Consider the following 461373-nt stretch of genomic DNA (forward strand, 5'->3'; position numbering starts at 1 on the left):
CCCCGTCGAGGCATCGATCAACGCCTTTCTGATCCAGGACGGGACGCGCACCATCCTTGTCGACACCGGCTCCGGCGACCTCTTCGGACCGGGGAATGGCGGCAAGCTCCTCGACAGCCTTTCCGGCGTCGGCGTGAAGGCCGGTGACGTGACGGACGTTCTCATCACGCATATTCACACGGACCATACGGGCGGCCTGGTGCGCAACGGTCGACCCGCATTCCCCAACGCCACGGTCCATGTGAGCGCTCCGGACCTGAAATTCTTCCTCGATCCCTCCAATGCCCGGAAGACAGGCTATGCGGATCAGTATTTCGACGAGGCGGCCAAGACGATTGGTGTCTATGAAAAGCTGGGGAAGGCGAAGACATTCGGCGACGGCGACACGATCTTGCCCGGCATCGCGACCTCCTTACATCCAGGCCACACGCCAGGCAGCGCCTTCTTCACCGTCACGAGCAAGGGCCGATCCATGACTTTCATCGGTGATGTGATCCATGTCGCAGCGGTCCAGTTTCCCGATCCGAATGTAACAATCGTCTACGACGTCAATCCACGGGACGCCGCGGCCGTGCGGAAGGAAACCTTCTCAGATTTTGCCGCGCGACGCGAACTCGTCGCCGCGCCGCATCTTCCCTTCCCTGGCGTCGGCTACATTCGTGCTGAAGGCCCGGACTCGTTCTCCTGGCATCCGGTCGAATATCGCAACCGCGCCGGCCAATAGAGCCTGACGAAACGTGCCGCCCCCGATTGGATTCAAAGGCTTGAGCCTTGCCAGGCCAGTGAACGAACCGGGGCGGTGCGCCTATCCGAACCTCCATGTAATCCTCGGGCATTGGGGCGAGCTGGTGCTCTTCTATCTGAAGCGGCTTGTCATGCTCGATCGGGTGTCCTGCTGCTAACTGACTCGGTCGATAGCTTCTGGGTGGTGAACGCGCCGGAATTCGAAGGAAAGGCGTTCAAATCGATCACGCAGGGAACTGTGGATCTGGCGCAATATCCAAGGCCCGACAATCAAACGCCGCCGGAGCAGGACAGCGCCGGTTTGGCGACATTTATTGGCTTCGCAAGAGAAAAACCGGCCGTCAAGGCGCCTATGTTCGGGCATCCCGACCGCTTGACAGAGAGCGCGGTCTGCCTAGTTGCGCCGGTGGACGGCTACGACAGGCAGATGGAAAAGATCCTGCAAAACGCAGGTCGTCTCCAGGGAGCCACCAAACCGATCCTCGAAATCAACTTGGCGCATCCCGTGATTAAAGCCATCGCGGCCGTAGAGGACGATGCCTCTTATCAAGAGGACGCAACGTTCCTATTGCTCGACCAAACGCGCATCCTCGACGGCGAACGGCCACAAGATCCCCGAGAAATCGCGCAACGGCTGGCGAGGGTTTTCGAGAGGTCAGTTCGGTCGTAGGGTTAGCCTGTTCACACTTTGCTTACCACTCGACGTGGCGATCTCGCTCGGCTCCATGTCAGGAGCCGAGCCTTCCCGGCCCCTATGGCTAAGGGTTACATTAGCTTGCTGTCGCGGCCCTCGCGGCTCGGGACAATGCGCATCATCACCGGCTGGCTGGGGTTCGATGGCTGCGAGGAGTTCTGTCAATGCTCCAAAGTGCTCCCGCGCCGTCCTCAGTACATCAGCGCCGGCAATAGGAAGATCGATGACGGCTTCAAGCGCACGAACGACACGGCGGGCAGCTCGGCGGATTTCACGAGAAGACATATCGGATTTCAGGATCTCCGTCGCCAGGATGAATTTGGCGCGGTAGCTCGTCGCGTTCTGGGAGGAGAGCTGCCATTGGCGGTAAATCTGTTGCATCTCGTGTTAACGCGTCAGCTGCCGAAAACGTCGCTCATCATCTGCAAACACAGTGAATCGCATTTTAACTAAAACTTAAGCGTAAGTTAGCAGAGTCTTATTAAACTGTTGCGCTTGGAGGCCGGCGCTCGCATTGTTTCAGTGCCCTTCTAATAGCCAGATAGGGCGACGGCCGCCGCGGGCACGCCTCGATGAGAATCCCGTCACATAGGAAGTCGAAACGTGCCGTGTCCGCCGGACGGCTGGGCGCCAGTTCGCCAGCCTACGGCGTCTGGGTGTCCGGGAGATTTCGCTTCGAGTCGCGGACGCCCTGTGCTGACACGAAGCATCAATCACCGCCACGAATGACATGAGTTCCATAAATGTGGTTATGCGTTATGTTATAGCATAACAGAACATTCGATTTCCAATATCGTGGGCGTCTATGCGACCAACGAAAGCGCCCGATCAAGCCATCCAGGCAAACCGATTAGGTATGTGGCTTGACAAGTTGGCACCCAAAACGGGATTCGGGAGAATCCAGCAAACGTTTTATAAGAAGCGTGTTTATCGGTGAGGTCGCTGGACCTCTCGGCCTGCCGCGATCCCAACATTCCTTAACCGGGAACGTTGTCAGGCTAGGTCGTGTTTCGCCAGCATATCGGCTACGCAATTGACCAGTCGATTGTTCGATCCCCTTCAAGAGCTACGTTTTGGCAGGCCGCTGCGCATCGAAGGCACAGTTCGTTTTAAACGCCGACGATGATTGGTCTCGCTTATGTAAGTTTCGGATGCAAGATCACTGAGGTATCTTACGATGGGATCGCTCCGCCGGGATTTTCCTCTGACCTGAGTCCGAATTTCCCTCCAGTTTTCGGGGATCAGGGCATGAACGTCCATTACAATCGCAGCTCCTGTCGGCGCGCCTGACGGGTCTCATAAACCAAATACTTGGATCGTTCGAGACCGGCAGGCGCGGAACGTTGAAAGCGGCCGCGATAGTGGTTAGGGCTCACTCCGATCGTTCGCGTAAAGGCGCGGCGCATCGCATTGACGTCGGTAAAGCCGCACATGGCGGCGATCTTCTGCAGCGGCTGGGCGGTATCCTCCAGCAGACGGCGGGCAGCGTCGGTTCGCGCTGCCGTGACGAAATCAGCCGGTGTCATGCCGAGCTCACGGCGAAATACTCGGGCAAAATTGCGTTTGCTCATGCCGATCTTCTGCGCAAGATCATCGACGGCGAGCGGAGCGCCGAGATTTGCTAGCACATATTCCTGCGCCTTCTGGATCAGCGTCGTTTCCGACATCTGGCCGACGAGGTGGGCGCTGAACTGCGATTGTCCTCCGGGACGCTTCATGAACATCACCATGTAGCGGGCGACGATCATCGCAATGTCGCGCCCGTGATCCTCTTCGACCAGCGAGAGCGCCAGATCGATGCCCGAGGTGACGCCCGCCGCCGTGATGAGCGCGCCGTCGCGAATATAGATCGCGTCGGGATCGAGATCGATCGCCGGAAAGTCTCTGGCGAACTTGTCAGCACATTCCCAATGCGTCGTCACCTTCTTTCCCTCGAGCAGCCCCGCCGCCGCGAGCAGGAACACGCCCGTACAGATCGACCCGAAGCGCCGCACCGTTGGCACCCGCCGCTGCAGCCATGCAATGACGTCCGAATCGATCGTCTGGAATGATGGGTCGCCGGCGACAAGCAGCGTGTCGATCGGCTCGTCCGGGTCGAAGATCGTCCGGTCGGCCAGGAACCGAAGCTGGCCCGTTCCGCTCACGGACGGCGCTCCCGTCGACATGATCTGTATGTCGTATGCGTCCATATCGCCAAGCCTTCGGGCGGCTTCCCAGAAGACCTCGGCGGGACCGACGATATCCAGAGACTGGACCCCGGGAGGGGAAAGAATAACGATGCGCATTGCCTTGACCCCTGTTGCGATGCGGATCCGGAAATGCCCGCATCTTCAAACCATGCAATTAGCCTGCCAGCTCACGAAAGACCGCGGCGGATCTGCCGGCTGTCGAGATGGAAATTCCAATGTGCCGGCGCCTCACTCGCCTCGATCTTCTGCCGGGCGGCGCCGAGCAAGGCAGCGGCGTTCTGCCTGGCGAAGGTGAGGCATTCGTCCGGTGAAAGCCTGGGACCGAGCAATGTCCGCAGCGCAAGCCGGTGGATGAAGCATTGGCCGCCATTGCCGGCGGCAAACTGGAGTGCGTCGATATCCTCGCGCCATATGAGGTGCAACTCTTCCACCCTATGCCTCGAAACGCCGGAAGAACGTGCCCGTCAGCGATCCAAGCAGCGCCCAGAAGACGAGGCTGGTCATGGCGGCGGCAGCGATGAACTGATGCTCCAGCGCTTCGGGAGCGAGCGGATGCTGGCCCTCGGGCGCAGCCGGCGCACCGATCACATGCGGAGCAGCGATCAGCACGATGGCAGCGACCGCTGTCCATGGCTTCCTGTGAAAGGCGATCAGGGCAAGGCCGCAGGCCGTCGCAGCGGCCGTCGCTATCCACCAGACCTGCCGGTCGGCAAGCGGCGCCGATGGCGTGCCCGGCAGTTCGGGCGGCAATCCCAGCATCGGCGCGATCATCACGCAGACAAACCCTGCCAGTCCCCACATCAACCCCTCACGCCAGCCGAGCGCCTTGCCGCGCATCGAGATCAACCCGGTCAGCGCCAGCGCATAGCCGATGGCGGTGAGAATATTGGCGGCCAGCGTGAAGGCCGTCCGCTCGAGACCATCGGCAGGCTCCCAACCTCCCTCTTCATGATCATGTTCGGCCATCGCCGCATGATCGTGCCCAGCGGGAACGATGGTTGCGATGTCGGCCGGCTGCGTTGTCTCGCCCGCATTCTCATAAACTTCGGCCTGGGCGATGAGCCGGCTCGTGCCGAAGAACTGGACGGTCGTGACAGCGGTTCCAACGATGCTGCCGACGAGCACCGCGGTGAAGACGATCGAGCGAAACAGCGACATTGTCATTTTCCTCTCAGTGGCACGGAAACGCGTTGGCATGGCGTGTGTCATGGGCAGCATTGTGGACGACTTCGATATGCGAGAAGCCGACAAAGCCGACGATCATCAGGCCGAGGCAGGCGGCAATCGCCGACTGAAGCAGCCTGGTCGCGGAGGCCGTGGCAACAGGTGCCGAGGATGAGACGATAGTGGGCGTGGACATCGGAAAACCTTTCAACTTGGCGCGTTCGGCGCCGATAACATGTTGACTGAAGGGCCAGCGCATAACCCCGAAAATCGGAATCGGTTTTCGGAAAGGACTATGCGCCAATTCAAAGTGATAGAGCATTGGCGCGTCCTGGTGGACGCGTGGTGCTCCATGCTGATCAGGCCGCGAAGGCGGCCTTGATCTCGTCTGCGTCGATGACGCCGGATTTCACCACGGCCTTTTCGAGGGCGGCCACGAACTGATCGTAGTAGTTCCAGGAGGATCGATCGACCGGGTGGGCGGCCTCCCAGGCGCCGATCGCGCCGATCAGCTCGTCCCGGAACTCGTCCCATTCGAAGAAGCCGTCCTTAGCGAGCGCAAGCGCCATGCCGAAGGCCTTTCGCTCCCACTCACTGCCGAAGCAAAGCGAGCCGTTCGCCCGCGGCGGATTGTCGGTGCTGCCCATCATCTCGGTGACGGCGAAATGCTCGAATTGCGTCAGCACGGCGCCCTCCTCACGCTGCCCTGGCGACGGCGACACCCATCATCGCTTCCGGGGTGACAAGGGCCTCGAGTTCGGCTTCGGAAAGCCCATCCGTGCCGGCCGGGCGTTCCGGCACGACGAACCAGCGGATCTGGGCGCTGGAATCCCAGACCTTGATCTCGACCGCATCGGGAACCGCGAGCCCGAACTCCGTCAGCACGGCGCGCGGCTCGCGGGCGGCGCGGCTGCGGAAGGTCGGGTCCTTGTACCAGTAGGGCGGCAGGCCGAGCACCGGCCAGGGATAGCAGGAGCACAGCGTGCAGATGATGAGGTTATGGACATCGGGGGCGTTGGCCACCGCGCGCATGTGCTCGCCCTCGGCGCCCGCCATGCCTTCGGGCAACTGAAGCTCGGCGATGGCCTTTGGCGTGTCGGCGACGAGCCTGTCCTTGAACTTGGGGTCGACCCAGGCGCGCGCGACGATCTTTGCGCCGTTGAACGGCCCCATCTTGGTCTCGAAGAAATCGAGGACGGTATCGACGGTTTTGTCGGTGATCACGCCCTTCTTGATCAGCAGGGCTTCCAGGGCTTTGACGCGGGCGGCACTGTAGGCTTCCCGGTCCTCGCGATAGTGAAAACGGTCCATCATTGTTGTTCGCTCCTTGACTAGCGGCTCAGGCGGCCTTCGAGGCTTCGGCGGCTTCCGGTGCCTCGACATAGTGTGCGTAGAGATCGGCGTAGAGGCTGAAGTTCCCCTCGGCATTGTCAGGCCAGAGGTCGCTCGGTTCGAAGCGAACGCAGTAGACCGGCATCGCCGCGCCGACGCCGTCGGGGCCGGTGTCGCAAAGATAGGTGTAAGCGCCGTCATAGACGGTCTCGATCGTTCCGAACTTGTTGCGGAGAAAGCCGGGCAGCCTCGTATGCTCGACGGTCGGCACATTGCGGATCGCCACCGTATCGCCGACCTTGAATTCGAAGGTCACGGCGACGTCGCGCTTGGGGCTGTCGCCTTCGACAAGATATTGCACGACGCGCTGGTCGATCGCCTCATCGCCGGCTTCGGGCAGCGGCTTCGACGGCTCGTTGTAATATTCCTCAGTCAGCGCATCGAGCTCTTCGGCGGTGATGTAGCCGTTGTCGACGAAGTATCCCGATATCCCGCCGAGCCACTTCTCGTAATAGCGAAACTTGAAGTAATCGAAGGGATTGAGGGACTCCGCCCCCTTCCTGAGATCCGCCCAGGTCCAGATGGTCTTGAATGTCGACGGCGTCTCGGGAAGCGGAAGCTGCGGCGAAAGGGCCATCATCGCCGTATGGATGCCGAAGATCCTGGTCTCCCAGACATCGACAAAGATGCGCGTTTCGGTGCTCACGGGACCCAGCCCCTCGAGGCCCCCAAGATAGTGCTGAAGTTTCATCGGATCGTTCCTTTATGAAGTGACGACGGAGGTGATCAGGCGGTCGCGGATTTCTTGCCGGCCAGAAGATGGGTTCCGATTTCCGAGATCAGGCCGAAGACACCGCCGAGCAGCATCGCCGCCATGGCGACGAGGGTCGGATGATTGAGACCTGCGGTGACGATCGTCGTGTCCGTTGCCGCGCTGGTGCCAACGAGCGAAGCGAAGCCGAAGACGATCGCCGGAGGAAAGCTCAGGATCGGGATGGCCGAGACAAGGATCATTGCCGCCGTGCCGGCGCCGACCAGGATCGCGGCGAAGATCGGATGGGCCGGGCCATATTGGATGATCAGCAGGGTGATCGAGGCGATTCCGATGCCGGTCCAGTTGGAGACGATCGATTTGACCAGTCCCTGATTTCCACCGCCGCAGGCGAAGAACGAAGCCCAGGCGATGAAGGTGACCCACACGGGAACGGGAAATATCGTCGCGGTGATATAGGTGTCGATGGCACCGAGCACACCGAGGCTGATCATTGCGGCAACGAGCGGGGGCATGGGTCTGTCTCCTTGTTGAGGGTTGGGCGGATGCGGATCAGGACGCCAGCGCGCGGGGCTGGCTGAGGCAGCTCATGAAGCCGTCGCGAAGCATCGCTTCGTCGAGGTTCCTACCGATGAAAACGATTTCGTTAAGCCGCGTTTCCGAAAGTGCCCAGGCTTTCCCCGGGCGTCCTTCGAGTGTCATGTGCACGCCGTGAAAGACATAGCGGCGCTGTTCGCCTTGAAAGTGCAGCACGCCCTTCATGCGGAAAAGGTCCGAGCCGATCTCCTGAACCAGGCGATTGAGCCAGATGCTCAGTGCCGCCGGATCGAGCGGACCGAATTCCTGGATCGCCACGCAGCCGATGCTCTGGTCGTGGTCGTGTTCAAGGTCCTTGAGTATATCGGGATCGATCGCCAGGATGTTCTTGAGATCGAAGGCACCGACGTCGAGCACCGCGGAGAGTTCGACCTTGCAATCGCTCGTTCGGATGATCCGGGCGAGCGGATTGATCCCGCGCAGATGCTGCTCGGTGGCGGCCAGATCCTCGGCACTCTCCAGATCGATCTTGTTGAGCAGCAGCACGTCTGCGAAGCTGATCTGCTCCATCGCCTCGTCCTGTGAAAGCTGCTGCTTCACGTGGCGGGCGTCGACAACCGTCACGATCGCATCGAGCTGCAGCCGTTCGGCGAGCGTTTCGTCGAGAAGGAAGGACTGGATGACGGGCGCCGGATCGGCAAGACCCGAGGTCTCGATGATGATGCGGTCGATCGGCCGGCCGGAGCGCAGCAGTTCGCCGATCGCGGAGATGAGATCGCCTCTCACGGTGCAGCAGATGCAGCCATTGTTCAGCTCGATGATCTCGTCGGTCGTCGGCACGACAAGCTTTCCGTCGATGCCGACCTCGCCGTACTCGTTGACGATCACCGCCACGCGCTCGTTTCCGATCAAGGTCAGTAGGTGATTGAGAAGCGTGGTCTTCCCGGCCCCGAGGAACCCGGTCAGAATTGTCGTCGCAAGCTTTGTCATGGCCTCATCCCTCGGCGTTCGGACGCGCCTACCGTCCCAGTCGGCTGACCGAGGCGAGAAGGCGGCTATGTTACTGTTTGCGGGTCCGATGCTGCGTAGGTCTCGATCGGATGAGAGGAATTACAATGGTAATTCCGCAAGGAGGCAATAGGGCCGACGTCTCATATTCGGCCAAAGAAATTGCAAAAACTGCCAAAATGATAGGCGTTTTGTGAGATGATCAATAATTGTGCAGATCGTCTATTAATTGATCTTATTGCAACATTTTTCCATCATGGGCGAGTTTGGCTCGAAGCAGATCCGCCCTCGCGGTCAAGCCCACGAGCAAGTACCTAGGCGGTTGGTGCCGTGTTGTAGTCATGTGACCGAGCGGCGGTCATTCGGGGTCCAGGGCGGTGGAAAATCGAGAGCCTGGTCGAGCTGCTTGTCGGGTCGGAAGCCAAGCCTTTTTTCAGTGCGCTTCGGATAGGGTTTGTGGTTGCCGGATGGACGGAAGCCCATGGGGGATACAATTTGACGCCGACGAAGCCGTGCTCCGTTAGAGCTCTCCTAGCGGTCACGAGCGAACTTACCGTTCCCTTGATGTTCGCACGGAAGGCAACTTCGCGCAGCGGGTCGAAGCCGATATAACCATGAACTGCCGGCCGATCCCCTGATCTGCGGGAGATGTAGTCCATCACCTCCATTTGTTTGGCGAGAGGCGTTCTCACATCTTCGAAGAGCCACTCGTCGTAGTCGACCAGAAGCGGCGTTAACATTACTGGCTCAAATCCTTGTCGGCGTGCGTCAGCGACGAGTTGATCCACCAGAACATGGCGATAAAGACGGAATAGACTGAACCATTCGAGGTAACGGCTGAACATGCCAAGGTCGACGAAAGCACGCGCACTTGCAGCCCGAGCTTCGTTCATGGTCAGGGGAGCAACTGCGCTCGCGCGTGCTGTCCCAGGCTTGCCTCCGATGACGAAGTCCAGAAACTTCGTTTCTCCGCTTTCCGGTGGAGCGGCATCATGCTCCCCAGCGGTTCCCATGGTCGCAGGACCCCGGTTGCGGCTGCGCCTGTCAATCTCGAGGAGAAATCCTGCCATATCCTCGATGGCAGCCTGGCGCGCCTGCTCTCGATTTGCCGCAGTTCTTTCCGGATGAACCTTGTTCGTCAGCACACGGATTTCCTGATCAGCGTCAGGTGCTGTGTTGGTTCCGAGGAGGCGCAAGGCCAATTCGATAGCGACATCTATTGCGTCGGGATCCCATACCCCCATGACATGGAAGGACTGCTCAGGGTAGTTTTCGAAAACAACTTGCCGCAGGAAGCGGGTGGTGGGTAGGTCGGAAGCGTTGAATAGATGACAATGAGCGTCGATAAGAGGCTGCCCCTTGCCGGGCGCGGTCGGCGTTGCATTGTCACTCGTGCATCCTGTCGAAAGCGCAGCTCCGAATAACGCGCTCTGTCGCAGGAAATCTCTTCGCAGCATGAATGGCTCCCCCTCAGAAGTCCGGACATGCAACCACAGGGTCAGCGGCTTTGCAACCGCTGGCAATAAAGAGGCAGGACGCCCAGCACGAGGCACTTTTTTACCAAGCGACTTCGTAGATCCTCGCGGCATCCGACAGCGACACCGTGCGCGGATTGTTGACCAGCAAGCGGATCTGTTCCATCGCACTTTCCGCTAGCAGGGGAAGCCCGTCCTTGGGAATTCCGACATCGCGCAGGCGTATGGGCAGGTTGAGGCGCACGGGCAGTATTGCCAATCCTTCGATGAAACCGGAAAGCCGTTCGGCCTGACCGGCAGGCTCAAGGTGAGGAAAGAGGCAAGGTGCCAGTTCCGCATAGGCATCACCACACACCGTCGCGTTGAAGCGCAGGACATGCGGAAGGACCAGACTATTGGAAAGGCCGTGCGCAACGTGATAGCGGCCACCGATCGGGTAGGCGAGAGCATGGACGGCAGCGACCGGCGAATTGGCAAAGGCCTGACCGGCCAACATCGCGCCGAGCAGCATCGCCTGTCGGGCGGCCAGATCGGTTCCTTTCATCACGGCGATCTCGATATTTGCCCCGAGTAGCCGAAGAGCCTCCTTGGCAAGGGTCCGGGAAACCGGATTGTTGTTTTCACTCGCGGAGGTAAAGGCCTCGATGGCGTGCACCATGGCGTCAATCCCCGTTGCGGCCGTCACGGCCGGAGGAAGGCCGAGGGTCAACTCCGCATCGAGAAGTGCCGCATCCGGCAGTAGCACCGGCGATACGACGCCTTTTTTCTCGTATGCGCCCGTGGTGACAATGGAAATCGGTGTGACTTCGGAGCCGGTGCCTGCTGTTGTGGGCACCAGCACCAACGGCAAGCGCTGCCCGCTTACTTTGCCCACTCCATAGATATCCTCGAGTGCTTCGCCGCTTCTGCAGAGCAGAGCCACAAGTTTTGCCACATCGAGCGACGAGCCGCCGCCAATGCCAAGTACACCCGTGGCGCCGAAACCGATCGCCTCCGCCATAGCCGCATGAATGATGGCTTCCGGCGGATCGGCGACAACGCTGGTGAAGATCGATACTTCAGCGCCGCCGTCCGCAAGGCTTGCCAGGGCCGGCTGAACGAGCCCCGCTTTGACGACCCCTTCGTCCGAAATCACCATGACGCGGGGCCCAAGTCGGGTTTTCGTCAGCTCCGAAAGCCTCGCGATGCAGCCCGGTCCCGCGATGATCTGCGGGACGGTCGCGAATGTGAATGTGTACATCTTGCCGGTCTCTCACTGATGCCATTTGACGAGTGGCTGATAGTGATGCGGCTGGCGCATGACGACAAGATCCTTTCGCCGGACGATGTTCGTCGGATACGGCGTATCGAGATTGGTGGTGTCGACGGCTGCCGCCGCAATCCCGTCCTCGTCCAGGATTGCCGATTCCTGGCGCGGAAAGGCAAAGGAATCCGGCCCGAATACCGCACTTTTGCCCAGGTATCCCCGCGCCGCATCCAAGACGTTGGCGAAGGCGAAATAGAGGTTGTTCTCGCCACCGCGCACGCGCAACGCATGCCAGTGATAGGGATCGGCGCCCTTGGGGATCGGATAGTTATGCGGAATTTTCGTGCCGTTGTGGCTGCCGGTGAAAGTGCCTGCTATGGCTGATGGGCAAGCGACCACGTCGCATCCCATCAGCGCGAGCGAACGGATGGCTTCCGGATAGAGCGCGTCATGGCCGATCGCCAGGCCGACGCGGCCGATGGCAAGATCGTAGACTTTCCATTCGTCACCGGCCGTCGCCCAGCTGTCGGCAATGCCGAGATGCGTCTTGCGATAGCTGCCCACGAGCCCCTCGGGGCCAGCGAGAACAGCGCTGTTGTAGACCTTGTCCCCGTCCTCTTCGGCAAATCCGGCGACAAGATAGAAACCGAGCTTCATCGCCAGGCGAACGAAGGTCGATACCGTCAGGCCCGAGAGCGGTTCCGCCCGACCTTGCGGGGCCTCCAGTCCGGTCAGCGACAGTTCCGGGAAAACCAGAATATCCGGTGCTGTCGTTGCCTTCGCCTCGGCTGCCAGATCGGCGATGCGGGCGAGATTGTCGGCGACGACGGAGGTGGGGGCGAACTGGGCGACGGCGGCGCGGGATGCGCGTCCTCGCGGGATCGGCTGGTAGCCATAGAGACGGAAGTAATCGCCCGGATTCCAGGTGAAGCTGTTGGTCATCATGTTCATGTAGAGCTCGGGCCGGCGGGACTCAAACACTGGTTCGCACAGGACCTCGCGGCGGCGGGCAAGAGCGAGATCGATAGTGCCATAGGCGATCCCGTCGCCCGTATCGATGGATGCGGCGACCCTGCCGTCGGGATCGATCACGCAACTTCCGCCGGAAAACTGCACGGTTCTCTCCAGCCCCCAACGGTTGCTTTCGATGACATAGCAGGCGTTTTCGAAGGCGCGATTGATCCAATAGGGGGCCGGCGTGCGCTCCTGCAGCCAGTTGGAAATATGGCAGATGATGTCGGCGCCCGCGAGAGCCTCCAGGCGCGCCGTCTCGAAGAAGTGCAGATCCATGCAGACCAGCATCGCGATCCGGCCGATCTCCGTTTCGAAGACCTCGTGGACGATGTCGCCGTTGGCGGCCCATTTCGGCTCCGCGATATAGGGATGCGATTTGCGATGCCGGCCAACGACGCCGTCTGGGCCGATGAGGACGGCGGTATTGTAATAGAGTTCGCTTGCCGGGTCGACTTCCGGCATGCCGACGACGATATAGCAGCGGTGTTTGCTGGCGATGGCCTGGAAAACATCCGTGGTCGGTCCGGGGATAGTCTCGACGAAAGGTTTCACCTCGGCCCTGTCGAACCAGCAATAGCCGGTCGTGCCCATTTCGGGAGTAACAATCAGGCGTGCACCTGCCTCCGCTGCCTCTTCGCAAAGGGCTGCCAGCCGGCTGATATTGCGCGCCTTTTCGAACATGGTCGGTTCGAACTGGATGGTGGCCGCGGTGTAGCTTTGTGTCGATGTCATGGTTGTTCCCATTGTCTCTATGAAAGGATATCGGTCTGTTTCAGACAGCCATATGCCGATGAACAAGCGCGTCGGAGAGCGTGTCGATGGCGCCGGCCGCGACCACGCCTCCCTTCTCCAGCATTGCGAACTGGTGAGACGCGTGCCGCGCAAATGCGACGTTCTGCTCAACGAGGATGATCGTCATGCCGATCTCGCGATTGAGCCGGATGATGATTTTTTCGATCTCCTCGACGATGGATGGCTGAATGCCTTCGTTCGGTTCGTCGAGAAGAAGCACCTTGGGGTTGGCGGCCAGCGCGCGGGCGATGGCGAGCTGCTGCTGCTGGCCGCCCGAAAGCACGCCGCCCGGCCGATCGAGATTGGCCATCATGTACGGAAAAAGCTCTGGCACCAGCGCAGGAATCTCGCGTTTGCCATCGGAGCGGGCAAAGGCGCCCATCAGGATATTCTCGCGGATGGTAAAATCGGGAATGATCTCCCTGCCCTGGGGGACGTAGGCAATACCGGCCCTTGCCCTTTCATGCGTTGGGGACGCGGCCATGTCCTTTCCTTGCAGACGCATCTCGCCCGTCATGCGGTCGGTCAATGCCATCAGGGTTTTCAACAGGGTCGTCTTGCCGGTGCCGTTGCGGCCGAGAATGCTCGTCACCTTGCCGGCCGGAATCTCGAGCGTGACGCCGTGCAGGATATGGCTGCGGCCGTAATAGCTGTGCACGTCTTTCAACGACAGCATCAGGATATTCCTTTCGAACCGAGATAGGCTTCACGGACTTTCGGATTGCGCTCGATATCTTCGACGCTTCCTTCCGCCAGAACCTCTCCGAGATGGAGAACGGTGATGCGCTCGGCGATTTCGCGAACGAACCCCATGTCGTGTTCGACGACGAGAATCGTATGGCGACCTTTGAGATTGTTGATGATCTGGGCCGTCTTGCGGGTTTCCGCCTGGGTCATCCCGGCTGTTGGCTCGTCGAGCAGAACCACCTTGGGATCCTGAACGATGAGCATGCCGAGCTCCAGCCACTGTGTCTGGCCGTGGCTCAAATAGGCGGCCGTCATGCCGTGCTCGGCATCGAGGCCGATGAGGGCAAGGACGTCGTCGACGCGGTTTGCCTCCGCTCGTGAGAAGCCGAAGCGAAGATTGGCGAGCACCGAAGGATTGCGGCAATTGGCGACCTCGAGATTCTGCCGCACGGTAAGGTCGCGAAAGACGCTGGGGATCTGGAATTTCCGGCCTATGCCGGCGCGTGCGATGCGGTGTTCGGGCCAGTTGGTGATGTCGGTGTCGTAAACGAAGACCTTGCCCTGCGTACTGTGGGTCTTGCCGCTGACCAGATCCATCAAGGTCGTCTTGCCGGCGCCGTTTGCGCCAAGCAGCACACGAAGCTCGCCGTCGAAGACGGTGATGCTGACGTTGTTGACGGCGCGGAAGCCGCCGAAATCGACGCTGAGACCATCGATGGTCAATGCGATGGCGGTCATATCACAATGCCTCGCTTTGTTGCTGCAACGATGAAGATGCGGCGCCTGGTTTGAGCCGGCGGATAAACTGCCGCAGCACATCATGCGCAAGGCCGCCGAGGCCACGCGGCATGAACAGAACGACCAGCACGAAGATGAGACCGATGATCGCTTTCCACGCCTCGACCAGCGCTTCGGTTTCGCTGACCTCAGCCTCGATCATGTTGATCAGGATCGCGCCGATGCAGGCGCCAAGCAGGGAGGAGCGGCCGCCGACGGCAGCCCACACCACCATCGTCACGGAAAAGGACAGGTCCATGAACGTCGGAGACGCAAACTCTGCGACGACCACGTAGAGCATGCCGGCAACGCCGGCGATCCCCGCCGAAATCACGAAGAAGAACACCTGGTAGAGCGAGACATCGAAGCCGAGATAGCGGGCGCGCACATGATCGTCGCGGATCGCCTGCAGGATCATGCCCGCGCGGGTTTCAACGATGAGACGGGCACCGATGAGCGTCAGCGACAGGCATGCTGCACACAGATAATAGGTCGCCCGGCTATAGGGATCGAATTCGATGCCGCCGATCGTCAGCCAGCCAAGATCGGTCAGGCCGTTGAACCCGTTTGTCACCGGTTGCGCATCGACCATGACGAGACGGACAAGCAGAACGAGCGCCAGCGTGATGATCGAGACGAAAACACCGGAAATGCGCTTGCGGAAAACCAGCATGCCGAGTGCACCGGCAATCACCACCGGAAGCGCGATGCCGAGCACAAGCCCCACCGACTGGCTTTGAAACGGAAGCCAGAGGAAGGAGCCCTTGTTGATGCAGCAAAGCTCCGTCGGCGCGCCGGGCTCGGCATTCCAGAGCATGAAATCAGGAACCGGCTTGTCGGAGCCCTGTTGGAGACTGGTCAGGCTCGACAGCTTCAGCGACATGGCCAGCATGTATGCGCCGAGACCGAAAAACAGTCCCTGGCCGAGATTGAGAATACCGGCATATCCCCATGTGAGCGCGATGGCGACGCCCAGCATGCCGTAGACCAGGTATTTCGAAATGCGGTTCAGCCAGAATTCGTCGCCAAAAACGGGCGCTGCAAAAATCACAGCGATGAAGAGGACATAGGCGGCGACCTGGAATTTCCGTTCAATGCTCATCTCAGCGCCCCTTGAACGAGAACAGCCCGCTGGGCTTGACGAGAATGACGAGAATGACGACCCCGAACACGACGGCACGCGCCAGGATGTCGTTGGTGCCGATGGCTACCAGCGCATTGATCTCGCCGAGCAGCCCTGACGACAGGATGGTGCCGAAAAGGCTGCCGACCCCGCCGGTGACGACGACCATGAAGCCGTCGACGACCATCGTCGTGCCCATGTCGGGAAAGACCGTCTTGAAGCCGGACATCATGACGCCGGCGACGCCGGCAAGGCCGGAACCGAAAGCAAATGTCATGGCGTTGACGCGTTTCACGTCGATGCCGCAGGCTGCCGCCATTTTCGGGTTCCGGATGATGGCGCGAACCTGCATGCCGGCCGCCGTCCGGTAGAGAATGAACCATGTCGCCAGTGTCAGCGCCACGGTAACGGCAATGATGAAGGTGCGGTAGGCGTTGATGTCAGCGCCGGCGAGCCTGAACGTGCCCTGCAGGTAGGCAGGCACCGCGACGTTCTGCAGGCCTGCCCCAAGACCTTCGACATGAATGCCGAAAAAGGACAGGCCGAATTCGAGCCGCACGGCCTGCTGCAGGAGGATGGCGATCCCCCAGGTGGCGAGAAGCGTGTCCAGCAGACGGCCATAAAGCCGCCGGACGACCACCCGCTCGATCAGCAGGCCGAGCAGGGCCGTCACGACGAAGGCCAGCGGGATCGCAAGCAGAAGGCTTGCTTTCAGCCAGATGCCGGAGAGGACGGCGACATAGGCGCCGATCATGACCATCTCGCCATGGGCCATGTTGATGACGCCCATGGCGCCGTAGGTGATGGCAAGGCCGAGCGCCACCAAAAGAAGGATCGAGCCGAGACTGAGGCCGATAAAGAGAATGTCGAGCATAACGCCACCGTTCGTGAGAAGGGCGGGCCGAACTCTGCTGCGCCTTGGCCATCCTGAAGCCAGGATGACAGCTCGCGGAAGAAGAGGGGAGGCCCGCCTTAACGAGACATGATCCCGCCATCCATAGATGGCGGGACGACGCGGGGAGGGGTCAGCCCTTGAGCTTTGCGGCGTCGAGACCGTTGCTGGTGCAGAAAAGATTGCTCTCCGTCTCGCCATAGGCCGAATAGGGCAGGGGCTTGATCGGCGCCGGGTAGGCGTTCACCACCTTGCTCTGGCCGTCCGCCTGCCATTGCCCGATGCGCGGCGTCAGCCAGCAATGCAGGTTGTCGGGGTCGGTGGTCACCTTGCCGCCGGGTGCTTCGTATGTCTGGCCGCGAATGCCGGACCTGATCGCATCAGCCGAAAGATCTCCGGATTTTTCGACGGCCTGTTTCCACAGGAAGACCTGGAAATAAGCAGCTTCGAGAGAGTGGTAAGTCACGGCCTTCGGATCGTTGACGAACGTCCTGAAGCGATCGATGAAGCTCTTGTTCGCCGGTGTGTCGATCGACATGAAATAGGGGAAGGAAGTGTAGCTTCCGGCCGCATATTCGGCGCCCATCGCCGCGATCTCGATTTCGGAGGTGACCGTCGCGCAGATCGGCAGAACCTCCTGCGAGAGCCCCTGGTTCTTGAACTCGCGGTAGAAGGCGATGATGGAGTCGCCGACCACGTTGGACAGAACCACGTCGGCGCCGGATTCCTTGATCTTGCTGACCATGACGGCCCATTCCGAATGGCCAAGTTCCAGATATTCGTCCGCTACCCACTCGGCGCCGGCTGCCTCGATCAGCTTCTTGGAAACCTTGGCCATTTCGCGCGGATAGACATAGTTCGAGCCGACGATGAAGAATTTTTTCTTGCCCAGTTTCTCGACGATCCAGGGAATGTAGTTGGAGAGCTGCTGGTTCGGAACGGCGCCCGAATAGATGACGTTGCGTGAGCACTCGAAGCCTTCGTAGTGCGTCTGGTAGAAGAGCATCGCGCCGCGTCGCTCGAAGATCGGCAGCACGGCCTTGCGGCTGGCAGACGTGTGGCAGCCGAAGACGGTGGAAATCTTGTCCTTGAGGATCAGCTTCGAAGCTTTTTCGCTGAAGGTCTTCGGATCGGAAGCCCCGTCTTCGACGACCACCTCGACCTGGCGGCCGAGAACGCCGCCGGTCGCGTTGATTTCGGCCACCGCCATCATGACACCGTTGGCCAGAAGCTTCTCGGCGACAGAAAGCCCGCCCGTCTGGGAGTAGAGCGCGCCGACCTTGATGGCATCGGCAGCAAAGGCCCGGCTTCCCAGAGCCGGCAGGGCGAGTGCGGCGGAAGCGGTGGCTGCGGTTTTCAGAAATTCACGTCTGTTGAACACCATCTTGGTTCCCCTTTTTTTGATTGGCGCACGCGGCATTGCCCGCCGAACGGCGAGGCTTTCATGCCGAAAAATGGATAGAGGACTGACGTCACTGTCAGCAGACAACAAAAAACCCGCGAGGCTTGTCACAGCCTGCGGGCATCCTTGCCATCACCGCATCACGGCTGCGCCGCGTGCAACAGCGACACATGGCTTCGTCAAACGAAGGGATGTGTCGGAGGTGTTTTGTTCGAAACACGTGAAAAACTAATCATGTTTTTGCGACGGGCGCAAGAGCTGTTCGGCGCTGATAATCGAATTGGCAATTTCATCGATCGGCACGCGCCGAGCCATCGCCTGCTCGCGCATTTCACGATACGCCTCATTCTCGCTGGTGCCGCGATTGGCCATCAGAATGGCTTTGGCCCGGGCAAGTTTCTGGTCTCCCAGTACCTTGCGCTTGTATTTGCGCGCTTCCTTGACCAGCTTTTGCCGCTCCAGCCAGAGGTTGCGGGCGATGGCGAGATTGGTCAGCAGACCAAAGGGTTTGATCGGTCTCTCGACGATGGCGAGTGCTCCGCTTTCCAGAACGATCTGCAACGTCGAGGGGTTTTCGTAACCGACGATGGCAAGCATTGTCGGGGCAGGATTGGGGAAAGACTTCAGCAGGCGTTCGATTTCCGGTCGCGCCTCATCTTCCATCGCAAGGAAGACGACATCCGTGCCGTGCGGCAACTCGGCTGGCACTGGCCAGAGGCAACTAACCGTACAACCGATACGGCGCAGGTGATCCACCAGAAACTCCCCTTCGGATGTCCAGGGATGGATGACCAGAACCTTAAGATCCCGCAAATCTCTGAGAAGGGCGAAAGACATCGTCGCTCCTTCTCAAACCTGAACGCGATGTGGGAAAGTCTGCGTCAAGTCCGGGCGATATTCGCGCATGAACGGGTCTGGCGCCACCCGGAGCGACGGATCGTAGACGATGTCGTAGCTGCCCTGTGGATTCACCCTTGCCACTCTTGGCCACAGATGCGTGTGGTTTGTCAGCCGGTCTATCTTCACCGCACCCTGCGGTGCATCGTACTCGACATCATAGAGAGCCGGCAGAAGCTGCTCAAGCCCGTCGCCACCGGCGCGCTGCAAAGCCGCCGCATAGAGATAAACCTGGAAATAAGCCGCTTCGGCCGGCGCGGTTGGCAGCATCTGTAGGCCGTATCGCCGTTGGTAAGCCGAGACGAAGGCACGGGCGCGGGGTGTATCCAGAGAGGCGAAGAAGGGGGCTGCGGTAATATGCCCCTCGGCCACCTCCGGTCGCATACGGATCACGTCCGCCTCGCTGGTCGATTGGCTTGCGATCGGCATCGTCGCCGCATCGAATCCGGCCTCCTTGAACGCCGTGTAGAAGGGAATGATACCGTCGCCGACAATCGTCGAATAGATGACATCCGGCTTTGCCGCGCGAATATGCCGGATGATCTTGTCAACGTCCTCGGTTTTGAGGTTCAGGGGAACATACATCTCGTCCAGCACCTTTCCGCCCACCTGAAGAAACAGGTCACTGATCGTCCGGTTGGATTCATAAGGATAGACGTAGTTCGACCCCACAAGGAAAACCCGCTTTCCATAATGCTCGGCCAGGAAGTCGACGAGCTGGACGGAGTTCTGGTTGGGGGCTGCACCCGTATAGATGCAGTGACGGGAGTATTCGAACCCCTCGTAGAGCGTCGGGTAGAACAGCAGTGCATCACGGGCCTCGACGACGGGCAGAACGGCTTTGCGGGTGCTCGACATATGGCAACCGAAAACGACCCGGACCCGGTCTTCGTCGCAAAGCTTGACCGCGAGTTCCTTGTAGAGATTGGGCGTCGATTGCGGATCGTAGGCGATGGGTTCGATCGCCCGGCCGAGCACGCCGCCCGCCGCGTTGATCTCATCGATCGCCAGCAAGGTCGCCGCCTTTTGGGTTTTTTCCACGGCTCCGGTCACACCCGTTTCGGAGAACAGCACACCGACCCGCCAGTTTTCTGAATGCATAATCGCCCACCAAAAATAAAAAAGCTCCCGCCCGTTTCCGGTCGAGAGCTACCCTGCTCATGGATTATCAGCGGCCCGTTGAAGCCTGCCAAACTATGATGTCAGTTTCCGTGTCCGGAGACAATAGCGAACGAAAGGCCATGCATGGCTATTCGCGTGCATCCTCAAGCAGCATCGCAGCACCTTTCATCGCGATCATCGCCGTCGGCGTATTGGTGTTGCAGGAGGTGATCGTCGGCATGATCGACGCATGACCGATGCAGTCGCCTGGAACGATGACGCCTCCACGAAATTTACCGCGGAGAGGTCGGCCTCTTCCAATCGTTTCGACGACCGGGCGGTGGCGCCCGATCCGACAGCTTCTATCGAAATCAATCTACCTTGCTCCGCTGATTGAAGAACGTCATATCCAATCGTGCACCGAATCACGTTGAGCCGGCACTACCTATCCTGAACCGTTCCATCCTCGCCAGTTGTGCCCTTCGACGCGCCCAACACGGAAGCGCTCATACAACTCCTTTTGCTGGATAGCCTTCAACAATCGAGAGGCGGCCGTCATTGGGTCGTTCTCGAAGAGCCATCGCCTATACAAGTTCACGTGCTATAAGTTTGCATTGTCAGCGAAAAAGAAAAGAACTCGCTGGCGTAAGCGCTCGCCTTGAATTTTTACATGGAGATTGCATGCTCTCGCAGCCGCAGCCTTTATACGAACAAATCAAACTCCATGTGCTAGAACGAATCGCGGATGGCACATTCCGCCCCGGCGCGAAAATACCAAGCGAAAACCAGCTTGCCGCCGAGTTGGGATCATCTCGATTGACCGCCCATCGCGCGCTCCGTGAGCTGACCGTCAGCGGTGTGCTGCAGAGGATTGCCGGCGTTGGAACGTTTGTTGCTCCGCCCAGGGCTTCGTCTACTTTCGTGCTATTGCACAACATTGCGGACGACATACGAAACCGCGGAGAAGTTCTGTCGATTCGCGTGCACGCCGTCGAGCAGACAAGTGTCGCGCCCGACATTGCGCAGCGAATGGGAACAAGAGCTCGGGTTCCCGTCTTCCACTCGCTTATCGTCTACTGTGCAAACGGCAGCCCGGTGCAACTAGAAGACCGATTTGTATCTCCTGGCTTCGCTCCCGGCTATCTCAGCCAGAACTTCACCAGTTATTCCACGACAGATTATCTTCAGTCGATCGCGCTTCCAACGCGCACGGAGAACGAAATCCAGGCCGTCCTTCCAACCGCCAAAGAAGCACAGCTTCTGGAACTCAACGAGAGCGATCCTTGCCTTGTTGTCACGAGAAAGACTTGGGTCGGTGATGATGTCACAACATTCACACGTTTCATCCATCCGGGGACCCGCCATACTTTCATCACTCGAGATAGCCGCTGATGACCGGCGCGAAGGCGGAAGCTTTGATCTTGGAATGAGCGCTACTGGCCATCCAAATCCAAGGATCGGTGCATCGACTGGGGGGACCTGGCGTCCGTGGTAGCGCATTTGATCCAGCCTGTGGCGCGTCTTTAAACGGCCCCATCCTCCAATCGCACATTTAATGTGCAATGCAGCATAAAGACTAAAAACTGGTCTTGCCGGGTTGCGCGCCCCTCACTTTTATGTAACCTATATATACAGGTACATATAGGTATGGTGAGCCAGGTTGATCACTTTCGAAAATGTGACGAAGCGCTATCACGGCGATGTTGTTGCGGTGAACGAACTGTCGTTCACGGCGCCGACCGGTAAATTGACGGTGCTTGTCGGGCCGTCCGGATGCGGCAAGACGACATCGCTGCGCATGATCAATCGTCTCGTGGCTCCGAGCTCGGGAACGATCCGGCTGGGCGACGAGCCGACATCGCGGATGGACGAAGCGGTGCTTCGTCGTCGGATCGGCTATGTCATTCAGCATGCCGGCCTCTTCCCGCACCGGACGATCATCGACAATGTCGCGACGACCGCCCGTCTGAACGGCACGCCGAAAAAGCAGGCTCGCGCGATTGCGCTGGAACTGCTCGAGCGTGTCGGTCTCTCGCAGGGCTTTGCGGATCGCTACCCCTGGCAGCTTTCGGGAGGGCAGCAGCAGCGCGTCGGCGTGGCGCGCGCCTTGGCGTCCAATCCCAAGTTCATGCTGATGGACGAGCCCTTCAGCGCGGTCGATCCCATCGTCCGCACACAGCTTCAGGACGAGTTCCTGCGTCTTCAGCGAGAAATGGGCAAGACCATCATCATGGTCACCCATGATATCGACGAGGCGCTGAAGCTCGGCGACCAGGTCGCCGTCCTGCGCGTCGGCGGCGAGCTCGCGCAGATCGCGACGCCGCAGGAGCTGCTGACGAAACCGGCCGATGCCTTCGTCGCCAATTTCGTCGGCCGCGACCGAGGCTATCGTTTCCTGGGTTTCGTCGGCGCCAATGGACGGCTGGCTGTCAAGACCGAGCCGACCGTGCGCCTCGGCGATGCGCCGGAAGCAGCGCGAGGTGCCACCAAGGATCGGTGGCTGCTTGTCACCAACGAGCGCGGAGAGCCCCTTGGCTGGACGGAACCGGCAAACCTGCAGGGGCCGATCCGGATGGGCGACCTCAATCTCAGCGGCACGCTCGCTTCGGCTGACGGCTCGCTACGACAGCTTCTCGACGCGGCTTTGAGCTCGCCCAGCCGCCGCGGTGTCGTCGTCGACGACAAGGGCCAGCTGATGGGCTCCGTCGGGGTTGCGGATCTGGTTGTGCTGCTCGACGGATCTGAAGATCCGGCGGCTCCGGTGAAGGGAGCGGACCATGCGATTTGACTGGCTGCTGCGTGAGTCCGGGAACATTGCCAACCTGTTCTGGTGGCATGTCGGTCTTTCCGTCATTCCCGTCATCGCCGCCCTCATCCTTTCGCTGCCGCTTGGATGGCTGGCGCATAAGAGCGGGCTGTTCAAATCGGCGATCCTTGGCATTGCCGGTCTGCTCTACACCATCCCGTCGCTCGCGCTTTTCGTTCTTCTGCCTCTGGTGCTCCACACGAAGATCCTCGATCCGCTCAACGTGGTCGTGGCGCTGACGGTCTACTCCCTTGCCCTGCTTGTCCGCACCGTCAGCGACGGCCTTGGCGCCGTGCCCCCGGATACGCTGCAGGCCGCGACCGCCATGGGGTATCGGTCTTTACAGCGGTTTTTCCTGGTCGAGCTGCCGATCGCCGTGCCTGTCATCGCCGCGGGTCTGCGCGTGGCGCTCGTCTCCAATGTCAGTATCGTTTCCGTCGCGGCATTGATCGGGACGCCGCAGCTCGGGCTGCTGTTCACGCAAGGTCTTCAGCTTCGGTTCGTCACGCCGCTGGTCGCCGGCATCGTGCTCTGCCTGCTGCTTGCCGTTGTCCTCGACGGTCTCGTCATCGTGCTCAATCGTTGGCTGACACCCTGGTGGCCGAGAAAGGTATGAGGTCATGATCGAATGGTTTCTCAATCCAGCGCAGTGGCAAGGTTCGGAGGGCATCCTGAATCTTTTGATCCAGCACCTGCAATATAGCTTCATCTCGCTTCTGATCGCGGCGCTCATCGGCCTGCCTGCCGGTCTCTATGTCGGGCATACCGGCAAGGGGACATTCCTGATTGCCGGTCTTGCGAACGCCACGCGCGCCTTGCCGAGCCTCGGCCTGATTGTGCTGCTGGTCATCCTCGTCGGGCCGTACTTCAAATCGGACCTGGCCTATCTGATGCCGAGCATCGCTGTCCTGGTGCTGATTGCGGTGCCGCCGATCATGATGGGCGCCTATTCCGGGATCACTTCGGTGGATCCGGCGGCCGTTGATGCAGCCAGGGGCATGGGATACCGACCGCTCGCCTTGCTGCTCACTGTCGAGCTTCCCTGTGCATTGCCGCTGATCTTTTCGGGCTTCCGCAGTGCGGCCTTGCAGGTGATTTCGACAGCGACAATCGCCGCCTACGTCTCGCTTGGTGGCCTTGGCCGGCTCATCATCGATGGCCGCGCCCAAAACGACTACGTGCAGATGGCCGCTGGCGCCGTTCTCGTGGGTGTTCTCGCCCTGATCGTCGACCTGTTCTTCGGCCTCGCATCCAGGATCGCAGTCTCGCCCGGCTTGACGCGCCGGACTGTGAAAGGCGTCGCCATCCGGCGCCAGCTTGCAAACGAAAAACACCGGAACAGCTAGGAAGAACGATGATGATAAAGCGAAACATGCTTGCAATCGGCGCTATTGCCATTTCTGCCCTTCTTGCGGTCGCTCCGCTGGCGCGCGCCGAAGACCCCTTATCCTCGAGCACGCCACGCTCGGATGCGGATACGATCATCGTCGGATCCGCGGACTTCCCGGAAAGCCAGCTTCTTGCCAAGATCTATGCCCTGGCGCTCGCTGCCAAGGGCATGAAGGTGGACACGAAGCTCAATATCGGCAGCCGCGAAGTCTACATGCCGGCGCTGCTCGACGGCTCGATCGATCTTCTTCCCGAATATGCCGGCGCGACGCTGAGCTACCTCGACAAGAGCGCGACCGCGCATGCCCCGAAGGATGTCGTCGAGGCGCTCGGCAAGGTGCTGCCGAAGGGCGTGTCGATGCTGACCGCATCCGATGCCCAGGATTCGGATGTGCTTGCCGTCACCGAAGAAACCGCCAAGAAATACTCCCTGACATCGATCGAGGATCTGAAGCCGGTTGCCGGGGAACTCATCCTCGGCGGTCCGCCGGAATGGAAGACGCGCAAGGAAGGCGTCGTCGGGCTGAAGGACGTCTATGGCCTGGTATTCAAGGATTTCAAAACCCTTGACGTGGCGGGTCCGCTGACCCTTTCGGCTCTGATCAACGGACAGGTTCATGCCGCTGATATGACCTCGACCGATCCGGCGATGAAGGCGAGCAAGCTCGTCGCGCTGAAGGATACGAAGAACCTGTTCCCGGCGCAGAATATCCTGCCGATCATCGCCACTAGCAAGGTCAGCGACAAGGTCACCGCGACGCTCAATGCCGTCTCCGCCGCGCTGACGACCGAGGACCTGATCGAGATGAACGGCCGCCTCGCCAATCAGGAAAGCTTCGACACCGTTGCCGGCGATTGGCTGGCGAAGAACAAGCTGAATTAATCGATATCACGGCGGCCGAGCCATGTTCGGCCGCCGGCACCTGAATAAAGGGAAGTAGAGAGGCCGCTTGTCTCCAGACGGGGAAGGCTGGCGCCCGTCCAAGGGAGGGCGGAAATGCCACACAGTAACAAACGTTCACAGAACTTCGCACCCGTTCGGCTCGGCGCGTCGCCGACCACGATCCAGGATATCGCGGACATCGCCGCCGGAGCAAGAGTGACCCTTTGCCCCGATGCAGTAGACGGCATGAGCAAAGTTCAGAATCTTCTGCTCCAAGCCATTGAGGCAAACAGGCCGATATATGGCCTGACGACGGGAGTCGGCGACCTCTACACCGTGAAGCTTCAGCCCGAGGATATTTCCCGTGCGCAGCTCAATATGCTACTCAGCCACGCGAGCGGCATGGGCACGCCGCTTGATCCGCCGGCCGTGCGCGCCATCATGGCGACGATGATCAAGGCGCTCTTGCAGGGCTGCAGCGGCGTCAGCGCCGGGCTTGTCGAGACCATGAGCGAGATGCTCAACCGCGGCGTCATTCCCTGGTCGCCTGCGAAAGGTTCGGTCGGCTATCTGATCGCCACCTCGCATATCGGTCTCGTCATTTTCGGCGAGGGACGCGCCTGGTACGAAGGCGAGCTGCTTTCGGGATGCGAGGCGATGACCCGCGCCGGCATTGCCATCAAGGCGCCCGGTCCGCGCGAAGGGCATGCGCTGATCAGCGGCACCTATGAAATTACCGGCATCGGTGCACTCGCCGTCCATCAGGCCGAGCAACTGGTCGCGATCGCCGATATCGCCGGCGCCATGAGCCTGGAAGCGCTGAAGGGCAACAGCCGGGGCTATGACGAACGCCTGCAGCGGATGCGGCCGCACCCCGGACAGGTCGCGACGGCAAGCCGGCTGCGAAGCCTGCTGTCGGATAGCGAGGTACTGGCGAAGCATCGCGATCATCGCCTTCAGGATGCGCTCAGCCTGCGCTGCATTCCGCAGGTTCATGGCGGCGTACGCGACGCGCTCGCCTATTGCCGCGATGTCCTGACCATCGAGATCAATTCGGTCACTGACAATCCGGTTTTCGTCATCGAAGACGAGGAGCTCGTGCCCTTGCCCGGCGGCAACGGCCATGGTGCGCCGACGGCGCTCGCGCTGGATGTGCTGGCGATCGCCATTGCCCATGTCAGCACCATGTCGCAGGCAAGGTCCGACCGCCTGACCAACGGCCATATCAGCGAGCTGCCGCCTTTCCTCATGGGCGCGAGCGGCGCCAATTCCGGCTTCATGATCCCACCCTATGCGGCGGCGGCCATCGCCGGCGACAATCGCAGCCTTGCGGCACCGGCTTCGGTCCATACGGTGACCACCTGTGCCAGCCAGGAAGACCATGTGAGCATGGGCGTCTCCGCGGCAATGCAGGCGCGCACAGCGGCCGATAATCTCGCTGATATCCTGACGATCGAGCTCATCTGTGCCGCCCAGGGGCTGGAATTTCACCGGCCTTTGCGGCCGGGGAGGGGTACGGGTGCGGCCTATGACGCGATCCGGCAGGTCGTTCCGCCGCGCGACAGCGACCGCGCCATGTATCCGGAATTGCGGGCCGTCCGCGATCTTATCGACAACGGCACTATCGCCGGGGCCGTCGACCGTGCCCTCGCAGTCAACGTTTAAGAGCTTGGAGACTTCCGTGACCGAAGCAACGCGGGCCGTACGGCCGCTCGATGGAATAAAGGTGCTGGATCTGGCGCGCGTGCTTGCGGGGCCCTTATGCTCCGCCATGCTCGGCGATCTCGGCGCAACGGTGACTAAGATCGAAATCCCCGATCATGGCGATGATTCCCGCGCCTTCTCCCCGCATGTCGGCGGCGAGAGCAGCTATTTCATGCTGGTCAATCGCGGCAAGAAGAGCGTCACGCTCGATCTGAAGTCGGATGAGGGCCGCGAACTGCTGGTCGGATTGATCAAGCAGGCCGATATTCTCGTCGAGAATTTCAGGCCGGGCGTGACGGCGCGTTTGGGCATCGACTACGAGGCCGTAAAAGCGCTCAATCCGCGCCTCATCTATGTCAGCATTTCCGGCTTCGGCCAGGATGGGCCGCTTGCCCACCGTGCCGCCTACGATCACGTCGTCCAGGCGATGGGCGGCATCATGACCGTCACCGGTTGGCCGGATGGGCCGCCGACCCGCGTGGGCGATGCGATCGGCGATGTTGTCGCCGGCATCTACGGCTCCTGGGGCACGCTTGCGGCGCTACTTCAGCGCGATCGCACCGGCAAGGGCCAGCATGTCGACGTCGCCATGCTCGATTCCATCATGTCCCTGCAGATGGTCTCACTGTCGCAGATCACAGGCGGCAAGGGCGCACCTGGCCGCGTCGGCAACGCGCATCCGATCAGTGCGCCGATGGATTCCTATCAGGCTGCCGATGGCTATGTGGTCATCGCCGTTGCCAACGACGCGCTCTTTGCCCGACTGGCGCGCGCGCTCGGCAATCCGGGCCTGACCGCGGATCCCCGCTTCAAGACGGATTCGGATCGGCAAGGCCACCAGGAGGAGCTGCGAGCCATCATCGAGGCTTGGACGCGCTCCCGCTCGTTTGAGGAGGTGACGCAGCTCCTCGATGAGGCGGGCGTCCCGGCCGCGCCGATCTACGATCTCGCCCAGGCGCTCGCCACGCCGCATGCGCAGCACCGACAGCTGTTGCATACCGTGCAGCATCGCAACGCCGGCGAATTCCAGGTCATGCCGCAGCCGGTCCGCTTCAGCGGCATTGCCTCGGGCGGAGATTATGCAGCGCCGACCCTGGGTCAACATACGGATGCAGTCTTGAGCGATGAGCTGGGGCTGGATGGCCCTGATATCGAAAATCTCCGGTTGCGGGGAGTCATCTGATCATGGTGCAGGAAATGAACGACAAGACCCGCATTCGGCCGAAGGTCGCCATCCTCGGTGCGGGCACGATGGGTGCCGGCATCGCCGGCGTATTTGCAGAACAAGGCTATCCCGTCGCCATTTATTCCCGCAGCGCGGAGACACTCGACAAGGCGCGGAGCCGGATCGTCGCCATCGCTGGCGAAGCGGCCGTCACGTACACGACCTCGATGGAGGATTGCGTTGCCGGCGCCGGCATCGTCAGTGAGAATCTCGCGGAAGACGTTACGCTGAAGCAGCGCGTCTTCGGCGAGATCGAAGCCATGGCGCCGGTCGATTGCCTTTTGACGACTAATACTTCCAGCGTTCCGATCACCCTGATCGCGGCGGGGCTTGGCCGGCCGGAGCGGGTCGTCGGCATTCACTGGTTCAATCCGCCGGCCGTCATGCCGCTTGTCGAAATCGTGCGCGGCGAGAAAACGTCGGATGAGGTTGTCCAACGCGCCCGCGAACTCTGCGCGGATATCGGCAAGGAAGTGATCGAGGTGAAGACCGATATAGCGGGCTTCGTCGTCAACCGGCTGCAATATGCGATCCTGCGAGAAGCACTTCACCTCGTCGAAGTGGGTGCCGCCTCGATTGAGGATGTCGACCGGGCGGTCGAAACGACGCTTGCGCCACGCTGGTCTGCGGCGGGGCCGCTGCGGCTGATGGATCTGGCCGGTCTCGACACAGTCGAGAAAGTGTCGAGTATTCTGATGCCGGCACTGGATCGCAACGAAGCCATACCCTCCCTGGTTAGCCGGCTGTGTGAGGAGGGGGCTTTCGGAACGAAGAGTGGTCGCGGCTTTTACGACTGGACGGCTGAAGAGATCGCGGCTGCAATCGCGCGCCGCGACGATACCGTCCGCCTGCTGACGGAAAGGCGCAAGCCATGACATCATCTCTCGTCAAAACCGAGAAGCAAGACGGCTTCGCGCGCGTCATCCTCGACCGTCCGGCCAAGCGAAACGCGCTCAATATCGAGATGCTGACCGGGCTTGTCGATGCGCTACGCGATTGCCAGGCGGACCCTGGGGTGCGGGCGATCGTCATCAGCGGCAGCGAGCGTGGCTTTGCCGCCGGCGCCGATATCGGATCGCTCGCCGCTGCCAGTTCCATCGAGCTTTATACCAGCGGCTTCAGCGAGAAATGGGACGAGGTGGCGGCCATTACCAAGCCGCTCATCGCCGCGATTTCAAGCCATGCCCTTGGCGGTGGTCTTGAGCTGGCGCTGATCTGCGATATCGTCGTCGCCGATCGCACAGCGGTGCTCGGCCTTCCGGAAACCACGATCGGCACCATACCCGGCGCCGGCGGAACCCAGCGCCTGGTGCGCGCCGTCGGTAAATCCATGGCGATGGAGATGGTTCTGGCCGGGCGCAAGCTTGACGCGGAAGAGGCAAGGGCCTGCGGCCTGGTCAGCAGCATCGCCGCCGATGGCCAGACGGTGGAGGCGCATGCCTGCGCGATCGCCGAACGGATCGCGAGGGCGGCACCGCTTGCCGTGGCGATGGCCAAGGCCGCGGTGCTCGAAAGCTTCGAAACGCCGCTGTCCGCCGGCATCCGATACGAACGCTCGCTTTCGGCCCTGATTGCGGCAAGCGACGACCGGGCGGAGGGGATGCGTGCCTTTGCCGCGAAGGAACGGCCGCAGTTCAAGGGACGATAAGCCGTGGAGACGCCGCGCGGGCAGGATAACCACATAAGCGGTCCAGCTCCGGCAGGAAGCTTGCGAACCTACAAGGACGTCAAACAATTTATTCTCGCCTGCATCCGCAGCGGGAAATGGCCGCCGCACCACCGTGTGCCGTCCGAAAATGAACTTGTGGTATCATATGGTGTCAGCAAGACCACCGCTGAGCGCGCGTTGTACGAACTTGCCGGCGAAGGCGTACTGTTGCGGATACCCGGGACCGGTTCGTTCGTAGCCAAGCCAAAGGGCTTCCTGGCGGTCTTCGATAGGCTCGATATTGCTGATGATATTCGCCAGCGTGGAAAAATCCATACGGCCAATGTTATCACATTGTCTGAAAATCCAGCCAGTTTCGAGATCGGCAATGAACTCGGGGTTGAGGTCGGCTCCACCGTTTTTCATTCCGTGATCCTGCATCACAAAGACAACGTTCCGGTGCAGCTGGAAGATCGCTTCGTACTTCCGAGCGCCGTTCCTGCCTACCTCGCGCAGGATTTCACGGAGCGCACGCCTACTTCTTATCTCCTAGAGGCCGCGCAGGGTGCCAGAAACGAATATTCCATAAGAGCGGTTTCGCCAGAGGGATGGGAACAGACGCTCCTTGCGATCCTTCCGACCAAGCCGTGTTTGTCCATCCACGTGCGCCTCACTTCAAACCGGAATGTAGTCTCGGTTGCTCGCTTGGTTTCTCCGGCTGGTCGGTACCGACTTGAAGCGATCCGTTGACATGCCGCGCGAGCCTAACGACTAAGTTCCATAAGTAGGCGTTGTCCCACACGATTGAGATTGCGCTCGTCGCTTCAGATACATTCAAGAGCAACTAGAGGAACGAGAACGGGCGAGGGCGGTCCTAAAAGCGGCGGGCTGGTTGCGCTTCCCGAATTCATTAGCGAGATCGGCACCTTGTTGCCGATCGCGCCATCTGGCCGAACCTCATTGTAGTCTCTACGCCAATCCTCCATCTTTTCGCGGGCATCCGCAAGGGTCAGGCACCAGTGCTGGTTCAGGCATTCGGCTCCTGCTGCTCGGCGATCGCCATTTCACTGAACACCTCTGGCGCCTTGCAGCGGTTCAGGGCATCCTATGATGGCTGAAGATTGTGTTTATGGCAGTTGGAGGAAGGCCGATGCGCTGCTTCACCGTGCTTGGACCCTCGCAGACCGGAAAATCGACAGTCGTGGAAAAGCTCGGCTCCCTGGAGGGGACGCCGAGAAAATCCAGCTCCCCTTATGGATTGAACCTCATAGAATTCACCTTCGGAAACGAGGCGTGGTGTGCACTGGATGCGCCAGGACCCAACGAAGCGTTGGCGCACGCGCAGCACGCGCTTCTTGCCAGCGACGCCTGCATACTGTGCGTTTCATCGGCACCCGCGGAGGCTGTGCTCGCCGCGCCCTATCTGCGGATAGTCGAAGCCTCGGGGACGCCTTGCATCCTCTTCGTCAACCGGATGGACGAACCGCGAGGGCGGTTGAGGGACGTGATCGCCGCGCTTCAAGACTACGCCAACCACACCCTTTTGCTTCGCCAGATCCCGATCCGCGAGGGGGACAGGGTCATTGGCAGTTGCGATCTGATTTCGGAACGGGCGTGGCGATACCGGGAAGGCCAGACTTCGGCGCTGATCGCAATCCCCGAAAGCACTGCAGAACGCGAGCACGAAGCGCGCACCGAGCTCCTGGAACACCTGTCCGAATTTGATGACTGGCTTCTCGAGGAACTGATCGAGGACCGCGAGCCATCCAGTGATGCGCTCTATGCCATTTCATCACGGGTTCTAAGGGAAAATAGAATTATCCCGGTCCTGATCGGTGCTGCAATTCACGGCAACGGCATGATGAGGCTGATGAAGGCGCTTCGCCACGAGGCGCCGCCGGTAGGGGTTCTTCGGCAGCGTCTCGCTCATACGGGAATTGTCGATGAAGGCAAGCTGGTGGCCGTGAGCTTCCATGCCTATCATCGCCAGAATGTCGGCAAGACGGTGCTCGTGCGCGCACTTGGCGCGGGACTGCGGCAAGGCGCATCACTGGGCGGCTCCAGCCTCGGTGCCGTACAAAATCTCGCAAACGGGCGGTCCAATTTGGCGGTTCTGCCTGCGCCGGGGGATGTCTTCGCGACGGTCAAGTCCGACCACCTGCCCGTCCCCTCGCTGTTGGCCTCCGGTGCGGTGGTCGCCCCGCCTGAGTGGACGGAACCACCCACGCCGATGCTTGAACGGATCCTAATTCCGGGCAGCGAGCGCGATGAAAACAAACTTTCCGAAACGCTGGCGAAACTTTCCGAGACGGATCGCGGTCTGGAAGTCTTGCACGAGGAAGGCACGGGCGCTCAACTCGTCCGCGCCCAGGGGCCGGTGCATCTGCGTGATCTCTGCCGAACGCTGTCCGATGTCTTTCATATCTCCGTGACCGACCGAACGCCCAGCCCAATCTACCGCGAGACGATCACGAAACCATTGGAGGTTCATTACCGCCATCGCAAACAGACCGGCGGTGCCGGGCAATTCGCGGATGTGAAGTTGAGCATTCACCCCAACGAGCGCGGCCAGGGCTTCACCTTTGGCGAAACCATCAAGGGCGGCGCCGTTCCGCGCAATTACATCCCTGCCGTCGAAGCGGGCGCGCGCGAAGCGATGGAGAAAGGACCGCTAGGCTTCGAAGTCATCGATGTCGGCGTAACGCTGTTAGATGGTCAGCACCATACCGTCGACAGTTCGGAACACGCCTTCCGGACTGCGTCGAAAATGGGGGTGCGACAGGCGCTTTCCGAAGGATCGACCGTGTTGATGCAGCCGGTCTTCCGCTGCGAGTTCCACATCCCGTCGGTCTATTCAGGCAGCCTTGTCCAGATCGTCTCCGCTCTCAACGGTCAGGTCCTCGGCTTCGATCGTGATGAAACCGCCAAGGGATGGGACATCTTCCGGGCGCTCGTTCCGGGTGGCGCACTTAACGATCTGGCGCGGGCGCTGCGCTCGGCGACGCAGGGCATTGGTTATTTTTTCAAGACCTTCGATCACTTCGAGGAACTATATGGCAAGGAAGCGGACGCCATTGTGAGGGCAAACGAGAAACCAGGCACCGCACACTAAAACGTTCGCGCCACTTCATGCTCGTTCACAGAGCCGGGCTCACGCCCGCCCTTACGTGCCTGGAACGTTTGCAGTGGTAGTAGCACAGGCCCGCGGTTGGGGCTTGCTTCGGGGATGATGTGCTGGGTACTTGATCAGTTCGCCGATGGCGATCATGTGGAAGTCGACCACCAGTATGCGGGCTCAAGTCGTTTGGCAAATCAACCGCGTTGCCGATTGCCAGCAGGTGAAATCCGCCGTCGGCTGGTCCGTTTTTCTCGATGAGTTTCGCTTGATCCGGTTGCTGCGTGAATTCGATTTCAAATCAGTATTTGCTCACCTGGTAATGCGTGCCTAAGGTTCGCTTCCTTTCAACTGCAATGCATTTCTTCCGTTTGTTAGAAGCTGGTCGGCTTGGGGGTGCTACACAAATTTGCTTTCGCTTCCCTCCTGATCAGGTACCCATCCGTTGAGGATCAGCCAGCTCCGTTCCGGTGACCGCCGCGGAAGCTTCAGCAGCGCCTGCGTGGCCTCTCGCCTACCTCATGCCGCAATCTGGCATGCTACCTACTTTTGGTTTCTCGTTTCAATCAGCCGCCATGTGGATTTCAAGTGGTCGCGCCTTGACTTTCAATCGGTCATGATCGTTGTTTCAAACAGTCATTAAAGGAATGTAGCTGTGGCGCTGTATCCAAGACTCGTTGAGCAACGTGTTGCCGACGCCATGTCAGACACGCGAGTCGTACTGATCGTCGGTCCCCGACAATCAGGAAAAACAACGTTGGCCAAGAAGATGGCCAACAAGGGGATGGAGTATTACACGCTGGACAATGCGACGACCCTGGACGCAGCGCGACAGGATCCAGTTGGCTTTGTAAGAGGCATGGATCGCGCCATCATCGATGAAATTCAACGCGCTCCCGAGCTGTTGTTGGCCATCAAGGAAAGCGTGGATACCGACCAGCGCCCAGGGCGTTTCCTCCTGACCGGTTCAGCCAATCTAATGACGTTGCCACGCGTGGCAGACTCGCTCGCAGGGCGCATGGAGGTCGTACGATTGCTACCGCTTGCGCAAAGCGAGATCAGGACAGCCGACAGCAGCTTCCTGCGCGACGCCTTTCAAAACGAAGCCAAGGCCGGAGAACCAATCGTCGGAGACGACCTGATGGCGGCGGTTCTGGCCGGTGGATATCCCGAGGCATTGGGCCGCAAAACCCTGAGCCGCAGACAGGACTGGTATGCGGATTATATCCAGGCGATCGTTCAACGCGACGTTCGCGATGTCGCGCAAGTCGAGCAGATTGCTCAAATGCCGCGCCTGCTACGCATTCTGGCACAGCATTCGGGACAGCTCGTGAGCTATTCCGGAATTGGCGCGGCCATCGGTATGAACCACATCACAACGCAAAAATATGTCGGCATCTTCGAGAGCCTGTTCCTCGCTCGAACCGTGCAGCCTTGGTTTTCCAACAAACTGAAACGCCTGACCAAAACACCGAAAATACATTTCCTCGGTTCTGGTCTGCTCGCGTCTCTTCGGGACCTCTCTCTCGACCGCCTGCGCGACGACAGGGGTCAGTTCGGAGCGTTGCTGGAGACTTTCGTGTTTGGGGAGATCCTAAAACTCGCCAGCGGCGGGCATAGCCGCTTCGAGTTTTCGCATTTTCGTGACAAGCAGCAGAACGAAGTCGATATCGTCATCGAAGACAGAGGAGGGAGGGTTGTCGGTATCGAGATAAAAGCGGCAGCGTCTGTCTCGAGTTCCGATTTTTCCGGATTGCGAATTTTGGCCGAGGCATGTGGAGAACAATTTGTTTCGGGCATTGTCTTGTACGATCATAACAAGGTGATTCCATTCGGCGAACGCCTATCCGCCGTGCCAATTTCGGCGTTGTGGCATTAGCGCCTGGGAATTTCGCTTCAGTCTCCAGACCCGAGGATTCCTGAAAGTTCGACGGTCTCGATGAAAATGGGCCCCAGGTTCGATTCCCTTCAAGCCGGCCATGTGGCCTACGAAGACATCGCCTCACTGCACCTCGTTGACATAGCGGTGGTTGGCGGTGGTTGCCCGGTGAGCTGAAATCAAAACCGGTACAGCCATCTGGTCATAGGCCACTTCGTCGATCGTTAGGACCGCTGCTGGCCGGTTCAGGTCCAGCCAATGGACATCGCACTCGGCCGCAAGGTCGGCGCCGATCTGCTCGCGTATGGCCGAGATGCGGATTCCATAATTTTCCAGCAGATGCAGGTAGAAGAGCTGAGGGATTTCCTCTGGCCGTTCCGGGAAGTCGGGGACCCGTTCGCGCGAAAGCGTCAGCGTCTCGTGCATGATCGGGCGTTCGTCGACGTAACGCACACGGTGGAAGCTGACGATCGGCGATCCTTCGTCGATCTGAAGTTTTCCCGCATCGGCTGCGGAAGCAAAGCTCCTGTCGAGCGAAGTCACCTTCGTGACCGATTTGCTGAGTGAACCATCCAGCCCGTGCAGTCGAAAATACTGAAAAAAAAGGCGCAGGCTGTGCTGCGGTTTGCGGCCGGTCACGACTGTGCCGGTCTTGCGACGGCGGCTGACAAGGCCGTCATTGGTCAGATCCATCAGCGCCCGCCGGATGGTGCCGACGGCCACGCCGTAGGTTTGCGACAGCGCCACTTCGCTCGGCAGAACCGAACCCGGTTCCAGTTTACCGAGCATGATCGCTTCGGTGATCTGTCGTTTGACCACTTCATAGAGCGGCAACGACAGTTCCGTCAGCTTGACCACTCCTGATGAATTGTTGGGCAGTTCCGGCAATGATTTGCCTCTTCTTTGGAGTTGACTCAGGGTCTCGATCTACGCAGTATTACTATATAGTTTATATAAAAGCGCAAGCTGGGAGGCTGGCGCGACGGGTACCGAGGGCACTGCCATGAACATGCCGCAGCCAGCTTCTTCGCAACAGATCCTTGGACCTGCCATGGCAGCGATCGAGCGGGATGTCGAGGTTGCTGTCGATGATCTGGCCCGGATGATCGAAGTTGACACCTCATTCCCACCGGGACTGGGCTATGACGCTTTTGCCGATCTGATGGCTGAACTCCTTTCGCCCTTGGGGTTTGAATTCGAGCGGGTCGTCGTGCCGCGTGATCTTTGGTACGTGGCCGGTGGACCGGCATCCGGCGAGCGGACCAACCTTATTGCCACCCGCGATACGGGAAAGCCCGTCTGCGGTCTTTATTATCATGTCGACACGGTCCCGGCCGCGCCTGGCTGGGCACGCAATCCTTTGAAACTGACGGTCGAGGGTGACGATCTGTTCGGGCTCGGCGCAGCGGACATGAAAGGCACGATCGCAGCAACCCTGCTGGCGTTGCGGTCTGCCAAAAAATGCGGTCTGCCTCTCTATTACGATCCGATGCTGCTCCTCTGCACCGATGAGGAAGGGGGCCTATATCCCGGCATTCGCTATCTGGCGGAGCAGGGCATATTGAAAGGCCATATCGTCAATTTCAACGGGTCCGCGGCGCCGCGCATCTGGGCGGGCTGCTTCGGCGTCTTCCATCTGCAGTTGACGATTAGGGGCCACGCCGTTCATGCGGGCGAAGGCAATCGCACCGGCGCCGGCATCAATGCTATCGAAGGCGCCTTACCTTTGCTCAATGCCTTGATGGCATTGAAGCCGGACGTGGCCAGCCGGGCATCCGCACTGACGCCACCGCCGCACGCGTCAGGTCCGCTGCGACCGCAGCTTTCAATTTCGGCCGTGAACGGCGGCACTGCCGGCGGCCAGGTCCCGGCCGAGATCAAGATTCTCGTGAGCCGGCGTTACGCTCCGGAAGAAAGCTATGAGAATGCGCGCGCCGAGATCGAAAGCCTGATCCACGACAGCGTTGCGGGCACAGGGCTGGGGCTCGAAATGGACCTTGTCGGCCACCTCATCCCGACGGACGATCCGGAAGGTCCCCATTGGCCGCGCTGGCAAAAGGCGCTGTCGCTGGGCTTCGGCTACAAGCCGGAAGACTTTCAAAAATGGGGCGCCGCAAGCTGCTCCGACTTCGGCTACGTGCAGAAGTCCGGCTTTGCGCGGGAAGTGCTGCTGGGCGGGCTCGGCCGGCCGGAAAGCTGCATCCACAGTCCCGAAGAGCATACTACCCGCCGGGACATCATCGCCTTGGCGAAAAGCATACTGGCCTATCTCGCGGCGGACTTTGCCGACGACTCCATTCCTGAAACCCGCGCCTGAACCATAAGGGAACCGAAAAATGCTGGAAATCAAACGTCGCTTCTTCCTCGCCGGCACCGCCGCCTTCTTTGCTGCACCGGCGCTTGGTCTGGCGCAGACCGCAAAGCCGGCAAGGGGCGGCACGCTGCGCATCTCGGTCGATCAAGCAGCAAGCGTCATCCATCCGCTCCTGACCCGCGTCAACCCGGAATACCTGGTCACCGAACTGCTCTACAGCAACCTGACGCGGCTGAAGGTCGACATGTCGGTGGAGCCGGATCTGGCTGAGAGCTGGAGCGCCAACGACGCGTTGACCGAATGGACATTCAAGCTGCGCAAGGACGTTACCTTCCACGACGGTTCCGCCTTCACCGCCAAGGATGTCGTCGCCACCTTCAAGGCGATCCTCGATCCGGCAACGGCATCGCCCGGCCGCAACAATGTCGGCCCGATCGCCGATATCGTCGCTGTCGATGATTCAACCGTGCTGTTCAAGCTGTCGGGCGCCTATGCCGACCTTCCGGTCGCCATGGCCTATACCAGCGCCCGCATCATCCCGGCATCGATCGCCACCGGCGATCTGAAGAGCCTGTCCAGCAAAGCTGTCGGCACCGGTCCGTTCAAGCTCGTGTCCTACGAGCCGGACCGCCTGATCGTCGTCGAGCGCAACCCGACTTACTACGATCCGGCCCGTCCCTATGTCGACCGTATCGAAGTGCAGGTGTTCCCGGATACCTCGGCGGAAAGCTCTGCGCTGCTCGCCGGCGACATCGACATCGTCTCGACCATCCAGCCGCCGGAATTCATGCGCGTCGATGGCAATGACGGCATCACCACGCTCCGCACCCCGTCCGGCCAGTTCTGCAACATCAACTTCGGCTGCGACACGGCGCCGTTCAACGATGCACGCGTGCGCCGGGCGATTGCGCTCACCGTCGATCGCGAGGCCATGGTCGGTTTCGTCACCGAAGGTTTCGGCACCATCGGCAACGACACGCCGCTCAACCCGTCCTACCGTTTCTTCAAGGATGTCAAGCAGCGCGAGAAGAACATCGAGGAAGCCAAGAAGCTGCTGGCGGAAGCAGGTTTCCCCAAGGGCCTCGAAGCAACGCTGGTCGCCTCCGACCGTCCGGCCGTGCGCACCCAGCTCGCCGTGGCGCTGAAGGAGATGGCCAAGGAGGCCGGCATCACCATCAACGTGCAGACCATGCCGCATGCGACCTATCTCGACCAGGTCTGGAAGAAGGGCAGCTTCTATGTCGGCTTCTACAACATGCAGCCGACCCCGGATGGCATCTTCAAGTTGCTCTACACGTCGGACGCCTCCTGGAATGAGACGCGTTGGAACAACAAGGCTTTCGATGCTCTGGTCGCAGAAGCCCGCGGCACGATCGATGCGGAGAAGCGCACCGCCCTCTACACGAAGGCGCAGGAAATCATGAACGACGAAGTGCCCTCAATCATTCCGTCCTTCTTCGACGTGCTGGCTGCGAAGCGCAGCTGGGTCGAAGGGTTCGAAGCGCATCCGCGCGCCTCGGTTTTCCGTCTCGACTACGCCTCGTTGACCGACAAGGCGCCCAAGCGCGGCTGATCCGTCAATATCGCCGGGCGCCTGACATGGCGTCCGGCCCTCTTGTCCCAAGGAACATGCTCCTGTCTCCGAACTACATAGCCAAGCGGCTGGTGATGATCGTCTACACGCTGTTAGTCGTATCGCTCATCGTCTTCGCCATCACTCAGATCCTGCCGGCCGATGCTGCAGTCATGATGCTGGGCGAGAACGCCACACAGAATGCGCTCGACGCGCTGCGCCAGACCATGGGTCTGGACCAGCCGGTCTGGCAGCAATATCTCACTTGGATCTGGCATGTCCTGCAGGGCGACCTCGGCACCTCGCTGCGCACCGGTCAGCCCGTCGGCCCGGTTATGTTCGAAGCGCTTGGCCGCTCGCTTCTGCTAGCAGTGCTTTCCATCGGCCTGATGCTGGTGCTTGCGATTCCACTCGGCATCATCGCCGCGGTCCGCCGCGGCAAGATTGCTGATATGGTCGTCAGTCTGATCTCCTATGCCGGTGTCGCTCTGCCGGAATTCGTGACGGCGACAATCGCCGTTCTCGTCTTTGCCGACTGGATGAAGTGGTTGCCGCCGACCGGCTACGTGCCGCTGACGGAAAATTTCCCCGATGGCCTCGCCCATCTCGTGCTGCCGGTCTGCGTCATCTCGATCATCCTGATAGCCCACGTTTCGCGCATGGTGCGCTCCGAACTCGTCGATGTGCTGCATACCGACTATATCCGCGCCGCTCGGCTGAAGGGTATGTCGCGCGGACATGTGCTGCGCCGTCATGCGCTGCGCAACGCCCTTTTGCCGACCATCACCATCGTCGCACTCGACGTCGGTTATCTGCTCGGCGGCGTCATCGTGGTGGAGGAAATCTTCGCCATTCCCGGTATCGGCCGCCAGCTGATCGTCGCCATCCAGGCGCGCGACCTGCCGGCCATCCAGGCCGGGGTGCTGATCATGGCCGCCACCTATTCAATCGTCAATTTCATTGCCGACATCCTCTATGCCTGGCTCGACAAGAGGATCCAGTATGACTGAGTTCTTGAAACGTCTCCTGAAGACGCCGCAGGGCGCCATAGGTCTGTTCCTCGTCGCGCTTGTGTTGCTGATCGTCGTGTTCGGACCGCTGATCGCCCCGCATGATCCGGAAGCGATCTCACCGCTCGCCCGCTACAAAAGCCCAAGTGCCGCCTATTGGCTCGGCACCGACCAGTATGGCCGCGACATCTTCAGCCGCCTCCTGATCGGCGCCCGCGCAACGGTCGTCATGGCGGTTCTCGCCACCATCGGCGGCACGCTGGTCGGCGCTCTGATCGGCACCGCGTCCGCCTTTTTCGGCGGACGTGCCGACGAGTTCATCATGCGCACCATCGATGCCGTGATGTCGATCCCGAGCCTCCTGTTTGCGCTTCTGGTTGTGAACCTGCTCGGTTCCAGCACCGTCAACGCGCTGGTGGCAGTCGCCATCGCCTTTGCTCCGGGCATGGCCCGCATTACCCGCAGCGTGGCGCTTTCGGTTCGCAAGCAGGACTATGTCAACGCGGCGATCGCCCGTGGCGAAAGCTCGGGTTACATCATCCGTCGCGAAATGCTGCCCAACGTGATTGCGCCGATCATCGTCGAGATGACCATCCGCGTGTCGTTTGCGGTGATGCTTTTTGCGACGCTCAGCTTCCTCGGTCTCGGTGCCCAGCCGCCGGCTGCCGAATGGGGCCTGATGGTCTCGGAGGCGCGCCGTTACATGCATCTCTCCGCCGGCATCCTGATATGGCCGAGTGCTGCGATCGCCATCGTCGCCGTCGGCTTCAATCTTCTGGGCGACGGTCTTCGCGATGCCCTCAATCCGCGAACCTGAGGCAACGACCATGACGACAAAACCAGAAACTCCGGTTCTCGCGATCGAAAATTACTCATTGGATTATGACACGGCCTCCGGCGTCTTCCATGCGCTCAAGAACATCGACCTCTCTGTCCACCGAGGCGAGATCCTCGGCCTGGTCGGGGAATCCGGTTCCGGCAAGACCTCGCTTGCCTGGTCGATCATGCGCTATCTGCCCAAGAACGCCCGCGAACCGGGCGGCCGCATACTGCTGAGCGGCGAGAACCTGCTTGAAAAGACCGATGCCCAGATCGAGACCTTTCGCGGCCGGCGCATCAGCATGGTGTTCCAGGATCCGAGCACGTCGCTCAACCCGACCCTGTCGCTCGGCACCCAGCTCGCCGAGGTGCTGGTCCGTCACCGCGGGCTGACACGGCAGCAGGCCTGGAAGGAAGGCGAGGCGATGCTGGACCGCGTCGGTCTGAAGACACCGGCCGCGATGATGAACCGCATGCCGCACGAGGCATCGGGCGGCGAGAAGCAGCGCGTCGTCATCGCATCGGCGTTCGCGTGCAATCCCGAATGCATCATCTTCGACGAACCGACGACGGCGCTCGACGTCATCACCTCATGCCAGATCCTCGACCTGTTCGTGGAACTGCAGGCCGAGACGGGCGTCGCCTCGCTCTACATTTCCCACGATCTAGCGCTGGTATCGCGCACGGCCAGCCGCGTCGCGGTCATCCGTCGCGGCGAAATCGTCGAGCAGGGCGCGGTGCGCGATATCTTTGCCAATCCGCAGCAGGATTATACCCGCGAACTGATCGCGGCGGTTCCCGATCCGGCCCGCAGGCTGGTCGGCGACATCGTCGTTGAAACCGACAAGCCGCTGGTGCGTGTCGAAAACGTCAGCGTCCATTATGGCCGCAAGCCGTTTCTGGCAGCGCTGACCGGCCGCGCCACCGAACGCGTTGCCGGCAACAATGCCATCAGCCTTAGCATCAATCCGGGGGAAATTCTCGGCGTCGTTGGTGAATCCGGCTCCGGTAAATCGACCCTGGCGAAGGCGATGACCGGTCTCAACCGCTTCGAGGGCAAGATCTGGTTCGACGGTCGCGAGATCAGGAACCTTGGCGACATGGACAATGCCTATCGCAAGGACGTGCAGATCATCTTCCAGCATCCCGACGCCTCGCTCAATCCCCGCCAGAAGATCAGCGAGATCCTGTCGCGGCCGCTAAAGCTGTTCGGGGACGCGTCTCATCTCGACCAGAAGGTCGCCGACATGCTGGAGCAGGTGCGCCTGCCGCGCAACCATGCCCAGCGGTATCCGCATCAGCTGTCGGGTGGCGAGAAACAGCGCGTGGCGATCGCCCGTGCGTTTGCTTCCAAGCCGAAATTGGTGATCTGCGACGAGATCACTTCCGCGCTCGACGTATCGGTGCAGGCGTCCATCGTCCAACTGCTCCTGGAGCTGCAGAAGGCCAGTGGCACCGCCTACCTGTTCATTACCCACGACCTCAACCTTATCCGACAGATCGCCCACCGGATCGCCGTTATGTATCGCGGCAATCTCGTCGAGATCGCACCGGCCGCAGACATCGATAGCCAGGATCGGGCCGAATATACCCGCCGCCTGATCGAGGCGGTGCCGCGGGCGGCCGGCCAATACCTATGACAATGCATCAAGGAGTATGACAATGGACCCGAAATCCCTGGTGGATCGGATCGACGAAAAGGCCTGCCTCGATTTCCTATCGAAGATGGTCCAGCACAAGAGCCATTCGGAAACCGATGGCGAGCGTGACCTTGCGCGCTACATGGCCGGCGAACTGGAAAAGATCGGGGTCGAAGCCGAACTGCAGCCATTCGACGAAGGCCGCCGCTTCAACACGATCGGACGCCTCAGGGGCACCGGCGGCGGCAAGAGCCTGCTGTTCAACGGCCATCTCGACACCAATCCGGTCACCGAAGGCTGGACGGTCGATCCTTATGCCGGCCTCGTCGATGACAAATTCATCTACGGCATCGGCGTGTCGAACATGAAGGCCGGCGATGCTGCCTATTTCTGCGCGGTCAAGACGCTGCTCGATGCCGGCGTCAAGCTCAAGGGTGACGTTATCCTGACCTTCGTGGTCGGCGAACTGCAGGGCGGTGTCGGCACGCTTGCGGCGATCAGACACGGCGTCAAGGCGGACTATTTTATCAACAGCGAACCGAGCGATCTCGTCGCCGTCACCATGCATGCGGCAGCTCTCAGCTATGTCATCGAGCTGACCGGCGACACGCGCCATCTCTCCAAGCGCGAGGAATCCGTCGATGCGATCGCCGCGGCTTGCGACATCATCCCGCGCATCAACGCCATGACCTTCAGCGGCGCCAGGAGCGACGTGCACCGGTCGATCAACCGCGGCCATGTCGGCGTCGTCCACGGTGCTCTCGGGCGCAGTCTCGAAGAATGGCGTCCGCCGCAGGTCGCAGATTTCGTCCGCCTCAAGGGCTCGTGCCGTTATGCGCCTGGGCAGACCCAGGAGGGCGTGCTGGCCGATCTTGAAAAGGAACTGGCGGCCCTCGAAGGCCGCTTCCCCGGCCTCAAGGCAAAGCTGGTTCCGGAATTGATCGAGGGTCGCCCGCTGATGCCGCCCTTCGAGGTCTCGCCGACATCGCGCATCGTCAAATCCATCAACGCGGCCTATGAAGCCGTGCGCGGCGAAAAACAGCCGACCGGCGCGATCACGCCGACCCGCTTCTACGGTACTGATGCCGGCCATCTCTACAAGGAACTCGGCATGGAAGGTATCGTCTGTGGCCCCGGCGGCCGTTACAACACCATGCCAGACGAGCGTGTCGACATCGTCGACTATCTCGACATGATCCGCGTCTACATGCTGACCATCCTCGATATCTGCGAGGTTGCCTGACCATGTTCTCCCGGGCGGAATTCGATCGCCGTATCGCATGCGCCCGGAATGCCATGGCATCCGCCGGCGTCGATCTGCTGCTCGTCGATAGCGGCGAGCTGCTGGCTTGGCTGACCGGCTACACCGTCTCCGAAACCATGTACCGGGCCGCCTTTTTGCCGCGCGAGGGTTTGCAAGCTCTTCAGTCTGGCAAGACAGGGCATTTTGTTGTCGCACCTGCAACACCGATGACCTTCCAAACGTATCAAGGACTACTGAACCGAATTGAACTAGGGAACTTCAACGTACTCCCATGAACGATCAGTCAAAGATTGAGCATTTCATTGAGCGAATCGTGGCCGGCGCTTCACAAGCTCAGCTAGAAATCGAGTCCAAGGGACTCGACCTGAACAAAGTCGACATACATGGTCGAACACCGCTCATGGTCTCGGCAGCTGAAGGTTTGCTTGCAGCGGTTGAGACGCTAGTGCGGAACGGTGCATCAGTACACGCGATTGGTCATGGTGAAATGACGGCACTGCACGAGGCATCTGCGAATGGCGAAGCAGCCGTTGCAAACTACCTACTATCCCTTGGCGCGGACGTAAACGCCGAGACGGCCGATGGCGTGACCCCGCTGATGTCCGCGGCCGCCTGGGGAAACACCGAAGTTGCAAAGCTATTGTTGGAGAACCATGCGGACCTGACAAAGACCGATCGCACTGGTGCGACCGCCGCCGATATTGCACGCGAGAAGGGAGAGGACGATGCCGCGGACCTGATCAACTCATACTTGTCGCGGGGGAGTGCATAGTCTTCTGAAAGCACACTTGCCGCAAAGGGACTTGAGATTGCCCCGGGCAAGTTCGACTACCTGTTTGGTTGGGTCTCCAGTAACGCACGCAATGCGGCTCGCTCAGACCAACTCGCGCTTGAAATGAAGCGGCTGGCGTGCCGGACACTGCTGCAGGGAGACAAATGCTCTTGAAGCACTTGGCATTATCGGGGAAAGCCGAAGGGAACGTCGCGCGCACGTTCCCAAATCAGGACGGGAATTTCGAGGTGCGCGAGTACGCTCTAAGTTCTCGATGACGGCACGAGGCGGGCAAGGCCCGGCCGACACGCCATCACGCAAAGGTCAACAACAACTCACCTCCACCTTCGCAACAAGCCTGAACCGCGACGACTCGCGCCGAGCCCCCACTACGGCATCTGGTTCAATCAGCCGAGTTCCATAAATAAGGGATATGCCTCAAGGCGTCGCTAAGTCATTGAAGTTGATGCTATCGAGATGAACTGGTCCGCATCTCATCAAGGTGTTCGAACCTTTGGCAAACTTTGCCAAAATCGGTTATGTTGCCTTCAAATGAAGGTTATAGATGGCCACGATGAACGTATCTCTTCCAGGCCCGATGAAGGATTGGGTGGAGGCCCAGGCCAGGACCGGGCGATATTCTAATGCTAGCGACTACGTGCGCGACCTGATCCGACGCGACCAGACGCGAAACGACAAGATCGCCGCCATGCAAAGCTTCGTCGAGGCCGGGCTCCAAAGTGATGTCGGCATCCAATCAAAGGATGAACTCTTTGCTGAGGCGATAGCTCGTGCCAGCAAGTCATGAGTTTTAAGCTTTCTGCCGAAGCGGAAGAGGACATTATTGCGATCGCCGAGCAAGGTGTCCGTGTGTTCGGGGCAGGCCAGGCAAAGCGATACCACGATGAACTTTTCGCGTTATTTGATCTGATAGCTGTCAATCCATGCATCGCGCGCGAACGGGATGAGATTGATCCGCCTGTTAGAATTCATCCCTTCAAAGCGCATCTAGTCGTTTATCGGATCGAAGATGATGAGACAATTTTTGTACAACCCTGCTGCTGAAATTCGGCCCGAACTTCTTTCTCCAGAACTTTATCGGATTTGGGCATCTTAATCCTCACAAGTTGTTCGGCGTTTTTCGGATGTAGCTTCCTTGGACGAGCAGCCTCTCGCCCGCTGCCGTGAGCCGCGCAATCCGGCACCCGTTCGCTGAGGTAATGTTTGGCCGACCTGATCTTCCAACCGCTGCATCATCCTTAGCGCCGATTGTGTACGGCCGACTTGCATCGAGGCAACGCTGTGGACGAGAATGGATACAGGCTCCCAGACGATGCAGTGAACGGTCAAGCCTGCTTTTCGCAGATCTTTTGAAACGATCGGCGCCTACTCTTGGTCCGCCATCGCATTGTATCGATAGGGACGATACCCGGCTGTCGTCGTGAACTTTCGGTGAAATACCTCAAGATGGGGAAGAAGGACATCAATCGCTTCCCAGGTTGCTGTTTCCCCTTCCGTTTCGGGATGTTTTAGCCGTTCGGCGATTTCCGCGAGCACTGCCTCGCGGTCGATCGTAATGACCTTTCCGTCATCGACGACCAGACGGCCGCCGACGAATACCTGGCTGATGGCATGCCGTCCGCCGCGATGCAAAACGCTCTCCGCCACCGGCGTCCGCGCGCTCATGCGGGGCCTTTCAATCTTGCGTCGGTCCATCAGCACGATGTCGGCCTGTTGACCCGGTTCGAGCCGGCCCGTAAAGCCGCCGAAGCCGACGGTTTTGGCGCCATGTTCCGTCGCCATCTGCAGCACGGCACCAGCATCGGGACGGTCGTTCCACAGGCCCGTTTCGCGGTGCAGTGCCCAGACCAGTTTCATTTCCAGCGTCATGTCTCGGTCGTCGGCTATGTTGGACTGGTCTATGCCGAGCGCTATCTTAATGCCGCGACGGCGCATTTCGTTGACGGGAGCGATGCCGCTGCCGAGCCGCAGGCCGGATGAGGCATTGTGGCACATGCTGCAGCCGCAATCGGCTACGATGTCGAGATCCGCGCGGCTCATCCAGTTGCCGTGCCCAAGCGTGACGTTTGGCCCGAGGCATTCGAGTGCCTTCAAATGCTGGACGGCGCTGTGGCCGAATGTGTTGTGGGCGAAGCTTGATTGCCGCTCGGTCTCCAGAAGATGCATATGGACCTGCGCGTCGGTTTCGCGGGCCGTCTCGAAAATCGTCTGGAGGCATTCGTCGGTGCACCAGTGCAGATTGGCGGGGGCGAGATTGATGCGGACGTGATCAGGCCGCGCGTCGAACCAGCTTTCCCTGAGCGCGCGATAAAATGTCATCAGGTCTGCGATCGGGATGTTCGACGCGTCGAGTTTGGGGGCGATCCAGCTGCGAACGGCTTCGGGAAGAGTGGCCAGGGCCTTGGCGTCTTCGTCATAGGTCAGAATATTGCGATCGCGGATCATGAAGGAAAAGCCGGCCCGCATGCCGATATCGGTATAGGCCTTGAGCGTGGCGTCGGCCGTCGCCATCCAGCTCTCGGGTGCGCCCGCAAGTCCGCTGTTGATATGCTGCACCGTCGTCGTTCCGCTTTCCAACATCTCGATCGCTGAATAGAGCGTATCCAGCCGGACATCGACCTGCCGCATCGCCCGGAACTGCGGCAGCCATAGTTCCAGAGGCGCGAAGGGCACACCCTGCATCAGGGGCGTGATCCCGAAATGGTGGTGGCTGTTGACCAGCCCCGGCATGGCGACCATGTCGGGAGATCCGAAGCGGGCAAGATGGTCGTTGCCGTAGCCAACGGCGGTAAGAGGCCCGATCTGCGCGATCATGCCGCCAGCGACACGGAGGCCCACGTCGTGGCGCATAGACATGGTGCCGTCAGGCAAAATACCGCACAGCACGGTTCCGGCTTCAATGATGCAGTCACCCGACATCGGCTCTTCAAGGCTCATTTCGTGTAGTCTCCGATCAATCCGAGGCGGCGGGCGACCACGACGCGGTAGAGCGGGTCGCCATAGACTTTCATTTCCTCGCTGGCGGAAAAGGCGAGACTGATATCGTGCTCGTCGTAACTTTGCGCGGCGATCGCATGCATTTCGGGCCAATCCGGCACCTGGATATGACGCCAGCGATCGACTGCCGTTATGCCCGGCATCTCGGGAAACCCGAGTTCGCCCATCAGAGCGGCGATCCCCTGCCAGAACACCCGCAACATCCGATGGAGGGTCGCCTCATCGCAATGCGGCTCAAGGAGACGGATCCAGTGCAGCCCTGTAATGATGTGCAATGCGGCGAAATGCTGGGTTGCTGCAAATATGGCGAGCGCAGTCGCTGCCATTTTTTCCATCGTGTCCGGCCCGATGTCGAGCCAATCGACGACGGGCGCAAATTCGAGCACGTTGCCGGCGTCACGCATGTTCTGCCAGAGAAGGTCGTGAAGCTGCATGCCATGCAAGGGCTTGATCGCAGCGGTCATGGCCAAGACTTCGGCCGGGTCGTGCGTGATCGGCGGCGTCCCTTTTGCTTCGGGAAGCGGCAGATAGGTGGCGCTCCAGTAGGCGAGCGCAATGGCGACATCGGTCTCGTCGGCGCGAAGTACCCCGTAGGCCGCCCGCATCAGCGCGTGAAAAGCGCTGGCGCCAATGCCGTCGGCAAGATCGGGAAGATAAAGCTCCAGTGCCTCGTGTATTCCGAGGCGCGTCACCTCGCCGGCAAAGAAGACGCGCAGATCGGGCTCACGCTCACGCATTCCGATGGCGGCTTTCCAGCTCTTCCCATCCAAGCGCTTCAATGGCTGGGCGAAGGGTGGAAGCTGCTTGGCGTCTCTGTAGTGATGGAAGAACCGTCGAAGCTGAGCCGGCCCGCCGCCGATCCGGTCCAGCGCGACGAGGACCATCGGAGCATGATTGGCGAATGTGCGCGAAAATTCAGAACCCCATGCCGGCATGTCGGCCAGCAGCGTTCTCAGTTCGTCCGAAGTGCTTTCTTTTCGTACCATGGATCTAAACTCCTCGTTGAAAACGGAATGCCCGCTTGCATTCACACCGTTGGTTGCCAGGCGTCCCGGTGAACAGCTTCCGCTTCCGTCTCAATCAAGGGTCCGATGACCTCGATGCTTTTCTGGCCCGCCGAAAACACATCGCGGCATGGCAAATCCATTGTCGGGTTGTCCGGGTGATCCCCTGTCATGGCCTTCCAGTAAATGGCGCCGGCGCACATGGCGCAGGGTTCCGCCGAGCTGTACAAGGTACACTGCGCCAGAAACGGCTCGCGATAGAGCTTCGAGGCACGCGTCGCCAACAGGCACTCGGCATGGGCCGTTGCATCGAGGTCGGGGAAATATCCGTTTTCTTCCTCAAGAAGAATTTCACCGCCGGGACCGGCCAGAAGCGCGCCGAAGGGCATATTGCCATGCGCTGTGGCGCTGTGCGCAATCTCGAAGGTCAATCTGAGAAGGCTTTCGTGATCAGGGCTCATGTCCGTTCTCCTCTACCGTATGCGATTGGCTGTCTTTCGCATCGGCCTGCCGCATCACCGGCAATCGCAAGGTGGAGGGGTAACCATCGCCTGACCGCAGCACGAGGGTCGTGACCAGCCGATCCGTTACGGCCGCGTCCTGCGGGCGTGCGCCGGTGCCCGGATTGACGGGGAATGCGGGAAACGACGCCGCCTGTATCGATAGACGCAGGCAATGCCCCGCCCGCACCGTTACGTGGACGGGCCGCAGCGCGACGGAAACCGGCGATCCTGCGCCGTCGTCCTTTACGGTTTTATGTCCCGACGTCACGCTGATGGCGGCCCCATCAGAGGTGAGCATGCTCAAGGTGCAATCCAGGTCGAAACTCGGCCTGTCGGCGGTGACGAAGAGGTCCACTTTCGGGGCTCCGGTCAGCAGGAGCGGCCGGTCGAGCGGATCGGAGGTGTAGACCAACACGTCGGCCCTGTCGTCGATGGCGGCCCGGTCGGCAAAATCCGGCGGCGTGCCGAGATGCAGCCCGACGCTCGGGGCCGGCCGCCATGGATCGTGGACGAGATAATCGGCGCTCGCTAGCCCCGCCTTCTCGGCAAGCGTTCCATCGATGCTTGTCGCGGCCGCCCGGCCGCCCGATGAGAGATGAAGCACCAGCGTCTCGGCTGTGGGCAGGCTTTCGAAACCGGCCCAGGCCCCTTTGACGACATCGTAGAGCCGGACCTTCGGGTAAGGATTCTCGCAGCCTTTGAGCGTCTCGTCGAAGAATGCGACGATCTCGCGGTCGATGCCGTCTGCAGCGTCGGCTCCGGCATCCAATGCCCCGACCCGTCGTCCCCAGGGGAGATGCGACCACGGTCCGATGGAGAGCCGCTGCAGACCGCCACCCGCGGAAAATGCCTCGAAGGCGGCGAAGGTGCCCTCAAGCATAATGTCGTTCCATCCGCCGACATGCAGGACGGGGACGTCGAGTGTCACGCCCTTAAGCAGCGATTGCGGCGACCTTGTCCGCCAATAGGACGGATCATCGGCAAGCCAGTCATGATAATGCGTGTATCGCGATGCCTGCTTCAACACGTCCGGCCGTGCCGAAACCGCGCCTGAATGCAGAGAAGGCAAAGCGGCATGCAACATATGGGCGGCATCGAGGTCGTCGGCCAGCCAAGCATTTTCGACGGCCATCTGACACGCCCACATCTGATTGGACTGCAGACGGAACCCGTCGCCCTCAAATGCCCAGTGATTGCGCACATCAAAAGCCGCCATGGCGATCGCCATCGCATCGGGCACTTTCCCGCCGGATTTTCGAGCGCCGGCAAGGGCCAGGAACTGGTTCATGCCGTGGTAGCTGAAGCCATAGCTTGCCACCATGCCGTTGCCGCCGGCAAGATCGGCCGCCAGCGCCAGCGTCTGCGCGCCGTCGGCAACATCATCCTCCAGAACCCTGAAAATGCCCTCGGAATCGCCCCGGCCGCGAACGTCCTGCACCAGCACGACATAACCATGCGCCGCATACCATGCGGGATGGGCCAGAACGACCGTCGAGGCGACCTTTCGCCCGTAGGGCAGGCGCATCACCAGAACGGGATAGCGCTCCGGGCCGACGGGACGATAGACGTCGGCTGCGAGATGAACGCCGTCCGCCATGCGCATCCGAAGAGTTTCGATGTCGCGGAGTGCCAGCATGCTTATCTCTTGACCGAAAAGCGGGTTTCGGAGGTGAGCCTCGCCATGTCGAATTTGCGCGTCGCCTCGATGAGGCGCACCAAACCTGCCGCGGCCCGGTCAAGCACCAGCGCGCCTTTGACGGCGTCGGCATTGGCGGCATTTCCGCTAACGCCTGCGGGATGAAGGTCCTGCGCCTGCCAGCCAAAGCCGACCGCGCCTTCCGCCGTCAACGGGCTGCCGGACTGCTCGATGTCGACGGTCAGCGGCACGAAATCTTCGGCCTTGTCCATGGCGACCAGCTCCGGCGCGATGGCCAGCATCATGCTGGTTTCGATATCGCCGCCGTGAATGCCATGAACGATTTCCGCGGACGAAAACAGATCGTCGACCGGCGCGATCCTGAACCAGGAGCAGGCTACCGCCAGCATGTCAAGTTCGACACGGATATCGCGGCAGGTCATCTCCATCAGCGAGATCTGCCCGCCATGAGAATTGAACAGGATCATCTTTCGGACGCCGGCCCGCTTCACGCTTCTGGCCATATCGAGCCAGGCGAGCCGCAGGGTTTGTGCTGATATGGTCAGCGTCCCCGGATAGGCGAGGTGCTCATCCGACTTGCCGACACCGAATGCCGGCAGGATGAGGACGTCCGCGTTTGCGTCAAGCAACGGCACCATCCGATCGATGATGGCGGCGTTGATGGCGGCATCAACCTGTACGGGAAGATGGGGGCCATGCTGCTCGACAGCCGCAATCGGCAGGATGACGACGGTCTCGCTCAGATCGCGGGACGCAAAATCCGCAGTCGAATAATCGGCCCAGTAAAGGGAATGCGTCATGCGCCACTCCGCATGGCCGGCTTGCCGGTATCTTGAGAGCTTGCCGATTGCCGATTGGCCTCGGCTATCATGATCTCGAAGTCGTCGGCGATCGGCAGATCCGGTGAGACGTAAGATGCCAGTTCCGGCAGGATGACCGCTTCCCGATCGAGCAGCAGCCGGCGCAGGACGCCGCGCACGAGCCGTGGAACGGCATGCTTGTGCCCACTGATCGACGTCGAGTGCGGACCGTGACTGACGAAACTGCTGCTGTTGAAGGCAAATACCCGGCTGACCCACGTCTCATCCGGATCTTTCGGGATGAACCCGTAGAACCCGTCGAGATAGGGAAACCGTGCCAGCCGGGCATCCGCGCGGCCGTCTTGCGGCGTGTAACGTTCGCCCCAAAGCGCGACCTTGTCATGAATGGTTTTGAGTTCAGGCCTGACGGCGAGATCGACATCCATCCCCGTTGCAAGCAGCAGGTGATCGAACTCCAGAATACCGTCCGGGGTGGTGACGCGGATCGCGTCTGTCTGTTGAGAGACCTCCAGCCATGGTGTTGCGGGACGAAGCTTGAAATTTTCAAGGCGCATTGCGGTCTCAAAACTGCGCACCGGCGGCGGCTGATCGACGCTGCGAAAGAACCGGGCGATATCCCAGCGTGTGGTCTCGGAAAGGTCAGGGTAATGCGTCATCATGCCGGGCGTCTCGACGGCGCGGTGGGGATTCGTGCGCGGCAGGCGCGCGCGCCGGAAGCAGAGATCGACGGAGGCAGCACCGGCTTCCAGCGCCTTGATCGCATTGTCGAACGCAGAGGCGCCATGGCCGAGCACGCCGACGCGCAATCCCTTCAAAGCGTCGAAATCGACGGGACCGTTCGTGTGATCGAATTTTTCGGGCGCCAGTGCTTCTGATACAAAGGGCGGCACCCGCCATGCGCCGGCGCCGTCATACCCGGTGGCCAGCACCACGGTTCGCGCCAGAGATTTTTCAATCCTGCCTCCGATGCGGGTCGTAACCGCGATCAGATCGCCCTCCGGCGCGACGTCCAGGACGTCGCAATGATTGGTGATGGCGATCTCGAAAACGTCGGCATACCAGTCGAGATAGGCCTTCCAGTCTGTTCGCGGAATGCGGGACAGATCCGTCCAGGCCTGCTGCCCATAGAGCGTTTCGAACCAACGGCGGATGGAGAGATTGACGACGTTGAACTCGTTGCCGATCTGGGTCTTCGGGGTGCGCAATTCCTCCATGCGCGCAAAGGTCAGCCATGGCCCCTCAGCGCCCGGCGCGCCGCTGTCCAAGACGCGGATGCGCCGGAGCCCGTCCCACTTCAGGGCTGCCGCGATCGTGACGCCTGACTGGCCGCCACCGACGATGATCGCATCGGCGATATCAGCCGCGTCTGGTCTCGGCAGGTCGCTGAGCCATGGTGCGCTCGGGTAGCCGAGGGCGGCAAGATCGGCAAGTGCTGCCTGCTTCAGGTCGTCAAGCGTCACGGGCGGCGCATCGATTGGGGCAATCATCATAGGTAATCTCGTATATGGGCCATACGTCCGCGCAGGCGACGTCGGCGATTGATTTCGGTCATCGCCACGATCAGGGCCGTCAACACGAGGACGGCCACCTGCATGGCATTGAGGTCGGGCTTCAGCTCGCGCCGGAATTCCGATGCGACGATCAGCGACAGGGGCTGCGTGCGGCCGGCGAGGAACATGGAGATGGTCAGATCGGCCAGCGACAGGATGACCCCGATGGAATAGGCGGCACTCAGCGCGACGCTCAACTGTGGCAGCAGAACACGCCGGAAGCTCTGCCACGGGGTGGCGCCGAGATCCCGCGCCGCTTCTTCAAGCCGCGGGTCGAGCCGGACCATCACGGCGGCAAGGATTGTGGTGGTGAAGGGAATGACGACCAAAGTCTGCGCCAATATGAGCGCGGTTGCCCCACGGCCCAATCCAACCCAGCTCATAAGCATGGCCTGCGCAATGGAAAGCACCGTCTTCGGCACCAGAAAGGGTACGAGGACCAGGATGGCGAATGCTGCCCTAAATTTCATGCGTGGCGACGTCACGGCCAATGCTGCCATCAGCCCGATCAGCGCGCCGAGCAGACCGACGGGCTGTGCAATCAGAAAACTGGTGACGAAGCCACCCAGAAACGCTTCGTTGCCGAAAAGATCGGCATACCAGGTGAAAGTAAATCCGCTCAACGGGAAGGCCATCGTGCTTGCGGCGTTGAAGGAAAAAATTCCAAGAACGACGATCGGCAGATAGAAGAAACACACGGCAAGACCGAGCGTGAGGATGACCAGGCGGCTCATCGTGCCCCCCGTCGAAAGACCGCGCGGGCGCCATCGAACCGAAGCAGGATGGTCACAAACCCGGTGGCAAAGGCGAACAGGACGACAAGAAGGCTGAGCGACAGCGCGGAAGCCAGCGGCCAATCGAACGCCGTCCCGAACAGGTTGTCGATCATGGCCATCGGGGTCGCACCCGACGTGCCGCCCAAAAGGCTCGGCGTCATCATGTCGCCGGCGGCGAGTGCAAAGACCGTAAAGACGCCGACAGCCAGTCCGGGTGTGGTCAAAGGCAAGATGACCTTGAAGAACGCGTCTATCGGGCGAGCCCCGAGATCCCGTGCGGCTTCGATCAACCGTTTGTCGATCAATTCCGCCGATATCCAGATGGCCAGCACCATAAAGGGCAAATTGTTGTAGAGAAGCACGAGATGCGTGGTGAACGGCGAAAACAGCAGGAATTTCACCGGCTCATCGATCACGCCCAACCATTTCAGAGCGGCGTTGACCAGTCCTTCGGAGCCAAGAACGACCCGCCAGGCATAAATCCGGACGATTTCGCCGGTGTAGAGTGGCGTCAAAAGGACGATGCTGCCGATGCCTTTCCAGAGAACGGGCAGCCGCGTCATCGAGACTGCGATCGGGTACCCGATCAAAGCCGCCAGTAAAGCCGTGCCCGCGCCCGAGACGACCGATTTGCCGATCAGAAAGGCGAAGACCGGATTGGCAAACATCTGCGCCCAACTCTGTCCGGAAAAGGCCGGAACGAGCGTGAACGCATCGAGATCCACCTCAAAGACGCTGAAAACCACGAGCACGGCAAGCGGTAGAACGCATCCGAGGATTAAAATGCAGGCGACTGGCACCGCGAGCTGTGCCCGGTGAAAAACCGAAGCCATCAGTCGATCCTCGTGATGAAGGCGCGGTCCTGATCGACGACGAGCCCGACATTCGCTCCAGGCGAAAGCGGGTTATCCGCCATGAACCGCAAAATGACACCGTTAACCTCGGCCTCGACAAGGTAGCGATCTCCTTTGAACACCACATGCCGGATCGTCGCGTTCAGGCCATCGGTGCCAATACGGACATGCTCCGGCCGAATAGCGAGCACTGCCTTATCCCCTTTCGCCAATCCCTCCACTGCCGGGCATTGCACGATGCAGATGGCCGTATCGATCGCAGCCGATCCGGAGGCCCCGCCGCCATCGACGATTTCGCCTGGAATGAGTGCCGCCGCGCCGATGAAGTCAGCAACGAAAGCGTTGGCAGGACGGGCATAGATTGTCAGGGGCGCAGCCCTTTGAACAATGCGCCCCTTGTTCATGACAACCACGATGTCGGAGAGCGCAAAGGCCTCCTCCTGATCGTGCGTGACGTAGACGAAGGCAATACCGAGGCGACGCTGCAAATCCTTCAGTTCGATTTGCAAATGCCCGCGCATCTTTTTGTCGAGTGCAGACAAGGGTTCGTCGAGAAGCAGCAGATGCGGCTCGGCAATGATGGCGCGGGCCACCGCGACCCGCTGCTGCTGGCCGCCAGAGAGCTGGTGTGGATACCGATCGCCGAACTGCGCCATATGCACGGCGTCCAGAGCCCTTTTGACGCGCGCGGCCACGTCGACATTGCTGTGGCGCCGCAGCGTCAGCGAGAACGCGACATTTCCGAAAACGGTGAGGTGGGGAAACAGCGCGTAGCTCTGGAATACGGTGTTGACCGGACGTCGCTCCGGCGGAACGCCGGAAAGCGACCGTCCGTCAAGCACGATCGATCCCGCGTCCGGCGTCTCGAAGCCGGCGATCATGCGCAAGATCGTGGTCTTGCCGCATCCGGAAGGGCCGAGAAAGGTAGTGAAAGCCCTTTCCGGAATATCGAGATCGACGCTATCGACCGCGCGGTCCCTGCCGTAATTCTTGGTCAGACCGCGCACCGAAAGCAAAAGCCCGGATCTTGACGGATCGGCCGCCATGTCAGGCGTCGTCGTCATGATCAGCTTGCCTTGACTTCATTCCAGATCTTCAGCCACTCGGAATAATTCTCCGGGGCGACCGGCCACATGAACGACTTCATCACATCCATGTCGTCGACGAAGATCGCTTGCTGCTGCTCCTTCGACAATTCGTCGCGGATGATCGAGGATGTGGTCGCATAGTTGCCGATCTTAGCGATCTGGGTCGCGAATTCCGCCCCAAGCAGATAATCGATGAACTTGTAGCCGATCTCGCTCTTGTCCGCAGACAGCGTGGCCGGCATGGCAAAGCAGTCGCACCAGCCCATAATGCCGGCTTTCGGCTTGGCCATCCCCATCGCCAGCTTGTCTTTCAACGCATCATAGGGAACCCGCCACGAAAACGCGCAGGAAACCTCGCCGGTGGCAAACAGATTGGTGAGATCGCCGATCGTCTGCCAATAGGTGCGCAGCAGCGGCTTTTGCGCAACCAAAAGCTTCTTGGCTTCCGCCAACTCCTTGGTCTCCATGAGAAAGACCTTGTCGCGCGGCACGCCGGCGACCAGACCGGCGATGCCGATGGATTCCAGCGCATAGTCGCGCATGGCGAGCTGGCCCTTGTATTTCTCGTTGAACAACGTCGTGTAGTCAGGTTCGCTGTCGAACTTGTCCTTTCGGTATACGATTGGATTGAGGCCCCAGAGATAGGGAACCGCGAACTGCTTGCCCGAGGCATCGAGAACCTTGGGCGTGGTCTTGAAGACGTCGTACATCTTGGCGGCGTTGGGGATCTTCGCCATGTCGATTTCTTCGAGCAGGCCTGCCTTGATATAGCGCCAGCTTCCATTCAGCGACGGATTGATCATGTCCCAGTCGGAAGCCGTGCCGGTTTTCAGCGCCGCGAACTGCGCGTCCTCGCTGGAAAGATAGGACAGCTTTACCTTGACGCCGGTCTGCGCCTCGAAGGCCGCAATGTATTCAGGATGCCCGTTGGAATCCCAGGTCGCCCAGACCATTTCGGAAACGGCAGCTTTGGCACTGCTCAGTGAACCGAACATCCCCGCCGCCGCACCGGCGGCGATCCCTGCAAGCACTTCACGTCGGCTAACTCCTGAACCTGCCATCTTGCCCTCATCTGGTTGCGAGTGAACTGCGACCAGTGTCGTTTGTTTGGACAGGAAAGCCTATAACCGAACCCAAATAGACTATATTGCACTGCGCAAAAGCCGGGCGACCTCTACCGCGATCCCGCGAGATTGGTTTAAACGAAGACCGGCGCTCCGGCCCGCAGGAATGTGATCGGTACCGACTCCGTCGGATCGTAGACACGGACGCCGGCCGCAACCGACTTGATCATCTGCCGGAGCCAGACGTGATCGGGAGACTGGTGCTTGCACTCATGCCAGAGCATGTAGAACTGCATGTGTCCGAGTTCGCGCGGCGCCTCCAGAACGACCAGTGGAAAGGCCTGAGCGATTTGCTCGGCAAAAATCCGCCCCGTGGTGAACACGAGGTCCGATTGTGTCAACACGTAGGGCGTGATCGCATATTCTGGCACGGATACAGCGATGTTGCGCTTGAGCCCTAGTTCGATCAGCCGCCCATCGATCGGGCTGAGGTGGGCCCGCTTGTCGGAAGTCGGAGAAAGATGCTTTTCCTTCAGGAACTCGCCCATCGAGATCGGTTCACGTTGACTTGCCAGTCTATGGTTCGGGCGGACGACGCAGACAATGTCGGTGGTTAACAGGGGAGACATCCGCAGATACTCCGGCGGATGCGGCCAATTACCGATGACCGCATCGATGGACCCGTCCGCAAGCTGGCTGATAAGATCATCATAGCTCGGCATGTGGGACGCATCGACGCCGACATTGGGTGCCTTTTGTGCAATTTTTCCGACCAGCTGAGGCAGAAACACGGCTCCGAGGCAATTGTCCGCGATGATGCGGAAGTTTCGCGTCGCATTGTCCGGGTCGAAGGTGGCGTGAGGCGATAGATGCGCGTCGATCTGGCCGAGAATGTCGCGCAACGTCTCTTTCAGGGCGAGACCTCGCTCCGTTGGTACCAGCGCGCCTCCGGACCTGACCAGAAGCGGATCGTCCAGCATTTCCCGCAGCCGTTTCAGCGTCAGGCTGACCGTCGGCTGGGCCTGCCCCAGAATGTCGGCGGTTTTCGAAACGCTGCATTCCGTCAGCAAGGTCAGGAGCGTGCGCATCAGACGCACATCCATCATCCCATTCGCCTGTCGCATCATGATCAGCTTCCCTTGTCGAACGGTGCAACAAGCTTGAGAAGAGGCATATTTCATGCCAGCTGGGAGCTCGCTGGTCATGCCTGCAATTACGGCGATCAAGAGCATCGAAAGTTGTCGGGCAGAGGATCGCCCGATTTGGAAGTATTTCCGCACGGGGAATTTGCGCCCACTACCGTGTCGGGGGCTACTCCAATGTAAGTCATCACATCTGCTCCACGAGCAATGCGACCCCCGTACAGCCTGAGCCTCGACGCATGATCCGCAACAGTCAAACGTCATCCTCGCTCATCCTGCGGCTTATGGCCTCCCATGTTTCAGTCCTTTGCGTTCTGACTGGTGCGCTTGGCATCTATTTCTATCACTCGGTGAGCTCCTCACAGGAACAGCGCATCGAGATGATCGTCTCGGGCCGGGCCAGCTATGATGCTCGGCTTGTCAGTGAGATGTATCCTCTCGGCGAACTGAAGGAGCGGCCGTTGCTTATTGCCAAGATGCTTGGCGCCGAGCGCGACGTCCTTGCTTTCCGCCATCCGTCGGGAGAGGTCGTGATCGATTCCTGTCAAGGCGAACGGGGCCGCCTCTCAGGTGCGCGCGAATTCCAGCAGCGGCACGACATCATGGTTGTCAGCTGCCCGAAGGGCTGCAACGTAGCGAGCGCGCAGTTCGCCAACATCGGCCAGAGTTCCGCCGCCCCAACTGAAACGCTCCCGGCCAAGGCGTTCGATCAGAAGGTCGGCCGCCAAGCGAGCGTGACGGCCATTCCCATTCGGAAACGGGTGTATTGCGACCAAGCGATGGTGGAACCTGACCGCTACCTCGTCCGCCGGAAATGTCACATGCTCGATCCAGTAGAGAACGTCCCTCAATAGGCTGCCGAGCTCCACGCCAATGCGGTATGCCTGAATGCCGATATTGCGCTCCGTCGTCCGGAAGGTTCCGGCCCATTCCCAGACGTCGCCGAACATCCGCTTGTGCAGTGTTCGCATGAAGTCCTCGCTGAGCATTCGCTCAAGCGATACGCGCCGGCGACCGCGCGACCAGGCCGCACCCTCTACGATGTTTTCCTGCTCCGCCTCGTTGAGATCACGGCGGTGCGTGATCCATGTCTGAAGCAGTCCCTCTCGCTCATGCGGCTCAAGGGGTGTAGCGTCCTCGGGCTCCTGAAACAGGTCTGTCATGTCTCGTTCCAGAGGTCGCGCTCGGAGAGTCTATCGCGAATGTATGCCTGGACGCGGGATTCGAAGTCCGCCTCGTCCGTCCCCTGAGCTTCGAGCCGCATAGTATGCGCGACGCGCTGAAGCTCGCGCGTTGCGATTTTCCTCGCGCGCGCCTCGATGACAGCCTCGAGTGAACTGTTGGGAACAAGTATGTAGACGAGCGTGCAATCCAGCGCCTCAGCTGCACGACGTAAGGTGTTAAGTTGGATCGTGCCTGCGGCTTCCGATTTCTCTATCGCTTCTACGGTTTGGGGCCGCACGCCAATGCGTGTGCCGAGCTGCGCGCCCGTCATCCCGAGCGCGTCGCGTAGTGCGCGCACCCATCCCTTTGGGGGCGCCCTGAATCGGTCGATCGGGTGGAGCGCTCGAAGTCGTTCATCGAGGCGCAGGCGCCCCCTCTTTCGACTGTCGCTCTTCATTCATTGCCCTCAGACTGTAAGCTGATCATGAGACATGACATATCAGTATACAGTCTGATTATCAATGCGAAGACTCAGTCTATAACATGATTATACGATTCAAAAATCACGCTGTGATCTGTGAATCAGGCATAGGAAATCAGGCTGGAATCTGGCGGATATCGTTCTGCTCGAAATGACCCCAAATCGCATGGGCGTGGCGATGAGTTTCACCATGGGTCGCCGGTGCCGGATCCGCGCGGGTTTCCGAAAGGGCCGCGGGCGAGGGATATCGTCGACGCTTATATGCATCTCGATGCAATCAAGGTGAAGACGCGGGATTTAAGATAGGGGAAAGACGTGGTCTGTCTGTTCAATTCCCATCAAAGGACCAGCGTCCGCACTGTGATAGCGAGGTTGAGTCTACCAAGCGGTGTAGTTCGAGAGGCGACGGAAGGATCGTCATTATTGAGCCAAAGCAAATATTTATGCACGTCGCCTTCGCTGGCCCGGAAACCGGCAGCCGGTAAAGGCGAGTTGACGTAAGTTCGAGCTTTCCCCCTATTGAAGTGCAGCATCGCTAGCTTGGGCCGTACTAAGAAAGGCCGCTCGAGGCGGCCTTTCATGTTTCTGCAGACCTAATAAGACTTCGTTCAGCCAGCGGCCTTGATGCTCGTGTTGCAGAGGCTCCAATAGCCGCCGCCCTTCTGGATCCACTTCAGATCGCCGAGCGTGCCGGCATCCTTGGCGGTATGGTAGGAGTCGACGCAAGTGTGCAAGCGGGCCTTGCCAGGCGTTTCGCTCGAATACTTCTTGTCGATCGCCTTCGGGAACTTGACGCTCTTCGGCGCCGCGCTCGTCGGCTTTGCCGGTTCCTTCTCGCTCGTAGCGGAGACATCTGCCTCGTCGGCTTTGTCGGCGGCGGCAGCGTCCGCGCCACAGAACTTAGCGCGGAAATCATTCCACTTCACGTCCTTGGCGGAACCGTCGGCCTTGGCGGCCTGATACTTTGTGCTGCACTCCTTCATCGTCAACGCATGCGCCGGCGACGACATAATAAAAGCAGCAACCAGCGAGCCGGCAGCGGAGAGAAGCAGTTTGTGTGACATATGATTGGCCTCCGTCGATGATGTTGACGTTTCAGTCTTCGCTTCCGCCTCGGCGTTAAGACGCTGACGACGGGAGGGTTCCATTGGGACTTGCCTGATCTACGGCCGTCGGAAGGTGATCCGCGAGAAGCTCGGGTACCTTGCTGATATCGATGCCGAGTTTGGAGGCAAGGCCCTGTAGCTGCTCAGACGAAAGCGCTGCGCGAATCTGGTCCGCGGTGATCGGGATATTATCACCCGTGCCTATCCATGAGGCTACCTGGTGGCCAAGCCCGCTTTGGTTGAGTTGCGTGAGAACGCCATCGAGTCCGCCGGCATTCTGGAAAACATCTTCGGCGACCGCCAGAAGATTGACCGGCCTGCCGTTCAAGACGTCGCTGACGACACTGCCCAAACCATCGAAAAGCCCCATGACACTCTCCTTGGTCCAATCGTCATATGACGCAAACGCTACACCCGCTGAATGAACCTGAGATGAACAAAGGCCACCGCAGCTTCTGGCGTTCGCCAATCCGGCATCACATCTTTCTCGGGAGTTGGGGCATGTCCGTGGCGGGTGATGTCGCCCAGCTTGCGAGGAGAATGTGAGGCGGTTCCTCGCGACTGGCCGGCCGCCGCGCACTAGGATAGCTCCGAGATGGATTAGTCGAAATCGGCGATGCGGCACGACTGGAAGACGATGATCGGATCACCTTCCTCACCGACTGCAGGTCTTCCTTCTCGCTTCACGACGAGGATGCCAGCATGGCGTTCAGCGGGTTCCTTCGCTTCCTTCACGCCTCAGCCTCGTTTTGGTCGGGGTTGTCCCCGTTTATCGAGATCGAACGCGAAGATGGACAGTGAGGTAAACGAGCCTGGCATCGGCCTTATCGCTCCGATTTGCCGGTACGCTTCTCGAGGAATTCGTCGATTTCCGGTTTCACCTTCGCTCGCGTAAGATACTCAAGCTTTTGACTAAGCTTTTCGACGTTTTCGTTGGTAGCGTAGCCAGGCGCGGATTGCGCGATCGTGGAGTCCTTCGCGCGATCGTTCTTTGCTCGATTTGACCGCGAGGCTGTTTGGGATCGTCTTTAATTCGCAACCTTTATTCAAGTAAACGGGAAAAACAACTTTTGATACACTTCAGGCGAGGCGTTATATAGTTGGAACTTATGAATGCCCCCGGTGTTTAATTATACGGTCGCTCGGCGATTGTTGCTTACCCCAGGCAGCCACCACTCCTGTGCGCCGGGCGGCCACTCGTCCCCAGCGTTTGGTTTTTTGACTGCGAGCGCTCGAATGGTTAGCGGAGACTATCATCGTGGGCAGGGGGACATTCCCCCAGAGGCAGGCTTTGCAAATCGCCTGTTAGTTCATATTGCTCGCTTGCCTAGACCGTTTCGTCGGGCAATTGGATGGACTGTTTACCTAGCTCTCGTATTGGTCACGTTCGTGGTGACCTTGATGCCCGTTTGGTGGTCACAATAAGTTGCCGACAGGCAACCGGCTGTTGCGCCGGCGGGATGGCGGTCCGTCGGATCGGCGGAGCTTCCTGCCGGGCGACTTGAATTGAACACAGTCCAACGCTATCGGCCTTAATGCGGGAGCTGAACTAATCGAAAGCGCTGACGCCCTGGCACCTTTATCAAGGCACCTGAGCAACTTCCCATTGGAACCTGTACTTAACGGCACGGGCTGCAAGAAAGGGATACCTCAGGCACGAGAAAGTCCTATCCTCGAAGACGAAAATCCGTCATTCGACCTCACTAACGACCAGAAGCTCTCGCCTTCTTGGGAGCCGAAATACCGCTTTCCCGCTCAAGCTTTTTGCGAGCGAGTTTACGGACGCGCCTGATACCCTCCGCCTTCTCACGAGCACGTTTTTCGGACGGCTTTTCAAAACGCTCCCGAAGTCGCGCCTCCCGGAAAACGCCTTCGCGCTGCAACTTCTTTTTCAAAAAACGGAGCGCTTGCTCAACGTTGTTGTCACGTACCAGAACTTGCATTCTAAACTCCTAGGATCACTGACGCGCCTCATTAGATCCATGCGCATTGATGATCAAGGCTTGGAAGACCGTTTGCCTAGATTCTCTGTCTCCACTGTTTGATGGGCGCGATCGCGAATGGGGCCAGGGGTAAGCTCTGCCAGCGATTGATGGGTCAGAAGTTCATATCCTTTCAAGACCAACGATATTCGTCGCGCGACCATCGACTACCAACTCGTCGCGCAGGAAATCGCCGCCATATCTCGGCGAGGAACAATCTGGGCTTGCCCACCGGGACCACATGAGGGTCCGGAGCGGCATCGTAGTCTGAAGTTTCACCACCCCTTAGAATAAAGCCGAGAGGTGGTTCGATTTGCAGTCTGCCGGCGAGGAAGAACAGCTCGAATAACGTCGCGGCGGCCGGCTCAGCGCCAAGATACTGGCTGGCGAAATCTCCGGCTGGCCGAGGCCTCCAAAAAAGGTCTTGGACATCGCTGCAGGGCCAGGCGTTTTCGGGATCGAAATCGCCAAGGCATTTCCATCGGCGGAGATCGTCGCCGTCGACTGGGCCGCCGTGTTGGAGCTGTCGGGGCAGAACGCGGAAAGAGCCGGCGTGGCCGACCGATACCGGACGATCGCCGGCAGTGCCTTCGATGTGGAGTGGGGCGCGGGTTATGATCTCGTCCTGCTTCCGAATTTTCTGCACCACTTCGATTTGCCGACATGTGCTCAGCTGTTACGAAGGATCATCGCGAGCCTTACAGGGGATGGTCGGATCGTCGCGGTCGATTTCGTGCCGAACGAAGATGGCGTGTCGCCGCCTTTCCCAGCGGCGTTCTCCTGGGAGATGCTCGCTAGCACGCCGGCGGGCCAGGCTTATACTCAAAGTGAGCTGACTGAGATGGCAAGACTGGCTGGCCTTTCCGGCGTCACGGTCAAGCCGATACCGCCAACTCCGGCAAGCCTCATTGTCTTTGAATAGCGGTCGATCGTCGGCTGCGTTGCCTGGCCGACGCCTGCCGAGGCGCTCAGACCATCAATCACAGCTAATGCGGTCTGCGCAGCCGAAATGGCTAACCCTCCGCTGGCACATTATTGGGATCGAAACGTGTCAATCGACGAGTGATGATTAGCGCTGAGGTCAAAGTGAGAAGTGGAAAGTGAAAAACATCCACCATCCACTTCGTGCCTGGCCGCGGGTTGCGCTGAAGCACTCGAGCACAAAAATAAGCGTTTCCAGGCGTTAGCAGACATGCCTGGTTGCCCGGAGGTACGATTCCGTTCAAGACGCCCTTCCTCTGCGAATTGGCGACGACATCAACGCCAGGCTGGCTTACCTAGTGATCTATGGGGCACGATGGCGTGGGCGATTGCATGATCGACGTGGTCGGCCCGTCGGCTCCGATACCTTTGCCGTCACCAAACTCGGCGGCAAGGTGGTAGATTTCGACCAACAGCTCCACCTTGCGAAAAATGGAGCACCGAGCGGCGGCCCAACGGCGTTATCGCCTTTGCTTTCGTTGAACCAATCGCGGCCAGAGACCGGCAGCACAATCCGTCATCCGTTGACGCTCCGAACAGTTGCAACGCTACCGCCGCCGGCAGTCCGGCGCGTGGCAAGCGCCTTGACCGAAAAGAGCGCGTAGATGATCAGCGGAAGGCAGGCGAGATAGGATGTCCTGATGCCTGCATGTTCGGCAATTAAACCGAGCAGCGGCGGCGCCAGGAAGAAGACGACGAAGGTCATCTGGCCGAGAGCGGCGACGTTGAGATACGCCGCGCGATCAGTACGCTGGGCCGCCGCCGAGACGGCGAGGGGATAGACCGCGCTGCAGCCGGCGCCCATCAAGGCGAAGCCCGCCAGTGCGACATAGGCATGCGGTGCGCCCCAGACGGCGCAGATGCCAATCGCCGAAAGAACAAGCAGCATCGTGGCGACGGCCCGCGCGCCAAACCGATCGACCAGCGGATCAACGAACAGGCGCGCCAGCGCCATGCAAAAGGTAAAGAGTGTCAATCCCAGTCCGCCGATGAAGGGCTCGACTGAAAACACGTCGCGCATATAGATCGCCGACCAGTCGATCCCGGCACCTTCGACGAGAAAGGCGGCGATGCCGATTACGCAGAGCGGCATTAGCCCCCAGGTAGGAAGCGCTACCGGCGGCGCCTTGCCTTCGTCCAAAGTGATCCGCGCTGGCGCATTGCGCATGCCGGCGATCGCCCAGATGCCGATGACAAGGACCACAACAAAGGTCACGGCGAGATGTAGCTGCATCGAGATACCGGCTTGGCGGACTACCGAAGAGACAAGCGCCGTGACGAAGAAGCCGAGGCTCCAGAAGCCATGGGCTCTGTTCATCACGCCGCGTCCCAGCTGCGCTTCGATGCGGTCGATCTCGACATTGAGATTGATCTCTAGCGCCCCGGCGAGCAGCCCTTCGACGAAAAGCAAACAGAATACGGCCGGCGCAGCACCGATCCATGGCACCAGCGACAGCAGCGCGGATGTGCCGAGAACTGTAATGAACGCCGTCGTCCGCGCGCCGAGCCGGGCGATCAAGGGCGAAGACAAAGTCAACGAAATCAAGGCGCCGATCGCAGCCCCTATCAACGTCAACCCAAGCTCGGACTTATCGACGCCAAGCGCAACCTGCAAATCCGGCATCCTCGACAGCAGCGCCCCCAGCGACACGGCGAAGAGAAAGAAGCAGACATAGATCCGCTGCTGCGGCGCAATTTTCATGATGCAACTCCGGGGATTGACGCTTCGAAGCAGAACAGCGCTTTTGGATCTGTGATGAATACCTCACAGGACCTGATATCCTGAACTTGCCGTACAAATCACCGACAGGCCCCGGCATGGCCGTTGACGCCAAACTGCTCATGTGAGGAGGACGACACCGCCTCGCGCGACGATACCGTCGATATCGACCGCTCACTGGCACGGCCGGCCAGGCAAGCCATCTGCGCTGCGGTTCATCTGCGATGTGAGCGACGTGATGCCGCCGCCCGGGTCTGCCACGTCTGCCTGCCAGAACCTTCCACTTGGATTGCGGCCATCGCGTCCTGCCCCGGCTTTTGGTCGTGCCAGGCTCGCGCCGCCTGCAACGGCTTTGCCGTCCTCCACTTCGTTGCGGCCCTGCGGGTGCAGGCGCCGCTTGCCGCCTGGCTTTCGGACCGCCGTAGCAGGTCGCGATGGCCGCGACCTCGAAACGGAGGTTCCAACATGAGCAGGCAACAATCCAATCAACGATCCGATATCTACAGCCGCATCACCAGCAAGATCATCGCCGATCTCGAACAGGGTGTGCGGCCATGGACCAAACCCTGGACGACGGGACATGCGGCAAGTGAGGTCAGCCGGCCACTGCGCCACAACGGCCAAGCCTACACCGGGATCAATGTTCTGCTCCTCTGGTCCGAAGCCATCGCCCGCGGCTTTGCCTCATCACGCTGGATGACGTTTCGCCAGGCAATCGAACTCGGCGGCGGCGTCCGCAAGGGCGAAACCGGCACGACCATTGTCTTTGCCAGTTCGTTCATCCGCACCGAGACGACGGAAACAGGCACTGAGATCGAACAGGACATTCCATTCCTCAAGACCTACACGGTGTTCAACGCCGACCAGATCGCCGGTCTTAATGGCCGCTTTGATGAGATCGCACCTGCGCAGGACCCGATGAGCCGGATCGGCAATGCCGGCCGCTTCTTTGCCAACACCGGCGCACTGATCCGGCACGGAGGATCGGCTGCCTATTATGCCGCTCACCGTGATTACATCCAGATGCCATGCTTGGACGCCTTCCGGGACGATGCCTCCTATGTCGCCGTCCTCAGTCACGAGATGACGCACTGGACCGCCGCACCGCGACGGCTTGATCGCGATCTCAGCCGCTATGCAAAAGACCGGAGCGAACGCGCCCGCGAAGAGCTGATTGCCGAACTCGGCAGCTGCTTTCTCTGCGCCGATCTTGGCATCGTCCCTGAGCTCGAACCACGCCCCGACCACGCAAGCTATCTCGATGGCTGGCTCAAGGTTCTCAGCCACGACAAGCGCGCCATCTTCTCGGCGGCAGCGCATGCGCAGCGGGCCGTCGACTACCTGCATTCCTTGCAGCCGGAGCTCGACGAGGAGGAGGCGGCGTGAGCCGTCTCTTCCTCAGCCATCCAGACGGGGACCACTGCAGCGGCCGATAGCCTCGCGAGCTCTGTGTTTGCAGCGACCTCAGACGTTCGATCTCAGCGAGCGCCGCTGCCTTCATTTTGAACGGGCCGATATCGTGTCCTTCGGTATCGGGTAGCCAAGCGGGCAGGAACCACCATCTTCCAGCTCGGAAGCTCGAACTGCTTCTCAATGATCAGATCCCCTCGTCGGCACGGCAAAACAAGACTTTTCGCTTCAGGGGAGCCTCGGCATCTCCCCCTCTGTAACGTGCCAGATCCAGGGTGTGATTTCCGGTCTTGCCTCGATCATCTCAGCCAGCGCATTCTCGAAATCTTCGCTGGCGCCGGGAGGCACGATGAACATTGCAACGGGAGCCGGGCGTTGTTCCGGCAGGGTGACAGAAACGACCGGTTGCTCGCGGGATAGATTGAAACGCAGGCCTTTCACGCTCTTTCGCTTCAGCCTTGAAAGCCGTTCCAGGAGATGTTGCTCATGGATGCTCTCGAACGGAATCCAGTTCTCGTTGACCACCATCATGGCGATCTCCTCGATGGATGCGATCCCCGCGTCTGATATCCCGAAGGTCGCAATGATGATCAGATGGAAGTCCTCGCTCGATCGCCAGAGCTCAAGCTCCGTTTCGTATCTGGCGCCCAACCGCTTCCATGTTCCTTCCTCGATTATGAAGGGGAAGGGGAGGTGGCGGACGACGATTTTCCGGCTGCCGCGGGCTGCGGCGAAGTCCTTGACCTCCGCCACGGTCACCATCAGCTTCCGCGGCCCTGGGCCGGAGGCGTGGGCACCGGCAAGCGCAGCCGCCCGCCGCGTCGCTATACCCTCTCGGTCCTCCTGATGAAACACTTCCGGTACGAACAGGATGTCACTTAACAGGCCCCCTTGCGCGGTCATCTGCAAGGCGGCGTTGACGACGCTTGCTCGGACGCGGCCCCAACCGCGTTTGCCCGTCCACGACGAGCGCCATTCCGTCAGTTCCCCTGCCTCCCAGAGATAATGCAGGACGGCGCGCAACGAGAGCTTCTTTGTCTCGTTGCGCAGCGCGGTCTCAGACGCGTGCGTTGAGAGTGCTGGCGTGTTTCGAACTCCCTTCTTTGTCAGAGGAAAATCGAGCTTCAGGGCGGCTTTCCCACTTGCGTCGATATGGATCGCGCTGCCGATCAAAGACCCAAGGCCCGATAGCTCGTAGGGCGGCTCATAGGAAGGGCAGGCGGGGTGATGACTATGCCCCGAAAGCGGCATGCGCTTGATGACATAGAGATCGTCGACGTGTGCGATGTACATGGCAAGCGGCGGGTCTTGGCATCGGCAAAATGGCCGTAGCCTCTGCGCGTAAGCGTGTTCGAGCCGAGATGGAAGCTCGGGAGCGTCTTCATCAAACGCCTGCTCGCCAATCAAAAACTGTCGCACATCGCTCTCATGAACATCTTTTGCTGAACCGGTGCGAAGATGTAGCACGGGCCCCCGTATCATACTATCGTAAAATAGTTAGTATATTGGCGATGACGCTGCGCGCCTAGAAGCGCAAGGGTGGTGCGCCGAGCGCATCGCCGCCTGCTGGGCCGAGCCTCGCAGGGTGACGCAGATTGCCTTCAAGCCGAACTGGGCGAAGCACGCCAAGGCTGCTCCCTTCCGGCGCAATGACGAGATGCTCTCGATCTGCCGACTGGCGTCATCATTTTTCCCGGCTCCGGCATCACAGGCAATCTCGCCGACAAGGCACGCCGGCTCGGCATTCCGGTCTGGCAAGCCGCGGAGGATGGCGCGTGAGCGTCGTTTCCTCCGTGCGGGGAAAAGCCGGATGGTAATGAGATCGCGTCGCAGGTTGCGGCGACGCGATCAGGGCTCGTTCATGTCGTGGGTGGATGCAACCGTGTATCGAGGGCAAAAGCCTCCTGGAACTTCAGCGCATAGGCGCCCGTCGCGCCGCCCGCCAGAAAAATCAGGTTCCAGCTATGCGGCGAGACCGCGCACGGAATCGCGACGAAACGATGCTGTCGAAGCAGATCGTCTCCGAAGGCTTGTTGTCCCGCGCCCGGAATGCCCGGGCGTAGCCAGTTGGGATTGGGAACACTTCCCGGATCGACAACGTGGACATCCCCGGCATCGGCAATGACAGCTGCCGTCATCATATGCGCCACGGTGTCGAGCGCCCGGAACCCCTTGTGGACCGCAACTTCAAGGATCGCCGTCGCGGGATCGAGCGAGCAGTAGACCGCGTGAATCCCCTTGCTGTTCCAGCGGCCGCCAACCCGATAGGCGCCCTCCCCGCTATCCCATGTCGGCGCATGGACAGCCTGATCGAGCCGCCACGCGACCAGCTCGGTCCCGCCAAGCGCGATCGGCAAAAGGGTCATGCATATACGCCGTATTCCAGGCGATCGAGATGATCCTCGACAAGCTCGACGCCGGCGGGCGTTCCGAGAAGATCGATCGGGCGGCGTTGGTCAAGCCCGACCGCGGGACGCTCCAGCCATTGTTCGGCTTCTGCCTGCGATCCGAAGATATCCGTTGCCTTTGCGAGGATCTCGGCAAATTTCCACGCGCGGCCGCTCTGTTCCTGGCTGAGCGGCTTGGAAGGCGTGTCCTTCCGCCGCTGCCAGGTGCGCAAGCTCATGCCCACCGCCTTTTCAAGGGACTCATTCTTGGCGATGACAACGAGATTGCCGACAAGGTAATCCAGCGCCGAGGCAGGCAGACCATGCAGAAGCAACTCATGCGCGTCGAGCGCGTTGGTCAGGCGACGCGACAGAATGCGCGAGCCGCCGAGCAGTGCTTCAATCTTTTGCAGTTCACCGCCTGCTGCTAAGGAGGGTGCTTTTGCGGCGATGGCCATGATCTTTCTCCTGCGTCATCTGTCGTTCCTTATATGTCATGTGTCGCGATCAATTTCAAGGATCGAGGGGCGCATCCGGCGTATTCGCCGGACCGGGCTCTATTTCGCCGGCGAGCCGGCTCCACGAAGCCTGCGGTGCAGTCTTCGCGCCTGAAGGCGTGACGATCCTTTGCGCGGCGACTACCGCGCTGTTCTAAGACGGGAACGAGCGGATATGCATCGCGCGATCAGATCGGATCTCCGATGACATAGCAGCCTCGGTCCGGCCTATAGCCCTTCCGACGTTTCCGGCGTGCAAGATCGAGAAAATGCACCATGGCTTCCCGTTCGGTCCCGAACACGTCGGTCCTTTCACCACCACGCCTGCCGATCCGCCCCCAGCTTCGAACGACCGCGGTATCGCCGAACAAGGTCGGCTGGATCGCGAGCATATAATAGCGCGCCATGTTGCGGCTGGCATCGATGCGCTGGCAGTAGAGGTGGAACGACATTCGGCTCATGCCGGGAATCATTCCTGTAGGGACCGACCCTGTCCAACGAGAGTTTTGAATCCTTTGCAGCCGATGGATTCCGTTTTGTGATGTATTGGCACGTCAGGGGCCGGTGAAGAGCACCCGACCAAGCCGGTCCCAATCGATCAGGGTGGCCCGGGCGCTGACGGTTGGATCTCCGGTGGAATACTGTCGGATACGTCAATCGGGGCCAGGGCGAGTCGACGAAGGATCACGTATTCGACCCCTCGAGCGAACAACTCCACCCGGCATTGCCCCGCGGCCTGCAGGGAGCGCTGCAATCAACGCGCCGATCCCGCCGGACGACAACGTATGATGGGAGCAACTGGCGGGCGCTTCTCGCCTGCGGTTAGGAGCGGGCGAGGGCTTTGCGCAGAATGGCGCCGGGCATTCCAAGGGCCTGTAGCCCACTCTCGCACGGTGCCAGCACCGGGCGGCCATAGCGGTTTGTCCCGTCCTTCGGTCGCAATCCGGGGCCATTCCCGTTCTCCATGTCGCCTTTCTAAGGGACCGGCCGCCATCAGCGTCAACCCGCAAGGGGTTCCCCTGCGCTGCGCTCCGGTGACGCCTGCGGCTCGGCCCCTTCTTCGGGCGCCATCGGGAATGGTCCCGAGCAACCGAAGGAGACAGTACCATGGCCACCACGATCGCAACCCTCACCGCAAAGAGCGACGGCACCCTCGAAGGCATCTTTGCCACCATCCGGGTCAACGCCCCGATCGCCATCGTCCCGAATGACAGCAAGACGAGCGATGAAGCACCCGACTACCGCATCATCCACCGCAAGACCGGCTTCGAGATCGGCGCGGGCTGGAACCGCATCGCCCGCCTGACCGGCGAGGAATACCTCTCGGTAAAGCTGGAGGCTCCGGAGATCGGCGTGATCTTCGGCAACCTCGCACAAGCCCCCGGGGGTGAGCCGAACCGCAAGGTCATCCTCTGGAACAACCCGAACTGAATGATGAGCAGCCGGCTCCGAGCGATCGGGGCCGGCTTTCACAGTGATAGCACCTGAGGCGGCCGGCTTTGCCTGCCGCCTGTTTTCTGGTGCCAAACGAAACGTGGATTGTCTGCTCAGATTGCCAAGTCTGCCATGAGGACCGTGCCGCCTCAAGGTCGCGCGGCCCCTCCAATTTTGGCTCCACTGCGGTTCCCTCCGCTCCAACAAAATCGGCACCTCCGCGCGCCGGCTCCGCCGGTCGCTGACGCGAACCTTGACTCGCCCCGATCCTCATGACCGCCGGCGTCATCTTTCACGTCAACAAGGAGATGACGATGACGAACGAAAACGCCTTCAACATCGAATGCACCATCGAGGAACTGCGCCTTGAAGCCAGAGAAGCACCGACCGCCGAGGAGCGGCGCCTCATCGAGGCTGAGCTGGAAGCCGCGCGCGCCGAACTTGCAAAACAGACTGGAGAGGGGTTGCCGTAAGGCGGCTCTTTCTCACTGTACACCGAGGCAGCCAGGCCGGATCGACCGGCCCGTCCGCCTGTGAGGGTTCCCCTCGACATCCCTGCCGGCTGACGCCAGAAACGGTCGCAACCCCTTTGGGGTCGCGGGTCTCTTCTCTCTCTGACGTCCAATATTACTCCAGCAAATCCGGCGTCAAGGACGGCGCGGTCTCCCCCAATTTTGCCGCAAGCGACAAAATCGGTTCCCCCGCTCGCAAGCCGCGGTCCGCGGTCCTTGACCCCTCTGTGCCAGGGAGTGGCCGATCTCCGTCATCAAGAAGGAGATTACATTATGACAACCGATCAGAACCTCATGCTCTACGCCAAGCTTGCCGGTTTTCGGCTCGTCGTCGTCGCAAACCGCTTCGGTTGCGACAGCGGTTTCTCGCAAGAACTTCACGACCGCCTGGTTTTGGGGCTCGATGCGGCAATCGCGCGGATCCAGGTAATGATGGCATTGGAACGACGTGTTCTCACCGGAGAGGATGAATTCGCCGAATATCAGATGCAGGGCGAGAACGAGATTTTTGGGCGCTTCACCATCAATTTGCTTAACGAGCTAGAAATTGATTTCGACACACATGAATACCGCATCAACGACGGCGGCGACTGGATCAACGCTTTGACGGCGGATGCGGGTGGGGTCGAGGTCCGGTTTCCGACATTGGTTGGGTTGACCGACGAAGAATTCGGTTCACTGGCATCGATTATTAAGGATATCACGCTGGCAACTGGCATCCCCGTTCATGCAGTGCGCGCCATTTGATCCTCGTGGTAAAGGCGCTTCAGATGCTGAGAGGCGGCGGACGACGGCCGCCTCTATTTGGCGATGGCCTCAGTCGTTTTGAGCTGAGCGGCAACGGCGGGACGCCGCAATTCCCTTCCAGGCGAGGCGCAACACCTCAAACCAGCAAATTTGCAGCATTGTTGGAAATGCTGTATATTGCAACAAATACAGCAATAAGGAAACCCATATGTCTAAGTCAAGCGGTTCCTATTCAACCAGCGACCTCTCCCGTAAGTCTGGCGACATCATCGCCGAGGCCCTGCGCCATCCAGTGACCATCACCCAGCGGAATAAACCCCGTCTGGTCATCCTCAATATCGAAGACTACCAGCGGCTGATGAAGCAGTCGGACCGGCGCGCCGTCGGGACCATCGAAACGATGCCCGATGAACTGTTTGCCGAGTTCGAAAACGCCGTCGAGGCCTACGCCGGCGAGGACGAGGCAGGCCACTGATGAACTACGAGCTGATCCAGACCGCAAGCGTCATACGCTATCCCTATCTATGGGCGAGAGAGGCTGGGCGTGGAGAGACGGAAGGACGCAAGGAGCGGCCGGTGGCCGTCGGCATGAGAATGCCGCGGCCGGACGGGGATCTGGTTCTCTTCTTTCCCATCACCACCAAGCAGCCGGAGGCGTCGCGGTTTGCTGAGGAAGTGCCGGCCATCGAAAAGCGCCGCGCCGGCCTCGATGCCGATCGCAGGCTTTGGATTATCTTCGATGAGTTCAATACCGACATCGTCGGAAATTCATTCTATCTTGAGCCTGAGCCGCCAACCGGCCGCCTCAGCAAAGCCTTCTTCCTGCCGCTGCTGCGCGAATTCATCCGTCGCCGCAAGTCGGCCGCGGAGGTCAGCCGATTCCGCTGAGCAGGCCCTGAGAACTCGAATTAGCGTTTGCGCACGAACTCGGTGCGTAGAACGAGGCCCTTGATTCCATCATGGCGGCAATCGATCTCCTCGGGATTATCAGTGAGGCGGATCGACCTAATGACGGTGCCCTGTTTCAGCGTCTGGCCGGCTCCCTTGACCTTCAAATCCTTGATGACGGTGACCGAGTCACCATCGGCAAGAACATTGCCGCTTGCGTCTCGAACGACCGCCTCACCGCCACTGGCGGATGCTGCCATCTCCGAAGCCGGACGCCATTCGCCAGTCACTTCGTCATAGATGTATTCGTCATTTTCAGCGGCCATGCTCGTCTCGGTTCCTCAGAAGTCCTTGGCGCCTTCCGTGCGGGAGCGGCGTACAAAGGCGCTTATCGCAGACGTCCGCCCAACGCAACTCGGGCGGCGCTGCTGAACGTGTGAGCTCGTCAAGTCCGCACGAAGCGATTGGCCTTTGCTTGCGCATCCATCTCCTTCCGCCGGAAATAGATCGCCCGGCCGCAACGGATCGGGCTATGGCCCTGGACGATGATGATCTGTTCGTCCTTGCGCATCGACTGGGTGATCTCGTGCGGCATGATCAGCGGCCGGCGCTGAAAATTGACGCTCTCGGATTTGCGCGTGCCGCCGCCTTTCGTGTCCCAGCCGATGTTGCGCGAACGCCCCTGTACTTCAACCGTCATTTCCCCGCATTGGGAAGAAACATTGCGCGCCGTATCGAGCGCCTTGATTGCGGCGTAGGAGGCGAAAGCGCAGCCATCGATCCATGACGTCGCGCCATCCTTGCCGAAGTGCCGCTCCAGCTGCCCGACCGATTGATAGAGCAGCATCATGCTGATGCCGTACTTGCGACCGCGATCGCGCGCCTCTTCCAGCACCCGCATATAGCCGAGCAGGTCGACCTCATCGAGCATGAAGAGCGCTCGGCGGCTGAAGCCGCCATCGGCCTGGACCATGGCGTTGATCAGAGAGCCGATGATCACGCGCCCGATGCCGGGATAGGAGCGCAGGATCGACGCCGGGATATTGAGGAATACGTCCGTCTTGGCCGTCACGATATCGCTCGACCTGAAGGCGTTGCCGCAGACGAGCGCGGCGTAACTATCCAATGAGAGCCATTGCGTATCCTTCGACGCCGTCGAATAGACACCCGAAAAGGTTTGCTCGGTCATGTTGGTGAAGACACCGAGCGTTTCGCGAATAAAGACAGTTTCCGAGTGTTCCTGAATGTCGCGCAGCATGGCGAGCACGGAGGGTTCCGGCTCGGAAACGATCTGGCGCAGGCTGCGCAGGTTCCGCCGGCCGGCATATTCCGGCGACAACATGACATGAGCGAGCAGTCCTGTCAGGAGATTGTGCGCCTGGTTCTGGAAGTATGAGCCTGTCGAGGATTCAAAACGCAGGCTTTCGGACAGAAGCATGTGGGCGATGCCGACGATATCCTCCTCTTTCCGCTTCGAGTGCTCGATGCCGTCGAGGACATTGAAGCCCATGATGGGGTTGGTCGGATCGAGCACCATGACCTCACGCCCGAGAATGCGGGTGCGATGCTCGACCACCATCGGCGCGACCTCGGTGGAAGGATCGAGGCAGATCAAAGGGCCGGTATAACGCAGTGCGGTCGGCAGGACGTTGCTGGTCGTCTTGTATCCACCCGATCCGGCAAAGAAGAGCATATGGGTGGAATCGAAATCTTGGCTGTAGGTGAGCAGTGGCGCCTGGCCGCCCTGTCCCCACGTGCTGCGATCCTTCGGATCGAAGGGCAACTGATGGACGGTTTCCTTGTCGACGCGGTAACGCTCGCCGACGACGATCTCACCGTCGGGTGGGAAGAGCTTTGCCGCCGCCGCCATTGAGAGCCAATCTGCATCGCCAAAGGTTCCGCCCCTTGCCCGTTTGACTGCCTCGGGCACGACGACGGAGATCCGGGCAGCGACTGCCACGCCCATAAAACCCGCCAGGGCGCCGATGACAGCAATGAGATCCAGATAGGAAAGCGCCTGGTTCCATGTGACGACACCGCGCTCCACCGATGGGACGAGGCGGCCATATTCGCGCAACGCATAAAATCCGGCGACGACGAGAAAGCACAAGAGGCTGGCGATGGCGATCGGCCGCCGGCGATGCAGCGGCAACGCCCAGACGGTCAGAAGTCCTGCAAGTGGCCCGAACAGGAGCGCCGGCACGGGTGCCGCTCGCAGGAACCAATATTCGGTCTTGCCGGATAGGCCGTGGGCCAGTGCCGTCCATCGCCATCCGGTGATGTAGACGGTGATCGCTGTCACGGTGATCGGTACGAAGACCAGCAGTAGGCTCGGATGCGATCGACTCTTCAGCGCCATGCGGCGGGCTCCTCGACGCGCGGCGAAGAAGGATCGAGCCAAGGGGCCCTGAACGCCTCTCTGCCGATATAGCGCAACCGCCTATGTTCGGCCGATCCCGCTATCACCCTCGCCAATTCGATGAGGCCACCGAGCAGAAACGCCCGGTCGGCCTTTGATAGGCCAGCCTTCACGACGATGCCGCCGAGCAGGAATTTCTCGCGTGCTTCTTTCTTGCGGTCAGCCGTCATGTGAAACCTCCGACGTCGATCCAACACCACCAACTGCTGGTCGACGCATTTGAGGAGATGGGCCACTAGCCCCTTTCTTTTCCTCTTTGCGAAATCGAGCGGCGATCTCTTCGAAGATCCGCTCGACTTCCTCATCAGCGATCTCCATTTCCGCCAGCCCTGACTTTGTGGCTGCGCGGGCAAACCGCTCGGCCGATTTAACTATCAGGTTTCGTCGACGTTCTCGCAGCTTCTCCATCTGTGCATCGAGATCAGAAATCGATGATTTTACGGCCATTCCTATTTCCTTCCCTATTTGGCGCGGTCATTACGACGATGATTATACTATCTAGAAAACGATAGTAAAATAGACTATTTTGCAAAAACCCAAAACGTCGCAGACGGAACTTCGGCCGATGGCCGCCTTCCAGAAAAGCGGCATCGGCCCTTCGGTCCGATCGGTTTGAGGGCGCAATATACGTCGCTGTCGCGACGTGCTCGGATGATCAGGAGACGGCAGTGGCGATCATGTTCGTCAGAGCGCAGGTGATCAGCAGGGGAGCAGGACGCAGCATCGTCTCGGCCGCCGCCTATCGTCATCGCACCCGGATGATGGACGAACAGGCCGGTACGTCCTTCAGCTACAGGGGCGGGGCCTCCGAACTCGTTCATGAGGAACTGGCCCTGCCGGACCAGATGCCGACCTGGCTGCGGACGGCGATCGACGGCCGTTCCGTTGCCGGCGCCAGCGAGGCGCTCTGGAATGCGGTCGACGCCTTTGAGAAACGGGCAGACGCGCAGCTGGCGCGTGAGCTTATCATCGCGCTGCCGGAGGAACTGACGCGGGCCGAGAACATCGCGCTGGTGCGCGAATTCGTGCGAGACAATCTCACGTCGAATGGAATGGTCGCGGATTGGGTTTATCACGACAGGGACGGCAACCCGCATATCCATCTGATGACCACGCTGAGACCGCTGACGGAGGAGGGGTTCGGGCAGAAGAAGGTAGCGGTGACCGGCGACGATGGCGCTCCGTTGCGGGTCGTTACGCCGGACCGCCCAAAGGGCAGGATCGTCTACAGGCTCTGGGCCGGCGATAAGGAAACCATGAAAGCGTGGAAGATCGCCTGGGCGGAGACGGCCAACCGACATCTGGCGCTTGCCGGCCACGAGATCCGGCTCGACGGTCGCTCCTATGCCGAACAGGGCCTTGATGGCATCGCGCAAACACATCTCGGTCCCGAGAAGGCGGCGTTGGTCCGTAAGGGCAGGGAGCTTCATTTTGCGCCGGCCGATCTTGCCCGGCGCCAGCATATGGCCGACCTACTGCTTGCCGATCCTGCGCTCCTGCTGAAGCAGTTGAGCAATGAACGTTCGACCTTCGATGAGCGCGATATCGCCAAGGCGCTGCATCGGTACGTCGACGATCCCGCCGTCTTCGCCAATATCCGCGCGCGGCTGATGGCGTCGGACGAGCTGGTCATGCTGAAGCCGCAGCAGATCGATGCCGAAACGGGCAAAGCGAGCGAACCCGCTGTCTTCACCACGCGCGCGATCCTTCGCATCGAATATGATATGGCGCATTCGGCGCAGCTTTTGGCGGAGCGCCGCGGATTTGCGGTTTCCGATCGGGTGGTGGCGGCCGCGATCAGAAACGTCGAGGCCCGGGATCCGGAAAAACCCTTCAAGCTAGATCCGGAGCAGGTGGACGCCGTCCGTCATGTCACCGGCGACAATGGCATTGCCGCCGTGGTCGGTCTTGCCGGCGCCGGCAAGTCGACCCTGCTTGCCGCCGCACGCGTAGCGTGGGAAAGCGATGGCCGCCGGGTGATCGGTGCTGCCCTTGCCGGCAAAGCCGCCGAAGGGCTGGAAGACAGTTCTGGCATCAGGTCGCGAACACTCGCCTCCTGGGAACTCGCCTGGGCCAATGGACGCGAGTTGCTCGAACGAGGCAATGTGCTTGTCATCGACGAGGCTGGCATGGTGTCGTCGCAGCAGTTGGCCCGCGTCCTGAAAATTGCCGAGCAAGCGCAGGCGAAGGTCGTGCTGGTTGGCGATGCGATGCAGCTGCAGCCGATCCAGGCGGGTGCGGCGTTCCGGGCGATCACCGAGCGGATCGGTTTTGCCGAACTTGCAGGTGTGCGCCGCCAGCACCAGCAATGGGCGCGCGAGGCGTCACGGCTTTTTGCGCGTGGAGAGGTGGAACAAGGCCTCGATGTCTATGCCCGACATGGCCACCTGGTCGAGGCAGGGACACGAGCGGAAACGATCGATCGGATCGTCGCCGATTGGAGCCAAGCGCGCAAACTGGCAATCGAAACGTCTGTCCGCGAAGGCAATGACGGTCGTCTCCGCGGTGATGAGCTTCTCGTACTCGCCCACACCAATCAGGACGTGAAGCGTCTGAACGAGGCGCTGCGATCGGTGATGACGGGCGAGGGCGCGCTCAGTGAGACCCGCGCCTTCCAGACCGAACGCGGCGCGCGGGAATTTGCCGTCGGTGACCGCATCATCTTCCTGGAGAATGCCCGCTTCCTCGAGCCCCGTGCTCCCCGTCTCGGTCCGCAACATGTGAAGAACGGCATGCTCGGCACGGTCGTTTCCACCGGCGACAAACGTGGCGACACACTGCTGTCGGTCCGTCTCGACAATGGCCGTGATGTCGTCATCAGCGAGGACAGCTATCGCAATGTCGATCACGGCTATGCCGCGACCATCCACAAGTCTCAAGGGGCGACCGTCGAGCGAACCTTTGTGCTCGCCACCGGCATGATGGACCAGCACCTGACCTATGTGTCGATGACCCGGCATCGCGACCGCGCCGATCTCTATGCGGCAAAGGAAGACTTTGAGGCGAAGCCGGAATGGGGACGAAAGCCGCATGTCGATCATGCTGCCGGCGTCACCGGCGCGCTCGTGGAAACCGGAGAAGCCAAGTTCCGGCCGAATGACGAGGATGCGGACGACAGCCCCTATGCCGACGTCGGAACGGATGACGGAACTATCCATCGACTTTGGGGCGTCAGCTTGCCGAAGGCGTTGGAGGATGCCGGTGTCTCCGAGGGCGACACGGTGACCTTGCGCAAGGACGGAGTGGAGCGGGTGACGATCAAGGTTGCGACCGTCGACGAACAAACCGGCCAGAAGCGGTTCGAGGAAAGAGACGTCGAGCGCAACGTCTGGACCGCCAAGCAGATCGAAACCGCCGAAGAACGCCAGGAGCGTATCGAGCAGGAAAGCCATCGGCCTGACCTGTTCAGGCAGTTGGTGGAGCGCCTGTCGCGCTCCGGCGCCAAGACGACGACACTCGATTTTGAAAGCGAGGCGGGTTATCGCGCCCATGCCGACGACTTCGCGCGGCGCCGTGGTCTCGATCATCTCTCTCTTGCCACGGCCGGGGTGGAAGGAAGCCTTTCCCGGCGGTGGGCCGGGATTGCCGAGAGGCGCGAGCAACTGGCGAAGCTTTGGGAGCGGGCGGGCGTTGCGTTCGGCTTCACGATCGAGCGGGAACGGCAGGTCGCCTATAGCGAGGAACGGGCCGAAACGCAAACCGTCTTGGACGCAGACGTTGTTCGTGGACGATATCTGATCCCGCCCGTCACAGTCTTCGCCAGGAGCGTGGAGGAAGACGCGCGACTGGCTCAGCTTGCGTCGCCGGCCTGGAAGGAACGGGAGGCGATCCTGCGGCCGCTGTTGGAGACGATCTATCGTGACCCGGATGCAGCACTTGTCGCCCTGAACGCGCTTTCATCGGATACAAGCATCGAACCGCGCAGGCTTGCCGACGATCTTGCCAAAGCACCGGAGCGGCTCGGCCGCCTGCGCGGTTCCGATCTCATCGTCGACGGCCGTGCGGCACGCGACGAACGAAATGCCGCGATCACCGCCTTGACGGACCTACTGCCGCTCGCCCGCGCCCATGCCACCGAGTTCCGCCGGAATAGCGAACGCTTCGATCTCGGTGAGCAACAGCGCCGCACTCATATGTCATTGCCAATCCCAGCGCTCTCCGAAAAGGCGATTGCACGTCTTACGGAGATCGAGGCGGTGCGCAGGCAAGGAGGGGACGACGCCTACAAGACCGCCTTTGCAATTGCCACCGAAGATCGCTCGCTCGTCCAGGAGGTCAAGGCGGTCAGCGAGGCGCTCACCGCCCGCTTCGGCTGGAGCGCTTTTACCTCGAAGGCCGATGCGGTTGCCGAGCGCAACATGATCGAGCGTATGCCGGAAGACCTCGCGAGCATCAGAGGCGAGAAGTTGACCCGGCTGTTCGAGGCGGTGAAGCGCTTTGCCGACGAGCAGCATCTTGTCGAGCGGCGGGATCGTTCGAAGATCGTCGCGGCGGCGAGTGCCGATCAGGGGATGGAGGCAGACAAGGAGAGTGCCGCCGTGCTGCCCATGCTTGCCGCCGTCACCGAGTTCAAGACCCCTGTCGACGAGGAGGCGCGATCACGTGTGCTCTCAGATCCTCTTTATCGCCAGCAGCGCGCCGCGCTGGCGACGGTGGCAAGCACGATCTGGCGCGATCCAGCCGGCGCCGTCGGCAAGATCGAAAAACTGCTTCAAAAGAGTTTTGCTGGCGAGCGCATCGCGACCGCGGTGACCAACGATCCGGCCGCCTACGGCGCATTGCGCGGTTCCGATCGCCTGATGGACCGGCTGCTGGCTTCCGGCCGGGAACGGAGGGGGGCGGTGCAGGCCGTGCCTGAAGCCGGGGCTCGCCTGCGCGCGCTCGGTTCGGCCTATGTCAATGTGCTCGCTGCCGAACGCCAGGCTGTTGTCGAGGAGCGGCGGCGCATGGCAGTCGCCATTCCCGGCCTGTCGAAGGCTGCGGAAGACGTGCTCATCCGCTTGACCGTTGAGGTGAAGAACAACGGCCGTAAGCTGAGCGCATCTGCCGCTTCTCTTGATCACAGCATTCGCCGGGAGTTCGCCGCAGTCAGCACCGCGCTCGATGAGCGCTTCGGCCGCAATGCCGTCATCCGAGGAGAGAAGGATCTCATCAACCGCATTCCGCCAGCGCAGCGCCGCGCCTTCGAGGCGATGCAGGAGAGGCTGAAAGTTCTGCAGCAGACCGTCCGCATGGAGAGCAGCGAGAAGATCATTTCGGAACGACGCCAACGCACCACCAACCGCAGCATTGATCTCTGAAGTCGATGAAGGAGACAAAGGAGTGGTCATCGCTCAGCGGGAGACCTCTTGCGACGCTACGCGTCCTGTCCTCGATACGGCTTTCTATCGAGCGGCGTGCACGATCGATGCGCAACCGGCTGACCTAAAAGGCCGGCCAGATTCATAGGGGTCGGAATGCTGTCGGACCGAAAATGCGTCCGACATAACGTTCATCGTCTATGACCCGCGCCCTTGTTTTCGGATTTTCACAACTTCCTCTGTCCCCAGATGCTCGAATACCCGGACCCAAAAGCTGAAATCGCCTGAGCGACCGTCGGAGCGTGCGCCTATCGCACACCAGGCCGCCGCTGTTTTCGCATGTCGTCCGTAAAGCGAACGGACAGCAGTACTTATGTCCCCAACATCTGCATCACTCCAAAAATCCGGTGTGGCCGCGGCGCAGCCGGTTGAAAACCTTTCGAACATTTCGCGCATTAAAAAGCCCCGTTACCGTCCGGAAACAGGCCATCAAATTATGCCGGACGTCGATCCCACCGAGTGGGCCACGATCACGTGTCGTCCCTGGCAAACATGCGCTTCTGTGCGAAGTGCTTCTCACGCTCAACATTATGTTGTAACAAAACTGAAACGCAAGTTATAAAAATACCCGCAGTGAGAGCGCTTTCGCGATTCCTTTTCGCGAAAATTTACGAATCAGGCTTGAGGTGCCACCGACAATGAGGCAATCAGGTGAGAGTTTTGTCATATCAAACTCAGATATGATGGGGTCAGCAGCTGGCGGAGCGAGCCGATGAGCGCACTTCTGGCGATCGTATCCCAGGATGCCGACTATTATTTGATGCTGTCATACATATTGAAGGGTGCCGGATACAGAACGGTGCTCGTCGATATTCCAAACGAGGCTGTGGCGACCGCAGAGGAACGCGGCGCTGCAGCCATCATCGTCGACTGCCAGCCGGGTTCACAAATTCTGGCTGATATCGTGTCGGCTCTGAAGGAAAGGGGACTTGCCAGCGACGTCACGCTCATAGCGCTCGTTGCCGAAAGGGCCGCCTATCTCGACATCCTGAAAGCCAACGTGGATGAGAGCTTTACAAGGCCAATGCCGCCGGAGCGGCTCCTGTCCTACCTTCACGGTGCAATAGGCAATTCCTCTGGCGAGGCGACTAGCCGTCTCGTTCCAATATTTGACGATGTGAAGCTGGACGTCAGTAGCCGGCGTGTTCTGGTGCGAGGCACGCCGGTCAATCTGAGCCCGATCGAGTTTCGTCTGTTGAGTGCCCTTATGGGTGACGCGGGGCGCGTTCTCAGCCGTGCGGAACTGATAGCCGTTGCCTGGCCACAGACGGTATTCGTCGAGCCGCGAACAGTCGATGTTCATATCGGCCGCCTCCGGAGTGCATTGAAACGGGTCCTTGGCCGCGATGTGATCCGCACCGTGCCGAAGGAAGGATACGCATTCGACATCTCCTGAAGCATATGAACTTCGTCACGTTCACATCTTCACGGGAACGTCTCAAAAATTTGCTGTCGCCTTTGTTGTATAAACGACGATCACGCGCATAGCGTGAAGTCCGTTGAACATTTGGGAGCACAACATGCAAGAGGCAGCTTCGGGCGCCGGATCCGCGAAAACATCCCATAGAAACACCGCGGGCCTGATCAGCCACGCGAGTCCCCACTTTGCCGCCGCCCATTTCGACGGCTTGATGGCCCTCTATGTCCATCCGTCTGACGGTCGAGCGGTGGAGCTGCCGATTTCGGAGCACCGATCGGAACGCGTCGTCGACTTCGTCCGCTGCTCGTATCTCGGCCTCGACAATCACCCCTCAATCATCGAGGGCGCAATCGAGACGGTTCGGCGCTACGGAACACTGCACTGGTCCTGCGCCCGGACGCGGCTCAATTTTGCAGTCCTCGGAGACCTCGAGGATGCTCTTTCTGATCTCTTCGGCGCGAGGGTTATCACCTACACAACAGTGCTTGCCGCCAATTTAAGCGCGCTTCCGCTGATTGCGTCTGGTGTTCTGACCGGCGGCAAAAAGCCAGTCATGGTATTCGACCGTCTCGCGCATGCAACGCTCGCCTTCAACAAGCCCGTCGTTGCCGAGGAATGCGAGGTGCGCACCATAGGCCACAATGATCTTCAGGCGCTCGAAGAAATTTGCCGCCGGAACGAGACGGTCGCCTATGTTTGCGACGGTGTCTATTCCATGGGCGGCTGTGCCCCGATCGAGGAGTTGCGGGAGCTTCAGAAGCAATACGGCCTCTTCCTTTACATCGATGATGCTCACGGCATATCCATCTTCGGAGAAAGAGGCGAGGGGTTTGCCCGTTCACAAATGCCAGAAGGTCTCGGTGAACGAACGATCATCGCAGCCTCGCTCGGGAAAGGCTTCGGAGCGTCGGGCGGCATGCTGATGCTCGCAACGGCGTTCCAGGAAGAGATCTTCCGGCGCTTTGCTCTCGCGCACGCCTTCTCGGCCTCCATCAATGTTGCCGCGATCGGCGCAGCCCTCGCCTCTCAGTCGCTCCATCGCACACCGGAACTCGGCGTGCGGCAAAGGGCACTCGCAGAACACATCTCTCTTTTCGACGAACTGGTGCCGACCGCACAGGCAGGGTCCCGACTCCCGATCAGAACCGTCGTCGTCGGTGACGAGCTTGCGGCAATCGGCGCTGCCAGACTGGTGCTTGATTCCGGTTACTATACGTCGGCCATCTTTTTCCCGACAGTGGCCAAGGGAAGGGCAGGGCTGCGGATATGCCCGACTGCCGGCCACACGGCTTCCGAAGTGCGCGACGTCGCAACTGCCATCAACCGTGCACTCAAGGGATAAAGATCCGTCTCAACATCTCCGGGCGGCAAGGCCGCCCGGAGATGGATCGTCATCGGATCCAGGCATTCCAACGCTCGAGCATCATCGCGGCATTGTCGTTGATCCATTTGGCGTCAGGGATGACGATGTAATCCCGGACGTCCTCGTCGCTCGGCAGTGCCGCGCGTGCAGCCGGCGACATCAAGTCGATCGCCTTGCGGCTCGGCGGCGTGCAAAGGAGTTCGTCGCACACCCCGGCCTGCGCCTCCGGATGATCAAGCCAGTAGCCGATCAGCTTCAACGCATTTCCGCGGTTCGGCGCATCCTTGATGATCGTCAAGCGATCGCCGACGAGGAACGACGCCTGCTTGGACCAGGCGATCTGGCGTCCTTCCGCCTTCAGTGTATTTGCGCGCGTCAGCCAGATCTGCCCGATGCTGTAGTCGCCGTTGCGAAACCCCTGAACGCTCTGATCACCGGTCTTCCACCAGAGCGATATCGCCGGGCGAATCTCGTCGAGCTTGTTGAGGGCGCGATCGACGTCGAGCGGAAAGAGTTTATCGCGCGGAACACCATCGGCGAGGAGCGCGGCAGCCATGACCCGCCACGGATCGTCGAAATTTGGAAACGAGCGACCACCGGGAAAATTTGTCTGGTTCCACATATCGGCCCAGCTCAACGGATTCCCATCCTTGAAGGCAGTCGGGTCGTAGGCCATCAGCGTTGCGGTCGAAAAAAGCCTTGCCCCGGCACTGACGCAGGCATCCTCGACCAGGTCTGGCCGGCCCCGGAAAGACTTGCAGAACTCAGTGAGATCTTCAGATGTCAGCCGATGCGCTTCAGCGCTCGCCTGGATCTCGCCGTCCGGGTAAAGGTCCCAGGTCACGTTGCCGGTCTTGACCATGGCCGCAGCTTTCGCCCGCATCTCGGCATTCGTTGCCGCGACCGATACAACCTTGATGCCGGTCCTTTCGGTGAACGGCTCGAACCAGAACTTTCGAAGCGCCGCGTCGTAGGCGCCACCGGTGGTCGCAATGACCACCTGCTCTTCGGCTTGCGCCGCACCCGCGCCAGCAAGCATGAGGCAAGCCGCAAACAGCAAAGGCTTGATCTTTTTTCGCTTTTTCATCGGTCGTTCCTCTGTCCGATTGATATGATCACGTTAATCCTCCCCGCGGCCGGTAAGGAGATGAATGGTCCCCATGAGCAGCAGCGATACCGCGACGAGCAGCGTCGAAACCGCCGCTATGACAGGGGTGAGATTGAAATCGATGTCCTCGAACATCTTGCGGCTGATCGTTTTTCCGCCAGTGTCGGAAATGAAGAAGGCGACTGTTGCCTCATCGAACGACGCCAGAAACGCAAAGACCGAAGCCGCAGCCACCGCCGGCGCGATGTTCGGAAGCACAATGCTGAAAAAGGCGCGGCTCCGGCTTGCCCCGCAATTCAGCGCGGCAAGCTCGAGTGACGTGTCGAAGCGCTCGAGTGCTGCCGACACGGTGATAATCACGTAGGGAACAGCAAGTACGGTGTGCGCGATCAGGAAACCGGAGAAATTGCCGGTCAGGCTGAGCGGGGAAAAAACCAGATAAAGGGCAACGCCAAAGACAACATGGGGAACGATCATTGGCCCCAGCGACAATGCCTGCAGAAGAGTCTTTCCCGGCAGATTGCCGCGAACGAGCCCGATGGCGGCCAATGTGCCGATAACCGTCGAAGCGACCGTCGTCGCCAGCGCAATCTGCAGACTGAAGATCGTTGCTGCGCGCCAGTCCGGATCAGATAGAAAGTCGATATACCAGCGAAGCGTCAGGCCCTTCGGCGGGAACTCGATATAGCTGCTGTCGTTCAGCGAAATCGGGATGACGAGCAACGTCGGCAGAACCAGGAAGAACAGGATTGCTCCGATCAGGAAACCCCCAAGGAGCCGCAATCCCGCTTTGCCGTAAGGCCGATGGGTGCTGTTGACGGGAGAGGGGGCGAATGAGGCGGTGACTGCGGGCTCAATTGACACTGTTCATTCCTTTGCTAACGGAAAGCGCCTTGCGGAACACAAGGACAAAGATCAGCGTCGTGGTCAGAAGGACGGTCGCGAGCGCTGCGGCAAATGGCCAGTCAAGCAGAACGGTGGTTTGCTGGCCGATCAGTGTTGCCATCATCAATGCTCCAGGCCCGCCGACGAGTGCCGGCGTGATATAAAAACCGATCGCCAGAATGAAGCACATGACGCATCCGGCAAAGATTCCAGGCAAGCTGAGCGGCAAGGTCACGCGCAGAAACGCGTCAATCGGGCCGGCGCCGAGATTGCGGGCGGCTTGGGCGTACTCGGCAGGAATAGTGCGAAGAACGTTGTAGACCGGCAGGATCATGAAGGGCATGAGAACATGCGTCATCGCAAGGATCACCGCGCCTTCGGTGTAGATAAGTTTCAATGGAGTGCCAATGAGGCCGCTCTCGATCAGCAGACCGTTAACAATGCCGTTTCGCTGCAGCAGCACGATCCAGGCATAGGATCGCACCAGCACTGAGGTCCATAATGGCACGAACACCGCGGCCGATGCGATCATCGCCATCCTGCCTTTGGCACGCGCCATGAGAATGGCAACCGGATATCCGAGCAGCAGGCTCGCCACTGTTACGATTGCACCCGTTTGCAACGTGCGAAGCAGGACTTCAATGTAGAGTGGCTCGGTGACGATCCGCTCGTAATGCTCCAGCGTGAATCCAGGCGCCATTAGGCTCAGAGAGACGAGCCGCCCAATCGGATAGATGAAGCCTCCGGCCAGCAAGAGCATCAACGGCGCAATAAGCAGGAACGTCAGCGCATGCGAATACTGGCGCGCCGAGCCTGAGAAAATCCAGCTTGCTGGATGGGTTGGTGCAAGGGGCAAATTATCGACTGTCATGGTCATTTCATGCCTCCGCAACCGCAAAGAGCCGTAGGCCGTCGCGTTCGGCGATGACATCCACGAGTGCTCCCATTGCAAAGGGAACCCGCTTTCCATCGGCAGGGATCTGGACCTGAATGATCTCTCCGCTTCCGAAATCGGAGCGAACGAGATGAAGGTCGAAGGAGCCTGCAAAGACCGACGTTTCGATCCGGCCGGGGAGGGCGTTCTGTCCCCCTGCGCCACGCGCTGCAAGGCCAAGGCGCTCGGGCCGTAGCGCGAGCCGAACGCGATCACCTATCTTTGCCGAACCCTCGAAACCATGGGCAGCACCGGGCGTATCAATGACCACGTCGTCACCCAGTCTGATCGTCTGGCGGCCAGCGGTCTCGCCCAGGAATTCTCCCGTCAGGAAGTTCATCTTGCCGATGAAATCGGCGACAAAGGCACTCTGCGGATTACAGTAAAGGTCCGCCGGGGTTCCGAGCTGCGCGAGTTGCCCCTTGGCCATAACGGCGATCCGGTCGGACATCGTCAACGCCTCCTCCTGATCGTGCGTCACGTAGATGACGGTTGCACCGAGGCGCCGCTGCAGCTGCTTGATCTCGATCTGCATGGACTCGCGCAGCTTCTTGTCCAGCGCCCCGAGTGGCTCGTCCATCAAGAGAACAGGCGGTTCAAACACGATTGCTCGCGCGACAGCCACCCGCTGCTGCTGGCCGCCGGAGAGTTCATGGGGATAGCGCTTGGCATAGTCCGGGAGTTGGACGAGGTCGAGCGCCCGGCCAACCCGTTCTGCTCTGAGGTCCTTGCGGATGCCGCGCATCCTCAGGGGAAAGCCGATGTTTTCGGCAACGGTCAGATGCGGGAACAAGGCATAACGCTGGAAGACCATCCCGATATTGCGGCGATCGGGCGATACGGCGGTGACATCGCGCCCGTCGATGATGATGCGTCCGGCAGACGGGCTTTCGAAACCGGCGATCATTGTCAGAAGCGTCGTCTTGCCCGATCCGGACGGACCGAGGATCGACAGGAATTCGCCTGCCGGAACATCCAGGGTCACTGCGCCAACGGCAATCTGGCTGCCGTAGACCTTGCCTATGCGATCGATGAAAACTGGCGCACCTATCAAAATGATATCTCCTCATTTGCGTGCTTTGCCACGCATTGAAACCTCCCGGCTCCGCTCGTGCGGCGCCAGGTGCTGTGAGTGTCATGCCGGCAAGACCGGCAGCTGTTCGGGCATGGCCGTCCGGGGCCAAGGCGTTGCTAATATTCACGATACCGTTATGATGTCACATTACGGTATCAGTTTTCGTGTAATTCATTTTTGTTGCAACAAAAATGTGAAGATGTCAACGCGTGGGAGTCAATTTTGAACGAAAATACAACTGGAGAGGAATTGTCGGCGTCGGATTTACAGTCTGGGCGCCTCAGCGACTTCGCCTATTCATCCATCAAGGAGCAGCTCGCGCGGGGTGCTTACAAGCCCGGTCACAAGTTACCGATCCGTTCGGTTGCCGAAATGCTGAACGTTGGTGCCACACCGGCGCGAGAGGCAATCAACCGCCTGGTCTTTGAGGGCGCGCTCGTCATGGTGGGTCCTAAAACCGTCATCGTTCCGCATCTCGATCTTGCGGCACTTTACGAAGTCACGCAGATGCGGCTTGCGCTCGAAGGGTTGGCGACGGAGAAAGGCGCGCTTCGCGCGACCAATGATATAGTGGACAAGCTATTGGCGCTGCAGGAGAAAATCACACTGTCGCTCGACGAAAAGCGCTACGGTGATGCTCTTCACGATAATAAGGAATTCCACTTTACGATCTACCGGTTGTGCGAGATGCCGCACCTCCTTTCGACCATTGAGGCTCTGTGGTTAAGGGTCGGCGCTTCATTCCACGACCTCTATCCAGAGTTTGCGGAAGCAAAATACGGTGTCCACAACCACCTGGCCGCGATTGAGGGGCTGGTGGATAAAGACCCCTCTGCGGTCCGTGCCGCAATGGAAAACGATATTCGAGACGGCTATCGGCGCCTCAAGAAAGCAGCGCAGCAGCGTCTCAAGCGGCAATAACATCGCGGCCGGATTTTTTTGTTGCAACTTCTTCGGGTTCATGATTTTTGTTATAACAAAATTATGAAGGGTTGCGCCGCGACCCGTTTGCCGGAGAAGATCGAATGTTTCACCCTGATATCTTGCGCAATGGCCGGGGATTTCCCCGGTCGCGGTCCGAACATTTCTTCAAAAAGGGTCGCCGCGTGTTTCCGACCGGGATCACGCGGGTCACGGTGGATCACGAGCCCAGCCCGCTTTATATTTCGCGCGGGGAGGGAGCCTACCTCATCGATGTCGACGGCAATCGCCTCCTCGACCTGAATAATAATTTCACGACGCTGATACACGGCCACGGCTTCCTTCCTGTTGCCGACGCAATCGCAGATCTACTTCATCGCGGAACGTGCTTCTCCAACCCGACTGAGCACGAGATCACTCTGGCCGAGCTGTTGATCGAGCGCATTCCGGCGATCGAACATATTCGCTTCGTCAACAGCGGGACCGAGGCTGTGATGTTTGCGATAAAGGCCGCTCGCGCTTTCACCTGCCGGCCAGGCATCGCACGGATCGAAGGTGCCTATCACGGCGCTTACGACTGGGCGGAAACAGGTCAAGCGGTGTCGCCGGCTATATGGAACGACCCGTTGATGTCTCCGGCCGTACCGGCCTATCGCGGAATGCCGCCTTCGGTGATGGACGAGGTAACGGTTATCCGCTTCAATGACATCGCGGATCTGGAGCGCCGAATTGCTTCGGCTGCCCCTTCACTGGCCTGTATCCTGATCGATCCTATGCCGAGCCGCGCCGGGCTGATAGCGCCTGAGCCGAGCTTTTTTGCCGCTGTCGAGGCGATCGCGAAGCAATACGGGATTCTCATCGTGGCCGATGAGGTCCTTAATCTGCGGCAGTCATATATGGGGGCGTCGGCCCGCTATGGTCTCCACCCCGATTTGGTCGCCGCGGGCAAAATCATCGGCGGAGGCTTTCCCGTCGGGGCGATCGGCGGGCGCAAGGACGTGATGCGGGTGTTCGCAAGCGACAGCGGAAAGCCGCTACTGCCGCAGGGCGGCACGTTTTCGGCAAACCCCGTGTCGATGGTCGCAGGCCGGGTCGCCATGGAGGCGATGACGGATGGCGCTTTCGCTTCACTCGAGAGCCTCGGCGACCGTATCCGGGCTGGGCTTCGAAAGGAAATCGACCGCCACGGCGCAGCCTTCAGCGTGACGGGGGCGGCGTCCTTATTTCGCATCCATCCGAAGGGAAAGCAGCCAAGGGACTTCCGCGAAGCGTATCTCGGGCCGGAAGAGGCCGAGTTGATGGGGCGCCTCTCCAGACATTTCCTCAATTGCGGCATCCTGCTTCCCAACGGTGCTGCGGCGTGCCTTTCGACGGCAATGACGGTTGCTGACGGTGACGCCGTCATCTCAGCCTTTGCAGACTTCCTTTCAATCCTTGAAGCAACTCCAACCGAAGCAGGCATGTGACCATGGCAACTGATCATCTAACCGTCGCTGAGCGGATCGCTCTCTCCCTCAAGAGGCACGACGTCACCCACATCTTTGCTCAGAGCTTGCCTTCGGCGGTTATCCTCGCCGCCGAAGCAATTGGCATCCGTCAAGTCGCGTACCGTCAGGAAAACATGGGAGGGACTATGGCCGATGGCTATGCGCGCCTATCCGGCAAGGTCGGTGTGGTAGCAGCGCAGAATGGGCCTGCCGCAACGCTTCTCGTTCCGCCCCTGGCCGAGGCGCTGAAGGCTAGCGTTCCGCTCGTTGCTCTCGTCCAGGATGTCGAAAGAGATCAGGCTGACCGCAATGCATTCCAGGAGCTCGATCATCTTACCCTATTCCAATCTTGTACGAAGTGGGTGCGAAAGGTGCTGGTTGCGGAGCGCATCGACGATTACGTCGATGCTGCCTTCACGGCAGCCGCATCGGGCCGGCCAGGACCGGCAGCTCTCCTGCTCCCCGCCGACCTCTTGCGGGAGCAGATAGCTCCTTCGCTCTTTCGTCGTGAGGCTGTGCTTGGCCACTGGCCACTCGATCGGTTGCGTCCGCGCGATAGCGACATCGAGCGCGCAGCCTCGATGATCGCCACGGCCCACGCACCCATTGTCATCGCCGGAGGAGGCGTCCATGCAAGCCGTGCCGCCGACGAGCTTTCGGGGCTACAGAACGAAGCCTCGCTTCCCGTGCTGACAACCAATATGGGAAAGGGCGCGGTCGACGAATACCACCCGCTGTCAGCCGGCGTTCTCGGCGCTCTCGTCGGGCCAAGATCGCTTGGACGCCACACACTTGCGCTTGTCGAAGAGGCCGATCTCGTCATTTTGGTCGGGACACGAACCAATCAGAATGGCACTGACAGTTGGCGCCAAATTCCCCGGTCCGCGTCAGTCATCCACATCGACGTCGATCCCACCGAAATCGGGCGGACCTACGAAGCGGTGAGATTGGCAGGCGATGCGGCCGAAACCATCAGCGCGCTTCGAAGCGCGCTTGCCCGAGCCGATCTGTCGTACCGCGGGTCGCAGCGCGATAAGTTGACGGCTCGGATCGCTGGATTCTGGCGCTCGTTTGACCTGGAGCGCCAATCTGTTGCTCGTTCAGAGAAAAGTCCGATCCGTCCCGAGCGGGTCATGCACGACCTGCAGCAAGTGCTGACGGCAGATACGACCGTTGTTTCCGATGCGAGCTATTCTTCGATGTGGATAGCCGGCCAGTTGCGGGCTCTTTCCCCCGGTATGCGCTTCCTGTCGCCGCGCGGCCTTGCTGGACTCGGGTGGGGCTTACCGCTTGCGCTCGGCGCAAAAGCGGCGAAGCCGGACAAGCCAGTTGTCACCATCGTGGGGGATGGCGGCTTCGCGCATAGCTGGGCGGAGTTGGAGACTATGGTGCGGAGCAAGCTTTCCGTACTCATTATCGTTTTGAACAACGGTATCCTCGGCTTCCAACGTGACGCTGAAACTGTCAAGTTCGGCAGCTTCACGACTGCTTGCAGCTTCGCCGATGTCGATCATCGGCGGATTGCAGAGGCTTGCGGCTGCCCGGCAGTCCGCATCTCCGATCCCGCGGATCTTCCTCGATACCTCGAGCGCGGCCTGCGTGAAGAAGGTCCCTTGCTGATCGAGATAATAACAGATGCGGCCGCCCATCCGCCCCTTTCGCTGTTTGCTGCAATGGATCAAGCGGCATGAGCCCTGGTTGCATCCCACGTGTTGCGGTCGTCAGCGGTGGCACGACCGGGATCGGTCTTGCCACTGCGTTTCGTCTGCTTAGGGCCGGTCATCGGGTTGCCGTCTTCAGCCATGGCGAAGCAAGCGTCATCGCCGCAGGCGCCGCGCTTGCCGAGGCTTTCGAGCCAGAGCGCTCGCTGGTGAGAAAGGTCGATCTCCGCGAACCGGCGGCAGTCAATTCCTTTTTCGGCGAGGTCGCCCGTGTCTTGGGCGCACCTGGGATCCTCGTCTGCAACGCGGGGATCTCGCCGAAAGGTCCCGACGGCCCTCGTCACGTCGCTGACCTTACCCTTGAAGAGTGGAACGACGTGCTCGCCGTCAACCTGACAGGGACGATGTTGTGCTGCCGGGCCGCTCTGCCTGCCATGAAGGAAAACGGCTATGGACGCGTCATATTCGTTGGGTCTCTTGCCGGCCGGACGAGACCGCAGATCGCCGGCGCAAGCTATGCGACATCCAAAGCCGCACTTTCGGGACTATCCCGCGTGCTGCTCTCTCAATATGGCTCGTACGGCATAACATCGAATGTCGTGGCGCCAGGTCGCATCCTGACCCCACTGACAGGATCCCCGCAAAGCAAGACCAACATCGACGCGCTCGCCCGTATTCCGGCCGGTCGGCTCGGTGCTCCGGACGATGTCGCTGCCGTGATCGCGTTCTTGGCATCAGAGGATGCCGGGTTCGTCAATGGAGCCATCATAGATGTCAACGGCGGCGAGTTCGCACCGAGTTGAGGCTTGCCGCCTCATCAAGCGACAAAAGGGCGGTCGACATGCCTCCGATCATTCTCATTTGCTCGCAGGACGCCGAGCTTTATCTGCTCCTCACGCACATTTTGCATAGCGAGGGCTTTCAGGCTCGTCTTGCTGTCAGTGACGACGATGTCGTGGACGCCTGCACATCAGCAGAGGTTTCCGCCGTCGTCCTGGATTGTGCAGGCTGGCCGAGTGACATTGCGCCCTTGTGTGCGCTCTTGAAGGATTCAGGACTTCCTGTGGGAGCACTTGTTGGCGAGGACACGCGTGCCCAGCACTTACAATTGATCAAGGCCGGGCTCGACGAAGGCATCACACGTCCTTTGTCGCCTTCAAAGCTTCTCGCCTTTCTCCACGGCATAAGCGCGCGGTCGGAGGCTTCGACTCTGCCAAACTTTGCTGCCGCCGCCGACATTGTCTTTGGTCCGCACGCCGTCGTGGTTTCAGGCAAGAGAATAGCTCTTGCGCCTATCGAGATGAGAATACTTAGATTCCTATTCGAAAAACAGGGGCAGATCAGTACCCGCGAGCAACTCATCGAAGGCGTTTGGCCCGATCCACACGCTGTAGAAAGCCGCACGGTTGACGTGCATATTGGCCGGCTGCGAAAAGCGTTTGCAGGACTCCGCAATCTGAGGATTCGCACCGCATACGGGGCGGGTTACGCTCTCGAGACCACCATTGACCTCCGGATGTCTTAGCCTCTGACGGGCGACAGCGACACAGGCGACTGGACCGCCTGCGGATATAAAGGCGGGGTCCCAAAAGGATCAGCGATAAGAAGGAGCCGTCGGTATCGGCACGAGTTTTGTGCTCCCCCGGAAAGCCGACATCAATCTGTCCCGCCGTATAGGCGATGTGGGCGATCTGAGGATCGGTCGGCTTGGCATCGACCGCATCGAAGCCGTGCCCAGTGAGACCGCCATCAGAGTGGCGCCGAGAATTCGTTTCAACATGACCTGTCTCCCTTGTGTCGTGACTGAATGCCTTCCCGCGGCAACACTGATTTGCCTTCGGAAGCGAGCATTGGATGCAGCTCGGACGAAAAGGTTCCCGGAGATTTCGGACCCAGAGAAACAGCTTGCCATCGGCGTTGCTACCGATGCATCAGTCTTTGTCGACGAAGCGCTGAAGAACGATAGCGTGATTGTGGTCCACGTCTTTCGCAGCGTAGAGAAGCGTCGTGTCCGCTTGCTGGATCTGGCGTTTCAGCTCCTCGACGACGGAGGGATTCTTCTCCAACTCGTCCCGATACCGGCGCTGGAACTCGGTCCACTTGGCGGGGTCGTGGCCAAACCATCGGCGCAGCGCCGGGCTTGGCGCGATATCCTTCAACCAGATGTCGACGGCTGCATCCTGCTTGCTCAACCCGCGCGGCCATAGCCGGTCGACCAGAATGCGCATGCCGTCTTTGTCGTCTTCTGGGTCGTAGATTCGTTTGATGCGCAAGGCCATTTGTCCACCCGTCATACATTCGAAAGCCATTCTCGACCGAATACGCGTGACAGGGTTTTGGTTCCAGACTGGAGCCTGAGGAACGGGTGTTGGAACCTGTTCAAACCGCATCCATCGCACTCAACTTCAGCAGTATGGTTGCCAATTAGCCACACCTGCCAGCCTCCGAACTGTCATAATTGATTTTTCGCGTGCAACTGGTATTGCTCGGTCGTACACCGCTGATATTTTCCGATTCTCTCAATATTGCCAAAAGGATACTTGATGCGAAAGTTGGCGCCGCTCGTCCTTGTCGCAGCTCTTAGTGCCTGCGCCCGGCCATCGGATGGCCCAACCGCCGGTGGTTTCTATAATGCCACTGCCCCTCAAAGTAACGAGCGGATCCCGGTGGTCAGGCTCTCTGAAGCGCCGATGGGTCCGGTTGCGGCCACCCCGCTTGCCTATGCGGCCACAGATCCCGGGCTCAGCCTTATGCGCTCGAGCGGTTTTGCCGATACGAGGCTACGGCGCGGCGACGTTATCGAGGTCACGATCCTCGACACCGGCGAAGAGGGACTTTTCTCTTCAACCCAAAGCAAGACCCTCAATCTCGGCCGGTTCACCGTCGATTCCACGGGCAACGTGACCCTTCCCTTCGTCGGCAAACAGCGCGTGGTGGATTCCTCGACCGAGGCGCTGCAGTCGCGCATCGTCACCGGCTTGAAGGGGTCGGCGGTCAATCCGCAGGCCGTCGTCACCGTGGTCGACAGGCCCTCCAGCGGTATCACCGTCAATGGCGACGTGCGTGCCGCCGGTCGCTTCCCGCTCACCGCACGCAAGGAGCGTGTGCTCGATGCGGTCGCACTTGCCGGCGGCGCATCGTCTGCTCCGGGCTCTGCGACCGTCACGCTTATGCGCGGCAAGCAGCGCGCCACCGTGCCGCTTCAGCGCGTCATCGATGACAACAAGCAGAATGTCTACCTGCTGCCCGACGACCAGATCTATATCGACAAGGATTCACCCACCTTCACCGCTTTCGGCGCCTTCAAGAGTGTCGGCGAGTTCGAGTTCGAGCCGGGCAGGCTGACGCTTGCCCAGGCGCTGGGGCGAGCTGGCGGCCTGCTCGACGATCGTGCCGATGCGCGTAATTTCTATGTGCTGCGCAACCAGCCGGTCTATACGCAGGTTTCTGCCGCAAACGCCAAGAACGCCGTGCCGGCTGTGGTGAGCACCAAGCCGGTAATCTACCGCGTCAATCTGAAGGACGTTTCCAATCTGGCGCTGATGCAGCGGTTCCAGATGATGGATGGCGATATCATCTACGCCAGCAATGCCAGCCTGGTAGACTTTGCCAAGCTCTTCAACGTGTATCAGAAGAGTGTGCCGACGGCCGCAGCACCGATCCCCGGATCGAGCGGCAATTAAGCATCAACAGGACGTTTTGCGGAGCCGTCGAGCAGATGCAAGGCGGCTCTTGCATTTTCGGGCCTGGCTTGCGGATCCTGTTGGGACAGGCGGTTCGCCAATGCCTTCAGAGCTTCGGATCCGTCGCTCTCCTCGTTGCAATGATTGAGCAGCGAGGACAGAAGACACCCGGCTGCGTAGAGATCGGATCGTTCGTCGAGCCGTTGACCGGCCATCTGTTCGGGGGATGCGAAATCCGGCTGGCCGGCAAAGGCAAGATCGAATTGGCTATGCCGGCATCCGCGCTCAAGCGCGATGCCGAAATCGGCGATCTTCAAACGGGAGAGATCGCCGTCGGCGAGAAGGTTGAGCGGCGACAGGTCGCAATGCACGAATCCTGCAGCATGGATGGCCTCCAGGCATGAAAGCACCGATGTCATGACTGAGGTGATCTCGCCGAGGGATAGTGGCCTTTCCTGCAAAAGCTCCGCAAGCCGGCTGCCGATCCATTCCGTTACCAGGGCAGGGCGCCCGTCGGCAAGGCGCAGAACGGTCTGCGTCGCGGCAATGTGGGGATGGCGGAGCGCCATGCCGATTTCCGCTTCGCGCAGCATCAGTTTCCTGAGGACAGGATCGTCGGCGTGGTCGGGCTTGGGCATCTTGATGGCATGAAGCGTTCCGAGATCGCGATGGCGGGCGCGATAGACCTGGGTGGCCGCGCCGTCATGGATCAGCGCCTCGAGCATAAAGCTGTTGGCCACGATCTGGCAATCCGCATCGCGGAGCCGGGCTTCGCCCCGATCAAGCGCGTCCCGGACGCGGTCTACCAGGATTTTTCGGGTCTCGGGTGAACCGTGATTCAACGCCTGCCAGAGATGCGAAAAACGTCGGGCGATCTCTTCGAAATCCGCGGGATGATCATCCATCATCGGTCTTCACATCGATCACGATCGCGCTGATGTTTTCGCGGCAATTGGCAATCAGCCCCTCCTGGACGAGAATATCGGCCGCGTTTTCGATTTTTGCGGAAATGAGGATTTCGGCGATACTCCGCTCGGGGACGACGCTTGGCAGTGGCGCGCTGCAGAGCAGCAGCCTGTCGCCGGGCTGCAATTCGCCGGAACGGACTTCGGGGATGAGATGTCCGCGCATGCCGATGGCGCGCGAAAGCGTGCGCCGCAGGCCGATCTCCACGTGATCGCGGGTAAGGCAGCGCATCATGCCGTCGCGCAGAAGATAGCAGCGGGCGTCACCCACCCAGAGCAGGGCGCAGCTCTCACGAAGCGTGGCCAACACGACGATGCTCGCGGCCGACGGTTCGCGATTAGAAGAAAGATGGGCCGATTGAAGCAGGCCGTGGGCTCGGCCGAGCTTGCCTTTGATGTCCTGCACCAGAGCTTCGATTGACTGCTGGTTGCCGGTTTCAGCCAGCATATGGACGGCGATCTTGCCGACCTCGGCAGCGCTGCTGCCGTCGCCGATGCCATCGGCGACGGCAAAGAGCGAAGGCGTTTCCGAAACGAGCAGCGCATCGGCGTTGACGCTCAGCCGTGTGCCGGCATGCGTGGCATGGCTGTGGTGGATCACCAGCGCACGATGCGGTTCGGCGATAACAGGGCCTGGTGTCTCGGCCGTTTCGGGTTGCGGCCGTGCCGAAGCCGCGGGGGAATTGTCGTGCAGCAGCTTCGGAAAATCCTCGGGGTCCGGGGCGCCGCCGACACGAAACCCCTTGGCGCGCCGATCCTCGGGGCTGATCCGCCACCAGAGCGTGCCACGGCCGGAAGCATTGTCTTGCAGCGTCTCGTTTTCTGCGAGGTCGGCTGGGCGCAGGGTCCGCAGTCGCTTCAGGCTCGCGGTGAAGTGATTGATGTCGAAATCCCGCTTGGCCGAGCTTTCGGCGATCGCTTCGGCGGCCGTGAACCAGGTATCGTCGAGGTAGAGCTGGCGTGGATGCTCGGCAAAGCCGTGAAGCTGGGCGGCGATCACAAGCGGAAAACTTCGCCCGACGCGGTCGAGGCTCGGATGCAGAACGCCGGCAATGGTGGCCGGGCCCCAAAGACCGCGTTCGACGATAAAACGCCATGCCGGCATCATGCGAAACCGGCGTTCCCAATCCTCGCCGAGTTCCCGCTGCGCCGCTTGCAGCCCCGACTGCAGCCAGGCGTCGAGCGCGGCCTGCAGGTGGCGGCTCAGTCCCGTCGAAACGAAATCGCCGTGGCTCGGCAATTTGCCGAAGAAGCCGATCCTGTCGGCTTCGGTTTGGCTTCGGTCCAGGGTGGCGCGCTCGTTCATGGCGGACCCGTCAGAATTGCGCCGGGCATGAGAAGGCGCCGAGCGCCTCCAGCCGGAATGGATTGAGCACCGAACCGAACTGCACGTCGAACTCCGCCGCCTGGCCGTTCTGCTGGAATTTTGCCCGGAAGAGGTCGTCGCCTTGTATGGCGAGATCGGCATCGTCGAAGAGCCGGAAGGGCGACCAGTCGCCGTTCTCCGTCAGCGCCTGCTGCCAGCCGCCCGGCTGGAAGGCGAGGCGCGAGACGTTGCTGGCGTCCGTCGACGGCCAGGTGATCGATTTCGATTGGATCGGCCCGTGGAAATAGACCACGCGTTCGCCCTCGATCTCCAGCATCACGGCGCTGGCCGCCTCGGTCAGCGATACCGGTTTGACGTTGATTGAAATCGACGGGTTCTCGCTACCGGCCGGGAAGAAGGCGCGGTTGATCTTGTCGGCATTCTCGAACTGGGCGATCGCCGCACTCGAAATGCTCGCTGCGCCGAATGTGCCTTTCCAGCCCCATGGCGAGGCGCTGGTGTCGACGAAGGCTTCGAGCTTTTCCTTGAAGAAGGTTTTGAACAGCCCCTCCGGTCCGAAGAGCCTGATGAAATCGCTCATCGCCACGTCGCGCGGAGATTTGCGGTCGAAGGGATAACGACCGGCGACGACATTCGAGCAGAAGCCCGCGCCTTCGGCAGCCCAGGCGTCGCTGATGCGGGATCGGGCGGATTTGACCGCCAGCGATCCGACATCCGCAGCCAGCCCCGCCATCCAGCTATCGACCGGCGCCGGCAGCTTGCGGGCCTGCTGCAGCAGGTCCTGGTTGGCGTCGGTGAGCTGGCTGTCGACGTCGAAGACTTTCGCGACTTCGGCGGTCGACGTCGTGGCGCGCGAAAGCTGCTCCTGGACCCTCTGCAGGATCGGCTCGAGCTGCCCGATCTCCGATCGCGGCGCATCCTTCGGCTGGTCGTCCGGCAACGACTGGCCGGCCGGCGCCTTCAGCGCTTCGCGAAGACGGCCGAAGGGATCGGGCGCATTCGCTGCGCTGGCAAGCGCCGTGGTCGAGGCCGGCAGGTTGTCGCCGGCGGCCGAGGCGATTTCCGCCCCGGGCGCGCGCAGATCGGTGGCGGCGACGATCGATTTGGTGATCGTCTCGACCGGACCCGGCTTGCCCGCCAGGACGCGGGTGGTTTCCGCCGCATCGCTAATCGTCTGGGAGGGCTTCACCCTGATATCGGTGAGGATCGTCGACCAGCGCTGCTCGAAAGCGTCGAAGTAAAGCTGAAGCGTCGCTTGGGCGATCGTGTCGACCGTGACGCCGGCAGGATTGGGATCGCCGCGGACCCATTGCTCGTCGAGCGCCTCGCGTGCGGCGTCGGTGATCCCGGGCAGAACGACGGTGCGATAGCCGGTCGCGGAGAAGAGGCCGGCAATGCCTTCGTTGAGCGGCGCCTTCGATTTCCGCTCGAAAGCCTGTTCGCCGAGCGGCCCCAGCGCGCCTGCCGGGCTCCAGGCGGGAAGCGCGCGGGACTCGCGATATTCCGCCAGGATGTCATAGGCGCGGTTGGCGATGTTCTGCGAACGGATGACCTCGCGCGCCTTGGCGATCAGCGCCTTGTCCAGCTCGATCTGTGGCAGCGCGCCGCGCGCCATGACATCAGCATGGGCGATCAGCGCCTGCCGGGCCGTGGCCCTGCCTTCGTCTGGATAGAGCCTCGTGAACATGTCTTCTGCTTCCAGCGCGGCAAAGTCCGCATTCACCGGGCCGAGGCCGCCGAGCATGCCGTAGAGCTTCAACGCGTCGAAGGTTCGGGTGACATCTGTGGTCTCGGTCATCTCCTTCTGGAGCTGCACCAGCATGCGCGGCAGGAGCAGCGTGTTCAGCGCCCGCTGATAGGCCTCGCGCTGCCGGCTGGCGACCTTGCCTTCCTGGTCGAGGCCGAGGCTTATCGGCCAGACGCGGGTCTTCGAGAAGTCGGTGGTGACGGCGGCGAGATTGTCGAGCGCCGGCAGGACGCGCAGGAAATCCACATCCGAAACGTCGCGAACCGGCACGCCACGCACCAGTTGTTCGTAGGCATCTATGCGTCTTTCCGCGCCGGCCAGCGCCGTGGTGTTCTGGATGTAGGTGGCCGTCCAGCTCGTCAGCACCACGGCAAGCAGCAGGACCGTGGCGGCATAGGCTGCGCGGCGGAAGAGCAATTGCCGCCCCGAAAGCCGCTTGTCGCGGGCGACCAGCGAGGCCTCGCCGAAGATCACCTCCTTGAAGAGGCGCGAGAGGAAATAGCTGCGCCGCATGCGGGGCACAGTGACCGTCTCCTCCCGCTGGGTGCCGGAGGCGAAATAAATGCCGCGCAGCAGCGGCGCCTCCACCAGCTTCGAACCCGAGCAAAGCTCGGTGACGACCTCGTGCAGACGCTCTTTCAAAGAGGTGAGCTCGGCCGGAAAGCGGAAGATGCGGCCGCGCAATTCCGGATTGGGCTCCTGCTGCAGGCGTTCGATCAGCATGGTATCGACGCGCTGCTGCAGCAGGGTGAATTCCTCCATGAAGCGTTCCGGCAGATTTGCCGCCTTATAGCTCTCGTCGAGCCCGAAGGTTGTGCCCCAGACCTGTTCGCGGTCGCTTTTGTTGAAACCGTCGAAGAACTCCACGAAGCCGGTCAGCAGATCGGCCTTGGTCAGCAGCAGATAGACCGGCACGCGCGCGTGTAGGAGTTCATCGAGTTCGGAAAGCCGCTGGCGGATCGCCCTGATCTCCTCGCGCTGCGCTTCCGGATCGCGCGTCAGGAGATCGCCGATCGACAGCGTCACCAGCGTGCCGTTGATCGGCTGCGAACGCCGGTACTTGCGCAGCAGGCCGAGAAATCCTTCCCAGCCGGCTTTGGCGGTGCCGTTCAGATCGTCCTGTGTCGTATAGCGGCCGGCTGTATCGATGAGGATGGCCTCGTCGGTGAACCACCAATTGCAGTTGCGCGTACCGCCGATCCCTTGCACTGAATTGCCGCCGAGCGCATCGCCGAGCGGGAATTTGAGACCGGAATTGGAGAGCGCCGTCGTCTTGCCGGAGCCTGGCGCACCGAAGATGACGTACCACGGCAGCTCGTAGATATAGCCGAAGCGCTTCTTGGTGATGCGGCGGAGCAGTTGCAGCGCTTCCTTGAGCCGACCGTGGATCTCGCCGACCTCAGCCTGCTGGCTGGCCGCGGCTTCGGCTTCCGCGTCCCGCTCGATACCGTCGACGAGCTGCTTGTCGCGGCGGCGGTCGCGGATGGTCGTGAAGACAAGATAAGCGAGCCAGGCGGCGAGGATGATGCCGATCAGCATCAGCCGCGCGCTGGTGCTCGCCAGCGGCTTGAAATCGCCATAAGCGGCGAGATAGCCGTAGAACCAGATGACGACACAGATTGCCGCCACCCAGATGATCGAGATGAAGCGACGGCCGATGAGGCCGGCATAGGCCTCCACATAGGAGCGGAGCGTATAGAAATAACTGAGCGGGTTCATCGCGAAGCACCTCCTGCGGCGGGCGCCGTCGGTTCATCCGGCATTTCGGCCTGACGCGGTGTCGTCAAACCCGCATCGTTCAACCGCTCGCTCGGATCGGTCAGGACCAGGATCTCGGTGCGGCGGTTCATCTCCCGGCCCTCCGGCGTCTCGTTGGCGGCAATCGGATCGGTGTCGGCACGCCCCTCGGTCAGGATCGCGCCCGGACCGGTGAATGAACTAAGGATTTCGCCGACCGCCTTGGCGCGGGCTTCGGAAAGGTGCCAGTTGGAGGGGAACTGAACTGTGCGGATCGGCACATTGTCGGTATAACCCACCACTACGGCGCGGAAGTTCTCTGCGGCCAGCGCACCGCCGATCCGCTGGAGCAGATCGTGGAATTTCTGGCTGACCTCCGCACTGCCGGTGGCAAACAGGCCGGAATTGCTGATCCGCACCAGCAGCCTGCCATTCGAATCCGAAAGTGTGACGAGCTTCTTCTCGACCTCCGGCTGCAGGAAGGCGAGCAGATTGTCGAGCCGGCTCGGCGGTCTCACTTGCTGCGGCGGCGGCGGTGGTGGCGGCGTTTCGGCGACGACGACGGGCGGTGGCTGCCGAGGCGGCTCCGGAATCTTGACCAATACGCTTGGCATATCGCGCGGCGGCAGCCTGGCAAGCCGCTCGAACGTTCCGTCGGAGGCGCGATTGAGCGAGAGCGTGAAGAACATGTAGCCGAGTGCCAGGATCAGCGTCAGAAGGGAAAGAAGCGTCCAGATCGCGGCCGCGGTGCGCAACGGCTGATGCCGGGCCGAAACGCCCTTCCAGTGCGGAGAAAGCTCTCGTTCGAAGACGCCGTACTGGCCAAGCAACGTCTTGTAAAGGCCGTCGCGGATGCGGCCGAGCTCCAGCCCGCCGCGCGGTGAAACGCGGGTGCGGCCCTCGAAGGCAAGTGACAGGCAGAGATAGATGAGGAGAAGCAGGTCCTTGTTGGCGCCGGGGCTCTGGTGGAAATGGTCGAGCAGGTCGAACACCCGTTCGCCGCCGGTCACGTCCATATGGAAGGTGGAAACGAGCCCCGAGCGGGCCCAGCCGGCACGAACGCCCCAGGCCTTGCTGAGCACGACATCGTCGACCGTCGCACAGACGACGTAATGGGCGGCGCGCGCTCGTTCGGGGCTGATGCGGGCGCTCGCCAGATCGCGTTCGTAGCGGCCGACGGCTTCGATCGCCACCTGGCGCAGTTCGTCGATCTCGGGCTGTTCTTCCGTGTAGCGCAGGGCATGGGCGAGGTTGAGGAGCGGTGCGGCCGAGCGCACCAGCGTCGGCACGTCTTCGGCCCCGAAGCGAAAATCCCGGACGAGCGTTTCGACGGACGCTGCGCCCTTCGGAAGCGATCCCGCCGGCGCCTTTCCGCCCTCGCTTTCGGGAAAGTCGAGGACGTCATCCAGCATCTCCGCCATCTTGCGAGCGGATTGCTTTTTCCTAGTGCCGTCCTCGGTAAATTCGACAATGGTCGGCAGGTTCTGCCACGTGGAGGCGGGTTCGTTCTTCATTCTCTAAGGGCCCACAGTTCTATTTCGAGCCCGGGAAAATCGCCGGCGAGATGCACGGCGATGGCGCCCGAAGTGTCGAGTTGTTTCCAAAGCGGGTTCTTGGTGTCGAGTTCGAAATAGATGGTGCCGGAGCGATAGGGGAGCTGGCGTGGCAACACCGGCAGCGGCCGGACGGGAATGCCCGGCAGCGCGACGTTGACGAGGTCGGCGATGCGCTCGACCGGGCCGATCTTGATCTGCGCCGGCAGCTTGCGGCGCACGTCTTCGGCCGGCATCTCGGCCCGGACCGCCAGCACGAAGCCGGCATCTCTCAGCAGCGAACGGTCGTTGATCGTGCCGATCCTGACGCCATGCCGGCGTTCGGCAAGCTCGATCGCCACCGCCGCCTGTTCGAGCACCGACGACAGCGAGGCGCGCAGATCGTCGAAGACGGCCGCAAACGTCGCCTTGAGGTCGTCGTGGCGGTAAGGTGGGAAGTCGCTCGCGCGTTTGCGGTCGGTCGTGAAGGTGGCGAGCTCGCCGGCAAGCTGGATGCAGGTCTCGTAAAAGACCATGGGGTGGATCCGCGTCGCATTCGCCGAAATGTGTTTCAGCATCGGATCCGCGCGGTTGAGCATCTGTAAGAGCAGGTAGTCGCCGACTTCTGCCGTTCCTCGAATGGTGGGATCGCCGATCCGCTCGGCGATGGCCTCGGCGCGGTGGCGCACGATGCCGAGCAGCTCGGTGATCAGCTCGCCCAACCGTGCAGCAGCCGTACAGTTGAGGCTCGGCACGATATAGTCCGGATCGAGGATCACCGCCCTGTCTGAACGCACTTCGATGATGCGGGCAAGTCCGATGAGCTCGTAGCCGGCGAGTTCATCACCGGTCCTCAGATAACGCAGGCTGAGGCGGCCGACATCGATCGGCGCCATGAAGTCGGTCTCGACGTTGGCATCCGGCGCTTCATAGGGCGAAGCGACGAGCCGGACGCTGTTGCGCGCGGCACCGCCGTTCAACGCCACGTCGGCCTTGCCCGGCTGGCGGGAAGGAAGTGCGAGATAGACGACAGCATTCTTGGTGTTCTCGTCGAGATCGAGCGGCGGCGGCAGGTCGGTATCAACAGGGGCTTCAAACGGCGTCCCGTCGGGCAATACGCCGCGCAGGTTCGACAGCGCGAATTGGCCGATCGCGAGTGCGCCGCGGTCGATGCCGATTTCCGCCACCCCCCAGGGATAGGGCGACAGGCCGTGCGTCGCGGTGCGCACGAGCCGCTCGGTCCAGCGGTCCGCCTGCTGGAAATGCTGCACGCGAAGGAACATGCCTTCGCTCCAGGCCACCCGGTTTTCATTCCTCATGATGCGCGTCTTTTCCTTCCTGCCTGTCTTGCGGACGAGGCCCTGCCTGCGTGCCGTTTACCGCGCCCGTCATCGCGTCGCGGAAAACGTCATGGATCGACCGGCTCTTGCCGTCCTGTTCGAATTGCGCCCGGTAAGCCCGCCAATAGGCCCGGTCCCGGCGCCAGGGCAGGCGCCAGGCGCCCGTCTCCACCCGCGCCTCAAGGATGCGCGGCTCCAGTCGGCCTGCTGTCTGAACCAGAGCCTCAAGCGCCGAGTTGAGGTTGAGCTGTTGTCCGATCAGGGTTTCGATGCGGGCAAGAAGCGCTTCCTCCCTGCTGCTGTCGGCAAGGAAGTCCGGCTCGCTGGTGGCGGATGGCGCACTCATCTCGAAAACGGCATAGCTATTCTGGACAGCCTCCTCGAGCCGAGCGAGCAGCGGCTCCAGGCGATCGGCGAAGGCTTCGGGCCGGCCGATCGTCAGCGTCGGAAACTCCTCGGGCTCCGGCTCCGGCTGTGGATCGTTGTCGTTGACGATCTCGATCAGTGGCGCCGGCTGGCGTTGAGCGATGGGCACGGAAACATGGGTGGCGGAACCGTGTTCCAGGTGGCTGCCGTATTCGGTCTCCTCCGAATTCCAGTCCTCCGGCAGAAGCTGGATGACTGAGCGCATCTCCGGAGGGCCGCTCCAGCCGATCTCGACATTGCGGGATGAGGCCGCTCCCTTTTTCCCGACCTTTTCGGGAAGGCCCCAATCATCGACCGCACGCTCGCCAAGGATGCCGTTTGCGGTATGACCGCCCGGAGCGATATCGGCCAGGATTGCGGAGATGGTCAGCGGTTCGTCGCTCAGCACGAGAGCGGCATCAGGATCCTCGATCTCGCGGTCTTTCTCGCCCGATATGTGGACGGAAAAGGCAAGTCCGCCCATCTCCAGCCGCGACCTGTCGGCAAGCCGCACGACCTGGCCTTCATGCACGGCGACGCCGTCGACGCGGGAACCGTTCGCGCTCTGGTCGCGCAGCAGGAAGCCTTCGCGGTCGCGCTCGATGATGCAATGGAGCTTCGAAACGGAGCGCCGATCCTCCGGCAGTCGCCAGTCGCAATCCGGTGCCCGGCCGAGCGTTCGCCGGCCGCGTTCGAAGAACCATTTCGACTGGCCTGATGGCGCCCTCGCGTCACTGGTGATCTCTTTCAGTTCAAGCCGCATCCTCGCCTCCTCACCGCGCCTGAACCGACAGGCGCTCGACGATCACTGCATCGCCGCTGTTGCTTGCAGCGGGTGCAACTCTGGCCCAACTGTTCCAGCCCAAGCGCGGCGGATCGCCGGCCTGTCCGAGTTGGCAGAAGGGAACGTCCTCCTTCTTCAGGATGGCCTGTATGTCGAATTCGAGCGCCGCGCCGACATAGAGCCGCGTCAGGGCGAAGAGCTCGGTGATGGCGCGGCCGCCCGGCGCGAGCGAAAGGTAATCGGCATAACCGAGTGGACCGATGACAATGCGAAAGCCGCCGCTGAAATCGTGGATCGCAGCACCTGCCGTCGCATTGACGCCAAGCTGGACGCCCTGCGGTCTGCCCATGCGGCTGCGCTCCGCCTCCGGGATGGTCAGCCAGCGCCCGCGGAACAATTCGATCCCCACCGGCAGGCCGCTGAATTCGCAGAGCATGGCGCGGAGATTGACGGCATTGCGGTTGCGCGCGGCGAAGAAACCGGAGAAGCGCAGGATCAGTTCCTCGTCGACGCCGCTCTTTTCGACGAGACGCTTGGTGCCGAAGCCGGTGAGTGACAGGAGCGTGGTGACGAAGGCGTTGTTTGCCCATGCGCCGCCCCAGCGCAACCGCCGGGCGATGCGGTATTTCTCGCAGGCATCAGTGAAGAGTTCCGCCATCCGCGCGCTGAACAGGTCGAAGAAGCCCGCCAGCGCCCGCGACCTGTTCCGCTCCTCGCGCATGACGAGTTCGTTGTAGGCCGACGGCATGGAGCCGATCGCCCCGATGAGACCGGCAAGCGCACTGCGGACGGCGGCACCGCCGCCCCTGCGCTTGTATCCGCTGACGGCAAGAGGCGCCGGCGAGACGCCGACATGGGAGGCGACATCAAGCCGCCCTTCCTCCACCGAAGCCTGCGCGACGCGAAAGGCCGTCACCGGCTCGAAGCGGCCGGGGTCGCGTTCGAGCAGATCGGCAAGGTCGTCTGGCTTGCGGGCGACGGGGAGATCCATGGTTGGCTAGCGATCCTTCCTCAGAGAAGCGGGCGTTCGGCGGCGCGTGCCGGCCACCGGGCGATCGGCCTCGATTGCCCCTTCATCCCGATGGTGAGCCGGGTGAAGCTGTTGACCGAGGTGTAGAGACTGAAGAAGCGGTCGAGCACGCTGCCGAACAGGAAGGCGGAGGGCCGGTCGATGGCGGCCGGATCGAATTCAAGCGCGATTTCGGTGCCGGGCACCATGCCGCCGCTGCCGAGACGGGCGGTCGAATTGCCCGCCTTGATCCGGACGAGCGCATCGACGAATTGCTTGGTCTCGGGGCTGTCCCGGAAGGCGTAGAGGGACAGGATATCCTTCAGCGCCGCACCGTCATTGTCGAAGAGCGACAGGTGGTTGAGAATGAGATGCGACATCAGCCGCCAGTTCCGCCCTTCCTGATCGTTCATCCTGACCGACGGCGTCGGCGGGATCAGGGCTTCAACGCTGGCGACCGCCTCATGGCCGGAAGCAAGCTGCAGAAAAGGATGGCCGCCGCCGAAGGGAAGCTGTTCCGGCAGGTCGCGGTTCAGGCAGAGCGTGTCGACGCTTGCGACCGCCTCGACAGGACCTGAAGAACGGCGCTGCCTGTCGACGAAGGCGATGTCCAGATCGCTGGTTCTGTCGTCTTCGTCGAAACGGCGATAGGCCTGCCAGTAGGTCACGCTCGTGCCTGCCCGCTGCGACCGTCCGAAGAACGGCTGGCAGAATTCCTCCTGGCCGCGCGATCCGGTCAGGAGAACGCGGTCGATCGAATAGATCTCGCGGGTCTTCTGGCGCCGCGCATCAGGCAGGAGTCGGTATTCCGTACGGGTGCCGTCGATGGCAATCGGCTCGCAGACCTGGCGGAAGAGATTGACGACGGGCGTCGCATTGAGTGCGAAGTCGCGGACCGAGATCGCACGTTCGAGCTTGGCGTCGCTTTCCCTCAGGTAGACGAAGAGCTCCAGCGTTTCGCCCCGCCAGGCATCGAGCCCTTCGATATCGAGAAAAAGAAACTTCCGCGGCAGAGCGAAAAATTCAGTCAGCAGCCGGTAGCCGGTGAAGCTCGGCGCCGGATAGGGTAGCATGGCCTCTTCAGGCTCGAAGCCAACCTGTTTGAGATTGCCCGCCGGCAGGAAGACCGGCGAACGGTCGTCCGCATGTTTGGCAAGCGCAATGCCGAGCGTGTGGTTGGCAAGCAGCTCGTAGATCGCCACCGCCTGCTGCCAGGGGGACGGAATATGCAGGCGCAGCCGGCTCAGGCCGAGGCTGCCGACGGGCTTTCGGGCATCGAGGCTGCGGATGGACAGCCTGAGGCAACCGGCAACGCCGGCATAGGGAGAAAGCGGCGCATTGATCGGCTGGCCGGAAAGGCTAGCACCGGTGATTTCGATCGGCGCCATCTCGACATCCTGCGTGGTGCGGAAGCGGCAAGCTTCGCCTCGCACCGGCTCGGCCAGGACTTCGGTGTGGCGTGGCACGGTCTGGACCGAGGCAAGCGTGTCGCTTGGGCGGAACTTCACGATGCTCATCGAGGGCAGCGGCGAGAGATAATGGGGATAGAGCGTCTCGAGCAGGCCGTCGGTCAGCTCGGGAAATTCATCGTCCAGCTTCTGGCGGACGCGGGCGGCCGAATAGGCGAAACTCTGGATCAGGCGTTCCACATGCGGATCGTCGGCGACGTCGCCGGTCATGCGCAGCCGGCCGGCGATCTTCGGGAAGGCATCCGCAAAGCGCGCGGCGCGGCGGCGAAGTGCCAGCAATTCCTCATTGTAGCGGTGCAGGAAACCTTCAGCCATGCGCCGCCTCCACGAAGAAGCGCTGGGTCGAGGGATCGATGGTCGACTCGAAGCTGATCGGCGGCATGCCCTCATGCAGGCGGAAGGTCGCCTGGATGCGCATGCGCAGCGCCCGTTCGGTCATCGTCCGGCTCTTGAGGATCGTCACCCGCACATCGGACAGCCGCGTTTCGAAAAGTGCAATCCGCCTCTCGATCGCTTGCGCCAGCTTGAGCTTGGCCTGGTCGGTCATCAGATTTGCCGAGACGATGCCGTCGACGCCGTAGCTCACCAGCGCGTCCTTGAGTTCGGAAAGTGCCGCCGGTGGCGTCGCCGGGCAGCGCCGCGTGTTGAGCAGCGCTTCGAGATCGCGGCGGATCGCCTCCCTGACGTCGCGGACCTGATCGACGAAGCTCATCGGCGGATCGACGCTGCGATCCGGAGCCTCGTCGATCAACCTGTCGAGGATCGAGCGGGCAAGGACGCGGTCGCGCGACCGGTAACGTTCGAGCGGGTCAACCATGCGCAACCTGCCTGCCGGCAGCCGTTGCCGGCACGATCTCCAGACTTTGGGTGTCATGGAAGGAAACCAGTTCGTCGCCGGCGAGGTAGCAGCGCTGGCCACGGCCGCTGGTGATGCCGGTCGTCTCCTCCATCCACTCGGTCTCGCGGCCAAGCCTGAGCGTCTCATCCTTGCCGGTGCCATGATAGACCGCCGGGAGAAGCACCGACGCGGCTGCGCCGTCGATCAGGGAAAGCTCGGCGCGGCGGAAGGCCAGATCGCGCGGCCGGGCAATCGGCTCTATCGAAAGGGCTGCGATCTTGGAAAAATCGATCCAGAGATAGCCGCCGCCGGTCATGATGACTTCGAGAGCGTGCGGTGTCCGGTCGTCGAGGTCGCGGAAATCGGAGACGGCCTTGCCGTTCCAGATCAACGGACGTTCGCCCCTCAGGTTCTCGAGTGCATCGAGCGTGGTCCTCGCCTCATCCGCATCCCCGCCGCGATGGGCGATGCCAAGGCGGACGGCGAGCTTGTCGAGTTCGCTCGGCCCCTGTGGAAATTCCGGCAGGGCGCCGCTTTCGAACCAGGCGTCGCGCGCCGCCATCGCCCGAAGCTCATTGCGCAGCAAGGCGAAGCCCATCGTCGCGTCGGGAGAGAGGGTGGCAGCAAGGCTGCACTGATTGTCCGCCCGCTGGTAGTCACCGGCAAGCACGAGAAGGTCGATATAGAGATGTCGCGCCTCCTGATCCGAGGGCTTGACCTTCAGATGCGCTTTGACCTGCTCGATCGCGTCATCGAGGGCGTTGTCGCTGAGCGATTGGGCGATGCTGGCGGAAAGCGTCATGCGGACATCCTCTCGGGTATGGCAACGGGGCGGCTCAGGATCTGGCCCGTGGTCGCGGTCTCGGCGATGAGATGGAAACTCGTGGCAACGTCATCGAGCTGGAAATGCGGCTGCAGCCGGACGGTACAGGAGAAGCTGCCGGGCTTGCCCGGAATCTCGGCGACGCCGATGCCGGCCGAGCGCAGGGGAAAGCGGGTGCGTAGCGCGATGTCGGCGTCGTCATTGCCGAGCGTATAGGCGGTCAGCCAATCCGCCAGCTTCCGCTGGATCGAGATCGCATCCGAAAGCTGGCCGATTTCGTCGCGCATGATGACCTTGAGATAATGCGAGAAGCGCGACGCGCAGAGCACATATTGCAGCATGGCGGCGAGGCGGGCGTTCTGGCGTGCATGTTCGTTGGAATAGTGCGGAGGCGCATGCAGAGACTGATTGGAATTGAAAATCGCCGAAGAGGAGAGATAGGTGGTCGCAGTAGGAATGATGCCGAGCTCGCAGAGCTGCTGCTCCTGGCCGCTGGTCAGATGGATCTCCACCGGCGCCTGGGCTGATAGTCCGTTGCTTTCTGTGCCGAAGTCATAAGGCGGCAATTCCGCTGTACTCAGCAGGCCACCGTCGACGGCATCCTGCGTGACGCCGCGGATATCCGCGAACCACCCGGAATCGATGAAATTTCGGATGACGACGGTCGCAAAAGCGAAAGCGGCGTTGCCCCAGAGAAGCGAACTGCCGTCGCTAGCAATGCTTTCGCGGAAGGGAAAGCCGTCGTTGCGATTGCGTGCATGAGGCGTAAGCGGCGAGCGCATCAGGATGCGCGGCGCGACAAGTCCGAGGAAACGCGAATCCTCGCGCGCGCGGAGACCGTTCCAGCGGATGCGGGCCGTCTCATTGGCAAGCCAGGAAAAGTCGGTGACCCGGTTCAGCTCGTGAAAGTCTTCAAGCCCGATCGCCAGCGGCGCAGCACCTGCGACGAAGGGGCAGAAGGCGGCGGCGGCCACCATGCCGATCTGCGACAGCGTGCTGACCGGATCGCCGCCGTGCGGATCGGCCGGAGAAAGATAATAGTCGCCGACCAGCAGACCGAAGGGTTCGCCGCCCGGCATGCCGAACTCGCGGCTATAGATCAGTTCGAAGAGGTGGCTTTGGTCGAAGTCGCTGGCACGCTCCATGCTCCGCGTGAGCTCGCTCCAGCTGACGCCGAGAAGCTTGACCTTGACCTCGCCGCTGCGGCTTGCCTCGCGCACGAGCATGGCAAGGCCACGCCATCTCGCCTCCATCGCCTGAAAATCGGGATGGTGGAGGATGGCATTGACTTGCCTGTTCAGCGCTTCGTCGATCAGCGTAATCAGCTGATCCGCCCGGCGCCGCCATTCAGTGCTGGAACCCATCGTCAACCTGACACAAATGTTTCGACCGCAAGGATGGTTGCGCGGCGGCAAGCCGCCGCGCTTGGCCCTGCTTTCATCAGTTCTTCGAGGGAATCCGGGCGACCATGCGCAGCGAGGTGGTCAATTCCTCCATCTGCAGCCATGGGCGCATCCAGGCCACGGCGTTGTAAGCGCCAGGCCTGCCGGGGATTTCCTGGACGGTGACTTTTGCCTCGCGCAGCGGATATTTCGCCCGCGACTCTTCGCCGGCGTCGTCATTGGCGTTGACATAGTTGGAGATCCAGCGATTGAGCCAGGCCTCGCAATCTTCCGCCTCCATGAATGAGCCGATCTTGTCGCGGCCCATGACCTTGAGATAATGGGCGAAACGCGAGGTCGCCATCATATAGGGCAGGCGGGCTGAAACGGCCGCGTTCGCAGTTGCCTCGGGTCGGTCGTAGAGCTTCGGCTTATGCGCGGTCTGCGCCCCGAAGAACACGGCATAGTCGGTATTTTTGTAATGGCAGAGCGGCAGGAAGCCGAGCTTGCCGAGTTCGGCATCGCGGCGATCGGTGATACCGACTTCCGTGGGGCATTTCAGATCCAGATCGCCGTCGTCGCTCGAGAAGATGTGCATCGGCAGCCCTTCGACCTTGCCGCCGTTTTCCGCCCCGCGAATGGCGGTGCACCAGCCGTTCTTGGCGAAGGCCTCGGTGAGACGCGTGCCCATCACATAGGCTGCATTCATCCAGCAGTAGGAACCGTGCGACAGCTCGCCGGTCTTGGAACCGCCGGTTTCGTCGAAGTTGAACTCCTCGATCGGGCTGGTCTTCGGGCCGTATGGCATGCGGGCGAGCACACGCGGCATGGCGAGCGTCACGAAGCGGGAATCATCGCTGTCACGCAGGCTGCGCCACTTGGCGTATTCAACCGTCTCGAAGATCTTCTCGAGATCGCGGGGTTTTGCCAGCTCCCGGAAATCCTCGAAGCCGAACATGCGTGGGCTGGCGGCGGAGATGAACGGGGCGAAAGCGGCTGCGGCGATCATCGAGACGCCCTGCAGAAGCTGGACGTCGTCGAAGGAATTGTCGAATTCGAAATCGCCGATCAGCGCGCCCATCGGCTCGCCGCCCGGCGTGCCGAATTCGTCTTCATAGACCGACTTGAAGAGCCGCGACTGGTCGAATTCGACGGCCTTTGCGAGATCCTTGGCGACATCGCGCTTGGATGCATTGAGCACGCGGATCTTCAGATTGGCGCTGGTTTCGCTGTTCTTGACGAGATAGTTCAGGCCGCGCCAGGCGCCTTCGAGCTTGGTGAACTCAGGCGACTGCATGATAGCCGCGAGCTGGCTGGAAATCGCCTTGTCGATTTCGGCAATGGCATTGTTCAAGGTGATCGTCAGGTTGCGATCATAGGTGACGGTGCCCTTCAGGGCTTGATCGGTGAGGGTGCGCAGAAGGTCCTGGGCACGGTCGGGCTCGGTCTGGCGGGTCGCCGCAACGACCTTCGAGAGCAGGTTTTCATCAGGCGCGAAGCCTACGTCTTCCTTTGTTTGCAATTGCGTTTCAGCGGTCATCTATCGATCCTTTTTACGAAAGCGGCGGCCCTCGAAGCATGAGGGGTTCCCTTCGAAAGGGGCCACTGCCGGACAACGACTCTTCAGGAATGGAGCGCGCGGTCCGCGATCGGCCCGCGATCCCAGGCACTCAGTTCAATGCGTCCTTCGCCTCTTCGGCTTTGTCGCCGCCAAGTTGGGCGACCAGCTGCGAGAGATCGGCCTTGTTCTGCAGGATGTCCTCGAGCAGGCGCTCGAGCTCTTCGGAGCGGTCCGCCTTGCTCATCAGGTCGCGCAGCTGGTTGCGCGCGTTGAGCAGGGCCTTCAGCGCCGGCACCTGATCGACGACCGCGCCGGGTTCGAAATCGGCCATGCTTTCGAATTTCAGCGAAACGGGAAGGTCGCTTCCGTTTTTCTCGAGGGTGTTCTCGACCGAAATGGTGAGGCCCGGCGTCATGCGGCGCATGACGTCGTCGAAGTTGTCGCGGTCGACCTGCACGAACTTGCGCTCGCCGAACGGCTTGAGCTGCTGCGTGGGATTTCCGGAGAAATCGCCAAGCACGCCGACGACGAAGGGCAGTTCCTTCACCACCATCGCGCCTTCGGTTTCCACTTCGTATTTGATGTGGACTCGCGGTTTGCGAACCCGTTCCAGTTTCTCATGCACACTTGCCATCGAGATTCTCCTTCGTCTCATCGGCGGATTGTCAATTGAGGATGCTGCGGCGTGCCGTTAGCCTCCCTTGTCGGCTACGGGCTGGATGCCGGCTGCCGTCAGCACCGCGTTGCGCGTCTGCTGTTCGGGCAGGAGCTCGGCAAGAAGCTCGAAAAAATCCATGCGGCCGCGACGCACCAGCGTTTCGATCGACATGGAGATCGGTGAATGGGGCTCCGTGCGGCGGAAATAGCGCGCAACGGCGATCAGAAGTTCGAAGGCTTCTTCCCGCGAACGAATCGGCTCGGCGCTGACAGGCCGCAGGCCGATGGCTCCGGACTCGTCGGTTTCGCTTGCCGGCAGTGGCTCGGATCCTTGCGAGGCAAGGGCTTGCGGAGCGGCGAGCGGCGCTTCGATTCCGGCGAGCATCCGGATTGCAGACGCCGCCTCCTGCAACACATTGCGTGTATTCGAACTCGGCGGCGCCTGGTCGCCGCAGTGTATGTCAAGTATTTCGACCATGCGATCGAATGCGGCGATGCACCCGGTCAGCACGTCGAGATAGGCTGACATCTGAGCGACACCGGCTTCTGCCGCCGCCTGCTGCAATTCCTTGAGCCGTTCGGTTTCGTTCGGCCGCTGCGAAAGCTGGAAATCCCAAAGCGAAAACTGGGCGAATTTTCCGCCGGGGATCAACGATGTCAAACGAATAGCCTGGATGAGCGTGCCCTCGCCGCCAACACCGTTGAGACCAGCAAAGGGCGCGAACCGTTCCTCGATGTCACCATCTCCGATCGAATGCAAAGCGTCGAAATGCTTGTCTAAAAGCGACACGGTTGCGACGTAGACGTCATGCAATCCAGAGAAGCCGCGCAGCCGCAGTTGCGCTTCAGCGAGCCATGCCAATACTTCGATGTCCTTGCTCTTTGAAGAAAGGATCTGCAATCCAAGATTGCTAACATCGTGCCAGGCAGGTGCAATCGCAATAGTCTCACCCGGGATAATACTACGTTCGGCTGTACGCGCGGCGTTTCTCGCGTCCTTAATTCTATAGTATATTTCACGAGACACAGTATTATTCCGCACGTTTTCTCCGCACGGATGATTTTGTTCAAGTGGATCTATAATTTCGCGAACATTCACGCGGTTAAATTCCTCAAAAAGCAGAGCATAATGCGAAGAGCGGTCATTTTGGGCGGCTCATATTGGCTTGTCAACCATAGAAGGATGATGACGGATTTATGACGACTTTCGATATGCTCATTTTTCAAAATAGAGTCGTTTTTCTTCTGGACAAGGGTTTATGAGCGCCCTAGTTGTTTCTTCGCATCGGGTGAGCGTACTGAATTTCGACGTAAAGACAGGACTTGAGAATGTCCCATATCGATCTCAATCGTCTGATAAGAACGCTTGAGCCCAATCTACGTGTCGGTCTTGAGACAGCGGCTTCGCTTGCCGTGCGTCATCAGCATGCCGTCGTGGATATCGCCCATTGGCTTCGCTCCCTTCTTGATATCGCAGGATTTTCTGCCGTTTTCGAAGAACTCAAGCTCTCCTCGGAGATGCTGAGAATGGAGCTCGACGCCGCTATCGCCGACATCCCGCGGGAGGATGGCGCCTCGCTTGCCCTCTCCCCGAACCTGCTCGCTCTTGGGAGGGAATCCTTTCTGGTTGCATCGCTGCAGTGCGGGCGGAATGTCGTGCTTTTGGCCGATCTGCTTGCCGCGCTGATCAACGAGCCGGCATTGCGGGCGGTGACTCGCGGCATTGCCCCGTCGATGCGCAATCTCGACAGGGCGACGCTCGACAAGTTGCTGGAGACGGCGGCGCCAGGCCCGTCGGGCGAGCTTTCCGTGCCCGTTGCCGCGTCTGCGACCTTCTCTGGGGACAATGAATTCCTGCGGCTCTACACCCACGACATGACCGCGGACGCCCGGGCGGGCCGAACCGACCCGGTCATCGGACGCGATCGCGAATTGCGGCAGTTGATCGATATCCTGATGCGCCGGCGGCAGAACAATCCGATCCTCGTCGGCGAGGCGGGTGTCGGCAAGACCGCCGTGGCGGAAGCACTGGCGCTGGAGATCGCCGCCGGCAACGTGCCGGCCCGGTTGAAGGACGTGAAGCTGCTGCTCTTGGACCTGAGCCTGCTGCAAGCCGGTGCCGGCGTCAAAGGCGAGTTCGAACGGCGGCTGCATGGCGTGGTCGATGCGGTGAAGACGTCACCGGAGCCGATCATTCTGTTCATAGACGAAGCGCATGGGCTGATCGGCGCCGGCGGACAGGCAGGGCAGGGCGATGCCGCCAATGTCCTGAAACCCGCTTTGGCGCGCGGCGAACTGCGGACGATCGCGGCAACGACCTGGAGCGAATACAAGCGCTTCATCGAAAAGGATGCCGCACTCACCCGCCGCTTTCAGACCGTGCATGTTCGCGAGCCGGACGAAGAAGCCGCCATCCGCATGCTGCGCGGCGTGGCGGAAGGCCTGAAAATCCACCACAAGGTGCGCATTCGCGACGAGGCGATCGTTGCGGCCGTCCGGCTTTCGGCCAGATATCTGCCGGACCGGCAGCTTCCCGACAAGGCGATCAGCCTGATCGACACGGCAGCTGCGGCGGTAGCGCTTGCGCGCCAGACGACACCGGAGGCGCTGAAGCTGCTCGTCGACGAGCGCGATCTTCTGGAAACCGAGGCGAACTGGCTCGCGCGCGAACCGGAGACGTCGGAAAAGCGCGCCCGGCTCGGCGAAATCGCAGGCAAGCAACAGGAGATCGTCCTGGAGATCGAGGCGCTCCGATCGAAATTCGATGAAGAAAACCGGCTCGTCCGAGAGGCTGACCGACTGGAGGAGTTCTTCTCGCCCGACGATGCCGTCGTCCCGCTGGCGCCAGCCGACAAGACCGGCGACGGCACGAATGTGGCGCCTTTCCCGCCGCAGGCCATGACGGCGGAAAGCGCACGCGCTGCACTTGCTGTCACAGAACGGAGCCTGGCGACAGTCGCGGACCAAACGCCGCTCCTGCCGCGCGTCGTCGACAAGGAGATCGTCGCTGCCGTCGTTGCCCGCTGGACCGGAATTCCCGTCGGCAAGCTGCTGTCGGACCAGATCGAGACCGTCAAGACGCTCGATGCCCGCCTGAAGGAGAGGGTGCTTGGTCAGGATGCGGCAATCGAGCGGATCGCTTCGGCCATGCGGGCCGCCCGCGCCGGCCTTTCCGATCCGCGCCGGCCGCCGGCCGTCTTCCTGCTGGTCGGCATGTCCGGCACCGGCAAGACCGAAACCGCGCTTTCGCTCGCCGATATGCTCTATGGCGGCAGCCGGTACCTCACGACCATCAACATGTCCGAGTTCAAGGAGGAGCATAAGATTTCCATGCTCCTCGGCTCGCCCCCCGGTTATGTCGGCTACGGCGAAGGTGGCGTGCTCACCGAAGCGGTGAGGCGCAGGCCCTATGGGGTGCTGCTGCTCGACGAGATCGACAAGGCGCATCCGGGTGTCCAGGAAATCTTCTACCAGGTGTTCGACAAGGGAACGCTGCGCGACGGCGAAGGCCGAGACATCGATTTCAAGAACACCACCATCGTCATGACGGCGAATACCGGTTCGGAGATGATCGCCGCACTTGCCGCCGATCCCGACACGATGCCGGAGGCAGAGGCGCTCGAAGCGCTGCTGGCACCGGAATTGCAGAAGCATTTCAAGCCGGCCTTCCTTGGCCGCACGACGGTGCTGCCCTTCATGCCGCTCGGTAACGAGACCCTTTCGGGCATCGTCGATATCCAGATCGGCCGTATCCGCGACCGGATCGGCGCCACCTACGGGACCACGCTTTCACTATCACCGGAAGCCCGCGACGCGCTGATTTCGCGCGCCCGCGCAAGCGAGGTAGGCGCCCGCGCCATCGAGGTCATGATCGCCCGCGACCTCTTGCCTGTGCTTTCGACCTTTTTCCTCGATGCCGTTGGGCAGGGGAAGAAAATTACCGGGGTCGCCATCGGATACGACGGCCATCGCTTCGGCCTCGATGCCGAAGAGGCCGCCCCGCAGGAATTCGACACGCCGGGGGAAAGCCGGTTGTCGGATGAAGTAACCCCGAGCCGCAAGCGCACTCGGGGAGCAGCGAGAAGAAAGGCAACTACGCCTTAGACGCAACTAGGCACTCAACCGCCAATAGGAGAGCTGACAGCATGCCGATTTATCTTCAGATCGACGGGATCCAGGGCGATGCGACCCACGAGCAGCATCGCAAGTGGATGGACATCGAAGCCATTCACTGGAACGTCGCCCGTAACATGAACACCTCCGCCGGTTCGGCGGCAAACCGCGAAGCTTCCGAGCCGACCGTTTCGGAAGTGATCCTCACCAAGGTCAGCGACTCCTCGTCGACCAAGCTCTTCCAGGAAGCCTGCTCGGGCCGCACCGGCAAGCGCTCCGTTATCCATCTTGTCACCACGGGCAATCCCGGCGACACCTACATCGAGTATTCCCTCGAGAACACGCTGATTGCCAGCTACTCGATCGATTCCAACGGCGACCGCCCGGTCGAGACGATCAAGCTGAACTTCACCAAGATGGAAGTGAAGTACACGCCTTACGACGACAAGCACTCGCCGCAGTCGCCGATGATCGCCTCTTACGATCTCGCGACCACCAAGGCCGCCTGATATCCGACTGGAAGGGGCGCCGCATCGTTGCGGCGCCTATTCGCTCCATCGTCGTCGCGGGCTTGAAGGAAGTCTTCCCATGAGCGGATTGGCCATCGATAATGTGAAACTGACGAACTACCATCTCATCGTCGAGGAAGTGTTCGACGAAAGCGTCTTCGGCATGGTCGCGCCCAGCTTCAAGATCAAGGGCGTCAAGGGGGTTGGGACCAGCCATCTTCAGGTGATGCGCAGCGTCTATACGCTTGCCATCGGCGAAGACGTCTATTTCAAGGGCCGCAAGCTACAGGGTTCGCCCGGAGCGCGGGAATTGCTTTCGGAATTCTTCGAATCGGGAACGCAGCTGACGACCCGCCCGAATGGCCGTACGACGGTCATGCACCGCTATCTCGGCAAGAAGAACATCTTCACGGCCAAGGCGCTGGAGCATTACAAAGCGTCCGTCACGCTGAATTTCCTTCCCATCTATGGCGAGGATCCGGCGCCGACCCGTTTGCTGTACGGCAATCCCGCGGTCACCTTCATCCAGAAGACCGGAGAGCGGCCGATGGCTGCCGCCTATTTCAACGGCAACAACAACCGGCTGGAACTCCTGCATTATTTCGATCGCCGTACCCTCGTCGACGGCTTTTTGAAACGCTTCTCGGAAGCGTCCGCCGCTGCCGTAGGCTGAGAGGTCCTCATCGATGAACGATATGTCGTCCGCCGCGGATTTCATCCAGGCGAGCCGAATTCTCAGAATCGTCTCGCCGCTGGGCGAAGACCAGCTTCTGCCGGAGCGGGTGACGATCGAGGAAGGTATTTCCTCGCTCTTTGAAATCAGGCTGTCGGCCCGCGCCAAGAAACCATCCGTCAAGCCGGAGGAGCTGATCGGCCGGCTGATGGATGTCTCCGTCGAGGTGCAGCAGGGCGAGGATGGCGGCGGCGTGCGTCGGCCGTTCAACGGCCTGGTGACCGAACTCAACGAAGGACCGCCCATCACCCGCGGCCTGCGGTCTTATTCCATGGTGCTCAGGCCGCAGATGTGGCTGCTGTCGCGCCGTTCCGACTGCCGCATCTGGATGGACAAGACCGCGGTCGATATCGTCGAGACGCTGTTTTCCGAGCACGGTATTCCCGCGCCCGATACCTCGGGCGTGATCACGCCGCCGCCACCGCTGCATTATTCGGTGCAGTGGAACGAAACGGACCTTGCCTATCTCACCCGCCGCTTCGAGGAGGACGGCCTGTTTTACTGGTTCTCCCATGAGGATGGCAAACACAAGCTGCATGTGGCCGACGGCGCAAGATCCTGGCTCGGCCCGTCGCCCTCGGCGCAGGGAGAAGGGCGGGTCCGCCTGGCGCAGGGCTCGTCCGACCGCAACCATATCAACGAGTGGAGCCGGCGCTATTCCTATGTGCCGGGCCAGCGCGCCGGCGCCGACTGGAACTTCGAGACGCCGCGCATGGTGCCGGGCACAATGACCCCGTCGCTGGTGCAGATGCCGGAAGCGACGAAGCGCGAGCTTTACGAATATCCGGCGCGCATTTCTTCCGTGGCCGAGGCGGAGCGGGCGGAAAAATTGAGGATGCAGGCCTCCGAAGCCGATCACGACCGGGTCTTCGGCGGCTCCACATCCCGCATCCTTGAGGCGGGACGCCGCTTCACCCCCTATGAAGTCGCCCATCCAGATCACGCCTATGAGGAACATGTGGTGGTCAAGGCGGTGCATACCGTCGTCGATCGATCCTATGAGACGAATAGCAACGAACCGGAATACACGAACACATTCGAGGCGGTGCCGTCGCGGGTGCCGATGACGCCGCATCGCGAGACGAAGCGGCCGCGGATCGAGGGCACCCAGGTGGCGATCGTCGCCGGCCCTTCCGGCGAGGAAATCCATCCCGACCAGTACGGTCGCATCAAGCTGTGGTTCCCCTGGGACCGGAAGGCCAAGAAGGACGGTTCCGACACCTGCTGGGTGCGCGTCAGCCAGGTCTGGGGAGGCGGGACCTGGGGCGCCCAGGTCATCCCGCGTATCGGCATGGAGGTGATGGTCGCCTTCGTCGACGGCGACCCCGACCGGCCGCTGGTGACAGGCGTGGTGCCCAATCCCACCAATGCTGTTCCCTACGACCTGCCCGCCAACAAGACGCGCATGGTCATGCGCTCAAACTCGCATAAGGGCACAGGCTTCAACGAAATGACGTTCGAAGACGAGTCTGGCCAGGAGAACATGTTCTTCCATGCGCAGAAGGACCAGACGACGCGCGTCCTGAACGACCGCACCAAGCGCATCGACCGGCACGAGGTCTCGGCAATCGGCGCCAATCGGACGGTCGAAGTGGGCGGCAACCAGAAACATGAAGTCGGCGGCTCGATGAACACCGTCGTCGGCGGCACGGGGCCGATGGCCATGGCGCTGATGGGGGCGGTGCAGGGAATGGCAAGCCAGACGGCCGGCCTTCTTTCGCAGGCCGGCCAGATCGCCGGAGGTGGCGGGCCGGGCCTCGCCGCTTTTGCCGGAACGCTTGCCTCCTCGGCACTAGGTTTCCTCAGCGCGGGCGGTCTCGGTAGTCGTGAAGGTGTCGTTTCCGGCCCCAGCCCTCGGGCGGATGCCGGAACCGCTCTTGCTGGTTCCGGTAGCGGAGTGGGAAGTGCTGCTTCCAGCCTATTCCCCTTGCCGGGCATTATGAACACGATCGTAGGCTCTTTTAAATCAGATACGGTTGGCATCGCCCGCGCCGAGCAAATCGGCGTCAGCAAGGTGACCAATGTTGGCCAGACATCGCTCGAGAAGGTGGGAAAGTTCAAAAAGGTCATTGTCGGCGAAGAGTTCGTCATCGAATGCGGCGCTTCCAAGTTCATCATGCGCGAGGACGGCACGGTTATCATCCTTGGGACGCATTTTAACTTCACGGCATCCGGGCCGACTCAGATCAACGGCAAGGTCGTGGATCTGAACAAGCCGGGCGGCGGCTTTGCCGAAGCGGCTCCGACATCGTCGGACACGGCTGCGAAGGGCTGACAGGCGATGTCGGTCGACAACGACACGCCTTTTCCGGTGCTCGCGTTCCGTCAGTACAATCTGACGGGCGATCTTCTTGGTGTAGTAGTGGCGCGCGGCACCTTCAAACTCAGCAATGGCGGTCCGCTAGTACTTGATGACAGCCAGCGGCCTCTAGCCATGTCGGACGTTTATGACGGCGATCCGCATCAGGCCCCGCAGATGGCCTGCACGGATCTCGCTCCGTACAAGCCTGGCACGGACGTGACCTTCCTCGGCGCGACGTTCGCGCCAAACGGCGTTTCGGCCTCCTCTTGGACATGTGGGCTCAAGGTCGGGCCTCTGGAAAAACGTCTGCGCGTTTATGGTCCGCGCCAGTGGCGAGCCAGGACTCGCAAGACCTGGCGCGGCCTGATCGACCCCGACAAGGAAGACGCCCTCGACAGCTGGGAACTGACAGAGGGAGAAGCTGTCGCCCATGTCCCCATCGACTGGCGCCTTGCTTTCGGCGGCAGGATCGAAGGCGGCGAGGTTTTCGAGAAAAACCCGCTCGGCATCGGCCTTGTTGACGAGACCTCGTTTGCCGAGAAACCTGAATGGCCGGCGCCACAAATAGAGGACGAGGCTCACCCGATCCGCCATGTAGGTGATCGTCCGGCGCCAGCCGGTTTTGGTCCGATATCGCCGTTCTGGGAGGGCCGTCTGAAGCTTGCCGGCACTTATGACGATGTCTGGCTGAAGGAGCGTCATCCGTTTCTGCCGAAAGATTTCGACTTCCACTTCTGGCAGGCGGCGCATCCCGATCTCATTAGCGAGCCGTGGCTTCGCGGAGACGAGGAATTCGAGTTGGATCATCTCCTGCCGGGGCGGGATATCCTCCGCGGCCAACTGCCGGGGATCGATCTTCATGTAGATCTCGACCAGGGCGATGGGCTGAAGCGGGGCATTTTGGTGCTCGACGGCGTACACTTCGACATGCGTCCGGATGTCGGGCGTGTCTTCCTGACATGGCGGACGGCCTTTCCGTGGCCGGAGCGACGCGGAAAGCCGCGTCTGTCGTTGGCCGCCCCTGTTCAATGGGTGGCCTAATGGGGGAGAGGCGGTTTCCTGATCCGATCTACGATGCTGATTTCGCCGCACAGTACGGGTTGCCTGCGGGTACGAGAATCATCGGGCCGCCGATTTCGGGCACATTGCTCACCAAAACGCCGGACGGCCGATCTCCTCTGATCGCCTATGACGGACCCTGGCCGCCTCCGAAGAGGGAGGAGAACAAGGAAGAAAAGCCGCCCGAGTTGCCGGCTCCCGCCGCGGCAAGCCCCGCGCCGCCCGAAATCATTCATGACAATTCCGAGGCGCTGGCCGTTTGCCTTTCTCCCGACGTCTGCCGGTCTCCAAAGGTCCCAGTCCCCTACATGAGCTATGGGACGGCCAACAACGACTTCAACTACGCGACCAGTGTCTTTTCCAACGGCCTGATGGTCAAGCATCATCAATCAAAGTTCTCTTGCTGCTTCGGGGATGAGCCCGGAACCGGCCTCGGATGCTGCTCCAACACCGTTGGCGATGTCGTCGAACCGGTAACATCTTCAGAAATCGTGTATGTCAACGGCATACCGGTTCAGCGGCACGGCGATCTCTGCACGTTAAACAAAGGTAATACAGTTGGTGAATATTGCTACGTCCGCTCGACGGACTTAGACAAGCCGCCGCCTGCGGAAGACAATCAGGACAAAGCCTGGTACGAAAAGGCCTGGGACTGGACCGGCGAAAAGCTCAACGAGACGGGCCAGGCCATACATGAGTTCGACCAGTCGCATGGCAAAGTGATTACGCGCGGCGTCGGCGCGCTTCAGGCAATAGGCGGAGCCGCCGAAACCATAGCGGGCGCAGGGCTTGCCGGCGTGGGCACTGGCGCTTCCGCGACCGGTGTTGGCGCGGTGCCTGGCGTACCGGCTATGATTGCCGGCGGTGCGCTTGCGGTCAACGGCTACGACAATTTTTCGACCGGCCTGAGGCAACTTTGGACCGGCGAGCAGCAAAACACCGCTATCGCCCAGGCGGCCGGCCAGATCGCTGGCGCCATGGGCGCATCGCCCGAAACGGTGCAGAACGTTACAAACACCACTAATCTCATCCAAGGTGTGGCAGGTGGCGCCGGCGCGATCGCCGCGACGGCGCAGACATCTGGGCGAACGCTTCTTGTGACCGGCGTGCAGGGAGCAAGAAGCACAGCTCTGCCGCGCAACATCGTCAATCTTGAGCAGCGGCTGATACAGCATCTGCGCACTGCGCAACAGAGAGCACGTCTCACGCCGAGGCAGGCTGCGGCGGTTGCGCGCAATCCAAATCAATATAATACTCACATGGGTACGCAGATCGACACGGTCTTCAAGAACCTTGTCGATAACGACCCCAGCCTGCGGGGGCTGGTCACCACGACGCCACGGTTCCAGTTCGGTCCGGACGTCGTTGTGAACGGCCAGAATTACTGGTTCGACGTGACGACGGCGCCGCAATGGCAGGCGCACGTCACGAAATATACATCGGGTTTCGGTACCGGCGTACCATTGATATGGCCATAGTTGGGAGTAGTTGGTTTGAAGCAGCAAGAGTTTGTATCGGCGATCGAGGCGGGCCTGAGTTCGGGACATGGCGCGAGTTTTTCCGATACCGTGTTTTCTCCCGACGAGCGCCTTCGCAGCAAGAAGGCATATGCGACGCAAATCATCCCCTTCAACCTTCATGTCAAGAACAGGACTTGGCGCGGCATTCACTTTAAAAACTGCTCTATTACTGGCCTCGCCTTTACCGGCGCCGTGTTAGAAGATTGCACCTTCGAAAACTGCCAGCTTGCGATCCAGAATTGGGATAGCCGTTACAGCAATTGCAAGTTTATCTCCTGTGACATGAGAAGCTTCTCTTTTGGAGCGGACCAGGCTTCGAATGCGAACGCGTTTCAGGACGTGGTTTTCGAGAAATGCAACATACAGGCAAGCGGCGTGGACTTTGCCGTTTTCGAACGCGCATCATTCCTGAATTGCAAGCTCGACCGTGCCGAATTCCGGCAGGCCACCATCCTGCAGAGCAAGTTTACCGGGAAGCTCGACGATGTCGTTTTCGGCCGGGATTACACCGACAAACCGAGCCGCCTGCAGGGCGTGGATTTCAGCAAGGCGACAATCAACTACAGCATCTTCCCGAACACCCAGGTTTCGGATGTCACCGCACCCGAAAATCCCAAAATCCACGTGATCAGCCGCTACAAGGACTTCATCTCGGATCTCGACCGCGCGATCCAGGCGAATCCTGATCTGGGCGACGTGGCGCTCGCCGGCATTTTCACCAGCGAATATACCGCCAATTCCAACTTCGGCATTGTCAACGAGGACGACTTCAGGGAACTGCTGAAGCCAAAGGGCATGGAGCGCCTAGCGCTGATGCTGACCGATCCGCGCTGGGGTAATTAGTTGGTAGGGTGATTGAGTGGGCCGCCTTCGGGGCGAACCAAGATTAAACCTGCGCTCGATCACTAAATTAAATCGGATGGTGATCGCCTCAGTCTACGCTTTGCATTGGTTCGACGGCATCTGCTGTTGCCTTGAAGACCGTCCTTGATGCCACCATCGATCGCAACATTCTGAAACCGGTCAAAGTCCAGGCCGTGGATGACGAAGTCTGTTGGGAAACCCCTTTCAGGACCTTGAGACATGGCTGAAAAATCAAACTACAACATCTTCGAGATCAAGTGGTTCGACGAATTTCTCTCTGCGTACAAGATCGATAATGTCATTCGCCCGAGCGCGGCCGATGTGGAGGCCTATCGCGGAAAGCTGCCGGATTTTCTTCTCCGTTTCTGGACCGATCATGGTTGGTGCAGCTGGTCCGACGGTCAGTATTGGCTTTGCGATCCTCCCTTGCCGAAGCCGGTGCTGGACTATGTCTTTCGCGGCGATCCGGAGCTTGACCCAGAAAAGATGTATGCCTTCGGCTACACCGCCTTCGGTGAAATCGATATCTGGTATGGCGACGCTATGATCAGGCTGAACATGGCGAGGGGAGAGGTGGGTATCGACAATCGAGGATATGACGAGGAACACCAACGCCGGTGGACCGATGAAGTCATGTTGGGCCTGTGTTTCTCAGGTCGGTTTGCGCCGGTTATTCCGCCGTGGGAAGACGAAAACAAAAAGAACTTGATGCCACGCGCTTTGGAAATTCTGGGGCGCCTGAATGTGGCAGAAATATACGGATTCGTGCCGGCTTTGAGCCTGGGCGGGGGCAACACCATACAGCATTTGCAGAAGATGCCTTTGGTTGAGCATCTTGTGTTCCTGGCGTCGCTGGAGCCGCCGACATTTTACGATTACACGCCTCCTGCCGATGGGGAAGGCGGTTTCGGAACGGTGATCCCACGCCGGACGATCGGGTCGCGGTAGCGCGTCGGTGTCCGGCCGGCATGCACAAGAACTTCCGACGTTCCGATGCCATGATTTATCGCATGTTGTGCGAGCCCCGAAACAAAGGCAGAAGCGATGACCGACCTTTTCATCACCTATCAAAATGCTTTGAAGGATTTTGGCGAACCGCAGGGCGGATCTCCACTGCCATCTACCACTCTGGACGCTTACCGCGGTCGTATTCCGGATAGTTTTCTTGACTTCATGAGCCTTCATTCCGCGGGAAAATGGCTCCAGGGCTATTTCCAGTTCTGCAATCCGGACGAATATAAATCGGTCCTGGCGCTGGTTCTTGGCGGTGATGAGGAGCTGAAGCCGGAAAGAACGCATGTTCTCGGATTTTCGGCTTTCGGGGATTTGGTTGCTTGGAACGAGGATTATAAAACCGTCAAAATCAATATGGTTTATGGACGCGTCAGTTGCCCGGAACTGTTTTCGCCCGAGCCTGATATGGACCCTAAAATCACGTTGGGCATTGTGATCGGCAATGTGAAGGCAGATTCCTACGACAATCCGGACGAAAATGGGAAGCCGATGTTCAAGCGTCTCCTCCTCGCACACGGCGAACTGCAAGTGGGACAAATCTACGCGCCCAAACTTCACCCGGCTCTGGGCGGGCCGATCACCGTCGACAATCTCCGCCCGGCAGGGGCGCTCGCAGCCATGACGATCGCAGCTCAGGCGGTGCCGTTCACTCTTTATAACACAAGCATACCTAGCGTCCCGGCGGTCCGCGAAGTTGGGGCATGATGATGGGCAAGCAGATCTCAGGTACTTGAGATGTTGATGTCGGCTCACTGGTCTTGAACAATTAGATATCAGGTTTGTGTCTGAAACAGGTTTGCAGCCTCGCCGTTAGAAATGAGGAGCCCAAATGGTTGGTCGTCCGGTCACGCTTAGGGGCCATATGCATGTCTGCCCGATGGTCGATCCGGGGCCGCGGCCGCATGTTGGAGGGCCGGTGTCTTCGACATCCCAATCTTTGGTCTGCGTCGAAGGCGTGCTAATCGCAATGGTGGGCGACAAGTGCACATGCACGGGCGTTCCGACGACAGCCGGCATTACATGCGGATCGTCGGTTGCCAAGATCGACGGCCAGAAGGTCGCCCGCTTCGGCGATGCTTGCGAGCATGGAGGCAGGCTGGTGCAAGGCGTGCCTTGGCTGACATTCGATTAGCTAACGTCGGGTGGCACTAACAATCCATCATGCTGCTCGTTGGCAGCGGCGGCGGGCGCGTTGCCAGCAAAGAAGAAGCTGATGCGAGTGGGAGAGATTGAGCGGCATCAGAAAAGACTAGAGGTAATAGCCAAGTGCATTGCCGGTGGGACGGAGGAGGAGCGAGGTGGTCCCGGCAATGCTCCGATGTCATAATACTGCCCAGTGCATCTATCGGTTCGAAGTGAGGCACCGTGAAGGATTATCAGGTAAGGCTTACTTCAATCGTCGAGGATTTCGGTACTCCGCAGGGCGGGGAAGCGGCCGTCGATGTAGAGCGATACCGCGGCAGGGTTCCCGATGCGGTGATCGAGTTCTGGCAGCAGAACGGGACCGGGATCATATTGAATGGTTATTTCCAGTTCTGCGATCCCGACGCCTATGCAGCGATCATGAAGTTTGTCTTTGACGGCGATTCGCAGATTGACGCCGAGCAGACGCATGTGCTGGGCTTTGGCGCATTTGGAACGATCATTGCGTGGAACGAAGTTCATCAGAATGTGACCATTGACCTTGTAAATGGGCAGGTGTCGTGCCAGGCGCTGGTCAACGGCAAGACCTACGATCCCAATATTGCCGTTACCAGCGAGTTGATGTTGCTCGATAGCCCGACAATCGATGAATACGATGCAGAGGCTGAAAAGCTTTTCAAGCCGGCGCGTTCAAAGCTCGGAAAGCTCGGCGTAGGGCAGATCTACGGGTTCAGGCCCATCCTCGCGCTCGGCGGGAACAGGGCACTGGCCAGCCTGACGATCTACGAAGCGTTGCCGCATATGGCGATCCTGGCGCAGGCGCATGAGCTGCAATTGATGGACAATGCTCCTTTCCCGCCGCAACCGGTACGCGTGATCGGAAGCTGATGCCAGACGCCTGTTTGCGCACGCGTGATGAAAATCTGAGGATGGCGGGGCCTCCCGCCTCGACACAATAGACATGTTTTGACAGCAAAACTTTGTAAGAGATTGAAAAATGCCATCGGTCGAGCAGACGATTAAAGCAAATCTGAATCAAGAGAAGCGCGACATCCGGGACTGGGTCGCGGATTCCTTCAATAAGGAAATTCTCTACGACGAACCGCTTTCTGAAACGATCGAGCCATTCGTTCGTGACGGGAAGAGCGAAAAGAAGCTGGTTCCGGATGCGCTCGGTTCCATCGCAAGCTGGCATATGCGGATGGCGATGGACAAGAGCCTCAACGAAGCCCTTTATCCTGCCGACGAAATTGCGAGGTCCGGCATTTACCGGTTCTGGCACTACGAATGTGCGCATGCGGTCATGGAATCGGACGATCCGGCCGGCTACAAATTTCCAATGCGGCCGTTCACTGACGTTTCCACCATGCTGGCGCTTGGTTGGCTGAGCCATGCAAACCGCCTGGCCGAGACGATTTTCGACCGGTGGGACGCACAGACTGACGGAAACGGCGCCGTCGCGTGGAAAAGTCTGCCGCAATATCTGCCATGGCTTTCAGTCAAACTCTACAAGGCGTGGCGGGGGAGCGACGAGACCTATGATCTTGAGCCGGATGACGGAGAAATGGCCGATTTTTCCCCATTGCTCGAAGCGCTGTTCGATCCGCGACCCCGTATATTCGGCGAGGCATTGGCAAAAGCTGCGGACTTCCATGCATCGGGGTGCGGGACGGATGACTACGACATCGTCAACGAAGAAGAATTGTGGTTCTTCCCGGTCGAACTACTAGCTGCATGCCGGCTCCGCCAGCAACGTGGCCTCGATCTGCCGCCGTTGGATTACCCTCTGTTCAACGCCACGCCGCTTTGCCGCTTCCAGAATGCGCTGCCGGTTCCGTTCGACGAAACCTTGGCAAAACTGCTGCCGGCTTACGCTGCCTCGACCAACAAACTCGATCTGAAAGTCTGAACGGGCAGTGGTATGCGATGCCGAATACAATGCGGAATTCGATGGACGTGGCGAGTGTCGACTGCCTCGTGGATGGCGAGATTACCGCGCCGGAGGAGCAATCGGTCAGAACTCGCCGTCCATGCCAAGCGTGCCGTGGCATTCGGTGCGCAGCAAACTCAACCTGTAACAGGTCCCAGGAGGAGGGTCTGAGTAACTGGCAAAAGGCCGGTGTTGCGCTCGGCGTAACAGCAGCAGGCGTCGGCGCTGTCGCTTGCGCGATTCTGGAGCCATGCGGCGCAGTCGCGCTCGGAGCTTTGGGACTCGGAACAGCAACAACGCTTGCAACGCAGTGAGGGTATTTCCTTGAGTGACGCAATGCATTTGACCAAGGAACTCGCCGCTCAGATCGACGGCTTCTCATTTGCCAATGGCCATGGTTTTGTGGAGACACGCATCGGTTTTGCGGTGGAGCTGTTCTTTCTGGGCGGAAGCGAAAGCCGAACCAGACTGATACTCTGCGACATGCTCCGTCAATATCATGCGCTGTTTACGGATGCGTTGTCGCATTTTCTCAAGCTGAATACGAGCCGCCTGACGAAAATCACTGGCAGCGATTACCTGGACTATTATGAAAATATGGCGCGGGAGCTGAGTTCATCCGAACCCATGGACGCAATGGTGTTCGGATATCCTGGCAAGAAAGTTGTCGATGAGCCGACGCCTTTAAGCATTTCTTTCAAGTGTGCCGGCCCCGATCCCATGAGCCCGCTTGGAAGATCGATGATCTGTGCCTATTTTCCGGCATCCTTTGTGGCAGAACGCGGCTATGGCATTTTGCTCGATCTTACGAAGCGGTGGGCGTCATCGGTCGAGCTACTTCATGGCAGTGCGGGCTATAGTCTTTTGTTCGAGCATGGGGTTTTTGCCGGCAGCAATACTGTCGCAGAGACCGTTCTACCTCTACTCAAACGTTTTCCTGGATTGGATTTTTCCGATCCACTTCATTTCGAAGTAGAATCGGATCTCGGCGATGGCCGTCAGATCAAGTCGATCAACTGGCTGACCGTCATCAACGAAGAGATTGTCGGGAAGCTGGGAGGGCAGGGCGCCCTTGCCAAAGAACTCGGGGAGACTTGCCCGATCCACGGGATCGACGGCGGCCTGATCATACAGGCAGGCAGCGAGCCGCAACTGGGCGATGTCAACCGCGGTCTGGTTCTCGACGATTATCGCCGCGTCGCGAAAGTCTTGGAGCCCGTTCGTTTCAAGGATTATCGGCGAGGCCTTTTTGTCCAACCGGAACCATACGACAAGATCGAAGAAACGCGGAGGTGGCTTCGAAGGTTTGAATAGCTGGGTTGAAACCGGGCTCTACCATAACGGTAACCGAGATCGCGATTTCGGGAGACACCAATGACCGCAGCAGAGTTTTTTGAGGCGCGAGGCAAACCCCACGAGGCAAGACGGATTTCCGAGGCCGAAGCGGAAAGTGCCGTTGGGCACGTTCCGGAGGAGCTGAGACGGTTCTGGATGCAACATGGCGTGGGCTACTATGCAAACAGGAACTACAGGCTGTGCACACCGGCTCTTTTCGAGGGCTTCTTCCGCCAGGTACTGGCCAATGTGCCGGATTGAATGCCGATGAGCTCGCTGCCTTCGGATATTCGAGCCTGGGGACCGTCAATCTCTGGCACAAGACAGGACGGCATTTCACATTTTCGCTCGATGTCGCCCTGCTGATGGATTTGACGAGCCGAAGCCGAACCGATCCTCCGCCCCATGATCTGGAAGAGATCTATCGCGCGGCCGGTGTGGATATGCCTGAAAACGCGGTCGAGCTGTTTCTGGAAGCGAGGTCTGCGCCGGAGGACATCTGGAACATATTGTTGGCGGCAACCAGCACGGATTCATACAAGGCGATTTACGACGATAACGGTAAAGCCCTCACGCCGCAGCTCCGCCGAAGCCTCGGAGAGCTTTCGCAGGACGAGATCTATTTTCGAGATAGGACTACCGGGCAAAATACGGCCGACCACTATAAAAAACTGAAAATATCCGAGGCCGTCTCGCACATGCCTGACGAGATTTACTATTCATTCGCAGTCGAAGTCGGAGGGCAGCAGCAAATTGTCTCCCAAACGATCCCCGCTGGTAGCGTCCGGTAAATTTGCCTCGGCTTACGGCTGGCCTGCAATGGGCGGGAGCATATTTGCGCTGCGTTCGCCGGCGCTCGGCAGCGCCGGTTCGCGCTAAGGAGAGCTAATGGTCGTACCCATCAAATTTGTTGTCGCTTGCGCTGCAGCCGACGACATCTTCGTTATTGCGACGATCCCTGACGAACTGCCGAAGGATGCGGAATTTACCCGTCTTTACTACCTGTGCCCAGAAACGGAAGACGTGTGGCACTACCGGGATTGGCCCGGCGAACAGGTGGTGTCGCTATGCCTGCGCAGGGAACGGCAAGGGGTGAGACGCGCAGCCTGTGCCCTGACAGGGGAAGGGGACATCGAGATCGCGAACTCCGTGAATGAGACCTATGAAAAAATCTCCGGCGCAGGTCTGATGGGAGCGCGCGCTCTGGGCGCGGTGACGCGGATCAGAGAGATAGGCTCTACTTTGTTTGTCTGTGGCAATTACGGACAGGTCTATCGGCGCGACGAGACCAATTGGACACCTATCGATGGAGAACTGGCGAAACTTGGCAAAAGCGCTCTCAGCCCGCCGTTCCCAGATGCGGCGTCGATTTCCGACGACATGTTGCGCCAGTTCACGCAATCGATGCGGCAAGCACCTAACTTCAACGATATTGGCGGCATAAGCGAGACAGACATCTATGTTTGCGGCAACGGCGGAAATCTCTTCCACTACGACGGAAAGGCCTGGGCCAAGATCGACATCAGAACAGATGCCATCCTGACCGCCATGCATTGCGTCTCAGCCGACGAAGTGTTGGTCGTGGGCGAGAACGGCACCGTTTTGACCGGCAATGCCCGGGCTGGCTTCCGTAGCTTAGGAGAATTTTTCCCCGGCGATTACATCTGGTCGGTCCGCAGCTTCCAGGGGAGGACCTATTTGGGAACCTTACACGGTCTTTATGTGCTCGAAGGTTCTCGTGTGAGACTGCTAACGAGCGGACAGTTGGACGACAAGACACAGGTCATCAGCCTCGACAGTGTGTCTGATAACGCTCTGTGGATAGCGACCGATCGTCATGCGTTCCGTTACGACGGCAACGCATTCACGTTCTATGAGCATGGCGACAATGTCGCGTACTAACGGCTTTGGTATGGTTTCCTATTATTCCGCTTGCCGTCGCGCCATTGAACTTCGATAGGGACACACTATGACCGACACCGACGCAAAGCTGCTGCGGACATTCATCGCCGACGAAAACGAAGCCTTTGCCGATCGGCGCCAGGGAAAGTTCTGGCCTGCCAATCATTATCGTATCGGGCCTCTGGCGACCAAAGCTTCCGGGCTGCTCGATCCGAACGAGCAAATCGATTTCTATTTCCATTTCATGCGCATAGCCGGCGGCGCACCCTCCGTCGGAGATAGGGAAATGCCGCTGCTGCTTGAGGCCTATCGACGGATGCTGCCGTTTCTCGATCTTGGCGGCGTCATCCCGATGTGGCGGCGGCACAAATTGCTGTTCGTGTTCGGTTTTGACGATACCGGAGCCTTGCCCAGCGGCGAGACGATTTCGGCCAAGGCGCTGAAGGCGCGGCTCAAGCTCATCGCGCAGGTCGGCAATTATACGACGATGCCTGCCCAGCGCGACAAGAAGGCAAAGTTTATTCCTTTCGCCGACGAGGCGGTGCGTATCCTCGAGGTTTTCCAGCATCTCGGCTATCGCCACGACCGACGTTATGGCGAAGATCTCTACGATGTCACCAATCTCAGTTTCTGGGGCATGGTGTTCATCTGCCTGCTCAACAAGGCGACCCGCGCCGAGCTTGTTGCCGATATGATCGAGGGCAAATATGATCTGATACGGCGCGTCGAGCAACTGGCGATGTTGCACCGCTATGTCGAGACAGTTCTGCCGGATATCGAGCCTGACGAAGAGCGTTTCCGCTCGCTGGCACGGCAGCTCAACGACATTGAGCTGGCGCGCCGCAATGCCACCGAATCCGTCGCCCTGGCGCAAAGGCTAGGCCTGCCATTTGGCGATGACGAGGACTGGGAAATCCATATTGCGGTCCCGCTGCGCGGCACCGAAGGCCATCCGTTGATCGCCAAGAACGTCGTGCGATTGCATATCCGGCCGAACCGGGACTGGCAGTGGGAGCTGAGCGCGCGCATGGCCGAGCGCGGAGAGTTTTCGGAAAGCGAGACACCTACCGGAACGATCTCGGCCTTCCCATTCTCGGATGCGGAAATCTTCATGCCTTTCCGACATGGCTGAGACAGGTGCGGGAGAAAAACGGCCTGGATTTCGACACCGACGCCGCCGACATTCGTGTGGGGCGCAAGCGGGCGGCGGCCAAGCTTATCGTTCAATGGCTGGAGAGCTGAACTCGGATCGATCGCAGTCGCGGGTCGCCGCCCACGCCATATCGAAGCGCTGAAGCATCTTTTTAAGGGCGGTGCGAAATCCCTTTCGCCGGTCTGAGCATAGGCCGTGTCACGACCGCAATGGCGTCGTGACACGGTGACGTCTGTCAAACCAGCTCAGAAGGGATAGTGCTGGGCGGAATCCTCTACCGTAATCCAGCGCAGGTCGGTGAATTCGGCGATCGCCGCCTTGCCGCCGAAGCGGCCATAGCCGCTGCCTTTGACGCCACCGAAGGGCATTTGCGCCTCGTCGTTCACCGTCGGGCCATTGATGTGGCAGATACCGGATTCGATCCGCGCCGCAACCGCCATTGCCCGCTGGACATTGCGGCTGAAGACGGCGGAGGACAGGCCGTATTCGGTGTCATTGGCGATGCGGATGGCTTCTTCCTCGCCGGAGACGCGAATGATCGGCTTGACCGGGCCGAAGGATTCTTCCGCATAGACGCGCATCTCGGGCGTGACGTGATCGAGCAGCGTCGCCTCGACCACGGTGCCGGAGCGCTTGCCGCCGGCCACGAGTTTTGCCCCCTTGGCCGTCGCATCGGCAATCAGCTCCTCCATTTTCTTCGCGGCGTCGAGGCTGATCAGCGAGCCGAGAACGACGTGGCCGCGCGGGTCGCCGGCCGGCAGCTGGCTGGCGCGGGCGGCCAGTTTGGCGACGAATTGATCGGCGATCGTCTCGTCGACGATGATCCGCTCCGTCGACATGCAGATCTGGCCCTGATGCATGAAGGCGCCGAAAATGGCGGCATTGACGGCACCGTCGATATCGGCGTCGTCGAGGATGACGAGTGGCGCCTTGCCGCCGAGCTCAAGAAGGGCGGGCTTGAGATGCTTGCCGCAGGTCTCGGCGATGATCCTGCCGACCTTGGTCGATCCGGTGAAGTTCACGCGCTTGACGGCCGGATGGGCAATCAGTGCGGCGACGATCTCAGGCGCATCTTCCGGCGCGTTGGTGAGAACGTTGATGACGCCGGCCGGCAGGCCCGCTTCGGTCAGCACAGTGGCAATCAGCCGGTGTGTGCCGGGGCATTGTTCGGATGCCTTGAGGACGACGGTGTTGCCGCAAGCAATCGGCATGGCGATGGCGCGGGTGGCGAGGATGACGGGCGCGTTCCAGGGAGCGATCGCCAGGCAGACGCCGGCGGCCTGGCGAACACCCATGGCGAGCGTGCCGGGTTTGTCGGAAGGGATGATTTCGCCTGATATCTGCGTCGTCATGGCGCCGGCCTCGCGCAGGATATTGGCGGCGAGCATGACATTGAAACCGGCCCAGGGTGCGGTTGCGCCCGTCTCCTCGATCATCAGCTGGGTAAACTCACCCACCTTGGAATCCAGGATATCGGCGGCCTTCATCAGGATCGCGCGCCGCTGGCCGGGACCGGTCTTCGACCAGGCACCGAAGGCTGCTGCGGCAGCATTAACGGCGGCGGCAGCATCCTCCAGGCTCGCCGCGGCGGCGCGGCTTGCGAGCTTCTCGGTGAAGGGATCGATGCGATCATAGGTGCGGCCGCCGGAGGCCGCGCGGTCTGCGCCGTTGATGAGGAGGGAAATATTCATCGGAGGTCTCCTTGGGACAAGAACTAGAAGCCGAGGACTTCGGCGTTGATGGAAGCTTCGAGGCCGCCGTCGACGGCAAGATTGGCGCCGTTGATCCAGCGCCCGCCATCCGAGCAGAGGAAGAGCACGGCAGGCGCGATATCGGCGGAGGTGCCGGCGCGGCCGACGCGGGTGATGTCGCTGTCGACCCTGGCGTCGCCGAGCACGGCGCGGAACTGCTTGAGGATCGGGGTTTCCACCGGCCCGGGGCTGACCGCATTGACCCGGATGCCGCGGTTCTTGAACAGCGGCTGGTGGGCGGCACACATGGTCCACAGCAGCAGCAGTTCCTTGGAAAGCGGGTAGCCTTCCTCGTCCTTGAGGCCGTGCTCGGCGACAACCGCCGCCACCTCGGGAAAGCCTTCGATTGATGTCAGCGACTTCGCCCGCTCGAGATTGGCGCGCCAGCCGTAGCCGGCGATCGAGGCGACGTTGACGATGGCGCCGCCTTCGCGCAGGCGGGGCGCCACGGCTTCGGAGAGGGCACGAAGCCCGTAGAAATTGACGGCGAGCGTCGAGACGACACCGGTGTTGCCGGAAAGGCCGGCGACATTGGCGAGCGCGTCGAGCCGCGCCGGAAGCTGCGCGACGATCTCGGCAACGCCTGATGCCGTGGAGAGATCACCCTTGATGAAGGCGGCACTTCCAGTGGCCGGCTCGCGCACATCGACGCCGATGACCTCGGCGCCCATCTGGCCGGCCAATTCCGCCGTGCGGGCGCCGATGCCGGAAGCCACGCCGGTCACCAGGATTGTTTTACCAAAAAGCATGAACGTCACCTTTCGCAACAGAATCCGGAAATAAGCCGGCTCATTCTTCCCATTTGATTTTATGCGGACCGGGCAATTTCAGCCGGTAGCCGACCGGCAGAAGTTGAAAATCGAAACGGCGCTCGATTTCGCCCCAAAGGCCGCGCGGCAGGTAGAGCGAGAAGATCAACGCCGTGGCGCCGAGGCCGATCAGGTACCAAACGCCGGCTGAACCGAAGGCGGTCTCGATCACGAAGAACAGGATGGCGCCGAGGATCGCGCCTTCAAACTTGCCGATCCCGCCGACCAGAACCATGAAGATCATGTAGGCCGTCCACTGGACGCTGAAATAGGTCTTCGGCTGAAAGGTCGTGGCGGTCGCCAGCCACAGGCCTCCGGCAACCGCAATGCCGAAGGCGGCGAGCACGAAGAGCAGCCTCTTGGTTGCGATCACCCGCACGCCGAGCGAGGTTGCCGCCTCCTCATTGTCGCGGATCGCCTGCATGGCCGCACCGGCGCGGCTGCGCATCAGCATGAAGAGAGCACCGAGCAGCGCGGCCATGGCTATCAAGGCCAGCCAGTAGATCGTTGCCCGCCGCGTCGCGCCGTCATAGACGTTGAGCGAGATCAGCGAGGTTCCCGTTTCCCCCTGGATCAGCCGGTCGAGGTTGACGAGCAGATGGGCGAGTTCTGCTATCACCCACATGCCGATTGCGAACTCGCCGCCCTTCAGGCGCAGCATGAACAGCGAAAGCGGGATCGACAGCGCGCCGGTCACGACCGCGGCGGCAAAGAGCGAGACGAAGGGATTGAGCCCTGCATCCGCCAGGCGGATGGTGAAATAGGCGCCGAGGCCGAAGAACACCTGCTGGCCGACCGAGACCAGCCCACCGAAACCGGCAAGCGCATTCCACATGGCGGCAAGGATCACGTAGATGAACAGGGCCGTCATCCGGTCGATCGCGCCGGCGCCGAGCACGGCTGGGGCAAACATCAGCAGGGCGAGCACCGCGGCCATGCAGCCGAGCGCCACCCGCGACGACTTCGTCCAACGCTCTATCGATATTCCGTTGGAGAGAACGGTCATGTCGGGCTCCGCAAACGGGTGCGCAGTTTAAGAAAGGCGCCAAGTTTGTCGAGAACCGGCATGCCGAACCGGGATAGCCTGACGAAAAGCACCAGCAGGAACACGGCATGGCCGCCGATCAGGAAGCCTTGCGGATGCAATTGCGCGCCGAGCGATTGGGCAAGGCCGAGGACGATGCCGCCGGCAAGCGTCCCCCATAGCGATCCCGCTCCGCCGATCACGGCCGCCTCGAAGGCGAAGAGAAGCTGGGGGCCGCCGGCATAGGGGCTGAAGGTCGCCCGCATCCCGAGAAAAGCACCGGCGATCCCGACCGTGACCATGGTGATCGCGGTGGCGACGGCGTTGACCCTGCGGGCGTCGATGCCGACCAGTCCCGCCGTATCGGGATCTTCCGCCGTGGCGCGGATCGCGCGGCCAAGCGCAAAGCGGCTCAGGAAGAACTGCAGCGTTCCGAGAATGACGACTGCCGTCACCATCATCATGACGGCAAGCTTGCCGACGAAGATGTGGCCCGGCAGTTGCCAGGATGCATAGGACAGGTTGCCGATGAACGGCGCGAGCGAGCGCGTGTCGGCGCCGAACTGCTCGAACAGCAGGTTGTCGATGACGATCGACAGGCCGAAGGTCGTCAGGATCGGCAGGAGTGTGCCGCCGCGGGCGCTACGCTCCAGAATGAAGCGCTGCAGCAGCCAGCCGGCGGCCGCCATGACCGGCAGCACGATCAGCAGGCCGGCGAAAGGTGGAATGCCGGCTTTGGCGGCCAGCAGCCATAGTCCGTAAGCGGCTGCGACCGCCAGGCTGCCATGCGCGAGATTGATGATCCGCATGACCGAGAACATGAAGGACAGTCCGCAGGCGATGACGGCGTAGTAGCCGCCGAGCAGGATGCCCTGGAGCAGGGTATTGATCACGATGCGCTCCTTTCGCCGGCTGCTCGGTGCAATCCGAAATAGGCTTGGGTGACGTGTTCACGCGTGACGGCGGCGGCCGGCCTGTCGAGGACGATGCGTCCTTCCAGCATGCAGATGACACGGCTTGCCACGCTCATGGCGCGGGCGAGATCCTGCTCGACGAGCACGATGGTCGTTCCCGAGGTGAGCAGCGCCTGCAATTGGGCATAGACGCGATCGACGACCAGAGGCGAAAGCCCGAGCGAGACCTCGTCCAGGAGAAGAATATCGGGATTGCTCATCAGCGCCCGGCCGATCGCGGTCGCCTGCTGTTCCCCGCCCGAGAGGTGGCCCGTTTTGGCGTGACGGCGGGGTTTCAGGTTCGGAAAGGCGTCGAGGACACGATCGATGTTCCACTCGCCCTTGCGGCCGGAGGTCTTTCCGAGAAGCAGGTTTTCCTCCACCGTCATCTGTGAAAACAGGCGCCGGCCTTCCGGCACCAGGGCGATGCCCTTGGCGATCCGTTTGTGGGACGGGACGGCGGCCAGATCTTCGTCGTCAAGAAGGACGCGGCCGGAGGATGGCAGATGGGCGCCGGCGATCGATCGCAGCAGCGTCGTCTTGCCCGCGCCATTTGCGCCGACCAGCGCCAGTACCTCGCCCTTGGCAAGATCGAAACTGACGCCGCGCACCGCCTGGAGCAGGCCGTGGCGGACGTCGAGGTCGCGGATGGAGAGAAGGCTCATGCGGGTGTCCCTCCGAGATAGGCCTTGACCACTTCCGCATTGCCCATGACCGTTTTCGGTTCGCCATCGGCGATGATCCTGCCGGCGTCCATGCAGATCAGCCGCTCCGCCACCTGCAGGAGGATATGAACGATATGCTCGATCCAGACGATGCCGATGCCGCGGCGGCGCAATTCGAGGATGGTTTCGACGAGCTCGCTCGCCTCGCCATCGGTCAGGCCGCCGCCGATCTCGTCGAGCAGCATCAGCCTCGGCTGCGTGGCAAGCGCACGGGCAAGCTCCAGGCGTTTGCGGTCCAGCAGGCCGAGCGTGTCGGCGGGGCGGTTGGCGACCGCGAGCATGCCGCAGAGCGAAAGCGAATCGACCACGCGCTCATAGGCCTCGTCGCGGCTAGCGGCATTGCCGTGCGATGCGGCGACGAAGACATTTTCGAAGGTCGTCATGCCGCCGAAGGGCTTGGGAATCTGATGGGTCCGGACGAGCCCGGAGCGGCAGCGTTCCGCCGCCGTCCGGCGCGTGACGTCGACGCCGTCGAAGGTGATGCTTCCCTCATTCGGCGGGAAGGCGCCGGCGAGCACGCTGAGCAGGGTCGTCTTGCCAGCGCCGTTCGGCCCGACAATGCCGATCGCCTCGCCATCGCCCATGGAAAAATCCAGATTCTCCAGCACCACCAGCGCGCCGAACCGCTTGTGGATCCCCTTGGCCGAGAGAAAGGCTCCCCCCGGCCGTCTTTGAGCTTCCCGCTGCAGCACTGTTCGTTATCCGTTATAGGCGGTGAGCTTGGCGCCGACCGGGACATTGGGGTCGGTGGCGTTTTCGGTGACGACATAGTCGAGCGCGAATTTCGAGCCCTCCGGCGCTTTCACCCATTGCGTGCCGATGATCGGTCCGGGAGAGACGTTGGCGACCGGGCCGCTGGTGAAGTCGACCTTGCCGGCGATCGTGGTGGTCTTCAGCGTGCTGATCGCCTTGGCGACGGCCTCCTTGCTCTTGACGTCGGTGCTGGCCTTCAGCGCATCGAAGCCGGCGTCGAGAAGCGCAAGGCTGGCGCCGAGCTGCTGCGTCCACTGCTTGCCGCTTGCCGTCTCATAGCCGTCGGCAAGTTCGGTTCCCGATACGCCTGTCAGCGTGGACTTATAGGGGAAGGCCTTGTGCCAGTAGGCGGCGCTGCCGATGTTCAGGCCGAGGTCGCCGAGCGCCTCGATGTCGGACGGAAACAGGCCCGTCTTGGCGATCTGGCAGATCTTGATCTGCTGGGTGAGGCCCTGCTGCGCGGCCTGACGCCAGAAGGCGGCGAAATCAGGCGGTATCGGGAACGAATTGAAGATCTCCACGCCCTCCTGCCTGAAGAGAGCGATTTGCGCCGTAAAGTCGGTGGTTCCGGTTTCATAGGCTCCGGGATCGACGATGGTGAAGCCGGCCTTGGCGAGCGCCGGCGCCAGATGGGTGCGGATCGCATTGCCGTCGGCGTCGTTGGGATACATGACGCCGACCTTCTTGTTGGTCTCGATCAGGTTCCACTGCGAAACATAGGCCTTGTGGAACTCTTCGACGCCGAAGCCGAAATGATAGGTCCACTTGAAAGGCGAGGGTGCGCCCGGCTTGGCGCCGCGGCCGAAATACCAGGCTTCCCAGGGCATGACCGTCGAGAGGCAGGGAATGCCGGCCGCTTCGCAGGCGTCGGCCACCGGGTTGATGGTTTCGGGCGTCGAGACGGCGAGCATCAGGTCGATCGCCTGGTTGTTGATCAGGTCCTTCGCCAACTGGCCGGCGCGCGAGGGATCGGACTGGGTGTCCTGGTCGAGGATCTCAACCTTCCAGGTCTTGCCGCCCGCCTGCAGGCCGTTCGCCAGCGCCTTGCGCGCCAGTTCGAGCACATAGCCGTCCGTCTCGCCGAAGCCGCCGAGAGGGCCGGTGCGCGGGCTGATGAAGCCGACCTTCAGCGTGTCGCCGCTTGCAGCGAAGGCTGTGCGGCCGGAAAGCGCCAGCGCCGCACCACCCGCCATGGTCGATGCGATGAAAGACCGGCGGCTCAGCGATGCCGCGTTGAGTTTTCCGTTGTGGAAAATGCCGTTCATGAAATCATTCCTCCCTCTTGATGCGGGCCTCCCAGCCCGTTCCCAGTGTTCATGTCGGCCGATCTATTCAGATCGGGTAGTGCCGTTTTCCCGAGGCCATGGTGATCCATCTGAGCTCGGTGAATTCATCGATCGCGGCCTTGCCGCCGAAGCGGCCGTAGCCGCTTGATTTGACGCCGCCGAAGGGCATTTGCGGCTCATCGGAAACAGTCGCCTCGTTGATGTGGCAGATGCCGGATTCGAGCCGCATGGCGACGGCAAGTGCTGCATTGACGTCAGCGCTGAAAACGGCTGCCGAAAGCCCGTATTCGTTGTCGTTGGCAACCGTCACGGCCTCGTCGACGCTGCCGACCCGGATAATCGCCGCGACCGGCCCAAAGCTCTCCTCGCGGTAGATGCGCATGGCAGGCGTCACGTGATCGATGACGGTCGCGTCCATCAGCGTGCCGTTGGCCTGGCCGCCGCAGACGAGGACCGCGCCCTTCTGCAGGGCATCGTCGACGAGCGACCGGACGCGGCGGACGGCCTCAGTGTTGATCAGCGTACCGAGCGGCGCGTTGCCGTCCTTGGGATTGCCGGCGACGAGGGTTGCGGCTTTCGTCCGGAACTTGCCGACAAAGCCGTCGGCGATCTCGTCCATCAGGATGATCCGCTCGGTCGACATGCAGATCTGGCCCTGGTTCATGAAGGCGCCGAAGGCGGCAGCACTCACGGCCTCGTCGATATCGGCGTCGGCAAGGACGATGAACGGCGCCTTGCCGCCGAGTTCGAGCAGGCAGCGCTTGAGATGCCTTGCCGCGGATTCGGCAATGATCCTGCCGACACGGGTGGAGCCGGTGAAGTTGATGCGGCGCACGGCCGGATGGGCGATCAGCGCATCGACGACAGCGGCGGCATCGCTCGGCGCATTGGAAACGACATTGATGACGCCGCGCGGAAAGCCGGCGTCAAGCAGTATGTCGCCGATCAGGCCATGGGTCTTCGGGCAGAGTTCGGACGCCTTCAGGATGACCGTATTGCCGCAGGCAAGCGGCATGGCGACAGCGCGGGTGCCGAGGATAATAGGTGCATTCCAGGGGGCAATGCCGACGCAGACGCCTGCCGGTTGGCGGACGGCCATGGCGAGGCTTCCCGGAATGCCGGAAGGAATGATCTCGCCTGATATTTGCGTGGTCATCGCCGCAGCCTCTCGAAGAATATCCGCGCCAAGGCCGCAATTGATCGCCGCCCATTGCGCGGTGGCGCCGGTTTCACCGGTCATGGCGGCGATGAGTTCGGGCGTGCGCGCTTCCAGAATATCGGCGGCGGCATTCAGGAGCCTGCGCCGTTCGCCCGGGCCGGTTTGCGACCAGTCCGGAAAGGCCGCCGCGGCCGCATTGGCTGCCCTTGTCATGTCGGCAACGGATCCTGCCGAGGCGATCGTTGCGACATCGCCGGTCAACGGGTCGATGCGTTCGAAGGTGGCCCCTTCGGAAGCGTCCATCGCCTCGTTGTTGATCATCAGCTTTGCCGAAAACACCGTTCCACCCATTTGTCCCGCATTGGCGCCACGTGCCGGCGTCACATGCTGGTTCGCGTTGTTGCCATGGGAGAAAACGAGCGGACGCGGCGCCACGAGGGCCGCCTGACCGTTCCTGGACCTGTTGAAGAGCCTCCTCCCAAAGGCTGATGGAGAAAAGGTTACGCCGATCTGGCGCGGATGGAATGCGATTTATTGGGTTAATATTGTAATTATCCGGTGATATCAGCATTGTTTGACATGGGGGACTGGAGGAAAAGCGTTGGCGACGGACGGAGGGATTCATCACTATGCCAGAGGCGAGTGGCACGCTCCGTCGCTGTCGCACCGGCGCATCCGTTTTCAAAAAGGACTATATGCCGATTTCCATCATTTCCTGCTGCTCGGGGAGGGGAGTGGGGAGCTTCATTTCGACAATGGCGAACATCGGCCGCTGCGCGGACCGCTGCTTGCCTTCCTGCCGCCGCAGGCGCGATGCGATCTGTCGATATCAGCCGGAACCGCGGCCCATCTGGTCGGGGCCTCGCCGCAGATCATGGTCGATGCGATCGGCGACAAGGTGGAATCCTATTCGCTGCGCATCTTCACCGAACAGCGCAAGCTGGTCGAGGCATTGGATCCCTTGGCGGTGGCAGAAATCAGTCCGCTGATCTCCGGCTTCGTGCGGGAACTGGGCGATCCCTCCCGCTCCTCCTGGATGGTCGCATCCGCCTATATCAGGCTCATTCTGATGGCGCTGTGGCGCGGCTCCGAGGGCGAGAGAAGCGAGCAGCGCGGGCAGGGCGAAGTGGGATCGATCCTGCAGAGATATCGGCAATTGGTCGAGGCCGGTTTCCGCCAGCACCGGCCGATCAGCGATTATGCCGCGGAACTGGGCGTCACCGCCGACCGGCTGCATTCCACCTGCCAAAGGGCGCTCGGCCGCTCGCCGATCCAGCTCCTGCACGAGCGCGTGGTGCAGGAGGCAAAGCTGAGATTGGAGCGTTCGGCCCGCAATATCCAGGAAATCTCCGACAGCCTCGGCTTTCGCGACCCGACCTATTTCAGCCACTTCTTCAAGCGCAAGACCGGCCTTTCACCCGCCGGCTACCGCGAGATCGCCCGCGCGTCGGCCGGCTCGGAAAACAGCATGCTGTCCTCGGGCTATGCCGACTGGCCTTAGGTTCAGGGCATTGATCAAAGTAAGTAGCTTGCCAAGCTTGGGTCGCAAATCATGCTGCGGAATCCCAATCCGCGTAGGACTGCCAGAAGCGGACATTCAGACAATCAGCGGCCATAGATGTTCTGTACGCTAAAGGTGCTGCTCAAATAGAGCATTTAACCCAATCGGACACGCTAACCGCATAAGCGTGCTATGTCCGCAAAGCTATACCCTGTGGACATAGCTTGCTCGCCAGACCAGCGCACCCCATGGGGGAAACAGCCGCACGAAGCAGCTTGAATACTCCCTCGTAAATATTTCTCAGATTTCCCAATCTGTAGAAGGACAACAAACCTTCCTGGGTAGAGGGTACCTAGCCGCCGCCGCAACGGGTGTGATCAAAAACATGGTGGGTAGTAGTGAAGACACTTTGGTTTAGGCGTTCCTCTCAATGACCTTCAACTCCTGCCAAAGATACCTCGATAAACCCGGCCCATCGTCCCTAGTCATTCCGGAAAGCCCGGTTTCTAAGGCTTTGTGCGATGGTGGGCGCTCCTCGCGGCCTAACGCTTATCCGGCCCCCTAGCGGAAACCGCTCAAGTTGGCCGTACAGCCGCAGCGAGGCCTCCCGAACAACCGCCAAACCCTCACGACAGCGCAAAAATCCTTACTTCCCGCCCGATTCCCTGGAGCTCCGCCATCCGGGAGGCCGATGTGATGCCGCTGTCGCGGAGGATCTCTGAAACCTGGGCATCCTCGACGATCGCCTCCGTCGTCATGATCACATTGGGATCGGCAAGGCCCTGGACGCGGGAGGCGATATTGACGGTCTGGCCGAAGTAGTCCTGCCGGTCGTTCAGGTTGACTGCGAGGCATGGTCCCTCATGGATGCCGATCTTCAGGAGAAGATCGTCGCTGCCGTGTTCGGCATTCAGCCGAAGCATCGCCTCACGCATCTTGAGTGCCGCCGCCACCGCACGGTCCGGGCTCGGAAAGGTCGCCATCACGGCATCGCCTATGGTCTTGACGACTGCTCCGGCCTCTGTGGCGACGATCTCGTGAAGAACGCGGAAATGCGCGCGCACCAGATCGAAGGCGGCAAGGTCTCCGACGCGCTCGTAAAGCGCGGTCGAGCCCCTCAAATCGGTGAAGAGGAAGGTCAGGCTGGTGATCTTGAGGCGCTGGTCGACGTCGAGCGTGTCGGTCCGATAGATGTCGCGGAAGCTCTGGTTCGTCAGCAGGCGCTTGGCTGTCAGAAAAGGCCGCCTGCGGCCCAAGAGGTCGTGCAGCTCGTCGCCTGCGATGCAGACGTTCGGCACTACTCTGCGATCGGTGTGGTTTTCGAGGGTGAGCCGCAGTGAGCCAGGACGCAGGGTCAGCGTTTCGTTCAGCGCATGCGTCCGACTGATGATCATCGAGAGGGTTTGACGTTCGTCGGTGGGCTCACCCTGCACGTCGATGAACTGCGCCGAGTGTGTCACCGGATCGAAGATGATGACGAATTGCGCCGGCAGCTGCAGGGAGACGAAGGCCTTTTCGCCCGGAGCCAACTCGATCATCTCCAGCTGGATGCGCGAAAACCTCGCTTCGAGATCGTCAGGCAGGTCGACCCCGGAGCTGAAGAAGATCTGGCGGTAGTATTCGAGCGGCGGTAACCGATCGGGATCGTGACCGGCAATCCTGCGCACGCGCGGGCTGACAGTAAACGTGACCTCGACCATCTCGTCGAGGGTCGGTTCGTATCCGGCCGCGCAGAGCGCGCAATGGTACGTCTCGTGGACGACGGTTTTGAGGGTTGCGCCGCTGTCGAGGACGCCGCCGCATCCCGGGCAAAGGACATTCCAGGTCATCTCGAATGCGCCTATGCGGGCTGCATGCAGAAACGCTGCGATGGTTTTCTCTTCATCGAGATGGTGTTTATCGGCGAAAGCGAGCGCATTGATGCGGTTGAGCTCGCGATCCGAGCCATGCGTTACGACCTTTTCGATGCACTCGACCGTCTGCGGGTCAGCCGCCTGTCGCAGGGAGGCAAAAAGTACGTCCACTTCGCTCATGAGACAAGTCTCCGTGTGCAGAACCCACGGCGGACGACGCCAGGATGGGGATCATAACACGAGGGTTACCCAATAGAAATCTAAAGGCTTGGATGCTGCTTGTTTCCCGAGCGAAGGCGGGTTTCAGTTCCCCTTGTATATCCGCTTCAGTGCCGTCAGCAGCGCATCCAGTTCGTCGCGCGAAAACAGGTCGATGAAACGCTGCTCGTGCCTATCGATCAGCGCACGCGCCTGGGCGAGCATTGCGTGTCCCGCCTTCGTCAGATGAAGTTCCTGGCGGCGGCGGTCGGCCGCGGAGGGGCGGCGCTCGATCAGGTCGCGGGCTGCCAGCCGGTTGACGAGTGCCATCATTGTCGCCCGGTCGGTGCCGAGCGTATTGGCAAGGTCGATCTGCGATGCGCCCGGATTGCCGGCGACGAGTTCCATCACCGCCAGCTGCTTCTGCGTCAGCGCCAGCTCCTCCATGGTTTCGGCGAAGTCGCGATAGATCGCGACATGGGCCATGCGCAGGTGAAATCCCAGCAGATCGCCAAGCCGGCCGACGTCGAGGCCCGGCGTCGCGGGAGCATCTTCGCCCTCGAAATCGTCCTGGGTTGGTTTTGTGCTCATCGTTGGTTCTCGCCTTATCCAGGCGCCATAACCATCAATATCAGCAGGTTAGTCAATATCCGTAGTGCGGATTTCCCCGCGCCATTCGAGCGATCGGATTTGCCTTAAACAGCCTCTTGCATCACAGGAAAAAGATATTAGTATGTGTTGCATACAAATTTGATGCCTGCCGCGGGGAGCGGTGGGCATGGGAGGAGAAAATGGCGCATTCCTTTTCCGGGATGGCTTCGTCGGCGGATTGCGGACTGGTGACGGATGATCCGATCCTTTACCGCGCCCGTGTCGCACCGGACCGTCCGGCTCTGTTCGAAATCGCCACCGGCCGGCAGCTCACATATGCCGAGCTCGATGCGCGGATCGCCTGCTGCACCGGCTTCCTGAGCGATGTGCTCGGAGTGCGCCGCGACGGGGCGCGTGTCGCCATGCTGGCGCGCAATTCCATGGATTCGATCGTGCTTGCCTTTGCCTGCCAGCGTGCCGGCGCCATCTACGTACCGCTCAACTGGCGCCTCAACGCCGCCGAGCTTCGGCCGATTCTCGCCGATTGCGCGCCGGCCCTGCTCGTTCACGACGAGGAATTCGCCGCAACCGTCGCCAGCCTTGCGGGCGCCAATCCTGAGATGGCGGTGATATCGACGGCCGACGGTCCGGCCGGGCTGGCTGCACGGATCGAGGCGAGCCTTCCGGCCGCTCCGGTGCCCGCCGATGCCGACGCACCTTGCGTCCTTCTCTACACCTCGGGCACGACGGGACAGCCGAAAGGCGTCGTCATCACCCGCCGCAACGCCTTTTTTGCCGCCATCAATTTTTCCGTCGTCGGAGAAATCGGGCCGAAATCCGTCGCGCTTTGCGACCTGCCGTTCTTCCACACGATCGGTCTGATCGCGGTGGCGCGAACCACATTGATGCTGGGCGGCACGCTCGTCGTCTCCGACCGCTTCACACCGGCGCGCACACTCGCAGCCCTTGCCGACCGGCAGCGTGCCATCACCCATTATTTCGCCGTGCCGCAGATCGCGCTCGCCTTGCGCAACGATCCCGCCTATAGCGCCGCGGCGCTCGCCGGCCTGCATGCGCTCTTCGTCGGCGGCGCGCCGCTGACGCAGGCGCTGATCGAAAGTTATCTCGACGACGGCGTTGCGCTGGTCAACGGTTACGGCATGAGCGAGGCCGGAACGGTGCTGCACGTGCCGATCGACCGGCGGGCCGTGCAGGACAATCCCGGCAGCGTCGGTCTTCCCGCACCCTTGCTCGATATTCGCATCGTCGGCGAGGATGGCCGCGAGGTTGATGAAGGCGAGATCGGCGAACTCTGGCTGCGCGGGCCGGCGGTGACTCCGGGCTACTGGAGCAAACCTCAGGAAACCGCTGCCGCCTTCACCGACGGCTGGTACCGCACCGGCGATCTCGGCCGACGCGAAGCAAACGGCTTCTATCGCATCGTCGACCGGCTGAAGGACATGTACATCAGCGGCGGCGAGAATGTTTATCCTGCCGAGGTCGAAGCCGCACTCGCTAGCCATCCCGACATTCTCGACGCCGCGGTCGTCGGCATTCCCGATATCCGATGGGGCGAATGCGGCCTCGCCTATGTCGTGCTGCGGCCGGGTGCGGCGGCAACGGCCGATGAGATCGCCGGCCATTGCGCGGCAAGGCTCGCCGCCTTCAAGCGTCCGGCCCGCATCCTCTTCGTCGAGGCCATTCCCCGCACGGCCTCCGGCAAGGTGCAGAAACATGTCCTGCGCCAGTTCCATTTTGACGAAACCCTTCAACGACAGGCCCTGTGAAGCGGCCCCGGCATTCACGCCGAAACCCATGGAGTAACCTCATGACTGACATGCAATCCCCGATTCTGGTCGAATTCGACAACGGCATCGCCTTCGTGACCCTCAATCGTCCGGAAAAGCGCAATGCGATGAACCCGGCCCTGAATGCCCGGATGCTCGAAGTGCTCGACGAGCTCGAGGGCGACGAGCGTTGCGGCGTCCTTGTCCTGCGCGGCGCCGGGGAATCCTGGTCGGCCGGCATGGATCTGAAGGAATATTTCCGCGACAATGACGACAAGCCGCGTGACGTCACGCTGAAGGCGCGGCGGCAGTCCGGCAACTGGTGGGGCCGGCTGATGTATTTCGAAAAGCCGACGATCGCCATGGTCAACGGCTGGTGCTTCGGCGGCGCTTTCACGCCGCTGGTTTCCTGCGATCTCGCCATCGCCGCCGAGGAGGCGAATTTCGGCCTCTCCGAGATCAACTGGGGCATTCTGCCGGGCGGCAACGTCACCCGCGCGGTTGCCGAAGTGATGCGCCATCGCGACGCTCTCTATTACATCATGACCGGCGAACTGTTTGGCGGGCGCAAGGCCGCGGAAATGGGTCTTGTCAACGAGGCCGTGCCGCTGGCGGAGCTTGAAACCCGGGTCCGCAAGATCTGCGCCAGCCTGCTCGAAAAGAACCCGGTGACGCTGAAGGCCGCCAAGGACACCTACAAGCGGGTGCGCAACCTGCCATGGGATCTCGCCGACGATTACATCTACGCCAAGCTGGAGCAGATGCTGTTTCTCGACAAGACCAAGGGGCGCGACGAGGGGCTGAAGCAATTCCTCGACGACAAGACCTATCAGCCGGGGCTCGGCGCCTATAAGCGCGGCCGCTGAGGACGAGCCCGGCTCGCCGGGCGGGTTGACGAGCCGATCATCGGGAGGAGGAAAGCAATGAAGATCCATGCTGCGGTGGCGCGTGCGCCCCATACGCCGTTTTCGCTGGAAAGGCTCGATCTGGAGGAGCCGCGCGAAGGTGAAATCCTGGTTCGCGTCGTGGCAACAGGGGTTTGCCACACCGATATCGTCATGCGCGACCAGCATTTGCCGGTGCCGCAGCCGGTCGTTCTCGGCCATGAAGGCGCCGGCATCGTCGAGCGTGTCGGGCCGGGCGTTGCCAAAGTGGCGCCCGGCGATCATGTGGTCATGACCTTCAATTCCTGCGGTCATTGCCCGAGCTGCAACGATCACGAGGAGACCTATTGCCACGAATTCTTCCCGCGCAACTTCTTCGGTGCGCGCGCCGATGGTTCGAGCGGGCTCTCATGCGAGGGAGAGCGGGTTCACGGCAATATTTTCGGACAATCCTCCTTCGCCAGCCACGCGCTGTGCCATGAGCGCAATATCGTGAAAGTGCCTGAGGATGCGGATCTGGCGCTGCTCGGGCCGCTTGCCTGCGGCATACAGACCGGCGCCGGCGCGGTCATGAACGCGTTGAAGGTCGAACCGGGAAAAGTGCTCGCGGTTTTCGGCATGGGCTCCGTCGGTCTTGCCGCCGTGATGGCGGCGCGGATCGTCGGCGCTTCACGGATCATCGCCGTTGATGTCAACGAGACGCGGCTGGCGCTCGCAGCGGAACTCGGTGCGACCGACATCGTCAACGGCAGGGCGACCGACGCGGTTGCCGCGATCATGGCGCTGACCGGCGCCGGCGTCGATTATTCGATCGATGCCTCCGGCGTGCCCGCCGTCATCGACCAGTGCGTGCGTGTGCTGGCGCCGCGCGGCACCTGCGGCATCGTCGGGGCCTCGCCCCATGGCGCGACGCTGACGCTCGACCTCACCCATATCCTCTCCGGCGGGCGCCGGGTCCGCGGCATCGTCGAGGGCGATTCCAATCCCGACGTGCTGATCCCGTTGTTGATCGACCTGCATCGGCAGGGCCGCTTCCCCTTCGACAGGCTGATCACCTTTTATGATTTCGCCGACATCAACCAGGCGGTGGAGGATTCGGAAAAGGGCATCGTGCTGAAACCGGTCGTGCGTCAGCCGGCCGCCTGACACCGTTCAAGGGAGGAAACAATGAATACCATCACCGAAATCGCCACCGATACCAGCCCCGATGTCATGAAGGCGCTGCTTGGCCGGCAAAAGGCGTCTTTCCTGAGGGAAGGGCCGCCAGGCATCGACACCCGCATCGATCGCATCGACCGCGTCATCGCCCTTCTCGTCGACCATAAGGATGCGATCGCGGCTGCCCTGTCGGAGGATTTCGGCAGCCGCAGCGTCGAGGCGAGCCTGCTTCTCGATGTCTTTACCTGCGTCGGTTCGCTCAAATATGCCAAGGCCCATCTTGCCGAATGGCTGAAGCCCGAGCAGCACGAGGCATTGTTCCCGGACGCGGTGGCCGAAGTGGTCTATCAGCCGAAGGGGGTTGTCGGAATCCTCAGCCCGTGGAATTTCCCTTATCAGCTCGCCCTTGCGCCGCTTGCCGGCATTCTTGCCGCCGGCAACCGCGCCATGATCAAGCCGTCGGAGGTGACGCCGGCTTCATCAGCATTGATGGCGGAACTCATCGCCGGCTCTTTCGACGAAACGGAAATATCAGTCGTTCAGGGCGGACCGGCGACGGGCACGGCCTTTACATCGCTTGCCTTCGACCATCTGATCTTCACCGGCGGAACCGCGATCGCCCATCATGTCATGCGCGCGGCGGCGGAAAACCTGACGCCGCTGACGCTTGAGCTCGGCGGAAAATCACCCGTCATCGTCGGCCGCTCGGCCGACCTCGCAGACGCGGCGCGCCGCGTCATGACCGTCAAGACGCTGAACGCCGGCCAGATCTGCCTGGCGCCGGACCATGTCTATGTCCCCGAGGAAAGCGTCGAGGCCTTTGCCGGACACGCGGTCGCGGCGGTCGGCGCGATGTATCCGGCGCTGAAGGAAAATCCTGATTACACTTCGATCGTCAATGCCCGCCATCTCGCCCGCATCCAGGGCCTGATCGACGATGCCAGGGCCAAGGGCGCCCGTGTCGTCGAGATCAACCCGGCGGCGGAGAATTTCTCCCAGCAATCGGCGCACCGCATGCCTCCGACCCTGATCCTCGATCCCACGGAAGAGATGCGCGTGCTGCAGGAGGAAATCTTCGGAGCCGTGCTGCCGGTCCTTCCCTATCGCGATATCGCCGACGTCATCGATCGTATCAATGCCAGGCCGCGCCCGCTCGCTCTCTATTACTTCAGCCAGGATCAGCAGGAGGAGCACCGCGTCCTCGACAATACGACCTCCGGCGGGGTGACGGTCAACGACTGCATGAGCCACGTCACGGCGGAAGGCCTGCCCTTCGGCGGCGTCGGCCATTCGGGCATGGGTGCCTATCACGGCAAATTCGGCTTCCTCGCCTTCTCGCATCCGCGCGCCGTCTATCACCAGAGCAAGATGGTGGAAGCCGAATACATGATGCGGCCGCCTTATGGCGAGGCGATGCGCGGCTTTTTGGCGACGGCGATCTGCAAGTAAGAGAGAAGTGGCGGGCGATGCCGTCGGCAGCCGCGGCTGCTGGCGGCATCGGATGGCTGCCCGCAACGAATGGCCCGATTGCGCAGGCTTATCCGGATAACGCTATATTGTGTCGTCAGGCTCCATGTCCCGACGCAGAAGATGCCGTTGTTAAACATGCCTTATGCAGCGGCTGCTAGCCGTTGAACCGCAGGGCGTGGCGGATATGATGTCTCTTGCCGTGCTGGAGCATGACCTTTCAATTGATGTCGCCAAATCTGGCAGCGGGCCTGGGTGCCCATACCTGATCGTCGCGGCGGACGCCCGCTTTCCTGTCGTCGCATTGCAGCCGATCGGCCGGGAGACGCGTCCGCGAAGGAATATGGCTTGATAGGTCTTTGATTTAACGAAGCTAAAACCAGTGTTGCCCTATGATTGGTTCGGTACATGTATTGGAAGGTGGATCCAACGCAGTGAATGGCATCTGGACGCAATTCGGTGGCAACCTGTCATTCGTGTGCCTGGCGATTTCGCTCTGGGCGCATTTCTCGATCCAATTTCAGCGTCGTTCGGTCACACAGGAAAAAATCGCCTTCGGAATCATAGCCGGCGGCGCCTCCATCGGGTCCATATTGCTGGCCGTCGAATTCAATCCCGGCATTTATATCGACATCCGCTTTTCGCCGCTTGCTTTGGCGGGCATGTTTGGCGGACCGATCGCGGCCGCCTTTGCGGCGTCGCTGGCGATGGTCTTCCGCTTCTGGGTCGGCGGCGCGGCAATGATCGACGGTCTGATCGCAATTGCTGTCGCGACCGGTATCGGCCTGGCTGCCAATGTCTGGATCCGGAAGAGATCTCCCGAGCTCATAGACGTTGCGCTGCTGAGCCTCGCGCTCGGCGGCGCACTTATTGTTTTGATGGCGGTGCTTCCCACCCTGGTGCACGCCCGCGTATTGGCCATCATCGGTCTGCCGATGACGGTATTGAACTGCCTGGCGACGGTGCTGTGTGGTTTCGTTCTGTTGAAGACGCAACAATGGGAGCTGGAGCGAAGCATCCTGGTGACCGCATTTTCGCAGTCGCCCGATTATCTCTACGTGAAGGACCGAAACAGCCGGTTCATCACCGTCAATGAAAATATGATCCGCCTTTTTCGTTTCAGAACCACGGCGGAGATGACCGGATTGTCGGATTTCAATCTTATCTCGCGGCCGCGCGCCGAAGAATTTTATTATCTCGAACAGCAGGTCATGGACACCGGGGTGCCCCTGATCGACTCCGTCGAGCGTATCGAAGACAGATACCTGCTCGCCTCCAAGGTGCCGCTGAAGGATAGGCAGGGACGGGTGATCGGCCTGGCCGGCGTCACGCGTGACGTGACGGAGCGGACTGCCCTGGAGCGGGAATTGCGCAAGAGCAAGAACCTGCTGTCACATGCGATGGCCGGCATGTCCGATGGCATCGCCATGTACGACAGCAAGGGTTTTCTCGTTTTTTGCAACGACCAGTATCGCGCCGCCTTTCCGCTATCCGGAGACGCCCGCGTGGTTGGCGCTCATATCAGCGACATCCTTCGCCGCGTTGCAGAAACCGGCGAGCGCACGGGTATCCCGGACGCTGACCGCGAAGAGTGGATCAGGTCCGTCAGTGCTACGTTGCACAGCAACAAGGACGAAGAGGTTCAGCTTCACAACGGCGACTGGCGCAGCATCCGGACAAGGCTGGCGGAAGACGGCACGGCGATGGCCGTTGTCTCGGACATCACGGCGACCAAGCAGGCGGAAATCGCCCTCAGGCTGTCGGCGGAGCAGCTGAAGTCCCTCGCCGAGACCGACGGGCTCACCGGCATGGTCAACCGCCGGGCCTTCGACGAGGCCTTCGCGCGCGAGACCGCAGGCAGCGCCAGGAAAAACACGCCGTTCAGCCTTCTGATGGTCGATATCGACCGCTTCAAGGCCTATAACGACACCTATGGTCATCCCGCCGGAGACCAATGCCTGCGTGTCGTCAGCAAGTGTCTGCGCCAGTCGGTAAGCCGCCCGGCCGACATCGTCGCACGCTACGGCGGAGAGGAATTCGTGGTTCTGCTGCCTGCAACCAGTGCGAAGGGGGCGATGATCGTTGCCGAGCAATTCGCGCGTCTCCTAAGCCAGGAGAATATCGTTCATACAGGCAGCGAATTCGGCCGGGTCACTGCCAGCATCGGCATATCCTGTGCGACGGGAGCCACCTTGAGGATCAACCCGAACCGCCTCCTGAGCGAGGCCGATGCCGCGCTCTACGACGCCAAGACCCAAGGCCGCAATCGCATCCTGGCACATTCGCCCGAGGAGCGGCACGCCATGAAGGACGTCGGTTAGATCGAATCCTTGATAGGTTTTTCCTATCGAGCCATCGCGCGTGCGCCCTTGATGTTTTCCCCGCTTCGACAATACAGGGCGCATGGACACAAAATTCATTGGTAAGAAGTCGGCAGCAGCCGGCGGCTGGGGCGCTTTGAAGAGCTGCGGCAAGCAGTTGCTGCAAAGCGGCATGCCGATTTCAGGGGCGCGGACGATGCTGAAGGCGAACCAGCCGGATGGATTCGATTGCCCGGGCTGCGCCTGGGGCGATCCGGAGCACGGATCGTCGTTCGAGTTCTGCGAGAACGGCGTGAAGGCCGTCGCCTGGGAGGCGACGGAAAAGCGGGCAACACCCGCCTTCTTCGCGGAAAATACTTTATCGCAGCTTCGCCAGCTGACGGACTATGAACTGGAGCTCAACGGCCGCCTCACGCATCCGATGCGCTATGACGCGGCGAGCGACCGTTACCTGCCGGTCGCATGGGCGGATGCTTTTGCCGAGATCGGCAGCATTCTGAGGGGGTTCGATAGCCCCAACCGGGCGGAATTCTACACGTCGGGCCGGGCGAGCAACGAGGCCGCCTTCCTGTACCAGCTGTTCGTGCGCGTCTACGGCACCAACAATTTTCCCGATTGCTCCAACATGTGCCATGAGGCGAGCGGCATCGCCATGCGCCAGGCGGTCGGCGTGGGCAAGGGGACCGTGCTGCTGGAGGATTTCGAAGAGGCCGACGCGATCTTCGTGATCGGGCAGAACCCGGGCACCAACCATCCGAGGATGCTCGGCGACCTGCGCCGGGCGGCGATCCGCGGTGCACGCGTCGTCGTCTTCAATCCCATCCGCGAACGCGGCCTGGAGCGCTTCTCCGACCCGCAGGACAAGATCGAGATGCTGCGGGGCGGTTCGACGGATATCGCCAGCCTTTATCTGCAGCCGCAACTCGGCGGCGACATGGCCGCGGTGCGCGGGATGGCGAAGGCCGTGCTGGCCGCGGAAGACGCCGCCGTCGCCGCCGGTCTGCCCGCCGTTCTCGACCACGCATTTCTCGCCGAACACTGCATGGGTTTTGCGCAATACCGGGCAGCGGTCGAGGCGACGAGCTGGGCCGACATTGAGGACCAATCGGGACTGAGCCGGCAGGAGATCGAACGGGCGGCCGATGTCTATATCAACGCCGAGCGGATCATCTGCACCTGGGCGATGGGCGTGACCCAGCATCTGCATTCTGTGGCGACGATCCGCGAGATCGCCAACTTCATGTTCCTGCGCGGCAATATCGGGCGGCCGGGTGCGGGCCTTTGCCCGGTTCGCGGCCATTCCAACGTGCAGGGCGACCGCACCGTCGGCATCAACGAAATGCCATCGGACGATTTCCTCGATGCGCTGGAGAAGCACTTCCGCTTCACCGTCCCCCGCGAGCATGGCCACAATGTCCTTGCCGCGATCGGAGCGATGCTCGACGGCTCGGCCGAGGCCTTCATCGGGCTTGGCGGCAATTTCGCCCGCGCCACGCCCGACAGCGCACTTGTTGAAAAGGCGTTGCGGCGGCTGAAGCTGACGGTGCACATCGCAACCAAACCCAACCATTCGCATCTCATGCCCGGCGAGACGGCCTTCATCTTGCCGTGCCTCGGGCGCACCGAGATGGATCTGAACGCCGCAGGCAACTCACAGCTCATAAGCGTCGAGGATTCGATGAGCATGGTGCATGGATCTGCCGGCATCAATCGCCCGGCCTCGCCGCATCTCCTCTCGGAAGTCGCCATCATTGCCGGCATTGCACAGGCGACGGTGGGCTCCGCGGTGGTCGACTGGGCAGAGCTTGCCGACGACCACGACCGCATCCGCGATCATATCGAGGCGACCATTCCAGGCTTCGAAAATTACAATGCGCGCCTGCGCAAGCCGCGCGGTTTTCACCTGTGCAATACGGCCGCCCATCGGGAGTGGCATACACCGGCAGGCAAGGCATCATTCTCTTGGGAGGCGCTTCCGGAGGAGACGGTGCATCAGCGGGCGCGAAAGGGCGAGGGGCGTTTCGCCCTGCAGACGTTCCGATCGCACGATCAATACAATACGACGGTCTATGGCCTCGATGACCGATATCGCGGCGTCTACGGGGAGCGGCAGGTCATCTTCATTCACCCAGCCGACCTGAAGGCGATGAATGCCGAGGCCGGCGACCGGGTCGACGTGGTCGGCGAGCATGATGACGGTATCGAGCGCATCGCAGAGGATTTCCGCTTTGTGCCCTATGACATTCCGAGGGGAAGCATCGCGGGTTATTATCCCGAGCTGAACGTGCTCGTGCCGCTTGGCAGCGCGGGCGTGGAAAGCGATACGCCCACCTCGAAATCCATCATGGTATCCTTTCGCCGGCGAAAAGCCGCGTGAGCCAAGAAGCGTCCGAGGCCGATCGCTTTCTCGCTCTCGTCGCTGCGGCGCAAGGCAGGGACAACAGGCTGACACCCCTCCAGGCCGGTCTCCTGGTCGCCGCGGATCTGGGGATTGCCCGTGACAGTCGCGCCTTTGCGCGCATGCTGGGGATCGCGCATTCTCTCGTGCTCAGGGAGCTCAACGCCCTGGCGGAACGCGAAGGGATGCTGCAGATCGTAAAGCGGGATCTGAGGACGATGAGAGTGCATTACACATTGCCGCCGCGGGACGAGACGTAAACATCCCTGTATCAGTGTCGGTCAACTGCCTCTTCACCGCAAGCCAGGGCCATTATCGACCGATCACGCGCTTCCTGGTGTCGGAAGGGTATTCTCCGTATGTGGTTTTATAGACTGCGGAAAACCGGCCGAAATGAAAGAAGCCCCATTTGAGGCAGATGGCTTTCATGGTCTCTTTGCTCACGGGATCGAGCAGATCCTGGCGCGCCGCGCGCAGCCGAAGCGTCAGCAGATAAGCAGCGGGAGAGGTTCCTCTGAACGCACGAAAACCGGTTTCGAGCGCCCGGCTGGATACGCCGGCCGCTTCGGCGACCTTCGGCATGGTGATCGGCTGATCGATATTGGCGTGCATGAATTCGATCGCCCGGCGGACATGCCGCGGGGCGATGAGGGCGGGGCCATTCTCCAGGAAATGCGACAGCCGGTGCGGCACCAGGCGCACGACCAGATCGGCCAGCGCCTGCGTCATATGCGCCATGGCGATCGGCGACTGCAGCAAGGGGCCATCGTCGCGCATGCCTGAGATGATCGTTTCCGTGAGATTGCCAATCAACCGGCCTTCCGGCTTGGACAGATCCAGTTCGGGCAGCAGGTCGAGGGAGCCGCTGAACGGCATCTCGAACGTCTGGCCGATCGTCTGCAGGATGAGAGGCCAGTTGATCAGCAACTCGTCGATGACGTTCGATCGCCCATGCATGATGACGCTGTTGGGTTCGAAATTATTATAAAGAAGCAACTTTCCTTGCCCGGCCTCGGCGACGCGGGACCCGTAAGTTACCCCCATGCCGCCGCTGCGCGGCACGACGATCGACAGGTATTCGGCCGTATCGACGGTCGGCTCGATATTGAACTGAAACTCCGCCTCATGATAACCCGTGAGCAGGACGGCGTTGTCACATACCGAGAAATCCAATCCCCAATGGAAGTCCTGGCTGCGGCCGACAGGCTCGGCATCAAATGCGCCAAAAGCGCCCCCGAGCGTTTCGACCATGTTGTCGAAGGACGAACCGCTAAATCGAAATGAGAATGGCGCAGTGCTATTTTCCGTCATGCTGCTCCCATTGTTCGATGTGGCTGTTTCGACATGTTCTTCTCCACCGCTCGCAGGTGCCAGCGCGACGCGCGGCCGGCGAGAGTGTCGGATTTGTGCGCGTACCTCTGCCAGCCTTGCCGGTCGTCATGGATGGTCGTCCCCCGCCGCGGCGCTTCATCAGAGCCTGTAGACGGCATGGATGAGCGGCCTTGGACGTATATTAGACGATTGTTGGATAGAGTGCAGCAGCTTGCAGCGGGGTAGGTGGATCTTCGCGTCATACCGGCATCGATATCAGCGGCTTGTGCCAGCTGATGCAGGCCGAATTCGGGCATGGTAAACGTCAAAAAGACCAACCCGTTGAATGCATTAGTTCCCATCCAGATCAGGAACTGACAGAACCCGCGGCCATTGGCAAGACTTCACGCTGCCGGCGATGAGGACAACCCGCTGATAAAACGATTACGCTGAAGGAGCGATTTTGCAGCTGTATCCGCCACGCCACAGGTTCGACCGCGGCGATCTTGCCGAGATGCGCATCATCTGAAGCTTATCGGGAGCGCCGCATTTGAGAGCCGCGCAGTCGCCTGCCGAAGGTTCTTAGTGGACCGCTTAAAGATGGCCTTCGGCAGGCTGACAGGCATGCAAGCATACGCACGGGATGGGGTGCGTATGTACGATCCCTTCCATCCGTTTGGGGGTGATGGATGGACGGGCTTGGCTTTAGGACCGTAAACCATCATGGCCTTGGTCGAGATTGATCTTACTGTTCCTTAGCTATGGAGCAATTGTCGAGCCCCGATATTGTCGGCCAACCGGCTTTTCGTGGCGCAGTCTGGACTGATCTTGCGCAAAATGTATAGGCAAGCGCTCCGTAGAAGCCGGCTGTTCCGCGTCATGGCCTGCGCGGAGTGGATAGAGATCTTTAATTTCTCATTTAGCACGAACGATGGGAACTTAGGCATGATGCCGCCGGGCACGATGCATTCGGTTCTTTGCGGCGCGCTCCGGGAAACCTGCATCCACGGCTGCGGGGAATAGCGCGATCACGGTCATTCCCGCATTCACCGGGTGCTCGCCTAAGAGAAAGTGCCCCGCATCGAGCGACCAGGCGGCCCCGGAAAGACCCGCGGAAAGCATCTCGACGATAAGGGCGATATTGGCGCCCTTATAACCGCCGAAGGGCAGGAGAGCGCCGAGCATCGCCTTGACCGGATCGGTGGTGATTGCGCCGGTCTCGTCGATGGCCATGCCGCGCGCAATCGGCGACTGCGCTTTTGCCGCTTCGGCAAGGGTAATGAACGCCGAGGCACTCGTCGCCTGGTCGATGATAACGGGTGGCAAGGGTTCCGGCAGAGGCACGCCGAAAGCGAGCGGATTGGTGCAGTAGACGCGCTCCCCGCCCTCGGCGGCGGCCATCAAAGCCGGTCCGTTGGCGGCGGCGATGGATATCAACCCGTCCTGAGCGAGGCGCCGGACGTAATATCCCAATTCCCCGGCGGTATAGCTGCTTCTTTGCGTGAAGACTGAAATGCCGAAGGTTTTCACGCGCTTTACGAAGTCGTCGTAAATGAGGTCGAACCCGAGCTGCGCTATGCCGCCGTCCGCATCGGCGTGAATCAGGGCCGGCAGCACGCGGTCGAAGCGGGGCTTGGCGTCTCCGTTGATCCGTCCGTCGCGCAGGCTGGTGAGATAATCGACGAAATGCGGGAAACCCAGCTCAGTGCGACCGAAGCAGGCGGCCGACAGCGTTGCATCGACGAGCGCCTTCGCCATGGCCGGGCTACCGCCGCAGGCAAGGCAGGCTTCGAGCGCCAGTTGGCGGAGCTCGTCGATCGGCATTTTCATCCTCTGCTTTGCCATCACAGCTCCAATGCCGCTCGTCTGCCCTCATAGAAGGCATAGGGTGCCTGGCGCGGCGCAGTCTCCGATTTCGACGACATCGCAACGATGCGAACGCAGTTCTTCACCCAGCCAGTTGGCCGCTGCAGAGATGGCAGCATGTTGATTGCTGCGCACTTTAGAGTGCGACCGAGAGGGCGCTATCGCGTCGGGGAGCCACTTCCTGCGAGTTCACCATCGCCCCCGCGAGCTGGCGGAAGGTGACAAGCCCCAAAGCTTCCCCGGATGGTGAAACCACCCTGGCATCGTCGTCCGGCGCCGATGCCAGCATCCGGACAGCCTCTTCGACGGTCGTACCTGATGCAATCGTCAATCCGCCTGGCGCAGCACCGGAATGCAAGGGTGTCATGATGGCATCGACCTGGATGACCCGGCCTCGATTGACCTCCTTGACGAAGTTGGCGATGTAGGCGTCGGCCGGACGCAGAACGATGTCCTGGCTGGTGCCCTGCTGGATGACTTCGCCGTCGCGCAGGATCGCAATCTGGTCGCCCAGCCGAAGGGCCTCATCGAGGTCATGGGTGATGAAGACGATGGTTTTCTTGATCTCCTTCTGAATGTCGAGAAGGACCGTCTGCATATCGGTGCGGATCAAAGGGTCGAGCGCCGAATAGGCCTCGTCCATCAGCAGAACCGGCGCATCGTTCGAGAGGGCTCGTGCCAGCCCGACGCGCTGCTGCATACCGCCCGAGAGCTGGTTGGGATATTTGCTCTCGAAGCCCTTCAGGCCGACCCGCTCCAGCCAGCCCATGGCGACGTCGACGGCTTTCGAGCGCTCCATGCCCTGCACTTCGAGGCCGAAGATGGTATTGTCGAGAACATTCCGGTGCGGCAGAAGCGCGAACTTCTGAAACACCATTGCCGTCTGGTGCCGGCGAAACGTCCGCAATTCGGTCTCGTTCATTTTCACCACATCGACGCCGTCGACAAGCACTTCGCCGGCGGTTGGATCGATCAGACGGTTGATGTGGCGGATGAGCGTCGATTTTCCCGAACCCGAAAGGCCCATGATGACCTGGATGCGGCCCGAGGGTATCTCGACATTGATATCTTTCAGGCCGAGCACGTGGCCGTGCTTTTCGTTGAGCTCGGTCTTCGTCAATCCCTTTTTGACGGCATCGACATGAGCGCCTGGATTGGGACCGAAGATCTTGTAGAGATGGCGGATCTTGATGCCGCCGAAACGTTGATCAGCCATGGACGATCTCCCGATGCTTCTGGAGCCGTTTGCCATACGCCTGGCTGACCCGGTCGAAGATGATGGCAATGCCGACGATGGCAAGGCCGTTGAAAATACCCAGGGTGAAGTACTGGTTGGCGATCGCCTTCAGAACCGGCTGGCCAAGGCCCTGGACGCCGATCATCGAAGCGACGACCACCATGGCGAGCGCCATCATGATGGTCTGGTTGATGCCGGCCATGATGGTGGGAAGCGCCAGCGGCAGTTGGACCTTGAACAGCTTCTGCGCGCTCGACGTCCCGAACGCATCGGCTGCCTCGAGCACGTCCTTGTCGACCAGGCGGATGCCGAGATCGGTCAGCCTTATCATCGGCGGTATCGCATAGATGACGACGGCGATCAGTCCAGGCACTTTGCCGATGCCGAGCAGCATGACGACAGGGATGAGATAGACGAAGCTCGGCATGGTCTGCATGACGTCGAGGATCGGATTGATGACGCGTTGCAGCCGGTCGGAACGCGCCATGAAGATCCCCATCGGGATGCCGATGGCGATGGAGAGCACGGTACAGACGAAGATCATCGAGACCGTCCGCATCGTATCGTCCCACATGTCGAAATAGCCGATCATCAGCAGTGTGACGAGACAGCCGAGGACGATCTTCAGGCTGCGGCTCCCAAACCATGCGATGACAAGGATGATTGCCGTAATGATCGGCCACGGCGTCTGCGTCATGAAGCGGTCGGCGGCGATCAGGAAATGCTGCAGCGGCGAGAAGAGGCTTTCGATCGCGTCGCCGTAGCTGCGGGTAAATGCGCGAAAACCGTCATCGATCGCCTTCTTCAGATTGCGAAGGGCGTCGTCATCCATATGCGGGAATTTATAAAACCATTCCATTCGGTTCCCCTTTTTCTTCAAAGAGCCGTGGCAGTCTTTTTGATTTTATCGGCAGCGAGAGGCGGTGCGCATCAAGCGCACCGCAGTAATCGGCGTTAAAGAGCAGCTTCGATCTTCGTGGCTGCCTCAGGCGAGACCCACTTGGTCCAGAGGTCCTTGTTTTCTTTGAGGAAGTGCTTGGCACCGTCCTCGCCGGTCGCCTGGTTGTCGGTCATCCAGGCCATCAGCTTGTTGACCGTGTCGTTGCTCCAGGAGCGCTTCGTCAGGTAGTCCATGACTTCAGGGCCGACCTTTTCCGAGAAAGGCTTTGCAACCAGGGTGACGATCTTGTCGACCGGCCATGCATTCGGCTTCGGATCGGGGCAATCGGCGACGGTGTTGCAGCGCTTCCATTCGGCGGCGTCGTTCGGCACGCCGGCTTCCAGCTTGACCATCTGATACTTGCCGAGCAGCGCGGTCGGCGCCCAGTAATAGCCGGCCCAGCCTTCCTTGCGTTCGTAGGCCTTGGAGATCGAACCATCGAGGCCGGCGGCCGAGCCGGTATCGACGAGGGTGAAGCCGGCCTTGTCGGCTTCGAAGGCCTTGTAGAGCTGCGTGGTTACCACGGTGCCGCCCCAGCCCTGCGGCCCGTTGTAGATGGCGCCCTTCTTCGCATCCTCAGGAGCGGGGAAGAGTTCCGGATGCTTCAGCACGTCGCCGATGGTCTTGATGTCGGGATGGGCGTCGGCCAGATATTTGGGAATCCACCAGCCCTGCACGCCGCCATCGGGCAGCGGAGAGCCGACCTGGACGATCCGGCCTTCTTCCGTTCCCTTCTTGACGACATCAGGCAGCAGGTCGATCCAGGCTTCCGGCGCGATGTCCGGCTGGCCCTTTTCGGCCATGGAGGTGATTGTCGGGACGGTATCGCCGACGGTGATTTCCGCTTCGCAGCCATAACCTTCGTTCAGGATGAACTTGTCGAGGTTGGAGAGAACCTCCGCACTCTGCCAGTTCATGCTGGCGATGGTCACGGTGCCGCATTCGGCGGCGCTGGCGAAAGATGCCCCGCCGATCAGGCCGAACGTCAGACATGTCGATGCGAGTAGTTTTTTCATTCTCGTTCCCTCTGTTTAGCGGCCGGTTTTGCCGAGCGGGGCGCCGCAGGACCCGCTCCAACGGTTGTCAGGAAGCGTCTCCCATACTCACCGATTTCTTGAATGCCGCCGACAGCCCCTCCGCAACCGAAGCGTCGAACCCGGCCGCCCGCATGCCTTCGATGGCTGCAGCAGTGGTTCCGCGATAGCCGACAAAGGTTTGAACAACCTCATCGGGACATTCGTCGCGACGCTCCAGCAGGCGGCCGGCGCCTGTGATCACCGTGTTGACGGCGCGGCGCGCAATCTCCGCCGGCAGGCCATTTGCGACGGCGTCGCGCATCATGGCGGCGGCGAGCAGCGCCGGGAATGCCGGTCCGGACCCGGAAAGACCCGTGAGGTAATCGATGTCGCTTTCCCTTGCGACCTCGTCCTCGGATCCGCATGCCTCGAAAATAGCACGGACGAGCGCCCGGTCGTCTTCGGTGACATCGCTCGCGCCAATCCACGGCGTATAGGACTTGGCCACTTCGGCGGCGGCGTTCGGCAAAGCGCGGACGACGCGGCCGGTGTTGTGGCGCTCGGAAAGTGCGTCCAGGCGGATGCCCGCCATTACCGAGATGACCAGCTTGCCGCCGGCATCGACACCAAGAGCACGCCAGTCATCAGGACGGACGGAGAGAAGGATCACGTCCGAGCGGTCGGCAAGCGCCTGATTGTCGGTGGTCAGGAAAGAGTTCGGGAAACGGCGCGGCTGCTCGCTGCGATAGGAGAGGGAGAGATTTCGAGGTTCGACCAGGCCGGCATCAAGGATCGAGCCGGCGATTGCTCCGCCAAGCCAACCGCCGCCGCCGATGATACCGATCCTCAAGGAAACGCTCATCCCGGCCTTCCCTAACCCGGCCTGTAGCCATGCCGCGAGAAGAAGCGATCGAGCTCCCTCTGCTGCGGCACTTCACCGGTGTAGATCGCGATATATTCGGGAATCCGTTTCATGCGGACGGCGAGTTCCTCCTTGGCTTGCATCGAGATGTATCCGATCTGCACGAGGTAAGTTGTTCGCGCTCGGACATCCGATGTCGCTTCTGGTAGCCCGAAGCGGATAAACATGCGCTTGAGGGCTTCCAGGCGAAGCTGGTCGGCTTGCCGGACCTCGGCGAGAATCTCGTCGGACTGCAGCGCCCAGCTGCGCACGGCGAATTCGAACCTGGCGTCGAACAGATCATTGTTGAGCCAGCAGTCGAAGACGTTGAGCATCGCCTCGGCAAGCGATTCCGCATAGGCTTCGGACTGCTTGACGATGTTGCCGGTGTTTTTATCGCGCCACCGCGCCACGAGCCCGGCCAGCAGCTCTTCCCGGTCCTTGAAGAACCAGTAGAAACTCGTGCGCGAGAGGTTGAGCTTCTTCGCTAGGGGCAGAATTTTCACCGAATCCACGCCGGAATCCAGCAGCGAGTGGTAAGCTGCTTCCAGCCATCCCTCCTGTGATCCGCGCCAGCCAGTGTCGTTCAGAGCCTGATCCATAGGCTATCTCCTATCAAATTATGCAGCGGCGCACAAGAAAAATGTACATTAGTGTCGAAAGCAACGACCCGCATGTTTTCAATGTTGACACATATGTACATTACCCTTAGCGTCTCCTCTGACGTTTTTAATCCGGAACCACGGCCCATGTCGAACGATCCCCTCCTTCAGCCTTACCAGCTCAAGCATTTGAAGCTGCGCAACCGTATCATCGTGACCTCCCACGAGCCGGCTTATCCGGAAGACGGCATGCCGAAGGAGAGGTATCGCGCCTATACGGTGGAGCGGGCAAAAGGCGGCGTGGCCTTGACGATGACGGCCGGTTCGGCCGCGGTTTCGAGGGACAGCCCACCGGTCTTCAACAACCTGCTTGCTTACAAGGACGAGATCGTGCCCTGGATCAGGGAGATGACCGACGCCGTGCATGAAGAGGGAGCGGCGATCATGATCCAGCTCACCCATCTCGGCCGGCGCACACGTTGGGACAAGGGCGACTGGCTGCCTGTGGTAGCCCCATCGCATCAGCGCGAGGCGTCCCACCGCGCCTTCCCGAAGAAGGTGGAAGATTGGGACATCGAGCGCATCATCAAGGATTTCGCCGACGCTGCGGAACGCATGAAGGCGGGCGGCATGGACGGTGTCGAACTCGAGGCCTACGGCCATCTGATCGACCAGTTCACGTCGCCGCTTACCAACGAACTCGACGGTCCCTACGGCGGCTCGCTCGATAACCGTTTGCGCTTCTGTTTCGACGTCTTCAAGGCGATCCGGCACAGGGTGGGGAACGACTTCATTCTCGGTGTGCGCTATACCGCCGACGAATGTCTTCCGGGCGGTACCGGCAAGGCCGAAGGCTTGGAAATCTCCAAGCGCCTGAAGGAAAGCGGCCTCATCGATTACCTGAACGTCATTCGCGGCCACATCGATACCGACGCCGGTCTGACCGACGTGATCCCGATCCAGGGCATGGCGAATTCACCGCATCTCGATTTCGCCGGCGAAATTCGCGCCGCAACCAACTTTCCGACCTTCCACGCGGCGAAAATCCCTGACGTCGCCACCGCGCGCCACGCGATCGCCTCCGGCAAGGTCGATATGATCGGCATGACCCGCGCCCACATGACCGACCCGCATATCGTCCGCAAGATCATCGAAAAGCGGGAAGACGATATTCGTCCCTGCGTCGGCGCCAATTACTGTCTCGATCGCATCTACCAGGGCGGGGCCGCCTTCTGCATCCACAATGCCGCCACCGGCCGCGAACTGACCATGCCGCATATCGTGGAAAAAGCCGACGCCAAGAAAAAGGTCGTCATCGTCGGCGCCGGCCCGGCCGGTCTGGAAGCGGCGCGCGTCGCCGGAGAGCGCGGCCACCAGGTCGTCGTTTTCGAAGCGGCGAACAATCCCGGCGGTCAGATCCGGCTCACCGCTCAAAGCGAGCGCCGCAAGGAGATGATCAGCATCATCGACTGGCGCATGAGCCAGTGCGAGAAATACGACGTCACCTTCCACTTCAACACCTGGGCGGAAGCCGACACCATCGAGGCGGAGAATCCCGATGTCGTCATCATCGCGACCGGCGGCCTGCCGCATACCGAGGTCCTTGCGAGCGGCAACGACCTGGTGGTCTCGTCATGGGATATCATCTCCGGCGACGTGAAGCCTGGAACCAACGTGCTGATCTTCGACGACGCCGGCGATCATGCCGGCCTGCAGGCGGCAGAGTTTCTCGCCAAGGCAGGCGCCAAGGTCGAGATCATGACACCGGACCGGTCCTTCGCGCCCGAGGTCATGGCCATGAATCTCGTGCCCTATATGCGGTCTCTCCAGAAGCATGACGTGACCTTCACCGTCACTTATCGTCTGGAAGCCGTCGAAAAGAGCGGCAACCAGCTCGTCGCCCATGTCGGCAGCGATTACGGCGGGATTGCCAGGCAGCACAGCTTCGACCAAATCGTCGTCAATCATGGGACCATTCCGCTCGACGAGCTCTATTTCGAACTGAAACCCAGCTCGAGCAATCTCGGCGAAATGTCGCATGATCAGCTTCTTTCCGGAGAACCTCAGTCCGTCATCCGCAATCCTGATGGCAAGTTCCAGCTGTTCCGGATCGGCGATGCGGTCGCCGCACGCAACACGCATGCCGCCGTCTATGACGGGCTGCGCATCGCGAAAGATATCTGATCGCGAGAGCGGGCCGCTTGCCGGCCGATCGTCTCGGGAGGTGATGACATGAGTTTACGCAATGAAAGCCTACAGACTTTCGTGGATGCGGCTTTCGTGGCTTTTGACCGGTTCGCCAAGGCTCCGGAAGCCCGCCGCTCGATCCGTCAGATTTTTGCAGCGCTGGAGCGCCCGGGAGCCGCGCGTGCAGGAGAGGGAAGCCGATTGCCCGTGTGCGCTCAGCTTGATGTAGCGCTCTCGATCGATACGTCCTATCCTTCGCTGCCGCGATTGATCGATGGGTTCAAAGGCATCGAGCCAATGCTTGAATGGCGTCGGCGCACCAAGTATGACCACACGGCCAGCGACAATTTTGTCGATGGGCATGCCAATGCCATGATTATCGGCCCGGGAGGATTAGAGGAGCGGAGCGACCTGTGGATCGGCGTGACGTTGATGGCGCCTCAGGTGCGCTATCCCGACCACGTTCATGCGCCAGAGGAAGTCTACCTCGTACTGTCCGAGGGAGAGTTCCAGCAGGGGGAAGGGGACTGGTTTTCGCCTGGTATCGGCGGATCCTTTTACAATGTCCCCGACATCAAGCATGCCATGAGGTCGCTCGACACGCCGCTCTTCGCCTTCTGGGCATTACTTGCCGAACGGCCAGCAGTTTAGAAATAAAGGGGGGTTGCCCATGAAGATACTCGTCCCAGTCAAACGGGTTGTCGACTACAACGTGAAGATCCGGGTGAAGCCGGATGGCACGGGTGTCGAGCTTGCCAATGTGAAGATGTCGATGAACCCGTTCGACGAGATCTCGGTGGAAGAGGCGCTGCGGCTGAAGGAAGCCGGCAAGGCCGAGGAAGTGGTGGTCGTCTCGATCGGTCCGGCCAAGGCCGAAGAGACGCTGCGCACCGCACTCGCCATGGGCGCCGACCGGGCGATCCTGGTCGAGACCGACGATCAAATCGAGCCGCTCACGGTTGCCAAGATCCTCAAGGCTGTCGCCGATGCCGAACAGCCGGGACTGATCATCGTCGGCAAGCAGGCGATCGACGACGACAGCAACCAGACCGGCCAGATGCTGGCGGCGCTGCTTGGGATGCCCCAAGCGACCTTCGCCTCGAAGATCGAGATCGGTGATGGCAAGGCTCAGGTCACCCGCGAAGTCGATGGCGGCCTGCAGACGATCGAGATCAAGCTGCCGGCGGTCGTCACCACCGATCTGCGTCTGAACGAACCGCGCTATGCCTCGTTGCCGAATATCATGAAGGCGAAGAAGAAGCCGCTCGACAAGAAGAGCCCGGCCGATTTCGGCATCTCCACCACGCCGCGCCTCAAAGTCTTGAAGACCGAGGAGCCGTCCGGCCGCAAGGCCGGCGTCAAGGTCAAGTCGGTCGCCGAACTCATCGACAAGCTCAAAAACGAAGCCGGCGTGCTGTAATCAGCTTGGAACAGGAGCCATCATCATGACCATTCTTCTTCTGGCTGACCACGACAATGCAAGCCTGTCCGACCAGACCGCCAAGGCGCTGACGGCAGCAGCCAAGATCGGCGGCGATATCCATATTCTCGTTGCCGGCAAGGCTGCCAAGCCTGCTGCCGATGCCGCCGCCAAGCTTGCCGGCGTCTCCAAGGTGCTGCTGGCCGAAAGCGACGAACTCGCCAACAATCTGGCCGAGCCGCTGGCCGACCTGATCGTCTCGCTGGCGGGCAGCTACGACACGATCATCTCGGCTGCCACCTCGGTCGGCAAGAACGTGCTGCCGCGGGTGGCCGCTCTTCTCGATGTCGCCCAGGTCTCGGAGATCATCGAGGTGATCTCGTCCGACACCTTCAAACGGCCGATCTATGCCGGCAATGCCATCCAGACGGTGCAGGCGAGCGATGCCAAAAAGGTGATCACCGTGCGCACCGCATCCTTCGCCTCCGCACCGGAGGGTGGTTCGGCGACCGTCGAAGCAATTCCGGCGGTTTCCGATCCGGGACTGTCGACCTTCGTCAGAGACGCTCTGTCGGCCTCCGACCGTCCGGAGCTGACGTCGGCGAAGATCATCATCTCCGGTGGCCGGGCGCTCGGCTCGGCGGAAAAGTTCAGGGAGGTCATCCTGCCGCTTGCCGACAAGCTCGGGGCTGCCGTCGGTGCATCCAGAGCCGCCGTCGATGCCGGCTATGCGCCGAACGACTGGCAGGTCGGCCAGACCGGCAAGGTGGTGGCGCCGCAGCTCTATATTGCCTGCGGCATTTCAGGCGCCATCCAGCATCTGGCCGGCATGAAGGATTCGAAGGTCATCGTCGCCATCAACAAGGACGAGGAGGCGCCGATCTTCCAGGTCGCCGACTACGGATTGGTCGCCGATCTCTTCGACGCCCTGCCGGAATTGCAAAAGGCGCTCTAGCGGGGGAGACCGAACGTGGCGCGCGTCGTGGGACGTCCAATCAAACCTGGTGCCGACCTTCTTCTGAACGATGACGAGAAGCCGGCATACATACGGCTGCACGACATCGGCAGGGAAAGACGTTCTCGGCCGTTGCAGGAATTCCTCAACGATGTCGGCGGGCTGATGTTGTCGGCGGAGGCTCCTGCCGTCGCCAGCTTCGTCGCGGGCAAGGTTCTCCAGAGACTGCTCAAGACCGGCAAGGTGCGCCCGGAGGGCGGGTCTCTTCCCGGCGCGCCGGAAGGGCTTGATGACGCCATCGGCCATCTTGCGAAATCGGGACGGAAATACGAAGCGATCGCCAGTCAGTTCCGTAGTCTCGCCGACAAGCTGCTCTGGAGACGCGGCCGCTCCGGTCCGTTTGCAAGCCTGAATTTCGGCGATACGCATTCCCATGCGGTGGTGGTCGGACCCGGCGGCATGGAGGAGCGCGCCGATCTGAGGGTCGGCGTGATCTACATGGATCGCTATACAAGATTCCCTGATCATGTTCAGACCCAGCCCCGCGCCTTCATTCTGCTTTCGCCGGCCGAAATCCGCCTTGGCGATTCCGAGTGGTTCTCCGCCGGGGTCGGCACAGTCTTTGCGAACGACGCCGGGCAATCCTTCGCGATAAGATGCACGGCCCGGCCGCTGCTTGCGGTCTGGTGCCAGGTTGAGCCGGAGACCTGATGGATCTTTGGCGACGATGAGCATGAGATGAACGAAAAGCGCGACGGCGAGAGCATAAAATCTCGGCTGTGACGCAGCAAAGCAGATCGGTGAGAAGCCGGTCCTTTCGAATATGTAGCATCAGAATTCAATTTAAGAGGAAGGATATCAAAATGGACGTTCGCGCCGCCGTTGCCGTTCAGGCAGGAAAACCGCTCGAAGTGATGACCGTGCAGCTGGAGGGGCCGCGGGCTGGCGAAGTGCTGGTGGAGGTCAAGGCGACGGGCATTTGCCACACCGATGATTTCACCCTGTCGGGTGCCGATCCTGAAGGCCTCTTCCCTGCTATCCTCGGCCATGAGGGCGCCGGCATCGTCGTCGATGTCGGCCCCGGCGTCACCTCGGTGAAGAAGGGCGACCATGTCATTCCGCTCTACACCCCGGAATGCCGCGAGTGTTATTCCTGCCTTTCCCGCAAGACCAATCTCTGCACCTCGATTCGATCAACCCAAGGCCAGGGGCTGATGCCGGATGGAACGAGCCGCTTCTCGATCGGCAAGGACAAGATCCACCACTATATGGGGTGCTCGACTTTTTCGAACTTCACCGTGCTGCCGGAGATCGCCCTTGCCAAGGTCAACCCGGACGCGCCGTTCGACAAGATCTGCTACATCGGCTGCGGCGTCACCACCGGCATCGGCGCGGTCATCAACACTGCCAAGGTGGAGATCGGCGCCACGGCAATCGTCTTCGGTCTCGGCGGCATCGGTCTCAACGTGCTTCAGGGTCTGAAGCTTGCCGGTGCCGACATGATCATCGGCGTCGATATCAACCCTGATCGCAAGGCCTGGGGCGAAAAGTTCGGCATGACCCACTTCGTCAATCCGAAGGAGGTCGGTGACGACATCGTGCCTTACCTCGTCAATCTCACCAAACGCAACGGCGACCTGATCGGCGGCGCCGACTACACCTTCGACTGCACCGGCAACACCAAGGTGATGCGTCAGGCGCTGGAAGCCAGCCACCGCGGCTGGGGCAAGTCGGTTATCATCGGCGTTGCCGGTGCCGGCCAGGAAATCTCCACCCGTCCGTTCCAGCTGGTCACCGGCCGCAACTGGATAGGCACCGCTTTCGGCGGCGCGCGCGGCCGCACCGATGTGCCAAAGATCGTCGAATGGTACATGCAGGGCAAGATCCAGATCGATCCGATGATCACCCACACCATGCCGCTCGAAGACATCAACAAGGGCTTCGAGCTGATGCATTCGGGCAAAAGCATCCGCGGCGTGGTGGTGTACTGAGCCATGAAGACGATCTCGACCGAAAATTCTCACGGCGGCACCCAGGGCGTTTACGTCCATCGCTCGGATGTCTGCGACTGCGACATGACCTTTGCGGTATTCCTGCCGCCGCAGGCCAAAGCACGGAAGCTGCCGGTTCTATGGTACCTTTCCGGTCTGACCTGCACCCATGCGAACGTCATGGACAAGGGAGAGTATCGGCGTCTTGCCGCAGAACTCGGTATTGTCATTGTCTGCCCCGACACCAGTCCGCGGGGCGATGCCGTTCCGGACGAACCGGATAATTGGCAGTTTGGCAAGGGTGCCGGCTTCTACGTCGACGCCACCGAGCCGCCGTTCGCACAGAACTATCGGATGTACAGCTACATCGTCGATGAATTGCCGAAGCTTATCGCGGCCGAGTTTCCGGTCGACATGACGCGACAGGGGATCTTCGGTCACTCGATGGGGGGACATGGCGCGATCACGATCGCGCTCAAGAACCCCGAACGCTTCGGCAGCTGCTCGGCCTTCGCGCCGATCAGCCATCCCTCGGTCTCCGGCTGGTCAAAGCCGGCATTCCAGAAATACCTTGGATCGGATGAAACGCGCTGGAGGGCATATGATGCCTGCTCGCTGATCGAAGACGGGCACCGGTTCCCGGAATTCCTCGTCGACCAAGGCACGGCGGATAGCTTCCTGGAGGATGGATTGCGCCCCGAAGAGCTCAGGCAAGCCTGCGAGACGGCCGGCATCAGCCTGCGGCTTCGCATGCAGGAAGGCTACGGCCACTCCTACTTCTTCATTTCGACATTCATGGAAGACCATCTGCGCTGGCACGCGCGGAGATTGGGAGACTGATTGCAGAGCTTGGCCGGGCATATCGCAAACGGCCCAGAAGGGGAGGAGAAAACCCATGACCAGCATAGCCATACATCCGGCAGTGGATTCAGGCTTTCGGGCGACTGACGCTGCTTTTGCAGGCGGGACGCTCGTCTGCAAGTGCGTAAGCAATCCCGTGAAGGTAAGGATCAAGGGCGATATCGCCCACAATCACGCCTGCGGCTGCACGAAGTGCTGGAAGCCCGACGGTGCAGTCTTTTCGGTCGTGGCGGTCGCTCCGACCGAAAGCGTCGAAGTGCTGGAGAACGGCGATAAGCTCGCTGTCGTCGATTCCGCCGCCTTGATTCAGCGCAACGCCTGCAAGGAATGCGGCGTACATATGTATGGGCCGGTCGTGCGTGAACATCCGTTTCAGGGATTGTCGTTCGTCCATCCGGAACGCTTTCAGGAAAGCGGCTGGGCGAAGCCGGGCTTTGCGGCCTTTGTGTCGTCGATCATCGAAAGCGGCTTCGATCCCGCCAAGATGGACGCCGTCAGAGCGCAGTTGAGGACGTCAGGCCTCGAGCCTTACGATTGCCTAAACCCTGGCCTTATGGATTACATGGCCACCTGGACCGCCAAGAAGAGCGGCGTCCTGGCCTCGTGAGCGGCTAAAGCATTCCCAGCAAAAGTGCGCAGCGGTTTTGCGCCCGGGATTGCGTAAAAACAAAAGAGAGCATTTCCGTGACCTGAGAGAAAGCGGAAATGCTTGGGGAGCGCCGAACCGGCGCTCCCCGACAAAACCGCCGCCACCGGAAATCGAGATAGTCCGTGATGGCCGCGCACCGGCTTGCCGGTGGCCAGGCTTCCGAAGCCTGATGATCAAGGTTGATGCGCACCGCATCAACCTCGGCCGCACAGAAGTTCTCACAGACCTGCCACGATAATCCGCTTGGGAACTCCGCGATGGCTGCCGCCGCGGAGCGCCTATCCTTGGACAGCACTTTGAAATGACGCCTGACGCGCACCGGAGCGCTTTGCTCGCCATCATTGTGTATTTAAAAAATACCAATTGTGTACATCATGTACACAATTATTGACTCGCCTCGCGAGGCGTGCCATCTTCACTGCGTAGAGCAACGAGCGGCCGGAGAGCGACGATGGCGAAAACACCCAAGAGCAATCTCTACGAAGATCTGAAACGGCAGATTCTGACGATGGAGCTGGACCCGGACGCCGATCTGGACGAGGCCAGTTTGAGCGAAAGATACGGGCTCTCCCGGACGCCGGTCCGCGACATATTCCGGCGCCTTGCCGGTGAGGGCTATATCGATATCCGCGAGAACAGGGGTGCACGGGTCATCCCGATGAACCACTCCACCCTGCGGAATTTCTTTCTGGTCGCGCCGATGATCTATGCGGCAATCGGCCGTCTCGCCGTGCAGAACTTCAAGCCCACTCAGCTTTCAGACCTGAAGCAGACCCAGGAGCGCTTCCGCGCCGCCAGCGAGAACATGGACGCTCTGGCGATGGTCCTCGAGAACAATCGCTTTCACGAAATTTTCGGCGAGATGTCGGGCAACGTCTATCTGCAGCCGAGCCTGGGCCGGCTGCTCATCGACCACGCGCGTATCGGCCACACTTTCTTCCGGCCGAGGAACGAGGACATGAAGCGGCGGCTTCAAGTGGCCGTCGGCCATCATGACAGCTTCATCGATGCACTCGGCGCTCACGACGAGAATGCCGTCGTCGACCTCGTCTTCGAACACTGGGAATTGTCCCGCGAGAACATGGAAATGTTCATCGCCCCGCAAGGCCTCAAGGCGGACGCCTTCCTCGGCGGCCCCGCCACCCAACTCTTGGAGAAATCGTCGTGAAGTTTGAGGGGATCTACACGCCGGCGGTGACGCCGCTTGATCAAAATGGCCAGATCGACAGGGCTGGATTTGCCGCCGTGCTCGAGTCGCTGATCGAAGCGGGCGTCCACGGCATCATCGTCGGCGGCTCGACGGGCGAGTACTACGCCCAGAGCAGCCAGGAACGTTTCGAGCTTGCGGCCTATGCGAGGGAAGTCATCGGCACGCGTCTGCCGCTCATTATCGGAACCGGCGCCACGCGGACCGAAGATTCGGTCGAATACGCAAAGGCGGCGAAGGAAATCGGCGCAGATGCGATCCTGGTGTCGTCACCGCCATACGCGCTGCCGACCGAGCGCGAGAATGCGGTCCACGCCCTGACCGTCGACCGCGCGGCGAACCTGCCGATCATGCTCTACAACTATCCGGCCCGCATGGGCGTGATGATGGGCGAGGAGTATTTTTCCCGCCTCGGCAAGTCCAGGAACGTGATCGCCATCAAGGAAAGCTCCGGCGACATGGGCAATCTGCACCTGCTTGCCCGGAAATTTCCGCATATTGCGCTGTCCTGCGGCTGGGACGACCAGGCGCTCGAATTCTTCGCATGGGGTGCGAAGAGCTGGGTCTGCGCCGGCTCCAATTTCCTCCCGCGCGAACATGTCGCCCTCTATGAAGCCTGCGTCCTCGAAAAGAATTTCGACAAGGGCCGCGCGATCATGACGGCGATGCTGCCGCTCATGGATTTCCTGGAATGCGGGAAGTTCGTCCAATCGATCAAGCACGGATGCGAGTTGATCGGGCTGAATGTCGGATCGGTCCGTGCGCCGCTGCGGCCGCTCAACTCCGAAGAAAAACGAACCCTCCAGACCGTCGTCGCGACGTTGAAGCGCACGGTTGGCCAGATCACCTCGGGAGCAAATCATGCATGAACCTTTGACTGCCTCCGAATACAAGGCGATCGCCGCCAGTCTTCAGTTTCCGACGAATGCCTTCGTCGACGGCGCATTTCGTCCGGCCAATTCCGGGCAGACATTCACCTCGACGAATCCCGCGACGGGCGAGGTTCTCGCCGAGATTGCCGCATGTGACGCCACCGATGTCGACGCCGCCGTCGCCAAGGCAAAGCAGGCCTTCGACGACGGCCGCTGGCGGCTGCGTTCGCCAGGTGAACGCAAGGCGGTGCTCCTCAAGCTCGCCAGGCTGCTGGAGGACAATCGTCACGAACTCGCCGTCCTGGAGAGCCTCGACAGCGGCAAGCCGGTCGGCGAATGCCAGACGGTTGATGTTCCCGATACCATTCACACGATCCGTTGGCACGCCGAACTGATCGACAAGCTCTATGACAACACCGCGCCTGTCGGCGTCAACGCGCTGACGATGATCGTGCGTGAGCCGGTCGGCGTCGTCGGATGCGTGCTTCCGTGGAATTTCCCGCTTTTGATGCTGGCCTGGAAGATCGGCCCGGCGCTTGCCGCCGGCTGCTCGGTGATCGTCAAGCCTGCCGAGCAGACGACGCTCACCACGTTGCGCGTCGCCGAGCTTGCCCATGAAGCGGGCATTCCAGCCGGCGTGTTCAATGTCGTGACCGGCGGCGGCAAGGAGGTCGGCGAGCCGATCGGTATGCATATGGATGTCGATATGGTGGCCTTTACCGGATCGACGCCCACCGGCCGCCGCTTCCTGCGTTATGCAGCGGACTCGAATCTCAAGCGCGTCGTGCTCGAATGCGGCGGCAAGAACCCCGCGGTCGTTCTCGACGACGCCGAAGACCTGGACCTCGTTGCCGAGCAGGTCGTCAACGGCGCCTTCTGGAACATGGGCGAGAACTGCTCGGCCACGTCGCGTCTCATCGTTCATTCCAAGGTCAAGGACGAACTGCTGAAGCGCATCGGCGCCTATATGCGCGAATGGAAGACCGGCGATCCGCTCGATCCTGCTAACCGCATCGGCGCGCTTGTCAGCAAGGCCCATTTCGAGAAGGTGAAATCCTTCCTCGACGACGCCAGGAAGGAGAAGCTAACGGTCAGCCATGGTGGCGAAACGCATGGCGGCATCTTCATCGAACCAACAGTGGTCGAGGGTGTAACGCCTGCCAGCCGCCTCTTCCAGGAAGAGATCTTCGGGCCGGTGCTTTCGGTGACCACCTTCAATTCGCTTGCCGAAGCAATCGCTCTTGCCAACGACACGAATTACGGGCTGACGGCCTCCGTCTATACCGGCAGCCTGAGGAACGCCATCAGGCTCGCGCGCGAGATCCGCGCCGGCGTCGTCACCGTCAACTGCTTCGGAGAAGGGGACGCCAGCACACCGTTCGGCGGCTACAAGGAGTCCGGGTTCGGCGGCCGTGACAAGTCGGTCTTCGCCCATGACAATTACTGCGAACTGAAGACCATCTGGATCGACGTCTCGGAACGCTCGGTCGACGAGACCATCCGATGATCTCGAAGTCGGTCAAACGTCTGCCTGTTGAGAATGGCGTCTCGGGCTGGGAGGCGGTCAGCGAGCGTCCTTTCCCGGTCCGGACCCTCGACGGCGATGTGACCGCGGACTGGCTGATCGTCGGCGCGGGGTTTGCTGGCCTCTCGGCGGCGCGCCGTCTTCTCGAACTTCGACCGGATGACAAGATCGTCATCCTTGATGCGAGCGAAGTGGGGAAGGGGACGTCGGGCCGAAATTCCGGCTTCATGATCGACGTTCCGCACAACCTTTCAGGCGGGGAATATTCGAGTGGAGAGGCTGAAGCCACTCGGCTGGAGATGGCCCAGAACCGCTCAGCGATAGCCTTTGCCGCGCAAGCGGCGGAGGAATACGGGATGTCGCGCGCGACATTCGACCCGGCGGGAAAGATCAACGCCGCGGCCACCGCTCGCGGCATGAGGCTCAACCGGAGCTTCGGAGAATCCCTGATGGGCGCTGGCGAGAAGCATACGTTTCTCGACGCGAAAGAGATGCGGGAGATCACCGCATCGGATTACTACACCGGCGGGCTCTATACGCCCGGAGCGGTGCTTATCCAGCCCGCCGATTACATCCGCTCTTTTGCGGCGGGCCTGTCGGGCAGGGTCAGTATCTTCGAGCGTTCTCCTGTCACTTCGCTGAAGCAAGACAGCGGCACCTGGAGCGCCATGACAAACCGAAGGAAGGTCACTGCTCCAAAAGTGATCCTCGGGGTCAATGGCCACATCGACGATTTCGGGCACTATCGCGGCCGCCTGATGCACATCTTCGCTTATGCCTCGATGACAGCGCCGTTTCCAGCAGAAGACTTCGGCCAGAAGGCCTCAGGGCAGGACAAGTGGGCGCTGCTCCCAGCAGATGCGATGGGAGCCACGATTCGAAAGATTACCGCCGCTGGCCAGTCGCGGATCGTAATTCGTACGAAGTACACCTACGAAAGCAAGCTGGAGGCGGCGGACTGGCGCATGGGCAAGATGGCCAGGGCCCATCGAGACGCGCTCGACGCGCGGTTCCCGGGTCTCGTGGATGTCCCTTTCGAACATAGCTGGGCGGGTCGTCTGTGCCTCAGCCGGAACCATGTGCCCGCCTTCGGCGAGATCGAAGAAGGACTGTTTTCCGCATGCTGCGAAAACGGGCTTGGAACGGTCAAGAGCACACTCGCCGGCATGATGGCGGCGGAACTGGCGACCCGAACGGCCTCCCGGCATCTCGAACAATACATGGATCACCCTGAGCCTTCGAGGCTCCCGCCGGAGCCGTTCGCCTGGCTGGGCATCAACGCGCTGATCCGTTTGCAGGAATTGCGTGCAGGCCGCGAGGGATGATCCCTCGGCCCGCGTAATATGAAGACTGCCCGCTCGCAGGCTTCAATGAAAATGGGAACGAAAAACAGGAGTAAGAACAATGAAGACTTTGTGGAAGGCGCTCTGCGCTGCTGCGATGATCGGGGTCAGCATCCTTCCTGCTCGCGCGGAAGAAAAAACGATCACCATGGGCACGATGTCGTGGGAGGACCTGACGCCCATCACCGGTATCACCAAGAAGGTTCTCGAAGACGCCGGCTATACGGTCAAGGTGACCGAGTTCTCCGAATGGGGCATCGCCTATGCCGCTCTCGCCAAGGGTGACATCCAGGTCCTCACCTCGCAGACGGACTATGTTGCGCAAGACTACTGGGACAAGAACAAGAACCGGCTCGAGAAGATCTCACCCGTTTCGCACGGCCTCTATCAGGGCGTCGCGGTTCCTAAATATGTCCCGATCGACTCGCTGGAACAGCTCAATGAAAACACCGACAAGTTCAGCGGCAAGATCATCGGTATCGAACCGGGCGCCGGCCTGATGCGCGATACTACGAACGCGGTCAAGGATTATGGCCTCAAGCTCCAGCTCGTCGAGGGCAGCACCGCCGCGATGACGGCGGCGCTGAAGTCCGCCTATGATCGCAAGGAGTGGATTGCGGTGACGATCTGGGAGCCGTCCTGGATGGTCCAGAAGTACGAGGTCAAGTACCTCAAGGATCCGAAGGGCGTATTCCCGCCGCCGCAGAGCTATTACTGGATCGGCCACAAGGGCTTCTCCGCAGAAAACCCGCATGCGCGTGAAGTGATGGCCAGTGTCTACGTGCCGATTGCCGACATCACCGCCATCAACGGCGCAGTCAATGAAGGCAAGACGATGGACCAGGCCGTGCAGGATTGGATCGGCGCGCATGCCGACCTGATCAAGCGCTGGGAAAACATCAAGAAGAACTAAACGCGTCGTGGCCGTCCGATCCGTCGGGCGGCCACCCTGAAACCTAATGAAGAAGCCAGCGCTGAATGGCTCAATGGGGATCGCTATGAAAACCGTAAATGCCGATATCAATGACGTCCTGATCGACTGCCAATCCCTTTGGAAAGTCTTCGGTGACAAGTCCGCTGCGGCAATGAAGTCGATCAAAGAGCGCGGCCTCGGCAAAAAAGAGGTCCTGAAGGAGTTCAACTGCGTCGTCGGCGTGTCCGACGCGAGCATCGAGGTCCGGCGCGGCGAAATCTTCTGCATCATGGGCTTGTCGGGAAGCGGAAAATCGACGCTCATCCGCCTTCTCAACAAGCTGATCACGCCAAGCTCCGGCAAGGTCCTCGTCAAGGGACGCGACCTCGCCGCCCTGTCGCCGGTCGATCTCCGGCAGATGCGCGCCAGGAACATCGGCATGGTGTTTCAAAGCGTCGCTCTGTTGCCGCATCGGACAGTCCTGGAAAATGCGGCCTTCGGCCTCGAGGTTCAGGGAATTGCCAAGCCGGAGCGAAACAAGATCGCCGTTGCAGCGCTCGAGAAGGTCGGCCTCACCGACTGGGTGAATCGATATCCGAACGAGCTTTCCGGCGGTATGCAGCAACGCGTCGGGCTGGCCCGCGCGCTTTCTTCCGACCCCGAGATCATTCTGATGGACGAGCCGTTCAGCGCTCTCGATCCACTCATCCGGCGTCAGCTCCAGGACGAATTCCGGCAACTGACGAAAGCCTTGGGCAAGTCCGCGGTCTTCATCACCCATGATCTCGACGAGGCGATCCGGATCGGCGACCGCATTGCGATCATGAAGGACGGCGTCATCATCCAGACCGGCACGGCCGAGGAGATCATCCTCAACCCGGCAGATGCCTATGTCGCCGAATTCGTCGCCGGCATATCCCGCCTCCATCTGATCAAGGCGCATTCCGTCATGCGCAGCGTCGCCGAATTCCAGCAGAGCCAGCCGAATTCCGACATCGCGTCGCTGGCGCGCACGACGCCGGATGCCGACATCGACGAACTCATCACATTGACGATGCAGTCGGAGCGCGACGCCATTGCCGTCGTCGACAACGATCAGATCGTCGGCGTGGTCACGCCACGCAGCCTGCTGATGGGCGTCAAGGGAACGTCCACCCACGATCTCACGGCGGCGTCCCAGAACTGGAGCTGATTGACATGGATAGTTCAGGCTACACCGATCTTTTTGACGAATGGACGGACGCCGCGCTCGAGTGGGTGAGCGACAACGGCGAGTTCCTTTTCGATACTATCCGACAGGTTCTCGAAGGGCTCTATGACGGGATCCTCTGGCTCCTGCAGCTTCCGCCCTTCTACCTGGTCGCGCTGATCGTGGCGCTCATCGGCTGGCGGCTGGTCAATGTCTGGTTCGCCGTGCTCAGCGGCGCAGCACTGGCGCTTTGCTTTTCCATGGGGCTCTGGCCGGAGACGATGAGCACCCTGGCGCTGGTATTGACCGCAACCGCACTCGCCCTGGCGATCGGGATCCCGATCGGGATTGCCGCCGGTTTCTTCCCCGGCCTCGATCGGTTCATGGAGCCCGGCCTGGATCTTATCCAGACACTTCCGCCATACATCTACCTGCTGCCAGCGATCGCCCTGCTCGGCTACGGACCGGCGACGGCACTGATCGCGACGGTGATCGTCGCCGTGCCGCCGGCGATCCGCCTGACGTCTCTCGGTATCCGGATGACGCCCAAGGAGTTCATCGAACTCGGAGAGGCGCTCGGGATCAGACCGGCGCAGATGTTCTTCAAGATCCGCCTTCCCTTCGCGCTGCCGAGCATCATGGCAGGCATAAACCAGAGCCTGATGATGGCCTTCGGCATGGTCGTCATCGCCGGCATCGTCGGTTCCGGCGGGCTCGGCGAGACGATCTATGGCGCGATCAGAACGCTCGACATCGCGACCTCTATCAATGGAGCGATCGCCATCGTGGTGCTGACGATGGTGCTTGACCGGATAACCCAGAGTGCAGCTCGCTTGGGAACGGGGAGGAAGTCATGAATCCGTCCATCCTGCAGTTTTCGCCGGGCGCTTTCCTGGCGCCGTCGGTCGATTGGCTCAACACCAATCTTCATCCGCTGTTTGCGGCGATCAGCTACCTGATCGAAACGGTCCTTTCCGGATTCGAGGCGGCACTCCTCTTCGTGCCGCCCTATGGGCTTATCGCGATCGTCGTCATCCTGGCATTCGTCGCCGTTGGTCTGCGCGCCGCGATCCTTGCGGCGCTTTGCCTGGGGTTCTGTCTCCTCATGGGGCTGTGGACGGCATCGATGCAGACCCTCTCCCTGGTCACTGTCGCGGTTCTGATCTCCGTGCTCATCGCCTTCCCGATCGGCGTCCTGTGCTCGCGCCACAAGACATTGGAGGCAATGGTTCGCCCGGTTCTCGATGTGATGCAGACGGTGCCGCCGTGGGTCTATCTCATTCCTGCGGTGATGATCTTCAGCCTTGGACGGGTGCCGGCAATCATCGCCACCATCGTTTATGGCATTCCGCCGATGCTCCGCCTGACCACGCTGGCGTTCAACCAGGTGCCGAGAGAATTCGTGGAACTCGGCAGCGCCATCGGCGCGCCGCCTCGTTCGGTGCTTTGGAAGATCGAGATCCCCTTGGCCAGGCAGACGCTCCTGGTTGGGCTCAACCAATGCATCCTTCTGTCGCTGGCGATGGTGGTATTGGCCGGGCTCGTCGGCGCCGGCGGTCTCGGCGCGGAGGTGACGCGCGGCCTGACGCGCATGGAGATGGGGCTTGGCCTGCGGGCGGGCCTGGCGATCGTCGCAATCGCCCTTCTGCTCGACCGGCTGTCCCGCGGCCTGCTCGACCGTGACAGACTGCCGAAGACGAGATGAGCAAGGACACAAAACGATGAGAAACAGCTTCTTCTGCATCGACTCGCATACGTCAGGAAATCCCGTGCGCCTTGTTGCCGGAGGCGGCCCGCTGCTTCCGCATGCGCCGATCAGTGAACGACGGGAGATTTTTGTCCGGGATCACGACTGGGTGCGCCAGGCGCTGATGTTCGAGCCAAGGGGGCATGACATCATGTCGGGGGCGATCATCTATCCGGCCTACCGGGAGGATTGCGACTTTGCCGTTCTTTTCATCGAAGTGAGCGGCTGCCTGCCGATGTGCGGCGCCGGCACCATCGGCGTCGTGACCGCCGCGATCGAGGAGGGGCTCGTCAAACCGCGGGAGCCGGGAAGGGTTGCCATCGAGACGCCTGCAGGAAGGGTCGACGTCACTTATGAGGAAAAGGGCGGATATGTCGAATCCGTTCGTCTCCACAATGTTGCGAGCTACCTGCATGAGGCTGATGTCGAGGTCGATGTGCCGGGAATGGGCCGTCTGCGCGTCGACATCTCCTATGGCGGCAACTATTATGCCGTCATCGAACCGCAGGAAAACTGGAGCGGGCTCGACGGCATGACCGCATCCGACATTGTCGGCTGCAGCCAGAAACTCAGGTCAGCGCTTGCCGATATCTGCGATCCCATTCATCCCGACGACGCCAGGATCCGCGGCGTGCATCATGCGATCTGGTGTGACCACCCCGTCAACGACACCTCGGATGGGCGTTGCGCGGTCTTCTATGGCGAGAAGGCCATTGACCGCTCGCCGGGCGGCACCGGCACCTCCGCCCGCATGGCCCAGCTCTATGGGAAGGGACGGCTTACCGTCGGTTCGAGATACCGGCATGAAAGCCTGATCGGAACCGTCTTCGAGGGCCGGGTCGAAGCCGAGGCGCGCATTGGGCCTTATGGCGGTATTCTTCCAAGCATCGGAGGCTGGGCACGCGTCATCGGACACAACACCATTTTCGTTGACGATCGGGATCCGCTGGCGCATGGCTTTCAGATTCGATGAGCGCATTTTCGTCTGAAAAGACGGGCGGCGCGGTAAGAAGCGGCAAGGAGATGACTATGCGATCCGAGCAGCATCGGCGGGGAGACGACGCCGCGAAGTCGGCCGGGCGGCTCAAGGTGGGGTTCGTTCTGGCGCGATCATTCACGCTGTCGGCCTTCGCGCTCTTCGTGGACACGCTGCGGCTTGCCAGCGACGAGCAGGATCGTTCCGGAAGGGTCCTTGCCGACTGGCAGGTAATCGGCAGCACGCGGCACCTGATCACCGCGAGCTGCGGCGTCCAGGTTGCTCCGACGTCCGATTTCGTCGATCCGTCGAAGTTCGATTACATCGTGGTCGTCGGCGGCCTTCTGACGGTGGAAAACCCCGTCGACCAGCAGACCATCACCTTTCTCAAGCAGGCCGACGCCAAGAAGGTGCCGCTGATCGGCGTGTGTACGGGTTCGTTCATTCTTGCTGCGGCAGGCCTTATGAAGCGGCACGAATCCTGTGTGAGCTGGCTGCATTACAAGGAGTTTCGAGAACGGTTTCCCGAGCTCAGCGTTCGCTCAGATCGGCTCTTCAATCTCGATCGCCAGCGCGGATCGTGCGCAGGCGGCAGCAGTTCCGCCGACATGGCGGCGTTGCTGGTAAGAAAATATATCAGCCGCGACGCTGAACGAAACGCGCTGGAGGTCCTTCAGATCGAAAAGGCCCGGACTTCTGCGGACATACAGCCCCGGCGTCCGCTCTACGACGACTATGACGACGCCCGCGTCAAGGCGGCAATGATTACGATGGAACAGTTCGTCGATGGCAGCATGTCTATACAGAAGCTTGCCGCCACGGTTGGCCTGTCTCGGCGGCAACTGGAGAGGATCTTCATCGACAAGACGGGCATGTCTCCTGCCAAGGCTTATAATCGTGTTCGCATGGAGCGTGCGAAATCGATCCTGGCCCAGTCGAAGGCGCCACTGATCGAGATCGCGCTGGATGTCGGCTTTGAAAATGCCTCGCAGTTCACGCGAACGTTCAAGCGCACATTCGGGCAAACACCGTCGCAGCATCGTGCAGCCGCTTCGAGAGCACACTAGAACAGGATGATTTTAGGCCGGGTCGGCCTAAAATCTGAATCCTGTTCTACATTAAATAGTTAGAGCATGATGTCGTCCGAAAACCGCTCACACTTTTCGGCATCATGCTCTAGGCTTATTCAGATCTCTTCCCACGGAAACGTGTCGAGCCGCTCCGCTCCCCTTGCCGTGATCAGTGCCTGGGTTTCCAGCTTGATGCTCTCGGATCCGGCCTCGGCGACCAGGCTTTCGACGTTGACCACCATGCCCTCCTCGATGATGCCACTGAAATCAGGATCGAAATCCGGATGTAGAAGGATCCCCGGCCATTCGTCCGCCATTCCGGTTCCGTGCAGAGCAAGCGTGTATCGATAAGGCTGGTATTTCTCCGGAATCCGCCACGACAGCGCATTGAACTCCGCGAAGGTCATGCCGGGCTTCAGGATTGCGAGATTGTGCTCGATCTGATCCCTGGCTGCCGCGTAGAGTTGCTTCTGCTTGGCGTTCATCGCGACGTGCCCTGCTGTCCACGACCGCGAGAGGTCGGCGCAATAGCCGTATGGTCCGATCATATCGGTGTCGAAGGATATCATCTCCCCGCGTTTGACCACGTAGTCCGAGCATTCCTGATACCAGGGATTCGTTCTCGGGCCTGCGGTCAAGAGCTTGGTCTCGAGCCACTCGCCGCCGCTGCGTGCGTTTTCGAAGTGAAGCTCGGCCCAGATCTCTCTTTCGGTGCGGCCGGGCTCGGACACCTCGTACATCCGCGCCATGCCTGCTTCGCAGACACGGATCGTCCATCTCATCAGCTCGATTTCGTCAGCGCTCTTGATGGCTCGCGCCCGCTCGGCCAGTTCCTGGCCGTCCATGAGTGTGAATCCGCGTTCCTGCAGTTCGAACGCGCCGGCGGGTTCGAGCCTGTCCACCGCCACGCGCCTGTTGCCGCCATGGCTGTTCAAGAGATCCGCGACTTCGTCCGCCCAGGCTTTCAGGCGGGGTTCCATAAGGTTGCCTGATGTGAAGAATATCCACGACTTCGCCGCCCGGATCTCGTCGATGCCTGGAAGCCCGTCATTGACATGTTCGGCGCCTTCGAATTCGAAAAGTATCGCCGGACCATCGGCCAGGATCAGAGCGTAGCGCGAGGCGTTGTGCATCGTCCAGATGCTCATATTCGATGAATCGAACGCATATCGGATGTTGACGGGATCGTAGAGGAGCAGGGCGCCGCAATCCCATTCGCGCATCTTCGTGCGCAGGCGCTCCAGACGATAGCGGCGAGCCCGATCGAGCGTCGTGGCCGACAAAGGACTGACAAGAGGCTGATCCGCTCCCTCAGGATTGAGATATGCCTGCTTTCGCTCATCCTTGAAGACCGTCGGGCCGGTCAGCTGGGCGGAATCGCTTTCCTCTCGCAACATTTCAGTGAATCCCTGTTGTCAGTGGTGACGCGACGTTACCAGGCGCTCAGCGCTCGATGACGAGATCGCTGAGCGGCTTCGAGCAGCAGGGCAGAAAGAAGCCGGCGTCGATTTCCCTCTGACGAATTCCGCCATTGTGGTTCATGTCGACGGTTCCGGAGGCGAGCTTCGACTTGCAGGTGCCGCAGACGCCGTTCGCACAGGACGACGGTATCCTGACGCCCGCCTTCTTCGCGCAAGAGAGCACGCTCTGATCGCCGGAGACGTCGATGCTGCGGGCCTGTTTCGAGAAGGTGACCTGAAAGACCTTGGCAGCTGCCTCCTGAACCGCGGGGATCTCGGGTTCGTCGACGACCGCGGCGTCGAAGCTTTCCTCCAGGTAGTTCGAGGCGGCGACACCGAGCTCGGCGGCAATACCGCGCGCGGCGGCCATGAACGGGGCGGGGCCGCAGCACATCACGGTTCGCTCGGCGATATCGGGAACGGCTAGCCTGATATAGTCTTTCGAAATGCGACCGGCCAGGCCGGGCCAGGACGGCTCGCCGGCAACGGTCTCCGGGAGGAAATGGAGGCGAAGGCCTTTCAGCCTGCGGGCGATGCAGGCCAGTTCGTCGCGAAAGATCAGATCCTGCGGTGTCCGGCCGGCATGCATGAAGACGACGTCGGCAGGTTCGCAACTGTCGGCGATCTCACGCAGAATGGACATGACAGGCGTAATGCCGGAACCGCCGGACAGCAGCAGAAGCTTCGGTCTCGAGGTCTCGGGCCTGACGAAATGGCCAAGCGGCCCATTCGCCTTGACGGTTGCCCCTGGAACCAGGTTGTCATGAAGCCAGTTGGAGATCTTTCCGCCGGGAACGCGCTTTACGGTCACCGAGAAGGCGTTCGTCCGATGCGGCGAGGAGGAGATGCTGTAGCACCTGTTTTCAGCCTCTCCATTGTGTTCGAGGTCGAACAGAAAATACTGCCCGGCCTTGAACGCGAACCGCTTGCCTTCACGCGATGCGAAGGTGAATGTCTTGACGTCGTGGGTCTCCTGCTGGACGTCGAGGCAGACGAGCGCGTCGTCTTCCTCGGGATTCCAGACGTCATGAAGGGCGGCCCTGGCTGCGGGCGTCTGCGGGCTCCTAGTATCCATGGGCGCGCATCCGGTCGATGTACCAGTTGGCGAACTTGTCGAGGTTCGTCTCGGAGAAGCGGGAATACGGGCCCGGCTGGTAAGCGGGATCCGTCGCGCCGGCATGAGAGCGGGCAACCAGATCGGCATCCTGGTCGGTCGTCGCGACCCAGACATCCGTCAGCTTGTCGAGATCGTAATCCACGCCTTCGACGGCGTCCTTGTGGACCAGCCACTTGGTTCTGACCAGCGTCTTGCCTGCGGAGAGCGGAATGACGGTTGCCACCACGGCATGATCGCCCATGAAGTGGTTCCAGCTGTTGTGGCCCCAAAGATGCATGTCGCCGAGATCCTTGCGGGTCATGTGGCCGAGAAGCTTGGAGGATGCGGCGGTGGCATCGTGGGTTTGGGATTCACCGGCGCCTGATATGATCAGCCGCTGGGTGCGGAAGTTGGTGGCGCAATCGGCGAGCTGCTCGACGGCAGCCGAGGGGAAGCCGTCAGACTCCCACGCCTTCGTCTGCTCTTCATATAGCCTGAAATGTTCCTCGGCCTGCTCGCGATCCTCCGGGCTCAGCGTCTCCGGGTCGAAGCCGAAGTCGAGATCGACGAAGGAGACGCAGAGCTCCGGATGGTTCGCGGAGCAATGGTAGCATTCGCGATTGTTTTCCATCGTGAGCTTCCAGTTGCCATCCTCGATGACATCGGTTTGGAAGGCAACCTTTGCGTTCCGGATGTCGTAGGGGGCAAGGCGCTCGGTCATGGCCTGTTCGAGGAGAGCGATGTCCTCGGGTGGATTGTCGGAGAGACAGACATAAATCAGTCCGCCGATCGACTTGAAAGTGACGGGCTTAAGGCTCCGACACTCCTTGTCGAAGTCCTTGCCCATGTGAGGCGCGTAGCTGAGCTCACCCGTCAGTTCGTATGTCCAGGTGTGATAGGGACAGACGAGTTTTGAGACGATCGTCTTGCCCGGATCGAGAAGGCGGGACCCGCGATGTCGGCAGACATTGTGCAGGACGCGAATTTCTCCGTCGTCGTCACGCAGAAGGATCAGGCTCGTCTTGCCGATATCGATCACCGTGGCGTCACCGGGTTCGGGGACATCGCAATCGAGACCGACGCAGATCCAGTGATTGTGGAAGAAGACGTCGATGTCTGCTTCAAACACGTCTTCTCTGACGTAAAGACCGGCCGGCAGAGAGTGACCGTTGGCACGAGCGTCTAGAAGGGCAGAAATGGACGACGGGAGCTTGTTTAGCATCAGAACCTCTTATGCGAGAGTTTCCTCAGATTGCCCTTGCAGTGCCGATGTTTCAACGGCATAAAAAATTAGGTTCGCATAAGTTTTTATCATGCGGTGAGAGTTCTGTGATGCACTTTAAAAGACGGATCCCGTCGTTAACGGCACTGGTGACCCTGGAGGCGGTGCTCAGAAAGAAGAGCTTCACCACGGCCGCGACCGAATTGGGCGTCACGCAGGCGGCGGTCAGCAGGCAGATTGCATTGCTGGAGGAGGAATTCGGCCAACCCCTGTTCGTGCGCAAGCACCGAGCGATCGAGCCGACAACGGCATGCATCAACCTCGGAGCCACCCTGGCGAAGAGCTTTGCCGATATTGCCGAGAGCGTGGAAGCGATCCAGTCGCGCAGCCAGGACGTGTTGACGATAGGGGCGACCGTTGCATTCTCTTCCTTTTGGCTGCTGCCGCGGCTGGCCGAATTCCGCCGGGCGAACCCGGGCATCCTGGTGCGAGTGATATCCCAGGACAGCCCGATCGCTCTCGACGACGGAGAAGTCGATGTGGCAATTCGATATGGTGTGCCCCCCTTCAGCGATGGCACCGTCATCGCCTCGCGCGGCGACGTCATCTGCCCCGTCTGCTCTCCCGACTATCTCAGGCGTCGAGGAGATGGGGCGCTCGGCTCCGTCGACGAATTCATCGAAACGGACGTCCTTGATCGTTCCTGGTATAGCTGGGCGCAGTGGTTTTCGCTGACCGGCGCCAACCTCGAGGTAAAGCCGTCGCTTCGGTTCAACCACTATACCGAAACCATCGCAGCCGCGCGCGCAGGCCAAGGGATTGCCTTGGGATGGCGGATGCTGGTGGGCACCTTTCTGGAGGATGGAACCCTGGTGCAGGTCGACGGCGGCGAGCTTGCCGCGGAGGATCGTTACAACGTGATCGTACCCGTCAAAGCCAAGCGAAGCAACGCACGCGACCTTGCCGCCGCCTGGCTGACGGCATCACTGCACGGTTGATCAAAGCGTGGTCACAAACCCAGCCCTACGGTTGCCGTCCGGTGAACGCCTTTCGGGACGAAGGCGAAGTGATCTGCCAGGCCCAGAAAATCAGCCGCCAAGTGAATGACGGAAAGCCACATTTCCGTCCCCTGCAAGCTCGGTTCACCACCATCGGCAAACGGGAATCCCTCGCCATCCCGCCATCTATCCAGCGCCCTTGAGATGACCTTGCGGGCGATCGTCTCGCCGTCGGCCCGTCTGTAGTCGGTCTGCCTGGCAATCAGCAGCAGAGGATGAATCGTATCGAGCAGGTTGCACGCATTGTATTTTGCCGCAACGAAGCCCTTGTGGTTGCGGTAGTTGAGGTGAACCGTTTCGAGTGAGGCCTGCGGGTGGGGAAGTGCCACGCCGAACTGGGCATAGGTGCCGCGCGTCAGGCGATAAAAGCCGTTTACCGGTTGAAGCCATCCTTCCGCCGCGGTCGGTTCACCCCAGAGCCCCGAAACGCTGTTGGCATTGCGGCTTAGCCATTCGAAGAGCGCCTGCCGTGAATGCCTGATGCCGAAATACTTCGCATTGAAGTACATGGCGGTGCCGATCGCATCGGCCACGCTTCCGGCGTGCCATGCCCGGGTCGACCAGGGCAGGGCGCTCAGCCATTCATCCAGTTCCCCGGCCTCGAGCTCGACCGCATGGACCGGCTGGCGCGGACCTGAACCAAGCAGTTCAAGTGCATAGCCAACCGCAAGGACGTTATAGAGCGCCTTTGGATCATCCCTCAGCGCCTTGCCATGCATGCGCGCATGTTCTTCCGGGAAAAGGCCGGTGTCTCGGTCCTGAAGACCTTGGAGACGCTCGACGGTCTCCGCCGCATCGAGATCGGGCGGCAGGTGGCCGAAGCCGGCAGCGATCTCGATTGCATCGCAGAGGTGCCGGATCGCTGGTCTGCGGATGCCGTCTGCTTCCAGCGATTCATAGGACCCTTGCGTTTTCCAGCGTGCCAGAATGTCCGGCCATTGGTCCTGCGCTTTCCGGCCGAGCCTGACCAATTGATCTTCGATGTCGCCAGTGCCGGATCTCTTCGGCGCCGAGCCCCGGCTCCGCAGCACCCGGGCCGGCACGCCACCGGCAATCGACATGGCGGGAATGTCCCCCGTGACCACAGCTCCGGCGGCGATCACCGCGCCGTTTCCAATCGTGGCGCCATCGAGGATCACGCAATTGGCGCCGATCCAGACATCGTCGCCGATCACGATGCCGATGCTGACGACGCCCTGGCGGTGTATAGGAACGGTCGGATCGTCGAAGCCATGATTGAAGCCGACGATCGATGCATGCGAAGCGATCCGCACGCCATGACCGCACGTCACCGTTCCGGAAACACAGGCGTAGGGATTGATGGTGCAATCGTCGCCGAGGGTCGCATGGCCGCGAACGAGCGCATGCCCGGCGATCCACGACCGCTCGCCCATCGTCAGGCTTTCGGTGAAGATTGCGGCATGCTCGGCAATGTAGGACGTCTCGGCCAGTTCCGCACCGCATGATCTCCTGAGCTCCGCCTTGCGGGCAAGGTGGGCCGGATGACGGAGGTCAGACGCAATGTGTTCCCAGGTCAGGTATTGAAGCCTGCGCGCTTCCCCTTCTTCGCTCGCGGAGGTTTGCTGGCTATTGACGTGATCCATCCTGCTCCTCATTCCCAGGTTCAACCGCCGAATAATCGTCTGCCTTCAGCGATCAATTGCCTCGCTTCATCAGACGGCCTGATTCGTCCAAAAGCAAGACTTCCGGCAATGACGGCGCAGCCCTCGTTGAAATGGCTCCAATTGCTTTGATCGGGTCCGGGCTCCCGGCGACCGATGCGTCCGAATTCGCGATTTGCAGAGACGTCATGCACCACGCACCGATCATCGGCAACGTGCTGAGCCATCTGGAAACCTTGAGGTCGAGTTATGCCGCGCTCAGAAGTTCAGCGCTAACCGGCATTCCCATATGAAAGCCCTGGACGCGGTCGATGCGAAGATCCTTGAGAAGGGAAAATTGTGCTGCAGTTTCGACGCCTTCCACCAGGATCGTATTCCCGCGATTGCGGATGAGAGCAATCATGTCCTGAAGCATCGTCAAACCGCGTGGGTTCGAGCAGTCGTGCAGGAAGGTTCTGTCGACCTTGACCGTCTGAAACTCGATTGCCCTCAGCCAAGAGAGGCCCGCGAAACCACAGCCGAAGTCATCAAGCCAGATCTCGACGCCGAGTGCCCGCAGATCGGCAATGCATTTCAGCACCTCAGACTGCATATCCATGTCCAGGCCCTCGGTGACTTCCAAGGCTAGTCGCGACCCGCAGACCCCGCACCGAGCAAGGATATCAGCGACACTGGCAGCAAAGCCGGGGGAACGCAGCTGTATCGGCGACACGTTGACGCTGACCGTCGCCATGCGATCGGTCATCAGTATATCACGGCATGCCGTCTCGATCGCCCACCTGCCCAGTTCGAGGATAGCGCCACTTCGTTCGGCAACCGGAATGAATGTCTTCGGCGAAACCGCCGTGCCATCCGGCATCCTGAGGCGCATCAAAGCCTCGACAGCCCTTGCTTTCCCATTCGTCACGTCGAAGATCGGTTGGTACACGAGCGAGACCAGTTTGCGATCGATGGCGGCCGCCAGCAGCGGGACGAGTTTGCCAGCATGGTCGTCGGGGCGAGGCAAAAACGGATCAAAACTGCGAATGCAGTTTCGGCCACTTGCTTTGGCGTTGTAGAGAGCGAGGTCGGCTTCACGGACTATTCGTTCAACTTTCTCTCCAACTTTCTCGCGGGTGAAGGCGACGCCGATGCTGACGGTTACGATCGACATATCATCTGGTCGCTCGTCGTGAGCAATGGCAAGAGACTCGACTTCCATTCTGATCTTCTCGGCGAGAGTCATCGCGACCTTGGGGAGGGCGGCCGGCATGACCACGATAAACTCCTCGCCACCATACCTGCCGATCATGCCATCAGACGACTCTACAACCGCCTTCAGCGCATTGGCGATGACCGTCAAACAACGGTCTCCTTGCTGATGTCCGTAGCGATCATTGAAGCGCTTGAAAAAGTCGACGTCGATGAGGAACACGGAGAAGTCGCGGCGTTCGTCTTTCCAGGCGGCCCAGCATTCGTCGAGTCGCCGATCCACAGCGCGCCGGTTGCTTATGCCCGTCAGGTAGTCGGTATGTGAAAGCTCGAGCAGTGACCTTCCGCGCTCGGACGCTTCCCAATGCTGGTGGCGAGCTTCCGCCGCGTTCAGCAACACGTTTCGACGCTCCACGTTCAATCGCCAATTGACGAAAGACGTGAAGGCAAAGCACGAAATGTAGAACAGCCCGAAGGCAAGCTTATAGGTTTGGCTTGAAGGAAAAAATTCCTCGATGGTAACGAAAAATGCGCAGAGGACGAGGCTCGAGGTGATCACCGAAAGCCGAAACGGGAAACTGAAAAAGAGGTTGGCGCCCATCATGAAGATGGCGCCGAATATCATGTAGTATGACATGGCGGTGACGTCGCGGGTGGCAATCGCCGGATAAAGCCAACCCACATAGCCCACAAGCAGTGCGGCGGCACATGTGATGTCAAGCCAGACGGTTTTCGCATTTGCCAGTCGCAAGGTTTCGAAAGCCAGCAGCGCGATCGTTGCAATGACGAATCGCGCGGCGATCGTCACAGGCGCAACGTCCGGGATAAGCCATCGATCTGGAAGTGCGAAGGCCACATAAACGACGACCGCGATCCAAAGACCATGCCGTGAGCTCCGCCTTCGGGCAGCATCATTTTCAGTTTCCAGAGACTTGAGGGCCTCGGCAAATGAGAAGCTGACGATCAATTCGTCGCGCCGCACATTAGCGTAAGCCGCGCTCATGCAAAAACACCGGCCTGGCAACGATATAGAGAAGGTAAAAAGTAAGCCATACTTCGGCGCCCTCCAAAGTTACATTCTGCAACCTGAACCCGATTGGTCTTATTGCTGAGCACTCTTAGAGGGATAGGATCTGACCCGCAATAGTAGAAATACTCTTATCCCGTGTAGATTCTAGTCGCATCCTATTTCGAGGTTGATTATGCTTAACGCTATGTCAAAGGGGTCTCGAAATGGAACAAAGCCTGGTCTTAGACGGTGAAAGTCTTGTTGCGCCAGGTGAAATTCGTCGGGCGGCAAGAAGGGTTGCTGCCCCAGATCCCGGCCACCTTATCGTTGCCAGAGCCGAGCTTGCCCTCAGCCTTGACGTGTCGATCCGTCAGTTCAAATCCGGCGTCGAGCCTAATGCGATAATCGAGCGTCTTGCCGACGCCTTGCATCAGATACGGCGGCGCTTTCATCCGGAGGTGTGGGACGTCATCGTTCCGATCGCGCAATCTCATCCGGTTGCTCACTATCTCCATCAAGATCCATTGACCCGCTGGTCGTTCGAAAAGCCGCGCGGCTATTCTGGCGACGCACGCCTTCTCGACTTCATCTACGGCAGACCTGAGATTGAGGATGCCGTCTTATCAGCCAGTAACTTGGGACGTTCGATCTACGCCTACACTCGAAATGCGTCGTCATCCGTCGCGGTAAGGGAGCGTCGAGACATTCTGGCTCGCCGCGTTGACGAAATCGCTTCGGCCCGGCCTGGTTCCACCGAAGTCCTGGCCATCGCGGCGGGGCATCTTCGTGAGGGGCCTTTGTCGCGCGCTCTCGGCGCCGGCGGGATCAGACGCTGGGTAGCTTTGGATCAAGACCCGATGAGCGTTGGAACCGTCACCCGCGATTTCGCCGGCACCTCAGTCGAAGCGGTGAACGGGTCGGTCAAATCCTTGCTCGGTGGAAGGCATGCGCTGGGAATGTTCGATTTCGTTTATGCCGCGGGTCTCTATGACTATTTGCCGGACGCGGTAGCCGTAAGGCTGGCCAGGAAGTGTGTCAGCATGCTGAAGCCTGGCGGCACATTCCTATTCGCCAACTTCTCTCCGGAAACGGACGTCGATGGCTATATGGAGACATTTATGAACTGGGCGCTGCTGTTGCGGTCAGAACCAGAGATGGGCTTGATCGCCAGTGAAAGCGTAACCGGTGAGGATGTGAAGGTGTCTGTTTGGTCCGGCTCAAACCGCAGCATTGTCTACTGTGAAATTCAAAAACCGCATTAGGCCGCATGTCTGCCGTCCAATCCGGTAGTCTTCGGCTAGTCCGTTAGTTCAAAATCCGGGGGCGACCCTATCAGAGGCTGCATGAGAAAGGGCGTGGTTGCTCTTCGCCACGGCCTTTCGGCTGTTTATCGGCCGGGGCTAATCAGACGTCCTATGGCTGTGTCCAGTGTGGTCGTGCCCTTCACCGGCTCGCCCTCGAACCGGATCCAGCCTTCGTTGAAGCCATCGATCATACGCATCCGCGGGAGGGGGTTCTGCATGCCCTGATCGGTGAAAATCTGCTCCCAGGTGTCGCGGGCGACCGGCTCCGCCCGGACGGGTTTGCCGAGGATGGACGATAGGACAGCGGCGATATCGTTGGGCGTGACGCCCTCTGGCCCCATCAACTCGACGACCTGCTTGCCCACCCACTCGTGCTGCAGCAGTTCTGCCGCCTTGGCTCCGACGTCGAAGACAGAAACCATCGGATAGGGCTGATCGAGCGGCTGCAGGAAACTCGAGAGGACACAAGTCTCGCGCGCCGGCGCGATATCCCAGGCCGTGTTCTCCATGAACCAGCCGGCACGCAGAAAGGCGATCGGCATTGGCAAGGCAGATAACTTCTGTTCGACGAGACCGAGCTGGCTCAAGAGGTTAGGTTCTCTGGCCTGCGCGCCGATGGTCGAGAGGCAAACGACCTTGGCAGGACGAGACGAAAGAAGCGCGGTCTTCAGGGCCGCAATGACAGCGCGCACTTCCATAAAGCCGGGGGTCGGATCGAAGGTCGGCGGGATCAGCAGAAAGACGCCGTCGGCGCCGGCGAAAGCCTTGGTGAGCGCATCGGCGTCAGTCATCTCGGCCAAGGCCAGTTCCGCGCCTTTATCCTTCCATTCCGCTGCTTTCTCCACATTGCGCGCGACGGCGCGTATCGGCACCCCCGCCTTCAGCAGACGCGCGGCGACAATGCCTCCGACTTGGCCTGTTACTCCGGTGATCACAAACATGGTTAGACTCCTTTGCTTCCTGCACCGCCAGCAGGTTGGCGGTTTGTTATGCTGATCATGTCCTTTGGCAGCATTTGACTGAAGCGCGCTTCTGTCACATGATTGGTGACTAAAAATCACGGATGCGCGATGTTTGACGGACGATTATTGAATGGCGTGAGCGTACTGGCCGCCGTTATTGAGAGCGGAAGTTTCGCGCGGGCGGCGGAGCTGATGGGACTATCGGCGTCGGGTGTCAGCCGCGCCATTTCCCGACTGGAGGGGCGGATCGGTCTGCGGCTGCTCGACCGGACAACACGCTCGATGCGGCTCACCGATGACGGCGCGCGGTTCTACGAACAGGTGGCCCCACTCTTGAGCGGCATCGAAGAGGCTGCGCAGACAGCTGTTGGCGCCAGACAGGCGGTGTGTGGCCGACTGCGAGTCAATGTCGACCCATATTTCTCACGCCTTGTGCTCGGCCCGCGGCTCGGCGCCTTCCTCGATCGTTATCCGGATATCGAGATCGAGGTCATCACCCGCAACGAGATCGGCGATCTTGTTGCTGATGGCATGGACGTCGCGGTGCGCTTTGGCGAGCCTGCACAGCGGTCGCTTATTTCGCGCCTGTTGATGCAGACGCGCGTGATCACGATTGCGGCTCCCGCTTATATGGAGCGCCATGGCCGGCCGAGCCGTCCACAGGATTTGAGCGAGCATACCTGTATCCAGTTCCAGGACCCGCTGACGGCAAGGCCTTTCGAATGGGAGCTTCGGCGGGGTGAAAAGGTCGTCTCGATCGAGACCCGCAGCCGCATTTTAGTCAACGATGCCGGCACGACCTTGGCGACCTGCCTTGCGGGGATAGGCATCGCGCAAGTCTTCTCACTCGGGATGGCGGATTATCTGAACAATGGGCAACTCGTGAACCTCTTTCCCGACTGGTCGGACGAGACATTCCCGCTCTACGCCTTCTATCCCTCGCGTCAGCATGTTCCGGCTAAGGTCAGGGCCTTTATAGATTTCTGCGTCGAGATCATCGAATAGACGGAGGCGCCCCGTCGAGCGCCTCTGCTGGCTTAAGCCGGCCGCGGTTTCTGGTTCTGGAAATTTATCGTCTATGGGGTTCTTTGATGCTTGGGAGGAAGTCGAATTGATATCTCCGGCCATAAAGCCCTTGTCAGATGCATTCTATGCGGACCGGATACTGGCCGCGCATCAGCAACGGCTCGAAGCCATTGTCGAAGCGGCCGAGCCGGATCAGCCCGTCCCAGCGGTAATCCGCGTAGAACAGGGCCAGGTTACCCCACGGTTTGAAGTAGCAAAGGTCGCCCGGCTGCTCGTTTCCGAAAGCACCGCTGCCTTCTTCGGTCAGCTTGCGCGGCAGATGGACGATCTTTTCGTTCCTGCCGTAGTCCTCGATCTTGAGGTTCAGGGGCAGCATGGAAGCGAGATCGCGTGCCGTCGGATTGTCGGAGAGTGTCGCTGTCAGGGTTAGATTGTTGAAGCCTATCCTGATCCTGACGTCTGTCGCCTCGGGACTCGCCGGGCGGTGTTCGTCTTGCCCTTGCGCCACGAGAGGTAGAGCGGCGGCGGCCAAAGTTCCGCCCAGTACCGCGCGACGGCTCATGAACTTAGATGTCATCGACATAGCACGCCTCGCGTTAGACAGGTTGAGCCGTGGGCCGGAACAGGATTTCGTTGATGTCGACATCGTCTGGTTCGTTCACCGCGAAGGCGACCGTTCGGGCGAACGTGTCCGCGCTGATTGCGATCTTGCTGACGAACGCCTTGGTGCCCGCCTGGATGTCCTTTTCGCTGATGTGTTCGAGGAGTTCGGTGCTTACTGCGCCAGGTGAAATGATCGTGGTGCGGATGTTGTATGGCTTCACTTCCTTCCGCAGCCCCTCCGAGAGCGCGCGCACGGCGAATTTCGTCGCGCAATAGACGGTGGCGCCCGGATCGACCACATGGCCGTAGACGGAGGACACGTTGATGATGTGCCCCGATTTCTGCGCCTTCATGTGCGGAAGCGCTGCTGCGATGCCGTAGAGCACGCCTTTGATGTTTACGTCGATCATGCGATCCCACTCGTCAACTTTGAGCCGTTCGAGCGGCGCAAGTGGCATCAGGCCGGCATTGTTCAGCATCACGTCGATGCGACCGAACGCGTTGACGGCCGTGTCGACGAGCGTCTTGACTTGATGTTGGTCCGTGACGTCGGTTTGGACTGCCTTGGCCTTATAGCCCTTGGCGGCCAGCTCCTCAGCCAGCTTAGCGATGCGGTCGCTACGCCGAGCGCCGAGGACGACCGAAGCGCCACGCTCAGCGAGGTGACGCGCGGTGGCTTCGCCAAGCCCGCTGCTTGCCCCGGTAATGACGACCACTTTGTTTTCAATTCCTTGGGACATGATGATCTCCTGATTTGGGTTTTCTGAAGGTTCAGGAACGGTGGCCGGCCAGAGCGGCGAGGGCAGCCGAACCGGCGAGAAGGCAGGCGGCCAGAAGGAAGGTGCTCCGCCATCCCGCGGTGTCGAACAGCATGCCGCCAGCGAAAGCGCCGCCGGCAATGGCGAGTTGGATCAGCGCCACTTGCAGCCCACCTGCCGCTTCCAATTCACCGGGAACGATAGCGGCCATCCAGGTATTCCAGGCGACTGGAATCGGCGTCGAGAAAAATCCCCACATGACAAGCAGGGATGCGGTAACCGCCGCGAACGACCCGAGAGCGATCAGCAGCAGGGCAAGGACCGAAAGAGCAGCCGGCAGGCCTACGAGAACGAGCAGGAGGTGGCGCCGGGCGACGAAGCCAATGACGGAGGTTCCAGCCAGTCCGCCGATGCCGAGGCCGAGAAGCACCATGGACAGAACATCCAATTCCAGTCCGGTGACGCCTTCGAGGAACGGACGAAGATAAATGGACAGCGCGTTCTGGCCGATGAAGGCGAGAGCGGTCGCCGCCATTCCAATCGCGAATGTGCGATTGCGCAGCAGCCCGAATATTCTGGCCACCGAGACGGTTGATGTCGCCGGCATCCTCGGCAGGACGACCAGTTGCCAGACGAGCGCGGCAACTCCGATTGGCACGGTGATGAAGAAGGTTCCGCGCCATCCGATCAACCCGCCCAGAAAACTGCCGAGCGGCGCGGCAAGGACGAGGGCGAATGCGGTGCCACCTTGAAGAAGCGCAATGGCCTTGGGCAGGTCGCGGTCCGAAGCCAGGCGTGCCAGAATAGCCGTCGACAGCGACCAGAAGCCGCCGATCGAAACGCCGACCAGGGACCGCCCGACGAGAAAGACAGGGAAGTTGGGTGCGAGGGCAACCGCTAAGCTCGATGCAACAAGAACCGCCGTATAGAGCAAGACGACAGACTTCCGGTCGATCCTCGCCAAGACTGCATTGCCGAAAAGGCTGGTGACAAGCGCGAAGACCCCCGACACGGTGATCGCCAATCCGGCTTGCCCCTCTGACACAGAGAGGTCCCTGGCGATCGGGGTCAGAAGGCTCACAGGGAGAAATTCCAACCCCACCAGAAGGAAAGTGAGAAGCGAGAGACAGGTCACAGCAGACCATGAGGTCGCCGTGTCGTCTGTCAGTGAGGTCTCATTCAATGTCAACTCGACGGTCATTCATGTTCTCCTGTCCGTTGCCAGATAGATAGCCGGACTGGTTTTGCGCGACTAGAAGTTATAATCTGAACGTCGTGATGAAGGAGATTCAACAATGCGGCGCGACGAGTTCACGGAAATGCGTGCGTTTCTGGAGGTGGCTCAAGAGCGGAGTTTCACGCGCGCTGCATCAAAGTTAGGAGTCACGCGCTCGGCGTTGAGCCATACTATCAGCGCGCTCGAGGCACGGCTCGGCGTCCGGCTTCTCTCCCGCACGACGCGTGATGTGGCTCCCACGGCGGCCGGTGCGCGTCTCGTGGAAACTATCCAGCCGCATTTCGAGAGCATCGCCGCCGGGATCAGCGCCCTCGGCGCGCTGCGCGACAAGCCTTCGGGCACAGTCCGCCTCGTATGTCCCGATGATGCCGTGGAGCTGGTCTTCCGTTCGAGGCTGCCGGCATTCTTACGGGATTACCCCGATATCACCGTGGAACTCATCGTCGACAACGGTTTCACAAATATCGTGGAGCGCCAATTCGATGCCGGCGTGCGGCTCGGCGAAGCGATTGCGCGCGACATGGTGGCCGTTCGCATTGGACCCGATATCTCCTACGCCGTGGTCGGATCACCCGGATATTTTGCGGCCCGCACTGTGCCTTCGACCCCGCATGACTTGACGGACCACAATTGCGTCAACCTGCGTCTCCCAACGTCAGGCGCTCTCTATGCCTGGGAGTTTGAAAAGGATGGCCGCGAGTTCAGCGTTCGTGTGGAAGGCCAGCTCGTGATGAGCAACATAGGGCCGGCGATCAATGCCGCTCTCGATGGCGCGGGGCTGTCTTATGTGCCGAGGGAGCTCGTCCGGCAATATTGTCACAGCGGTCAACTGAACGAAGTGCTGGCCGACTGGGCGCCAACATTCCAAGGGTATCATCTCTATTACCCCAGCCGGCGCCATCCATCCCCTGCTTTCTCCGCCTTCGTCGAAGCCTTTCGCTACCGGCATCGGTAACCAACGCTCATGTCGAGAGGCTCTGCCGGACAATGGGGCGCAGCACGCTGCGTCCCTTGCTTATCAAAGGTTGCCGAGGGCTTTTACCGGGCGCTGTCGATGATTGCGCCGCCGTCGGGGGTAAGGCTGTATCCCGTAATGAATTGGGAATCCTTGCTGGCCAGGAACAGCACCACCGGGGCAATGTCGTGTTCCGGCGAGCCGAAACGAGCGAGCGCGTTTGTCGGGGGAGGGATATCCCTTTGCTCGGCGCCCCAGGTGTCCGCGATCGGCAGAACGTTGTTCACGGTGATCTTGTCGGCACCCCATTCGCGTGCCGCGGTGCGAGTGAGCGCGCGCACCGCCTCCTTGGCCATGTTGTACGGACCGTAACCAGCCAACCCCACGGTGCCGGCCATCGAACCGAAATTGATGATCCGCCCTTCTCCGCCTTCTCTGAGTTGAGGATAGCAAGCCTGCATGAAGCGCAGATACGCGATCGGCCCGGTGTCGAAGTTCCGTTGCAGTTGCTCGACCGAAAGGTCGATGACCGAAGACAAGACCGCAGAACCATCGAAAGCATTGTTCACCAGAATGTCGATGCGGCCGTATGCGGCGACAACCTTGTCCACCGCGGCCGTGATCTGATCGGCTTCACCGACGTCGCAGACGACGCCGAGTGCTGCGCCGCCCGCTTCGACGATATCCGCGACAACGCGTTCGACGCCTTCGGATGTCCGCGAAAGAACTGCGACCTTCGCGCCTTCGGCCGCAAACAGCTTTGCGGTGGCGCGGCCAATGCCGCGGCTTGCGCCGGTGACAATGGCAACTTTTCCATTAAGTCGACCCATGTGTATCTCCATTTGATAAGGCTTGGGATTCATCGAGGCATCAGAGGGCAGCGGCCTGGACGTAAGGCGAAGGGACGTCGCGGACGTCGTTCTGCGTCATGAACGAGGTGATCAGCAGCGCCAGGCCGATCGCCGCTGGCAGAGCACCGACAGGTTTTCGAACGCCGATATGCGCCAGACCCGACAGAAGCAGATGAAAGAAGATACCTGCATAGGCGAGATCGCTGAGCGGCACGCTGACGCGCGAAAGGATTGCGATCGGGCCGAAGACCTTAACAATGATCATGAACGGAACGAGGCTGTTCGCGCTGTATCCGAGTTCCGTCAGCGCTTCACGAACCCACTGTTTCCTTGTGGCGTACATGTAGGCTGAAGCGAGATAGAGCGCGGATAGAAGTGCCGTGCTGATCCAGTATCCGTAAAATTCAAGCATAGTTCATCCCTGTCGCTGCCCAGGCAGCAACATTCCTCTCGTCGAGTCTGTCGGTTTCTATGTGAGGGGCGCTCCTTTTACTGCGCCCCCTGATGCATGGATGGAAAATGTCGTCTAAGGTTTATCTTTGCAAGTAGGATGAATTACTTGCAGTTAGTATGGAAAACCAGACCATGGCCGATGGCGAAATCAATATGCATGAGGAGATGCGTCGGGCATTCGCGCTGCTCTCCGGCAAATGGAAGCTGGAAATCATGTGGCTGCTCCATCAGCGGGTCTACCGGTTTGGCGAACTGAGAAAGGCTATTCCCGGCATCACCCAACACATGCTGACGGTGCAACTCCGCGAGCTCGAAGCAGACGGGCTCGTGTCCCGCACCATCTTTGCGGAGGTTCCTCCGCGCGTCGAATATGAGATCACGCAAAAAGCGCGGGGCCTCGGCCCCACCATGGAGGCTTTGACGGCATGGTGGAATGAGTATGGCAAGAGCGTGCCGGTGAAACCGAGCGCACGCGGTCGGAAAGCGAGAGATGGCTGAACTGGCTGTGGGTGGATTGCTACGGCAACTCACCGGCAGCTCGTCATAGCCTCCCACGGATCACATTCACGAAAAACTCGAACCGGACTTGTCCCAGCCTTCCTTGACCGTCTCCATGGCGACATTCGTCGATGTGCTGGCAACGTGAGGCAGCGTCGAGATACGCTCGCCGAGAACCCGACGGTAGCGGCCGATATCTCGGGTGCGGATTTTCAGCAGATAATCGAACCTGCCTGCAATCATATGGCACTCTTCGACTTCCCCGATCTTCTTGATGGCATCGTTGAAGCTCTTCAGCGCATGCTCGCGGGTATCGGAGAGCTTTACCTCGACGAAAGCAATGTGGTCGAGCTGCATTTTCGACGGATTGAGGATGGCCTTGAAGCCTTCGATATATCCGTCGCTGATCAGCCTTTTGAAGCGGATCTGGCATGGCGTCTTCGACAATCCGACACGCGCGGCCAGATCGGTGATCGACAGCCTTCCGTCCTCGGCGAGTGCAGCGAGGATCTTTCTGTCGAACTGGTCCAATTCACTAAAGATGTCGGTTTCAGCGGCCATTCGAACTCTCGAGGATGAATTAATAAGTTCATACAGCCTGGAAACGGCTGAAATCAAGTGAGATCGCGATTTGAGGCTGTGGTAGATTGTAGGCCGGGCAGAAGAGTGCTGAAATCGGTATCGGCGCCGCGCTCAAAACGGGGATCATACATGCATAACAAAGAAGCGGATGACGATCGGACGCCGGACCTGCTCGCTCACTACCGGCCGCTGGCGATCAGGGCCGTGGCCGCGGCGCTCACCCTCAAGCGCGACAGACCGGATGCGCGCCCGCTGCGAGAGACGGAATATTCCGGCCCCGCCTGCACGGACGATGCACAGTGGGACGACGAGCCCGGCATCTCGTTCATCCGTTAAACCACATATCGATTGATAGGTACTTTCATGTTGAACGCAGCGATCGACCCCGCCCCCTCCAATGATCCGGCCGACGGCGCGCCTTTTTCCGGCTTTGCTCCACCGATCCGACCGCAATCCGAACTTCGCCAGGCCATTACGGCAGCCTATCGCCGGCCGGAAACCGAATGCCTGCCGCCGCTCGTTGCCGCAGCGCGTGTCTCCGAGGCAAAACGCTATGACATTCGCAGTACGGCCCGCAGCCTGATTGAGGCGTTGCGCGCCAAGCACAAGGGGACCGGTGTCGAAGGGCTGGTGCAGGAATACTCGCTCTCCAGCCAGGAAGGCGTGGCGCTCATGTGCCTCGCCGAAGCGCTGCTGCGCATTCCCGATACCGAAACCCGGGACGCGCTGATCCGCGACAAGATTGCCGAGGGCAACTGGACCTCCCATATCGGCGGCGGAAAATCCATGTTCGTCAACGCCGCCACCTGGGGTCTCGTCGTCACCGGCAAGCTGACTTCGACAGTCAACGACCGAAGCCTGTCAGCGGCGTTGACGCGGCTGATCGCGCGGGCCGGCGAGCCGGTCATCCGTCGCGGCGTCGACATGGCGATGCGCATGATGGGCGAGCAGTTCGTCACCGGCGAAACGATCGCAGAGGCGCTGAAGCGCGCCCGGCCGCTGGAAGCGCGCGGCTTCCGCTATTCCTACGACATGCTGGGCGAGGCGGCCACGACGGGCGCCGATGCCGAGCGTTATTACCGGGATTACGAAAAGGCGATCCACGCCATCGGCAAGGCTTCGGACGGGCGCGGCATCTATGACGGCCCGGGCATATCGATCAAGCTTTCGGCCCTGCATCCGCGTTACAGCAGGTCGCAGGCCGGCCGGGTGATGAGCGAGCTGCTGCCGAAGGTCAAGGCGCTGGCCGTTCTCGCCAAGACCTATGATATCGGCCTCAATATCGACGCGGAGGAGGCCGATCGGCTCGAGCTTTCGCTCGACCTCCTCGAGGAGCTTTGCTTTGCCCCCGAGCTCACCGGATGGAACGGGTTGGGCTTCGTCGTGCAGGCCTATGGCAAGCGCTGCCCCTTCGTCCTCGACTACATCATCGATCTCGCGCGCCGCTCGGAGCGCCGGGTCATGGTCCGTCTCGTCAAGGGCGCTTACTGGGATGCGGAGATCAAGCGGGCCCAGCTTGATGGTCTCGACGATTATCCGGTCTATACCCGCAAGATCTACACCGATGTCGCCTACGTCGCCTGCGCGCGCAAGCTGCTCGATGCTCCGGATGCGGTCTTCCCGCAATTTGCCACCCACAACGCGCAGACGCTCGCCACGATCTATCGTCTGGCGGGTCCTGATTTCGCTGTCGGCAAATATGAGTTCCAATGCCTGCATGGCATGGGTGAACCTCTCTATGACGAGGTCGTCGGGAAGGAAAAACTGGACCGGCCCTGCCGCATCTATGCGCCTGTGGGAACACATGAGACGCTGCTCGCCTATCTGGTTCGACGCCTTCTGGAAAATGGTGCCAATTCCTCCTTCGTGCACCGCATCTCCGATCCGAATGTCTCGGTCGAGGCCCTGATCGCCGATCCCGCCGAAATCGTCGCAGCCATGCCTGTCGTGGGCGCGCCCCACGCGCAGATCGCCGCGCCGAAGGCTCTTTACGGTAACGCCCGGACCAATTCCGATGGTCTCGATCTCTCGAACGAGGCCACCCTTTCGGATTTGGCTGAGGCGCTCGCCTCCACGGCCGCTGCCCCGTGGCACGCACTTCCCATCCTTGCCGACGGCTCTGCGGATGGGGTGACGCGGGATGTTCTCAATCCTGCCGATCACCGGGATGTCGTCGGCACGGTGACCGAAGTGAAGGTCGAGGAGGCAGCGCGCATCGTTCGCATGGCGGCGGAGCATGCGCCGCAATGGGCGGCCGTGCCGCCGGCCGAGCGTGCCGCCTGCCTGGAGCGGGCGGCCGACATCATGCAGGCCCGCATCAGGACGCTGATGGGCATCGTCATGCGCGAGGCCGGCAAATCCGCGGCCAATGCCGTCGGCGAAGTGCGTGAGGCCATCGACTTCCTGCGCTACTATGCCGAACAGGCTCGCAAGACCCTCGGCCCCTCGCATGCGCCTCTCGGCCCGATCGTCTGCATCAGCCCGTGGAATTTCCCGCTGGCGATTTTCACCGGGCAGGTCGCCGCAGCCTTGGTGGCAGGCAATCCCGTGCTTGCCAAACCGGCCGGCGTCACGCCGATCATCGCTTCGGAAAGCGTGAAGATCCTCCACGAGGCGGGCGTGCCTGTCGGTGCCTTGCAGTTCGTGCCCGGCAGCGGCCGCCTTGGGGCCGGCATGGTCGGGGCGGAGGAGACGGCAGGCGTCATGTTTACCGGGTCGACCGAAGTTGCCCGCTTGATCCAGGCGCAGCTGGCGGAACGGCTGTCGGCGAGCGGCAGGCCGATTCCGCTGATCGCCGAAACGGGCGGTCAGAACGGCATGATCGTCGACTCCTCGGCATTGGCCGAGCAGGTGGTGGCCGACGTCATTGCCTCTGCTTTCGATAGCGCCGGTCAGCGCTGCTCGGCGCTCAGGGTTCTCTGCCTTCAGGACGATGTCGCCGACAGGACCCTCAACATGCTGAAGGGCGCCTTCCGCGAACTGACGATCGGCCGTACCGATCGGCTGAGCATCGATGTCGGCCCTGTCATCAACGACAGCGCAAAGGCGGAGATCGACCAGCATATCGAGAAGATGCGTGGTGCCGGTTGTGCGGTGGATCAACTGCGGCTGCCGGAAAGTGCGGCGGCGGGGACCTTCGTTCCGCCGACGATCATCGAAATCAAGTCGCTGTCGGACCTGACGAGGGAGGTCTTCGGGCCGGTGCTGCATGTCATCCGTTTCAGGAGAAACGGGCTCGACCGTCTGATCGACGACATCAACGCATCGGGTTATGGTCTGACATTCGGGCTTCACACCCGGCTTGATGAAACAATCGCGCATGTGACCAGTCGCATCAAGGCTGGAAACCTCTACGTCAACCGGAACATCATCGGCGCCGTCGTCGGCGTGCAGCCCTTCGGCGGCCGTGGTTTGTCGGGAACGGGTCCGAAGGCCGGCGGTCCGCTCTATATCGGCCGGCTGGTGCAGCGTGCGCCCGTGCCGCCGCAGCAGGATTCCGTTCATACGGACCTCGCCCTTCGTGACTACATTGTCTGGCTCGACAAGAAAGGCCTGTCGGGCGAGGGAGAAGCGGCGCGTGGATATGCGAGCCGCTCGGCACTCGGGCTCGAACGCGAACTCACCGGTCCGGTCGGCGAGCTTAATCTCTACGCGCTCCATCCCCGCGGCCGTATTCTCGTCGTGCCGCAGACGGAAGGCGGGCTTCATCGCCAGATCGCCGCAGCCCTGTCGACCGGCAACCACATCGTCGTGGACGCAGGTTCCCTATCGAAGTCAGTCCTGGCGGATCTTCCGGCGGCTGTCGCCAGCCGGATTTCCTGGACCTCGGATTGGGAAAAGGACGGACCGTTCTCAGGCGCGCTCGTCGAAGGGGATCGCGACAGGGTTCTGGCCGTCAATCAGAAGATCGCTCACTTGCCCGGCCCGCTTCTGCTGGTCCAGGCCGCGACGACCGAGGAATTGGCGAGCGATCCGGAGGCCTATTGCCTGAATTGGCTGCTGGAGGAGGTGTCGACGTCGATCAACACCGCGGCTGCCGGCGGCAATGCGAGCCTCATGGCCATTGGCTGAGTAACAGGACGAGGGCGCAGAAAATGCGCTCTCGTCCGCATATTGCAGGCGCCGATCAAACTCGAGACGGAAAAGAGACCCTCTTCCCGGGATTCAATCTCGATACCTCGGCCTATAAGGGCGTCGGGCGGCGATCCCGTCGCGACACGGTATTGCAGAGTTCGCGAGGAGTCCGATCTCCTTTCCCATACCGGCGGGCCTTACTGAACGCTGCATGACCCGAAGCGTGTCATTCCCGTAATTTGCGTAGATGATTCACGTCATGCAGGTGGAGGAAGGTTCAGTCGAAGAAGCCCGCATCCTCTTCCCTGAGATATCTCCTGGCCGCTTCGGCGTCGATATCGAGGCCCAGCCCCGGCGCTTCCAGTAGGTCCACCATACTGTCTTTCACGATCTGCCGTGGCAAGCCGACTACCAGATCCTCCCACCAGGGGTCGGTGGCGCTCGGATATTCGAACGCGATGTAATTTGCAGGCAAGGTGGCGCAGACATTGATCAACGCGCCGAGGCCGAGCAGGCCGTTGGCGACCCCGTGCGGTGCCATCAGGATCGAGTGCATGTAGGCGTGCTCGGCGACCCATTTGAGTTCGGCAATACCGCCAATATCGGCTGGATCGGGGCCGATGACGCGCACCGCCTGCGTCTCGATCAGTTCCTTGAAATTGTGCCGCAGGTAGATCTGCTCGCCAGTGTGGATTGGCGTCGAGGTGGAGATTGTCAGTTCCCGATAGGCCTGCGGATTGACCCACGGCACATAGTCGCCAGTCAGCATGTCCTCGAGCCACATCAAATTGTACTTCTCGACCGCGCGAGCGAACTTAATCGCATCGGGCAGCATCCAGCCCGGACCGCAGTCGAGCGCCAGGCTGACTTTGTCGCCCAGCACTTCCTTCATTGCGATCACGCAGTCGAGCATGTGATTGAAACCGCGCTCGCTGATCACGCCCTGATCCATGGCACCGTGATAGCCGGCCCTCTTCTGCGTCACGCCATAGTGGAAGCCTTCAATGGTGTCCTTCATGTTGGAGTGGAACGAGATTCCTTGCTTGACCATGAAGAAGTTCTGCGGCTGCTCCATCATCCATTTGACGTCAGCGGCGTAATCCTCCGGCCGGTCGCCGGTGCGTTTCCGACGGATCGAGCCGTTGTAGACGCGCACCTTGTCGCGCACCTTGCCGCCGAGCAGTTTATAGGCGGGCACGCCCGCGGCCTTGCCGGCAATATCCCACAGCGCATGCTCGATAGCGCTCACCGCCGCGCCGTAGGGCTTGAAAGAGCCGCGTTGGCGGATCTTCAGCATTACTCTCTCGACGTCGGTCGGGTCCTCGCCGATCAGCGCCTCGCGGAAATGCAGCACCCAGGGCTTGAGGTAGGACTTGGTGAACTCGACTTCGCCCAAGCCATGGAGGCCCTCGTCCGTGACGATGCGAACGATCGGGTGTTTGCCGATAACGGCGCAGCGGAGATCGGTGATCTTCATCTTCGTTCCTTTTCGCCTCAGCTCCAGGTGCGATCCCAGGAATACTCATCGTCCCAGTGATCCGTGGGCTGCCAGATTCCGGTGACACCCGGTTGCAGATGCTGCGAGATCACCTCGTCGACGACGTCGTCAATCCCCAGGCCCGGCTTGTCCGGAACAGTGATAAAGCCGTCCTTCACGAGTGGCTTGGGAAGGCCGGTGACGATATCGTCCCACCAGTCGACATCGACAGAGTGGTATTCGAGCGCCATGAAGTTTTCGGTCGCGGTCGCCACATGTGCCGCGGCCATTGCGGCGATTGGACTTTCTGCCATGTGGATGGCCATGGCGACACCACGGTCCTGCGCCATATCTCCGATCTTCTTGGTCTCGAGGATGCCCCCGCTGGTGAGCAGGTCTGGGTGGATAACGGAGAGGCCGCCGCTCTTGAGCAGAGGCTCGAAGCCCTCCTTGAGGTATATGTCCTCGCCGGTGCAGATCGGCACCGTAGTGGCGTCCTGCAGTTGTCGGTACTGCTCAGTGTACTGCCATGGGATCACATCCTCGAGCCAGGCTGGCACGTATTTTTCAATTCGCCTGGCAAGGCGAATGCCGTTCTGCACTGAGATGTGGCCGATGTGGTCGATGGCGAGCGGAATATCCATGCCGATGACCTCACGAACCTCGGCAATGTATTGCTCAAGGAAGTCGAGGCCCTTGTCGGAAAAGTGGAGGCCGGTAAACGGGTGCGGGACGTTATGCAAATCGTACGCAGCGTTGCGGACGCGCCGCTCTTCAATGGTCTTCAGCGGGCCGCGGCCGGGGTGGTCGCGGTACCCTTCAAGTGAGCCGGCGGGTGACACGACCGCACCGGGCACATCCGCGATCTGCATCAGCCCCAGATCCATCTTGAGGAAGGTGAACCCGAGCTCCATGCGTTGCTTGAGGCGCCTCCCGGTCTCAGTGCCGCTCGGCACGGTGGCGTCGGTATCGCAGTAGACGCGCACTTTCTCCCGAAACCGGCCGCCGAGCATCTGGTAGATGGGCACGCCATAGGCCTTGCCGGCAAGATCCCACAACGCGATTTCGACGGCCGATACGCCGCCGCCTTGCCGGCCGTGCCCACCGAACTGCTTGATCCGCCGAAACAGCCGGTCGATGTTGCAAGGGTTCTCGCCAAGCAACCGGCTCTTCAGCATCAGCGCGTAGGTGGCGCTGGCGCCGTCGCGCACCTCGCCAAGCCCGACGATGCCCTGGTTGGTGTAAATCTTGAGCAGCGCCGAGGTGAACGGCGCGCCGACAATTTCTGCTACCCGCATGTCGGTGATGCGAAGGTCGGATGGCTTGGAATGCGTGTTCACCCGATTGAGCGCCTCGTCGGCTCCATCTGCCTCTGGCATGATTTATCCTCGTTCTGGTCGGCGGAGCTCGTCGTCGCCCATGCTGAGGCGGCGCAGAGCGTTGCTAGCTAGTCCAGCTCTATCTCGTGGTTTTGAAGGTAGTCGCGGTTCATCTCAACGCCGAGACCAGGCTTCGGCGTAAGCTTGAGGCTCCCGTTCGAAACATCGAGTGGTGTGTCGATGAGGTGATCGTATTTGCCCAGGTTCCACTCCGACGTTTCGAGTTTGTAGAAGTTCGGAACGGTCATCATCACCTGCGCTCCCGCAACCACGTTGATCGGTCCCGCGGCGTCGTGCGGCGAGACCGGGATGTAGTAGGCTTCGCATAGGGCAGAAATCTTCTTGAGTTCGGTAATGCCACCGGTCCAGGTGACATCAGGCATGATGTAGTCAGCGAGCTTGTTTTCGAGCACCGGCACGAAATCCCACTTCGTGTGACCGCGCTCGCCCCACGAGATAGCGGCGCTGACCTTCTCACGGACCTGCTTGAGGGCGTTGAGGCTCTCGGGCGGACAGGGCTCCTCGAACCAGTCGATCTGACCGGCTTCCTCGAGGCTCCGGCAGAGGCGAATGGCGGTGGGAACGTCGAAGCGGCCATGGGCATCGATGAGGATGTCGACATCAGAGCCCGCCGTTTCGCGGATCAGAGCCGTGAGTTCGGCGGCTTCGCGCTCATCCTTGCGGGTCATGCTGCCATCGAGGTAGCCGTCCCGCTGCTCGCGGGACTGTCCATCGGCGGTGCGGCCCTGGTGGGGGAAAGGATCGAACTTGAGCGCAGTGTGGCCGGACTCGACGATGTCTCTAATTTCGCGGACCACAGCCTCCTTGCTGGTGAATTTGGCCTGGTTGGGATGGGTGTAGAGCGCGATTTCATCGCGTACCGGTCCGCCCAACAGCTCGTAAATCGGCTTACCAAGAACTTTGCCTCGGATGTCCCAAAGGGCTATGTCGATGGCACTTACGCATTCGACTGCGGCGCCGCGACTGCCCATATAGGTGAAGCTGCGGAATATCTTGTGCCACAGATACTCGATACGCGCCGGGTCCTCGCCTGTTACAGCGGCACCGATCTGCCGCAGGATCGTGCAGAGGGCGCGATTGGCGAGCCTTGTCGTGGTGGTGATCTCTCCCCAGCCGCTCACCCCCTCGTTGGTCGTCACTTCGACGAACAGAAACTCTCCCCAATAAGAAGCATCGGATCTGATTAGCCACGGCCGAACGCTGGTGATTTTCATCTCAACTGCCTTTACTGACGTGGTCGGGATAACGATATTCCAGGCTATGTATTCTATCCTGCCCGAGCGGCGTTACGCGCACGCATGTGTTCGAGGATGTGCCGGCCGGAGCCCTCGACATGGCGTGCAATGAGTTCGGCTGCCTCGTTCGCATTTCCCGCTTTTACATGCGCGATGAGCTCACGGTGCTCGCTAAGGATCGCGGCACGCCGGGCGAGCGTGAAGTTGAAACGCCGGCTCACGGCTCGAAGCACTTCGCGATGCTTCCACCAAAGCTCGGCGGCATGGCGGTTGTAGTGCTTTTGGTACATTACGGTGTGAAAGGCGGTGTCCAGCTCGCTGTGCCTCAACGTGTCGGCGAAGTCGTTTTCTTCAATCAGGCCTTGGATGCGTTCGAGTTCAGCAATGTCCTCGACGGTGGCCATATTCACGAACCATCGCGTCAGTGCCGGCTCGATCAAGACTCCGATCTCGTAGATGTCCCGAACAAAATCCTGATCTATGGGCCGCACGCGCGCTCCGCGGTTGGGAACGAGGGTGACAAAGCCTTCGCCCCGCAACAGTTGCAGAGCCTCGCGCACCGGGTTGGTTGAGGTGCCGTGGCGCCGAGCGAGATCGGTGACCACGAGCCGCTCGTTGGCCGCGAGCCGCCCTTCGATGATGTCTTCCCTGATCAGTTGATAAAGCGAGGCGCCCTCGCTGGAGGCCCCGATAGCGTCAATCCCTTCGGGTGGCTTTGCTTTAAAATCGCTTGCTTCGGCCAAGGCTGTCCCCAATCAATACACACATTGATCTCGTTATCACGCAAGATTGCCATAAACAATGTACGATTTATCTAGTTGACAGGCAATTCGTGATCTGAAAACGTATAAAAACCCCAAAGGGATACATTGGCTGAAAGCGTCCCGCGGCCGATGAACAAAGACCGCTCGCCTCGATGCAGAGCGGCATGGGAGAGAACCTGGAGGATACCCTATGACGAGCATTTCACTCGGCGGTGCCATCCTACGCGGCACTGTCTCCACTGCTTTGATAGTGTCGCTGATGTCCGCGTCGGCGCTGAGTGCGCCGGTCGACTTGAGCAAGTGGTCGCCGGAATATGTGCGCTCCATTGCCGGCACGCAGGATTTTGACACGGCGGGCGATTGCGGCAAGGTCACCCCGCTCGACTACAAGGGGCGACTGACTTTCTGGTATCAGGGCGTGTTCGAGGGCGACCCCGACCTCCTGCGCCAGTATTACAAGGAGTTCTTCGAGACCTTCCGCAAAACCTATCCAAACATCCAGCTTGAGGAACAAGCCCTCACCTATAACGACCTTCTGGACAAGTTCAGGACCGCGCTCTTGGGCAATGCAGCGCCCATGGCGGTCCGCCTGCAAATCCTGGGTGGAACCGAATTCGCCTCAAAGGGCTATCTGCAGCCGCTCAAACCCGAGGATGTAGGGTATTCGACCGAGGACTTCTGGCCCGGCGCAATGAAGGCCGTGACCTGGGAGGACGTGACCTACGGCATTCCAACCAACAACGAGACGATGGCGTTCATCTGGAACGCCGACATCTTCAAGCGTGCAGGCCTCGATCCGGACAAGGCTCCGGCAACCTGGGACGACGTCGTCAAGTATTCCAAGCAGATCCACGACAAGCTCGGCATCGCCGGTTACGGCCTCGTGGCTCGCAAGAATGCCGGCAATACGCCGTATCGCTTCATGCCGCAGCTGTGGGCCTATGGCGGAGGCGTCTTCGACGAAGCCACCGCGAGCCCGACCTATAAGCAGGTCGAGCTCAATAGCCCGCAGAGCAAGGCGGCGCTGCAAGCCTCGTACGATATGTATGTTCGCGACAAGTCGGTTCCGGTTTCGGCACTCACCAACCAGCAGGCAGATAACCAGCCCCTCTTCCTCGCTGGCCAGCTCGGCATGATGGTCTCGCACCCGTCCGACTACAACGTCATGCTCGACCTGCAGAAGAAGGCGACGGGCACCGACAAGGACAAGGCGCAGACCGTCATCGACAACATGCGCTACGGTCTGATTCCGACTGGCCCCGATGGCAAGCGTGCCGTCGTGTTCGGCGGCTCGAACATTCACATCCTGAAGCCCGAGTATGTCGAGGGCGGCAAGGTAGACGAGCCGGCTGCAAAGGCTATCATCTGCATGTGGTCTAGCCCCGAATGGTCGCTGAAGATGGCCTACGCCGGCTCGAACCCGGGAAACCTTAACGGCTTCAAGACCAAATGGATGAAGGAGCGTCTGGACAACATCAAGTTCCTTGATGTCACGACCTCGATGCTGCCATACGGCATCCCGTTCCCGGCGCTGCCGCAGTCCCCCGAGATCATGAATATCATCGTCCCGGACATGCTGCAGAATGCCCTGACCGGAGCCATGACCGTCGACCAAGCAGCGGACGACGCGGCCAAGAAGGTAAAAGACCTGATGGACGGCGGACTCTAGTCCAAGCCTGACCACGATCTGACCGGCTGCGCCGAGAGTGCGGCCGGTTGTTCCGAAGAATAAGGGCACGCCACGGTGACGATCTTGATCGGCAAGGCAGAGACTCGCCGGAGACTGCAATCCGATAGGTCCGGCGTGCTGCGAAAGATTTGGCAGCATCGCGCTGACTACGCGTACGTGCTCCCTGCGATCGCCGTGATGCTCATCGTCATAGCCTATCCGATTTACTACACGATCGAGCTGTCGTTCTTTAATACGCCGCCTGGCCTGCAGCTCCGGGACAAGATTTTCATCGGCCTCGGCAACTACACCGCCATCCTCACAAGTCCGGTGTTCTGGAAGGTCACCTCGAACACTCTTATCTGGACACTGGGATCCACTATCATCTCATTTGTCCTGGGGTTTGCCACCGCGCTGGCGCTTCATCGTGACTTTTTCGGCCGCGGCATCCTGCGCGCCATCCTGATCATTCCTTGGGTCATCAGCGCGGTCGCCGCGTCCTATATCTGGAAGTGGATCTACCATTCGGACTTTGGGATCATCGGCGCGGTGCTGGTCGGCCTCGGATTGGCCGACCGGCCGCCGAATTTCATCGACAGCGTCAGCACAGTGCTGCCGTCCCTGATCGTCGTCAATATCTGGCGGGAGTTTCCGTTTGCCATGATCATGATGATGGCTGGCCTACAGACAGTCCCCGACCAGTTGCTGCGCGCCGCAAGAGTCGACGGAGCCAATGCATGGCAGCGGTTCTGGCACGTCACCTTCCCGCACTTGAGAAACGTCTCGACGGTGACGATCCTTCTGCTGGCAGTGGCCAACTTCAATTCTTTCATCATCCCATGGATCATGACCGGCGGCGGGCCGTCGAACGCATCGCATATCTGGATCACCCACATTTATGAGCTCGCCTTCGGCCGCCAGCGCTGGGGTGTGGCATCGGCCTATTCGGTGCTGCTGTTCCTGTTCCTGATGTTGCTCGGCTACTTCTACGTTCGTGCGCTAAGCGGCAACCAGCGGAAGGATGGGACCGCATGAGCACGATTGCCGAGACTGCTCCTCGAGGCCAGGCCCGTCGCCGTATGCGCATCGACGGATGGCGGTGGGGCGGACGCATCTTCCTCGCGTTCATGCTGCTTTACACCGCCTTGCCGATGATCTGGATGCTGATCACCTCGATCAAGTCCGGCTTCGCGGCCATGCAATTCCCGCCGCAATGGTGGCCTGACCAACCCACCCTTGACAGCTACCAGAAGCTGCTTGATCCGCAAAACAGCGTCGGCCAGGATTTCCTTCGTTTCTTCTGGAACAGCCTTTTCGTCTCCACTGCCACGACCATCCTTTCGGTGATCGTAGCGGTTCCTGCGGCCTACGCGTTTTCGCGCTTCACCTTCCCGGGCCGGAACTTTCTGTTCTTCGCCGTCTTGCTTCGCAATATGTTCCCGGCGGTGATCTTTCTCGTGCCGCTCTTCATCCTGATGCGCGCGATCGGGCTGGTGAACACGCATGGGTCGCTCATCCTCACCTACCTCACATTCGGCCTGCCGCTGGCAATCTGGCTCCTCAAGGGCTTCTACGACAACATCCCGGTGCAGCTCGAGCAAGCGGCGCGCATTGACGGAGCGACGCGGTTCCAGGCCTTTGTCCTGATCGTGATGCCGCTCTCGGCGCCGGGAATCATCGCCACGGCGATCTATTCCTTCATCGGCGCGTGGAACGAGTACATCTACGCCTACACGTTCCTCTCCAAGAACGACCAGTTGACACTGCCGGTCGGCATCCAGCGCTTCTTCTCGGAAAATACGACGGACTTTCCGGGCCTGATGGCGGCCAGCTTTATGATGAGCGTGCCCGTCGTGGTCCTGTTCCTCGTCCTGCAACGATACTTCGTACGCGCCCTGACAGAAGGCGCAGTCAAGCACTAGGGAGTTGCCGGTGGCCCACGTGGTCCTCAAAGATCTTGTCAAGACCTATGGCAGCTTCAAAGCTGTCAACGATGTTTCGCTGACGGTCAATGACGGCGAATTCGTTGCGCTCGTCGGCCCTTCAGGCTGCGGCAAAACAACCACGCTCAATCTTGTAGCGGGGCTGATCCCTATCACATCGGGCGACATCGTCATCGGGGACCGGGTGGTCAACGACCTCGACCCCAAGGACCGGGACATCGCAATGGTGTTCCAGAACTACGCGCTCTATCCGCAAAAATCGGTCTATAAAAATCTGGCGTTCCCGCTGCAGATGCGCAAACTGCCAAGGGACGAGATCGACAGGAAGGTCAAGGAAGCAGCGCGAGTGCTCGACATGACGCAGCTGCTCGAGCGCAAGCCGCGCGAACTTTCGGGCGGGCAACAGCAGCGCGTGGCGCTCGGCCGTGCCCTCGTTCGCGATCCGGCGGTATTCCTGATGGATGAACCACTCTCCAACCTCGACGCAAAGCTGCGCGTGCAGATGCGCTCGGAGATCAAGCGCTTCCACCAGGACCTCAAGGCAACGATCATCTATGTGACGCACGACCAACTCGAAGCCGTGACCATGGCCGACAGGATGGCGGTGATGAACGGCGGCTACCTGCAGCAATACGATTCACCGGCGCAGGTCTTTGCCCATCCGGTGAACATGTTCGTCGCCAGCTTCGTCGGCAGCCCGGCGATGAGCCTTGTTCCGCTGGAGGCATCAACGGCAAGCGGCAATACAGTGTTGACCAGCGCGGAGGGCTGGCGCCTCGAGCTCTCGCCGGAAAACGCCCAGAAGGTCGCGAGGGCAACAACCAAGAAAGTCGTGCTCGGCGCACGTCACTCGACGATCAAGCTGCACAAGAGTGCGGTGCCAGGAAGCATTCCTGCCAAGGCCTATACGGTGGAGCCGACCGGAGACGTCACCTTCGTACAGGCGTTCCTGTCTGGCGCCATCGTCAACGTCAGCGTGCCGCCGACCATTGCCGTTGCGCCCGACGAGCAGATTTGGCTCGAGTTTGACCAGGAGCGGATGCATCTGTTCGACGGCGAAACAGAAATGGCCCTCAAGGCCAACTGAGACCAGGTGGATGCGTGTGAAACGAGGGCGTGGATGAGTACGAAGCTTAAAATCACGGCGATCAAGCCCTATCCGGTATGGGTAGGAACGCGCAACCAGATGCTGGTCAAGGTCGAGACTGACAACGGCATCTTCGGCTGGGGTGAGAGCGGTTTGAGCGGTCGCGAGAAGGCAGTGGCCGGCGCGATCGAGCACTATCGCGAGTTTCTCATCGGACGCGACGCGATGCAGATTGGTCGGATCTGGCAAGAAGTTTATCGCAGCCAATACTTCGAAGGCGGGCGCGTTCTGCAGGCGGCGATTTCCGCCATCGACATTGCCCTTCATGACATCAAGGGCAAGGCACTGGGGGTGCCGGCCTACGATCTGCTGGGCGGCAAGCAGCGCGACCGCATTCCTACCTTCGCCTCGACCGGTGACGAGGCCGAGGGCGACGTTGCCATCGAACGGGCCCGCGAACTACGCGCACAGGGGTGGCAGACGATCCGCTTCTTTCCTATCGGGCAAAACAGCAAGGACATCTTCGAGCCGCGCGAATCGATCGGCGCTACAGCAAGCATGCTGAACAAGGCGCGCGAGGAGCTGGGCGACGACGTCGTCCTCGGCATCGACTATCATCATCGGTTGTCGGTGGCAGAGGCGGCGAGCTTCTGTAACAAGCTCGGCCGCGGCGTGCTTGATTTCCTCGAGGAGCCGATACGAGACGAGACACCGGAGGCCTACGAATCCCTGCGCACGATGACCGACATTCCGTTCGCCATCGGCGAGGAATTTGCCAGCAAGTGGCAGTTCCTGCCCTATATCGAGCGCGGCATCCATCAGTTCAACCGGCTCGATGTGTGCAATGTTGGCGGGCTCACCGAAGCGATGAAGGTCGCTGGCTGGAGCGAAGCGCACTATGTGGACCTGATGCCGCACAATCCCCTTGGCCCAGTCTGCACGGCCGCAACCATCCATCTCGCTGCCGCGGTGCCGAATTTCGCTTGGCTCGAGACCAGGGCGCCCGAAGCAAAGCTGGGCTTCGACAATTCCGACTTCTTCCCCGTGCAGCCACGGCTCGACGGCCCCGACTATCCGGTCAGCGATCTGCCGGGGCTCGGCGTCGAGGTCAATGAAGAGGCGGTCAAGGCGGAGAGCTTTCGTTTCTGGGAAGCGCCTCACCTGAAGCGCCGCGACGGTTCTGTTACGAACTGGTAGTTTCATCCACCGGAGTCTAAAATGACCCATACTCCCGACATTACGCGACCTCCCAAAGAGCTGATCGACGCACTGAAGGAAATCGGCGCCGCGACGGTTGCCGGCACGCTTGGCCACATGGGCTTCCGCAATCCGCACATGGTCGGTCCCGTGCCGCAGAACCGCGGGAAGTCGATTGTCGGGCCGGCGCTGACGCTCCAGTTCATGCCGCAGCGGCCGGACCTCTTCACCGAGGGAGAATATGCCGATCCGGAGACGCAGTTGCACCGGCACGTGCTCTATCACGCGCAGGAGGGCGATGTGGTCGTGGTCGACGCGCGCGGCGACATGAGCTCGGGCGTCTTTGGCGATATGATGTCGACGTATTTCAAAGGCAGAGGCGGCGCTGGCATCGTAATCGACGGGTGCATGCGCGATCGGCCCAATGTCGAGAAGCTAGATCTCCCCCTATGGCTGCGTGGCTGGACTCCCAACTACCATGTGCAGACCAGCATCTATCCCAATGCCGTCAACGTTCCGATTGCCTGCGGCGGTGTCACGGTAATCCCCGGCGACATCATCGTCGCCGACGACGACGGGGTGGTGGTGCTTCCAGTCGCAATGGCCTCGAAGGTAATCGAAGAGTCGCAAAAGCATCACGATTGGGAGGAGTTCTCGCGAGTGAAGCTTATGGAGGGCGGGTCGTTGCAGCGCTATTATCCGCTGCATGACGATGCCCGCGGAGAGTACGAAGAGTGGCGCAAAACAAACCGCGTGGAGAACCGAAGTTAGCCTAACCTCTTCGAGGGTGGCGTCAGCGACGGCGGCTTCCGTATCGAAGGCCGTGTTTCCCTGCCGCTTCCGCCGCAATTGAGCCAAAGCGCGGCGCGCACCTACGGCATCCGCCGAAGCCTATTGCCTGAATTGGCTGCTGGAGGAGGTGTTGACGTCGATCAACACCGCGGCTGCCGGCGGCAATGCAAGCCTCATGGCCATCGGCTGAGTAACAAGACGAGGGCGCAGAAAATGTGGTCTCGCGAGGTGCTCATTGGACGATCCTAGGGACGCTTCATGCTGATGACCTCGGCACAAGCCGCCCCTGCATGACAACCATTTCGGCATCGCGCTTGCCCGTGATCATTGCGACCGTGGCGTTGATCATCTCGTCAGTGGGCTGTTCGTAGCTGGTCAGTTCGTAGGCCGGAGCACCGCCGAGTTCAATATTGTCGAAACCGACGACTGCCAAGTCTTGCGGAATCCCAAGACCGAATTCGCTCCGGGCGACATCCATTGCTCCCAGCGCCAAAATGTCATTTTCACACATCAATACATCGATGCGCGACGCGGGCGAAGTTGCACTCAAATAAGTACGCGCCGCTTCGGCGCCGGCCTGGGCGCTGTATCTTTCCGCGGCCAATTCTGTGACGCCTTCGACACCTTTCCGTCGCCAGAAATTTGCATAATGATGGCGCCTGCGCAGCGCCGTCGACAGGGTTCTCGCCCCCGTCATAAAGCCGGGACGGCGATAGCCCTTGTCGAAGAGGTAATCGACGATCTCGCTGAGAGCGAGTTCCGCATCGCAGGCAATCGCGGGAACGCCCGGGATTTGGCTGTCTCTCGCAAGAACGAACATCGGCGGGAAACCTGGACCGAGCCGTCGATCGCCCAGTGTTTCCTCGCGAAAGGCGGTACCGAACAGGATAACGGCGTCGAATTGTCGTTGGCCGGCGTTGATCAACGCGTGAACGTGATCGAAATGGCGGTTGATGTTGATTAATACGGTCAACAGACCCTCCGCCTGCAGGCGCTCGGTCAACATCTCCAGAACCGGAAGCTTGTGCGGATTGGCGAAGTCGTCGACGAAGACGGCCACCTGATGGGTGGTGTTCGTCGCAAGACTGCGGGCAAGCAGGTTAGGCGAATAGTTCAGAACCTCGGCGGCCTGAAGCACTTTTTGTCTGCTTGCGTCCGTAATCGACGCACCGGGCGTGAACGCACGAATGACGGTCCATTTCGACACGCCGGCGGCTTCCGCCACCTCTTTCGCCGTCGCCCGTTTGCGCATCGCCGTCTCCTCCTGATTGGAATGAATATTCCACAAAAAAATAAAAATGGAATGGATGCTTGATTTTTGTCGACAATAAAGTAGCTTTATCGAGTTTGCTACCGGGTGCAAATGGAGTTGCAACCGGTAGCATTGGGAGGTTCGCGTAGTGCGGACTGTTTTTGGGAGGGTAAAATGAAATTCGGTTTGAAATCGCTTCTCGCGGGCGCGGCCGTTGCTGCTGCGCTCATGTGCTCTTCGGCAATCGCCAATGCCGCTGACATTCGCATCGTCGCCGTCACCCACGGCCAGGCCAATGATCCTTTCTGGTCCGTCGTTAAGAACGGCGTCAACGCAGCGGCGAAGGACATGGGTATTAGCGTCGATTATCGCGCTCCGGAAACTTTCGACATGGTGTCGATGGGGCAGCTCATCGATGCTGCCGTCAATCAGAAGCCCGATGGACTCATCGTCTCCATTCCAGACGCCTCAGCACTCGGTCCATCCATCAAGAAGGCTGTCGCCGCCGGTATCCCGGTTATCTCAATCAATTCCGGTTCCGACGTTTCAAAGGAACTGGGAGCGCTGCTGCATGTCGGCCAGGACGAATATACCGCCGGCAAAGCCGCCGGTGGGAAACTGCATGAGCTGGGCGGCAAGGAAGGCCTGTGCGTGAACCAGGAGGTCGGCAATGTTTCGCTCGATCTGCGCTGCAAGGGCTTTGCCGACGGTTTCGGCGGCAAGGTCACGGTTCTACCCGTCAGCAACGATCCGGCTGATGTCCGCGCGAAGGTCAAGGCAGCGCTGAGTTCCAATACTGCCGTCGATACTGTCATGGCGCTTGGTGCCGGTACGGCCGGCGAGCCTTCGCTCGCGGCCGTCGAGGATGTCGGAATGACCGGCAAGATCAAGGTGGCGACATTCGACCTTTCAGCTGATTTCCTGAAGGCCGTGGCCGACGGTAAGGCTGCCTTCGCGATCGATCAGCAGCAGTTCCTGCAGGGCTATCTGCCGGTCGTATTCTTGGCCAACTATGCCAAATACGGGCTTATCCCGGGGGGTAATGTTCCATCCGGCCCGAACCTTATCACCAAGGAAAAGGCCGCCCAAGTCGTGGATCTTTCCGCCAAGGGCATTCGCTAACCGGAATTGCCGAAAGGCATTCTCCCAGAATCTCCTCCCCCTTGATGGGGAGGGGGTTTGGCTGACTGACCGCGCTGCCGAGCAGCGCCAACGCTACCCTAAATTATGATCCGTGGGAGGAGTTATGGCTTCGCTTGAGCAGAGAACGGCGGCTGCGCCGAAGGCCGATGAGCGCGTCAAACAAGTAAGTTTTCTGACGCATATGATGCGGCGGCCTGAGCTTGGTGCCGTGGCTGGCCTTGTTCTCGTCATCGTCTTTTTCTTTCTCACCGCCGACCGTACCATGTTCTCGCTTTCCGGCCTGATGACCATCATGGCGCCGGCGTCGCAATTGGGGATTCTGGCCATTGCGGCGGCCCTTCTGATGATCGGCGGCGAGTTTGATCTTTCGATCGGCTCGATGGTGGCCTTTGCGGGACTGATTTTCGGCGTCATCCTGACGAATTTCGGCCAGCCGCTTTCGGTTGCCATCGTCATGACGATGCTTTTTGCCGCGTTCATGGGGGCGATCAATGGGCAGATCGTCATTCACACGCGCCTTCCGTCCTTCATCGTGACCCTGGCATTCCTCTTCATTTTGCGTGGCCTGACGCTCGTCGGCCTGAAGTGGGCGACAGGCGGCTCAACGCAGCTTCGCGGCATCGGCGACCGTGTCAAGGACAGTCCGCTGCTTGGCTTTTTTTCCGGCGATGCGCTGAAGGGCGCATTTGTCTGGCTCGCTGATTACGATCTGATCGACAAGTTCCCCAACGGCATGCCGAAGGTCACGGGCGTCCCGGTCTCCGTATTGTGGTTTGTCGCGCTTGCGCTGGCTGCGACCTGGGTCCTCCTGCGCACCCGCATGGGCAACTGGATCTTTGCCGCCGGTGGCGATCCCAATGCGGCGAGAAACTCCGGCGTGCCCGTTCACAGAGTTAAGACCGGCCTGTTTGCGCTGACGGCATGCGCGGCGGCTCTGGTCGCGATCATCACCGTGCTCGATGCTGGCTCGACTGACGCCAGACGCGGCTTTCAGAAAGAGTTCGAGGCGATCATTGCCGCCGTCATTGGTGGGTGCTTGCTGACAGGCGGCTATGGTTCGGCGATTGGCGCCTTCTTCGGCGCGATCATCTTCGGCTCGGTCTCGATCGGCCTGACCTACACCAAATTCGATTCCGACGGGTTTCAGGTCTTCCTGGGCTCGATGCTGCTGCTGGCCGTTCTTTTCAACAATTTCATCCGCCGCAAGGTTACCGGGGAGCGCTGATCATGGCTGATGCCAATATTCGAATGCCGATCATTGAAGTGACTGACATTGTCAAGCACTACGGCTCCGTGATTGCTCTCAACGGCGTATCGATGCATGTGTCGGCCGGAGAGGTGCTTTGTCTCCTCGGAGACAATGGCGCGGGCAAATCCACTTTGATCAAGACGCTCTCCGGCGTTGTCCGTCCAAGCGGCGGCGCGTTCCTGGTCGAAGGCAAGCCGGTCAATTTCAGCAGCCCGCGCGATGCGCTCGATGCTGGGATCGCGACCGTCTATCAGGATCTCGCCATGATCCCGCTGATGTCGATCACCCGCAATTTCTTCATGGGACGAGAGCCCCGCAAGGGCTTCTTCCCCTTCCGTCACATCGACCTTACACACTGCAACAATGTCACGCGTGAGGAGATGCACAAGATCGGCATCGATATCCGCGATCCCAATCAGGCGGTAGGCACTTTGTCCGGGGGCGAACGCCAGTGCGTTGCCATTGCCCGCGCCGTCTACTTCGGCGCCAAGATCCTCATTCTCGATGAGCCGACCTCGGCGCTCGGCGTGGCGCAAACCTCGATGGTGCTGAAATACATCCACCAGGTTCGACAGAAAGGATTGGGCGTCATTTTCATCACCCATAATGTCCGCCATGCCTATGCGGTAGCGGACCGCTTCACCATCCTCAATCGGGGCCAGACGCTTGGCACCTATGCCAAGGCGGACATTGCGATGGATGAGCTGCAGAACCTCATGGCTGGCGGCAAGGAGCTGCAGCAAGTGTCCGAAGAACTCGGCGGCACGATCTAGTCGGCTTGCTTCCGAGGCGGCGTTCGATTGGTTTTCACGGGCCGTCGCCGCCTTTCACTCAATCATCAATCATGGAATACGGTCATGAACGACGGCTCGTCGAATGCCTCATCCCCCTTCACGCTCGCGGTCTGCGCTGAGATGGTCTTCAAGTCGCTTCCTGTCCTCGACAGGCTCAAGCGCATCACCGAACTTGGCTTTCACGCCGAGATCTGGGACTGGACGAAACATGACATCGCCGCCCTGGCGAAATCTGGAGCAGTCTTCTCGTCGATGACGGGCTATGTGGCCGGCACACTTGCCGATGACGCGGGCGCAGACGAATTGCTGCGAACTGCGAAGCAATCGATCCCGGTCGCCAGGGAGCTCAATTGCCCGCGTCTTAACCTGCACGGGACCGGTCTTGACGACCGGGGTTTGCCGGTGGTCAAGGCCGACAAAGTGACAGGCGCCATGTGGCTCAAGGCGCGTGAGACGCTTAACCGCATCGCCGACCTCGGTGAACAAGAAGGCGTCACCTTCGTGCTCGAAAACCTCAATGAAGCAGTCGATCACCCCAAGACACCGTTTGCCAGGGCCGAAGATACGCTTGCGCTCGTCTCGTTCGTGAACCGACCGTCGTTGAAGCTCAATCTCGACCTCTATCACGCCCAGATCGGCGAAGGAAACCTGATCGAGCTGTGCCGGCGCGCTCTGCCCTATATCGGCGAAATTCAGGTGGCGGATGTTCCCGGCCGCATGGAGCCGGGCACCGGAGAGATCAACTACAAGGCAATTGCTCGTGCGCTCAAGGATATGGGTTATCGCGGCACGATCGGCATGGAGGCCTGGGCCTCCGGCGATGATGAGACGGCGCTTGCCCGTTTCCGCGACGCCTTCACGGTTTGAAGATTTCGATAGTCAACACTTACATATCACGGAGAAATATCAATGATCAGATTTGGAGTGATTGGTGCTGGCCGAATAGGCAAGGTGCACGCCGCGACCATTGCGGCGAACCCCAAGGCCAAGCTCGTCTATGTGGCCGATGCCTTCAGAGCATCGGCTGAGGCGCTGGCCGCGCAGACGGGCGCCGAGGTTGCCGATGCGGAAGATGTCATCAAGTCCTCAAGTGTCGATGCGATCCTGATCGCGACGCCGACACCCAGCCACGCCGATCTCATCGAGGCGGCCGCAAAGGCCGGCAAGGCCATCCTCTGCGAGAAGCCGGTGTCCCTGTCGGTCGAGCGCATCAATGCCTGCCTCGACGTCGTCGAGAAGAACAAGTCGACCTTGATGATCGGCTTCAATCGCCGGTTTGACCCGAATTTCGCCAGTGTGGAAGCGCGCCTGCGCAGGGGCGATGTCGGCGAAATCGAGATCGTGACGATCACCAGCCGAGATCCCGCGCCGCCGCCGGCCGATTACGTCAAATCCTCAGGCGGGCTGTTCCGGGACATGATGATTCATGACTTCGACATGGCCCGCTTCCTCATGGGGGAAGAATTCGTCGTCGTGAATGCACTTGGATCTTCGCTCGTCGACAAGGCGATCGGGGCCGAGGGCGATGTGGATACTGCAGCCGTCCAGATGCAGACGGCTTCCGGGCGCATTGCCGTTATCACCAATTCGCGCCGGGCGACTTATGGCTACGACCAGCGCATCGAAGTCCACGGAGCTGCCGGCATGCTTGCGGCGAGGAATATCCATGCAACCAGCGTCGAGCTTTCCAATGCGAATGGTGTTAGCGGCGATCCCGTCCAATATTTCTTCCTCGAACGCTACGCGCAGGCCTACGCCAACGAGATCAATGCCTTCATCGATGCGATCGACAGCGGCAACCGTTCGCCGAAGCCCGGCGGAGTTGATGGCCTCGAGGCTCAGAAACTGGCGGAGGCCGCCACCGTAAGCTGGCAGACAGGCAGGCCGGTGCAGGTCGATTAGCAAGCTTCGACGCGATGCGGCCATGTCCTCACACCGTCGCATCGCCACCGGGGATAACGCGCCGCCTTCCAATATGCATCCGGGTCGCACCGAGATTGCCGGAAGACGGATCTTTGGAAGGTGAAGCACAATGCTACAGGATAGAGACCATCGTCCTCCCGCGACACTGCAGGAACTGAAGTACCTGATCGCCAAACGGCAGATCGTCTTTCCAAACAGTCTCGAACAGGTCGCGAGGCAGATTATAGAACGGCCGGAAATGATTGTATTCGAAAGTGCCGCTGTGATAGCGCGCAATTGCAAGGTTTCTCAAACGACGGTTCACCGACTTGCGCAGCACATCGGGTTTCGAACATTGCGCGAGTTTCGTGCGATGATAAGAGATCATCTTCGCAAGACTTCCGCCAATCATCGCTAGGGGGCTGTCTGCTGGCTATCCCTGTTCGACGAATCGCCGTTCCGCGTACTGAAAAATCAGCGCTCGCGTTTAGGTGGCACTTTGACATCTTCCCGCGCCTGATCGGGATTCTGTTCTTGGAACCGTAGAATTCGGTTCGCGTTTCCCAAGCTTTCAGAATGGCCGATGTGGATCCCTCGATCTGTAATGAACGCACTGCCCTCTCGTCGATTGAAGAAGGCTGGCAGCGTCGCCTTGCGGCCGAATACAGCTCGGAGCGCTCGAAGCGCGAAAAGCAGGACGTGGTCGAGGTTCTGGGGCTGAGCCGCCAGAGTGAGGCGCTGCTGTGCCAGCTCGATGATCTTCCTTACACGGGCTTGGAGGAAGCGCTCGGTGGCTGGTTCAAGCCAACACGAGATGGCAGATCTATGGTGCGGATCCGGACAGTGATCATTTCTGCCGCAATTCGAGGTTCGAGTGGGGCTGGGCGAGCCTCACTTTAAAAGTCGGCCACTTTGCCCCAGGCGGATCCTCCGAAGCGGTCGGGATGGTAAGGCATGGGATCAACGATCGGCTCATCGCCCGTGACGATATCGGCGATCAGATGACCGGCGCCCGGCCCGATGCCAAAGCCATGGCCGCTGAAGCCTGCAGCGAGGATGAAACCGGGCAAGGTGGCGATCTCGCCGATCCCCGGCACGCCGTCGGGCGTGCTGTCGATATAGCCCGCCCAGGTCGCGCTGATGGCGGTTTTCTTCAAGGCGGGCAGAAGCTCGAGCGCCCGCGCATGGGTGAGGGCAATGGTGGCCTCATCGACCGTCGGGTCGAGGATGCGCATGCGCTCCATCGGCGTCGGCTTGTCGAGCCGCCAGCGGGCGAGAGATTCGTGACCCGAGCGAAAGCCCTCCAATCCGCCGGGTGCGAGACTGCGCCAGCGCCGGGCAAACATCGGCAGGAACTGCCGCGCGAAGCGAAACTGCTGTGGCGTGGGATCGACGCGGGCGCGGCCGCTGATCGCCAGCGTGTGGCCGCCATCGCGGCGTCGCGTCACCGAAACGGCTGATGTATGCAACGCATCCGGCAGGCTGCTTGCGCCTGGCGATACGGAGAGGATCGAGGAGCGTATCGAGGCTTGCGGAAATCGAATGCCGAGCTGGCGGCAGAAGGAGGAGGCCCAGGCACCGCCGGCCAAGATTGCGATCTTTGTCCGGATGGTGCCATGCTCCGTGACAACGCCCGAGAGCCTGCCGCCTTCGATCTCGATGCCGCGGGCAGCACAGGACTGATGCACCGTGCCCCCGAGTTTAAGGATCGCACGTGCAACGGCCGGCGCAGCGCTCGCCGGATCGGCGGTGCCGTCGGTCGGCGAAAACACCCCGCCTTTCCATGAAGCGCCGGTGGCGCGCCCGCGTTCGGTCGCCTCGGCGCTGCTCAACATATGTGTCGTGACGCCGACCGAGCGGGCGAAATCGCGCCAGCGTGCCCAGCCGGACAGTTCCTCGTCGCTATTGCTGAGATAGAAGAGGCCGCAACGACGAAAGCCCGTATCCTCCCCGGTCTCAGTGGCGAAGCGCTCCCACAGCTCGAGGCTCTTCGTCGACATCGGCAGTTCACGGGCGTCGCGGTTCTGCTGGCGGCACCAGCCCCAGTTGCGGCTCGATTGCTCGGCGCCGATAAGGCCCTTCTCGACCAGGGCGACCTTCAATCCGCGCCGGGTGAGATAATAGGCCGCGAAAACGCCGACGATGCCGCCGCCGATGACCACGACATCAGCAGTGGAAGGCAGTTCCGGCGTGGTGTCGACGCGATTGAGCGGTGCGGGCATGGGAGAATCTCCGTTTTAACCGTAGTGTAGCGGATCCGACGCCACGGCTTTGCCGGAGATCGGTTGGTGGCAGCAGAAGATTCCGTGTTGGGAGGACGCCAGCAGCCGTTTGTGCTTCGGCCTGTCTCGCAACGCGATCGACAGGCCAACGTCATGTGTTAAGGTTGGTGCCGGGAAACAAGCAGCATAATCTGCTGCGTCATTGAGGGCGTGTGCGATGAAACTCGACCGGATCGACGTAAAAATTCTCTATGAACTGCAAAAGAATGGCCGCGTCACCAATGTGGAACTCGCCGAACTGGTCAATCTGTCGCCGAGCCCCTGCCTGATGCGGGTGAAGAAGCTGCAGTCGGAGGGCTACATCGAAGGCTATTCGGCTCAGATCAACGTCAGCAAACTCGGGCAGACGCTGACCGTGTTCACCGAGATCACCCTGAAGAACCATCGGCAGATCGATTTCGCCCGCTTCCTGGCGGCGATCGAGAAGGTCGACCAGGTGATCGAATGCCATCTGGTTTCGGGCGGCTACGATTATCTGCTGAAATTCGTCACCGCCGGGATCGACGAATACCAGACGATCATGGAGCGGCTGACCGACCTGGACGTCGGCATCGACAAGTATTTCAGCTTCGTCGTCCTGAAATCACCGATCGTCAAAGCCCACATGCCGCTGACCACCTTGTTTCCGCACTAGCCGGCGAGAGGACCGCAGCCGGAGCCCCCGCTCAAACCCAAGATTTCGGGGTTTCAGGCTGACCGCACCCAACTGCATCTCCCCGATCCAATCTGTCCTAAGCAGATGCCGATTCTCCCTGTCGCAGGTTGTTCCCCCTATAATTATAAGCTTCATACTGGTTGGAAGGACTTACGACAGAATTTCGGGCTTTCTTTCCGAAGCGATGTTCGCTGCCACTTGCAGATCTCTTGCCGTGGAACCCAGGCTTTTCAACGTGACCTGCCCGGGTGCACGCCGGGTCTGGCAAGCGCCTTGCTTTTGGTTTCCAGGAGGGCAGCGCGATAACACCTTGAATCGGCGCTCAGTGCCGGCAATAGGCCCGCACCAACTCCGGATCCTGCTGGAGCCCGTCGAGCCAGGCCGGATCGAGCGTCGGCACCGATGAGAAGAGCAGTTGCGAATAGGGGTGTTGCGGCGCCTTCACTGTCGAGGACGTGATTTCCTCGACCTTCCGGCCTCCATACATCACGACGATCTCGTCGCAGATCGCCTCAACCACCGAGAGGTCGTGGCTGATAAAGATGTAGGAGAGGCCGAGTTCGCGCTGCAATTCCTTGAGCAGGTCGATGACAGCGGCGGCGACCACCGTGTCGAGTGCCGAGGTAATCTCGTCGCAGAGGATCAGCTTCGGATCGGCGGCGAGCGCCCGGGCGAAGTTGACGCGCTGCTTCTGCCCACCCGAGAGTTCGCCCGGCCGGCGATGGCGCAGGTTGCGGGGCAGGCGCACCATGTCGAGCAGTTGATCGATCCGGGCGTTTCGCGCCTTTCGATCCATGGCGTGGTAAAAGACCAAAGGTCTGTCGAGGATGTCCTCGACCGATTTTGCCGGGTTGAGTGCGGTATCGGCATATTGGAAGACGATCTGCATCTCGCGCAACTCATCGCGCGAACGCTCGCGCGCGTTGCGATGCAGTTCCGTGCCGTCGAAGACGATCTTGCCGACCGCGGCCGGCAGGATGCCGGCGATGGTACGGGCGAGCGTCGACTTGCCGCAACCGGATTCGCCGATAATGCCGAGATTGCGGCCTTTCTCCACCTTCAGGCTCACATGCTCGACCGCGCGAACGAGTGGCAGGCCATCGGCCTGGCGCTGTCCATAGCCCGCGACTAGATCCTCGATGCTCAGCAGGGGAGCTGTCGCGGGTTCGGCGGGGCCAGTTGCGCCACGCGGTTTCGGTTCGAAGGCTGCGAGCAGCTCCCTGGTATAGGGGTGCTTGGCATTGTTGAGGATCTCGTCCGTGATGCCGGTTTCCTGGGTCTCTCCGCCTTTCAACACCACGATGCGGTCGGCGATCTGGGCGACGACGGCAAGGTCGTGCGAAACATAAACGCCAGCGATACCACCCTTCTTCATGACCGACTTGAAAGCCCGCAACACCTCGATCTGGGTTGTGACGTCGAGCGCCGTCGTCGGCTCGTCGAAGATGACGAGGGTCGGGTCGCCGATCAGAGCCATGGCGGCAGCCAGACGCTGTAATTGGCCGCCGGAAACCTGGTGCGGATAACGGCTGCCGATCGTCTCGGGTTCCGGCAGCGACAGCGCCCGGAAGAGTTCGACTGCCCGGGCACGCGCCTCATCCGGCGACATCAGGTGGTGAATACGCGTGACTTCGATCACCTGGTCCATGATCGATGTGGCCGGGTTGAAGGCGGCAGCTGCCGATTGCGGGACATAGGCGACTTCCGTGCCGCGCACCTTGGCGCGCTGCTTCTCGCTGAGCGTGACCATGTCCTTGCCGCCGACCGAAACGCTGCCGCCGGAAATGCGACAGCCCGCACGGGTATAGCCCATCAGGGTCAGGGCGATCGTTGTCTTGCCCGAGCCGCTCTCACCGATCAGCGCGACGATCTCGCCCTCGGCAACATCGAGGCTGACACCCTTGATGATCTCGACGCGGCGGCCTGAATCGGTGGTGGCCTCGACCTTCAGGTCACGGATTTCAATGAAATTGCTCATGAGGTGCTCCGGTCGCGAATTTTCTGCGGCAGGTTGTCGATCAGCAGGTTGACGCTGATCGTCAGGCTGGCGATGGCAAGCGAGGGGAACATCACCGCCGGCGCACCAAACGGCAGGCCGCCGATATTCTCGCGCACCAGCGCACCCCAATCGGCATAGGGCGGCTGGACGCCAAGGCCGAGGAAGGAAAGCCCGGACAGGAGGAGAACGATGAAGACGAAGCGGATGCCGAGATCGGCAAGTACCGGTCCGACGATGTTGGGCAGTATTTCCGAGCGAATGAGATAGAGGGTGCTTTCACCGCGGATGCGCGCGACCGTGATGAAATCCATCGCATTGATGTTGACGGCGAGCGCCCGGGCGAAACGGTAAGCGCCAGGGATGTAGATCACTGACAGCGTCATTATCAGAACCGGGACCGAGGAGCCGACGGCAGCGACGACCACCAGACCGAACAGTTTGCTCGGGATGGAGTTGAGGGCGTCGAGGAAGCGGCTGAGGATGGTGTCCAGCCAGCCGCCGGCGACCGCTGCGATCATGCCGAGCACGACGCCGCTGAAGCATGCGATCGTGACCGCCGCCAGCGAGATACCGACGGTGTAGCGTGCGCCCATCAGAATCCTTGAGAGCATGTCGCGGCCGAGATAATCGGAGCCGAGCCAGAGTTCCCGGCTCATCGGGCCGAAATAGTCGAGATCGATGATCTCGCCGACGGGGTAGGGGATGACCCATGGCGCGAAGATCGCAACGAGCGCCCATGAGAGGATCACAGTGAAGCCGATCGCGCCGACGATGTTGAAGCGATAGCCAAACCGGGTTCCGGACAGCCGGCCGGAGGTGGTTTCGGAACTGGTCATGGTCATCGGAGCCTCGGATTGGAAAGGATGGCGATGATATCGGCGATGGTGATCAGCAGCAGATAGCCCAGGCAGAAAATCATCGCGCAGCTCTGGATCAGCGGCAGGTCGCGGGTGGCGACTGCATCCAGCATCAGCTTGGCGATACCGGGATAGTTGAAAATGGTCTCGACGATGATGACGCCTCCGAGCAGATAGGACAGCGAAAGCGCGACGGCATTGACGATCGGGCCCAGCGCATTGGGCAGGGCATGGCGAAAGACGATGCGCGGCCGGGAGGCGCCCTTGAGCAATGCCATTTCGACATAGGGTGTGTTGAGCGTCTCGATGACAGCCGCGCGCGTCATGCGGATCATCTGGGCAGAGACGACGAAGGTGAGGGTGATCACCGGCATGGCATAGACGCGCAATATGTCGGTCAGACTGTGGACTTCATTGGCGAAAGACAGCGCCGGCAGCCATTTCAGATAGACGGCGAAGACGAGCGCTGCGGAGGTCGCGACCATGAACTCCGGCACGGAGATGACGCCGATGGTGATCACGGTGACGATCCGGTCGTAAAGGGTGCCGCGCAGCATCGCCGCAGTGATCCCGAGCGTCAGCGCGATCGGTACGGAGAAAAGCGCGGTGACGCCTGCAAGTTTCAGCGTGTTGACGAAGCGGCCGGCGATGAGAGCAGCGATCGGCATTTCGTTGGCATAGGACGTGCCGAGGTCGCCTTGCAGCAGCCCGACTAACCAGCGCAGGAAACGAAAGAGCGCCGGTTCGTCGAGATGCATGGCCTTGCGCAGGCCTTCGACGGCTTCTGGCGTGGCGGCTTGGCCGAGCAGGATCGTTGCCGTATCTCCAGGCAACAGCGTTGTCGCGAAGAAGACGGCGAAGGAGACGATCACCAGGGTGATCACGGCGACGAACAATCTGCTCAGTACAAGGGATAAGACCTGGCGGTTCACGGGCGTCTTCCCTTTGCGTTCGAGTTGAGTTCCACCAATGCAGATGGAGGAACTGGGGCGCGGCTGCAGCCCCAGTCTGCTTTGCTGTATCAGGCTTCAAGCCAGACATATTCCGCGAAAGCGTATCCCATCTGGCCGCCTAGCGGGTTGGCTTCCAGGCCCTTGAGCTTGGCGGCCGTGGCATCGACGTTCGAGATATAGGCCGGAATGATTGTACCAGCTTCCTGGGCGACCATGCCCTGCATCTCGTTATAGATCGTCTTGCGCTTGTCTTGATCGAGAGAGCCGCGCGCCTCGATCAGCATCTTGTCGAACTTCTCCGACTTGTAGTGGCTTTCGTTCCACGGAGCGTCCGAGGTGTAGAGCAGGGAGAAGAGGATATCAGGGGTCGGACGCGGGTTGATATTGCCGAAGTGAATCGGCGCCTTGAGCCAGTAATTGTCCCAATAACCATCAGATGGCACTCGCTGCACGTCGAGCTTCATGCCGATTTCGGCGCCGGCCGCCTGGATGATCATGGCCATGTCGATCGACGAGCTCGCCGCATCGGAAGCGATGATCGGGATGGATTGGCCAAGCACGCCGGCCTTGTCGAAGTGGAACTTCGCCTTCTCAGGATCAAAGGCTCGCGCTTTCAGCTCTGCGTCATGATAGAAGTTCGCCGGTGAAACGGGTTGATCGTTGCCGACTTCACCGAGACCGCGCAGCGCCGATTTGACGATCTGTTCGCGGTTGACGAGATACTTCATGCCCTCGATGAAGTCCCGCTTATTGCCGGGCTCCATATCCAGTCGTATGTTGAGATTGGTATAGTTGCCGGACGTCGTCTTGGACAAGGTGAAGCCGTCGCCCTGGGCCTCGACGAGGCGCATAGAGCGCGGATTGATCGTGGCTGCGAGATGGATGTCGCCCGCAAGCAGTGCGTTGACGCGGGCATTATCGTCGCTGATCGCGAAATATTCGAAGGAATCGACATTCGGGCCGGATTTCCAGTAATTCTTGTTCTTGATCCCGACAGACCGGACGCCCGGCTCGAAGACTTCCTTGACGAAAGCGCCGGTGCCGTTGGCTTTGGTGAAATCGGTCGTGCCGTCGGAAACGATCATGAAGTGATGCATCGATAGAATGGTCGGCAGGTCGGCATTCGGGCTGGCGAGCGTGATCTCGACGGTCTGTTTGTCCACGACCTTGAAGCCGGTCATCTGGGCGGCGATCTTGGCGACCTTCGAGCCGACGGATGGGTCGAGATGGCGCTTCAGCGAGAAAACCACGTCATCGGCGGTCAGCGGCTTGCCGTCATGGAAGGTGACGCCGCTCTTCAGCTTGACCGTCCAGGTCTTCGCATCCTTTGACTCGATTGCGTCGGCAAGCTCCATCTGCGGCGTGCCTGATTTGTCGAGGAAGGTGAGGCGGTTATAGAAGGAACAGCACCGGACATAGTCGGTGGAGAGCGACGCCTTGGCGGGGTCGAGCGTATCGGCCGTGGATGACGACCAGCCGGCCGCCTTGAGCGAGCCGCCGGAAACGGGCGTGGCGGCGAGCGCCTTGCCGGCGCGGCCAAGCACGAGCCCGCCGGCTGACAGGGCCACGCCGCCCGCAAGCATCATATGCAGCAATTCGCGACGAGTGGCGCCACGACGGATGGCGCTTTCGACCATGGCGTCGTCGGATCTGGTCCAATTGGTAATCTTGTCGTTCATCTCATTCCCCTTTTCTTGTGTGGCGGGCTGCCCGTTCCGGGCAGGCCCGATCTGCTTTCAAAGTCAGGCGCGCGCGGCGGCCACGGCATCGGCAAGGCCGGCCATGGAGGTGAAATGGTAATCGGGTTTGGTGAACTCGGCCGGTTCGATCGTGCCGCCGTAACCCTTCTCGGCATGTCGCCGCTCGATCCAGCAATTGGTCAGCCCGAGTTTCCGGGAAATCCCGATGTCGTGGTACTGGCTCTGGGCGACATGCAGGATGTCGTCCTTTGAATGTCCTTCCGAGGCGACGTAGTCGAATACCGTCTCGAAGAATGCGGGATCGGGTTTCTCGGTCCCGGTATCATCCGCGGTGAAGGCGGCATAAAACGGATTGCCGAGTTCCTTCTCGAAGAAATCGAATGCCCAGCGGCGGGCGTTGGTCATCGCAACGAGACGGTAATCCTTCGCAAGACTTGCCAGCGCTGCGGCGCTGTCTGCAAAACCCTTCCAGCCCTTGGCCGAATCCCGCAGCCGTTCGCCATATTTTTGATCGGCGGGCAGGCCGAGCTTCGGCGCGATCGAGAGGTAGACGCGCACGAGGTCGTCGGGGAAGAGGTCGGCATCCTCGGAGTAGCGGGCTGCACGGTAAAGGCTAAGCGCCTGCTCGCCGTCGATTTCAGTCCCCGCCTCGGTCGAGATCTCGGCGAGGCAGGTCTTGAGGCCGCCTTCGAAGTCGATGAGCGTGCCGACGACGTCGAAGGTCAGGTATTTGAATTCCGGAAGGCTTTTGCTCACGTGAATTCCCCAGTGTTCGGCTCCGATGGGAGCTCGGCTTCTCGAAGAAGAAAATTCTGTTCCGCTGGCGGGGTCTTTGTCCCGCTCTTGTATGGAAGGCCGGCTTCTGCCGCGGCCTTTCGTTGATTTCAGTGTGTCACCTGCACGGCACCGGATTCGCCGAATAGGCATCATGAGGCGGCACAAAATACCGAATCTGACCGTTTCGCGATATTCTCAGGCCTGCAGCGCCCGACGCACATCCGGGTCCTCCAGCGTCTCGTCCAGCGTGATGCGGGTGCGCTCGACGATCGCGTCTATCTCCGTTTCGGTGCAGCAGAGCGGCGGAGCATAGCCAAGCACACCATTGCCGAAGGCGCGGATGACGAGGCCATTCTCCCAGGCGCGATCGAAGATGCGGCGGGAGGGTTCGGCGGATGCTGGCAACGGCGTCTTGTTCACCTTGTCGACCACGAGTTCGACGGCGGCCAGCATGCCGCGGCCGCGGACATCGCCGACGAGCGGATGATCTCTCAGCGACTCCAGGCCCTGCATAAGCCGCGCACCGGCCCTGACGCCGTTTTCGAGAAGGCCGTTTTCATAAAGCTTCAGGACTTCCAGGCCGACCGCGGCGCTGACGGGATGGGCCGAATAGGTATAGCCATGGCCGACGGCGGCAGCACCCGCGCCCTCTGCGATCGTTTCATAGACATGATCGGCCATGAAGACGGCGCCCATGGGGACGTAGCCCGAGGTGAGACCCTTGGCGGTCGTCATGAAATCGGGGACGATCTCATCCTCGCTGCAGGCAAAAAGCGGGCCGGTGCGGCCAAAGCCGGTGATCACTTCGTCCGCCACGAAAAGGATGTCGTGTGCGCGGCAGAATTCGCGCATGGCTTTCATCCAGCCTTTCGGCGGCACCAGAACGCCGCCCGAGCCCTGGATCGGCTCGACGTAGAAAGCGGCAACACGTTCCGGCCCGATCGCCTCGACCTTGCTTTTCAGCGCCGCAAGCGAGGCGTCGATGATCGCCTGCGGATTGTCGCCCGCCGGGTTGCGATAGGCGTAATGAGACGGAATTTTATGCTGCCAGTCGAAGGGAAGACCGAAGCCGGCATGGAAGGCAGGCAGCGCGGTCAAACCCGCGCCGACTGTCGAGGAGCCGTGATAGCCCTGTTCGACCGAGATGAATTGATCGCGCTCAGGCTGTCCTCGGGCATTCCAGTAGTAGCGGATGAAGCGGACCGTGCTGTCCACCGCATCGGAACCACCGAGGGTGAAATAGATATGGTTGAGATCGCCCGGCGCGCGGTCGGCGAGTTCGCCGGCAAGCCGGATCGCGGGCTCGGAGCCGAGGCCGAAATAGGCCGTCGCATAGGGAAGCTCGCGCATCTGCCGGGCCGCCGCCTCGACGATGCTCTCGTGGCCGTAACCGGCATTGACGCACCAGAGGCCGGCGAAGCCGTCGATCAGCTGCTTGCCGGAGGCGTCGGTGACCGTCGCGCCCTTGGCCGAGGCCAGCACGCGCACGCCAAGCTTTTCGTGGCCGCGGTAGGAGGCAACCGGATGAATGAGGTGGGCGCGATCGAGTTCGATGAGGGAATTGCTGTACATGGAGATCTCCGGATCAGCCGAGCGCCTGGCTGGCGAGGGCAAAGGTGGTGGCAGTCGGATCGGCGGCGTTGTTGGCCAACGGCTTTCTCATCGTGATGCCGCCGCCGACATGGGCGAGCCCGTGTTCGGCGAGCCATCGGGAAAGCCCGGTTTCGGCCGTGGTGTCGACCCTGAGGAACTGCCCGGGTCGCCTGGCGATGAAATGTTCGATGAGTTTCCTGGCCTCGCCGAGGTCGGCGGCCACCACGGGTCCGATCACGTCGCCGCGGCCGAAGGGACGCAGGCAAGCGAACCCGGAAACGCGGCCGTCGCGGCGAATGACGGCGAATTCGCCGATCCCGGCGAGATAAGAGAGCAGCCCTTCGCGGTCGGCGCCGAAGGCAAGGCGGTCGAGTGCCGCGATAGCAGGGAGGTCAGCGTCGGTAGCGGCTTCCGTTTCCGCCGGCGCGGCGATTTCTCCGGCAAGGCCCTGGTGCTGCAGCACGGTTCCCGTCTCGTGGAAGCCAAGCTTTTGGTAGAGCGGCAGACCTGCCGTCGTCGCCACCAGCCTCAGCGGCCGGTCTCCCGCGGCCAGCAATGCGGCGTCCATGAGTTTTCGGCCGAGACCCCTGCCGCGCATCGTCTCGTCGACGATGACCATATTGATCGTTGCACAATCGCCCTTGTACGGCGTGACGAGGACGGTGCCGACGACTCTGCCATCCTCGACCGCAACCATCCCGTCGCTCAAGGCGAGCGCCAGCTGCCAGTCTTCCGTCCGGTGCGGCCAGCCCGCCTGTCTTGAGAGCGCGACGGCGGCTTCCAAATGGTCGGGGCCGAACGGGACGATTTCGATCTGACTTGCTTGCATGGGGGCGTCCTTCATATCGTACCCGCCAGTCTGCCGGAGCGCCGGCGGGCAGATCGTCTGAAGGCCATGGTTCAAGCAGTATCTTATGGCGTTGCTGTCATGGGCGCCGCATCTTATGCTAGAACCGATCGATATTCATCGGATCCAGGCCCTGTCAGTGCATCATCGACAGCGCTGCCGTAAAGAAATCCTCGCCTCCGAAGTTTCCTGATTTCAACGCCAGAAGCATATCGCCCTGCGCATTGCCGACCGTGCGCAGCACCGGCACACCGGGCGCAATCTCCGGGCCGATCAGAAATGCCGGAATGGCGAGCCTGTCGACCGCCGCTCCTGAGGTTTCGCCGCCTGCGACCACAAGGCGGCGCACGCCTCTCTCCACCAGTTCGGCGGTGATGATCGAGGTCGCGGTCTCGATCGCATGGCCGGAGGCCTCTCGTCCATGGAGCGATTGCAGGCGGGAGACGGTTTCAGGCGCAGCACTCGCGGCGATGACGACGGGGCCGGCGGAGATGCGGTCTCCGGCCCAGGAAATCGCCGCGGCGATCTCATCGGGACCGGCAAGCAGCCTTTCCGGGTCAAGCCGCAGGACGGGCATCGACCGTTCGGCGATGTCGAGTTGGTGGAGCGTCGCCTTGGAGCAACTGCCGGCAACGATCGCTGAAAGCCCGCCCACCGGGCGAATGGTGTCCGCCGTCGTTGCACCGCCGGAGGAAATCCGGCCGGAGCGGACGAGCGCGCGGGCAAGGCCGAGGCCGAGGCCGGACGCACCGGTGGACACTGGCGTTTCCAACGCGACCTCGCCGAGCGTTTCAAGATCCCGTTCGAAAATTGCATCGGCGATAACAGCAGTGATGCCTGCCGTGCGCAGGGCCTCGAGCCTCGCCTTGACGGCGCCGGGTCCGGCCGCGATGACTGTGAGATCGATCAGCCCGACAGCGTTGCTCGATTGTCGGGTGAGAACCCGCACGAGATTGGCGTCGTGCATCGGATTGAGGGGGTGGTCTTTGAGCGGGCTTTCGTTCAGCGGCTGTCCGCCGACGAAGAGATGGCCTAGATAGACGGTGCGTCCCGTTTCCGGAAAGGCTGGTGTCACCAGCACGACGCCGCCGCCGGCCGCCTCGCTCAAGGCCTCGGTGACCGGACCGATATTGCCGGCATCGGTGGAATCGAAGGTCGAGCAGATCTTGTAAAGCACATGGCCGGCGCCCCGTTGGCGCAGCCATCGCTCAGCGCTCGCCGCAGCCGCGACGGCGTCCGAGGCCGGGACGGAGCGGATCTTCAGGGAGACGACGACGGCGTCAACATCCGGCAGCGCCAGCGACGGATCAGGGATGCCGACCGTCTGTACCGTGCGCAGACCGTTCTTCGTCAGCGTGTTGGCGAGGTCGGACGCGCCCGTATAGTCGTCAGCGATTGATCCAAGCAAAATAGCCATCGTCTAGCTCCGTGCAAAAGGCTTGAACCAGCCAAGACCGTCCAATGTGTGGCCGCGCGGGATGTATTCGCAGCCGATGAAACCGTCATAACCCAGGCGGTCGATTTCGCCGAACAGATAGGCATAGTTCAACTCCTCCCCGTCCGGTTCGTTGCGTGACGGCACGCTGGCGATCTGGATATGGCCGGTGATCGACAGCAGACGTCGCAACGCCATGGCGACGTCGCCATGGATGATCTGACGGTGATAAATGTCGAACTGGAGCTTCAGGTTCGGCAGGCCGCATTCGGCAATCAGCCGCTCGGCGGCGCCGAAGTCGTTGAGGAAATATCCCGGCATGTTGCGCCCGTTGATCGGCTCGAGCAGGAGATCAATGCCTTTTTCCGCAAGCCGCCCGGCAGCATAGGTGACGGAGCGCCGGTAACAGGAGGCGGCGTCTTCGTCATGACGGTCGGCGATGCCTGCCATCAGGTGCAACCGTCTGACGCCCGTCGCCGCCGCATAATCCAGTGCCCGCTCGACATCCGCTTTCAGCGCATCGAACCGTCCAGGGAGGGCCGCGATGCCACGTTCGCCTGCTGCCCAGTCACCCGGCGGCAGGTTGAACAAGGCCTGCTGCAGATTGTTGCGGGCAAGCCGGTCGGCGATTGCCTCCGGTGTGGCTTCGTAGGGAAAGAGGTATTCGACGGCGGCAAAGCCGGCATCGGCTGCGGCGTCGAAGCGGTCGAGGAACGCCCATTCGTTGAACATCATCGTCAGGTTGGCGGCGAAAACCGGCATGTCTAGCGTTCCTTTTACAGGCTCTGCGACTCTTTGGTGGTGCTGGGCAATTCAGCGCCGGAAAGCTTGGCATAGAGCCGTGCGAGCGAGGAATCGTCGTCACGGCCCATGCCCGCCCCGGAGGCGGCCAGATACATCTGCAAGGCGGCTGCCGCCAGCGGTACGGGATAACGCTCGGAGCGGGCCATGTCCTGGACGATACCGAGATCCTTGACGAAAATCTCGATGCTGCTGAGCGGAGTATAGTCTCCGGCCAGCACGTGCGGCACGCGATTTTCGAACATCCAGGAATTGCCGGCCGAAGCGGTGATCACCTCATAGACTTTGTCGAGGTCGAGGCCCTGCTTGGCGGCAAAGGTTATGGCCTCACAGGCGGCCGCGATGTGCACGCCGGCGAGAAGCTGGTTGATCATCTTGAAGGCCGCGCCTTTTCCGGCCTCGTCGCCGAGCTCGTAGACCTTGGCGGCCATGGCGTCGAGACCCGGGCGCGCCGTATCGAAGGCCTGTCTGGAACCGGATGCCATGATCGTCAGTTCGCCACGCGCCGCCTTGGCCGCGCCGCCCGAAATCGGCGCGTCGAGATAATGCAGGCCGAGAGCCTCCGTCCGCTGTGCCAGATCGCGCGCGACGGCGGGATCCATGGTGGCCGACGAGATGAAGACGGCGCCGGGCTTCATCGCACGTGCGACGCTTTCGGCCCCGAACAGCACGGCCTCGGTCTGCGCGCCGTTGACGACCACGGAGACGACGATGTCGGCGTCCTTTGCCGCAGCGGCAGGGGTCGCCGCGCCACGTCCGCCATCGGCGACGAAGCGGTCCACTGCCGCCGGCGTGATGTCATATCCAACGACGTCGAGACCTGCGCGCTTCATCGACTGGGCCATTCCAAGCCCCATGGAACCAAGACCGATGACGGCGGCGACAACGGCCGAGCCCGAGTTTTCAGCAAGCGGTGGCATGAGGAGGTTCTCCAGTCTTGTGAGGAAGTGTCTGCGCCCCTCCGGGTGCCATCCCGGAGGGGCTGTTTTTCAGCGATTGACGCTTTTCGCAGGAACCGTCAACACGGCCAGCGAACCAATGACCAGCGCAGCCGCCAGCAGATACATGCCGGCGCTGTTGGTGCCGGTGAAGTCTTTGAGATAGCCTACCAGAAACGGCCCGAGAAACCCGGCGAGATTGCCGACCGAATTGATCCAGGCAATGCCGGCCGCAGCGCCGGTGCCGGCGAGAAAAGCCGTCGGAAGCGACCAGAACAGCGGCGCGCAACTGATGGCGCCGGCAGCAGCCAGCGAGAGGCAGACAATCGAGACGGTCGTGCTCGTCGCCATCGTCGCCGCGACGAAACCACCGGCGGCGATGAGGGCCGGGACGACGAGGTGCCAGCGGCGTTCGCCCAGCCTGTCGGCGGAACGTCCGAGCGCCAGCATGGCAACGAATGTGCAGATATAGGGGATCGCGGAAATCAGGCCGATATTGAGGTTTCCGCTGACGCCCGAGGCCTTGACGATGGTCGGCATCCAGAAATTCAGGCCATATTGCCCAAGCACGAAGCAGAAATAGATCAGGCACATCAGCCAGACGCGACGGTCGGTCAGCGTTGCGCCGATGCTGTGCGGGCTTGCCGTCTTGGCCCGGTTCTCCGCCTCGATATTGGCCGTCAGCACGCCCTTTTCCTCATCGTTCAGCCATTTCGCGCCCTGGATCGTATCATCAAGGTAGAAGAACGTCGCAACGCCGAAAAGAATGGCTGGAATGGCTTCGATCAGGAACATCCACTGCCAGCCGGAAAGTCCGTGCGTACCGTGAAAACCGTCCATCAGCAGACCCGAAAGCGGATTGCCGAAAATGGCGGATATCGGGATCGCCGACATGAAGGTAGTGATGATCCTGGCGCGGCGATGGGCCGGATACCACGCGGTCAGATAGAGAATGATGCCGGGGAAAAATCCGGCTTCGGCAACGCCCAGCAGGAAACGCAGAACATAGAAGACGGTTTCCGACGAGGTGAACATGAAGGCGGCGGAAATGATGCCCCAGGTGAGCATGATGCGGGCGATCCAAACCCGCGCGCCAACCTTGTTCATGATGATGTTGCTCGGCACTTCAAACAGAAAATAACCGATGAAGAAAATGCCGGCGCCGATGCCGTAGGCGGCTTCCGAGAGGCCGAGTTCGCTCGACATCTGCAGCTTGGCGAAGCCGACATTGACGCGGTCGAGATAGGCGACCACATAGCACAGCATCAAAAAGGGTACGATGCGCCAGAATACCTTGCCATAGGCACGGTCTTCGAGCGTCTGGGCGGGATGTGCGCCAACGACTGGCGCCTGCGTCTGCAGCGTCATGATTTTCTCCTCCGATTGTTGCCGCGGTCTCCTGTCGATCCTCCCGCGGCACGCCGAGCCACTCGTTGGCAGCGCTGCCATTTTCATTAATCCATTTTGGCAGCGCTGCCAACACCAAATTGGTAGCGCTGCCAAAAAAACCTTGCTTCTTGGCGAGAGCGGTGAAAAATGGTGGCAACGCGGTGGTCATCGGGCGGGCAGGCCGGGCAACCGCCTCAACAGTCGGGTTCAGACGTCACGATGGAATTCAAACATCAACCGACGGTAACGCTTGCCGAGGTCGCGGAAGCAGCCGGTGTCGGCGAGAGCACGGTGTCGCGCGTGCTGCGCAACCACGGTTCGTTTTCCGCCAAGACGCGCGAGCGAGTGATGGCCGCCGTCGAGCGGCTGGGCTATGTGCCGAACCGGATCGCGGGAACGCTGGCCTCCACCGGTTCGCGTCTTGTCGCCTTCGTCATTCCCTCGCTGTCCAACATCGTCTTTCCCGATGTGCTGCGCGGTGCCAGCGCCGTTCTGGAGGAAAACCGGTATCAAGCGGTATTCTCCGTGACCGATTATGATCCGGGCAAGGAGGAAGCGCTCGCCGCCGCGATGCTTGCCTGGCGGCCGGCGGCGGTCATGCTGGCGGGATACGAGCATACCGAGGGCACGGTGAAGATGCTGCGCGCCAGCGGGTGTCGGATCGTCGAACTGCTCGATCTCGACGGTGATGCTCTCGATATCGCGGTCGGCTTCTCGAACCGCGCGGCCGGGCGGGAGAGCGCTGCCTTCCTGCTCAAACGGGGTTATCGCCGGATCGGCTATGTCGGTCACGACCTGAACCGCGATACCCGTGCCGGCAAGCGGTTTTCCAGCTTTTGCGAAACGCTCGATGCGCATGACGCTCCGCTCGTCGCTCGCGAAATTCTCCCAGGCGCCTCGTCCGTGGAAAATGGCAGGTTGGGGCTGAAGCGGCTGCTTGCCCGGACGAGCGATCTCGATGCGGTTTATTTCTCCAACGACGACATGGCGCTGGGCGGCTATTTTCACTGTCTGGCCGAGGGGATCGCGATCCCCTCGAAGCTCGCCATTTTCGGCTATAACGGCCTCGATATCGGCCGGGCAATACCGCAACCCTTGTCGACCATCCGAACGCCGCGCGTGGCGACGGGGCAGATAGCCGCGCAGCTGGTCGTCGCTAATGCGCCGCCGCAGGCCGTCGATCTCGGCTTTGAATTGATCGAAGGGGCAACCGCCTAATATTGGAGGAACTGTCATGTCCGACGCGCGCCTGCGTGAGGAAATCTGCCGATACGGCCGCTCGCTGTTCGAGCGCGGGCTGACGCCCGGTTCGTCGGGCAACATATCGTTGCGGCTGGAGGATGGCGGCTGGCTGGTCACGCCGACCAACGCCTCGCTCGGCTTTCTCGACCCGGCGCGGATCTCCAGACTCGATGCCGAAGGCCGGCTCCTGTCCGGCGACAAGCCGACCAAGGAAATTCCGCTGCACACTGCCCTTTACGATACGCGCGGCAGCGCCCGCGCCATCGTCCATCTTCACTCCACCCACGCGGTGGCACTGACCATGCTGCCGGAGATCGATCCGCGCGCCGCCCTGCCGCCGATGACGCCATATTATCTCATGCGGGCCGGCGAAACCGCGCTGGTGCCCTATTATCGTCCGGGCGATCCGGCGGTGGCCGATGCCATCCGCGGGCTGGCGGGCAAGTATTCGTCGGTGCTCCTGGCCAATCACGGACCTGTTGTCGCCGGCGTCAGCCTGGAGGCGGCGGTCTTTGCGACCGAGGAACTGGAGGAAACGGCGAAGCTCTATCTGCTGTTGCGCAACCTCAATCCCCGTTTCCTCAGTCCGGCGCAGGTGGCCGATCTCGTCAACACCTTCGGCCTCGACCTTCCGTCGCATCGCGATCACGATCACGACGGCGATTGAAGGTGTCACTCCGCCGGCCGTTGACTGCGGGCAAGCGCGCAACCTTCTGCCAAACCCCGCTTTCGATACGATAGATTCTGCTTCCGATGCCGCCAATTCAGGCGAGCTGTGGGTGAAGCGGTGCCTATGATTGTGACACGTCCCCAGTTCCGATCGTTCAAGGATACCCAGATGACGACGTTCCGTCCGAAATACATCACCTTCGACTGCTACGGCACGCTGACCAACTTTCAAATGGCGGAAGCGGCGCGCGACCTCTATGGCGAAGAGCTCGACGAGCGGCGCATGGCGGAGTTCATCAAGAATTTTGCCGCCTATCGGCTCGACGAGATCCTGGGTGACTGGAAACCCTATGCCGAGGTGGTGCACAATTCGCTCGAGCGGACATGCAAGCGCAACGGCGTGACATTTCGCGACGAAGCCGCCCGAATGATCTATGAGCGGGTTCCGACCTGGGGGCCGCATTCGGATGTTCCCGCCGGTCTCGCCAAGGTCGCCAAGGAAATCCCGTTGGTCATCCTCTCCAACGCCATGAATTCGCAGATCATGTCGAACGTCGAAAAACTGGGCGCACCCTTCCATGCGGTCTATACCGCCGAGCAGGCGCAGTCCTATAAGCCGCGCTTCAGGGGCTTTGAATACATGCTCGATATGCTGGGCTGCGGGCCGGAAGACGTGCTGCATTGCTCATCCTCCTTCCGCTATGACCTGATGTCGGCCCACGATCTCGGCATCAAGAACAAGGTTTGGGTCAATCGTGGCCACGAGCCGGCCAACCCTTATTACGGTTATGTCGAAATTCCTGACATCTCGGGCCTGCCTGGCGTCGTCGGGCTCTGACGGAGACACGCGGATGCAGTTCGAATCCTACTGGCACGACACGGCTCCAGCCTTTGCCGGCGGCACCCAAGGCCCCGTCGAAGGACATTACGACGTCGCCGTCATCGGCACCGGCTTCACCGGGCTTGCCGCGGCGCGCCAGCTTGCAAAGGCCGGCGTCAAGGTCGTGGTGCTGGAGGCCGAACGGGTCGGCTGGGGAGCGTCGGGACGCAATGGCGGCCACCTCAACAATGGGCTCGCCCACAGTTTCCTCTCCGCCAAATCCGCACTCGGCGTGGAGAGGGCCGTCGCCCTCTACAAGGCGTTCGACGATTCCATCGATACGATCGAGGCGATCATTGCCGAAGAGGGAATCGACTGCAATTTCCGCCGCGCCGGCAAGCTGAAGCTTGCTTCCAAGCCGCAGCATTTCGATGCCATTGCCCGCAATTTCGAGGCTGTTCACAGAGAAGTCGATCCGGACACGGCACTTCTGACGGCGAGTGACCTGAAAAGCGAGGTCGGGTCGCCCTTCCATGGCGCCATGTTATCCAAGAAGAGCGCGATGATGCATATGGGCCGCTATGTCGCCGGGCTCGCCACTGCTGCCGCCCGCCACGGCGCCGTCATCTTCGAAAAGGCGGCAGTAACCGCGCATCGGCAGGGCAACGGTCGCCACAGCCTGACGACCGCACGAGGCACTGTCACCGCGGACCACGTGCTGGTCGCGACAGGCGCCTATACGCCCTCGCTCTTTAATTATTTCCGCCGCCGGATCATTTCCGTCGGCAGCTTTCTGATCGCCACCCGTCCGCTGACCGACGCCGAAATCGCCGATACGATGCCGGGTAACCGCACCTGCGTCACGTCGATGAACATCGGCAACTATTTCCGGCTGTCGCCCGACAAGCGGCTGATCTTCGGCGGTCGCGCCCGGTTTTCCGCCACGTCGGATCAGCGCTCGGACGCAAGGAGCGGCGACATTCTGCGCGCCAGCCTGGCCGAAATCTTCCCGCAGCTTGCCGGTGTCGAGATCGACTATTGCTGGGGCGGGCTTGTCGACATGACCAAGGACCGCTATCCGCGCGCCGGCTATGTCGATGGTGTCTGGTATGCCATGGGCTATTCCGGCCACGGCGCCCAGCTCTCCACCCATCTCGGCATGATCATCGCCGACGCCATCCTGGGGAAGGCCGACCGTAACCCGATCAAGGGGCTCGACTGGCCGGCCGTCCCCGGCCACTTCGGCAAACCGTGGTTCCTGCCGCTGGTCGGGCTTTACTACAAGACGCTCGACCGCTTCCAGTAGGCCTGATCGATCCAAAGCTGCGGGGCGACAGCTGTGTCTGCGAAACCGTGAACAACCTATCGCCAATCCTTAACCGGGGGATTGGGCGTAAACCCTATAGCTACACCACGCTCCCCGCAGCAGGAGATTGCCTCTTGTGCAAGGATTCGGAGGCAATGCCTGCCAGTTCGCGGATGAAGAAGTCGAGGATGGTCGAGGGTTTTTCTGCGGAGCGCGTGGCTATGACGAATGTGGAGTGAATTCGAGTTTCGTCCGGCATAAGTGGCCGGAAGGAACCCTTCTGAACCCAGTCGCGTGCATAGTGGTCCGGCAAGTAACCGAGATAGTGTCCCGACATGATGAACATGGCTTGGGCCTCCATATTGGAGGCTGCAGAGCGAGCTCGTGCCTGCGGAAAGAATTGCAATTCACGCATGTTGGCGTATGGCCGCACAACGAAATCGAAAGATTCGATGTGTTCTATCGTCAACCCGGCCTCCACTTGCTTGAAGAGTGGGTGACCTCGAGCGCAGTAGAGTGAATGGATTTCCTCCCGAAATCGGGAGAGCTTCAGACCCTGATAGGGTTGCGTTTCCGGCAGAAGCGCGATGTCGAGTCCGCCGTTGGCGATTTCGGAAAGCAATGCATCCGGAGAGTCGATTGCCAGTTCAATGCGGGCTTCCGGGGCCCTCTCACTAATGCGAGCGATCACCCGGTGGATCGGCAGGTCGCTGTCAGTGATGGTGTTGTCGACCAGGCCAAGCCTCAGTGTGCCGGTGATCCGGTTTTTGAGCGTGCCAATGTCGCTCTCGAAGGCATTAAGAGCCAGAAAAAGCCCTTTCGATCGCTCGTGTACGATGACGCCACGATCCGTCAGCTCGAAACCTGAGCGGCCGCGTCGGCACAGCTTGAAACCCAAGCGATCTTCCAGAGCCTTGATATGGAAGCTGATGGCGGACTGGCTGACGCCGAGCGCGATTTGTGCGCCGAGAAAACTCTTATGCTCCACGACTGAGCGAAACACCGTCAAGGAGCGGAGGTCGGATTGAGCCAGTAGCATCTGCTTTCCTTACATTAATAATTCTGATGTAAACTCCATTAATTTCCTATTTTTCTGCGCTATTGTCCATGCTTTCCTCTTCGTCGGAGATCACGAAGCGATCCCGAAGAAACAGGGGAACGAGACTATGAAAGCCATTCGGAATTCGAAAATTCTTCTGGTGGGCGCCGTGCTTGCTATCGCCATGGCTGCGCCAGTCGCGCACGCGGCCGACCTGCTCGACAAAATCAAGGCCGCGAAGGTTTTCACCGTTGCCACCGAGGCACGTTTTGCGCCGTTCGAATTTGTCGAAGACGGGAAGATCGTTGGCTATTCCGCCGACATCATGGACGAAGTCATGAAAGAGCTGCCAGGAGTCGAGCTGAAGCGACTCGATCTGCCCTGGCAGGGTATCCTGCCTGGTCTTGCTGCTAGCCGCTTCGATTTCGTCGTCACCTCGGTCACGGTCACGCCGGAGCGAATGAAGGCTTATCATCTTTCTGTACCGATCGCGGATGCCACGATGGCTGTCCTAAAACGAAAGGGCGATGCCGAGATCGCCAAGCCGGAAGATATTGCCGGCAAACCAGTCGGTTCACAGGCGGGTTCCGCCCAACTCGCGGCGCTTGAGGCACTCGCGACGGAACTGAAAGCTGCCGGTAAGGGCGATGTAACCGTTTCAACCTATACCGACTTCTCCGAAGCCTATGCGGACCTTGCCGCGGGTCGCATCCACGCCGTCGTCAACTCATTGCCAAACCTGCTTGAAGCGGCGCGTCAGCGGCCGGATATCTTCGAAGTCGTGCTGCCCACCTTCGGACCGAAGACCTATTTCTCATGGGCCGGCCGCAACGACGCCGACAGCGCCTCGCTCAACGCGCTGATCGATGCGGAACTCCTCAAGCTCAACAAATCCGGCAAGCTTGCCGAACTGCAGAAAAAGTGGTTTGGCGCCCCGATGGAACTGCCGGAAGCGCTTCCCGCCACTGAGTGAAGGGTAAGGGGAGAACCGGTCATGGACAGGATACTGGCGGACGTCTGGCCGGCTCTTCTCAATGGTCTCTTCACCACGGTCACGGTCAGCTTTTCGGCGCTTCTGCTCGGCGGGCCGCTGGCTGTGCTGCTTGCAGCCGCCTCGCGCGGCGGTCGGCTGCCGCGTGCCGTAGCGGGGCTGTATGTCTCGTTCTGGCGTGGCACGCCGATTCTCGTCCAGCTTCTCGTCGTCTTCTATCTGCTGCCGTTTCTCGGCCTGGAACTGGAGCCACCAGTCGCCTCCACCTTGGCGCTGGCGCTTAACACCGCGGCTTTCCAATCGGAAATCTACCGTGCCGGGCTGCTGGCGGTGCCGAGAGGTGAGATTGAGGCGGCCAAAATGCTTGGCTTGACGGCGGCTCAAACCTTCTTGCGCATCGAGGTGCCGCAAGCTGTGCGCAAGATGCTGCCGGCGCTTGTCGGAGAAATGCAGGCGCTGGTGAAGAATTCGTCCCTGGTTTCAGTTATCGCGGTTATGGACGTCACCCGCAGGGCACAACAAGTCGCGGCTTCTACGTTCCGTCCGTTGGAGGCCTATGCCTCCGCTCTCCTGCTGTATGTGGGAATTGGCGCGGTTCTGGCCGGTATTGGTCTTCTGGTGGAGCGCCGCCTGACCCAAGGGGCCAGACAACGATGATCGGCTTTTTCAATGATCTTCCGTTTTATCTCTCCGGTCTTGCAACCACGGCCGCCGTTTCGGTTCTCGGAATTTGCATTGCCGTTCTGGTCGGCGTCTTGCTGGCATTGTCCCTTCGCAGCCGCTTGCGGTTCCTGTCCCTGACGGTCAGGGTCTATGTCGAATTCGCCCGTGGCGCACCTCTGGCACTGGTGCTCTTCCTTCTATACTACGGCGGCCCGCAATTCGGTTTGGTGCTCAGTCCCTATGTCACCGGCATTGTCGGTCTCGGTCTTTATGGCGCGGGGCCCTTCGCGGAAATTTTCCGGGCTGGGCTCGATGCGGTGCCGAAGGGCGAATGCGAGGCGGCCGCTATGCTCGGCCTCACACCCGGCCAGGCGCTCCTGCATGTGGAACTGCCGCAGGCGATAAAATTGACGCTTCCGCCCTCCGTCGGGCAGGCGATCAATCTGGTGAAGGAATCTGCTGTTCTGTCCGTCATCACACTCGGTGAACTGACAAAGGTTGCAGGAACAATCAGTTCCATCAGTTTCGCGGTCGTCACTCCCTACCTCACCGTCGCTCTGCTTTATTGGGCGCTCGTCGAAACCATTGCGCGGCTCGGCTTAAACGCAGAGCGCCGCCTTGCAGCGAAAGGCTCCTGACATGACGGCAAGACCGGCGGCGATATCGGTTCGCGGACTTGAGAAACGCTTCGGCGAAAAAACGGTACTGAACGGTATCGATCTTGATATTCATGCCGGCGATGTCGCTTGCATCATCGGTCCCTCCGGCTCGGGCAAGAGCACGCTCCTGCGTTCCATCGCCTTTCTTGATCCTTACGACGCCGGCGAGGTGAATGTGTTCGGCCGGATGATGGGCTGGCGGGAAACGCCCCTGGCGCGCGAACGTGCCGGCGCGAAGGAGCTAGCCGACGTCCGACGTCCACTTGGCATGGTATTCCAGCATTTCCATCTCTGGCCGCATATGAACGTGCTCGACAACGTGACACTTGCGCTCCGGCTCGTCCACCGCGTCCCTCGCGCCGAGGCAGAAGAAACCGGACATGCGGCGCTAGCCAAGGTGGGGCTCGCAGCTTTCGCCGACCGTCGTCCCGAAAGTCTTTCCGGTGGGCAGAAGCAGCGCGTGGCAATCGCCCGAGCGCTTGCCGTGAAACCGAAAGTGATGCTGTTCGACGAGCCGACCTCGGCGCTGGACCCGGAACTGGTGGGCGAGGTGCTCTCGGTCATGAGAGCGCTCGCTGCCGAAGGCATGACCATGCTCATCGTCACGCATGAAATGGGATTTGCCGCTCACGCGGCCAACCGCGTCGTCTTCATGGATGGCGGACGCATTGTTGAGGAAGGCTCGCCGCAAACGCTTTTCGCAGCGCCAAAGAGCGAGCGCCTTTCGCAATTCCTGCAAACCTGGCGCGAACGCGCATTTTGATATCTTGAAAGGAAGACCCATGGCTGCTCACGGTTACAACACCGGCCGGCTGAATCTACCATTCGTCGGCATTTCCACCTTCGCCAAGAGTCCCTATGTCGAGAACTGGGACGCGATCGACGCCGATGTCGCAATCCTCGGAGCGCCCTTCGACTTCGGTACGCAATGGCGCTCCGGCGCCCGCTTCGGGCCGCGCGGCATCCGGGAGGCTTCCACATTGTTTTCTTTCGGCCATGCCGGAGCCTACGATCACGAAGATGACGTCACCTATCTCGAAAATGTCAGGATCGTAGACATAGGCGACGCCGACATCGTGCACACCGACACGATGACGAGCCACGCGAATATCGAGTTCGGTGTTCGCAAGATCCTTGTGGCGGGGGCGCTCCCCGTCGTACTCGGCGGTGACCACTCCATCAACATTCCCTGTATCAATGCTTTCAGCGATCAGGAGCCCATTCATTTGGTGCAGTTCGATGCCCATCTCGATTTCGTCGATGAGCGTCACGGCGTCCGCTATGGTCACGGCAGCCCGATGCGCCGTGCCTCGGAAAAGCCGTGGGTTACAGGCATGACGCAACTCGGGATCCGCAACGTCTCCTCCACCGCTAAGGAAGGCTATGACTATGCCCGAGCGCATGGATCGGAAATCCTCTCCGTTCGGCAAATCCGCAAGCTCGGCGTGGAAAATGTGCTGGAGCGCATTCCTGCGGGAAAGCGCTATTATCTCTCCATCGACATCGATGGTTTCGATCCTTCAATCGCGCCTGGCACCGGCACGCCGAGCCACGGCGGCTTCATCTACTACGAGGTTCTGGAACTGATCGCAGGGTTAGCGAAGCGCGGCAAGATCGTCGGCATCGATCTGGTCGAAGTCGCGCCCGACTACGACCATACCGGCTCGACGGCTATCCTCGCCGCCCAGATTCTGCTCAATACCATCGGTCGCATCTTCGCGGTTAGCAGTTAAGCTCAGCAGTGAATGCCGCTTTGCGAAACTCCTGTCTTTTCCTGTGCGTAGCGGCAAGCTCCCATTCATATGGCAAAAATTGTAGCTTCGAGCCGACTGGGCTTAGTAGCGGGCGGCCGCCTTGTCGGCTCTCCTCTCCTCTCTTAGGCGAGCCCGCCGATGTGGAAGCTCTTCATTTCCAGATATTCGTCGATGCCGCATTGGGCGCCTTCGCGGCCGAGGCCGGACTGCTTGACGCCGCCAAAGGGGGCGACCTCGGTCGAAATGGCCCCCGTGTTCAGGCCGAGCATCCCGAATTCGAGCGCTTCGGCGACCCGCCAGGAGCGTTTCAGGCTCTCGGTGTAGAAATAGGCCGCAAGGCCGAAGGGCGTGGCGTTGGCGATGCGGATCGCCTCTTCCTCGTTGTCGAAACGGAAAAGCGGGGCAACGGGTCCGAAGGTCTCTTCGCTGGCAAGCTGCATCTCGGTCGTCGCGCCGCCGAGCACCATCGGCACCGCATATTGATCGCCTTCAGGCACGGAACCCGCGGTTGCGAGGATGCTTGCTCCCTTTTCCACCGCATCGTCGACATGACGCTTGATCTTCTCGATCGCCGCCTTGTTGATCATCGGCCCGATATCGGTGCCGGCATCCGTGCCGGCCCCGACCTTCATGGCCGATACGCGTGCGGAAAGTTTGGCGGCAAAGGCCTCGTAGACGCCGGACTGGACGAGAAGGCGATTGGCGCAGACACAGGTCTGCCCGCCATTGCGGAATTTCGATGCGATTGCGCCTTCCACGGCAAGATCGAGATCGGCATCGTCGAAGACGATGAACGGCGCGTTGCCGCCGAGTTCGAGACTGAGCCGCTTGACGCTGTCGGCCGCGCCGCGCATCAGCAGCGAGCCGACCCGGGTGGAGCCGGTGAAAGAGATCTTGCGGACGGTCTGGTTCGCCATCAGTTCGTCGCCGATGCCGGCCGGCATGCCGGTGACGATATTGATCACCCCCTTCGGGATGCCGGCGCGCTCCGCCAATACGCCGAGCGCCAACGCCGAATAAGGGGTGAGGTCCGATGGCTTGATGACGACCGTGCAGCCTGCGGCGAGTGCCGGCCCGACCTTGCGGGTGATCATCGCATTCGGAAAATTCCACGGCGTGATGATCGCCGACACGCCGACAGGCTCCTTCAGAACGACGATCCGCCGATCCGCCGTCGGCGAGGGAATGGTCGTTCCGCCGATGCGGCGCGCCTCCTCGGAGAACCATTTGATGAACGAGGCGCCGTAGCGGATTTCGCCGCGCGCTTCCGTCAGCGGCTTGCCCTGCTCACGGGTGAGGATCAACGCCAGATCCTCAATATTGTCGAGCATCAGATCATGCCAGGCTTCCAGCAATGCGCCGCGCTCGGCATTGGTCTTTGCACGCCATGGACCGAAGGCCTTTTCCGCCGCGGCGATTGCCGCTCTGGTATCGGCTCCGTCCATGTCGGGCACCGTGCCCAGCACATGCTGCGTCGCCGGATCGATCACCTCGATCGTACGTCCGGCTGCTGCCCCAAGCCATTCTCCGTCGATCAGCCCTTGCTGACGAAACAGGCCGCTGTCCTTCAATCCGTTCATTCTGTTCTCCATTGATCAGCCAAGTGCCGAAAGCACCGATGCCGTGATCGCGTCGGTCTTGTCCTTGCCGGGAATTGCGCCGATGCCGCGTGCCGTCGTCGCCTCGATTGATGCCATCACCCTTGCGGCTGCGGCCTGTTCTCCCAAATGCTCCAGCATCATCGCGCCCGACCAGATGGCGGCGATCGGATTGGCGATGCCGAGATGAGCGATATCGGGCGCGGAGCCGTGGACCGGTTCGAACATCGATGGCGCCGAGCGATCGGGATTGATATTGGCGGAGGCTGCAAAGCCGAGCCCGCCCTGGATGGCGGCGCCGAGGTCGGTCAGGATATCGCCGAACAGGTTGGAAGCGACCACGACGTCGAGACTATCAGGCGCCATGACCATGCGGGCGGCCATCGCGTCGATATGGTAGCTGGTCACCTCGACATCGGGATATTCCGCAGAAAGCCTCTGGGTGATCTCGTCCCAGAAGACCATCGAATATTTCTGCGCGTTGGACTTCGTCACCGAGGCAAGCTTGCCGCGTCGTGTCCGCGCCTGCTCGAAGCCGAAACGGAGGATGCGTTCGACCCCCGTGCGGGTGAAGATCGAGGTCTCCACAGCCACCTCATTGTCGGTGCCCTGGTGGACGCGGCCACCGGCGCCGGAATATTCGCCCTCTGTATTTTCGCGAATGCAGAGGATATCGAAGCCGTCAGCCCTCAGCGGCCCCTGCACACCCGGCAGCAGCCGGTGCGGGCGGATATTGGCATATTGCACGAAAGCCTTGCGGATCGGCAGCAGAAGTCCGTGCAGTGACACGGAATCCGGTACTTTACGAGGCCAGCCGACGGCACCGAGCAGGATGGCATCGAAGGGTCTGAGCGTTTCGATGCCGTCGGCGGGCATCATGCTGCCGTTCTCCAGATAGTAGTCGCAGGACCAGGGGTAGCTGGTTGCATCCAGAGAAAATCCGTTCAGGCTAGCTGCCTTTTCGAGCACGGCCCAGGCTGCTGCCGTCACGTCGCGGCCGATCCCGTCTCCGGGCAGAAGGGCGATCTTGTAGGTTTTCATCGCAGGTCCTCACAGGCTGATGAGCACACTCTTGCTCTTGCGGTTGGCGAGATAGGCATCGCGGCCGAGATCCTTGCCGATGCCGGACTGCTTATAGCCGCCGGTCGGCAGGATATGGTCGCGCGAGCGGCCGTAGCGGTTGACCCAAACGGTACCGGCCTGCAGGCGGCGGGTCACGCGGATGGCACGCGAGAGATCGCGGGTGAAGAGGCCGGCGGCGAGCCCATAGGCCGGATGGTCGGCGAGGCTCAGCGCCTCTTCCTCATCCTCGAAGGTCTGAATGGTCAGCACCGGTCCGAAGATTTCTTCCAGAACCGCCGGCGATGTTGCCGTCACGCCGGAAATCAGGGTCGGTGCGTAGAAATAGCCCTCGCGGTCGAGGCGGCGGCCACCGGTGAGGCACTCGGCGCCACCATCGATGGCGGCGCGGATAATACCGTCCATGCGGGCGATCTGTCGTTCGGAGATGACGGGCGAATAATCGGTTGCTTCATCCCAGGTGGGGCCGGGGCGGATGGCCGCCAGCCTCTCGATAAGTGCGGCTGCGAGCGCGTCCGCCACCTTCGCCTCGACGATCAGCCGGGATCCGCAAACGCAGGCCTGACCGGCGTTGGAGAGAATGCTGCCGGCGATTGCGCCGGCTGCAAGCTCGAGATCAGCATCGGCGAAGACCAGCTGCGGGCTTTTGCCGCCGAGTTCCAGCGTCATCGGCTTGACGCCGGTGCGGGCGATGTTGGTCATGATTGCCGAGCCGGCCGCAGTCGAGCCGGTGAAGCTGATCTTGGAGATGCCGGCATGTCCGGTGATCGCATTTCCCGTGGTCGGGCCGTCGCCGAGCACGATGTTGACGAGACCGGCCGGCAGGCCGGCTCGCACCGAAAGTTCGGCGAGATAGAGCGTCGAAAACGGCGTCATTTCCGACGGCTTCAACACCACCGCATTGCCTGCCGCCAGCGCCGGACCGAGCTTCCAGCCGGCCATGGACAAGGGGAAATTCCAGGGCGTTATGGCGCCGACGACGCCATAGGGTTCCGTCATGATCATGCCGAAATTGGCATCGTCGGTCGGGACGAGGTCGCCGCCTTCCTTGTCGGCGAACTCGGCAAAGAAGCGGATCTGTTCAGCGGTGACGGCGATGTCGCCGGCGATGAGATGACCGATGGGCCGTGTCGAGGGGAGCGCCTCGAGCCTGGCGAGGGTCTCCGCCTCGGCTTCGATCAGGTCCGCCCAGCGCTGCAGTGCCACGGTGCGCGCGCGCGGCCGCATGCCGCCCCAATTGCTCGTCTTCAATGCCGTCCTGGCTGTTTCGACGGCGTGATCGACAAGGGCTTCGTCGGCCCGCGGACAGCCGGCATAAGCCTTGCCGTCGGATGGGCGATGCATGTCGATGACGGCCTCGGCCGGAACCAGCCGTCCGCCGATGAAATGTCCGGCGGGCAGGGATATCGTGTTCGGATCGAAGCTGAGTGTCATCGCATGTCCTCGGGATGGGGCTGAGGCAAGCCTAACTGGGGAATGCGAGCAGCATGCATCGACCGGTGATGCCGCAGCGGCGAAAAATTGCGTTTTCGCCGCCGCCGCAGTCAAATCTACGGCGTCGGCATCACGACACGGTGACGTAGATCTTGCGCACTGTCTCGATCGTCTTCCAGACGCCAACGAAGCCCGGCTTCATGACGAAGCTGTCGCCGGCCTTGTAGACCACCGGTTCGCCGCCTTCCGGCGTGAGTTCGACCAGGCCGGAAAGGATATGGCAGAACTCGAACGTCTCGCCCTTGATCGAGCGCGTCTCGCCAGGTGTCGCCTCCCACACGCCGCTATGAACCGTCTCGCCGCGGGCGACGTCCTGCGCCCAGGTCTTGAAAGCAGGATTGCCCGAGATCAGCCGTTCTGGGAGTGGACCGGACTCGCGCGGCGCGAAGGTCGGGTTGGTGTCGATCGTCTTGAGGAGGGACATGATTTTGCTTTCCTAGGTTGAGAACTCAGTAGCCGCGGCTGCGATCGATCAATCCAATCGGATCGAGACCCGCCTGGTGCCGCTTGATGTTGCCGATCACGGCCGCCGCGGCGGTCTCAGCTTGGGTGACGCTCGCAATGTGCGGCGTCAGCAGGATCTTCGGATGGCTCCAGAAGGCGTGGTCCTCAGGCAGCGGTTCCGGATCGGTGACGTCGACGACGGCGCCTGAGAGATGTCCGGCGTCGAGCGCGTCGACGAGCGCCTGATGATCGAGCTGAGCGCCGCGGCCGACATGGACGAGCGCAGCGCCGGCCGGCAGTCCGGCGAAGAGCTCGCCATTCAGGAAACCGCGCGTCTCATCCGTCAGCGGCAGCAGGCAGACAAGAATGTCGGTGGTTGCAATAAGAATATCGAGGCCGTCGCGGCCGCTCAGGCATCGGATGCCGTCGATCTCGCGCGGGCTGCGGCTCCAGCCCGAAAGCGGAAAGCCGAAGGGCTGCAGACGTTCGAGCACCGCGCTTCCAAGCATGCCGAGCCCGAGCACACCGATGCGGCGTTCGGAGGCCTGTACCGGCGCGATCGTCTGCCAGGTCCGGCGCCGCTGCTGGTCGAGATAGGTCGGCAGGTCGCGATGGAGCGCAAGTACGGCCAGCGTCACATATTCCTGCATCATCCTGGTGATGCCGTCCTCGACCATGCGCACGACCTTGACCGATGCCGGCACGGCATCGATGCGGAACTGGTCGATACCCGCGCCGATCGAAAAGAGGATTTCGAGATTGCGGTAGCGCGCGAGATCATCAGGCACCGTCCAGGTGATCAGGTAGCGCACGGCCTCGGCTTCGACCGACTTGGGATCCATGGAGAAAGCAATGTCGGGCAGTTCGCGCGCGAAGGCTTCGGCGAAGATGGCGCCGCGCTTCGCATCGGAATTGAAGAGAAAGGTCATCGCGTCGGCTCCTTGATCTCGATGTCATCAGGCGCAGCGGCGGCCAAGCGCCTCGACCATCGCCTGGCAGGCGAGCAGTTCGCCGGTGAGGATGAATTCGTCCGGCTTGTGAGCGCGGCCGATGTCGCCGGGGCCGCAGATGATCGCATCGATGCCGGCGCGCTGGAAAAGCCCGGCCTCCGTGCCGTAGCTGACCGCGGCGAGCGGCTCGATGCCGGTCAGTTCGCCAAGCAGCGCCGCAAGCGGCGCATCGGCGGCAAGCGAAAGCGCCGGATAGGCGCTGAGTTCGCGCCATTCCACCTGGAAGCCGAGCGGCGACAGCGCCTCGGCCGATGCTCGCAGCGGCGCCAGCAGCGTGATCGGATCGACGCCGGAAATAGCCCGCGCCTCGAACTCGGCCTCGCAGCTGTCGGGAATGATGTTAACCGCCTGGCCGCCCTTCAGCGTGCCGACCTGAAGGGAGGAGTAGGACGGTTCGAAGACATGCTCGAACGGGCCGCAGGTGAGCCGTTCGGCTTCGGCGCGAGCGCAGGCCAGAACATCGGTGATGGCATGGATTGCGTTCAGTCCCTGGTCCGGACGCGAGGAATGGCCGGACCGGCCCCTGACCGTCAGCCGGGCGGCGGCCTTGCCCTTGTGGGCGCGGATCGCCCGCATGCCGCTCGGCTCGCCGATGATCGCGCCAAGCGGGGCTGCACAGAGCTCCGGCAGGCGGGCGATCATGTGCGGCACGCCGCGACAGCCGGCCTCCTCGTCATAGGAAAAGGCAAGGTGGACGGGCTGGCGAAGTGGCATGGCCGCAAGCGCCGGGACGGCTGCGAGAACGGCGGCCAGGAAACCCTTCATGTCGGTGGCGCCGCGACCGTAGAGGCGGTCCGCTTCGGCGCGCAGGCGGAACGGATTGCTGGTCCAGCCGATTTCGGCGGCGGGGACCACGTCCATATGGCCGGAGAGGATATAGCCCGGCGTTTCCTTCGGGCCGATCGTGGCGAAGAGGTTCGACCGGTCGCCCTCCGGGCCGGGAAGCTCCGTGACGACAACGCCGTGGCTTTGCAGATAGTGCCGGATCCACACCACGATCTCGCCGTTCGGCGTGCCGACGACAGAGGGGAAACCAACGAGCCTTTCGAGAATTTCAATTGCCTGCATGGGATTCCTCACAGTGCGGGGATCTTCGAGGTGCTTGCAACTGGGCTGACGGGAGGCGACATTCCAGGTTCTCACGGTGAACGGCGACTGCGGTCGGTCGGGCCTGGTCAATGACTTTAGAGGACGGTCCAGGCTTTATTTGCCGAAAGCGCAGCGGATTTGGTCGATTGTTGTGTTTGCGCCGGCCTCACCAGTGAATTGTATCGAACGATCTGTTCTAGTCTGGACAGAGAAGTTTCCGGGCACAGGCTTGGCCAGAAAAATGCGGCAGGGGGTGGGAGTGAGTGAACTGACATCCGAATCCAGGTTCGTCGATAGTTTCGAGACGCACATTGCCGGGATCGACAGCGTTGCCCTCGACAAGTTGCATGCGCTGTCGATGACCGTCGCCTGGCCGCATCGTGGCGAAGACTGGCAGTTCTTGCGGGAATTCGGCCAGGGCATTGTGGCGATCGATGAAATCGGCCGCATCCTGGGCTCTGCGATGTGGTTTCCCTACGATGCCCAATTTGCCACGATCGGTATGGTCATCACCTCGCCGCGTCTTCAAACCAATGGCGCCGGGCAATGGCTCATGGGCCACGCGCTGGAGCAGGTCGCCGGGCGGAACCTCGGGCTGAATGCGACGCGCGCAGCGCGACGTCTCTATCGTTCCCTGAACTTTGTTCGCGAGGCGCTCGTCTTTCAATGCCAGGGCGAAGCGATCTCGCCGCCGGATGTGGAGCTGCCGTCCGGTGCGGTGATACGGGCAGTGGAGGCTGGCGATCTGGAAGCGATCGCCGAATTGGACTGCGTGGCCTTCGGCACCGATCGCAAGCTACTGCTGGCCCGGCTGATGGCAAATTCCAAGGGTATGGTGTTGACCCGCGCCGGCAGGATCGAGGCTTTCTCGCTTTGCCGGCGGTTCGGGCGTGGCCATGTCATCGGTCCTATTGTGGCGCGCAGTGACGCAGACGCGATCGCTGTCGTCCGCCCGCATGCGGCCGAGCATACAGGAGCGTTCCTGCGCCTCGACACACGCGAGCAGGGCGGGACCTTTTCCGATTTCCTCTCCCGCTGCGGTCTTCCCGTTTACGACATCGTAACGACCATGTCGCTCGGCGGCCCTTGGCTTCCGGTTCCGGGGCATCAGCCGGCACATGAGCCGAGGACCTATGCACTCGTCAGCCAGGCGCTCGGTTGACGCAAGCTTACCTGGCGATCGTTGTCGGGGTTTAAGCGCCGGGACAGACCGGTATGTCGATCAGAGCCTGCCGGCGTTCACATTCGGGCCGGAACGAACGATATTGCCAGAGCCCTTCCGGGCTTTCCCGGCGGTATACGGTCTCGAGCCAGAACACTGAGTCATCGATCGGCAAGACAGGATGCCACGCATACCATTCCGACCAGATTTTTCCTGCCGGGTCGCTGTCCATGATCGCCACTCGCCTCCCCATCGTCAGCGCAACTCGAACATCCGTGCGGCACGGGAGCCGGTGTCGTTACGAGACCGGATTTCGGCATCGGTCACGATCAGGTCCCGGGATCGATGGTCTCGATTTCCTGGAGTCGAGAGACACCGATCGCGAGAGGTCCGATTTCTGCTTGCTGCGATCCCAGTGTGCCTTCGGTAAATGTTCTATAATACAGAATAACAGTGAAAGAATATTCTTCAATAGAGATCATTTTCTCGTATTGCGCGAAGTCTTCCTTGTCCCCCGGTGGGGAGATGTTTCAAGTTGTAAGATGTGGCTCTGTTGACGAATGATTTTCGTCGGTGGATGCAATCGCCTCGATTGGGCACCAGCGATATGCTGCGGTGTTCAATCGCCACTGATCTGTTTGCGTGATGGTTGGATGCTCAGCCGATCGAACGCAGCCCGAGGTAGGCTGCCAGACTGACGGCGGAGAGTGCGATCATCAGCCTGGGTCTCGCATCGTCGAACATGGCTGCCAGCGAAAGGCCGAGCATCAGGATGACGGATTTTGCCCAGAGATTCTGATCAGAGACAGTGAAAGCGATTGCCGCCAGAAAGACGGCGCTTGCGACGATTGTCACAGGAGCAGATTTCTCGGCGAGATCGCCGCCTGGGAAATACGGCATTAGAAAACGGCGCATGCTCAAGCCTGAAGCGACGCTCAGAAGAAGACAGGTCAAGACAAGTTGCAACATAGGGTCGTCGCCGATCGATCCGCAGATAGCACTAAGCATGCAAACCTCATGCCAGCCTCAAACCCTCAAACGTCATCCGACAGAGGCAATGTCGCGGCTTGCATGGCTATTTCCTCGGCGTCGCGACCCTTTTTTCGGCAATCGCTCGTCTGCTTGGGCTCATCTTTTTCGTCCGATGCCGAAATCGGCTTGAGCTGCGGCAATGATTTTTATATAGAGAATTATCTGTCGTCTTAATTCCGTAAACGAGATCATTTCGTTGGACCTTTCATCGATCCAGATATTTCTCGCTGTTGCCAGCGACCGCAGCGTTACCAAGGCTGCCAAGGCCGTAGGGCGGGCGCCGTCGAATGTGACGACGCGCGTCCAGCAATTGGAGGAGGACCTCGGCGTTTCCCTCTTCAGCCGTGACGGCAAGAAGATGACGTTGACACGCGAGGGCGAGACGTTTCTCGTCTATGCCAACCGGCTTACGGCGCTTGCGCTCGAAGCGCGCCAGGCCGTGCGGCCTCTCTCCCCATCGGGGACATTGCGGGTCGGCACCATGGAGAGCACGGCAGCAAGCAGGCTGCCGGCGGCGCTGACGCAATTCAATCAGATGTGGCCGGAGGTGTCGCTTCATCTGACGATGGGGGCGTCCCGCGATCTGACCCGCGATGTTCTCTCTGATGCACTGGATTGCGCGCTGATTGCCCGCCCGCCGAAGACGATGCGGGAGGAAGACCCGAGCTTCGATGCCGAACTCAAGGCCCTTGAGATGGAGCCGGTCTTCGTCGAGGACCTGTTGATCGTGTTGCCGTCCGGGCATCCCTCCATCAAATCCGCCGCAGACCTGCGTGTCGGATCACTCGCCGCTCTGGAACCCGGCTGCACCTATCGCCGGATCGCCGAAAACTGGGCGCGCAAATCGAGCGCCCTGCCGACGAGCGAACTCGGCTCCTACCACGCGATCCTGGCGAGCGTTGCGACCGGCAACATGGCGGGCGTCATGCCGCGATCCGTCCTTGACCTCATGCACTGGCCGACGCCTGTCCAGACCCATCAGCTCGGGCCTGTCGAGACATTGCTCGTCTACCGCAGGAATGATCGCCCAAGCGCGTTCAACGCATTCCACGAAGTCCTCAACGCGACCAAAGGCAGAGATATCAGGCTGGCAACAAACTAGCCTGAACGTCGTCCTCCTTCGCCGCTAGATAATCCTCGCTTAAAATTGGTCTTGTCATGCAGTATCCCGTTTCCCCGAAGGTGGGACCGAGCCGTTTCCGCCGCTTCCGTTTGTTTTCACCTATTCTGGCCGGTGCGACCCTACGAGAGCGATTGATTGGATGTCTCGGCGCTTTGCTGGCCATTGGCCTCACCGGCGTCATCAGCGGCTATCTGTTCGGCCAGGGGCCGCATCTTCCCCTGATCGTCGCGCCGATGGGGGCGTCCGCGGTGCTTCTTTTCGCGGTGCCGGCAAGCCCGCTGGCGCAGCCTTGGTCGATCATTGGCGGCAATACGATTTCCGCGCTGATGGGGATTATTGCCGCATACTTCATTCGCGATCCGATCATCGCGACCGGCGTCGGCGTTTCCCTTGCCATCGGCGCGATGTCCTTCACGCGCTGCCTTCATCCGCCGGGAGGAGCCGCTGCTCTGACCGCCGTGCTCGGCGGTCCTGTCGTTGCCGGCTGGGGATTCCTCTTTCCCTTCGTGCCCGTCGCTTTGAACTCCTGCATTCTCGTTGGCCTTGGCCTGTTGTTCCACAGGCTTTCCAAACGAAATTATCCGCATGTCGTTCCGAAACCGGCGGAGAACACCCATCAGACGATCGACCTGCCATCGGCCGTGCGGGTGGGTTTTCGCGAGGAGGATGTCGATGCGGCCCTCGAAGCGCTCGACGAAACCTTCGATATCGACCGGGCAGACCTCGGCCGGCTGCTGCAGCAGGTCGAGCTGCAAGCGGCCATCCGCTCAAACGGCAAGATCAGCTGTGCCGATATCATGTCGCGTGACGTGATCGCCATTGGCGAAGCTTCGGAGCCGGATGCCGCACGGCATCTTCTCTTGAAGCATAATATCCGCACCTTGCCGGTGAAAGACCCGGAGGGCCGTCTCGTCGGCGCTGTCGGCTTGCGGGAATTGTCGATGAGCACCGAGACCATCGCGCATGCGATCTCGAGGCCGGCGGTGGCCAGACCTTCGGATCCTGCTCTGTCGCTGTTGCCCGTTCTGACGGACGGGCGCACGCATGCCGTCATCATTGTCGATGACGATTACCGGATCCTTGGCCTGATATCGCAAACGGATCTCCTCAGCGCAGTGGCGCGGCTGGTGCCAAAGGAGGATAATACGGTTCCGGCGGTGGCCTGAGCGGTGAGCGTGGAACGTAGCTGGAGAAAAAGTCGGTGCTGATCGAGCGCGATTCAAATGGCGATTTTATACTGGAATCATCGGAGCTGGCGAAACGGTTCGGATTGTCGCTGGCCGATCTTCGCCGCCACATGCGCCATGGCTCCGTCGTCAGTTCCGTGGAAATCGGTACTGCTGAACACGAGGGGACGAAACGGGTGTCGCTTCGGCTCGGCAACAGGCTTTGGCGCGCCGTTTTGAACGATGAAAATGAAGTGCAGCAGGAGCAGATGACCGTTCTTCGGGGTAAATCCTCCGGACGGCATCCGCGCTAAATCGACGCCAGCCGTCGGCAGATTGACCATGCCGGCTGGAGGCACCTTGTCAGTGCAGTCCGAGATAGGCTTTGCGGACTTCTTGGTTGTCGAGGAGGGCGGCGCTGTCGCCGGAGAGGTGGATGCGACCGTTGACCATGACATAGGCACGCTGCGAAAGCTTCAGTGCATGGTTGGCGTTCTGCTCGACGAGAAATATCGTTTTGCCCATCGCAGCAATCTCCCTCAAAACTTCGAAAACGCGCTTGACGACCAGCGGCGCCAAGCCGAGCGACGGTTCATCGAACAGGATCAGTTCCGGCCGCGCCATCATGGCGCGGGCGATGGCGAGCATCTGGTGCTCGCCGCCCGACATGGTGCCGGCGGTCTGATTTCGTCGTTCTCGACGCTTCGCCTTAAAGGTGAAGCTATTATTTTTGTTAGGTAAATTCTCTTTGTCTCAGCCGCTGAGAAGAGCGAGTTTCGAGACTTTTGGCCCTTTTCTTAATTGACACTTATATGATAAGTGACATATACGAAGATCGTCAAGCAGAAATGTTGCAGCTTCGCTTGCAACAGTGAAGAATGGCAGGATCGATGATCGCGCAAGCGCGGCCTCGAACGTTAAGAAAGCGGGGAACAAAACGGTGAGCAGCACGCCACGAAACTGCCGGGTGGGCGTCGATATCGGCGGCACCTTTACGGATATCGCTCTCGACATCGATGGGACGCTTCACTCGACGAAGATCCTGACGGACTATGCGGCGCCGGAGCGGGCGATCCTCAAGGGTGTGAAGGTCGTCGCCGACATGGCGGGCATCGCTCTTTCAGAGATCGGCATCCTCATTCATGGTACGACGCTTGCCACCAACGCGCTCATCGAACGGCGCGGCGCCAAGACCGCCTTCGTGACGACGGAAGGTTTTCGCGACGTGCTCGAGATGCGCACAGAGAACCGTTTCGAGCAATATGATCTCAATATTTCCCTGCCGCCGGCTCTCATCGCGCGCGCGGATCGCTTCGTCGTGCGTGAGCGTATCGATGCGGCGGGCAAGGTTCTGCTTGATCTGGACGATGCTTCGGTCGCAGCCGTCGTCGAGAAGGTCGCGGCAGGCGGCTATGAAAGTGTCGCGATCGGCTTCATTCATGCCTATGCCAATGGCGCACACGAGATCGCCGTCCGCGACGCGATCCTGAAGCGCCTTCCTGGCCTCTCCGTTTCGATCTCGTCGGAGGTTTCTCCGCAGATGCGCGAATTCGAGCGCTTCAACACGGTCTGCGCCAACGCCTACGTCAAGCCGGCGATCAAATCCTATCTCGACCGTCTCATCGTGTCGCTGAAGGATATCGGAGTCGGCTGCCCGGTCTTCATGATTCACTCCGGCGGCGGGATCGTCTCAGTCGAGAGCGCCTCCGAGTTTCCGGTCCGCCTGGTCGAATCCGGTCCGGCGGGCGGCGCGATCTTCGCGGCCGACATCGCCCGTCAATACGGACTCGACACGGTTCTTTCCTTCGACATGGGCGGCACGACCGCCAAGATCTGCCTGATCGAAAACCAGGTGCCGAAGACGGCCAAGACTTTCGAGGTCGCGCGCACCTATCGATTCCGCAAGGGATCCGGCATGCCGATCTCCATCCCTGTTGTCGAGATGGTCGAAATCGGCGCGGGTGGTGGTTCGATCGCTTCGGTCGACGCAATGCGTCAGATCCGCGTCGGGCCGCATTCGGCAGCCTCCGAGCCGGGCCCGGCCTGTTACCAGCGCGGTGGCAAGAATCCCACCGTCACCGATGCGGACCTGATCCTCGGCAAGCTCGATCCCGCCAATTTCGCCGGCGGCGCGATCCCGCTTTCCGTCGAGGCGAGCCGCCGGGCGATGAGCGACGATATCGGCTCGATCATCGGCCTCGACCCGGAAGCTTCCGCTTACGGCACGTGCGAAATGGTCGACGAAAACATGGCCAATGCCGGTCGCGTTCACACCGTCGAGAACGGCAAGAACATTTCCGATTTCACCATGATCACCTTCGGTGGCGCGGGACCGCTGCATGCCGCACGCCTCTGCGAAAAGATGGGAATCTCGACCTTCCTCGTTCCGCCGGGCGCCGGCGTCGGTTCCGCGATCGGTTTCCTCAAGGCGCCGTTCGGCTATGAGTCCGTCCGCAGCGCCGTCTTCAACCTGTCGAATTTCGAATATTTAGAGGCCAACCGCCTCCTGCAAGCCATGAAGGCCGAAGCACTCGGCTTCGTCGAAGGCGGGCTCGACGCAGGCTCCCCGGTGATCGAGCGCACGCTGTTCATGCGCTATGCCGGGCAGGGCTGGGATATCCCGGTCCCGCTTTCCGACGACAATTTCGACGCCGCGAGCGCCGAGACGATCGCCGCCTTGTTCGAAAAGGAATATGAGCGCTTCTTCGGCCGCGCCATCGAGGGTCTCGATATCGAGATCGTCAGTTGGTCGGTCAAGGCGAGTTCGCCGCTCCCGCCGGTGGAGCGCGTGCCCTCCGTCGCCGAAGGCAATGTCGTGCGGCAGGGCAAGACCCGACGCCTGTTCGAGGCTTCCCAAGGCGCCTATCTCGAAGCCGGCATTCACGAGCGCACCGGCCTGAAGTCCGGCGACGTGATCAAGGGCCCCGCCGTCATCGTCGAGCGTGAGACCTCAACCGTTCTCACGTCCTCCTTCAAGGCCATCGTTCAGCACGACGGCTGCCTTCTCGCAACCCGGATCTGAGGATAGTCACATGAACCAATCCATGATCGATATCCATATGCAGGTCATGTGGAACCGGCTGATCTCAGTCGTCGAGGAGCAGGCGCAAACCCTGATCCGCACAGCCTTCTCCACCTCGGTTCGCGAGGCGGGCGATCTGTCGGCCGGCGTCTTCGACCTGGAAGGCCGTATGCTGGCGCAGGCGGTTACCGGCACGCCTGGCCACGTCAACGCCATGGCGGAATCCGTCGCGCATTTCATTCGCGACATCGGGCCGGACAATATTTTTGAAGGCGACGTCTACATCACCAACGATCCTTGGAAGGGAACAGGCCACCTGCACGACATCACCGTCGTCACGCCCTCCTTCCATCACGGCAAGCTGGTCGGCTATTTTGCCTCGACCGCGCATGTCGTCGATGTCGGTGGCCGCGGTTTCGGCCCGGATGCCCGCGAAGTTTATGAAGAGGGCATCTTCATTCCGATCATGAAGTTCTTCGAGCGCGGCGAGCTGAACCGGACGCTGATCCATATCGTCCGAAACAATGTTCGCGAAAACGATAAGGTCGTCGGCGACTTCTATGCGCTCGCCGCCTGCAACGAAACGGGCCAGCGCCGGCTGGTCGACATGCTGACGGAATTCAATCTCCCTGATCTGTCGACGATCGGCGGCTTCATCCTCAAGCACAGCCGCGAGGCAACGCTGGAGCGGCTGAAGAACCTTCCGCATGGCTCCTGGAACTATAGCCTCGACCTCGACGGCTATGACGAGCCGGTGCATCTCGCCGCCAAGCTGAGCATCGGCCCGGATGGCGTCGTGGTCGATTTCGACGGCACCTCGGGCATGAGCAAGTTCGGCATCAATGTGCCGCTCGTCTATGCCAAGGCCTATGCCTGCTACGGCATCAAATGCGTCGTGGCGCCGGAAATCCCAAACAATGCAGCCTCTCTCGCGCCCTTCGAGGTGGTGGCGCCGGAAGGCTGCATCCTCAATGCCAAGCGGCCGGCGCCGGTCGCCGTCCGCCACGTTCTCGGCCATTTCGTCCCGGATCTCGTGCTGGGCGCGCTGCATCAGGCGCTTCCAGGCCAGGTCCCGGCGGAAGGTGCCAGCGCGCTCTGGAACCTGCATATGAGCGTGCGCCCCGTCTCCAATCAGATCGGCGGCAAGGGCGCGGAAATCCTGATGTTCAATTCCGGCGGCACCGGCGCCCGCGCCGCTCTCGATGGCTTGAACGCCACCGCCTTTCCGAGCGGCGTGCACACGATGCCGATCGAGGCGACGGAGAATGTCGGCCCCGTCATCATCTGGCGCAAGGAGTTGCGCGAGGGATCAGGGGGTGCCGGCGCGCAGCGCGGCGGTCTCGGCCAGATGATCGAGATCGAAGCGGCCGAGGGCTTCAGCTTCCGCTTCTCCGCCATGTTCGACAGGCTTGGCCACCCCGCACGCGGCCGCGAAGGCGGACTGAACGGCACGGCAGGCGCAGTTGCTCTCGACGACGGTACGGTTCTCAAGGGCAAGGGGCTGCAATTCGTGCCGGAAGGCCGGCGCCTGGTTCTGTCGCTTCCGGGCGGCGGCGGTTACGGCGATCCGGCACATCGCCCGACTGATGCGATCGAGCACGATCTGAAGCATGGATACATCACAGAAGAACAGGCTGAAGCCTACGGCAGGAGCCGGACTAAGGGAGGCAAGGCATGAATATGATTGCATTCGAAAGCGCACGTGTTGCGACGATCAAGTCCTCGCCGTCGATGGCGGTGTCCGTCGCCGCCAAGGCGATGCGGGCCAAAGGAGAACATGTCGTCGACCTGTCGCTCGGCGAGCCCGATTTCGACACACCTGATCATATCGTTCAGGCGGCGATCGAGGCCATGCGCAAGGGGCTGACCCGCTATACCGCGCCGGACGGCCTGGTGGAACTGCGCGAAGCGATCGTCGCCAAGTTCAAACGTGAGAACGGCCTCGACTACGCCATGGATGAGATCTCCATCGGCAACGGCGCCAAGCAGATACTCTTCAATGCATTCCTCGCCACGCTGGAGCCCGGCGACGAGGTGGTCGTGCCGGCGCCTTACTGGGTCTCCTACACCGACATCGTCATCCTGCACGGCGGCATTCCGAAGGTCGTGCCTTGCGGTGTCGAGCATGCCTTCAAGATCACAGCCGAGCGGCTGGAAGCGGCCATCACGCCGAAGACGCGTTGGTTCCTGTTCAATTCTCCGTCCAATCCGACGGGGGCGATCTATACGGCGGACGAACTGAAGGCGCTTGGCGCGGTGCTGGCGCGGCATCCCCACGTGGCGATCATGTCGGATGAGATCTACGAACATATCGTCTGCGGCGACGTGCCCTTCACGTCGTTCGTCGTCGCGTGCCCGGAGCTGAAGGACCGCACGCTCATCATCAACGGCGTATCCAAGGCCTATGCCATGACAGGATGGCGGCTCGGCTATGCGGCCGGCCCGCGGGAACTGACTAGGACCTTGAACAAGCTTCAGTCCCAGAGCACGACCTGCCCGTCCTCGATCACCCAGTTTGCGGCCGCCGCAGCGCTCAACGGTCCCCAGGACTTCGTCACGACGGCGGTTGCCGAATACAAGGCGCGCGGCGAACTGGTCGCAAGGAGCTTCAGCGCGATACCCGGTCTTGATGTGCGGGCTCCGGAAGGCGCCTTCTACCTCTTTCCGAAATGCGCCCACTATATCGGCAAGACGGCGCCCGACGGCGCCAGGATTTCCAACGATACGGAACTGGCCTCCTATCTCCTCAGGGAGGGCAAGGTCGCAACCGTTCCCGGTGCCGCTTTCGGTGTCGAACCCTATATTCGCCTTTCCTTCGCAACATCGCGTGACAATCTTGCCATCGCCATCGAGCGTACCGCCGATGCACTGGCCAAACTTCGCTAAAGGGAAAAATCGATGACCGATTATCAGCGCACGCTTCTGACCGGCGCGGCCGGCGCTCTGGGAACCCAGCTGCGCAAGTCAGGAACAAGGCTTGGCAAGATCGTCAGGCTGTCTGCACGCAAGCCCTGCGAGAACCTCGAGCCGCACGAGGAGGATTTCCCGGCGGACCTTTCCGACTTCGACGCCGTTTCGAAAGCCGTGGAGGGCTGCGACGCCATCATTCATATGGGCGGTCAGGGGCTGGAAGCCCCCTGGAACACCATCCTCAACGCCAACATCGTCGGCAGCTACAACATCTATGAGGCGGCACGGCAGCATGGCGTCAAGCGCATCGTCTATGCCAGCTCCGTTCACGCCATCGGCTTTTACGAACGTACCGAGACGATCGACGGCAACGTTCCGACCCGCCCCGACAGTCTCTATGGCGTGTCGAAGACCTTCGTCGAAAACCTCGGCCGCTACTATTTCGACAAGTTCGGGATTGAGACCGTGAGCCTGCGCATCGGCTCGTCCTTCCCCGAGCCGACGGACCGGCGCCACCTCATCACTTGGCTTTCCTATCGCGATTGCCGCCAGCTCGTCGAAAAGAGCCTGTCGGCCGAACGCGTCGGCTTCATGGTCGCCTATGGCATGTCCAACAACAGCCGGGCGTTCTGGGACAACCGCACGGCGGCATCGCTTGGATACAAGCCGGAAGACAGCGCCGACGACTACGCGGACAAGGTCTTCGGTAAGACGAAACAGGGCGATCCCAACGATCCGGCGGTGCGCTTCCAGGGCGGCAGCTTTGCCGCCGCCGGCCACTATGAAGACGAGAAGAAGTGAGACGCCCTGATGCAAGCTTCCAAGTCGTCCTATGACGTGGTGATCGTCGGCGGTGCAGTGGTCGGCAGTTCGACGGCATACTTTCTGGCGACCAACCCCGACTTCAACGGATCGGTCCTGGTGATCGAGAAGGACTGGACCTATCAGCGGTCGGCGACGGCGCTGTCCTCCAGCTCCATCCGCCATCAGTTTTCGAATGCGATCAATGTCAAAGTCTCGCAGTTCGGGACGGAGTTCATCCGCCACTTCAAGGAAAACGTCACCGTCGACGACGACACGCCCGAGATCGGTTTTCATGAGGCCGGTTATCTGTTCCTCGCCGAGGACGATCGCGGCGACCAGGTTCTCCGGCGCAACCACGAGACCCAGGTTTCGTGCGGCGCGGAGGTGACGCTTCTCGATCCTGACGGTCTCGGCCGGCGGTTTCCCTGGCTGAACCTCGAAGGATTGACGCTCGGCAGCACCGGCGAGCGGGGCGAGGGCTGGTTCGACAGCGTCGGTCTGCTGCAGGGCTTTCGCAAGAAGGCGCGCGCGCTCGGCGTCGAATACATCGAAGACGAAGTCGTTGCCGTCAACAGAGAGGGAGACCGCATCGTTTCCGTGTCGACGAAGAGCGGCCAGACGATCGCCTGCGGCACGATGGTCAATACCTCAGGCACCAACGGCAAGAAAATCGCCCGCATGGCCGGGCTCGACGTCCCCGTGGAGCCGCGTCGACGCTCGCTGTTCGTCGTCGATTGCCGCACGCCCCTGGAAGGAAAGGTGGGCCTGACAATCGACCCCACGGGCGTCTTCTTCCGGCCCGAGGGTAAGTTTTATCTGATGGGCACCTATCCCAAACATGACCCTGAGGTAGATCCGAACGATTTCGACGTCATGCACGACGAATTCGACGAGGAAATCTGGCCGATCCTGGCGAACCGGGTTCCGGGCTTCGAGGCGATCAAGGTCGTCAATTCCTGGGCCGGCCACTATGACTATTGCACCCTCGATCACAATGTCGTCCTCGGACCACATACTGAGGTCAGCAATTTCCTCTTCGCAAACGGCTTTTCGGGGCACGGTCTCCAGCAGTCGCCGGCGATGGGACGGGGGCTCTCGGAACTGATTACCTATGGCGGCTTCAAGACCCTTGATCTTTCGCCATTCGGCTACGAGCGGGTCGTAGCACAGCGCCCCTTCCTCGAAGACGCCGTCATTTAACGAACAGCAGAGGGGCTCCCCGATGAAAAACGAAACATCCAAGCGCAGCGGCGGGCAGGTGCTCGTCGATGCCTTGCGAATCCATGGTGTCGAGCGCGTGTTCGGCGTGCCGGGCGAAAGCTATCTTGCTGCCCTCGACGCCCTTCACGACGTGGAAGACGCCATCGAATTCATAGTCTGCCGGCAGGAAGGCGGCGCCGCCTATATGGCGGAAGCCTACGGCAAGATGACCGGCAAACCCGGCATCTGCTTCGTGACCCGCGGGCCGGGCGCGACGAATGCTTCTGTGGGCGTGCACACGGCTTTCCAGGATTCCACACCGATGATCCTGTTCATCGGGCAGGTAGCGCGCGATCAGATGGAGCGCGAAGCGTTCCAGGAGATCGATTATCGCCGCATGTTCGGCCAGATGGCGAAGTGGGTCGTCGAGATCGAGGATGCCGCCCGCATCCCTGAGCTCATCAGCCAGGCATTCCACCGAGCCGTCAACGGCCGGCCGGGACCCGTGGTCGTCGCTCTTCCGGAAGATATGCTGACCGATATGGTCGATGTTGCCGACACCCCTCCCTATAAGCGGGTTGAGGGTTTTGCCGGCCCGCCGCAATTCGAGGAATTGCTCGGCCTTCTCTCCGAGGCGAAGCGCCCGATGGTCGTCGTCGGCGGCGGCGGCTGGACGCAGCAGGCCGTTACCGACCTGAAGGCGTTTTCGGAAGCCTTCGGCCTGCCGATCGCTGCCTCCTTCCGCTGCCAGGATCTGTTCGACAATACGCACGAAAACTATGCCGGCGACCTTGGTCTTGCGGCGGGGCCGAAGCTGATCCGCCATATGAAGGATTGCGACCTGCTGATCTCCATCGGCGCCCGTCTCGGGGAGATGACGACTGGCGCCTATACGCTGATCGACATTCCGGTTCCGAAGCAGTTGCTCGTTCACATTCATCCGGGGGCGGAGGAACTGGGGCGCGTTTATCACGCGCGATTGCCGATCAACGCCAGCGTCGCGGGTTTCCTGTCGCAGGCGGCAAAGCTGAAGCCGCCAGCTGCGCCGGTGTGGAAGGACTGGACCAGGACGGCCCATGCCGACTACCTCGAAAATCTCGCGCATCCCGAGGTTCCGGGTCCGGTGCAGATGGGCGATATCATGGAATGGCTGCGCGGCCATCTCAAGCCCGACGCCATCCTGACCACCGGCGCCGGCAATTATTCCGCCTGGGCGCATCGCTTCTATCAGTATCGCACCTTTCGCACCCAGCTTGGACCGACGAACGGTTCCATGGGCTACGGCGTGCCGGCGGCGATCGCTGCCAAGATCACCGATCCCGCGCGCACGGTCGTTGCCTTCGCCGGCGACGGATGTTTCCTAATGAACGGCCAGGAACTCGCAACCGCCATGCAGTATGACGCTTGCGTCATCTTCCTCGTCATCAACAACGGCATGTATGGCACGATCCGCATGCATCAGGAGCGCAGCTATCCCGGCCGCGTCTCCGGCACCCGCCTGACGAACCCGGACTTTGCCTCGCTGGCGCGATCCTATGGCCTCCACGGTGAGACCGTGGAAAAGACCGGGGACTTCGCCGGCGCCTTCCAACGCTGCGAGGCATCCGGCAAGCCGGGTCTCATCGAAATCCGGATCGACCCGGAAGCGCTGACACCGAAAATGAGCCTGACGCAAATTCGCGACCAGGCAATCGCCCAGGGAAAGTGATCGCAGGAAAAGGCGCCGCCTCAAAAAGCCGGCGGCGCCTCAGCAGACCAGCGGAAAGTGAAGTCGCTTGAGGGGCGTGAAAAAGGGCAAGAAAGGAGCGTAGGAAGCGTCGCAGCAAGCGGATCATCCTTTCCTTCCTCCTGACTTAATTCTCCGTTTCGCTGCTCGTCGGCTCATTGAGCATCGTGCGGTAACGATGGAGGCTTTCCTCCAGATGGGCGATCAGCGCGGCCTTCGCAGCCTTTGCATCACCCTGGGTGATGGCGGCGAGGATAGCGGCATGTTCCTTGTTGATCTTCTTCAGGTAGGTGCTGTAGCCGCGCGCCGATTGGCGATGTTTGAGCACGAGGTCGAAATTGATGCTCTCAATCACCGCTTCCAGAAAACTCGGGAAGTGGGGATTGCGGGTGGCGCGGGCGATCGCGAGATGGAACTCGAAATCGGCGCGTGCCTCGACCTCGGCATCCTCAGTCACCAGGTTTTCGAGGTTGTCGTAGGCGCGGGCAATTTCAGCCAGTGCTTCCGGCGTGCGCCTCGACGCGGCAAGGGCAACGGACTGTATCTCGACGCCGAGCCGCAATTCCAGGATCTGCATCGCGGAGCGAATGTCCTCGATGCGGCTGATCTCGAAATTGAGGGTCTTTGCGTCCTTGTCGCTCACATAGACGCCGGCACCCTGTCGCGCGGTCACCCGTCCGCCAACCTTGAGAGAGGTGAGCGCCTCGCGAATGACGGTTCGGGACACGCCGAACTCTTCGCAGAGCTGGGCACTTGACGGAATTTTCTCGCCGGGAGCATAAAGGCCGGAGTCGATGCGTTCCATCAGCTTCGCAACGACGATTTCCGCGAGATTGCCTCGTTGCGTGATGATTGACACTGGTTTGCTCCGAATTTCACGATCAAATTTAGCACATATCACATATCATGCCACGTCTGATTGCGGAACGTCGGCTTTTTCAGACATTATCTTGTCGATCACCTGAAAGGGATGCGGCAGGCGCTTGTTGTCGATTTCCTTCACCTGGGAGCGGCACGAATATCCGGTGGCCATGAGGTTGTCGGTGTCGCCGGCGGCATCGACCTCCCGCTTCCAACTCATCGCATAGAGGCGCTCGGAGATTGGCCGATTGCGGGCCTCGTGGCCGAAGGTACCGGCCATTCCGCAACAACCGGTTTGGGCCGCCTGCAGGTCGATACCGAGGCTCGCGAATACTTGTTTCCATTGCGCAACGGAGGCCGGCGCATTGGTGCGTTCGGTACAATGGGCCATCAATCGGAAGCTCTTGCCTTTGATGGCGGAGGGTGAAGCGGCAAGGCGGCCGAGGTTGGCGACCAGCCATTCCTGCGGAAGGAGAATGGTCGCCTGCAGCGCCCCCTTGTATTCGCTGCGGAACGCAAGCGTCATCGAGGGATCGAGCCCGACCAGCGCCACGCCCGTATCATCCAGTCGCTGGAGATAGTGCGCGGTCCGCCCGGCCGCAGCCTCGAAACGTCCGAGATAGCCGTGCACGTGCAGGGCTTTGCCGTTGACGTGGGATGCGGCGAGGAAGGGCGATAGCCCCATTTTCCGCGCGAGCCTGATCGCGGCGAGGGCGACCTCAGGATCGAAATAGGCGGTAAACGCATCGGCGACGAAGATGACGCTCTGCTCCCTCTCACGCGGCGACAAGGCCTCGATCTGCCGCGGGGTCGCAAGCGGCACGCCAAGGCGGGCGGCTTCCTTGGCCAGAGAGATCCGCGGCAGGCGGGGCAGGGACGTCAGTCCGGCAACGCGCATCATCATCCTGCCGGCTCGCGTGCCGACGACCAGGTTGTAGGCAGGTCGTATCCGGTGGACCAGCGGCAGGGTGGTCTCGATGGCCGCGACCAGCGGATCCTTCAGCGGACGGAGGTAGCGTCCGTAATAAAGCTCCAGGAATTTGGAGCGGAAGGCCGGGACGCTGACTTTCACGGGACATTGTCCCGCGCAGGCCTTGCACGCCAGACAGGTGTCCATCGAAGCGCGGACCTCGTGGGAAAAGTCGTCGCGATTTTGAGGGTTCAGCGAGTTGAAGACGCGCCGAGCGAAGTTCGCGAGCGGAACGCTCTGCCGCAGGCGTTTTGCCTCCTGGCGGGGATCGATGCCTTTCTCGGCAAGCAGCCTCAGCCATTCCCGCATCAGAGCGGCGCGGCCCTTGGGCGAAAAACGCCGGTCGCGTGTCGCCTTGTAGGAGGGGCACATGGGGCTCGTTTCGTCGAAATCGAAACAGGCGCCGTTGCCGTTGCAATAGGCGGCGTTGTCGAAGGCTGCGCGGATCTCGTTGCCGATGATGCGGTCGATATCTCCCCGCAGCGGAACCTCGTCGATCTTCAGCAGCGCTTGGCCGGAAGGGCTTGCGATCTTGCCCGGGTTGAGACGGTTTTCCGGATCGAAAGCCCGTTTGATCTCCTGCAGGCTGGGATAGAGATCGCCGAAGAATTCTGGCACATATTCGGAACGCACCCCCTTGCCGTGCTCCCCCCAGAGCACGCCGCCATATCTACGCGTCAGCGCCACGACGGCGTCGCTGACCTCCCTGACCAGCCGGACATGGTCATTGCGGGTGAGGTCGAGGGCAGGCCGCACGTGCAGGACGCCGGCATCGACATGGCCGAACATGCCGTAGGAAAGGCCCGCGCCATCGAGCAATGCGCGGAACTCGCGGATATAGGCCGCGAGGTTTTCCGGCGGCACGGCGGTGTCCTCGACGAAGGCGACGGGCCTGACCGGTCCGTCCACATTGCCGAGCAGGCCGACCGCCCGTTTGCGCATCGACCAGATCGCCTCGACGTCGGCATGATCCCGCGCGATCGTATAACCCAGGTGACGGGCATTCGCGCCCGCGGCAAGCGCGGCGGTCACCTCGGCCAGTTTGCGTTCGAGTTCGGCTTCGTCGTCGGCGAGCACTTCGGCGATATTGATGCCGTTCGTGGTTCCGCCTGCATCGTCGGGAAAAAAGCGGGCAATGCCCGTCCAGACGATATCGCTCCTGGCAAGCCCGAGAACCTTCTCATCGACCGTTTCCACTGAGACGACCTTCAACGCCACGAGCGTGCGGGCATCCTCCAATGCGGTGTTGAAGTCCCCGTAGCGAATATTGATCAGTGCCGCATGGGCGGGGATCGGCAGAAGGTTGAGTTCGGCTTCGGCGATCATCGCCAGCGTTCCCTCCGAGCCGCAGAGGATGGCATTGAGGTCGAAGCGTCCGTCATCCCGCCGGATGTGAGCGAGGTCGTACCCGGTCATATAGCGGTTGAGTTTCGGAAAAATCTCGGTGATCCGGTCGCGTTTTTCGCGCGCGATACGGTCGACCGTCCTGTGGATCTCGCCGACACGATCCTGGCGAGCGGCGATCTCCGTGAGTGCCTCAGCATCGAGCGGGCGCGACCACCAGTCGGTCCCATCCGCAAGCACGATGCGCAATCCCAACACATGGTTGCTGGTCTTGCCGTAGAGGCATGAACCCTGGCCGCAGGCATCGGTGGAGACCATGCCGCCGATGGTGGCGCGATTGGAGGTGGAGAGTTCAGGCGCAAAAAACAGACCGTAGGGCTTCAACGCCAGGTTCAACTGATCCTTGACTACGCCCGCCTGGACCCGCGCAATTCTCCTGATTGGGTCGATCTCGAGAATGGAATTCATGTGTCGCGAGCAGTCGACGACGATGCCTGAGGTGAGGGATTGACCGTTCGTGCCGGTTCCGCCGCCGCGTGGCGCGACGGTGATCCCGCGAAAAGCCGGCTCCGACAGCACGGCCGCCGTAATCTGCAGGTCTTCGATACTTCTGGGGAAAAGGATACCGGTCGGCTCGATCTGATAAATGGAATTGTCGGTCGAAAAAGCGGTCCGGCTCGCCGCGCCGGTTTCGATGTCGCCATCGAACCCCGCCTCGATGAGCCGCTGGAAGAATCCCACAGCGGGAAGGGGGATTGAACCGTTCGGCCGGAGGCGTGGAATCATTTCGAGACCTTCAGAATGCACTTGAGCTTTGTCGAAGTTAGCATATAAGTGATAACATACAATGCTAGCGGTGTAACTGAAAATACTGAGGTGGAACTTTGAAGAACCAGACCGCAATCATCGTCGGCGGCGCTTCCGGGCTCGGATTGACGACGGCCAAGCTGATGATCTCGCATGGGGCGACCAGGATCGGGCTGATCGATCGCAATGAGCAGCTGCTCGAAGTCTCGGCTGAGGCGCTTCGCGCTCTCGGCGCCGAGGTGGCAACGGCCGTTGCCGACATCTCCCGGGCCGAAACGGCTCATCGCGGGTTCAACGAAATCGCCGGCAAGCTCGGTCGGATCCACGTGCTCGTCAACAGCGCTGCCATCTATCCGAGACGCCCTATCCTCGAGATCACCGACGAGGAATGGGACCTCGAAAATGCGATCAACGTGAAGGGCACCTATCATATGATGGTGGCCGCCGTTCTTCATATGCGCCCGCACGTGAACGCGCCTGCGGTTACCGGGCGGATTGTCAACGTGACCTCGGTCGATGCTTTCAAGGCTCATCCCCAGAATGCGCATTATGCCGCAACCAAGGCGGCTGTCGTCAGCCTGACGAAATCCTTTGCCCAGGAATGCGCCAAGGACCAGATCCTTGTCAATTCCGTCGCTCCTGCCGGTTTCGCGACGGATCGCGCCAAGGAGCTGGGATTCCTTCCGGAATTGGCCAAGGCCAGCGCGCTTGGCCGCGCGGCCGAGCCGGTCGAAATGGCGGAGTGGATCGTCATGATGGCATCGAGCCGCAACACCTATGCCACCGGCGAAAATGTCGTCGTCAGCGGAGGCTACATCTATGTCTGAGCCGCTGCCCTATCAGGTCGCCGTGGTCACCGGTGCGACGAGCGGCATCGGTCGCGCCACCGTCGGCAAACTACGCGAGATGGGGCTGACGGTTTATGCCGTTGGCCGAAACGCCGAGGCGCTCGAGGAACTGGCGCGGGAAAGCGGGGCGAAGCCCGTCCGCGCCGATGTGCGCGATACCGCCGAAATCGTCAAGCAGCTTCACGGAACAGACGTCGACATCCTGGTCAACAATGCCGGCATTCTCTCGACACGGGCGACATTCAGCGAGATCGAACCGTCCGAGATCGATGCCATGATCGATATCAATCTCAAGGCGCCGATGCATCTGACCCGTGCGTTCCTGCCTGCTATGGTCGAGCGAAAGCGCGGCCACCTGATCTATATCGGTTCGAGCGGCGGCCAGGCACCCTATCCGAACATGGCGGCCTACGGTCCCTCGAAGGCTGGGCTCAGCCTGTTTTGCGACAATCTGCGCTGCGACCTGCTCGGGACCTCGGTTCGTGTGACCGAGGTGGTGCCGGGCCGTGTCCAGACGGAGCTTTATCGAACCGCAATGGCAGGCAACCAGGCGCGGACGCTGCTCTATGACGGCTACCGTCCGATACAACCCTCTCACATCGCCTCGATCATCTCCAACGCCATCGAGCTTCCCGTCTTCGTCGACGTCGCCAGGATAGAGGTCTTCCCGACGGACCAGGCGACCGGCGGCGGAACCATGGTCAAATTCCCTGAGCAGTAGGCGGGCGCTCGCTCGCTTCGAAAAGGCCGCGGGCCGCCTCGACCATCGACTGCAGGTGATCGGGGTCGCGTACGCCCTGTCGGTAGAGCTCGATAATGATGCTCGCCATTCGATCGGCTTCGTCGCTGTTCCTTTCTATCCCGTAATCGGCACTGAGCCTATCGAAGACGCGCTGGCAGGTTTCAAGATCGCGGGAGTCCAGCGGCACCTGCGATCGGCTTTTGATCGTTTGAACCATCTCTATTCCCTCAGATGAGGCCCGCCCGGCGAGGCCGGCGGGCCGGCAAACACCTTAGAAATCCATGCCGGGGCCGGCGGGCAATGGCGGCGGCGCGTCCTTCTTGGGTTTCTCGGCGATCATGGCTTCCGTCGTGACGAGAAGGCCGGCGATGGAGGCCGCATCCTGCAGCGCGGTGCGAACCACCTTGGCCGGATCGATGACGCCCTGCGCATAGAGGTCGCCATATTCGCCCGTCTGAGCGTTCCAGCCGTAGGAGAACTCGCTTTTCTCGCGCAGCTTGCCGACGATGACCGAGCCTTCCGCTCCGGCGTTTTCGGCGATCTGGCGAGCCGGCGCCTCGACCGCGCGGCGAACGATGTCGACACCGACGCGCTGGTCGCCATTGGCGGTCTTGACGGTGTCGAGCGCCCTGACAGCGCGCAGCAGCGCCACACCGCCGCCCGGCAAAATGCCTTCCTCGACCGCCGCGCGGGTTGCATGAAGCGCATCGTCGACGCGATCCTTCCTCTCCTTCACCTCGACCTCCGTCGAGCCGCCGACGCGGATGACGGCAACGCCGCCGGCGAGCTTGGCAAGGCGTTCCTGCAGCTTCTCGCGGTCGTAGTCGGAGGTGGTTTCTTCGATCTGGGCCTTGATCTGGGCAACACGGCCTTCGATGTCGGTCTTGGCGCCCGAACCGTCGACGATCGTGGTGTTCTCCTTCTCGATCGACACCTTCTTGGCCCGGCCGAGCATGTCGAGCGTGACGGATTCGAGCTTGATGCCGAGATCTTCGGAGATGACAGTGCCGGCGGTCAGGATGGCGATGTCTTCGAGCATGGCCTTGCGGCGATCGCCGAAGCCGGGCGCCTTGACGGCGGCGATCTTCAGGCCACCGCGCAGCTTGTTGACGACGAGCGTTGCCAGGGCTTCGCCTTCGACGTCTTCAGCGATGATGAGCAGCGGCTTGCTGGACTGGACGACGGCTTCGAGAACCGGCAGCATCGACTGCAGGTTCGAGAGCTTCTTCTCGTGGATGAGGATATAGGGGTCTTCGAACTCGACCCGCATCTTGTCGGCATTGGTGACGAAGTAGGGGCTGAGATAGCCGCGGTCGAACTGCATGCCTTCGACGACTTCGAGTTCGGTCTCCGCAGTCTTGGCTTCTTCGACGGTGATCACGCCATCATTGCCGACCTTTTCCATGGCTTCCGCCAAAAAGCGGCCGATTTCGGCATCGCCATTGGCGGAGATCGTGCCGACCTGGGCAATTTCGGAATTGTTGGAGATCTTGCGGGCATTTGCCTTCAGTTCCGCGACGATGGCGCTGACCGCAAGATCGATGCCGCGTTTCAGGTCCATCGGGTTCATCCCTGAGGTAACCGCCTTGGCGCCCTCCTTGACGATTGCCTGGGCGAGCACCGTTGCCGTCGTGGTGCCGTCGCCGGCGACGTCGCTGGTCTTCGAAGCAACTTCGCGGACCATCTGGGCGCCCATGTTCTCGAACTTGTCTTCGAGTTCGATTTCCTTGGCGACCGAAACCCCGTCCTTGGTGATGCGCGGCGCGCCGAAAGATCTTTCGATCACGACGTTGCGGCCTTTCGGGCCGAGGGTCGCCTTTACGGCGTTGGCCAGGATGTCGACGCCACGCAGCATCTTCTCGCGGGCTTCGGTGCTGAATTTGATTTCTTTAGCAGCCATGTCCTCACTCCTTCATAGGCAGCCAGAGCAATTCCAGGAAAAGTACGAAGGGGTTTTCCGTTCGGAATTGCGTCAGAAATAAAATGTTGGAGCGGTTCTGCGTTTCCATGAAAAGCTGAAGCGCTCCAGCGTGGACGGATGTCAGCAGGGACCTTAGGCGGCCTGCTTCTTTTCGCCCTGGGCTTCGATGATGCCCATCACGTCGCTTTCCTTCATGATCAGCAGATCCTCGCCATTGATCTTGATCTCGGTACCGGACCACTTGCCGAACAGGATGCGATCGCCGGGCTTGACGTCGAGCGCCTGGATCTGGCCGGCATCGTTGCGCGCGCCGGGGCCGACGGCGATGACCTCGCCTTCCTGCGGCTTCTCCTTGGCGGTGTCGGGAATGATGATGCCGCCCTTGGTCTTTTCCTCTGAATCGACCCGGCGGACGAGAATGCGGTCATGAAGCGGTCGGAACGACATGTCTTCCTCCATCGACAAACAGTGATGACTTGTTCCCTAGCCGGACCGGATGACCGATCCGGGCGGGTGCGCAGGGCTCGCGCGCGAGCCTTGCGAGAATGATTTGGTTCGGCGGTTTTGCAATTCAAGAGGGGATGGAAGAAAAATTGGCACTCCCTGCCCATGAGTGCTAATGCCTGGCAGGGAACAGAAAATCGCCTCCCGCGTTCGAATGATGAAGGCGACGGCGTGGTGCCGGAGGCGAGTTCGAGCAGGATTGAGGCTTGAATCCGGATTTCGGCATTCCCAACTCTTTGGTGATCGAGGCTTGCTTGAGCTCGGTCATCGTCCCACGTCTTTTTGGAGTGAGCGACATGGAAGAGAAGACCAATATAATCAAAGACCTCAGTATCGAGGAACGCGAGGAAATCCTCGTCGATATCGCTCGTACGCTGGAGGACACGGCGCGTGAGGCCTATGTCGAAGGCAATACGCACTTTGCCGCACTTTCCAACAACATGGCCGAAGCGATCCGCGTCAACGCCGATGAACTTGCCCGTGACGATCCGGAAAATGCCGAGCTCGTATTTCAGCAGGCGACGGCGATGATCTCGCAATTCGAGGCCGTGCACCCCTATCGAATGGTGAGTATGGCCGTTCATTGATTGCCGAACGGGCGGTGCGGCTCGGTCGCCGCTCAAATCAATCTCCACCCATGCGGAACTCTCACTGCTTGCAAAGGTTATTGGATCACAACATCGAGAGGTGATCCATGATGACTTCCAGATCCAACGTGCCGCCCGAGAGCGGGACAGATGACGCCCGTTCCGCCGATACGGAGCGAGCCGAGGCTCATCGCAAGAGAGCATTGGAAAATGCCCGGCGCAACGCCAGCTCGGCATCAGATCGCGATAGCGGCACTGAAACTCCAAGCCTGAAGCTTGCAAAAGAATATCTCAGCCTCGGCGGCCACCGCCGGTCCATGATCGACGACAACATCACCGATGTTCGCCAATGGGATGAGGATCCACCGGAGGCCGAGCGGTTCTGGAAGGAACGGGCGGAGACGCTTTCGAAGGACCAGCGCAAACAGGTGGAGGATTTTCTTCCAACCATCAACACGCCGTGAAAGCGGCTGGGCCCGTTCTTCGGATGAAATGCCCTTGGAGGCGATCATGGCTATAGACAAGCACGAGCAGATCCGTCGCCGTGCCTATGAAATCTGGGAGGCCGAGGGCCGCCCGGATGGCGCCGACCAGCGCCATTGGCTGCAAGCCTGCGACGAACTGGCCGGCGAGGATGAGCATGAGACGCTGCAGAACCTGCTCGATGAAGACGACAGGGATGATGCGGCGCTGCTTCAAGGCGCCGGTGAGAGCGGCGATCTCGATCGGCGACGGGCGAGGCCTCGCCAGGCCGCCGCGGTCCGTGACATCGACATGACGACGGGCGAAAAGCCTTCCCGACGGAAGATCAGGAAGACCGAGGGACCGTGATCGCTATGCAGCATCTCGACCATGCCATCCAGATCGCTCTTACGGCCCATGAAGGTAAGACGGACAAAACCGGCCGGCCGTTCTTCGAGCACTGCCAGCGGGTAGCCCTTCTGGTTTCCGGTGACGAGACGCGAACGGTCGCTTACCTTCATGACGTCGTCGAAAAGGGAAGCGGCTGGACGCTCGACAGGCTGAGGGAAGAAGGCTTTCCGCCGGCGATCATCTCCGCGGTGAATGCGCTGACACGGCGGCCGGACGAGCCGGATGACGACTTCGTCAGACGTGCGGCATCAAACCCGCTGGCCTTGCCCGTCAAGCGGGCCGATCTCGAAGATAATCTCCGTCAGGCCGAACAAGCCGGCAAGAAAACGGAAAGATACCAGCGCGGCCTGGATCTACTGCGCGACATCAGGAACGGACAATAGGAACTCGGACAAATTTGTGCAGTCGTTCCGCCAAGATCGGCAATCGGTCGAGAACGGCCGTATCTGGCTTCCGCTGCGCCGCGGAAGCCCTTTTGGCCTATTTCACGCTTTGTTGGTAAACCATACCGTCGGGGCGCCGAGCACGCCTCCCGTGCGCATCGCCGTCTTCAGTTCGTCCAGCTTGCTGAACGTCTGAGCCGCTTCAAGCGTGGCAAACTCGTGCGTGACGGTAATGTCGTTCGGATTGTCGACGGCTCGATAAACGGCTTGTGCCGTCACTCCATTGGCCTTCTGCACCGGCGAAAACGCATCATATATCTTGCGCCAGGCGGCGTAATCGGAGACCTCGTGCCTTACGAATAACGTCGTCATATCATCCTCCCGCGTTGCATTTCCGAGTCTTGTGGAGATCTGTCTTACGATTGAACAAGGAACACCATGGTTTCGGGCAAGACGCCGTCACTCGCCATCGCATCAGCCGCGGCCTTGGTCTGCATGAAGGCCGTCAACTTTTCCATATCAGCAACGTCCATGACCAAGCCAACGCGACTAGACGTTTGAGGGTCTGTAAACGTGCGAATGTTCGTGACGCCAATCGGTTCCAATACCTGCTTGCGGATGGGTGAAGCGAGCCAGTGCTTCGTGTCTTTGACATTGTGATGGACCATTATGGTAGGCATTGCATCCTCCTCTGGCCTTGAAAAATGAAGGGCCAGTACATCACTACGCTTTGCTCGACTTTAGTTCAACAATATTACGATGAGGGGATGCTTTGCTATTTATGATGAATATATAAATGTAATTATTTGGAGTAATCCGAAAATATTACGGTTGGCCACCGGTTTTGGAGCGTGTTATTTTTCCGGCAATGGCTTTTGCGATAGGTCCGGCGTCCGCGACCGCTGCGCGTGAGACGACGGAGGTTCAGGATGAACGAACGCCAACCATTTGATCTCAAGGCCTATGTGCACGACATCGTAACAAGGCCATGCTTTATCTGCGGCTTGGTCAGGAACGACCCCGACTTCTTTCATCATCGCGTTTTTGAAGACGACGAGACGATCATCTTCCTGAGCAAATATCCCACGCTGCCCGGCTATTGCCTTGTCTGTCCGAGGGAGCACCTCGAGGATCTGGCGGGAGACATGTCGACCGATGAATATCTTCGACTACAGGAGAAGGTGCATATTCTGTCTCGCGCGCTAAAAAGTGTGTTCGACGCCGAGCGAATTTATGTGCTTTCGCTCGGCAGCCAGCAAGCCAATAGCCACCTGCATTTTCATGTCGTTCCCTTGCCCCCAGGTGTGCCTCCAGAAGAGCAGCAATACCACGCGCTGATGGCGGAGTACGGGGTTCTGCAGATACCTGACGATCAAATGGCACAGCTGGCGCAGCGCATTGCCGAAGCGTACCGTTCTGAGCTGACCGCACGATAATCAACCGTCTGGCCCGCGGTCGAAACCCGGAAGGCAGGGCTCCAAGCTACGTCCCGAGGGCGAATGCCGGCACTCTTACGCCTTTCTCGCGAAAGAGCCGCTCCACTTCGTCGAGGTGGGGTTTGGCGGGCGGGTTATCGAGCGCTTTTGCCCAATTCTCGCGACTGGGCAGGGCCATTGCCGCAGTTGCGAGCACGGTGGTTCCGGGGCCGATTTCGCCGCGCAGCTGCGGCAGCAGGGTCTTGGCATGGATGAGGTTGGTGTTTGGTATCGGGCTCATCGCATGACCGGCCCTTCGATTGGGCGATAGATCGACGATGGCGCTGACGTCGGTCTGGCCGTACCAGACGGCCCGGCCATCGCTTACATCGGAGCGGTCGGCATTGAAATCCGCGCGCTCGATCGCAAAGCCGCCCTCGATGGTGCTGAGGGCACGCGGCGCGGCGATGCGGTGCATGCGGATGTGCCACGGATTTGCAGGAAGCAGCCAGGTTTCGATCGTGACGTCGCTCCAGGGGCGCCAACGCGAATAGAGCAGGTCGCCTGTTATCAGCGCCTCTTCGAGGGTTTCGCGCATGCGGAAATGGACGCCGTCGTCGGAGAGGCCGAGCATGCCGTCGAAACTTGCGGCGAAGAAATTCCGGTCGTCGGCTTCGATGTTGAAGGCGTAGCGCGTGGAATAGACGAATTTCGAATATTTCTCGTTTGCGCCGAGCATCTTGTCGTGTTGCTGCCCCGAGGAGAGCACGACCACGTTTCCCGGCGTGTGCATGGCGACCATTCCCGCCGGCTTCAACACAACCGGCTCGGGAAATTTCGGCTGCGGCGCCTCCTCGGCGGTCCAGAACGGATGATCCCCCGCAAGGGCGAGCGGCAGGAAGAATTTCAGCGCCCAATAGGGCGACCCGGGAGAGTTGTAGCTCTCGCTCATGAAGAGGTTCGGATAGCCGTAGCCGACGGAGAGAACGCCGTCTCGATCGGCAATCGGCATCGTCGACCACCAGCGGATATGGCGCATATAATAGCCCTTGATCTCGGCCCAGGGCAGCGCTTCGACGCCGGCAAAGGCAAGGGCGCCCCAAAAGCCTCCCGCCGCAAAGCGGTAGGTCTGGCTGCGGCCGAAGGCAAGTGCCGCGCCATCGGGGCCGAACCAGTGGCGGATATCCCCGGCGAATGTCCGCGCGCGACCCCGGAAGCGGTCCTTGCGCGCCTCGTCGCCCTTGGCCAGCACCGCATAGATCAGGCCGTAGAAATGCATGGCGAAGGGAATGTAATGATCGACCCGCCGGACCGGTCCGTCGCGATACCAGCCTTCCCCGAGGTCAAAAGCCTCCAACTCGTCGAGATAGGCGAGGGTTTTCCGGTGATCGAACGCCGCGCTTACGCGTTCCAGCCCGAGATCGATGAGCACACGGAAAAATTTCCAGTTGTTGTCGATGAATTCCAGCTCGCGCGCTCTGAGAAGATAGGCAGCGACCGTCTTCTTCTCGCTGTCGTCAAGCGGTTCCCAGATGTGCTCGGGGACAAGCGCCAAGGCGAAGCCGACAGCGGCGAGCTCGACCAGCCGCTGATTGCGGTCGGCAAGATCGCCCCAATATTCGGGATGAGCAGGATTGGTGCCGTTCGCCAGCCCGCGCCGATAGAGATCCCAATGCGGGAACGCGCCGCCGCCCGCAGCGAGGGGAACAATTCCCCAGAGCGGCCGCGCAAATCCTTCCAGATCCGCCGCCGCCCGGTCGAAGATCGCGCCGGCTGCACCGAGGCGCACACGGGCGCCGCCTTCGGAAAAATGCGGTAGCAGCGGCTCGAACAGATCGGTAACGGCCTTGGCGAGGTCGTCGCGTGTCTTGAGGGGATTGCCGAAAAGCGGATTGGCCCGGGCGGGATCATATATCATTGTCAGCTCGAAATTCATGAAAAACAGGATCGGCCGCGGGCAGATATTGCCCGCGGCCGTCGATATTTCTTGACGCTTACTTGATGGCCTTCACGCCTTCGGTCATTTCCTTCAACCCGTCGTCGACGGAGGTGTTGTCGGTCATGATCGCGTCATGCACACGGTTGAGCACGACCTCGATCTTGGCGGCGTTCGGGTTGACCGCCATCTCAAGGTAGGTTTTCAACGGCTTCAGCGCTTCCTTGCTGGCCGCATCCTCAGGAAAGCCGGGCGTTCCCGCGATCTTGGCGCTGACGTCATCCGTCTTGAGCGCAGGGAAGGTGCCCGTCGACGCGATGACATCCGCACCCTCAGGACCGGTGACGAATTTGATGAAATCGAGAGCGGCATCCTTGTGGTCGGAATTGGCGTTGACCGCCAGGCCGGAAATCTGCGCGGCCGTCGTGCCGGCCGCGACCCCGTCGGGATGCGGGAACTTCACGATGCCCCAGTTCTTGCTCTTCGATTCACCCGATTTCACCTTGGTGATCTGGGTGCCGACGAACCAGGTTCCCATCGGCAGCATGCCGATCGTGCCGTTGAAGAAGAGCGCCGAATAATGCGTGTTTGACGTCTTCAGGAAGGCGTAGGAAGGAATCGCGCCATCCTTCTGCAGGGTGAGCGCCCTCTCGTACCACGGCTTGAGGAACTCGTAGTCGCCGTCGACCAGCGTGTGTTTTCCGTCGAGGACGCCGGGCAGCTGAACGGTCGACCGCCAGGTATGCAGGAGCGCGCCGTATGTCTTGTTGGTGCCCATGCCGCCCGTAAGTTTCTCGGCAGTCGCGTCGAATTGCGCCCAGGTCATGTCATTGGTGGGGTAGGGGACGCCTGCTTTGTCGAATATGTCCTTGTTGTAATAGACGATCCAGAAGTCGGAGCGGAACGGCAGCGAATAGACCTTGCCGTCGATGCTCAGTTCCTCGATCAGGCCGCCATAGGGAGCCGGGTCGATCTTCTGATCCTTCACGAAGCTGCTGAGATCGGCGATGTTGCCGGCGCGCACCAGATTGGTGTAGCCCGGCACGTCCTTGATGGTGACGATGTCGATATCCTTGGAGCCGCCGGTCAGCTGGGTCGAGATCATCTGCTGATAGTCCTGCGATCCGAGGTCCATCGGCTCGAACTTCACGTTGGGGTGTTTGGCCTGATAGGCCGCGATCAGCGGCTTGTAATAGGCGGTCTTGTCCCAATCCCACAAAGCCCATTTGAGCGTCACGGCGTCCTGAGCAAGCGCTGCGCCGGCCGTCGTCGCGGCCAAGGTGAAACCTGCCAAGGCAAGTTTCATCGTCCCCCCGAATTTATCCCAATACATTCCCGTTCTCCTTCCCTGGATCATCTCTGGATCAGCTGTTTTATGAAGCGTCTCGTGCATGCGGTTCGCGGTGCGGCTGCGTTGCGTTTGGCAGGTCTAGAACCATCACCGCCGCCCGATGGACGCCGAATGCGACGGCGAACATTCCGAGTGAAAAATTGAAGGTTGCCGGCATGAACACCGAAACCGGATAGAAGAGGATATGCGCCAGCCAGAGGCTGGCGGCGAAGGCGAGCGCGGCAAGCGCCGGGAGCGGACGGATGACCGAGGCGAGCGCGGCGAGGCGCAGCAGCCTCAGAGCCGGCAGATCGCGCATCACCATCAGAATGAAGAGATGGCAGGCGAGAACTGCGATGAAAGCGGTGGCAACGAGGGCGATCGTCAGCGGTGCGCTGAGCAACAGGTTGTCGCGTGCGCCTGCGGCATAGGTGACGATCGCATAGAGGCCGATTGCCAGCGAGCCGCTCAACGCCAGGCCCCAGGCGGTGGCGCGCCAGAAGTAGCGCAGAAAGGCTTCCGTGAAGTCCCGCAACAGATAGGTGTTGCGATCTTCCACCAAGGCCACCGAGACCCGGGCCATGGCGGCGAGCGCTGCCGGCAGGGTCACGACGAAGAGGCCAGCCAGGATGAAGAGGATGTTCAGCTTGATCATCTCCCACCATTCGCGGACGAGGATCTCGGCGAACAGGGCAAGGCCGGTCCTCTTCGGCGCATCCTTCGGAATGCCCGGCCCCTCCCTCGTCCACATGTCCCGCAACCACTGCATAGCCGTCTCCCGCAGGCGTCTCAGTATAAAATCGAGCGTTCCGTTTCCTTGTCGAACAGCTGCGCATTGGTCATATCGGCTACCAGCGTCGCCTCCTCGCCGATATCGGGCCGGTAGCGCGGCGAGACGCGGGCGATCAGATTGCGACCGCCTGCCACCATGTTCAGGTGCACTTCCGAGCCCATGGGCTCGGCAAGCTCCACGACCGCCTTGAGCGGCGCCAGGTTCTCCGGCGCGATGTCGGCCGGCGGCAGCTCGTGGAAATTCTCCGGACGGATGCCGAGCACCAGTTCGCGGCCCTCGTAGGGCGCGATCCTGCTCTTGTCGAAATGGGCAGGCAGCGGCAGTTCCCGGCCGTCGAAGACGGCGACGTAGCCGTCGCCCCGGCGCAGAATGGTCGAGGGCAGCATGTTCATCTGCGGCGCGCCGATGAAGCCGGCGACGAACATATTGACGGGACGGTCATAGAGGTTCTGTGGCGTATCCACCTGCTGGATATGCCCGTCCTTCATGACGACGATCCGGTCCGCCATGGTCATCGCCTCCACCTGGTCGTGAGTGACGTAGATGAAGGTGGCGTTGAGGCGCTTGTGCAGCTTGGTGATTTCCGAGCGCATCGTGCCGCGCAGCTTGGCATCGAGATTGGAAAGCGGCTCGTCAAGAAGGAAGACGGCCGGATTGCGCACCATGGCGCGGCCGAGCGCGACGCGCTGGCGCTGCCCGCCCGAAAGCGCCTTCGGCTTGCGGTTCAGGAGATGAGAGATGTCGAGGATCCTGGCGGCGTCCTGCACCTGGGCATCGATGAAGTCGCGCGACACCTTCCTGAGCTGCAGGCCGAAAGCCATGTTCTTATAGACGGTCATATGCGGATAGAGCGCATAATTCTGAAAGACCATGGCGATATCCCGATCCTTGGAGGGAACGTCGTTCATGACGTCGCCGCCGATCTTGAGCTCTCCTCCCGATATTTCCTCGAGGCCGGCGATCATCCGCAGCGTCGTCGATTTGCCGCAGCCCGACGGGCCAACCAGAATGATGAATTCCTTGTCTGCGATCTCAAGGTCGATGTCGTGGACGACGGTGAGCGCACCATAGCTCTTGTTCAGCTCTTTAAGCGAAATGCTGGCCATCGGGTTCTCCTGAATTCACCAATAGGAAGACCAGCTGCGCGAAAGGCGCGTCAAAGCTTCCATGTAATAATAATCTCCCCAGGAGACGCATTCATCGACACCCTCGCCGCGGCAGGTGTTGAACGGCGATTTCTTCGAATAGGTGGCGTGCAGCACCAGGCCGTTGGAGACGGTGGGATCCTTGACCGCATAATGATCCGCAAGGCTCTTCATCATGCGGCGCGCCAGCGTGCGATAGCGTGCGGCCGGCTCCGGCTCGACGAGATCGGCCATCTCCAGAAGGCCGCAGGCGGCGATCGAGGCCGACGAGCTGTCGCGCGGCTCGCCATCGCCATCCGAAAAGACGAGATCCCAATAGGGCACCATGTCGGCCGGCAGCCGGTTGAGATAGAAGGCGAGCAGCCGGTCGAAGGTCCTGATATATTCTTCGATCCGCTCATAGCGATAGGAGAGCGCCATTCCCGAGATGGCCCAGGCCTGTCCGCGCGCCCATGCGCTGTCGTCCCTGTAACCCTGCTTGGTGGCGCCGCGCACCGGCGCGCCCGTGACCGGGTCCATGTAGAAGGTATGATAGGTGGAATCATCCGGCCGAACCGAGTTGGCGAGCGTGGTGCGGGCGTGAATGAGAGCGATCTCACGGTATTTCGGATCGCCGGTCTCGCGGCTTGCCCAGTAGAGAAGCGGCAGGTTCAGCAGGCAGTCGATGATGTAGCGGTATTCTTCCGCCACCCCCTTGCGGCCCCAGGCCTGGATGAACTGGCCGATGGGCTGGAAACGCTCGATCAGCTGGTCGGCCGCCAGGATCGCGGCCCGGCGGCCATCCTCGTCTCCGACGAGCTTCCAGGCGGCGATGCAGGAGGGCGAGTAGAGGAAGCCCATGTCGTGATGGTCCGTCTCGATGCGGTTCACGATCCGATGCAGGAACGACTGGACCTGGATCTGCGCGGCATCGCGGAAAACCGCCTCGCCGCTGTGCTCGAAAGCGAGCCACAGCTCTCCGGGCCAGAAACCCGCGGTCCATTGGTCGTTCGCCACGGCGGGATAGAAATTTCCGACGCTCGAATGGTTCTGCGAGGCATGGGTGAAGGCGGGCAAGTTGCGCCTGATCTGCTCGACGGCAAGATCGAGCGCGGCTTTGACCTCCGGATCGGTGATCGGCTGCGGGGCGACGGACGAGACGGCGTTCATGGATTTAACCCTTCAGTCCCGTCGAGGCGATGCCCTCGACGAAGAAGCGCTGGAGAGAGAGGAAGACGATGAGAACCGGAATGAGGGCGACGACCGAGGCTGCCATGATGAGCCCGTATTCGGCCGAATATTGCGAGATGAACATGCGCAGGCCGATCTGCACGGTCTTCAGCTCGGTCTTGGTCAGGTAGATCATCGGCCCGAGAAAATCGTTCCAGGTGGTGACGAAGGTGAAGATCGTCAGTGTCGAGAGCGCGGGCTTGGACAGCGGCAGCATGATGCGCGCCCAGATCTGGTACTCATTCATGCCGTCGATGCGGGCCGCCTCGCAGAGCTCGGTCGGGATCGACATGTAGAACTGCCGCATCAGGAAGACGCCGAAGGCGGTGAAAGCCTGCAGGCAGATCAGCGCCAGATGGGTGTTGTTGAGGCCGAATTCGCGCATCAGCAGGAATTGCGGCACCATATAGACCTGCCAGGGCATGGCGATGGTGGCGATGTAGCCGAGGAACAGGGTGTTCTTGTAGGGGAAATTCAGCTTGGCGAAGGCGTAGGCGGCAAAGCTGGAAGTCAAAAGCTGCAGCAGCGTGACGATGATCGTCAGCTTCGACGTGTTGTAGATGAACAGGGCGAGCGGGATCTTCGTCCAGATATCGACGTAGTTATGCCATTGCGGCTCGGACGGTATCCACTCGATCGGGAAGGCGAAGACGTCGCGGCTGAGCTTCAGGGATGCCGAGAGCATCCAGGCGAAGGGCATCAGCATGATGAGCGTGACGGCGATGACGATGGCGTAGATCGTGACCGATTTGAGGGTCACCTTGCGTCCTGCGATCCTCATTCACCATCCTCCCTCTGGCGCCGGAACTGGAAGACCGTGACGGCGAGCACGAGGAAGAACAGAACGAGCGCAACCATGCTGGAATAGCCGAGATCCCAGGAAATGAAGGCCTCGTTGTAGATGTGGTAGACGAGGACGAGCGTCGAGGTGCCAGGCCCACCCTGGGTGATCATGTAGATCTGGTCGAACACCTTGAAGGACTGGATCGTCAGCATGACGGTGACGAAGAAGGTCGTCGGTCCGAGCTGCGGCACGGTGACATGGATGAACTTCTGCCAGGAGTTGGCGCCATCGAGATCGGCGGCTTCATAGAGCTCCGAATTGATGCCCTGCAGGCCGGCCAGATAGATGACCATGTAATAGCCCATGTTCTTCCAGATGCCGAAGAGGATCACCGTCACCATCGCCCAGTGGCGATCGGCCGCCCATCCCGGCATGTTCTTGGGATCGAGGCCGAGCGTGTAGAGGATCATGTTCACCGGTCCCATCTCGGGATTGAAGATCATGTTCCAGACGACCGCGACGGCCACCAGGGAGGCGACATAGGGGAAGAACATCGCCGTGCGGAAGAAATCGCGCCCCGCGATCTTCTGGTTGAGAAGAACGGCGAGGCCGAGCGCGCATATGAGCGTCGCCGGCACGGAAGCGACCGTATAGATGACCGTGTTCCAGAACGCCGCGATAAAGGCCTTGTCATCGAAGAGCCGCCAGAAATTGTCGAGGCCGGCGAAGGTGATCGCATTCGAACCGTCCCAATGCATGAAAGCGAGCACGAAGGCGAACAGGATCGGGCCGAGCGTGAAGACGGCAAAGCCGAGGAAGTTCGGCGCGATGAAGGAATAGGCGACGAGCGCGTTGCGGATCCTGCGCTGGCGCTTGGACAGGGCCGCGACCTTCCGACCGGAGGTTGCCAGAGCGCCATCCGTCGCGATGACCGAATTCGATAGGGACACCGATGCCTCCTCTTCCTCCCGCAACGACATAGCACATATCCAGTATTGGTCAAACAAGTTCTGAACAGGTCATACGAATTTTATGGAAAGCGCAAAATACATATGATAGGTGAGCGTGCAGACCAAACGGCCATCGATGCTTTTCCGGTACGGGGAGAGACATGTTCAGCGAGATTTCAGCAAAGCTGCCGGATGTGCTGGGCGATTTCACGCCCGGGGCGGTGTGCTCCGATCGCGCCAGATGGAGCGCTGTGCCGCAAGCGGTACGGGATCTGGTCATCCGCGAGGCCGAAGAGACGCTTGCGCGCGCCTGGCCGCTGATTGCGGCCTCGGATTACCGGGAGTTCACCGCAACGGGCAACCGCTCGCGCTTCGAGGAGCTTTATTTCACGCGGCGGCGGATGCTCAACAATCTGGTGCTCGGCGAACTCATCGAAGGCAAGGCGCGGTTCCTGCCGAAGATCGTCGACGGCATCTTCCTGATTGCGGAGGAGAGCGGCTGGCAGCTTCCGGCGCATAACGCCTATGAACGAAGCGGTGCGCGCCTGCCACTTCCCGACAATTCGCAACCTGTCGTCGATCTCTTCGCCGCCGAAACGGCGGCGCTGCTTGCCTCCATCGTCGCATTGCTTCGCGACGAGCTTGACGGCATCAGCCCCGAGATTGCGGAACGCATAGAGCGCGAGATCGAGATCCGCATCTTTTCGCCCTATCTCGGCCGGCATTTCTGGTGGATGGGCCGCGGCGAAGAGCGGATGAACAACTGGACGGCATGGATTAGCCAGAATGTCCTGTTGACGGTCTTCTCCCTGAAAACCGGTCAACCCACGCGTCACGCCGTCGCCGAAAAGGCACTCGGCAGCCTCGATGCCTTCCTGAAGGATTATGCCGAGGACGGGGCCTGCGAAGAGGGTGTGCTCTACTATCGCCACGCCGCACTCTGCCTGCATGGCGCGTTGACCATCCTGGATGCCGTGGCGCCGGGCCTGTTCGCCGGGGTCTGGCAGCAACCGAAGATCCGCAACATGGCCGAATATATTGCCCATATGCATGTGGCCGGCCGCTACTATTTCAACTTCGCGGATTCCTCCGCGGTGGTCGAACCCTGTAGCGCGCGGGAATACCTGTTCGGACGGGCGGTCGGCTCTGAGATGCTGGCTGAGTTCGCTGCATCCGACAGAGCCGCTTCCGACAATCCCCACCTGCCCGGGGAATGGAACCTCTGGTATCGCGTGCAGGAACTGCTGGCCGGCCCGACGCCTCTCGCTGCCGCCCCGCCGCATCCTGCGTCCGGGCGCGATATCTTCTATCCCGGCATCGGCCTGTTCATCGCTCGCGACCGGCAGTTTTCGCTTGCCGTCAAGGGCGGCAACAATGGCGAGGGCCACAATCATAACGATGCCGGAAGTGTCACGCTTTACAAGAACGGACGTCCGTTCCTGATCGATGTCGGCGTCGAGACCTATACTGCAAAGACCTTTTCGGCCCGGCGCTACGAGATATGGACGATGCAGTCGGCTTTCCACAACCTGCCGACATTCGCAGGCGTCATGCAGTCGGCCGGCGAAGCCTTTGGCGCCCGCGATGTCGAGGTCGAGTTCGACGAGGAGCACGCGCGCATATCGCTCGATATATCAAGCGCCTATCCCCCCGAAGCGCAGCTGCACAGCTATCGTCGCGTCGTTTCCCTGCTGCGCGGCCGCGATGTCGAGATCGTCGACACCTATGACGGGGGCAAGCCGGCGGTCCTGTCGCTGATGACATGCCTGGCGCCGACCGTCAGCCCGGACAGGATCGATCTGGCCGACCTCGGCAGCATTTTCGTCGAGGGCGCCGGCGAGATCGAAATCGATGAAATCGTCGTGGACGACGCCCGGCTGAGATCGGCCTGGCCCGAGAAAATCTACCGGCTGCGCGTGCCGTTTGCCGGCAGGCTCCTGAGATTGCGGATCGTCTAGAACAGGATGATTTGGGCCGGGTCGGCCTAAAATCTGAATCCTGTTCTAAATTAAATAGTTAGAGCATGATGTCGTCCGAAAATCGCTCACACTTTTCGGCATCATGCTCTGGGGAGGACGAGCATGGAATTGACGCTGAAGATCGTGGATGCCGATGGGGCAGTGCTGGCGAGTTCCACCGGCCGGGACGAGACGTTCCTGGTCTATCGTCAGAGCTATCGTGAAGGCGATCGCGTGGTCGTGGAGGTCTCCGAGCCCGGACATGTCTTCCTCGCCCTTGATGGCGCGATCCAACCCGGCCTGGTCTATATGAAGGAATACGCCTATTCGCTCGCCGTGCCCTTCGGCGACAAGCGCAAGCCCTATTCGCCGAATGCCTTCAGGGGCGATATCCACCGGCTTTCAGCGCGTAGCACGCGCTCTGACGAGATTGTCCATCGGCGCAACCTCGCCTTGAACCCCTGGGACGATCACGCCAATCGGGTTCTGTTTCCGCATGCGCGCGCCAATGTCGAGACCCGGGGCGAAGCGGTCTTTGCCGCGCGCAACGCGATCGACGGCGAAAAGGCCAACGATGATCACGGCTTCTGGCCCTATACGAGCTGGGGCATCAATCGCGATCCGCAAGCGGCACTGACGGTGGAATTCGGCAGGCCGGTCAGGATCGAAGAGATCGTTTTCTATCTCCGGGCCGACTTCCCGCATGATTCCTGGTGGGAAAGGGCCAGCGTCACCTTCTCGACCGGCAAGACCGCCTGTTTTCCGCTGGTGAAATCGGGCGTCGCCCAGGCCTTTCCGATCGAGCCCTGCATCGTCGAATGGGTGGAACTGCACGGTCTGATCAAGGCCGAGGACGCCTCGCCCTATCCGGCGCTGACCCAGATCGAAATCTGGGGAAGCGAGGCGCCGGAGACCGGGACGTCGCGGTTGCGGTCGAAGACGATTCCCGAAGCGCCGACGGGGGGCGCTTGTTGACGACGTCTAGGGCGATCGCAGGTGATAGCATCTCTTTCTGCTTCGGTCGGGAACAGAGGCCAAGCAGCAGCTGTGGAAACTGTGTCGCGCTTCCGCCGGACCGCCTGCCCATGCTAAGGAGGTCGGATGCGACTGCTTGTGGTGGAGGACAACAAGGATCTGGCGGCCTGGCTGGGTAAAGCCCTGCGACAGGCGCAATACGCTATCGACATTGCCCATGACGGCGAGGACGCGGAGCATATGCTCAAGGTAGCGGAGTATTCAGCGATGATCCTCGACCTGGCGCTGCCCAAGCTTGACGGATTGACGCTTTTGAAGCGATTGCGGCAGTCCGGAAACAAGCTGCCGGTCATCATCTTGACCGCCAATGCGAGCCTGGACGGCCGTGTTGCAGGGCTTGACAGCGGCGCTGACGACTATCTCGCCAAACCCTTCGAAATCGCCGAGCTCGAAGCGAGGATCCGTGCGGTGGTCCGCCGCGGCCAGGACCGGGCATCATCCGAGATTACCGTCGGCAACCTGCGCTTCTCCGGTGGGACGCGGCAGTTTTTCGTCGCAGGCGAGCCGCTGCAACTGACGCCGCGCGAATATGCCGTGCTTGAGCAGCTCGTCATGAAGCTCGGCAACACCGTCTCGAAAGCCGCCCTTTCTGAAAGCGTGTTCGGGTTCGACGACGAGGCGGATCCGAGTGCCATCGAAATTTACGTCCACAGACTGCGAAAGAAACTCGAGAGCAGTACGGTTCAAATCGCCACATTGCGCGGACTTGGTTATCTCCTCAGACATGTCCAGTAGCCTCGTCACCAAGGTGGGCGCGACGATCGCGCGGCTCAGCCAGAGCCTGAGGGTGCAGCTGCTCTGCTGGGTGCTGCTGACCCTGTTCGGCGCGATCGGCTTCAATCTTTACGACAGCTTCTGGACGGCGGACGCCACAGCAAAGCTGGTGACGGATCGAACACTTCTGGCGTCCGCCCGCGTCATTGCCGAAGCCGTCCGCGTCGACGAGGGCGGCAATGTTCAGGTGGACGTGCCGCCTTCCGCGCTGGAGATGTTTGACACGGGCTTCGGCGACCGGGTGTCCTATCAGGTCATCACGGCATGGGGCAGTCTGGTCAGCGGCTTTCCCGACCTGCCGTTGCCGGCCGTCCAGCGGACCGGTGAGGATCGCGTGTTCCACGGTGCCGATGTGCGCGTCCTGATGCTCGATCATCCTGTCGTCGGCCTTCCGGATGACGGCGCGATCTCCGTGACCGTCGCCGTTACGCATAACAGCCAGTATGCGATGCGAAGGCAGTTGTGGCTCTCAGACTTTTCGAAGCAGTTCGTGCTCGTCTTCGTCGCAAGCCTGGTGACCATCCTCGGCCTTCAGCGGGGCCTGGCCCCTGCGCTGAGACTGCGGGACGCCCTGCGCCAGCGCGGGCGCAACCGTCTCGATCCGCTGCCGCCGGAGATGGTGCAGAGCGAGTTGCAGCCGCTCGTTCACGCCCTGAACGACTACATGGAGCGTGTCCAGAACCAGATGGCCGCGCAGCGACGGTTCGTATCGAATGCTGCGCACCAACTGCGAACCCCGCTGGCGCTGATTTCGACGCAGGCGAGCGTGGCGGCCCGCGAAGCCGATGCGGCTCGCCGTGACGAGGCGCTTTTCGCTCTTCGCACCAGCACGAAGCAGATTTCGCGTCTTGCCAGCCAGCTCCTCACCTTGTCGCGGGCCGAGCCCGGAAGCCGGCGCCCGCGCAGCGATGCGACCGACCTTACGAAGGCTGCCCGCGAGATCCTGGAAGCGCATGCTGAAGAGGCGCTCAAGCGCAACATTGACGTCGGCCTGGAAGCCGTCCGGCCGGTCATTGTCGACGGCGACGCGACGATGTTGCGCGAGATGTTGGTCAACCTCATAGACAATGCGATCCGCTATACCCGCCCGAATGGACGGGTGACCGTCGCCGTCGGGCAGGCGGACGGCAACGCCGTCGTGACCGTCGAGGACAACGGGCCGGGTATTCCGAGCGGGGAGCGAGAGCAGGTTTTCGAACGATTCTACCGGATCATAGGGACCGAAGCCGAGGGGAGCGGTCTGGGGCTTGCGATCGTTCGGGAGGTCGTCGAAGGTGCCGGAGGTTCGGTCTCGCTCGATGATGCGGAAGGCGGTGGGCTCGTCGTGACCGTGCGGCTTCCGCTCGCGTGAACCCGAATCCAAAGCAACGCACATTTCAAGATTGCCGACATCAAATGAAAGAAGGCCGGACATGCACCCGGCCTTCTCTTCGATCTGCCTTGGGAGGAGGTCGATTTGGTCACTGGGTATCGAGGTGCTGCTGCGGGCGCCATTTCGCCAGGCGGTTCTCGATCAATGTCATGATGTATTCGGCAAAAAGCGTGACGACCATGACGAGGAGGATTGCCGCGAACATGCCGGCGGCATCGAACGTACCCTTGGCGATCGAGATGAGCTGGCCGATGCCGAAGCGGGCGCCGACGAATTCGCCGACGATTGCGCCAATGATCGCGAAACCGAAGGACACGTGCAGACTGGCGAAGATCCAGCTCATTGCCGACGGGATGACCACGGTGCGGGTGACCTGCCAATCCGAGGCGCCGAGAATGCGGGCATTGGCGATCATGTTGCGGTCGGCCTCGCGCACGCCCTGGAAGGCGTTTGCAAAGACCACGAAGAACACCATGATGAAGGCGAGAGCGACCTTGGAGGGCAGACCGAGACCCATGATCATGATGAAGATGGGGGCGAGAACGACGCGCGGTATCGAGTTGATCGCCTTGATATAGACGGAGAAGATGTCCGACAGGAAGCGGTTGCGGCCAAGACCAATGCCGACGAAGACGCCGGTGATCGAACCCGCGAAGAAGCCGATTAAGGCCTCCTCCATCGTCACCCATAGATTATACCAGAGCGAACCTTCCGTGGTGCCTTCGGTTGCCCATTCGTAGAGGCGCTGAACGACGCCGCTTGGGCTCGAATAGAAGAACGGATCGATCCATTGCATGTTGGAAGACAGCTCCCACATGCCGATCACGAATACCAGGATGGCGATCTGCCAGAAGCGCACCAGCGTCTTACGCCGGCGCATTGCCTTCAGCGCCGATGCCTCGATTTCTGTGTCCGACGTGCCCGGCCGAAACATGGTGGCCGAACCGGCCTCAAGTGTGGTGTGTGCCATGATATCCTCCCTCAGGCCGCTTCGCTCGCGCGGCGGTAGCTGGTCTCCACCTCCTCGCGGAGGTCCTCCCAGATCGTCTTGCAATAGTCGATGAAGCTCTGCTCGTAGCGGATTTCCGACACGACGCGCGGGCGGGGGAGATCGATCGTGTAGACTGACTTTACCGTCGCAGGGCCGGCGGTCAGGACATAGACTTTGTCGGCAAGGGCGACAGCCTCTTCGAGATCGTGGGTGACGAACACCACCGAGGCCTTGCGCTCCGCCCACAGTTTCAAGAGCTCTTCATGCATGACGGTGCGGGTCTGGACGTCGAGGGCCGAGAAAGGCTCGTCCATCAGCAGAATCTCCGGCTCGTTGATGAAGGTCTGTGCCAGGGAGACGCGCTTGCGCATGCCGCCAGAAAGCTGGTGGGGGTAATGATGGAGAAATTTCGAAAGGCCGACGCGGGCCAGCCAGTCGCGCGCGCTCTTTTCCGCTTCAGTGCGCGACTTGCCGCGAAACAGCGGACCGGCCATGACGTTGTCGATCACGTTCTTCCAGGGAAAGAGTGCGTCGGTCTGAAATGCGAAGCCGACACGCGGGTCAATGCCGGTGATCGGACCGCCCATCAGCCGGACTTCACCGGCACTCGGGCGTGCGAGACCCGTCACAAGGTTGAGCGTCGTCGATTTACCGCATCCGGTGGGGCCAACGACGGCGACGAACTCTCCGCGGGCGACCGTCATGTTGAAATCGCGCAAGGCCGTAAGGGACTTGCCGGTCGGCGAGACGAAGCGGCGGCTGACGTTGATCAGCTCGATCGCCGGGATCTGGTTCTTGTCATGTTGCATGATGATACCTGAGGCGTGCTTTGGGCGCGTGCACGCAGTGCCCATGGATCGATCGGGAGGTCGCTTCCGGTTGGGACCGGAAGCGACGCGACGCCTTACTTGACGTTCTTGACGAATTCCGTCGTGTAGGTCTTGGAAAGGTCGATCTGCTTGCCCTTGACGTTCTTGGAGAACTCCGAGAGCACGGCAAGCACGGTCTTCGGACCGTCTTCCGGCATGACGCCATCCGGTGTGAACATGCCCTTGCCGTCGTCGAGAGCCTTGATGTAGCCGTCCTTGTCGCCGACGTAGAAGTCCTTCGGCATCTTGTCCGCGATCTCGGCGGCGGAATGCGTGTTGATGTAGCGCAGCGTCTTGACGAAGGCGTCGGCGAGCTTCTGTGCCTCTTCCTTGTGCGCGTCGACCCAGGAGGCTTCCATGTAGAGTGAGGCGGCCGGATAGGTGCCACCGAGCGCCTGACGGGTCGACTCGACCGTGCGCATGTCGACGAGCACGCTTGCCTCGCCGGTCTTGATCATGCGTGAGATCGTCGGCTCGGTCGTCATGCCGGCCTGGATCTGATCCTGTTGCATAGCGGCGATGAAAGTGCCGCCGGCGCCGACTGGAACCGTCACGACATCACCGGGCTTCAGGCCGGCCTTTGAGGCCATGAAGAGGGTCAGGAAGTTGGTGGACGAGCCGAGACCGGTGACGCCGAGGGTCTTACCTTTGAAGTCGGCCGGAGATTTGATGTCAGGACGTTTGCTCGAAACCATCTCGACTTCGCCCGGCGCCTGGCTGAACTGGACGATGGATTCGACGAATTTGCCTTTGGCCTGCAGGTCCACACAGTGATCGTAGAAGCCGACCACGCCCTGGACGGAGCCGGCCAGAAGCTGGTTTTCGGCATCGACGCCGGCAGCTTCGTTCAGCAGTTCGACGTCGAGACCCTCGTCCTTGAAGTATCCGAGCGATTCGGCAAGCTTGGCGGGCAGATAGATCTGCTTTTCATAACCGCCGACCATGATGGTGATCTTATCGGCCGCATGTGCGGCGCTGGTGGCGAAAGAAGCTGCGGCGAGAAGCGTCGAAAAAGCGACGGTGTGAAAAAGGCTGCGTGAAGAACGCATGGAAATCTCCTCCTGTGGTTTGCTAGCATCGTCGTCTCGCCACTTTGACCGTGTCTCCTCCACGATGCTGCCCCTTCCTATGACGTCGAAGCTTTCAACTAGCTTTCAGTCGCGGATGGGTCAGCAGCTCGTCGAATTCCGTCGATACATCCCCCATAGCGGGGAGCGACAGGAAGCAACGGGCGCGCAGTCATTTCTTAAGCCAGATGCGCTGCGCCTTCCACAGACGTCTGCGCCAGACGGATCTCTCTCCGAGCATGCCGCATCAAGCCATCGCGGTAAGCGCTTCAACGTGAAAATTGGGAGAGAATATGTCCGCGATCGTCATCGCGATCTGGCGACTGGCGGCGAGCAGTCTATGAACCGACGGGCAGCCTTGACCGGGCCGCACTCGGCGGATCGTCATACAGACGGTTCCAGGCGCGGCGGAGCTGCCGTGCCGAGCCGAAGCCGGCGCGCATCGCGACGGCCTCCATGTCCAGCCGCGAACCGGAGAGCATCTCGCGGGCAAGAGCCACGCGCATGCGGTTGACGAAATCCGTAACGCTCATGCCCGTCTGCTCGTTGAACAGCCTTGAAAGGTTGCGCGGGCTGGCACCGCTGAGGCGGGCGAGGGACGCCACCGACCAGTCCTGAGTGGGGTTGGCGACCACCGCGTCCTGCGCACGGTGAATGACCGGGTGAATATGGTTGCGACCTTCAAGCCAGGGCGAAAGCTGCGGATCCGAGCCGCCGCGCCTGAGATAGACGACAAGATATCGCGCCACCGCAAGCGCGCAGGCATGTCCCGCCGCTTCGGCAACGATATGCAACATGAGGTCTATGCCGGCGGTGATGCCGGCGCTCGTGAGGCGGTCTCCGTCCTCGACATAGAGCCGGTTGTCTCGAACGCGCGCGTTGGGTGCGAGCCTTACCAGATCCTCTATGCAGGCGTGATGGGTGGTGCACTCGCGGCCGTCGAGCATACCTGCCTCGGCAGCGAGCAATGCGCCCGAGCAGATCGAAGCCAGTCGAATTCCCGGACGGATGGCGCGCTTCAACCATGCGACAATGGCAGCCTGGTCGGCGCGTTCCTGTTCGTCCCACGGGTGGCTGTTTGCCATCGGCGCGTCGGCGCTGCCGGCAATGACGACAAGCGCGTTGTCGGGCAAGCGCTGCGGCAACGCTGCGACGCCTGTGACGGCAAGGCCGATCGAACTGCCGACCGTCGCCGATGGGCCGATATAGGTGGCGGTAAAGCGCACTGCGCGCTGTTCGAGGTTCGCCTTGCGCAGCACTTCGATCGGGCCGGCGACGTCGAGCAGCAGCACGCGCGGCGGAACGACGACGAAGACCGGGATATCGAAGGGCTGCGCGGCGTCCGTCATGCGGCGAGTGACTTGCCACGCCCAGCCAGGGCCTGTTCGACGGTCGCGATCCGAGCGAAACGGCCCGACAGGACCAGTTCAGTCCGGTCCCGGATTTCCCTCGCGCTCCAGGTGCGTCCCGTTGTGTCGGTCATCGGGAAGGTCAGGGTCGCCTCGCCGACATAGTCGACTTGATAGCCGAGATCGGAGGCATGGCGGGTCGTGGTCTCGCAGCACTGTTCGGTGCGGATGCCGGAGACGAGGATACGACGGACGCCGTTCTCGGTCAGCCACACGTCGAGACCCGAGCCGACGAGGGCGCTATGACGATTCTTCCTGAACGTCGCCTTGGGAGCGATCCTGAGCGGGGCGAGCGTGCTGACGAACCCGGATGCTTCCGAAAACGGCCCGTTTTCATCGACATGGAAGATCTGGATGATGGGTATTCCATCGGCTTCCGCGCCGTCGATCAGAGCCTGCTGACGATCGATATAGGCGGAAACGAGGTTTTCGTCCCAGTAATCCCGGTGTCTGAAGGACTCCTGGGCGTCGATAACGAAAAGGACAGTATCATGGCCGGACATTTTTTACTCCATGCAGGTTGATCATGAAGTCATATTCGGCGATTTGAAGACAGGGGAAAATGCGCGCGCCGGACAAATAGCGGACGATTCGCGCCAATATCCGCACTCGGGGGCGACCTTGCCTCAAGAGTCTCGGGCCACATCCAGCGCCTGCGGGCCGGGCGTACATAATCGGCCCGACTTCCACGCAATTCCGGATCAGGTGTCAGCTGGTAAAGCTTCGCAGATCTCTCAGCAGGTTGCGGTACCTGGCCTGGCTGCCGACCAGATGCTCGCGCATGGCGTTGCGGGCGGCCTGATCGTCCCTATCCCAGATTGCGACGACGATCGCCTCGTGCTCTCTGTGGATCAGCTTTCGGTAGGCGGTCTGTTCGGCTGTTCGCGATTCCGGGACGAGTCTCGACTGCGGGATGATCGCCGACCCCTGGGACTCCAGGAACTGCCTGAACAGTGGATTGTTCGTGGCTTCGGCGATTGCGGCATGAAGCTCCAGATCCGCATCGCGAATGGATTGATCGCTCTCGATGCATTGGAGGACTTTCCGATGACATTCGAATATCGCCTCCTCCTGTGCCGGCGAGCGGCGCAGGGCCGCGAGGCCCGCCGCTTCGATTTCGACAGGCGTTCTGATCTCGAGTACTTCAAGATCGGAGGCGACGCGGGCCTTGTCGACTTTCCGTGCGGAGAGCGCCGGATCTGCGCCGAGCACGAAAATCCCCGCTCCTTGGCGCACCTCGACGAGCCCGTCCGAGCGAAGTGCGGCCACGGCCTCGCGCACGACCGTGCGGCTGACGCCGTGTGTTTCGGTCAACTCGTGTTCACTCGGAAGCTTGTCACCGGCAGAATATTGGCCGCTTAATATGGCTTGCCGGAGGCTTTCGCCGACCTGTGTGACCAGCGACCCGGAGCCTTTGCTGCGATCCTTCATCTGCATAGCCACGCCTGCCCCCGCATCGGCCTTGATCCGAATGCCGTTCAAACGCGCGGCATTGCGAAATTCACGATTCATCACACATGTATGACAAATTTTACCGCCTTTCAATGGATAAGGGCCGACCAGAGAAAATCCGGCACTGCGCTTACATCTCTCGGCGCTGGTTTGGCATATGCGTGAGGAGCGGTGGAAGCACTCACAACCGCCTGGTCGACTCTCCGCGTACGAATCTCGGCGTCAGGATGAAATCTTCAGGCGGCGCGGCGGCGCCCTCGGGGCTTGCTATTCTTGCCAGGAGGCGTTGTGCAGCCAATTCCCCGAGCTTCTGCGCATCCTGCACCACCATGGTGATGCGAGGCGTGATGACATTGCTCCAGGGCACGTCGTCGACCATCGCCAGCGACACGTCGTCAGGGCAGCGGAAACCCATCTCCTGCATCACCTGCAGTGCTGCGAGGCCCGTCATGTTATTGGCGCCGATGATTGCGGTCGGCCGGTCGCGACGGGTCAAGAGGCGCATCGCCTGTGCATGGCCGCCGGTCCTGGTGTAGCCGCCTTCGACCACCAGCGAAGGATCGAGGTCCACACCGGCGCCGGCCATCGTGTTCATGAAGCCCTTCAGACGCTCGTCGGCGGTGTGCAGGCCGCTCGGCCCGGAGATGAAGCCGATCCGCCTGTGGCCGAGCTGCAGCAGATGTTCCGTCAGGATAGTGGTGGTCAGCGGGTTGTCGGAACCGACAAAATCACGCTCGGCGCCTTCCACCTTCTGGTCGAACATCACGATCGGGGTTTTGAAGTCGCGCAGGAACGTGGCGTACTCCTCGCCGCGCCCGTTTGCCGCCAGCGCAATGCCGGCGATCTTCTGCGCCTCCAGCCGCTCCAGCAGCGCCCGTTCGAGATCGGCCCTGCCGGAGGAGTCGGCGATCAGGACGAAATAGCCGTGATCGAGCGCCTGGTGCTCGATCTCTCGACGGATGTCGCCGAAGAACATGTTGCCGAGATTGGCTGAAACGAAACCGATCAGCGAGCTGCGTCCGCGCGCCAGCGTCTGGGCCACCGGATCGATGCGGTAACCGGTCGATTTTATTGCCTGCTGGATGCGGTCAAGCGTCTCGGCACCGACCCGCTTCGGGCTGTTGAGCGCGAGCGAGACGGTAGAGATTGAAACCCCCGCAAGGCGCGCGACATCTCGTATGGTGGTCATGACTATCGAACCGGTTCTAATGCTTTGTTATGTCCGATTTTATTGATCGGCGCAACATTCATGCTTCAAATCTGTTGTTCCACAGGGTTTGCCTTAGTTATCTTGTGATCGAGAATTTCGGCTTGACAGACATCAGATCAGGCGAGATGATCATTTACCGAACCGGTTCGATATGATGTTGAACCGGAAAACAGGGAGGAGAAACCTGTGACGAGTTCGGAACGCCAGCCGGAAAATCCGGCATCGGGAGGGGCGGGCAAACACGCCTGGTTCAGCCAGGATCGCCTGGGCATGTTCATCCATTGGGGCCTGTATGCGCTGGGGGCCCGGCACGAGTGGTTGAAGAACCGCGAAGAGCTGACCGACGACCACTATCAGCGCTATTTCGACAATTTCGATCCCGATCTCTACGATCCCAAGGAGTGGGCCCGCCGGGCACGTCTCGCCGGCATGAAATATGTCGTGGTGACGACCAAGCATCATGAGGGTTTCTGCCTCTGGGACAGCAAGGTGACCGATTACAAGGCGCCAAACACGCCCTGCGGCAAAGATCTGCTCACGCCGCTGGTCGAAGCCTTCCGCGCCGAAGGGCTGAAGATCGGCTTCTACTATTCGCTGCTTGACTGGCACCATCCCGATTTCCCGATCGACGTTCACCATCCGCTACGCAACCATCCAGACGCCAAGGCGCTGAATGCCGGCCGTAACATCGCCAACTACGCTGCCTATATGCGCGAACAGGTGCGCGAGCTTCTGACCGGCTTCGGCCGCATCGACATCATCTGGTTCGATTTCAGCTACCCCGGGCGCGAATATCGCGGCCTGCCCGGCAAGGGGCGTGCCGACTGGGAGAGCGAGCGGCTGGTCGATCTGGTGCGCGAACTGCAGCCCGGCATCATCGTCAACAACCGCCTCGATCTGCCGCCCGGCACCCTGCCTGACGTGACGACGCCGGAGCAATATACGCCGCGCGTGGCCCCCGCCATCGCTAGCCAGGGGGTGCTCTGGGAAGCCTGCCATACCTTCAGCGGCTCCTGGGGCTATCACCGCGACGAGAATACCTGGAAGAGCCCGGAACAGATCATCCAGCTACTGATCGATTCCGTCGCGCTCGGCGGCAACCTGCTGATGAATGTCGGCCCGACCGGCCGCGGCACGCTCGATGCGCGCGCCATCAGCGCGCTGGAGGTCTATCAGAACTGGATGGAAGTCAACGGACGTTCCATCTATGGGGCAGGGCCGTCCGGCTATCCGGTGCCTGCCGGCTGCCGTTATACCCAGCGTGGCAACCGCCTTTATCTGCATGTTTACAATTGGCCTTACCGCCACATCCACATCGAAGGTCTCGCCGACAGGATCGCCTATGCGCAGTTCCTGCACGACGCCAGCGAGGTGCACTGGCTGAGCCATGCCAAAGATGTGGATTCCAATATCGGCGTGACAGTGCCGGAAGGCATGATCACGCTCGAACTGCCGGTCCGGCGCCCGGACGTTACCGTGCCGGTGATCGAGATCGTCCTGAAGGCGTGATCTCGATCGCACTCGCGTGTCCTTTGCGTTCATGGAGGGAGGAGAAACCCATGAAGGTTCTGAAGAAAACGCTTTTGCTTGCCGCTATCGGCAGCAGTCTTTTTGCCACAGCCGCATCGGCCGAACAGGTCAACCTGACCTGGCAGATGTGGACCGGCTCCGAAACCGACACCAAGAGCTGGCAACACCTGGCGGAGATGGTGACCGCCAAATATCCCGATATCAAGGTGACGCTGACAACGACGGGCTGGGTCGATTACTGGACAAGGCTGCCGGTGCTGGCGGCATCGGGACAGCTCGCCGACATCGTTTCCATGCAGTCGCTGCGCATGCCGAACTTCTATTCACTGCTCGAGCCCCTGAATGACCGGATCGCGGCCGATAAGTTCGATGTCGGCGCCTTCACACCCTCGATCATCGGCGGCATGTCCGTCGAAAAGCAGCTTTACGGCCTGCCTTACGACGTTGGTCCGTGGGTCATCTACTATAACCAGGACGCGCTCGAAGCCGCCGGCGTTCCGCTGCCGAAGCCGGGCTGGACGCTTGCCGAATTCACCGATGCCGCTAAGAAGCTGACGAAGGACGGGAAGTACGGCTTCGGCATCACTCCGACGAACTATTCGGTCCTAGCCGCGGCCTGGGGCGATAAATACGTCAACGACGCCGGCGAGCTTGATTTGACCAGTGCGAGCGCAGTTGCCGCCGCCGAGAGAGTGATCGGTTTCGCCGCCAAGGATAAGATCGCGCCGTTGGTTCCCTCGGGTGGCGCGGATCCCGGTGATGTCGTCCAGGGCCGGTTCAACTCGGGTAATGTCGCCATGTATATCGACGGCCCCTGGTCGATCATCGGCATGAAGGACCAGGCCAAGTTCAAGATCGGCCTCACCACCCTGCCGCGCGATGAGGGCGAACTTTCGGCCGTCACCGCAGGCTCCGGTTTCGGCATCGCCACGACGAGCAAGAACAAGGATGCGGCCTGGAAAGCGATCCAGGTGCTGACCAGCCCGGAAGCCTTATCCTATCTCGCCGAGCAGGGCCGTGCCTTGCCGGCGCGCACGGCGTCGCAATCCGCCTGGTACAAGGTGGCGGCCAAGGACATCACCAATGGCGGCGAGGCCATCGACTATTCCTTGGCGCACTCCGTGCCCTACGTGATCACCAATAACTGGGCGGCGGTGGAAAACCTCCTCAACCAGTATTTCCCGCCGGCTTTCGCCGGCAGCGCCGATGCCAAGCAGACGATGGAGTCCATCCAGAGCCTTGCACAGCAATAGAGCCGTCGCGTCCGACAGGACGCGCCGTCGCTTTGAAATCTGCGCATGATCCTTTCGGAAAATCGATTCCGATTTTCGGGTCATGCGCCAGCTCTCGCTGCGGCAGGAGCTGCCGCGCATGGAGGAAGACATGTCGCAAAGCGCTGTTGCCGAAGTTCCCTTGCAGCCCGGTCAGCCACGGCGCTTCCTGAAGCCGGAGACGCAGACAGCCATGCTGTTCCTGCTGCCGAGCTTCCTCGGCTTCATGGTCTTCATGGCCCTGCCGATCCTGGCGTCGCTGGCGCTCAGCTTTACCAACTGGCAGCTGATCTCGACGCCATCCTTCGTCGGCTTTCAGAATTATATCAGGCTCTTCACCGTCGATCCGGCCTTCTACACCGTATTGCGCAATACGCTGTTCTTCGCAGTCGAGTATCTGGCGCTGAATATTATCGTTTCGCTGACGCTTGCGGTCTGGATATCGAGCCTGAAGCGCGGCAAGGCGATCTTCCGGGTGATCTTCTTCCTGCCGACCTTCACGCCCACCATCGCCGCATCGGTGGTGTGGCTGCTGATCTTCACACCGGATGGGCTGGCCGACACCATCATCCGCGCGCTCGGCCTCGGCCTGCCGAATTTCCTGCTGAGTTCGACCTGGGCCATGCAGGCGGTGGTGCTCGTCACCCTGTGGGCGAATGTCGGCTACAACGTCGTGATGTTCAACGCCGCGCTCGACCTCGTGCCGAAGCATTATCTCGAGGCGGCGACGATCGACGGCGCCAATGCCTGGCAGCGCTTCTGGCGCATCCGCCTGCCGCTCATCTCGCCGACCGTCTTCTTCGGCACCGTGATGACGGCGATCACCTCGCTGCAGGTCTTCGACGAGATATTCGCGATGACGCGCGGCGGCCCGGGCTCGGCGACGGCCACGCTCGGTTTCGCCATCTACCAGAAGGGCTTCACCAACTTCCAGATGGGCTATGCCTCCGCATTGGCCTGGGTGATGTTCGTCATGATCATGGCGCTCACCATCCTGCAGTTCCACATGCAGCGCAAATGGGTGCATTATGACGATTGATCCGACCTCACGGCATCCGCATTCCGCCTCCCAGCATCGTCACCGCATATTGCGGCGCGTCGGCACCTTCGTCAGCTACACGGCACTTTCGCTGATCGCGCTGCTTTTCCTCTTCCCGTTCTTCTGGATGGTGTCGAATGCGGTGCGCTCCAATGCCGAGGTGATGGCCGTGCCGGTCCGCATCTTCCCCGAGGAGTATCATTGGGGAACATTCGTCGAAGCCCTGGTTTCCCTGCCGTTCGGAACCTTCCTGTTGAATTCCTTCGTGGTCGCCTGCGGCGTTACGGCGATCGTGATTGCAGTATCCTGCCTGTCTGCCTACGCCTTCGCCCGGCTGAAATTTCCCGGCCGCGAGGGGCTGCTGCTCACCTATCTCAGCACGCTGATGATCCCGCAGGTCATGCTGGTCATCCCGCTCTTCCTCATCGTCAGCAAGCTCGGCTGGATCAACACCTATCACGGCATGATCCTGCCGGTCGCCTTCAGCTCCTTCGGCACGTTTCTGCTGCGCCAGTTCATTCTCGGCATTCCCAAGGATCTCGACGAGGCGGCGATGATGGACGGGGCTTCGCGCCTGCGCATCCTGGTCACGGTCATCGTTCCGCTTGCCATGCCGGCCATCGGCCTGCTGGCACTGTTCACCTTCATCGCACAATGGAAGAGTTTCCTCTGGCCGCTGATCGCCACCAGCGGCATCGAAAAAGCTACGCTGCCGCTCGGGCTCACCCTGTTCCAGACACAGCAGGGCACCGCGTGGAACTACATCATGGCCGGCGCAACGATCTCCATGCTGCCCGGCGTCATCCTGGCCATCGTGCTGCAGAGGGTGATCTACAAGGGTATCACCGTCAGCTCCGGCTTTGGCGGACGCTAGAGCACGATGCCGAAAGTGTGAGCGGTTTTCGGACAACATCGTCATAAGAACAAAGATTTATGCGCATCGTATCAAGTTTGACGTGTTGCCCTTCAAGTCCGGCCGATTGCCGCCGAAGAAGGCGCGCGTGCCACTGCAAGATCATATCCTCGCGCTTAACTTTTGCTTCCGGTCGAAAAGTAAAATTTAACCAAAATTTGAAATAACGCTTTCATATCCGAATTGCGCAGGGGAATTCATGAAAACGGCCACGCTTGCATCCATCGCCTTGGCGATATCGATCTCTGCTGCCAATGCCCAGACGATCGGGGTTTCGATGTCCGATCTCGACAAATTCAGAACGGCGCTTCTCAACGGCGTCGTCTCGCATGGGCAGACGATATCCGGCCTCAAGCTCGTCACCGAGAACGCCAAGGGCGACAACGAACTCCAGAAGCAGCAGGTGCAGAAGCTCATTGCCGACAAGGTCGACGCGATCATCCTTGCCGTCTCCGATGGCGACCTCGGACCGCAAATGACCAAGATGGCGGCAGATGCCAGCATTCCGCTGATCTATATCAACAACGTTCCTTCCAACCTCATGGACTTGCCGGACAATCAGGTGGTGGTCGCCTCCAACGAGAAGGAGTCCGGAACGCTGGAGACCAAGCAGGTCTGCACGCTCCTCAAAGGCAAAGGCCGCGTCGTCGTGCTGATGGGCGAACCCTTCCACGCGGCCGCCCGCGCCCGTACCCAGGACATCTCCGACGTCATCGCTACGCCGGATTGCAAAGGCCTTCAGATCGTCGAGCGCCAGGCCGCCTATTGGTCGCGCGATTATGCCGACCAGCAGATGCAGGAATGGCTGTCGGCCGGCGTCAAGTTCGATGCGGTCATCGCCAATAATGACGAGATGGCCCTCGGCGCTATCCGGGCCATGAAGAAAGCCGGCATGCCGATGAAGGATGTCGTCGTCGCCGGCGTCGACGCGACCGACGACGCGCTGGCGGCGATGGTGGCCGGCGATCTCGACGTCACCATTCTCCAGAGCGCTGTCGGACAGGGGGGTGCCGCTGTCGACGCCGCCGTCAAGCTTATCCGCAAAGAGAAGGTGCCGCGCGAAAACAACGTTCCCTTCGAACTCGTCACACCTGAGAACATTGCCACCTATCTGCCGAAGAGCCAGTAAGCATAAGAGGACTATGATGTTGCATTTCTGGAATAAATTCGGCATTCGCGCACAGATCACCTCGGGCTTCGTGCCGCTGATCCTGTTGATGAGCCTGCTCACGGTCAGCGCGATCTCGGGCATGAATGGGCTCGCCTCCATCTTCGCGTCCTATCGCGCCACGGCTGGTCAGAGTCTCGCCATCTCGGACTACAGCGACCAACTGAACGAGATTCAGATGTCGGCGGAAGCCTTCCGCTCCACGCCGACGCAGGATGTCGTCGACCGCTTCCGCGCCGGTGTGAAGGCGTTCGACGCCGACGACCCGCGTTTTGCCGGCAACAAGGATCTGCAGTCCGGCCTTGCTGCGATCCGCCAGGACATTGCCGCTTATGGCAAGGCTTTCGAACAGATCGTCGCCCTTCAGGCCAGGCGTGACGCCTTGATCTCCAAGGTTACTGAATTCGGTCCCTGGACCAGCATCGCGCTCAACGATGTCGTGCGCAGCGCCTGGCGCCAGAACGATGTGGCCTTGTTGCAGATGACGGCAGCGACGCTGGAGGCTTTGAACCGCAGCCTCTATTTCTCCGAGCGCTTCGTGCATTCCAACGATTTTGCGGCCTATGACACCGCGCAGGCAGCACTGGCCGAAGCGGTTGCGCTCAACGAAGCCGCCGCCAAGGCCGCGAAGAACGAGCTGCAGAAGAAGCGCCTGATGGGCGCCGGCCAGCTTATGCAGAACTACACCGCCCGTCTCGGCGACATGAAGGACGTCTTGCAGGCCTCCGGCAATATTCGCCAGACGCAGCTCAGCGTGCTCGCGCCGAAAATATCAGGCGGCTTCAAGGACCTGCAGGCCACCGTCACGGGCGCGCAGAAGACCCTGGACGGTTCTGTAGACGCAACGGTTGCCTCTGCGACCAGCACGACGCTTGTCATCAGCGGGTTGCTGATCGTCATCGGTCTCGTCCTTTCCTATTTTGTCGGCCGGCTGATTTCCTCGGCAGTGCGTAACATGGCACAGTCCATGGAGCAGCTTGCCCGCGGCGAGGAAGGGATCGTGATAACGGGTGTCGAGCACCGCCACGAACTGGGGGCCATGGCGCGTTCGCTGAAGGTTTTCCAGGAAACGGGGCGCGCCAAGCTGATCGCAGAAGCCAATGCCGAACGCGCCCGCCTGGCCGCCGAAGAAGAGCGGCTCCGCCAGGAGGCGGAGCGGCTCAGCGATGCGCAGGTGATGGAGCATGCCTTCCGCCAGATTTCCGTCGGGCTGGACGCGCTTTCCAAGGGCGACCTCACCGTCCGCGTCGGCGAAGTCGACCATCGCTATGTCCGGATCCGGGATCATTTCAACAACTCGGTCGCAAGCCTCGAAGAGGCGGTCGACTCCGTCATTCGCGCGGTCGCCACCATCCGGTCCGGCCTTGCGGAAATCTCCACGGCGTCCAACGATCTCGCCCGCCGCACCGAACAGCAGGCAGCCTCGCTGGAGGAGACCGTCGCGGCGCTGGGTGACGTGACCCGCGGCGTCAACGGAACGGCGGAGGGTGCGAGCCGCGCCCAAGGTGTCGTGGCAACGGCCCGCACCAATGCCGAAAAGGGCGGAGAGATTGTTGCCCGCGCCATCGACGCGATGACGGAAATTCAAAATTCGTCGTCCAAGATCGGCAACATCATCAGCGTCATCGACGAGATCGCTTTCCAGACCAACCTGCTGGCACTGAACGCCGGCGTGGAAGCGGCGCGCGCCGGCGAGGCAGGCAAGGGCTTTGCCGTCGTCGCCCAGGAAGTCCGCGAGCTCGCCCAGCGCTCCGCCAATGCGGCAAGGGAGATCAAGCAACTGATCTCCACCTCCTCGGCGCAGGTCAAGACCGGCGTCCAGCTGGTGGGTGAATCCGGCCTCTCGCTCGAACAGATCGTCGAACAGGTCACCGCCATGAATGCGACCGTGGCCGAGATCGCCGTTGCCGCCCGCGAGCAGGCGATGAGCCTGCGCGAGGTCTCGGCTGCCGGCGACCAGATGGACAAGGTGACGCAGCAGAACGCCGCGATGGTCGAGGAGACCACGGCGGCGGCCCAGAGCCTGACACATGAAACCGAAAGCCTTGCCGAGCTGCTGCGGCGGTTCAGAACGGGCAGCGGCCGGGCATCGGAGCATCGTCACTACGCAATGGCATCCTGAGGTCCGGATGCAGGCAAGCAAACGCCGCCGTCCGAAAGGGCGGCGGTGAGCGAGTGTCTAGCGTGGCGTCAGTGGTTTCCTGATGCCGGACCGGCGGAGTGGCCGGCAATGCTCTTGCGAACATGACGAACCGCTGTCCAGACGGCAAAGAGCACGAGCGGGATGGCGCCGAGAACGGCGAGCTTGGCCACGTGGGGATCGACACCCAGTTCGGAGATACTTTCGAGACAGATCTTCGCCAGGCCGACGGTGTAATAGGTGATGGCGATGACGGAGAAGCCTTCGACCGCCTGCTGGATATGCACCTGGATGCGCGCCCGTTCTTCCATCGACGTCAGCAGCGACGCGTTCTGATCTTCGAGCTGAACCTGCACGGTGGTTCTAAGGAGGTCTCCGGCTAGGCTCACGCGTTCGGCCAGCTCATCAAGGCGGCGTTCGGCGGCTTCGACCGAGCGGACGGCCGGTTGAAAGCGCCGATCGATAAAGGTGCCGAGCCTCTGGCGCTGCTCGACGCGTTCCTCACGAAGCTCCGACACTCTGCTTGCCACGATCTCGGCATAGGCTTTCGTCGCGCCGAAGCGGTGACGGGCGAGCGCCGAGAAGTTGAGAACGTCCGATGAGAGCCTGGTTACCTCGGAAAGCAGTGCCTTGTCGACCTTGATCGCACTCTGCATATGCGCGATCAGCAGGTCGAGGCGCCGGTCGAAGACGGAGAGCTTCGACACCGTCTCGCGCGCCATCGGCAATGCCAGCAGCGCCATCATCCGGTATGTCTCGATCTCCAGGAAACGCCTGACCATGCGGCCGGTGCGATAGGCATTGAGATTGCGGTTGAAGAACAGAAATTCGACGAAACCGCTGTCGGTCAGCCGGAAGTTCGAATGCACTTCCGCATCGCCGCCGCCGACCTGAGAGGCGACATAGTCGAGCCTCGGTTTTTCCGGACGCTGCCCGTCCTTCTCGTCGCGCACCAGCACCCGAACGGCCGCGATGATCTTCCCGTCGATCTGGCGGCAGCAGGCCTGAAAGGCTTCCGGCGGATTACTGCCGGGTTCGGCCGACGCGGGAACGACGAAGGTCAGGGTGAGGAACTCGGTATGCGCCTCCCACTTCAGCCGGCCGTCGCCGATGCGGCCGATGCCGTGGTTGCCTTCGCGGGTCGTGGAGACATCCTCCAGTCCCGGCAGGGAGTTTGGTATGTGAGGAGGGGCATTTTCTCCGACGATAGCGACGTGCCACACATCCGTGTCGCCGTCGAAGTAAAGCGACGGCCGCGCGTGGAGCTCGTTGTGAAGTTCCCTTCGCAGCGGATGCTCGGAGCCCATCGGCATGGAAATGCACCTCTATAAGGTAGACAGTCGCTGGGTCGCCTGATGTAAGCGGGTTGCCGGCATGTGTGAATTGACCATGGCGCCTGCGAGCCGGCGAAGGCCGACAACGCCTATAGCCTCTCCCGAACCGCGTGTCACCATGCCTTCGCCATCGGGTGTGAAGGCCGGCATTCGTTCGGCCGCACGCTGCGGCAGCGGCTCCATGACGGCTTCGCCACAGATGACCCGCGATAGACCGCGCATCCGCATCGGTAGATCTCCGGCGTTGCCATCGACAATTCGAAACAGGTCGAAGTGTCCGTGGGGAAAGAAAAAGCCACGGCCCTGTTGCGAGGCCGTGGCTGCAGCATGCGCGCATTGTGCGGGACAACGCGTGACCGGTTACTTGGCGGCAAGCGCCTCGTTGACCTTGTCGACGTCGGCACTCATTGCCTTGAAGGTCTCGTCGAGGGAGAGTTCGCCGACGATCAGCTGGCTCATCCTCTGGACGATGAGCTGATAGATGGCGGAGGATCCCTTGAGACGTTCCAGGTCCCGGGCTGCCTGCGGCACGCTATTGCGGCTTCCGAGGAAGACGGCCATCGCTTCCTTGGCATTCTTGCTCTCGAGCTTGTATTGCGGGTCCTTGATGTCGGCGCCCGTCAGGATGACGTAGTTTTCAGCGATTTCACGCTGGACCTTTTCAGAGCCAAGGAATTCGATGAACGCGGCCACGGCCTCCGGAGACTTGGTGCGCTTGAATCCGACGATCGCGGTGCCACCCGGCATCGCATAGCAGCCGGCATCGCCGCACGGCGCGCTGATTGCCGTCCAGTCGAAGGCGTCGCCAATCTTCTTCTGGAACGGATTGACCATCCAGTTGCCGGCGAGATAGGTCACGACGTTGCCGTTGACGAACTCGTCACCCATGTTCTTGTACTGGGTTCCGCCGGCAGCCCCCCACATTTCCTTCGGGAAGGAGCCGTCCTTCGTCCAGCCGTAGAGATCCGTGACATAGCGCTTGGCGGCATCGTCGGGGAAGAAGAACTTGCCGTCCTTGACGTAGTTCGAGCCGTAGGAGAATGCCGCGCCGGAGAAGCGATGGCCCGAGCGATCCATCGTGAAGGGGATCTGGGCACCGGTCGCCTTGGCGACGCGCGCCGAGGCTTCGACGATTTCCTTCAGCGTGGCGGTGGGCTTCGGAAGCGGTTCGCCGGCCTGTTCGAACAGCGTCTTGTTGACGAAGGGCAGGTTGAAGGTCTGCGACGCGATATAGCCGTTGATCGACTGCGGAGCGTTGACGCCGGGGAAACGAAGTGTGTTCAGGCTGTCGCCGTGCAGCTTGGCGAAGCCATCCGGGTCCTTCATGTAGGGACGCATGTCGAGGTAATAGGGGGCAAGCTGCCAGTCGGTGATTTTGGCGATGTCAGGGCCTTCGCCGACGGCAAGCTGTACCGGCAGCTGCTTGGCGACGGCATCATAGCCCGAAGAGACGAAATTGACCTTGACGTCGGGATGCGCCGCCTCGAATTCCTTGCTGAGCGCTTCCATCCGTTCGACGTAAGCCTGGTCGTCGTCGGTGAAGAGAAAGGTGATTGTCTTGGTTTCCGCCATGGCCGCGCCGGACCATGCGAAAGAAACGGTTGCAAGCGCCAGTGCGAAGGCACTTGAGAGATAGGTTTTCATTTTCATCCTCCCATGAAAACATTTTCATCAATCGCGGCCTCAGCCATCGATAATTGAATTTCATATACTTGACATTCATCCCGTCAAGCTATTTTCTGAGGCAATAGCGATGTTTTTGAGCAATTTTCAAATATCGCACACACAAATGACCTAATGAAAATATTTTCATAGGATTGCGGAGGAGGCGGTCTGTGAAAACGGAATGCATCAAGCAGCCGGATGAGATGGTGCCAGCATACAGCGTGGCTGAGGGTCAGACGATAACGGCCTGGGCCGTTTCCGGCCTCATCGCCAGCTATTTTCCCGGCGAGCCCGCGCCGGCCGAAGACCGCGTGAACTATCGTTTCATCAACGGTTTCGTTGATGTCGGCGATCTGCCCTGCCGCAAGGCCTTCTGGTCCACCATGGTGGGGCGGCCGCTCTCCCCCGACACCTCCTGGCCGACCGAAAGCCTCAATCTTCCCGGCTCGAACCGCCGCGTCGAGTTCACCGGCTTCTGGCATGTGCCGACGCATCTCAGGCGATGGCTGAAAGGCACGTTCAGGACGGAGACTGCGCGAGCGCTCAATCTCAGACTGAAAACCTGCGGCGGCGTTCGCATATGGGTCAACGGACAAGAAACCGTGCGCTTCGAACCCTTCAAGCGCAATGTCGAGAGCGCAACCGACATCAGCCTGCCACTTAAAGCCGGAGACAACCAGATTCTCGTTCACACCGAAGATCTGGCCGAGCGCGACACGACGTGGTTTTTCGAACTCGAGATGCTGGACAAGGAGCCGCTCTGCGTACTGCTCCCCGTATCGTTGGACCAGGATGAGGTCCGCGAGCTGGAAGCCCTTTCGCGCGGCGTGCGCCCGGCCCGCGACGTCTTCGTCAATCAGCCGCTGGAGATCATATTCGGCACCGCGCCCGAACGCGACTTGCCTGTCGAGATCAAGGTCATCGGCCATGGTCACGAACGGCCCGTTCTTGCGGACTCCCGATTGACCCTGCGCGCCCATCAGAGCAGCCTCACGGCCGACGATGTCTGCGGCATTGCGGACGGTTATCACGGCGTCCACATGACGATCGGCTCCGGCACGGGTTCGGTTACGCGCGTCATCGATGCCGCCTTCATGAGCAGCATTTCGCCGTTGGCATCAGAGACATCGCTCGCCGCCCGCAAGCGACAGGCGCTGGAATACAGCGCCCGCTTCGGCGCAAACCGGGTCGGGCGCCTCATAGCGATGATGGAAACCGGTCACCACGACCAGGAAAGCTTCGACCGCATCATCGACGCGACGCTCGCCTCCATCGATGCGCGGGAGGATTGCTCGGATTTCATCATGGTGCCGCTCTTGTGGCTGCTCGGCGCCTATGCCGACCGGATGCCCGATGCAGTGGTCGCTCGCATTCGGCATTCCGTCCGCTCCTATCGTTACTGGGTCGACGAGCCGGGCAACGACGCGATGTGGTTCTGGAGCGAGAACCATGTGCTCTGCTTTCATACGAGCCAGCTGTTGGCCGGACTTCTTTTGCCCGACGAGGTGTTTTCAGCCTCGGGCAGGACAGGCCGGCAGCAGGCGGAACTTGGCCGCGAGCGGCTCGGGCGCTGGTTCGACAGCGTCGAAGCCCATGGGTTGGCGGAGTGGAACTCGGCGGCCTATTACCCGATCGACTTCATCGGCCTGCTGGCGCTGGAGCGCTGGGCCGAGACGGCGATATCAGAGCGCGCCCGCGCCCAGATCGATCTCATCTTCCGCATGATCGCCCTTCATACGCTCGCAGGCGTTCCCGCCGGATCGCAGGGCCGCGCTTACGACAAGGAGTTGCGCGCCGGCCCGCTGACCGAGCTCGCGCCCTTCGCCCAGGTCGCCTTCGGAACCGGCTGGCTGAACAACGGCGTCGCTGCATTGACCATGTTCTGCGCCGGCGGCTACGAGCCGCCCGCCGATCTGGCCGAGCTTGCGGCGCTCACCCGGTCAAGAAGCGTCGAGGCTCGTTACAGCCAGGGCCTCGAGAGCGGAAGACTCGTGCTGTTCAAGAATGAGGCGGCGCAGCTTTCGACGGTCGTCGATCACAAGACCGGCCAGAAGGGGCACCAGCAGCATGTCCTCGACATCAGGCTGGCCGGCCACCCGATGGCGAGGCTATGGGTCAATCATCCCGGTGAGGACGATCCCTGGGGCAATCAAAGGCCGTCCTATTGGGCCGGCAACGGCATCCTGCCGCGCGTTGCCCAGCATCGCGACGTCGCCCTGCTGATCGAGGACACAAGCGACGCACGGCACGCATGGACGCACGCCTACATCGGCCGCGACGGCCTGGACGATCTGATCGTCGAAGACAAGTGGCTCATCGCGCGATCGGGCAGGGGATTTTCCGCCCTCTGGGCGTCGAACGGCCTCGAGTTGATCACCGACGGCCCGACCGCCGGCCGCGAGGCGCGCTCCTACGGACCGGTTTGCGGCTGGGCTGGTATCGTCGGATGCGGCGATAACGACGCTTTCAAGGCATTCACCGAACGCCTGTACCGGACGACGGTTTCCTTCGATCCCGGGCTTCGGCGTCTCTCCCTGACGCCGCCTGGTGGCCCGGCGATCTGCCTGTCCTATGCCGACGGTCTTTCGATCGGCGGCGAGGCGAGGCCCTTCACCCACGATCAGCCGCACCCGATCCTCACCCACGACAGTGCAGCCCCCGGCGCCGGCACTGACGGGCCGTTCTACTCCTAAAAACATAGGTCTCCAGCATGAACACAACATCTGTCGATAACGCCGCCCTCCTGACGACGATCGATCGCGTGGCAACGGCTTTCAGCCGGCTCAGGGGCATCAAGGAAGGTCTCGTGACCGGAAATTCCGCCTCCGGAATCCAGTTCGACGAATGGGACTGGGAAGTCGGCGTCGGTCTTTACGGCTTCCTGCGGCGTGCCATTTCCACCAATGATCAGAAAGCGCTGGAGGAGCTCGTCGCCTGGTATGCCGGCCAGATCGAACGCGGCCTGCCGCCGCGCCAGATCAACAGCACGGCGCCGATGCTGCCGCTTGCGATCCTCGTCCAGCATGTCGACCGTCCCGATTTTCGTGCTCTCGTCGAGGACTGGGCCGAATGGCTCGTCAAGGAACTGCCCAAGACCGAAGACGGCGGCTTTCAGCACGTCGTCAAGGAGCGCCTCAACGACGGCGAATTGTGGGATGATACGCTTTTCATGGCCTGCCTGTTTCTCGCCCGGGCCGGCGTGCTCTGCGAGCGCAGCGAATGGATCGACGAGGCTGTCTATCAATTCGTGATCCACACCCGCTACCTCTCCGATCCGGTCAGCGGGCTCTGGTATCATGGCTGGACCTTCAACGGGCGGCACAATTTCGCCAATGCCTTCTGGGCGCGCGGCAATGCCTGGATCACGGTCGCCATCCCTGAGCTCTTCGACCTCGTTCCGACGCTCGGCGAGAAGGACCGGCGTTTTCTGTCGAACGTCCTCGTCAGCCAGGTGCGCTCCTTGAAAGCATACCAGCGGCCGGATGGGATGTTCACGACGCTTCTGGACGATCCGTCTTCGCCGTTGGAAACCTCGGCCACGGCAGGCATTGCCTATGGCATATTGCGCGCCATCGATGCCGGTATTCTCGACAAGGACGACAGGGCCTATGCCGAGCGCGCGCTTGCGGCGGTGCTGGCGCAGATCGACGAAGAAGGTGTCGTCCACGGCGTCTCGGACGGCACGCCGATGGGCCATGACCTCGATTTCTACAGGCGTATCCCCAACGTGCCGACGCCTTATGGCCAGGCGCTGACCATGCTGCTCCTGACGGAAGTCTTTCTCGAGAACGGCGAGCGCCAATGAGCCCCGTGTCTCTTGTCGCGATCGAGCCGGCGGAGGGCGACGATACGGTCCGCCTGCAGGCGGCCATCGACGGCCTGTCGGCTTCAGGCGGCGGACGCGTGGAGCTCATGGCCGGCATCCATGTCTGCCGCGGGCTCCAGCTCAGATCCGGTGTCGACCTTCATCTGGCCGCCGGCGCGATCCTGCGTCCCGTTCCGGATTATGCCGCCTATGCGCAGACGACCGTTTCGGTGATCGCCGAAAAGTCGGACCGCGGCATGATCGTCGCCAAGGATGCACGGCGGATCAGCCTGACGGGGGCGGGGCGCATCGAAGCCGGTTGTGACAGCTTCATTGTGGGAGACGACGAGACGGTGGGAACCTTCATCCCGGCCGAATTTCGTCCCCGTGTCGTCGTCTTTGAGGGTTGCGACGAGGTCGAGATCAGCTCCGTCCATATTTGCCGCTCGCCGATGTGGACGCTGCACTTCGTCAACTGCACCGATGTTGCGGTCAGGGACGTGACCATCGACAACGACCGCCGCCTTCCCAATACCGATGGCATCGTGCTGGATGCCTGCCGCGGCGCCGTCATCGAGGACTGCCGGATATCGACGGCCGACGACGGCATATGCCTGAAGACGAGCATCGGGCCCGATCGTGTTGCCATCGGGCGATGCGAGAACATTCTTGTTCGCCGCTGCTCCGTTCAGAGCCTAAGCTGCGCGCTGAAGATCGGCACGGAAACGCATGGCGACGTCACCAATGTCGTGTTCGAGGATTGCAGCGTCACATCCTCCAACAGGGCGCTCGGCGTATTTTCCCGCGACGGCGGCCGGATATCCAACGTGAGGTTTTCGAGAATAGCGGTAGAGTGCCGCGAGACCCCCGATGGTTTCTGGGGCTCGGGGGAGGCGCTGACCGTCAATGTTGTCGACCGTGTCACGGAACGCCCGGCGGGCGCCATCGAAAATCTCATCGTCGAGGACATAACCGGGTGGATGGAAGGGGCGATCACCGTCATTTCGACCTCGTCGGCCGGCATCGGCAACGCATCGCTGGCGCGCATCGCCTTAGACCAGCAGCCCGGGCAACTGGGCACTGCGCGGTCCTACGACCTGCGCCCGACAAACGCGGACCTTTCCCCGAAAGCCGATGGCGGCGGCCGCGCCAATGCCTGGACCCGCGGGTCGGACGGCCGGGTGATCGGTCTTGAGCATTATCCGGGAGGAATGCCGGCCGTCTACGTGGCGGGGGTCACCGGGATCTTGATGAACGAGGTGCGGATCACAAGACCGACACCGCTGCCGCAAGGCTGGAACAAAAACGACGCTGTCTTCGAAACGGCGGCACCTGATGGGAGTGGGGCATGGCAGAACTGAAACTTTCCAACGTCAACAAGTCGTATGGCTCTGTCAAAGTCCTGCATGACGTCGAGCTCGATATCAAGGACGGCGAGTTCGTCGTCTTCGTCGGCCCTTCGGGATGCGGCAAGTCGACACTGTTGCGCGTCATCGCCGGCCTCGAAGAGGTCACGTCGGGCGCAATCGCGATCGGGGCCCGCGACGTTAGCGCGCTCTCGCCGGCCGAGCGCAAGATTGCAATGGTCTTCCAGTCCTACGCGCTCTATCCGCATATGAGCGTTCGCAAGAACCTCGCTTTCGGCCTGGAGAACCTGAAGTTCAAGCGCGCCGAGATCGAGGCGCGGATTGCCGAAGCTGCCAGGATGCTGGCGATCGAGCCCTATCTGGACCGACGTCCGAAGCAGCTTTCGGGCGGCCAGCGCCAGCGCGTGGCGATCGGCCGGGCCATCGTGCGCGAACCTGACATTTTCCTCTTCGACGAGCCGCTGTCCAATCTCGACGCGGCGCTGCGCGTCCAGACCCGGGCTGAGATCACCAAGCTCCACCGCGACATCAAGACGACGATGATCTATGTCACGCATGACCAGGTCGAGGCGATGACGATGGCCGACAAAATCGTCGTGCTGAGGGCTGGGCGGGTCGAGCAGGTCGGAGCACCGCTGGATCTGTTCGATAGCCCGCGCAATCTATTCGTCGCGGGCTTCCTCGGCTCGCCGCGCATGAACATCATCAAGGGCAAGGTATCAGGCGTCGGCGAAAGCGGCGTTGCCATCGATGTCGGCAACGGCGGCAGCATCGTCAGCGATGTCGATCTCGCCGGCATTGCGGTCGGCCAGGCCATTCTCGCTGGTATCCGGCCCGCGCATTTTTCACGGTCCAGCGAGCAAGGCCTGCCGTTCATCGTCCAGTATCACGAGGGACTCGGCACCGAGACCTATGTCTATGGCAACCTTGCGGGCGAGGACGAGCAGATCATCATTCATGAGGCCGGTCATTTCGCGCCGGCGCCTGGTGATCACATCTTGATCGACGCCGCCCCGGGGCGGGTTCATCTGTTCGATCCCGAAAGCGGCCTGGCTTTTGCCAGGCGGCCCGGACAGGGGAGGCGCTGAACATGGCGGCGCTCAAGGCAGGTGCATTGCTGTCCCAGGCAGGCGAAGCGGCGATGAGGGTGGTCGAAGCCCCGATGAATGCGATCGAGCGCATCTTCGGCCGCAAGCGCATGCCGTGGCTGTTCCTGGCGCCGAACCTCGTTCTGTTCGCCATCTTCACGTTCCTTCCGATCGCGATCGCGATTGGTTACGCCTTCACCGGCGGCACCAATCTTTTCGTGTCGGAGCGCCCCTTCGTAGGCTTGGACAATTTTCGTACGCTGCTTTCCTGCGGCAATTATCTGCAGCCGGGAACCTGCCAGGAATCGCTGTTCTGGACGGCTGTGTGGAACACGCTCTGGTTCGTGGCCTTCAATGTCGTCGCCACATTGCTCGTGGCGTTGATCACGGCGCTGATCCTCAATCGGGCGATCGTCGCGCGTGGCTTCTTCAGGGCGATGTTCTTCTATCCCGTCTTGCTGTCTCCCGTCGTCATCGGTCTCATCTGGAAATGGTTCCTCGATCGCAACGGGCTCCTGAACGCTTTCTTCCAGATGATCGGCGTTCCCCCTGAAATCTTCCTGCTCGACGTCGGCTGGTCGCGCTTCTTCGTCGTCGTGGTGTCGGTCTGGTTTCACATGGGTTTTTATACCCTCATTCTGCTCGCCGGCCTCCAGGCCATCCCCAAGGAGCTTTACGAGGCTGCCTCCATCGATGCCGCCTCACCACGCCGCACGCTGTTCAGGATCACGCTTCCCCTGCTGGCCCCGAACCTCTTAGTCGTGTTCATTCTTTTGATGATCAAATCCGTCCAGATCTTCGACGAGGCCTGGGTTTTGACCAACGGCGGCGGTCCAGGCACGGCCAACAGCTTCATCGTCCAATATATCTACCAGATGGCATTCGGCAGCGATCTTCGGCTCTTCGGTCTCGCATCCGCGGCATCGGTTCTCATGGGGCTGGTGCTTCTGGTTCTCACCCTCATACAGCTGCGCATCGGCAAGCGAATGGAGTCCTGAGATGAACCCGATCAGCTTTTTCACGCGCACACGCCGGGCCGGACGCATCGATATAACCGACATATTGTCATGGGTCTGGCTGATCGGCGGAACCTTCGTGGTGTTGCTTCCGGTCCTCTGGGCAGGTCTCTCCTCGCTGAAGCCGGCCGCTGAGATCACCCGGTTTCCGCCGTCGCTGCTTCCCCGGACCGCGGTGGAGCAGACCGTGCCCGGCTTCGACAAGCCGCTCAGCCTCTGGCAGGTCAACGTCGACGGCCAGTTGCGCGAAATGGCCATGGTCCGCCGCATAGGCCTCAAGGCCCAGATGGTCGACCCCGCAAATCCGGGACAGCCCGTCAGCGTCGACGTAAAGGGGATGACGCCGGTGCAGAGGCTGACGGTCGCCACGCAGAATTACACCGATCCGCTGACGCGCTTCAACTTCCTGACCTTCCTCAAGAATTCGGTATTCGTCACATTCGTCGCAACGCTTCTGACGCTGATCGTCAACGCCATGGCGGCCTTTGCCCTGTCGAAATACAAATTTGCTGGTGATACGACGGTCTTCGTCATCATCATTTCGACGTTGATGATCCCGCTCGCCGTCGTCATGGTGCCGGCCTATCTCGTCATCGTCGGGGTCGGGCTTGCCGACAACCTCTGGGGCGTCATCCTGCCGACGGTCGCCTCTCCGACCGCTGTCTTCCTGCTGCGGCAATATATGCTGACCATACCCGACGAGCTGATAGAGGCGGCGCGGGTCGATGCGGCAAGCGAATTCTGCATCTTCTGGCGCATTATCCTGCCGCTGACGGCGCCGGCTCTCGCAGTGCTGGCGATCTTTTCGGTGCTCTGGCGGTGGAACGATTTCCTCTGGCCGCTCATCGTCCTCAACAGCCGCGAGAATTTCACCCTGCAGGTCGGTCTGAATGCGTTCCAGGGCGAGTTCTCGGTGCAGTGGCACTATATCCTGGCGATGACGTTCCTCAGCCTGCTGCCTGTCACCGTCGTTTTCCTGTTCCTGCAGAAGTACATCACCACGGGGATCGCCGGAACAGGCATGAAATGAACGGCGAGGCGGGGAGAAAGATCTCTTCGCAACCGCCGAAAGAACCCATATCGCCTCTTCCTCCCGGCTGAAGCGCGTCGCATTGAACTTGTTTCATGCGGCGCGTTTTGGTCGTTGTTTTTGTGCATGGCTCCCAAAGCCGCCGGCCATTTTTCGAGCGACATGCACCATGGCCTGGGCACTGAGGTTCACACTTGATCGCCTGGACCTCTCCAATTCCGTTTTACGAAAATGCCGGGAATACAGCATAACGCCCGGAACTAGACATCTAGCGCGGCGGTGCGACGCTGCCGCGCAGGACGAGGTGGCATCCGAGTTCCAGGCGATGGGCCGGCCGCTGCGGATCGTTGGCGATCAACCGCTGTTCGATGAGCGCCAAGGCGGCAGCGCCGAGCCTGTCTGTGGGAACGCTGATCGTCGAAAGCGGCGGACGGCTGAATTCGCCGGGGACGATGTCGTCGAACCCCAGGACAGAAATCGCTTCGGGCACGCGGATGTCGCGATCGGCCAATGCCTTCAGGCAGCCGAGCGCCAGATTGTCGGCCGCGCAGAAGACGGCGGTCGCCCCTTTCATCGTGGGATCGCGGTCGAGCAGTGCGTTGATAGCAGCCTCGCCGTGCCGGGGCTCATATCCCTCTGCCTCGACGATCATATCGTCAGGCACGGGAAGCTGCGCGGCGAAATAGGCATCGGAAAAGCCGTCATATCGGCGCTGGATCGTCGTGCGGCCCTTCCAGGTCAGGTGCAGGATACGGCGATGCCCGAGCGCCAGCAGGTGCTCGATGCCGAGCCGCGCTCCGAAGCGGTTTTCGGGGGTGACCGTATCGACCAGCATGGCGGGGTCTTCGCCGTTGACGATGACGACCGGCATATCGGGGGAGGCGAGGCTTCGGATCAGTTCCGGCTGATCGTCGTTCAGGACCACGATGCCGTCGGCACGTTCCGAGAGCGCGATCTGCCTGACCTGGGCGCCGTCGATACGCCGGCCGGTGCTAACGAAGGGTACGATCCTGATGCCGCGGCGTTCGCACTCCCTGCGAAGACCGTTGAGGATCGTCCAACTCACCAGATTGAGATCGCTCTCCGGTGCGGCATCGTCGGGAATCGCAAGAAGCAGGACGCGCAAGGTCGCGATCGTCGCCTTCTTCCTCCGGCGGTCGAGGTAACCCAGGCGTTTTGCCGAATCCAGAACCCTTTCACGCACCTCGATCGTCAGCGGCGCGGTTCCGTTCAGTGCGTGTGAGGCCGTGCTCAGCGATACGTCAGCATCGCGCGCGACATCCTTCAGATTGACTTTGCGTTCCACTTTTTCCGTCACGAATTGAGGCTGTACCTTCGAAGGTATGGCTAACTCAATGTTTTTACATAAAAACTTGAGAAAAGCTACGTGCGTGGCGCGGTATTTTTCGTCATTCGGCGATCAGTTCTTGGCAAGCAGGCCGTTGAGCAGCAGGTCGAAATAGGCCTGCAAGAAGGCCTCCTTGTTGGGAGTGGGCACGCGGCGGTCGTCGAATATCAGCCGCAGAACCGTCGTCGTCAGGATGGGCGCGACCACGATTTCCGAGAATTCCACCGGAATTTCGCGAAACTCCCCCGACGCCACACCCTCCAGAATGAGAGCGTCGACCTTGGCGATGATCGGCTCAATGAACTGATCGTGGTGGCGGTCGATCAGGTCGGGGAACCGGTGTCCTTCGGCAATGACGAGCCGCGTCAGCTCGCGGGTCATGCGATCCTCGGCGATTTGTTCGTAGAGCAGGCCGAGAATGGAAAGCAGCCGGTCTGTGGCGCTGCCGGTGAGGCCCTCGGTGATCCCCAGCAGTTCCTGAAACGGCACGGAGAAGTGGTTGATCATGGCTTCGAAAAGCTTCTCCTTCGTCTCGAAGTAGACATACACCGTACCCTTGGTGACGCCGACCCTGTCGGCGATGTCTTCGACGCGCGTGCCGGTGAAACCGCTCCTCACGAATTCCTCGAAGGCGGCATCCAGGATCTGGATGGGCCGCAGCGCTTTCTGTTCCGCGCGGGTGATCTTCTTCTGAGCTGCCATATTGCCTCGCCTCCCTTGTTGCGCACGCCCTCGTTCCTGCGGCACAAAGTTTCATTGACTAATGCGTCAGTCAATTATATAGGAGCTGCCGTTGAGAGCAAGAGGTCAACTATGAGAACCATTCTGGTCGCCACAGCGATCATATGCGCCATCGGTCTCGGATCATGCAGCGATGAGCGCGGGCCGACTGAGCCAACCCCACGGCAGGTCGGCGTCGTCGTCGCCAAGCCTGAGCCGCTGGTCCAAGGTGGCGCGATCACCGGAGAAGTCCGCGCCCGTGTCCAGACCGATCTGTCCTTCCGCGTCAGCGGCAAGATCATCGAGCGACTGGTGGAAGTCGGACAATCCGTGAAGGCGGGGCAACTCCTCGCGCGCATCGATCCGGAAGAGCAAAAGGCTGACCTGGATGTGGCGGCAGCCAATCTTCAGTCGGCTGAGGCGCAGCAGACCCAGGCGCAGCTCGCATATGACCGCCAGCAGAGCCTGTTTCGAACGCAGGTGACGACGCGTGCGGCACTCGACCAGGCGCAGGAGGCGCTTCTGACCGCGCAGGCATCGACGAAGTCGGCGCAGGCGCTCTTCGAAACCGCCCAGGATACCCTGTCTTATACGGAGCTGAAGGCGGACGCCGATGGGGTGATCACCGCCCGCAATGCCGAGGTCGGGCAGGTGGCGCAGGCCGCCCAGGTCGTCTTTACCCTTGCCCATGACGGCGACCGGGATGCCGTCTTTGAGGTGGTCGAAAGCGCGTTCCTGCGCCCGATCGACGGCGACGGGACCGTGACCCTTCTGTCGAACCCGACGCAGAAAATCGCGGCGAAGGTTCGCGAGATTTCGCCGACGATCGATTCCTCCACCGGAACCATCAAGGTCAAGGTCGCGATATCGAGCGACGCTCTGATCCCTCTCGGCGCTCCCGTCGTCGGAAGATTCAATTACGTCTCGCAGGACGTCATCCAGCTTCCCTGGTCGGCCATGACGTCCAAGGGAGGCAAGCCGGCCGTCTGGATCGTCGATCCCGCATCGTCTGCGGTTTCGGCAAGGACGGTGGATGTCGCCGGCTACGAGACCGGCAGCTTCATCGTCAAGTCAGGCGTGTCGGAAGGAGATGTCGTGGTGACCGACGGGAGCAAATTCCTCAGGGCGGGTGAAATCGTGTCTTATGTCAAGGAAGCTTCCAAGTGAGTATTCGTCTCAACATAGTCGCACTGATGGTGGGCACGGCCCTGATCTCCTCCTGCGCGCCGCAGGAGGAAAGCAAGGAGGAAGCACCCCGTCCCGTGCTGTCGATGACAGTCAGGCAGACGGCCGCTACGAGCCTGGGCCTGACCGGTACGATCGAACCGACGATCGAGACCGAACTCGGTTTCCGGATTCTCGGCCGGATGATCGCCCGCAACGTCAATGTCGGAGATCTCGTTAAGAAGGATGACGTCGTTGCCGCCATCGATCCGCTGGCGCTGGAGCTTGCCGTGCGCAACGCCCAGTCGGACGTGGAAAACAGCGACGCCCAGCTCAGAAACGCGGTGACCACCGAGCAGCGCCAGCGCGCGCTGCTGGAGTCGCGCTCCGGCACCGAAGCCTCGCTCGAAGAGGCCGAGCAGGCAAGGCGAACCGCCGCAGCCGCCGTCGCCAAGGCGCAGGCCAATCTCGACAAGGCCAAAGAGCAGCTCGGTTATGCGCAGCTTCGGGCAGAATTCGATGGCGTTGTGACGGCGACCTCGGCCGAGGTCGGCCAGGTGGTGTCGGCCGGCCAGACGGTCGTGACCATCGCCCGGCCGGACAAGCGCGACGCCGTGGTCGACGTGCCCCAGGCCGCCGCCCAGAAACTGAAAATCGGCGCGCCCTTCGAAGTGACGCTGCAGCTCGCTCCGACGATCCGCACGTCGGGAGTCGTGCGCGAGATCGCCCCGGAAGCGGAGACCGCCACCCGTACGAGCAGAACCAAGATCGCGCTCAGCAATCCACCTGAAGCCTTCAGGCTCGGCTCCGTCATCTCAGCCTCGGCGACCATTGCCGCCGACCTGCAGATCGTCCTGCCTTCCTCGGCAATCCTTGCCGGCAGCGACGGCCTGAGTGTCTGGATCGTCGATGCGCCTGCCAGGAAGGTATCGCTTCGCCGCGTGAAGATCGACGGCGAGGTCGAAGACGGCGGCACCGTTCGCGTCACCGAAGGGCTCGCCCCCGGAGAAAGGGTAGTCGTGGCAGGCGTGCATAAACTTGAAGATGGCCAGGCCATCAGGATCGACCAGGAGATCAGCCAGTGAAGTCCTTCAATCTTTCCGACTGGGCGCTCGAACACCGTTCGCTCGTCTGGTACTTCATGATCGTCTTCATTCTCGCAGGCGCCTTCTCCTACGTGAAACTCGGCCGCGAGGAAGACCCGAACTTCACGATCAAGACGATGGTGATCACCGCGCAGTGGCCCGGCGCCTCAGCCGAAGAGGTGACGCGGCAGGTGACCGACAGGATCGAGAAAAAGCTCCAGGAACTGGAATCGCTCGACTACACCAAGAGCGAGACTGTTGCCGGCCAGACGACCGTCTTCGTCGAGCTGCTGCCGACGACCAAGGCAAAGGATGTCGCGCCGACCTGGCTGCGCATCCGCAACATGATCGCCGACATCAAGGGCGATTTCCCCACCGGGGTCGTCGGTCCTTTCTTCAACGATCGCTTTGGCGACGTCTTCGGAAACATCTACGCCTTCACCAGCGACGGGCTTACCCAGCGCCAACTTCGCGATCTCGTGGAAGACGCCCGTTCCAAGGTTCTGACCGTACCCAACGTTGGCAAGGTCGATGTGGTCGGCGCTCAGGACGAGGCGATCTATCTCGAATTCTCCACACGCCAGATCGCCGCCCTCGGGATCGACCAGCAGTCGGTCATCCAGACCCTGCAGGCTCAGAACGCCGTCACGCAGTCCGGCTTCGTTGACGCCGGGCCGGAGCGCATCGCATTGCGGGTCAGCGGACAATTCACCTCGGAGGACAGCCTGAGATCGATCAATCTCAGGATAAACGACCGCTTCTTTCCGCTGAGCGATGTCGCCACGATCAAACGCGGCTACGTGGATCCGCCGTCGGCGTTGTTCCGCTTCGACGGCCAGCCGGCGATCGGGCTTGCAATCGGCATGAAGCAGGGCGCCAATCTTCTGGAGTTCGGCGAGGGGCTCGACGCACAGATGAAACGTGTCGTCGCCGACCTTCCGATCGGCGTGGACGTCCACCGCGTTTCCGATCAGCCGGCCGTTGTCGACGAAGCTGTATCCGGATTTACCCGCGCGCTCTTCGAAGCGATTGTCATCGTCCTGATCATCAGCTTCATCAGCCTTGGTCTTCGCGCCGGCATGGTGGTGGCGATCTCCATTCCGCTCGTCCTGGCGATCACCTTCGTGGTGATGGAATATTCCGGCATTTCGCTTCAGCGCATCTCGCTCGGCGCGCTCATCATCGCGCTCGGGCTGCTTGTCGACGACGCCATGATCGCCGTCGAGATGATGGTGGCCCGCCTGGAGGCCGGCGACGATCTCAGGAAAGCCGCCACCTACGTTTATACATCGACCGCCTTCCCGATGCTGACGGGAACGCTCGTCACCGTTGCCGGCTTCATTCCCGTCGGTCTTAACAACAGTGCTGCCGGTGAGTTCACCTTCACGCTTTTCGTGGTCATCGCAGTTTCGCTGATTGTTTCCTGGGTGGTGGCGGTGCTGTTCACGCCGCTTCTCGGCGTTACGATCCTGCCGAAGACGATGAAATCGCATCACGAGAAGAAGGGCCGCTTCGCCTCGGTCTTCTCCCGGCTTCTGGGGCTGGCGATGCGCTGGCGCTGGGTCACCATCATCCTCACGGTCGGCGTCTTCGGGCTTTCGATTGGCGGCATGGGGCTGGTGCAGCAGCAGTTCTTCCCCAGCTCGGACAGGACCGAGCTCGTCATCGACTGGAACCTCCCGCACAACAGTTCGATCGCCGAAACCAACAGGCAGATGGCCAGGTTCGAAAAGGAGATGCTGGCCGGCAACAAGGATATCGATCATTGGACCACCTATGTCGGCCAGGGCGCGCCACGCTTCATCTTGTCCTTTGACGTGCAGACCCCCGACGTGTCGTTCGGACAGACGATCATCGTCACCAAAGGGCTCGACGTGCGTGACAAGGTGCGGGCGGAACTGCAGGCCTATCTGACGAAAACCTTCCCCGGCACCGACGCCTTCGTCAAGCTTCTCGACATCGGTCCGCCGGTGGGCAAGCCGGTGCAGTACCGGATCAGCGGCCCCGATATTCAAAAGGTCCGCGATCTCTCGCAGCAGTTTGCCGGCGTCATGGGATCACACCCGCTTCTGGCAAACATGGTCCTGGACTGGAACGAGCCGTCCCGCGTGGTGAAGGTCGATGTCCTGCAGGACAAGGCGCGCCAGCTCGGCGTATCCTCCGAAGACATCGCTACCGCGCTTAACGGCATCGTCGAAGGCTCGACGGCCACCCAGGTTCGAGACGACATCTACCTGGTCAACGTCATCGGCCGCGCCAGGGCATCCGAGCGCGACTCCATCCAGACGCTTGAGAATCTGCAGCTCTCCACCTCCAACGGCAAGGTCGTGCCTCTCTCCGCCGTGGCGAATTTCCGCTACGAACTCGAGCAGCCGACGATTTGGCGTCGCGACAGGCAACCCACCATAACGGTCAAGGCAGCCGTCGTCGGTCCCACGCAACCGGCCACGATCGTCGACCAGTTGAAGCCCAAGGTGGAAGAGTTCCAGAAAAACCTTCCCGTGGGATACAAGGTGGAAGTGGGCGGCGCGGTCGAATCCAGCGCCGAGGCGCAGGGGCCGATTGCAGCGGTCGCTCCGCTGATGCTGTTTGCGATGGCGACGATCCTGATGATCCAGCTGCAAAGCTTCAGCCGCCTCTTTCTGGTGTTCGCCGTCGCGCCGACGGCCCTGATCGGCGTGGTCGCGGCGCTGCTGCTGAGCAATTCCCCTATGGGCTTCGTCGCGATCCTCGGCGTGCTTGCGCTCATCGGCATCCTGATCCGCAACTCCGTCATCCTGGTCGTCCAGATCGAACATCTGCGCAGTGAAGGAATGGCGCCCTGGCAAGCGGTCATCGAGGCCACCGAACACCGCATGCGGCCGATCATGCTGACGGCCGCGGCAGCCACGCTGGCGCTGATTCCGATCTCGCGCGAGATCTTCTGGGGCCCGATGGCCTACGCCATGATGGGCGGCATCGTCGTCGGAACCGCGCTCACCCTGCTGTTCCTGCCTGCGCTCTACGTCGCGTGGTTCAGGATCCCGAGGGATAAAGGCGGTGAGGCCGATGCCGTGGCAGAGGCGTGAGCACCGGCTTCGACATCCATCGCATGCGGCCGTCGCGGCGGCCGCTGCAGGTCCTGGCTTCCGAGGAGAGAACTCGATGACGGAACAGCGTTTGAACGAGTTTCCGATGGGGGCCAAGGCGATGCTGGTCACGATCGGCCTGGCGATGCTCGCCGGTTGCGCCACGAGGCCGTCGCCCGATGTGTTGAACCCGGTCCATCTGCCGGTTCATCTCCCAGCTCATCTGAATGCATCGCTTCATTCCGATGAAGCCGCCTCGAACCGCGTAAACGTGCTCGCCGCGACAAACAGGAACCCCGACACCGTGCGCGGCGGGTTTGGGAGCGCCTGGGCTGACAATCTCACCTACGAGCAATATGCGTTTTCGGTCCCTCCCAACCGGAAGGACACCGCGATCACATATCCGACCTCGAGGCCGGATCCCGAACGGCAATTTGCCGTCATCAGGCGCAAGCAGCTTCCAAGGCATGCATTCGTAGAGGAGGCGCTCCGCTCCACCCAGTCCGACGGTACCGTCGGCATCTTCGTCCATGGCTACAACTATAGTTATCAGGAGGCGCTGTTTCGCACTGCGCAGATCGCTGCGGACGCCAATATTCCGGGTTCTCCGATTCTGTTTTCGTGGCCTTCGGCCGCCGCCGTCGCCGGCTATGTCGCCGACCGCGATGCGGCGCTGTCCTCGCGCAGCGACCTCGACTCGCTTGTTACCTCGCTCTCGGCTTCCGGGAAGGTGAAGCGCATCATTCTTTTCGGACACAGCATGGGCGGATTCCTGGTCATGGAGACCGTGCGCCAGCTTAAACTGCAGCATCGCGACGACGTCATCGGTAAACTGGCGGTGATCCTTGCCGCCCCTGACATCGACGTCGATGTTTTCCGGTCCCAGCTGAAGGATATCGGGCGAATGCCAGTCCCGATATCTCTTCTCGTTTCCAAGGACGACCGGGCGCTGGTGGCCTCGAGCTTCATAGCGGGAGAGCGGGCGCGCGTCGGACGCATCGATATCGACGATCCCGTCATCAGGGAGGCCGCGTTGAAGGAAAGGCTTCGGGTCATCGACATCACGTCGATCCAGGCGTCCGACGGGTTAGGGCACGACCGCTACGCATCGCTTGCCAAGTTCGGCGCGCAGCTTGCATCCTTCGAAAGCGGAAGACGGTCGAGCGCCGGCGACGTTGGCGCCTATGTCTTCGATGCCGCCGGCGCCGCAGTCGCAAGTCCGTTTCGCCTGGCCGGTCGTGTCGTCGGCTCGCAATGATGAGAGCTGGTGTCTCGGGCGGGCGCCCATGGCTAATCCTGAGGCATCGTCAAGACATGTGCATAATGTGACTATTAAATTGTCAGATGCACAAATGAAGAGCAGACTTCCGCCTGTGGTCGATTTGGCCGCAAGGATAGGGGAGGGCATTCATGAGCGTACGAAATCCGTCTCCCTCGTTATACAACGAGGATCTTGCACCCGCCGAGGAGCGTAAATGGGGTGCATTCAGCATCTTTAACGTCTGGACATCAGACGTCCACAGCCTGTGGGGCTATTATCTGGCGGCGAGCCTGTTCCTGCTGTGCGGCAGCTTCGTCAATTTCGTCATCGCCATCGGCATCGGATCTCTGGTCATCTTCATTTTGATGAGCCTGGTCGGCAATGCCGGCGTGCGCACCGGCGTACCGTTTCCGGTTCTGGCGCGCGCCTCCTTCGGCACGTTCGGGGCGAACGTGCCGGCACTCGTCCGAGCGGTGGTCGCCTGCTTCTGGTACGGGGCGCAGACCGCCGCCGCATCCGGCGCCATCGTTGCCTTGCTGATCCGCAACGACGGCCTGCTTGCCTTTCACCAGAACAGCCACTTCCTCGGCCACTCGACGCTCGAGGTCATCTGCTACGTCATCGTCTGGGCGCTGCAGTTGCTGATCATTCAGCGCGGGATGGAAACGGTTCGCAAGTTCCAGGATTGGGCCGGTCCGGCCGTCTGGATCATGATGCTGGTGCTTGCGGTCTATCTGGTCGCCAAATCAGGCACCTTCTCCTTCGGGTCCGAAATCCCGCGAGACGTGCTGATCGAAAAGACCAAGGATGCGGGCGTGCCAGGTGAGCCCGGTTCGATTGCAGCGCTAGCTGCCGTGGCCGCCACCTGGATCACCTATTTCGCTGCACTTTACCTGAACTTCTGCGATTTTTCGCGCTACGCAACGAATGAAAAGGCGCTCAGGAAAGGCAACCTCTGGGGGCTTCCGATCAACCTCCTGGCGTTCTGCCTCGTCGCAGGTGTTACGACCACCGCCGCCTTTACGGTCTACGGAGAGGTGCTGCTGCATCCGGAACAGATATCGGCGAAATTCGACAGCTGGTTCCTGGCGTTGCTGGCCGCGCTGACATTCGCGATCGCAACGCTCGGCATCAACGTCGTGGCGAACTTCGTGTCGCCGGCCTTCGACTTCGCCAATGTCTTCCCGCGCCAGATCAACTTCAAACGCGGGGGATATATCGCCGCCCTGATCGCCCTCGTGCTTTACCCGTTTGCTCCCTGGGAGACGGGTGCGGCGCATTTCGTCAATTTCATCGGATCGACGATGGGGCCGATCTTCGGCATCATGATGGTGGACTACTATCTCATCCGGAGAAGCCAGCTGAACGTCGAAGCGCTCTACCATGAGAATGGCGAGTTCCGGTTCCAGAGCGGATGGCACGGCAATGCCTTCATCGCATTTGCGGTGGGCGTGCTGTTCTCCTCGATCCTGCCGACCTTCACCACCATCCTGCCGGACTGGTGGGGAACCTACGGCTGGTTCTTCGGCGTCGCCATCGGCGGGGCGATCTATTTCGTCTTGAGAATGGGCGCGCGGCGCAAGCCGGCCTTCGCGTCATGACCGAATGAAAGGCGCCCGGCAATCGCCGGGCGCCTTTTGATGTTGGATTTCCTGTTGCCGCCTGTTTCAGCGGCGTGCGGCAACCGCGTGCACGGCTGCACGAGCCGTTGGCTGCGCCATCGTTCTCGTCGTCGAGCGAAGGGCTGAGGAGTGGCTGGAGGCCACATCATCGAGCTTGAATTGGGCGATGAGTTCGCGAAGCTTCTGGGCTTCCTGCGCGAGCGAATCGGATGCCGCCGTCGACTGTTGCACCATGGTTGCGTTCTGTTGCGTGGTCTGGTCCATCCGGTTGACCGCGACGTTGACTTCGCTGAGGCCGATGGACTGCTCCTTCGCTGAGGTGGCGATCGAATCCATATGGTGATTGATCTGGGTGATGAAGCCGCCGATGGTCTTCAAGGCCTGGCCGGTATCGCGCACCAGCTTGACCCCGCCTTCCACCTCCTTCGAGGAGTTTTGGATCAGGCCCTTGATTTCCTTGGCAGCACTTGCCGAGCGCTGGGCGAGTTCGCGCACTTCCTGGGCGACGACGGCGAAGCCCTTGCCGGCCTCGCCGGCTCTTGCCGCTTCCACGCCGGCATTGAGGGCGAGAAGGTTGGTCTGGAACGCAATTTCGTCGATGACGCTGATGATGTTGGAAATCTGCTGCGACGACGTCTCGATACGTTCCATCGCCTCTTCGGCGTGGGAAACGACTTCCGCGGAGACCCCGGCACTGCGATTTGCCTCCGTGGCCACCGTGCGCGTCTCCTCGGTTCGCTTGCTGGAGTTCGACACGTTCGCCGTGATCTCCTCCAGTGCGGCCGCCGTCTCTTCGAGCGAAGCTGCCTGCTGCTCCGTGCGCTTTGCAAGATCGCTCGCCCCGGAAGAAATTTCCCGCGTGCCTTCGTCGATCGTGCCGATGCTGTCGGAAATTGCTCTCAGTGTCGCGCCGAGTTGGGTGACGGACTGGTTGAAGTCATGGCGAAGCGCCTCGAAGTCGGGCGCGAAGGCTTCGTTGAGCTGGAAGGCGAGATCGCCTCCGGCCAGCCGCTTCAAACCGGCGGCGAGACCCGAGGTGGCAATGCGCAGCCGCTCCGAGGCGTCAGCTTCTGCCTGCTGCTGGGCGGCAAGGCGATCGGCCTCCGCCCTGTTGCGGTTTTCGTCGGCTTCGATTGCCATCCGCTTGTTGGTGATCGCGGCCTGGCGGAAGATCTCCACCGCCCCCGCCATCGATCCGATTTCGTCGGCGCGGTCGGCATACGGAATCTCTGAACCGGTGTCTCCTTCGGCCAGCCGTCGCATCGAGGAGGTGATGCCGGTAATCGGATTGGCGATGCCAGTCAGCACGAAGACGACGGCGCCGAGAACGAGCAATCCCGCAAAGCCGATCGCGGCAAATAGCTCGAATTCTATCGAGGCGAAGGTCTCCTTGCTGAGTTCGGCGGCCTTGTTGCTGCCGCTGACGTTCAGTTCGACCAGGGCCGCAGTAGCTTCCTTGAGTTTATCCGAATAAGAGCGCATCTCTCCACCCAGATATTGCCCGGCTTCCTCGGTCTTGTTGGCCCGGGAAAGGACGAGCAGCTGCGAGCTGCTGGCGATGTAGCCACCAACGCTCTCCTTGATCGTCTTGATCAGTTCGCGCTCGTGGTCGGACGAAGCCAGCAGAAGATAGGCGTCCGCCGCTTTGCCAACTGCATCCTCGGCGACTCTAATGGCCTCTTCGCGCGTTTTCTTTTCTGCATCCGACTGCGCGATGATGTGATCACGGTAGGCGAGGCGCAAATTCGTCATGGCGAGATTGATCGCCTGCGACGCCTGCACGCTCGGCAGCCAGTTGGTCGCAATTTCTTCGGTGGAGCCGTTCGTATTTCGAAGACCGTCGACCGCGAGATAAGCGACAAGCCCGAAAAGAAGAGCTATACCACTGAAAATCAACAGCAAACTCGATTTTATGTTTGGACGACGCATCGAAAATCCCCATCGAACGTCCGGCTTCATACCGGCTTGGCCGAGGACTTTTGTATCGAAAAAAATTTAACGATTTGTTCCATATGTAAAAACGCCGTTTACCAGTTTTCCCGAAAGCCATCGCCGTTTCCGCGCTCAGGCTCCCGATGAAGGCGCCTGGTCGGCTTCGCGCCGACGCGGTGATGCATGTTTTACGAAATAGCATTATGATCGGTTGAGCGCCTGACCGGCGGAGGGGCTGGCTGCGGATATGTGATCCGTGCGGAATGGAGGACGACGGGATTTGGAACGGCTGAAGGATCTGAATAGTGCTCTCGCGCCTGCTGGTGGCGGTTCCACATCGCCTCCGTATGAACGGCCGGGCGTCGTGGCTGCCGCTGTTTACCAGCATGGGCAACGCATTCGCGACATCAGGATAGAAGAGGCCGGCGAATGGCGAAGCCGGGAGAATGCCATCGTCTGGATCGGCCTGCACGAGCCGGATGAAGTGCTGCTGCATCAGGTCCAGGCCGAGTTCAATCTCCATGCCCTGGCGATCGAGGACGCGGCACAGCCGCACCAGCGCCCGAAGCTGGAGATTTACGGGGACGCGATGTTCATCGTCGCCCGGACCGCCCATATGAAGGATGACGAAATCATCTTCGGCGAAACGCATTTGTTCGTCGGTCGCGGTTATGTCGTCTCCGTTCGCCACGGGGACTCGTCCTCCTACCTCGCGGTGCGGCAGCGATGCGAGGCGACGCCGGCAGCACTTGCCCACGGCGAGAATTATATTCTCTATTCCATCCTCGATTTCATCGTCGACAACTACATGCCTGTCATCGAGGTCGTGCAGGAGGAGGTCGAGAAGCTCGAGGATCTCGTGCTGCGCGAACAGCTGGAAAAATCCGACATCGAGCGGCTTTACCTGCTGCGGCGCAAGCTGCTGCGGCTGCGCAATGCCGTGGTGCCGCTCGTGGACGTCTGTCGGCGGTACGAGCATATCGATCTTCCCGGCATGGATCCGACGCTGCAGTCGCTGTTTCGCGATGTGACCGATCACGTGCGCCGGGTTCAGGAAGATATCGATGCGTTGCGCGAGGTCCTTGCCTTCGCCTTCGAGGCCAGCGTGATGATCGGCCAGACGGAGCAGACGGCGATCGCCCGCAAGCTCGCCGCCTGGGCGGCAATCCTCGCGGTTCCCACCGCGATCGCCGGCATCTACGGGATGAACTTCAGCGATATGCCGGAACTGAAAACCCAGTACGGTTATTTCGTCGTGCTTGGCGTCATTGTCACCTTGTGCCTGGGCCTCTTCGGTTTCTTCCGTCGGAAGAAGTGGCTCTAGATATGGGGCGCGGAGGACATGTACGGGCTATGCGGGAAACCGGTTCGCGAGGCGCGTCAGCACAGAGCGTTTAGCAGTCGATCCCGATGCCTTCTGATATAGTCGATATCGCTCAAATACAGCCGTGCGTCTCCTGCAACCACGTCCTCCACGAATGTCTCATCTCCGGCCGCGGCATTTGCCAGCATGAAATCGACGAGCGCCTGAAGCCGCCGGCAGATCATCTCGGGGAGCTGGAGCCGATCTTCTCCTGTCGCCCCATATGCCGTGCAGAAGATTTCCGCCCGGCGCAGCTGTTCGTCGAGACCGAAGGTCACGTGCGGATTGGCGGGATCGGAAAGCGGCGCCCAGCGATAAACCGAATAGGCCAGATCCCATATGCGCGGCGCGGGATGGGCGGTGTCGAAATCAATGATCCCGACAGCCGCATGGTCTGCCGTGGCGACGTTATAGGGCGCGTAATCTCCGTGGCATACGATCTCGTACGGTTCCTGCGGCGGCAGCATCCAAGTCTGGACCTCGCGATCCGATTCCAGAAAGCCTTGAGATGCCGAATGAAAATTGCGCAGAAGATTGGCCGCGGAAAGCAGCATGCGCTCCGATCCGACAAACTGGTCGCTCAAGTCTTCGCAGACACGCCCGGCGACATAACTGACGACTTCCTGGTTCCCGGTTATTTCAATGGGATCAGGCGCTCCCGGAAAGCCTCTGCCTCTCAGATGGCCCAAGAACCGGTGCACCGTCGGCGTCCACGCGCCGGAAGGCCTGATCACGGTATCGCCGTCACGCCAGATCTGCCCGGCTCGTCCGCCCTCCAACAATTTCATTTTCCGGTCTCCAGACGTCCTCTATGCGAATTTCAGTTTTTCGAGATGGGCCTGAACCGTCGCGCCAAGGTTTGTCTCATGGCAGGTCCGGTAGAACGCCACCACGTCGGAAGGCATTCCTTCGGGGATGGGGACGAAGTCCTCAAGCCGCAGGCCGCTTGAACTGCCGAGTTGCGGATCGGCCAGCTGGCTCTCGCTCAAACTGCCGGCACGATCGGCCAGGGCTTGGAAATAGGCGAGGTTCTCATCCACCGCCGAAGGGGAGTACGTCCGGCCATGCGCTGGGATGATCAGTCTCGCATCCAGGTCACGTATCCGCTCAAGCGAGGAACGGATAAGGCGGAGATCATCAGCACTTTTGCTCCAGACTTCGGGAACGGGATACTCCACCGCGTCGACGGCCAGGCAGATGCGAAGTTCGGGAATCCATACGGCGATATGGTCGGGCGTGTGTCCCGGCGTATGAATGAGTTCCAGCGTCAGATCGCCGCCGTTGAGGGTCATCGAGCCTGTGAACGCGATATCGGGACCGATGAGGTCGACATTCCGAAACCTCGAATCCTGGCTCGCCTTGTCCCTCAGGACCTCGCGTGTGGAAGGGTCGCGTAAACGGTCAAGTGCGGCGGCATGCGCGATAATCGGAGCGCGCCCCGCAACGGCGGCATTTCCCCAGAAATGATCCCAATCCATGTGCGAATTGATGACGATCAGCGGGCGAGCTTTCATCTGTTCCTCGAGCAGGTCCAGCGCCGTCAGGCAGAGTTCCGGCGTTCCGAGCGTATCGATCAGCACATTAAACCTTTCGGTCCGGACAAACATCGCATCAACCTCATCCCCCGCCCTGACGATCACGATTCGATCATCGAGTTCGGGATATGAACACAATTCCACCGATGGATTCACGTCTGGTTGCCTTTATTTCAATCGCAGTGATTTCATTCGGATACATCAAGACTCGTTCGGGCGCCTGATCTTTCAGAACGGTGCGGGGCGGCGGGGCTTCCCGTCCAATTTGACTTCCGCTCTACCGGAACATGTACATCCCAACGTCTCATCACGCTGTTCGCCACCGCGACCGGGCATATCACCATGACGCTGGGTTTCGAGCGGCCAAGGCTCTTCGGCGTCCACTGTGTTTCGAGCGGGACCGCACATCGCGGAACCAGAATCTTCAGGTTGGGCTCCAGGACGTCCCATTGCTGCTGCCCCCTGGCGTTCTCGTGCGAAATGAAGCGCCTGGCCTCCTCGCGAATTTCGAACAGGCCATGCGTGTGCTCCGTGGAACGATCGGTCTCGATGCTCCAGGAGGCCAGGCATAACGCACAAGCCGACAGGGCGGTGCTCAAGAGTATCGATCGAAGCAATGGTGCGCCGTCAGCAGCCAAGTGGGTCACCCTCCGGGGAAGTGAAAGACTACCGAAATGCGGCACGCACTTTCAAGGTATCTCTGCAGCGCGAGCGCCTTTGAACGCCTCTTATCGATCCCGCGTCAATGCGGCCGACAATGTCCAGCGCATCGTGATTGGCAGTTTTGGTGGAACAACCTCCGCCAAGAAAAGTTTGCCTCTAAAGCAACTCGAGGCGGCGGACGATGTCATTTTCTGCGAACCAGGGTGTGTTGAGCACCCCACCCCGGATCTATTATGTCAATCCACTCCTTCTTCAGGGTATCGATGCGTGGCGCGAGGTTTTCGACCATGCGGCGGATACGGGTTTCGACCGTGTGCTGACGGCGCCTCTTTTCGATAGGGGCGGGGAGCGCAGCGTCTTTGCTTCCCAGGATCTGAATTGCCTCGATCCTCAACTGTCGCTCGGAAGCGCAGTCAAGGATGGGGTGGGACGCCTGGCAGAGGCTGCCGGCAAGAGCGGTGTCGCCTTGATGATGGACCTGATGCTCGACGGTAAGGCCCGGGATGCGAAGGCGGGCTTTCACCCTGTCGATCCGAGGCGCTCGCCGTTGGACCCGGCGGAACCGATGACTGCGATGGGGGCGGAGCCTCAATCCAGGCTGTTGGAAGAATGGACCGAACGGCTGCGAGAATTGGCCGGCCTCGGTCTCTCCGGCTACCGGGCGCTCGGGATCGATCGCATTGCGCCGGCGGTTTTCAAATCGCTGATTTCGGCGGTGCGCGAGAAGGCGGACGTCCATTTTTTCGCCTGGACGCCCGGCACTGATTTTGGCGCCAGGGCCGCGGTCAAGGACACAGGCTTCGACGGATGTTTTTCATCGATGGCCTGGTGGGATTTTGATGAGAGATGGTTCATCGAAGAACACCGCGTCCAGACGCAGCTTGGCTGGCAGATCGCTTTTCCGGAGCCGCCCTTCGCCAGGCGGATCGCCAACGGAACCGAGAGTCGCGAAATCCTCGAACGGCGCGCCATAAGGGCACTGCGCCTGGCTGCCTCACTCGGCGGCGGCCTGATGGTTCCGATGGGCTTCGAATATGGCGCATCCGCGCCGCTCGATCCGACCCATGGGAATGGAACCGGCTTGCGGGGGCTGCGCCATGATCCTACTTTCGATATCTCCTCCGAAATTCGCCTTGCGAACACCGAGATCGGCAAGAAACGCCATGCGCCGACCTCATCGCTGCGGCTCATTCGCAACGCCAACGGACCGGTCTCAGCGCTGCTGCAGGCTGAGGTAGAAGACCTTCGTAGCACTGAGAATGTGCGGTTCATCCTGCTCAACAGGGACCTTCGGAAAAGTGCGCCCGCTCCGGTGACCGCACTGCGCGAAGCGGCCTCCGGTTTTCTTCCCGCCGCAGCCGACGGCACGGCTCTGCGGCTGCGGGCAGGGGAGACCCTGGTGGTCGAAGGCAAGGCGCCGGCGCCGATCACATCCCGGCCGATCCTCGACGTCGCGCAGGCGATAGCATCACCGCGGCTCGCCATCGAAAACATCACGCCGCGGGTCGACGGCGGGCGCTTTCCCGTCAAGCGGGTGGTCGGCGACATCCTCACCGTCGAGGCGGATATATTCGCCGACGGCCACGACCCGATCGCCGCGGTCCTGCTCTGGCGGCCGCTCGATGCGGCGGACTGGAACGAGACGGAGATGCAATTGGTCGAAAACGACCGCTGGCGCGCCGAATTCCTGCTGGAGCGCATTGGACGTTATGAATTTGCCGTCGAGGCATGGAAGAACCCGTTTGCGATTTTCCGCTACGAACTGACGAAGAAGAACGATGCCAGGTTGGATCTGAAGCTCGAACTCCAGGAGGGATTGCACCTCATCCGCTCGGCTGAGGTGCATGCCGGCGCAACGCTCAATGCCGAATTGAAGGCCCTCGGCGACAGTCTCGAAAGGGCGCCCGATGCCGAGCGCGCGGCGATCCTGCTCGATGCTGGAACATCCGAATTGATGAACAAGGTGGACAGGCGGCCATTTCGGCTTCGCTCGACGGCAAGCGCCGTCGATGCCGAACGCAAAGAGGCTGCCTTTGCCAGCTGGTACCAGATCTTCCCGCGCTCGCAGAGCGGCGATCCGGACCGACACGGCACTTTCGACGACGTCATCTCGCGACTGCCCGCCATCCGCGACATGGGCTTCGACGTGCTCTATTTCCCGCCGATTCATCCGATCGGTTCGACCAACCGGAAAGGCCGCAACAACAGCCTGAATGCCGGGCCGGGCGACCCTGGAAGCCCCTATGCCATCGGCTCCGGGGATGGCGGCCATGACGCCATCCATCCCGAGCTCGGCGAGTTCGAGGATTTCCGCCGGCTGGTCGAGGCGGCAGGGCGGCATGGCCTGGAGATCGCTCTCGACCTTGCGATCCAGGCGTCGCCGGATCACCCCTGGCTGAAGGAGCATCCCGGCTGGTTCGACTGGCGTCCCGACGGCACGATCAAATATGCCGAAAACCCGCCGAAGAAATACGAGGACATCGTCAACGTCGATTTCTACACGAAAGATGCCCTGCCTTCGCTGTGGGTGGAGCTCAGGGATATCGTGCAGCTTTGGGTGGACCAGGGCGTCAAGCTGTTTCGCGTCGACAATCCGCACACGAAGCCCTTTCCGTTCTGGGAGTGGCTGATCGGCGATATCAGGGCCCGTCATCCCGACGTCGTCTTCCTGTCGGAAGCCTTCACCAAGCCGAAGGTGATGTACCGGCTGGCAAAGATCGGCTTCTCCCAGTCCTACACCTACTTCACCTGGCGCAATGCCAAGTGGGAGCTCGAGCAATATATGCGGGAGCTGACCGAGACGGCGCCGAAAGAATTCTTCCGCCCGCATTTCTTCGTCAACACGCATGATATCAATCCGGATTTCCTGCAGAACGCGCCGCGCCCGGCCTTCCTGATCCGCGCAGCGCTTGCCGCCACTCTTTCGGGATTGTGGGGCGTCTATAATGGTTTCGAACTTTGCGAGGGGCGTCCTGATGCCAAGCGCAAGGAATATGCCGACAGCGAGAAGTACGAAATCCGCGCCTGGGACTACGACAGGCCGGGCAATATCATTGCCGAAATCAGGACGCTCAACCGCATCCGGACCGAAAACACCGCGTTGCATTCGCATCTCGGGCTGACGCTGCTGAACGCGCGGAATGACAATATCCTGTTTTTCGAGAAGGCAAGCCGCGCCCGCGACAACGTCCTGCTGATCGCCATTAGCCTCGACCCCCACAATTTCCAGCAAAGCGACGTCGAGCTGCCGCTCTGGCAGTGGTCGCTCGGAGACGGCGGCACGCTGGATGCCGAAGATCTGATCGGCGGGCATCGTTTCAAGTGGACCGGCAAATGGCAGAGCATCGGGCTCAATCCTGAGGTCCTGCCCTATGCGATCTGGCGTATTCGCTCAAGGGAGGCATGAATGGACACGATGAATGCAGATAGCGCGCCGCAGCCGTTCTGGTACAAGGATGCGATCATCTACCAGCTGCACATCAAGTCGTTCTACGATGCCAATGGCGACGGGGTCGGCGACTTCGCCGGCCTGCACCAGAAGCTCGATCACATCGCAGCCCTCGGCGTCAATGCCATCTGGCTCCTGCCCTTCTTTCCTTCTCCGCGCCGAGACGACGGCTACGACATCGCCGACTACGGCAATGTCAGCCCCGATTATGGGACGATGGAGGATTTCCGAGCCTTCGTCGACGCCGCCCACCAGCGCAATATTCGCGTCATCATCGAGCTCGTCATCAACCACACCTCCGATCAGCATCCCTGGTTCCAGCGCGCCCGCCAGGCGCCGGCGGGATCGCCGGAGCGCGACTTCTACGTCTGGTCGGATACCGATCAGAAGTTTCCGGAAACGCGCATTATTTTCATCGATACGGAAAAATCCAACTGGACATGGGACGCGGTCGCCGGCGCCTATTACTGGCACCGCTTCTATTCCCATCAACCCGACCTGAATTTCGATAGCCCTCTTGTCATGGAGGAATTGCTGAGGGTGATGCGCTTCTGGCTGGAAACCGGCATCGACGGTTTTCGTCTCGATGCGATCCCCTACCTTGTCGAGCGCGAGGGGACGATCAACGAAAACCTGCCGGAAACCCACGTGATCCTCAAACGCATACGCGCCGCGCTCGATGCCACTCATCCCGGCGTGATGCTGCTTGCCGAGGCCAATCAATGGCCGGAAGACACGCGCGAATATTTCGGAGAGGGCGACGAATGCCACATGGCCTTCCACTTCCCGCTGATGCCGCGCATGTATATGGCGATCGCCAAGGAGGATCGGTTTCCAATCACCGACATCCTGCGCCAGACGCCGGAGATTCCAGACAATTGCCAATGGGCGATCTTCCTTCGCAACCACGACGAGCTGACGCTCGAAATGGTGACCGACGCCGAGCGGGATTATCTCTGGGAGACCTATGCATCAGACAAACGTGCCCGCATCAATCTCGGCATAAGGCGGCGCTTGGCGCCATTGATGGAGCGCGACCGCCGGCGGATCGAGCTGATGAACGCGCTTCTTCTCTCGATGCCGGGAACGCCGGTGATCTATTACGGTGACGAGATCGGCATGGGCGACAATATCTATCTCGGCGACCGGGATGGGGTGAGGACGCCGATGCAATGGTCTCCGGACCGCAATGGCGGTTTCTCCAGGGCAGACCCGGCGCGTCTCGTCCTGCCGCCCGTCGCCGACCCGCTCTACGGTTTCGAGGCCGTCAACGTCGAGGCGCAGAGCACGGACGCGCATTCGCTGCTCAACTGGACGCGCAGAATGTTGGCGTTGCGCGGCAGGCATCCCGCCTTCGGACGTGGCACGCTGCGGTTCCTTTCACCGGAAAATCGCAAGATCCTTGCCTATCTCAGGGAGTATGAAGGTGAGGTCTTGCTTTGTGTTGCAAGTCTGTCGCGGCTGCCCCAGGCCGTCGAACTCGACTTGTCGAGCTTCGAGGGGCGCATTCCCATTGAACTGACCGGCATGTCGCCGTTTCCGCCGATCGGCCAGTTGACCTATCTGCTGACCTTGCCGCCCTACGGTTTCTTCTGGTTCCAACTGACGGCTGATGCCGATCCGCCGGCGTGGCGCACCGCACCGCCGGAACAGCTTCCCGATCTGTTGACGATGGTCATCCGGCGTAGCCTGCTCGACCTCGTGGATGAACCGGGTCATGCACGCATCCTGAGCGGCGAAATCCTGCCCGCCTATCTCTCCAAGCGGCGATGGTTCGGGGCAAAGGACCAGGCGGTTCAGGCCGCCCGACTGATCTCGGCGACGCCAATCCCATTCGCCGACGGCGTCGTCCTCGGCGAATTGGAGGTCGTGTTGCCGAACCACAGCGAATCCTACCAACTGCCGCTCGCGGTCGCCTGGGACGATGCGCACCCTTCCGCGCTTGCCCAGCAGCTTGCGCTTGGAAGGATTCGCCAAGGTAGACGCGTCGGTTTCCTCACAGACGGATTTGCCGTGGAGGCAATGGCGCGCGGCGTTCTGCACGGACTTCGCGACCGCTCGCGCACCACCGGCCGGACCGGCACGCTCGAATTCCTTGGGACAGAACTGCTCGACAGTCTCGATATTTCAGGCGAGCTGCCGGTGCATTGGCTATCGGCTGAACAGTCCAACAGCTCGCTGCTCGTCGGCGACGTAGCGATGATCAAACTGATCAGACACATCTTCCCGGGCATCCATCCGGAAGTCGAGATGACGCGCTATCTCACCCGCGCTGGCTATGACCACACGGCGCCGCTGCTCGGCGAGGTCGCGCATACCGATTCCAGCGGACGCCGTTCCACATTGATCATCGTCCAGGGCGCGATCCGCAATCAGGGCGACGCCTGGAACTGGATGCTGAACAATCTACGCCGTGGGGCCGACGAACTGGTGCTGAACGATCCGGCGGTCCAACCAGACGACGACGTCTTCCGGTCGCTGATCAGTTTCGTCGCGATGGTGGGTCTCAGGCTCGGCGAATTGCATGTCGTGCTCGCTGCGAAGACCGGGGACGAGGCCTTCAGCCCGGTGGTATCGGGCGACAGTGAGGTCGAAGCGATGAAGAAAGCCGTTTCCGGCGAGGTCGCCTATGCCATGTCGAAGCTTGACGAACGCGAGCAGAATGCCGACCCCGCAATCGACCTGCTCGCAGCGCCGCTTCTCGAGCGTCGTTCCGAACTCGCGGAGCTCGCCGGGATGCTGGCGGAGAGCGCCCGCCATACGCTGATGACACGCACGCACGGCGATTTCCATCTTGGCCAGATCCTTGTCAGCGAGGGTGATGCCGTCATCATCGACTTCGAGGGCGAGCCCGCGAAAAACCTGACGGAGCGTCGCGCCAAGACAAACCCGCTGCGCGATGTCGCCGGGCTTTTGAGATCGCTGAGCTATCTCGTGGCCACCGCCCAGCTCGATAACGATGCGGTCATCGAACACGACAACGAGGTCCGCCGCGAGGCGATCGCCCGCTTCGGGCGCAATGCCGAGGAGGCCTTTCTCGATGCCTATTCGCAGGCGGTTTCCGTATCGAAGGAGCTTGACATGCCAGCCAATCAAAGACGTAGGGTTCTCGATGCCTTTCTTCTCGAAAAGGCCGCCTACGAGATCGCCTATGAAGCCCGCAACAGACCGAAATGGCTTCCGATCCCGCTATCTGGCTTTACCGAAATCGTATCGCGTCTGACGGGGGTCAAGGCATGAATGTTGAGCGCTCGGAACTCCTGGCGGGCATCGGACAGGATGCGCTATGGGCCTTGATCGAGGGGCGCCACGGCGATCCCTTTTCGATCCTCGGTCCCCACCAAAGCGGCGGCATGACGATCGTGCGGGTGTATCTGCCCGGCGCCGAAGCGGTCGATCTCATCGATGCGACGAGCGGCCGGGTGGTGGCGCCGTTCAGCATCGCCCACCCGTCCGGCCTGTTTGCGGCGGCGGCGGCCTCGAGGACGGGATACCGGCTGCGGATCACATGGCCGGATGCAATCCAAATCACCGAGGATCCCTACAGTTTCGGCCTGCTGCTCGGGGAGCTCGACCTCCATCTGATATCGGAGGGTACCCACTATAGTCTGAGCCGGACACTCGGCGCGGTGGCAATGGCGATCGACGGGATATCAGGCGTTCGTTTCGCCGTGTGGGCTCCTAATGCGCGCCGCGTCTCGGTTGTCGGCGACTTCAACGCCTGGGATGGGCGGCGAAACCCGATGCGGCTGAGACCGTCGGCGGGCGTCTGGGAGCTGTTCGTCCCCCGGCTGGCCCCCGGCGAAAGATATAAGTTCGAGATCGTTGATGCGCGGGGGACCTGCTTGCCGCAGAAGGCCGATCCGGTCGCGAGGGCGAGCGAGGCCGCTCCGTCCACCGCCTCCATCGTCGCATCGTCGACGCCGTTTCGATGGACCGATGACGGTTGGATGAAGGGCCGGCCCCGCCAAGACAGGCTGGAGGGCGCGTTCTCCGTCTATGAGGTGCACGCCGGCTCCTGGCTTCGCGACCAAAAGGACGGCAACAGGTCGCTCGACTGGGTCGAACTCAGCCAGCGACTGGTTCCCTATGCCAGCGACATGGGCTTTACTCATATCGAGCTGCTGCCGATCATGGAGTATCCGTTCGGTGGGTCCTGGGGCTATCAGCCACTCGGGCTGTTTGCCCCGACCGGCCGATATGGGACGCCCGAGGATTTCTCTTACTTCGTCGACCGGTGCCATGGCGCCGGGCTCGGTGTCATCCTCGACTGGGTGCCGGCCCATTTTCCCACAGACGTCTGGGGGCTCGCCCGCTTCGACGGCAGCGCGCTCTACGAGCACGAAGATCCGCGCGAAGGCTTTCACCGCGACTGGAACACGCTGATCTACAATCTCGGCCGCAACGAGGTGAAAGGGTTCCTGATCGCCAGCGCGCTGGAATGGCTAGAGCGCTACCATATCGACGGTTTGCGGGTCGACGCCGTGGCCTCGATGCTTTACCGCGACTACAGCCGCAACGAGGGAGAATGGATTCCCAACCAATATGGCGGTCGCGAGAACCTGGAAGCGGTCGAATTCTTCAAGCACCTGAACAGCATCATTCACGAGCGCTGCCCGCACGCGATGACGATCGCCGAGGAATCGACGGCCTGGCCCGGCGTGACGAAGCCGCCCGAGCAGGGGGGGCTGGGGTTCGATATCAAATGGAACATGGGCTGGATGCATGACAGCCTGAGCTACATCGAGAAGGATCCGATTTACCGGAGCTACGCCCATGGCACGATGACCTTCGGCATGCTCTATGCCTATTCCGAGCGCTTCATTCTGCCGATTTCACATGACGAGGTCGTCTACGGAAAGGGCTCGCTGCTGACGAAGATGCCGGGCGACGAATGGCAAAAATTCGCCAATCTGCGCAGCTATCTCGCCTTCATGTGGGGTCATCCCGGCAAGAAGCTCTTGTTCATGGGGAGCGAAGTCGCCCAGCCGGGCGAGTGGAACCATGATGGTTCGGTGACCTGGGATGTGCTGGACCGGCCTCAGCATGTGGGGATTCAGCGGCTGGTGAGGGATCTGAACAGCCTTTACGGGCAAGAGCCGGCATTGCAATTCGGCGACTTTCATCCCGAGGGCTTCGAATGGGCAGCAGCCGACGACGCCGTCAATTCCGTCCTCGGGATGCTGCGTTATGCACCCGATCGCGCTTCGTCGATCCTGGTCATGTCGAATTTCACGCCGGTGCCGCGTTACGGCTACAGGGTCGGTGTGCCCAGCGACGGTGTGTGGATCGAGAAGATGACGACGGATGCACCGGAATATGGCGGCTCGGGCCTGGTCAACGGCGCGGTGTCGACTGAACCCGTGCCCGCCCATGGCAGGCCCGTCTCGCTGTCGCTGACGCTGCCGCCGCTGTCGACGATCTTTCTGCAGGGGCCGTCGCCTTGAGCGGTTGCAGCCCGTTGCCGCTTCATTCGATGTGCGGAGCCGGATGAATGAAAGGCCAAGGGCTCGCCTCGGATCCCTTCTCGATGGGAACCTCGATGAGAACGGGTTCATCGAGAGATAGGGCTTTCTCGAGCGCGTCTTTCAATTCGCCGGGGCCCGTCACCTTGAATGCGCGAATGCCGAAGCTCTCGCCCAGCGCGACAAAGTCTGGGTTGGTGAGTTCCGAGCCAAGATAACGGCCTTCATACGCCTGCTTCTGGTCACGCAGTACGTTGCCATAGGCCGAATTGTTGAAGACGATGGCGATGACATTGATCTTATGCTGGACGGCGGTGGCAAGTTCCTGAACGCCGAACATGAAGCCGCCATCGCCGGAAACAGAAACCACTGCTTTGTCGGGATTGGCTATTTTTACGCCCAAGGCCGTGTTGAAGCCGAAACCCAGATTGTCCTGATAACCGCATGTGACGTACTGACGAGGGGCATAGACCGGGAATGCAAATCGGGCGGTAAAGCCCATCTGGCAGATTTCCTCGACGAAGAAGCCGTCCCTCGGGAGGGCTTCGCGGATGGCATCGAGATAGGCGAGCTGCGGCTGCACTGCCGAGAAGCGAGACCTGGCCTGTTTGTTGAGCTCGGCAAATTCGCGCGTGCGGTCCGTGCGGCTGGAACCTGCCAGGGCATCGAGAAGAGCCTGCGTTCCAGCTTTGGCATCGGCGACTACCCCAACGTTCGGCTTGAGACGGACCATCTCGGTCGGATCGATATCGATGCGGATCACCTTGAGATGCTTGGGAAGCCACTTCCATCGCATGAATTGCAATTCGAGGCGGCTACCCACGCCGATCAGAACATCGGTGTTCTTCCAATATTCGTAGGCGGCGACGAAATTGAGGTAGTTCGGGTGGTCGTCGGCGACGATGCCCTTGCCGGAGCGATGGGACGTGACGGGCGACTGCAGCAATTCCGCAAGAGCAGCGATCTCTTCTCCAGCATCCACCGCGCCGCCACCAATCATGATCATCGGATTCCTGGCGCCTGATATCAGTGCCGCTGCGGCAGCGATCTCATCAGGGTTTACGGCCGGATGAGACGCTGTCATGCCGACCGGCAGATCGATTTCAGGGCCGGACTGTCCAAACACGTCCCACGGGGTTTCGACCGCTCCCGGACCCTGGCGGCCGGAGAGCATTTTGGCGACGACCTCGGCCATGACAGGGCCGGTTTCGGACTGGTGATTGATCCGCTCCGCCGTCTTTGTGATTCCGCGCATCGTGGCGAGTTGATCCGGTAATTCGTGCAACTGCCCTCTGCCTTGACCGATCAAGTGGGACATGATGTTGCCGGTGATGCACAGCACCGGGGCATTGGCGCCATAAGCGGTGCAGAGAGCCGCGCCGGAATTGAGGACGCCTGGGCCTGGAACGACGGTATAGGCGCCGATCTGGCCGGTGGATTTGGCATAGCCATAGGCCATGTAACCGGCGCCCTGCTCGTGCCTGGTGTGAATGAACCGAATTTTGTCACCGGCACCGTAGAGAGCATCGTTGAAATCATACATGTGGGCGCCCGGGATGCCGAATACGGTATCGATCCCATGGGCGACGAGTGAACGGGTCATTGCCTGACCGGTCGTTTCTTTCCTGCTCATCCGGAGGCTCCAATGGCTTGAATTCGGTCAGGCGACCGTCGGCGATTTCAGGCAGCCTTCGGCTCTGAGCGCCGCGACGATGGCGCCGGCATCGGCCGGCTGCATGCCCGCAAGGTTCATACGCCCGGAATCCGCCATGTAGATGCCGTGGCTCGCTCTGAGCGCCACTGCCGTTTCCCTGGACATGGAGAGATTGGAGAACAGACCGCGTTGCCGGCTTATGAAGGCCAGATCAGGGGAGGCGGCGGCCAGCGCCGCACGATTGCCGTTGACGCGCAGGCACATCTCTTCAAGCTCAGCGCGCCACATGGCCGACATCTCTTCGCTCTCGAGAATGGTCCTGACGATTGCGGCTCCATGATCGGGCGGCATGGACCAGTTCACGCGGGCAAGTGCCGCCATGTTGCTTTCGACCTTCCCGATGTCATCGACATTGCGGGTCATGACATAGAGCGCTCCGACGCGCTCGCGATAGAGGCCGAAATTCTTGTCGCAGGAATAGGCGATCAGCGCCTCATCGACCGCGTCGAGGATCATGCGCGTTGGCGCGGCGTCCTGTTCGAGACCGTCGCCAAGGCCCTGATAGGCGAGATCGATGAACGGCACCAGCCTATGCGCAACAAGAAGCTCGGTGATCCGCCGCCACTGTTCCATGGTAAAATCGATACCGGTCGGATTATGGCAGCAACCGTGAAGGAGCACGACGTCGCCTTCCCGAGCAGAAGACAAGGCGTCGACCACGCTTTCGAATTTCACTTGCTGCGACATCAGGTCAACGAAAGCGTACTCCTTTACCGGCAGGCGCGCCGAGCTAAAGATCGGCGCGTGATTTGGCCAGCTTGGCGTTCCGAGCAGAACCTTCGCCGATGGATTTGCCGCTTGGATGAGCTCAGCACCGAGACGCAGGGCGCCGCTTCCACCGGGTGTCTGAATGCCGACAAGGCGTTGATTAAACTTTGGCGATTTTCCGAAGATGATCGGTTGCAGGAGGCGCACGAATTGCAGATCACCTTCCGGGCCAAGATATTTCTTGCTGTCCTGGGTCTCGAGGAGAAACTGCTCCGCTGCCTTCACGGCACGCATCACCGGCGTGCGTCCCATAGTGTCACGATAAACCCCGACGCCGAGGTCGATCTTGCCGGGGCGATCGTCGGCCCGGAAGGCCTTGATGAGTGCAAGCAGGCTGTCGGCTGGTCGGCTGTTCAGTTCGTCAAACACAAGTCCACCTCGTTTCCGTAACTCTAACTCGGAGACTAACTGAACTTTCGCGGCGAATTTCTGCGATTATCTCCCCGTAATGGCGCATCCATGCAGACAATCGGCGCAGCATGGCTATAATGTGCAGAAATTCCCCGTCTCGGTGTGGTAGTCATGCTTGATCAGTTCGATATCAAATTGCTCGCCGCTCTCCAGCAAAACAGCGAGGTGACGCAGAGCGAACTGTCTCAGAAGGTCAATCTCTCCGCGACCCAATGCGCGCGCCGTTTGGAAAGGCTGCGCAATGAGCAATATATCCAGAGCGTCGTGGCCATCCTCAATCCCGTGAAACTGGGTTTCACGGTCGTTGCTCATACTCTTGTCAGCTTGAGAGCACATACCGAAGGCGGAAACGAGCAGCTTCATCGCTTTATCGAGACCGCGCCGGAGATTCTGGAGTGCTATTCGCAGACCGGCGACGCCGACTTTCTGATGAAGGTCATGACGCGTGACCTCGAACATCTCAGCCAGTTTCTCGAAAGAATGATCCGGGTCACCGACAATCTGGCATCGGTGAAGTCAAGCATCGTCCTCAAGACACTGAAAAAGACGACCGCTTTGCCTCTGCAGATCGTGACGTGATAGCCGCTCTCACCTGAGATAATGGATATGCGGGCGTGAGTGATAGGGTGAGGCTTCGATGCGGGCCTCGACGGAGAAGACGTCCCGCAGAAGGTCTTCGCTCAATACGTCCTGCGGCGCGCCGGAGGCGGCGATCCTGCCATGCTGCATGATGATCAGCTGGTCGCAGAACATGGCGGCATGATTGAGATCGTGCAAGGCGACGATGCTGGTGATCGGCAGACCGGAGACGAGCCGCATCAGGCCGATCTGGTGCTGGATATCGAGATGGTTTGTCGGCTCGTCGAGGATCAGCTCCTGGGGCGACTGGGCGAGCGCCCTTGCGATATGGGTGCGCTGCTTTTCGCCGCCCGACAGGCTCTGCCAGCGATCGTCGCGCTTCTCCGCCATGCCGGAGCGCGCGAGCGCACTTTCGACCGCTTCCTCGTCGGCTTTCGTCCAGCCTGAAAACATCGACCGGTGCGGGAACCGGCCGAGCTTGACGACGTCGACGACCCTGAGATTGGCATTTGTCGTGGCGTGCTGCTCGACGAAGGCGATGCGCCGGGCGATCGAGCGGCGGCTGATCGTGCCGATGTCGCTGCGGTCGAGCGTCACGCGGCCGGAATGCGGCCGCTTCAGGCCGGCGAGAAGCCGCAGGAGCGAGGTCTTGCCCGAGCCGTTCGGCCCGAGCAGGCCGAGCATCCTGCCGGGCGGCGCCTCCAGGGAAACGCCGTCGAGAATGGTCTTCCTGCCAATCTTCCAGATGAGGTTGTCGGCCTTGATGCTCATGATGCGCGCTGGAACCGGTAGAGGATGATCGAGAAGAAGGGGACGCCCACCAGGGCCGTGACAACGCCGATCGGCAGGATCTGGTTCGGAATGAGGGCGCGCGCGGCGATGTCGGCGAGCACCATGAAGATCGCCCCTGTTATGGCACAGGCCGGCAGGAGACGGACATGCAGCGGCCCGACGACAAAGCGGGCGACATGCGGCACGACGAGGCCGACGAAGCCGATCGACCCCACCATGCTGACGATCGTCGCCGTCATCATGGCCGTCAGTGCAAAGAGCGCCATCCTCGCGCGGCCGACATTGACGCCGAGCGAGGATGCTGCCTCGTCGCCGAAAGCGAAGGCGTCGAGCACGCGGGCGTAAAACAGGCAGCCGACGAGGCCGATACCGACAATGATCGAGACCAGCGCGAATTCCGGCCAGCGCACGCCGCCGAAGCTGCCGAGCAGCCAGAACATGACGTCGCGGGCTTGCTGCGCGTTGGCCGACGTCGTGACGATATAGGACGTCGTGGCATTGAAAAGCTGCGAAGCGGCGACACCGGCGAGGATGGTGCGATCGGCTCCGCCGCGCGTGCCGTTCGACAGGAGGGCGACGAAGAAAAAGGCCGCGAAGGCGCCGGCAAAGGCGCCGGCGGAAAGCGAGACCGCACCGGCGCCGACGCCCAAGATGACGATCGCGACGGCGCCGGAAGAGGCGCCGGCCGAGATGCCGAGAACATAGGGTTCGGCAAGCGGATTGCGCAGCAGCGACTGCATGATCGCGCCCGATAGCGCAAGGCCCGCACCGCAGAAGGCGGCAACGAGCGCCCGACTGAGACGATAATCCCAGATGACAGTCTCGTGGATGCGGTTCAGTTCGACCGCCGTCCATCCCAGCCGGTTGGTGACGGCCGAAAACGTGGTTGCAAGCGGGATCGGCAGGTCGCCGATCCCGACGCTGACGCCAATGGCGACAGCGATGAGGCAGAAAGAGGCCAGGAGCAGTGCGAGGACGGCTCCCAGCTGCCGGAAGATACGGCCCGCTTCCGTCACTTCAACAGACCGAGAGCCTTCAGCTGGCCGGCCACCTGCTCAGCGCCGTAGACCGTGCGGACAGTAGGGTTCATGGCCTGGCCGTCCATGATCACGATCGCCTTGTTCTTGACGGCAGGGATCTGGCTGACGGCCGGATCGGTGTTCAGGAAATTGATCTTGGCCTCCGGCTTGTCGAGCTCCCAACGGTTGCGGTCGAGACTGGCGACGACGATGACGTCGGGATTGGAGGCGATGATGCCTTCCCAGCCGAGCGTCGGCCATTCCGCTTCCGCTGATATCGCGTTGTGTCCGCCGAGCAGATCGGCGATGAAGCCGGACGCGCTGTTCTTGCCGCCGAGATAGGCGTCGGCCGACGGGCTTGGGCTGGAGAACCAGAAGACGTAGGAAAGGTTCTTGCCGTCCTTCGAAACGCTGGAGCGAAGCTTGGCTTCGCGCGCCTTGAAGTCGGCGATCAGCGCCTGGCCACGATCGGCGACGTCGAAAATCTCAGAGAGTTCGTCGATCTCCTTGTAGAGAAGATCCATGTTCCACAGCTCGGCGCGGCTGCCGTACTGGTCCTTGACGTCCTTGGTGCTGAGGCAGGTGCTGGGCGAGAGATAGGTCGCGACGCCGACCTTGTCGAAATCCTCGCGCTTGGCGACCTTGCTGTTCGGCCCGACCAGGCTCGGCAGAGCCGCCGCCACGAAGTCGGGATTTTCGGCGAGGATCGATTCGAAGGTCGGCATCTCGACGGTCAGAAGCTTGACCTTGGCGTTGGCTTCTGCGAGTTGCGGCAGAACCTTGCTCGGCCAAAAAGCCGTGCCGGCCATCTTGTCCTGAAGGCCGAGCAACAGCAGGATTTCAGCGCTGTTCTGGCCAAGGCCGATCGCTCGTTCGGGCGCCTTCTGGAAGGTCACCTGCGCGCCGCAGTTTTCCAGGGTCAGCGGGTAGGTCGTCGAACCGGCCAAAGACGGATTTGCGGCAAGGCCGATCATGGTTGAGAGGCCGCAGGCGGCCAGAAGCGATTTGAGGCTGGTCACGAAGAAATTCCCGGTGCGTGAATATATGCGGCCGGGGTATAGCCTCAGCAACCATCCGAAAACAAGACCAAATAAATCAACTTATCGCGAAATTGACAGCGCATTGCTGCGGGGGCAACGTGCCATCGCCGTCGAACTGCAGCCGCGTTCGCCGTCTAAACGGGGCCGACCGGCGACAGCGACTTGCCGTAGACTTCGAGGATCGCGGCGATCTCCTTGAGGATGCCGGAGAGCGGAAGCGTGCCGTTTCTGTCGAACGCCATGTCGCTGCGTTCGAAAAGGCCGAGGCAGATTTCGCTCGAATCATGGCGCGATTGGTAGGCGAGGCCATCCGGCCGGTCGGCATGGTCCCAAAGCGCGTCGGTCCAAAGGCCGCATGGTTCGTAGGGGCCGGTGGAGATGGCATTATCAGTGCCGAGGACCTGCAGGCCGGTTCCGTGCATGCGCACAATCCTCAGCGGTCTAATGCAACTGAGCTCGCTGATGGCGCGGGTGGTGATTTCGGTCGTGGACACCATCAACCGCTGGGGATTGCGCAGGATCGTTTCCGCGAGCGCTCCCCTGCGGCTCATCCCGACATAGAGAATTCCGAAACGTCCGCTGGCGCTGTCGAAACGATTGGTGGCGGCAATCCCGGGGCCAGGTCCAAAGAAGATGGGATCGAGATGCGTCCGATGGACCCTATGGAGAACCTGCCCGGCCGGAATGAGGTCGATCGGCAATGAGGAATCGGCGAGCCAAGGGGGCGGGTGCAGGGCAGCTCCCGACGGCCCTCTGCCTGCATCTGCCGGCATCAGGCAAAGCCGTCGGAAGTTTCAATCCGGATCAGACGCTGGACTGCTTCACGATCGCCGTCGCGCAGCGCCTGCAGAGCTGTCCGACCACCGAGAACCGTATCGGAAGCAAGCAGAAAATCCAATGCGATCCAGGGGCCGGCGGCGGCAAAACCACGCACGACGTCGGAAATCCCGGCGATCACCTCACCTTGATCCAACTGGCAGAGCGGATAGCGCCAGTCGCTGCCCTCGCGCACGGCGAGCAGCGTGCCGGCCCGCCGTCTCTTGTCTATGGCCTGCCTGCTGATGCTGAGGATCCGTCCGGCGTCCTCGGCCGACATCGTCCCGCCTGCCCGCTCGACAAGATTTTGCCGATGTTCAACGTTGCGAGCCAGCGCCGGAACCAGCGGGTCGAGATCGTTTATCGCTGCGCCCACCATATCCGAGCGGCTGAGAAGCTGTGCCAACGATCCGGCGTCGGTCGGAGCTGAAAGCGCATCGGCCAGGTCCTTTGCCGGCACATTCGCCGAAATGCGCTCGAGCGCCGACGTCGCGCGTCGCAGAAACGCGGCCCTGATGGAATTCGGCTCTTCCTGTGCGGTGACGGGAGTGGATGCGTGATGGGCCATGGAGCGGCTCCTTGGTTGACAAGGTATTTATATGGCTCATGCCGATATGAAGTCAACCACGTGTGTGGAGGTCAAGCGCACCAATGGGCTTCAAACCCCCGATTGCCCGGGAGGTTCTCGTCAGCGAAGCCTTCGAAAATGTTCAGGTCATCTTTCCTACAAGCTTGGCATAGTCCGAAAACGTCAACCGTTCGCCTCTCCTGCCTGCCTCTTCGGCAAGCTGCAGCACGCGGATGGGGAACAGGATCGCGGCGCGGTTGGCATCCGACAGCTCATGGTCGTCGTCCTCCTCGACTGCCTTCTTGGCCTTCGAGAGCGCGGCATTGAGTTCTCCGCTGGTCAGCAGTTCCTTCTCGACGATCGCATCACATATCGACGCCATTGCCATGATGAGGCCCTTGAGTTGAAGGTTGGCCGTATTCATGAGAACTCCAAGGGAACGAGGGACCTATGATGGTGACGCTCCAGCGCCTCGCCGATTGCGTCGGTGGATTGCTATGTCAGTCCGATTGAACCGGCCGGATCGTGTCGACGGCAACGGCACCGTCGAGGATCCCGCGCGTAACATCGCCCCTGTTCCGCTCGATCTCAATGACGGTGTAAAGCTTGTCGTCCCGAAAGGCGCTGGCATTGACCGTCGTGACATCCTCGGCGGGAGCCGCATCCACTTCCATGAAGTCGAGTTCACGAGCCGCAGCGACGATCCTGGCATCACCGGCCGTTCTGGCAGCGACGACGACAGTACCATGTCCGGGGGAATTGTCCCATCTCGGATCGTCGGGTGCCGCGATCGGCTCCAACCGGTAGATGTTGAGCATTTCGCCGCCTGCGTCGGGCGACGATTGCGCAGCCGCATCCTCGATTTGCGCCTGGCTCTCGACAGACTTCCCGAAGGTGGTCGGGCTGGTCGCGTTGTTGATCTCTTCCTTGCCTGTCCTTGAGACGTTCGACATATCGCTCTCCATTGTCAGGACGGAAACGACAGCCGGCAGGTAAGTGTTCCCCCACGCACGAAAAACCGCGAATTCCACCCGGACGGTGTCCGGCGAGCACTTTCGATATCTGCAACTATCAGGCTCATTTTGGGCGGTGAATATGTTAGGATGGACATGGGACGACCATACCATTTTCCCAGTCGAGCACTAAATTACCAGTCGTCGAAGAGGGGGATTCTCGTGAACAACCAAACCAGCGAATTCGCGCGCGACAATGCCGCGGCAGACAACCTCAATGGTCAGGTCCACAAAGCAATGGCGTTGGACGAGGCCAGTGCCCTTCTGGAGGTGCTGGTCGCGGTAAGACGGGGCGATTTTTCGGTGCGGATGCGGTCGGATCTGACCGGGGTCACCGGCAAGGTCGCCGACGCTCTCAACGACATCATAGCCGCCAATCAGCGCATGGCCCAGCAGCTCGAGCATGTTGGGCAGGTGGTCGGCCGGGACGGGCGAACGAGCACACGCGTCCGCTTCGGCCTGTCGGACGGCTCCTGGTCCGAAATGGAGGGATCGATCAACGGTCTGATCGACGATCTCCTGTGGCCGACGACGGCCGTGACCCGGACAATCACCGCGGTCGCTAAAGGTGATCTTCTGCAGACCGTGCCGCTCGATGTCGACGGGCGGGCGCTCAAAGGTGAGTTCCTGCGCTCGGCCGATATCGTCAATACGATGATCAAGCAGTTGAGCGTCTTCACATCGGAAGTGACGCGCGTCGCGCGCGAGGTCGGCACGGACGGAAAACTCGGCGGCCAGGCGCAGGTGCCGGAGGTGACGGGCGTCTGGAAGGACCTCACCGAAAGCGTGAACTCGATGGCGTCGAACCTGACGGCGCAGGTGCGCAACATCGCGGAAGTGACGATCGCCGTTGCGAATGGCGATCTTTCCAAGAAGATCACCGTCGACGTGCGCGGCGAGATCCTGCAGCTGAAGGAGGCGATCAACACCATGGTCGACCAGCTCAGATCCTTCGCCTCGGAAGTGACGCGCGTCGCTCGCGAGGTCGGCACCGAAGGCAAGCTGGGCGGGCAGGCGCTGGTGCCGGGTGTCGCCGGCACCTGGAAGGACCTGACCGATTCCGTCAACGCCATGTGCGGCAACCTGACGGCCCAGGTCCGCAACATCGCCCAGGTGACCACAGCCGTGGCGCGCGGCGACCTGTCGCGCAAGATCACTGTCGACGTTTCCGGCGAAATCCTGGAGCTCAAGGAAACCATCAACACGATGGTCGACCAGCTGAACGGCTTTGCAGGCGAGGTGACGCGCGTGGCGCGCGAAGTCGGCACCGAAGGCCGGCTTGGCGGACAGGCACAAGTGCCCGGCGTCGCCGGCACCTGGAAGGACCTGACCGACAACGTTAATTCGATGGCGTCCAACCTCACCGCGCAGGTGCGCAACATCGCCGAGGTCTCGACCGCGATCGCCAACGGCGACCTGTCGAAGAAGATCACGGTGACGGTGTCGGGGGAAATCCTCGAGCTGAAGGAAACGATCAACACGATGGTCGATCAGCTGAACGCCTTTGCGTCGGAAGTGACCCGTGTGGCCCGCGAAGTGGGCACGGAGGGGCGGCTTGGCGGCCAGGCCAATGTGCGCGGCGTCGCCGGCACCTGGAAGGATCTTACCGAGAACGTCAACTCGATGGGCGGCAACCTGACGGCGCAGGTGCGCAATATCGCGGAGGTCTCGACCGCCATCGCCAACGGCGACCTGTCGAAGAAGATCACCGTCGACGTGAAAGGCGAGATCCTCGAATTGAAGGAAACCATCAATACGATGGTCGACCAGTTGAACGCCTTTGCGTCGGAAGTGACCCGCGTCGCCCGCGAAGTGGGCACGGAGGGCAGGCTCGGTGGACAGGCCAATGTGCGCGGTGTCGCCGGCACCTGGAAGGACCTGACAGACAGCGTCAATTCCATGGCTTCCAACCTCACCGGGCAGGTGCGCAACATTGCCGAAGTCGCGACCGCCGTCGCCCAGGGAGACCTGTCCAAGAAGATCACCGTCACCGTGTCGGGCGAAATCCTCGAACTGAAGGAGACCATCAACACGATGGTCGATCAGCTCAACGGCTTTGCCGGCGAGGTGACGCGTGTGGCGCGCGAGGTCGGCACGGAAGGGCGGCTCGGCGGCCAGGCGAACGTGCTCGGCGTCGCCGGCACCTGGAAGGATCTGACCGACAGCGTCAATTCCATGGCGGGCAACCTGACGGCGCAGGTGCGCAACATCGCCGAAGTCTCGACTGCGATTGCCAATGGCGACCTGTCGAAGAAGATCACGGTGTCGGTCTCGGGTGAAATCCTCGAGCTCAAGGAAACGCTGAACACCATGGTCGATCAGCTGAACCGCTTTGCTTCCGAAGTCACGCGCGTTGCCCGTGAAGTCGGCACCGAGGGCAAGCTCGGTGGCCAGGCACAGGTGCCGGGTGTCGCCGGCACCTGGAAGGACCTCACCGAAAACGTCAACTCCATGGCCTCCAACCTTACCGGCCAGGTCCGCAACATCGCCGAAGTCACAACGGCCGTGGCGCGCGGCGACCTGTCGCGCAAGATCACCGTCGACGTGAAGGGGGAAATCCTCGAACTGAAGAACACCATCAATACGATGGTGGACCAGCTCAACGCTTTTGCCGGCGAAGTCACGCGCGTTGCCCGCGAAGTCGGCACCGAAGGCAAGCTTGGCGGCCAGGCGCAGGTGCCCGGTGTCGCCGGCACCTGGAAGGACCTGACCGACAGCGTCAACTCCATGGCAGGCAACCTGACGGCGCAGGTGCGCAACATCGCCGAGGTGGCCACCGCCATCGCCAATGGCGACCTGTCGCGCAAGATCACGGTCGACGTGCGCGGCGAAATCCTGCTCTTGAAGGATACTTTGAATACCATGGTCGATCAGCTTCGCTCCTTTGCCGGCGAAGTGACGCGTGTTGCCCGCGAAGTCGGCACCGATGGCAGGCTGGGCGGCCAGGCCGTCGTTCCCGGCGTCGCCGGCACCTGGAAGGACCTGACCGATAACGTCAACCTGCTCGCCGCCAATCTGACGACCCAGGTCCGAAACATCGCCGAAGTCACGACGGCCGTGGCGCGCGGCGACCTGTCGCGCAAGATCACCGTCGACGTGAAGGGGGAAATCCTCGAATTGAAGAACACCATCAATACGATGGTGGACCAGCTCAACGCCTTCGCCGGCGAAGTCACGCGCGTCGCTCGCGAAGTCGGCACCGAAGGCAAGCTCGGCGGCCAGGCGCAGGTGCCCGGCGTCGCCGGCACCTGGAAAGACTTGACCGACACCGTCAACGTCATGGCCGCCAACCTGACCGAGCAGGTCCGCGGCATTGTCAAGGTGGTGACGGCGGTGGCGAACGGCGACCTCGAGCAAAATCTCACCGTCGCATCCAAGGGCGAGGTGGCCGCCCTTGCCGAGACCATCAACAACATGACCAACACGCTCGCGACCTTTGCCGATCAGGTGACCACGGTTGCGCGTGAGGTGGGCGTGGAAGGCCGTCTCGGCGGTCAGGCGAATGTTCCCGGCACCGCGGGAACCTGGAAGGACTTGACCGGCAACGTCAACCTGCTGGCAGCCAACCTGACGACGCAGGTGCGCGCCATCGCCGAGGTGGCGACCGCCGTCACCAAGGGTGACCTGACGCGCTCGATCAAGGTCGACGCGCGCGGCGAAGTGGCTGAGCTCAAGGACAACATCAACACGATGATCGACAACCTCAGGCTCACCACCGAGCGCAACACCGAGCAGGATTGGCTGAAGACCAACCTGGCGCGCTTCACCAACATGCTGCAGGGGCAGCGCGACCTGACGCTGGTCGGCAAGATGCTGCTGTCGGAGCTGGCGCCTCTGGTCGGTGCCCATCAAGGGGTTATCTACCAGGTGGATGCCGACGAGCGGCAGCCGATCTTGTCGCTGCTCTCCGTCTACGCGAAAGGGGGCGAGGCGGCGCACCCGGCACGTCTCGAGTTCGGCCAGGGACTTGTCGGCCAGTGCGCCAGCGACGCTCGCCGCATCCTGGTCACCGACCTTCCCGATAATGTCGTTCCGATAAGCTCCGGCGTGTTCACGACCTTGCCGAGAAGCGCCATCGTGCTGCCGGTGCATTTCGAGGGGCAGGTGAAAGCCGTGATCGAGCTCGCCTCGGCCGGCGAATTCACCGAGTTGCAGCTGTCGTTCCTCGACCAGCTGACGACATCGATCGGCATCGTCCTCAACTCGATCGAGGCGACCATGCAGACCGAAGGCCTGCTCAAGCAGTCCCAGCAGCTTGCCGCCGAGCTTCAGACACAGCAGCGCGAGTTGCAGCAGACCAACGAGCAGCTCGGGCAGAAGGCGCAGCAGCTGGAGGAACGCAACGTCGAAGTCGAGGCGAAGAACCAGGAGATCGAGCAGGCCCGGCGCGCGCTGGAGGAAAAGGCAACCGAACTCGCGCTGACATCGAAGTACAAATCCGAGTTCCTCGCCAACATGTCGCATGAGCTGCGCACGCCGCTGAACTCGATCCTCATCCTCGGCCAACAGCTGGGAGAAAATCCGGATGGCAACCTGTCGGGCAAACAGGTCGAGTTCGCCAAGACGATCCACGGCGCGGGAACCGATCTGTTGAACCTCATCAGCGACATCCTCGACCTGTCGAAGATCGAGTCCGGAACGGTCTCGGTCGATGCCGAGGAGATTTTTGTCAGCAACCTGCTCGAGATGATGGCGCGGCCATTCCGGCACGAGGCCGAAAACCGGAACCTGTCGTTCGCAGTCGAGGTCGGCGCCGATGTTGCCAAGAGCCTCATCACGGATTCGAAGCGACTGCAGCAGATCCTCAAGAACCTGCTGTCGAATGCCTTCAAGTTCACCGCGCAGGGCGGCGTGACGCTTCGCGTCGCTTCGGCAACGACCGGCTGGTCGTCCGATCACCCCTCGTTGAAGCATGCGCCTTCGGTCATCGCCTTCGAAGTCGTCGATACCGGCATCGGCATACCGCCGGAAAAACAGCGCATCATTTTCGAGGCCTTCCAGCAGGCAGATGCCTCGACAAGCCGCAAATACGGCGGCACCGGCCTCGGCCTGGCGATCAGCCGCGAACTGGCAAACCTCTTGGGCGGCGAGATCCAGCTGCGCAGCACCCCCGGTGTCGGCAGCACCTTTGTCCTCTACCTGCCGCTCACCTATGTCGGCGCTGGCGCGGTTGCGCCGAAGTCGGTACCGCCGGCAAATGTCGTGGAATTTGCCGAAGCGGCAGCAAACCGCCGCGCCGACAAGCCGACCGAACATGTCGAAGACGATCGCCACCAGATAGCGGCCGGCGACTCGGTGCTGCTCGTCGTCGAGGACGACGCGCATTACGCCCGCGTCCTGGTGGATCTCGCCCGCGACAACGGCTTCAAGGTTCTGGTAGCGATGCGCGGCAGCGATGCGCTCGCACTTGCTCAGGACTACAGGCCGGCGGCGATCTCGCTCGACATCTTCCTGCCCGACATGCTCGGCTGGACGGTGCTGAGCCAGCTCAAGCAGAATCCGCAGACGCGGCATATTCCGGTCCAGATCATCAGCCTCGACGAGGATCGCCAGCATGGGCTGACCCGCGGCGCCTTCGCTTTCATGAGCAAGCCGACGACGCCGGAAGGCCTCGGCAAGGCGCTGTCGCGATTGAAGGCCTATGCGCAGCCGCGCCGCAAGCATCTGCTGCTCGTGGAAGACAACGAGGCCGAGCGTTTGAGCGTCACCGCCCTTCTCGGACACGACGACATCGATATCACCAGCGTCGGCTCCGGATCGGAGGCTCTCGCCGCTCTTCGGCAGAATGCCGCCGACTGCGTGGTGCTCGACCTTTCTCTTCCCGACATGTCCGGCTTCGAAGTGCTGGAGCAAATACGCGACGACGCCGAGATCGGCGAGGTGCCGGTGGTCGTGTTCACCGGCCGGGAGCTTTCCGCTGAGGAAGACGCGACGCTGCACAGCATGGCCCGGAGCGTCGTGGTCAAAGGGGTCGAGTCGCCCGAGCGTCTGCTGGATGAGACGGCCTTGTTTCTGCACCGGGTCGTCGCCGATCTGCCGGCAGCAAAGCAGGCGACGCTGCAGGACCTGCATAGCTCGGACGAGGATCTGGTCGGCGAGACCGTGCTGCTCGTCGACGACGACGCCCGTAACATCTTCGCGCTGAGCAGCGTCCTCGAACGCCGGGGAATGAAGGTCCTGACGGCGACGACCGGCAGCGAGGCCATTGACGTCATCAACAACGAACCCTCTGTGGCGATCGTGCTGATGGACATCATGATGCCCGGAATGGACGGCTACGAGACGATGCAGGTCATCCGTTCGGAGCCCCGGTTCCGGCGGCTGCCGATCCTGGCGCTGACGGCCAAAGCGATGAAGGGCGACCGCGAGAAATGCCTGGAGGCGGGCGCGTCCGACTACCTGGCAAAGCCGGTCAATACCGAACAGCTTCTGTCGGCTCTTCGCATGTGGCTGCATCGCTGAGGATCTGGCCATGAACCCCGTCAACATCCTCCTCGTCGACGACCAACCGGCAAAGCTCCTGAGTTACGAGGTCATTCTCGATGAGCTCCAAGAAAACCTCATCAAGGCGCAATCCGCTCGCGAAGCCTTCGAGCACCTGTTGCGCACCGAAATCGCGGTGATCCTCGTCGATGTCTGCATGCCGGAACAGGATGGGTTCGAGCTCGTCAGCATGATCCGGCAGCATCCGCGTTATCAGAACACACCGATCATCTTCGTTTCCGCCGTCATGCTGGCGGAACCCGACCGGCTGCGCGGCTATGCGGTGGGCGCGGTCGACTACGTCTCCGTTCCGATCGTCCCCGAAGTGCTGAGAGCCAAGGTGCGGGTCTTTGCCGACCTCTACAGGAAGACGAGGGAACTCGAACGCCTGAACGCCGAGCTGGAGGCCCGCGTTCACCAGCGCACCGCCGAACTCGAGGCCTCGGCAGCGCAGTTGCGTGAGCTCAACGAGGAGCTCGAGCACCGGATCGATCAACGGACACGCGAGCGCGAAGAGGCGCTCGCACAGCTGTTCGAGGCGCAGAAGCTCGACACGATCGGCCACCTGACCGGCGGCGTGGCCCACGACTTCAATAACCTGCTGATGGCAGTTCTCGGCAGCCTGAACCTTCTGAAGAAACGGCTTCCGGCCGATGAACGCAGCGAACGCCTGGTGACGAATGCGATTCAGGCGGCCGAGCGCGGTACCGCGCTGACCCAGCGCCTGCTTGCCTTCGCGCGCCGCCAGGAGCTGAAGCCGCAGGCGGTCGACTTCCTCCGGCTGTTCGAAAACGTCGAGGATCTTCTCGCCAAGGCGGTGGGGCCGCGCATCGAAATCCACAAGAGCATCCCGGCGGATCTGGCACCTCTTCTGGTCGACAGCAACCAGTTGGAACTGGCGCTGCTCAACCTGTTCGTCAATGCCCGGGATGCGCTCGAAAGCGGCGGAGCCGTGACGGTAGCCGCGGCGGCAGCCGAAGAAACCCTGCCGGCCAGCCTCGCAGGCGGAAATTACATTAGGATATCGGTGTCGGACGATGGCGAGGGGATGGACGAGGCAACGGTCTCGCGTGCCGCCGAACCGTTTTTCACCACCAAGGGGGTCGGCAAGGGCACCGGTCTCGGCCTGTCGATGGTGCATGGCCTGGCAGCACAATCCGGCGGCTCGATCCAGATATCGAGCGCCAGGGGCAAGGGCACGACCGTTTCCCTGTGGCTGCCCGTTGCCGAGACATTCGTCAAGGTGCAGCCGGCCGTCGAGCCTCCGGCGACGGAGCCCTTGAAACCGGCGTCGCGGCCGCTCGCCATTCTCGTCGTCGACGACGACGCCCTTGTCAGGACGGGAACCGTGGCGATGCTGGAGGATCTCGGGCATCTGCCGCAAGAGGCGTCTTCCGCTTCCCAGGCTTTGGAATTTTTTGCTGACGGACAGGGTTGTGATCTCGTCATCACCGATCATGCCATGCCGGGGATGACGGGCGCGGAGCTTGCACGTCACCTTCGCTCCTCCTTTCCAGGCCTGCCCATCATCCTTGCCTCGGGCTATGCCGAGTTTTCCGAAGACCATGGCCTCGGCCGGATGCTGCGGATGAAGAAGCCGTTCACGCAGGAACAGCTTCAGGCGGCCATGGATCAGGCGCTCTCGGGCAAAGTCGCGGCGGCCTGACGGTCGAAGTGCCGCCGCTGCAATTCCGGGTCGCAGTCAAGGCGGTTGACGGCAGTTCTATTTGTCCCGGTTATCAAAAACTGATAACATGGCCTCGATGAAAGGTATTGCCATGCCCTCCAGCTATAATATCGGGCCTCGCTATGAAGGCTTTGTCCGTGAGCTTGTTGAAAGCGGGCGCTATGCCAGCGCCAGCGAGGTCATTCGCGATAGCCTCCGCTTGATGGAACAGCGGGAAGAATTTCGCGCGCTTGAACTGGAAAAACTCAAGCGGGAATATGCCGAAGGTAAAGCCAGCGGCGAACCCGAAGAGATTGATCCCGCCGCCTTCCTGCAAGAGCTGAAAGCAGAACGCGCAGCTCGTGGCTAAATATAAGTTGTCTCCGCGTGCCCAGCGCCAGATGCGCGATATCTGGCGCAATATCGCCGTTGACAATGAACCGGCTGCCGACAGGCTCCTGCAAAAACTTTTCGACAAGTTCGAACTGGTCGCCGCTAATCCCGAAATGGGGCCTGCGCGCCCGGAAATCAGCCCCGCCGCCCGCTTGGTTATCGAGGGGCGCTATATCGCCGTCTATGAACCCACCAATTACGGCGCCGAAATTGTCGTGGTCGTACACGGAGCGCGCGAACCAGCGACCTGGATCGACTGACGCAACCTTTTATGTCCCGGTGGATATCGTAATCCTGGTGACAGCGGCCGCTTTCGCGCGTCCGCTTGCGGACGAAACTTTTTGCTCCCGCAAAAGTTACCCAAATCCCATCCCAATTTCATCGAAGGCTTTCCCTTGACCAAAATGACGTTCGGCCCCGCATTCACCGAAGAGGGCATTCTGTTTCGCCTTTGGGCTCCCTTGCATGAAAGCGTGTCGCTGAAGCTCGAAGGGGCTCCCCCGCGCCCAATGCAGGCGGCTGAGGATGGCTGGCACCGCTGCACGGTCGCGCAAGCCCATGCCGGTACGCTTTATCGCTTCGTCCTGCCGGACGGTTCCGAAGTTCCCGATCCCGCCTCGCGGTTCCAGCCACAGGATGTGCACGGGCCGAGCGAAGTGGTCGACCTTTCCACCTATCGCTGGGCGACGAGCGACTGGACGGGTCGGCCCTGGGAAGAGATGGTCATCTACGAGATGCATATTGGCTGCTTCACGCCGGAGGGCACTTTCAAGGCCGCGATCGAGCGGCTCGACCATCTGCAGGCGCTGGGCGTTACGGCGCTGCAGATCATGCCGCTTAGTGAATTTCCCGGCCGTTACAGCTGGGGTTATGATGGCGTGCTTCCCTATGCTCCGGACAGCAGCTACGGCCGGCCGGAAGATTTCATGGCGCTGGTGGACGCAGCGCACCGGCGCGGCATCTCGGTTTTCCTGGACGTGGTCTACAATCACTTCGGGCCCGACGGGAACTATATCCCCGCCTATGCGCCGCTCTTTACCGACCATCACAAGACGCCCTGGGGCAACGGCATCAACTACGATGGCGACGGATCGGAGATGATCCGCGAGTTCATCATCGAGAACGCCATCTACTGGATTACCGAGTTCAGGCTCGACGGTTTCCGCTTCGATGCCGTCCACGCCATTAAGGACGACAGCGCCGAGCATCTGCTTCACGCGCTTGCCCGCCGCGTCAGGGACGCGGCCGGCGACCGGCATGTTCATCTGATCGTCGAAAACGAGGAGAACGACAGCGACCTATTGACGCGTGGCGAAAACGGGGAAGTGAAGCTGTTCACCGCCCAGTGGAACGACGACGTGCACCACGTGCTGCATATCACCGCCACCGGAGAAACCTTCGGCTATTATGCCGATTACGCCGGTGACGCCGGCAAGCTCGGCCGAGCGCTGGCGGAAGGCTTCGTCTTTCAGGGGGAACACATGCCGTATCGCGGCGCAAGCCGCGGCACGCCGAGCAGCCATCTCCCGCCCACCGCTTTCATCTCCTTCATCCAGAACCATGACCAGATCGGCAATAGGGCGCTGGGGGATCGGGTTCTGGCTTCGAGCCCAGCTGATGTCGTCAAGGCTGTCGCTGCGATCTACCTGCTGGCGCCCGAGATCCCGATGCTGTTCATGGGCGAGGAATGGGGCGCCAAAGAACCTTTCCCATTCTTCTGCGATTTCGACGAGGACCTGAACGAGAAGGTCAGGAAAGGCCGTCGTGAGGAGCTCTCCCGTCTGCCGGGCTTTGACGCCGACGACCTTCTCGACCCGACGGCGCCATCGACCTTCGCCGCGGCCAAGCTGGACTGGTCGAAACTCGCCTCCTCCGATGTCCTCGATTTTTACAGGACGCTTCTCGACCTCCGACACCGAAGGATCGTGCCGTTGCTGAAAGGCGCCGGCGCCGGAATCGCGGTCTATCGCTCGGCAGGAAGCGCGCTCGCGGTGGATTGGACCCTGGCGCAAAACCGCCGTCTTCATCTGCGCGCCAACCTCGGCGCCGAGGCGGCGCCGCTCGTCTCGCAGCAGGACGACGGCGAGACGATCTTCCGTCTCGGTGGCAGCGATGGCGGCGATCTTGCGCCCTGGACGGTGATCTGGAGCATCGGCGAAGCGTGACCGCGAGCTGACAGGAAGGCGATCGAACGATGAAATCTGCTGAGCTCGACAAGCTCGCCCGCCGGCACGGCATCAGCCCGACCAGGCCCAGTCCCGACAATCGGGAGGTGGCGATAGCAGGCGAAACCAAGCGCAAGATCCTCTCGGCATTGAAGATCGACGTGCCGGGAGCGGCCGATCACGAGACCGGCGCGCCGCGGCGGGACCCTAAGCCGGCGGCTAAGAAGATCGCCACTTCATTTCTGCCGGATTTCCTTTCCGGCACGCGGGTCTGGGGTGTGAGCCTGCAGCTTTACGAACTCCGTTCGGCACGCAACTGGGGCATAGGAGACTTCGAGGATCTGGCCGATATGGCGGATCTCTTGGGATCGCTGGGCGCCGATTTTATCGGCCTCACGCCGCTTCACGCGCCATTTCTCGCCGATCCCGAGCGTTGCAGCCCCTATGAGCCCTCGAGCCGCCAGCATCTCAACCCGCTCTATATCGCGGTCGACCGGCTCCCGGGTTTTGCCTGCAGTCCGGAACTCGAACGGCAATTGGCAAGCCTTCGCCAAACCGATCTCGTCGACTACGCCGGCGTCGCACAGATCAAGCTTAGGGTCCTGCGCGATCTCTGGCCGGCCTGGCGACAGCGCAGCGTGATTGACGAGGCCTATGATCCGGTCGATTTCGATGCCTTCATCGCGCATGGCGGTAACGGCCTGCGGCTGCACGCGCTTTTCGAATGCCTCTCGTTTTCCATGGTCGAGCGCGGGGCAGGCGCCGGCTGGCAACGGTGGCCGACCGATTTCCAGCGCTTCGACAGCGCCGCTGTCGCCGAATTCGAGCGCGGACACGCGGAGGATGTCCGCTTCCACATGTGGCTGCAGTGGCTCGCCCACCGGCAGCTGATGCAGGCGGCGGACCGGGCTGGGAAGGCCGGCCTGCGGATCGGGCTCTATCTCGATCTTGCCGTCGGGGAGGCGGTCGATGGCTCGGCGACATGGAGCGAGCCGGATATCTATGTCTCCAAGGCCACGATCGGCAGCCCTCCCGATCCATTCGCCATAGATGGGCAGGACTGGCACCTTGCCGCATACCTGCCTTCCGCGATCGCCGCAGGCGAGATGTCGCCTTTCCGGCGCATGGTAAGCGCTGCCATGCGATATGCGGGCGCCATCCGCATCGACCACGCCGCGGCGCTTCGCCGCCTCTTCCTGGTGCCATTGGGCAGCAGGCCGGACGGCGGCGCCTATGTCCGCTATCCCAAGGATCGGCTGCTGCGGATCCTTGCCGAAGTGTCCGCCGAGCATCGATGCCTCGTCATCGGAGAAGACCTGGGACTGATCCCCAAGGGATTGCAGGACGATCTGGCAGCGGCCCACATTCTCTCCTACCGCATCCTTTCCTATGAACAGGACGAGAAGGGCTTCAAGCCAGTAGAGGTCTATCCCATCCTGGCTTTGGCCTGCATTTCGACGCACGACCACCAGACCCTTGCCGGCTGGTGGCGCGGCGCCGACATTCAGGCCCGGTGCGACCACGGCATCGTGCCGCCCGATCTCACCGAAAAACATCTCGAAGAGCGCAAGCGCGAGCGGAGATACCTGAAGACGGCGCTCAAGTCTGCCGGTCTCGACCTGCCGGCCCGGCTTTCCCAAGCGACGGCAAGCGACGAGACGCTGAGGGAACTGACGGTCGGCGCCTACCGCTTCATCGCCAGGACCCCGTCGCTCCTCGCCGTAGTCCGTCTTGCCGATCTCACCGACGAGAAAGGTCCGACCAATGTTCCAGGCACCAGCGACAGCTATCCGAACTGGAAGCCGAAGCTATCGGTTTTGCTCGCGGATCTGACGTCGTGCCCGCTGCTTAAGGGCGTGACGGTGGCAATGCAGGAGGAAAGGCCGCGGGCGTGATCAAGGCCGGGCGAGCCGTCAATCTCGTCATTGTCGTTCGATCGGGCCTGCCGCGCGCATGGAAATCGATCGGGGAGGGAACGAATAGTAAGCCGGCGAATTTTGAAGGAACAAGGACAGGCATTGCCGAGATGAGGACCCGTCCGCTTTCGCCGCTTCAGATGCGGCGACTATATTGATGGAAAAAGACCATGACGACCGCATTCATCCTTATCGCATTGGCTCTGATCATTATCTACGCCGGCCCGACGCTGCTGTTCATCTGCGTCGGATATGCCGACTATATGCTGGAGCGGCGAAGGCATATGGTGGCTCTGAAGCACGCCGTGAAGCGTCGCAGCGACGAGTTTTAGAGCGCGGGGAAACCGCTTCGCACCTCTCCTTGAATTGTCCGAGGTGGTAGACACCTTCGTCGGCCGCCTTGGACGTTACTCGGCTTTTCCAGAGAAATGGATCCAGAGGCAGGTCGGCAAACCCGCCTCTGGCAGCCGGCGTTGATGAAACGCCTCTACGAATGGTTAGTCGTTCGCCGTGACCTTGACGCCGAGCACCGAAGGGATTGTGTTCGGTGCCCCCATGGCCGCGCCGATGATCATCGGAACGGGAACCGGCTTTTCCGGTGCGGCGCTGATCGTCAGGCTTTTCGGTCCGTCGAGATAGGTGTTGACGGCAGCCGACACCTGGTTTTGCAGCTCGGGCATGTTGAGCTGCGCCATCATCATCGGCACGAGACCTTTCAGTGATTGCGCCAGCTGGTCGCCGGTGACGCCCTGCTGCGAACCGGCATAATCGAGTGCCTTCTTGGTGATCGAGGCATCGTCGAAGCGGATCGAGGCGCTGTTGATCGTCAGCTGCTGCATCAGCCCCAGCATCGCAAGGCCTACGGCCTGGTTGGCCTCTTCCTTGTTCGGATTGGCTTCGGCGGTCTTCACCGCCTGCTGCAGCGACTTGATGAAGCCCAGCGTGTAACCGGAGAAATCGACGGCGAAATTCAGCCGGCCGATATTCTTGAAGTCGAAAGCATATTCGTCGACAGCGACCTTACCGCTTTCGATTTCCCAGATGCCCTTCATCGTCACCGCGCCGTCGAGCGTCGTCAGGCCCAGTTTCTCGATGGCCTCCTTCGCATTCGCATCCTCGACCTGCGACAGATCGGCCTTGAGACCGGCGACATTGGCGTCATAGGCAAAGCCGCCATTCTGGCGTTCGAGGTTGGACTCGATGCTCTCGATCGCGAGCACGTCCTTGCCCTTGATGTTGAGAGCGATCGGCCCGGTGCTGACGGTTTCATAGAGGAGGATGTCGTTCAGCGTATCGCCCGTCGCATTGGCGGGAATCGTGAGGCCGGTGATCTGGATCTCGTTTGCGGAAAAACGTCCTTCCTCCTGGCTGATGTCGATATCCGGGAAGGAGACGGTCTTGGCGTGATAGCCACCGCCTTCGATTTCCTCAACGCCCTCGAAGGTGAGGTCGCCGATCTTCAAAGTATCGCCGGGCAGGCTCGAAGATCCCACCTGGACACCGGTCGCCGTTACCTTGTCGCCATCGGCTTCCGCCTTTTCGAAGGTGATGACCGTACCGCCGGCACTGGTTGCGGCATTGAGCTTCTTCATCATGTCCGCGCCATCAAGGGCAAGCACCGGGCCGGCCAGCGTCAGGAACGCGGTGCTTGCCATCATCAGGTGGAGATTACGCATATGCTTCATGGAGATGTCCTTATGTAGAAAATAGATGCGAGGATTTCGAAATTTCCAGACGGGCCGAGTCCCGCTCTCTGAGGTCAGAAAAGGCGGTCCACGAAAAGCGCCGCTCGATATCACGGCTTTCATCTGGTCAGCTAATTTGGGGGCGGTGAGGTCAGGATCAGCCGGAACGCTGGGGCTGAAGAAACATAAGTGCTGCTCCGCCGGCGATGGGCGGTAGTATTTTCTCTAGCAGGGGTAGCGTTGAGACTCATCCCGTACACAAAAAGTGTATTTCTTCGATTCTTGCAACCCTTCGACCTTCGAATGCCGAGATGGGGTCGTTCGTCTGCAGGGCGCTGCAGGCTTCAATTGCGCATTTCCGACACTCGCCCGCGCAACAAATAGACGAGCGCAAAAATCACCAGGAAGGGGTAGACGAGCACGATCATCGGTAGGCCGGCAGCCAGCGCATCGTCCTGCATATAGATGTTGAGGACACCGGCTCCGAGCACCAAGGGGTACAGCGGCGCAAATCTGTCGAACCACATCCTGAAAGGCCCCGGCAGGAGCAGAACGAGCGCCGGTAGAATGAAAATGCCGAGATTTCTTGCAACATTCATGAGCTCAGGACCGAACGGTTCGGTGGAGGAATAAAGTCGGCCCATCTGACGAGCCGCCCACAGAGCAGCGATTGCTGCCCCGGCATATCCCGCTGGTCTTGCTAGCATCGGCGAACGTCCTTTTGTTCACGCGCCGCGTTGGTACGGTCGCCCTCTGATTATTATGGGCGCATATCGTCTGCGGCGTCGACGCATTCAAGAATTGTCGTGCGGCAAACGCCGGCCTCCTGCTGCATGAGAGGTTGCGCGCGCCAGGCTCGGTAGGCGATCCGGAATTCGATGTCCTTGTAAACATAGGTCTTGGCTTTTCGTCGCACGCGGCTTCGGTCCAAAGCGTCCGCCGTTACGACAACATGTGTGGCAAGTCGTTTGAACTGCCATGGCGGCGAGGCTCGCTCCTTCTCGATCACCTCGACATGGTAGTAAGGATCGTGATCGGCGGGCTCCGGATGTTTGTGGACGGTGGCCCAGCGAACGGTCCGTGGTGAGATGGAGAGAATGACGGTGGAAACATCAGGTGGTTTCACCGCTTCGGCACGCGCGAAGGCTGCTGCGCCCAAAATGGTCGCGACAGCAAGTAGGATAACTCCAGGACTTATGCGCATGTGCGATCGCTATCGGTAGGATTTTCGCTTCGGGTCGAATATCGGCGGATAATCCTCTTCGTCCAGCATGTCGAGAAAGGGGTCCAGTCCCTTCTCCTTGATGAAGCGGTACTCCGCATCGGAAATCAAATTTACCGTGAGGATCTCGACCGGATCATTCTCGACCATAAGCGCTTCCGCAATGCGCTGGTCAGTTTCGATGATCGGCGTGAGAAAGAGAAATGTCCTGAAATCGCATCCCTCGACCGGTGGGGTCGGCATCGGCACCCGATGGCCGAAACCGAACCATGTCGCGTCCATGAATGGAAGTTCGGCAAGCCAGCGCAGATTGACGATAATTTCGGGCGTCGGCTCACGCACGTACCACATCAGTTCGGCTCTGGGCTTTTCGCTCTTTTCACGGTGCGAGGCCGGCAGCGTCATTCGCCGATCGCTCATGCCGTTGGTCAGGAGCACGTAACCTTCGTCCGTACCGACCGGCGCGAAGTCGCGTCCGAACGCATGAATTTCAATGCCGTCCGATCGGTCGTCTGAGAAGGAATATTCCGGTTCCTCCAGTTCATTCTCATAAACGGTGCGACGGTAAGAATTGAGAGATGTCTTTTCTGCGCCTGGCATCGTCGCCGTCTCTCCATTCTTTCCATTCCATGCAGACGTGGCAGACCGGGTCGGCGCAGCACTACAGGCCACGGTCATGGCCAGAAAACGCCTTCGACTGCATGCTCTGAGAAATGGGAACATTTTTAGAAGCACAACAACGCTTTGAATGGATTTTTAATGCCACCAGCCTCTGGAAAATTCAACGCCAACGTGAGGGTTGGACGATTGCATGTGCTTAGAGACAACGAGGCGGTGGCGCGGTCGTTCTGGTTTCGGGGCGAAGTCTCGCCTGCACTGGTGTCGCCCGCCAAATTCTGGAACAATGTCTGTCGTCCCCTGTTACATTGACGATAAAAAGCGATTGTCGCGTGAAGAGGCAGTTGGAGGGATCGATGAAGCGGAGCATAGCATTTGGGCTGGTTTTTGCGGTTGTGCTTACAGGCTGCACCACGAGCGCAGGCAATTATTCGTCGGCAGGACTGGCGCCCATCCCCGGCAGCATCACGTATAACGGCCAGCCTCGCACGAAGTTGACGAAATCGCCGGTGGGCTCTTCCTTCCCCCACACCTTCACAGATCAATGGGGACGCCAGGTTGAGGAGATCTACATCATCCGGCCCGACCGGAGCCTATTGATCGCCGAGCGCCACTACCGGCCGGTCTTCTCGCTCGACGACGACTAGAACAGGAGGATTTCAGACTTGGTCAGCCTAATTCTGAATCCTGTTCTACATTAGATAGTTAGCGCATGATGTCGTCCGAAAGCCGCTCACACTTTTCGGCATCATCCAGGAAGGAGAAATGATCATGCCGCGCCGCAAGAGCACTGATACGACCCTCGACACCAAGGGAGCCAAGATCGGCGAGCCCGTTCCGAAAGCCATCATCGATACGAATACGGCCTCCGTTGGCGTTCCCCGGCAGTCTAATCATGACCTCAGCGAAGAGCTCGGCGCGCTGCGAAAGCAGATCGGCTCGCTCCAGCAGCAGGTCCTCGATGCCGCCCGGTCGGCAAAGGGGAGTGCCGGGAAAGCCATACGTCAGACGGAGGCAACGGTGAAGCTCTACCCGGCCTCGACGCTACTGCTCGTCGCGGCGGTCGCCGGCGCGCTCGCATTCGCCTTTCGTCGCGGCGCTCTGCCGCGTCATCGGCCTCAACCCGCACTGCGTGAGTTGAGGGATCTCTATGACGCGATCCGAGGCCGCGTCTGACAAGATTTCGGGATTGTCAGCATCACGATTATGGCCGACGCTTCATTATCGAAGCGAGGGGATAATCATGTTCGATATCATCTTACGCAGCGCTCTTGATATCGTTGGGCGGACTGAGCGCCTTATCGAAGCAATGAGGCGACTGCTCCAGAGCGACGACCTCGACGAAGTCGAGGTCTACGATCTCGATTATGAGATCGAGCGGCTCGGGGACGTGGTTTTCAACGTGGACGAAGCCGTTCGATCGCTGGCGCGCACGGTTGAATGCTGGCCGCAAACCGCTCTCGCACACGAGATCCGTAAGACATTGCATTGACGGCTGATTCTGCATGTCACGCTGATGTCACGCGACCGTCGCAGCAATATGTGCTTGATTGGCGCAGTTAGGCTCAGACCAGGCAGGGTCGAGCCAAAATTGCTTTTTTCGTTGGGGCACCGCAATGAGCTTGAACACTTCGGGGGAGGAATCTCAACCCCATGAATTCATCTTTCCGGTTCACACTCGGACGATCGCGGAGATTAGATACGATAGTCTGAGCCGCGTCATGATGGTGGTCTATCACGACGGCCGCTCCTGCACGACTTCCGGTATACAAGGCCCCGCAATGCTGAGGATCCTCGCCCAGCGTCCGTTGGAGAGCTCTCCGTTTCTGTTGCAGACGGTCATCTGAGGCTGAAAGACGTCGCCGACCCTGCCGGTCCAGTGTGAACAGGGTCGCCGCTTGTTAAATCAGCATGATCGTGCATCCATTTCCCGCGGCCTGCGTTCATCCCCCAACAGCCAGAGACATGGAGGGAACGCCGATGACCTTTCCACCGCCGAAGACCGAATCTCCCGCACAGCGCTTCGAAGAGGCGACCGCAGCCGCGCGCGACGCTTTGGAAAGGCTGATTGCAGCCGCCAATGAAGCCGGATGGGGCACCGAGGAGATAACCACGGCACTCCTTAAGGCAGCGCAGTTTCTGAGCGATGCCAACAAGAGAGATCCCGATCCGGCCGACGATCCATCAATCAGCGACGCACCTGCCAGGGAGCAGATTGGTCATGGGGAGCTCTACGATTAGTGGGCGTAGCGTTGGTTTTCCGACGCAATGAGACAAGGGTTGCCGGATTTCTTGTTCGAGTGTTGCGCGTCTTTCGCTCGTAACCCCGGTCGCAATATGCAAACCCTCGCTAGATGCGGGAGGTAGAGGAAGAATTGCAAGACGTTCGTCAGCGCATGAGCAGCGCGACCAAACCAACCCGGGAGTTTACCCCGAGCTTAGAATAGATGTTTCTGAGGTGGGTTCTGACCGTTTCGTAGCTTATGTGATCGGCTATGGCCACTTCTTTTGGGGAATGGCCGGAGGCAATGCTTGAGGCGATCCGAATCTCCGTCGCAGTCAGTTTGTAGGCTTCCATTAAGAAGTCTCGCCGCTCACTGAGTGGCGTGGCCACCATCGGCTCGACAATGACGGCCACGGTCGGCCCCTCCAAGAACTCAGTGAATGCATCGGACTGGAGCCGGACGAGTGTGATGCGATAACTAGCCTTGTCCTTCCCCTTTGCAATCGCCGTATGCGGCCTTGTTTGCACACCCTTTCTGGAAGTCAGGAAATCGAGAACGGCAGTAGACCTCTCGCATTGAAGTTCAAGTTTTCCGCTTGGGGCGACATGCATCGGAAAGCCAGCCGCCATTAAGGCTTCCGCGCTCTTATTCCATTGGCGTGCTCGCCCTTGCTCCGAAACGTAGATCAGTCCGACGCCGATGCTATCAAACAGGGTTTGCGTCGTCTGTCTTTCCGGGGCGAGTAGATCGCGCTTCCGGATGAAGTCGAAAGCTCTTTTCAAATGAGGCGCGAGTATTGTGTAACGCCCGGCTGCCTCTTTGTTGAAATCGTGGTCGGCTGACGACGTGCAGGTCGATAGGACGAAGGTGCGGGTTTCCTCCCGAATGATCGAGACACCGATGCTCGTCTCGCATTGGGCCTGTCCCTTCAGCCAATCATTGTAGAATTCCGATTTGAGCAAGTCTTCGCGTGGAAAGATTTCGTCTCCGCAGACACCTTGACCAACCGGCACAAAGCTCAATCTCGGAATCCACGGGTTCACTGCGGCAAAGTGGCTGCTGAACTGGTCGACCTCATTCCTCGAAAACCCCGATACGTAGGGAACATGGGCCACAGGCGAGGCCAGATCGTGGTAATGGAGGGCAGCCTTTCCATTCGGCGAGGTTTGCGCAACGCGATCCAGAAAATCCTGCCAGTTGCACTCACCGAATAGACTTCCATAGATCAAATCTATCAGCTCAGATGAAGCGTCTTTTGACTGGAGCATGATCTTTCTGAAAATCCCACAGCGAGTATTTCGGTATTAAATAACGTTGGTCAGGCAAAGACAACAGCAACCCCATGTAATATCAAGCTGGCGGCCATGGGCATTCGTGACCGATCGTAATGCGGTACTACTCGCTGCTTCGCAAAGCGATGGGGGTATAGCCAACTCCATAGGCCTCACCGGCCAATCGTGGCGACGGAGCCGCGCACGACGAGGCTCGTGCTGACGCGTAGACGTTCGACGGCAAGAGGGGTGCGTTCGATACGGGCGATGAGCCGCTCGCCGGCGAGCTTGCCCATCTCGTAGACGCGCTGGTCGACGATGGTGATCGGCGGAACGGTGACGCTGGTCCAATCGGCGTCGAGAAACGAAATCATCGACACGTCCTTGGGGATCGACAGGCCGAGCGATTGCAGCGACTTGAAGATGCGCAAGCCGACGAGGCTGTCCGATGCCAGCAGCGCCGTCGGCGCAGCACTGTCCGAGAGCAGTCGTTTGATCACGCCGTCCGTCTGTTGCTGGTTGGTGGCGCCGAGCCTGACATAATGAAGAGGGTTCGGCAAACCCGCCTCGGTCAACACGCTGACAAAACCTTCTACGCGTTCGCGGACGGCGGAATTCGAGATCCGCGCGATATCGGTGAGCCCATCATCCTCGGCATCCATGGCAGAAACGTAGGCGAGGCGGCGATGTCCTTGCCCGGTCAGATAGCGGGTCGCGGTGATGGCTGCATCCCGGTCGTCGCCGGTCACGGCGTCGACATCGAGTTCCGGGATAGCTCGGTCGAACAGGACCAGCGGTACGCCGGCGCGGCGGACGTGCTGCAGATGATCGATGCTGTCGCAGCGCGCTGGCGTGACGATCAGGCCATCGACGCGCTTGCCGATCAGGAGGTCGACGGCCGATTTTTCCGCATCGAGCTCTTCGCCCGAATTCGCGATGATGACGTTGAATCCCGCAAGACGGGCCGCATCGCTGATGCCGCGCACCGCCAGACTGAAGAAGGCGTTCTCGATATCGCCGACCACGACCCCGATGATGCCGGACCTTCCGGTGCTCATGCTCCGGGCGAGCTCGTTCGGGCGGTATTCGAGGGCGGCCGCCGCCGCCATGACCTGATCTGTGATCTTGGCGCTGACCACGCCGTAGCCGCCGAGCACGCGGGCGGCAGTGGCCTTCGAGACCTTTGCGGCCTTCGCGACGTCGGCGACCGTAACTGAACGTTTCGGATGAGCGGAATCTTCCATGGGCCGAGGACTACAAGAGTTGTTGACGACCGGTCAATTGACGGATATCAAATATGTTGTGAGACCGGTCTCTTTATATCAGAGACCGGTATCTTGTCCATAAAACTCTACCGCACTGCGCGGCAGGGCAGGGCGACCGACAATGCCGACAAGAGCATTCCTTTCAGAGCGGAGAACGAACATGAAGCCTTTTGAATCATTCGTGGCCACCCTCGCACCATTGCGGGCTGGCCTTTTGACATGCCTTCTTGCGATGGGCGCAGGCTCTGCAGTCGCGGCTGACAATCCCTATAACCTCATCGAGCCCGGGGTGATCAGCGTCGGCACGATGGGCGATTCCAAGCCCTATACGTTTGCGACGGCGGACGGCCAGTTCACCGGTTTCGATATCGAGCTGTTTCTCAACGTCGTCTCCCGCCTCGGCTTTCAAAAAGACAAGGTGACGTTCACGGGCCAGGAATTTTCAGCACTCCTGCCGTCGGTCGCAAACGAAAGGTTCGACGTTGCCGTTGCGGCGATCGGAACCACCGAAGCCCGCAAGAAGACCATCGACTTTTCCGACGGCTATCTTGCCGGTTATCTCTCCGTCCTGACCCCGGATGCCGGCATCAAGGATGCCGATGGCCTCAAGGGCAAGCGTCTCGGCGTCGTGCAGGGAACCTTGCAGGAAGTCTATGCGGCCAAGAATTTCGGGGGAACCGATCTGGTGAAATTTCCCGACAACAATTCCGCGGTGGCCGCCCTCAACAACGGAACGGTCGATGCGCATTTTCTCGACTACGAGGCCGCCAAGCAATATGGCGAGCGCTATCCCGCGCTGAAGGTTGCCGTGAATATCCCGTCCTTCGATGCGCCTGCTGGCTTCGTGGTCCGAAAAGGAAATGACGCCTTTCGCACGGCGCTCAACGGCGCGCTTCACGATGCGATGCAGGACGGTACCTGGAAGACCCTTTACGAAAAGTGGTTCCCCGGCTCGCCGATGCCGGAACAGTATCTTCCCAAGAAGTGACGCCGTAAGCCGCCCGCTCATGGCGGGCGGCTTACCAAGGCTCTGCCGGACGGCGGCGTCTGCGCCGGGCAAGAAATCATGGGGATCTGAATGAACTGGCTTGAAAATCTGCGCCGCAGCTTCCTGGACTGGGATGCCATGGCGGAAGTTCTGCCGAGTATGATCAGCGTCGGCCTGAAGAACACGCTGATCCTGGCCGCTGCCTCGACCGTGCTCGGCGTCATCATCGGTATGGCGCTTGCCGTGATGGGCATCTCGCAATCCCGCTGGCTGCGGCTGCCGGCGCGCATCTATACCGATGTTTTCCGCGGGCTTCCGGCGATCGTCACGATCCTGATCATCGGCCAGGGGTTTGCCCGGATCGGGCGCGAGATCTTCGGTCCGTCTCCATTTCCGCTCGGCATCCTGGCGCTCAGCCTGATTGCCGGAGCCTATATCGGCGAAATTTTCCGGTCCGGCATTCAAAGCGTCGAGCGCGGCCAGATGGAAGCCTGCCGGGCGCTCAGCATGAGTCATGGGCAGGGCATGCGCCTGATCGTTATCCCACAAGGCATCAGGCGGGTTCTGCCGGCGCTGGTCAATCAATTCATCGGAAACGTCAAGGATTCCAGCCTTGTCTATTTCCTCGGATTGCTCGCTTCCGAGCGCGAGATCTTCCGGGTCGGCCAGGATCAGGCCGTCGTCACCGGCAATCTGTCGCCCTTGTTGCTGGCGGGCGTCTTCTATCTCGTCATCACCGTGCCGCTGACCCACTTCGTCAATTATATCGATGAGAGACTGCGGCTCGGAAAACAAGGTCGCGGCTCGGGTGCTGCGAGCGGATTGATCGAGGTGAGCGAGTTGCAGGCCGCCACCAGCCCTCATCCCGCGGTCAAGGCGGTCGAGGAGAGTATGCCGCGCTTCAAAGGCGGCGCCCTGAACATCCGCGACCTCACCATGGCCTATGGCGATCTCGACGTGCTGAAGGGTGTCGATCTCGACATCGCCGCCGGTACCGTCACCTGCATCATCGGCCCTTCCGGCTCCGGCAAATCGACGCTGTTGCGCTGCATGAACAGGCTTGTCGAACCGAAGGGTGGCGACATGCTGCTCGATGGCGAGAGCATCCTGGCGATGAAGCCGGAGAGGCTGCGCCGGCGTGTGGGGATGGTGTTCCAGCACTTCAACCTGTTTCCCGACCACACGGCACTCGAGAACGTCATGCTTTCGCTGACCAAGATCAAGAAGATGCCGAGGCAGGAGGCGCGGCGCATCGCCGAGGCACGTCTGGCCGATGTCGGTCTTGCCGGGCGTAGGGATCATCGGCCCGCAGGTCTGTCGGGCGGGCAGCAGCAGCGCGTCGCCATCGCACGCGCGCTGGCCATGGATCCGGAGGTCATGCTCTTCGACGAAGTGACGAGTGCGCTCGATCCCGAACTGGTGAAGGGCGTGCTCGACCTGATTGCCGCCCTCGGCCGCCAGGGCATGACGATGGCCGTGGTGACGCATGAGATGGGATTTGCGCGCAGGGTGGCCGACCAGGTCGTCTTCATGGATGAGGGCCGCATCGTCGAGGCCGGCTGCCCGAAGCAGATCTTCGACAATCCCCGAAGCGAGCGGCTGAAGCGCTTCCTTGCGGAAGTTCTCTGAAGCGCCTGAGGCAACGCATGGTGCCCCGGTCATCCTAACACCGGCTGCGCCGGATTTCACCCGCTATAGCAAGAGCAGAAACAAGGCTATCGACATGAATGCTTCCACCAAACCCTTGAAGGTCGTCGTCATCGGTGGCGGGATCTTTGGCGTCTCGACATCAGTCCATCTGGCGCGGTTCGGGATCCGCACCGTGCTGATCAATGACGGCCCGCTTGCCAACGGCGCCTCCGGCCGTTCGCTCGCCTGGCTCAACTCGGCGCGTAAACGCTCCGATGCCTATCACCGGCTCCGTTTGGCCGGCATAGATCGCTATCGCACGCTGGCCGCCCGGAATCCCGATGCGCCGTGGCTGCGCTTCGACGGCGGCCTGACCTGGGATGCGGACGATGCCGGCAACGAGATCGCCGAGATCTTCGACTATGAGCGCGATCTCGGCTATCACGCGCAATGGCTCGCCCCGGCAAGGATTGCCGCGGCGACGCCGGGTGTCGATGCAAGTGCGGTGACTCGGCAAGGTGCGATCTTCAACCCCGGGGAGGGCTGGGTCGATCTTCCATCCTTGATCGGCACGCTTGCGGAAGAATTCCGCACGCTGGGCGGCGAGATCGTCACGGACGCGGGTCGCGCGACGGTCGATATCGACGGCGGGCGTGCCCGTGGCGTGATCACGGCAGACGGCATGCGCCGCGATGCGGATGCCGTACTGCTTGCGGCTGGCGGCGACGTCCCCGCAATCGTGGGCGAGGTCGGCCAGCATATCGGCGATGCAACGCCGGTCGCCCTTCTCGTCAGGACCAAGCCGGTCCGCCATCCGCTGAAGGCCGTGCTCAACACGCCTCGCATTGCCATCCGGCCAACGCCCAGCGGCGGCTTCGCTCTCGATTCCGCCTGGTCCGAGGAAGAGGTGAGCGTCAGGCCCGACGGCAGCTACGAAGTCAGACAATCGACGCTGGAGGGGTTGCTGCGCGAGGCCTCCAGAGTTCTCGAAGGCAATCCGGCGCTGGAGATCGAAGATTACGGCGTCGGCCCAAAGCCCATCCCGGGCGACGGCGAGCCGGTCTTCGGCGAACTGCCGTCGATCTCGGGTTATTTCGTTGCCTTCAGCCATAGCGGCGCCACCCTCGGGCTGATTGCCGGCGAACTGCTGGCGGACGAGATCGTCACCGGACGCCGCCATCCACTGCTGGCGGACTTTCGGCCGGCGCGTTTCAGCGCATCGCGACGGTGAAGGTCGCGATGCGGAAGCTCGAGCCACTGGCCAGGCGGATGACCGTTCTATGCCGCGGCGGTTCGACGAAGCGCGCCCGTTTGTTCCAATTGGAACTGATCGATCAACTGGAGGAGTACCCTCGTCTCGTCGGCAAGTTCCTTCGTCGCCGCGCTGGTTTCTTCGACCATGGCCGCATTCTGCTGCGTCATCTGATCCATCCGGTTGACGGAAGAATTCACTTCGTGGAGGGCGTTGTACTGCTCTCTGCTCGAGCGAGCGATGACGTCCATCTGCTCAGATGCGGTGACCACTTTCGCCGAGATGCTTTCAAGGACTTCGCTCGTCTCGCGGACGACACGCGCTCCATTGGTAATCTCCGTCTGCGAACGTCCGATGAGCTGCTTGATCCTTTGGCCGGCCTCGGCAGAGCGTTGAGCCAGATCGCGCACTTCCTGAGCCACGACCGCAAAGCCTTTTCCGGCCTCGCCAGCGCGGGCCGCCTCGATGCCGGCGTTCAGGGCAAGCAGGTTCGTTTGGAACGCGATTTCATCGATGACGCCGATGATTTGAACGATCTCATCGGATGCCGCTTCAATCTTGTCCATCGCGTCGATGGCGCTTGCAACAACCTGGGATGACGAATCGGCCACCTGTTTGGTGTCCGTGATGATCTGGTGGGCATCATCGGCGCAGGCCGCAGACGAACGAACCGTAGTGGTGATCTCTTCGATAGCTGCGGCTATCTCTTCGAGTGCGACGGCCTGCTGTTCGGTGCGTCGCGCAAGATCGTTCGCGGCAAGATCCATCTGACCGGCGTTCCCTTCGATCATCCGGGTGTTGGTGCGGATCTGGTCGATCGTTTCCTGCAGCCGGAGGAGCGACGAGTTGAAATCGTTACGAAGCTGCTCCAATCGGCCGAAGAAGGGGGTTGCGATCGTCTGAGAAATGTCGCCCCGCGCCAGACGTCCGAGACCTTCCGCCAGAGCCGTAACCGCGAAGTCTATCTGCTCTTCGACCGTGCGTTTTTCTTCATCGCTGCGATGCCGCTCCTCCTCGGCCTTCGATCGCTCGACCTCGCTACGCTCCTCGATCTCGACCTTGGCGATGGCATTATTCTTGAATACGCCCAGGGCGCGGGCCATATCGCCGATTTCATCGGCTCGGCTGTCGCCGACGATGGATGTTTCCAGTTTGCCGTCCGCCAGCCGCCTCATAGCCGAGGTGATCTGATTGATCGGCCCCTTGAGCGTAACGGTCAGCCCGACGCCCGCGAGGATTGCGATCACCACGCCGAGGATCGTCGTTCCCAGAGACATCGAATTGGCATCCGCGCGTTCATCAGCCGCATTCTGCCGCTGCATCTCGGCGAATGACGTCAACTGAGACCACATCCGGTCCACGTCGGCCGCGGCCAAACGGAATTCGTCCTGGCGCTGCGCGCTGATGCGAACGAGGTCGGTGGCAGCCTTCTGCATCTTGTCCAGCGCCGGCAGAAGCTTGGCTTTGAGATTATCGAATTGCGCGACACCGCCGGCATTGGAAATCAGCGTGTCCAGGCCCTTCCTGACAGCCGCGATTTCCTGCGAAAGCCGCTGGAGATTGGCGTCCGTTGGCGCCAAGGTCAGTTTCGCCATAATGATCTGAATCACGTAAGCCGAGGTCGTGAGTTTCTGGCCGTCTCTCTGGCTGGTTTTGGCGCGCTCGACCGTTTTGGCGGTCTCGGCCGCCTTATCCGTTACCGCTTTCACGCGCCGTGCGGCGACCTCCTGCAATTCGGGCAGCCTGCCGACGATATGGCTCGTCGCATTCCTGAGACCGGCTGTACGCTCCTCGGTCGGGCCGGAGGCTTCGACAAGCGGCTTCAACGAAGCAATGGCATCGTCAATCGCCTTTTTGGCTTCCGATGCCTCGCCGCCCAGCGCCATTCCCACGATGCGCTGCTGCCGGGCGAGTTCCTCCATATCGGGGCCGCTGATAGGGTCGGCGGCTTGAGCCTTGTCGTTTAACGATTGGGCGAAGGAGGCGAAGTCCGAAATGCGCTGTGCATCGCCCAGCGTATTGCGGGCTTCATCTTCCTGCATGTCGGCGGCGCGCTGGAGAACCTTGGAGCCTTCAACGATATCTGTCTGGGACGACACGACGACGCTCTGTGCCTTCTGGAGATCGGTAAGGAGCGCCGACCGAGTTTCCTGAAGCTGCCACAGTGTATCCATGCGGGCCGAAATTCCGTCGATGGAAGACAGCGCTTGCTCCAGTTCCTGCTGACCGCTGCGATCCGCGGCGAGCTTGTCGATGCCGGATTTCAGAAGAACGCGCTGATCGGCAAGTTTGCGGGTGACGACATCGCGGTTTTCTTGCGTGGCATTGGCGAGGAATTCGCCCATCGCGGCCGACAAATCGCGAAATCCGCTCAACGACTGCAGAACGGAATTGGAAATATCCATCCGCCCCTGAAGCAAGCTCGATGCATAAAAACCGGTCGCACCCACGGCCATGATGCTGAAGACGAACGGAACGATGAACACCATCACCTGCGTCTGGATGCGAACACGTGACAACAGCCTTCCCAACATGAGTCCCTCCTCGGCTCACAGCGTCTCGTTGCGGCGCCTTGGCGCAGGGGCTGTTGCAGGTCGCCTCCCTTCGAGTGAAAACTCTCCTTCCGCCTGAGGCGGCAGCCACACAGGTTTGCTCGCAACCAACGGCTGCTCGCCCCTCCTCTTGACCTTCCGAAACTCCTAAATCCGTCGGAAGGAAATGGCTTGAAGCAGAACAATCAATCTCGGGTGAAGATACCGGTCCCCTCGAACCGGCTCTGCACATAATCCCTGCCGGACGCATGACGCATTAGTGGAATAAACATTTCATACTGCACGACTCGTGAAATATTCGTTTCAATATTCGCCGAAACCAACATTTTGTCCAGCCAGAGGACGGGCAGCCGATGCATCCTTCTGAGCCGTCGAGCGTTCTATCGCCAGGAACAACTGGAGACGCATCATGCTCAAGGACGAACTCGGGTACACTGGCACAAACAGGGATATGCGCGACGGTGCGGAAACCGCACCGGCCCCCTTCGAAGAGGCGAACATCAACCCTGATCTCATCAGACGCGAGGGTTTCGCCAGCGAGGCCGAATATCGGGCGTATATTGCCACGCTCGGTGGTTATGCGCCGTTTGAAGGCACTGCCGAGGAACCTCTCCTGGTCTCCGATGGTCATGCCCTGGAAGGCCGCCTGCGAGAATTGAGAGAAGAGATCGAAAACCTTCGCGCTCGCCTTCACGTGATCCAACATCAGGCCGCGACCGTCGTTACGGAGAACGTCCGATGGGCCGATGCAAGCGCCCATGCGCAGCTCGGCAATCAGCCCTGGCTGAAGCTGGCAGCCGCAATGGCGGCGACCTTCGTCGTCACGAGGGGCATCAGGCGACTGCCTCTGGGCGCCGTGGCGACGACGGCGTTGCCGTTGGTGGCAGCGACGATGAACCGGAAGTCCGCCAGGTGAAAATCGTCAGTAGCGATGACTGATCAGGCGAAACCGATTTCGGCAAACAGAGGGAGGTGGTCAGAGGCAACTCTTGTCAGGCGATTTTCCAACACCGCCGCCTGTTTGACGATGAGATCCTCGGTGACGAAGATGTGGTCGAGACGCATCAGCGGGTAACGGGAGGGGAAGGTCGCTCTTGGCGCGGCATTGCCAGCGAGGTGTGCATCCTTCAACGATCGCGCGGCAAGTTTGTAAGTCGCTGATGACGGAATGGCGTTGAAATCGCCGCAGAGGATGGTGGGAAGAGGCTCGTCCGCCGTGCCGCGCAGCCAGCCGGGGTTCAGCAATGTCGTCATCTGGCGGATGCGCTCGCGGCCGCGAAGGCCGAGATGGGTGTTGACGACCAGCAGTTTTCTGTCGCCGACCAGTATTTCGACGGATAATGCGCCGCGCTGTTCGCCGATGGACGGCAGCGGGCCGGCCTTGACCGCGCCTGTAGGCAGCGCGGTGATGATCGCATCGCCATACTGTTCCTCGGCAATCGACAGCGCCGGATGGAAATGAGCCTGCATCTTCAAAAGCGAGGCGATCACATGGGCCTGGTCGACGCCGCCGGTCCTGCGCCTGAGGACATCGACCTCCTGAAGAGCGACGATATCGGCCTCAGCCTCGGCGATGACGGAAGCGATGCGGCCGGGATCGAGCTTCCGATCGCCCCCGATACAACTGTGCACGTTATAGGTCAGGAGTTTGATTGATTTATCCGGCATGGCCCTGCTGAACTCGTTCCCCCCGGGAGAACATAGAACTTGTTCCCCGGGGGAACACAAAACTCGTTTGATCGTTCCCGATTATCGAACCAGGGCGCTCGCACTTCTGAGGACAATCAATGAGCTTGAAAAGCATGATCTGGAATGGACTGCTCATCGCTGCCCTTTGTCTCGCGGTCTTTCTCCTCTATCGGATCTTCCAACAATACAGCCTCGATCAGATCGTCCAATCGGTTCGCAGCATCCCTTTTTCGACCTTTTGCACGGCACTCCTCTTTGCGGCGGCATCCTATCTGTGCCTCAGCTGTTTCGATCTCCTGGCGATCCGTTCGCTCGACAAATCCTTGCCCTATTCCAGGGTTGCGCTGGCGTCCTTCATCAGCCTCTCGCTCGGCCACAATATCGGCTTTGCCGGGCTGAGCAGCGGCGCCTTCCGTTATCGTTTCTATTCGCGCTGGGGGCTGACGGCGGAGGACGTGGCGAAGATCATCCTGTTTTGCGGTGTCACGGTAGGACTTGGGCTGATCACGCTTGGCGGTCTTGCCATGATCGTCAATCCCGGCGATGCCGGGCGCCTGCTGCGCATCGATCCGGCACGCGTCCGCATCTTCGGTGCGCTGGCGCTGGTCGTGCCGGTGGTCTATGCCGGCCTGGCGTTTTTCATCCGTGGCACGTTGCGGATGTGGCGCTGGTCGTTTCAGCTGCCGCGATTTTCGATCGCGGTCGCGCAGGTCGGGGTCGGGACGGTCAACTTCATGCTCGTGTCTGCCTGTCTGCACCAGATGCTCTCTGCCTTCGGCGACGTCGCCTTCTTCAGGTCGGTGACGGCTTACGTGCTCGCCAATTCGGCAATTCTCGCAACGCATGTTCCGGGCGGTCTGGGCGTGCTCGAGGCGACCGTCTCCTATGTCGTGCCGAAGGAGGCGTCGATCGGCGCGCTGATTGCATTCCGCTGCGCCTATTTCTTCATTCCGCTGGCGCTCGGCACAACGCTTCTCGTCATCAGCGAGGTCGTTTTCCGGCGGACGTCACGCGGGGCGGATGAGGAGGCGGACGAGCGCGCCGAAGCCCAGTCGGTCTAGGGGCGCGAAGGGCCGAACCGGGTCGAAGATCGCCGTGCCAAAAATCGGTGAAATGCTGCCCGACAGCTCGACGGTGAATTCCCGTAAACCCCGAGGCCCGTCATTGAGCGCCTCAACCGCTTCGATCAACGAGCCGCTTTGCATAAAGGCTGCGGCAAAACTTTCCGGGGTGGTTCCGAGATATTCCGAAAGCAGGCGATTGCGCAGATCCACGATCGCGCGGCGGTGCTCGCCATTACTGGCCTCGACAAGCATGTCGCATTCGCAATCCAGCCCTTCCGAGCGATTGTTGAGGTTGGAGGAGCCAATGCGGACCAGCTCGTCATCGGCGATGATCAGTTTGGAATGGACGAGCACCTCCACCTCGCCGCTCTCTTTCGCCGTGACTGGCCCGGGCACGATTGGCCCGGGCACGACCGCATAATAGACGCGCAGGCGGTCCGCACGATCGGCGCGTTTGAGGAGGCGGATGACCCGGTCGCGATTGCCACCCATGACAATCCTTTCGATCAGCCCGTGAGAGCTGCGCGTGCAGATGATGACGACTTCAGGCCCGTCTTCCTCCTGCAGCCGCGCGGCAATGGCGTCGGCGACGCGGAAGGAGGCGAGATATTGCGCCTCGATGTAAAGCTGCCGCTGTGCCCGGGCGATGACGTCCAATGTCATGGCGATGCCGTCGCTGATGCCGGGGCGAAGTGCGGTCGACGGCTCCGTCAGCGCGAAGCTGACCGCGGTCTCCCTCATGGAAACGGCGAGATCGTCCGGCCAGGCAAAGGGGACGTCTTCGGCCAGCGGCAGGTGGTTTTCACCGGTGGTGTTTTCCCAGTGCCGCCTGGCGATATCGCCGATCAACCTGGCAGCGTCGCCGGTGACCATTGCCTGAACGTCGTGCAGCGGATCATATGATACGCCCTTGGGGTCACGTCGCAATTTATCCTTGGCGCGGTGGAGCCAGGTGTCCCACCGGCGCGACGTCAGGTCTATGCCGCCGATGAAGGCGACGGCGTCGTCGATGCAGACGAGTTTCTGATGGTGGCAGCCGCGCAATGTCGGCTGAAGCTCGAAGCGTAGATCGATGCGCGCGTTTCTGGGAAAGCTTTTCTTCCGCAGCATCTGCAGGGACTTGCCAGAATAAACAGGGCCGAGCGCCCAGATGAGGATGCGTATTTCGAGCTCCGGATTTGCCGCTGCCAGGGTATGCAACAGGTCGGCCAGCGTTTCGTCGGACTTATCGGGTTCCAACCGGATGTTCGGATTGAAATCCCACCCGACGATCCAGATGGTGCGCCTCGCCTGCCGCAACGCACGCGCCAGCTCGGCGAAATAGCTGTCGCCGTTGATCAGGAAGGCCGCCTTGGCAGCGCTCCCTTCCAGGCACAAGGCGCTGCCCTCCTGTTTTTGGCGGTCGCCCGGCCGTTGTGATTTTGTCTGCGACAAGCTCGGGTTATTGAGGATGGTTTCGAATGTCGTCATGATTGCCTCGGCCTCTAACTGGAGCACAAACGCCCGGAATTTGCCTGGGTTCCCCGACGGCGGCCGCCTGCGATGCAGAATGCAAGGAAACGAGATGTCACAACGAGCAGGCAGCGCCGATCTTCCCCTTCACGGGGGACGCGTGCCGCATTGGCTCGGCGACCGTATGACGCGGTTGGGAACACTGATCACCGAGGCGATCGTCCATCACTATGGGCGCGACGAATTCCTGCGCAGGCTCGCGCATCCCTTCTGGTTCCAGTCCTTCGGCTCGGTCATGGGCATGGACTGGCATTCTTCCGGTATCACGACCAGCGTTCTCGGCGCGCTGAAGCGCGGGCTGAAGCCGCGTGCCGGCGAGCTCGGCCTGCATGTCTGCGGCGGCCGCGGCGCGCATTCGCGCAAGACGCCGCAGGAGCTCGTCTCGATCGGCGAGCGTGTCGGTCTCGACGGGGAGGGGCTCGCGACCACGAGCCGCCTCATCGCCAAGGTCGACAGCGCCGCCCTTCAGGACGGGTTCGACCTCTATCTGCACGGTTTCATCGTCGCCGATGATGGCCATTGGGTGGTCGTGCAGCAGGGCATGAACGGCGACAAGCGTCAGGCCCGGCGGTATCACTGGCTGTCCGAAGGGCTGGAGAGCTTCGTCGACTCGCCGCATGCGGCAATCGAGGGAAGGAGCCAGGGCGAAATCGTCAATCTTGCCGACAGGCGCGCCGAACGCTCGCGGCGCGGTCAGCTCGATCTGCTGGCGACCCTCGGGCCCGACCGGATCATCCGCGAAGCCGCCGCACTGCTGCGTGCCGAAGCGCCGGCGCCCGAACCCGCCGAACAGCCGATGCTGCCGCACCTGATCATGCCTGCCCATCACGATGTCCGCGAGAGTGACGTCAACATGCGGCGCCTGCACGGAAATCTGGCCGCCGCCGCCGACCGCGGGCCGGCGGATTTCGCAGAGCTGTTGCTCGTTCCAGGCGTCGGTGCCCGCACGGTGAAGGCGCTGGCGATGGTGGCCGAAGTCGTCCATGGCGCCCCCTGCCGTTTTTCCGATCCGGCGCGCTTCTCGATCGCCCATGGCGGCAAGGATCGCCATCCTTTTCCGGTCCCGCTCAAAGTCTATGACGAGACGATCGCCGTGATGAAATCGGCGGTGCAGAAGGGCAGGCTCGGACGCGAGGAGGAGTTGCAGGCGCTGCGGCGCCTGGACGACCAATCCAGGCAGCTGGAACGCTATGTCACGGGTCCCGACCTCAAGGAAATCCTCGCCGGCGAATTCCGCCAATCCGCCGATTTCGGCGGCCGCAGCGTCTTCGGCTGGGAGGAGCCGTCCGCGGACGAGGGGTAGAGCATACCCGTCTTTCCGAGTGACGGAAAAGCTCTATCCATTTGTAAAACCGCTTCGCACCTTTGCTGGAATTGCACCAGCTTCAATGGCCGTCGGGCGGGACGGCTTCAACCGGAACCGTCTCTTTCAGATTCTTCCGGTGGAAGATGAAGAGCCCCGCAACGACGATGATTGCGGCACCGACGATGATCTGCGTATCGGGAATATCGTTGAAGAAGAGGTAGCCGAGGACGATCGCCCAGAGCAGCAGCGTATATTGCAGCGGCGCGAGCAGCGATGCCGGTGCGAGCTTTAGCGAGCGCGTGATAAGCAGATGCGCGCAGGAGGCGACGATGCCGAGCAGCAGCATGCCGGACCAGTCGATGAGCGTTGCCGGCTGCCAGTGACTGATGCTCAAGACGATGCCGGTGACGAGCGCGGCGATCGTCTGCCATGTCACCAGCGTCGTGTCGCTGGTCGAGCGCAGATAGCGGCTCATCACCAGCGACAGCGCAAAGGCAAGGCTGCCGGCAAGACCGAAGAGCGATGGAAGCGACAGCATCGCCGTGGACGGACGCAGCGCGATGACGACGCCGGCAAAGCCGATCAGAACGGCAAGCCAGCGGCGCCAGCCGATCTTTTCTCCGAGAAAGAAATGCGAAAGCGCCGCGATATAGATCGGTCCGGCCATATAGAAGGTCATGACGTCTGCGAGCGGCAGATAGGCGACGGCAGCGTAGAATAGGGCGACATCGCAGGTCGCCATGAAAACACGGATGAACTGCAGGCCCTTCTGCTCGACGCGGAACAAGGCCATCGGCCCCTGCCGGAGGATCATTGGTCCGAGCACGATGAAAGCGCCGACCGAACGGATCACCAGCACCTGGCCGACGGCAAAGCTCGCGACCAGCCACTTGCCCATTGCATCGTTCAGCGCAAAGAGCAGATCGCCAAGCAGCATCAGCGCGACGCCAGTCATGATCAGGTTTCCGGCATTGGCGACACCCGTCTGGGTCTTCATCTCTCGCATCCTCGCAAAAACGGCCGCGCATGCGCGACCGACTGCGGCTTCTGCCTTAACACTGCCGATGTCAATGGTCAGTTTGAAGCGATTGCACTCGAATTGGGCAGAGAGATGTGTCTTTAGGCACTTGTGCCCACTTGTCGGCAGGTTCTGGATGCAGGCCTGCCGACAATCTGGCCGTCAATCAGCCTTTTTGCGATACAGCAACGTCATGAGTGCGAGCATGCATCCCAAGGCTGCTACCGATGCGAAGATGTAGAAGTTCCACTGCGGAGCCAGGCCTGCACCCAGAACCGCACCGCCGATGGCCGGTCCTATCATGCCTCCGATACGGCCGATGCCGAGCGAGAAGCCAAGGCCGGTTCCACGGATTTCGACCGGATAGAGGTTTCCAACGAGAACGTTGGCGAGGATCTGCGTGCCGATCGTTCCTGTACCGGCAAGTGCTACGAGACCATAGACCTGGAGGCCCTGATCCACCTGCGTCAGCAACCAGATCGAGCAGGCTCCGAGAAGAAACATAGCGGCCACGACAATCTTGACGTTTCCGCGGTCGGCAATCCTTGCGCCGATCAGGAGGCCGACTGCGGCTCCGAGATTGAGCGTTACGGAGAAGAGCAGGGCAGACCCCAGGTCATAGCCCATCTTGTTCATGATGGTCGGAAGCCAGTTGACCATGCCGAATGTGAGCAGAAGCGAACAGAAGTGGATGCCCCATGCGTTCAATGTCGGCAGCAGGCGACCTTCGGAAAACAGCGACCGGATGCCCACCTGGCGTGACGCAACAGGCCTGGCTACGGGATCGGGCAGCCCGTACTGGTTTGCAATCTGGTTGGCTTCAGTCTGGCGGTTCTTCGTTGCCAGCCATTCGGGGGATTCCGGGATGAGGCGGATGAAGAAGGGCAGAAGCAGGATCGGTGCGCCGCCGATGATCATCAGTGGACGCCATCCGTATGTCTGCACCAGCAGCATTCCGAGGATACCCGAGATGATGCCGCCAGCCAGATAACCGAGAAGAGCAATCGAATAGGCTGTTGCCTTCCGCTTCGGCGGAGAAAACTCGATGATCAAAGCGGTTACCGTGGGAAAGAGAGCTCCAAGGCCCAGACCGGCGAGAAAGCGTGTTCCCTCGAAAATGAGAAAGCTCGGCGCAAGACCGCTACCGATCATCATAACGGAGAAGCTCAGCAGACTGCCTATGATGACCTTGCGGCGACCTATCCTGTCAGCAAGTGTTCCGGCAACGAGAGCGCCCAGCAGCATACCGAACAGAGTGATGGAGGCAGCGCGTCCGACCAGGCCGGGCGTCAGGCCCCAGCTGGCTTCGCCGAGCAATGCCGGCGCGACTGCGCCATAAACGATCAGGTCATAGCCGTCGAACAGGATCAGCAGACCGCAAAGGGCGATGATGATATTCGGGCTGCGAACGTGTTCCTTGATAATAGCGAGATCTTGTATGGCCAATTTTCCCTCCCCATACATTGAGTACAGGAAGTACGCTCCTGCCAGCGGCAGGTCCGCGTCGATCCATGTACAAATCCTCCTGGATCGTTGCCGGCGTGGTTCCTCCCAGCGCCAGACTCACCCGTGAGAGGGCGATGTCAAGACAACGATGACACGCTATTAAATACTTGCGAATAAAATATTTGCAACTGCAAACTTTTCAGCTCGCAACTTTTCCCTTTCCGGATATAGCCGGCAGGTTGCTGTGCATGCGGCGCAGCGCCTTCTTCAGGGCTGCTACCTCTTCGTCCGACATGTCCTGAACCGCGGTGCGTTCAAGTTCCACGGCAAGCGGCATAAGCCTTTCCGTCAGCGCCTCGCCCTGCGGGGTCAGCCTTACGATGACGATACGGCCGTTATCTTCCGGACGTGTTCGCGACACCAGCTTACGCTTGGCCAGTGTGCCGACGAGCCGCGAAAGCGTCGAAATCTCGACAGAGACGACGTCGGCGAGATCCCCCAGGGTGCTCTCCCGGCGCTCCTTGAGCATGGCCAGGACCCGGTACATCGCCACGCTGAGATTGTCTTCGGCGATTCTCTGCGCAAATACCTCGGCTATCCGCACGCCGGCGCGATTGAGAAGATAGGGAACGGAATCGGTAAGTTTATACATGTCTCTGTCTGCTGGCGGGATTCGGCTTGCTGAGGGCTCTCTCCGACATGCACCTAAATGACCGGGATGACAACATGATTGGCTTCCGGCCGCCGAGAACGGCTGGGTGGATCAAGCATTTCCCGCCTAATTTTTAAATTTGCATTGACAATAGTTGCAAATGCAATAATTTGGATACCAAGGAGACACGGGAGGAAATCATGTCTGCCACTGCTGCCCTCGGCATAGCGCCGGCCCTCGCACCGATCAGCGATGCGTTTCGATCGACCATGCGCCGTTTCCCGGCGACGGTGACGGTCATTTCCGCCTGTCGCAACGGTGCCGATCATGGAATGACGGCAACTGCCGTCACATCACTTTCGATGGATCCGCCATCTCTCATCATCTGCCTGAACAATCGCACCTACCTGCATGACATGCTGCTCGAGGTGCCGGAATTCGCCGTCAGCGTTCTGACCGACAGGCAGGCAGCCGTATCGGAAGGCTTCAGCGGCAAGATTGCGCCTGAGCGTCGGTTCGACGCTGCCGATTGGGTTCGCCATGAGCGCGGCATGATGGTGCTGGGCTCCGCTCATGCCTCGGTTGTCTGCCGCCGTATGGGCGCAGTTCCCTATGGAACGCACACGATCTTCATCGGGCAGGTGGTGGATACACGCCATTCCGACGACACGACCGCGCTGATGTACGAGAACTCGAAATATTGCGCGCCACAGCACGCGCTTCCTGCATCCCAGAACTGAAGGTAGTTCCATGAACAATACAGCTTCCCTGTTTCCCGCCTCGGCGCGGGTTGAGAACGCATGTCTTGCAGATCGTATCGCCCCGGTGCTGGACGAGATCCGTGCCGGCGCGCGCGATACCGAAAAATCCGGTCGCGTGCCCGCACGCAATATCGATCTGCTGCGCTCCGCCGGTTATTTCGATATCGTCAAGCCTGCCCGTTTCGGTGGCGACGAAGGATCGTTTGCCGAGCTTGTCGATGCAAATATCCAATTGTCGTCGGCCTGTGCCTCCACCGGCTGGGTTGCCGGCCTCCTTTCCGCACATCAATGGCTCCTCGCCATGTTCGATGAAAGGGTTCAGCAGGAAGTGTGGGGCAGCAATCCGGATGCGCTGCTCTGCGGTTCCTATGCGCCGGTCCGCATGGCGGAATGCGTCGATGGTGGCTTCCGGTTATCCGGCGATTGGGCCTTTGCGAGCGGATGCGAAAATGCCCAGTGGGCGCTCTGTGCGGCGATCATTCCGCCAAACGGCGAGGGGGAGCGTCCTGTACCGGCGTTCCTTCTGGTTCCCGCCAGCGACTATGCCATTGCCGAGACCTGGGACGTGGTCGGCCTCGCGGGCACCGGCTCAAAAAGCCTGATCCTCAAGGATGTCTTCGTTCCGGAATACCGCATGCTGAGCTTTCCGGATGCGACCTCCGGCAGAACGCCGGGCGGACGTGGCTACAAGGGTATCGGCCTTTTCAACATTCCGCTGCTCATGGGGGTTCCGTTCTGCCTCGGCAGCGCAGCCGTTGGTGCGGCGAAGGGCGCACTGGAGAGCTATATCGACCACATGGGGGCCCGTGTGACACGTGGTGCAGTCGCCGGTGGCAACAACAAGATCGCGGAATTCCCGACGATCCAGCTTCGCGTGGCGGAAGCCTCCGCATCCGTGGATGCCGCCCGCGAAATCATTCTGCGCGATATTGCCCGGGCGCAGCAACTGGCCCAGGCCCGCGAGGATGGCACTGGCGAGATCACCGAGGAAGATCGGATTCTCGCCCGTCGTAGCCAGTCCTTTGCGGTCAGCCTGGCCCTTCGGGCCGTGGAAGCACTCAATGCGTCGACAGGCGGCCTCGGCCTCCAAATGTCCAACCCCGTCCAGCGTGCATGGCGCGATGCAAATGCCGTCGGGCGCCACATTTCCATGAACTGGGATGCCGTGGGCACCATGGTCGGCCAGCAGCTGCTCGGTCTTCCGCCCAAGGGACAATTCTGATCCGCATCCCCATTATTTCGATTTAAGACAGGAAAGAGAGCATATCGTGCAAGGCAAGATCGCGCTTGAAGAACATTTCGCCATTCCCGAGACGCTGCAGGATTCAGCTGGGTTCGTGCCGGGCGATTACTGGACGGAACTGTCCGCCCGTCTTCTGGATATCCAGGATAAGCGTTTGCGGCTGATGGATGCCCACGGCATCGAGAAAATGATCCTGTCGCTGAACGCTCCGGCCGTGCAGGCGATCCCGGATAAGGCAAAGGCCCTGGAGATTTCCCGGCGCGCCAACGACTTTCTGGCGGAGCAATGCGTCAAGAACCCGAACCGTTTCCTGGGATTTGCAGCTTTGCCCCTGCAGGATCCGGATGCGGCCGCGCAGGAATTGCAGCGCTGCGTGACAACGATGGGTTTCGTCGGCGCACTGGTCAATGGCTTCTCGCAGGAAGGCGACGGAACGACGCCGCTTTACTACGACCTGCCGCAATATCGTCCGTTCTGGGCCGAAGTCGAAAAACTCAACGTTCCCTTCTATCTGCATCCGCGCAACCCGCTGCCGCAGGATAGCCGGATCTATGCTGGCCATTCCTGGCTGATGGGTCCGACATGGGCGTTCGCACAGGAGACTGCTGTTCATGCGCTGCGCTTGATGGGATCCGGCCTGTTTGACGAACATCCGGCTTTGCGGATCATCGTTGGTCACATGGGCGAGGGGCTGCCATACATGATGTGGCGCATCGACAACCGGAATGCGTGGGTCAAGGTGGAAAAGAACTATCCGGCCAAACGCCCGATTGCCGATTATTTCAACGAGAATTTCTACATCACGACGTCGGGGAACTTCCGCACGCAATCGCTTATCGATGCTATGCTGGAAATCGGCGCGGACCGAATTCTGTTCTCGACAGACTGGCCATTCGAGAACATCGACCATGCCGCAAACTGGTTCGACAGCACGACCATCTCCGAAGCCGACCGTCTGAAGATCGGTCGCACCAACGCGGTTTCACTATTCAAACTCGATCGATAGCATGGTTACACCTTTCAGATACACGGCCAGCGCGGCCCAGGTCTTCTTCGGGAGCGGCTCGTTGAACCGTCTCGCCGAGGCAGTTGCAGGGCAGGGCGGCAGGCGCGCCCTGATCCTTTCGACCCCGCACCAGAAAGCGGAGGCTGAACGGATCGCCGCTTCCCTCGGCCCGCTTGTGGCGGGACTATTCCACGATGCGACGATGCATACGCCGGTCGATGTGACCGAGCGCGCGATGGCGGCATACGATGCAGCCGGCGCCGATTGCGTGGTCGCGATCGGCGGCGGATCGACGATCGGTCTCGGCAAGGCGATCGCCTATCGCAACGACGCGCCACAAATCGTGGTGGCGACGACCTATGCCGGATCGGAGGTTACACCGATCCTCGGCCAGACAGAAAACGGGCAGAAGACGACGGTCCGCGGGCCCGGCATCCTGCCCGAAGTGGTGATCTACGACCCTGAATTGACATTGGGATTGCCGGTCAACATCAGCGTCAGCAGCGGGCTCAATGCAATGGCGCATGCGGTCGAAGGTCTCTATGCGCAGGATCGCAATCCCATTTCGTCAATGATGGCGGTCGAGGGACTGCGCGCGCTGAAGCAAGCTTTACCTCAAATTGTCAATTCACCTAGGGACATCGAGCCGCGAAGCGAAGCGCTTTACGGTTCCTGGCTGTGCGGCACGGTGCTCGGAGCAGTTGGCATGGCGCTGCATCACAAGCTTTGCCATACACTGGGCGGTAGCTTCGATCTGCCGCATGCGGAAACCCATGCGGTCATTCTTCCCCATTCTGCCGCCTACAATGCGGAGGCCGCAGCGGATGCGTTAAAACCCGCTGTCGATCTTTTTGGCGGCTCGCTGGGCGGCGGTCTTTATGATTTCGCAGCTTCGATCGGTGCCCCCTTGGCGTTGCGCGATCTGGGTATGAAGGAAGCCGATCTGGACCGTGCGGCGGAACTCGCCGCCCAGAACCCTTACTGGAACCCGCGCCCGATCGAACGGGAAGCGATCCGGGCTTTGTTGCAGAGCGCCTGGGAGGGCGCGCGGCCGCGTTAACGCCTTAGGAGGATGGCCACGTGCCTGAATATTTCAGCGAAGAGAGATCCGCGGAGGCCGTCAACTCGCGGATGGGGCAGGACATTAATCCACGTCTGGCCGAAATCATGGCGTCGCTTGTCAAGCACCTGCATGCCTTTGCCAAGGATATCAGCCTGACCCAGGAGGAATGGGAGCTGGCCATAGGCTTCCTGACCCGAACCGGCCATCTCTGCCATGACGAGCGACAGGAGTTCATCCTGCTCAGCGATACGCTGGGTTTGTCGATGCTGGTGGATGCGATCAACAACCGGCGTCCGCCAGGCGCCACCGAAAATACCGTGTTTGGACCATTCCATGTCGAAGGCGCGCCCGTACGGCAGATGGGTGAAAACATCTCGCTCGACGGCAAGGGCGAGAGCTGTCTCTTCATCGGGCGAGTGCTGGATCTTAACGGCAATCCGATCGAGGGAGCCCGGATCGATGTATGGTCGGATAATTCCGATGGCTTCTACGACGTCCAGCAGCCGGATATCCAGCCGAAGTGGAACAACCGGGGCATCTTCGTCACCGGCGCAGATGGCACCTATAGTTTCGTCGGCATAAAGCCGGTCTCCTATCCGATCCCGGATGACGGCCCGGTCGGCCAGATGCTGACGTCCCTCGGCCGCCATCCCTACCGTCCTGCCCATACCCATTACCTGATCACGGCTTCAGCTTATCAGAAGCTGGTAACTCACACCTTTGTCGGCGACGATCCCTATCTGGAATCCGATACGGTGTTTGGGGTGAAAAACAGCCTTGTCGCGCCTTTCGAGCGTGTCGATCGTGCGACGGTCTGGCGTTCCGATTTCGATTTCGTGCTGACGCCAGTGGACAATAGGCAATGATCGTTGCCCGCTATGCGGTATCCGATCCCGGCAAGGCTGCCGAACGTTCCCGCTTGATCGAGGAACACAAGGCCTATCTGCATGGCGCGGCGATCCGCATCCTGCTTTCCGGACCTTCTGCACCGCCGGCGGAGGGCAGAGGTTCTACTGCCTTAGTGATCGCGGAAGTCGAAACGCTCGCCGAGTTCGAGGCGTTCAGCGCAGGAGATCCCTTCGTCCGCTCCGGTGTTTACGGCAGCGTCGATATATTCGAATGGCGGCCTACTCTTGGGGTTTTTCTAGAGAGTCTCTAGTCGGCGTTTCGACCTGCCGAAGGCGATGAAATTTAGAATTTGCGGAGTCGAGACAATCGTCCATCAAAGGCTCCGGCGGTCTTGGCCTTTATCTTTCGGATCCTTGCCAAAACGGCCGCGCATGCGAGGAAGGTCCGCTTCTGCTTAGGCGGTGCCTTCGAGCGTGGGAAGGCGGGCATCAATCGCCATTCAGGACGTCGATACCTGAAATATATTTCACAGTGTGAATTATATTGACAGCACTCCGTCGTTGCGATTATCTGACCTCACCGGACTTCGAGGAGGAACTCCGGTCTTCAATGGATCATCGGCAGCCGCTGAGGCGCCGCCGGATATTTGGGAGGGGCTTCGGCCTCGAGGAGGAAATTTGCGCAAATTTCTAAGCACGACCGCATTGGCGGTCCTTGCATCGACGCTTTTCGCCGGCGTGGCCAGCGCGGACACGGAAAATCCGTTCCGCTGCAAGCCGGGTGAAAAATACGTCATGAACGTCATGGTATCGGGCGTCGAATATTGGTTCCCGGTCTATGAAATGTTCAAGCAGGCCGGTCAGCAGCTCGGCTGCGAGACCGCCTATACCGGCACGCCGGAATATGACGTCAACAAGCAGATCGCCACCTTCGACCAGGCGCTGGCCCAGAACCCGGCCGGTATCCTCGTTCATCCGATGAACTCCGATCCGTTCATCGAGCCGATCAACCGGGCGATCGACCAGGGCACGGCGGTCGTGACCTTCGCAGCCGATGCGCCGCTTTCCAAGCGCATCTCGTTCGTCACCTCGGACAATACCCGCGAGGGCACCTATGCGGCCGACGCGATTGCCGAAAAGATGGGCGGCAAGGGTGAATATGCCGTTCTCGAAAATCCGGGCCAGGACAACCACGACAAGCGTATCGCCGCCTTCATCGCCCGTATGGAGGAAAAATATCCGGACATGAAGCTCGTCGGCCGCGCTGCGTCCAACCAGGACCCGAACAAGGCCTATCAGGGCCTGATGAGCTTGGTGCAGGCACATCCGAACATTGGCGCTGTCTTCATGCCGGAGGCGAATTCGGCCATCGGCGCTTCGCAGGCCAACAAGGAAAGCGGCGGCAAGATCCTTGTGATGTGCGCCGACGTCAATGCCAACATTCTCGACATGATCAAGGCGGGCGAAGTGTTCGGCTCGATCAATCCGAACCAGGGAATGCAGGGTTACATGGGCTTCATGCTCCTGTGGCTTGCCAAGCATCCAGAACTCATTGACCCGATGAACGACGCCAAGCGCGTCGGCTTCAACCCGATGAGCATTCCGTTCGTCGACAACGGCCTGTCGATCGTCACGGCTGATAATGCCGACGACTTCTACTGGGACAAGTATCTGAAGCGGCGGGGCACCAAAGGCATCGAGGAGTAAGCCTTTGTGCCGGCTGTCCGGGGGCAGGAAACTCCGGACAGCCACCGCGAGCGTGAGGAGGAGACGATGATGGCGTCGGTGCCGGTTCTGGAAATCCGCAATGTCAGCAAGCACTTCGGGGCGGTGAAGGCGTTGACGGATGTGAGCTTCAGCCTGGAGAAGGGCGAGGTTCATGCGCTTTGCGGCGAAAACGGCGCGGGCAAGTCGACGCTGATGAACATCATTGCCGGCGTGCTGCAGCCGACCGAAGGGGACGTTCTCGTCGATGGCGCGCCGGTAAAGGTGACCTCGCCGGCCGTGGCGCAATCACTCGGGCTTGGCCTCGTGCATCAGGAAATCGCGCTCTGCCCCGATGCGACGGTGGCCGAGAACATGTTCATGGCCGCGACCAACCGTCGCCGCTCGCCTTTCATGAATTATGGCCGGCTGGAACGGGATGCGCAGGTCGTGATGAATCGTCTGGCGCCGCTCGACGTGCGCCGCAAAGTCGGCGACTTGTCGATATCAAGCCAGCAGCTTGTCGAGATCGCCAAAGCTCTGACGCTCGATTGTCGGGTGCTGATCTTCGACGAACCGACCGCGGCTTTGACGGAATCGGAGACGCAGGTCCTGTTCGGAATCATCCGCGACCTCAAGGCGCAGGATATTTCGATCATCTATATCAGCCACCGCATGGCCGAAATCTTCAGCCTGTGCGACCGGGTCACCGTGTTTCGCGATGGCCGTTATGTCTCAACAGAGAAGGTGGCGGATTTGACGCCGGATGATGTGGTGCGCCGCATGGTCGGGCGCGAGATCACCCAGCTCTATCCGGAAAAGCAGGCGCTGGCGGAGCGGACCGATGAGATCATCCTGAGCGTCCGCGATCTCGGCGACGGCAGCCGCTTCACGAATGTGAGCTTCGAACTGCGCAAGGGTGAAATTCTCGGCGTCGGCGGGCTGATCGGCTCGGGCCGCACCGAGATAGCCGAAGGTATTTGCGGATTGCGGGCGGTAATCGACGGCGAGGTGCAACTGCATGGACAGCGGCTGCGGACGCCGTCCTATGCGCAGGCCGCGCAGGCGGGCGTCGTCTACCTATCGGAAGACCGGAAAGGCTCCGGCATTTTCCTCGATCTTTCCATCGCCCAGAACATTGCCGTTCTCGATTTGAAATCGCTGACCGGACCGCTGGGACTGCTGAATTCCAAGGCCGAGGCGGATCGTGCCCGCGACCTGGTCCGGCGGCTCGGCGTGCGGATGGGGGGCATCGACATGCCGGTCTCGTCGCTGTCGGGCGGAAACCAGCAGAAGGTGGCGATTGCCAAGCAGCTCGCGGTCAATCCCAAGGTCATCCTGATGGACGAGCCGACCCGCGGCATCGATGTCGGTGCCAAATCGGAAATCCACCGGCTGCTGCGCGATCTCGCGCGCTCCGGCATCGGCATCGTCGTCATCTCGTCGGAACTGCCGGAGCTTCTCGGTCTGTGCGACCGGGTGCTGGTCATCCACGAAGGCACCGTTGCAGGCGAGGTCGAGGGCGAGGCGATGACGGAGGAAGCGATCATGCGGCTCGCCTCGGGTATCGGCGGTCACAACAATTCAAAGGCATCAGAGCATGCCACATAGAGAAAACGCAGGGGCAGGAGACAAGGTCATGGCGGACGCTACATTGGTAACGGTACATCAGGCACGCGCGCCCGGCTGGAAACGGCTGGGGACGATGCGCGAGGCGGGATTGATCGCGATCATCCTGGCGCTCTGCATCGTCATGAGCTTTGCCTCGCCGCACTTTCTGACGCTCGGCAACTTCCGGGCGATGCTGATGTCGTTCTCGGTGGAAGGGATCGTCGTCGTCGGCATGACCATCCTGTTGATCGTCGGCGGCATCGACCTGTCGGTCGGCTCGGTCGTCTGCTTTTCGATGGTGCTGTCGGGCTCGCTGTTCCTGATGGGGCTCGATCCATGGAGCGCTTCCCTGATCGGGATCATTGCCAGCGGCCTGATCGGCTGTGCCATGGGCTTCTTCGTCACCGTCGTCGGGCTCAACCACTTCATCACCTCGCTTGCGGCGATGGTCATCGTGCGCGGCATCTGCCTGATCATCACCAAGGGCACGCCGCTGTCGCTATTCACCTTGCCGCCCTCGTTCAAGGCGGTCGGGCAGGGCACATTCTATGGCGTCCCCTATGTGATCCTGATTTTTGTTGCGGTCGTCGTGCTGTTCGATTTCCTGCTGCGCCGGGCAACCGCTTTCCGCAAGGTGTTCTACACCGGCAGCAACGAGAAGGCGGCGCTCTATTCCGGTATCAAGACCAACCAGGTGAAGTTCTGGGTGACGGTGCTCTGCGCCACGCTGTCCGGTGTTGCCGGTGTGATCTACATGTCCCGCTTCGGTGCCGCGACCCCGACTTTCGGCGTCGGCATGGAGCTCAACATCATCGCAGCCGCGGTAATCGGCGGTGCTTCGCTGAATGGTGGCTCGGGCACGATCCTCGGGGCAATTCTCGGCATTGCCCTGCTGTCGGTCGTAACAAGCTCGTTGATCTTGCTCGACGTGTCCGTCTATTGGCAAGACATGATCAAAGGCTGCATTCTGCTTGCCGCCGTCTCGATCGACCATTTCCTGCACAAGCGGAAGGCTGCCTGATATGCCGATAGCCAAACTCAAACCCGCAAATGCGCCGCGCGAGGAAATTGTCATCGCCCGGCAGATGCACCAGGCTCTGGTGCTGCATTTCCTCGAAGGGCTGACACAGGCGCAGATTGCCGATCAGCTCGGCATCTCGCACGCCACCGTCAACCGCCTGATCAAACGCGGCCGCCAGCTCGGTCTGGTCGAGATCAAGATCAAGTCGCCGGTCGAGCCGCTGGTCGATATGGAAGAACGGCTACAAGCGCTTGGCGGCATCGGCCGCGCCGTGGTGGTGCCGACCGTCTCCGACAATCCGCAGACGGCGCTCCAGGCCGTCGGCGAAGCGGCGGCGCGGTTGCTTCTGGAAGAGATCATCGACGGCGATACGATCTGCATCACCGGTGGCAAAGGGGTGAGCGCCGTCGTTGCCGGTCTGCAACCGCCGCGTCGGTTCAATGTCGAGGTCATTCCAGCAACCGGCTGCGTGCAGGGTAAACACTATACCGACGTCAACCACGTCTCGACCTTGATGGCCGACCGGCTTGGGGGACGTTCCTACCAGATCCACGCGCCTCTCTTTGCCGATGATGCCGAGCAGCGGGCGATGCTGATCAACATGCGTTCCGTCGCAGACGTTTTCAAACGGGCGCGCGAGGCGAAGGTGGCGGTGGTCGGCATCGGCTCGATCCTGTCGGACGATTCGAGCTATTACGACCTGCATCCGTCCTCAAGCACCGACCGTGCCGCGATCGAGCGGTCCGGCGCCTCCTGCGAATTGCTGGCGCATCTGCTCGATGATCATGGCCAGGTCTGCGACTACAGCCTCAACCGTTCGCTGGTGTCGCTGACGCTGCCGGAATTCGCCTCGATCCCCACCAAGATCGGTGTGGCGAGCGGGCCGAACAAGGCGGGCCCGATCCTCAGCGTTCTGCGCGGCAATCACCTGGATACGCTGGTGACGGATGAGGCGACGGGTGCGCGGGTGCTGGCACTGGCGAATGGCGAAGGAAAATGGGCATGAGCGGACAGCAATTGACACGTGAGATCGGCAAATCCGGCGTTTCCGCCTCGGCGGTGGGACTGGGCACCTGGGCGATCGGCGGCTGGATGTGGGGCGGGACCGATGAGGCCGAATCCATCGCCGCAATCCAGGCATCGCTCGATGCCGGCGTCACGCTGATCGACACGGCGCCAGCCTATGGGCTTGGACGTTCCGAGGAGATCGTCGGCAAGGCACTGGCTGGGCGCCGCGACAAGGCTGTCATCGCCACCAAATGCGGCCTTGTCTGGCATACGCAGAAGGGCCATCATTTCTTCGACCAAGACGGCAAGCCGGTCCACCGTTATCTCGGCCGCGACGCGATCCTGCATGAGGTCGAGGAAAGCCTGAGGCGGCTCGGAACCGACTATATCGACCTCTACATCACCCATTGGCAGGATCCGACGACCCCGATCGAGGAAACGATGCGGGCGCTGGAAGACCTGCGCACATCGGGCAAGATCCGGGCGATCGGCGCAAGCAATGTCAGCCCCGACGACCTCAATGCCTATATCGCTGTCGGTGGTCTCGATGCGATCCAGGAGCGGTTCAGCATGATCGACCGGGAGATCGAGGCGGAGCTTCTGCCGCTGACCAAGGCCAATAGCATTGCGACGCTGAGCTACTCGTCGCTGGCGCTGGGGTTGCTATCCGGCACCATCGGTCCCGACCGCGTGTTTTCCGGCGACGACCAGCGCAAGGACAATCCGCGCTTTTCAGTCGGCAACCGCCAGAAGGCAACGGCGCTGGCCAACGCCATCCGGCCGGTCGCAGAAAAACACGGCGCCAGCATCGCCCAGATCGTGATTGCGTGGACGCTGGCGCCGCCGGGCATCACCTTTGCACTTTGCGGGGCGCGCAATCCGGCACAAGCGCTCGACAATGCACGGGCCGGGACCATCCGGTTGGATGCGGCCGATCTTGCGGCCATCGATACGGCCATAGCGGCGAAACTGACTGACATGGACAGGTAGCGGATCGCCATCATGAAACGGCAAGAGATATTGGACGGGCTCCGCCAGAGCCCGAAGGTGGACGTGTGCGTCGTCGGCGGCGGCATCAACGGCATCAGCGTCTTTCGGGAACTGGCGCTGCAGGGGCTGAATGTGCTGCTCATAGAGAAGCACGACTATTGCTCCGGGGCCAGTTCGGCGCTGTCGCGCATGGTGCATGGCGGACTTCGCTATCTTGAAAATGGCGAATTCAAGCTGGTGCAGGAATCGCTGGTCGAGCGGGACCGGTTGTTGCGCAACGCGCCGCATTATGTCGCGCCGCTGCCGACGACGGTGCCGGTGTTCGATATCTTTTCCGGCCTCGGCAATGGCATCGTCCGCTTCCTGGGCCTCAGCCGCCGCCCGAGCCGCCGCGGCGCTGTTGCCATCAAGGCAGGCCTGAGCATCTATGATTTCCTGATGCGCAAGCGGGCATTGATGCCGCGCCACCAGTTTCGCGGCCGGCGCACGACGCTTGCCAAGTGGCCGGCGCTCAATCCCGACATCAAGAGTTCCGCCACCTATTTCGACGCCTGGGTCAGCCATCCGGAGCGGCTGGGCATCGAGCTCCTGCAGGATGGTCTTTTGGCAAAGTTCGGGGCGATGGCGCTGAACTATGCGGAACTGCGGCGGACAGAGGATGGCCAATATCGTGTCGAAGACCAGATCGGCGGCGCGTTCGTTGCCGTCGAACCGGCGCTGATCATCAACGCCACCGGCGGCTGGATCGACCTTGCCAATCAAACCCTGTTTTCGCCGGAAGCGCGGCCGTCACCGCTGATGGGTGGCACCAAGGGCTCGCATCTGATCATCGACAATGCGGACCTGCGCGACGCGCTCGCGGATCACATGATCTACTACGAGAACGAGGACGGGCGGATCTGCATCCTGTTTCCTTATCTCGGCAAGGTTCTGGTCGGTTCCACCGATATCCGCGTCGATGATCCGGAAACGGTGCGCTGCGAGGCGGACGAACGGGATTATATCCTGCAATCGCTCGCCTTCGTGCTGCCAGGCATTCCCATCCGGCCCGAACAAATCGTTTTCCAGTTTTCCGGCGTGCGGCCGCTGCCGGCCAGCACCGACAGTTTTACCGGCCGCATCCCGCGCGATCACTTCTGCACCGTGTTGGAGCCTTCCGAGGGTGGTCCGCCGGTGCTCTGCATGATCGGCGGCAAGTGGACGACATTCCGGTCCTTCGGGGAACTGGCGGCCGACATGGCTCTGGAAAGGCTAGGCAGGCGGCGCCGCATTGCGACAACCGATCGGCCGATCGGCGGCGGTCGGGCATTTCCCGCCAACGCGCCCGCCTGGCTAACGCAGATGGCGGCCAGCAAAGGCCTTTCCGGAGGGCGCATGGCTGAGCTGTTTGCCCGATACGGCACGGATGCCGAGGCGATTGCCGGCTTCACCGCGGCAGGCCCCGATGCGGCGCTGCCGCACGCCGGCTATTCGATGCGCGAATTGCAGTTCCTGATCCGCGAGGAAGCGGTGGAACATCTCGACGACCTGCTTTTGCGGCGCACGACACTTGCCGTTTCGGGCGAACTTACGCTCGACATGATGGATGCCGCACTCGACCTGTTGGCGCAGGAAAAGCACTGGACGCTCGCGCATCGCGCCAGTGAGCGCGACCGTTTTCTCACCCTTCTCACCGAACGCCACGGCGTTGACGAAAACATGCTTTCCGCAAGGAACGAACCAAGGAGCACAGAATGCGACACAACAGCAAAGTCCGGATGAACCGGCTGTTCGGCGGCGGCCGCTGCCTCGATGTGGCGATCGATCACGGCGTCTGCAACGAACCATCCTTCCTCAACGGGCTGGAGGACATCCAGGCCGTCGTCAAGGCGCTGGTTTCTGCAGGGCCGGACGCGATCCAGATGAATTACGGCCAGGCCGACCTGTTGCAGGATGTGCCCGGCAAGGGAAAACCGGCGCTGGTCATGCGCATCGACATGGGCAATCCCTATAACCGGATCCGCCACCGCGACATGTGGGCGGTGCTACAGAACGAGGTCGAGCCATTGATCGGCGCGATCGAGATGGATGCCGCCTGCGTCGTCGTCAACCTGTTCATGCTGCCGGACGAGCCGGACCTGTTCCGCCAATGCGTGCAGAACATTTCCCGCGTCCGGGCCGATTGCGACAAGTATGGCATGCCGCTGATGATCGAGCCGCTGGTGATGCAGCCGGTCACCGAAAACGGCGGCTACATGGTCGATGGCGACGCCGACAAGATCGTCACGTTGACGCGGCTCGCCCGTGAGATGGGTGCGGATATCGTCAAGGCGGACCCAACCACCAATGCCGAGGATTTCCACAGAGTGGTGGAAGCAGCCCGTTGCCCGGTTCTGGTGCGCGGCGGCGGCAAGGAAGATCTTCGTGCCGTCTTCGATAAATCCGCCGCCTTGATGCGGCAGGGGGCAATGGGCATGGTCTATGGGCGCAATATCTATCAGCATGCCAATCCGAGTGCCGTGGTGCGCGGGCTGATGGCGATCGTGCACGAGGATGCGAGCGGCGACCAGGCCTTTGCGCTCTATCAGCAGGGCTGAGCAGCGATTTCGAATCTCGGGAGGGTTCTGCATGGGAGAGTATCTTTTGGGGCTCGACGCCGGAAACACCGTTATCAAGGCGGTGATTTTCGACCGGCACGGCAACGAGATCGCGGCTGCGTCCGAAGAAGGACACAGCCGCATGCCGAGCCCGGGGCATGTCGAGCGAGGGCTGGACGAACTCTGGACGAATGCACGGCAGGTCATCCGCACCTGCATCGAAAAGGCAGAGATCCAGCCGGAGGAAATCGCCGCGATCGGTTGCGCCGGGCATGGCAACGGTCTCTATGCGCTTGATCGCGAAGGCGCTCCGCTGCTCGGCATCCAGTCGCTCGACACGCGGGCGGCCGGGTTGGTCGATGAATGGCGAGAGGCCGGCGTTGGTGACCGGACCTATCCGATTGCCCGCCAGCGTCCGTGGCCATCCCAGACGCCGACATTGCTTGCCTGGCTGAAGCGTCACCGGCCGGAACTGTTTAGCCGCATCGGTACGGTGTTTTTCTCCAAGGATTTCGTCGTCAACCGCCTGACCGGCCGCCGCGTCAGCGAGGTGTCCGACATGTCGGGGGCCGGTCTGCTGGATCTTGCCGCGCGCCGCTACGACAAGGCGCTGATGGAAGCCTATGGGCTGGGCGATTGCATGGACCTCTTGCCGCCGCTCATCGAAAGCGCCGACATTGCCGGGACCGTGACGGAAGAGGTGGCGACGCAAACCGGGCTTGCCGCCGGTATACCTGTGGTCGGCGGGTTGTTCGACGTCGTCGCCTCGGCGCTCGGCTCCGGCGTTGCGCGCACCGGCAGCGCCTCGATCATTGCCGGCACCTGGAGCATCAACCAAGTCATCATCGATAGCCCCGACCTCGACGGGCCGGTCTTCATGTCGGCGACCTTCGATCGAAGCCGCTACATGGCGATGGAGAACAGCGCCACCTCGGCTGCCAATCTCGAATGGCTGGTGCGGGAGTTTTTCGAAGGCGAGCATGCGGAAGACGTTTCGACCTTCGATGCCTGCTGCGCGCTCGCCGGGGCGATCGAGCCCGCGGCAGACGATCCGCTCTACCATCCGTATCTCTATGGCGCCCAGCAAGACGGCCATGCGCGCGCCGGCTTCTACGGTCTTGCCGGTTGGCACACCAAGGGGCATCTCGTTCGCGCGCTTCTCGAAGGTGTCGCCTTCGGTCATCGCCAGCACATCGAGACGATCCGAAAGGCGGGCGCGGTCTTCAACGAAGCCGTGCTGTCCGGCGGCGGCTCGCGCAGCCTGATCTGGCCGCAGATCTTCGCCGATGTGCTCGGCGTTCCGGTCAGCGTTGCACGCTCGCGTGAAACCGGTGCGTTGGGAGCGGCGATTGCGGCCGGAACCGGCGTCGGCATTTTCGCGGACTTCGGCGCTGGTGCTACGGCCATGGTTCGGGCAGAGCGGTATTATCGTCCGGATGTCTCGCTCGAGGCACATTATGCGCGGCGCTACGCTCTCTATCAGGATATCGCCGAGGCAATGGCACCGCTCTGGCGGCGTTTGACGGCGGTCCCGCTGGCGGCAGCGGGGGCGGCGGCATGAACATGCGTGTGAATGATGCGGCCATTGATGTGGGAAGCTACGACTTCATCATCGTCGGCGCGGGATCGGCGGGATGCGTCCTGGCCAACCGGCTGTCGGCCGATCCGAAAACCCGCGTCCTGCTGCTCGAAGCCGGCGGCAGCGACCGGTATCATTGGGTGCATGTGCCGATCGGCTATCTCTACTGCATGGGCAATCCACGCACCGATTGGATGATGAAGACGGCGGCGGAGGCCGGACTGAACGGCCGGTCACTGCCCTATCCGCGTGGAAAACTGCTGGGCGGCTGCTCGTCGATCAACGGCATGATCTACATGCGCGGCCAGGCGGCCGATTACGACGGGTGGCGGCAGGCGGGCAATTCCGGCTGGGGCTGGGACGACGTGCTTCCCTATTTCCTGAAATCCGAGGACAACTATCGCGGCAAGTCGCCGATGCACGGGGCAGGCGGCGAATGGCGGGTGGAACAGCAGCGGCTTTCCTGGCCGGTCCTCGATGCCTTTCGCGATGCAGCCGAAGAACTCGGTATTCCGAAGACTGACGATTTCAACGATGGCGACAATGAGGGCTCAGGCTATTTCGAGGTCAACCAGCGCGGCGGCCTGCGCTGGAATACGACCAAGGCCTTTCTGCGCCCGGCGATGAAGCGGCCCAATCTGCGTGTGCTGACCAGCGCCGAAACCGAGCGGCTGGAATTCGACGGCAGAATGGTGACCGGCGTGCGGTTCCGGCTGAACGGGCAGAATCATCTGGCTCGCGCCGGTCGCGAGGTCATTCTGTCTGCCGGTGCGATCAATTCACCGAAAATCCTGGAGCTTTCCGGGGTCGGTCGCCCGGATGTGTTGTCCGCTGCCGGACTCGACGTCGTCCATGAACTTCCGGGTGTCGGCGAAAACCTGCAGGACCATCTGCAAATTCGTACGGTCTTCCGCATCGAGGGCGCAAAGACGCTGAACCAGCTCTATCACAACCTGTTCACCCGGGCGGGCATGGGGCTTGAATATATGCTGCGCCGGTCAGGGCCGCTGTCGATGGCGCCGAGCCAACTCGGTATCTTTGCCAAGAGCGATCCGGCTGTTGCGACCGCCGATCTCGAATATCACGTGCAGCCCTTGAGCACCGACCGGCTCGGCGAGCCGCTGCACAAATATCCCGCCGTCACCGTCTCCGTCTGCAATCTGCGGCCGGAAAGCCGGGGGACCGTGCATGTTGGCGGCCCGGACCTTTCCGTGGCGCCGGAAATCCGACCGAATTATCTTTCGACCGTCGGCGACCGGATGGTTGCAACGAAATCGGTTCGGCACGCCCGCCGGCTCATGGAGGCCGGTGCGATCGCCAAGTACCGGCCGCAGGAAATGCTGCCGGGCCTGGAATACCAGAGTGACGAGGAGCTGATCCGTCGCGTCGGCGATATCGCCACAACGATCTTCCATCCGGTCGGCACCTGCAAGATGGGCAACGACGTGATGGCGGTTGTCGATCCGCAATTGCGGGTGCATGGGCTGGCGAAACTGCGGGTGGTCGATGCATCGATCATGCCGACGATCGTGTCGGGAAACACCAACTCGCCGGTGATCATGATTGCCGAGAAGGCCGCCGAGAGCGTCCTATCAGGGGCATAGTTAACCCCTCTCGCATTCTCTAAAGTGAATGCGTAGAATTGCGGCTCGTGATGACGAGCCCAACCCGCTCAACGCAGGCTGGGCCATCTTCTATTTTCAATCAGAGGGTCGAGACGTTCTCAGCCTTCGATTTTCCGGTCTTGCGATCCTGTCCAACTTCGAAGCTGACCTTGTCGCCTTCGCGAAGCGACCCACCGCTTTGCAGCGCAGACACGTGAACAAAAACGTCCTGTCCGCCACCCTCAGGGGTAATGAAGCCGAAGCCCTTGTCGTCATTGAAGAATTTAACGGTACCTGTCGGCATGAGATAACTATTTCCTTGTATCGTTCGACGATTTGCGAAGGCGAAACTATAGCTTCGACGCTTCTCTATCAACCCTTTAGCACACTGGCGGCCTTTTGAACGCAAAAAGAGATCAGCTCCGACGAAGCTCTATGCGGCTCGTAACAACCGATCGGCCTGTGGCGGGGTCGGTATCGATGGTTGTGAGACGCATGCCCGATGCTCCGGTTTTTTCGATGGTCATCTGCGCACGCCGATCGCCGTTCACTTCTTTCGCCCATTTGATCGCGAGGCTTATGGCATTACCAGCGCGCTTTCCGCCAAGACCCGCGGTGCCGGTGCCCGCGCCCACATAGGAGCCGGTGTAAGTGTCGCCGCTGGCCTTGAGGTTAGCGCTGATGACGCGGGAAAAAACGACAAGGCTGGTACAGCGCCCATTGAGTGCGAGGGAGCTCGCATTCGCATCCGACTTGAAACGACAAGTGACTTTAATGGTGGGTGCGTTTGTCCGCACTTTCACCGTCCCCTTGCCGCTCCAGCTTCCCGCAAGTGTTTTCAAGAAGGCGGATTCGTCGGCGCGGGCGGCGCCGGCCGTTGCCATTGACGCCGCCGCAACGGCGATGGAGCATGCAAGGATCTTGATCATGTGAGTCACTTTCGACCGCGGTACATCAGGACCCCCACGCTCGGCTGTTGAGGAGGAAGGCGGTCATATAACCGCCGCACGTTAATTTCGTTCCATACGGGAAGCATCGATTGGGCTCGCAGCCACCACTATCTCGCGAAAAAGAACCTTCGCCGGGGCCGTCGCGAGCTCAGCCTGCATCTTTCGGCGGCGCCACGCCTTCTGCTCCATAAAAGCTGGAGTTCCGATGGCAGAGGAAAGCTCTTTAGATGCGAACGCGACTTCGCGCGGACGAAGAAGCGAAGTGGCACAGTCGAGCCCAAGCTCAACCGGTTGAAAAGCTTCGAGGGCGGCTGCTTCTTCGGACGTCGCCCGTGCAGTCGATCGAGTACCTAGACCTAGAGCGTCCAGTCCTCCCCATTTTTGACTTCAGCAGCTTTATCCTCGCGGCAAATCGTTTCCAGCGCCAATGAGGCGCGGCTGGAGTGCCTTTGCTTATGCCGCAGGATTGCAAATTGGCGGGACGGCAGAGGAAAGCGCACCTTCACCAGCAGACCTTGCGTCAAGAGCGGCGCGGCCACGGCACCTGAGACGACCGTCGCGCAGAGGCCTTCTCTTGCTGCCGATATGACCGCCTCGTTCGACGGCAGCTCAAGCGCGACAGCCAGATCTCCGGGGGCTATGCCGAGATTGGAAATCGCGGCCTCGAAAGCCGACCGGGTTCCGGACCCTTTTTCCCGCATGACCCATTTCGTGCCTGAAACCAGGTCCGTCGGTGCAATTGGTTTGCCACGCGCCCAGGGATGGCGCGGACCGACGACGACAAGGAGTTCGTCCTCGGCAAGCGGCTGAATATTCAGCGCCGGCTCATCAACGCTGCCTTCGACGAAGCCGACCTCGGCCAATCCATCGAGAACCGCTTTTGCCGCCGTGGTCGTGTTGCCAATCATCAGCTTCAGGTCAATGCCCGGGTAGCGGATCTTGAAACGCATCAGCATCGCCGGCAGCCAGTAGCTTGCGATCGTCTGGCTTGCAAAAACGACCAGTTCACCCTTTTGCAAGCCGCCGAGATCGGACAGGACGAGCGCTGCGGCCTTTGCGCGCGCCAGCGTCGCTCTTGCCTCTCCAAGAAACACCCGTCCTTCATATGTCAGTTCTATGCGGCGTCCGACGCGGTGGAAAAGCTCGACGCCATAGGAGGTCTCGAGATTGCGGATAGCCGAACTGACAGCCGAGGGCGTGAGCCCGATCGCGAAGGCAGCCTTGGTCAGATGCTCGCGTTCGGCAACCGCGACGAAAATGGAGAGCTGTTCAAACGTCATGATTCAATCGTTCGATTTTACCGAATGAATCATACAAAACTATTCAATGGAAGTCGACAATTGTGTGTGGGACAGTATGGCCCTCCGCAAGGTCTGCCGATGCTCGTTTCTGCCTCACGTTCCCTGTCGTTTCCTGCCGTCCTGCCAGGACTCGTCCTTTGTGCGGCAGTCACGCTCGCTGCGCATCTGATTGAGCGGTTGCAGCTGATGATTTTCGGCTCGCATTGGGTCGAGAGCCTCGTGCTTGCCATTTTGATCGGCATTGCCGTGCGCTCCTCGGTCTGTCTGCCGCAGGCTTTCATTCCCGGCATCCAGTTCGCCGCCAAGACGCTTCTCGAAATTGCCGTCGTGTTGCTCGGCGCCTCGCTCAGCACGGCTGCCATCCGCCAGGCCGGACTACCGCTTGTCGGCGGAATTGCCGTTCTGGTTGCTCTGTCTTTGGCCGGCAGCTTTCTGATCGGACGGCTCTTCGGACTGTCGGCCAGCCTGGCGACCTTGGTTGCTTGCGGCAACTCGATCTGCGGCAATTCTGCGATTGCCGCGGCAGCGCCGGTGATCGGCGCCAAACCGGATGATATCGCGGCCTCGATAGCCTTTACCGCGCTGCTCGGCATCGGGGCAGTGTTGACGCTGCCGCTTCTTCATCTGCTCTTGGGTCTGAGCGCCTTACAATATGGCGTTTTCGCAGGCCTGACAGCCTATGCCGTCCCGCAGGTATTGGCGGCCACCGCTTCTGCCGGAGCCGTCAGCACCCAGGTGGGCACGCTCGTCAAACTGATCCGCGTGATGATGCTCGGACCCGTCATCCTTCTGCTCGGTGCAGTTCATGGCCGCCGTGCTGGCGGCTCTTCAGTCAATCTCCGCCATGTTCTCCCCTGGTTCATCCTCGGTTTTGCAGCGATGGCGACGCTTCGTTCCCTCGACGCGATCCCGGCGCCGTTGCTGCCCGGGATGTCGGCTGTCTCCGCCGCCTTCACCGTCACCGCCATGGCCGCTTTGGGCCTCTCCGTTGATGTCAGATCCGTCGCCCATACCGGCGGTCGCGTCCTTGCGGCGGCAGCGCTGTCGCTGTTGGCGCTGGCGGCTCTTGGGCTTTGCCTGATCGGACTGCTGAATATCGTCTGATCGAAGGTAATATGCCCAAAATACTTGCAAAGATTCCAGTTGCCTTCGAAACGATCGGCGACTAGCCTGTATATACAGGCCGGGGAAGCAAAGATCGTCATGCGGGTCATCTCTTCACAACAAGCTGCGGATCTTCTCGAAGACGGGATGACTGTCGCTGCTTCGGGTTTTGGAGGATGCTGCCATCCCGAAGCCATCACGGCTGCAGTGGAGGAGCGTTTCCTCGCCTCTGGAAAACCCCGCGACCTGACACTTCTGTTTGCTGCCAGCACGGGCGATCGTCAAACGCGCGGCATGGGGCATTTTGGCTATGAAGGCCTCGTCACCTGCGTGATTGCCGGGGGATGGCGGGGAACGCCGCGCCTTGGCAGACTGGCGATCGAGGAAAAGATCGAGGCGCATTGCTGGCCGCAGGGCGTCATCGCGCAGCTCTATCGGGCGATTGCCGCCGGTCAGCCTGGAGTGGTCACCCATATCGGGCTCGGCTCTTTCATGGATCCGCTGCATGGCGGCGGCCGCATGAATGCGACGACGCCGCGCGCGCTTGTCGAGCGTGTGTCGTTGCGCGGCAAGGAATGGCTGCTTTATCCGTCGATGCCGCTCGACTGCGTGCTTTTGCGCGGAACGACGGCCGACGAAGACGGCAACATCACTCTCGAGGATGAGGCTTTCCCGCTCGACGTGCTCGCCATGGCGCAGGCAGGCCGAAACTCCGGCGGTATCGTCGTCGTCCAGGTCAAGCGGATTGCCGAGCGCGGCTCGTTGCCGGCCAACGAGGTTCGTATCCCGGCGGCGCTGGTCGATTATGTCGTCGTCTGCGATGATCCGGCCCAGCACGGCGTCAGTTTCGCCGAGACGGACAATATCGCTTATACCGGGCGCGTCCGGATGGCGGTGAGCCGCCTGCAGCCGGCGCCACTGTCGGTCGATAAAATTATTCAGCGACGTGCCTTCCTGGAGCTGGCGCCGCTCAATCGTCCAACCATCAACCTCGGCATCGGCATTGCCGCCGGGATCGGCCGCATCGCCAGCGAAGAGGGATTCGACGATTATACGGTGACGATCGAGTCCGGCGTCATCGGTGGCGTGCCGGCCGAGGAGCTGTCCTTTGGCGCCGCCGTCAATCCGACCGCCATCGTCCCACAGGCTTCGCAGTTTGATTTTTACGACGGTGGCGGCCTCGATATCGCCTTCCTCGGCATGGCCGAGGTGGATCCGCACGGTGCGGTCAATGTCAGCCGATTTAATAACTCCATCGTCGGGGTCGGCGGCTTCACCAATATTTCGCAGACGGCCAAGCACGTTGTCTATCTCGGCGCGTTTTCGGCTGGTGGCGCTGAAATTGCGGTTGCCGACGGCAGGCTCGACATCATCCAGGACGGCCGCTTCTGCAAGATCGTTGATGATGTCGACCAGATCAGTTCGAGCCCCGCCTTTGCGCCGGAGGGTCAGTCACAGCTCGTCGTCACCGAGCGGGCTGTCTTTCGGGTAATCGACGGATGCTTGACGCTGACGGAGTTTGCCCCCGGCATCGATCTTGCCGCCCATATTCTCGATCGCCTGCCGAAGAGCGTCGCTGTGTCGGACCAGCTTAAGCAGATGGATGCACGTTTGTTTTCGACCCATGCGATGAAGGACTTTGCCCCATGAAAATCGAGGGAGCCGCCATCATCGTCACTGGCTCGGCAACGGGCGTCGGGGCCGCATGCGTGAAGCAATTCGCCGAGGGCGGTGCCAGGGTGGTCGTCAACTACAGCCGCAGCAAGAAAGAGGCCGATGAGACCGGCGATATCTGCCGCAGCCTGGGCGCTGAGGTGGAGATCGTCCAGGCCGACGTTGCCGATGACGCGGCTTGCCGCCGGATGGTCGCGACCGCCGTCAACCGATGGGGGCGGCTCGACGCCTTGGTGAACAATGCCGCAATGACGGTCAAATCCGATCCTTTCGATCTGGAGACGCTGTCGGCCGAAGATTTCCAGAACGTTTTCGGTGTCAACGTCATCGGCGCCTATCAGATGTGCCGGGCGGCGGTGCCTGCGATGCGTGACAGCGGCGGCGGTGCGATCGTCAATGTCTCATCCAATGTTGCCTTTACTGGCGGCGGCAGCTCGCTTGCCTATACGGCCTCCAAGGGCGCGCTGAATGCGCTGACCTTGGCCTTGGCGCGCACCTGCGGTCCCGATATCCGCGTGAATGCCGTTTGTCCCGGCATCATCGATACGCGCTGGATGCGCGACACGCTCGGGCCGGATGCCTATGGAGCCATTGCCAAGCGATTTTCGGAAACCGCGCCGCTCGGCCGTGTCGCGACGCCGGAAGACGTTGCCGGCGCTATTGTCTGGCTTGTTCAGGGTGCAGACTTCGTTACCGGCGAATTGCTTTCCGTTGACGGCGGCATCCGCCTGTCCGGCGGCGTTCGCAAACCTGCGACATCTGGCGGAGCCGCATCGTGACGCTGTCGGCCCAATCCATCCTCGACTTCCCGGTGCCGCAAGCAACACATGTGGTCACCGCAAGAGATGCCATCCTTTACGCCCTGTCGGTTGGCTACGGCACCAACGCGCTCGACGAAAAGGCATTGAACTACGTCTATGAACGCGATCTCGTGACCGCGCCGACCCTTGCCAATATCGTGGCCCATCCAGGCCCATGGATGCAGCAGACAGGCGTCGACTGGGCGCGTCTCGTGCATTCCGAACATCGCCTGACGATCCACCGGCCGGTCCCCCTCGATGTGCCGCTGATCTCCCGGTCGCGCGTCCTGTCGGTGATCGACCGCGGCGTTGAGAAAGGAATGTTCGTCAGCTTCGAGCGCCTGATCGCAACCGCGGACGGGGATGAGCCGATCGCGACGATCGTCCAGACGAATGCGTGTCGCGGCGACGGTGGATGCGGTTCGGTGGGATCTGCGCCTGAACCTCTGTCCAAAGTCCCGGGCGGAGAGCCGGACTTGGAATTCAATGTCGACATTCCTGGCAACGCCGCTCTGCTTTATCGCCTGAACGGCGATCTCAATGCACTGCATGTCGATCCGCAGGCAGCCGGCCGGAGCGGCTTTGACCGGCCGATCCTGCATGGACTGTGCAGCTTCGGCTATGCGGGCTACGCCATCGTCGCTGCCCTCGATCCAGGCATGGCTATCGGCTTGAGCGCGATTGCGGCGCGTTTCAGCGCGCCGATCTTTCCCGGGGAAACGATCACCGTGCAGATATGGCGCAACGATGCCGAGATCCGCTTCAGGGGGCTCGTTGCTTCTCGGGACGCTATCATCCTCGACAATGGCATGGCGAGGCTGTCATGACGAAAGCAGTCAAACCGGCCGCCGGCGAGGCGCGCCATTATATCAGGATCAAGGAGCAGATCCTGGCCGAGATCGCCGAGGGCAAGCTGCAGCCGGGGGACCGGGTATCCTCCGAAAGCGAATTGGTGGCGGCATTCGGCGTCAGCCGCATGACGGCGAACCGGGCACTGCGGGAGTTGATGTTCGAGGGTGTTCTCAAGCGATCCGCCGGCATCGGAACCTTCGTGTCGCCAAAGCACTTGGACGTCGATCTGCTTCAAATCCGCAACATAGCCGATGAAATACTGGAACGGGGTCACACGCATCAGGCGGTGGTCGTCAAGGCCGGGCTGATGAAGGCGGATGCCAATGTTGCCGACGCGCTCGAACTGACCCTCGGCGCGGAGGTGATGCATTCGCTGATCGTGCACATGGAAAACGACCAGCCCATTCAGATCGAGGAGCGCTATGTCAATCCGCTGGTGGCGCCCGACTATCTGTCGACCGATTTCCGCAGCATGACGCCGCACGAATATCTGACGAAGGTGGCGCCGATAACGGCGTTCGAACATATCGTCCAGGCCGTCAAACCGGATCCCGCCATACGCAAATATCTCGGCCTGAAGAATGATCACCCTTGCCTGCGCGTCTTTCGGAGGACTTGGTCAGGCGAAGCCGTCGTGACCTGCGCGCTGTTATACTATCCGGGCGCGCAATATCGACTGGAAGCGCGGTCCACCAAGGGTCCTTCTAAACCCGTCGCTATTCTCGGAGAAAAACAGTGAGCGCTCCCAATTCTCCATCGATCATCTTTAGCGCAGCGCCGCCGACAATTGAGAACATCGCAGCAATTGCCCGTCGTCATGCAAGGATCGAAGTATCCGCCGAGGTCGAGGCCCGGCTTGCGGCCGCGCGCGCCGTCGTCGATCGCTATACGGAAAAGGATCTGCCGGTCTATGGCCTAACGACGGGACTGGGAGCGGGGGTCGATACACGACTTGCAACGGAAGATCTGGCGGCGTTCCAGATGCGTGTGCCGCAAGCCCGCGCGGTCGGCGTCGGACAACCGCTAGCACAGGAATCCGTGCGGGCGATGATGGCCGTCAGGGCCGCCGGCATGGCGGCGGGCGGTTCCGGCGTTTCTTCCAAAGTCTTCCACGGTCTGATTGCCGCCATCAATGCAGGTGTTCATCCTGTCGTCCCGTCATTGGGCTCGATCGGGGCGGCGGATTTGGCTCCGCTTGCCCATATGAGCCGCGGCCTTCTCGGCTTCGGCGAGATCGAGCTTGGCGGCGACGTGCTGCCGGCCGCCATCGCTCTTGAAAGGGCAGGCCTGAAGCCGCTCGAATTGGCGCCGAAGGACGGGCATGCGCTTGTTGTGGCCAACAGTCTCTCTATCGGCCTCGCCTGTCTGGCGCTTGAGGATATCGAGCGGCTCTTCGATTGGTCCCTGAAGGCGATTGCCGTAAATTTCGAAGCGTTCCGGGCCAATGTCAGCGTCTTCGACGACCGCGCTCTGGCCGCGAGACCGGCCTTTGGACAGCGCCGTGTCGCCGCTCAGTTGATGGACTTGCTTTCGGGAAGCTCCTTGCTCGCCGCCGATGCAGCAAGACGTCTCCAGGATCCTTTGAGCTATCGCTGCACACCGCAGGTCTGGGGCGCGTTGAGGCATGCGATCGACGAGGCAAGGCAGGCGACCGAGATAGAGCTCGTCAGCTCCAGCGACAATCCTGTCGTGATCGCATCCGAGGGCGTCATTCTTTCACACGGCAATTTTGACATGACCGCGTTTGTGCTCGCCTGGGAAAGGCTGGGGCAGGCGATGGCGCATTGCGCCGCAGGCACCGCCTATCGGATCATGAAAATCATGTCGCCCGGCATGTCCGACCTCCCGCGCTTCCTGACCCCGATGGGCCAGAGCCGTACCGGTTTTGCGACCGTGCAAAAGACCGTCTCGGCCATGGAAGCCGAAATCCGCCATCTCGCCATGCCGGTTTCGCTCTCGCCGTTTCCCGTCGCCGATGGCATCGAAGACCAGGCGTCGATGGCCCCGAGCGTTTTGGCGAAGACGCAGGCGATCGTCGAGCGCCTGCGCTATCTGGTCGCCATCGAACTGATCGCCTCGGTACAGGCCGTCGAGCTGCGAGGCGTCTCAGGCGAATTGGGCAAGGGATCGGCGCAAGCCCATGCTTTCGTCCGCAGCCACGTTCCGCCGCTTGAAGAGGATCGCGCGCAAGGGCCGGATTTTGCGACGATTGCCGCATTGATCGGGCTTGGCCCGCAATAAGCCCGGTTCGCCACTGCCCCGGCAAGAAGGGCAAGGCGCTGACCGGTCATGCCGATGGTTGTTCCGGGGAATGCCATCGGTTCGTTCATTGAAAAGTCAACAAGAGGGAATGGTTATGAAAAATTGGACAAAAGGCATCTTTGCAGCGGGTATCATGGCAGCCGCCATGTTCCAGTCTGCATCCGCAGAGACCATCAAGGTTGGCAGCAAGAATTTCACCGAGCAGTTCATCCTCGCCGAAATGTATGCCGCCGTTCTGGAAAATGCCGGCTTGACCGTCGAGCGCAAAATCAACCTCGGTGGCACGCTGATTGCGCACCAGGCATTGGTGACGGGCGAGATCGATCTCTATCCGGAATATACCGGCACGGCACTCGCGTCTGTCGTCAAGGGCGAGATGTCGACCGATGCCGACAAGGTCTACACCCAGGTCAAGGACTTCTACGCCAAGCAGTTCAACCTTACATGGCTGAAGCCGAGCGGCATCAACAACGGCTACGTCATCGTCGTTCGGCAGGAATCGGCGCAGGCCAACAATCTGAAGAGCCTGTCGGATCTCGCCAAGGTTTCCAAGACCCTGGTCTTCGGCGGCGGCGCCGAATTTCCCGACCGCGCCGACGGCTTGCCCGGCCTGAAGCGCGTCTACGATGCCGAGTTCAAGGAGTTCAAGCAGTTTGCCAAGCTTGGTCTTCGTTATGACGCGCTGGAACAAAAGGACATCGACGTTGCCAACGGTGCAGCGACCGACTGGCAGATCGGCTCGAAGAACCTCGTGCCGCTGGCAGACGACAAGGGTCTGTTTCCGCCCTATTACGTGGCTCCCGTTGTCCGCCAGGATGTGCTGAAGGCCAACCCGAAGGTTGCCGAACTGCTGGAAGCGGTCGGCTCCCATCTCGACAATGAGAAGATGCGGGTCCTCAATGCCAAGGTCGAGACCGATCACGAGGAAGCCAAGGACGTGGCGGTCGAATTCTTGAAGGAAAACGGCCTGCTGCCGAAATGATTGTCATGCCTCCGCGGCCGGGTATCAATCCGGCCGCGGTCTGGCGCGGCGATCCTTTAACGGTATTTGTTCGAAAATCCGTCCGGTCCGGGGCCGGACAGAAATGTGGAGAAGCAGGAAATGCAGGAAATCTGGATCGATTATCTCAACGCCCTCGATGCCAAGGCGCTGGCGCTGACGAATGACGAGATTCTCGATGCGGTATCGAAGGCGCTGGATGCACAGGGCAGGGGTGAAACCGTCATCGAACCGCGTGTTCATCTTGTGCCGGAGAGCTCCGACAAAGGCCATTTCAACGTGCTTCGCGGCTATGTCAAAGCGCTGAATTATGCCGGCGTCAAAGTCGTCGGCGACTTCGTCGACAACTACAAGGTCGATCTGCCTTCAGAGCTTGCGGTCCTCAACCTGTTCGACCCGAACACCGGCGTGCCGAAGGCCATCATCGACGCAACTGCTATCACCGACATGCGCACCGGCGCCGTGACTGCCCTTGGCGCAAAATATCTCGCCCGCAAGGACAGCAAGATTCTCGGCCATATCGGTGCCCGCGGAACCTCTTATTGGAATGTCCGCCTTCTCGATCATCTCTTCGACTTCGATGAAATCCGTGTGCATTCGCGCCGGCCGGAAAGTCGTGATGCCTTCGCCAAGCGTCTTGAGGCGGATCTCGACAAGAAGATCGTCGTCACCGACAATTGGGAGGATTGCCTCAAGGGCGCCGACATCATGGTCGAGGCCAGCCGCCTGCCGGAACCGGCGCCGCTGTTCAAGACCGAATGGGTGAAGAAGGGGGCCTTCGTCGTGCCCTATGGCACGATGAGCGCGCTTGAATTCGATCTCACCGACATCATGGATAAGGTCGTCGTCGACGATTGGGGACAATGCGGCCCCGGCAAGCCTTTCGGAGCGCTTCGCCGTCACGTCGACGAGGGCAAGGTGACGGCCGAGAACCTGCATGCCGAAATCGGCCAGATCGTCTGCGGCATGAAGCCCGGCCGCGAAAGTGACGAGGAGACAATCCTGTTCTGGCATCGCGGCCTCAGCACGACCGACGTGGCGCTCGGCGCCGCCATGGTCGATAAGGCAAGAGAGATGAATATCGGCCAGCGGCTGCGGTTCGCATAATCGTCATGGTGAAGTCCGAGCCGATCGCCTGTTCGAGAATGTATAATCTCAGTCCGCGCGTTCGCGGCCTGTGGGACGCGCTGTTTGCGCTGGTCAGCTTGCAGTCCGGCATAGAACTCGAGATCATCGCTCATGCAGCACCAGCCCCCCTGTCGGAATTGTGGGCGAGGCCGGACATGGGCGCGGTCTTCATGTGCGGTTATCCGTTTTCGCGCATGCCCGTGGCTGCGCGACCGACGATGCTTGCCGCACCCGTCTCGAGCGAGGCATGGTCTTTGGACCAGCCGCTCTATGCCAGCCACATTCTTGTCGCCTCCACCGGGCCGGTGAACGCGGTGGCCGATCTCGCTGCGGCCCGCTGGGGCTGGACCGTGCGCGATTCCCAATCGGGCTACCACGCGGCGCGCTCCTTCCTTGCCGGCCAGTTTGCCGGGAAAATGAAGCAGAGCATGACCGTCGGACCGTTGCTCAATCCTTCAGGCATCGTCGCCGCCCTCAAGGACGGCAGGATCGATGCGGGTGCGATCGACGCTTACGCTTTTCAATTGTTGTCGATGCACGAACCCAACGCGGTCGATGGTCTTCGTATTCTTACGACGACCGATCCGCTTCCGTCGCCGCTATTGGTTGCAGCGCAGACATTGCCTGTGGACATCACCACAGCATTACAGCAAAGCCTCGTGACGTTGCATGAAACGCCTGGGGGAACGTCGGTTTTGGAACGGCTCGGCCTCAGACGATTTTCGGCGGTCACTCCGTCGGCCTACGATATTCTGCCGCAGAGAGCCGACGACGCCGATCGCAGATTGGGGATCCCATGGTAGACAGCCAACGAGCGCCCGGACACGGAGGTCTCGACGATGAAATGGGTCCCTAAACATCTCGACCGGCTATTCGAAGCGCTGTTGGAGCACCTCTATCTCGTTTTTTCATCGGTCGGCATTGCCCTGGTGATCTCGCTGATCGTCGGGATATGGGCGGCAAGGCGGCCGCGAAGTTTTGCGGCCATCATCATCTTCACCGGTATCCTGTTCGCCGTGCCCAGCCTGGCACTGTTTGCGCTTCTCATTCCCATCATGGGTATCGGGGCGGCACCCGCTATAACAGGTCTTGCCGCCTACTCGCTGATGATCCTGATCCGCAATATCGGCATGGGATTTCAGGCTATTCCGCGTGACATACTCGAAGCCGCCGACGGCATGGGCTACGGCACGGCGCGGCGGATCTGGGAAGTCGAGCTGCCGCTGGCGATGCCCTATATTGTCGGCGGCATCCGCATAGCCATGGTGACGGTCATCGGCATCGCGACCGTTGCCGCCTATATCAATGCCGGCGGTCTCGGCGTCATCATTTTCGAAGGTATCGACCAGCGGTTTCCTGAAAAGATCATCGCGGGCGGGCTGCTGACGTCATTTCTGGCGCTCTTTGCTGACTACTGTTTTGCTTCGTTCGAAAAGCTGCTGCGTCGGCGCAGTGGAGGTAAAGCGGCATGATCGTGATCGATGCATTCAGCTGGATCTTCAACAACTCCGGCACCTTCTTCAACGCCTTCAATCGCCATCTTCTGATGTGCGTCCTGTCGCTCGGCATCGCCTTCGTCATTGCCGTGCCACTCGGATTTGCCGTCGCACGGGCACCCCGCGCCGCCTTTGCAGTGGTCAATATTGCCGGCGCCTTGCGCTCCATACCGAGCCTTGCGATCCTGTCGGCGACGATGCCTTTCCTCGGCATCGGATTGTTGCCGTCGGTGATCGCCCTCATCGTCCTTGCCGTGCCGCCGCTGCTGTTGAACACGATCATCGGCATCCGCGAGATCGACGCCTCGGTGATCGATGCGGCAGATGGAATGGGGATGAGCGCCGGGCAGATGCTGTGGGAGATCGAACTTCCTCTGGCCGTTCCGTCCATCCTATCAGGCGTCAGGACGAGCGCCATCCAGGTCATCGGCGGGGCGGCACTCGCCTCCTTCATCGGCGGCGGCGGACTTGGCGATTTCATCAACGCCGGCATTGCGATCATGAACATGCCGCGCCTTCTCGTCGGAGCGGTCCCGATAGCCCTGCTTGCAATCTTTGCGGAATTGGCGTTCGGCGCCCTGGAACGCGTCTTCACTCAACGGCGCTAAGCGGCCGAAAGCGGATAACAAGATGATTCATCTCGATCATGTTACGAAGAATTACGACGGAAGCGGCCAGCATGCGGTCGACAATCTCGATCTCCTGATCGAGACCGGCACGACAGTTGCCCTGATCGGTCCTTCGGGTTGCGGCAAGACCACGACCATGCGCATGATCAATCAGTTGGAGACCCCCACGACGGGACGCGTGCTGGTCGATGGCAGGGATATTGCCCAGGTCGATCAGAAGGAGCTGCGCCGCAGCATCGGCTATGTCATCCAGCAGGTTGGTCTGTTTCCGCATATGTCCATCGCACGCAACGTCGCAACCGTGCCGCGGCTTCTCGGCTGGGAAAAGGCGCGCAGCGATCGCCGCGTCGACGAGCTTCTCGATCTCGTCGGCCTTGATCCGGCCATCATGCGGCAGCGTCTTCCGCACGAATTGTCGGGCGGGCAGCGTCAGCGCGTCGGTTTCGCCCGCGCTCTCGCCGCCGATCCGGCGATCATGCTGATGGACGAACCGTTCGGCGCGATTGATCCGATCACCCGCGTCCGACTTCAGGACGAATTCCGCGATATTCTCAGGAAGGTGAAGAAAACAGTCGTCATCGTCACGCATGACCTCGATGAGGCCATCAAGATGGGTGATCGCATCGCGATCATGCGGGATGGCCGCCTCCTTCAATATGATAGCCCGCAGGAGATCCTTGCGCGTCCCGTCAATGAATTCGTCGAGAGTTTCCTCGGCCCCGACCGAGCCATAAAAAGGCTGAGCTTGATTGCCGTATCGACGATCATGACCGCGCCGGAACCGTTCAAAGGTGAAGCCGAGATCGCCGCTGACGCCACGGTTCACGATGCCTTGGCGCTCATCCTCTCCGGTGAGATGCCAGGCCTGCACGTCAGAGCCGCCGATGGCACGCTTGCGGGATATTTGTCTCGTGACACCTTATTGCGCGCCAATCGGCTATAGAGCAATTCCGGTAAAAGTGCGCAGCGGTTTTGCTCGACGCGGAACAAGACCACCGGCCCTTGCCGAAGAGATCAACATGCCAATGCTACTCACGCGTGCTGAAAGGGATTGCCGATCGGCTGTCTCAGGCTGTAGATGGGTTTCGCACAACGGGATTGGGCAAGCGGCCGGAATGACATCAACTCCGCTCGTTCACTATCGGCCGCTGTCTTAAGCTTTACCAGCGCACTTCGCTGTTACATTGGGGGTCCGACGCCTTTGTCTTCGCTTGTTCTTCCTAGTCGCCCGCTTTCGTTGGCGCGCAACGTCATCTCCACGCCGAATGCTTACTTCTGGGCAACGCCGATCATCCTGGCACTGGCTGTCTTTCTATTCGTCTCGGAAGCGCCAGGCGTGATCCGCGATTTCCAGATCAGCCAGAACCCTTTGACGCTCGAAAATGGCGACGTGCAAAACGGTAGATGCACGACACGCAAGGCAGTCTTTACCGATTGCGAGGCACGCCTTGTCTACAGCTACGGTGGACGAGACTACGACACCGAGGTCGAGGTCATGTTCGTCGATTTCCATACTGGCGACTACGAAACCGGTCTTGTGATATCTGCCGATCATCCGGAACTTGCGACGATAAGCCTGGGTCTGGACATGCTCTGGAACCGGATCATCACGCTCACGGTGTTCGCGCTACTGTTTGGCGGCATGGGCTTGGGGATGATTTTTCTCGCTATCCGCATCTGGTGGGTCAAGGGCCAATTGCTTCGGCCTGCCATGCTGACCCCCGTTCCGGTCGAGGTCACCGCATTCGACCGCAGACGCGGCGTCCTTTCCATTACCTACAATGACAAGATTGCCAATGACAAAACGGGGCGATCGGCTTACACGCGCATGAAGAATGGAGAGGAGCCTCTGATCGTCGGGGAAGCCAATGGCAAAGCGATCGGACTGGCTGTCAGGCACGGCAATACTGCCCTGCCAGTGCTTCTGGACGATCGTCTGCAGCGCGTGACGCTTACGGATGATGAGCGCAACGCGGCTCTTGCACCTTTCGCGTATCAGCAAGAAAGCGATCGGGGTGTGCCGGTTTTGATTGAAGACCCCAAGCAGGCGGGGGTATCGATCTGGAGGCGGTTGCAGGTTTTTTTCGGTATGTTGCTTCTGATCATCGTCGGTGTGCTCGGCTTCTGGCTTTGGTACGTCACGACCTCCACGACACCATTCCAATCGCCTGGCATGGACATCAACAATCTCATGCCGGCGCCGTTAAACGAGTGGGGATGCGAGCAGCTCAAGAAGCGGTTTGGTCAGGATCGCGCGCCGCTTGGTTGCGTCGCCGACGATTACACGAGCTGGAAATAGCAAGACGGTCCGCGCAGTTTGATCGAGCCTTCATGATTGTCGGTAGACCTGAGCGGCCTGTCTTGCGGTGAAAATGCTTTCGGCGTTTCTGCGTCCAATTCAGTCCTGAACGCGTATGAGGCCGTTAAAGCGACCGCTCGCTTAACGGCCGGTCGCTCTGGCGTCGTCTCCACGAAGCGCTTCACGGCTCTAAATTCATTCAGTCCTGGTCTGCGACGACGCAGGCAGCCGAAACCCCACCGGTCGCCGAAAACGCAAGCGTCTCGGACCAATTTTGCAGTTAAAGTACTTTAGATAACACCTTTGCTGAAAATGAAGCACCCATACGGCCCTGGGTCGGAGGTTCTGACGATCGCGAAGGATTTTTTCGCTGCTTCGTAAAACGCGAAACGCTCCAACGCCTCCATCCGAACGGGTCGATCTTCAGCGCGATCGATGACTTTTTGTATCGTCGCGAAAATCGGCATTTGCCCGCTGGCGTCGCCAACGACTTGCATCCTTTTCACCGGTGCATCGATGAATGTGTCCAGTGGGAAAAGCGTCAGAACAGCTTCGGCGACACGCTCCAAGCCGCAGCCGGAAACGTCGATGAGGTGGCCGTAGGTCGTATGCCGGGCGATGGTCTGGGCAGGGTGGTTGACGTCGCACAAGACCAGTTGGTCCCCGTGCCCCATCAGCATCAAAGCATGCATCAGCTCGGCGTTTAAGACTGGATCGATTCCCCTCAGCATGTTGTGCCTCCCTGTCCAAAGGTCTAATCTTTACAGATTATACCAATTCCGTAATGTTTGGAAAAGGGTGCAGCCTCAATGCTTCGTTTATATCTTTGGACAAAAAGTATTCCACATATTTGATGATGCTTATGGTTAGTCAAGTCGTCGCGAGAACGAAGACGAGAAATATCTGAGAATTATGCAATGGATTACTTTACAATGTAAATTCAATGTGTGAAGTTATCGATGCGGATGACGTCCTCCCAGGATAGTGGTGGCGGGTGCAGCTGAGGGCTCTACCTGCCGCCGCTTTGCAGGAAGGTCGATCAAACGTCGCGAGGAGTGCGCGACGCCGTTGGAGGAGGATCATATTTGGCATCGATGAATATCGTCAATGTCGGCAAGGCCTATGGAAACCTGACGGTGATCCATGGCGTTTCCGTCGAAATCCCCGACGGCGAGTTCGTCGTTCTGGTGGGGCCGTCTGGTTGCGGAAAATCGACGCTGCTGCGCATGGTCGCCGGCCTCGAGCCGATAACCTTCGGTGACATCCGGATCGACGGCAAGGTGGTCAACGACCTGCCGCCGAAGGACCGCGATATCGCCATGGTATTTCAGAGCTATGCGCTCTATCCGCACAAGACGGTGGCAGAGAATATGGGCTTCGCGCTGAAGATGCGTGGTGAGACCAAGGCCGTTATCGAGGGGCAGGTGCGCAAGGCGGCCGAGATCCTCGATCTGGTGCCGTATCTTGCCCGCTATCCCCGCCAGCTTTCAGGAGGCCAGCGTCAGCGCGTGGCGATGGGAAGGGCGATCGTGCGCGATCCCAAGGTATTCCTGTTTGACGAGCCGCTCTCTAACCTTGATGCCAAGCTGCGCGTGCAGATGCGAGCCGAGATCAAGGAGTTGCAGCGCCGGCTGGCAACGACGATGATCTACGTGACGCATGATCAGGTGGAGGCCATGACGATGGCCGACCGGATCGTGGTGCTGCGCGACGGACGCGTGGAGCAAATCGGTTCGCCGCTGACGCTCTACGATACGCCCGCCAACACCTTCGTCGCCGGTTTCATCGGTTCGCCGTCGATGAACCTGATCAAGGGCCATATCCGCGCTGCCGCAGAGCCGTTCTTCGAGACCGATGAGGGCATTCGGCTGCCGCTCCACCGCGCGCCTGCAGGCTCGGACGGACGGCCAGCCTTTTACGGCATCCGGCCCGAGCACTTCACACTTGGCGGCTCGGTCAGCGCGCATGTGACGGTCGTTGAATCGACCGGATCGGAAACGCAGGTCTTTGCAAAGCTCGGCCAGCAGAAGATCATCGGCGTCTTTCGCGACCGCGTCGAGGAGCCATCGGACCATGTGATCGCGATGACGCCGAACGCAGCCCTCGTCCATCTGTTTGACGGAGAGAGCGGACTGAGGCTTATCTGAGAGTTCTTGCTGCCGCTTCGAGGAGGAAGCGCCGGCAGCCACAATCGTGGCGGTTTATCAACGGGAGGAGACCCATATGAAAGTCAGTGATTTCGAGAGAATGATGGCGATCGGCCTGAGCCGGCGCGCCATCCTGAAGACCAGTGCAAGCCTCGGTGCGGTCGCAGCAGGAAGCGCCATGCTCGGCCCATTCGGAACGGCCTTTGCGCAGGATGCATCCTTGCGCAGCCAGATCTTGCAGGTGCCGGGTGTCGGCAAAGGCTCGCCAACGGATGCCGACTGGCAGAAGGTTGGCGAGATGTGCCTGGAGGCGACGAAGAAGAGCGTCAAGCAGGGCGAGTTCGCCGGTGTCGAGCTGTCTTTCATGGGCCTGAACAACCAGAACCTACATAACGTTCTGTTCCGTGGCTTCCTCAAGCCTTGGGAGGATTATACCGGCGCCAAGATCACCTGGATCGACCTCGCGCAGGCCGACTACAATCCACGCCTGCAGCAGGCGATCGCAACGGGTACGGTCGATTTCGACCTGCTCGAAATGGGCGCGCCGTTCGAGGGTGATGTCTGCGGCAAGGGGCTGGCGTCGGAGATGCCGGACTGGGTCAAGACCCAGATCGACATGGACGACTATGTCGACTACCTCAAGGCGCCGGTTGGCACCTGGGACGGCAAGACCTACCGCGTCTCGGTCGATGGCGATTGCCACAACTTCAACTACCGTACCGACTACTTCACCGATGCCGACCTGGCGAAGGCCTGGAAGGACGAAGGCCACGAGGGCGAGTGGGGCGTTCCGAAGACCTGGCAGAAGGTTCAGGAGGTCACCAAATTCCTCAAGGGCAAGACCATCGGCGGCATGGAAGCGGTCGGCTATCTCGACGCGCCGAAGGCTTGGGGCGGTTTCGGCTTCTACTTCCTCGGCAGCCGCGCCACCGCCTATGCCAAGCACCCCGATGACAAGGCCTGGTTGTTCGACACCGACACGATGAAGCCGCGCATCAACAACCCGGCATGGGTCCGGGCGATTCAGGACGTCATCGACGCCCTGCCATCGGAAGCGGGCGATCAGCTCAATGCCGATCCGGGCACGACAGCCTTCCAGCAGTTTCTGGCCGGCACCGGTTCCATGGTCTCCTGGTGGGGGGACGTGGGTGCAAGCGCGCGCACCAGCGACAGCTCGGTCGTCGGCGACACCATCGGCTTCGACATTCTTCCGGGATCGGACGATGTCTATAATTCGAAGACCGGCCAGTGGGAAAAGCTTGCCAGCGGCCCGAACCACGCGCCGAACATGGCCTATCTGGGCTGGGGCGTCTATGTGATGGCCCGGGTCGATAGCGATGAGAAAAAGAAGAAAGCGGCCTGGAGTGCTGCAGCCCACCTCGGCGGCAAGGATCTGGCACTCTGGACGGCGGCCTATCCGTCTGGCTTCCAGTGCTACCGCAAGAGCCAGTTCGACATCAAGGAATGGGTGTCGGCAGGTTATGACGAGGCCTTTATCTCAGGCTATCTCGCTTCGCAGTCGAATTCCTACAACCATCCGAACGCCGCTATCGAGCCGCGTATTCCGGGCATCTTCCAGTATTACAGCGTCGCGGAAGACGAACTGGCCAAGGTTTTCGCCGGACAGGTAACCGCACAAGCCGGCGCCGATGCGATCGCTGCCGCCTGGGAGAAGATCACCGACCAGCTCGGCCGCGACAAGCAGCTCGCGCTCTACAAGGCCTCGCTCGGGGCCTGATATCCGACGGACATCTTCGGATGTCTCGTCAATCATCTCAGGCGGCACAAAGTCGTGCCGCCTGAACCGTTGCCCGGTTCCGCACGCCTTTCTGCCTCAAGGGTCTTGCCTATGTCGCATACGATTACCCCAGCCGTCAGCCCTGTGGTGGGCACGACGGTTCAGCGCGCCGCCGCCAGGCGCGGTCGGCTGCTGCTCTTCGCTGCGACCATCTTATTGTTCGCCGTCCTCATTCTCCAGATCCTCGATGCGAGCGGGGTCACGGAGCTCGGCCTCGTCAGCTGGCGACCGCTGCTGTTTGCCTATATCGTCTGGGCGGTGGCACTGTGTGCGAGCCAGGTGATGATCCGCGGTGAGGCGGGGCAGCGCGCGGTTTTCGTGCTTCCCGCCGTGCTCTTCACCGTCGCCATGGTGGTTTTCCCGACCGTTTTCGGGCTTTATATCGCTTTCACGGATTGGAACCTGAGCGCGGCGGCCGGCCGACGCTTCAACGGGCTGGACAATCTACGCACGCTGTTTGCAGACAGGTATTTCTGGAACGCGCTGCTGAACATGGTCTATTATGTTCTTTCGGTCCTCGTTCAATATATCATCGCCTTCGGGCTGGCGCTGCTGCTCAACGCCGAGATCAAGGCGCGCAAATTCTTCCGCGTCGCCTTTCTTCTACCGCTGATGCTGAGCCCGGTAGCCGTCAGTTGGATGATTGGAAAATCACTCATGGAATACCGGTTCGGCCCGGCGGCGACCCTTGCGCGCCATCTCGGCTGGGACAATCCGGCATTCTTCTCGACGCCGTGGCTCGCGCGCACCTCGATCATGGCGATGGATGCCTGGGTGTCGATTCCGTTCATGATGATCCTGCTGCTCGCCGGTCTCCAGGCGCTTCCTTCCGAAATCAAGGAAGCGGCGAAAGTGGATGGAGCGTCCGGCTGGCAGAGTTTCAAGGAGATTACCTTTCCGCTCATGCTTCCGGTCAGCATGACGGTCGTCATCCTGCGCATCATCTTCCAGCTGAAGCTCGCCGATATCGTCATCAACGTCACCGCTGGCGGACCGGGCGGGGCGACGGATACCGTGTCGAGCTTCATCTTCCGCGAATATCGTGACCGTTCCAATGTCGGCTACGGCACCATGCTTGCGGAATTCTATCTCGTCATCATCATCATCTTCGTCGCGCTCATCCTGAAAGGGGCGAGCCGATGGATGCAACGTGAAAATTGAGGCGAAGCCCATGGCGATCATCGCTGAAACATCCGATAGGCGGGGGAGCCTCTGGTCGCGGCGCCCGCAATTCCTGACCAACAGCCTGCTGATCTATGCGGCTCTGGTCTTCTGGGCCTTCATCTCGCTCTTCCCGATTTACTGGACGATCACGACCTCGTTCAAGACAGCGGTCAACGTGACGCAGGGGCATCTGATCCCGTTCGTGGACTTTACGCCGGACTGGAAAGGCTGGCGCTCGCTCGGCCTCTCGCCGGATACGATCCTGGCGCCATCGACTGTGCGCGACGAGTTCATCCGTCGCTTTTTCAACAGTATCGTGGCGTCAGCGGGGGCGTCGTTCCTGGCGGTGCTCATCGGTTCGCTGGCGGCCTATGGGCTCAGCCGGTTCACCTATAAATTCCTTTGGATGGCGAACAAGGACATTTCCTTCTTCTTCCTGTCGCAGTTGATCCTGCCGCCGGTCGTGCTCGCCATGCCGTTCCTGGTTCTCTACAAACACCTGATGCTGCTCGATACGCTGATCGGCCTCATTCTTATCTACACGCTGATGGTGCTGCCGATCGTGATATGGATCATGCGCGACCAGTTCGATACCATCCCGGTCGAGCTGGAACAGGCGGCACTGGTTGACGGCTGCTCGATCTGGGGTGCTTTCCTACGGATCGTCCTGCCGATCGCACTGCCCGGCATGGTGGCAGCTTTCATCCTTTCGGTCATTCTCTGCTGGAACGAATATTTCTTTGCAGCGCTGCTGACGAGTTCGAATGCAAAAACGCTGCCGGTGATGGTGGCAAGCCAGACGGGGTCGCAGGGGATCAACTGGTGGTCGATGGCCGCCATCGCCACGGCGGCGATCATGCCGCTGGTGCTCGTCGGCATTTTCCTGGAGCGTTACATTGTGAAGGGCCTGACGGCGGGCGCCGTCAAATAAAGGCACGAGGAGGATATTTTTAATGCTCAAAAATCTTGACCCGGCGCTCAATGCAGACGTGCTGCACGCCTTGCGCTCCATGGGGCATGGGGACACGCTGGTCGTGTCCGATACCAATTTCCCGAGCGACAGCGTGGCCCGCCAGACGGTGGTCGGCAGGCAGCTCAGCATGGCCAATCTCTCGGCACCGCAGGCGATCCGTGCGATCCTCTCTGTGCTGCCACTCGACACGCCGCTCCAGAATTCCGCCGGCCGCATGGAAGTCATGGGCGCGCCGGGGGAGGTGCCGGCGGTACAAAGCGAGGTGCAGGCGGAGATCGACCGGGCGGAAGGGAAACCTTCGCCCATGTACGGCATCGAGCGCTTCGCCTTCTACGACCTCGCCAAGCAGGCCTATTGCGTAATCTCGACTGGCGAGACGCGGTTCTATGGCTGCTTCCTGTTCACCAAGGGCGTCATCCCACCTGCAGGCGTGTGAGGTGTCAGCCATGAGAACCGGAATTTCCATTCTCGGCATTTTTGTCGCCGACACCGCCTATCTCGCGCCGCGCATGCCGGCTCTGGGGGAAACCATCGCCGGCAGCGGCTTTTCCGTCGGTCCAGGCGGCAAGGGATCCAATCAGGCGGTGGCTGCCGCGCGTGCCGGAGCCGCCGTGTCCTTCATTTCGAAGATCGGTCGCGACACATTCGGCGATCTGGCGCTCAAGACCTATGAGCAGGCCGGCGTGACGGCGAAGCTGACCGTCATGGACGACAAGCCGACAGGGGCTGCCTTCATCTATGTCAACGACCGCACCGGCGACAACGCTATCATCGTCTATGCCGGAGCAGCCGGCACGATCGGCGTCGAGGATGTCGAGGGAGCGCGCGAGACGATCGAGCGATCCGTTGTGTTCATCACCCAACTGGAACAGCCTGCACCCGCGGCCCATCGGGCGCTCGATATCGCAAGGAAGGCCGGCGTCACCACGATTTTCAACCCCGCACCAGCGGGCGTCTTTCCAGCGGAGATCTACCGGCTCTGCGACTATATCATCCCGAACGAGACAGAAGCCGCGGCCCTGGTCGGCTTTCCGATCGAAACGCTAGACGATGCGAAGCGCGCAGCTGACGTGTTTTTGGCGCAGGGAGTGGGTGCGGCGGTCATCACGCTCGGCGCCCGGGGCGTGTTGTTTCACAATGCCGGGCAGTCGGCTCATGTGCCGGCCGTCTCCTGCGGCCCGGTCATCGATACGACCGGCGCCGGCGATGCCTTCGTCGGCGGTTTTGCAGCAGCACTTGCGCGAGGCGCGCCGCCGCTCGATGCTGTCCGCTTCGGCTGCGCCACTGCCGGCATTGCCGTGACGAGACGCGGGACGGCGCCTGCCATGCCCACGCTTGCCGAGATCGAGGCCGTAATGGCCGGCTGACGCCGACATCCTGCCGGTGCAGGCGGCCCATCTGGGCCCTTTTCGAATTCCATCCAGCCAAGGCTGCCAATACCGGCGGCGGGCTTCCGCACGCCGGTGCTTTGGCGAGGGAGGCGAGGGCGGAAGCAGATATCTCCGACGCGGCCGACAACGAATTAATGCATTGCACAACACTTATAACTTTACAAATATAAATTAATCTGTGAAGTAGTGTGCATAGCGACTGAAGTGAGCCAGAGCCGTGACCCAATTGAAATTCGCCACCCGCCTTAATTCTTTTGCCTCGAAGCCAAGGGCCGAATGGCCGGATCTTTCCGGCAAGCCGACCGTCCTGCAAATGGCGACGCGCGCTGCCAAGGTCGATGGTCTAACCGATCTCGATCTCAATTATCCTGACCATGTGGCCGACGATCCTGCCGTCCTGGCGCGTCAGATCGGTGATCTCGGCCTGGCCATCAACGGTTTCGCCATGCGCTATTATACCAATCCGGCCTTCAAGATCGGTGCTTTCACCAATCCCGATTCGGCGGTTCGCCGCGAAGCGATCGATCTCACCAAGAAGGGCATCGACTCAGCCCGCGCCGCCGGCAGCAGGCTGATGACGATCTGGCTCGGCCAGGATGGTTTCGATTATGCCTTCCAGGCGGATTATCATACGCTTTGGCAACACGAAATTGAGGGAATTCGTGAAGTTTGCCTGCATGATCCCGACTGCGCGATCAGCATCGAGTACAAGCCGAACGAACCGCGCTCCTACAGCCTGATGCCCGACTGCGCAACCACGCTCCTGGCGATCAAGGATGTCGACATGCCCAATCTCGGCGTCACGCTGGACTTTGCCCATGTGCTCTATGCCGACGAGCAACCAGCCTTCGCAGCAGCTCTCATTGCCCGCTACAGCCGCGTTCTGGGCGTTCATCTCAATGACGGCTATGCCAAACGCGACGACGGTCTGATGGTCGGCGCGGTGCATACCCAGCAGACGATCGAGCTTCTGCGTCAGATCCGCAAGGACGGTTATGACGGCGCGATCTATTTCGACACGTTCCCCGATATGACCGGTCTCGATCCGGTTCACGAATGCGAGGTGAACATCCAGACCGTCAAGCGGATGCTGACGGTGGTGGATCGCCTCGAGCAGGACAATCGCCTTTCCGGGGCGATTGACCGACAGGATGCAGTCTCTGCGCAGGCGGTTGTCCAGGAACTCATGCTCGGCTGAACTGCCTGACCGTCAACATACCCTGAATTTCTACGATCCTTGAAACCCAAGGCATGCCGGAGGCGTGCCGATCGACACTATCCGGGAGGAACCGATGACGACCTTTTTGAAGACGACCCTTGCTGCCGGCATTGCCGCCAGCCTCCTGTTCGGCGCGGCCGTCGCGCAGGGACTCGCGCCCCTCAATTCCGATACCGAAAAGGACCGTATGGACTGGTCGGAACTCGAAGCCAAGCTTGGCGCGCTCCCCAAGCTGCCCGAAGGCACGAAGGCCGGCGCCGTTTCCAAGACACTGACGAACGAATACTGGCGCTCGCTGGGCGAAGGCTACGCGGCCCTCGGCAAGAAGGTCAACGTTCCCGTCGTTTATCAGGCGGCCCAGAGCGAGGGTGACCAGCTCGGCCAGCTGACCATCGCCGAGGGCATGATCACGCAGGGCTATAACGTCTTGCTCGTCTCTCCGCAGACGGACGCCAACCTGCAGCCGGTCATCGAGCAGGCCAAGGCGGCCAATATTCCGGTCGTCAACGTCAACGATGCCGTCATTCCGCAGGCCGAGCATTATGTCGGCAACGTCCAGCGCGACAATGGCGTGCGTGTGGCCAAATGGTTCATCGAGCATCGTCCCGAGGGCGGCAAGGTCGCCATCATTGAAGGTCAGGCCGGCGTCTATGCGGCGGTGCAACGCACCGACGGTTTCAAATCGACCATCAGCGAAGGCGGCAAGTTCGAAGTCGTCGCCAGCGTTCCGGGAAATTGGGATCGTCAGACGTCCTACGATGCCGCAACCAACATCCTTAACCAGCATCCCGACCTGGTCGGCTTCTATGCCAACAATGACGGCATGGCCCTCGGCATCGTCGAGGCCGTGAAAGCCGCAGGCCTCCAGGGCAAAGTCGCCGTTTTCGGCACCGACGGCATCTCTGACGCTTATGCTTCGATCAAGGCCGGCGAACTGACCGGCACGGTCGACAGCTTCCCGGTCCTGACCGGCGAAGTGGCGCTCGAGGCCGCGCTGCGCCTGGTTGCCGGCCAGAAGCTGCCGCGCGTGGTGGCGACCCCGCAGGCCCTCATCACTGCCGACAATCTCAGCCGCTATCAGGGTGCGGGCGTCGATCTCCGGGCGGTGCTGATGGAAGATGCCAAGGCAGCCAAGTAACGAACGTCAAAGATGCCGACCGTCAAGGCCGGCATCCCCGCTGTGTTGAAGGAGGTGGAGTGATGGTGCCGCGACTGAGATTCGAGACGATCTCCAAGAGCTTTCCCGGTGTGAACGCCCTGGCCGACGTGTCGTTCGACGTTGCAGCCGGCGAGATCCACGGACTTCTCGGCGAAAACGGCGCCGGCAAATCCACGCTTCTGCGAATCCTCTCCGGCGTGTTCCGCCCGACCTCGGGAACCGTCTTCGTCGATGGTGAGGCCGTGGCCTTCAAGAAGCCGATCGATGCCCGCGGCGCGGGCATTGCCATGATTCACCAGGAATTGCAGCAGGTGCCGCATTTGAGCGTCGCTCAGAACATGTTTCTCGGTCATCCGCTGACCGGTCTGGGTGGTCTTTTCGTCTCCCGCCGTGAGCAGGAGAGCCGCGCGGCGCAAGCCCTCTCGCTGATCGACAGGACTATCGATCCTTCGGCGCCGATCTCCTCCCTCAAGGTCGCGCAACGCCAGATCGTAGAGATCGGCCGCGCGTTGCTCGACAAGGCGAAGGTCATCGCCATGGACGAGCCGACGTCGAGCCTGACGCCGAGCGAGTTCGACCGTCTGGCAGAGGTGGTCGCCAGCCTTTCGGCGAGTGGCGTCTCGATCATCTATGTCTCCCACAAGATGGATGAGGTCTTCCGCATCTGCCAGCGCGCCAGCGTCATGCGCGACGGCAAGCTCGTCGGCATGGTCGATCTCAAGAGTGCGTCGGAAAAGGACGTGATCGCGATGATGGTCGGTCGCGAGCTGATGCAGGAGGAACACAATTCCTTCGTCACCGATACGGTCAAGCTCGAGGCGAAGAACCTCTCCTCCGCAACGAAGATCCGCAACGTGTCGTTCACGCTGCACAAGGGTGAAGTGCTTGGCATTGCCGGGCTCGTGGGCTCCGGTCGCACGGAACTGCTGCGGCTTCTGGCCGGCGCTGATCGCCTGAGCGAGGGGTCGATCGCCATCGACGGCAGGGCAGTTTGTTTCGCCACCCCGCGGGACGCAATCGCCGCCGGCATCGGTCTCGTGCCGGAAGAGCGCAAGCGGGAAGGGATCATTCCCCTGCGTCCAGTCAGTACCAACATGGCGCTCGCTTCGCTTTCAAGCTTTTCGTCGGGCGGCATGATCAGCACGGGCAAGCTCCGTGCGGCCGCACAAGATTTGTTGAAGCGCGTCAATCTGCGGCCGTTTCAACTGGATCGCCCCATCCGCCTTTTCAGCGGGGGCAATCAGCAGAAGGCGATCATTGCCCGCTGGCTGGCGGCCAAGTCGCAGATCTTGCTGTTCGACGAGCCCACCCGCGGTATCGATGTCGGCGCCAAGTCCGAGATCTATCATCTGATCGAGGATCTCGCCCGCGAAGGCCATTCGATCATCGTCGTCTCCTCCGAACTGCCGGAGGTTATCCGGCTCTCGGACCGCGTGCTGGTCATGCGGGAAGGTTCGATCGCTGCGGACATTCCACGCGACCAGCTGAGCGAAAGCGCGATCGTCGCGCAGGCCATTCCCGGGGCCAACCCCGGCGCCACCGTCGCCCGCACTGCGAGCTCCGCGTGAACCAGACAGGACACCCAATGACCAGTTCTTCGATTGCATCCGTTAAGCCCGCACCGATCTTTCGCCGCTTCTCGTTTTCGCTCCGCGATGCCGGAACCCTGATCGGGCTCATCATCATCATGGCCGTGTTTGCCGCGCTCGTTCCTGGCTTCCTCTCCGAACGAAACCTCATCAATATCCTCCAGCAGTCGAGCATCAATGCGTGCCTTGCGCTCGGCATGACGCTGGTGATCATCTCGGGTGGCATCGATCTATCCGTCGGTCCGACGGCCGCGATCTCCGCCGTCATCACCGCGACCCTCCTACTGGCCGGCACGCCGATACCGCTGGCGATCTTCACCGGTCTTGGCGTCGGCGTCGTCTGCGGCTTCATCAACGGCGCGCTCGTCGCCTATGTCGGCCTGCAGCCGTTCATCGTCACGCTCGGCACGCTCAGCACCTACCGGGCCATCGCGCTCATTTATACCGGCGGAAATCCTGTTCTCGGCATTCCCGCGGGCTTCCGCTCGCTCTTCAACGGCAATCTCTTCGGCATTCCGACGCCAGTCATTATCGTCGCTGTCGTTGCGATTGCCGCCTGGATTCTGCTCAAGAAGACACCGATCGGCGAATATCTGATGGCGGTCGGCGGCAATGAAGAGGCAGCCTATGTAGCCGGCGTTCCGATTGCGCGCACCAAGATCACGGCCTATGTCATTTCCGGGGGGCTGGCAGCGCTCGCTTCGCTGATCCTGATCGGGCGTCTGGGGGCTGCCGAGCCTATCCTCGGCAATCTATGGGAACTTGACGCGATTGCGGCTGCGGCCATCGGCGGCGCTTCGCTGATGGGTGGCAAGGGAAGCATTCTCGGCACGATCCTCGGCGCCATCATCCTTGGTGCGATGCGTAACGGTTTGACGCTGATGAACGTTCAAGCCTTCTATCAACTGCTCGCCACCGGCCTTATAATCCTCGTCGCAATGATGATCGATCGCGCGACAAGGGGACGGGGATGAACGCTGAAAGCTTCGACATGAAGGCCGTCGGGCCACGCATCCGGATGATGATGCCGCTCTTGACGCCGCTCGAAGCAAAGGTCGTCGATACCGTTTTCGCCATGCGCGATTTCAGTGACGAGACGTCGCTCAAGCAGATCGCGGAGAACGCCGGCGTTTCCGAAGCCATGGTGGTCAAGATCACCAAGAAGCTCGGCTTCTCCGGTTTCCGTGACTTCCGCTCCGCCGTCAGCCAGTATAATCGCCAGCCGACGGCAGAGATGCATCAGGAACTGTCCGTCGAGGATACGTCGCTTGAAATCGTCCAGAAAGTGTTTCGCACCTCGATCCACGCCCTTGAGGAAACGCTTGCCATTCTCGATATGGAAGCATTCGACAGGGCGGCGGATCTGATCCACCAGGCGCGAAACCGCGATTTTTACGGCGTCGGCGGCTCGGCGCAGATCGCGCGGGATGTGGCGCACAAATTTCTTCGAATCGGCGTGCGCGCCAGCGTCTTCGACGATTCCCACATGATGCTGATGTCGGCCTCGTTGCTGGTGGATGGCGATATCGCCATTGGCTTTTCCCATTCCGGCAACACGATCGCTGTGATCGAGGCAATCCAGCTCGCGCGCAGGAACGGTGCGCGCACCATTGCAATCACCAACTACGATTCCTCGGCTCTCGCCCAGTCCGCAGACGTGGTTCTGTGTTCCACCGCACAAGGTTCACCGCTGATGGGGGAAAATGCCGCAGCGCGCATCGCCCAGCTCAACATACTTGATGCCATCTTCGTGGCCGTCGCCCAGCGCGACTATCAGGCAGCCGAACGCAATCTTGAACGCACCATGTCCGCCGTAACGTCCAAACGAAAAGATCGCCTCCCATGACATCTTCGCCTGTTGTCACCGTCTTCGGCAGCCTTCACTACGATATCGCCGTCTTCGGACCGGCCCGGCCCCGAAAGGGCGAGACAGTGACGGGGACATCCTGGCATCCGAAAAGCGGCGGCAAGGGCGGCAATCAGGCGGTTTCGGCTGCCCGCACCGGGATAGCCACCTCCATGATCGGGGCGGTTGCCGGTGATGACTTCGGGGATTTTCTTATCGCAAATCTCGCTCGCAAAAATGTCGATCATAGATTCGTCCGGCGTGATGCATCGCAGTCAACCGGCATGAGTGTCGCGATTTTCGATGCTGAAGGCGACTATGGGGCGGTTATCGTGTCGGGAAGCAATCTGACGCTTGGCGACCACGATGTCTCGGCAGCTCGAGATCTGCTCAGCAGAACAACAATTCTCGTCCTGCAAAACGAGATTGCGGATGTCGCCAACGTTGCGGCGGCAAAGGCCGTCAAGCAGGCAGGCGGGCGCGTGCTGATCAATGCAGCCCCGGCACGTATTCTGTCGAACGATCTGCAACACCTGATCGACATCATCGTCGTCAATGCCATCGAAGCCGAAATGCTGGCAGGCGTTCCCGTTGTTGAGACACTTGACGGCGCTCTGGAGGCAGCCAGGAAGCTTGTGAAGATTTTCCCGGAAGTGGTGGTCACCGCCGGGGGATCGGGGGTCGCCTACGCAAATCGTAGTGGAGAGGAGATCGCCGTTGCAGCTGTAAAGGTTGAGGTTGAGAGCACGCATGCAGCCGGAGACGAGTTCATCGGCGTCCTCGCTGCGGAAATCGCATCCGGGAAGACGATGAACGCCGCGCTTCAGAAGGCAAATATGGAGGCTGCACGACTGGTTAGTACACCCGAAAAGAATCGTCTGAGATGAAGTCCGGCAGGCGCCTTCGTTGATGGCGCAACAATCATCGTCACAGCCTGCCGGGCCGGCATAGCGCAGGGCACGAAACCGCGTCACTCTGGTCTCCGAGCGTAAAACGTGTGCCACCCATCGCCGTCACCGTTCACCCTGTATGCGTCCCATTCAAGAGCCAGACCCGCCCCCTGGATGCACAGCGCGAAATCGTCCCGGCGCCAGTAGGACATATGGTAGGCGCCGCTCGTCTCTCCGTCCCCGTCACGCATCGACACCAGGAAGACGCCTCCCGGGCGTAGCGCAGCGACGATCTTTTCGAGGACTAGGCCGGTCTGGTCACGAGGCACATGTATGAGGACACAGAGAGCGACCACCGCGTCATAGGGGCCGCCGAGGTCGTCGGTGATGACGTTGAGGAGCTGGCCCTCCTTGCCGCGCGCCGCCTGCAGTTCCAGAAACCGTCGCGTGGCATCGGTTCGCCTTACCGAAACGCCCTGTGTCTCCAGGAAATCCGCATCCCATCCGGCCCCAGACCCGATTTCAAGGATCTGGCCGCCCTTGCCGGCGGCGGTAGCGACCTGCCGCAGAGCCGCCTCGAGGCTTGGCGAGGGAAACGGATCAACGATGCGACTATAGTCATCGGCGCAACCTTCATAAGAATCGATCGTGCGCTGGGTGTTGGCCAAGGTGGCGGAAGAGATGTGCATTTGACCTCCGAATGGTTTGCATCCTGGACGCCGCTCGGGGCGTCTCAAACCATCCTCGGTCTAAGGCGGGCATAAGCACATCAGGCAACATACCTAGACAATCAAATAGGAATGCGATGCCTGTGTCGTGCGAACGACAGATACCGGTAGGGTATAGCCAGACAAGCGAACCTTAGGCCGGATCGACGATCCGGAGCCGGTGCGCCATTGCGGCTGCGGCGCCGCGGCTGGGGACGGAGAGCTTGCTCAAGATGTTGGAGACATGAACGCTCGCCGTCTTCGAGGAAATGAACAGATTGACGGCGATCTGGCGATTGCTCTGTCCCGCGGCGAGAAGCCGGAGCACCTCGAATTCCCGATCCGTCAGGCCGAGGGGTGCCTTCGGCATGCCACCCTCCTTCCCGTCTCGTAGATCGATTCGGGCCTTTTCGGCGAGGGTCTCGATCTGATTGGCCAGGAGGGGAGCGCCGATCGAATGGGCAAGGTCCGCGCCTCGCCGGAAATGGCCCGCACCCTTTGCGCGCTTGCCGGCATTCACTGCAGCACCACCGGCCTGCATAAGGGCATATGCCTGCCGAAAGGGCTGGCTCAAATCAGCCCAGCTTTGGGCAACCGATTCCCACGCATCGAGGTCGGAACCCGTCGAGCGCAACATCTCGGCCAAGATGCCCAGCCTCTCGGCTTCCTCCACCACATTGCGGCACGGGGATCGAGCAGCAAGGTCAGCGAACTGCCGGGCGACATCTTTCCGGTTCGTATCAACGGCAACACGCATCGCCGAGGCCAGGAGCGGCCAAGAGACGCCTCCTTGCTTCTCGAAATGGGTCAAGGCGGATCTTACCAGGATCGCAGACTGATCCATGTCACCCGCCAACGCGCGGCTTTCGATGTCAAATCTCAGAAGATCGACCGCCACGCGGCTCGCAACCTGCGGGCCTGGTGGCAGACTGCGCAAGGACCTTGCCGCCACGGCAATTTGATCCGAATTCCCCAATACCAAAGCGATTTCCGCCTGGCATTCCAAAACGTGAACGAGCCCCAGCGGCAGCGGATCCAATGCCGCCATCCGCTCGCACGTCTCAATGGCTTCGGAAACGCGGCCCAGGGCGAGGAGGGCGCGGCACAAAGGCGAACCGACTATCGCCCCGATATAGCGCGCCTGGCCGAACTCGACTGTCCGCGCAAAGATCGCCGGTCCGACTTCAATGACCTGCACGTATTTTCCTGTCTCAAACAGGGCTTGAAGCAATGCCGCGCCCGCCAGCACCTCGACCCTCCCGATGGAGGCCTGCCTCGCGCGGGCAACGACGCTCCAAAGAGCATCGATGTGGTAACTGCCCGATGCCATGTCCAAAGACTTCGCGACGATCAGTGCCTCTATGCGGTACTCCTCATCATCGAGCCTTTCAGACAGATCCTTCAGTTCGTCGCCCAGGCGCCTGGCGCGATCGAACTCTCCCCTCAATATCAGCGCGCGGGAAAACTGGCCCAGTCCGTCCGCGCGTAGCCTTGTGGACTCGGGCGCATGATCAAGCGCGCGCTCAAGGTCGGCTATCTCGCCTGGGATAAGTGCGTGTTGACGCATCACCGCGCGCTGCAGAAGAAGCGCTGCCAGTTGCTCGTTGTCGCGATCGACATCCACTTCGGCGAGTGCGCGTTCGACAAAGGCCAGCCCCTGTTCCGCCTCCGCCGCCCAGCAGGCGGCATCGGCAGCGAGTTCCAACACCCTGCAGTGATCCGCGCCGATCACTTCAATCGCATCATCGACCTCGGGCCACACTGCCAGCACGAGCTTCAGCATCTCCATCTGGTCTGCATAGGCGAAAGTGGCAGCGGCCTCAGTGGCGGATTGCCAGGCCCATCGCAGGCAATTTTCGGCTTGGCCGGCGCCGCGCCAGTGGCGCGCGAGCGCAACGGAATGCCAAACCCGGTAGCTTGGAACCGGTCCGCGTTCGAGCACCTCGGCATAGGCGCGATGGATGGCCACCTTTTCGGCGGCGATCATGTCAGCCCGCACCGCTTCCTGAATGAGTGTATGGCGGAAAGCATATCCATCATCATCAGGCACCAGGATCCCAGCCAAAATCGCGGGATGCAGCAATTCTGCCAATTCAAGGTCCGCGTTGTTCGCGACGCTGCGAAGAAGCGCATGGGTAATATGCGGGCCGCCCAGCGCCATCCCCTTCAACAGCTTGGCCGTCGGCGCCGGCATGTCCCTGACAGATCTCAGCAGGTAGTCATTGAGCGAACCAGGAAAATCTTTGCGCAAGCTTCCGCCGGCATCGATGAGTGCCTCCGTGAAAAGCGGGATTCCGCAGCACCGCGTATGGACCTCATTGATCATCGCAGGTGTTGGCGGGCGTCCCAGGAGCCCCTCGAGTTGCACGGCAACCTCCGCGCGCTGAAGGCGGGGAAGCGTCAACACCTCGGCGCCCTCGGAAAGTGAGAGGTCCGCGATGGTCGTCCGCAGGGCGTTGGCGGCGCTGGTCTCCTCGGGTCGATAGGTGACGACCAGCATGATCCGGATTTTCTTCAGCCGTGTCGCGAGGAAGCGAAGCAGATCGCAAGTGGCCTGGTCGGCCCAGTGAATGTCCTCGATGACCACGACGAGCGGCATCTCCCGTGCCAGCTCCTCGAACAACTTTCGCAGCACCTCGAACAGCCGCGCTCTTGCGATGCCAGCATCGAACCTTTGAGAGGTCTCGCCGAATTCCGGAAGAAGCCAGGCCAGTTCGCGCGCACCCTCGGCGCCGACAAGCGACCTGGCCGCCGGCCCACCGCGAAGCTGAACAAGCTCATGCAGCACTGCCGTTACAGGTGCATATGGCAATGCAGATTCCCGCTGCTCAATGCACCCGCCTTTCAGAATCAGGGCACGGCCGGACAATCGGCTGGCAAACTCTTCAACCAGCCGGGTTTTGCCGCCGCCTGCTTCTGCCCCGAGAAGAAAGGAACGTTGCCGCCCGCCAGAAACATCTCGGAAAGCGGATTCCATCGAATCGAGTTCTACTGCACGGCCTGAAAACCGAGACCTTCTGAGGAATGTCGACACAAGATGCTCCGATACCTGAAGTTCGAGATTAGCAGAGATGAAGACATAGTCATCCCGACGTAGCAGAGTGGCGATGTGGAGATTCCAAGGACCGGCGATGTTCAGTCCCCGGAACCCTGACCTGGATCTGACTAGATCACCTTATGCTGCCAAAATGGTTTTTGGGGCCTGCAATACTCAAAATGCCCGATGCGGCACCACCCACCTTAGCCACAGGATGGGGAATATGCGGACGTCAAGTGACGTTCGCGTGGAAGCCTGCAGATACGAAGACCTACGATTTTCGCTGCTTCACCCAATCCAATAAAGGATGTCCCCAAGTGACTGAACGTATGATCAAGTTTGATGACGTCGAGATTGCCACTCAGGCTTTCGGCAATCCGGCGCATGAGCCGATCCTGCTTATCATGGGCGCCATGGCTTCCATGTTGTGGTGGCCGGACGACTTCTGCCGAAAACTTGCTGATCACGAGTTTTATGTCATCCGCTACGACAATCGAGACACCGGCCACTCGACGATCTACCCGCCGGGCGAACCACCCTATGCAATGGACGACATGGCTGAGGACGCCATCAGGGTACTCGATGGCTACGGCATCGACGGCGCCAATCTGATCGGAATGTCGTTGGGTGGCACGATCGCCCAGATCGCCACTCTCTTAAATCCGAAGCGCGTCAAGACACTAACGCTGATCTCCACCACGCCGGTGGGCATTGATACCAGTGCTCTGCCCCATACGACCGACGCCTACATGGAGCACGCAGCGACGGGTGAGAACGTCGATTGGACAGACAATGCCCAAGTGATCGAATTCCTCTTCAAGGATACCCAGATGATCGCCGGTTCGGCGCACCCTTACGACGAACGGCAGGCGCGCGCCTTCGTTGAACGTGACGTCAAACGAGCCAAAAACTTCGTCAGCGCCACCAATCATTTCATGCTGAAGGGCGGTCAGGCGTTAAGGGACAAACTGGCTGAACTTGCCGCGCCTCTCCTTGTCATACACGGAACGGCTGATCCGATTTACCCCGTTGAGCACGGTGAATTGCTGGCGCGCACCGTCAAGGGAGCAAAGCTCATTCGGCTCGAGGGCGGTGGTCACGAAATTCATCTCCAGGATTGGCAAGAGATCATTTCTGCGATCGACACGCATTGCGGTCGGTAGCTTAATGGCATCAGGAAGCAGGCAGGGCCGTACCGACCAACAGCTACGCCCTCCCGTACATCCGGCTCGCGCGCAACAGGCGTTGCGAGTAGGGGTGTTCGACCGCACCTCTTCGGAGAGCGCCGACATCGACTTGTTCGACGATCTCGCCCGCTTCCATGATGGCGACGCGGCTGCACATGTGCGAGACGACGGCGAGGTCATGGCTGACAAGCAGATAGGTCAGACCGCGATTGACGCGCAGATCCTGGAGGAGATTGAGGATTTCGGCCTGAACCGACACGTCGAGCGCCGATGTCGGTTCGTCGAGAAGCAGTACATCCGGATCCAGCATCAGCGCGCGGGCGATGGCTACGCGCTGGCGCTGGCCGCCGGAGAGCTGGTGCGGAAATCTGTAGCTCAGCGCCGGATCGAGGCCGACCGATCTCAGGACGGCGTTGACGTCGACGGAATTCGTATCGAGGCCCTGGTTGCGCAGCGGTTCTTTCAGCTGCGAGCGGATGGTCTTGCGGGGATGCAGGGATCCGTAGGGGTCCTGGAACACCATCTGCACCCGGCGGAAGAATGGCCGACTGCGCCGTTGATTCAACGGCTCGCCGTGGAGCTCGATCCGGCCGTCATAGTTGGCGTTGAGGCCGGAAAGCGCCCTCAAGACAGTGGACTTCCCGCAGCCGGACTCGCCGACCAGACCGAAAGCAGTTCCCTTTTCGATGGCGAAGCTTACGTCTCGAACGACAGGCCGCTGCCCGGGTCCGAAACGGACCGTAAGATTGTCGATTTTGATCACCGCGGCGGCTCCAATGCGAATTCTTCAAGCCAGGCCGGATCTCGTTTCAGGATCGGCAGCCGGGCAGGGGGATCTTCGATCGTCGGCAGGGATGCCAGCAATCCTTGCGTATAAGGATGTCGGGCCTTGTCGAGATCGCGCGCTTCGAGCACTTCCACGACCCGGCCCGCATACATGATGAGGACGCGATCGCAGAAATTCCGGATGAGATTGAGGTCGTGGCTGATGAAGATCAGCCCGAGATTGCGGCGCAAGACCAGTTCGTCGAGCAGGGCCAGGATCTCGAGCCTCACCGTCACGTCGAGCGCTGACGTCGGTTCGTCGGCGATCAACACTTCGGGTTCGGCAATCAACATCATGGCGATCATCGCCCGCTGACCCATCCCGCCCGAGATTTCGTGCGGATAAAGGCGGGCCACACGCTCCGGATCGCGGATCTGAACGGCCTCGAGCATATCGAGCGCCTGCTGCCAGGTCTTCTTGGCGCTCGTCCTCGGATGATGGAAGCGGTAGGTCTCGGCGATCTGTTCGCCGATCCGCATGACGGGATTGAGCGAATATTTCGGATCCTGCAGGATCAGGCCGATCCGCCGTCCCCTGATCGTCATCATCGTTTTTTCGGTCGCCTTGAGCAGATCGACGTCGCGAAAGCGCATCCGCTCGGCATTGACGATCGCGGTCGGCGGCAGCAGCTTCATGATCGCGCGGCCGACGGTCGACTTTCCCGATCCGGATTCACCGACGATCCCGAGTTTTTCCTGTCCAAGCGAAAAGCTGACGCCGCGTACGGCCCGCACCTGTCCGCCGCCAAAGGCGATTTCGAGGTTCTGAATATCGATCAAGGGCTCTGTCATTCTGAACCTCGGGGATCGAGAACATCGCGAAGCGCATCGCCGACGAGGTTGAAGGCGAGGCTGACGAGCGCAATGGCAATGCCAGGTGCTGCGATGACCCAGGGGCTGTCGAGCATGAATTCACGTCCGCTGGCGGCCATCGAACCCCATTCCGGCCATGGCGGCTGCGCGCCGAGGCCGAGGAAGCCGAGACCGGCGGCAGTGATGATGATTCCGGCCATGTTAAGGGTGACGCGGACGATCACCGAGGGAATGCACATCGGCAGGATGTGACGAGTGATGATCGCAATTGATGTCGCGCCCTGCAGGCGTACGGCGGCGATGTAATCCGCCTTGCGAAGGCTGAGCGTCTCGGCCCGCGCGAGGCGCGCGATCGGCGGCCAGGCCGTCAGCGAAATCGCGATGATCGCATTGGTGATGCCGGGACCGAGCGCTGCGGCAAAACCCAACGCCAGCACCAGCCCGGGAAAGGAAAGGAAAATATCGGTGACGCGCATCAGGATTTCATCGACGATGCCGCCGAAATAGCCTGAGACAGTGCCGATCAGCAGGCCGAGCGGCGCGACGATGACCGTGACGAGCATGATGATGTAGAGCGTGGTGCGGGCGCCATAGATCACCCGGGAAAAGACGTCGCGGCCAAAATTATCGGTGCCGAGCCAATGGCTCGCGGACGGCGGAGCAAGCCGCCCGGCCATGTCCTGAACGATAGGGTCATAGCTCGTCAGCAGGGGGGCGGCCAGCGCCACGACGATCAGCACGACGATGATGGCTAGTCCCGCCAGCCCAAGCGGATGCAGGCTGAATTTCCGCCAGCCCTGATGAATTTGCTGCGCCGATGACTGGAACCAGCCTCGAGGCTCCGGCGTGAGCAGCCAGTTGCGGAGGCCGCCAGTGTTAACGCTGTCTGCATGCTCAGAGGAGATCGTCATGGCGTCACCGTGTCCTCGGATCAAGAATGCGATAAAGGAAGTCCGACAGGATGTTGATCGTCAGGAAGACGGCGCCGATCGTCAGGACCGAACCCATGACCACGTTCATGTCGTTCATCTGCAGCCCCCGGGTCAGGTACTGGCCGAGCCCCGGCCACCCGAAGACGGTCTCGATCAGCACCGCCCCTTCGAGCAGCCCGCCGAAGGTCAGCGCCATGATCGTCAAAAGCTGCACCCGGATGTTCTTGAATGCATGGCGCCACACCACTTTGCGGGTGCCAAGCCCCTTTGCCCGCGCCGTGATGATGTATTCCTGGCTCAGTTGCTCCAGCATGAAGCTTCGCGACATGCGGCTGATATAGGCGACGGAATAATAGCCGAGGATGGTCGCCGGCAGGATAATGTGGCCGAGCGCGTTGTGGAACACGTCCCACTGGCCCTGAATCGCCGCGTCGATCAGGAGAAAGCCTGTCATCGGCGTGACGAGGCCTTCATAGAAGACATCGATCCGGCCCGAGGCGCCGACGAGCTTCAGCTTCGCATAAAAGACGAAGAGCGCCATCAGCCCGGTCCAGAAGATCGGGATGGAATGGCCGGCAAGGGCGACGATGCGGGCGATGTGATCGATGATCGTTCCGCGCCTGACGGCAGCCGTGATCCCCAGGGGAACGCCGATAATCGCTCCGATGATCATGGCGATGACCGCTAACTCGATGGTGGCGGGAAAAATCGTCAGGAGATCGGTGAGGATCGGCTGGCCCGTCGTCGCCGATGTGCCGAGATCGCCTGTCGCGATCTTTCCGACATAGGCGAGGAACTGCATCCAGACAGGTTGCCCGAGCCCCAGCTCATTATAGACCCGATCATAAACCTCCTTGCTGACCTCCGCCCCGGTGATGGCAAGCACCGGGTCGGCAGGCAGCAGGCGACCCATCGAGAAGGTCAGGAAGAGCAGGCCGAGCAGCGTCGTCACGACCGCGACGGCGCGCCCTGCCAAGCGCCGCAACAGGCTCATGAGAGGGTGCGGGGCCGCATCGGCGAACCCGCCCTCCGTGGAACGACGGCTGCTTTCCCGCTTCGCTGTCAGATCGGCGCTCGCCACGGCGTTCTACTCCTTGGTCACGTCATGCCAGCGCGTCGACCATGTCGTGTGCCCGTGATAGCCCTTGACGTTGGCGCGCATGACATACGGGTCGGTTCGCTGGAAGAAGATGACGAGCGGCGAGGCCATGGCGCTGTAGATTCCGTCCATCTTCTTGAAGATATCCGTGCGCTTGCCGGTATCGCGCTCCTTCATCGATTGATCGACGAGTGTGTTGAGCTCGTCCACCTTCATGCCTGTGCGCCAAAGATAATAGCTGCCGAGACGCGCCTCGTCGCTATTGTCGGGGTTGAAGGCATATTGTGTGGCCACGGCGAAGGGATCGGGCAGGCGGGCGCCGGAATTGCCGAGCAGCACTTCGAATTTGCGCTCACGGAAGGCGGGCGTGAATTCGCCCGGCACGAGATCGAGATCGAGGCCGGCGGCGCGGGCACTCGCCTGCAGCGCTTCGGCGAAGGGCAGGGTCGGGGCTCCCGACGGATTGAGCACCTTCTTCAGGCCATTGGGGTAGCCTGCTTCCGCCAGCAGCTGCTTGGCCTTGGCGGGATCGTAATCGTAGTGCGAGGCAGCTTCCTCAGGGGCGCCGATCATGCCACGCGGGATCATCGACTGCCAGGGAAAGCCGGTATAGCGCATGATGTTACCGGAGATCGCCTTCCAATCAAAGGCATGCTGGAAGGCCTCGCGAACCTTCGGCTTCTGCAGATCCGGGTCTTTCTGGTTGAGCGCGATATAATAAAAACCGAGGCCCGGAACGCTTTCAATCACCATGTCCTTTTTGTTGGACAGGGCATCGAGGTCGCCGCTTGCGAGGTATTGGCCGACATCGACGTCGCCGGCTTCGAGCTGCAGTCTGAGGTTACCGGATTCTGGAATGTGCCGGGCGACGACGCGAGCCATGGCCGGCGCCTCGCCCCAGTAGTCCTTCCGTGCGTTGAAGATCGCAACGTCGTTCGGCCGCCATTGCGTCAGCGCGAACGGGCCGCTTCCGGCCGAGTTGGCAGAAAGCCATGCACCGCCGAAGTCGCCATTTGCCTCATGCGACAGTGCCGTCTTCTTGTCGATGATGCCGATCGATGAGCCGGCAAGCGAATAGAGCACCAGATCGGTGTTTACCGCCTGCGGCAGCTCGATTTCGAGCGTATGTTCGTCCTTTGCCCGAACAAGCTTTTCGACGTTGTCGGGTGTAAAGCCCCAGAGAGCGATGTCGGTGGAGCCGACCTGGCCCATCTTGATGACGCGCTGGATCGACCAGGCCGCATCGTCGGCGGTAACCTTGTTGCCGCTCTGGAAGACCGCATCGTCGCGCAATGTCAGCGTGATAATCTTGCCATCCGCCGAGACGCTCCATTGCGTCGCGAGCATCGGCTTCAGCGTTTTAAGGTCGTCCGGCGACAGTTGCACGAGGTTGTCGTAAATGTTCGAGATCAGTTCGGAAACGGTGCGGGCATTGTTCTGCGCCGGATCGAGCGTCCTTATCCCGGTAAGATTGGTGCCGATCACCAGCATATTGGGCGGCGACGCCGCGAAGCTGGGCTGTGCCGTCATCATGGCGCCGGTAATTGCGATCGTCGTCAGTACCTGTCTCAACATCTCAAGACCTCCCAATCCTGTTGTTTGCGGAAATAGAGCAATTCCAGGAAAAGTGCGAAGCGGTTTTCCGTCCGGAATTGCGTAAAAACAAAGGGTTAGAGCGGCTCCGCGCTTCCATGAAAAGCGGAGCCGCTCTCGTGTCGAACTCAGCCGGCCGCCTTTGCGGAATCCTGCTGGTGTGGATGGATCTGGTTGTTGCCGGCGGCATCCCAGCGCTGAAGCAGCCGATGAAGTTCCTCGCGATCATGCCGATCGAGCAGCGGCAATCCCGGCACGCGCACGGGGCCGACATCGAGGCCGGAATAGGTGACGGCCTCCTTGACGACAGTCACGTTCGCACCATTGCGGAATTTGGTCCGCATCCGCTCGAATGGTTCAAGCTGGTTGACGATAGCCCTTGCCGCGCCGAAGTCGCCTCTTTCGAGCGCATCGTGCACGGCAAGCGACAGGTGCGGCGCGATATTGACCAGACCGGATGTGAAGCCGCGCGCGCCCGCAGCCGTAAATGTCGGCGCCCAACTCTCCGCCAGGCCGCAGACGAACAGCGCGCCGGCCGGATCGGCGGCAGCGATCGCTCTGGAAAGCAGCATCAGATCGGTGGTGGCAAACTTGATGCCGGCAATATTGCCGTGGTTTGCGAGGCGGGTAATATCCTCGACACTGAAACCCTCGGCCCTGACATAGGCGATGAGCGGCAGGGTGGAAGCATCCGCAAGATTGCAGAAATAGTCGATCTGGGCCGAAGGTGCTGCGAAAGGATCGACGGGCTGATGCGACATGACAGCGGATGCGCCGATCGTCGCCGCATCTTTCGCCATGCCGATCGCCTCGCGCAGCGACCGGCCGATCGCCGCCGTCACCGGCGCCTTGCCGTTAACGCCCGAAACCGCCGCCTCATGGACGATCCGGATTTCCTGCGGCGTCAGAGCATAGAATTCCCCGGTATTGCCGGCAGCGACAATGTTGTGAATGCCCGCTGCCGCGACCCGCTCATAGACCTTCGCCGTGATCCGGGGTTCGACTTCACCTTTGCCGTCATAGGCGGTGACGGGAACACCCGATACGCCTGTAAGCGCCTTGCGCATGGTTGCGATGCTCATCTCTCTTCCCCGTTATCTTTCCATCTATTCGCTGTCATTTCGAAGGGAGGCTCGCTGTCATCCCGAAGGGTGACCGGCCCCGAAGCGAAAGGGCGGCAGGCCCTCTGCATCCACATCAAAAGCGATCACCGTCCCCGCCTCGAAACGTCCGGTGCGATCCGTCGACAGGCTCGTGACAAAGAGGGTACGCAGATCCGGCCCTCCGAAACACGGCATTGTCGGCGCTGCGACCGGCAGAATGTAGATCTCGACGATTTCGCCTCCGGGCGATATTCGGTTGAGGCGACCGGCGGAAACGCCGGCGCTCCAGTAGAACCCGTCACGATCGGTTGTCGCGCCGTCCGGCCGACCCTCATCTTCCGTGAAGCTGCGAAGCCGGCGCCCATCGCCGAGGTCGCCCGTATCGGGATCGAAGTCGAATGCCTGCAGGAAGCATTGCCGGCTGTCGGAGTGATACATCCGCCGGCCGTCCGGCGACCAGGCAAGGCCGTTGGAACTCGTCAGTCCGGTTGCGACGGTCCGCGTGCGGCCATCGGCGCCCACGCGGTAAAGTGCGGCCTCATCGGTCTGCGGCTTGGCTTCGCTGAACGAGCCGATCCAGAAATGCCCGTCGGGGCCGACCTTTCCGTCATTGAGGCGGCAGTTGAGGTGGCGCCCGACTGGATCGGACACGAGCTCAAAATCTCCAGAGACGGGATCGAAGAGATGGACGCCCGTCTGAAGCGCCACGACGATCCTGTGATCGCGGCAAAGCCCGAGGGCGCCGATTGCGGCCGGCATGTCGAAGCGGTCGATCTTTCCTGAAGCCGAGAGCCGGACGAGCGCCGGCGCTTGAATGTCGACGAACGACAAAGTGCCGGTCTCGTCGTCCCATACCGGCGATTCACCAACCGTCAGCGGCTGTTGGATCACGGAACGGACGTCCGGGCGGATGATTCGCGGGGCCGTCATTCAACCGTCTCCAGGTTCTTGGCCAGACCCTCGGCGTCGCGCATGCGGATGGTGCCGTCGTGATTGATCTCACAGAACCCGCCACCCTGGAACGCAAGCGCGACCGGCCCTTCCGATCCCTCTTCGATGCGGGCGTGATCGCGCGGCCGGTCCTGTGGCTGGTAACCCAATCGTGCCGCCAGACCGTTGTCCCACCAGATCTCCTCGGCATCAGAAACGCCATAAACCACCGTTGCTGCGATCAACGGGTGCGACAGGCCGATCCTGACCAATTGCGCCAGGTCTCGGGCGCTGATCCAGATCGCAACGGATCGCTCGCTGTTGGGATAGGTGCCCGCATTGCCGATGCGGATGGAAAGAGAGCGAATGCCTGATGTATCGTAATACAGCCCCGCCACAAGTTCGCCCCAGCATTTGGAAAGTCCATAAGGGCTGTCGGGGCGCATCGGGTCGAGCGGCGACACGAGCTGGCCGCGCGGATAAAAGCCCGTGGCATGGTTGCTCGATGCATAGACGACCCGCTGGACCTTGTTGGTCCGCGCCGCTTCGTAAAGATTGTATGTTCCAAGCACGTTCGCGTGCAGAATGGCGTTCATGTCGATGCCGCTGGCAATGCCGGCGAGATGAACCACACCGTCGACATCCTTCAGCGCAGCCGTCGCCTCGTCGAGCTTGGTAAGATCGGCCTTTACGAAGCTCTCGTTTTCGCCAAGCTCGCCAGGCTCCTGGAGATCGATCAGGCTGAGGTGCTCGACATGCGACCGAAGGAGCGGGCGCAGCAGAGTTCCTACACGTCCGGCAGCACCCGTCATGGCGACCCGTTTCATCATTTCTCCTCCCATTGTCGCTCAAACGCCCTGGAACATGCGGGCGCGAGCATTCAGTATGTGTTTTTTCATCGCATCGTGCGCTTCGGTTTCCCGGTGCGCGAAGATCGCCTCGACGATCACCGCATGCTCATCCTGGACGCTGCGGATCTGTTCCGGCGTCCGCTTCAAGCTCAAGCTTCGCGTAACGGAATGCCCGATGGCGAAATGCGGCTTGAACCACTCGCGCAGAGTGATGTGGAACTGGTTGCCGGTCGCCATGGCAATTGCGTCATGCAGAGCCTGGTCTTCCTCGGCACCAAGCTCTCCGTTGCGCAGACATTGTTCGATCGAAAGAAGCGCTGCCGTTATCCGCTCCCTGTCGGCTGGCTGCCAGTTTCGTGCGGCAAGCTCCGCCGCCTCGGCTTCGAGACCGGCGCGGAATTCGAAGAACCGCTGGACATCGGCCAAGGAGCCGACCGGCACCATTTTCAGCATCGACGAATCCGGCCTTTGCCTGACATAGGAACCGGAACCCTTGCGCGAAACGACCAGGCCATCGGCTCTCAACCGTTCAAGCGCTTCGCGCACGACGGGTCTCGATGCGCCGAAATCAGCGGCGAGCTTCGTCTCCGGCGGCAGTCGTTCGTTCACAGGAAAGTTGCCGTCGGCGATCATCTCCACGATCTTCTCGTAGATGATGTCGCTGAAGCGCGTTGCGCCCCTGTTCGAAACGGCATCGACCATAAATGTCATTCCGGTCCTTTTCTCTCGTCTCTAGACGCCATGCGACGGCGTTGACGGCCGCACCCTGGCTGTCACCGTCCATGATGTTCAGGGCGGTGCACAGCATCTGACAGATCGAACGTTTTTCATCCTGCTGACCGTATTTCAGCGGCACAACATCGTATTTCGATGCTGCATCGCTACGAAATTTGTAATTATCTGTCAACTCTTGTAATCATTTGCGAACGTGTCTATGGTTTCGGTCGTAGCGCCGAGGAGGGCGTCAGCGGCGGGTCGGGAGCCCGCCGCATCAGCCGGTGCAAAGGCTGCGCCGGCACAAAAGGGAGGAATTCGATGGCCAATGAAATACTGTCGCGTGGTGTCACTCGCCGCGCCGTACTTGGCGGCATGGCTGGTGTCGCAGCGCTGTCTATCGCCGGTCGCGTCTCTGCTGCAGGTGGCGAAGCGCCAGCACTTGCGCAGCTCGCCAAGGATGGAAAGCTGCCGCCGCTCGCCGAGCGCCTGCCGAAAAAGCCGATGGTCGTGACGCCGTTCGAGAAAGTCGGCACCTATGGCGGTTCGCTGCGCCGGGGCCTTCGCGGTTCATCCGACCATAACGGCATCCTGCGCATGGTCGGCAACCAGAGCCTCGTGCGCTGGAACCTCGATTTTACCGCCGTGCAGCCGAACCTTGCCGAACGCTGGGAAGTCAGCGATGACGCAACGCAATTCACGTTCCATCTCATCGAAGGCGTGCGCTGGTCGGACGGTCATCCCTTTACGGCCGATGACGTCGTCTTCGCGATCGAAGACTGCGTCAAGAACACCGAGCTTTACAGCTCGACACCGGCGCAGCTTGCGGTCGCCGGCAAGCCGGTCACCGTCGAGAAGGTCGACGATTATACGGTGAAGTTCACCTTTGCCGCGGCCAACGCGCTTTATCTGGAAAACCTCGCCACGCCACTTGGTCAGCATCCGACGCTGTTCCCGAAGCACTACTGCAGCCAGTTCCTGCCGAAATATAATCCGAATATCGAGGCCGATGCGAAGAAGGCCGGCGTCACCAGCTGGACGGAGCTGTTCCGCAGCCGTTGCGGCGACATCGAGATCCCGTCGCGATGGGGCAATGTCGACAAGCCGACACTCGATCCATGGGTGATCAAGGAGCCCTATGCCGGTGGCGCGACGCGCGTCGTCATGACCCGCAATCCATATTTCTGGCAGGTCGATACCGAGGGCAATCAGCTTCCCTACATCGATGAAATCAACTTCGGCATCTCGCAGGACGTCGAATCGCTGATGCTCAACGTCATCTCCGGAAAGATCGACATCCAGGAACGCCATATCAGCGTCCTCGCCAACAAGCCGACGCTGTCCAAGAACATGGAAAAAGGCGATTATCGTCTGCTGACGCTCGTGCCTTCGGCCTCGCAGCAGTGCCAGATCTACTTCAACATCACCCACAAAGATCCTGCCATGCGCAAGATGTTTGCGGATAAGGCATTCCGGCAAGCGCTCTCGATCGGCATCAATCGCCCGGAGCTCATCGACATCGTCTATTTCGGACAGAGCGAGCCCTACCAGGCCGGGCCGCGTCCGACCCATCCCTGGTATAACGAGAAATATGCGCGCCAGTTCACCGAATATGACGCCGACAAGGCGGGCGCGATGCTCGACGAGGCCGGCTACAAGAAAGGCGGCGACGGTTTCCGGCTGCGGCCCGACGGCCAGAAAGTATTCTTCTCGATCGACGTCATTCCGACGCTCTATCCCGACCTCGTCGATGCCCTCGAACTGGTCAAGACGCATTGGGCCCAGATCGGCATCGACATGAAGGTCAACACGATCGAGCGGGCGCTCTATTACACCCGCGGCGATGACAACGCCCATGATGCGGCGGTATGGCCGGGCCCTGGCGGCCTCGATCCGATGCTCGATCCGCGTGATTTCTTCGCCTTCCATCCACAGGGCTCGCGTTACGCCATTCCGTGGACGCTTTGGTACACCTCCAACGGTGCGCGTGGCGAAGAACCACCGGAAAGCCAGAAGAAGCGCATGAAGCTCTTCGACGAAGCGCGTTCGACGGCCGATCTCGACAAGCGCGGCGCGATCATGAAGCAGATCTTCGACATCGCGGCGGAGGAGTTCGAGACCGTCGGCCTTTGCCTTGCTGTCGGCGGTTTCGGCATCATCCGCAACAATCTGCGCAATGTTCCCGAGAAGGAGCCGGATAGCTGGTCCTGGCCCAATCCCGGCCCTGCAATGCCGCAGCAATTCACCTTCACGAGCTGATTTTCGTCTTAAGCGCCGTGCCCGACGGTACGGCGCTTTCTTTCAGTTCGCCCTCCGAGATGCCTTGCCGGTCCTGACGGCCGACAAGGCTCAGGGGGCGGCATTCAATGCAAGAGGCGCCTTCATGCTGGTCTTTATCGCCAAACGCTTCCTATGGATGATTCCGTCGCTGTTTGCCGTCAGCTTTCTCGCTTTCGTGCTGATCCAGCTGCCGCCGGGCGATTATGTCACAACCTATATTGCGACGCTGGCAGCATCCAACGAGATCGTCGATCAGAACACGGCGGCGCAACTGCGTGAGCGCTTCGGCCTCGGCGACCCGATGCTCGTCCAATATTTCAAGTGGATATGGGGCATTCTCACACGCGGCGATTTCGGCATTTCCTTCGAATGGCAGCAGCCGGTCTCTGACCTGATCTGGGAGCGCATGGCGCTGACGCTCGTGCTGGCCCTGTCGACATTGATCGCCACCTGGGCGATCGCGCTGCCGATCGGCGTCTTTTCCGCGGTGCGCAAATATTCGATCGGCGACTATTTCTTCACTGCATTCACCTTCTTCGGCCTGGCCGTTCCGTCCTTCCTGCTGGCACTGGTGCTGATGTATGTCGCGGCGGTCGAATTCGGACAGGATGTCGGCGGGCTCTTTTCGCCGGAATACGAGAACGCGTCCTGGAGTTTCGCCAAGATGGTCGACCTCTTCTCGCATCTCTGGCTTCCCGTCATCATCCTTGCCGTCTCCTCGACGGCAAGCCTTATCCGCGTCATGCGCGCCAACATGCTTGATGAATTGCCGAAGCCTTACGTCACAACGGCACGGGCTAAAGGTCTCTCAGAGTTCCGGCTGCTGATCAAATATCCTCTGATGATCGCCCTCAATCCGTTCATCTCGACGATTGCCTGGCTGCTGCCCAACCTCATCTCCGGCTCGGTCGTCGTCGCCATCGTCCTCAATCTGCCGACGGCGGCACCTTTGCTGCTGCAGGCGCTGATGGCCCAGGACATGTATCTCGCCGGCGCCTTCGTCCTGCTGATCTGCGCGCTGACGCTGATAGGCTCTCTGATCAGCGATATCCTGCTTGCGCTGGTCGATCCCCGCATCCGGTTGGAATAGGAGCCCCACGTGGCCGACATCACCGTTACGAACATTCCCCCGGATCGCGCCGCCGTCGCGTCGCAGTGGCAGCTCATCTGGTGGGCTTTCCGCCGGCACCGGCTGGCCATGGTGGCGCTTGTCGTCACTGTGCTGATGTATATCGTCGCCCTGCTTCCCGGCTTCTTCGCCATCAACGATCCGTACCTGCAAAATGCGCGGGCGACGTTTCATCCGCCGCAGAGATTGCATCTGATCGATACTGAGAACGGGTTCTCCTTCGGTCCGCATTATTATCCGATGAAGCTGACCCGCGATCCTGAAACGCTGGCCGCCATCTTCAAGGAAGACACGACGAAGCGTGTCGACGTCCAGTTCTTCGGGCGCGGCTACGAATATTCGGTGTTCGGCCTGTTCAGGACCAACATCCATCTGATCGCCTCGCCCGACAAGACTACGCCGCTGCTTCTCTTCGGCGCCGACAGGCTTGGGCGCGATGTTTTCAGCCGTACGGTGCAGGGCTCGCAGATCTCGCTGTCGATCGGCCTCGTCGGTGTCTTCTTCTCGCTCATGCTCGGCATCGTGCTCGGCGGTATCTCGGGATATTACGGCGGCCGCATCGATTTTTTCCTGCAGCGGGTGATCGATTTCGTGCTGTCGTTGCCGACGATCCCGATCTGGCTGGCAATGGCCGCGGCCCTGCCGCAGGATTGGCCTGCGACGCTGCAATATATGATGATTACGATCATCCTGTCGCTGACCGGCTGGGCACAGCTCGCCCGCGTCGTTCGCGGCCGCTTCCTGTCTTTGCGCACCGAGGAATTCGTCGCCGCCGCCAGGCTCGACGGTGTTCGCGAAAGGCGCATCATCTTTCGCCACATGCTGCCGAGCTTTGCCAGCCATATCATCGCGTCGATCACGCTTGCGGTGCCGGCGATGATCCTTGCCGAAACCTCTCTCTCCTTCCTGGGGCTCGGTCTGCAGCCGCCGACCATCTCCTGGGGCGTGCTTCTGCGCGAGGCCCAGAACATTCGCTCGATCGCCACCGCGCCATGGCTCTTCATGCCGGGCTGTGCCGTCGTGGTCGCCGTGATGGCGCTCAACCTTCTCGGCGACGGCCTGCGCGATGCGGCCGACCCCTACAACAAATGAGGCCGGCATGACCGATATCCTTCCCATTGCCGGCAGGCCGCTGTTGCAGGTGAAAAATCTGACGGTCGAGTTCCCTCTGCGCACCGGCGTCTTTCGCGCCGTCAGCGATCTGTCTTTCTCGATCGAGCCGGGCAAGACGCTCTGCGTCGTCGGCGAAAGCGGATCCGGCAAGTCGGTGACGGCGCGTTCGATCCTGCAGATCGTCGATGCGCCCGGCCGCATATCCGGCGGATCGATCATACTGAACGATCAGAACGGCGGCTCGATCGATCTGACCAGCCTCAATCCGCGCGGGCGTCAGATCCGAGCGATCCGCGGCCGCGACATCGCGATGATCTTCCAGGAGCCGATGTCGTCGCTGTCGCCGATCCACACGGTCGGCAACCAGATCGTCGAGGCGCTTCGCCTTCACACCAGGATGAGCAAGGCAGAGGCGCGCGCTGAAGCCATATCGCTGCTCAAGCAGGTCGAAATTCCTTCGCCTGATAAAGCGCTGGATCGATATGCCTTTCAATATTCCGGCGGGATGCGCCAGCGCGCGATGATTGCCATGGCGCTCGCCTGCAAACCGCAGTTGCTGATCGCCGACGAGCCGACCACGGCCCTCGACGTGACGACCCAGGCCGAAATTCTCGACCTGATCGCCCGGCTGCAGAAGGCCAAGGGCATGGCCGTTCTGTTCATTACGCATGACATGGGCGTCGTGGCGCAGATCGCCGACGATGTGCTCGTCATGCACAACGGCGTCGCCAAGGAATATGCGCCGGTCGAGCAGATCTTTCATGCGCCGAAAGACGACTATACCCGCATGCTGATCGGCTCGGTGCTGAAGCTGGAAGCGAAGGCCGAAATCCGGCTGGCGCGCCCGCCACTCGACACGACGGCGCCACCGATCCTCGAACTCCGCAATGTATCGATGGATTTCGGCGAGGTGAAAGCGCTGGACGATGTTTCCATTTCGCTTCTGCCGGGCGAGACGCTCGGCATCGTCGGCGAGAGCGGATCCGGCAAGACGACGATGGGTCGCTCGATCATGCGGCTGATCGATCCGACGGCAGGCGAGATCCTCTATCGCCGCGCCGACGGCGACATCATCGATCTGGCAACGGCAAAAGGGCAGACGCTTGCCGCCGCACGGCGGGAGTTGCGGATGGTTTTTCAGGATCCTTTCGGCTCTCTCAACCCTCGCATGACCGTCTCCCAGATCATCGGCGAGCCGCTGCTCGTCAATGGCGTCGCAAAGGGGCGGGCGCTTGAGGAGCGCGTCTGCCATCTGATGGAGCAGGTTGGCCTCGATCCGAGGGCGCGCGAACGCTACCCGCACGCCTTCTCCGGCGGCCAGCGCCAGCGCATCGGCATTGCCCGCGCCATCACCCTCAATCCGCGTGTCATCGTTGCTGATGAAGCAACCTCGGCGCTCGACGTTTCCGTGCGCTCGCAGGTGCTCGATCTGTTGATGCGCCTGCAGGACGAGCTCGGTCTCGCCTACATCTTCATCAGTCATGACATCGGCGTTATCCGCTACATGTGCGACCGTGTCGGCGTCATGTACAAAGGCCAGCTCGTCGAAATCGGCGATGCGGAGAAGGTCTGCCGCACGCCTGAGCACGCCTATACGCAGGCGCTCATATCAGCGATCCCGCGCCCCGATCCGCGCGATCGCGATCATTCGCGGCGCTTCCGCTATGTCGCGCCGGACATTTTGAAGGATGGGAGTTCTCAGCGATGAAAATCACCGGGATCCGCACTTTTCTCATGCTTGTCGGTCAGCCCGATCCGGCGAACTGGGCTTCCGACCAACGTTCTGGCGGTGGCGCCTCCAAGCAGTTCGGCGGCACCAGAAACTGGCTCTTTCTGAAGATCGATACCGATGAGGGTATCACCGGCATCGGTGAATGCTCGGGTTGGCCGCGTGTCGTCGAGACGGCGATCCATGATCTCGCCCCACTCCTCGTGGGCGAAGATCCGGCCCATACCGAGCGGCTGTGGCAGAAAATGCATATCGCCATGATGGGCCATGGCATGCTCGGGACGGTCGGCGGCGGTGCGATGACCGGCATCGACATGGCGCTTTGGGACATCAAGGGCAAGGCGCTCGGCGTGCCTGTCTGGATGCTGCTCGGCGGCAAGGTGCGTGACCGGATCCCGATCTATTCGCATGCGAATACGCCCGAGCGCGCGCTTGCTCTCAAGGAGCGCGGCATAAAGGCGATCAAATGCGGCGGTGTCGCCGATCCGGTCCGCAAGGTCGCCGCGCTGCGTGACGCCGTCGGTGACGACATGGACATCGCCATCGATCTGCATGGGCCGCCGTGGTTGACGCCTGCGGATGCCTGCCGGCTGGTGCGGGCGCTCGAACCCTATGAATTGATGTGGGTGGAAGATCCGATCGCGCCGGAGAATATCGACGGCTACCGGCGTATCCGCGACGCAGCACATGTACCGCTTGCCGCCGGCGAGCGCTCGGCGACCATCTTCGGCGAGCGTGAGCTCATCGAGAAGGAACTGGTCGACGTCATCCAGCCGGACACCGGCCGGGCCGGCGGTATCACACAGATGAAGAAGATCGCGGCCATGGCCGAAGCCCATCATATCCAGATGGCGCCGCATTCGGGCTCGCTCGGGCCGGTGGCGGAATATGCGGCTCTGCATCTGCTTGCGGCGATCCCGAACGCCCTCATCCTCGAGCGCCTTGACGATGACTGGGACGGCCGCCGCCAGACGATCGTGTCGCACCCGCAACAGGTCGACGGCCTGATCGCCGTTCCTGATGGCCCGGGACTTGGCTGCGATATCGACGAGGCCTTCGTGGCGCGCTTCCCAAGCAACGGCAATGTCTCGGTCCCGCAAAGTGCCGGCGCCTATAATCCCGGAACCGACAACGAGCATCTCTACGTGCAGACGCGCCAGTCGCGCCGCAGCTATTTCAATCGCTAGAAGGACAGAAAGATGAAGATCGACCGCATGCGGGTTTTCATGACCCGCGACAAGGACCGTCCGCGCGTGATCGTCGCGCTCGATACCGATGACGGGCTGACGGGTTGGGGCGAATGCTACAATCACGGCCCCGACAAGGCGCTGCCGCCGCTGCTCGATTATCTCTACGAATTTGTCTCCGGCCAGGACCCGACACGCGTGGAGTATCTCGTCAATCTGCTGATCCAGCAGAGCCGGTTTCCGCCGGGGGCGCTTGGCCTTGCCGCGATCTCCGCGCTCGATCACTGCCTGTGGGACCTTGCGGCCAAGGCGGTGAATGTCCCGGTCTACAAGCTGCTCGGCGGCGAAGTGCGCGACCGCATCAAGGTCTATGCCGGTGTCTATACCGCGCCGGATGCGCCTGCGGCCCGCGACGAGTTCGATCGTCTGAAGGAGGGGTGGGGTTTCACCGCCTTCAAGCTCAGCCCCTGGCGTATCGACATGCATTCCAATCGCTGGGGCAATGTCGTCAAAGCCTCGGCGGATTATTTCCGCTCGCTGCGCGAAACGGTCAATGACGAATACGAGATCGCCTTCGACGCCCATGCGAAGATTTTCGAGCCGATCGCAGCAAGGCAACTCGGCAATGCCTTGGCGCCCTACGACCCTCTGTTTTTCGAGGAGCCGCTGCGTCCTGAAAATATCGAGGCCTGGGGCGATCTGAAACAGGGGCTCAACTGCACACTTGCGACCGGCGAGTCGCTCTACAACAGAAACGAGTTCCTGCGGCTGCTGCAGGTCAAGGGCGCCGACCTCATCCAGCCCGACATCTGCGTCGTCGGCGGCATCAGCGAAATGCGCCGTATTGCAACGCTCGCCGAAGCCTTCTTCGTCGGTGTGGCGCCGCACAACCCGATGGGTCCGCTTGCGACGGCGGTCAACGTTCATTTTTCTGCGGCGGCACAGAATTTTCGTATCCTCGAATACCGGCTGCCAAAGGGACAGGCCTACGTCTATGGCGGCCTCGATATCGAGAAGCGGGAGGGGGAAACCCGTTATGTGGTCGATCCCTATCTACCGAAGGACGGTTATCTGGAGCTGCGTCCCGACCGGCCGGGCTGGGGCGTCGAAATGGACGAGAAGGCGATGGAAGAGGAAGGCTACATCCATTGGCAGCGGCGCGTGCCGAAGCGGCCCGACGGCTCCTACGCGTTCGCCTGAGGGCATTGCGCGCTTTAAACAGAAGCTGGCCGCCCGGATGGACGCGGCCAGCTCCAGCAGCGCGACGCTTCTAGAGCATGATGCCGAAAAGTGTGAGCGGTTTTCGGGTTACATCATGCTCTAACTCTTTAATTTAGAACAGGATTCAGATTTTAGGCCGACGGGCCTAAAATCATCCTGTTCTAGGCATCTTTCGGCAGCACTGAGCGAACCCTTGCGATGAAGACATGGAAGTCCTGCATGAAAGTGCGAAGGAAATCGGCGGTGGTGTCTTTCCTGACCTCGCCGTCATCGGTGATCAGCCCCGGAGTGAACTGGATGTAGGCTTCCGGGGCATTCATCTGGGGAGAGTTGCAGAAACTGAGCACGCTGCGCAAATTCTGCTGGGCGACTGCCGTGCCTATCGCGCCCGGCGACGTGCCGATCACCGCTGACGGCTTACGTGTGAACGAGTTGGTGCCGTAGGGGCGGCTCGCCCAGTCGATTGCGTTTTTCAGCCCGCCGGGTATGGATCGATTGTATTCGGGCGTGACGAACAGCACGGCGTCGACGGCCGCGATCGCCGCCTTGAATGCCTTGCCAGCCGGAGGATAGTCGGCGTCATAGTCGTAGCTATAGAGCGGCAGGTCCTTGAAGGATATCTCCGACATTTCAAGTTCCGGCGGGGCGAGCCGCACCAACGCCTTGGCGAGCTTGCGGTTGATCGAGCCCTTGGCGAGGCTGCCGATGAGATAGCCTACTTTATGCGTGGTCATGGCGTTCTCCAATATCTCGCATGATGATGGCAAGTCACTAATCGCCGAGGAACGTGACCGTCTCGCCGAGCGGGGCGCGGCCTGTACGGGCGTAACTGACCGTGGGGTCCTCGTAGCCGATCGACATGCCGCAGAAGAGGATGAGCCCGTCCGGGGGTGAGAGGACCTCGGCGACCGTCTCGCGAACCTGCGACCACGCCATCTGCGGGCAACTGTGCAGACCTTCGGCGCGGAGCAGCAGCATGATGGTCTGCAGATACATGCCGACGTCGGCCCATTGGGGTAGGCCCAGGTCACGGTCGATGTAGCAGAACAGGGCGGCGGGCGCGCCGAAACAGTTCCAGTTGGCGATTGCTGCCCGCTGGCGCGCCTCCCAGTCCTCGCGCGCAATGCCGAGCGCGCTGTAGCGCTCCTTGCCGAAGGTGGACCGGCGCTCCCCGTAGGGGGGCTTCAGCTCGTGCGGGTACATCTCGTACTGCCGCTTGTCCCAGGGGTCACCATGGGCCACGCGCTCGACGGCGGACGTCTTGAGCTCTGCCAGCGATGCGCCGGTCATCACGTAGGTATTCCACGGCTGGATGTTCGATCCTGACGGCGACCAAGCTGCGGCGGACAGCACACGCTCAAGCACCTCCCTGTCCACAGGCTCGTCTTTGAACCCTCGCACCGACCGTCGACTTTTGACTGCCTCATATACGTCCATGGTCGCCTCCGTCCGCCCGGACGGCCGGGTCAGCGTTGTGGCCCAACATCGCGCCTGGCAGCATTAGCACCCCATCGCCGACCACCTTTATGTCAATCTCGCCGATATCAAGCACATAACGCAGCGGAGCCAGCTCGCCGGGTTCCGGTCTACCGGGGTATGAGGTGTTGTCCATACTCATGGTCGTTCGTCCTGACTGTTCCGTTCCTGATGTGGTTCATTATCTCCATTCGCGAAGGAGGCGTAATCACACCGTGGTCTAGGAGGCGTACATCAAATGTACATCAGGGATCGATGCGTTCGAGGGCATGTAGGCGAAGCATCGCGGGACTTGGCGCTTACGCTCAAGCCGCAGTCATCTCCTCGAAACCGCGTTCTTCGCCATTGCGCTGCTCTTCGCTGCCGCGGCGCCAATCATCAGCTGCAGGATCAATGTTTCGTCATTTTCATTGGGTGCTCACGGCTTGGACACAGTCTACTTCGGTGCGAGAGTACGATCCGAAGATGTCAGCGAGCGTATCGAGTATCGCCCTGGCCGCGCCGGATTGAAGTGAATAGTAGATCGTCTGGGCGGCTCGTCGCGTCTGCACGAGTTCCTGTTCTCGAAGAATTGCCAGATGCTGCGAAGTCGAAGATTGGCTCAATCCCACCTCGTCGGCCAGGAAGGTCACGGACATTTCTCCCTCGGCCAGCAGATGCAGAATGTGAAGCCGTTTGGCGTTCCCCATGGCCGACAGGAAGTTTGCTTCGTTTTCGAAGGCGTTGGTTTCAGGGGAAGGCGCGGTTGACGATTGATTGTTCACGGCGTGATCTCCTTTGGGGAACCAAAGCCGGGCACCAAGTCATATCGCCGAGCTTTAATTTAGGATTAACGCATGGGTGCGAGAGCGAAACCCTTTGCCGGCGCCGCGTCGTCTTTTTTGGCGCAAATCGGATACGACTCGCCTCAAATGGACAGCGGCCGCAGATGATGTTCGAGGCCGGCATCTTCCACTTTTGGAAGACACGCGGCTAAAAGCATAAATCAAAGACTTAAAGCGCGTCGATGATCCGGATTGACGCGACGCGTTTTAGCGCGCGCCAGCCTGGCGCATTTGCGCGGGCAGTGTTTCCCACGCTCGGATCAATTCGCCGATGGAGGCGGCCTCCATCTTGTGCATGACATTGCTGCGATGCAGCTTGACCGTCACTTCGCTGATGCCGAGATCGAAGGCGATCTGCTTGTTGAGGCGACCGTGCGCCACTTCATGCAGAACCTCGCGCTCGCGCTGCGTCAGCGTCTCCAAGCGCTTGATATTGCGCTCGGCGACCGCGGCTTCGGCCCTTCGTTCGGCATCCATCGCAATGGCCGCTGTGATGGCGTCGAGCAGGGTCTGGTCCCGCACCGGTTTGGTAAGAAAGTCTACAGCGCCGGCCTTCATCGCCTGAACGGTCATCGGAATGTCGCCATGCCCGGTCAGGAAGATGATCGGCTTGGAAATGCCCTGTTCGGCCAGGTGACTCTGCAGGTGGAGACCGCTTGCTCCCGGCATGCGCACATCGAGGATCAGGCAGCCGGGGCTGTCCAATATATCGGCATCAAGCAGTTCGCGGGTCGAGGCAAAACTGGTCGACTGGAAACCAGCCGACAGGATCAGCTCCGACAGCGCTTCGCGAACGGAGGCGTCGTCATCGACGATAATGACGAGCGGCTGGTTCTCTTCATAACTGCGCTGCAATGATAACGGCGCCGATCTCCGCAGCAACGGCTGGTCAACTCTCATGTTACCCTCCATCTGTCGATTTATGCAAGGCTTTGGCGATGGCCGCCAGCAGGGCCTGGGCATCGAAAGGCTTGCGGAAAAATCCGCCCACGCCTTGAGCGCGGCCCTGATCTGCTATCTCGTGGCGGCCCGTGATCAGGAATACCGGCAGCTCCGGCCGTGATTTCCTCACCAGGTCGCGAAGTTCGAAACCGTCGATGCCAGGCATTCCGATATCGGTGATGAGCAGGTCGAGGTCCGACAGCCCGTTGACGAGCAGCGAGCCCGCCGACGAGAAGCTGCGAGCCACATAACCCGCGGATTCCAGAAGGTCGCCCATCGATTCGAGCAACCTTGGATCGTCATCGACAATTGCCACGACGTGTCTTGTCTTGTTCATGTTCAATTCCCTCCCACTCGGCGCGAGTGGGTTATCGGTATTTCCAATCTCTCCGCGATCCGGACGAGATCGGCGAGCGATGCCGCCGCCATTTTCTGCATCACATTTCTTCTATGGATCTGCAGCGTCACTTCGCTGATCCCCAATTCGGCTGCTGCCTGCTTGTTGAGAAGGCCGCTGACGACGAGCGGCAGCACCTCGCGCTCTCGCGGCGTCAGGTCGAGATAGTGTTGCCTCAGCATGTGGAGTTCGGCGCGTTGCGACCTCTTTTCCCGATCCTCAGCGATCGCCGCATGAATTGCCGCCATCAGGTCCGCGTCGCTGAAGGGTTTGGTCAGGAAATCCACCGCGCCATGCTTGATCGCACGCACGGAGGAGGGGATGTCGCCGTGTCCTGTGATGAAGACGATCGGCGGATGGTCCCTGTCGGCGATCTGTTTTTGCAGATCGAGGCCGTTGATGTCAGGCAGCTCGATATCGAGGATGAGGCAGGCGGGGACGTCAGGCTTGTCGGCTCTGACGTAATCACAGGCCGATTCGAAGGCGATGGCGCGCATGCCATGCGATTCCAGCAGCTCGCCGAGGGCTTCCCGAATGCGTTCATCGTCATCGACGATGAAGACAATATGGTCATCCGCCGTCATGACGCCGCCTTCGTTTCTATGGGCAAGGTGAAGAGCAACGTCGCTCCGTGCGGATTGTTCTTCTCCG

Annotated in this window: 415 protein-coding genes and 8 pseudogenes (2 of these 423 only partly in view); 226 read left to right on the forward strand and 197 right to left on the reverse strand. The window is 60.9% G+C overall.

Going from position 1 to position 461373, the window contains the following annotated elements; genetic code table 11:
* The 3 genes and pseudogenes from CUJ84_RS27365 to CUJ84_RS38060 all read left to right on the forward strand — a co-directional run.
* Positions 1-724, forward strand: partial view of an MBL fold metallo-hydrolase gene (locus CUJ84_RS27365; protein WP_105008782.1) — the 3' portion only. Its footprint begins 257 nt before the window's first position; only the last 724 of its 981 coding nucleotides appear in the window; the start codon falls outside the window, past its left edge; the stop codon is at positions 722-724.
* 165 nt (positions 725-889) lie between these two features.
* Positions 890-1414 (forward strand): annotated as a pseudogene (locus CUJ84_RS27370) (molecular chaperone HtpG); the annotation flags it as partial.
* A 135-nt stretch (positions 1415-1549) separates the two neighbouring features.
* Positions 1550-1891, forward strand: coding sequence for a hypothetical protein (locus CUJ84_RS38060; protein ID WP_155256961.1), 342 nt, complete (start codon positions 1550-1552; stop codon positions 1889-1891).
* Positions 1892-2697: 806 nt separating this feature from the next.
* Here CUJ84_RS38060 and CUJ84_RS27380 read toward each other — a convergent pair.
* The 19 genes from CUJ84_RS27380 to CUJ84_RS27470 form a co-directional block, all read right to left on the reverse strand.
* A complete protein-coding gene (locus CUJ84_RS27380; protein ID WP_105008783.1) occupies positions 2698-3723 on the reverse strand; it encodes a GlxA family transcriptional regulator in 1026 nt (341 codons plus the stop codon).
* Positions 3724-3794: 71 nt separating this feature from the next.
* Entirely contained in the window at positions 3795-4058 is a 264-nt protein-coding gene (locus CUJ84_RS27385; RefSeq protein ID WP_105008784.1) for a hypothetical protein, read from the reverse strand.
* A gap of 1 nt (position 4059) precedes the next feature.
* Positions 4060-4785 (reverse strand): CbtA family protein, encoded by a 726-nt coding sequence (locus tag CUJ84_RS27390; RefSeq protein ID WP_105008785.1) that lies wholly within the window; start codon positions 4783-4785, stop codon positions 4060-4062.
* Between the two features lie 13 nt (positions 4786-4798).
* Positions 4799-4987 carry a CbtB domain-containing protein gene (locus CUJ84_RS27395; RefSeq protein ID WP_105009193.1) on the reverse strand — a complete coding sequence of 63 codons (189 nt, stop codon included), beginning with the start codon at positions 4985-4987 and terminating at the stop codon, positions 4799-4801.
* Between the two features lie 163 nt (positions 4988-5150).
* Complete coding sequence (locus CUJ84_RS27400; protein WP_105008786.1) at positions 5151-5477, reverse strand: nitrile hydratase accessory protein; 327 nt, start codon at positions 5475-5477, stop codon at positions 5151-5153.
* A 10-nt stretch (positions 5478-5487) separates the two neighbouring features.
* Positions 5488-6105 (reverse strand): nitrile hydratase subunit alpha, encoded by a 618-nt coding sequence (gene nthA, locus CUJ84_RS27405; protein ID WP_105008787.1) that lies wholly within the window; start codon positions 6103-6105, stop codon positions 5488-5490.
* Positions 6106-6130: 25 nt separating this feature from the next.
* Entirely contained in the window at positions 6131-6874 is a 744-nt protein-coding gene (gene nthB / locus CUJ84_RS27410; protein WP_105008788.1) for a nitrile hydratase subunit beta, read from the reverse strand.
* Positions 6875-6909: 35 nt separating this feature from the next.
* Positions 6910-7410 carry a DUF1097 domain-containing protein gene (locus CUJ84_RS27415; protein WP_105008789.1) on the reverse strand — a complete coding sequence of 167 codons (501 nt, stop codon included), beginning with the start codon at positions 7408-7410 and terminating at the stop codon, positions 6910-6912.
* A gap of 37 nt (positions 7411-7447) precedes the next feature.
* Positions 7448-8422, reverse strand: a complete 975-nt coding sequence (locus tag CUJ84_RS27420; RefSeq protein ID WP_105008790.1) for a CobW family GTP-binding protein — start codon at positions 8420-8422, stop codon at positions 7448-7450.
* A gap of 332 nt (positions 8423-8754) precedes the next feature.
* On the reverse strand, positions 8755-9897 hold the full coding sequence (locus tag CUJ84_RS27425) for a hypothetical protein (RefSeq protein WP_105008791.1): 1143 nt from the start codon (positions 9895-9897) through the stop codon (positions 8755-8757).
* Positions 9898-9997: 100 nt separating this feature from the next.
* Positions 9998-11155, reverse strand: coding sequence for an iron-containing alcohol dehydrogenase (locus CUJ84_RS27430; protein ID WP_105008792.1), 1158 nt, complete (start codon positions 11153-11155; stop codon positions 9998-10000).
* Between the two features lie 12 nt (positions 11156-11167).
* Entirely contained in the window at positions 11168-12919 is a 1752-nt protein-coding gene (locus tag CUJ84_RS27435; RefSeq protein ID WP_199788836.1) for a nitrilase-related carbon-nitrogen hydrolase, read from the reverse strand.
* Between the two features lie 28 nt (positions 12920-12947).
* Positions 12948-13643 (reverse strand): urea ABC transporter ATP-binding subunit UrtE, encoded by a 696-nt coding sequence (gene urtE, locus CUJ84_RS27440; protein WP_105008793.1) that lies wholly within the window; start codon positions 13641-13643, stop codon positions 12948-12950.
* Positions 13643-14392: an urea ABC transporter ATP-binding protein UrtD gene (gene urtD, locus CUJ84_RS27445; protein WP_105008794.1), complete on the reverse strand. Its 750-nt coding sequence runs from the start codon at positions 14390-14392 to the stop codon at positions 13643-13645. The genes urtE and urtD overlap by 1 nt, the downstream gene beginning before the upstream one ends.
* Before the next feature lies 1 nt (position 14393).
* Positions 14394-15533, reverse strand: a complete 1140-nt coding sequence (urtC, locus tag CUJ84_RS27450) for an urea ABC transporter permease subunit UrtC (protein ID WP_105008795.1) — start codon at positions 15531-15533, stop codon at positions 14394-14396.
* Position 15534: 1 nt separating this feature from the next.
* Complete coding sequence (gene urtB / locus CUJ84_RS27455; protein ID WP_097622543.1) at positions 15535-16428, reverse strand: urea ABC transporter permease subunit UrtB; 894 nt, start codon at positions 16426-16428, stop codon at positions 15535-15537.
* A gap of 151 nt (positions 16429-16579) precedes the next feature.
* Positions 16580-17830: a transporter substrate-binding domain-containing protein gene (locus tag CUJ84_RS27460; RefSeq protein WP_105009195.1), complete on the reverse strand. Its 1251-nt coding sequence runs from the start codon at positions 17828-17830 to the stop codon at positions 16580-16582.
* 246 nt (positions 17831-18076) lie between these two features.
* The gene (locus CUJ84_RS27465; protein ID WP_105008796.1) at positions 18077-18685 is read right to left on the reverse strand and encodes an ANTAR domain-containing response regulator; all 609 of its coding nucleotides are present in this window, start codon (positions 18683-18685) and stop codon (positions 18077-18079) included.
* Positions 18686-18697: 12 nt separating this feature from the next.
* On the reverse strand, positions 18698-19849 hold the full coding sequence (locus CUJ84_RS27470) for a transporter substrate-binding domain-containing protein (protein WP_105008797.1): 1152 nt from the start codon (positions 19847-19849) through the stop codon (positions 18698-18700).
* 56 nt (positions 19850-19905) lie between these two features.
* Here CUJ84_RS27470 and CUJ84_RS38065 point away from each other — a divergent pair, with 56 nt between their 5' ends.
* The 11 genes from CUJ84_RS38065 (at position 19906) to CUJ84_RS27520 (ending at position 30251) form a co-directional block, all read left to right on the forward strand.
* The gene (locus CUJ84_RS38065; protein ID WP_158686968.1) at positions 19906-20100 is read left to right on the forward strand and encodes a hypothetical protein; all 195 of its coding nucleotides are present in this window, start codon (positions 19906-19908) and stop codon (positions 20098-20100) included.
* Between the two features lie 427 nt (positions 20101-20527).
* Complete coding sequence (locus tag CUJ84_RS27475; protein WP_105008798.1) at positions 20528-21238, forward strand: UTRA domain-containing protein; 711 nt, start codon at positions 20528-20530, stop codon at positions 21236-21238.
* A 268-nt stretch (positions 21239-21506) separates the two neighbouring features.
* Positions 21507-22634 (forward strand): ABC transporter ATP-binding protein, encoded by a 1128-nt coding sequence (locus CUJ84_RS27480; protein ID WP_105008799.1) that lies wholly within the window; start codon positions 21507-21509, stop codon positions 22632-22634.
* Complete coding sequence (locus tag CUJ84_RS27485; RefSeq protein WP_105008800.1) at positions 22624-23268, forward strand: ABC transporter permease; 645 nt, start codon at positions 22624-22626, stop codon at positions 23266-23268. Before CUJ84_RS27480 ends, CUJ84_RS27485 begins: the two co-directional genes overlap by 11 nt.
* A gap of 4 nt (positions 23269-23272) precedes the next feature.
* Positions 23273-23998, forward strand: a complete 726-nt coding sequence (locus tag CUJ84_RS27490; protein WP_105008801.1) for an ABC transporter permease — start codon at positions 23273-23275, stop codon at positions 23996-23998.
* A gap of 11 nt (positions 23999-24009) precedes the next feature.
* Positions 24010-24924, forward strand: a complete 915-nt coding sequence (locus CUJ84_RS27495; RefSeq protein ID WP_027687021.1) for an ABC transporter substrate-binding protein — start codon at positions 24010-24012, stop codon at positions 24922-24924.
* A 114-nt stretch (positions 24925-25038) separates the two neighbouring features.
* A complete protein-coding gene (locus tag CUJ84_RS27500) occupies positions 25039-26589 on the forward strand; it encodes an HAL/PAL/TAL family ammonia-lyase (protein WP_105008802.1) in 1551 nt (516 codons plus the stop codon).
* On the forward strand, positions 26567-27811 hold the full coding sequence (locus tag CUJ84_RS27505; protein WP_245457573.1) for a CaiB/BaiF CoA transferase family protein: 1245 nt from the start codon (positions 26567-26569) through the stop codon (positions 27809-27811). Before CUJ84_RS27500 ends, CUJ84_RS27505 begins: the two co-directional genes overlap by 23 nt.
* A gap of 2 nt (positions 27812-27813) precedes the next feature.
* The gene (locus CUJ84_RS27510) at positions 27814-28728 is read left to right on the forward strand and encodes a 3-hydroxyacyl-CoA dehydrogenase family protein (protein WP_105008804.1); all 915 of its coding nucleotides are present in this window, start codon (positions 27814-27816) and stop codon (positions 28726-28728) included.
* Positions 28725-29501 (forward strand): enoyl-CoA hydratase-related protein, encoded by a 777-nt coding sequence (locus tag CUJ84_RS27515; RefSeq protein WP_105008805.1) that lies wholly within the window; start codon positions 28725-28727, stop codon positions 29499-29501. The genes CUJ84_RS27510 and CUJ84_RS27515 overlap by 4 nt, the downstream gene beginning before the upstream one ends.
* Before the next feature lie 33 nt (positions 29502-29534).
* The gene (locus CUJ84_RS27520; protein ID WP_105009196.1) at positions 29535-30251 is read left to right on the forward strand and encodes a UTRA domain-containing protein; all 717 of its coding nucleotides are present in this window, start codon (positions 29535-29537) and stop codon (positions 30249-30251) included.
* Positions 30252-30325: 74 nt separating this feature from the next.
* Here the strand turns inward: CUJ84_RS27520 and CUJ84_RS27525 are convergent.
* Positions 30326-30541, reverse strand: a pseudogene (locus CUJ84_RS27525) (integrase core domain-containing protein); the annotation flags it as partial.
* Between the two features lie 110 nt (positions 30542-30651).
* On the opposite strand from CUJ84_RS27525, the gene CUJ84_RS27530 reads away from it, so the two are divergent.
* From CUJ84_RS27530 to CUJ84_RS27535, 3 genes are all read left to right on the forward strand, one after another.
* Positions 30652-32613 carry an elongation factor G gene (locus CUJ84_RS27530; RefSeq protein WP_105008806.1) on the forward strand — a complete coding sequence of 654 codons (1962 nt, stop codon included), beginning with the start codon at positions 30652-30654 and terminating at the stop codon, positions 32611-32613.
* Between the two features lie 154 nt (positions 32614-32767).
* A complete protein-coding gene (locus tag CUJ84_RS38070; RefSeq protein WP_158686969.1) occupies positions 32768-32950 on the forward strand; it encodes a hypothetical protein in 183 nt (60 codons plus the stop codon).
* A gap of 321 nt (positions 32951-33271) precedes the next feature.
* Complete coding sequence (locus tag CUJ84_RS27535; protein WP_105008807.1) at positions 33272-34495, forward strand: ATP-binding protein; 1224 nt, start codon at positions 33272-33274, stop codon at positions 34493-34495.
* A 123-nt stretch (positions 34496-34618) separates the two neighbouring features.
* On the opposite strand, the gene CUJ84_RS27540 is transcribed toward CUJ84_RS27535, so the two are convergent.
* A complete protein-coding gene (locus CUJ84_RS27540) occupies positions 34619-35383 on the reverse strand; it encodes a GntR family transcriptional regulator (protein ID WP_105008808.1) in 765 nt (254 codons plus the stop codon).
* Positions 35384-35498: 115 nt separating this feature from the next.
* Between CUJ84_RS27540 and CUJ84_RS27545 the strand changes: the two genes are divergently transcribed.
* From CUJ84_RS27545 to CUJ84_RS27590, 10 genes and pseudogenes are all read left to right on the forward strand, one after another.
* A complete protein-coding gene (locus CUJ84_RS27545) occupies positions 35499-36812 on the forward strand; it encodes a M20 family metallopeptidase (protein WP_105008809.1) in 1314 nt (437 codons plus the stop codon).
* Between the two features lie 19 nt (positions 36813-36831).
* Complete coding sequence (locus tag CUJ84_RS27550) at positions 36832-38382, forward strand: ABC transporter substrate-binding protein (RefSeq protein ID WP_105008810.1); 1551 nt, start codon at positions 36832-36834, stop codon at positions 38380-38382.
* Positions 38383-38408: 26 nt separating this feature from the next.
* On the forward strand, positions 38409-39392 hold the full coding sequence (locus tag CUJ84_RS27555) for an ABC transporter permease (RefSeq protein WP_412034410.1): 984 nt from the start codon (positions 38409-38411) through the stop codon (positions 39390-39392).
* Complete coding sequence (locus tag CUJ84_RS27560; protein WP_105008811.1) at positions 39385-40209, forward strand: ABC transporter permease; 825 nt, start codon at positions 39385-39387, stop codon at positions 40207-40209. The genes CUJ84_RS27555 and CUJ84_RS27560 overlap by 8 nt, the downstream gene beginning before the upstream one ends.
* Before the next feature lie 10 nt (positions 40210-40219).
* Positions 40220-41851 carry a dipeptide ABC transporter ATP-binding protein gene (locus tag CUJ84_RS27565; RefSeq protein WP_105008812.1) on the forward strand — a complete coding sequence of 544 codons (1632 nt, stop codon included), beginning with the start codon at positions 40220-40222 and terminating at the stop codon, positions 41849-41851.
* 22 nt (positions 41852-41873) lie between these two features.
* Positions 41874-43094, forward strand: a complete 1221-nt coding sequence (locus tag CUJ84_RS27570; RefSeq protein WP_105008813.1) for a M20 family metallopeptidase — start codon at positions 41874-41876, stop codon at positions 43092-43094.
* Positions 43095-43096: 2 nt separating this feature from the next.
* A pseudogene (locus tag CUJ84_RS38420) lies at positions 43097-43264 on the forward strand (aminopeptidase P family N-terminal domain-containing protein); the annotation flags it as partial.
* A 122-nt stretch (positions 43265-43386) separates the two neighbouring features.
* Positions 43387-43887: an ankyrin repeat domain-containing protein gene (locus CUJ84_RS27580; RefSeq protein ID WP_105008815.1), complete on the forward strand. Its 501-nt coding sequence runs from the start codon at positions 43387-43389 to the stop codon at positions 43885-43887.
* A 565-nt stretch (positions 43888-44452) separates the two neighbouring features.
* A complete protein-coding gene (locus CUJ84_RS27585) occupies positions 44453-44695 on the forward strand; it encodes a type II toxin-antitoxin system ParD family antitoxin (protein WP_105008816.1) in 243 nt (80 codons plus the stop codon).
* Positions 44692-44952 (forward strand): type II toxin-antitoxin system RelE/ParE family toxin, encoded by a 261-nt coding sequence (locus tag CUJ84_RS27590; protein WP_105008817.1) that lies wholly within the window; start codon positions 44692-44694, stop codon positions 44950-44952. Before CUJ84_RS27585 ends, CUJ84_RS27590 begins: the two co-directional genes overlap by 4 nt.
* Positions 44953-45273: 321 nt before the next feature.
* Here the strand turns inward: CUJ84_RS27590 and CUJ84_RS27600 are convergent, their stop codons facing one another.
* The 18 genes from CUJ84_RS27600 to rpsU all read right to left on the reverse strand — a co-directional run bounded on the left by CUJ84_RS27600 (position 45274) and on the right by rpsU (position 62058).
* On the reverse strand, positions 45274-46845 hold the full coding sequence (locus CUJ84_RS27600) for an amidohydrolase family protein (protein WP_105008818.1): 1572 nt from the start codon (positions 46843-46845) through the stop codon (positions 45274-45276).
* Positions 46842-47891 (reverse strand): questin oxidase family protein, encoded by a 1050-nt coding sequence (locus CUJ84_RS27605; protein ID WP_105008819.1) that lies wholly within the window; start codon positions 47889-47891, stop codon positions 46842-46844. Before CUJ84_RS27605 ends, CUJ84_RS27600 begins: the two co-directional genes overlap by 4 nt.
* A gap of 41 nt (positions 47892-47932) precedes the next feature.
* Positions 47933-48370 carry a nucleoside deaminase gene (locus CUJ84_RS27610; protein WP_105008820.1) on the reverse strand — a complete coding sequence of 146 codons (438 nt, stop codon included), beginning with the start codon at positions 48368-48370 and terminating at the stop codon, positions 47933-47935.
* Positions 48360-50048, reverse strand: a complete 1689-nt coding sequence (locus tag CUJ84_RS27615) for a CocE/NonD family hydrolase (protein WP_105008821.1) — start codon at positions 50046-50048, stop codon at positions 48360-48362. The genes CUJ84_RS27610 and CUJ84_RS27615 overlap by 11 nt, the downstream gene beginning before the upstream one ends.
* 2 nt (positions 50049-50050) lie before the next feature.
* Positions 50051-50869: a creatininase family protein gene (locus tag CUJ84_RS27620; protein WP_105008822.1), complete on the reverse strand. Its 819-nt coding sequence runs from the start codon at positions 50867-50869 to the stop codon at positions 50051-50053.
* A complete protein-coding gene (locus CUJ84_RS27625; protein ID WP_105008823.1) occupies positions 50866-52380 on the reverse strand; it encodes an NAD(P)-binding domain-containing protein in 1515 nt (504 codons plus the stop codon). The genes CUJ84_RS27620 and CUJ84_RS27625 overlap by 4 nt, the downstream gene beginning before the upstream one ends.
* Positions 52377-53174: an ABC transporter permease gene (locus tag CUJ84_RS27630; protein ID WP_105008824.1), complete on the reverse strand. Its 798-nt coding sequence runs from the start codon at positions 53172-53174 to the stop codon at positions 52377-52379. The genes CUJ84_RS27625 and CUJ84_RS27630 overlap by 4 nt, the downstream gene beginning before the upstream one ends.
* Positions 53171-54049, reverse strand: coding sequence for an ABC transporter permease (locus tag CUJ84_RS27635; RefSeq protein WP_105008825.1), 879 nt, complete (start codon positions 54047-54049; stop codon positions 53171-53173). The genes CUJ84_RS27630 and CUJ84_RS27635 overlap by 4 nt, the downstream gene beginning before the upstream one ends.
* On the reverse strand, positions 54049-55134 hold the full coding sequence (locus tag CUJ84_RS27640) for an ABC transporter ATP-binding protein (RefSeq protein ID WP_105008826.1): 1086 nt from the start codon (positions 55132-55134) through the stop codon (positions 54049-54051). Before CUJ84_RS27640 ends, CUJ84_RS27635 begins: the two co-directional genes overlap by 1 nt.
* 2 nt (positions 55135-55136) lie before the next feature.
* On the reverse strand, positions 55137-56219 hold the full coding sequence (locus CUJ84_RS27645; protein ID WP_245457575.1) for an ABC transporter substrate-binding protein: 1083 nt from the start codon (positions 56217-56219) through the stop codon (positions 55137-55139).
* 137 nt (positions 56220-56356) lie between these two features.
* Positions 56357-57454, reverse strand: a complete 1098-nt coding sequence (locus tag CUJ84_RS27650) for a LysR family transcriptional regulator (protein WP_245457576.1) — start codon at positions 57452-57454, stop codon at positions 56357-56359.
* A gap of 269 nt (positions 57455-57723) precedes the next feature.
* Complete coding sequence (locus CUJ84_RS38075) at positions 57724-57912, reverse strand: hypothetical protein (RefSeq protein WP_158686970.1); 189 nt, start codon at positions 57910-57912, stop codon at positions 57724-57726.
* Between the two features lie 18 nt (positions 57913-57930).
* Positions 57931-58527, reverse strand: coding sequence for a mobile mystery protein B (locus tag CUJ84_RS27655; protein WP_105008827.1), 597 nt, complete (start codon positions 58525-58527; stop codon positions 57931-57933).
* Entirely contained in the window at positions 58524-58985 is a 462-nt protein-coding gene (locus tag CUJ84_RS27660) for a mobile mystery protein A (RefSeq protein ID WP_105008828.1), read from the reverse strand. The genes CUJ84_RS27655 and CUJ84_RS27660 overlap by 4 nt, the downstream gene beginning before the upstream one ends.
* Positions 58986-59617: 632 nt before the next feature.
* Entirely contained in the window at positions 59618-60073 is a 456-nt protein-coding gene (locus CUJ84_RS27670; protein WP_105008829.1) for a hypothetical protein, read from the reverse strand.
* A gap of 55 nt (positions 60074-60128) precedes the next feature.
* On the reverse strand, positions 60129-60485 hold the full coding sequence (locus tag CUJ84_RS27675) for a YidB family protein (protein ID WP_105008830.1): 357 nt from the start codon (positions 60483-60485) through the stop codon (positions 60129-60131).
* 230 nt (positions 60486-60715) lie between these two features.
* A complete protein-coding gene (locus CUJ84_RS39190; RefSeq protein WP_281069962.1) occupies positions 60716-60850 on the reverse strand; it encodes a hypothetical protein in 135 nt (44 codons plus the stop codon).
* A 968-nt stretch (positions 60851-61818) separates the two neighbouring features.
* Positions 61819-62058: a 30S ribosomal protein S21 gene (gene rpsU, locus CUJ84_RS27685; RefSeq protein ID WP_003554884.1), complete on the reverse strand. Its 240-nt coding sequence runs from the start codon at positions 62056-62058 to the stop codon at positions 61819-61821.
* Positions 62059-62461: 403 nt separating this feature from the next.
* On the opposite strand from rpsU, the pseudogene CUJ84_RS27690 reads away from it, so the two are divergent.
* Positions 62462-63019, forward strand: a pseudogene (locus tag CUJ84_RS27690) (class I SAM-dependent methyltransferase); the annotation flags it as partial.
* Positions 63020-63595: 576 nt separating this feature from the next.
* Here CUJ84_RS27690 and CUJ84_RS27695 read toward each other — a convergent pair.
* Entirely contained in the window at positions 63596-64780 is a 1185-nt protein-coding gene (locus tag CUJ84_RS27695) for an MFS transporter (protein WP_105008831.1), read from the reverse strand.
* Between the two features lie 483 nt (positions 64781-65263).
* Between CUJ84_RS27695 and CUJ84_RS27700 the strand changes: the two genes are divergently transcribed.
* Positions 65264-66184 (forward strand): ArdC family protein, encoded by a 921-nt coding sequence (locus tag CUJ84_RS27700; protein WP_105008832.1) that lies wholly within the window; start codon positions 65264-65266, stop codon positions 66182-66184.
* 252 nt (positions 66185-66436) lie between these two features.
* Here CUJ84_RS27700 and CUJ84_RS27710 read toward each other — a convergent pair whose 3' ends face one another.
* Positions 66437-67627 (reverse strand): DUF1173 domain-containing protein, encoded by a 1191-nt coding sequence (locus CUJ84_RS27710; protein ID WP_105008833.1) that lies wholly within the window; start codon positions 67625-67627, stop codon positions 66437-66439.
* A gap of 127 nt (positions 67628-67754) precedes the next feature.
* On the opposite strand from CUJ84_RS27710, the pseudogene CUJ84_RS27715 reads away from it, so the two are divergent.
* A pseudogene (locus CUJ84_RS27715) lies at positions 67755-67987 on the forward strand (SLOG family protein); the annotation flags it as partial.
* A gap of 80 nt (positions 67988-68067) precedes the next feature.
* On the opposite strand, the gene CUJ84_RS27720 reads toward CUJ84_RS27715, so the two are convergent.
* From CUJ84_RS27720 to CUJ84_RS27730, 3 genes are all read right to left on the reverse strand, one after another.
* Entirely contained in the window at positions 68068-68574 is a 507-nt protein-coding gene (locus CUJ84_RS27720) for an RES family NAD+ phosphorylase (protein WP_105008834.1), read from the reverse strand.
* Entirely contained in the window at positions 68571-69053 is a 483-nt protein-coding gene (gene parS, locus CUJ84_RS27725) for a type II RES/Xre toxin-antitoxin system antitoxin (RefSeq protein WP_105008835.1), read from the reverse strand. The genes CUJ84_RS27720 and parS overlap by 4 nt, the downstream gene beginning before the upstream one ends.
* A gap of 227 nt (positions 69054-69280) precedes the next feature.
* Positions 69281-69565, reverse strand: coding sequence for a WGR domain-containing protein (locus tag CUJ84_RS27730; protein ID WP_105008836.1), 285 nt, complete (start codon positions 69563-69565; stop codon positions 69281-69283).
* Positions 69566-70199: 634 nt separating this feature from the next.
* Here CUJ84_RS27730 and CUJ84_RS27735 point away from each other — a divergent pair.
* From CUJ84_RS27735 to CUJ84_RS27760, 5 genes are all read left to right on the forward strand, one after another.
* Entirely contained in the window at positions 70200-70523 is a 324-nt protein-coding gene (locus tag CUJ84_RS27735; protein ID WP_105008837.1) for a DUF736 domain-containing protein, read from the forward strand.
* 317 nt (positions 70524-70840) lie between these two features.
* A complete protein-coding gene (locus CUJ84_RS38425; protein ID WP_199788837.1) occupies positions 70841-70999 on the forward strand; it encodes a hypothetical protein in 159 nt (52 codons plus the stop codon).
* Positions 71000-71311: 312 nt separating this feature from the next.
* On the forward strand, positions 71312-71785 hold the full coding sequence (locus tag CUJ84_RS27750) for a hypothetical protein (RefSeq protein WP_105008839.1): 474 nt from the start codon (positions 71312-71314) through the stop codon (positions 71783-71785).
* Positions 71786-71993: 208 nt separating this feature from the next.
* Positions 71994-72260, forward strand: coding sequence for a type II toxin-antitoxin system prevent-host-death family antitoxin (locus tag CUJ84_RS27755; RefSeq protein ID WP_105008840.1), 267 nt, complete (start codon positions 71994-71996; stop codon positions 72258-72260).
* A complete protein-coding gene (locus CUJ84_RS27760) occupies positions 72260-72673 on the forward strand; it encodes a hypothetical protein (protein WP_105008841.1) in 414 nt (137 codons plus the stop codon). The genes CUJ84_RS27755 and CUJ84_RS27760 overlap by 1 nt, the downstream gene beginning before the upstream one ends.
* Positions 72674-72693: 20 nt before the next feature.
* On the opposite strand, the gene CUJ84_RS27765 is transcribed toward CUJ84_RS27760, so the two are convergent.
* The 4 genes from CUJ84_RS27765 to CUJ84_RS27780 form a co-directional block, all read right to left on the reverse strand.
* Positions 72694-72999 carry an alkylphosphonate utilization protein gene (locus CUJ84_RS27765; protein WP_105008842.1) on the reverse strand — a complete coding sequence of 102 codons (306 nt, stop codon included), beginning with the start codon at positions 72997-72999 and terminating at the stop codon, positions 72694-72696.
* 119 nt (positions 73000-73118) lie between these two features.
* Positions 73119-75032, reverse strand: a complete 1914-nt coding sequence (traG, locus tag CUJ84_RS27770; RefSeq protein WP_105008843.1) for a Ti-type conjugative transfer system protein TraG — start codon at positions 75030-75032, stop codon at positions 73119-73121.
* A complete protein-coding gene (locus CUJ84_RS27775) occupies positions 75023-75262 on the reverse strand; it encodes a conjugal transfer protein TraD (protein ID WP_105008844.1) in 240 nt (79 codons plus the stop codon). The genes traG and CUJ84_RS27775 overlap by 10 nt, the downstream gene beginning before the upstream one ends.
* The gene (locus tag CUJ84_RS27780; protein WP_105008845.1) at positions 75252-75539 is read right to left on the reverse strand and encodes a TraC family protein; all 288 of its coding nucleotides are present in this window, start codon (positions 75537-75539) and stop codon (positions 75252-75254) included. The genes CUJ84_RS27775 and CUJ84_RS27780 overlap by 11 nt, the downstream gene beginning before the upstream one ends.
* Positions 75540-75760: 221 nt before the next feature.
* Between CUJ84_RS27780 and traA the strand changes: the two genes are divergently transcribed.
* The 3 genes from traA to CUJ84_RS27800 all read left to right on the forward strand — a co-directional run bounded on the left by traA (position 75761) and on the right by CUJ84_RS27800 (position 83214).
* A complete protein-coding gene (gene traA, locus CUJ84_RS27785; protein WP_105008846.1) occupies positions 75761-80392 on the forward strand; it encodes a Ti-type conjugative transfer relaxase TraA in 4632 nt (1543 codons plus the stop codon).
* 772 nt (positions 80393-81164) lie between these two features.
* Positions 81165-81848 carry a winged helix-turn-helix transcriptional regulator gene (locus CUJ84_RS27795; RefSeq protein ID WP_105008848.1) on the forward strand — a complete coding sequence of 228 codons (684 nt, stop codon included), beginning with the start codon at positions 81165-81167 and terminating at the stop codon, positions 81846-81848.
* 124 nt (positions 81849-81972) lie between these two features.
* Positions 81973-83214, forward strand: coding sequence for an aminotransferase class I/II-fold pyridoxal phosphate-dependent enzyme (locus tag CUJ84_RS27800; RefSeq protein WP_105008849.1), 1242 nt, complete (start codon positions 81973-81975; stop codon positions 83212-83214).
* Positions 83215-83263: 49 nt separating this feature from the next.
* On the opposite strand, the gene CUJ84_RS27805 is transcribed toward CUJ84_RS27800, so the two are convergent.
* The 4 genes from CUJ84_RS27805 to CUJ84_RS27820 form a co-directional block, all read right to left on the reverse strand.
* Entirely contained in the window at positions 83264-84322 is a 1059-nt protein-coding gene (locus CUJ84_RS27805) for an extracellular solute-binding protein (protein WP_105008850.1), read from the reverse strand.
* A gap of 33 nt (positions 84323-84355) precedes the next feature.
* On the reverse strand, positions 84356-85126 hold the full coding sequence (locus CUJ84_RS27810; protein ID WP_105008851.1) for an ABC transporter permease: 771 nt from the start codon (positions 85124-85126) through the stop codon (positions 84356-84358).
* Between the two features lie 70 nt (positions 85127-85196).
* Positions 85197-86105, reverse strand: coding sequence for an ABC transporter permease (locus tag CUJ84_RS27815; protein ID WP_105008852.1), 909 nt, complete (start codon positions 86103-86105; stop codon positions 85197-85199).
* Position 86106: 1 nt separating this feature from the next.
* Positions 86107-87216 (reverse strand): ABC transporter ATP-binding protein, encoded by a 1110-nt coding sequence (locus CUJ84_RS27820; RefSeq protein WP_105008853.1) that lies wholly within the window; start codon positions 87214-87216, stop codon positions 86107-86109.
* 243 nt (positions 87217-87459) lie between these two features.
* On the opposite strand from CUJ84_RS27820, the gene CUJ84_RS27825 reads away from it, so the two are divergent.
* The 5 genes from CUJ84_RS27825 (at position 87460) to CUJ84_RS27845 (ending at position 92831) form a co-directional block, all read left to right on the forward strand.
* Entirely contained in the window at positions 87460-88158 is a 699-nt protein-coding gene (locus tag CUJ84_RS27825; protein WP_105008854.1) for a GntR family transcriptional regulator, read from the forward strand.
* 104 nt (positions 88159-88262) lie between these two features.
* Positions 88263-89624: an aspartate aminotransferase family protein gene (locus CUJ84_RS27830; RefSeq protein WP_105008855.1), complete on the forward strand. Its 1362-nt coding sequence runs from the start codon at positions 88263-88265 to the stop codon at positions 89622-89624.
* Between the two features lie 2 nt (positions 89625-89626).
* Complete coding sequence (locus CUJ84_RS27835) at positions 89627-91336, forward strand: acetolactate synthase catalytic subunit (protein ID WP_105008856.1); 1710 nt, start codon at positions 89627-89629, stop codon at positions 91334-91336.
* Positions 91333-92109, forward strand: coding sequence for a 3-oxoacyl-ACP reductase FabG (gene fabG / locus CUJ84_RS27840; RefSeq protein WP_105008857.1), 777 nt, complete (start codon positions 91333-91335; stop codon positions 92107-92109). The genes CUJ84_RS27835 and fabG overlap by 4 nt, the downstream gene beginning before the upstream one ends.
* Positions 92110-92147: 38 nt before the next feature.
* A complete protein-coding gene (locus CUJ84_RS27845; protein ID WP_105009199.1) occupies positions 92148-92831 on the forward strand; it encodes a response regulator transcription factor in 684 nt (227 codons plus the stop codon).
* A 127-nt stretch (positions 92832-92958) separates the two neighbouring features.
* Here CUJ84_RS27845 and CUJ84_RS39415 read toward each other — a convergent pair.
* Together CUJ84_RS39415 and CUJ84_RS27850 are read right to left on the reverse strand one after the other, a co-directional pair.
* A pseudogene (locus CUJ84_RS39415) lies at positions 92959-93086 on the reverse strand (DUF4142 domain-containing protein); the annotation flags it as partial.
* Between the two features lie 151 nt (positions 93087-93237).
* Positions 93238-93585, reverse strand: coding sequence for a DUF488 domain-containing protein (locus tag CUJ84_RS27850; protein WP_105008858.1), 348 nt, complete (start codon positions 93583-93585; stop codon positions 93238-93240).
* Positions 93586-93849: 264 nt separating this feature from the next.
* On the opposite strand from CUJ84_RS27850, the gene CUJ84_RS27855 reads away from it, so the two are divergent.
* Positions 93850-94989 carry a polysaccharide biosynthesis/export family protein gene (locus tag CUJ84_RS27855; protein WP_105008859.1) on the forward strand — a complete coding sequence of 380 codons (1140 nt, stop codon included), beginning with the start codon at positions 93850-93852 and terminating at the stop codon, positions 94987-94989.
* Here the strand turns inward: CUJ84_RS27855 and CUJ84_RS27860 are convergent.
* From CUJ84_RS27860 to tssA, 14 genes are all read right to left on the reverse strand, one after another.
* Complete coding sequence (locus tag CUJ84_RS27860) at positions 94986-95894, reverse strand: serine/threonine-protein kinase (protein WP_245457577.1); 909 nt, start codon at positions 95892-95894, stop codon at positions 94986-94988. The two genes, CUJ84_RS27855 and CUJ84_RS27860, sit on opposite strands and share 4 nt — an antisense overlap.
* Complete coding sequence (gene tagF, locus CUJ84_RS27865; protein WP_105008861.1) at positions 95887-97260, reverse strand: type VI secretion system-associated protein TagF; 1374 nt, start codon at positions 97258-97260, stop codon at positions 95887-95889. Before tagF ends, CUJ84_RS27860 begins: the two co-directional genes overlap by 8 nt.
* A gap of 10 nt (positions 97261-97270) precedes the next feature.
* Complete coding sequence (tssM, locus tag CUJ84_RS27870; RefSeq protein ID WP_105008862.1) at positions 97271-100747, reverse strand: type VI secretion system membrane subunit TssM; 3477 nt, start codon at positions 100745-100747, stop codon at positions 97271-97273.
* Entirely contained in the window at positions 100744-102279 is a 1536-nt protein-coding gene (tssL, locus tag CUJ84_RS27875) for a type VI secretion system protein TssL, long form (protein WP_105008863.1), read from the reverse strand. Before tssL ends, tssM begins: the two co-directional genes overlap by 4 nt.
* Complete coding sequence (gene tssK, locus CUJ84_RS27880) at positions 102276-103616, reverse strand: type VI secretion system baseplate subunit TssK (RefSeq protein WP_105008864.1); 1341 nt, start codon at positions 103614-103616, stop codon at positions 102276-102278. Before tssK ends, tssL begins: the two co-directional genes overlap by 4 nt.
* Entirely contained in the window at positions 103606-104805 is a 1200-nt protein-coding gene (locus CUJ84_RS27885; protein ID WP_105008865.1) for a type VI secretion system-associated FHA domain protein, read from the reverse strand. The genes tssK and CUJ84_RS27885 overlap by 11 nt, the downstream gene beginning before the upstream one ends.
* Positions 104806-104815: 10 nt before the next feature.
* On the reverse strand, positions 104816-105817 hold the full coding sequence (gene tssG, locus CUJ84_RS27890; RefSeq protein WP_105008866.1) for a type VI secretion system baseplate subunit TssG: 1002 nt from the start codon (positions 105815-105817) through the stop codon (positions 104816-104818).
* A 20-nt stretch (positions 105818-105837) separates the two neighbouring features.
* Entirely contained in the window at positions 105838-107619 is a 1782-nt protein-coding gene (gene tssF / locus CUJ84_RS27895; protein WP_105008867.1) for a type VI secretion system baseplate subunit TssF, read from the reverse strand.
* Positions 107612-108121 carry a type VI secretion system baseplate subunit TssE gene (tssE, locus tag CUJ84_RS27900; protein ID WP_105008868.1) on the reverse strand — a complete coding sequence of 170 codons (510 nt, stop codon included), beginning with the start codon at positions 108119-108121 and terminating at the stop codon, positions 107612-107614. Before tssE ends, tssF begins: the two co-directional genes overlap by 8 nt.
* Positions 108114-108944: a type VI secretion system accessory protein TagJ gene (locus tag CUJ84_RS27905; RefSeq protein WP_105008869.1), complete on the reverse strand. Its 831-nt coding sequence runs from the start codon at positions 108942-108944 to the stop codon at positions 108114-108116. Before CUJ84_RS27905 ends, tssE begins: the two co-directional genes overlap by 8 nt.
* Entirely contained in the window at positions 108941-110329 is a 1389-nt protein-coding gene (gene tssC, locus CUJ84_RS27910; protein ID WP_105008870.1) for a type VI secretion system contractile sheath large subunit, read from the reverse strand. Before tssC (CUJ84_RS27910) ends, CUJ84_RS27905 begins: the two co-directional genes overlap by 4 nt.
* Before the next feature lie 76 nt (positions 110330-110405).
* On the reverse strand, positions 110406-111887 hold the full coding sequence (gene tssC / locus CUJ84_RS27915) for a type VI secretion system contractile sheath large subunit (RefSeq protein WP_011649237.1): 1482 nt from the start codon (positions 111885-111887) through the stop codon (positions 110406-110408).
* Between the two features lie 130 nt (positions 111888-112017).
* On the reverse strand, positions 112018-112542 hold the full coding sequence (tssB, locus tag CUJ84_RS27920; protein WP_105008871.1) for a type VI secretion system contractile sheath small subunit: 525 nt from the start codon (positions 112540-112542) through the stop codon (positions 112018-112020).
* A gap of 57 nt (positions 112543-112599) precedes the next feature.
* A complete protein-coding gene (gene tssA / locus CUJ84_RS27925) occupies positions 112600-113664 on the reverse strand; it encodes a type VI secretion system protein TssA (protein WP_105008872.1) in 1065 nt (354 codons plus the stop codon).
* Positions 113665-113894: 230 nt separating this feature from the next.
* Here tssA and tssH point away from each other — a divergent pair, with 230 nt between their 5' ends.
* From tssH to CUJ84_RS28010, 17 genes are all read left to right on the forward strand, one after another.
* Positions 113895-116669, forward strand: coding sequence for a type VI secretion system ATPase TssH (gene tssH, locus CUJ84_RS27930; protein WP_105008873.1), 2775 nt, complete (start codon positions 113895-113897; stop codon positions 116667-116669).
* A gap of 41 nt (positions 116670-116710) precedes the next feature.
* Complete coding sequence (locus CUJ84_RS27935) at positions 116711-117187, forward strand: Hcp family type VI secretion system effector (RefSeq protein WP_003575677.1); 477 nt, start codon at positions 116711-116713, stop codon at positions 117185-117187.
* Between the two features lie 79 nt (positions 117188-117266).
* The gene (locus CUJ84_RS27940; protein WP_105008874.1) at positions 117267-117860 is read left to right on the forward strand and encodes a hypothetical protein; all 594 of its coding nucleotides are present in this window, start codon (positions 117267-117269) and stop codon (positions 117858-117860) included.
* Between the two features lie 13 nt (positions 117861-117873).
* Positions 117874-120195, forward strand: coding sequence for a type VI secretion system tip protein TssI/VgrG (gene tssI / locus CUJ84_RS27945; protein ID WP_105008875.1), 2322 nt, complete (start codon positions 117874-117876; stop codon positions 120193-120195).
* 6 nt (positions 120196-120201) lie between these two features.
* The gene (locus CUJ84_RS27950) at positions 120202-121263 is read left to right on the forward strand and encodes a DUF2169 family type VI secretion system accessory protein (protein ID WP_105008876.1); all 1062 of its coding nucleotides are present in this window, start codon (positions 120202-120204) and stop codon (positions 121261-121263) included.
* Entirely contained in the window at positions 121263-122759 is a 1497-nt protein-coding gene (locus CUJ84_RS27955; RefSeq protein WP_158686971.1) for a DUF4150 domain-containing protein, read from the forward strand. The genes CUJ84_RS27950 and CUJ84_RS27955 overlap by 1 nt, the downstream gene beginning before the upstream one ends.
* A gap of 417 nt (positions 122760-123176) precedes the next feature.
* Positions 123177-123644 (forward strand): pentapeptide repeat-containing protein, encoded by a 468-nt coding sequence (locus tag CUJ84_RS38905; RefSeq protein ID WP_348632681.1) that lies wholly within the window; start codon positions 123177-123179, stop codon positions 123642-123644.
* A 240-nt stretch (positions 123645-123884) separates the two neighbouring features.
* Positions 123885-124613 (forward strand): GAD-like domain-containing protein, encoded by a 729-nt coding sequence (locus tag CUJ84_RS27965; protein ID WP_105008879.1) that lies wholly within the window; start codon positions 123885-123887, stop codon positions 124611-124613.
* Positions 124614-124709: 96 nt separating this feature from the next.
* The gene (locus CUJ84_RS27970; RefSeq protein ID WP_105008880.1) at positions 124710-125384 is read left to right on the forward strand and encodes a GAD-like domain-containing protein; all 675 of its coding nucleotides are present in this window, start codon (positions 124710-124712) and stop codon (positions 125382-125384) included.
* A 124-nt stretch (positions 125385-125508) separates the two neighbouring features.
* Positions 125509-125811, forward strand: coding sequence for a PAAR domain-containing protein (locus CUJ84_RS27975; protein WP_105008881.1), 303 nt, complete (start codon positions 125509-125511; stop codon positions 125809-125811).
* 233 nt (positions 125812-126044) lie between these two features.
* Positions 126045-126710, forward strand: a complete 666-nt coding sequence (locus CUJ84_RS27980; RefSeq protein ID WP_105008882.1) for a GAD-like domain-containing protein — start codon at positions 126045-126047, stop codon at positions 126708-126710.
* A gap of 109 nt (positions 126711-126819) precedes the next feature.
* The gene (locus CUJ84_RS27985; RefSeq protein WP_105008883.1) at positions 126820-127731 is read left to right on the forward strand and encodes a hypothetical protein; all 912 of its coding nucleotides are present in this window, start codon (positions 126820-126822) and stop codon (positions 127729-127731) included.
* A 345-nt stretch (positions 127732-128076) separates the two neighbouring features.
* The gene (locus CUJ84_RS27990) at positions 128077-129066 is read left to right on the forward strand and encodes a type VI immunity family protein (RefSeq protein ID WP_158686973.1); all 990 of its coding nucleotides are present in this window, start codon (positions 128077-128079) and stop codon (positions 129064-129066) included.
* A 60-nt stretch (positions 129067-129126) separates the two neighbouring features.
* A complete protein-coding gene (locus CUJ84_RS27995; protein ID WP_105008885.1) occupies positions 129127-129348 on the forward strand; it encodes a GAD-like domain-containing protein in 222 nt (73 codons plus the stop codon).
* Positions 129345-129878 carry a hypothetical protein gene (locus tag CUJ84_RS28000; protein ID WP_105008886.1) on the forward strand — a complete coding sequence of 178 codons (534 nt, stop codon included), beginning with the start codon at positions 129345-129347 and terminating at the stop codon, positions 129876-129878. Before CUJ84_RS27995 ends, CUJ84_RS28000 begins: the two co-directional genes overlap by 4 nt.
* 97 nt (positions 129879-129975) lie before the next feature.
* On the forward strand, positions 129976-130989 hold the full coding sequence (locus tag CUJ84_RS28005; RefSeq protein WP_105008887.1) for a hypothetical protein: 1014 nt from the start codon (positions 129976-129978) through the stop codon (positions 130987-130989).
* A 67-nt stretch (positions 130990-131056) separates the two neighbouring features.
* Positions 131057-132121, forward strand: a complete 1065-nt coding sequence (locus tag CUJ84_RS28010; RefSeq protein ID WP_245457578.1) for a hypothetical protein — start codon at positions 131057-131059, stop codon at positions 132119-132121.
* A gap of 266 nt (positions 132122-132387) precedes the next feature.
* On the opposite strand, the gene CUJ84_RS28015 is transcribed toward CUJ84_RS28010, so the two are convergent.
* The 8 genes from CUJ84_RS28015 to CUJ84_RS28050 form a co-directional block, all read right to left on the reverse strand.
* On the reverse strand, positions 132388-133833 hold the full coding sequence (locus CUJ84_RS28015; RefSeq protein ID WP_105008888.1) for an aldehyde dehydrogenase: 1446 nt from the start codon (positions 133831-133833) through the stop codon (positions 132388-132390).
* Between the two features lie 23 nt (positions 133834-133856).
* Positions 133857-134642 (reverse strand): coniferyl-alcohol dehydrogenase, encoded by a 786-nt coding sequence (locus tag CUJ84_RS28020; protein ID WP_105008889.1) that lies wholly within the window; start codon positions 134640-134642, stop codon positions 133857-133859.
* A gap of 40 nt (positions 134643-134682) precedes the next feature.
* Positions 134683-135708, reverse strand: a complete 1026-nt coding sequence (locus tag CUJ84_RS28025; protein WP_105008890.1) for a branched-chain amino acid ABC transporter permease — start codon at positions 135706-135708, stop codon at positions 134683-134685.
* Positions 135705-136619 (reverse strand): branched-chain amino acid ABC transporter permease, encoded by a 915-nt coding sequence (locus tag CUJ84_RS28030; RefSeq protein WP_105008891.1) that lies wholly within the window; start codon positions 136617-136619, stop codon positions 135705-135707. The genes CUJ84_RS28025 and CUJ84_RS28030 overlap by 4 nt, the downstream gene beginning before the upstream one ends.
* Entirely contained in the window at positions 136616-137344 is a 729-nt protein-coding gene (locus tag CUJ84_RS28035) for an ABC transporter ATP-binding protein (protein ID WP_105008892.1), read from the reverse strand. Before CUJ84_RS28035 ends, CUJ84_RS28030 begins: the two co-directional genes overlap by 4 nt.
* The gene (locus tag CUJ84_RS28040; protein ID WP_199788838.1) at positions 137341-138096 is read right to left on the reverse strand and encodes an ABC transporter ATP-binding protein; all 756 of its coding nucleotides are present in this window, start codon (positions 138094-138096) and stop codon (positions 137341-137343) included. The genes CUJ84_RS28035 and CUJ84_RS28040 overlap by 4 nt, the downstream gene beginning before the upstream one ends.
* 6 nt (positions 138097-138102) lie before the next feature.
* Positions 138103-139422 carry an ABC transporter substrate-binding protein gene (locus tag CUJ84_RS28045; RefSeq protein WP_105008893.1) on the reverse strand — a complete coding sequence of 440 codons (1320 nt, stop codon included), beginning with the start codon at positions 139420-139422 and terminating at the stop codon, positions 138103-138105.
* A gap of 67 nt (positions 139423-139489) precedes the next feature.
* Positions 139490-140953, reverse strand: a complete 1464-nt coding sequence (locus tag CUJ84_RS28050) for an aldehyde dehydrogenase (protein ID WP_105009201.1) — start codon at positions 140951-140953, stop codon at positions 139490-139492.
* A gap of 250 nt (positions 140954-141203) precedes the next feature.
* Between CUJ84_RS28050 and CUJ84_RS28055 the strand changes: the two genes are divergently transcribed.
* Positions 141204-142103 carry a helix-turn-helix transcriptional regulator gene (locus tag CUJ84_RS28055; protein ID WP_105008894.1) on the forward strand — a complete coding sequence of 300 codons (900 nt, stop codon included), beginning with the start codon at positions 141204-141206 and terminating at the stop codon, positions 142101-142103.
* A 626-nt stretch (positions 142104-142729) separates the two neighbouring features.
* Here CUJ84_RS28055 and CUJ84_RS28060 read toward each other — a convergent pair.
* A complete protein-coding gene (locus CUJ84_RS28060; protein ID WP_105008895.1) occupies positions 142730-144136 on the reverse strand; it encodes an adenylate/guanylate cyclase domain-containing protein in 1407 nt (468 codons plus the stop codon).
* 123 nt (positions 144137-144259) lie between these two features.
* Positions 144260-144745, reverse strand: coding sequence for a MarR family winged helix-turn-helix transcriptional regulator (locus CUJ84_RS28065; RefSeq protein WP_105008896.1), 486 nt, complete (start codon positions 144743-144745; stop codon positions 144260-144262).
* A gap of 200 nt (positions 144746-144945) precedes the next feature.
* Here CUJ84_RS28065 and CUJ84_RS28070 point away from each other — a divergent pair, with 200 nt between their 5' ends.
* The 7 genes from CUJ84_RS28070 (at position 144946) to CUJ84_RS28105 (ending at position 155020) form a co-directional block, all read left to right on the forward strand.
* Entirely contained in the window at positions 144946-146532 is a 1587-nt protein-coding gene (locus CUJ84_RS28070) for an AMP-binding protein (RefSeq protein ID WP_105008897.1), read from the forward strand.
* Positions 146533-146573: 41 nt separating this feature from the next.
* Positions 146574-147398 carry a p-hydroxycinnamoyl CoA hydratase/lyase gene (locus CUJ84_RS28075; RefSeq protein ID WP_105008898.1) on the forward strand — a complete coding sequence of 275 codons (825 nt, stop codon included), beginning with the start codon at positions 146574-146576 and terminating at the stop codon, positions 147396-147398.
* A 57-nt stretch (positions 147399-147455) separates the two neighbouring features.
* A complete protein-coding gene (locus tag CUJ84_RS28080; RefSeq protein WP_105008899.1) occupies positions 147456-148562 on the forward strand; it encodes an NAD(P)-dependent alcohol dehydrogenase in 1107 nt (368 codons plus the stop codon).
* Between the two features lie 21 nt (positions 148563-148583).
* Positions 148584-150023: a coniferyl aldehyde dehydrogenase gene (locus CUJ84_RS28085; RefSeq protein ID WP_105008900.1), complete on the forward strand. Its 1440-nt coding sequence runs from the start codon at positions 148584-148586 to the stop codon at positions 150021-150023.
* Between the two features lie 410 nt (positions 150024-150433).
* A complete protein-coding gene (locus tag CUJ84_RS28095) occupies positions 150434-152362 on the forward strand; it encodes a diguanylate cyclase (protein ID WP_105008902.1) in 1929 nt (642 codons plus the stop codon).
* An 82-nt stretch (positions 152363-152444) separates the two neighbouring features.
* Entirely contained in the window at positions 152445-154739 is a 2295-nt protein-coding gene (locus CUJ84_RS28100; RefSeq protein WP_105008903.1) for an FdhF/YdeP family oxidoreductase, read from the forward strand.
* On the forward strand, positions 154736-155020 hold the full coding sequence (locus CUJ84_RS28105; RefSeq protein ID WP_105008904.1) for a hypothetical protein: 285 nt from the start codon (positions 154736-154738) through the stop codon (positions 155018-155020). Before CUJ84_RS28100 ends, CUJ84_RS28105 begins: the two co-directional genes overlap by 4 nt.
* A 52-nt stretch (positions 155021-155072) precedes the next feature.
* Here the strand turns inward: CUJ84_RS28105 and CUJ84_RS28110 are convergent, their stop codons facing one another.
* From CUJ84_RS28110 to CUJ84_RS28150, 7 genes are all read right to left on the reverse strand, one after another.
* On the reverse strand, positions 155073-156071 hold the full coding sequence (locus CUJ84_RS28110) for an AraC family transcriptional regulator (protein ID WP_105008905.1): 999 nt from the start codon (positions 156069-156071) through the stop codon (positions 155073-155075).
* Between the two features lie 939 nt (positions 156072-157010).
* Positions 157011-157916, reverse strand: coding sequence for an Ldh family oxidoreductase (locus CUJ84_RS28125; protein ID WP_245457579.1), 906 nt, complete (start codon positions 157914-157916; stop codon positions 157011-157013).
* Positions 157917-158073: 157 nt separating this feature from the next.
* The gene (locus CUJ84_RS28130) at positions 158074-159153 is read right to left on the reverse strand and encodes a quaternary amine ABC transporter ATP-binding protein (protein ID WP_105008907.1); all 1080 of its coding nucleotides are present in this window, start codon (positions 159151-159153) and stop codon (positions 158074-158076) included.
* Positions 159146-160033 (reverse strand): ABC transporter permease, encoded by an 888-nt coding sequence (locus tag CUJ84_RS28135; protein ID WP_105008908.1) that lies wholly within the window; start codon positions 160031-160033, stop codon positions 159146-159148. The genes CUJ84_RS28130 and CUJ84_RS28135 overlap by 8 nt, the downstream gene beginning before the upstream one ends.
* A 95-nt stretch (positions 160034-160128) precedes the next feature.
* Positions 160129-161130 carry an ABC transporter substrate-binding protein gene (locus CUJ84_RS28140; RefSeq protein ID WP_105008909.1) on the reverse strand — a complete coding sequence of 334 codons (1002 nt, stop codon included), beginning with the start codon at positions 161128-161130 and terminating at the stop codon, positions 160129-160131.
* A 67-nt stretch (positions 161131-161197) separates the two neighbouring features.
* Complete coding sequence (locus CUJ84_RS28145; protein WP_105008910.1) at positions 161198-161992, reverse strand: pyrroline-5-carboxylate reductase family protein; 795 nt, start codon at positions 161990-161992, stop codon at positions 161198-161200.
* A gap of 11 nt (positions 161993-162003) precedes the next feature.
* Entirely contained in the window at positions 162004-162633 is a 630-nt protein-coding gene (locus CUJ84_RS28150) for a TetR/AcrR family transcriptional regulator (RefSeq protein WP_029871401.1), read from the reverse strand.
* Between the two features lie 147 nt (positions 162634-162780).
* Here CUJ84_RS28150 and CUJ84_RS28155 point away from each other — a divergent pair, with 147 nt between their 5' ends.
* From CUJ84_RS28155 to CUJ84_RS28245, 18 genes are all read left to right on the forward strand, one after another.
* Positions 162781-164817 carry an NADH:flavin oxidoreductase gene (locus CUJ84_RS28155; RefSeq protein ID WP_105008911.1) on the forward strand — a complete coding sequence of 679 codons (2037 nt, stop codon included), beginning with the start codon at positions 162781-162783 and terminating at the stop codon, positions 164815-164817.
* Between the two features lie 48 nt (positions 164818-164865).
* The gene (locus tag CUJ84_RS28160; RefSeq protein ID WP_105008912.1) at positions 164866-165471 is read left to right on the forward strand and encodes a dimethylsulfoniopropionate lyase; all 606 of its coding nucleotides are present in this window, start codon (positions 164866-164868) and stop codon (positions 165469-165471) included.
* A gap of 19 nt (positions 165472-165490) precedes the next feature.
* Positions 165491-166240, forward strand: a complete 750-nt coding sequence (locus tag CUJ84_RS28165; RefSeq protein ID WP_105008913.1) for an electron transfer flavoprotein subunit beta/FixA family protein — start codon at positions 165491-165493, stop codon at positions 166238-166240.
* A 25-nt stretch (positions 166241-166265) separates the two neighbouring features.
* Entirely contained in the window at positions 166266-167195 is a 930-nt protein-coding gene (locus CUJ84_RS28170) for an electron transfer flavoprotein subunit alpha/FixB family protein (protein WP_105008914.1), read from the forward strand.
* A 15-nt stretch (positions 167196-167210) separates the two neighbouring features.
* Complete coding sequence (locus tag CUJ84_RS28175) at positions 167211-167906, forward strand: dimethylsulfonioproprionate lyase family protein (RefSeq protein WP_027686665.1); 696 nt, start codon at positions 167211-167213, stop codon at positions 167904-167906.
* Between the two features lie 152 nt (positions 167907-168058).
* The gene (locus tag CUJ84_RS28180; RefSeq protein ID WP_105006226.1) at positions 168059-169186 is read left to right on the forward strand and encodes an S-(hydroxymethyl)glutathione dehydrogenase/class III alcohol dehydrogenase; all 1128 of its coding nucleotides are present in this window, start codon (positions 168059-168061) and stop codon (positions 169184-169186) included.
* 3 nt (positions 169187-169189) lie between these two features.
* Positions 169190-170026 carry an S-formylglutathione hydrolase gene (gene fghA / locus CUJ84_RS28185; protein ID WP_105008915.1) on the forward strand — a complete coding sequence of 279 codons (837 nt, stop codon included), beginning with the start codon at positions 169190-169192 and terminating at the stop codon, positions 170024-170026.
* 55 nt (positions 170027-170081) lie between these two features.
* Positions 170082-170654 (forward strand): S-(hydroxymethyl)glutathione synthase, encoded by a 573-nt coding sequence (gene gfa, locus CUJ84_RS28190; RefSeq protein WP_105008916.1) that lies wholly within the window; start codon positions 170082-170084, stop codon positions 170652-170654.
* A 493-nt stretch (positions 170655-171147) separates the two neighbouring features.
* Positions 171148-171864 (forward strand): GntR family transcriptional regulator, encoded by a 717-nt coding sequence (locus CUJ84_RS28200; RefSeq protein WP_105008918.1) that lies wholly within the window; start codon positions 171148-171150, stop codon positions 171862-171864.
* Entirely contained in the window at positions 171861-172772 is a 912-nt protein-coding gene (locus CUJ84_RS28205; RefSeq protein WP_105008919.1) for a dihydrodipicolinate synthase family protein, read from the forward strand. Before CUJ84_RS28200 ends, CUJ84_RS28205 begins: the two co-directional genes overlap by 4 nt.
* On the forward strand, positions 172765-174282 hold the full coding sequence (locus tag CUJ84_RS28210; RefSeq protein ID WP_105008920.1) for an aldehyde dehydrogenase: 1518 nt from the start codon (positions 172765-172767) through the stop codon (positions 174280-174282). Before CUJ84_RS28205 ends, CUJ84_RS28210 begins: the two co-directional genes overlap by 8 nt.
* On the forward strand, positions 174279-175625 hold the full coding sequence (locus tag CUJ84_RS28215) for an NAD(P)/FAD-dependent oxidoreductase (protein ID WP_105008921.1): 1347 nt from the start codon (positions 174279-174281) through the stop codon (positions 175623-175625). Before CUJ84_RS28210 ends, CUJ84_RS28215 begins: the two co-directional genes overlap by 4 nt.
* 79 nt (positions 175626-175704) lie before the next feature.
* Complete coding sequence (locus CUJ84_RS28220) at positions 175705-176556, forward strand: glycine betaine ABC transporter substrate-binding protein (protein ID WP_105008922.1); 852 nt, start codon at positions 175705-175707, stop codon at positions 176554-176556.
* A gap of 85 nt (positions 176557-176641) precedes the next feature.
* Positions 176642-177748: a quaternary amine ABC transporter ATP-binding protein gene (locus tag CUJ84_RS28225; protein ID WP_432444917.1), complete on the forward strand. Its 1107-nt coding sequence runs from the start codon at positions 176642-176644 to the stop codon at positions 177746-177748.
* 5 nt (positions 177749-177753) lie between these two features.
* A complete protein-coding gene (locus CUJ84_RS28230) occupies positions 177754-178602 on the forward strand; it encodes an ABC transporter permease (protein ID WP_105008924.1) in 849 nt (282 codons plus the stop codon).
* Positions 178599-179450, forward strand: coding sequence for an ABC transporter permease (locus tag CUJ84_RS28235; protein WP_105008925.1), 852 nt, complete (start codon positions 178599-178601; stop codon positions 179448-179450). The genes CUJ84_RS28230 and CUJ84_RS28235 overlap by 4 nt, the downstream gene beginning before the upstream one ends.
* A gap of 16 nt (positions 179451-179466) precedes the next feature.
* Positions 179467-180465 (forward strand): 4-hydroxyproline epimerase, encoded by a 999-nt coding sequence (locus tag CUJ84_RS28240; RefSeq protein ID WP_105008926.1) that lies wholly within the window; start codon positions 179467-179469, stop codon positions 180463-180465.
* A 56-nt stretch (positions 180466-180521) separates the two neighbouring features.
* Complete coding sequence (locus CUJ84_RS28245) at positions 180522-181535, forward strand: GlxA family transcriptional regulator (RefSeq protein WP_105008927.1); 1014 nt, start codon at positions 180522-180524, stop codon at positions 181533-181535.
* 119 nt (positions 181536-181654) lie between these two features.
* On the opposite strand, the gene CUJ84_RS28250 is transcribed toward CUJ84_RS28245, so the two are convergent.
* From CUJ84_RS28250 to CUJ84_RS28260, 3 genes are read right to left on the reverse strand one after another with little or no spacing between them, the layout of a single operon-like run.
* Positions 181655-182935 (reverse strand): M24 family metallopeptidase, encoded by a 1281-nt coding sequence (locus CUJ84_RS28250; RefSeq protein WP_105008928.1) that lies wholly within the window; start codon positions 182933-182935, stop codon positions 181655-181657.
* 46 nt (positions 182936-182981) lie between these two features.
* Positions 182982-184073 carry an FAD-binding oxidoreductase gene (locus CUJ84_RS28255; protein WP_105008929.1) on the reverse strand — a complete coding sequence of 364 codons (1092 nt, stop codon included), beginning with the start codon at positions 184071-184073 and terminating at the stop codon, positions 182982-182984.
* Entirely contained in the window at positions 184063-185316 is a 1254-nt protein-coding gene (locus tag CUJ84_RS28260) for an aromatic ring-hydroxylating oxygenase subunit alpha (RefSeq protein ID WP_105008930.1), read from the reverse strand. Before CUJ84_RS28260 ends, CUJ84_RS28255 begins: the two co-directional genes overlap by 11 nt.
* Positions 185317-185426: 110 nt before the next feature.
* On the opposite strand from CUJ84_RS28260, the gene CUJ84_RS28265 reads away from it, so the two are divergent.
* A complete protein-coding gene (locus tag CUJ84_RS28265; RefSeq protein WP_105008931.1) occupies positions 185427-186314 on the forward strand; it encodes a LysR substrate-binding domain-containing protein in 888 nt (295 codons plus the stop codon).
* Positions 186315-186325: 11 nt separating this feature from the next.
* Here CUJ84_RS28265 and CUJ84_RS28270 read toward each other — a convergent pair whose 3' ends face one another.
* Together CUJ84_RS28270 and CUJ84_RS28275 are read right to left on the reverse strand one after the other, a co-directional pair.
* Positions 186326-187978 (reverse strand): acyltransferase, encoded by a 1653-nt coding sequence (locus CUJ84_RS28270; RefSeq protein ID WP_105008932.1) that lies wholly within the window; start codon positions 187976-187978, stop codon positions 186326-186328.
* Positions 187979-188243: 265 nt separating this feature from the next.
* On the reverse strand, positions 188244-190190 hold the full coding sequence (locus CUJ84_RS28275; protein ID WP_105008933.1) for a putative bifunctional diguanylate cyclase/phosphodiesterase: 1947 nt from the start codon (positions 190188-190190) through the stop codon (positions 188244-188246).
* A 230-nt stretch (positions 190191-190420) separates the two neighbouring features.
* Here CUJ84_RS28275 and CUJ84_RS28280 point away from each other — a divergent pair, with 230 nt between their 5' ends.
* A complete protein-coding gene (locus tag CUJ84_RS28280; RefSeq protein WP_105008934.1) occupies positions 190421-191458 on the forward strand; it encodes a class I SAM-dependent methyltransferase in 1038 nt (345 codons plus the stop codon).
* A 125-nt stretch (positions 191459-191583) separates the two neighbouring features.
* On the opposite strand, the gene CUJ84_RS28285 is transcribed toward CUJ84_RS28280, so the two are convergent.
* A complete protein-coding gene (locus tag CUJ84_RS28285; RefSeq protein ID WP_105008935.1) occupies positions 191584-192441 on the reverse strand; it encodes an NmrA family NAD(P)-binding protein in 858 nt (285 codons plus the stop codon).
* Between the two features lie 129 nt (positions 192442-192570).
* Here CUJ84_RS28285 and CUJ84_RS28290 point away from each other — a divergent pair, with 129 nt between their 5' ends.
* Positions 192571-193467, forward strand: a complete 897-nt coding sequence (locus CUJ84_RS28290) for a LysR family transcriptional regulator (protein ID WP_105008936.1) — start codon at positions 192571-192573, stop codon at positions 193465-193467.
* 133 nt (positions 193468-193600) lie between these two features.
* Here CUJ84_RS28290 and CUJ84_RS28295 read toward each other — a convergent pair whose 3' ends face one another.
* The 3 genes from CUJ84_RS28295 to CUJ84_RS28305 are packed head-to-tail and all read right to left on the reverse strand — an operon-like array spanning position 193601 to position 196050.
* Positions 193601-194071: a cyclophilin-like fold protein gene (locus CUJ84_RS28295; RefSeq protein WP_105008937.1), complete on the reverse strand. Its 471-nt coding sequence runs from the start codon at positions 194069-194071 to the stop codon at positions 193601-193603.
* Positions 194072-194084: 13 nt separating this feature from the next.
* On the reverse strand, positions 194085-194831 hold the full coding sequence (locus CUJ84_RS28300; RefSeq protein ID WP_105008938.1) for an SDR family oxidoreductase: 747 nt from the start codon (positions 194829-194831) through the stop codon (positions 194085-194087).
* A 31-nt stretch (positions 194832-194862) separates the two neighbouring features.
* Positions 194863-196050: an MFS transporter gene (locus CUJ84_RS28305; RefSeq protein WP_105008939.1), complete on the reverse strand. Its 1188-nt coding sequence runs from the start codon at positions 196048-196050 to the stop codon at positions 194863-194865.
* Positions 196051-196144: 94 nt separating this feature from the next.
* Here CUJ84_RS28305 and CUJ84_RS28310 point away from each other — a divergent pair, with 94 nt between their 5' ends.
* Positions 196145-197041 (forward strand): LysR family transcriptional regulator, encoded by an 897-nt coding sequence (locus CUJ84_RS28310; RefSeq protein ID WP_105008940.1) that lies wholly within the window; start codon positions 196145-196147, stop codon positions 197039-197041.
* 83 nt (positions 197042-197124) lie between these two features.
* Here the strand turns inward: CUJ84_RS28310 and CUJ84_RS28315 are convergent, their stop codons facing one another.
* Together CUJ84_RS28315 and CUJ84_RS28320 are read right to left on the reverse strand one after the other, a co-directional pair.
* Positions 197125-197871, reverse strand: a complete 747-nt coding sequence (locus CUJ84_RS28315) for an SDR family NAD(P)-dependent oxidoreductase (RefSeq protein ID WP_105008941.1) — start codon at positions 197869-197871, stop codon at positions 197125-197127.
* Positions 197872-197911: 40 nt separating this feature from the next.
* On the reverse strand, positions 197912-198304 hold the full coding sequence (locus CUJ84_RS28320; protein ID WP_105008942.1) for a DoxX family protein: 393 nt from the start codon (positions 198302-198304) through the stop codon (positions 197912-197914).
* Between the two features lie 158 nt (positions 198305-198462).
* On the opposite strand from CUJ84_RS28320, the gene CUJ84_RS28325 reads away from it, so the two are divergent.
* The gene (locus tag CUJ84_RS28325) at positions 198463-198843 is read left to right on the forward strand and encodes a winged helix-turn-helix transcriptional regulator (protein ID WP_105008943.1); all 381 of its coding nucleotides are present in this window, start codon (positions 198463-198465) and stop codon (positions 198841-198843) included.
* A 66-nt stretch (positions 198844-198909) separates the two neighbouring features.
* Here the strand turns inward: CUJ84_RS28325 and CUJ84_RS28330 are convergent, their stop codons facing one another.
* The gene (locus CUJ84_RS28330; RefSeq protein WP_105008944.1) at positions 198910-199404 is read right to left on the reverse strand and encodes an Lrp/AsnC family transcriptional regulator; all 495 of its coding nucleotides are present in this window, start codon (positions 199402-199404) and stop codon (positions 198910-198912) included.
* Positions 199405-199554: 150 nt separating this feature from the next.
* Here CUJ84_RS28330 and CUJ84_RS28335 point away from each other — a divergent pair, with 150 nt between their 5' ends.
* Positions 199555-199761 (forward strand): hypothetical protein, encoded by a 207-nt coding sequence (locus CUJ84_RS28335; RefSeq protein ID WP_105008945.1) that lies wholly within the window; start codon positions 199555-199557, stop codon positions 199759-199761.
* A gap of 27 nt (positions 199762-199788) precedes the next feature.
* A complete protein-coding gene (gene putA / locus CUJ84_RS28340) occupies positions 199789-203496 on the forward strand; it encodes a trifunctional transcriptional regulator/proline dehydrogenase/L-glutamate gamma-semialdehyde dehydrogenase (protein ID WP_105008946.1) in 3708 nt (1235 codons plus the stop codon).
* 280 nt (positions 203497-203776) lie between these two features.
* Here the strand turns inward: putA and CUJ84_RS28345 are convergent, their stop codons facing one another.
* The 4 genes from CUJ84_RS28345 to CUJ84_RS28360 form a co-directional block, all read right to left on the reverse strand.
* The gene (locus CUJ84_RS28345; RefSeq protein ID WP_105008947.1) at positions 203777-204976 is read right to left on the reverse strand and encodes a mandelate racemase/muconate lactonizing enzyme family protein; all 1200 of its coding nucleotides are present in this window, start codon (positions 204974-204976) and stop codon (positions 203777-203779) included.
* A gap of 17 nt (positions 204977-204993) precedes the next feature.
* Entirely contained in the window at positions 204994-206355 is a 1362-nt protein-coding gene (locus CUJ84_RS28350) for a mandelate racemase/muconate lactonizing enzyme family protein (protein WP_105008948.1), read from the reverse strand.
* A gap of 68 nt (positions 206356-206423) precedes the next feature.
* The gene (locus CUJ84_RS28355) at positions 206424-207590 is read right to left on the reverse strand and encodes a mandelate racemase/muconate lactonizing enzyme family protein (protein WP_105008949.1); all 1167 of its coding nucleotides are present in this window, start codon (positions 207588-207590) and stop codon (positions 206424-206426) included.
* 53 nt (positions 207591-207643) lie between these two features.
* Positions 207644-208354 carry a GntR family transcriptional regulator gene (locus CUJ84_RS28360; RefSeq protein ID WP_105008950.1) on the reverse strand — a complete coding sequence of 237 codons (711 nt, stop codon included), beginning with the start codon at positions 208352-208354 and terminating at the stop codon, positions 207644-207646.
* Positions 208355-208565: 211 nt separating this feature from the next.
* Between CUJ84_RS28360 and CUJ84_RS28365 the strand changes: the two genes are divergently transcribed.
* From CUJ84_RS28365 to CUJ84_RS38910, 7 genes and pseudogenes are all read left to right on the forward strand, one after another.
* A complete protein-coding gene (locus CUJ84_RS28365; RefSeq protein WP_105008951.1) occupies positions 208566-210044 on the forward strand; it encodes an ABC transporter substrate-binding protein in 1479 nt (492 codons plus the stop codon).
* A 75-nt stretch (positions 210045-210119) separates the two neighbouring features.
* Positions 210120-211079, forward strand: a complete 960-nt coding sequence (locus CUJ84_RS28370) for a carbohydrate ABC transporter permease (protein ID WP_105008952.1) — start codon at positions 210120-210122, stop codon at positions 211077-211079.
* Complete coding sequence (locus tag CUJ84_RS28375) at positions 211076-211966, forward strand: carbohydrate ABC transporter permease (protein WP_105008953.1); 891 nt, start codon at positions 211076-211078, stop codon at positions 211964-211966. Before CUJ84_RS28370 ends, CUJ84_RS28375 begins: the two co-directional genes overlap by 4 nt.
* 10 nt (positions 211967-211976) lie before the next feature.
* Entirely contained in the window at positions 211977-213074 is a 1098-nt protein-coding gene (locus CUJ84_RS28380; protein WP_105008954.1) for an ABC transporter ATP-binding protein, read from the forward strand.
* 33 nt (positions 213075-213107) lie between these two features.
* Positions 213108-214271 carry a mandelate racemase/muconate lactonizing enzyme family protein gene (locus CUJ84_RS28385; RefSeq protein WP_105008955.1) on the forward strand — a complete coding sequence of 388 codons (1164 nt, stop codon included), beginning with the start codon at positions 213108-213110 and terminating at the stop codon, positions 214269-214271.
* 21 nt (positions 214272-214292) lie between these two features.
* A complete protein-coding gene (locus CUJ84_RS28390) occupies positions 214293-215042 on the forward strand; it encodes a ribonuclease activity regulator RraA (protein ID WP_105008956.1) in 750 nt (249 codons plus the stop codon).
* A 3-nt stretch (positions 215043-215045) separates the two neighbouring features.
* Positions 215046-215156 (forward strand): annotated as a pseudogene (locus CUJ84_RS38910) (sugar ABC transporter ATP-binding protein); the annotation flags it as partial.
* 163 nt (positions 215157-215319) lie between these two features.
* Here CUJ84_RS38910 and CUJ84_RS28400 read toward each other — a convergent pair.
* Positions 215320-216315: a LacI family DNA-binding transcriptional regulator gene (locus tag CUJ84_RS28400; protein WP_105008957.1), complete on the reverse strand. Its 996-nt coding sequence runs from the start codon at positions 216313-216315 to the stop codon at positions 215320-215322.
* A 174-nt stretch (positions 216316-216489) separates the two neighbouring features.
* Between CUJ84_RS28400 and CUJ84_RS28405 the strand changes: the two genes are divergently transcribed.
* The 7 genes from CUJ84_RS28405 to CUJ84_RS28435 all read left to right on the forward strand — a co-directional run bounded on the left by CUJ84_RS28405 (position 216490) and on the right by CUJ84_RS28435 (position 222303).
* Positions 216490-217437: a sugar ABC transporter substrate-binding protein gene (locus CUJ84_RS28405; protein ID WP_018067898.1), complete on the forward strand. Its 948-nt coding sequence runs from the start codon at positions 216490-216492 to the stop codon at positions 217435-217437.
* Between the two features lie 124 nt (positions 217438-217561).
* Positions 217562-218683 (forward strand): ABC transporter permease, encoded by a 1122-nt coding sequence (locus CUJ84_RS28410; protein WP_105008958.1) that lies wholly within the window; start codon positions 217562-217564, stop codon positions 218681-218683.
* A gap of 2 nt (positions 218684-218685) precedes the next feature.
* A complete protein-coding gene (locus tag CUJ84_RS28415) occupies positions 218686-219480 on the forward strand; it encodes an ATP-binding cassette domain-containing protein (RefSeq protein ID WP_105008959.1) in 795 nt (264 codons plus the stop codon).
* Between the two features lie 84 nt (positions 219481-219564).
* Positions 219565-220368, forward strand: coding sequence for a TIM barrel protein (locus CUJ84_RS28420; protein WP_105008960.1), 804 nt, complete (start codon positions 219565-219567; stop codon positions 220366-220368).
* A 42-nt stretch (positions 220369-220410) separates the two neighbouring features.
* A complete protein-coding gene (gene iolG, locus CUJ84_RS28425) occupies positions 220411-221403 on the forward strand; it encodes an inositol 2-dehydrogenase (protein WP_105008961.1) in 993 nt (330 codons plus the stop codon).
* Positions 221404-221533: 130 nt separating this feature from the next.
* Positions 221534-221821, forward strand: coding sequence for a MurR/RpiR family transcriptional regulator (locus CUJ84_RS28430; RefSeq protein ID WP_105008962.1), 288 nt, complete (start codon positions 221534-221536; stop codon positions 221819-221821).
* 158 nt (positions 221822-221979) lie between these two features.
* Positions 221980-222303, forward strand: a complete 324-nt coding sequence (locus CUJ84_RS28435; protein ID WP_105008963.1) for a hypothetical protein — start codon at positions 221980-221982, stop codon at positions 222301-222303.
* Here the strand turns inward: CUJ84_RS28435 and CUJ84_RS28440 are convergent.
* Positions 222300-223625, reverse strand: coding sequence for an NAD(P)/FAD-dependent oxidoreductase (locus tag CUJ84_RS28440; protein ID WP_105008964.1), 1326 nt, complete (start codon positions 223623-223625; stop codon positions 222300-222302). The genes CUJ84_RS28435 and CUJ84_RS28440 overlap by 4 nt on opposite strands.
* 217 nt (positions 223626-223842) lie before the next feature.
* On the opposite strand from CUJ84_RS28440, the gene CUJ84_RS28445 reads away from it, so the two are divergent.
* A complete protein-coding gene (locus CUJ84_RS28445) occupies positions 223843-224319 on the forward strand; it encodes an Lrp/AsnC family transcriptional regulator (protein ID WP_027686620.1) in 477 nt (158 codons plus the stop codon).
* Positions 224320-224662: 343 nt separating this feature from the next.
* Here the strand turns inward: CUJ84_RS28445 and CUJ84_RS28450 are convergent, their stop codons facing one another.
* The 11 genes from CUJ84_RS28450 to CUJ84_RS28500 form a co-directional block, all read right to left on the reverse strand.
* Positions 224663-226318, reverse strand: a complete 1656-nt coding sequence (locus CUJ84_RS28450) for an ABC transporter ATP-binding protein (protein ID WP_105008965.1) — start codon at positions 226316-226318, stop codon at positions 224663-224665.
* Positions 226315-227181: an ABC transporter permease gene (locus CUJ84_RS28455; protein ID WP_003562928.1), complete on the reverse strand. Its 867-nt coding sequence runs from the start codon at positions 227179-227181 to the stop codon at positions 226315-226317. The genes CUJ84_RS28450 and CUJ84_RS28455 overlap by 4 nt, the downstream gene beginning before the upstream one ends.
* Positions 227178-228128, reverse strand: a complete 951-nt coding sequence (locus CUJ84_RS28460; RefSeq protein ID WP_105008966.1) for an ABC transporter permease — start codon at positions 228126-228128, stop codon at positions 227178-227180. Before CUJ84_RS28460 ends, CUJ84_RS28455 begins: the two co-directional genes overlap by 4 nt.
* A gap of 89 nt (positions 228129-228217) precedes the next feature.
* Entirely contained in the window at positions 228218-229828 is a 1611-nt protein-coding gene (locus tag CUJ84_RS28465) for an ABC transporter substrate-binding protein (protein WP_105008967.1), read from the reverse strand.
* A 63-nt stretch (positions 229829-229891) separates the two neighbouring features.
* Positions 229892-230605, reverse strand: coding sequence for an HAD-IA family hydrolase (locus CUJ84_RS28470; protein ID WP_105008968.1), 714 nt, complete (start codon positions 230603-230605; stop codon positions 229892-229894).
* A 216-nt stretch (positions 230606-230821) separates the two neighbouring features.
* Positions 230822-232198, reverse strand: a complete 1377-nt coding sequence (locus CUJ84_RS28475) for an aspartate aminotransferase family protein (RefSeq protein ID WP_033183367.1) — start codon at positions 232196-232198, stop codon at positions 230822-230824.
* A 13-nt stretch (positions 232199-232211) separates the two neighbouring features.
* Complete coding sequence (locus CUJ84_RS28480) at positions 232212-233048, reverse strand: GNAT family N-acetyltransferase (protein ID WP_199788839.1); 837 nt, start codon at positions 233046-233048, stop codon at positions 232212-232214.
* Positions 233049-233202: 154 nt separating this feature from the next.
* Positions 233203-234483 carry a 3-oxo-tetronate kinase gene (gene otnK, locus CUJ84_RS28485; RefSeq protein WP_105008970.1) on the reverse strand — a complete coding sequence of 427 codons (1281 nt, stop codon included), beginning with the start codon at positions 234481-234483 and terminating at the stop codon, positions 233203-233205.
* 3 nt (positions 234484-234486) lie between these two features.
* Positions 234487-235263: a 2-oxo-tetronate isomerase gene (otnI, locus tag CUJ84_RS28490; RefSeq protein WP_105008971.1), complete on the reverse strand. Its 777-nt coding sequence runs from the start codon at positions 235261-235263 to the stop codon at positions 234487-234489.
* 14 nt (positions 235264-235277) lie between these two features.
* Positions 235278-236222, reverse strand: a complete 945-nt coding sequence (gene ltnD, locus CUJ84_RS28495; protein ID WP_105008972.1) for an L-threonate dehydrogenase — start codon at positions 236220-236222, stop codon at positions 235278-235280.
* Between the two features lie 69 nt (positions 236223-236291).
* Entirely contained in the window at positions 236292-237608 is a 1317-nt protein-coding gene (locus CUJ84_RS28500; RefSeq protein ID WP_105008973.1) for an MFS transporter, read from the reverse strand.
* Between the two features lie 240 nt (positions 237609-237848).
* On the opposite strand from CUJ84_RS28500, the gene CUJ84_RS28505 reads away from it, so the two are divergent.
* The 4 genes from CUJ84_RS28505 (at position 237849) to CUJ84_RS28520 (ending at position 241666) form a co-directional block, all read left to right on the forward strand.
* Complete coding sequence (locus tag CUJ84_RS28505; protein WP_105008974.1) at positions 237849-238847, forward strand: LacI family DNA-binding transcriptional regulator; 999 nt, start codon at positions 237849-237851, stop codon at positions 238845-238847.
* A 16-nt stretch (positions 238848-238863) separates the two neighbouring features.
* Positions 238864-239538, forward strand: a complete 675-nt coding sequence (locus tag CUJ84_RS28510) for an aldolase (protein ID WP_105008975.1) — start codon at positions 238864-238866, stop codon at positions 239536-239538.
* Between the two features lie 171 nt (positions 239539-239709).
* Positions 239710-240378: a haloacid dehalogenase type II gene (locus tag CUJ84_RS28515; protein WP_105008976.1), complete on the forward strand. Its 669-nt coding sequence runs from the start codon at positions 239710-239712 to the stop codon at positions 240376-240378.
* A 13-nt stretch (positions 240379-240391) separates the two neighbouring features.
* The gene (locus CUJ84_RS28520; RefSeq protein ID WP_105008977.1) at positions 240392-241666 is read left to right on the forward strand and encodes an NAD(P)/FAD-dependent oxidoreductase; all 1275 of its coding nucleotides are present in this window, start codon (positions 240392-240394) and stop codon (positions 241664-241666) included.
* 100 nt (positions 241667-241766) lie between these two features.
* Here CUJ84_RS28520 and CUJ84_RS28525 read toward each other — a convergent pair whose 3' ends face one another.
* Positions 241767-242705 carry a LysR family transcriptional regulator gene (locus tag CUJ84_RS28525; RefSeq protein WP_105008978.1) on the reverse strand — a complete coding sequence of 313 codons (939 nt, stop codon included), beginning with the start codon at positions 242703-242705 and terminating at the stop codon, positions 241767-241769.
* A gap of 127 nt (positions 242706-242832) precedes the next feature.
* Here CUJ84_RS28525 and CUJ84_RS28530 point away from each other — a divergent pair, with 127 nt between their 5' ends.
* From CUJ84_RS28530 to speB, 5 genes are read left to right on the forward strand one after another with little or no spacing between them, the layout of a single operon-like run.
* Entirely contained in the window at positions 242833-243678 is an 846-nt protein-coding gene (locus tag CUJ84_RS28530) for a transporter substrate-binding domain-containing protein (RefSeq protein WP_105008979.1), read from the forward strand.
* Positions 243679-243699: 21 nt separating this feature from the next.
* The gene (locus CUJ84_RS28535; RefSeq protein ID WP_105008980.1) at positions 243700-244353 is read left to right on the forward strand and encodes an amino acid ABC transporter permease; all 654 of its coding nucleotides are present in this window, start codon (positions 243700-243702) and stop codon (positions 244351-244353) included.
* Positions 244350-244997: an amino acid ABC transporter permease gene (locus CUJ84_RS28540; RefSeq protein WP_105008981.1), complete on the forward strand. Its 648-nt coding sequence runs from the start codon at positions 244350-244352 to the stop codon at positions 244995-244997. Before CUJ84_RS28535 ends, CUJ84_RS28540 begins: the two co-directional genes overlap by 4 nt.
* A gap of 1 nt (position 244998) precedes the next feature.
* On the forward strand, positions 244999-245781 hold the full coding sequence (locus CUJ84_RS28545; protein WP_105008982.1) for an amino acid ABC transporter ATP-binding protein: 783 nt from the start codon (positions 244999-245001) through the stop codon (positions 245779-245781).
* A gap of 19 nt (positions 245782-245800) precedes the next feature.
* Entirely contained in the window at positions 245801-246751 is a 951-nt protein-coding gene (gene speB / locus CUJ84_RS28550) for an agmatinase (RefSeq protein ID WP_105008983.1), read from the forward strand.
* Between the two features lie 143 nt (positions 246752-246894).
* On the opposite strand, the gene CUJ84_RS28555 is transcribed toward speB, so the two are convergent.
* The 6 genes from CUJ84_RS28555 to argE form a co-directional block, all read right to left on the reverse strand.
* Positions 246895-248352 carry an NAD-dependent succinate-semialdehyde dehydrogenase gene (locus tag CUJ84_RS28555; RefSeq protein ID WP_105008984.1) on the reverse strand — a complete coding sequence of 486 codons (1458 nt, stop codon included), beginning with the start codon at positions 248350-248352 and terminating at the stop codon, positions 246895-246897.
* Positions 248353-248367: 15 nt separating this feature from the next.
* Positions 248368-249411 (reverse strand): tartrate dehydrogenase, encoded by a 1044-nt coding sequence (locus CUJ84_RS28560; RefSeq protein ID WP_105008985.1) that lies wholly within the window; start codon positions 249409-249411, stop codon positions 248368-248370.
* 9 nt (positions 249412-249420) lie between these two features.
* A complete protein-coding gene (locus CUJ84_RS28565; RefSeq protein WP_105008986.1) occupies positions 249421-250884 on the reverse strand; it encodes an aldehyde dehydrogenase family protein in 1464 nt (487 codons plus the stop codon).
* 130 nt (positions 250885-251014) lie between these two features.
* Positions 251015-251368: a cupin domain-containing protein gene (locus tag CUJ84_RS28570; RefSeq protein ID WP_033183351.1), complete on the reverse strand. Its 354-nt coding sequence runs from the start codon at positions 251366-251368 to the stop codon at positions 251015-251017.
* 25 nt (positions 251369-251393) lie between these two features.
* Positions 251394-252317, reverse strand: a complete 924-nt coding sequence (locus CUJ84_RS28575; protein ID WP_105008987.1) for a 2-hydroxyacid dehydrogenase — start codon at positions 252315-252317, stop codon at positions 251394-251396.
* A 27-nt stretch (positions 252318-252344) separates the two neighbouring features.
* Positions 252345-253466, reverse strand: a complete 1122-nt coding sequence (gene argE, locus CUJ84_RS28580; RefSeq protein WP_105008988.1) for an acetylornithine deacetylase — start codon at positions 253464-253466, stop codon at positions 252345-252347.
* Positions 253467-253728: 262 nt separating this feature from the next.
* On the opposite strand from argE, the gene CUJ84_RS28585 reads away from it, so the two are divergent.
* On the forward strand, positions 253729-254649 hold the full coding sequence (locus tag CUJ84_RS28585; RefSeq protein WP_105008989.1) for a GNAT family N-acetyltransferase: 921 nt from the start codon (positions 253729-253731) through the stop codon (positions 254647-254649).
* 31 nt (positions 254650-254680) lie between these two features.
* Here CUJ84_RS28585 and CUJ84_RS28590 read toward each other — a convergent pair whose 3' ends face one another.
* A complete protein-coding gene (locus CUJ84_RS28590; protein WP_105008990.1) occupies positions 254681-254881 on the reverse strand; it encodes a hypothetical protein in 201 nt (66 codons plus the stop codon).
* A 425-nt stretch (positions 254882-255306) separates the two neighbouring features.
* Entirely contained in the window at positions 255307-255618 is a 312-nt protein-coding gene (locus CUJ84_RS28595; RefSeq protein WP_105008991.1) for a hypothetical protein, read from the reverse strand.
* Positions 255619-255877: 259 nt separating this feature from the next.
* Here CUJ84_RS28595 and CUJ84_RS28600 point away from each other — a divergent pair, with 259 nt between their 5' ends.
* Genes CUJ84_RS28600 through CUJ84_RS28610 form a run of 3 tightly spaced genes read left to right on the forward strand, consistent with a single transcriptional unit; the run spans position 255878 to position 258284 of the window.
* Positions 255878-256783 carry a LysR family transcriptional regulator gene (locus tag CUJ84_RS28600; protein ID WP_105008992.1) on the forward strand — a complete coding sequence of 302 codons (906 nt, stop codon included), beginning with the start codon at positions 255878-255880 and terminating at the stop codon, positions 256781-256783.
* A 56-nt stretch (positions 256784-256839) separates the two neighbouring features.
* Entirely contained in the window at positions 256840-257970 is a 1131-nt protein-coding gene (locus tag CUJ84_RS28605; protein ID WP_105008993.1) for an HPP family protein, read from the forward strand.
* A 35-nt stretch (positions 257971-258005) separates the two neighbouring features.
* Positions 258006-258284 carry a DUF6522 family protein gene (locus tag CUJ84_RS28610; protein WP_105008994.1) on the forward strand — a complete coding sequence of 93 codons (279 nt, stop codon included), beginning with the start codon at positions 258006-258008 and terminating at the stop codon, positions 258282-258284.
* Between the two features lie 49 nt (positions 258285-258333).
* On the opposite strand, the pseudogene CUJ84_RS28615 reads toward CUJ84_RS28610, so the two are convergent.
* Positions 258334-258669, reverse strand: a pseudogene (locus CUJ84_RS28615) (ATP-binding cassette domain-containing protein); the annotation flags it as partial.
* Positions 258670-258910: 241 nt separating this feature from the next.
* Here CUJ84_RS28615 and CUJ84_RS28620 point away from each other — a divergent pair.
* The 6 genes from CUJ84_RS28620 to CUJ84_RS28645 are packed head-to-tail and all read left to right on the forward strand — an operon-like array spanning position 258911 to position 267614.
* Complete coding sequence (locus CUJ84_RS28620; protein WP_105009202.1) at positions 258911-260992, forward strand: hydantoinase/oxoprolinase family protein; 2082 nt, start codon at positions 258911-258913, stop codon at positions 260990-260992.
* 10 nt (positions 260993-261002) lie between these two features.
* On the forward strand, positions 261003-262670 hold the full coding sequence (locus tag CUJ84_RS28625; RefSeq protein WP_105008995.1) for a hydantoinase B/oxoprolinase family protein: 1668 nt from the start codon (positions 261003-261005) through the stop codon (positions 262668-262670).
* Complete coding sequence (locus CUJ84_RS28630; RefSeq protein ID WP_199788840.1) at positions 262667-263878, forward strand: pyridoxal phosphate-dependent aminotransferase; 1212 nt, start codon at positions 262667-262669, stop codon at positions 263876-263878. Before CUJ84_RS28625 ends, CUJ84_RS28630 begins: the two co-directional genes overlap by 4 nt.
* Before the next feature lie 12 nt (positions 263879-263890).
* Positions 263891-264703 (forward strand): NAD-dependent epimerase/dehydratase family protein, encoded by an 813-nt coding sequence (locus CUJ84_RS28635; protein ID WP_105008996.1) that lies wholly within the window; start codon positions 263891-263893, stop codon positions 264701-264703.
* A 9-nt stretch (positions 264704-264712) separates the two neighbouring features.
* A complete protein-coding gene (locus tag CUJ84_RS28640; RefSeq protein ID WP_105008997.1) occupies positions 264713-265906 on the forward strand; it encodes an NAD(P)/FAD-dependent oxidoreductase in 1194 nt (397 codons plus the stop codon).
* A gap of 22 nt (positions 265907-265928) precedes the next feature.
* The gene (locus CUJ84_RS28645; RefSeq protein WP_105008998.1) at positions 265929-267614 is read left to right on the forward strand and encodes a thiamine pyrophosphate-binding protein; all 1686 of its coding nucleotides are present in this window, start codon (positions 265929-265931) and stop codon (positions 267612-267614) included.
* Between the two features lie 145 nt (positions 267615-267759).
* Here CUJ84_RS28645 and CUJ84_RS28650 read toward each other — a convergent pair whose 3' ends face one another.
* Positions 267760-268491 carry a FadR/GntR family transcriptional regulator gene (locus tag CUJ84_RS28650; RefSeq protein WP_105008999.1) on the reverse strand — a complete coding sequence of 244 codons (732 nt, stop codon included), beginning with the start codon at positions 268489-268491 and terminating at the stop codon, positions 267760-267762.
* A gap of 45 nt (positions 268492-268536) precedes the next feature.
* Positions 268537-271593 (reverse strand): D-2-hydroxyglutarate dehydrogenase YdiJ, encoded by a 3057-nt coding sequence (gene ydiJ / locus CUJ84_RS28655; protein ID WP_105009000.1) that lies wholly within the window; start codon positions 271591-271593, stop codon positions 268537-268539.
* A 98-nt stretch (positions 271594-271691) separates the two neighbouring features.
* Between ydiJ and CUJ84_RS28660 the strand changes: the two genes are divergently transcribed.
* Together CUJ84_RS28660 and CUJ84_RS28665 are read left to right on the forward strand one after the other, a co-directional pair.
* Positions 271692-272441, forward strand: a complete 750-nt coding sequence (locus tag CUJ84_RS28660; RefSeq protein ID WP_105009001.1) for an SDR family NAD(P)-dependent oxidoreductase — start codon at positions 271692-271694, stop codon at positions 272439-272441.
* Entirely contained in the window at positions 272434-273183 is a 750-nt protein-coding gene (locus CUJ84_RS28665) for an SDR family oxidoreductase (protein ID WP_105009002.1), read from the forward strand. Before CUJ84_RS28660 ends, CUJ84_RS28665 begins: the two co-directional genes overlap by 8 nt.
* Here the strand turns inward: CUJ84_RS28665 and CUJ84_RS28670 are convergent.
* The 3 genes from CUJ84_RS28670 to CUJ84_RS28680 form a co-directional block, all read right to left on the reverse strand.
* Positions 273164-273421 (reverse strand): hypothetical protein, encoded by a 258-nt coding sequence (locus CUJ84_RS28670; RefSeq protein WP_105009003.1) that lies wholly within the window; start codon positions 273419-273421, stop codon positions 273164-273166. The two genes, CUJ84_RS28665 and CUJ84_RS28670, sit on opposite strands and share 20 nt — an antisense overlap.
* A 54-nt stretch (positions 273422-273475) precedes the next feature.
* Positions 273476-275104, reverse strand: a complete 1629-nt coding sequence (gene groL / locus CUJ84_RS28675; protein ID WP_105009004.1) for a chaperonin GroEL — start codon at positions 275102-275104, stop codon at positions 273476-273478.
* A gap of 153 nt (positions 275105-275257) precedes the next feature.
* Positions 275258-275572, reverse strand: coding sequence for a co-chaperone GroES (locus tag CUJ84_RS28680; protein ID WP_018445052.1), 315 nt, complete (start codon positions 275570-275572; stop codon positions 275258-275260).
* Between the two features lie 353 nt (positions 275573-275925).
* Between CUJ84_RS28680 and CUJ84_RS28685 the strand changes: the two genes are divergently transcribed.
* The 4 genes from CUJ84_RS28685 to CUJ84_RS28700 all read left to right on the forward strand — a co-directional run bounded on the left by CUJ84_RS28685 (position 275926) and on the right by CUJ84_RS28700 (position 277472).
* Positions 275926-276216: a hypothetical protein gene (locus CUJ84_RS28685; protein ID WP_018245946.1), complete on the forward strand. Its 291-nt coding sequence runs from the start codon at positions 275926-275928 to the stop codon at positions 276214-276216.
* A gap of 107 nt (positions 276217-276323) precedes the next feature.
* Entirely contained in the window at positions 276324-276680 is a 357-nt protein-coding gene (locus tag CUJ84_RS28690) for a hypothetical protein (protein WP_105009005.1), read from the forward strand.
* A gap of 46 nt (positions 276681-276726) precedes the next feature.
* A complete protein-coding gene (locus CUJ84_RS28695) occupies positions 276727-277047 on the forward strand; it encodes a DUF2934 domain-containing protein (RefSeq protein WP_105009204.1) in 321 nt (106 codons plus the stop codon).
* Between the two features lie 5 nt (positions 277048-277052).
* Positions 277053-277472, forward strand: coding sequence for an HD domain-containing protein (locus CUJ84_RS28700; RefSeq protein ID WP_105009006.1), 420 nt, complete (start codon positions 277053-277055; stop codon positions 277470-277472).
* 102 nt (positions 277473-277574) lie between these two features.
* On the opposite strand, the gene CUJ84_RS28705 is transcribed toward CUJ84_RS28700, so the two are convergent.
* Both CUJ84_RS28705 and CUJ84_RS28710 read right to left on the reverse strand, forming a co-directional pair.
* Positions 277575-277844 (reverse strand): hypothetical protein, encoded by a 270-nt coding sequence (locus CUJ84_RS28705; protein WP_027686572.1) that lies wholly within the window; start codon positions 277842-277844, stop codon positions 277575-277577.
* A gap of 44 nt (positions 277845-277888) precedes the next feature.
* Positions 277889-278152: a hypothetical protein gene (locus tag CUJ84_RS28710; protein WP_105009007.1), complete on the reverse strand. Its 264-nt coding sequence runs from the start codon at positions 278150-278152 to the stop codon at positions 277889-277891.
* 249 nt (positions 278153-278401) lie between these two features.
* On the opposite strand from CUJ84_RS28710, the gene CUJ84_RS28715 reads away from it, so the two are divergent.
* Entirely contained in the window at positions 278402-278908 is a 507-nt protein-coding gene (locus tag CUJ84_RS28715) for an HIT family protein (RefSeq protein ID WP_105009008.1), read from the forward strand.
* Positions 278909-278954: 46 nt separating this feature from the next.
* Here CUJ84_RS28715 and CUJ84_RS28720 read toward each other — a convergent pair whose 3' ends face one another.
* From CUJ84_RS28720 to CUJ84_RS28750, 7 genes are all read right to left on the reverse strand, one after another.
* A complete protein-coding gene (locus tag CUJ84_RS28720) occupies positions 278955-280805 on the reverse strand; it encodes a DUF2264 domain-containing protein (RefSeq protein ID WP_105009205.1) in 1851 nt (616 codons plus the stop codon).
* Positions 280806-280881: 76 nt separating this feature from the next.
* Positions 280882-282156, reverse strand: coding sequence for an ABC transporter substrate-binding protein (locus CUJ84_RS28725; RefSeq protein ID WP_105009009.1), 1275 nt, complete (start codon positions 282154-282156; stop codon positions 280882-280884).
* A gap of 40 nt (positions 282157-282196) precedes the next feature.
* A complete protein-coding gene (locus CUJ84_RS28730) occupies positions 282197-282922 on the reverse strand; it encodes a YesL family protein (RefSeq protein WP_105009010.1) in 726 nt (241 codons plus the stop codon).
* A 20-nt stretch (positions 282923-282942) separates the two neighbouring features.
* Positions 282943-284052, reverse strand: coding sequence for an ABC transporter ATP-binding protein (locus CUJ84_RS28735; RefSeq protein ID WP_017991457.1), 1110 nt, complete (start codon positions 284050-284052; stop codon positions 282943-282945).
* Positions 284053-284067: 15 nt separating this feature from the next.
* On the reverse strand, positions 284068-285240 hold the full coding sequence (locus tag CUJ84_RS28740; RefSeq protein WP_105009011.1) for a glycoside hydrolase family 88 protein: 1173 nt from the start codon (positions 285238-285240) through the stop codon (positions 284068-284070).
* Between the two features lie 4 nt (positions 285241-285244).
* Positions 285245-286081 carry a carbohydrate ABC transporter permease gene (locus tag CUJ84_RS28745; RefSeq protein ID WP_105009012.1) on the reverse strand — a complete coding sequence of 279 codons (837 nt, stop codon included), beginning with the start codon at positions 286079-286081 and terminating at the stop codon, positions 285245-285247.
* On the reverse strand, positions 286078-287064 hold the full coding sequence (locus tag CUJ84_RS28750; RefSeq protein ID WP_105009013.1) for a carbohydrate ABC transporter permease: 987 nt from the start codon (positions 287062-287064) through the stop codon (positions 286078-286080). Before CUJ84_RS28750 ends, CUJ84_RS28745 begins: the two co-directional genes overlap by 4 nt.
* A gap of 131 nt (positions 287065-287195) precedes the next feature.
* On the opposite strand from CUJ84_RS28750, the gene CUJ84_RS28755 reads away from it, so the two are divergent.
* The 4 genes from CUJ84_RS28755 (at position 287196) to CUJ84_RS28770 (ending at position 292152) form a co-directional block, all read left to right on the forward strand.
* Positions 287196-288992 carry a heparinase II/III domain-containing protein gene (locus CUJ84_RS28755; protein WP_105009014.1) on the forward strand — a complete coding sequence of 599 codons (1797 nt, stop codon included), beginning with the start codon at positions 287196-287198 and terminating at the stop codon, positions 288990-288992.
* Positions 288993-289115: 123 nt separating this feature from the next.
* Positions 289116-289967, forward strand: coding sequence for a carbohydrate-binding protein (locus CUJ84_RS28760; RefSeq protein ID WP_105009015.1), 852 nt, complete (start codon positions 289116-289118; stop codon positions 289965-289967).
* A 126-nt stretch (positions 289968-290093) separates the two neighbouring features.
* Positions 290094-290762, forward strand: coding sequence for a response regulator (locus tag CUJ84_RS28765; protein ID WP_105009016.1), 669 nt, complete (start codon positions 290094-290096; stop codon positions 290760-290762).
* Complete coding sequence (locus CUJ84_RS28770; protein ID WP_105009017.1) at positions 290752-292152, forward strand: sensor histidine kinase; 1401 nt, start codon at positions 290752-290754, stop codon at positions 292150-292152. The genes CUJ84_RS28765 and CUJ84_RS28770 overlap by 11 nt, the downstream gene beginning before the upstream one ends.
* Positions 292153-292261: 109 nt before the next feature.
* On the opposite strand, the gene CUJ84_RS28775 is transcribed toward CUJ84_RS28770, so the two are convergent.
* The 7 genes from CUJ84_RS28775 to CUJ84_RS28805 form a co-directional block, all read right to left on the reverse strand.
* Entirely contained in the window at positions 292262-293143 is an 882-nt protein-coding gene (locus tag CUJ84_RS28775; RefSeq protein WP_003549874.1) for an ABC transporter permease, read from the reverse strand.
* Between the two features lie 11 nt (positions 293144-293154).
* Entirely contained in the window at positions 293155-293973 is an 819-nt protein-coding gene (locus CUJ84_RS28780; protein WP_026188721.1) for an ABC transporter ATP-binding protein, read from the reverse strand.
* Positions 293974-294068: 95 nt separating this feature from the next.
* Entirely contained in the window at positions 294069-295082 is a 1014-nt protein-coding gene (locus tag CUJ84_RS28785) for an ABC transporter substrate-binding protein (RefSeq protein ID WP_105009018.1), read from the reverse strand.
* Positions 295083-295438: 356 nt separating this feature from the next.
* Complete coding sequence (locus CUJ84_RS28790) at positions 295439-296449, reverse strand: GlxA family transcriptional regulator (protein WP_105009019.1); 1011 nt, start codon at positions 296447-296449, stop codon at positions 295439-295441.
* Positions 296446-297012 carry an isochorismatase family protein gene (locus tag CUJ84_RS28795; protein ID WP_105009020.1) on the reverse strand — a complete coding sequence of 189 codons (567 nt, stop codon included), beginning with the start codon at positions 297010-297012 and terminating at the stop codon, positions 296446-296448. Before CUJ84_RS28795 ends, CUJ84_RS28790 begins: the two co-directional genes overlap by 4 nt.
* A 205-nt stretch (positions 297013-297217) precedes the next feature.
* Positions 297218-297946, reverse strand: coding sequence for a FadR/GntR family transcriptional regulator (locus CUJ84_RS28800; RefSeq protein ID WP_105009206.1), 729 nt, complete (start codon positions 297944-297946; stop codon positions 297218-297220).
* Between the two features lie 196 nt (positions 297947-298142).
* Positions 298143-299150 carry a LacI family DNA-binding transcriptional regulator gene (locus CUJ84_RS28805; RefSeq protein WP_105009021.1) on the reverse strand — a complete coding sequence of 336 codons (1008 nt, stop codon included), beginning with the start codon at positions 299148-299150 and terminating at the stop codon, positions 298143-298145.
* A gap of 207 nt (positions 299151-299357) precedes the next feature.
* Between CUJ84_RS28805 and CUJ84_RS28810 the strand changes: the two genes are divergently transcribed.
* The 6 genes from CUJ84_RS28810 (at position 299358) to CUJ84_RS28835 (ending at position 307214) form a co-directional block, all read left to right on the forward strand.
* Positions 299358-300680, forward strand: coding sequence for an alpha-L-fucosidase (locus tag CUJ84_RS28810; protein WP_105009022.1), 1323 nt, complete (start codon positions 299358-299360; stop codon positions 300678-300680).
* 50 nt (positions 300681-300730) lie between these two features.
* On the forward strand, positions 300731-301954 hold the full coding sequence (locus CUJ84_RS28815) for an ABC transporter substrate-binding protein (protein WP_105009023.1): 1224 nt from the start codon (positions 300731-300733) through the stop codon (positions 301952-301954).
* Between the two features lie 82 nt (positions 301955-302036).
* Positions 302037-303011 carry a carbohydrate ABC transporter permease gene (locus CUJ84_RS28820; RefSeq protein ID WP_199788841.1) on the forward strand — a complete coding sequence of 325 codons (975 nt, stop codon included), beginning with the start codon at positions 302037-302039 and terminating at the stop codon, positions 303009-303011.
* Positions 303001-303885 (forward strand): carbohydrate ABC transporter permease, encoded by an 885-nt coding sequence (locus CUJ84_RS28825; RefSeq protein WP_105009024.1) that lies wholly within the window; start codon positions 303001-303003, stop codon positions 303883-303885. The genes CUJ84_RS28820 and CUJ84_RS28825 overlap by 11 nt, the downstream gene beginning before the upstream one ends.
* A 238-nt stretch (positions 303886-304123) precedes the next feature.
* Positions 304124-305053 (forward strand): substrate-binding domain-containing protein, encoded by a 930-nt coding sequence (locus tag CUJ84_RS28830; protein WP_105009025.1) that lies wholly within the window; start codon positions 304124-304126, stop codon positions 305051-305053.
* Between the two features lie 16 nt (positions 305054-305069).
* A complete protein-coding gene (locus tag CUJ84_RS28835) occupies positions 305070-307214 on the forward strand; it encodes a methyl-accepting chemotaxis protein (protein ID WP_105009026.1) in 2145 nt (714 codons plus the stop codon).
* A 68-nt stretch (positions 307215-307282) separates the two neighbouring features.
* Here CUJ84_RS28835 and CUJ84_RS28840 read toward each other — a convergent pair whose 3' ends face one another.
* The 3 genes from CUJ84_RS28840 to CUJ84_RS28845 all read right to left on the reverse strand — a co-directional run bounded on the left by CUJ84_RS28840 (position 307283) and on the right by CUJ84_RS28845 (position 310210).
* Positions 307283-308545 (reverse strand): DUF3422 domain-containing protein, encoded by a 1263-nt coding sequence (locus CUJ84_RS28840; RefSeq protein WP_105009027.1) that lies wholly within the window; start codon positions 308543-308545, stop codon positions 307283-307285.
* A gap of 12 nt (positions 308546-308557) precedes the next feature.
* Complete coding sequence (locus CUJ84_RS38080) at positions 308558-308794, reverse strand: hypothetical protein (RefSeq protein WP_158686974.1); 237 nt, start codon at positions 308792-308794, stop codon at positions 308558-308560.
* A gap of 132 nt (positions 308795-308926) precedes the next feature.
* Positions 308927-310210 (reverse strand): ABC transporter substrate-binding protein, encoded by a 1284-nt coding sequence (locus tag CUJ84_RS28845; RefSeq protein WP_199788842.1) that lies wholly within the window; start codon positions 310208-310210, stop codon positions 308927-308929.
* A 191-nt stretch (positions 310211-310401) separates the two neighbouring features.
* Between CUJ84_RS28845 and CUJ84_RS28850 the strand changes: the two genes are divergently transcribed.
* From CUJ84_RS28850 to CUJ84_RS28875, 6 genes are read left to right on the forward strand one after another with little or no spacing between them, the layout of a single operon-like run.
* The gene (locus tag CUJ84_RS28850) at positions 310402-312924 is read left to right on the forward strand and encodes a hypothetical protein (RefSeq protein ID WP_105009028.1); all 2523 of its coding nucleotides are present in this window, start codon (positions 310402-310404) and stop codon (positions 312922-312924) included.
* 17 nt (positions 312925-312941) lie between these two features.
* The gene (locus CUJ84_RS28855) at positions 312942-314036 is read left to right on the forward strand and encodes a glycoside hydrolase family 88/105 protein (RefSeq protein ID WP_105009029.1); all 1095 of its coding nucleotides are present in this window, start codon (positions 312942-312944) and stop codon (positions 314034-314036) included.
* Complete coding sequence (locus tag CUJ84_RS28860; RefSeq protein ID WP_105009030.1) at positions 314033-315397, forward strand: glycoside hydrolase family 28 protein; 1365 nt, start codon at positions 314033-314035, stop codon at positions 315395-315397. Before CUJ84_RS28855 ends, CUJ84_RS28860 begins: the two co-directional genes overlap by 4 nt.
* A complete protein-coding gene (locus CUJ84_RS28865) occupies positions 315385-316491 on the forward strand; it encodes an ABC transporter ATP-binding protein (RefSeq protein WP_105009031.1) in 1107 nt (368 codons plus the stop codon). The genes CUJ84_RS28860 and CUJ84_RS28865 overlap by 13 nt, the downstream gene beginning before the upstream one ends.
* Before the next feature lie 2 nt (positions 316492-316493).
* Positions 316494-317489: a carbohydrate ABC transporter permease gene (locus tag CUJ84_RS28870; RefSeq protein ID WP_105009032.1), complete on the forward strand. Its 996-nt coding sequence runs from the start codon at positions 316494-316496 to the stop codon at positions 317487-317489.
* Position 317490: 1 nt separating this feature from the next.
* Positions 317491-318537 carry a carbohydrate ABC transporter permease gene (locus CUJ84_RS28875; protein ID WP_105009033.1) on the forward strand — a complete coding sequence of 349 codons (1047 nt, stop codon included), beginning with the start codon at positions 317491-317493 and terminating at the stop codon, positions 318535-318537.
* Positions 318538-318805: 268 nt separating this feature from the next.
* On the opposite strand, the gene CUJ84_RS28880 is transcribed toward CUJ84_RS28875, so the two are convergent.
* Positions 318806-319843: a LacI family DNA-binding transcriptional regulator gene (locus tag CUJ84_RS28880; protein ID WP_105009034.1), complete on the reverse strand. Its 1038-nt coding sequence runs from the start codon at positions 319841-319843 to the stop codon at positions 318806-318808.
* 114 nt (positions 319844-319957) lie between these two features.
* The gene (locus CUJ84_RS28885; RefSeq protein WP_105009035.1) at positions 319958-320587 is read right to left on the reverse strand and encodes a TetR/AcrR family transcriptional regulator; all 630 of its coding nucleotides are present in this window, start codon (positions 320585-320587) and stop codon (positions 319958-319960) included.
* Positions 320588-320698: 111 nt separating this feature from the next.
* Here CUJ84_RS28885 and CUJ84_RS28890 point away from each other — a divergent pair, with 111 nt between their 5' ends.
* The 5 genes from CUJ84_RS28890 (at position 320699) to CUJ84_RS28910 (ending at position 328784) form a co-directional block, all read left to right on the forward strand.
* Positions 320699-321772 (forward strand): efflux RND transporter periplasmic adaptor subunit, encoded by a 1074-nt coding sequence (locus tag CUJ84_RS28890; RefSeq protein WP_105009036.1) that lies wholly within the window; start codon positions 320699-320701, stop codon positions 321770-321772.
* Entirely contained in the window at positions 321769-322854 is a 1086-nt protein-coding gene (locus CUJ84_RS28895) for an efflux RND transporter periplasmic adaptor subunit (RefSeq protein ID WP_105009037.1), read from the forward strand. Before CUJ84_RS28890 ends, CUJ84_RS28895 begins: the two co-directional genes overlap by 4 nt.
* A complete protein-coding gene (locus CUJ84_RS28900) occupies positions 322851-325922 on the forward strand; it encodes an efflux RND transporter permease subunit (RefSeq protein WP_105009038.1) in 3072 nt (1023 codons plus the stop codon). Before CUJ84_RS28895 ends, CUJ84_RS28900 begins: the two co-directional genes overlap by 4 nt.
* A 76-nt stretch (positions 325923-325998) precedes the next feature.
* Positions 325999-327180: an alpha/beta hydrolase gene (locus tag CUJ84_RS28905; protein WP_105009039.1), complete on the forward strand. Its 1182-nt coding sequence runs from the start codon at positions 325999-326001 to the stop codon at positions 327178-327180.
* A 152-nt stretch (positions 327181-327332) separates the two neighbouring features.
* Positions 327333-328784, forward strand: a complete 1452-nt coding sequence (locus CUJ84_RS28910) for an NCS1 family nucleobase:cation symporter-1 (protein ID WP_105009040.1) — start codon at positions 327333-327335, stop codon at positions 328782-328784.
* A gap of 66 nt (positions 328785-328850) precedes the next feature.
* On the opposite strand, the gene CUJ84_RS28915 is transcribed toward CUJ84_RS28910, so the two are convergent.
* On the reverse strand, positions 328851-330734 hold the full coding sequence (locus CUJ84_RS28915) for a HAMP domain-containing methyl-accepting chemotaxis protein (protein ID WP_105009041.1): 1884 nt from the start codon (positions 330732-330734) through the stop codon (positions 328851-328853).
* Between the two features lie 283 nt (positions 330735-331017).
* Between CUJ84_RS28915 and CUJ84_RS28920 the strand changes: the two genes are divergently transcribed.
* Entirely contained in the window at positions 331018-332061 is a 1044-nt protein-coding gene (locus CUJ84_RS28920) for a magnesium and cobalt transport protein CorA (protein ID WP_033183307.1), read from the forward strand.
* Between the two features lie 56 nt (positions 332062-332117).
* On the opposite strand, the gene CUJ84_RS28925 is transcribed toward CUJ84_RS28920, so the two are convergent.
* From CUJ84_RS28925 to CUJ84_RS39420, 3 genes are read right to left on the reverse strand one after another with little or no spacing between them, the layout of a single operon-like run.
* Entirely contained in the window at positions 332118-332888 is a 771-nt protein-coding gene (locus CUJ84_RS28925) for a phosphotransferase enzyme family protein (protein WP_105009042.1), read from the reverse strand.
* Between the two features lie 21 nt (positions 332889-332909).
* On the reverse strand, positions 332910-333791 hold the full coding sequence (locus tag CUJ84_RS28930; protein ID WP_105009043.1) for an MBL fold metallo-hydrolase: 882 nt from the start codon (positions 333789-333791) through the stop codon (positions 332910-332912).
* A 32-nt stretch (positions 333792-333823) separates the two neighbouring features.
* Positions 333824-334252, reverse strand: a complete 429-nt coding sequence (locus CUJ84_RS39420) for a hypothetical protein (RefSeq protein WP_105009209.1) — start codon at positions 334250-334252, stop codon at positions 333824-333826.
* A 227-nt stretch (positions 334253-334479) separates the two neighbouring features.
* Here CUJ84_RS39420 and CUJ84_RS28940 point away from each other — a divergent pair, with 227 nt between their 5' ends.
* From CUJ84_RS28940 to glgB, 3 genes are read left to right on the forward strand one after another with little or no spacing between them, the layout of a single operon-like run.
* Complete coding sequence (locus CUJ84_RS28940; RefSeq protein WP_105009044.1) at positions 334480-337704, forward strand: alpha-1,4-glucan--maltose-1-phosphate maltosyltransferase; 3225 nt, start codon at positions 334480-334482, stop codon at positions 337702-337704.
* Complete coding sequence (treS, locus tag CUJ84_RS28945; protein ID WP_105009045.1) at positions 337705-340986, forward strand: maltose alpha-D-glucosyltransferase; 3282 nt, start codon at positions 337705-337707, stop codon at positions 340984-340986.
* Complete coding sequence (gene glgB / locus CUJ84_RS28950) at positions 340983-343193, forward strand: 1,4-alpha-glucan branching protein GlgB (RefSeq protein ID WP_105009046.1); 2211 nt, start codon at positions 340983-340985, stop codon at positions 343191-343193. The genes treS and glgB overlap by 4 nt, the downstream gene beginning before the upstream one ends.
* A 22-nt stretch (positions 343194-343215) precedes the next feature.
* Here glgB and CUJ84_RS28955 read toward each other — a convergent pair whose 3' ends face one another.
* Positions 343216-344844, reverse strand: a complete 1629-nt coding sequence (locus CUJ84_RS28955) for a thiamine pyrophosphate-dependent enzyme (RefSeq protein WP_105009047.1) — start codon at positions 344842-344844, stop codon at positions 343216-343218.
* Between the two features lie 27 nt (positions 344845-344871).
* Positions 344872-346062, reverse strand: coding sequence for an amino acid aminotransferase (locus tag CUJ84_RS28960; RefSeq protein ID WP_105009048.1), 1191 nt, complete (start codon positions 346060-346062; stop codon positions 344872-344874).
* Positions 346063-346215: 153 nt separating this feature from the next.
* Here CUJ84_RS28960 and CUJ84_RS28965 point away from each other — a divergent pair, with 153 nt between their 5' ends.
* Positions 346216-346683: an Lrp/AsnC family transcriptional regulator gene (locus CUJ84_RS28965; protein ID WP_018482443.1), complete on the forward strand. Its 468-nt coding sequence runs from the start codon at positions 346216-346218 to the stop codon at positions 346681-346683.
* Between the two features lie 9 nt (positions 346684-346692).
* Here CUJ84_RS28965 and CUJ84_RS28970 read toward each other — a convergent pair whose 3' ends face one another.
* The 7 genes from CUJ84_RS28970 to CUJ84_RS29000 form a co-directional block, all read right to left on the reverse strand.
* Positions 346693-347454: an ABC transporter ATP-binding protein gene (locus CUJ84_RS28970; protein ID WP_105009049.1), complete on the reverse strand. Its 762-nt coding sequence runs from the start codon at positions 347452-347454 to the stop codon at positions 346693-346695.
* Positions 347451-348491 (reverse strand): FecCD family ABC transporter permease, encoded by a 1041-nt coding sequence (locus CUJ84_RS28975; RefSeq protein ID WP_105009050.1) that lies wholly within the window; start codon positions 348489-348491, stop codon positions 347451-347453. Before CUJ84_RS28975 ends, CUJ84_RS28970 begins: the two co-directional genes overlap by 4 nt.
* Positions 348488-349513, reverse strand: a complete 1026-nt coding sequence (locus CUJ84_RS28980) for an ABC transporter substrate-binding protein (RefSeq protein ID WP_105009051.1) — start codon at positions 349511-349513, stop codon at positions 348488-348490. The genes CUJ84_RS28975 and CUJ84_RS28980 overlap by 4 nt, the downstream gene beginning before the upstream one ends.
* Before the next feature lie 155 nt (positions 349514-349668).
* On the reverse strand, positions 349669-350307 hold the full coding sequence (locus tag CUJ84_RS28985) for an RES family NAD+ phosphorylase (protein ID WP_105009052.1): 639 nt from the start codon (positions 350305-350307) through the stop codon (positions 349669-349671).
* Positions 350307-350918: a helix-turn-helix domain-containing protein gene (locus tag CUJ84_RS28990; RefSeq protein WP_105009053.1), complete on the reverse strand. Its 612-nt coding sequence runs from the start codon at positions 350916-350918 to the stop codon at positions 350307-350309. The genes CUJ84_RS28985 and CUJ84_RS28990 overlap by 1 nt, the downstream gene beginning before the upstream one ends.
* A gap of 142 nt (positions 350919-351060) precedes the next feature.
* A complete protein-coding gene (locus CUJ84_RS28995) occupies positions 351061-351342 on the reverse strand; it encodes a hypothetical protein (RefSeq protein WP_018445002.1) in 282 nt (93 codons plus the stop codon).
* Positions 351343-351418: 76 nt separating this feature from the next.
* Complete coding sequence (locus CUJ84_RS29000) at positions 351419-351883, reverse strand: hypothetical protein (RefSeq protein ID WP_105009054.1); 465 nt, start codon at positions 351881-351883, stop codon at positions 351419-351421.
* 210 nt (positions 351884-352093) lie between these two features.
* Here CUJ84_RS29000 and CUJ84_RS29005 point away from each other — a divergent pair, with 210 nt between their 5' ends.
* From CUJ84_RS29005 to CUJ84_RS38430, 7 genes are all read left to right on the forward strand, one after another.
* Positions 352094-358393: a HAMP domain-containing protein gene (locus tag CUJ84_RS29005; RefSeq protein WP_105009055.1), complete on the forward strand. Its 6300-nt coding sequence runs from the start codon at positions 352094-352096 to the stop codon at positions 358391-358393.
* A gap of 10 nt (positions 358394-358403) precedes the next feature.
* Positions 358404-360080, forward strand: coding sequence for a response regulator (locus CUJ84_RS29010; protein WP_105009056.1), 1677 nt, complete (start codon positions 358404-358406; stop codon positions 360078-360080).
* A gap of 112 nt (positions 360081-360192) precedes the next feature.
* Entirely contained in the window at positions 360193-360450 is a 258-nt protein-coding gene (locus tag CUJ84_RS29015) for a type II toxin-antitoxin system ParD family antitoxin (RefSeq protein ID WP_105009210.1), read from the forward strand.
* Positions 360443-360733, forward strand: coding sequence for a type II toxin-antitoxin system RelE/ParE family toxin (locus CUJ84_RS29020; RefSeq protein WP_105009057.1), 291 nt, complete (start codon positions 360443-360445; stop codon positions 360731-360733). Before CUJ84_RS29015 ends, CUJ84_RS29020 begins: the two co-directional genes overlap by 8 nt.
* A gap of 135 nt (positions 360734-360868) precedes the next feature.
* Complete coding sequence (treZ, locus tag CUJ84_RS29025; protein ID WP_105009211.1) at positions 360869-362638, forward strand: malto-oligosyltrehalose trehalohydrolase; 1770 nt, start codon at positions 360869-360871, stop codon at positions 362636-362638.
* Positions 362639-362667: 29 nt separating this feature from the next.
* Positions 362668-364533 carry a 4-alpha-glucanotransferase gene (malQ, locus tag CUJ84_RS29030; protein WP_105009058.1) on the forward strand — a complete coding sequence of 622 codons (1866 nt, stop codon included), beginning with the start codon at positions 362668-362670 and terminating at the stop codon, positions 364531-364533.
* A gap of 191 nt (positions 364534-364724) precedes the next feature.
* Positions 364725-364886 (forward strand): hypothetical protein, encoded by a 162-nt coding sequence (locus CUJ84_RS38430; protein ID WP_199788843.1) that lies wholly within the window; start codon positions 364725-364727, stop codon positions 364884-364886.
* A gap of 165 nt (positions 364887-365051) precedes the next feature.
* Here CUJ84_RS38430 and CUJ84_RS29040 read toward each other — a convergent pair whose 3' ends face one another.
* The 4 genes from CUJ84_RS29040 to CUJ84_RS29055 form a co-directional block, all read right to left on the reverse strand.
* Positions 365052-366239, reverse strand: a complete 1188-nt coding sequence (locus CUJ84_RS29040) for a hypothetical protein (RefSeq protein WP_105009060.1) — start codon at positions 366237-366239, stop codon at positions 365052-365054.
* Positions 366240-366583: 344 nt separating this feature from the next.
* Positions 366584-366946: a hypothetical protein gene (locus tag CUJ84_RS29045; protein WP_105009061.1), complete on the reverse strand. Its 363-nt coding sequence runs from the start codon at positions 366944-366946 to the stop codon at positions 366584-366586.
* 53 nt (positions 366947-366999) lie between these two features.
* Positions 367000-367398, reverse strand: a complete 399-nt coding sequence (locus CUJ84_RS29050) for a DUF5086 family protein (protein WP_245457580.1) — start codon at positions 367396-367398, stop codon at positions 367000-367002.
* Positions 367399-367452: 54 nt separating this feature from the next.
* Entirely contained in the window at positions 367453-368196 is a 744-nt protein-coding gene (locus CUJ84_RS29055) for a suppressor of fused domain protein (RefSeq protein ID WP_245457581.1), read from the reverse strand.
* A gap of 239 nt (positions 368197-368435) precedes the next feature.
* Between CUJ84_RS29055 and CUJ84_RS29060 the strand changes: the two genes are divergently transcribed.
* The 5 genes from CUJ84_RS29060 to CUJ84_RS29080 all read left to right on the forward strand — a co-directional run bounded on the left by CUJ84_RS29060 (position 368436) and on the right by CUJ84_RS29080 (position 370320).
* Positions 368436-368726, forward strand: coding sequence for a hypothetical protein (locus tag CUJ84_RS29060; RefSeq protein ID WP_105009064.1), 291 nt, complete (start codon positions 368436-368438; stop codon positions 368724-368726).
* Between the two features lie 124 nt (positions 368727-368850).
* The gene (locus tag CUJ84_RS29065; RefSeq protein WP_105009212.1) at positions 368851-369255 is read left to right on the forward strand and encodes a hypothetical protein; all 405 of its coding nucleotides are present in this window, start codon (positions 368851-368853) and stop codon (positions 369253-369255) included.
* A 67-nt stretch (positions 369256-369322) separates the two neighbouring features.
* Positions 369323-369571: a hypothetical protein gene (locus tag CUJ84_RS29070; protein ID WP_105009065.1), complete on the forward strand. Its 249-nt coding sequence runs from the start codon at positions 369323-369325 to the stop codon at positions 369569-369571.
* 124 nt (positions 369572-369695) lie between these two features.
* Entirely contained in the window at positions 369696-369926 is a 231-nt protein-coding gene (locus CUJ84_RS38915; protein WP_105009066.1) for a hypothetical protein, read from the forward strand.
* 133 nt (positions 369927-370059) lie between these two features.
* Positions 370060-370320, forward strand: coding sequence for a hypothetical protein (locus CUJ84_RS29080; protein WP_105009067.1), 261 nt, complete (start codon positions 370060-370062; stop codon positions 370318-370320).
* Between the two features lie 148 nt (positions 370321-370468).
* Here the strand turns inward: CUJ84_RS29080 and CUJ84_RS29085 are convergent, their stop codons facing one another.
* Both CUJ84_RS29085 and CUJ84_RS29090 read right to left on the reverse strand, forming a co-directional pair.
* A complete protein-coding gene (locus CUJ84_RS29085) occupies positions 370469-371572 on the reverse strand; it encodes a helix-turn-helix transcriptional regulator (RefSeq protein WP_105009068.1) in 1104 nt (367 codons plus the stop codon).
* Positions 371573-371748: 176 nt separating this feature from the next.
* Entirely contained in the window at positions 371749-372819 is a 1071-nt protein-coding gene (locus tag CUJ84_RS29090) for a LacI family DNA-binding transcriptional regulator (RefSeq protein WP_105009069.1), read from the reverse strand.
* A 181-nt stretch (positions 372820-373000) separates the two neighbouring features.
* Between CUJ84_RS29090 and CUJ84_RS29095 the strand changes: the two genes are divergently transcribed.
* The 3 genes from CUJ84_RS29095 (at position 373001) to CUJ84_RS29105 (ending at position 376688) form a co-directional block, all read left to right on the forward strand.
* Positions 373001-373828 carry an ABC transporter substrate-binding protein gene (locus CUJ84_RS29095; protein WP_105009070.1) on the forward strand — a complete coding sequence of 276 codons (828 nt, stop codon included), beginning with the start codon at positions 373001-373003 and terminating at the stop codon, positions 373826-373828.
* A gap of 90 nt (positions 373829-373918) precedes the next feature.
* Positions 373919-375457 (forward strand): amino acid ABC transporter permease/ATP-binding protein, encoded by a 1539-nt coding sequence (locus CUJ84_RS39195; RefSeq protein WP_105009071.1) that lies wholly within the window; start codon positions 373919-373921, stop codon positions 375455-375457.
* Between the two features lie 94 nt (positions 375458-375551).
* The gene (locus CUJ84_RS29105; protein ID WP_105009213.1) at positions 375552-376688 is read left to right on the forward strand and encodes an NAD(P)/FAD-dependent oxidoreductase; all 1137 of its coding nucleotides are present in this window, start codon (positions 375552-375554) and stop codon (positions 376686-376688) included.
* A gap of 47 nt (positions 376689-376735) precedes the next feature.
* Here CUJ84_RS29105 and CUJ84_RS29110 read toward each other — a convergent pair whose 3' ends face one another.
* Positions 376736-379243, reverse strand: coding sequence for a methyl-accepting chemotaxis protein (locus CUJ84_RS29110; RefSeq protein ID WP_105009072.1), 2508 nt, complete (start codon positions 379241-379243; stop codon positions 376736-376738).
* 427 nt (positions 379244-379670) lie between these two features.
* Between CUJ84_RS29110 and CUJ84_RS29115 the strand changes: the two genes are divergently transcribed.
* Positions 379671-380177: a hypothetical protein gene (locus CUJ84_RS29115; RefSeq protein WP_105009073.1), complete on the forward strand. Its 507-nt coding sequence runs from the start codon at positions 379671-379673 to the stop codon at positions 380175-380177.
* 23 nt (positions 380178-380200) lie between these two features.
* On the opposite strand, the gene CUJ84_RS29120 is transcribed toward CUJ84_RS29115, so the two are convergent.
* Positions 380201-380929 carry an endonuclease/exonuclease/phosphatase family protein gene (locus CUJ84_RS29120; protein ID WP_105009074.1) on the reverse strand — a complete coding sequence of 243 codons (729 nt, stop codon included), beginning with the start codon at positions 380927-380929 and terminating at the stop codon, positions 380201-380203.
* Between the two features lie 119 nt (positions 380930-381048).
* Between CUJ84_RS29120 and CUJ84_RS29125 the strand changes: the two genes are divergently transcribed.
* A complete protein-coding gene (locus CUJ84_RS29125) occupies positions 381049-382011 on the forward strand; it encodes a lysylphosphatidylglycerol synthase domain-containing protein (RefSeq protein WP_105009075.1) in 963 nt (320 codons plus the stop codon).
* Here CUJ84_RS29125 and CUJ84_RS29130 read toward each other — a convergent pair.
* The gene (locus CUJ84_RS29130; RefSeq protein WP_105009076.1) at positions 381958-383484 is read right to left on the reverse strand and encodes a phospholipase D-like domain-containing protein; all 1527 of its coding nucleotides are present in this window, start codon (positions 383482-383484) and stop codon (positions 381958-381960) included. The genes CUJ84_RS29125 and CUJ84_RS29130 overlap by 54 nt on opposite strands.
* 94 nt (positions 383485-383578) lie before the next feature.
* Here CUJ84_RS29130 and CUJ84_RS29135 point away from each other — a divergent pair, with 94 nt between their 5' ends.
* A complete protein-coding gene (locus CUJ84_RS29135) occupies positions 383579-384829 on the forward strand; it encodes a DUF763 domain-containing protein (RefSeq protein ID WP_105009077.1) in 1251 nt (416 codons plus the stop codon).
* Positions 384830-384911: 82 nt separating this feature from the next.
* Here the strand turns inward: CUJ84_RS29135 and CUJ84_RS29140 are convergent, their stop codons facing one another.
* The 3 genes from CUJ84_RS29140 to CUJ84_RS29150 all read right to left on the reverse strand — a co-directional run bounded on the left by CUJ84_RS29140 (position 384912) and on the right by CUJ84_RS29150 (position 387948).
* Entirely contained in the window at positions 384912-385829 is a 918-nt protein-coding gene (locus tag CUJ84_RS29140; protein ID WP_105009078.1) for a DMT family transporter, read from the reverse strand.
* A 183-nt stretch (positions 385830-386012) separates the two neighbouring features.
* Complete coding sequence (locus CUJ84_RS29145; protein WP_199788844.1) at positions 386013-387314, reverse strand: MFS transporter; 1302 nt, start codon at positions 387312-387314, stop codon at positions 386013-386015.
* Positions 387315-387495: 181 nt separating this feature from the next.
* Positions 387496-387948 (reverse strand): MarR family winged helix-turn-helix transcriptional regulator, encoded by a 453-nt coding sequence (locus CUJ84_RS29150; RefSeq protein WP_018071402.1) that lies wholly within the window; start codon positions 387946-387948, stop codon positions 387496-387498.
* A 200-nt stretch (positions 387949-388148) separates the two neighbouring features.
* Here CUJ84_RS29150 and CUJ84_RS29155 point away from each other — a divergent pair, with 200 nt between their 5' ends.
* The 15 genes from CUJ84_RS29155 to CUJ84_RS29225 all read left to right on the forward strand — a co-directional run bounded on the left by CUJ84_RS29155 (position 388149) and on the right by CUJ84_RS29225 (position 404962).
* Positions 388149-388688, forward strand: a complete 540-nt coding sequence (locus CUJ84_RS29155) for a flavin reductase family protein (RefSeq protein WP_105009080.1) — start codon at positions 388149-388151, stop codon at positions 388686-388688.
* A gap of 10 nt (positions 388689-388698) precedes the next feature.
* Positions 388699-389931: a flavin-dependent monooxygenase gene (locus CUJ84_RS29160; RefSeq protein WP_105009081.1), complete on the forward strand. Its 1233-nt coding sequence runs from the start codon at positions 388699-388701 to the stop codon at positions 389929-389931.
* A gap of 46 nt (positions 389932-389977) precedes the next feature.
* Complete coding sequence (gene tsdA / locus CUJ84_RS29165) at positions 389978-390958, forward strand: gamma-resorcylate decarboxylase (RefSeq protein WP_105009082.1); 981 nt, start codon at positions 389978-389980, stop codon at positions 390956-390958.
* A 1-nt stretch (position 390959) separates the two neighbouring features.
* Positions 390960-392018: a maleylacetate reductase gene (locus tag CUJ84_RS29170; RefSeq protein WP_105009083.1), complete on the forward strand. Its 1059-nt coding sequence runs from the start codon at positions 390960-390962 to the stop codon at positions 392016-392018.
* A gap of 20 nt (positions 392019-392038) precedes the next feature.
* Positions 392039-392887 carry a dioxygenase gene (locus tag CUJ84_RS29175; RefSeq protein ID WP_105009084.1) on the forward strand — a complete coding sequence of 283 codons (849 nt, stop codon included), beginning with the start codon at positions 392039-392041 and terminating at the stop codon, positions 392885-392887.
* Positions 392884-393180: a YciI family protein gene (locus tag CUJ84_RS29180; RefSeq protein WP_105009085.1), complete on the forward strand. Its 297-nt coding sequence runs from the start codon at positions 392884-392886 to the stop codon at positions 393178-393180. Before CUJ84_RS29175 ends, CUJ84_RS29180 begins: the two co-directional genes overlap by 4 nt.
* Before the next feature lie 367 nt (positions 393181-393547).
* Positions 393548-394576 carry a substrate-binding domain-containing protein gene (locus tag CUJ84_RS29185; protein WP_105009086.1) on the forward strand — a complete coding sequence of 343 codons (1029 nt, stop codon included), beginning with the start codon at positions 393548-393550 and terminating at the stop codon, positions 394574-394576.
* Positions 394577-394645: 69 nt separating this feature from the next.
* A complete protein-coding gene (locus tag CUJ84_RS29190; RefSeq protein WP_105009087.1) occupies positions 394646-396184 on the forward strand; it encodes a sugar ABC transporter ATP-binding protein in 1539 nt (512 codons plus the stop codon).
* A 28-nt stretch (positions 396185-396212) separates the two neighbouring features.
* On the forward strand, positions 396213-397205 hold the full coding sequence (locus CUJ84_RS29195; protein ID WP_105009088.1) for an ABC transporter permease: 993 nt from the start codon (positions 396213-396215) through the stop codon (positions 397203-397205).
* A gap of 1 nt (position 397206) precedes the next feature.
* Positions 397207-398211: a sugar-binding transcriptional regulator gene (locus CUJ84_RS29200; protein ID WP_105009089.1), complete on the forward strand. Its 1005-nt coding sequence runs from the start codon at positions 397207-397209 to the stop codon at positions 398209-398211.
* Positions 398208-399203, forward strand: a complete 996-nt coding sequence (locus CUJ84_RS29205) for an aldo/keto reductase (protein WP_105009090.1) — start codon at positions 398208-398210, stop codon at positions 399201-399203. The genes CUJ84_RS29200 and CUJ84_RS29205 overlap by 4 nt, the downstream gene beginning before the upstream one ends.
* 12 nt (positions 399204-399215) lie before the next feature.
* Positions 399216-400964 (forward strand): glycerol-3-phosphate dehydrogenase/oxidase, encoded by a 1749-nt coding sequence (locus CUJ84_RS29210; protein WP_105009091.1) that lies wholly within the window; start codon positions 399216-399218, stop codon positions 400962-400964.
* Entirely contained in the window at positions 400937-401779 is an 843-nt protein-coding gene (locus tag CUJ84_RS29215) for a class I fructose-bisphosphate aldolase (RefSeq protein ID WP_105009092.1), read from the forward strand. The genes CUJ84_RS29210 and CUJ84_RS29215 overlap by 28 nt, the downstream gene beginning before the upstream one ends.
* Before the next feature lie 31 nt (positions 401780-401810).
* A complete protein-coding gene (locus CUJ84_RS29220; RefSeq protein ID WP_105009093.1) occupies positions 401811-403340 on the forward strand; it encodes an FGGY-family carbohydrate kinase in 1530 nt (509 codons plus the stop codon).
* Entirely contained in the window at positions 403337-404962 is a 1626-nt protein-coding gene (locus tag CUJ84_RS29225) for a GMC family oxidoreductase (RefSeq protein WP_105009094.1), read from the forward strand. The genes CUJ84_RS29220 and CUJ84_RS29225 overlap by 4 nt, the downstream gene beginning before the upstream one ends.
* Positions 404963-405062: 100 nt before the next feature.
* On the opposite strand, the gene CUJ84_RS29230 is transcribed toward CUJ84_RS29225, so the two are convergent.
* The 3 genes from CUJ84_RS29230 to CUJ84_RS29240 form a co-directional block, all read right to left on the reverse strand.
* Positions 405063-405266, reverse strand: a complete 204-nt coding sequence (locus CUJ84_RS29230) for a cold-shock protein (RefSeq protein ID WP_003550088.1) — start codon at positions 405264-405266, stop codon at positions 405063-405065.
* A 112-nt stretch (positions 405267-405378) separates the two neighbouring features.
* On the reverse strand, positions 405379-405891 hold the full coding sequence (locus tag CUJ84_RS29235) for a hypothetical protein (protein WP_105009095.1): 513 nt from the start codon (positions 405889-405891) through the stop codon (positions 405379-405381).
* Between the two features lie 377 nt (positions 405892-406268).
* Entirely contained in the window at positions 406269-407192 is a 924-nt protein-coding gene (locus tag CUJ84_RS29240) for a LysR family transcriptional regulator (protein WP_105009096.1), read from the reverse strand.
* A 99-nt stretch (positions 407193-407291) separates the two neighbouring features.
* Between CUJ84_RS29240 and CUJ84_RS29245 the strand changes: the two genes are divergently transcribed.
* From CUJ84_RS29245 to CUJ84_RS29305, 13 genes are all read left to right on the forward strand, one after another.
* A complete protein-coding gene (locus CUJ84_RS29245) occupies positions 407292-408317 on the forward strand; it encodes a YeiH family protein (protein WP_105009097.1) in 1026 nt (341 codons plus the stop codon).
* Positions 408318-408416: 99 nt separating this feature from the next.
* On the forward strand, positions 408417-409967 hold the full coding sequence (locus tag CUJ84_RS29250) for an acyl CoA:acetate/3-ketoacid CoA transferase (protein ID WP_105009098.1): 1551 nt from the start codon (positions 408417-408419) through the stop codon (positions 409965-409967).
* Positions 409964-410770, forward strand: coding sequence for an SDR family NAD(P)-dependent oxidoreductase (locus CUJ84_RS29255; RefSeq protein WP_105009099.1), 807 nt, complete (start codon positions 409964-409966; stop codon positions 410768-410770). Before CUJ84_RS29250 ends, CUJ84_RS29255 begins: the two co-directional genes overlap by 4 nt.
* Positions 410767-411618, forward strand: coding sequence for a MaoC/PaaZ C-terminal domain-containing protein (locus tag CUJ84_RS29260; protein ID WP_105009100.1), 852 nt, complete (start codon positions 410767-410769; stop codon positions 411616-411618). Before CUJ84_RS29255 ends, CUJ84_RS29260 begins: the two co-directional genes overlap by 4 nt.
* Positions 411615-412382, forward strand: a complete 768-nt coding sequence (gene hutC, locus CUJ84_RS29265) for a histidine utilization repressor (protein ID WP_105009101.1) — start codon at positions 411615-411617, stop codon at positions 412380-412382. The genes CUJ84_RS29260 and hutC overlap by 4 nt, the downstream gene beginning before the upstream one ends.
* Positions 412379-413884, forward strand: coding sequence for an HAL/PAL/TAL family ammonia-lyase (locus CUJ84_RS29270; protein WP_105009102.1), 1506 nt, complete (start codon positions 412379-412381; stop codon positions 413882-413884). The genes hutC and CUJ84_RS29270 overlap by 4 nt, the downstream gene beginning before the upstream one ends.
* A gap of 70 nt (positions 413885-413954) precedes the next feature.
* Complete coding sequence (locus CUJ84_RS29275) at positions 413955-414887, forward strand: glycine betaine ABC transporter substrate-binding protein (RefSeq protein WP_199788845.1); 933 nt, start codon at positions 413955-413957, stop codon at positions 414885-414887.
* 120 nt (positions 414888-415007) lie between these two features.
* On the forward strand, positions 415008-416012 hold the full coding sequence (locus CUJ84_RS29280; protein ID WP_105009104.1) for an ornithine cyclodeaminase family protein: 1005 nt from the start codon (positions 415008-415010) through the stop codon (positions 416010-416012).
* Between the two features lie 5 nt (positions 416013-416017).
* The gene (locus CUJ84_RS29285; protein WP_105009105.1) at positions 416018-416836 is read left to right on the forward strand and encodes a phosphate/phosphite/phosphonate ABC transporter substrate-binding protein; all 819 of its coding nucleotides are present in this window, start codon (positions 416018-416020) and stop codon (positions 416834-416836) included.
* Between the two features lie 36 nt (positions 416837-416872).
* A complete protein-coding gene (locus tag CUJ84_RS29290) occupies positions 416873-417505 on the forward strand; it encodes an ABC transporter permease (RefSeq protein WP_105009106.1) in 633 nt (210 codons plus the stop codon).
* Positions 417502-418137 carry an ABC transporter permease gene (locus CUJ84_RS29295; protein WP_105009107.1) on the forward strand — a complete coding sequence of 212 codons (636 nt, stop codon included), beginning with the start codon at positions 417502-417504 and terminating at the stop codon, positions 418135-418137. The genes CUJ84_RS29290 and CUJ84_RS29295 overlap by 4 nt, the downstream gene beginning before the upstream one ends.
* A 22-nt stretch (positions 418138-418159) precedes the next feature.
* A complete protein-coding gene (locus tag CUJ84_RS29300; RefSeq protein ID WP_105009108.1) occupies positions 418160-419101 on the forward strand; it encodes an ABC transporter ATP-binding protein in 942 nt (313 codons plus the stop codon).
* Positions 419102-419359: 258 nt separating this feature from the next.
* Positions 419360-420457 (forward strand): hypothetical protein, encoded by a 1098-nt coding sequence (locus CUJ84_RS29305; RefSeq protein WP_105009109.1) that lies wholly within the window; start codon positions 419360-419362, stop codon positions 420455-420457.
* A gap of 290 nt (positions 420458-420747) precedes the next feature.
* On the opposite strand, the gene CUJ84_RS29310 is transcribed toward CUJ84_RS29305, so the two are convergent.
* The gene (locus CUJ84_RS29310; RefSeq protein WP_105009110.1) at positions 420748-421188 is read right to left on the reverse strand and encodes an RbsD/FucU family protein; all 441 of its coding nucleotides are present in this window, start codon (positions 421186-421188) and stop codon (positions 420748-420750) included.
* A gap of 354 nt (positions 421189-421542) precedes the next feature.
* On the opposite strand from CUJ84_RS29310, the gene CUJ84_RS29315 reads away from it, so the two are divergent.
* The 12 genes from CUJ84_RS29315 to CUJ84_RS29370 all read left to right on the forward strand — a co-directional run bounded on the left by CUJ84_RS29315 (position 421543) and on the right by CUJ84_RS29370 (position 434630).
* Positions 421543-422604 (forward strand): ABC transporter ATP-binding protein, encoded by a 1062-nt coding sequence (locus CUJ84_RS29315; RefSeq protein ID WP_105009111.1) that lies wholly within the window; start codon positions 421543-421545, stop codon positions 422602-422604.
* Between the two features lie 76 nt (positions 422605-422680).
* Positions 422681-424342 carry a sugar ABC transporter substrate-binding protein gene (locus CUJ84_RS29320; protein WP_105009112.1) on the forward strand — a complete coding sequence of 554 codons (1662 nt, stop codon included), beginning with the start codon at positions 422681-422683 and terminating at the stop codon, positions 424340-424342.
* A gap of 111 nt (positions 424343-424453) precedes the next feature.
* Positions 424454-425563, forward strand: coding sequence for a carbohydrate ABC transporter permease (locus tag CUJ84_RS29325; RefSeq protein ID WP_105009113.1), 1110 nt, complete (start codon positions 424454-424456; stop codon positions 425561-425563).
* A gap of 10 nt (positions 425564-425573) precedes the next feature.
* A complete protein-coding gene (locus tag CUJ84_RS29330; protein ID WP_105009114.1) occupies positions 425574-426497 on the forward strand; it encodes a carbohydrate ABC transporter permease in 924 nt (307 codons plus the stop codon).
* 22 nt (positions 426498-426519) lie between these two features.
* Positions 426520-426975, forward strand: coding sequence for an RbsD/FucU family protein (locus CUJ84_RS29335; RefSeq protein WP_105009115.1), 456 nt, complete (start codon positions 426520-426522; stop codon positions 426973-426975).
* A 10-nt stretch (positions 426976-426985) separates the two neighbouring features.
* Positions 426986-427906, forward strand: a complete 921-nt coding sequence (gene rbsK / locus CUJ84_RS29340; RefSeq protein WP_105009116.1) for a ribokinase — start codon at positions 426986-426988, stop codon at positions 427904-427906.
* 250 nt (positions 427907-428156) lie between these two features.
* Complete coding sequence (locus CUJ84_RS29345; RefSeq protein ID WP_199788861.1) at positions 428157-429128, forward strand: sugar phosphate isomerase/epimerase family protein; 972 nt, start codon at positions 428157-428159, stop codon at positions 429126-429128.
* Positions 429129-429222: 94 nt separating this feature from the next.
* Positions 429223-430287 (forward strand): sugar ABC transporter substrate-binding protein, encoded by a 1065-nt coding sequence (locus CUJ84_RS29350; RefSeq protein WP_105009118.1) that lies wholly within the window; start codon positions 429223-429225, stop codon positions 430285-430287.
* A gap of 62 nt (positions 430288-430349) precedes the next feature.
* Positions 430350-431876, forward strand: coding sequence for a sugar ABC transporter ATP-binding protein (locus CUJ84_RS29355; protein WP_105009119.1), 1527 nt, complete (start codon positions 430350-430352; stop codon positions 431874-431876).
* 17 nt (positions 431877-431893) lie between these two features.
* A complete protein-coding gene (locus CUJ84_RS29360; RefSeq protein WP_105009120.1) occupies positions 431894-432871 on the forward strand; it encodes an ABC transporter permease in 978 nt (325 codons plus the stop codon).
* Complete coding sequence (locus CUJ84_RS29365) at positions 432868-433743, forward strand: MurR/RpiR family transcriptional regulator (protein ID WP_018245818.1); 876 nt, start codon at positions 432868-432870, stop codon at positions 433741-433743. Before CUJ84_RS29360 ends, CUJ84_RS29365 begins: the two co-directional genes overlap by 4 nt.
* The gene (locus tag CUJ84_RS29370; RefSeq protein WP_105009121.1) at positions 433740-434630 is read left to right on the forward strand and encodes a PfkB family carbohydrate kinase; all 891 of its coding nucleotides are present in this window, start codon (positions 433740-433742) and stop codon (positions 434628-434630) included. Before CUJ84_RS29365 ends, CUJ84_RS29370 begins: the two co-directional genes overlap by 4 nt.
* 83 nt (positions 434631-434713) lie before the next feature.
* Here the strand turns inward: CUJ84_RS29370 and CUJ84_RS29375 are convergent, their stop codons facing one another.
* Positions 434714-435322 (reverse strand): class I SAM-dependent methyltransferase, encoded by a 609-nt coding sequence (locus tag CUJ84_RS29375; protein WP_105009122.1) that lies wholly within the window; start codon positions 435320-435322, stop codon positions 434714-434716.
* Positions 435323-435494: 172 nt separating this feature from the next.
* A complete protein-coding gene (locus CUJ84_RS29380; RefSeq protein ID WP_105009123.1) occupies positions 435495-438374 on the reverse strand; it encodes a helix-turn-helix transcriptional regulator in 2880 nt (959 codons plus the stop codon).
* 320 nt (positions 438375-438694) lie between these two features.
* Between CUJ84_RS29380 and CUJ84_RS29385 the strand changes: the two genes are divergently transcribed.
* Positions 438695-439540: an alpha/beta fold hydrolase gene (locus CUJ84_RS29385; RefSeq protein WP_105009124.1), complete on the forward strand. Its 846-nt coding sequence runs from the start codon at positions 438695-438697 to the stop codon at positions 439538-439540.
* A gap of 43 nt (positions 439541-439583) precedes the next feature.
* Here the strand turns inward: CUJ84_RS29385 and CUJ84_RS29390 are convergent, their stop codons facing one another.
* From CUJ84_RS29390 to CUJ84_RS29430, 9 genes are all read right to left on the reverse strand, one after another.
* Positions 439584-440327, reverse strand: a complete 744-nt coding sequence (locus CUJ84_RS29390) for an ABC transporter ATP-binding protein (RefSeq protein ID WP_105009125.1) — start codon at positions 440325-440327, stop codon at positions 439584-439586.
* Entirely contained in the window at positions 440324-441181 is an 858-nt protein-coding gene (locus CUJ84_RS29395; protein WP_105009126.1) for an ABC transporter ATP-binding protein, read from the reverse strand. Before CUJ84_RS29395 ends, CUJ84_RS29390 begins: the two co-directional genes overlap by 4 nt.
* Entirely contained in the window at positions 441178-442113 is a 936-nt protein-coding gene (locus CUJ84_RS29400) for an ABC transporter permease (protein WP_105009127.1), read from the reverse strand. Before CUJ84_RS29400 ends, CUJ84_RS29395 begins: the two co-directional genes overlap by 4 nt.
* A 4-nt stretch (positions 442114-442117) precedes the next feature.
* Positions 442118-443215, reverse strand: coding sequence for an ABC transporter permease (locus CUJ84_RS29405; protein ID WP_105009128.1), 1098 nt, complete (start codon positions 443213-443215; stop codon positions 442118-442120).
* 6 nt (positions 443216-443221) lie between these two features.
* Positions 443222-444808, reverse strand: a complete 1587-nt coding sequence (locus tag CUJ84_RS29410) for an ABC transporter substrate-binding protein (RefSeq protein WP_105009129.1) — start codon at positions 444806-444808, stop codon at positions 443222-443224.
* 146 nt (positions 444809-444954) lie between these two features.
* Complete coding sequence (locus CUJ84_RS29415; protein WP_105009130.1) at positions 444955-445908, reverse strand: dihydrodipicolinate synthase family protein; 954 nt, start codon at positions 445906-445908, stop codon at positions 444955-444957.
* A gap of 57 nt (positions 445909-445965) precedes the next feature.
* Positions 445966-446859 carry an SMP-30/gluconolactonase/LRE family protein gene (locus CUJ84_RS29420; protein ID WP_105009131.1) on the reverse strand — a complete coding sequence of 298 codons (894 nt, stop codon included), beginning with the start codon at positions 446857-446859 and terminating at the stop codon, positions 445966-445968.
* Positions 446856-447686, reverse strand: coding sequence for an NAD-dependent epimerase/dehydratase family protein (locus CUJ84_RS29425; RefSeq protein WP_105009132.1), 831 nt, complete (start codon positions 447684-447686; stop codon positions 446856-446858). Before CUJ84_RS29425 ends, CUJ84_RS29420 begins: the two co-directional genes overlap by 4 nt.
* 21 nt (positions 447687-447707) lie before the next feature.
* Complete coding sequence (locus CUJ84_RS29430) at positions 447708-448421, reverse strand: FadR/GntR family transcriptional regulator (RefSeq protein WP_105009133.1); 714 nt, start codon at positions 448419-448421, stop codon at positions 447708-447710.
* Positions 448422-448745: 324 nt separating this feature from the next.
* Here CUJ84_RS29430 and CUJ84_RS29435 point away from each other — a divergent pair, with 324 nt between their 5' ends.
* The 6 genes from CUJ84_RS29435 (at position 448746) to CUJ84_RS29460 (ending at position 457062) form a co-directional block, all read left to right on the forward strand.
* Positions 448746-450683: an ABC transporter substrate-binding protein gene (locus CUJ84_RS29435; RefSeq protein WP_105009134.1), complete on the forward strand. Its 1938-nt coding sequence runs from the start codon at positions 448746-448748 to the stop codon at positions 450681-450683.
* 124 nt (positions 450684-450807) lie between these two features.
* Positions 450808-451794 carry an ABC transporter permease gene (locus CUJ84_RS29440; RefSeq protein ID WP_105009214.1) on the forward strand — a complete coding sequence of 329 codons (987 nt, stop codon included), beginning with the start codon at positions 450808-450810 and terminating at the stop codon, positions 451792-451794.
* Between the two features lie 9 nt (positions 451795-451803).
* A complete protein-coding gene (locus CUJ84_RS29445; protein WP_105009135.1) occupies positions 451804-452925 on the forward strand; it encodes an ABC transporter permease in 1122 nt (373 codons plus the stop codon).
* A 7-nt stretch (positions 452926-452932) separates the two neighbouring features.
* A complete protein-coding gene (locus CUJ84_RS29450) occupies positions 452933-454654 on the forward strand; it encodes an ABC transporter ATP-binding protein (protein ID WP_105009136.1) in 1722 nt (573 codons plus the stop codon).
* Positions 454651-455862: a mandelate racemase/muconate lactonizing enzyme family protein gene (locus CUJ84_RS29455; protein WP_105009137.1), complete on the forward strand. Its 1212-nt coding sequence runs from the start codon at positions 454651-454653 to the stop codon at positions 455860-455862. The genes CUJ84_RS29450 and CUJ84_RS29455 overlap by 4 nt, the downstream gene beginning before the upstream one ends.
* A gap of 12 nt (positions 455863-455874) precedes the next feature.
* A complete protein-coding gene (locus CUJ84_RS29460; protein ID WP_094088189.1) occupies positions 455875-457062 on the forward strand; it encodes a galactarate dehydratase in 1188 nt (395 codons plus the stop codon).
* A 182-nt stretch (positions 457063-457244) separates the two neighbouring features.
* Here the strand turns inward: CUJ84_RS29460 and CUJ84_RS29465 are convergent, their stop codons facing one another.
* The 7 genes from CUJ84_RS29465 to CUJ84_RS29500 all read right to left on the reverse strand — a co-directional run.
* On the reverse strand, positions 457245-457817 hold the full coding sequence (locus CUJ84_RS29465) for an NADPH-dependent FMN reductase (protein ID WP_105009138.1): 573 nt from the start codon (positions 457815-457817) through the stop codon (positions 457245-457247).
* Between the two features lie 37 nt (positions 457818-457854).
* Positions 457855-458520 carry a nitroreductase gene (locus CUJ84_RS29470; protein ID WP_105009139.1) on the reverse strand — a complete coding sequence of 222 codons (666 nt, stop codon included), beginning with the start codon at positions 458518-458520 and terminating at the stop codon, positions 457855-457857.
* Between the two features lie 446 nt (positions 458521-458966).
* Complete coding sequence (locus CUJ84_RS29480; RefSeq protein ID WP_105009141.1) at positions 458967-459323, reverse strand: ArsR/SmtB family transcription factor; 357 nt, start codon at positions 459321-459323, stop codon at positions 458967-458969.
* A 267-nt stretch (positions 459324-459590) separates the two neighbouring features.
* Positions 459591-460283 carry a response regulator transcription factor gene (locus tag CUJ84_RS29485; protein ID WP_105009142.1) on the reverse strand — a complete coding sequence of 231 codons (693 nt, stop codon included), beginning with the start codon at positions 460281-460283 and terminating at the stop codon, positions 459591-459593.
* A gap of 1 nt (position 460284) precedes the next feature.
* Positions 460285-460662: a response regulator gene (locus tag CUJ84_RS29490; RefSeq protein WP_105009143.1), complete on the reverse strand. Its 378-nt coding sequence runs from the start codon at positions 460660-460662 to the stop codon at positions 460285-460287.
* A 2-nt stretch (positions 460663-460664) separates the two neighbouring features.
* Entirely contained in the window at positions 460665-461306 is a 642-nt protein-coding gene (locus CUJ84_RS29495) for a response regulator transcription factor (protein WP_105009144.1), read from the reverse strand.
* Positions 461303-461373, reverse strand: the 3' portion of a protein-coding gene (locus CUJ84_RS29500) for a PAS domain-containing protein (RefSeq protein ID WP_105009145.1). The gene runs 3568 nt beyond the window's last position; 71 of the gene's 3639 nt are visible here — the last part of the coding sequence; the start codon falls outside the window, past its right edge — the gene reads right to left on this strand; its stop codon occupies positions 461303-461305. Before CUJ84_RS29500 ends, CUJ84_RS29495 begins: the two co-directional genes overlap by 4 nt.

This window comes from Rhizobium leguminosarum (genome assembly GCF_002953715.1).
Taxonomy (GTDB): Bacteria; Pseudomonadota; Alphaproteobacteria; order Rhizobiales; family Rhizobiaceae; genus Rhizobium; species Rhizobium leguminosarum_V.

What these genes read in the sequence shown, in the direction of transcription:
- CUJ84_RS38060 (WP_155256961.1), top strand. Translation starts at nt 1,550, where the DNA reads ATGCGCATCATCACCGGCTGGCTGGGGTTCGATGGCTGCGAGGAGTTC.
- CUJ84_RS27380 (WP_105008783.1), bottom strand. Translation starts at nt 3,723, where the DNA reads ATGCGCATCGTTATTCTTTCCCCTCCCGGGGTCCAGTCTCTGGATATC.
- CUJ84_RS27390 (WP_105008785.1), bottom strand. Translation starts at nt 4,785, where the DNA reads ATGTCGCTGTTTCGCTCGATCGTCTTCACCGCGGTGCTCGTCGGCAGC.
- CUJ84_RS27395 (WP_105009193.1), bottom strand. Translation starts at nt 4,987, where the DNA reads ATGTCCACGCCCACTATCGTCTCATCCTCGGCACCTGTTGCCACGGCC.
- nthA (WP_105008787.1), bottom strand. Translation starts at nt 6,105, where the DNA reads ATGATGGACCGTTTTCACTATCGCGAGGACCGGGAAGCCTACAGTGCC.
- nthB (WP_105008788.1), bottom strand. Translation starts at nt 6,874, where the DNA reads ATGAAACTTCAGCACTATCTTGGGGGCCTCGAGGGGCTGGGTCCCGTG.
- CUJ84_RS27415 (WP_105008789.1), bottom strand. Translation starts at nt 7,410, where the DNA reads ATGCCCCCGCTCGTTGCCGCAATGATCAGCCTCGGTGTGCTCGGTGCC.
- CUJ84_RS27420 (WP_105008790.1), bottom strand. Translation starts at nt 8,422, where the DNA reads ATGACAAAGCTTGCGACGACAATTCTGACCGGGTTCCTCGGGGCCGGG.
- CUJ84_RS27425 (WP_105008791.1), bottom strand. Translation starts at nt 9,897, where the DNA reads ATGCTGCGAAGAGATTTCCTGCGACAGAGCGCGTTATTCGGAGCTGCG.
- CUJ84_RS27430 (WP_105008792.1), bottom strand. Translation starts at nt 11,155, where the DNA reads ATGTACACATTCACATTCGCGACCGTCCCGCAGATCATCGCGGGACCG.
- CUJ84_RS27435 (WP_199788836.1), bottom strand. Translation starts at nt 12,919, where the DNA reads ATGGGAACAACCATGACATCGACACAAAGCTACACCGCGGCCACCATC.
- urtE (WP_105008793.1), bottom strand. Translation starts at nt 13,643, where the DNA reads ATGCTGTCGTTGAAAGACGTGCACAGCTATTACGGCCGCAGCCATATC.
- urtD (WP_105008794.1), bottom strand. Translation starts at nt 14,392, where the DNA reads ATGACCGCCATCGCATTGACCATCGATGGTCTCAGCGTCGATTTCGGC.
- urtC (WP_105008795.1), bottom strand. Translation starts at nt 15,533, where the DNA reads ATGAGCATTGAACGGAAATTCCAGGTCGCCGCCTATGTCCTCTTCATC.
- urtB (WP_097622543.1), bottom strand. Translation starts at nt 16,428, where the DNA reads ATGCTCGACATTCTCTTTATCGGCCTCAGTCTCGGCTCGATCCTTCTT.
- CUJ84_RS27460 (WP_105009195.1), bottom strand. Translation starts at nt 17,830, where the DNA reads ATGGTGTTCAACAGACGTGAATTTCTGAAAACCGCAGCCACCGCTTCC.
- CUJ84_RS27465 (WP_105008796.1), bottom strand. Translation starts at nt 18,685, where the DNA reads ATGTCTTTCGCCCTTCTCAGAGATTTGCGGGATCTTAAGGTTCTGGTC.
- CUJ84_RS38065 (WP_158686968.1), top strand. Translation starts at nt 19,906, where the DNA reads ATGGATTATCAGCGGCCCGTTGAAGCCTGCCAAACTATGATGTCAGTT.
- CUJ84_RS27475 (WP_105008798.1), top strand. Translation starts at nt 20,528, where the DNA reads ATGCTCTCGCAGCCGCAGCCTTTATACGAACAAATCAAACTCCATGTG.
- CUJ84_RS27485 (WP_105008800.1), top strand. Translation starts at nt 22,624, where the DNA reads ATGCGATTTGACTGGCTGCTGCGTGAGTCCGGGAACATTGCCAACCTG.
- CUJ84_RS27490 (WP_105008801.1), top strand. Translation starts at nt 23,273, where the DNA reads ATGATCGAATGGTTTCTCAATCCAGCGCAGTGGCAAGGTTCGGAGGGC.
- CUJ84_RS27495 (WP_027687021.1), top strand. Translation starts at nt 24,010, where the DNA reads ATGATAAAGCGAAACATGCTTGCAATCGGCGCTATTGCCATTTCTGCC.
- CUJ84_RS27500 (WP_105008802.1), top strand. Translation starts at nt 25,039, where the DNA reads ATGCCACACAGTAACAAACGTTCACAGAACTTCGCACCCGTTCGGCTC.
- CUJ84_RS27510 (WP_105008804.1), top strand. Translation starts at nt 27,814, where the DNA reads ATGGTGCAGGAAATGAACGACAAGACCCGCATTCGGCCGAAGGTCGCC.
- CUJ84_RS27515 (WP_105008805.1), top strand. Translation starts at nt 28,725, where the DNA reads ATGACATCATCTCTCGTCAAAACCGAGAAGCAAGACGGCTTCGCGCGC.
- CUJ84_RS27530 (WP_105008806.1), top strand. Translation starts at nt 30,652, where the DNA reads ATGCGCTGCTTCACCGTGCTTGGACCCTCGCAGACCGGAAAATCGACA.
- CUJ84_RS38070 (WP_158686969.1), top strand. Translation starts at nt 32,768, where the DNA reads ATGTGGAAGTCGACCACCAGTATGCGGGCTCAAGTCGTTTGGCAAATC.
- CUJ84_RS27545 (WP_105008809.1), top strand. Translation starts at nt 35,499, where the DNA reads ATGAACATGCCGCAGCCAGCTTCTTCGCAACAGATCCTTGGACCTGCC.
- CUJ84_RS27550 (WP_105008810.1), top strand. Translation starts at nt 36,832, where the DNA reads ATGCTGGAAATCAAACGTCGCTTCTTCCTCGCCGGCACCGCCGCCTTC.
- CUJ84_RS27555 (WP_412034410.1), top strand. Translation starts at nt 38,409, where the DNA reads ATGGCGTCCGGCCCTCTTGTCCCAAGGAACATGCTCCTGTCTCCGAAC.
- CUJ84_RS27560 (WP_105008811.1), top strand. Translation starts at nt 39,385, where the DNA reads ATGACTGAGTTCTTGAAACGTCTCCTGAAGACGCCGCAGGGCGCCATA.
- CUJ84_RS27565 (WP_105008812.1), top strand. Translation starts at nt 40,220, where the DNA reads ATGACGACAAAACCAGAAACTCCGGTTCTCGCGATCGAAAATTACTCA.
- CUJ84_RS27570 (WP_105008813.1), top strand. Translation starts at nt 41,874, where the DNA reads ATGGACCCGAAATCCCTGGTGGATCGGATCGACGAAAAGGCCTGCCTC.
- CUJ84_RS27580 (WP_105008815.1), top strand. Translation starts at nt 43,387, where the DNA reads ATGAACGATCAGTCAAAGATTGAGCATTTCATTGAGCGAATCGTGGCC.
- CUJ84_RS27585 (WP_105008816.1), top strand. Translation starts at nt 44,453, where the DNA reads ATGGCCACGATGAACGTATCTCTTCCAGGCCCGATGAAGGATTGGGTG.
- CUJ84_RS27590 (WP_105008817.1), top strand. Translation starts at nt 44,692, where the DNA reads ATGAGTTTTAAGCTTTCTGCCGAAGCGGAAGAGGACATTATTGCGATC.
- CUJ84_RS27600 (WP_105008818.1), bottom strand. Translation starts at nt 46,845, where the DNA reads ATGAGCCTTGAAGAGCCGATGTCGGGTGACTGCATCATTGAAGCCGGA.
- CUJ84_RS27605 (WP_105008819.1), bottom strand. Translation starts at nt 47,891, where the DNA reads ATGGTACGAAAAGAAAGCACTTCGGACGAACTGAGAACGCTGCTGGCC.
- CUJ84_RS27610 (WP_105008820.1), bottom strand. Translation starts at nt 48,370, where the DNA reads ATGAGCCCTGATCACGAAAGCCTTCTCAGATTGACCTTCGAGATTGCG.
- CUJ84_RS27615 (WP_105008821.1), bottom strand. Translation starts at nt 50,048, where the DNA reads ATGCTGGCACTCCGCGACATCGAAACTCTTCGGATGCGCATGGCGGAC.
- CUJ84_RS27620 (WP_105008822.1), bottom strand. Translation starts at nt 50,869, where the DNA reads ATGACGCATTCCCTTTACTGGGCCGATTATTCGACTGCGGATTTTGCG.
- CUJ84_RS27625 (WP_105008823.1), bottom strand. Translation starts at nt 52,380, where the DNA reads ATGATGATTGCCCCAATCGATGCGCCGCCCGTGACGCTTGACGACCTG.
- CUJ84_RS27630 (WP_105008824.1), bottom strand. Translation starts at nt 53,174, where the DNA reads ATGAGCCGCCTGGTCATCCTCACGCTCGGTCTTGCCGTGTGTTTCTTC.
- CUJ84_RS27635 (WP_105008825.1), bottom strand. Translation starts at nt 54,049, where the DNA reads ATGGCTTCGGTTTTTCACCGGGCACAGCTCGCGGTGCCAGTCGCCTGC.
- CUJ84_RS27640 (WP_105008826.1), bottom strand. Translation starts at nt 55,134, where the DNA reads ATGACGACGACGCCTGACATGGCGGCCGATCCGTCAAGATCCGGGCTT.
- CUJ84_RS27645 (WP_245457575.1), bottom strand. Translation starts at nt 56,219, where the DNA reads ATGGCAGGTTCAGGAGTTAGCCGACGTGAAGTGCTTGCAGGGATCGCC.
- CUJ84_RS27650 (WP_245457576.1), bottom strand. Translation starts at nt 57,454, where the DNA reads ATGCTCTTGATCGCCGTAATTGCAGGCATGACCAGCGAGCTCCCAGCT.
- CUJ84_RS27655 (WP_105008827.1), bottom strand. Translation starts at nt 58,527, where the DNA reads ATGACAGACCTGTTTCAGGAGCCCGAGGACGCTACACCCCTTGAGCCG.
- CUJ84_RS27660 (WP_105008828.1), bottom strand. Translation starts at nt 58,985, where the DNA reads ATGAAGAGCGACAGTCGAAAGAGGGGGCGCCTGCGCCTCGATGAACGA.
- CUJ84_RS27670 (WP_105008829.1), bottom strand. Translation starts at nt 60,073, where the DNA reads ATGTCACACAAACTGCTTCTCTCCGCTGCCGGCTCGCTGGTTGCTGCT.
- CUJ84_RS27675 (WP_105008830.1), bottom strand. Translation starts at nt 60,485, where the DNA reads ATGGGGCTTTTCGATGGTTTGGGCAGTGTCGTCAGCGACGTCTTGAAC.
- rpsU (WP_003554884.1), bottom strand. Translation starts at nt 62,058, where the DNA reads ATGCAAGTTCTGGTACGTGACAACAACGTTGAGCAAGCGCTCCGTTTT.
- CUJ84_RS27695 (WP_105008831.1), bottom strand. Translation starts at nt 64,780, where the DNA reads ATGAAAATTGCGCCGCAGCAGCGGATCTATGTCTGCTTCTTTCTCTTC.
- CUJ84_RS27700 (WP_105008832.1), top strand. Translation starts at nt 65,264, where the DNA reads ATGAGCAGGCAACAATCCAATCAACGATCCGATATCTACAGCCGCATC.
- CUJ84_RS27720 (WP_105008834.1), bottom strand. Translation starts at nt 68,574, where the DNA reads ATGACCCTTTTGCCGATCGCGCTTGGCGGGACCGAGCTGGTCGCGTGG.
- parS (WP_105008835.1), bottom strand. Translation starts at nt 69,053, where the DNA reads ATGGCCATCGCCGCAAAAGCACCCTCCTTAGCAGCAGGCGGTGAACTG.
- CUJ84_RS27730 (WP_105008836.1), bottom strand. Translation starts at nt 69,565, where the DNA reads ATGATTCCCGGCATGAGCCGAATGTCGTTCCACCTCTACTGCCAGCGC.
- CUJ84_RS27735 (WP_105008837.1), top strand. Translation starts at nt 70,200, where the DNA reads ATGGCCACCACGATCGCAACCCTCACCGCAAAGAGCGACGGCACCCTC.
- CUJ84_RS38425 (WP_199788837.1), top strand. Translation starts at nt 70,841, where the DNA reads ATGACGAACGAAAACGCCTTCAACATCGAATGCACCATCGAGGAACTG.
- CUJ84_RS27750 (WP_105008839.1), top strand. Translation starts at nt 71,312, where the DNA reads ATGACAACCGATCAGAACCTCATGCTCTACGCCAAGCTTGCCGGTTTT.
- CUJ84_RS27755 (WP_105008840.1), top strand. Translation starts at nt 71,994, where the DNA reads ATGTCTAAGTCAAGCGGTTCCTATTCAACCAGCGACCTCTCCCGTAAG.
- CUJ84_RS27760 (WP_105008841.1), top strand. Translation starts at nt 72,260, where the DNA reads ATGAACTACGAGCTGATCCAGACCGCAAGCGTCATACGCTATCCCTAT.
- CUJ84_RS27765 (WP_105008842.1), bottom strand. Translation starts at nt 72,999, where the DNA reads ATGGCCGCTGAAAATGACGAATACATCTATGACGAAGTGACTGGCGAA.
- traG (WP_105008843.1), bottom strand. Translation starts at nt 75,032, where the DNA reads ATGGCGCTGAAGAGTCGATCGCATCCGAGCCTACTGCTGGTCTTCGTA.
- CUJ84_RS27775 (WP_105008844.1), bottom strand. Translation starts at nt 75,262, where the DNA reads ATGACGGCTGACCGCAAGAAAGAAGCACGCGAGAAATTCCTGCTCGGC.
- CUJ84_RS27780 (WP_105008845.1), bottom strand. Translation starts at nt 75,539, where the DNA reads ATGGCCGTAAAATCATCGATTTCTGATCTCGATGCACAGATGGAGAAG.
- CUJ84_RS27795 (WP_105008848.1), top strand. Translation starts at nt 81,165, where the DNA reads ATGAGCGCACTTCTGGCGATCGTATCCCAGGATGCCGACTATTATTTG.
- CUJ84_RS27800 (WP_105008849.1), top strand. Translation starts at nt 81,973, where the DNA reads ATGCAAGAGGCAGCTTCGGGCGCCGGATCCGCGAAAACATCCCATAGA.
- CUJ84_RS27805 (WP_105008850.1), bottom strand. Translation starts at nt 84,322, where the DNA reads ATGAAAAAGCGAAAAAAGATCAAGCCTTTGCTGTTTGCGGCTTGCCTC.
- CUJ84_RS27815 (WP_105008852.1), bottom strand. Translation starts at nt 86,105, where the DNA reads ATGACCATGACAGTCGATAATTTGCCCCTTGCACCAACCCATCCAGCA.
- CUJ84_RS27830 (WP_105008855.1), top strand. Translation starts at nt 88,263, where the DNA reads ATGTTTCACCCTGATATCTTGCGCAATGGCCGGGGATTTCCCCGGTCG.
- CUJ84_RS27835 (WP_105008856.1), top strand. Translation starts at nt 89,627, where the DNA reads ATGGCAACTGATCATCTAACCGTCGCTGAGCGGATCGCTCTCTCCCTC.
- fabG (WP_105008857.1), top strand. Translation starts at nt 91,333, where the DNA reads ATGAGCCCTGGTTGCATCCCACGTGTTGCGGTCGTCAGCGGTGGCACG.
- CUJ84_RS27845 (WP_105009199.1), top strand. Translation starts at nt 92,148, where the DNA reads ATGCCTCCGATCATTCTCATTTGCTCGCAGGACGCCGAGCTTTATCTG.
- CUJ84_RS27850 (WP_105008858.1), bottom strand. Translation starts at nt 93,585, where the DNA reads ATGGCCTTGCGCATCAAACGAATCTACGACCCAGAAGACGACAAAGAC.
- CUJ84_RS27855 (WP_105008859.1), top strand. Translation starts at nt 93,850, where the DNA reads ATGCGAAAGTTGGCGCCGCTCGTCCTTGTCGCAGCTCTTAGTGCCTGC.
- CUJ84_RS27860 (WP_245457577.1), bottom strand. Translation starts at nt 95,894, where the DNA reads ATGGATGATCATCCCGCGGATTTCGAAGAGATCGCCCGACGTTTTTCG.
- tagF (WP_105008861.1), bottom strand. Translation starts at nt 97,260, where the DNA reads ATGAACGAGCGCGCCACCCTGGACCGAAGCCAAACCGAAGCCGACAGG.
- tssM (WP_105008862.1), bottom strand. Translation starts at nt 100,747, where the DNA reads ATGAACCCGCTCAGTTATTTCTATACGCTCCGCTCCTATGTGGAGGCC.
- tssL (WP_105008863.1), bottom strand. Translation starts at nt 102,279, where the DNA reads ATGAAGAACGAACCCGCCTCCACGTGGCAGAACCTGCCGACCATTGTC.
- tssK (WP_105008864.1), bottom strand. Translation starts at nt 103,616, where the DNA reads ATGAGGAATGAAAACCGGGTGGCCTGGAGCGAAGGCATGTTCCTTCGC.
- CUJ84_RS27885 (WP_105008865.1), bottom strand. Translation starts at nt 104,805, where the DNA reads ATGCGGCTTGAACTGAAAGAGATCACCAGTGACGCGAGGGCGCCATCA.
- tssG (WP_105008866.1), bottom strand. Translation starts at nt 105,817, where the DNA reads ATGGATCTCCCCGTCGCCCGCAAGCCAGACGACCTTGCCGATCTGCTC.
- tssF (WP_105008867.1), bottom strand. Translation starts at nt 107,619, where the DNA reads ATGGCTGAAGGTTTCCTGCACCGCTACAATGAGGAATTGCTGGCACTT.
- tssE (WP_105008868.1), bottom strand. Translation starts at nt 108,121, where the DNA reads ATGGTTGACCCGCTCGAACGTTACCGGTCGCGCGACCGCGTCCTTGCC.
- CUJ84_RS27905 (WP_105008869.1), bottom strand. Translation starts at nt 108,944, where the DNA reads ATGACGCTTTCCGCCAGCATCGCCCAATCGCTCAGCGACAACGCCCTC.
- tssC (WP_105008870.1), bottom strand. Translation starts at nt 110,329, where the DNA reads ATGGGTTCCAGCACTGAATGGCGGCGCCGGGCGGATCAGCTGATTACG.
- tssC (WP_011649237.1), bottom strand. Translation starts at nt 111,887, where the DNA reads ATGACCGCTGAAACGCAATTGCAAACAAAGGAAGACGTAGGCTTCGCG.
- tssB (WP_105008871.1), bottom strand. Translation starts at nt 112,542, where the DNA reads ATGGCAAGTGTGCATGAGAAACTGGAACGGGTTCGCAAACCGCGAGTC.
- tssH (WP_105008873.1), top strand. Translation starts at nt 113,895, where the DNA reads ATGTCCCATATCGATCTCAATCGTCTGATAAGAACGCTTGAGCCCAAT.
- CUJ84_RS27935 (WP_003575677.1), top strand. Translation starts at nt 116,711, where the DNA reads ATGCCGATTTATCTTCAGATCGACGGGATCCAGGGCGATGCGACCCAC.
- CUJ84_RS27940 (WP_105008874.1), top strand. Translation starts at nt 117,267, where the DNA reads ATGAGCGGATTGGCCATCGATAATGTGAAACTGACGAACTACCATCTC.
- tssI (WP_105008875.1), top strand. Translation starts at nt 117,874, where the DNA reads ATGAACGATATGTCGTCCGCCGCGGATTTCATCCAGGCGAGCCGAATT.
- CUJ84_RS27950 (WP_105008876.1), top strand. Translation starts at nt 120,202, where the DNA reads ATGTCGGTCGACAACGACACGCCTTTTCCGGTGCTCGCGTTCCGTCAG.
- CUJ84_RS27955 (WP_158686971.1), top strand. Translation starts at nt 121,263, where the DNA reads ATGGGGGAGAGGCGGTTTCCTGATCCGATCTACGATGCTGATTTCGCC.
- CUJ84_RS27965 (WP_105008879.1), top strand. Translation starts at nt 123,885, where the DNA reads ATGGCTGAAAAATCAAACTACAACATCTTCGAGATCAAGTGGTTCGAC.
- CUJ84_RS27970 (WP_105008880.1), top strand. Translation starts at nt 124,710, where the DNA reads ATGACCGACCTTTTCATCACCTATCAAAATGCTTTGAAGGATTTTGGC.
- CUJ84_RS27975 (WP_105008881.1), top strand. Translation starts at nt 125,509, where the DNA reads ATGGTTGGTCGTCCGGTCACGCTTAGGGGCCATATGCATGTCTGCCCG.
- CUJ84_RS27985 (WP_105008883.1), top strand. Translation starts at nt 126,820, where the DNA reads ATGCCATCGGTCGAGCAGACGATTAAAGCAAATCTGAATCAAGAGAAG.
- CUJ84_RS27995 (WP_105008885.1), top strand. Translation starts at nt 129,127, where the DNA reads ATGACCGCAGCAGAGTTTTTTGAGGCGCGAGGCAAACCCCACGAGGCA.
- CUJ84_RS28005 (WP_105008887.1), top strand. Translation starts at nt 129,976, where the DNA reads ATGGTCGTACCCATCAAATTTGTTGTCGCTTGCGCTGCAGCCGACGAC.
- CUJ84_RS28010 (WP_245457578.1), top strand. Translation starts at nt 131,057, where the DNA reads ATGACCGACACCGACGCAAAGCTGCTGCGGACATTCATCGCCGACGAA.
- CUJ84_RS28015 (WP_105008888.1), bottom strand. Translation starts at nt 133,833, where the DNA reads ATGAATATTTCCCTCCTCATCAACGGCGCAGACCGCGCGGCCTCCGGC.
- CUJ84_RS28020 (WP_105008889.1), bottom strand. Translation starts at nt 134,642, where the DNA reads ATGCTTTTTGGTAAAACAATCCTGGTGACCGGCGTGGCTTCCGGCATC.
- CUJ84_RS28025 (WP_105008890.1), bottom strand. Translation starts at nt 135,708, where the DNA reads ATGACCGTTCTCTCCAACGGAATATCGATAGAGCGTTGGACGAAGTCG.
- CUJ84_RS28035 (WP_105008892.1), bottom strand. Translation starts at nt 137,344, where the DNA reads ATGAGCCTTCTCTCCATCCGCGACCTCGACGTCCGCCACGGCCTGCTC.
- CUJ84_RS28045 (WP_105008893.1), bottom strand. Translation starts at nt 139,422, where the DNA reads ATGAACGGCATTTTCCACAACGGAAAACTCAACGCGGCATCGCTGAGC.
- CUJ84_RS28050 (WP_105009201.1), bottom strand. Translation starts at nt 140,953, where the DNA reads ATGGGTGGAACGGTGTTTTCGGCAAAGCTGATGATCAACAACGAGGCG.
- CUJ84_RS28060 (WP_105008895.1), bottom strand. Translation starts at nt 144,136, where the DNA reads ATGAGCGAAGTGGACGTACTTTTTGCCTCCCTGCGACAGGCGGCTGAC.
- CUJ84_RS28065 (WP_105008896.1), bottom strand. Translation starts at nt 144,745, where the DNA reads ATGAGCACAAAACCAACCCAGGACGATTTCGAGGGCGAAGATGCTCCC.
- CUJ84_RS28070 (WP_105008897.1), top strand. Translation starts at nt 144,946, where the DNA reads ATGGCGCATTCCTTTTCCGGGATGGCTTCGTCGGCGGATTGCGGACTG.
- CUJ84_RS28075 (WP_105008898.1), top strand. Translation starts at nt 146,574, where the DNA reads ATGACTGACATGCAATCCCCGATTCTGGTCGAATTCGACAACGGCATC.
- CUJ84_RS28080 (WP_105008899.1), top strand. Translation starts at nt 147,456, where the DNA reads ATGAAGATCCATGCTGCGGTGGCGCGTGCGCCCCATACGCCGTTTTCG.
- CUJ84_RS28085 (WP_105008900.1), top strand. Translation starts at nt 148,584, where the DNA reads ATGAATACCATCACCGAAATCGCCACCGATACCAGCCCCGATGTCATG.
- CUJ84_RS28095 (WP_105008902.1), top strand. Translation starts at nt 150,434, where the DNA reads ATGATTGGTTCGGTACATGTATTGGAAGGTGGATCCAACGCAGTGAAT.
- CUJ84_RS28100 (WP_105008903.1), top strand. Translation starts at nt 152,445, where the DNA reads ATGGACACAAAATTCATTGGTAAGAAGTCGGCAGCAGCCGGCGGCTGG.
- CUJ84_RS28110 (WP_105008905.1), bottom strand. Translation starts at nt 156,071, where the DNA reads ATGACGGAAAATAGCACTGCGCCATTCTCATTTCGATTTAGCGGTTCG.
- CUJ84_RS28125 (WP_245457579.1), bottom strand. Translation starts at nt 157,916, where the DNA reads ATGGCAAAGCAGAGGATGAAAATGCCGATCGACGAGCTCCGCCAACTG.
- CUJ84_RS28130 (WP_105008907.1), bottom strand. Translation starts at nt 159,153, where the DNA reads ATGGCTGATCAACGTTTCGGCGGCATCAAGATCCGCCATCTCTACAAG.
- CUJ84_RS28135 (WP_105008908.1), bottom strand. Translation starts at nt 160,033, where the DNA reads ATGGAATGGTTTTATAAATTCCCGCATATGGATGACGACGCCCTTCGC.
- CUJ84_RS28140 (WP_105008909.1), bottom strand. Translation starts at nt 161,130, where the DNA reads ATGAAAAAACTACTCGCATCGACATGTCTGACGTTCGGCCTGATCGGC.
- CUJ84_RS28145 (WP_105008910.1), bottom strand. Translation starts at nt 161,992, where the DNA reads ATGAGCGTTTCCTTGAGGATCGGTATCATCGGCGGCGGCGGTTGGCTT.
- CUJ84_RS28150 (WP_029871401.1), bottom strand. Translation starts at nt 162,633, where the DNA reads ATGGATCAGGCTCTGAACGACACTGGCTGGCGCGGATCACAGGAGGGA.
- CUJ84_RS28155 (WP_105008911.1), top strand. Translation starts at nt 162,781, where the DNA reads ATGTCGAACGATCCCCTCCTTCAGCCTTACCAGCTCAAGCATTTGAAG.
- CUJ84_RS28160 (WP_105008912.1), top strand. Translation starts at nt 164,866, where the DNA reads ATGAGTTTACGCAATGAAAGCCTACAGACTTTCGTGGATGCGGCTTTC.
- CUJ84_RS28165 (WP_105008913.1), top strand. Translation starts at nt 165,491, where the DNA reads ATGAAGATACTCGTCCCAGTCAAACGGGTTGTCGACTACAACGTGAAG.
- CUJ84_RS28170 (WP_105008914.1), top strand. Translation starts at nt 166,266, where the DNA reads ATGACCATTCTTCTTCTGGCTGACCACGACAATGCAAGCCTGTCCGAC.
- CUJ84_RS28180 (WP_105006226.1), top strand. Translation starts at nt 168,059, where the DNA reads ATGGACGTTCGCGCCGCCGTTGCCGTTCAGGCAGGAAAACCGCTCGAA.
- fghA (WP_105008915.1), top strand. Translation starts at nt 169,190, where the DNA reads ATGAAGACGATCTCGACCGAAAATTCTCACGGCGGCACCCAGGGCGTT.
- gfa (WP_105008916.1), top strand. Translation starts at nt 170,082, where the DNA reads ATGACCAGCATAGCCATACATCCGGCAGTGGATTCAGGCTTTCGGGCG.
- CUJ84_RS28200 (WP_105008918.1), top strand. Translation starts at nt 171,148, where the DNA reads ATGGCGAAAACACCCAAGAGCAATCTCTACGAAGATCTGAAACGGCAG.
- CUJ84_RS28210 (WP_105008920.1), top strand. Translation starts at nt 172,765, where the DNA reads ATGCATGAACCTTTGACTGCCTCCGAATACAAGGCGATCGCCGCCAGT.
- CUJ84_RS28215 (WP_105008921.1), top strand. Translation starts at nt 174,279, where the DNA reads ATGATCTCGAAGTCGGTCAAACGTCTGCCTGTTGAGAATGGCGTCTCG.
- CUJ84_RS28220 (WP_105008922.1), top strand. Translation starts at nt 175,705, where the DNA reads ATGAAGACTTTGTGGAAGGCGCTCTGCGCTGCTGCGATGATCGGGGTC.
- CUJ84_RS28225 (WP_432444917.1), top strand. Translation starts at nt 176,642, where the DNA reads ATGAAAACCGTAAATGCCGATATCAATGACGTCCTGATCGACTGCCAA.
- CUJ84_RS28230 (WP_105008924.1), top strand. Translation starts at nt 177,754, where the DNA reads ATGGATAGTTCAGGCTACACCGATCTTTTTGACGAATGGACGGACGCC.
- CUJ84_RS28235 (WP_105008925.1), top strand. Translation starts at nt 178,599, where the DNA reads ATGAATCCGTCCATCCTGCAGTTTTCGCCGGGCGCTTTCCTGGCGCCG.
- CUJ84_RS28240 (WP_105008926.1), top strand. Translation starts at nt 179,467, where the DNA reads ATGAGAAACAGCTTCTTCTGCATCGACTCGCATACGTCAGGAAATCCC.
- CUJ84_RS28245 (WP_105008927.1), top strand. Translation starts at nt 180,522, where the DNA reads ATGCGATCCGAGCAGCATCGGCGGGGAGACGACGCCGCGAAGTCGGCC.
- CUJ84_RS28250 (WP_105008928.1), bottom strand. Translation starts at nt 182,935, where the DNA reads ATGTTGCGAGAGGAAAGCGATTCCGCCCAGCTGACCGGCCCGACGGTC.
- CUJ84_RS28255 (WP_105008929.1), bottom strand. Translation starts at nt 184,073, where the DNA reads ATGGATACTAGGAGCCCGCAGACGCCCGCAGCCAGGGCCGCCCTTCAT.
- CUJ84_RS28260 (WP_105008930.1), bottom strand. Translation starts at nt 185,316, where the DNA reads ATGCTAAACAAGCTCCCGTCGTCCATTTCTGCCCTTCTAGACGCTCGT.
- CUJ84_RS28265 (WP_105008931.1), top strand. Translation starts at nt 185,427, where the DNA reads ATGCACTTTAAAAGACGGATCCCGTCGTTAACGGCACTGGTGACCCTG.
- CUJ84_RS28270 (WP_105008932.1), bottom strand. Translation starts at nt 187,978, where the DNA reads ATGGATCACGTCAATAGCCAGCAAACCTCCGCGAGCGAAGAAGGGGAA.
- CUJ84_RS28275 (WP_105008933.1), bottom strand. Translation starts at nt 190,190, where the DNA reads ATGAGCGCGGCTTACGCTAATGTGCGGCGCGACGAATTGATCGTCAGC.
- CUJ84_RS28280 (WP_105008934.1), top strand. Translation starts at nt 190,421, where the DNA reads ATGGAACAAAGCCTGGTCTTAGACGGTGAAAGTCTTGTTGCGCCAGGT.
- CUJ84_RS28285 (WP_105008935.1), bottom strand. Translation starts at nt 192,441, where the DNA reads ATGTTTGTGATCACCGGAGTAACAGGCCAAGTCGGAGGCATTGTCGCC.
- CUJ84_RS28290 (WP_105008936.1), top strand. Translation starts at nt 192,571, where the DNA reads ATGTTTGACGGACGATTATTGAATGGCGTGAGCGTACTGGCCGCCGTT.
- CUJ84_RS28295 (WP_105008937.1), bottom strand. Translation starts at nt 194,071, where the DNA reads ATGTCGATGACATCTAAGTTCATGAGCCGTCGCGCGGTACTGGGCGGA.
- CUJ84_RS28300 (WP_105008938.1), bottom strand. Translation starts at nt 194,831, where the DNA reads ATGTCCCAAGGAATTGAAAACAAAGTGGTCGTCATTACCGGGGCAAGC.
- CUJ84_RS28305 (WP_105008939.1), bottom strand. Translation starts at nt 196,050, where the DNA reads ATGACCGTCGAGTTGACATTGAATGAGACCTCACTGACAGACGACACG.
- CUJ84_RS28310 (WP_105008940.1), top strand. Translation starts at nt 196,145, where the DNA reads ATGCGGCGCGACGAGTTCACGGAAATGCGTGCGTTTCTGGAGGTGGCT.
- CUJ84_RS28315 (WP_105008941.1), bottom strand. Translation starts at nt 197,871, where the DNA reads ATGGGTCGACTTAATGGAAAAGTTGCCATTGTCACCGGCGCAAGCCGC.
- CUJ84_RS28320 (WP_105008942.1), bottom strand. Translation starts at nt 198,304, where the DNA reads ATGCTTGAATTTTACGGATACTGGATCAGCACGGCACTTCTATCCGCG.
- CUJ84_RS28325 (WP_105008943.1), top strand. Translation starts at nt 198,463, where the DNA reads ATGGAAAACCAGACCATGGCCGATGGCGAAATCAATATGCATGAGGAG.
- CUJ84_RS28330 (WP_105008944.1), bottom strand. Translation starts at nt 199,404, where the DNA reads ATGGCCGCTGAAACCGACATCTTTAGTGAATTGGACCAGTTCGACAGA.
- CUJ84_RS28335 (WP_105008945.1), top strand. Translation starts at nt 199,555, where the DNA reads ATGCATAACAAAGAAGCGGATGACGATCGGACGCCGGACCTGCTCGCT.
- putA (WP_105008946.1), top strand. Translation starts at nt 199,789, where the DNA reads ATGTTGAACGCAGCGATCGACCCCGCCCCCTCCAATGATCCGGCCGAC.
- CUJ84_RS28345 (WP_105008947.1), bottom strand. Translation starts at nt 204,976, where the DNA reads ATGAAGATCACCGATCTCCGCTGCGCCGTTATCGGCAAACACCCGATC.
- CUJ84_RS28350 (WP_105008948.1), bottom strand. Translation starts at nt 206,355, where the DNA reads ATGCCAGAGGCAGATGGAGCCGACGAGGCGCTCAATCGGGTGAACACG.
- CUJ84_RS28355 (WP_105008949.1), bottom strand. Translation starts at nt 207,590, where the DNA reads ATGAAAATCACCAGCGTTCGGCCGTGGCTAATCAGATCCGATGCTTCT.
- CUJ84_RS28365 (WP_105008951.1), top strand. Translation starts at nt 208,566, where the DNA reads ATGACGAGCATTTCACTCGGCGGTGCCATCCTACGCGGCACTGTCTCC.
- CUJ84_RS28375 (WP_105008953.1), top strand. Translation starts at nt 211,076, where the DNA reads ATGAGCACGATTGCCGAGACTGCTCCTCGAGGCCAGGCCCGTCGCCGT.
- CUJ84_RS28385 (WP_105008955.1), top strand. Translation starts at nt 213,108, where the DNA reads ATGAGTACGAAGCTTAAAATCACGGCGATCAAGCCCTATCCGGTATGG.
- CUJ84_RS28390 (WP_105008956.1), top strand. Translation starts at nt 214,293, where the DNA reads ATGACCCATACTCCCGACATTACGCGACCTCCCAAAGAGCTGATCGAC.
- CUJ84_RS28400 (WP_105008957.1), bottom strand. Translation starts at nt 216,315, where the DNA reads ATGCGCAAACGGGCGACGGCGAAAGAGGTGGCGGAAGCCGCCGGCGTG.
- CUJ84_RS28405 (WP_018067898.1), top strand. Translation starts at nt 216,490, where the DNA reads ATGAAATTCGGTTTGAAATCGCTTCTCGCGGGCGCGGCCGTTGCTGCT.
- CUJ84_RS28410 (WP_105008958.1), top strand. Translation starts at nt 217,562, where the DNA reads ATGGCTTCGCTTGAGCAGAGAACGGCGGCTGCGCCGAAGGCCGATGAG.
- CUJ84_RS28415 (WP_105008959.1), top strand. Translation starts at nt 218,686, where the DNA reads ATGGCTGATGCCAATATTCGAATGCCGATCATTGAAGTGACTGACATT.
- CUJ84_RS28420 (WP_105008960.1), top strand. Translation starts at nt 219,565, where the DNA reads ATGAACGACGGCTCGTCGAATGCCTCATCCCCCTTCACGCTCGCGGTC.
- iolG (WP_105008961.1), top strand. Translation starts at nt 220,411, where the DNA reads ATGATCAGATTTGGAGTGATTGGTGCTGGCCGAATAGGCAAGGTGCAC.
- CUJ84_RS28430 (WP_105008962.1), top strand. Translation starts at nt 221,534, where the DNA reads ATGCTACAGGATAGAGACCATCGTCCTCCCGCGACACTGCAGGAACTG.
- CUJ84_RS28435 (WP_105008963.1), top strand. Translation starts at nt 221,980, where the DNA reads ATGGCCGATGTGGATCCCTCGATCTGTAATGAACGCACTGCCCTCTCG.
- CUJ84_RS28440 (WP_105008964.1), bottom strand. Translation starts at nt 223,625, where the DNA reads ATGCCCGCACCGCTCAATCGCGTCGACACCACGCCGGAACTGCCTTCC.
- CUJ84_RS28445 (WP_027686620.1), top strand. Translation starts at nt 223,843, where the DNA reads ATGAAACTCGACCGGATCGACGTAAAAATTCTCTATGAACTGCAAAAG.
- CUJ84_RS28450 (WP_105008965.1), bottom strand. Translation starts at nt 226,318, where the DNA reads ATGAGCAATTTCATTGAAATCCGTGACCTGAAGGTCGAGGCCACCACC.
- CUJ84_RS28455 (WP_003562928.1), bottom strand. Translation starts at nt 227,181, where the DNA reads ATGACCATGACCAGTTCCGAAACCACCTCCGGCCGGCTGTCCGGAACC.
- CUJ84_RS28465 (WP_105008967.1), bottom strand. Translation starts at nt 229,828, where the DNA reads ATGAACGACAAGATTACCAATTGGACCAGATCCGACGACGCCATGGTC.
- CUJ84_RS28475 (WP_033183367.1), bottom strand. Translation starts at nt 232,198, where the DNA reads ATGTACAGCAATTCCCTCATCGAACTCGATCGCGCCCACCTCATTCAT.
- CUJ84_RS28480 (WP_199788839.1), bottom strand. Translation starts at nt 233,048, where the DNA reads ATGCAAGCAAGTCAGATCGAAATCGTCCCGTTCGGCCCCGACCATTTG.
- otnK (WP_105008970.1), bottom strand. Translation starts at nt 234,483, where the DNA reads ATGGCTATTTTGCTTGGATCAATCGCTGACGACTATACGGGCGCGTCC.
- otnI (WP_105008971.1), bottom strand. Translation starts at nt 235,263, where the DNA reads ATGCCGGTTTTCGCCGCCAACCTGACGATGATGTTCAACGAATGGGCG.
- ltnD (WP_105008972.1), bottom strand. Translation starts at nt 236,222, where the DNA reads ATGCCACCGCTTGCTGAAAACTCGGGCTCGGCCGTTGTCGCCGCCGTC.
- CUJ84_RS28500 (WP_105008973.1), bottom strand. Translation starts at nt 237,608, where the DNA reads ATGACGCTGCAGACGCAGGCGCCAGTCGTTGGCGCACATCCCGCCCAG.
- CUJ84_RS28505 (WP_105008974.1), top strand. Translation starts at nt 237,849, where the DNA reads ATGGAATTCAAACATCAACCGACGGTAACGCTTGCCGAGGTCGCGGAA.
- CUJ84_RS28510 (WP_105008975.1), top strand. Translation starts at nt 238,864, where the DNA reads ATGTCCGACGCGCGCCTGCGTGAGGAAATCTGCCGATACGGCCGCTCG.
- CUJ84_RS28515 (WP_105008976.1), top strand. Translation starts at nt 239,710, where the DNA reads ATGACGACGTTCCGTCCGAAATACATCACCTTCGACTGCTACGGCACG.
- CUJ84_RS28520 (WP_105008977.1), top strand. Translation starts at nt 240,392, where the DNA reads ATGCAGTTCGAATCCTACTGGCACGACACGGCTCCAGCCTTTGCCGGC.
- CUJ84_RS28525 (WP_105008978.1), bottom strand. Translation starts at nt 242,705, where the DNA reads ATGCTACTGGCTCAATCCGACCTCCGCTCCTTGACGGTGTTTCGCTCA.
- CUJ84_RS28530 (WP_105008979.1), top strand. Translation starts at nt 242,833, where the DNA reads ATGAAAGCCATTCGGAATTCGAAAATTCTTCTGGTGGGCGCCGTGCTT.
- CUJ84_RS28535 (WP_105008980.1), top strand. Translation starts at nt 243,700, where the DNA reads ATGGACAGGATACTGGCGGACGTCTGGCCGGCTCTTCTCAATGGTCTC.
- CUJ84_RS28540 (WP_105008981.1), top strand. Translation starts at nt 244,350, where the DNA reads ATGATCGGCTTTTTCAATGATCTTCCGTTTTATCTCTCCGGTCTTGCA.
- CUJ84_RS28545 (WP_105008982.1), top strand. Translation starts at nt 244,999, where the DNA reads ATGACGGCAAGACCGGCGGCGATATCGGTTCGCGGACTTGAGAAACGC.
- speB (WP_105008983.1), top strand. Translation starts at nt 245,801, where the DNA reads ATGGCTGCTCACGGTTACAACACCGGCCGGCTGAATCTACCATTCGTC.
- CUJ84_RS28555 (WP_105008984.1), bottom strand. Translation starts at nt 248,352, where the DNA reads ATGAACGGATTGAAGGACAGCGGCCTGTTTCGTCAGCAAGGGCTGATC.
- CUJ84_RS28560 (WP_105008985.1), bottom strand. Translation starts at nt 249,411, where the DNA reads ATGAAAACCTACAAGATCGCCCTTCTGCCCGGAGACGGGATCGGCCGC.
- CUJ84_RS28565 (WP_105008986.1), bottom strand. Translation starts at nt 250,884, where the DNA reads ATGACACTCAGCTTCGATCCGAACACGATATCCCTGCCCGCCGGACAT.
- CUJ84_RS28570 (WP_033183351.1), bottom strand. Translation starts at nt 251,368, where the DNA reads ATGTCCCTCCTCAAGACGATCGACACCAACCCGACCTTCGCGCCGCGC.
- CUJ84_RS28575 (WP_105008987.1), bottom strand. Translation starts at nt 252,317, where the DNA reads ATGACCTTTCTCTTCAATTCCGATGCGAAGCGCGGCGCCATCTTCGCC.
- argE (WP_105008988.1), bottom strand. Translation starts at nt 253,466, where the DNA reads ATGCAGGCAATTGAAATTCTCGAAAGGCTCGTTGGTTTCCCCTCTGTC.
- CUJ84_RS28585 (WP_105008989.1), top strand. Translation starts at nt 253,729, where the DNA reads ATGCGGCAGGGGGTGGGAGTGAGTGAACTGACATCCGAATCCAGGTTC.
- CUJ84_RS28590 (WP_105008990.1), bottom strand. Translation starts at nt 254,881, where the DNA reads ATGGACAGCGACCCGGCAGGAAAAATCTGGTCGGAATGGTATGCGTGG.
- CUJ84_RS28595 (WP_105008991.1), bottom strand. Translation starts at nt 255,618, where the DNA reads ATGTTGCAACTTGTCTTGACCTGTCTTCTTCTGAGCGTCGCTTCAGGC.
- CUJ84_RS28605 (WP_105008993.1), top strand. Translation starts at nt 256,840, where the DNA reads ATGCAGTATCCCGTTTCCCCGAAGGTGGGACCGAGCCGTTTCCGCCGC.
- CUJ84_RS28625 (WP_105008995.1), top strand. Translation starts at nt 261,003, where the DNA reads ATGAACCAATCCATGATCGATATCCATATGCAGGTCATGTGGAACCGG.
- CUJ84_RS28630 (WP_199788840.1), top strand. Translation starts at nt 262,667, where the DNA reads ATGAATATGATTGCATTCGAAAGCGCACGTGTTGCGACGATCAAGTCC.
- CUJ84_RS28635 (WP_105008996.1), top strand. Translation starts at nt 263,891, where the DNA reads ATGACCGATTATCAGCGCACGCTTCTGACCGGCGCGGCCGGCGCTCTG.
- CUJ84_RS28640 (WP_105008997.1), top strand. Translation starts at nt 264,713, where the DNA reads ATGCAAGCTTCCAAGTCGTCCTATGACGTGGTGATCGTCGGCGGTGCA.
- CUJ84_RS28645 (WP_105008998.1), top strand. Translation starts at nt 265,929, where the DNA reads ATGAAAAACGAAACATCCAAGCGCAGCGGCGGGCAGGTGCTCGTCGAT.
- ydiJ (WP_105009000.1), bottom strand. Translation starts at nt 271,593, where the DNA reads ATGATTCCACGCCTCCGGCCGAACGGTTCAATCCCCCTTCCCGCTGTG.
- CUJ84_RS28665 (WP_105009002.1), top strand. Translation starts at nt 272,434, where the DNA reads ATGTCTGAGCCGCTGCCCTATCAGGTCGCCGTGGTCACCGGTGCGACG.
- CUJ84_RS28670 (WP_105009003.1), bottom strand. Translation starts at nt 273,421, where the DNA reads ATGGTTCAAACGATCAAAAGCCGATCGCAGGTGCCGCTGGACTCCCGC.
- groL (WP_105009004.1), bottom strand. Translation starts at nt 275,104, where the DNA reads ATGGCTGCTAAAGAAATCAAATTCAGCACCGAAGCCCGCGAGAAGATG.
- CUJ84_RS28680 (WP_018445052.1), bottom strand. Translation starts at nt 275,572, where the DNA reads ATGTCGTTCCGACCGCTTCATGACCGCATTCTCGTCCGCCGGGTCGAT.
- CUJ84_RS28685 (WP_018245946.1), top strand. Translation starts at nt 275,926, where the DNA reads ATGGAAGAGAAGACCAATATAATCAAAGACCTCAGTATCGAGGAACGC.
- CUJ84_RS28690 (WP_105009005.1), top strand. Translation starts at nt 276,324, where the DNA reads ATGATGACTTCCAGATCCAACGTGCCGCCCGAGAGCGGGACAGATGAC.
- CUJ84_RS28695 (WP_105009204.1), top strand. Translation starts at nt 276,727, where the DNA reads ATGGCTATAGACAAGCACGAGCAGATCCGTCGCCGTGCCTATGAAATC.
- CUJ84_RS28700 (WP_105009006.1), top strand. Translation starts at nt 277,053, where the DNA reads ATGCAGCATCTCGACCATGCCATCCAGATCGCTCTTACGGCCCATGAA.
- CUJ84_RS28705 (WP_027686572.1), bottom strand. Translation starts at nt 277,844, where the DNA reads ATGACGACGTTATTCGTAAGGCACGAGGTCTCCGATTACGCCGCCTGG.
- CUJ84_RS28710 (WP_105009007.1), bottom strand. Translation starts at nt 278,152, where the DNA reads ATGCCTACCATAATGGTCCATCACAATGTCAAAGACACGAAGCACTGG.
- CUJ84_RS28715 (WP_105009008.1), top strand. Translation starts at nt 278,402, where the DNA reads ATGAACGAACGCCAACCATTTGATCTCAAGGCCTATGTGCACGACATC.
- CUJ84_RS28720 (WP_105009205.1), bottom strand. Translation starts at nt 280,805, where the DNA reads ATGATATATGATCCCGCCCGGGCCAATCCGCTTTTCGGCAATCCCCTC.
- CUJ84_RS28725 (WP_105009009.1), bottom strand. Translation starts at nt 282,156, where the DNA reads ATGTATTGGGATAAATTCGGGGGGACGATGAAACTTGCCTTGGCAGGT.
- CUJ84_RS28730 (WP_105009010.1), bottom strand. Translation starts at nt 282,922, where the DNA reads ATGCAGTGGTTGCGGGACATGTGGACGAGGGAGGGGCCGGGCATTCCG.
- CUJ84_RS28735 (WP_017991457.1), bottom strand. Translation starts at nt 284,052, where the DNA reads ATGGCCAGCATTTCGCTTAAAGAGCTGAACAAGAGCTATGGTGCGCTC.
- CUJ84_RS28740 (WP_105009011.1), bottom strand. Translation starts at nt 285,240, where the DNA reads ATGAACGCCGTCTCGTCCGTCGCCCCGCAGCCGATCACCGATCCGGAG.
- CUJ84_RS28745 (WP_105009012.1), bottom strand. Translation starts at nt 286,081, where the DNA reads ATGAGGATCGCAGGACGCAAGGTGACCCTCAAATCGGTCACGATCTAC.
- CUJ84_RS28750 (WP_105009013.1), bottom strand. Translation starts at nt 287,064, where the DNA reads ATGTCGTTGCGGGAGGAAGAGGAGGCATCGGTGTCCCTATCGAATTCG.
- CUJ84_RS28755 (WP_105009014.1), top strand. Translation starts at nt 287,196, where the DNA reads ATGTTCAGCGAGATTTCAGCAAAGCTGCCGGATGTGCTGGGCGATTTC.
- CUJ84_RS28760 (WP_105009015.1), top strand. Translation starts at nt 289,116, where the DNA reads ATGGAATTGACGCTGAAGATCGTGGATGCCGATGGGGCAGTGCTGGCG.
- CUJ84_RS28765 (WP_105009016.1), top strand. Translation starts at nt 290,094, where the DNA reads ATGCGACTGCTTGTGGTGGAGGACAACAAGGATCTGGCGGCCTGGCTG.
- CUJ84_RS28770 (WP_105009017.1), top strand. Translation starts at nt 290,752, where the DNA reads ATGTCCAGTAGCCTCGTCACCAAGGTGGGCGCGACGATCGCGCGGCTC.
- CUJ84_RS28775 (WP_003549874.1), bottom strand. Translation starts at nt 293,143, where the DNA reads ATGGCACACACCACACTTGAGGCCGGTTCGGCCACCATGTTTCGGCCG.
- CUJ84_RS28780 (WP_026188721.1), bottom strand. Translation starts at nt 293,973, where the DNA reads ATGCAACATGACAAGAACCAGATCCCGGCGATCGAGCTGATCAACGTC.
- CUJ84_RS28785 (WP_105009018.1), bottom strand. Translation starts at nt 295,082, where the DNA reads ATGCGTTCTTCACGCAGCCTTTTTCACACCGTCGCTTTTTCGACGCTT.
- CUJ84_RS28790 (WP_105009019.1), bottom strand. Translation starts at nt 296,449, where the DNA reads ATGACGGACGCCGCGCAGCCCTTCGATATCCCGGTCTTCGTCGTCGTT.
- CUJ84_RS28795 (WP_105009020.1), bottom strand. Translation starts at nt 297,012, where the DNA reads ATGTCCGGCCATGATACTGTCCTTTTCGTTATCGACGCCCAGGAGTCC.
- CUJ84_RS28800 (WP_105009206.1), bottom strand. Translation starts at nt 297,946, where the DNA reads ATGCAGATGAAGGATCGCAGCAAAGGCTCCGGGTCGCTGGTCACACAG.
- CUJ84_RS28805 (WP_105009021.1), bottom strand. Translation starts at nt 299,150, where the DNA reads ATGACCACCATACGAGATGTCGCGCGCCTTGCGGGGGTTTCAATCTCT.
- CUJ84_RS28815 (WP_105009023.1), top strand. Translation starts at nt 300,731, where the DNA reads ATGAAGGTTCTGAAGAAAACGCTTTTGCTTGCCGCTATCGGCAGCAGT.
- CUJ84_RS28820 (WP_199788841.1), top strand. Translation starts at nt 302,037, where the DNA reads ATGCGCCAGCTCTCGCTGCGGCAGGAGCTGCCGCGCATGGAGGAAGAC.
- CUJ84_RS28825 (WP_105009024.1), top strand. Translation starts at nt 303,001, where the DNA reads ATGACGATTGATCCGACCTCACGGCATCCGCATTCCGCCTCCCAGCAT.
- CUJ84_RS28830 (WP_105009025.1), top strand. Translation starts at nt 304,124, where the DNA reads ATGAAAACGGCCACGCTTGCATCCATCGCCTTGGCGATATCGATCTCT.
- CUJ84_RS28835 (WP_105009026.1), top strand. Translation starts at nt 305,070, where the DNA reads ATGTTGCATTTCTGGAATAAATTCGGCATTCGCGCACAGATCACCTCG.
- CUJ84_RS28840 (WP_105009027.1), bottom strand. Translation starts at nt 308,545, where the DNA reads ATGCCGATGGGCTCCGAGCATCCGCTGCGAAGGGAACTTCACAACGAG.
- CUJ84_RS38080 (WP_158686974.1), bottom strand. Translation starts at nt 308,794, where the DNA reads ATGCGGATGCGCGGTCTATCGCGGGTCATCTGTGGCGAAGCCGTCATG.
- CUJ84_RS28845 (WP_199788842.1), bottom strand. Translation starts at nt 310,210, where the DNA reads ATGAAAACCTATCTCTCAAGTGCCTTCGCACTGGCGCTTGCAACCGTT.
- CUJ84_RS28855 (WP_105009029.1), top strand. Translation starts at nt 312,942, where the DNA reads ATGAACACAACATCTGTCGATAACGCCGCCCTCCTGACGACGATCGAT.
- CUJ84_RS28860 (WP_105009030.1), top strand. Translation starts at nt 314,033, where the DNA reads ATGAGCCCCGTGTCTCTTGTCGCGATCGAGCCGGCGGAGGGCGACGAT.
- CUJ84_RS28865 (WP_105009031.1), top strand. Translation starts at nt 315,385, where the DNA reads ATGGCAGAACTGAAACTTTCCAACGTCAACAAGTCGTATGGCTCTGTC.
- CUJ84_RS28870 (WP_105009032.1), top strand. Translation starts at nt 316,494, where the DNA reads ATGGCGGCGCTCAAGGCAGGTGCATTGCTGTCCCAGGCAGGCGAAGCG.
- CUJ84_RS28875 (WP_105009033.1), top strand. Translation starts at nt 317,491, where the DNA reads ATGAACCCGATCAGCTTTTTCACGCGCACACGCCGGGCCGGACGCATC.
- CUJ84_RS28885 (WP_105009035.1), bottom strand. Translation starts at nt 320,587, where the DNA reads ATGGCAGCTCAGAAGAAGATCACCCGCGCGGAACAGAAAGCGCTGCGG.
- CUJ84_RS28890 (WP_105009036.1), top strand. Translation starts at nt 320,699, where the DNA reads ATGAGAACCATTCTGGTCGCCACAGCGATCATATGCGCCATCGGTCTC.
- CUJ84_RS28905 (WP_105009039.1), top strand. Translation starts at nt 325,999, where the DNA reads ATGACGGAACAGCGTTTGAACGAGTTTCCGATGGGGGCCAAGGCGATG.
- CUJ84_RS28910 (WP_105009040.1), top strand. Translation starts at nt 327,333, where the DNA reads ATGAGCGTACGAAATCCGTCTCCCTCGTTATACAACGAGGATCTTGCA.
- CUJ84_RS28915 (WP_105009041.1), bottom strand. Translation starts at nt 330,734, where the DNA reads ATGCGTCGTCCAAACATAAAATCGAGTTTGCTGTTGATTTTCAGTGGT.
- CUJ84_RS28925 (WP_105009042.1), bottom strand. Translation starts at nt 332,888, where the DNA reads ATGAAATTGTTGGAGGGCGGACGAGCCGGGCAGATCTGGCGTGACGGC.
- CUJ84_RS28940 (WP_105009044.1), top strand. Translation starts at nt 334,480, where the DNA reads ATGTCATTTTCTGCGAACCAGGGTGTGTTGAGCACCCCACCCCGGATC.
- treS (WP_105009045.1), top strand. Translation starts at nt 337,705, where the DNA reads ATGGACACGATGAATGCAGATAGCGCGCCGCAGCCGTTCTGGTACAAG.
- glgB (WP_105009046.1), top strand. Translation starts at nt 340,983, where the DNA reads ATGAATGTTGAGCGCTCGGAACTCCTGGCGGGCATCGGACAGGATGCG.
- CUJ84_RS28955 (WP_105009047.1), bottom strand. Translation starts at nt 344,844, where the DNA reads ATGAGCAGGAAAGAAACGACCGGTCAGGCAATGACCCGTTCACTCGTC.
- CUJ84_RS28965 (WP_018482443.1), top strand. Translation starts at nt 346,216, where the DNA reads ATGCTTGATCAGTTCGATATCAAATTGCTCGCCGCTCTCCAGCAAAAC.
- CUJ84_RS28970 (WP_105009049.1), bottom strand. Translation starts at nt 347,454, where the DNA reads ATGAGCATCAAGGCCGACAACCTCATCTGGAAGATTGGCAGGAAGACC.
- CUJ84_RS28985 (WP_105009052.1), bottom strand. Translation starts at nt 350,307, where the DNA reads ATGCCGGCAGATGCAGGCAGAGGGCCGTCGGGAGCTGCCCTGCACCCG.
- CUJ84_RS28990 (WP_105009053.1), bottom strand. Translation starts at nt 350,918, where the DNA reads ATGGCCCATCACGCATCCACTCCCGTCACCGCACAGGAAGAGCCGAAT.
- CUJ84_RS28995 (WP_018445002.1), bottom strand. Translation starts at nt 351,342, where the DNA reads ATGAATACGGCCAACCTTCAACTCAAGGGCCTCATCATGGCAATGGCG.
- CUJ84_RS29000 (WP_105009054.1), bottom strand. Translation starts at nt 351,883, where the DNA reads ATGGAGAGCGATATGTCGAACGTCTCAAGGACAGGCAAGGAAGAGATC.
- CUJ84_RS29010 (WP_105009056.1), top strand. Translation starts at nt 358,404, where the DNA reads ATGAACCCCGTCAACATCCTCCTCGTCGACGACCAACCGGCAAAGCTC.
- CUJ84_RS29015 (WP_105009210.1), top strand. Translation starts at nt 360,193, where the DNA reads ATGCCCTCCAGCTATAATATCGGGCCTCGCTATGAAGGCTTTGTCCGT.
- malQ (WP_105009058.1), top strand. Translation starts at nt 362,668, where the DNA reads ATGAAATCTGCTGAGCTCGACAAGCTCGCCCGCCGGCACGGCATCAGC.
- CUJ84_RS38430 (WP_199788843.1), top strand. Translation starts at nt 364,725, where the DNA reads ATGACGACCGCATTCATCCTTATCGCATTGGCTCTGATCATTATCTAC.
- CUJ84_RS29040 (WP_105009060.1), bottom strand. Translation starts at nt 366,239, where the DNA reads ATGAAGCATATGCGTAATCTCCACCTGATGATGGCAAGCACCGCGTTC.
- CUJ84_RS29045 (WP_105009061.1), bottom strand. Translation starts at nt 366,946, where the DNA reads ATGCTAGCAAGACCAGCGGGATATGCCGGGGCAGCAATCGCTGCTCTG.
- CUJ84_RS29060 (WP_105009064.1), top strand. Translation starts at nt 368,436, where the DNA reads ATGAAGCGGAGCATAGCATTTGGGCTGGTTTTTGCGGTTGTGCTTACA.
- CUJ84_RS29065 (WP_105009212.1), top strand. Translation starts at nt 368,851, where the DNA reads ATGCCGCGCCGCAAGAGCACTGATACGACCCTCGACACCAAGGGAGCC.
- CUJ84_RS29070 (WP_105009065.1), top strand. Translation starts at nt 369,323, where the DNA reads ATGTTCGATATCATCTTACGCAGCGCTCTTGATATCGTTGGGCGGACT.
- CUJ84_RS38915 (WP_105009066.1), top strand. Translation starts at nt 369,696, where the DNA reads ATGAGCTTGAACACTTCGGGGGAGGAATCTCAACCCCATGAATTCATC.
- CUJ84_RS29080 (WP_105009067.1), top strand. Translation starts at nt 370,060, where the DNA reads ATGACCTTTCCACCGCCGAAGACCGAATCTCCCGCACAGCGCTTCGAA.
- CUJ84_RS29085 (WP_105009068.1), bottom strand. Translation starts at nt 371,572, where the DNA reads ATGCTCCAGTCAAAAGACGCTTCATCTGAGCTGATAGATTTGATCTAT.
- CUJ84_RS29090 (WP_105009069.1), bottom strand. Translation starts at nt 372,819, where the DNA reads ATGGAAGATTCCGCTCATCCGAAACGTTCAGTTACGGTCGCCGACGTC.
- CUJ84_RS29095 (WP_105009070.1), top strand. Translation starts at nt 373,001, where the DNA reads ATGAAGCCTTTTGAATCATTCGTGGCCACCCTCGCACCATTGCGGGCT.
- CUJ84_RS39195 (WP_105009071.1), top strand. Translation starts at nt 373,919, where the DNA reads ATGAACTGGCTTGAAAATCTGCGCCGCAGCTTCCTGGACTGGGATGCC.
- CUJ84_RS29105 (WP_105009213.1), top strand. Translation starts at nt 375,552, where the DNA reads ATGAATGCTTCCACCAAACCCTTGAAGGTCGTCGTCATCGGTGGCGGG.
- CUJ84_RS29110 (WP_105009072.1), bottom strand. Translation starts at nt 379,243, where the DNA reads ATGTTGGGAAGGCTGTTGTCACGTGTTCGCATCCAGACGCAGGTGATG.
- CUJ84_RS29115 (WP_105009073.1), top strand. Translation starts at nt 379,671, where the DNA reads ATGCTCAAGGACGAACTCGGGTACACTGGCACAAACAGGGATATGCGC.
- CUJ84_RS29120 (WP_105009074.1), bottom strand. Translation starts at nt 380,929, where the DNA reads ATGCCGGATAAATCAATCAAACTCCTGACCTATAACGTGCACAGTTGT.
- CUJ84_RS29125 (WP_105009075.1), top strand. Translation starts at nt 381,049, where the DNA reads ATGAGCTTGAAAAGCATGATCTGGAATGGACTGCTCATCGCTGCCCTT.
- CUJ84_RS29130 (WP_105009076.1), bottom strand. Translation starts at nt 383,484, where the DNA reads ATGACGACATTCGAAACCATCCTCAATAACCCGAGCTTGTCGCAGACA.
- CUJ84_RS29135 (WP_105009077.1), top strand. Translation starts at nt 383,579, where the DNA reads ATGTCACAACGAGCAGGCAGCGCCGATCTTCCCCTTCACGGGGGACGC.
- CUJ84_RS29140 (WP_105009078.1), bottom strand. Translation starts at nt 385,829, where the DNA reads ATGAAGACCCAGACGGGTGTCGCCAATGCCGGAAACCTGATCATGACT.
- CUJ84_RS29145 (WP_199788844.1), bottom strand. Translation starts at nt 387,314, where the DNA reads ATGTATGGGGAGGGAAAATTGGCCATACAAGATCTCGCTATTATCAAG.
- CUJ84_RS29150 (WP_018071402.1), bottom strand. Translation starts at nt 387,948, where the DNA reads ATGTATAAACTTACCGATTCCGTTCCCTATCTTCTCAATCGCGCCGGC.
- CUJ84_RS29155 (WP_105009080.1), top strand. Translation starts at nt 388,149, where the DNA reads ATGTCTGCCACTGCTGCCCTCGGCATAGCGCCGGCCCTCGCACCGATC.
- CUJ84_RS29160 (WP_105009081.1), top strand. Translation starts at nt 388,699, where the DNA reads ATGAACAATACAGCTTCCCTGTTTCCCGCCTCGGCGCGGGTTGAGAAC.
- CUJ84_RS29170 (WP_105009083.1), top strand. Translation starts at nt 390,960, where the DNA reads ATGGTTACACCTTTCAGATACACGGCCAGCGCGGCCCAGGTCTTCTTC.
- CUJ84_RS29180 (WP_105009085.1), top strand. Translation starts at nt 392,884, where the DNA reads ATGATCGTTGCCCGCTATGCGGTATCCGATCCCGGCAAGGCTGCCGAA.
- CUJ84_RS29190 (WP_105009087.1), top strand. Translation starts at nt 394,646, where the DNA reads ATGGCGTCGGTGCCGGTTCTGGAAATCCGCAATGTCAGCAAGCACTTC.
- CUJ84_RS29195 (WP_105009088.1), top strand. Translation starts at nt 396,213, where the DNA reads ATGGCGGACGCTACATTGGTAACGGTACATCAGGCACGCGCGCCCGGC.
- CUJ84_RS29200 (WP_105009089.1), top strand. Translation starts at nt 397,207, where the DNA reads ATGCCGATAGCCAAACTCAAACCCGCAAATGCGCCGCGCGAGGAAATT.
- CUJ84_RS29205 (WP_105009090.1), top strand. Translation starts at nt 398,208, where the DNA reads ATGAGCGGACAGCAATTGACACGTGAGATCGGCAAATCCGGCGTTTCC.
- CUJ84_RS29210 (WP_105009091.1), top strand. Translation starts at nt 399,216, where the DNA reads ATGAAACGGCAAGAGATATTGGACGGGCTCCGCCAGAGCCCGAAGGTG.
- CUJ84_RS29215 (WP_105009092.1), top strand. Translation starts at nt 400,937, where the DNA reads ATGCGACACAACAGCAAAGTCCGGATGAACCGGCTGTTCGGCGGCGGC.
- CUJ84_RS29220 (WP_105009093.1), top strand. Translation starts at nt 401,811, where the DNA reads ATGGGAGAGTATCTTTTGGGGCTCGACGCCGGAAACACCGTTATCAAG.
- CUJ84_RS29225 (WP_105009094.1), top strand. Translation starts at nt 403,337, where the DNA reads ATGAACATGCGTGTGAATGATGCGGCCATTGATGTGGGAAGCTACGAC.
- CUJ84_RS29230 (WP_003550088.1), bottom strand. Translation starts at nt 405,266, where the DNA reads ATGCCGACAGGTACCGTTAAATTCTTCAATGACGACAAGGGCTTCGGC.
- CUJ84_RS29235 (WP_105009095.1), bottom strand. Translation starts at nt 405,891, where the DNA reads ATGATCAAGATCCTTGCATGCTCCATCGCCGTTGCGGCGGCGTCAATG.
- CUJ84_RS29240 (WP_105009096.1), bottom strand. Translation starts at nt 407,192, where the DNA reads ATGACGTTTGAACAGCTCTCCATTTTCGTCGCGGTTGCCGAACGCGAG.
- CUJ84_RS29245 (WP_105009097.1), top strand. Translation starts at nt 407,292, where the DNA reads ATGCTCGTTTCTGCCTCACGTTCCCTGTCGTTTCCTGCCGTCCTGCCA.
- CUJ84_RS29250 (WP_105009098.1), top strand. Translation starts at nt 408,417, where the DNA reads ATGCGGGTCATCTCTTCACAACAAGCTGCGGATCTTCTCGAAGACGGG.
- CUJ84_RS29255 (WP_105009099.1), top strand. Translation starts at nt 409,964, where the DNA reads ATGAAAATCGAGGGAGCCGCCATCATCGTCACTGGCTCGGCAACGGGC.
- hutC (WP_105009101.1), top strand. Translation starts at nt 411,615, where the DNA reads ATGACGAAAGCAGTCAAACCGGCCGCCGGCGAGGCGCGCCATTATATC.
- CUJ84_RS29275 (WP_199788845.1), top strand. Translation starts at nt 413,955, where the DNA reads ATGCCATCGGTTCGTTCATTGAAAAGTCAACAAGAGGGAATGGTTATG.
- CUJ84_RS29280 (WP_105009104.1), top strand. Translation starts at nt 415,008, where the DNA reads ATGCAGGAAATCTGGATCGATTATCTCAACGCCCTCGATGCCAAGGCG.
- CUJ84_RS29285 (WP_105009105.1), top strand. Translation starts at nt 416,018, where the DNA reads ATGGTGAAGTCCGAGCCGATCGCCTGTTCGAGAATGTATAATCTCAGT.
- CUJ84_RS29290 (WP_105009106.1), top strand. Translation starts at nt 416,873, where the DNA reads ATGAAATGGGTCCCTAAACATCTCGACCGGCTATTCGAAGCGCTGTTG.
- CUJ84_RS29295 (WP_105009107.1), top strand. Translation starts at nt 417,502, where the DNA reads ATGATCGTGATCGATGCATTCAGCTGGATCTTCAACAACTCCGGCACC.
- CUJ84_RS29300 (WP_105009108.1), top strand. Translation starts at nt 418,160, where the DNA reads ATGATTCATCTCGATCATGTTACGAAGAATTACGACGGAAGCGGCCAG.
- CUJ84_RS29310 (WP_105009110.1), bottom strand. Translation starts at nt 421,188, where the DNA reads ATGCTGAGGGGAATCGATCCAGTCTTAAACGCCGAGCTGATGCATGCT.
- CUJ84_RS29320 (WP_105009112.1), top strand. Translation starts at nt 422,681, where the DNA reads ATGAAAGTCAGTGATTTCGAGAGAATGATGGCGATCGGCCTGAGCCGG.
- CUJ84_RS29325 (WP_105009113.1), top strand. Translation starts at nt 424,454, where the DNA reads ATGTCGCATACGATTACCCCAGCCGTCAGCCCTGTGGTGGGCACGACG.
- CUJ84_RS29330 (WP_105009114.1), top strand. Translation starts at nt 425,574, where the DNA reads ATGGCGATCATCGCTGAAACATCCGATAGGCGGGGGAGCCTCTGGTCG.
- CUJ84_RS29335 (WP_105009115.1), top strand. Translation starts at nt 426,520, where the DNA reads ATGCTCAAAAATCTTGACCCGGCGCTCAATGCAGACGTGCTGCACGCC.
- rbsK (WP_105009116.1), top strand. Translation starts at nt 426,986, where the DNA reads ATGAGAACCGGAATTTCCATTCTCGGCATTTTTGTCGCCGACACCGCC.
- CUJ84_RS29350 (WP_105009118.1), top strand. Translation starts at nt 429,223, where the DNA reads ATGACGACCTTTTTGAAGACGACCCTTGCTGCCGGCATTGCCGCCAGC.
- CUJ84_RS29355 (WP_105009119.1), top strand. Translation starts at nt 430,350, where the DNA reads ATGGTGCCGCGACTGAGATTCGAGACGATCTCCAAGAGCTTTCCCGGT.
- CUJ84_RS29360 (WP_105009120.1), top strand. Translation starts at nt 431,894, where the DNA reads ATGACCAGTTCTTCGATTGCATCCGTTAAGCCCGCACCGATCTTTCGC.
- CUJ84_RS29365 (WP_018245818.1), top strand. Translation starts at nt 432,868, where the DNA reads ATGAACGCTGAAAGCTTCGACATGAAGGCCGTCGGGCCACGCATCCGG.
- CUJ84_RS29370 (WP_105009121.1), top strand. Translation starts at nt 433,740, where the DNA reads ATGACATCTTCGCCTGTTGTCACCGTCTTCGGCAGCCTTCACTACGAT.
- CUJ84_RS29375 (WP_105009122.1), bottom strand. Translation starts at nt 435,322, where the DNA reads ATGCACATCTCTTCCGCCACCTTGGCCAACACCCAGCGCACGATCGAT.
- CUJ84_RS29395 (WP_105009126.1), bottom strand. Translation starts at nt 441,181, where the DNA reads ATGACAGAGCCCTTGATCGATATTCAGAACCTCGAAATCGCCTTTGGC.
- CUJ84_RS29400 (WP_105009127.1), bottom strand. Translation starts at nt 442,113, where the DNA reads ATGACGATCTCCTCTGAGCATGCAGACAGCGTTAACACTGGCGGCCTC.
- CUJ84_RS29410 (WP_105009129.1), bottom strand. Translation starts at nt 444,808, where the DNA reads ATGTTGAGACAGGTACTGACGACGATCGCAATTACCGGCGCCATGATG.
- CUJ84_RS29415 (WP_105009130.1), bottom strand. Translation starts at nt 445,908, where the DNA reads ATGAGCATCGCAACCATGCGCAAGGCGCTTACAGGCGTATCGGGTGTT.
- CUJ84_RS29420 (WP_105009131.1), bottom strand. Translation starts at nt 446,859, where the DNA reads ATGACGGCCCCGCGAATCATCCGCCCGGACGTCCGTTCCGTGATCCAA.
- CUJ84_RS29425 (WP_105009132.1), bottom strand. Translation starts at nt 447,686, where the DNA reads ATGAAACGGGTCGCCATGACGGGTGCTGCCGGACGTGTAGGAACTCTG.
- CUJ84_RS29430 (WP_105009133.1), bottom strand. Translation starts at nt 448,421, where the DNA reads ATGACATTTATGGTCGATGCCGTTTCGAACAGGGGCGCAACGCGCTTC.
- CUJ84_RS29435 (WP_105009134.1), top strand. Translation starts at nt 448,746, where the DNA reads ATGGCCAATGAAATACTGTCGCGTGGTGTCACTCGCCGCGCCGTACTT.
- CUJ84_RS29440 (WP_105009214.1), top strand. Translation starts at nt 450,808, where the DNA reads ATGCTGGTCTTTATCGCCAAACGCTTCCTATGGATGATTCCGTCGCTG.
- CUJ84_RS29450 (WP_105009136.1), top strand. Translation starts at nt 452,933, where the DNA reads ATGACCGATATCCTTCCCATTGCCGGCAGGCCGCTGTTGCAGGTGAAA.
- CUJ84_RS29455 (WP_105009137.1), top strand. Translation starts at nt 454,651, where the DNA reads ATGAAAATCACCGGGATCCGCACTTTTCTCATGCTTGTCGGTCAGCCC.
- CUJ84_RS29460 (WP_094088189.1), top strand. Translation starts at nt 455,875, where the DNA reads ATGAAGATCGACCGCATGCGGGTTTTCATGACCCGCGACAAGGACCGT.
- CUJ84_RS29465 (WP_105009138.1), bottom strand. Translation starts at nt 457,817, where the DNA reads ATGACCACGCATAAAGTAGGCTATCTCATCGGCAGCCTCGCCAAGGGC.
- CUJ84_RS29470 (WP_105009139.1), bottom strand. Translation starts at nt 458,520, where the DNA reads ATGGACGTATATGAGGCAGTCAAAAGTCGACGGTCGGTGCGAGGGTTC.
- CUJ84_RS29485 (WP_105009142.1), bottom strand. Translation starts at nt 460,283, where the DNA reads ATGAGAGTTGACCAGCCGTTGCTGCGGAGATCGGCGCCGTTATCATTG.
- CUJ84_RS29490 (WP_105009143.1), bottom strand. Translation starts at nt 460,662, where the DNA reads ATGAACAAGACAAGACACGTCGTGGCAATTGTCGATGACGATCCAAGG.
- CUJ84_RS29495 (WP_105009144.1), bottom strand. Translation starts at nt 461,306, where the DNA reads ATGACGGCGGATGACCATATTGTCTTCATCGTCGATGACGATGAACGC.